Origin of the sequence: Methylococcus sp. EFPC2 (assembly GCF_016925495.1) — a bacterium.
Classification (GTDB): Bacteria; Pseudomonadota; Gammaproteobacteria; order Methylococcales; family Methylococcaceae; genus EFPC2.
In genome coordinates this window covers 2,819,736-3,278,678 of record NZ_CP070491.1, presented here as the reverse complement: position 1 = coordinate 3,278,678, position 458,943 = coordinate 2,819,736, and the positions used below count along the sequence as shown (strand labels likewise).

Below are 458,943 nucleotides of genomic sequence, written 5' to 3'. Positions count from 1 at the left end.
GGATATCGTGAGTGCGCTGGGGTCGGCGAATTTTTGCCGACTGCGCATAGGCATCGGTCATCCGGGCGATCGAGACAAGGTGGCGGATTATGTGCTCGACCGGCCTTCCCGAGGCGACGAGGATCTGCTGCTGCGCTCGATCGCAGTAGCGGCCGATTGTCTGTCAGACATCCTGGATGAATCCTTGCAGCAGGCGATGAACAAACTCCATGCAGCATGAATGTGCAATTTGTAGGGATAAACGCTTGACAGCCGCACTCGATTCGTGAAAAATTGCGGACTCTTTACGGAGGGGTTCCCGAGCGGTCAAAGGGATCAGACTGTAAATCTGACGGCTCTGCCTTCGAAGGTTCGAATCCTTCCCCCTCCACCAGATTTTTAGACGCGGGTGTAGTTCAATGGTAGAACTTCAGCCTTCCAAGCTGATTGTGTGGGTTCGATTCCCATCACCCGCTCCAGAGCGTTAAGCCCATATAGCTCAGTCGGTAGAGCACTTCCTTGGTAAGGAAGAGGTCTCCGGTTCAAGTCCGGATATGGGCTCCATTTTTGCAACTGTGGGTATTTTCCGGAATAAGTAGGGGTATAGGCGGATGTCCAAAGAGAAATTCACGCGCACCAAGCCGCACGTCAACGTGGGAACGATCGGTCACGTCGACCATGGCAAGACCACTCTGACGGCTGCTCTGACCAAGATCGGCGCCGAGCGTTTCGGTGGCGAATTTAAGGCCTACGATCAGATCGATGCGGCACCGGAAGAGCGCGAGCGCGGTATCACCATCGCCACCGCCCATGTCGAGTACGAATCGCCGACGCGCCACTACGCCCACGTGGATTGCCCCGGTCACGCCGACTACGTCAAGAACATGATCACCGGCGCCGCGCAGATGGACGGCGCGATCCTGGTCTGCTCCGCCGCTGACGGCCCCATGCCGCAGACCCGCGAGCACATCCTGCTGGCCCGCCAGGTCGGTGTGCCCTACATCGTCGTGTTCCTGAACAAGGCCGACATGGTCGACGATCCCGAGTTGCTCGAGCTGGTCGAAATGGAAATCCGCGAACTGCTCAGCACCTACAAGTTCCCGGGCGACGACACCCCCATCATCATCGGTTCCGCGCTCAAGGCGCTGGAAGGTGATCAGAGCGACATCGGCGTGCCGGCCATCCACAAGCTGGTGCAGGCGCTGGATGACTACATCCCGCTGCCCGAGCGTCCGGTGGACCTGCCCTTCCTGATGCCGATCGAAGACGTGTTCTCCATCTCCGGTCGTGGCACCGTGGTCACTGGCCGTATCGAGCGCGGCAAAGTCAAGGTTGGCGAAGAAGTCGAGATCGTCGGTATCAAGAACACGGTCAAGACCACCTGCACCGGCGTCGAAATGTTCCGCAAACTGCTGGACGAAGGTGTGGCGGGCGACAACGTCGGCGTGCTGCTGCGCGGCACCAAGCGTGAAGACGTCGAGCGCGGCCAGGTACTGGCCAAGCCGGGCACCATCACCCCGCACACCCACTTCGAAGCCGAGATCTACGTCTTGTCGAAGGAAGAAGGCGGTCGTCACACCCCGTTCTTCAACGGCTACCGTCCGCAGTTCTACTTCCGTACCACCGACGTCACCGGTGCGGCCGAACTGCCGGAAGGCGTGGAAATGGTCATGCCGGGCGACAACATCAAGATCACGGTCAAGCTGATCGCCCCGATCGCGATGGAAGAAGGTCTGCGTTTCGCCGTGCGCGAAGGCGGCCGCACCGTCGGTGCGGGTGTGGTTTCCAAGGTCATCGAGTAATTTAGATACATCGCCCGCGTTCGGCGCTCCGATCTGATCGGGGCGCCGAATGACGGAGCCAAGTTCTAGGTCAGTAGCTCAATTGGTAGAGCAGCGGTCTCCAAAACCGCAGGTTGGGGGTTCGAGCCCCTCCTGGCCTGCCATCTTCGGAAGGCATCGCCTTCCTTTATTACCCTGATCGGTGAAACGAGACAAATGGCAGTTCACGCAGAAACGAATGCCTCGGCTTTCGATACCGTAAAGTTAACCTTTGCGATCGTGATCCTGATTGCGGGTATAGTCGGTTTTTATTATTTTGCCGCGCAGGCCTTGCTCTATAGGGTGCTGGGTATTTTGGCAATCTCCGGGGTTTCGCTAGGTTTGATATTCACCACCGCTTTGGGCGGCAGGATTTTCGGCTTTATCACGGATGCCCGCCTGGAAGTCAGAAAGGTCATCTGGCCTAGCCGGCAAGAGACGCTTCAGTCCACCATGATCGTGGTCGCCCTAGTTGTATTGGTCGGCGTGGTCCTTTGGCTGCTGGACATGTTCCTGTTCTGGGGTGTGGGTGTTCTGACCGGGCAGAAGGTTTGATATGTCATTGCGTTGGTATGTCATACACGCGTACTCGAATTACGAAAATCAGGTCAAAAAAGCGCTCGAAGAACGCATTAAACGAGCAGGGCTAGAGGCCAGCTTCGGCAAAGTGCTGGTGCCCACGGAAGAAGTGGTCGAGATGCGGCAGGGACAGCAGCGCAAGAGCGAGCGCAAGTTCTTTCCCGGCTATGTCCTGGTTCAAATGGAGTTGAACGACGAAACGTGGCACCTGGTCAAAGAAGTCCCGCGCGTCCTCGGCTTTATCGGCGGAACGTCCGATAAGCCCGCGCCCATCACCGACGCGGAGGCGGATGCGATACTCAACCGGGTTGAGGCGGGCGCGAACAAGCCGCGGCCGAAAATATTGTTCGAAGTCGGCGAAGTGGTCCGCGTGGTGGAGGGGCCGTTCAAGGACTTCAATGGCGTGGTCGAAGAAGTGAATTACGACAAGAGCAAGCTCAGAGTGTCGGTCTTGATCTTCGGTCGCTCCACACCGGTAGAACTCGATTTCGGTCAGGTTGAAAAAGCCTGATCACGGCTGCGGCCGATTTAGCAGGGCCCGACGGATCATCTTCGGGCCGCTTTAAACGGGGAGCTTGTCTTTACAAGCGCTTAACCCATCTGGAGTCATCATGGCAAAAAAAATCACAGGTTATATCAAGCTGCAGGTCAAGGCCGGCGAGGCCAATCCGAGTCCTCCGGTAGGTCCGGCGCTCGGTCAGCGTGGCGTCAACATCATGGAGTTCTGCAAGGCGTTCAATGCGCAGACGCAGGGCGTCGAAAAAGGTCTGCCGCTGCCGGTAGTCATCACCGTTTACAGCGACCGCAGCTTCACGTTCATCACCAAGACGCCGCCCGCCTCCATCCTTTTGAAGAAGGCTGTCGGCATCAAGAGCGGCAGTGCCCGCCCCAATACGAACAAGGTCGGCAAGGTTACGCGCGAGCAATTGGCCGAGATTGCGACCACCAAGCAGCCCGATTTGACTGCGGCCGATCTGGATGCCGCCATCCGTACGATAGCCGGCAGCGCCCGTAGCATGGGCCTGGAAGTGGAGGGCTTGTAATGGCTAAGTTAAGCAAGAGACAGAAGGCTATCGCCGAAAAAATCGAAGTCGGTAAGCAGTATCCGGCCAACGAGGCATTCACCCTGTTGAAGTCGATCTCCAAGGTCAAGTTCGTTGAATCCATCGACGTCGCCGTCAATCTGGGCGTGGATCCGAGAAAGTCGGATCAGGCCGTCCGTGGCGCCACGGTCCTGCCGCGCGGTACCGGCAAATCGGTGCGTGTCGCCGTTTTCGCTCAGGGTCCCAACGCCGATGCGGCGAAGGAAGCGGGCGCCGACATCGTCGGTTTCGATGACCTCGCGGCACAGATCAAGGCCGGCGAAATCAATTTCGACGTCGTGATCGCGTCCCCGGATGCCATGCGCGTGGTCGGACAATTGGGTCAGATTCTCGGTCCCCGCGGCCTGATGCCCAACCCCAAGGTGGGCACCGTGACGCCCGATGTTGCGGGTGCCGTGAGAAATGCTAAGGCCGGCCAAGTCCGCTACCGCACCGACAAGAAAGGCATCATCCACGCCACCATCGGCAAGGCCAGCTTTGACGAGGCGGCGCTGCGCGAGAATCTGGAAGCCCTGCTGGTGGATTTGAAGAAAATCAAGCCCAGTACGTCCAAGGGCGTATACCTGAAGAAAGTGACCGTGTCCTCGACCATGGGGCCGGGACTGGCTATCGATCAGAGCAGTTTGGCAATCTGATTTTAAGACTTTGGGTTGCCGGTTCGCCCGGCAACCGTCAAAGACCGCAGGCGCGCTTCGGCGCTTAATTCAACGGCCTGCGTAGACGGTGTACCGAAGCCCGAAAAGGCCAAGGAGCCGTTGAGGGTCCCCGTCACAGGGGATTTTAAAGGCTCTGAATGGTTCCCCAACTGTTCAGAAATGTTATCGGAGATTAAGTGTGGCACTAAGACTAGATGACAAAAAAGCCGTCGTCGCCGAGGTTGCCGCCATCGCCGCTAAAGCCCATTCCGCGGTTGCCGCGGAATACCGTGGATTGACAGTCACACAACTCACCGCCCTCCGCAAGACGGCGCGCGAATCGGGTGTTTACCTCCGGGTAATCAAGAACACCCTGGCGCGTCGCGCAGTCGAAGGGACCGACTTTGCCTGCATGCAGGAAGGTCTGGTGGGCCCCCTCATCATCGCTTTCTCTCTGGAAGATCCGGGTGCGGCTGCGCGAGTCATCAGCGCTTTCGCCAAGGAAAAAGAGAACGACAAGCTGGTAACCAAGCTGGTAGCCATTGGCGGGAAAGTATACGGGGCCTCCGAGCTTGAAAGATTGTCGAAACTGCCTACCCGCGATCAGGCCATCAGTATCCTCATGGCTACTTTGAAAGCCCCGATCGAGAAGTTCGTCAGAACCGTGGCAGAACCCCATACCAGGCTTGCGCGCGTATTGGCCGCAGTACGAGACCAGAAACAGGCCGCTTGATCGGCCATCAAAACCTAATTGGAGTTATCAATGGCATTATCTAACGAAGAAATTCTGGACGCGATTGCCCAGAAGTCCGTATTGGAGATCGTCGATCTGATCTCTGCGTTCGAAGAGAAATTCGGCGTATCCGCCGCTGCTCCGGTAGCCATCGCCGCGGCACCGGCCGCTGCGGGTCCGGCGGTTGAGGAAAAGACCGAATTCGACGTGGTCCTGACCAGCTTCGGCGCCAACAAGGTCAACGTGATCAAGGTCATCCGCGAAATCACCGGCCTGGGCCTGAAGGAAGCGAAGGATTTGGTCGAGGGCGTACCCTCTACCGTCAAGGAGGCGATCGCCAAGCAGGAAGCCGACGATATCAAGAAGAAGCTGGAAGAGGCTGGCGCTGCGGTTGATATCAAGTAAGTTTGTCGAACTGACATTCAACCCTCCCAGCGGGCTGGCAGCGAAAAGCTGCCGGCCTTTTGGCGTTGACTGGAAACGGTTGCGCCGAGCAAAACATTCTCGATTGTAGAGTCCGGAAAGTGCGCCCGACATAGTAAACCTGATTCTGAATTTCCCGTCCGTTGCGAAGCGGCATTTTATAACCGCCTTCGCGAACGTAGACACCGCGGTTTTAGTTAAAGCAATCTAGGTAAGGAACCAACATGGCCTATTCTTTTACCGAAAAGAAACGCATCCGTAAGAGCTTTGGTAAGCGTCAGGACGTACTCGACGTACCCTATCTGCTGGCGACTCAAGTCGAGTCCTACAAGAAATTCCTGCAAGCCGACACACCCTTGGCGAGGCGGATAGACGACGGTTTGCACGCAGCGCTCAAATCCGTGTTTCCGATCGAAAGCCATACCGGTCACGCGGTACTCGAATACGTCAGCTACCGCTTGGGCGAGCCGGTATTCGATGTAAAGGAATGCCAGCAGCGTGGAACCACTTATGCGGCCCCCCTGCGGGTCTTGGTGCGCCTGGTGATCTACGACAAGGAGGCCCCGGCATCCGCGAAGGTGGTCAAGGATATCAAGGAGCAGGAAATCTACATGGGCGAGATCCCGCTCATGACCGACACCGGCACCTTCGTCATCAATGGGACCGAGCGCGTCATCGTCTCGCAGTTGCACCGTTCTCCGGGCGTATTCTTCGATCATGACCGGGGTAAAACCCACTCCTCGGGCAAGCTGTTGTTCAACGCCCGCATCATTCCCTATCGCGGCTCTTGGCTGGATATGGAGTTCGATCACAAGGACTGCGTTTACGTTCGCATAGACCGACGTCGCAAGCTGCCCGCGACGGTGTTGCTGCGCGCCTTGGGATACGACAACGAAGCCATCATTTCTCTCTTTTTCGACACCAATCCGTTCACTTTCGCGGACGGACAGATATTGCTGGATTTGATACCCGAGCGCCTGCGCGGTGAAATCGCCAGCTTCGATATCAAAGTTGACGACAAGGTTATCGTCGAAAAAGCTCAGCGCATTACCGCACGCCATATCCGCTTGCTGGAAAAGGGCGGCGTGACGCAGATGGAAGTGCCGCGTGATTACCTGCACGGCAAGATCCTGGCCCACAACGTGATCGACACGACCACCGGCGAACTGGTGGCCAAGGTCAACGACGAGATCACCGACGATCTGGTCGGCAAGATGATAGCGGCGGGCGTGAGCAAGATAGAGACGCTGTTCGTCAACGATCTCGACCGCGGCCCTTATGTTTCGAACGCCATGCGTATCGATACGACCGAGACCCAGCTCGATGCGCTGGTCGAAATCTACCGCATGATGCGTCCCGGCGAGCCGCCGACCAAGGAGTCGGCCCAAGCCCTGTTCGAGAACCTGTTTTTTACCTCCGACCGCTACGATCTGTCGGCTGTCGGCCGCATGAAGTTCAACCGGCGGCTGGGTAGAGTCGAGATCACCGGGGCGGGGGTGTTGTCCAAGGAAGACATCATCGACGTATTGAGGGAGCTGATCGCCATTCGCAACGGCAACGGCCAGGTGGACGACATCGACCATCTGGGTAACCGTCGCGTGCGTTCGGTCGGTGAAATGGTGGAAAACCAGTTCCGCCTGGGGCTGGTGCGCGTCGAGCGCGCGGTCAAGGAGCGTCTGTCCCTGGCCGATTCCGAAGGCTTGATGCCGCAGGAAATCATCAACGCCAAGCCGGTTGCCGCTTCGATCAAGGAATTTTTCGGTTCCAGCCAGCTCTCGCAGTTCATGGACCAAAGCAATCCGCTGTCGGAAATCACCCACAAGCGCCGCGTCTCGGCCTTGGGACCGGGCGGTTTGGCGCGCGAGCGGGCCGGTTTCGAGGTGCGCGACGTGCACACCACGCATTACGGTCGCGTCTGCCCGATCGAAACGCCGGAAGGCCCGAACATCGGCCTGATCAACTCGTTGGCCGTCTATGCCCGCACGAACGAATACGGCTTCCTGGAAACGCCCTATCGCAAAGTGGTGGACAACCGGGTGACTGACGAGATCGAATATCTGTCGGCGATCGAGGAAGGCAAGTATTACATCGCTCAGGCCAGCGCCGCGGTCGACGAGAACGGCTACCTGCGCGACGGCCTGGTTTCCGCCCGCTACAAGGACGAGTTCACCTTGTCGACGCCGGAAAAGATCAACTACATGGACGTCTCGTCCAAGCAGATCGTGTCGGTCGCGGCCTCGTTGATCCCCTTCCTGGAGCACGACGACGCCAACCGTGCGCTCATGGGTTCCAACATGCAGCGCCAGGCGGTCCCCACCCTGCGGTCCGAGAAGCCGCTGGTCGGCACGGGCATGGAGCGCATCGTGGCCAAGGACTCCGGCGTGGCCGTGGTCGCGCGGCGCGGCGGTTATATCGAATCGGTCGATGCGAGCCGCATCGTGGTCCGGGTCAACGACGACGAGACCGAGGCCGGCATACCGGGCGTGGACATCTACAACCTCACCAAGTACACCCGTTCCAACCAGAACACCTGCATCAACCAGCGTCCGCTGGTGAAGACCGGCGACGTGGTGGCCAGGGGCGACGTATTGGCCGACGGCCCGTCCACCGATATGGGTGAACTGGCGCTGGGGCAGAACCTGCTGGTCGCGTTCATGCCCTGGAATGGCTACAACTTCGAGGACTCGATCCTGATTTCCGAACGGGTGGTGCAGGACGACCGCTTCACCACGATACACATCGAGGAGAAGGCCTGCGTTGCCCGCGACACCAAGCTGGGACCGGAGGAAATCACGGCCGACATCCCGAACGTGGGCGAAGCGGCGCTGGCCAAACTGGACGAATCCGGCATCGTTTATATCGGTGCCGAGGTCAAGGCCGGCGACATCCTGGTCGGCAAAGTGACGCCCAAGGGCGAAACCCAGCTCACGCCGGAAGAAAAACTGCTGCGCGCCATCTTCGGCGAGAAGGCCTCCGACGTGAAGGATACTTCGTTGCGCGTGCCTTCCGGCATGGACGGCACGGTCATCGACGTGCAGGTGTTCACCCGCGACGGGGTCAAGAAGGACGAGCGCGCGAGGCAGATCGAGGAAGCCGAAATCGAACGGGTCAAGAAGGATTTGAATGACCAGTTGCGCATCATCGAGAAAGACATCTACGACCGCGTCGAACACCTGTTGGTGGGCAAGGTATCCGAGTCGGGTCCTGCAGGTCTGAAGTCGGGTAAGACCATAGACCTGGATTATCTGCAAAGCCTAAAACCGAGCCAGTGGCTGGATATACGCACCCAGGACGAAGACGTGAACGTCCAGCTGGAAACCGTGGCGGCGCAGATCCAGCAGCAGCGTGAAGAGTTCAATCTGCGGCTGGAGGAAAAGAAGCGCAAGATCACCATGGGCGACGACCTCGCGCCGGGCGTGCTCAAGATGGTCAAGGTCTATCTGGCCGTCAAGCGCCGCATCCAGCCGGGCGACAAGATGGCCGGACGCCACGGCAACAAGGGCGTGATTTCGCGCATCGTGCCGGTCGAGGACATGCCGCATACCGCAGACGGCACGCCCATGGACATCGTCTTGAACCCGCTGGGCGTGCCTTCGCGCATGAACGTCGGCCAGGTGCTGGAAACCCATCTGGGGTGGGCCGCCAAGGGCTTGGGGCTGAAGCTCGGCAAGATGCTGGACGCCCAGGCCAAGATCGTCGAGTTGCGCGAATTCCTGGAGCAGATCTACAACCGGACCGGACGCAAGGAATCTCTGGACCAGTTCAACGACGCGGAAATCATCGAGTTGGCTTCCAATCTGCGCAAGGGCGTGCCCATGGCGACCCCGGTGTTCGACGGCGCGATCGAGGAAGACATCCGCGAGATGCTCAGGCTGGCCGATCTCCCCGTGACAGGGCAAACCCGTTTGTACGACGGCCGCACCGGCGACGCGTTCGAACGCCCCACTACGGTCGGCTACATGTACATGCTCAAGCTGAACCACCTGGTCGACGACAAGATGCACGCCCGTTCCACCGGTCCGTACAGCCTGGTGACCCAGCAGCCGCTGGGCGGCAAGGCGCAGTTCGGCGGCCAGCGCTTCGGCGAAATGGAAGTCTGGGCGCTGGAGGCCTACGGCGCCGCCTATACCTTGCAGGAAATGTTGACGGTCAAGTCGGACGACGTGAACGGCCGTACCAAGATGTACAAGAACATCGTGGACGGCGACCACCGCATGGAAGCCGCGATGCCCGAATCGTTCAACGTATTGATCAAGGAAATACGTTCCCTCGGCATCAATATCGAATTGGAGCAGGACTGAAGACAACCCCGGCGCGTGCGCCGGGGCGCTTCCGAGATACCCGCAGCCAAGAATTAGGAGACTAGTCCCGTGAAAGATTTGATCAATTTTTTGAAGCGTCAGAGCCAAACCGAAGAATTCGACGGTATCCGCATCAGTCTGGCATCGCCCGACATGATCCGTTCCTGGTCCTACGGCGAGGTGAAGAAACCTGAAACCATCAACTACCGCACCTTCAAGCCGGAGCGCGACGGCCTGTTCTGCGCCAAGATCTTCGGGCCGGTCAGCGATTACGAGTGCTTGTGCGGCAAGTACAAGCGCCTCAAGCACCGCGGCGTGATCTGCGAAAAGTGCGGCGTGGAAGTCACCCTGTCCAAGGTGCGCCGCGAGCGCATGGGCCATATCGAACTGGCCAGCCCGGTCGCCCACATCTGGTTCCTCAAGTCGCTGCCCTCACGCATCGCTCTGCTGCTGGACATGACGCTGCGCGAGATCGAGCGCGTGCTCTATTTCGAATCGCACGTCGTCATCGATCCCGGCATGACCCCGCTGCAGCGCGGCCAGTTGCTGACCGAGGAAGAATACAACGAAGCCTTGCAACAGCACGGCGACGAAGTCAGCGCCAAGATGGGCGCCGAAGCCATCCGTGACCTGCTGAAAACGCTGGACCTGCACGGCGAAGTGCAGCGCCTGCGCGAGGAAATCGACAGCACCAACTCCGAAACCAAGATCAAGAAGCACTCTAAGCGCCTGAAGGCCATCGAATCCCTGATCGCTTCCAACAACAAGCCGGAATGGATGATCCTGACCGTGCTGCCGGTGTTGCCACCCGAACTGCGCCCGCTGGTGCCGCTGGACGGCGGCCGCTTCGCGACCTCGGATCTGAACGATTTGTACCGCCGCGTCATCAACCGCAACAACCGTCTGAAGCGGCTGCTGGACCTGAATGCGCCGGACATCATCGTGCGCAACGAAAAGCGCATGCTGCAGGAATCCGTCGACGCCCTGCTGGACAACGGCCGCCGCGGCCGCGCCATCACCGGCTCCAACAAGCGTCCGCTGAAGTCTTTGGCCGACATGATCAAGGGCAAGCAGGGTCGTTTCCGCCAGAACCTGCTGGGCAAGCGCGTCGACTATTCCGGCCGTTCGGTCATCGTGGTCGGCCCGACGCTCAAGCTGCATCAGTGCGGTCTGCCCAAGAAGATGGCGCTGGAATTGTTCAAGCCCTTCATCTTCAGCAAGCTGCAGTTCCGCGGCCTGGCGACCACCATCAAGGCGGCCAAGAAGATGGTCGAACGCGAGAGCGCGGAAGTTTGGGACATCCTCGACGAGGTGATCCGCGAACATCCGGTCATGCTGAACCGCGCGCCGACCCTGCATCGCCTGGGCATCCAGGCCTTCGAGCCCATCCTGGTCGAGGGCAAGGCGATCCAGTTGCATCCGCTGGTGTGTACCGCGTTCAACGCCGACTTCGACGGCGACCAGATGGCCGTGCACGTGCCGCTGTCGCTGGAGGCCCAGTTGGAGGCGCGCTCCCTGATGATGGCGACCAACAACATTCTTTCGCCGGCCAACGGTGAGCCCATCATCAATCCGACGCAAGACGTGGTGCTCGGTCTCTACTACATGAGCCGCGAGCGCGTGGGTGCCAAGGGCGAGGGCATGCTGTTCGCCGACACGGACGAGGTGCTGCGCGCCTACCAGAACGGCGTCGTCGACTTGCAGGCCAAGGTGACCGTGCGCATCCGCGAGGTCTTGCTGGACGAGAACGGCCAGAAGCAGCCGGCGATCACCCGTCGTGTCGAGACCACCGCAGGCCGCGCCATCATCTGGACCGTCGTGCCGGACGGCATCGCGTTCGATCTGATCAATCAGGACATGACCAAGAAGTCCATCTCCCGGCTGATCAACCATTGCTATCGCACCCTGGGCGTCAAGAGCTCCGTGGTCTTCGCCGACCAGCTGATGTACACGGGCTTCTCCTATGCCACCCGCTCCGGTGTGTCCATCGGATTCGAGGACATGGCGGTGCCGCCGCGCAAGGAGGAAATCATCCAGGCGGCCGAGCAGGAAGTGAAAGAAATCCAGAACCAGTATGCTTCCGGTCTGGTCACCGACGGCGAGCGCTACAACAAGGTCGTCGACATCTGGTCGCACGCCAACGACCAGGTCGCCAAGGTGATGATGGAAGGGCTGGGTACCGAGGCGGCCGTCGGCAAGGACGGCAAGACGGTGCAGCAGAAATCCTTCAATTCCATCTACATGATGGCCGATTCCGGCGCCCGTGGTTCCGCGGCGCAGATTCGTCAGCTCGCCGGCATGCGCGGCTTGATGGCCAAGCCGGACGGCTCCATCATCGAAACGCCCATCACCGCGAATTTCCGCGAGGGTCTGGACGTATTGCAGTACTTCATCTCGACCCACGGCGCTCGCAAGGGTCTGGCGGATACCGCGCTGAAGACCGCCAACTCGGGCTATCTCACCCGCCGTCTGGTCGACGTGGCGCAGGATTTGGTCATCACCGAGGACGATTGCGGTACCAACGACGGTCTGCTGATGTCACCGCTGATCGAAGGCGGCGACGTGGTCGAGCCGCTGGCCGAGCGGGTGCTGGGTCGCGTCCTGGCCGAGGATGTCCGCCATCCCGCCACGGAAGAGTTGATCGTCGATGCGGGTACCCTGCTGGACGAACATTGGGTGGGTGTGCTGGAAGCGAACAGCATCGACAACGTGCGCGTGCGTTCGGTCATCAGCTGCAAGACCCGCCACGGCGTGTGCTCGTCCTGCTACGGCCGCGACCTGGGGCGCGGTCACAAGGTCAACATCGGCGAAGCCATCGGCGTCATCGCGGCTCAGTCGATCGGCGAACCCGGCACCCAGCTGACCATGCGTACCTTCCACATCGGCGGTGCGGCATCCCGTTCGGCGGCGATCAGCAATATCGAGGTCAAGTCGGCCGGTTCGATCAAGCTGAGCAATCTCAAGACGGTCGCCAACAAGGACGGCCAGTTGGTCGCGGTATCGCGTTCGGGCGAAGTCAGCGTCATCGACGATCACGGTCGCGAGCGCGAGCGCTACAAGATCCCGTACGGTGCGGTGCTGTCCGTGCATGAAGGCGGTGCGGTGCGGGCCGGGCAAGTCGTGGCCAATTGGGATCCGCATACCCATCCGGTTATCACCGAGGTGCAGGGTATCGCCCGCCTGGTCGATTTCGTCGATGGCGTGACGGTGCGCGAGCAGTCGGACGAGGTCACCGGCTTGAGCTCCATGATGGTGATCGACCCCAAGCAGCGCGGCGGCGCGGGCAAGGAATTGCGCCCCATGGTCAAACTGGTGGACCAGCACGGCAACGACATTTTCATCCCCAATACCGAAATCGCGGCACAGTACGTGTTGCCCGCCGGCGCGATCGTGAGCATACGCGACGGCGGCGAAGTCGGGGTGGGTGACGTATTGGCCAGGATACCGCAGGAATCGTCCAAGACTCGCGACATCACCGGCGGTCTGCCGCGCGTCGCCGACCTGTTCGAGGCGCGCAAGACCAAGGATCCCGCGATATTGGCGGAGGCCACGGGCACCATCAGCTTCGGCAAGGAAACCAAGGGCAAGCGCCGCATCGTCATCACCGACGCCGCGGGCGAGCAGCACGAGACGATGATCCCGAAATGGCGCCACGTCACGGTGTTCGAAGGTGAACATGTGGAGATGGGCGAAACCATAGCCGAAGGCGAATTGACCCCGCACGACATCTTGCGTCTGCGCGGTGTGGCCGAGCTGTCGTCCTACCTGGTCAAGGAAATCCAGGACGTCTATCGCCTGCAGGGCGTGAAGATCAACGACAAGCACATCGAGGTGATCATCCGCCAGATGTTGCGCAAGGTGGAAATCACCGCCATGGGCGATTCGAGCTTCCTCAAGGGCGAACAGGTGGACCGTGCCCGCGTGCTGGAAGAAAACGAGGGCCTGGAAGCCGAGGGCAAGATACCGGCGTGCTACGAGTCGGTGCTCATGGGTATCACCAAGGCTTCGCTGTCCACCGAGTCGTTTATTTCGGCGGCGTCGTTCCAGGAAACCACGCGCGTACTCACCGAGGCCGCCATCCGCGGTTTGAGCGACAAGCTGATGGGCCTGAAGGAAAACGTCATCGTCGGCCGCTTGATACCCGCGGGCACCGGGCTCGCCTACCATCTGGAGCGCAAGGAGCGTCATCAGCTGGAAGAGCAGGCGGAAGCGGAGCCGACCGAGACGACACTGGATACCTCGGATGTGGAAGAGGCGCTCAAGCAGGCTCTCAACATGTAATGAAAAAACCTTTCCATCGTCCGGCAATTCGGTATGTCTGTGGAGCGTCATTCGGTAAACTAAGCGACCGAATTCCCACAGAACCCGACGCCGGACGATGGGCGTGGCCTATCCATGCCTGTCGGTAGCGGGTCACGTCGGTTTTTTTCAGAGCAGCATTTCGGAGTGCGTAGAAGATGAAAAGAAAAACCTTATGGAGTTGTGTCGCGATCGGCCTCGGTCTAACGATGGTGGCGTCGTTCGCGAATGCGGCAGGTGATGCCGAGAGCGGCAAGAAGAAGTTCTACACCTGTGCCGGTTGCCACAGCGTTGCGGGTTACGACAACAGTTATCCTTCGGTTTATCCGGTGCCCAAATTGGGCGGTCAGCATGATGCGTTCATCATCGCGGCGCTCAAGTCCTATTTGAGCGGGGAGCGCAAGCACGGCAGCATGGAGGGCAACGCCGCCGGCTTGAGCGACCGGGATCTCGAGGATATCGGGGCTTACCTTACGCGCTTCCGCTCTATCACCGAAAGCAACGTGGTTACGGGCAACGCGGCGGCCGGCAAGGGCAAGACGGCCATCTGTGCGAGCTGCCATGGCGAGGACGGCAACAGCGAAAACAACGCTTTCCCACGTCTGGCCGGCCAGTACGAGGGGTATCTGATCAAGGTTTTGCAGGATTACAAGCGCGGCAAGCGCACGAATCCCATGATGGCCGGATTCGCCGCCGGTTTGAGCGAGGAGGACATTAAGGACATCTCCGCCTACTACGCCAGCCAAAAGCGCGGTCTGACGCTGGTCAACGACTGAAGCAGGCGTCCCGACCTTAAAAGCCCGCGGTGGACCCCAGCGTCCGCCGCGGGCTTTTTTATGCGGCCGGTTTTGGCGGATGCGGTCTGGCCGCAGAATTCATGGAATCGTCATCCATTCGTCACGGTTCCATCATCTTGCGCTCCTATCGTGCGAGTCTTCCACGCACCCCAGGGAGCCGCCATGTCCGCATCCACCGTCGAGTCCATCTGGTCCCGCCCGCGCCGGTATGTCGCCGAAATCGCGCGCGACCGGGCCACCGTCCGCGCCACTCAAGCCTTGCGTTATCACGTATTCGCCGAGGAAATGGGGGCGCGTTTGCACACCCGGATCGACGGCCACGACGTCGATGAACTAGACGACTATTGCGATCACTTGCTGGTGCGCGAAGTTCAAACGGGCCGTATCGTCGCCTGCACCCGTTTGCTGAGCGATACCGAAGCCGCGCGCTTCGGGCGTTTTTATTCCGAAGGCGAATTCGATCTCAACGGCGTGCTGGCCTTGCCCGGCCGCTTCCTGGAAATCGGCCGTACCTGCGTCGATCCCCGCCACCGGGGCAGCGTGGTGCTGTCCACGTTATGGAACGGCTTGGCCGAATATGTGTATCAGGGCCGCTTCAACTACCTGATGGGGTGCGCGAGCATTTCCCCGGGCCCGCACGGATTTTCGGTGGATGCCGTCTACCGCAGGATAGAGCCCGAACAGCGGGGGCCTGTTGAACTCGCGGTGCGTTCCAAGAATCCGGTACCGGGCTGGATGCGGTGCCCGCAGGACGAAAGCGGCATCCCGCCCTTGCTACAAGCCTACCTTAGGCTGGGCTGCCAGGTCTGCGGCGAGCCTTATTGGGACGAGGATTTCAATTGCATGGATGTGTTCATCCTGCTGGATCTGAGCAAACTGCAAACCCGCTACGAACGACGCTTCATCGCCGGCAAGGCCGCGAGCAACTATGCGGAAACTCCCGGTTTGGTCTAAGGCGGCGCTGGTCGCCGGCATGTTCGCGTACGGCCTGTTCGCGGTCGCCGTGATCATGCCCTTGCTGCACCGGGTCGCGGGGCGGCATGCGGAGCGGGCATTCGAGCCCATACGGGCCGGCTGGTGCCGGACCTTGTGCCGCATACTGGGCGTGAGCCTGGAGATCGCCGGAGAACCGTCCCCGGACGCGCGCCTACTGGTCGCCAACCACGTCTCCTGGCTGGACATCCTGGTGCTGGGAGCCAGCGGGCCGATGGTCTTCGTCGCCAAGGAAGAAGTCTCCGACTGGCCCGTCATGGGCTATCTGGCCCGGCATGTCGGCACGCTGTTCGTGCGGCGCGGCGATGCCGAACAAACCGCCGTCACCGCCGAGCGCATGGCCTGGACGTTGCGCCAGGGCAAGCGGCTCATGCTATTTCCGGAGGGAACGACCACGGCCGGTGACAAGGTGCTGCGTTTTCATGCCCGTTTGCTGGCGCCGGCCCAGCTCGCGCATGTGCCGGTGCAAGCCGTCGCCATCGAATACCTGGGTGATGCCAGGAACGTGGCCCCCTTCATCGGCGAAGACGAATTCCTTCCCCATCTCCTGCGCGTCCTCATGCTGGAGTCCATAGCGATGCGCATGCATTACTGTCCTGTCCTGCCTGCCGGCATCCCCCGCGATACGCTGGCCCAGACCGCGCGCCGCCAGGTGGCGGGCGCGTTGTTCGGGGTGGCGGAGGCGAAGGTCGGAGCCGGGCGTTGAGCGCGGCGATTACGCGGTGAACCCCGGGTAAAGCGAGGTGTCCTGGTCGCCGTGCCGGGGCGCCGCATCCGCGAGCAGCCGGAAAATCGCCGGGTTCTCGCAGCCGGCGGCATTGAAGCGCAGCCAGGGAGAGGCCTCCTGATTGGGTCGGAACAAGGCGCCGGGTGCCAGCATGATGCCTTGCTGCGCGGCGTGAGCGGCCAGTTGCGAGGCGTTTTCGGACGCGTCGCGGCGCGCCCAGATGAACATGCCGTCCTCGTTTTCCCGATACACTTCCATGCCGCATTTTTCCAGGTTGCGCACGGCTTCGATGCGCGACTTCCGTAGCCTGGAGCGCAGCTTTTCCAGATGTTTGCGGTAATGACCCTCGGTGAGCAGTTCGTAAACCAGACGCTCGTCGATCTCCGAGGTCGTGAGGCTGGTCAATAGCTTGAGGTCGGTCAGGGTTTCGGCGATCTCGTATTTGCAGGCGAGAAAGCCCACCCTGAGGCTGGCGGAGACGGTCTTGGAAAAGCTGCTGACGAAAATTACCCGATCCAGTTGATCCAATGCGGCCAGGCGGCTCGGATGTCCGCCCTGCAGATCGCCATAAATATCGTCTTCCACCACCCTCAGGTCGTAGCGTTCCGCCAGTTGCAGCACGCGATGGGCGGCGGCCTGACTGATGCTGACCCCGGTGGGGTTGTGCAGCAGCGAGTTTGTGAAAAACACCTTGGGGCGGTGCTCGCGTATCAGTTCCTCCATGACCGCCGTGTCCGGTCCGCCGGGCGTCCAGGGCACGCCCACCAGGCGGGCGCCGGACAGCTTGAGATAACCGAACAGGGTGTAATAGCCGGGATCGTCCACCAGCACGGCGTCGCCCGGTTTGACGAACAGCCGGGTGATGAGATCCAGGGCGTGGGTGGCCCCGCGGGTGGTGATGATCTGACGGGCCGAGCAGACGATGCCCCGATCTTCCATGTGGCGGGCCAGCAGGCCGCGCAGGGGCTCGTAGCCGGCCGGCAGGCCGTAACCGGTCAGATAGTTGCCGCTCTTGCGCGCCAGGGCGCGCATGACGCGTTGTATTCCGGCCCCGTCCATCCATCCGGCGGGTAGCCAGCCGGCCCCGGGCATCGCCACGTGAGACTGTTCCGTGAGCGCGTTGCGCAGCAGCCAGAGGATATCCACCGCGCGCTCCAGGCGGCAGGCTTCGCTCGCCGGATGCTCGCTCTCGGTCCGGCCGGCCACGTAAAAGCCCGAACCTTGCCGCGATTTCAGATAACCCATGGCCACCAGGCGGTCGAAAGCCTGCACCACGGTGAACTTGCTGACGCCATGTGTCTCGGCGAAGCGCCGGATTGATGGCAGCCGAGTGCCGGAACGCAGCGCGCGTTCGTCGACGCGCCGCTTGACGCCAGTCACGATCTGCTCGATCAGGGGCCGGCTATCCCGGGGATTCAGGTTGAGTGGCTTCATCATTGTATTGGTTGTCCTGCCGGTACAGTCCCTGCCTATTGCGCGTCAAGTGTATCTGTATTGTCCGTTTGGTAGGCCCTATTGTACGGCCTACATTCCTATCACGCAGCGCGCAGGCGGACATATCATGCAGGAGAATTTTCGTCGGGGGTGGATCACGGCGTTCCTGGGCATAGGCGGATTCAGCCTGACCATGCCGGCGACCCGCCTGGCCGTGTTGTACCTGGACCCCTGGTTCGTGGCCCTGGGGCGTGGCGTGTTGGCCGGAGGCCTGGCGCTCGCCACCCTGCTGATCGCCCGCCCGCCTCTCCCGGGCCGCGAACACGTGGTGTCTTTGGCCGTCGTGGCGCTGGGTGCCGTGGTCGGATTCCCCCTGCTGTCCGCCTGGGGATTACAGGATGTGCCCGCTTCGCACGCCGGCATCACGATTTCCGTCACACCCTTGTTCACGGCCTTGCTCGGCGCGCGGCTGGCGGGCGAGCGCTTGCCCGGCCGCTTCTGGATGGCCGCCCTGGTGGGCACCGCGGCGGTATTCGGTTTCGTCCTGCACGCCGGCGGCGGGCGGCTGGGCCTGAGCGACGCCTGGCTGTTCGGCGCGTCGCTGGCGGCGGCCGTCAGTTATGCCGAAGGTGCGCGCCTTGCCAGGATCTTGGGCGGCTGGCAAGTCATCTGCTGGGCGCTGGTGCTCGCCGCTCCCTGGCTGGCGCTGCCGTTGGCCTGGATCGCCGCGCATGCCGAATTGTCGGCGCCGGTCGAAGCCTGGGCGGGATTCGTTTATGTGGCGGTCGTCAGCCAGTTTGTGGCCTTCATGCTGTGGCACCGCGGCTTGGCGTTGGGCGGCATCGCGCGCATCAGCCAGATCCAGCTGCTGCAGCCTTTCCTGACCCTGGGCGCTTGCGCCCTCTGGCTGGGCGAGTCGGTGACCGGAACCGTCGTGGCCGTGGCGGCCGTGGTCGCGTCCAGCCTGTGGGTCAGTCAGCGCAGCGCGCGCCGCCGTCCCGAATACGCTTGAGCAGGCTACAAAACCGGCGGATGCCGCCGTCGTTCAATTCGATTACTGACCGTGGAGAGCAGAAAGTGAAGCTTTACGACACGGAATTATCCGGCAACTGTTACAAGGTGAGACTGTTGTGCGCCCTGCTGGGCGTGCAACTTGAAACCGTCGCGGTCGATTTGCTCAAGCTGGAGCACAAGCAGCCCGATTTTCTCGCCCTGAACCCGCGCGGACAGGTGCCGGTGCTGGAAGACAGCGACATCGTTCTGTGGGATTCCATGGCGATCCTGGTGTACCTGGCTAGACGCTATGGCGGCGAGACCTGGCTGCCGACCGGCGCCGAAGCGATGGCTGGCGTCATGCAGTGGCTGGCATTGTCCGAAAACGAGATCCTCTATGGCCTCGCCCGGGCGCGGGCCGCGAAGCGCTTCGGCCGCCCCTGGGACCTGCTGCAGTGCCAGGAAACGGGCAAGGCCGGCCTGGCCGTCCTGGAAGGACAACTCAGTCGGGAGACCTGGCTGGCCGGAACGGAGCCCACCATCGCGGACATCGCCTGCTATCCCTATGTGGCCCTGGCACCCGAAGCCGGCGTTGATCTGATCGATTATCCCGCCATCCGGCTATGGATAGGCCGCATCCAGTCCCTGCCCGGTTACGCGGCCATGCCGGGGCTTTGACCGCGTCCTTCCGCCCGCATCACTTTGCCAGGAGCCATTATGCATCCCGCCATACAGCTTTCGCGCCGCAGCGAGCGGCTCAGCAGTTCACTCATCCGCGACATCCTGCACCTCACCCAGCGGCCCGGCATGGTTTCGTTCGCCGGCGGCCTGCCGGCGGACGAGCTGATGCCCGAGCTGGATTTCGCCGGTTTGGGCGGCCCTAGCCGGCAATACGGCCCGAGCGAAGGCGAACCCGTGCTGCGTGAACTCGTCGCGCAGCACCTCCTGGGCCTGGGACTGAAAACCGGCCCCGACCGGGTGCTGGTGACGTCCGGTTCACAGCAGGGCATCGATCTGGTCGGCAAGCTGTTCGTCGACGAAGGAACGCCCGTATTGCTGGAGGCACCGACTTATCTGGCCACCATACAGGCCTTGCGCCTGTATGGCGCCCGTTTCACCGCCCTGCCCCTCGCGGACGACGGCATCGATGCGGACGAGTTGCGCGCCGCCATCGCTCGCCAAAGGCCGGCTTTCGTCTATCTGATACCCACGTTCCAGAATCCCGCCGGCTGCTGCTACCGTGACGAACATCGTAGGGCCATCGCCGCCGTGCTGGACGAAACCGGCGTGCCCCTGGTGGAGGACGACCCCTACCGCGATCTGGTTTACGAGCCGGTCGACCGGACGCCGATCTGTGCCTACCTGGAGCGGGCGCCGTGGGTCTATCTGGGCAGTTTTTCCAAGATCACGGCACCCGGCCTGCGGGTGGGCTATCTGAGCGCATCCCCGACACTCTATCCCTGGCTGGTCAAACTGAAGCAGTCCAGCGATCTGCACACCCAGCGGATAGGGCAGGAATGGCTGGCGCGTTTCCTCGCGTCGGGCGATTTCGCCCCGCATCTCGAGCGGCTGCGCAGCCACTACGCGGAACGGCGCGACGCGATGCAGGCCGCCCTGCTCGCGCAGTTCCGCGGCTATGCCGAGTGGCGGGCGCCGGCCGGCGGGTTGTTCTTCTGGCTGCGTTTGCGGCAGGCATGCGATACCTTCGCCATGCTGCAGTCCGCCCTGGAGCGCAATCTGGCCTTCATGCCGGGCGATCCGTTTTTCCCCGCGCAGGAACAGCGTTATCCGGCCTTGCGCCTGAATTTCAGCCATGCCGACCCGCTGACCATCCGGCGCGGAATCGGGATCTTGGCCGAGATATTGAGCGAGTCCATGGACCAGGGGGTTCCGAACCGCGGAGCGGTCGCCGCCCTCGGTTGAGCCCGCTCCATCCGTGGGCATGGCTGGTGGGGCGGAGGCCGCGACGGTCCGCAGACGCTAAGCCGCGCAGGCCTGCTATATTGTCGGCAACTCAAGGACAGGTGCCTCCATGTTGCTGCGTATTTTTAGCCTACTGGGTTCGATGCTGGCGGCGGCCTCCGCCTATGGGCAGGCTCATCAAGCCCCGCCCGGGGAGCGCAACGACATCCGCATCGTGATCGACACCTCGGGCAGCATGAAGCAGACCGATCCGCACAATCTGCGCGTACCGGCCCTGAAGCTTCTGGTCAACCTGCTTCCCCAAGGCCAAACCGCCGGCGTCTGGCTGTTCGATACCCAGGCCGAACCGCTTGTTCCGTTGGGCATCGTCGCGGCCGACTGGAAGCAACAGGCGCTCGCGTCGGCGACCCGTATCCATTCGAAAGGCGACTACACCCATATCGAAGCCGCGCTGGAGGCGGCAGGACAAGGTTGGAACACGCCGCCGTCGGCGGGGGAACACCGCCATCTGATCCTGCTCACCGACGGCAGGGTGGACGTCTCGAAGAATCCCCAGGACAGCGAGTCCTCGCGCGAACGTATCCTGAAAAACCTGTTGCCCCGGCTGCAGATCGCGGGGGCGCAGGTTCACACCATCGCCCTTTCCAACAAGTCCGACCAGGAACTCATGCAGCGTATCGCTCTCGCCACCGGGGGCTGGAGCGAGGTCGCCGAAAATGCCGAGGCCTTGCAGCGCGCTTTCGTGCGCATGTTCAACAAGGCGGCTCCGCCCGATACCGTCCCGCTCAAAGACAACCGCTTCGAGATCGATGCCGGCATCCGGGAGTTCACCGTCTTGGTGACCCTGAGGCCGGGGGCGCCCGCCACCCGCCTGGTCGACCCCATGGGGACGGAAATGACCGGGAAGGCGGTCCCGGATACCGCGCGCTGGGTGCATGAGGCCGGTTTCGATCTGATCACGGTACAGGCGCCGGTGCCGGGACAATGGAAACTGGTCGCCGATGCCGATCCGGCCAACCAGGTCATGGTGGTCACCGACCTGCAAATGGTGGTTCCCTCCGTCCCGAACGTTTTGACGCAGGAGAGCGGCCTGGAGATCCATGCGAGTTTCAGCGAGCGGGGGCTGGCCATCAAACGCGAGGATTTTCTGGGGCTGATTTCCGTCGATGTCCAGCTCACCGGGCCGAGCGACAGCAAGGGATATTCCATGACACGCGATCCGGTGGCGGCGGAGCGTTTCGTCTGGCGGGCCTCGTCCCCGCTCCCCGGCGAATATGCCCTGAGCGTCGTCGCCAACGGACAGACGTTCACCCGGCAGGCCCGACAGAGCTTCCGCGTCATAGCCAGCCCGCTCAAGGTCGAAACGCGTCGCGACGGCGAGCTCGCGGTCATCACGGTGACGCCGGACGCACTGGCCATCAAGCCGGAGAGCGTGAATCTCAAGGCCACGTTCACCGACCAGGCGCAACAAAGCCGTCCGGTGGAAATCCATCCGGCCGAAAGCGGCTGGAAACTGGAACTGCCCGTGCCCAAGGCGGGCGAGCAGGGCGTGGTCAATTTCACGGCGGAGGCACGCGGAGCAGACGGCAAGCCCGTCCCCATCGCGCTCAAGCCGGTGATGCTGAACGGGGAGGCGCCCCGGCCGGCAGAACCCGAGGCGCCGCCTGCGACGGTGGAGCCGCCGGCCTGGCCGGTGGTGGCCGGGCTGGCCGGGGCCATCAATCTGGTTTCAGGGCTTGCGGGCTATCTCATCTATCGCTACCTGAGGCGACGCAACGAAGCGGCGATCAGCGCCCTGATCCAAAAGCTGCCCTTGTGACCATCCCCGGCTTCGATGTCTGACATGCTAGAAATATCCGCCCTGACCGCGGTACTCGTCGCGGAGGTCCTGGCGGCCCTGCTGTTGGTCCTGGGCGCCTTGCTGTGGCGAGCGTGGCGGCGTAAACGGGCCGAGCGCAGCCACGCCGATAAACTGGTGGAGCATATCAACCGCGCCGATGCCCAGCGCCTGGACGAACTGAATCTCGCGCTCGCCGATCCGTCCCTGGCGCTCGACGACGACCAGCGCAGCCACACTCTGGAGCAAGTCGGCGCTCGCGAGAGAGCCCTGTACCGGCTGGTGATCCGTGCCGTCCTCGACCATGACGTCGAACGACTGGCCCAACTGGACCGGCATGTGCGCGCTCTTTCCGAGCCGTATCGCGAATTGATTGCCCAGTTGGCCGAAAAACGGCCGCAACAGGAAAGTGGCGACGTGCAGGTTCGATTGGAAAATGCGGAGGAACAGACCCGGCAGGCCTCGGCCGAGGCGGAGCACTTGCGCGCCCAGTTGAAGGCGGCTTTGGAAACGCTGGACGAAGTTTCCAGCGAATACACCCGCATGTTCGGAGAATCGAAGTCCGGGGATGAACTCCAGCTCAGCCGCCACCGCATGCTGGAAGCCTTTCAACGTGCCGAAGCCTTGGCGCGCGGTGAACTCCCCGCGACGTTCGAGGCGCTGAAGGAACCATCATGACACCCTTGGCATGGATACTCCTGGGCGAACTGGTGCTGGTCGTGCTGCTGACCTTTTCGGTTGCCGCGCTCGCCGCCCGGCATCGGCGCCGCACGACCCTGGATGCCCTGCACGTCCTGCTCGACAGGCTCAGGCTGGGCGAAGCGGACAGGCTGGCTGAGCTGCGCCGGCGCATCGCGCAACATCCTGCCGTGTTCGGCGCCGATTCCGCGGCGACTGCCGAGCGCTGGCTGAATAGCGAGAAAGACTTTATCCGGACCTTGCTGTCGGTATCGCTGGCCGGTGACATCGACGCGATTTCCCGGCTGGACGAATCCTTGAAACTCATGCTGGACGGTCGTTTGCCCCCGGAGGGCCTGCCGGCTGCGGAGAATGTCGCGGCACCGGATACGGACGCCCCGCCCGTTGCGGAAGAGGCGGAAGCCCCTGCCGAGGCTTCGACCCTCGAAGACGATCCGGCCCTCGATCCGGAGGATGGCGAAAGCCCGGCGATACCGGATGTTCCCGTCGCTCGCACGGAGGCGGATTTGTGGAGCGAAATGGCCGCGCTCGCGCAGGCGGTCGCGGACACGCCGGTCGTCACCACCGAGCTCGATCCACTCGAGCCCGTGGACGGTGAGGCCGCTGATGTCCTCGAGCAGGCCTTTTGGGCCGATATGGGCTTGTCCGACGCGCCGCTGGCTGCCGAGATCGCGCCCGATCTGGAACCGGTTCCCGGTATCGCCGTCGGCTCGGAGCGGAAGGACGCCGAGGGCGGCGATGAAAAGCAAGCGCTACGCGAGCAAGCCGAACCGCCGGTAGTCGCGGACCCGCTCACCGACGGTCCGGACGATGCCGGTGCTATGCCCGGTTCTGCGCGGGCGGGCGCGACTGCCCCGTCCGCTTCCCCCGAGGACGCGGCGGTTTTGGACGTGGATGTCTGGGAGGAATTGCAGGCTTTGACCCAGGGTGTCCGGGTGCCGTCAGCGCCAGGCGCCGAACAACAGGACGAGTCCGGCACCGCCGAGGAAACCGCTCAGGAGTGAGGCGGTTTCCCCCGCTTTCAGCCCGAACAGCAGGGCGGCGCTGACCAGCAAGGCCGCGCCGGCGATGCCCGCCACGGTGTGGCGGCGATTGCGGCGCATCTCTTGGCGCAGCTTGTCGAACTCCCGGCCGTCCAGGCGCAATTCCAGCTTGCCGTTGACCGCGCGATGCAAGGTCTCGTGCACCAGTCCCGGCACCTCTGGCCACTGCTGGGCCCATTCCGGCAGATGGCCGCGCACCTTGCGATAGACCGACTTGGGGCCGACCTGTTCGCGGAACCAGTTTTCCAGGAAAGGCTTGGCGGTTTTCCACAGATCGAGGTCGGGATAGAGATCGCGGCCCAGGCCTTCGATGTTCAGCAGGGTCTTCTGCAGCAACACCAGTTGCGGCTGCACCTCCATCTCGAATCGGCTGGCGACCTGGAACAAACGCAGCAGCAAATGGCCGTAGGAGATCTCTTTCAGGGGTTTCTCGAAGATGGGTTCGCAGACGCTGCGGATGGCGGCTTCGAACTCCTCCACCCGCGTGCTGGCCGGCACCCAGCCGGATTCGACGTGCATTTCCGCGACCCGCCGGTAGTCGCGGTTGAAGAAGGCACGGAAGTTCTCCGCCAGATAATGCTGGTCGGCCTTGGAGATGCTGCCGACGATGCCGAAATCCACCGCGATATAAGTGGCGGGCGGGGTCACGAAGATGTTGCCGGGATGCATGTCGGCGTGAAAGAAATTGTCGCGGAACACCTGGGTGAAGAAGATTTCCACCCCGCGCTCGGACAGCAGCTTGAGGTCCACGCCCTCGCGCTTGAGGCGCGCCACGTCGCCCACCGGAATGCCGCTGATGCGCTCCATCACCATGATCTCGCGGCGGGTGTATTCCCAGTAAACTTTGGGGATGTAGAGCATCTCGGAGTTTTCGAAGCGGCGGCGGATCTCCGAGGCGCTGGCCGCCTCGCGCACCAGGTCGAGTTCGTCGAGGATGGTCTTCTCGAACTCGGCGACGACTTCGTCCGGCCGCAGCCGCTTGGCATCGGGCCAGAAACGCAGGGCCAGGCCGGCCAGTTCGTACAGCAGGGCGATGTCGGACTGGATGCGTCGCTCGACGCCGGGCCGCAGCACCTTGACCACCACGTCCTCGCCGCTCTTCAGCTTGGCGACGTGCACTTGAGCGACGGAGGCCGAGGCCAGCGGGGTTTCGTCGAATTCGGCGAAGGTTTCCAGCACCGGGGCTCCCAGGGCCTTCTCGATGATGGCCTTGGCCTGGCTGCCGGGAAACGGCGGTACCCTGTCCTGCAGCTTGACCAGTTCGTCGGCGATGTCCTCCGGCAGCAAATCGCGGCGGGTGGAGAGCGTCTGGCCGAATTTGACGAAGATCGGCCCCAGTTCTTCCAGTGCCTCGCGGATGCGCTGGCCGCGCGGTCCTTTCCGCTGGCCCTTGCGGTAGCCCGGGGCGAGCGCAGCGAGATAGCGGAGAGGACGGAGCAGATGGGTGGCGGACACCAGGTCGTCCAGGCCATGGCTCACCAGCACCCATTGTATGTGCAGCAAACGGCGCACGTTCCGGGGTTTGATCACGAGAGATTCCTGAAAGCGGGCCGTGTAGCGGCTTTATGCCCCCTCTCCCTTTGGGAGAGGGGTTGGGGTGAGGGGCTTTGCGGCGATGAGTTTTTCCAAGCGCTCGATCCTGGCCGTCAGGCGGTCGGCGTCCGCGCGCAGCACGTCCACCGCACGCAAGAAGCCTTCGCCTTCCGCGGCGGCCGGCAGCTCGCGGCTTTCTTCCTGGAGATATTCGAGCGTGTCCTGGCGCAGATTGTCGACCAGCTCGACCCGCCAGGCATGCGAGTCGCGCAAACCGCCGACGATGAGACTCGCCAGGCCGGCGCCGGTGTAGCGCGCGAGCAGGGCTTCCCAGGTTATGTCGAGGTGCCGGAACAAGGCCTGAAAGCGGCGTGCCACGCTGGTATCGCCTTCCAGCGTCACTTCGCCGGCGAACAGACCGCGCTGAGGACGCTCGCTCAAGCCCATGCGGGCGAAGGCCAGCGGGGTGCCGGACAGGGTGGCGTCCACCTCGCCGGCATGGTCGGGCAACAGGGTGAGGGCCGATTCGGTGGGAGCGAGCACGAGCCGGAGATCCAAGGGCAACAGGCGCAAAGCGATGAGCTTGCCTGCGAGCGGCGCGAGCAGTTCGTCGCGGTGCGGACTCAAGGCCAGGAAGCGCGAACTGGCGTCTTCCAGCAGGCCGGCGAATACCGCGTTCAGAGTATTCGACAAGGGAGCCGCCGTCAGAATTTGTAACCCCGGTGCACGGCCACCACGCCGAACGTGAGGTTGAAATATTCGCAGCGCTCGAACCCGGCGGATTCCATCATGTTTTTCAGCTTTTCCTGGTTGGGATGCATGCGGATGGATTCGGCCAGGTATTTGTAGCTTTCGGAGTCGTTGGCAATGAGCTTGCCCAGCGTGGGCAGGATCTTGAAGGAATAAAGATCGTAAGCCTTGCGCAGCAGCTCGCCCTGCACCTCGGAGAATTCCAGCACGATGAGCCGCCCGCCGGGCTTGAGGGCGCGGTAGATCGAGCGCAGTGCCTCGTCCTTGTGGGTGACGTTACGCAGGCCGAAGGCGATGCAGACGCAATCGAACTGGTTGTCCTGGAAGGGCAGCTTTTCGGCGTCGATCTGGGCATAGGTCACGTTGCCGGCCACGCCCTCGTCGATGAGGCGGTCGCGGCCGCGGTTGAGCATGGCCGCGTTGATGTCGGACAGCACCACCAGGCCGGTCGAACCGACCCGCTTCTGGAACAGGGCGCTCATGTCGCCGGTGCCGCCGGCCAGATCCAGCACCTTCTCGCCGTGGCGCACGTGGCTGAGCTGGATGGCGATGCGCTTCCAGATGCGGTGGATGCCCATCGACATCAGGTCGTTCATCAAATCGTATTTTCCGGCGACGGAGTCGAATACTTCCCGGACCAGCTTGGCTTTCTCGCCCGTGGGCACGTCGCGGAATCCGAAATGGGTTTTGTCTTCTGTCATGTGATTTTGATCTCGGTGGGGGACTGTTGCCGGGGCTACGCGAGCGCGATATGCCGAGTCGGGCCAAGGCTCAGCGCTCGTAACCGGCTTCTCTCAGCCTGCGCAGGTATTCGCCCCATAGCTCCTTCTGATGGATGCCGAGATTGTACAGCATCTCGAAAGGGTAGATTCCGCTGTCGTGGCCGTCGCTGAAGGTGGGTTTGATGGCGTAGTGGCCAACCGGCTCCAGGGCGGTGATGGTCACGTCCTGCTTGCCCACCTGCAACACCTCCTGATCCGGTCCATGGCCGCGCACTTCCGCGGACGGCGAATAGACCCGCAGGTATTCGCAGGGCAGCTCGAAGCGGGAGCCGTCGTCGAAGGCCACTTCCAGGATGCGCGTGGCCTGGTGCAGGGTGATGTCGGTCGGATTGGGCGTGCTCATGGGGCGCTCAGAGTATGTAGCGGCTCAGGTCTTCGTCCTGCGCCAGTTCGCCGAGTTGGCGGTCGACATAGTCGGCGTCGATTGCTACGGTCTGGCCGTCGAAGTCCGCGGCGGCGAAGGACACGGTTTCCAGCAAGCGCTCCAGCACCGTGTGCAGGCGGCGGGCGCCGATGTTCTCGGTCTTCTCGTTGACCTCGAAGCTGATCTGGGCGATGCGGGCGATGCCGTCCGGGCGGAATTCCAGGTTCACCCCCTCGGCGGCCAGCAGGGCCTGGTATTGCTGGGTCAGCGAGGCGTCGGGTTCGGTCAGGATGCGGACGAAATCCTCGGCGGTCAGCGCGTCCAGTTCCACGCGGATGGGGAAGCGGCCCTGCATTTCCGGGATCAGGTCGGATGGCTTGGCCAGATGGAAGGCGCCGGACGCGATGAACAGGATGTGATCGGTCCGCACCATGCCGTATTTGGTGCTCACCGTGGAGCCTTCCACCAGCGGCAGCAGGTCGCGCTGCACGCCTTCGCGCGACACGTCCGCCCCGCTGCTGCCGCCGTATTCGGAGCGCTTGCAGATCTTGTCGATCTCGTCGATGAACACGATGCCGTTCTGTTCCACGGACTCGACCGCGCGCAGCTTGATGTCCTCCTCGTTTACCAGCTTGGCGGCCTCTTCTTCCTTCAGCACGTTGAGCGCGTCTTTGACCCGCAGCTTGCGGGTGCGCTTGCGGTTGGAGCCGATGTTCTGGAACAGGCTCTGCAACTGGCTGCTCATCTCTTCCATGCCCGGCGGGGCCATGATTTCCACGCCGACCGCGCCGGCCGCGACCTCGATCTCGATTTCCTTTTCGTCCAGTTCGCCGTTGCGCAGCTTCTGGCGGAATTTCTGCCGGGTCGTGGATTCGGCTGCGGTTTCCGCGCCGGCCCAGCCTTCCGCGGACGGCAGCAGCACGTTCAGCACCGCTTCCTCGGCGGCCGTTTCCGCGCGCGCCTGCACCTTGGCCATGTCGGCCTGGCGCGTCAGCTTGACTGCGGCGTCGACCAGATCGCGGATGATGGATTCCACGTCACGGCCGACATAACCCACTTCGGTGAACTTGGTCGCTTCCACCTTGATGAAGGGCGCCTGGGCCAGGCGTGCCAAGCGGCGGGCGATCTCGGTCTTACCCACGCCGGTCGGTCCTATCATCAAGATGTTCTTGGGCGTGATCTCGTCGCGTAGCGCCGCGTCGACCTGGGCCCGTCGCCAGCGGTTGCGCAGTGCGATGGCGACCGCGCGCTTGGCGTTGGTCTGGCCGACGATGTGCTTGTCCAGCTCGTGGACGATTTCGCGGGGTGTCATCTGGGTCATGGCTCAGGCGGACTCTAGGGCTTGGGTATCCAACTCTTCGATGGTCAGATTGTGATTGGTGTAGATGCAGATGTCGCCGGCGATGTGCAAGGCCTTTTCCACGATGTCGCGGGCGCCCAGTTCGGTGTTTTCCAGCAGCGCCCGCGCCGCCGACTGGGCGAAGGGGCCGCCTGAGCCGATGGCGATGAGGCCGTTTTCCGGCTCGATCACGTCGCCGGTGCCGGAAATGATCAGCGAGGCTTTGGCGTCGGCCACAGCCAGCAGGGCCTCCAGGCGGCGCAGCATGCGGTCCGTGCGCCAATCCTTGACCAGCTCGACCGCCGCCTTGGTGAGATTGCCGCGCTGTTTTTCGAGCTGGCCTTCGAAGCGCTCGAACAGGGTAAAGGCATCGGCCGTGGCACCGGCGAATCCTGCCAGCACGCGGCCGTGATAAAGCCGGCGCACCTTGCGGGCATTGCCCTTCATCACCGTATTGCCCAGGGTCACCTGGCCGTCGCCGCCGATGACGACCGTATCGCCGCGGCGGACCGATACGATGGTAGTGCCGTGAAAATTTTCCACTTTGGATCCGGAATCAGACTGAAGAGACGGGATTTTACACAAATGCCCGGTGTTAGGCGGATTTCCCTGGCCTCGGCAGGGTCACTCGCTCCGTTGCCCGCCCTCGCCGGATTCGACCCGCGGTCGGCGAGTTCCGCGCACCCCGGTCGATCCATCAGGAAACCGGGTTCGCGGGGCACTTCCCCGGGCGGCGGGTTATCATGACCGGACCGGTGTATGGATCTGCTTCCTGCGTCTACAGCCATGGTGAAACTCTCCGTCATCCTTCCCACCCTCGATGAAGCCGAAGGCCTACAGGCCCGGCTCGCCGCTTTGCAGCCCTTGCGTACTCGGGGCTGCGAGGTGATCGTGGCCGACGGCGGCAGCGTGGACGGTACGCCCGAGCTGGCGCGCCCGTTCGCCGATGCCGTGATCGCGAGCGGGCGGGGCCGGGCCAAGCAGATGAACGCCGGCGCGGCGCTGGCCCGGGGCGAGATCTTGCTGTTCCTCCACGCAGACACCCGGCTGCCGGACGCGGCCGACGAGCTGATATGCCGGGGCCTGGCGGAAAGCGGTCGGAACTGGGGTCGCTTCGACGTCGCCATCGATGGAACCCATCGTGGGCTGCCGGTGATCGCCGGGCTCATGAACCGCCGCTCCCGCCTGAGCGGCATCGCCACCGGCGATCAGGGCCTATTCGTGCGCCGCGCCCTGTTTCAAACGGTCGGGGGATACTCCGACATCGCCCTGATGGAAGACATCGTGCTGTCGCGCCGGCTCAAAGCTTACGGCTCCCCGCTTTGCCTGCAGCAAAAGGTGACCACCTCGGGTCGGCGCTGGGAAAAAAATGGGGTCGTCCGCACCGTCCTGCTGATGTGGAGCTTGCGCCTGGCGTTCTTTTTCGGCGCCTCCCCGGCGCGGCTGGCGAAGATCTACGGCTATGAGCCCGATTGAAAGCCGGCAGGTCGCCGTCGCCGTGTTCGCCAAGGCGCCCATACCCGGCCTGGCCAAGACGCGCATGATCCCCCGCTTGGGTGCCGAGGGTGCGGCCGATCTGCAACGGCGCCTGCTGGGGTGGACTTTGGAAACCGCGGTCGCAGCCGAACTCGGCCCGGTCTCCCTGTGGTGCGCGCCATCCTGCGATCATCCGGTTTTCGCCGCGCACCGCGACGGGTTCGGTTTGCGATTGTTCGAGCAGCGAGGCGAAGATCTGGGCGCCCGCATGCTGCACGCCTTCTCGGCCCTCTGCGCGGAATCCCCGGTGCTGCTTGTGGGCACGGACTGTCCCGCGCTGACCGCTCACACTCTCCGTTCCGCGGCCCAGGCTTTGCTCTGCGGCAAGGACGCGGTTTTTCTGCCGGCCGAGGACGGCGGCTACGTCCTGATAGGTCTGAGCAAGCCCGAGCCCGCCCTGTTCGAAAACATGCCCTGGGGCACTGACCGGGTCATGGCGGAGACGCGCGCCCGCCTGTCCGGCCTGGGGCTGAACTGGACCGAGCCGGAGACGCTGTGGGACGTGGACCGGCCCGAGGATCTCGACCGGCTGGCGGACAGCGGTTTGTTCGATGATGGATACGACAGGAGAGTAACGTGAACAAGCTGGTGCGCCTGCTCGGCGGTGTTTTGTTGTACGGTCGGATCTGCGTCGCCGACGAAGGCGCGCAGCCGACCCCGTTCTCCACGGCGACGCCCGGTGAGCATTTGCCGGCAGGCTGGGCCGTGACCACCGTGGCGAAAATTCCTCGCGCGACCGTTTACGATCTGGTCCGGGACGGCGAGGACACGGTGTTGCGCGCGACCGCCGACGCCTCGGCCGCCAGCGCCACGCACAAGCTCGACGTGGACCCCAAGACGAGCCCCTGGCTGAGCTGGCGCTGGAAAGTCTCGCGCGTGCTGGACAAGGCCGACCTCGCCAGCAAGGCCGGGGACGATTATGCGGCCCGCGTCTATGTGTTTTTCGACTACGACATCGGCCGCCTGCCTTTCCTGGAACGCTCCAAGATCGCCCTGGCCAGGCTTGTCTACGGCACGGATCTGCCGGCAGCCACGCTCTGTTACGTGTGGGACAACCGTTATCCGGTCGGTACCCGCACCTGGAGCGCCTACACCGACCGGGTGCGGATGATCGTGTTGGAAAGCGGAGCCGCGAAGGTGGGACAGTGGGTCCGGGAAAGCCGCGATGTGGCCGCCGATTTCCGCGCCGCTTTCGGCGATGAGCCGCCGAGCATCAGCGGCGTGGCGCTGGCGACAGACACCGACAACACCGGGGAGCGGGCCGTCAGCTATTTCGGCGATGTCGAGTTCCAGCCATCGCCGAAGTCCCGGCCCTAGTCAATCCGGCGGAGCGATTCCGTAAGCCGTCATGCAATAGCCTTCGGCCGGCACGCCGAGGGCCGCATTGAATTTGGCGGAAAGGTTTTGATGGCCGACCAGGGCGGCCAGTTCGACGATGCCCTGGTCGCCGTAAGCCTGCCGCAAACGCTCTATCAGCTCGGGCTCGATCGCGATGGCCTCGCCGCTGACGGCTTCCGCGTAGACCAGGGCGGCTTTTTCCGCCGCAGCGAAACGCGGCGAGTCGCGGAATATCGCCAGATCCCGCAATTGTTCCTCCGTGACGCCCCGCTCCAGGGCATGTGAGGCGTTGAGGTCGACGCAGAAATGGCAGCTATTGAGCTGGGCGATGCGGGTGCGGACCAGGGCGCGCAGCTTTCCGTCCAGGGGCGAGGCCTTGCGTTCCAGCGCGCGCTGCATCAGCTGGAAGCCGAGAAAGGCCAGGGGCATGCGCGCCCAAAGCTTCACGGGTTCCGGCACGCCGCCCAGGCGCTTGCGCAACAGGGCCAGCACCGGGCGGACGTACCAGGCATAGGGGTAATCATCGGGGGTGTCGACGAAGCTCATAAGTGTTCCCTTGGATCGGGTTGGGGTCGGCGCTTCTAGGGTCAGCAGCATTTCTCCCCGCCGCACTCGACGATCTGCCGCCCGCCCTTGGTTTCTTTGGGCGAACGGCGGGTGCCGTGCGGCGCGCACCAAGCGATGGGGGCGGCGAGGGTCTTGGGTTCGATGCCGATGAAATGCTTGCGGCAGGGGCCTTCGGTCAGGGTGCGGAAGGTCCGCTCACACACGGCGATGCGTTCGCCGCGCGGGAAGACGTGGCCCTCCTCGTCGCGCACCTCGGTATAGGGGCCGCGGTAGATCACCGCATGGCCGCGGTCTATGCATTCCCGGCCCCAGCCCTTGAAGGCGACCAGGGTGACGGCGCGGAATTCGATGCCCTCGACCACCTGCCAGGGCTCGGCTTCCCAGCGATCCAGGCACACGGCGCCGAAGCCGGCCCGTTCGAAGGCGCGGATGAACTCCCTTTCCTCGAAGGCGCCGGAGATGCAGCCGCTCCACAGGGTGGGATCGTCCTTCAGGTGCTGCGGCACCGGTTCGTCGGCGACGATGTCGGAGATGGCGACCCGCCCGCCCGGCTTGAGCACGCGGAAGATCTCCTCGACCAGTTGGTTCTTGTCGCCGTCGCCCACCAGGTTCAACACGCAGTTGGAGATGACGAGGTCCACCGAGTGGTCCGCGATCAACGGCCGTTCCCTGCGCTGCCGGGTCTGCCAGGCCTTCAGCGCCGCGAGCGAAGCGGCGTCGGTCACGGGATGTTCGGCCAGATAGGCTTCCATCGCTTCCACGTCCAGGGCCAGATCCTGGATATAGCCCTTGACGAAACGCACCCGGTCGCCGCCCAGTTTTTCAGCCATCTCGGGCTGGTATTTGCGCGCCAGGCCCAGCATGTCGTCGTTCATGTCGACGCCGATCACCAAGCCTTCCGGCCCGACCAGTTGCGCCGCCATGTAGCAGATCTTGCCCCCGCCCGAGCCCAGGTCCAGCACGGTGTCGCCTTCCTGCACATAGAGGGAGGGATCGCCGCAGCCGTAGTCCTTGTCGATGATCTCCTGCGGCAGCCGCTTCAGCAGTTCGCGGTCGTAGTCCACGGGGCAACAGAGGGCTTCCTGACGCTCGCGGGCGCCTTCGGAATAACGTTCGCGTACGGTATTTTCTACAAACATGGTGGGTGTTCTCCGGGATCAGTCGGGTTGGTCGGGAGCATTGCGGGTACTTCCGCTCAAGGCGCCGCCGCAGGAACTCCCCGCGTCGGCGGTGCAGCCGTAGCAATGGTCGGCGGTGATGATGGCCTGGCCCGGCAGGGCGGCCGCGTCGATTTCCGTCACATGGCGCTTCGTCCCGCCCAGGGGCAATCCCAGCATCTGGTTGAAATCGCAGTCGTGGACGTAACCCTGCCAGTCGACGCTGATCAGGCTGCGGCACATGACGTTTTCCAGGTTCTCCTCGCGGTGGGCCTGCTTCAACAGGCGCAGATAAGGCTCGAATTGTCCCCTGGATACCAGCGTGCTGCCGAAACGCTGGATGGGCATGTTGGCCAGGGCGTAGAGGCGGTTGAAGCGGATGCCGTAGCGCGCGTCCAGTTCGCGGTGGTAATCCGCTTCCAATCCGGCTTGCGCGGGCGGCAGGGTCGGGCCTTGCGGGTTGTACACCAGGTTCAGGACCAGGCCGGAATCGGGGCTGCCGTAACCGAGGGCGTTGAGCCTGCCGAGTCCGCGGATGCTGGCCTGAAACACCCCGTCGCCGCGCTGCCGGTCGACGTTGTCCTCCAGATAACAGGGGAGCGAGGCGGTGATTTCCACCCGCCGTTCGGCGAGAAAATCGGCCAGGTCTTCGTAACCCGGCTCTTCCAGTATCGTCAGGTTGCAACGGTCGATGACGTGCAGCCCCAACTCGCGCCCGCCGTCGACCAGATAGCGGAAATGCGGGTTCATCTCCGGCGCACCGCCGGTCAAATCCAAGGTCGAGGCGGGCGTACGCCGCAGCCAGGCCAGCACCTGCTCGACGGTTTCCCGCGTCATCATCTCCTTGCGTTTGGGGCTGGCGTTGACGTGGCAGTGCAAACAGGCCTGGTTGCAGCGGTAGCCCAGGTTGACTTGCACCGTTTCCAGCCGGCCGCGGGTTAAATTGGGAAAGTCGCTGGTGCGTACCAGGGGCAATAAGGCGTGCATGGTCTGTACTGGGCTCCGGTAAGGGCGGAAGGTCGGCTATTGGTCGCGGGACTTAGCGTAAGCTTACAGCGGCGGCGAATAAACCTTTCCCTCTTCGGCTGTAAGTTTTGGTTTCGGGGGCCGACCAAGCGACAATGCCATCCGGCCATCGCATACGGGGGAATCCGCCATGTATCGCAATCGTCTCGTCCTGATCGTCGGCCTGCTGCTGCTCGCCGGCGCGTTCTTCGCCTTCGACCTGCAGCGCTGGTTCACCCTGGAAGCACTGAAAGCCGGGCAGGACGCCATCGCCGCTTACCGGGCCGTTCATCCCTTGCTCTCCGTCGCGCTTTACGGTCTGCTGTATGTGACGGTCACCGCGCTGTCCCTGCCTGGCGCGGCGGTGCTGACCCTGGCGGGCGGCGCCGTCTTCGGCCTGCTCTGGGGCACGGTGATCGTTTCGTTCGCCTCGACTCTGGGGGCGACCCTGGCCTTTCTCGCCGCCCGCTTCCTGTTCCGGGACGCGGTGAAAAACCGCTTCGGCCAGCGTGCCCAGGCCATAGACGCCGGCATCGCCCGCGACGGGGCTTTCTATCTCTTCACTCTGCGGCTGGTGCCGCTATTCCCGTTCTTCGTCATCAACCTGCTGATGGGGCTGACCGTCCTGCCGGTGCGCACTTATTACTGGGTCAGCCAGGTCGGCATGTTGCCGGGCACGATCGTCTACGTGAACGCCGGCACCCAGTTGGCCGGCATCGACTCGCTCTCCGGCATACTCTCGCCGGGCCTGCTGCTGTCTTTCGCCCTGCTGGGGCTGTTCCCGTGGATCGCCCGGAAACTCGTCGACACCGTGAAGGCGCGCAAGGCCTACGAAAAATGGGAAAAGCCCGCCCGTTACGATCGCAACCTGGTGGTGATAGGCGCGGGAGCCGCCGGTCTGGTTGCCGCCTACATCGCATCCGCGGCCAAGGCCAAGGTCACCCTGGTCGAGAAACACCGCTTGGGCGGGGATTGCCTGAACACCGGCTGCGTTCCTTCCAAGGCCTTGATACGCACGGCCAAACTGCTGAACCGCATACGCCGCGCGCCGGAATACGGCATCCGCCGGGCCGACGCCGAGTTCGATTTCGCCGAGGCCATGGAGCGGGTGCAGCGGGTGATCAGGGCGGTGGAACCCCACGACTCGGCGGAGCGCTATACCCAGCTGGGTGTCGAGGTGCTGGCCGGTGAGGCCAAAATCCTGACGCCCTGGTCCGTCGAAGTACAAACGGCCGACGGCAGGCGCACGCTGACCACCCGTTCCATCGTCATCGCCGCCGGGGCCAGACCCTGGGTTCCGCCCATTCCCGGCCTGGCAGAAGCCGGCTACCTGACTTCGGACACCGTCTGGGATCTGCGCATATTGCCGCAGCGTCTGGTCGTCCTGGGCGGCGGGCCCATAGGCTGCGAACTGGCGCAGACCTTCGCGCGTTTCGGCAGCCAAGTCGTGCTGGTGGAAATGGCCCCTCGGCTGCTGGTTCGGGAAGACCCGGACGTATCCGAATTCGTTGCCGAGCGCTTCCGTGCGGAAGGTGTGGAACTGCGCCTGGAGCATAGTGCCGTGCGCGTCGCCGTCGAGGGGAGCGAAAAAATCCTGGTCGCGCAACACCGGGGCGAGGAGGTGAGCATTCCTTGCGACCAGATCCTGGTGGCGGTCGGCCGCGTGGCCAACATCCAGGGATACGGCCTGGAAGAACTGGGCATACCCACCACGGCGGAGCGAACGATAGAGACCAACGACTATCTGGCGACCCTCTACCCCAACATCTACGCCTGCGGCGACGTGGCGGGGCCTTACCAGTTCACCCACACGGCGTCCCACCAGGCCTGGTACGCGGCGGTCAATGCCTTGTTCGGCGATTTCAAGGCATTCCGCGCCGACTATCGCGTGATCCCCTGGGCCACCTTCACCGATCCGGAAGTGGCGCGGGTTGGCCTCAACGAGCAGGAAGCGCAAGCGCAGGGCATCGCCTGCGAAGTCAGCCGCTACGGTATCGACGACCTGGATCGTGCCATCGCCGACGGCGAGGCGCAGGGCTACGTCAAGCTGCTCACCGCGCCCGGCTCGGACCGCATACTGGGTGCGACGATCGTGGGCCCGCACGCCGGCGATCTGATCGCCGAATTCGTGCTGGCCATGAAGCAGGGCATAGGGCTCAACAAGCTGCTCGGCACCCTACACATCTACCCGACCTTGGCCGAGGCGAACCGATACGCCGCCGGCGTGTGGAAACGAGCCCATGCGCCGACGCTGCTGCTCCGCTGGCTGGAGCGGTATCACGCCTGGCGGCGGGGCGGCTGAACGATGCCGTAGGATTCAGGGAGCGGCCGCGCGCGGGATCGGGTTGGGGACGGCCATGCGTTCTAGGGCTCGCGAGGTCTCGACCGCTTCCACGGCCATCTTGCGCTTCATCAGCCAGGGGCCGAACACCGGCGGCAGCCAGACATTCGGCGTCAGCTCGACGGTGTAGATCAGCCGGGTTCCGGTGCCGGCCGGGAGCAGGCGCCAATGCCCGTTGCCCTGGCGGAAATCCCCGCTATTGGGCTCTATGGCCACTGCAATGTCCCCGCCGGGCTGGAGCCGGACATCCTGGACCCAATTCAGGTCCAGGCACGCCAGCAGGCAGAATTCCGCGACTATGCCCAGGCGGGCTTCGCCGTCATGCTTGCGATCCAGCACCCTGACCCGCTTGAGGTCGGGGTTGATCCGCGGCAGGTTCTCGAAGTCCATGAGCAACGCGCGGACTTCCGGGGCGGGCGCCAGAATCAACACTTCCGAATGCAGCTCATAGCGTCCCTGCTGCTCTCTGACCACCACGTTCAGGACTTCCGCGCCGTCCGCTTCAAGGCCCAGGCCGCAGCCAACGAGCAGCAGGAGCCCTATTCTTCCCGCCCGGCAAATGTAGCGTGCGACCAGTTTCACCGCCGATCACCTGCCGATAGGCCGCAGGAGTTTGTCCAGCAGCCTGGGATCGTCGAAATGCCGCCGGCCGAGAAAGGCGATGGCGTGGTTGCCCGGCTGGCGCATCGCGCCGGCGCTGGGTATGCCCATGGGCCAGAACAAGAAGCGCTCGGGCCGTTCGCTTTCCCTCACCAGCCCGTCGGGGCCGAACAAGCCGTGCCGCCGCCCGTCCGGGCCCGCCAGCGAGCGCAGCTCGTCGTAATCCCGCCAGACATAAGCCGCCGCTGGCGGAGTGCCGGTTTCCAGCGTGACGCCCTGGATGAAATGCGTGCCCGAGGAAAGATGGATGACGATACGTTCGCCGGGCTGGAGCAGGGGAATGACGGCCGGCGACAGGACCGGCTCCGAGCCGTCCTTCGGCTGCGCGACGCGGACGCCCTCCCCCGGGAAAATCTGGTAATAGCAGCCGCAGGGGTGGATGCTGTCGTAGGCGAGCGGCCTGCCGTCCGGAGCCAGGGTCACGCGCCAGATGAGGCCGTCGAAACGGCCCGCATAGATGTCCAGCCGGCTGGCCGGCGGCCGCGCCGGGAACCAGGCGAGGTAATTGAGTTGCAGCAGGCTGCGTTCGCCCCAGCGGACATGGGATAGCCAGCGGTAGACGGCGGGCGCGCTGACCTCGACTTGGGGTACGCCCGCGGCGTCCAGGCGGACCGTCCCGATGCGGTCGGCATCGCTCGCCGTATCGACGGCCCAGACCGGCGCATACGCCGCATAGAGCCGATCGAGTTGGGCCTCATTGGGTTGCGGAATTCCCAGGGCATCCGCGGCTAATTCATCGAAGATCCCGGCGGCGGCTTCGGGGCCGCCCTCAGGCGCGGGCGCGTAGTGGACCAGGCGGCCGGCGGCGGGCAGGGCGGGGCGGGGAAAAATGAAGGGCGCACGCAGTTCCCGGTGCAAGCGTGCAACGCCGTTGACGGCGGCCCAGCGCGTGAGCGGATACAGGCCGAGCACCCGCTGCCAGGTGGAATAGGCATCGGGAACGACGGCGTGCGCCAGCAGCCGCTGTCGACGGGCCAGCGTAGCGAGATCGCGTTTGTCCAGCGCCTCGCCGCAAACCTTGATCGCGGCTTCGACCGTGAGTCCGGATGGCGCGTGCGCCCGAACTTGCTGGGCGGCGTCGGTAGGCAGATTGTTCAGCTCGATCAATCGGGCGCGTTCGTCCAGTTTGCGCAAGCGCTCCAGCCAAGCCACATAAGCCGCGCCTTCCAGGTGCTCACTGGCGAATGAGGCCAGGAAACGGTCGATGCGCAATTGGGGAAAGCCCGCGATCCGCGCCGCGCCGCTGTCTTCCACGCCATGCTCGGCCACCCGCTCGTCCATCTCGCCGAGAAAGCTCAGGCATTCGGCCTCCCGGCTGCCGGAGGGGGCGGGCGGCGGCAAGCTCGCGCACCCCAGAACGAAGAAAGCCGGCAGCGCGCCGATCGCCACCAAGCCAGCGAGACGGTTCATGAGCTATCCGGTTTAGCGTTCAAGCGGCGCACGAGGGTCTCCGCACGAAATTGCTCATGCCCATTGCGGCCGGCATTGGCCCGGCGCAAGGCGGATTTCGGGCGTTTGGGCGGACGCACGGCTAGGCCGTCAGATACGTGGATGCCGGCTCCTCCGCCGCTGCGAGGATTTGCGCCATGCTCACCTTGTCGTATCCCCCGGACAGCAGGACGATGAAACGCTCCCGCAGCATCGGCATCTGGCGGGCGCGGAGGATGATGTTGTTGGCGTCTTTCTGGTCCAGGATGCGGTACCAGTTGTAGATCATCTTGAAGATCCGCTCCATCGGCTCGCGGATGCGGTCCTCGTAGGCGCCGAGCCTCGCGGCGCTGAAATCGTTGCCGTGGGCAAAGCCGTCGAGTATCGCGTCGGCCGCATACACGCCGCCCCGGAGGGCCAGGGTCACGCCCGCGGAGAACACCGGGTCGATGAACATCGACGCGTCGCCCACCAGCACGAAACCGGCCCCGTGGAAGCAATCGTTCATATAGGCGATGGAGGAGACGGTTTTCAACTCCATCGCCTGTCGCGCATCCTTCATCCATTCCCGCACGCAGTCGCAGCTTTGCACCGCCCGGTCGAAGCGCTCCTGCGGCGCGGCGCCCAGGGTTTTGGCGAAACGGGCGTCCAGCACGGCCCCGACGCTGGTGATGCCGTTCTTCAGCGGTATGTACCAGAGCCAGCCGCCCTCGATGGTGTGGATATCGGTGGTGACCGAGTCTTCGATCACCTCGCCGACGGAGACGACGTCGTGCGGGTCGCGCCGGAAGGCGCCGGTAAAGTGGGAGTAGTGGGCGATCTTGTTGAGTTCGGGATGCGGGCGCAGCCAGCCCAGCTTGCGGGCGATGTGGCATGCGCGGCCGGAGGCGTCGACCACGACCTGCGCATGGATGGGGGCCGGAGTTTCCCCGTTGGGACCGGCCAGCACGCCGACGGCCCGCTCGCCTTCGAACAGCACGTCCTGCACCGACCATTCCTGGCGCACCTCCACCCCGCATTCGGCGGCGTGGTCGAGCAGGATTTCGTCGAAGCGGGCCCGCTCGACGTGATAGGTGTAAGGCCGCTCGAAGTAATCCGGATATTCCGCGGTCAGCAGCACGACGTCGGGCTTTTCGTTGAACATCCCGAAGGTGGTCCCTTGTTTGACCGTGAAGCCCTCGGCCTCGATCTTCTCGGTCACGCCGAGACGACGCCACAGGTCCCAGCCGGCGGGCAGCAGGGACTCGCCGATCTGGAAGCGCGGAAAGCGGCTGCGCTCGAACAGCACCACCCGTTTTCCGGCCCTGGCCAGGATCGTGGCGGCGCTGGCCCCGCCCGGCCCGCCGCCGATCACCGCCACGTCGAAGTGTTCTTCCCGCATGTCACGATCCTCCAAAGATGTCTAGAACCTCTGCGGCGCCTGGCCGCCAGGCCGAAGCCGGTTACCCGGGCGGGCACGGTGAGCGTCCGAACGCGCCGTCATGCGCCCGTGTTGCAAGTATCACGGGCGCCGATCCAGGACGTGATCGCCGAGGCCGCCTCACTCCACACATCCCCTTGGCTTATTCCGGCCAACTTGGGCACTTTGAAGGAATGGTCACCGCCATCGATGAGGTGCAGGGTGACGGGGGCCGGAATGCGCGGCAGTTCGGATTCGAGCACGTCCAGATCGCACAAGGCATCCCGCGTGCCTTCCACGAACAACACCGGGCAGGACAGCGACAGCCGGGCCCAATGTTCCACCCTAAGCTTGTCGACCTGTCTGGCGGGATGCAAGGGGTAGCCGAGAAAAATCAGCCCCTGGCTCGACTCCCCCTGCGCCGCCAGATGGGACGCCACCCGCCCGCCCATGCTCTTGCCGGCCAGGTACAGATTTTTCGGCGCCAGTTGCGCGTCTTCCCGCACCGCGCGTATCACCGCCCGCCAGGTGTCCTCCAGCAAGGGCATCCGGTCCGGCGCCTTGCGGCCCAGTTCCTTGTACGGAAAGTTGAACTTCACGCTGAGCAAACCGGCTTCGGCGAAGGCCTGATGGAAATGGCTCATGAACGGATGATCCATGTCGTTCCCGGCCCCATGGGCCAGGATGACGGCGCTCCCCTCCGCTCCCCGGTAATCGTCGGGTCTGGCCCAGACCGACGAAATCCGAATGTCGGGGGTGATCTGGATTTTGCGAAGTTCTTGTTGCATGGGGGCGTCGGCGTTTCGATCTCGATTTTGATCCGGGGAGCGGTTCGCGGTGCGGGGTGGCGGAAACAGGATACCTAATTCCTGACGGAGGTCGGTGTCGGCTTTCGATTCTAATCAGGGTTTAAAGGGGGTTGGTGCCGCCCCAGGACAGAACGCTATCGGAGCTTCCCCGGCTTCCATCGTTGCAGGGCTCAACTGCCCGGACTCATCCGCGTGAGGTAGGGAAACGAGCCTTTGCGGATATTGAAGAAAAACAGTTCCGGGATGCTGACGAACACGCCTTTCAGGCTCAGCCGCAGGTTTTCCCCGGAATCCCAGGGCAGGGCGAGCAGGCCGGTCAGGGTTTGCCCCAGCGCGACGGCCAGATTGATGCTGCCGAGCAGGGGCCGGTTCCACACGGTGTCCTGGGTGAAAAACAGAAAGGCCGCGTCGTCGCCGTGCCAGCGATAAATCGCCGAGCTCAGCACGTTGGATTCCTGCAGATTGACCAGCCAGGGTGCGGCCCGGCGATACTCCTGCGATAGGTAGACGTCACGGTAGGCCGGCAGATCGGCGCTGGAGCGCACGCGATAAGCGTCCCCCACGCTTGCGTAGGCGACGAAGGGGACTAGGTTCGCGCCGGTTTCATCGACATAGCCGCCCAACAGCCGTTCTGATTCGGCCCGCACGCGCGCCAGTTTTGCGTCCGGGGCGTCGGCTCCGCCGTTTTCGTCCAGCCGTCCGGCGATGGCTCCATTGATGACGCGGAAGATCTCCGTCACGCAGTTGCGGCTTATCAGCTTGTAAGCGTACAGGGACATCAGCTTGGCGGTGTAGGCGTCCCTCTCCGCCGCGAGGGATAGCCGATAAGCCGCGAGCTGGCCGGCCGCAAGCGGCAGCGCGATCACACCGGCGGGCGCGGCGCGGGCGGGTGTGGCGCCGGCCGGCAGGGGGCGGATCGGACGGGCTTGGGCCAGGCTCTGGCGTATTTCGAGAAACAGATTGGCGGATTCTTCGAGCCGGGCATAGCGGCGTTCGTCCGGCGCTTGCCCACCCGTCAGCTCCGATTGGGCCGACGCATAAACCGCTCGGGCCTGATCGAGCAGGCCGGCCTTGACTCCGCCGCCTGCCTCTTCGTTCGCGGCGGTCCCCCCGCCGGCCTGGAAGCGGTCGAGTATCGCCAGACGGCCGGTCGCGATGGAGCGATCCAGGGCATGCAGGCGCGCCAGTCCGACCAGGAAGGGATAGCCCCAGTCGGCGCGCTCGCTACGCAACAGGCCGAGCAAGTCCCCAGTCAGTGTTTGCCGGTAATTTTCGAGCGCTGCGAGCGCCGCGCGGCTGAGCCGAAATTCGGGGCTGTCCGGCTGGAGGATCGCGTCGGGGCATGGCGCTCTGCCCTGCTCCAGCACGTCCAGGGCGGCGAGGTCGGTCAAGGCATCGGCATAGCGTTGAGAAAAGGAATAGCCGGCGGGCGAGAAACGGTCCTCCGCCATTTCCGACGCGGCCGGGCCGGACGACACCGGCCCGAGGGCCAGCAAGCGGGCCCGGGTTTCCTGCCGTTTTCGGGCCAGGAAATTCTGGCCGTAAAGCGAGGCGGCGGCCGCATGCAGTCGGCGCGTCGAATCGGAGGCGCTCGGCGCTTCCGCTGGCATCGGTTGCGGGCCGGTCTGCTTGGGCCGGGTGTGGAAATAACCCAGGCCCTTCAGCTCGACCGTCCGGGGAGGGGCCGCCAGCAGGGCGTCCAGCAGGCGGATATCTTCGTCCATGGCGTCGAGCGCGGCGTAGTGTTCGTCCTGGATGAGCAGGCGCCGGTTGAAGGTTGCGTCGAGCCAGGCGACGGTTTCTTCCGGGGCCTCGATGCGATGGACACGGATCGTCCGGTTTTCCCGGTCACCGTATTCGAAGCGGAAGCGGCCGTAACTTTCCTTGGCGATGCGCAACAGTCCCGGCGGCACATGCTGAAAATGGAAGACCTCGTCGCCGAAGCGGATGGCCGCGTGGCCGCCGCTGGCCGAGCCCTCGTTGGCGTTGATGTAGAGGAATTCGAACGTGCCGGAGGCGCCGAGCGTAGGGCCGGGCAGGCACAGCGACAAAGTCAGGATGAATGCCGGACAGGCGCGCGCGAGCCGCCGGGAAAAGCGCATGTCCGGATGATCTCTGGAGGCGGGCCTTATTTGCTCAGGCCTTCTTCGATCGCCTTCCTTTTCATCGGGTCCTCGCCGCCCAGGCTTTCCGTGAATGCGGAGACTTGCGGCTTGCCGAGCTTGGCCTTGTGCAGGCCGCGGCCTATGCCGACATAGGTGGCGTGGTCGTTCTCCCAGTCGGTGATGCCGTTCCGCTCCGCGAGCTTACCCAGCTTGTCCCTGAAACTGTCGAGGTCGCCACTGGACGAAACCACGAACTCCGCCGTGTAGTCGGCGACGTCCTTCTCGTATTTTTCCCCTTTGGTTTCCGAGGAGTCGGAGCTCGATTCCAGCGAACTGGATGTCAGGGTGAACAGGCCCTTGGAGCTGTCCGAGGAGCTTTCCGAGCTTTTGGAAAAGGAACATCCGGCCAATAGGGATGCGGCAAACACGGCGGCGAGGGGAGTCGATACTATTTTGAGCTTGTTCATGGTCCTCGATCTCGGTCGGTTAAACGGCGTCGCCCTAATATACCGGGGCTACGGGTAAATGCCAGAAAGCCCGCTCGGCCCCGGGCTTGTTTGCTAGGGCTGCTTGGGCAAGGCGCGGGCCTCGAACCGGCCGAACCGCCACAAGACCGCCGGCAACACCAGCAGGTTGAGCAGGGTCGATGAAATCAGGCCGCCGATGATGATGGCAGCCATGGGGCCCATGATTTCGCGGCCTGGGTTGTCGCTGTCGACGGCGATGGGCAGCATGGCCAGCGCGGTGACCAGCGCGGTCATGAGGATGGAAGGCAGCCGCTCGCGCGCCCCGCGTATCGCCGTGGCCATTTCCCAGGGCAGGCCTTCCTTTTGCACCAGATGGCGGTAGTGGGAAATCAGCATGATGGCGTTGCGCACGGTGATGCCGAACAGGGTGACGAAGCCGACCATGGCGCCCAGCGACAGGCTGGCGCCGGTGGTCAGCGCGGCCAGCACGCCGCCCAGCAGTGAAAAAGGCAGGTTGATGACGGTGAGCCAGGTGTGGCGCAGGCTGCCGATGGCCAGGTAGATCAGGGCGAGTATGCCCGCTCCGGCCAGCAGGGCGTGGACGGTGAGCTTGCGCCTCGCCTCGCCCTGTTCGACCGCCGCGCCGGTCAGCTCCGGATAAAGGCCGGGGCCGAGGTCGATGTCCTGCTTCAGGCGTTCTTTCAATTCCTCGAGGAATCCGTCCAGATCGCGCCCCACCACGGCGCAGGTGACGGTCTGCAAGCGCCGGCCGCCGCGATGCAGGATGTTGTAGCGCCCGCCGGTCTGCTGGATGTCGGCCACCTGCCCCAAATCCAGCCATTGTCCCGCCGCGCTGCGCAGCGGCAGGGCGGCGACGCCGTCGGGCTGGCGGCGCTGTGCGGGCGGCAGGATCACGCTCAGTTCGTGGTAGCGCTGCTGCTCGTATATCTTGCCGACGACGCGGCCTTCGTAGCCCACCTGGATGACGTCGGCCAGCTCCAGCGGGCGGATGCCCAGCGCGGACAAGGCGTCCAGATTCGGCCGCACCTGCAGCAAGGGTGCGCCGGGCGGGGAGCGTACCTGCACGCCGGCCGCGCCTTCTATTCCGCGCATCAGGGCCGCGACCTGCAAGGCCTTGGCGTCCAGCTCGGCCAGGTCGCTGCCGTAGAGGTTCACCGCCACCGGGGCGGTGTAGCCGGACAGGGTTTCGTCCACCCGCTCGGTCAGGAAGGTATTGGCCTCGAACTGGATGCCGGGAAATTCCCCCAATATGTCCCGCAGGCCGTCGAGCACCGCCTGCTGGCCGGCGCCGTCGAGCTTGGGGCTCAGCCTCACCTCGTATTCGCTGTAATGGCTGCCATAGGTGTCGGCGCCGCGTTCGGCACGCCCGGCCCATTGCGAGGTCGATTCCACGCCGGGGATGGCGCGGAACTGTTCGGTCAGCCGCCCGCCGACGCGCAAGGATTCCGTCAGCGAGGTTCCGGGCAGGCTGCTGGTATGCACGATGAAATGTCCCTCGCGCAGTTGTGGCAGGAACTCGCCGCCCAGGCCGGGCGCGAAAGCCAGACCGACCACGCAGCTCAGGGCGCTGAACAGCATCACCCTGCCCGGTGCGCCGGTGACGCGGCGCAGCAGGCGGGCATAGAGCGGGCTCAGCAGGCGGATCAGCGGCGGCTCTTCGGGATTGCTCGTGCGCCGGGCCAGCAGCAGGTAGCACAGCGCCGGCGTCACGGTCAGCGCGGTCAGCAGCGACATCAATATGGCCAGGATGTAGGCCTGGCCCAGCGGGGCGAACAGCCGGCCGGCCACGCCTTCCAGGGTGAGCAGCGGGATGAAGCTGAGCGCGACGATGAAGCTGGCGTAGACCACCGAGCCGCGCACTTCCAGCGAGGCTTTCAATACCACCGTCAGGGCTTGCTTGGGCTTAGCCGAGGCACGGTTTTCCCGCAGCCGGCGGAAGATGTTTTCGGTGTCGATGATGGCGTCGTCCACCACTTCGCCCAGGGCGATGGCCAGCCCGCCGAGGATCATGATGTTGAGGTTGACGCCCAGTTCCAGCAGGACGATGACGGCGCCCAGCAGCGACAAGGGGATGGCCAGCGCCGAGATGAAGGCGGTGCGCACGTCGAACAAAAAGGCGTAGAGCACCAGCACCACCAGGAAGCCGCCGATCAGCAGATGGCCGCTCAGATTGGAGAGCGAGCGTTCGATGTAGTCGGCCGGGCGGAATAGATGCGGATGCAGGCGGATATCCTGCTTCGCCAGCGCGGGCTCCAGTTCCGCCAGGGCGGATTCCACCGCGCGGGAAACGCTCAGGGTATTCGCGCCGTACTGGCCTATCACCATCAGCACCACGCCCGGTTCGGCGCCGACCGAGGCCGCGCCGATCGGGGGCCTGGGTGCGGCGGCGAGGGTGGCGATATCGCCCAGCTTGACGGTGACGCCGTCGCGCTGGCGCACCGCGACCTGGCGCAGGCTCTCGACGTCGTCCGGCAGGCCGGCCACGCGCAGGCTGATGCGCTGGTTGCCGTTTTCCACGAAGCCCGCGCCGGGCATGCCGGCGGCCTTTTCCGCGGCGCGCAGCACCTCGTCCACGCTCAGATCCAGGCGGCGCAGTTTTTCCGGGTCGAGCTGGATCTGCCATTGCTTGATCTCGCCGCCGAACACGTTGACGTCGGCGACGCCCGGCACGGCCATGAGACGCGGCACCAGGGTCCAGTCGGCCTGGGCGCGCAGCTCCATCAGATCGACGCGCGAGGAGGTCAGGCCCAGGGTCATCACCGTGGCGGAAGACGAGGACAGCGGCGTGACCACCGGCGGGCCGGCGCCCGGCGGCAATAGGCCGGTCAGCAGCGCCAGGCGCTCGCTCACCATTTGCCGGTCGCGGTATTGGTCGCTGTCGTCGTCGAACAGCACGGTCACGACCGACAGGCCCTGTAGCGACTCCGAGCGTATCGATTCCAGGCCCAGCAGGCCGGCCAGGCTGCGCTCTATGGGCTGAGTCACCAGCAGTTCGACCTGCTCCGGCGTAAGGCCCGGCGCTTCGGTCTGCACGATCACCCGTTTGCCGGCGAATTCGGGGAAGATGTCCAGGCTGCTCGTGCGCAGCAGATAGCCGCCGTAGGCCAGCAGGACCAGCGCGAGCGCGACGATCAGCCCGGCGCGCTGCAGGGCGAAGCGAACCAGGGACGCCAGCATCAGTCGTCGTCCTCGTCCGGGATGAAGCGGCGCAGTTCCTCGGACAAGAGGGTTTGGGCGCCGGACACGACGACGCCCTCGCCCGCCGCAAAGCCCGTCTTGACCAGCCAACGGTCGCCGCGTTGCTGGCGGGCGTCCAGCGGGCGGCGGACGAACCGATCGTCGCCGGTTTTGACGTAGACCCAGGGACGTCCCTCGTGCCAGATGACCGCCGAGGGCGGCATCGCCACGCCCTCGCTGGCCTCGTCGGCATTCGCCAGCCAGGCCTCCAGACGCTGGCCGGCGCGCCACTGGAGATTCTCGGCCAGGTAGAACCAAGTGCCTCCCTGTGCGCCGACGTCGATGCGCGGCGCGGCCGAGATCAGGCGGGCGGTGCGGGCCGAATCCGCCAGCCCGGGCGCGGCGAGGCGCGCCTGCGCCGGCGGGGTTTCCACGCTCGCGGTCAGCAGTATCAAGCCCTGTTTGCGCGCCAGCAGGGCTTGATACAGGGCGCTTTCGTTCTCTATGGTCCGCCGGAACAGCGTTTCGCCCCACTGCTGCAGGGCCGTCTCGCGGATTTCCCGCAATCGGTTGCGCGCGGCTTCCAGGCGCGCCAGGTCGGCGGAATGCTGTGCCTCGGCCTGGTAGAGTTCGCGCGCGGGGATGATGGCCTCGCGGTGCAAATGGCTCAGGCGCTGCAGATTCTTTTCGGCGACCCGCTGCGCCGCCTCGGCGATGTTGACCTCGGACTGGGCCGCCCGGTACCGGGCGCGCTCGCCGAACAAGGCCTGCAGGTCGAGCACGGTGGCATAGGCCTTGGTTTCGCTATGCCATGAGGCGGCGTCGAGCGGCTCCGTCTTGATGCCGGCCGCTTGCTGGCGCGCCGGCGGCAGGTTCAGCGTAAACGCATCGCCGCCGGCGGGAGCCGGCGCCGATGCGGTTCGCGCCGGTGCGGGAGCGTCATCGTCGTCGTCCCTGGGCGCGCCGGAAATCCAGGGCGTAAGGCAAACGAGCGCCAGCAACAGCGTCGGTCGGAGGAAGGCGGGGGTCATCGGGCTGGGGAGTCGTGAAGTCGCTATCGGTCGGCCATCTTACGCAAACCTCCCCGGCCGCTCCAGCCGGCATATGGAAAGGGTAGGCGCATTACGCTATTCTCTTGCGCGCCTGGCGCGCGCCGTCATTGCTCTAGATCGAGGCTGTTTTATGTTCTGTCGTTACTGCGGAAAACAATTAAAAGACAACGCGGTCGTCTGTACGGGCTGCGGCCGTCCCGTCGATGGTCCCACGGGCAAGAAGTGGTCTATCGCCACCGTGCTCGGCCTGATCGCCATCACGGTATTCGTTCCCCCGGTTGGCTTGATATTCGGCGTCATCGGCATACGCAACGAGGCCCGCAAGGTGCAGGGCGCCGTGCTCCTCACCGTATCCATCTTCATGTCGCTCTTGTTGCTGGCGATCGTCCTCGGCCTGTAAGTTTTCGGAATTTCTCCGCCAGGGAGGGCGCGGCTATTCGCCTTTAAGGCAGTTCAGGGTCTTCTGGTCGATGACCTTGCTGTCTCCCATGCATTCCTTGACGGACTTGCGGAAGCTGACATCCGGCTCCGGTTGGTTTTCTTCCGCGGTATTCCCCGCTTTGGCCGGATCGTAACTGAGCACCAGCGTGCCGTTTTCCTGGCTGAACTGCAGCAAACTCAGCGCATTCATGCCCAGCAGCGCGAAATCGTCCTGCATGGCCGGGTTGATCATGGCCGCCACCTGGCGTATCTCGATGCGCCCCAAGGTTAGGGTGTCCAGGGCGGTTTCGTAGGCCTGCACGATGCCTCCGGCGGTTTTGACCGTGACGGGGCGCCCGCTCTTCAGCCCGATCCGCCGGGCGATCTTTTCCGGAATCACCACGGTGCTGGCGCCCGTGTCGGCCATCATGCGTACGCTTTTGCCGTTGATGAGGCCTTGGGTGAAGTAATTGCCGCTACGGTCGCGTGCCAGCACTTCCCGGACCACGGTGGGCGGTGGAGGCGGCGCCATTTCCGGTTCGACCGGAGCCGGGGGGACGAAGCGGGGCGTCGGGGCGGCTTCGGTCGGACGCAACGGGATGGCTTTCATTTCCGGTAATTCGGCCCGGGTGTCTGCAGGGTCTGACGGAGCCTCCGATGCGGTCGGTGCAGGGGGGGCCGGTTTAGGCGGGGCGCACAGCCGGCTGATGCCGATCACGGCGACCACCGCAACCAATACCCAGAGCAAAGCCTTGGACAGGGTGAGCGCCGGCTGGGGCGGCCGATGCCGACTGGCGATGCGCTGATAATCGAACGAGGTTTTGCCCTGGCCGGAAGAGGGCTGCGGTCGGTTGGGTGTTCCCATGAGCGGTGGTCTCCATAGTGTGGGCGCGGGCCAAGTATAGTGGCGTCGGCGTAGCGAGGTACCGCCCCGAACGCGGGCCCGGTCTCACGTCGGTGCGGCCTGGCCCATGGCCTGCTCGCGCCGGCGCCGGAGGCTGCCCGGCCCGCTGCCGTGAGTGCGTTTGAACGCCCTGCGGAACGCGGTTTCCGATGCATAACCCAAACGCTCCGCCACCATGGCGACGCTCAGCCGTTCTTCCGCCAGCCAGCGCTCGGCCAGCAGCATGCGCCAGGCGGAAAGATAGGCCAGTGGCGGTTGCCCAACCAGGGCGGCGAATCGCTGGGCGAACGCGGTGCGGGACATGCAGGCTTCCTTCGCCAGCGTGTCCACCCGCCAGGCCCGCTCGGGGGCCCGGTGCAGGGCGGCCAGGGCTCGGGCGATTTTCGGGTCGGCGAGGCCCGCCAGGATGCCTAAGGGTTCGGTCGCCGTTTCGAGGTAGCGGCGCAACATCATGACGAACAGGACTTCCGCCAGGCGGTCGAGGGCGAGCCGGCTCCCGCTCTGTATCCGATCCGCCTCGGACAGCATGAGCGCGGATAGCGCCGTTAACTGGGCAGCGCTTTGCGGATCGTCCGCCGCGGCCATGACGAGCAGGTCCGGCAAGGCATCCACTATGGGATTGGTGCTGCCCAGGCTGAATTCGAAATAGCCGCAGAGCAGCGTGGTGTATTCCTCGGCGCCTTCGCCACGGAGTCGGTGGGGCGTATTCCGCGGCAGCAAGACCAGATCGCCGGCACGGAGGGGCATGCTTTGACCGGTCTCCGGGAGTTCGAGCCGGCAGCGCCCGGACCCCAGGATGTGAAAGGAGGCTCGCCGTTCTTCCGAGGAGTCCAACTGCCATCCGCCGCAGAAGCTGGCGTGGTGGTAGACCCGTGCCCGCAAGCGGATCACGGTCAGCATCGTGGACAATAGGTCGTCTGAACGATCGATCATGAAATGTGGACGATCCGGGCTATTTCGTTCGCGTGGCCAAGCCTAGCATGTTCCCCGACAGTGCGGATACCGCCATCCGTGCACCGGTTCAGACAGTGCCCAGGAGAAAATCATGACCACGTTCACGTTCTACCAGCCTGACAACGCCCCCGCCGCCGCACGCGCCGTTTTGGCGGCGGTGCAGCAAGAGCTGGGCTTCATTCCCGGTCTTCTGGCGGGGCTTGCCGAGTCTCCCAGTGCGCTCAAGGCCTATCTGCAACTGACCGAACTGCTCGACCAGTCCAGCCTGAGCCCGGCCGAACGCCACATCGCCGCGCTGTCCGCCAGTGTCGAAAACCGTTGCGACTACTGCGTGCCCTTCCATACCCACCAGGCCCGTTCGGTCGCCGGTTTGGACGGCGCCGTCATCGACGCGGCCAGAGCCGGAAAAGAGCTTCCCGACCCGCGCCTCGATGCCCTGGCGGTTTTCACCCGGACGGTGGTGCAAAAGCGCGGCTGGGTCACCGAAGGCGCCGTCGCCGCCTTCCTCGAAGCCGGGTTCAGCCGGGCCAATGCGCTGGACGTGGTGCTGGCGGTCACGCTGAAAACCTTGTCGAACTATTCCAACCGGATCCTGCGGACGCCGCTGGACGATGCGTTTGCAGACGATGCGTGGGCGGCCTGAAGGAAACCGATACTGGAGAACCATCATGCGAGTCTTCATCGTCCATGCTCACCCCGAGCCGGGCAGTTTCAATGGCGCGATGACCAGCGAGGCAAAGGCCGTGCTTCGTGCCGCCGGGCACGAAGTGGTGCTGTCCGACCTTTATGCCATGGGGTTCGATCCGGTTTCCGACCGGCGCAATTTCCTGACCGTCCGCAATCCGGACCGTTTGAAGCAGCAGGACGAAGAGGAATACGCGAGCGAGCAAGACGGATATATCCCGGCACTCCAGCTTGAGATGGACAAGCTCGCCTGGTGCGATCTGCTGATCTTCCAGTTTCCCCTTTGGTGGCTGGGCATGCCGGCCATACTCAAGGGCTGGGTCGACCGGGTTTTCGCGGTCGGCCGCGCTTACGGCGGCGGTCGATATTTCGACCGCGGCATATTCGCCGGAAAACGGGCCCTATGCTCGGTGACCGTCGGCGGTCCGGCGCCCGCTTATTCGGACATCGGCATCTACGGACCGATATCGTCGATTCTGTTCCCCATCCATCACGGCATACTGGGATTCGCGGGCTTCACCGTGATCGAACCCTTTGTCGTCTACGGCCCCGCGCGCATGGGCGAGGAAGCGCGCGCCGCTTGCCTGGCGAGCTACGGCGAACGATTACTCGCCGCGGGAACGGCACCGGCGATACCCGGCCCCCGTGTCGCGGACTATGAAGGCTTGGTGTTGAAGGCGGCGCTCCGACCGAAGGGCGGAGCGGATGCGGATTGAACCAGGCCCATGCGGCCTTCATTCCGTCTGCCGCCTCACTGCTCCATTTCTACACGCCCGATCGGCAGACGTTTTACCGGCGACAGGGATGGCAAACGATCGAGGACTCGACCGTAAACGGTGAAGACCTGAGCATCCTGGCCAGCCGCCCGATGCATGACGCCGTGGGGCTTTGAAATCAGGGCGGAGTCGAGTGGTGCGGTTCGCCCCGACCGGGAATGCGTCGGTCGAAAAACCGGCGCGTTCCCGTGCGATGGCTGGCTTACCGCGGTATGCGGATCACGCGGAGGGTTCGGTAGCAGTCCAGGCCGGCAGTTGGCGGATTTTGCCGAACCAGGCATGGATGTGTTCGTATCCGTCGAGCGGGTAGCGGGCGGTTTCGGCGTACATCAGGACTGCCGCGACCGAAGTGTCCGCCACGGTCAAGGTATCGCCCACCAGCCAGGAGTGCTGCGCCAGATGGTCGTCCAGTACCTTGGCGGCGCGGACGAACTTCTCCGTCGCTTTCCTGATCTCCTCGCCATCCGCCTCGCCCTGACCCAGCAGCGGTTTGAGCACATTTTCGTAGATGAATACGCCGCTGGGCGGTGCCCAAGTGGTGGATTCCCAGAACTGCCAGCGCAGGATGTCGGCGCGGCTGCGGCTGTCGCGGGGAAACAGGGAGGTATCCGCCGCTTTTTCGCCGAGGTACTGGACGATGGCGTTGGACTCCCACAATGAAAAGTCGCCGTCCACCAGGGTAGGGACTTTGCCGTGGGGATTGAGCCTTAAATAATCCGGCGCTTGCCCGGCTCCGGCCAAGATGTCGACCACTTGGGTCTCCAGTTCGATGCCGAGCAGGGCGGCGGCGATACGCGGTTTGCGGGCGAAAGGCGAGGCGGGATGATAGTAAAGCTTCATGGCTTGCTCCTGAGGAATTGAAGGGCGGCTGTTCTCGTTCACCGGAGCATTTGTCGCGGCGAACGGTTATAGCAGAACATACGTTCTGGAATTTGTAAATAATGACAGAACGTATGTTCTGATTGGGCTGGTCGGGACGCGGTAGGGATCGTGTAGCCGCCGCGGTGTTGCGGCGGCCGCTTAGTCGAGCGTCGACAACGCGACTTGGATCACGTTCGCTATCGTCGCCGGATCGGCCCCCGCCCGCGCCATCATGGGCAGCGCATGGAGCACGCCGAACAAAAAATCCGCCTCGCGTTGAACGTCGAAGCCGGCGGGCAGTTCATTCCCGCTGACGGCATTGACGAGCATGCGATGTATGCCCTTGGCCATGTGCTCGCGGATTTCGAGGATTTTGCCGGCAGTGGCCTCGTCGTGCAGTCCGGCTTCGTTGACCGAATTGAACACCAGGCAGCCCAGTTTTCCGCCGGGTTGCCGCGAAAACTCGGCCAACACGGCGAACAAGGCGCGAAGGTCCGCGAGCGAGGCTTCGGGGCGCTCGACGATATCCAGGAGGGGGCGAACGACGTTAGCTTGATAGTGCTGGAGTGCCGCCAGAAACAGGCCTTTCTTGTCGCCGAACTCGCCGTACAAGCCGTAGCGGCTGACCCCCGTGGCTGCGACCAGATCTTCGATGGAAGTCCCGAAATAGCCCTTGGCCCAAAACACCCGCATGGCCTTGTCGAGGGTTTCGGGCAGACTGAATTCGCGGGGACGCGCCATGGGGACGAGCGGAAATCGGGCTGGGAGCAAGGTCCGGCGATCATGGCACGGCCCGAACGCAAGGGTCAATGTATGGAGCCGCCGGTTCCCGTCCCCCGTCGCGATTCCACAGCGCGTCCCGCAACCTGGCCGACGCCCTTGAGCACCGATATTTCGGGCCACCTCAATGAACTTTGTTGGAGTGGGATACATCGGCCGGGCTCCACTATGCCGCCGCGCATTGCTATCGCCAGGTCAATGCGCCCCGCGACGGGGCCGAGTTTTGGTTCGCGCTGCACAGGTCCTTGGTGCCAAGCTCGGCCCAACCAGTCAGTCAGGATGACGGTTTTCCTCTAAGTCGAACTGGAGGCAAGAGTCTTCTACGGCCGTTTGCCAGGTTGTGCAGTCATATGCCTTCATAATGCAGCCGGCAAGTGTTCGGTCTTAACAGCCGTTCGTCTTTGCCGATACCGGTTAGTCTTGAAAGACCGCTTTTTTCAAAATCGAGCGAGTCGTTCGTGCGCACAGCCGCCGCCTGTATATATTCAAATTGAACGGCAGCTGATCGAAGTACTGCTGCCATTCCCGCTAACGCGCTGGCCGGCTCTCCTTCGGCCACACGTGGCCGTTGGTATTTATCCATCGAGTCGTCGCATTTAGAGACTGTATGCATAGGGTCGCCTAGTCAGTTATTATGGTTTCGACATATAGCTTTTAACTTGATGGTTTTGATGTCAGAACGCGTTGACCTAATTACAGCCCACAATGCCTGTATTACCCATGCAAAGAACCTCATAGCTTCTGCTCAGGCGGTACAGGCAGCCGAACAACCTCACATCGCCTATCACTTGGCAGTTATAGCCCTGGAAGAGTTGGGTCGCATGGAGCTTCTCGGCATCCAATCGATGGCCAGCAATAGGTCAGAAGAAGATGCGAACCGGCACGATAAACATATCCAGTCCCATGTGCAGAAGCTGTTCTGGTGCTTCCTTGGCCCTAGTTTCTCTAGTAAAAAGATCACCAATGAAGAGCTTGATTCCATCACACACCTTGCCCAAGAGCTGCACTCGAAGAGGCTGCAGGCTCTTTATGTTGATAAAGCCAGTGATGCCTTAGCAGTGCCTTCGGAGGTAATATCCATCGAAGAGTGCGAAAAAATCATCAAACTTGCTGAAGCTCGTTTAGCCATAGCGGAAGCGGAGAAACCAAGGTCTGAAGCAGAAATCTCTGACGATGACAATGGTACCATGCGGTGGTTTCTTGCGGCTGCCGACCACCCAGATAAAACAAGAGTTATATTCTCCGGCGCATCAATGGCAAAGCTACATGAACTGGCAAATGCTCGGAAATGGATACGTTGGTTGAAGAGTGAATTCGATAAGACAGAGGCCAAGAACCTCGCTCTAGCTGAAGCAGAAATAGCCAGAAGCCAAAATCTCCCAAACAGTGGGATGAAAAACAAATGGCGCATTCGGCTAAGGATTTATTCCGCCTCCCATTCTATCCGCCCCAAGACGCTCACAGAGTGGAACGAAAAAGTTCGATGGATAAAGCTCATTCCCGTTTCCAAAAGTAAGAATCAATTGATCGTTGAGCTAATCCTGAAGGACAACATACCGGTACAAGGGCTATGGCACTCTGCTTGGGGAGTCGCCAGGCATTTTGTAGCAGCTCTCAACATAGGGACCATGGGGTTCTGGTGGTGGAAGATGCCTGAGCAGGTGGATAGCTATTACGAGAGAATTGATGATCTAGAGAACGGGTATCAGATAAAGCTTACGAGAAGCCCTAGCCTGAAAGTTGATTGGGGCGATAATCGTGTTCTTACATCCGAAGACTTAGCACAGGTAATCAACTGCCTGGTTGCACTTCCAGGTCCAGGCGATGCTCAAAAACTGGTTCCTTATAACTATTACATTGGCGGGACTACCTTCCTTTCCTTGAATGATGTTCATTGGCAATGTGAGGATAACATTTTCGGAAATTTTCTGGAGTGCTTACGTAAGCTCATGGAGGAAACGGGAGAATGGAACCCTGAGGCACCATTTCCAGAAGCCCTTAGCAAGTTCGTTGACAATCTCATCACCAATACTGATGAGGACAAAGAGCGCCTGATAAATATTGCCAAGGCCTTTGATGCCAATGAAATGAATGAAGTTACAGTTACCCTCAAAGATGCCTCATTTATGAAGTTTTTCTGTGACGCTTATATTTTGATGAAAATATGCCCTAGGGCGCTAGAGCGCATCACTAAGGAGGCCAGGTAAGAAGTATTGTGATCCCCATTTGTGCGAGGCAACTCGACTCTTACATTCCTTCTGATTTTTCCTTTATTTCATAAAAACTCCTAACTATCAGCCGCATCCGAGGTGTTACGGTAGCTCGATTGGTTTGAGCCAGCGTCGGCTTTCTAGTACGTTGCGGACTCTCAATCCAGAGTTTCAGTGATCTGGGAGGACAGGCATTGACCGACTGTGTCAGTTCAAGGACATTCCCGCTGACATACCAGTAAGCCCCTGTTCGAGAAAATCAAAGGCCGGGCGCGAATGACGGCCCTGGCCGACGATGCGACGAAGGCCGTCAACAGATGAGCGTCAGTTCTCTGGATGGAACCGCCGTTCGAATGGCGGGTGCGCAGGGCATAACGGCCAGGGCTGGCTGTTAAGGGATCATAGAGGGAAGACCGCTAACGGGTTCCGCAAATACTGCCGTTTTAGACGACTAATTCGCCTGAGAAAAGCACCGCAAACCAAGGGCGGTGGCGCTTTCAGCGAGAGCGATCTCCTGGGTGAGCGAGGGAGCAATAGGCGAAGGCAAATTGAAAGGTACGCAGGCAACGGCAACTGGCCTGGCCCAGCTAAAGCACGGGTTAGTTCTGCTTCCGGAAATTGCCGAACTCGGCTTGTGGAATGCGCATGGCGGGAATATGCTCGCGGCGCGGATCGCCGGATGCCCTCGCGACCGGTGGCCGATGTGTCGCTCATCCTATCGGAGGTCGCCATGAACACCACGAATTCCAGGATTTTGCGTTTTGCCGGCGGGATCGCCGCACTGGCCCTGGCGGGGTTTTCCTCGCCATCGCCCGCGGCCGGCGATTGCTGGCTGGATATCTACGATCAGACGGATTTCAAGGGCAACCATGTTCGCATCGAAGGGCCGGCGGAACTCGCCAGCCTGGCCAAGTTGAACGGCGAGAACTGGGACAACCGCATCGACAGCCTGGTTGTGGGTCCCAAGGCCCAGGTGCTCGCCTATCGGCAGGAAAGTTTCAAGGAAGATACCAGCGGCCCCATCTATCACGGCGACGCCCTGAAAAACTGGAAGGAAAGTCCCAAGACCTATTCTGACGTCGAGATCGCTTTCGGCCCCGACCACAAGGAGCATCATCTGGGCGAGCTGAACTTTCACCACAACATCAATTCGCTGAAGATCAAATGCCTGCCTTGAGCGGGTGGCTTGTCGATCAGCCCAAGCAGGAGAGCCCGCGTGTCAACCTTACATTTCAAGACTGGCGAAGCCACCGTTTTCGCGGCCGATGGCCAATATACCGACGCCATGCCGGAGATACTCATCGGTAACGTCGACGGCCCGGTTGGCCATGCGTTCGCCAATATGATGGGGCAAACGGCCGGTCATACCCGGATGTTCGCCATTCGCGCCTGTAACCAGATGGTCAAGCCGGCGACCCTGATGGTGCCCAAGGTGACCATCAAGAATAGCGCCACCATCAACCTGCTGGGCGGCGTGGTTCAGGCTGCCACTGCCGACGCGGTGCTGGACAGCGTGATCGAGGGCGTCATACCGCGCGATCTGGTGAATTCCTTGTGCATCATCAGCCTGGTCTGGCTGGATCCGCAATGCGTCACCGATCCCAACCGCGACGACAAGGACTTGTACCGCACCAACTACGAGGCCACCAAGCTGGCCATCAAGCGTGCGCTCAACGACGAACCCACCATCGAGGAACTGATCGCCAACCGTCATACGATCAAGCACGAGATGTACGATCCGGAAGCTTGATCCATGCCCCTCAGGGACGAGGGTCCGTTTTCCCGTCAATTCACACAGCCTGCAACGTCATGAAGTGGTTCCCTTTTTTCAGGAAAAATCCGCGCAGATCCGAACGTGCGGGGCGTTATCAGCAATTGCGCAAGGCCGGCCGTGAACTGAATGCGGTCTTGGCCAAGCAGGTTCCCAAGACCGCGATCGGTGAGTGCGGCAAGAAGCTGGGCATCTACAAAGCCGGGAATTTGATACTGAACAACGACGACGAAATCGCCATCCTGTTCGACTATGCCATCCACCATTACCGCCGTGGCGGCAAAACGGTGATCGAGCGGTATCTGGAGCAATCGCCGCCCGAGCCCGGTTCCGACGCGGCCACCCTGCTCCAGGCCATGCAGCAATCGCGGTATTCGGTATTTCGCGTCGTCGAGATCGAGCCGAACCAAGGTGCGCGGCTGCACGATTTGTTACGGGGGGATAGCCTGGATTTGATGGATCTCGGACTGGCGGCAACCGGTACGCCCGGCGTGGTGCTGGCGGGAATGGTGCTGCCGTTGGACGACTTCCACATATCGTCGGGCAGTCTGATTCCCCTGCCGGAAGGCGTGTTCGAAGAAAAAATCCTGCCGGTCGCCGACAAGTTCATGGCGGCCGATGCCGACGGGACGCGCCCGGTCTTGTCGCCGGCCCAGGCCGCTTCCTTCGCCGCCCAGGTCATCCGCATCGCGCTGTACGCGGGCGGCGAGGACAATACTTTCTATACGGATATCGAGCCCAGCTACGACTGAGGCGCCGGGCTCGACCTTGCGCGAGCGGTCCGGGCGCCCTGCCGGCGTCCGGACCGCTCTTCCAGGCTTTATTGCTCCTTGGCGCGGAACTTGTCGTGACAGCCCTTGCAGGCTTCCCCGGTCTTGGCGAACTGCGCCTTGATCGCGTCGATATTGCCGGTATCGGCGGCGGCGGCCAGCGCATTGGCTTCGGTGATGAAGGCGACGCCGACGTTCTTGGCGTCATCCGTTTGCTGGAAGAACTCGGATTTCAGGCGGGTCGGCTTCCAGCCGGTGCCCTTGTCGGTGCCGGGGCCGAACAGCCCACCCAGACCGGAGTTCGCGGCGGCGGCGACGGCGTGCGCGGCGGCGGAGACCTGGTCCTTGTTGAAGGTTTCCGGATGATCGATCGTCTGGCTCTTGATCTTGGCGCAGTTCCAGGCGATGAACGTGAAGGTCGATTGGCGGAAGCGGATCTGATCCTCGATGGGGCCGGCCACTGCCGCGACGCTCGCGGCGCTTGCGATGACGGCCAATAACAACTTGTTCCTCATGTGTTTATCTCGCTGTTTGTTAGAGTGATGCGTAAACGCAAATCTGTCGGCGTCCTACCGGTTTTCCCATCAGGATGATCGACCCGGCCATTATGCAGGATGCCCGCTGCGGGCCGCCATTCACGCCCGCTTACGCAGGCATCCCCAGCCCCAGATTCCGCCAGATGCCCAAGGTCGCCTCGGCTTGGTTCAGGGTATAGAAATGCAGGCCCGGCGCGCCGCCTTCCAGCAGCCGCCGGCATAAATCGCTCACCACTTCCAGGCCGAAGGCGCGGATGGCCTTGCGGTCGTCGCCGTATTGTTCCAGGCGCTTGCGCATCCAGCGGGGGATGTCGGCGCCGCACGCTTCCGAGAAACGCGCGAGCTGGGAGTAATTGGTGATGGGCATGATGCCCGGCACGATGGGCAGGGCCAGTCCCAGTTTTTCGCAGTCGTCGACGAAGCGGAAATAGGCTTCGGCGTTGTAGAAATATTGGGTGATGGCGGCATTGGCGCCGGCCTCCACCTTGCGCTTGAAATTGCGCAGGTCGGCCGCGTAGTTCGGCGCCTGCGGGTGCGTCTCGGGGTAGGCGGCGACCTCGATATGGAAATGGTCGCCGGTTTCGGCGCGGATGAATTCCACCAATTCGTTGGCGTAGCGGAACTCGCCGGCCGATAGCATGCCGGAAGGCATGTCGCCTCGCAGCGCCACGATGTGGCGGATGCCGCGCGATTGATAGGCTTGCAGCACTTCGCGGATGTTGGCCTTGGTCGAGGCGATGCAGGAAATGTGCGGTGCCCCTTCGATGCCGGTGGTCTCCTGGATCTCGACGACGGTTTCGAAGGTTCGCTCCCGCGTCGATCCGCCGGCGCCGAAGGTGACCGAGCAGAAGCGTGGCTTCAGTACGGCGAGTTGGCTCGTGGTCTCGCGCAGCTTGGCGGCCGCCTCGTCGCTCTTGGGCGGGAAGAACTCGAAGCTGAAAACCGGTGGATAGTGTTTTTGGGTATCCATAGATCTCTTCCATTTTCAGGGATGATCGATGCGAAAAAAGGCCGCGAGTGAACGGCGGCCTTTTGTTATTCGAACATCCTTGTCGGGCCCTCAGGGCGTGTCCGGCTTAGTAGCGGTAATGCTCGGACTTGTAGGGGCCTTCCTTGGGCACCCCGATGTAGGCGGCCTGCGCATCGGTCAGTTCGGTCAGCTGGGCGTTGAGCTTTCTGAGCTGCAAACGGGCGACCTTTTCGTCCAGGTGCTTGGGCAGGGTGTAGACACCGACCGGGTAGTCCGCCGTCCGGGTGTACAGCTCGATCTGGGCGATGGTCTGGTTGGCGAAAGAAGAGCTCATCACATAGGACGGATGGCCGGTGGCGCAGCCCAGGTTCACCAACCGGCCCTTGGCCAGCAGGATGATGCGCTTGCCGTCCGGGAAGATGACGTGGTCGACCTGCGGCTTGATCTCTTCCCACTGGTAGCCTTCGATGCTGGCGACGTCGATCTCGTTGTCGAAGTGGCCGATGTTGCAGACGATGGCCTGGTCCTTCATCTTGGCCAGGTGGTCGTGGGTGATGACGTGGTAGTTGCCGGTGGCGGTGACGAAGATGTCGGCCTTGTCGGCGGCGTAATCCAGGGTGACCACGCGGTAGCCTTCCATCGCGGCCTGGAGGGCGCAGATCGGGTCGATCTCGGTGACCCAGACCTGGGCGGAAAGCGCGCGCAGAGCCTGGGCCGAGCCCTTGCCTACGTCGCCGTAGCCGGCCACCAGGGCGATCTTGCCGGCGACCATCACGTCGGTGGCGCGCTTGATGCCGTCCACCAGGGATTCGCGGCAGCCGTACAGATTGTCGAACTTGGATTTGGTGACCGAGTCGTTGACGTTGATCGCCGGGAACTTCAGCTCGCCGCGCTCGTGCATCTGATACAAACGGTGCACGCCGGTGGTGGTTTCCTCGGTGACGCCCTTGACGGCCGCCAGACGCACGGAATACCAGGTCGGATCGACAGCGAGCTTGGCCTTGATGGCGGCGAACAGGATGGTCTCTTCTTCCGAGCCCGGCTTGGCCAGCACGGAGATGTCCTTTTCGGCGCGGGCGCCCAGATGCAGCAGCAGGGTGGCGTCGCCGCCGTCGTCCAGGATCATGTTCGAGTAGCCGCCGTCCGGCCAGTCGAAGATGCGGTGGGTGTAATCCCAGTACTCATCCAGCGATTCGCCCTTGACGGCGAATACCGGGATGCCGTCGGCGGCGATGGCGGCGGCGGCGTGGTCCTGGGTGGAGAAGATGTTGCAGGAGGCCCAGCGCACCTCGGCGCCCAGCGCGGTCAGCGTCTCGATCAACACCGCGGTCTGGATGGTCATGTGCAGCGAGCCGGTGATACGCGCGCCTTTCAGCGGTTGGCTGGCGGCATACTCCTCGCGGATGGCGATCAGGCCGGGCATCTCGGTCTCCGCGATGCGGATTTCCTTGCGGCCCCAGTCGGCGAGGGAAAGGTCGGCGACCTTGTAGTCGGTAGAATTAACAGCGGTCATGGTTTCATGCTCCTTTAGGTTGCAATCCACCTATGCAATGCGGGCACGAAGCTCGATACACCGCCACTGCCAGGTGGGTGAATCGAGCGCCGTTGAAATCGTAGCCCCTGGCCGAGCCTGGCGGGTGGTCCCGTCGCAGCGCTCCTCGGTCGGGTAAAAACTGTGGGGGCCGACGATATCACGCCGGCCCCTCTGCGTAAAAATTACAGTCCGGCGTCGGCCTTCAAGGCTGCGGCCTTGTCGGTCTTCTCCCAGGTGAACTCCGGCTCTTCGCGGCCGAAGTGGCCGTAGGCGGCGGTCTTCTGGTAGATCGGACGCAGCAGGTCCAGCGAGTTGACGATGCCTTTCGGACGCAGGTCGAAGTGCTTCAGGACCAGGTCGGTGATCTTCTCGTCGGAGATCTTGCCGGTGCCGTAGGTTTCCACCATGACGCTGGTCGGCTGCGCGACGCCGATGGCGTAGGACACCTGGATCAGGCAGCGCGAAGCCAGGCCGGCGGCGACGATGTTCTTGGCCACGTAACGGCCGGCGTAAGCGGCGGAACGGTCGACCTTGGACGGATCCTTGCCGGAGAACGCGCCGCCGCCGTGCGGGGCGGCGCCGCCGTAGGTGTCGACGATGATCTTGCGGCCGGTCAGGCCGCAGTCGCCCTGCGGGCCGCCGACCACGAAGCGTCCGGTCGGGTTGACCAGGTATTTGATCTCGCCCTTGATCAGTTCCTTGGGCAGCACCGGCTTGATGATTTCTTCGATCACTGCCTCGCGGATCTGCGGCAGTTCGATGTCCGGCGAGTGCTGGGTGGACAGCACCACGGTGTCGATGGAATCGGGCTTGCCGTCCACGTAGCGGATGGTGACCTGGGACTTGGCGTCCGGACGCAGCCAGGGCAGAGTGCTGCGGCGCAGTTGCGACTGGCGCTCGACCAGGCGGTGGGACAGATAGATCGGCAGCGGGAACAGCGTGTCGGTTTCGTCGCAGGCGTAGCCGAACATCAGGCCCTGGTCGCCGGCACCTTGGTCCAAATCGTCGTCGTAGGCCTTGTTGACGCCCTGTGCGATGTCGGGCGACTGCTTGTCGTAAGCCACCAGTACCGCGCAGCCCTTGTAGTCGATGCCGTATTCGGTGTTGTCGTAGCCGATGCGCTTGATGGTTTCGCGCGCGACGTTGATGTAATCGACGTTGGCATTGGTCGTGATTTCACCCGCCAGCACCACCAGTCCCGTGTTGCACAGCGTTTCGGCCGCGACGCGCGAATGTTTGTCCTGTTCGAGGATGGCGTCGAGGATGGCGTCGGAGATCTGGTCGGATACCTTGTCCGGATGACCTTCGGATACGGATTCTGAAGTAAAGAAGTAGTTCCTGCTCACTGGCTGACCTTGATGATTGCGGCAAATGGCCGAAATTGAAAACGGGGATTATAGGGCAGAGTACGTAGCGGGTAAAAAAGCTTCTCCCCGGCCCCGGACCTTGGCAGGGGTACACGGCAGAAAGTGGAGCGAGCGAAGGGAATCGAACCCTCACTACCAGGATGGGAACCTGGAGTTCTACCATTGAACTACGCTCGCGGCGGCTCGGGATGCCAAGCCTATGCGTGAAAGGAATCTTACGGGCTTTTGCGTCCGCTCACAACCGCACAACCGAGGCGCAGCACATCGAGACAAGGACAAAAACGCCCTACTCGGCAGGAGTAAGGCGTTTTATGCCTAGCCAGGGTTGGCAGACGCCGCGCAGCGGCAGTCTGCCGCTCGTGGTTGATTGCTTAGCTGGCTTTGCGGCGGCTGAAGGCAAGCAAGCCGGCCAGGCCCGAGCCGAACAGCCAAATCGCCATCGGTACCGGAACGCCGCTGATGCTTTCAGGCGCCGTGGGATCAAGGTAAGTGCGGAAGTTGCTGAGCCCCGCGGCTTGTCCGGAGGTGCTGATATTGAAAATCGAGCCTGTCGCGATTATTTGGCCGAAGTCGAGTACGAGCTCATGCTTGCCGAAATGCACGGCCAGGATGCTGTAGGGCGTCGTGCTGGTAAAAGAGGCTGAACTGCCGCCGCCCAGGCTGTCGACGTGTTCGCTTTGGGCTACGTCCTTGCCGAACAGGTCTTGGACGATCGTTTCCAGCGCACTGGGAGCTTGGCTGGTGTTGCCGTTGGCGTTTGTGCTGTACCAGATGCTGCTGGCGTTGGGAACTCCCCAGTATTTGATGCTGAGCGGGTCACCGTTGGCGCCCGTCAGGACGAAGAGGCTGTTGGCAACCGGCGTGGGCGCAAGCAGGCTAAAAGTCAGGGGGTCGGGTGTTGGAGCGGTCGCCTGTGCGACGGTCGCAGCCAACATGGATGCTAAAAACACTATCGTTCTAATGAAAAGGTCCATGAGTGATTCCTGGGTCGCTGGCGGGTAATACGAAATAAGCCTACTCACGTTTTTTGCCGATCGCAAGATTTTTCGTACGAACCTCAGTATTTCCAGATCAGGGTGGCCATGCGGCCGGTGCGTCCGTCGCGGCGGTAGGAATAGAAGCGGTCCGGGTCGCCGTAGGTGCAGTGTCCGCCGCCATGGATATCGTCGATACCGAGCCCGCCCAGAACCAACCGGGCCAGCGTGTACAAGTCGGCTTTCCACTTGTCCGCATGGGGCCTGAAGGCGTGCTCGCACTCCCCCAGCCGATCGATGAAAGTCCGGCGCACCTCGTCGCCGACTTCGAAGGCGTCGGAGCCTATGGCCGGGCCCAGCCAGGCGAGGAGATCGGTCGTGCCCAGCGCGTCCACCGTGGCTTCCACCACGCCGTCAGCCAGCCCACGCCAGCCGGCGTGGACCGCGGCGATGCGCTCGCCCCGGCGGTCGCAGAGCAGGATAGGCAGGCAATCGGCCGTCATCACGGCGCAGACCGTGGCGGGCCGGTCGGTCCAGGATGCGTCGGCGATTACCGTTGCAGGGGCGTCCGCTCGCACGGCGGTGGTTCCGTGCACCTGGTTGAGCCAGAGGGGCTCGGCCGGCAGATCGAGGGCCTGGGAAAGCAGCTTACGGTTGCTTGCTACGCGCTCGGGATCATCGCCGACGTGGGTGCCCAGGTTGAGGCCGGCGAATTCACCCCGGCTTGCGCCGCCCTTTCGCAGGCTGCTGGCCGCGCGGACATGGGCGGGAGCGGGCCAGTCGGGAACTATCCAGCCGGGGGAGCCGAGTGGCGGATGGTTTTCTGTAGTCACGCTTTCGTGCTCCTGGGTTACTTGCCGGGGCTAAGGCGTATTCGTCACTTCTTTGAGTCCGTGGTCGTCGATCTTGAACCGTGCCCGGCCTGTTCGGCTGGGACAGCATAGGGGATCGCCCTGTTCGTATTCGCTGGTTTGCACGATCAGACGGCCTCCTTCCAGGCCGAGCCGGTCGAAATCGATGTGCCGCCAGCCTTTTCCGCCGATTTTCAGCGTGCCGGCTTCGGCCAGCGAGCCCGGCCGGCCGCGCAGAACTGACAGATAGAAGTGGTAGTTGTTGCCGCCGTCGAAACCTTCGACCGTGAAGAACGCGACGACATCTTTCACGCCGTCGCCATCGACGTCGAGGACATGAATTTTCCGGGCTTCGGCATATTCCTCGGCGTCAGGGTCGTTGCCCTTGATGCGGGAAACGATAGCGTCGACGTATTTCGTCGCTTCGGCGACGGGCGCCGGGGGATCGTCGGATGGATCTTCGCAGGATGCGAGTGCCAGGGCCAAGGTCATCATCATGATCGCCAAGCGCTGGGGCCTGCCCGGTCGCATCCTTGCGGCTTTCCTCATGCCGCCGCCCGCAATGCGTCCAGCAGCTCGGCCATGTCGGCCGGCAGGTCGGATTGCCATTCCAGCCACTCGCCGCTGTCCGGGTGTTCGAGGCCCAGGGTTTCGGCGTGCAAGCCTTGGCGCTTGAATGCGCGCAATGCCGCGGCCAGCGCTTCGTTGCCGCCCGGCAGGGTTTTCAGCCGCCCGCCGTAGACCGGATCGCCCAGCAGCGGATGATGCAGATAGGCCATGTGTACGCGAATCTGGTGGGTGCGGCCGGTTTCCAGCTTGACGCGCAGCAGCGTATGGCCGGGCAGGCGCTCGGCGATGCGGTAGTGGGTGACGGCTTCCTTGCCGTCCTCGCGCACGGCGTAGCGTTTGCGGTCGCGAGGATGCCGGCCGATCGGAGCGTCCACCGTGCCGCCGGCGGTGAGATAGCCCTGCGCCAGCGCCAGGTATTCCCGGTGGATACTGCGTTCCTGTAACTGGTCGACCAGGGACTTGTGCGCGCGCAGGGTCTTCGCCACCATCAGCAGCCCGCTGGTGTCCTTGTCGATCCGGTGCACGATGCCGGCGCGGGGCACCGTCGCCAGTTGGGGGGCATGATGCAGCAAGGCGTTCTGCAAGGTGCCGTCGGGATGGCCGGCGGCCGGGTGCACCACCAGTCCGGCGGGCTTGTCGACGATGAGGATGGCTTCGTCCTCGTAGACCACGGTCAGCGGGATGTCCTGTGCTTCCGCGTCGCCCAGTTCTTCGAGTTCCGCGTGCAGTTCCACTTGTTCGCCGCCGAAGACCTTGTGCTTGGAGCTGGAGACGGCGCCGTCCACCCGCGCCAGCCCCGCCTTGATCCAGGCTTGCAGCTTGCTGCGGGAAAAGTCGGGAAAAATTTCTGCCAAGGCCTGATCGAGCCGCTGGCCGGCCAATTCGGGAGGGATTTCCGCCGTGAGTATTTCGGTTTCCACGTAATGATTACTTGCTGGGTTGGGGAGGGCGGGCGCGGCCGTCTATGGGCGGTGCGGGAATCGGGGTATACTCCGGGCACCAGCGATACTCGGCCATTACCCCTTATGTCTGCTATTCGATTTGCCGTGACTCTTCCTCGTTTGCTCCTGATCGCCGCCTTGCTGGGTGCTGCCGCGCTGGCCGGATGTTCCACGACCAAGGAGGCGGAGGAAGAGTATGCCGACTGGTCCGCGGAGCAGCTTTACAGCGAGGCCAAGCAGTCCCTGACCTCGAAAAACTATGAAAAAGCCATCAAGCTTTACGAGAAGCTGGAAGCGCGCTATCCCTTCGGCAATTACGCGACTCAGGCCCAGATCGACATCGCCTACGCCTATTACAAGAACAGCGACCCCGACTCCGCGCTGGCGGCGGTTGACCGTTTCATCAAGCTGAATCCCACCCATCCGCGGGTCGACTACGCGTATTATCTCAAGGGTTTGATCAATTACAACCGCGGCATCAGCTTCGTCGACCGCTTCATGCCGACCGACTCCTCTCAGCGCGATCCCGGTTCGGCGCGCGACGCCTTGCGCGATTTCAGCGACCTGCTGACGCGCTACCCGAACGGCCCCTACGCGGAAGACAGCCGGCAGCGCGTGACCGCCCTGCGCAACAACCTGGCGATGTACGAGGTGCACGTCGCGGATTTTTACATGCGTCGCGGCGGTTACGTGGCTGCCGCCAACCGTTGCAAGGAAGTGCTGCAGCGCTATCAGCGCACTCAGGCCGTGCCCCAGGCATTGAAAATTCTGGAGGAGGCCTATCGCAAGCTGGAACTCACCGAACTCGCCGACGATACGGCCAGGGTCTACGCGCTCAATTATGCTCAGGGAGCGCCTTCGGCCGGCTTGCTGCAGGAGCCGACGGCGGCCGAAAAGGTCTGGGACTTCCTAGGATTCGACCGCTGATCCGTCCCCATGCCCCCCCTGGACGTGTTGTGCGTAGGCCATGCGTCCTACGACCTGATCTTTTCCGTTCCCCATCATCCTTCCGCTGACGAGAAACTGTTCGCCGACGCCTTTCTGGCTTGCGGCGGCGGACCGGCGGCCAACGCCGCCGTTGCCGTCGCGCGTTTCGGCCTGCAAGCGGCTTTCGCGGGCCATCTCGGGCTCGATCTCTACGGCGAGCGTCATTTCCAGGAACTGCGGGAAGCCGGGGTGCTCACCGACTGGCTGGCTCGGGATGAAACCCCGACGCCCTTGTCCGTCGTCCTGGTCAAGCCCGACGGCTCCCGCGCCTTGGTCAACTACAAGGGTGCTACCCGACATCTGGCCGCCGGCGCCATCGATTTCTCCCGCTGCCGGCCCAAGGTCATCCTCTTCGATGGCCACGAACCGGCGATTTCCCTTCCGCTGGCCCGGCGCGCCCGGGCCGAAGGCATCGCCACGGTGCTGGACGCCGGCTCGCTGCACGAAGGAACACGCGCACTGATGACGGAAGTGGACTATCTGGTCGCGTCGGAAAAATTCGCCCGACAATGTCTCGGACGGGACGACGAACCGGCCGCGCTGGACCATTTGGCCGCTCATGCACCGGCGGCGGTCATCACCTTGGGCGAGCGCGGTCTGATTTGGCGGCGTGGGGAAAAGCGGGGTGCCTTGCCGGCGTTTCCGATCCACGCCGTGGATACCACCGGCGCCGGCGACGTATTCCACGGGATCTTTGCCGCGGCCTTGGCCGTGCGGATGGATTGGCCGGACGTTCTGCGTCACGCCAGCGCGGCGGGCGCTTTGTGCTGCGCGGCCACCGGAGCTCGCACCGGGATACCGAAACGCGAGGGCATCGACAACCTGCTGAGACAAATTCCCGCATAAAAAAGGTTGACAGGGAGATTATGGCCGGGTTAGTTATGCCTCCCAGACCTTAATTTGGGATAGGCCGCTCGTGCCTGACGCGATAGTCACGCTATGGACGAAAAACCCTAATTCGAATACAGCTTTGATCTTCCAGACGAAGCGGTATCGTCAGCTCTTGATCTCAGTGCCATTGATCGAGTGATTGATGTGTTCAGGCAAATGGCACGCCGAGTAGAGAGCAGGGTTTTTCGATGAATATCTATGTAGGGAATCTTTCTTATCAAGTCACCAGCGATGAGTTGCGCAAGGCCTTCGAACAGTTCGGCGAGGTGACCTCCGCCAACGTCCTCACCGACAAGTTCACGGGGCAGTCCAAGGGCTTCGGCTTCGTCGAGATGCCGAATCAGGCCAACGGCGAGGCGGCCATCAAGCAACTGGATGGCGTCGCGCTCAAGGGCCGCAACATACGCGTGAACGAAGCGCGTCCCCGCACGGAAGGCGGTGGCGGGAACGGTGGTCCCCGGCGTAGCGCGGGTCCACGACGTTTCTGAAAGCGCCAGGCGAGTTTCCGGCCGGGTGTCCTCGGCTGGAAACTCGGGGTTCCCGCCCCCACCGCCTGCGCTGAACCAGCGAGGCACTGGCCGGATAAACGCCCCTAGCGGGCCGGGCCGGATTTGAATCCGCTGGTGATGGGATAACGCCGGTCGCGGCCGAATGCGCGGCGGCTGATCTTGATGCCCGGCGGCGCTTGGCGCCGTTTGTATTCGTTCAGGTCGACCAGGCGCGCGACGCGCAGCACATCGGTTTCGGAAAACCCGGCCGCGATGATTTCCTCCACCGACTGATCCAACTCCACATAACGCTCCAGGATGGGATCGAGCACCGCATAAGGCGGCAGCGAGTCCTCGTCCTTCTGATCCGGTGCCAGTTCCGCCGACGGCGGGCGATCCAGCACCCGTTGCGGTATCACCGGTGACAGCCGGTTACGCCACTCGCACAGCTTGTAGACCAGCAGCTTGGGCACGTCCTTGAGCGGCGCGAAGCCGCCCGCCATGTCGCCGTACAGGGTCGCGTAGCCCACGCTCATCTCGCTCTTGTTGCCGGTGGTCAGCAGTATCTTGCGTTTCTTGTTGGACAAGGCCATCAGGATCACCCCGCGGCAGCGCGCCTGGAGGTTCTCTTCGGTCGTGTCTTTCGGCAAACCGGCGAATACCTCGTCCAGCAAGCCTGTGAAGGCCTGGAAGGCCGGCTCTATGGGGATGAGATGGTGCACCACGCCCAGCGCTTCGGCCTCCAGTCGGGCGTCCTCCACGCTCATGTCGGCGGTATAGCGCGAGGGCATCAGCACGCCTTCGACCTTGTCGGCCCCCAGGGCGTCGACGGCCAAAGCCAGGGTGAGGGCCGAATCGACCCCGCCGGACAGCCCTAACACCGCGCCCTGGAAGCCGTTCTTGCCGGCGTAGTCGCGTATGCCGAGAACCAATGCCCGATAGACGCTTGCGACCTCATCCGCCGGCTCGACCAGGGGGCCGGGAGCCGGCACCAGCGTGTCGCCCTCGCGCACAAATTCGACGACCGTAAGCGCTTCCTCGAACTCCGGCAGTCGGGAAGTGATTTCGCCACGCGCGTTCATCACGAAAGAGGCCCCGTCGAATACCAGTTCGTCCTGGCCGCCGACCAGGTTGACGTAGACCAGGGGTACGCCGGCCGCCTCGACGCGTGCCCGCACCGCGTGTTCGCGTTCCACGGTCTTGCGCGCGTGGAAGGGGGAGGCGTTGAGGTTGAGGACCAGGCGGGCGCCGGCCTGCGCGGATTGTTCCACCGCGCCGGGCAGCCAGACGTCCTCGCAGATCGTGATCCCGACCGGCACGCCTTCCAGTTCGAAGACGCAGGACTTATCTCCGGCCTGGAAATAGCGTTTCTCGTCGAACACCCCGTAGTTGGGCAAGGCCTGCTTGCGGTAGACGCGCTCGATCGCGCCGTCTCTCAACACCGCGGCACTGTTGTACAAAGCGCCCTTGTCGCGCTCCGGATAGCCGACGACCAGAGTGATGCCCACGGCAGCCTCGGCCAGTTCGGTCAGCGCCTGATCGACCCGCTCGATGAAGTGCGGCTTGAACAGCAGGTCTTCGGGCGGATAGCCGGTCAGGGTCAGCTCGGGAAAAACGACTGCGTGAGCCTTGAGTTCGTCGCGGGCGCGGCGAGCCGTGTCGGCCACCTTGCGGGCATTACCGGCGATATCACCGACCAGCAGGTCGATCTGGGCGATGGCGATGCGCAGCGTCACGCTCAACCGCCCAGCCTTTCCAGCATGGCCTGGCCCATCTTGGCCGGGCTGTCCACGATGCTGACCCCGGCCGCTTTCAAGGCCGCGAATTTGCCCGCCGCCGTGCCCTTGCCGCCGCTGACGATGGCGCCGGCATGGCCCATGCGTTTGCCGGGCGGGGCGGTGGATCCGGCGATGTAGCCGACCACGGGCTTGCTGACGTGGGCCTTGATGTACTCCGCGGCTTCTTCCTCGGCACTGCCGCCGATCTCACCGACCAGGATGATGCCTCGCGTCTGCGGATCCTGCTCGAACAATTCCAGTACCTCGATGAAGTCCAGGCCGTGTATGGGATCGCCGCCTATGCCGACGCAGGTGCTCTGGCCCAGTCCGGCGCGCGTGGTCTGGTGCACCGCCTCATAGGTGAGGGTGCCGGAGCGCGAGACCACGCCTATGCTGCCGGGCTGGTGGATGAAACCCGGCATGATGCCTATCTTGCACTCGCCGGGGGTGATGATGCCGGGGCAATTCGGACCGATCAGGCGGGCGCCGGTGGACTTCAGCGCCGCCTTCACCCTGAGCATGTGCAGGACCGGGATGCCTTCGGTGATGCAGACGATCAGTTCGATTCCGGCATCGGCCGCTTCCAGGATGGCGTCGGCGGCGAAGGCCGGGGGCACGTAGATCATGCTGGCCGTGGCGCCGGTCTGGGTGACCGCCTGCTTCACCGTATCGAATACCGGCAGATCGAGATGGGTCTGCCCGCCGCGGCCCGGCGTGACGCCGCCCACCAGTTGGGTGCCGTAATCCAGGCATTGGCGGGAATGGAAGGTGGCCTGCTTGCCGGTAAACCCCTGGCAGATCAGCTGGGTGCTCTTGTCGACGAGTATGCTCATGCTGCCGCCTCCACCGCCTTCTTCGCCGCCTCGTCCAGGTCTTCGGCCGGGATGATGGCCAGGCCGGAATCGGCCAGCCGCTTGCGGCCTTCCGGCGCGTTGGTGCCTTCCAGGCGGACGACCACCGGCACCTGCACGCCGACTTCCTTCACCGCGGCGATGATGCCCTCGGCGATCAGATCGCAGCGCACGATGCCGCCGAAGATGTTGACCAGCACGGCGCGTATACCGGCGTCGGACAGGATGAGCTTGAAGGCCTCGGCCACTTTCTCCTGCGTCGCGCCGCCGCCCACGTCGAGGAAGTTGGCCGGCTGGCCGCCGTGCAGCTGAACCAGGTCCATGGTCGCCATCGCCAGGCCGGCGCCGTTGACCATGCAGCCGATGTTGCCGCCCAGGGTGATGTAGTTCAGCCCGTGCTGATGGGCGGCATGCTCCTTGGGGTCTTCCTGGGCGGCATCGCGCAGCTCGGCCAGGTCGGGATGGGCGTAGAGGGCGTTGTCGTCCAGGTTGATCTTGGCGTCCAGGGCCAGCAGCCGGCCCTCTCCGGTGACGATGAGCGGATTGATCTCGATCTGGCTGGCGTCCTTGTCCAGAAACAATCGGTACACGCCCTGCATGATGGCCGTCAGCGCCTGGACTTGCGCGCCTTCCAGTCCCAGACCGAAGGCGAATTCGCGGCACTGGTAGCCCTGCAATCCGGCGGCCGGATCGACCTTGCAGCTGAGGATACGCTCGGGGGTCTGCGCCGCGACCTCTTCGATGTCGACGCCGCCCGCGGCGGACGCCATGAACACCACGCGCTCGCTGGCACGGTCGACCAGGCAGCTCAAATACAGTTCACGGGCGATGGGATGCACTTCTTCCACCAGCACGCAATCCACCGGCAGACCTGCTCCGCCGGTCTGGTAGGTCGCCAGTTTCGCGCCGAGCAGGCGGTCGGCCTCGGCCGCGGCGGCGTCGGCGCTGTCCACCAGGGCGACGCCGCCGGCCTTGCCGCGTCCGCCGGCGTGGATTTGCGCCTTGACGACCCAGCGCTCGCCGCCCAGGGCGTGGGTTGCTTCAAAGGCTTCCTGGCGGCTGAAAGCCGGCAAACCGCGGGGTACGGCGATGCCGTAGCGGGAAAACAAATTCTTGGCCTGATATTCGTGAAGATTCATGTCGTATCGCGATGGGATTGAAGCCGGATTAAATCATCTTAAAAGGCGACAAGGTGGCGCCAAAACGGTGTGTGAGTCTGCAAGCGGCGGGTGAAGCGGCTCGCGGCGGCAGGGCTAGGCGTCCGAGCAGGCGGCGCGCCGAAGGGGTGCATGGCAATGCCACCCGCGAGAATTACGGTCTGATGATCGTTCCCGCCCGTAGCGCGTCGACAGCCGGTACGGAGTCGAACGGGACCATCGGACGGAAAATATATTCGGTATTAAGCCCGGCAGGACGAAGCGGAGCGAGTCGACTCATGCGGCCGATGGGATTCGGCGTCCTCGCGTTCGCCCCTACCTCACCATCCGGGATGTATCCTAAGCCTGGTATTTTTCCAGCGCCTTGAAAGCGTCCAATGCGGCTTTGACCTTTTCGGACACGTTCACCGTCAATTCGGAATTCTTGTAGACCTTGGGAAGCAGACCTTCGGCGACCAGAGCCTCCTTGATCCATTTCTTGGCGAAGCGGTAGTTTCGCGGTGCCGGTGAGGTTTCGCCATCCGCGGGATTGCGCAATAACGGCCCTTTCTCGGCCGCCGGGGATGCCGTCGGCTCGGTGGGAGGGACTGCTTCGGGGGCGGGCGCGGCTACGACTGCAGCCACTTCGGCGGGGGGAGGGACCTCCGCGGCCGGAGCGGGTGTACCGCCCGTGGATACCGTCTTGAAAACTTCATAGATCACATAGCCGATGAACAGCACGGTCAGGCCGAAAAGCAGTTCGGTCATGGCATTTCCCCTTCCAAGTTTTATTGTTGTGGTCGTGATGCATGCTTCCGCCGCAAGCGGCCGCCACGGCAATACTCGGCGGCCCGGCGCGTAAACGCGCACAACATAGGCCTAAACCGCCGAAATCGCAACAATCAGGCCTAGTTGTGCGGCGGTTCGTCCCCGCGTGGCTGGGGTCTGGTCGGGGCCGACCAAGTCGACACGAGCCGCAAGAAATCGGGTGTCTTCATTCCAGCCGGAAAACCCGGCCAAAAAAAAGCCCGTCTTGCGACGGGCTTAGATAACTCTCGGAGCTTCCGAAAAAGGGAGGAACATTCAATCTGACATTCTCCGCTGGCGTAAGTTTCCGTCTTTTTACAGGAAAAGCGCGGTGACGGCGCCACCCAGAACGAAGGACAGCAGTAGCGCCAAGGGTATGCCCACGAGCACCAGAAAAACGATCACCGCGATGCGGTGCATCCAGTCCAGTGTGTCCCACCATGCCAGCGCTTTTTGCTTCAGTTTCGTCCACCAGTTCCGTGTCAGTTCGGTGTACAAGGCCTTGTAGTCGGTGATGGCCTGACTGGCCGCCCGATACCAGATCATGGCTTTACGGATCAGGAAATAGAGCAGCGCGAGTCCGATGACCAGACCGGTGTAGGCCGTGGCGATGGGCGCGACGGCGTGGCTCAAGCCTATCATCTCGTAGCCGACGTCCAGCGATTGCTCGGCCACTTCGAGCGTGATCTCGATACCGTGCAGGAGATAGTTCGTGATGAGCTCGGGGTAGGACGCGATGGCGGCGATCAGACCCAACCACAGCGAGATCCAGATCAAGCCGCGCAAGGCGGTCGGTTTGCGCCGCGGCCCGGTATCTGTCTTGATGGGGTGTTTGGTGCGTTCTGATTGCAGGCGGTCAGGCGATGTGCTCATGAGTACATACCCCAAATGAATTGGAAAAATTAAGAAATCGCCGATCCGGCGCGGAAACTCGGTCCGGCGATTTTAGCCGAGCTTGCGGCGAGGCGCGATAACCCGCCGGCGGGGCGCCGCTGGCGCGAGGGTTTATCAATGTCCGGCAAGCGATTATCATAGAACTTGAACCTCCTTATTCCCCCCATCGGAAATTCGGTTACATGTCCGCACGCACCGCTCACGTGGAGCGCAATACCCTGGAGACCCAGATTCAGGTCCGAATCAATCTGGATGGGCGCGGCACTGGCCGCTTCGACACCGGGGTTCCCTTCCTCGAACACATGCTCGACCAGATTGCCCGCCACGGCCTGATCGATCTCGATATCCAGGCGAAGGGCGATCTGCACATCGACGCTCATCACACCGTGGAGGACGTCGGCATCGCCTTGGGCCAGGCCTTCGATCAGGCCGTGGGCGACAAGAAAGGCATCCGCCGCTACGGCCACGCCTATGTTCCGCTGGACGAAGCCTTGACGCGGGTGGTGATCGATTTTTCCGGCCGGCCCGGGCTGGACTACGGTGTCACCTTCCCGCGCGCGCGCATCGGCGATTTCGACGTGGATCTGCTGCTGGAGTTTTTCCGCGGTTTCGTGAACCATGCCAAGGTCAGTCTGCATATCGACAACCTGAAAGGCGTCAACGCCCACCACGTCGCCGAAACGATATTCAAGGCGTTCGGCCGGGCCTTGCGCGCGGCGCTCGAACGGGACGAACGCATGGCCGACATCACCCCGTCCACCAAGGGCGTGCTTTAAGGTTTTCCACACCTCTTAACTCTGGTTCCGTCCCTATGTCCTCGGTGGCCGTCATCGATTACGGAATGGGTAATCTCCATTCCATCGCCAAAGCGCTGCAGCACGCCAGCCCCGGTACCTTCGTCAACGTGACGGCCGATCCGGCCGCGCTGTGCGCCGCCGACCGGGTGGTGTTCCCCGGTGTCGGTGCCATCCGTGACTGCATGGTGGCCCTGACCGAACGGGATCTGGTGCCCGTGCTGCACGAACTGGCGGCGAGCAAGCCTCTGCTGGGCATTTGTCTCGGCATGCAGGCGCTGCTCGAAAGCAGCGAAGAGAATAACGAGACGCCCTGCCTGGGATTGATGCCCGGCCGGGTGGTCCGCTTTGCGGACGACCTGGTGGATGCCGACGGCACACCCCTGAAGATTCCTCACATGGGATGGAACCGCGTCCATCAGGCCGGCGATCACCCGATCTGGTCCGGAATTCCCCAGGACAGCCGTTTTTATTTCGTGCACAGCTACTACGCGCGGCCTGCCGAGGAAAGCCTGGTCGCCGCCACCAGCGATTATCCCGCGCCCTTCGCCGCCGCCTTGGCGCGCGACAACGTGTTCGCGGTCCAGTTTCACCCGGAGAAGAGCCAAGCCGCCGGTCTGAGGCTGCTGGCGAACTTCCTGGCGTGGGAGCCGGGCGGTCAACGCCTTTCGTCCAATTAAACCGAGAGTTACGAGGATACGAGCATGCTTTTGATACCTGCTATCGACCTGAAAGATGGCAAGTGTGTCCGTTTGCGGCAGGGGCGCATGGAAGACGATACGGTGTTTTCCGACGATCCGGTGGCCGTCGCCGGCCGCTGGGTGGCCGAGGGCGCGAAGCGCTTGCACTTGGTCGATCTGGACGGCGCTTTTGCCGGTGTGCCCCGCAACGGCGAGGTGATTCACGCCATACGCGTAACTTATCCGGACATACAGATACAGGTCGGCGGCGGTATCCGCGACGAGGACACCATCCAGGCCTATCTCAACGCCGGGGTGGACTTCGTCATCATCGGCACAAAGGCGGTCAGCGCGCCGCATTTCGTCAGCGACGTGGCGGCCGAGTTCCCCAATCACATCATCGTCGGTTTGGACGCGAAGGACGGTAAGGTCGCCATCGACGGCTGGTCCAAGCTCTCGCACCACGACGTGATCGACCTGGCGCAGAAGTTCGAGGACGACGGCGTGGAAGCCATCATTTATACCGACATCAGCCGCGACGGCATGATGGGCGGCGTCAACATCGAAGCCACGGCTCGCTTGGCGCGGGCGATCCAGATCCCGGTGATCGCTTCGGGCGGCATCACCAATCTGGACGACATCCGCGCCCTGGGCGAGATCGTGAGCGACGGCGTCATGGGTGCCATCACCGGCCGCGCCATCTACGAAGGCACGCTGGATTTCGCCGAAGGCCGCAAGCTGGCGGAAAATTTCTAGGATGCTCGCGAAACGCATCATTCCCTGCCTGGACGTGGACAATGGCCGCGTCGTCAAGGGCGTCAAATTCGTCGAAATCCGCGATGCCGGCGATCCGGTCGAAATCGCCCGCCGCTACGACCGCGAAGGCGCGGACGAACTGACCTTTCTCGACATCACGGCCAGTTCGGACAACCGCGAGACCATGGTGCACGTGGTCGAACAGGTTGCCGGCGAGGTCTTCATTCCCTTGACGGTGGGCGGCGGCATCCGCACCCTGGAAGACATCCGCCGCATGCTCAACGCCGGGGCCGACAAAGTCAGCATCAACACGGCGGCGGTATTTAACCCGGAATTCGTGCGCGAGGCGGCGGAAAAATTCGGCTCGCAATGCATCGTCGTCGCCATCGACGCCAAGCAGGTCGGCGACCATTGGGAAATCTTCACCCATGGCGGGCGCAAGCCGACGGGACTGAACGCGGTCGACTGGGCGCGCAAGATGGTGGATTACGGCGCCGGCGAAATCCTGCTCACCAGCATGGACCGCGACGGCACCAAATCCGGTTTCGACCTGGCCCTGACGCGCGCCCTGAGCGAGGCGGTCAGCGTGCCGGTCATCGCCTCCGGTGGGGTCGGCAATCTGCAGCATCTGGCCGACGGCATCCTCGAAGGCAAGGCCGATGCGGTATTAGCGGCCAGCATCTTTCATTTCGCCGAATACAGCATACGCGAAGCCAAGGAATACCTGGCCGCCCGCGGCATCGAGGTGCGCTTGTGAGCTGGCTGGACGAGATCCGCTGGACGGCCGATGGGCTGGTGCCGGTGATCGCCCAGGAAGCGGACACCGGCACAATCCTGATGTTCGCCTGGATGAACAGGGAGTCTTTGGCGCTGACCGCCGAGGAAGGCTATGCGGTGTACTGGTCGCGCTCGCGCAACAAGCTCTGGCGCAAGGGCGAGGAGTCCGGGCATCGGCAAAAAGTGCGGGAGATCCGCCTGGATTGCGACGAGGACGTGATCCTGCTCAAGGTCGAACAGGCCGGCGGCATCGCCTGCCATACCGGCCGTCATCATTGCTTTTTCCGCATCCTGCGCGACGGGCAGTGGGAAACCGTCGATCCCGTCCTCAAATCCCCCGAGACCATCTACCGATGACGCAGACCGACGTGTTGAGCCGCCTGGCCGAGGTGCTTGAGCAGCGCAAATCCCAGGACCCCCAGTCGTCCTACGTGGCCAGCCTTTATGCCAAAGGACTGGATACCATACTCAAGAAGGTCGGCGAGGAGGCGACCGAAACGGTGATCGCCGCCAAGGGCGGAGACAAGCCGCAAATCGTCTACGAAATGGCCGACCTCTGGTTTCATTGCCTGGTCCTGCTGGCCCAACAGGGACTTACGCCCGACGACGTCCTGAACGAACTCGACCGGCGCTTCGGCCTCTCGGGGCATGAGGAAAAGGCGGCTCGGGGATAAGCCCGCAGAGCCCACCGAAGCCGGTCGGGCTTGATCCCGGCGCGACTCCGCAGGCGTGCTAGACTTCCCCGGGTTGTCTGGGCGCGGCGAGTCGCGTCCGTGATCGCATAGCGCCGAGAGTCCACCAAGAGATTCGTTGCCCTGCCATGGTATCCACACCCTCTCAAATATCCAATCGTCGCGCGCCACGCAGCGAGCCGAACATGCCGGCCGAACTCAGCGAAAAAGGGCTGTCGGCCTGGCTGGACGAGTTGCCTCTGGCCAACGTCGAGGTTTCCGGGCAGTCCCTGTTGACCCTGTTGCGCATGTTGAATCAAATCGAGAGTTTCGCCAGCGGCGAGCATCTCGGACTATTGGAACGGTTGCGGGCGACGGTGTATATGCTCGCCGACCGCGCCATAGAAATGCATTTGCGCGGCGACGTCACTTTCCCCCTGCCCCGCGTCACCCGCCGCTCGGCCGGGCTGGGTTATTTGCTGTGCCGCGAATTCGGCCGCGCGTATCTCAGGGTGGCAAGCGGCAAGAGTTTTTACAGCGAACGGGCGCTCGACAAGGCTGCACGGCAGCGATGCCTCTACCGGGCGCTGGAAGCCTACGGCGAGATGCAGCTGAAGTACCAGGCCATCTATCTGCCGGTGCCTCACGGATACTGGCGGGAGGTGTATGGTCTGTACGCGGCCGCGGAGCAGCGCGGATGGCACGCGGAGAAAATCGCCGGGGTGAAGGGGGAGCGCTCCGGAGATACCATCCTGGCGGTATTCAAGCACATCCTGCTGTTTTCGCTGGCCCATTGCCAGCGTTATCGTCCCCTGGAAATCCGCCAGATCCATGAAGTTACCGGGCGCTTCGCCCATCTCGCCGAGCTGAACGCCGAGCCGCGACGGGCCGACGAATCGGCGGCGTTCTCACTCGATCTCGGCGGCGACGAACCGCCCCGGCCTATCCAGGCGGGGCCCAAGGGCGACGACGCCAAATTCCGTTTTCTCCTCACCCGCACACTCGTCCGGCAAGCGCTGGCCTACTACGGCGAGGCCGAGAGCCGGCGTTGGAGCGGCATCCGCATGCGCCGTACGATGTTGAAGCGCCTGATCCAGTCGCTTGCGGCACCGGAGCGCCGGAAGTCGTCGCGTCTGCCTTCGCGGGAGGAGCGCACGCTCACCCTGGGCTTGGAAAACTTGGCCTTGGCCATGACGGGCGATGATCGGGGCCCGGTCAAGAGCGCTCCCAAACGCGCTACCAGCGTGGTTCAGGTCAGGGGCGTTACCTTGCTGGATGTCCCCGATTACACGTTGCAATTGACCGATCGTGACGAACGTGACCAAGACAGGCGGGATATGCGCAGCGAGACATCCATCGGTCAGCGATGGCGCGGCGAGCAATCCAAGGTGCGCCAGGATGACATCTGGACGGACCGGGGACTGGCCTTGTCGCCGGGGCGCAATCCCGCCATTCCGCTCGCCTGGACGGTGAACGCCAGCGCGCACGGATACTGCTTGTGCTGGGTGAGCAAAGAACTGTCCTGTGTCAGAGTGGACGAACTGATCGGCGTGCCTGATGAAGACGGCAATCTGAATGTCGGCGTGGTTCGCTGGCTCAGCCATGATAGCGAAGACAATCTGCTGTTGGGCGTCGAACTGCTGTCGCCAGCCTCCACGCCGGTGGCCATCAGCGTTTCCGGCAGCTTCGAAGACGAACGGCACGGTTTGTTGCTTCCGGTCAACAAGCGTTTGGGCGCGTCTTCCAGCCTCATCACCCCGCCCGCGAGCTTTCAGCTCGGCCAGATCGTGCGCCTGGAAACCGCCGGCCATAGCCGAAACTGCCGTTTGGAAAGGCTGATCGAAAGCAATTTCTCGTTCAGCCATTTCGGCGTCGTTGGCGTGGAAGGCTGATTCTTCAGTCCAATCGGACTCGTAGCGTCCAGACCAAGGTCGCGCCCAGCAATAGAAATCCGGCCAGGCAGGCGCCGGCCCGCCCGCGGGCGCGGGCGACCAGAGTTTCCTGCGACAAGCAGGAGAGCAGATAGGGCCGGCCGTAAGCCGGCTTTTTCATCAGATTGATTTCCGCTTGGGGCGGGCGCGCGGCGTGACGCGCCAACACCTCGCTTTCCGCGTCGCGTCGCGCATCCTCCCACTCGGCGAGATTGATTTCGCCATCGCCATCGGCGTCGAAGCGCCGCAGCAGTGCGGCGCGATCGCGTTTCCAGGTCGTCAGCAGATCGCGGACCTCGTCGTTGAGGCTCGCCGTTTCGTGACCACCCAAGCCGACGAACTGTCCCACCGCGTAGAGCCGGTCATAATCGTTGATGCGGGATTCGGTATAGCGGTAGGGGCCGGTGGACCAGAGCTGGCTCCAGAAGCCGGTCACGCGCGGCGCGCCGCCGGGTTTTTCGGCATGCCCGCGCCAACACAGGCGCACCGAGGGAATCACTTCCGCCCCGTCGGGATCGACGACGCAGCGGCCGGTGGGGTCTTCGAGATGGAAGATGGCCTCGCTGGTGCCGGACTCCAGGGTGCGCCAGAGGTCCTCGCGACCGTAGGCGTCACGCTCGCGCTTTTCGATCTTGTAGCGATACCAGGCGCAGGGCAGGCCGCTGAGCGGCGCATGGACCGGCTCGCCGGGCATCATGCGAGCCCAGCCTTCCAGTTCCACGTAACCCTGGGCGGCCGAGCGCAGTTTGGCGGTCGGCATGTCGGTCATCAATCGGGCCCGGTGCAGGGCGCGAAACCCGAGGCACAGCAGAACCACATCGAGCAGCACCGCCCCACTCCAGGCGAACCAGAACGCATGGGCGCCGGCCGAGTGGATCAGCTCTATCAGCAGGGCCAAGCCGGACGGCTGCATGGTCAGGAGAACAGAGCGCGCAGGTCGACGTCCTGTTTTTCCTCGTCGCTGAATTCCAACAACTGGAAGGGTTTGAAGGCAAACAAACGGGCGATGATCACGTCCGGGAATTGCTCCAGACGCACGTTGTTGTTGTTGACCGTATCGTTGTAGAACTCGCGGCGATCGGCGATGGCGTTTTCCAATCCGGTGATGCGGGCTTCGAGGTTGCGGAAGGCGGTGTCGGCCTTCAGGTCCGGATAGGCTTCGGCCACCGCGAACAATTGCAGCAGCCCCCGGCGTAACTGTCCTTCCGCCGCCCCCAGCGCCGGCAGGTTGCTCGCCTCGCGCGCCGCCGAGACGCCGGCACGCGCCTGCATGACCCGCTCCAGCGTCTCGCGCTCGTGCTTCATGTATTGCTTGCAGGTTTCCACCAGTTTGGGCAGTTCGTCGTGGCGCTGCTTCAGCAGCACGTCGATGTTGGCCCAGGCCTTTGCGGTATCATGCTTGAGGCTGACGAAGCGGTTGTAGATGACGATGACGTAGAGGCTCAGTACGACCAGCATACCGAGCAGGACGAATCCGCCCACACTTAACATGGCGTTCTCCTCATGGATGACCGGCCCGAACGGCCGTCGCTTAGTATAGACAGCCGCCGGTCGGCCGCGGCATTTGGCAAAACGAGGGGTAATGGTGGCGATTAAAGCGTATAGGGGGGTATGGCCCAGTCTGGGGCATGCGGTTTACGTCGACGACAGCGCGCTGGTCATCGGCGACGTGACGCTGGGCGATCACGTTTCGATCTGGCCCATGAGCGTCGTGCGCGGCGACGTGCAGCGCATCCGCATCGGCGAGGGCAGTAATATCCAGGACGGCTGCGTGCTGCACGTCACCCACGGCGGCAGCGAATTCTCGGCGGTGGGGCATCCGCTCACCGTCGGACGTCACGTCACCGTGGGGCACCGCGCGGTGCTGCACGGTTGCGCCATCGGCGACCACTGCCTGATCGGCATCGGCGCCATCGTCATGGACGGGGCCGTCGTCGAGGACGAGGTCATGCTGGGGGCCGGCAGTCTGGTGCCGCCGGGCAAGCGTCTGGAATCCGGATTTCTGTATGTCGGCTCGCCCGCCAAGCAGGCCCGGGCGCTCACGGACCAGGAGAAGGCCTACTTGCGCTTCTCGCCCCGCCACTACGTCGAGCTCAAGGACGCCTACCTATCACGCGGCGAGTGATCTTTCCCGGTCCAGCAGCGCGATGACCGGGCCCGTTTCCGGCCTGAGCTTGCGCCACAGATAAAAGGCCTCGGCCGCCTGCTCGACCAGCATCCCCAAGCCATCCACGCTACGCGCCGCCCCATGTTCCTGACCCCAGCGCACGAATGCGGTCGGCTGGTTGCCGTAGGCCAGGTCATAGCAAACCCCGCCCGGCGCCAGCACACCGGCGGGCAGGGGCGGCAGGTCGCCGCTGAGGCTGGCGGCGGTGGCGTTCAGTATCAGGTCGAATTGCCGGCCGGACAAGGCATCGAATCCGACACCGGTGACCGGTCCCAAGTCATCGAATTCACCCGCGAGCTGGATGGCCTTTTCGACGGTGCGGTTGGCGACGAACAGGCGTTCCGGTTGCTCGGCCAATAGCGGCTGGAGTATGCCGCGGCTCGCCCCTCCGGCACCTAGCAGCAGGATGCGGCGGTTTTGCAGGGCGAGCCCGAGGTTCACGGTGAGGTCGCGCAGCAGGCCGACGCCGTCGGTGTTGTCGCCGTAAAGCCGTCCGTCTTCATCCACGGCCAGGGTGTTGACCGCCTTGGCGCGCTCGGCGCGTTCGCTGAGGATGTCCGCCCGACCATGGGCCAGTTCCTTCAGTGGAACGGTGCAATTGATCCCCTTGCCTCCCGACGCGAAAAAGGCATCCAGCGCGTGATCGAAGTTTTCGGCCGGGACGTCGTGAGCGGTGTAACTCAGATTTTGCCCGGTCTGAGTGGCGAACAGCGCGTGGATGCGCGGCGACTTGCTGTGGCCGATCGGGTGGCCGAACACCGCGTAGCGATCGGTCATCGTTGCTCGTCCTTCAGCCAGCGGGCGACCTGCGGAGCGAAATAGCTGAGGATGGCGTCGGCCCCCGCGCGCTTGAAGGCCAGGAGAGATTCCAGCACCGTCGCTTTCTCGTCCAGCCATCCTGCCTGCGCGGCCGCCTTCAGCATGGCGTATTCGCCGCTGACCTGGTAAACGAAGGTGGGCACACCATAGGTTTCTTTCACGCGGCGCACGATGTCCAGGTAGGGCAAGCCGGGCTTGACCATGACCATGTCCGCGCCTTCCTGGAGATCGAGGGCGACTTCGCGCAAGGCCTCGTCGCTGTTGGCGGGATCCATCTGGTAGCTGTATTTGTTGCCGCCTCCCAGGTTGGCGGCCGAGCCCACCGCATCGCGGAACGGGCCGTAGAAGCTGGAAGCGTATTTGGCGGAGTAGGCCAGGATGCGAGTGTTGACATGTCCGCCTGCCTCCAGCGCCCGGCGGATGGCGCCTACGCGCCCGTCCATCATGTCGGATGGGGCGACGACGTCCGCACCCGCTTCCGCGTGGGACAAGGCCTGTTTCACCAGCACCTCGACGGTCGCATCGTTGACTACGTAACCGCTTTCGTCGACCAGTCCGTCCTGGCCGTGCGAGGTGAAGGGATCGAGCGCGACGTCGGTGATGATCCCCAGTTCCGGCAGGGCCCGCTTCAGCGCGCGGACCGCCCTCTGGGCGAGCCCTTCCGGATTGTAGGCTTCTTCCGCATCCAGGCTCTTGCGTTCGGTGGGCGTAACCGGAAACAGGGCCAGCGCCGGGATGCCCAGCTGGAAGGCGGACTCCGCCTCGCGCAGCAGCAGATCCAGACTGAGTCGCTCGACGCCCGGCATGGAGGAAACCGGTTCGCGGCGGCCTTCGCCTTCCAGGATGAACACCGGATAAATCAGGTCGTCGGCCGTGAGACGATGTTCGCGCACGAGCCGGCGGCTGAAGTCGTTTCGGCGCAGGCGGCGAGGTCGGGTAAACGGGTGGGAAGTGCTATTATTGCGGTCTTCGCGCATGGTATTTAGTCGGGCTGTATAGCAAGGGGCCCGGTAGTTTATTCGATGCGCACGCGTTATGATAAATGCATCTTAAAATGATTGGATTGCGGGAGTATTTCAATGAAATCGACTAAACCCTGGTTCGGTTTGGCTTGGCTGCTGGCGCTGGGTCTGGCCTTGGCGTCGGGCGCGCTGCATGCCGCGGATGCTTTGCTGCCGCCGCAACAGGTTATCCAGGAAACCTCGGACCAGATGCAGAAAACCCTGCAACGGCCCGAGTACAAGAAAGATTTCCTCAAGGCTACGCAATTCGTCGAAACCGTCCTCGAAGCGCATGTCGATTTCGACCGCGTCGCCGTGCTGATCCTGGGCAAATACTGGAAAACCGCCACCCCGGAACAGCAGGTCCGCTTCAAGAAAGAGTTCAAGCTGCTGTTGGTGCGTACTTACACCACCGCCTTTACCGAGTACGCCAACTGGACGATCCGCTATCTGCCGCTGAAGAGCGAAGAAGGCGATAAGCGCGTGGTGGTCCGCACCGAAATCATTCAGCCCGGCGCACAGCCCGTCGGCGTGAACTATCGCATGGTCAACCAGAAGGGTGACTGGAAGGTCTACGACGTGCTGATCGAAGGCGTCAGCCTGGTGCAGAACTACCGCACCAGTTTCACCAACGACATCGCCCGCACCGGTTCGCTGGATCAGTTGATTGCCCAGCTCTCGCAGCGCAACAGCAGCGCGCTCAAGGAGCCGGTCAAGCCCCAGAAGTCCTGATCATCTCCCGCTCCGGCAACAAGGCCCGCTCGTCACGCTACGGCGGGCCTTGTTGCGTTTTAGGCCTGCAGCCAGTCCCTGGGTTTGAGGAAATTCTGGTAGAGATTGTCTTCGGGCGTGCCCGCTTCCGGTTTCCAGTTGTAGCGCCAGTGCGCGACCGGGGGCAAGGACATCAGGATGGATTCGGTGCGTCCGCCCGACTGCAGGCCGAACAAGGTACCGCGGTCGAACACCAGGTTGAATTCCACGTAGCGGCCGCGGCGGTAGAGCTGGAATTCCCGCTCGCGCTCGCCGTAAGAGGTGTTCTTGCGCTTCTGCACGATGGGCAGATAGGCGGGGATGTAATGATCGCCGACGCTGCGCAGAAACTCGAAGCTGCGCTCATAACCCCATTCGTTCAGGTCGTCGAAAAACAGGCCGCCTACCCCGCGGGTTTCATTGCGGTGCTTGAGAAAGAAGTACTCGTCGCACCATTTCTTGAAGCGCGGGTAAACCTCGGCGCCGAAAGGCTCGCAGGCCGCACGCGCCGTCCGGTGCCAGGCGATGGCGTCTTCTTCGTAGGGGTAATAAGGCGTCAGGTCGAAGCCGCCGCCGAACCACCAGATCGGCTCTTCGCCTTCTTTTTCCGCCAGGAAGAAGCGCACATTGGCATGGGAGGTCGGGACATAGGGATTGCGCGGATGGATCACCAGCGACACCCCCACGGCCTGGAAGCTTCGGCCTGCCAGATCGGGCCGGTGGGCGGTCGCCGACGGCGGCATGTTGCTGCCGATCACGTGGGAGAAATTGACGCCGCCCTGTTCGAAGGTGTCGCCGCCGGCCAGCACGCGGGTGCGGCCTCCGCCGATGCCGCTGTCATAGCTCCACACGTCTTCCTGAAATCGAGCGCTCGGTTCCTCGCCTTCCAAAGACCGGCAAATGTTGTCCTGCAGGGTCATCAAATAGGCTTTCACGGATGCTATATCGGGAGCGCTCATGGCCTGATTTCCTCATGTTTTAGGATGGTTGAAAGTCTCCGGAGCGGGAGAGTGCGCGATCGGGGCGCAGGTGCCCGGCGCGCGGGATTCTAGCATACGGAAAACAGGGGCTTATCCGGATCCAGATCAACGAAAGTCGCCCCAAACGGCCTGGATCGCGGCCAAGGCTGCCAGGGCCGCAGTTTCCGTGCGCAGGATGCGCGGACCCAAGCGCAGGGGCGTGAATCCGGCTCCCAGCGCCATCTTGCCCTCGAATTCGCTGAATCCGCCTTCCGGGCCGCCGAGCAGGGTGACGGAGCTGTCAGGTCGTGGAAGTTCGTTCAGCGTCCGGCCGCCATGGGGGTGTAGAAAGAGTCGCGTGCCGGTTTGCCGGGGCAGCCAGTGTTCCAGCTTCTCGGGCTCATGGATGGGGGGGATACGGTTGCGTCCGCACTGCTCGCAGGCGCTTTGCACGACGCGTTGCCAGTGCTGCCGGCGCTGCTGTTTGCGCGCCTCGTCCAGTTGCACCACGCAGCGCTCGGTGAGCAGGGGAGTGATGGCTGTTACACCGAGTTCGACCGCTTTCTGTATACCTAAGTCCATGCGTTCCCCGCGCGAAATGCCCAGGCCCAGGAAGGTGGAGAGCGGTGATTCCGCTTCGCGCGAATTGAATTCGCCCAGTTCCAGCCGGACGGCTTCACGATGACATTCCACCAATACCGCGGGGTATTCGCCGCCTTCCCCGTTGAACACCGTCAGCTCGGCGCCCTTTTTCAGACGCAGCACGGTGCGCAGATAATGCGCGCGCTCGTCGTCGAGCGCGATCGTGGCGCCGGCTTGCAATGGCTGGGTCAGATGGAAACGGGAAATGCGCATTCAGTCCGCCGTGGCCAGGGCTATGCCCTCGCGGGCGACGTCGGCCATCAGGCGGATTTGCTCCGGCGCGATCACGTAGGGCGGCATGAAATAAACGACGTCCCCCAGGGGCCTGAGCAAGACGCCGCGGCTCAAGGCGTGGCGGTAGACCTGCCGCCCCCGCCTTTCCTGCCAGGGATAGGGTTGGCGGGTATTTTTGTCCTCGACTAACTCGACCGCCAGTATCATCCCGGTCTGGCGCACCTCCGCGACATGCGGGTGGTCGGCCAGGCCTGTCGTGGCATCCGCCATTTCCCGGGCGAGGATGCGGTTGCGGGCGATGACGTCATCGCGTTCGAACAAATCCAGGCTGGCCAAAGCGGCGGTACAGGCGAGCGGATTGCCGGTATAGCTGTGCGAGTGCAGAAAGGCCTTGAGCGTAGCGTAATCGCCGTAGAAGGCCTGATAAACGGTTTCCCGAGTGAGCACGGCGGAAAGCGGCAGATAGCCGCCGGTCAGCCCCTTGGATAGACAGAGGAAGTCCGGCGTGATGCCGGCCTGTTCGCAGGCGAACAGGCTGCCGGTGCGGCCGAAGCCGACGGCGATCTCGTCGGCGATCAAATGCACGCCGTAGCGGTCGCAGGCCTCGCGCAGCAACTTCAGATACACGGGGTCGTACATACGCATGGAGCCTGCACACTGCACTAAGGGTTCCACGATGACCGCGCAGACTTCCTCTGAATGTGCGGCCAGGGTTTTCTCCATGTCGGAGAAGCGCCGTGCCGAATAATCCGCCCAGCTCTCGCCCTTCTCGCGATGAAAGCAATCGGGCGATGGGACGGTGATCACGTCCATCAGTAGCGGCGCGTAGGTTTCCTTGTACAAGGCCACATCGCCCACCGCCAGCGCGCCCAGGGTTTCGCCGTGGTAGCTGTTTTCCAGCGTGACGAAGCGGGTTTTGCGCGTTTTCCCCAGGTTGCGCCAATAGTGGTAACTCATCTTCAGCGCCACCTCCACGGCCGAGGAGCCGTTGTCGGCGTAGAAGCAGCGGCTCAGGCTGGGCGGGGCCAGGTGCGTGAGCCGTTCGGCCAGACGCACGGCCGGCTCGTGGCTGAAGCCGGCGAGTATCACATGCTCCAGCTGCTCCAACTGGGCCTTGATGGCGTCGTTGATGTAAGGGTGCGCATGACCGAACAGATTGACCCACCAGGAGCTGATGGCGTCCAGATAGCGTTTGCCTTCGAAATCCTCCAGCCAGACCCCCTGCCCCCGGCGTATCGGCACCGGCGGAAGCGCCTCGTGATCCTTCATCTGGGTGCAGGGGTGCCACAGCACGGCCAAATCGCGCTGCGCGAAAGCCAGATTGCTCATGCGGCCGGAGCTCAGTCGTCGATGGCCACGATCCGGGGTATGTGTCGTCCGCCTTCGAACTCGGTGGCGAGGAAAGTCTCGACGACTTTCTTGGCGGTATCCAGGTCGATGATGCGCTGGCCGATCGCGATGCAGTTGGCATCGTTGTGGGAGCGGGTCAGGAAGGCGGTTTCTTCGTTGAAGCAATAGCCGCAACGGACGCCCCTGACCCGGTTGGCGACGATGGCTTCGCCGTTGCCGCTGCCGCCCAGCACGATGCCGCGTTCCACCTCGCCGCGTGCGACCGCTTCGGCGCAGGGGCGTATCCAGGTGGGGTAATCGGTACGTTCGTCGCTGAAACAGCCATAGTCGACGACTTCGTGGCCCAGGCCGGCCAACCAGAGGCGCAGGGCTTCCTTGTGCGAGAAACCGGCGTGATCGGATGCGATGCCTATTTTCATGGGTATTGACTCCTCGATGCTCGGGGATTACAGGGCGGCGAGTATGGCTTCGGCGTTCGAGACCTCGAACTTGCTGGGCGCCTCGACCGCGACATGCTTGACCACGCCGTCTTCGACGATCAGCGCATAACGCAGGCTGCGCACGCCCAATCCTTTCGCGGTCAGGTCCTGGCTCAAGCCGAGCTGGGTCGTGTAGAGGGCGCTGCCGTCGGCTAGCAGGCGTACCTTGCCGTTCACATGTTGATCGCGGCCCCAGGCGGCCATGACGAACGCGTCGTTGACCGACAGACACCAGATCTCGTCGACGCCCTTGGCCTTGAACGCCTCGTAGTGCTTGACGTAGCCGGGCAAGTGCTTGATCGAACAGGTGGGGGTGAACGCGCCGGGTACCGCGAAGATCACGATTTTCTTGCCCTTGATCAAGTCTTGTACGGCCAGGGACTGGGGATTCAGCGGGCAGTTCGTGGCCGGATCGAATTCGGTGCATTCGGTGAGCGTACCGTCTGGCAAACGGTCTCCAGCTTGTATGGTCATGGCAATTCCTCGACGGTGGGTTGAACGGGCGGGAAGCATGGCGCGGTGCCGGCGGGAAGTCAAAAACGGCTGGAAAGTCCCCGGAAGTTTCAGGGCTTAGCGCGCTTTTCCGGGACTGAAGAGGCCCGCCGCCGCACCTTGCCCCGGACAGAATCTTCGGCCGCCCGATGCGCTTACCAATTGCGAAAATTCTTCTATGCTTTGCCGCCATCGAATTTCCGCAGCAATTTCCGGGAGATTTATGGGACAGGCAATCTACGGGCAGCTTGGGGACGCCGCAGCCCTTACTCCGACACTGAATGAGGCGCCATGCAGCGAACTGGCTTTCCTCATCGGTGAATCACAGCGGTGGCTGCCCTATTTGCCGGACCTGCCTGCGCGCTTCGGCGATGCGCTCGCCCAGGCTGTCAGCGCAGCCCCCGGAGACCTCGCGCGACACACCCGGCGTATACACCATGCCTACCGATCGCTTGACAGTGAAGCGCTTTATGGAGCCCTGCTCGATTTGTTCGCCGTTCTGGGCCACCACGGCAGGGAGTTGCGCAGGCGCATGTTGTCCGCCAGCCGTGATCGGCTCGCCGCGGAACAGGAACAGGCGCTGCGCCTCTGGCTGGAATCCGGCCGGCGGCCGCCCATGTCGCCGCGGAGTCGCAGTGCGTGTCTGAGCGAGGGGGTGGAAGGTGAAACCGGCCTGTTGCACGTGCGGGAGGGAGAACAGGTCGAAATACGGGATCCCTTGCAGGAGGCGCGCGAGTTTATCGAATACAGCCAGCTCGAACAGGCTATGGACCTGCTTGAAAACGCCGTGCGCAGACAGCCTGAGCGTGATGACTTGCGGGTCGAACTGCTGTCGCTATACCGGGCGACCCGTGATCACGCTAGACGGGATGATTTCCGCCGCCGGCTTGGCACCGAATTAGGCGGCTTGCCGCCATGCTGGGCCAGCGACGGCACGGGGGAGCGCGGCAGTGAATAAGCCTGCCGAAGTCGAGCTCCTCAAGCTGGGCGCCATCGGCCTGGACGATAGGACCCTCCATCTGTTTCGCCTGTTCCTGCGCGGTCCCGGCTCCAACCGGGCGGTGATCGTCGCCGATCCGAGCCAGGCCGAGGCCTTGCTGGTCGACCTGGACAACCCGGAGGGCAAGCGGCTCTACGCCGCGCGGCAACAGATTCATCCCGGTCGGCCCAGCATCGTGCTGGCGTTGGCCGTGCAGGGGCTCGATCCGGACAGCGTGTTCGTCAAGAAACCGGCTCGCAGCGAGGATCTGCTTGCCGCGCTGGAAAAAATGCGCGCCCTGGTGACAAGGACGAATGCCTCCGAAAAGGATCAGGCAACGCCCGCCGCTAAACCCGCCATGAAGGTGGTGACCGCGACGCAGGGCACGGAACCCAGAACGCACAAGGTCGCCATGCTGTTGGACGAGCAAGCCTTCGGTGCCTATCTCGGGCGGCGCGACGACGTGGATGCCCACGACCCTTCCCAGTGGGGCGATCTGTACTACCAGCCGGACGAATACCTCCAGGGCATGGTCCATAAGGCCTGGGAGCGAGCCGAAAACACGGGAATCGCCTTGCGGGTGCAGACTCCCTGGAAGGCCATCGCCCTGCTGCCTCAGCAGAGAAAAATTTGGGTGGACGCCGACGAGGCTCAGATCAGGGCCGCCTGCAGCATACCATTCCACAAGGTGGCCAACATCGAGTTGGGTGGCGCTAACCCCTCCCGCACCTCGCTGATGGAGGTGGCCGCCGATGAGGCCCAGTTGCTGGCCGGACACGACAAGGCGGCGGCGTCGACGGCGTTGCTGTGGAAAATCGCCCTCTGGACGTCGAAAGGACGCATTCCCCAGGGGCTGGCGCCGGATCGTCCCGTTCGCCTGACCCGCTGGCCGAATTTCACGCGTGTGTTGATCACCCCGCATGCCCTCCGGATCGCCGCCCTGTTGCGCCATCGGCCCTGTAGTCTTTTCGACGTGGCGCAGGCTTTGGGCATCCGGCAGCAATTTGTGTTCGCCTTCTTCAGCGCGGCTTGGGCGGCGGGACTGATAGAGGTGATGCCGGACACCCCGACCGCTCCGATTCCGCATCCAGATCCGCCCGAGCAGCCGGAGAGAAAGAAATCCCTCCTGAAAAGCATACTGCAACGGCTACGGATGAGTTAACCCATGGATAAACGCAGCATGATTCAATACAACAAGATCATTTTCACCGGCCCGGTCGGGGCCGGCAAAACCACGGCCATCGCTTCGCTCAGCGATGTGCCGCCGCTGAGCACCGACGAGGCGGCCAGCGATATGACGAAATCGCGCAAGGCGTCCACGACGGTGGCCATGGATTACGGCATCCTGAACCTGGCCGGCGGCGAGAAAATCCATCTCTACGGCACGCCGGGTCAGGAGCGCTTCGACTTCATGTGGGACATTCTGACCACCGGCGGTATCGGCTTGGTGCTGTTGCTCGACAATACCCGTGCGGATCCGTTCCAGGACATGAAGTTCTTTCTCGGCAAGTTCCGCGAATTCATCGCCTCGACGTCCGTGGTCATAGGCGTGACACAGACCGACCTGAGCCCCGAGCCGAGGCTGGATTCCTATCATCAGTATGCCGGGACCATGGGCTTCACCCCCGCCATATTCGAAGTGGATGCCCGTCGGCGCGCCGATGTGTCCGTGCTCGTGCAGGCCTTGCTCTACAGCCTGGATCCCGGACTCGAGGTCGGTTGAAGTGGGTGCCTCCTATTTGTTGGCCGATCATCTTTATGTCTCGCCGACACCGGGTGGGGCGTTTTATGCGGTCGCCACGCCCGGCGAGGACCCTCCCAGGCGGTTGATACGCGCTCTGCTCGCTCAGTCCGTCACGCCGCGCCTGGGCCGGGAAGCGCTGTCTCTTTGGATGGGGCTGAACGAGCCCGAGCAGGCTCTGGCTCTCTTGAACCACATCCAGGATGCACACTGGCTGCAAGGTTTCGAGGCGCCACGCACCTGTCCGTCCGGTTCTTTGGAGGCCTTGCTGCCCGGTCTGCTGCAAGCGCTCAGCAGTCAGGGCAAGGCCTTGCTGGCCGATAACCAGGGGTTTTATCTCGCCACTTCCGGGTTTCCGCACGAAACCGCGGAAGAGCTTTCCGCCCTCAGCGCGGAACTAGCCAGCTTGCACGAGCGGCGGACCGGCCTGCTGCTCAACAACATGGGGCTGAATTCGAGCGCCTGGGCCGTCGTGGATGCTTCCGGCGGCAGCCGCTTGGGCTTCTGGCCGCTTTACATCGGCGCACAGCGCTTCGTGCTGGTCATTGCCGGGCTTCCCCGCTTCAACCAGCCGGATTTCCTTTCGCTGGTGTGGGCGTTGAGCCAGCGCTATGGCGACGAGCAGTCGCACGTATCGTGACCCGTCATGGGGGCCGCGTCGGTTCTAATCGTTGTCTTCTAGAGCACTCTCGTCATGCGTGAAGAAGTGTTTGATTCCATCCTCGCCGATCTTTATGGCGCCCCGCCCGATTACGGGTCGGCAGACGCTGTTTCCCATCCTCAACCCTCATCCACTCCCGGGAGAACGTTTACTATGCGCGCAGATATGCTTGCTTCCATTCTTGCCGATCTCAACGGCACATCAGCCGACATCGAAGCCTCGGGCATCATTTCCACCGACGGTTTGATCATGGCCGCGGTTCTGCCGCAAGGCATGGACGAGGACCGTGTAGGCGCCATGAGCGCTGCGATGTTGTCCCTGGGAGACCGCACCGCGCACGAACTGGCCCGTGGTGCCCTGGAGCAGGTGCTCATCAAGGGTGACAAGGGCTACGTGCTGATGACTTATGCCGGCAAGGAGTCGGTCTTGACCGTCCTGGCCAAGCCCAACGCCAAGCTGGGCTTGATCTTCCTGGACGTCAAACGCGCCGCGGAAAATATCGCCACCTTGATCTGACACCCTTCTCGCAGCCGGATGGAGTGAGTCATGCAAGATATGCAGCCCGATGACATCGTCGGTGATTTTCGTGAATACACCCTCAGCTATTGGGACGGCACCTCGCGCAAGGTGTTGGTCACCGACGTCGAATCGCCTTACCCGGAAGGGCGGTTGATCGTGTCGCGCACCGACCCGGCGGGAATCATCACCCAGGCCAACCAGTCGTTTGTCGAGATGTCGGGATACGCACTGGAAGAGTTGATCGGCGCCCCGCACTACATACTGCGGCATCCGGACATGCCGCCTGCGGCGTTCAAGGATCTGTGGGATACCGTGCAGCGCGGCGAAAAATGGCAGGGTTATGTCAAAAATCTGCGCAAGGACGGCGGCTATTACTGGGTCAAGGCAACCGTAATCCCCAATGTCCGGAATGGCCAGGTCGTGGGGTATACCTCGGTGCGGCGCAAGCCCTCGCGCAGCAAGGTCGAGGAATGCATCCGCCTCTATCCCACCCTGTTCTAGCAGGAGCACGCCGATGACCCTCCAGTTTACCGTCAGTCCGGATTTCACGCCTGACCATCTTTCCGGCTGGTTCATATTCAACACCTGGTTGCAGCGGACGCTGGATCTGCCGGTCCATTTGCAGATCTACGACGATTTCCACAGTCAGCGCGAGGCGATCCGGACCGACGCGGTCGACCTGATTTACGCGAACCCCTACGATGCCGCCATGTTGGTTCGGGACAAGGGATTTCGCCCTCTCGTCAAGCCGGAGAGCCGGGCCGACGAAGCGCTCATCGCCGTGAGTGCGGAAAGCGAGTATCACCATGTGGAGGACCTGAAGCCCGGAATTCGGCTGGCGATTACCGAGGATCCGGACGTCCACATGATGGGCATGATCATGCTGGAGCCGGCCGATCTCGATGCCGGCTCGGTGCAGACCCGAACCTGTGACGGTTACGTGTTGGTCGCCAAGGAACTGCTCAGGCGGAATTCGGACGCCGGCATTTTCCTGGTGGAGGCCTACGACGATTTGTCGTCGGTCATCCGCAACCAGTTGCGGGTGCTGGTGCGCAGCCATATCCACGTCGTTCACCATTCCCTGATGCTGGGACCCCGCCTGGCTGGCCAGCGCGAGTTATTGCTCGACGCCCTGGTGAATATGCATAGCTGCGAGAAGGGGCGCGGCGTTTTGGAAGCGCTCAAGTTTTCCCGCTGGGAAGCCGTTGACGACGAGGAAATGGAGTTCATGATCGATCTGGTCGATACACTCATGACCTGACGGGGGCGGCTCAAGTTTGCCCGGATGGTGCCGCTAAATTGAACGGCTCACGGAGTTAGTCTCCAGGAGGTGTGCCATGTTGACCGGACTCGTTTCATACCACCAGGGATCGACCGCCATCCAACGCAGCTTCAATCGACTCGATCAGGCTGCGGATCAAATCGCCAAGGCGTCCTTGCCCCAGGATACGGAAAGCAAACCCGCGGACCTGATCAAGCCCGTTACCGAGCTGAAAAGCGCGGAACTCGAATCCAGGGCGGCGATCAAGCTCTTGGACGCGGAAAGCGAGCAAAGACGAACGCTGCTGGATGTCATCGCCTGAGAGCGAGCCATCCGCCGCGAGTGGCTTCAGTCGTCTCATCGGCCGGGGGGATCCCCTCCGGCCGATTTTTTTTGTGGCTCGCGGCCCGTGTCGGGGATCACGCGGGTACCCAGGATCCAGTCGAACCAGGGCCAGCTGACGCACCAGTTCGCCTCGGGCGTGCCCATGTGGTGTTGGTAGTGCCAGGGCAGATGTTCTCGCGCCCAGGCGGGATTTAAATGGGCCTTGCGGTGGCGGCAAAAGTAGAGGATCAAACCCGCGTACATGCCCGTGACATAGCCGGGGGCGAGCGGTGTCAGCGGCACATGCAGCAGGAAAATACTTCCCAACATCAGCAGCTCCTTGGCCGAGGTGTTCCATGGCCTGGGTCCCCTCCGGTAAGCGGGATCCAGCATGCCGAGACGGCGCGTCACGCGGTGATGATCATGCCAGTGGTAAGCCCAGATGCTGGTTTTCCGCTTGCCCAATCCATGCAGGACGAAGCGGTGCACCGCCCATTCGCCGAAGTTTTCGGCCAGCAGTCCCAGCGGTATTCCGAGCAGCCAGTACAGCATCTCGCCCATCGTGACTCATTCCCCGCTCGTGTCAGGTGGCGCTCGTTATGGCTTCCTCTCTATCCGGTGTCCCGGTCTGTATAATCCTCGCTGCAGCATTCGAGGGGTACACTTCCGCTTCACCGTCGTCCAGATTCGAACCCGAGGGAATCGATCACCATGCAGCTCGAAGCCATTTTGAAATCTTACGCGCGTTATGCGCCGGTGTACGACCACACCTTCGGCTGGATGCTCAGCTTCCGCGGGCGCTCCATGGCGGCCGGCATTGCCAACCGGCAGCCGGGGCGCATCCTGGAGGTCGGGGTGGGCACCGGCATCAGCTTGGGCTATTACCGTCGGGAACATCAGGTACACGGTATCGACATCTCGCCCGACATGCTGGAGCGCGCCCACCGCCGCGTGCGCCAGAAGCGCCTGGGCCATGTCACCCAGTTGGAGATCATGGACGCCCGCAAAATGCACTTTCCGGACAATCATTTCGATACCGTGATCGCCGCCTATGTGATGTCCGTGGTGCCCGAGCCCGACAAGGTGATACGCGAAATCGAACGGGTCTGCAAGCCGGGCGGCGACGTCATCATCGTGAATCATTTCGTCGCCGAGCGCGGTTTCCGGCGCCACTTCGAGTCCATGCTGGCGCCGCTGTCCGCCAAGCTGGGCTGGCGGCCGGACATGGCACTGCAGGAAATACTCTCCCACACCTCCCTGCACGAAGTCGCCCGTCACACCCTGCCGCCCCTGGGCCTGTTCACGATGCTGCATCTGCGTAAGCCCGGGTGATACAATCCCGGGCAACTCCACCTCCCGGTCGACCCTCCTGTGACGTCCCCCTATCCCGAAACCAGACCGCAGATCGCGCAATCGCAGCTTTTCGAAATCAAGGGTGGCACCATTCATCTGCCCATATTGAAGCTGTTCAGTGACGACGCCGATGCGGTGGCCGACCAGCTTCGGCGCAAGGTGGAGCAGGCCCCGGAGTTTTTCCGCAACGCGCCGCTGGTCATAGACCTCCACGAACTCGACGATCCGGAGGTATTGGTCGACTTCCCGCACTTGATCGCCGTCCTGCGGGAAGTCGGCGTGGCGCCGGTGGGGGTGCGTGGGGGTTCCGAGCCATTGCAGTTGGCCGCCCGCAATGCCGATCTGGCCGTCCTGGCGGAAAGCAAGCACGAACCGGCGCATCAGCCATCGGTTGCGTCGGCGCGAGCTTCCGCGGCAAAAGCGCCGGAGCCGGCGCCAAGCTCGCGCCTGATCGAACAACCCGTCCGCTCGGGCCAGCGCATCTACGCGGCCGGCGGCGACCTGGTCGTGCTGGCTCAGGTCAGCGCGGGCGCCGAAATCATGGCCGACGGCAACATCCATGTATACGGCGCTTTGCGCGGCCGCGCCATGGCAGGTGTGCAGGGCAACCTCAATGCCCGCATCTTCTGCAGCGATCTGCAGGCGGAACTCATCGCCATCGGCGGCCATTACAAGGTGAGCGAGAACCTCGACGAATCGGTGCGAGGCCGGCCGGTGCAAATTTACTTTCGCGATAACTCGCTGATTATTGGCGATTTATAGTATGAACACGCTACTCTCGGATTCATTTGGAGGACATCAGTGGCACGCATCATCGTAGTGACTTCGGGCAAGGGCGGCGTCGGCAAGACGACCACCAGCGCCGCCATATCCATGGGACTGGCCCTGCAGGGCCACAAAACCGCCGTGATCGATTTCGACGTGGGGCTGCGCAACCTCGATCTGATCATGGGCTGCGAAAGGCGCGTGGTTTACGATTTCGTCAACGTCATCAACGGCGAGGCGACGCTCAACCAGGCCCTGATCAAGGACAAGCGCTGTGAGAACCTGTTCATCCTGCCGGCTTCGCAGACGCGCGACAAGGATTCGCTGACGACGGAAGGCGTCGGGCGGATATTGGCCGAGTTGTCCAAAGATTTCGATTACATCGTGTGCGATTCGCCGGCCGGTATCGAGCGCGGGGCCACGCTGGCGATGTATTTCGCCGACGACGCCGTGGTGGTGACCAATCCCGAAGTGTCCTCGGTGCGCGACTCCGACCGCATGCTGGGCATCCTCGCCAGCAAGTCGCGCCGCGCCGAGCAGGGCGAGGAGCCGATCAAGGAATATCTGCTGCTGACCCGCTATTCGCCGCAGCGCGTGAAGCTGGGGGAAATGTTGAGCGTCGAGGATGTGCAGGAGATCCTGTCGCTGCATCTGCTGGGCGTCATTCCCGAATCCAAGGCCGTGCTCAGCGCGTCCAATTCCGGGGCTCCGGTGATCCTCGATGACAAAAGCGATGCCGGCCAGGCGTATTCGGACGTGGTCCGCCGCTATCTGGGCGAGGACGTTCCGCACCGCTTCGTCGACGAAGAGAAGAAAGGCTTGTTCGGCCGTTTGTTTGGGAGTTAAGCCATGGGACTGCTGGATTATTTTCGAACTTCGCGCCCGTCGAGCGCGGCCCTCGCGAAAGAACGCCTGCAAATCCTGGTGGCGCACGAGCGTTCGGCGCGCAACGCGCCGGACTATCTGCCCAAGCTGCAGAAAGAATTGCTGGAAGTCATCCGTAAATACGTGCAGGTCGACCAGGACGCCATTTCGGTGACCATGGAGCAGGATGAAAGCCGCGAAGTCCTGGAGGTCAACATCGTGCTGCCCGACGATAGCGAGCGCAGGCGGCCCTCCGCGACCTGAATCGCGGCAGCCGGGGCTCGTTCATTCCCGGCTTGCGTCGAGCCGTTCGTCCGGTTTCGGCGGCCGTTCGAAAAATTCCAGGTGCCCGCCGCCCCGCGCGCAATCTCTCCAAGACGCGGCGTCGAAAGCGATCGATACCGCACCGCAGGTGGGTAGGTCGGCCAGGTCGGCTCGTGTCAGGCGATGGGCCAGTTCGCTGAGCTCGGGGTTGTGCCCGACCAGCAGGACCCGGCGCCAGCCAGGGTCCAGTGTGGCGATCAGTTCGGTCAATTCATCCACCCCGCGCAGATAAATGCCCTCGCGAACCTCGATGCGGTCCTGGGGATAGCCTAGTTCCTTGGCGAGTTTGCTCGCCGTCTTGAGGGCGCGCTTGGCGGGGCTGGTCAGTATCCGATCCGGGGCGTAGCCCCGTTTCTTGAGCAGTTGGCCCATCCACGGGGCGTCGCGCTTGCCGCGCTTGTTCAGGGGGCGCTCGCGGTCCGGCAAGCCCGGGTCGTCCCAACTGGATTTCGCATGGCGGACTAGCAATAGTCTTTTCATCGTCAGGACTCTCTGGAATCCGGCGGCTTGCGCGAGGTTCTCGCTCACGCCGGTGGGGCGTCGGGCTGGGCTCGGGCGCAAATCTTTATGGCTTGCCAAGATACTGCAATCGCCGGAGGCACGGTATACTATTTTCCATAACAAGGTTTTTTGGAAGGGCGCTGAGGCCCGGTGTGCGGACTGCTCCCCATAGGCACCCGACAGGTGATATTCGCATTCCCGAACGATATCAGGCACGCTTTCCGAGCGTGCGCATTAATCCATCACCCAATGTCACTTTTCCTTCAGGATAGATTCCCCGTGCGCATACCCAAACGGATTCTCGCTTTACTGATTCCGCTCCTGTTCTCACCGGCGGTCCTGGCGGCCGATAATGGCAAGCCGGTCCAGGCGGCCACCCCCGCCGCTCCCCCCGTGCAAAAGCCCTTCGAGTTCGGGGACGTCGAACAAAAAGCGCGTGAGTTGGCCGGCAAGCCCTATGTTCGCGATGATGCCGGCATGCCGGAATTCCTGAGCAAGCTCGATTACGACCAGTACCGCGACATCCGTTACAAGGCGGACAAGGCGCTGTGGAAGGATGAAGGCCTGCCGTTCAACATCCAGTTGTTCCATCGCGGCTTCATGTTCCGCGACCGCGTGAATATCAACGTGATCGACCAGGGCGTCGCCAACCGCCTGGCCTATAACTCCGAACTGTTCGACTTCGGCAAGAACCAGTTGCCTTCCGCTCCGCCGGCCGATCTCGGCTTTGCCGGCCTGCGTTTCCATCATCCCCTCCGTCATGACGACGTCTACGACGAAATCGCCGTGTTCCTGGGGGCCAGCTATTTCCGCGCGGTGGGTCTGGGACAGGCGTATGGCCTTTCGGCGCGCGGCCTGGCCATCGACACGGGGCTGCCCAAGGCCGAGGAATTCCCGATCTTTCGCGAGTTCTGGGTGGTCAAACCGGCCAAGGACGCGCGCGAGCTGACCGTCTACGCGCTGCTCGACAGCGCGAGCGTCACGGGCGCTTACAAGTTCGTGATACAGCCGGGCCTGGATTTGAAGGTCGACGTGACCAACCACGTTTTCTTCCGCAAGGCGGTCGAGCGTTTCGGCATCGCGCCCCTGACCAGCATGTATTTCCACGGTGAAAACACCGACCGTTACGTTGACGATTTCCGCCCCGAGGTACACGACTCCGATGGCCTGCTGCTCGGCCGCAGCAATGGCGAGTGGGTGTGGCGCCCGCTCAACAATCCCCGCATTCTGCGCATCAGCGTATTCCAGGACAACAAGCCGGTCGGTTTCGGTCTGGTGAAGCGGGACCGCAGTTTCGATCATTACCAGGATCTCGAAGCCCATTACCACCAACGTCCCAGCGCCTGGGTGGAAACCGTGGGCGACTGGGGCGCGGGGTCGACCTATCTCATCGAGATACCCAGCGACGCCGAAAAATATGACAACATCGTCAGCTTCTGGATCCCCAACAAACCGACGGGACCCGGCAAGGATTACAGCTTCCAGTATCGCCTGCACTTCACCCTGGACGAGCCCGCCAACCCGGCGCTGGGCAAGGTGGCCGCCACCCGCATAGGCGGCGGCGGAACCGACGCGCTAAAATCCGAGGTGCGCAAGTTCGTGGTCGACTTCAAGGGCAAGACCCTGAAGCACTACGGGGAAAAGGCCAAGGTGGACGCGGATATCAGCGCTTCGTCGGGCAAGATCGATAACGTCGTGGTGCAGAAAAATACGTCGACCGGCGGCTGGCGCCTCAGCTTCGAACTCACCCCGGAAAAAGACAAGGACCCGGTCGAACTGCGTGGCTTGCTCAAGTCCAACGGCGAGATCCTGACCGAGACCTGGGTTTACCAGTGGAGCGGAAAGTGAGCGAGGCAGCATCGGCCCCGTTGCTGCAAGAGTCGCTGCCGCACCGGGCGGAACTGGCGGGCGCCCGTGAGCGGCTGGGCACGTATTTCGCCCGACTGGGGCTGGACGATCCCGCACGCATCGACGTCCTGGTCGAAGAATGCCTGCGCCGGGCCAGCGGCAAGGTCGCGCCCGGCTCCATCGAGGAGCTGAAGCGCCGCGCGCTCGAAGAAGCGCAACGCTGTTTCGAATTGTCCGTCGCGAGGATATTGGGTGTGGCCGGCAACAAGGAACCGAGCCGGGTGGCCGCGGCGCGGGCGGCCTTGTTGCTCGGGGGCACGGGCGACCTGGATATGGACCAGCTCTTCCTGGGCGAAGAGACCGGCGAAACGGCCCTGCGCCTGCGTGCCGCCATGCCGCAGGCGGTGCCGCCGGAGGCGCATCTGTCCATGCACGAACAACCGATCTCATTCTTCTTTTCCGGTTCGAACTAGACACGACCATAGCCCATGCCACCGAGTGCACCCGCGTTACCTTCCGGTCGCCGCATTTTCCGCCGCACCCTGTTTTTCACCCTGGTCTTGCTGACGACTTTCGCCGCCATGGCGATGATCGCCAGCGCATTCTTCCAGAATGGCCTGACGCCCTCGGAAATCGTGTTGCTGGTGCTCTACACCCTGCTGATCCTGTGGGTGAGCACTTCCTTCTGGACCGCCGTCAGCGGATTCCTGGTGCTGCTGTTCGGCGGCGACAAATATTCGATCGGCCGTCTGCCCTCGCGTGCCGCGGATGCGGTGCCGGACAACTCTCCTCCGCGCACCGCCCTGGTCATGCCGATCTACAACGAGGATCCCACCCGGGTGTTCGCCGGCCTGCGCGCGATCTACCAGTCCTTGCTGGAAACCGCACGGGGCGGCGAGTTCGACCTGTTCATCCTGAGCGATACCCGCGACCCCGACACCTGGGTGCAGGAAGAGGTGAACTGGTATCGCATGTGTTGTGATTTCGACGCCCACGGCCGCATTTTCTACCGTAATCGTGAGAAGAACGTGAGCCGCAAGAGCGGCAATCTGGAAGACTTCTGTAAGCGCTGGGGTGGACGTTACCGTTACATGCTGGTGCTGGACGCCGACAGTCTGATGGGCGGTTCGGCCCTGACCAAGATGGTCGACCTGATGGAGGCCCATCCGCGCGTGGCCCTGATCCAGTCGCCGCCGCTGCCGGTCAACCACAAGTCCCTGTTCGCCCGCATCCTGCAGTTCGGCAGCAGCCTGTACAGCGACATCTTCACCGCCGGCAGTTCCTGGTGGCTGATGGGCGACAGCAACTACTGGGGTCACAACGCCATCATCCGCCTCAAGCCTTTCGTCCAGCATTGCGGCCTGCCCAAGCTGCCGGGACGGGAGCCCTTCGGCGGCGAGATACTCAGCCACGACTTCGTCGAGGCCGCGCTGCTGCGCAAGGCAGGCTGGGAAGTCTGGCTGGGTTATGAAATCCGCGAAAGTTATGAGGAGGTGCCGCCCACCCTGATCGATTACGCCAAGCGCGATCGGCGCTGGTGCCAGGGCAATCTGCAGCACATGAAGCTGATCGGCGCGCGCGGGTTTTCCGCCCTGAGCCGCTTGCACATGGTCATGGGCATCATGTCCTACGTGTCGTCGCCGCTGTGGCTGCTGTTCCTGGTGTTCACTGGCTTCGAGGCCTACGTGCAGAGCCGCACGGTGCCGGTGTACTTCTTCGGCGACAATTTTTATCCGGTGTGGCCGGAATCCTACGCCGTGGAAATGACCACCGTGCTGCTGACCACCCTGGCCATGTTGTTCGCTCCCAAGATCCTCAGCCTTTTCCTGTTATTTCTCAAACCCCGGCGCGTCAAGGCCTTCGGCGGCTATATCCGGGCGAGTCTGAGCGTCTTCCTGGAAACCGTGTTTTCCATGCTGACCGCACCGGTGCTGATGCTGTACCAGAGCAAGTTCGTGCTGGCCATCCTCTTGCGCAAGAGCGTGGGCTGGCCGCCGCAGAATCGCGGCGACCACCGCTTGAGCCTGCGCGAAGCCACGGCGGCCCACGGCGGGCAAACACTGGTCGGCCTGGTCGCGGGCTGGGTCAGCTACACCTATATTCCCAGCTTCTTCTGGTGGTTCACTCCCGTCCTGGCCGGTCTGGTTCTGGCCATACCGGTGTCCATCGTCTCCAGCAGCACCCACCTGGGCAAAGCCATGCGTCGCCTGGGTTTTTTCCTCACGCCGGAAGAGACGAACGCGCCCCGTGTCATCCAGTTGCTGCACGAGAATCTGGCCCGTGCGGAAGAGGAAAGCGAACGCAACCCCGCCGGGGAACAGGCCAGCATCATGAATCCCGGCGTGTGTGCCCTGCATCTGGCCTTGTTGCCGCAAAGACCGGTCAGGAAGCGGCAGCGCCACGAACTCAAGGCCTTGCTCTACCGGCTGATCGAAGACGGGCCGGAGCACCTGAGTCCGCATGAAAAGCGCACGCTGATTTCCGATCCCGAAACGCTGATGCGCTTGCATACTTTGGCTTGGGGCAAGCAGGAAGCCGGTGTCTCGCACTGAAGCACCCGTTCGATGACGGGGGGCGGTTTCCACAGGGAGGCTGCGCGGGTGAGCCGATACCGTCACTGTCACGACCGGCACCGATGAGCGCCCCGACCGCTGAACTGCTGTTGGAACACCAGCGCCGCCTAGCGGCCTGCACTCTTTGTCCCGACATGATAGGGCCTGTCGTTCTGGGCCAGCCGGCCGTCTCGCCCGTGCTGCTCATCGGCCAGGCGCCGGGCGACAAGGAGGGCGCCCTCGGACGTCCCTTCGCCTGGACCGCCGGCAAGACGCTGTTCAAGTGGTTCGCTCGCATCGGCCTGGACGAGGCGACTTTTCGCCGCACGGTATACATGGCCGCGGTCTGTCGCTGTTTCCCCGGCAAGCATCCCAAAGGCGGCGACCGGGTGCCGAATCCGGTCGAAATTCAACGCTGCGCTCCCTGGCTGGAGCGCGAGATGGAGTTGCTGCGCCCCCGTCTGCTCATTCCTGTGGGCAAACTGGCGATAGGGCGACTGCTGGAGGTCGACAAACTGATCGACGTCATCGGCCGCCAACACCGCGTGGACCTGGCCGGCCGGCCAGTCGACGTGATTCCTCTGCCACATCCTTCTGGCGCCTCGCCCTGGCATCGGGTGCCGCCCGGCGTGGATCTGCTGGCGGAAGCCTTGCGTCTGATCGAAAGCCATCCGGCCTGGGCCGAATTGTGCACAGTCGAAACGAAACCGGGGTGATGCGCGGAATGCAAGGCCTGGAAGGCGCTCGTCACAAAACAATAACTTATAAGTCATTGTTTTTTCGTTGATTCATCGAATTGACCAATTTTGCGACAATCCGAAACGGCCCCTGAAAGCATAGGGGCTCGCGGCTTTCGCCCAGCATTAATGCACAAAGTTATCCACAGGAACTGTGCATATCTCCCCGACTTCCCAACCCCGGGTCCACACGATAGATGCAAACCGTCAACCTACAGATACACCCCGAAGGCCGCCTGGAAATCCTGTCGAAAAAAGAGGTCTCCCAGTTGCTGGATACCAGCGCCAGCGGTCTCCACGAGCTATTTCGCCGCTGTTCCCTGGCCGTGTTGAATTGTGGCAGCCATGTCGACGACAGCCGGGTGGTGCTGGACAAATACCGCACCTTCGACGTGCGGGTGATCCAGCAGGCGCGCGGCATCAAGCTGGACCTGCTGAACGCGCCGTCGGGCGCTTTCGTCGACGGCGAGATGATACGCGGCATACGCGAGCACCTGTTCTCGGTGCTGCGCGACATCGTCTACACGAACTCGGAGATCGTCACCAACCCCGCATTCGATCTGGGCCGCACCGAGGACATCAGCAACGCGGTTTTTCACATCCTGCGCAACGCGGGGTCGCTGATTCCCCAGGTCAACCCCAATCTGGTGGTGTGCTGGGGCGGTCATTCCATCAGCCGCGACGAATACGAATACACCAAGGAGGTCGGCCACGAACTGGGCCTGCGGGGCATCGAGGTGTGCACCGGATGCGGGCCCGGCGCCATGAAGGGACCGATGAAAGGGGCGACCATAGGCCATGCCAAGCAGCGCATCGCCGGAGCGCGCTATGTGGGACTCACCGAGCCCGGCATCATCGCCGCGGAACCGCCCAATCCCATCGTCAACGAACTGGTCATCCTGCCGGACATCGAAAAACGCCTGGAAGCCTTCGTGCGCCTGGGGCATGGCATTGTCGTGTTTCCGGGCGGCGCCGGCACGGCCGAGGAAATTTTCTACCTGTTGGGTATCTTGCTGCACCCCGACAACACCTATCTGCCCTTCCCGCTGGTCTTGACCGGGCCGGCCGGCAGCGCCGCCTATTTCCGTCAGATCGACGCCTTTCTGGCGGCCACCGTCGGCCCCGAGGTTCGCCGCTATTACCGCATCATCGTGGGCGACCCGGCGGAGGTGGCCCGCGAGATGAAACAAGGCGTGGAGGCGGTTCGGCAGTTCCGCCGCCACCATCACGACGCTTATTACTTCAATTGGCTATTGAAGATCGAACACGCCTTCCAGACGCCTTTCGAACCCAGTCACGAAAACATGGGGGAACTGGAACTGCACCGCGACCAGCCGCCCCATCTGCTGGCGGCCCATCTGCGGCGGGCGTTTTCGGGCATCGTGGCGGGCAATGTGAAGGCCGAGGGCATACGCGCCATCGAGGAAAGGGGACCGTTCGAACTCAAGGGCGATCCGGCCATCCTGAAGCCGCTCGACGAACTGCTGTCGGCCTTCGTGGCTCAAGGCCGCATGAAGCTGCCCGGCAGCCATTACGAGCCGTGCTACCGGCTGAATACGGGAAACTAGGCGGGGCAAAAGCCGGAGGCGCGCCTATCAATGTCCGCAGGCCTGCGTGCGGATTTAAGCGTCAATAGCCGTCGGTATTGTGTTGCACCCAGCGCTGTTCCCCTTCCGGCAGGGTTTCTTTTTTCCAGAAGGGCGCGCTGTTTTTCAACTCTTCCATGATCCAGCGACAGGCGTCGAAGGCCGCGCCGCGATGGGCCGACCAGATCGCCACCAGCACGATGGCCTCGTGCGGCCTTATCTGGCCGATGCGGTGGATCACCAGGGCTTCCAGGAAGGGCCAATGCTCCCGTGCCTGGTCCACGATGTCGGCGAGCCGGCGTTCGGTCATGCCGGGGTAATGCTCCAGGAACATGCCGCTCACCGCTTCGCCTTCGTTGAAATCCCGCAGGCTGCCCACGAAGCTGGCGGTCGCGCCGTAGCGGCCGGCCAGTTCCGGCAAAGCGGCCTGAAAGGCCTCCAACTCGCGGTAGGGCAGGAACGGGGCGTCGCGCAGCTCGATGGAGGCCATCTCAGCCACCCGTGACAGGCGGGAAGAAGGCCACCTCGTCGCCGTCACGCACGGCGGTACCTGCCTCGCTGTATTCCATGTTCACCGCGCAGAGCAGATGATCCGGGAGCGGCTTGCCGCCGCTCACGCAGCGCCAGACGTCGCTCACCGTGGCGATACCCTCCGCGGACAAGCTTTCCTCGTTGCGGCCCAAGGTTTCCCGCAGGCTGGCGAAATACCTCACTCTGATCGACATCGTTACACCCGGACATAGGAATGGGGCGGAGTCTACCGCAATCGTTCCGAACTGGCATCGCTCTGCTCGCCGGGCGTTCCCTCTGGCCGTAAAATAGCGCATCCCTTCCCAGACGAGAGACGCAAGATGGCCCTCAGTTCCAAGGCGTTGCAAAAGAAACGCGCGAAAAAAGCCGCCAAGCGCAAAGAAGTCCGCAAGGTCGGCGCTGGCCAGGCCGGCTTAGGGCTGGCTACCGAATGGTTGACGGCGTCCAAGGCGCCGGTCGCCGACGTATTGGTGCCCACCCGCTTGTTCGAAACGGGGCTGGGCTCCATCTGGATCAGTCGCCGGCTGCCCAACGGCTCTTATGCCATCAGCCTGTTCCTGCTGGACACCTGGTGCCTGGGCGTGAAGAACGCCATGGCCGGCATCGACAGCGAGGAGGATTACCGGGCCCGGCTGGAGGAATTCAAAACCAGTTCCGACGAAGAATTCGTCGAACTGGACGCCGCCTATGTCCGCAAGCTGGTCGAGGCGGCCGAGGCTTACGGGCGCAAGCTCGGATTTCAGCCGCATCCCGATTACAAGCTGGCGCGCATGTTGTTCGGCGACGTCGATGCGTCCGACTGTCCCGTCGAATTCTTTTTCGGCCGCGACGGACAGCCGTTTTATGCGGCGGGACCGGGCGATTCTCCGACCGTGCAGCGGCGCATCCTCAAGCAGTTGGAAAAGTCCAATCAGGATCCCTTGGGTCTTTTGGCCGGCCGTCTGGACGTGGATTGAGAGCGCATGCGCCTTCGTCGCGTGGCGTGGCTCGTGCCGGCCGCCGCCCTGGCCGGTTGCGGCACTTTTCTTTCCCACGACGGACCGCATGCCGACGCGCCCCGCATCTACAGCGGGGTGCGACTGGACTGGGCGGCACTGCAAGGCGACGACTACTACCTCCGGCGCTATGAGCTGCAGACGCCGAGCTGCCCGGCGGGCGACCTGCCCTTCAGCTTCGCATTCGACAGCCTGCTGCTGCCGCTGGCGGTATTCCGCACGGCTTATCAGATGATCGCCGTACCCGCGGGCGGCTGGTGAGACAAACGCCGTGAAGATCGAACAGGGCTGGCTGGATAGCGCCCGCCGATGTCCCTCACCTCATTGCGACGACCGTTCCGACCCGGCCGGCCTCGCGCTCATCGTCGTCCACTGCATCAGCCTGCCGCCGGGCGAGTTCGGCGGCGACTGGATAGACAGGTTGTTTCTGGGCACTCTGCCGGCCGACGCACATCCTTATTTCGCCGCCATCCATCAGTTGCGGGTCTCGGCTCATCTGCTGATCCGGCGCGACGGCGAAATCGTGCAATACGTGCCGTTCGACCGGCGCGCCTGGCATGCTGGTGTTTCGGTGTACCGGGGCCGCGAGTGCTGCAACGATTTTTCCATAGGCATCGAACTGGAAGGCGACGAACAGACCGCCTACGCGGACGTCCAGTATCGCCGCCTGGCCGAGGTCATCGCCGGTCTGCTCGCGCATTATCCGACGCTGTCGCGCGCCGACATCGCCGGCCACAGCGACATCGCTCCGGGCCGCAAGACCGATCCGGGCGATTCGTTCGACTGGGCCTGTCTGAATGGACTGCTGGACGCTCAGCCGATGCCGCGGTGAATCAGGAATATGCCGCATTCGGGAGTTTTTCCTAATGACTGGAAGGGGGGCTGTCCGGGAGAATTTGCGTCCTCTTATATCGTCAGCCCGGAATGGTATTCATGACTGCCCAGCCTCAACGCCGCCCCACCTCTCATGTCGTCGCCCGACGGAAAAATTCGCCATCGTGCAGAGTTTTTCGGCTAAGCGCCCTCTGCCAGGCCATGCTGCTCATCAGTGCCGGCGCCCAGGCGGCGGATGAAAACAAGGCGGAGGTCCAGAGCCTTGAGACGGTGGAAATCGTCGGCGAGACGCCTATCGGCGGTTCCGGCCTGCCGGCCGACAAGATTCCTTCGCCGGTGCAGACCGCGACGTCCGAGCAGCTCGACCGGACGGAGAGCGTGTCCCTGGCGGACTACATGCGCCGTTTCCTCGGCAGCGTGAACATCAACGACGCGCAGAACAATCCCTTTCAGCCCGACGTGCAGTTCCGCGGCTTCACCGCCTCGCCCCTGTTGGGACTGCCGCAAGGACTGTCGGTCTATTACAACGGCATACGCTTCAACGAACCTTTCGGCGACACGGTCAACTGGGATCTGGTGCCCGAAGGCGCCATCGACACGATGTCGCTGCACAGCGGTTCCAACCCGGTCTACGGCCTGAACAGCCTGGGTGGCGCGATTTCCGTACGCACCAAGACCGGTTTCACCGCACCGGGCCATACCATCGAAGTCAGCGGCGGTTCCTGGGGGCGGCACAGCCAGGAGCTTATCAGCGGCTGGAACAACGGCACCTTCGGCTATTTTCTGGACCTCAAGAGTTTCGAGGAAGACGGCTGGCGCGACTACTCGCCGACCGACGTGAAACAGGGCTTCGGCACGCTCAGCTACAAGGACGACCGCAGCACCGCGAATCTCACCCTGACTTCCAACAACAACTATCTCATCGGCAACGGCGCCGTGCCGGAGCAGCTGTTCAAACAGGATCCGGAAGCCATCTTCACCCATCCCGACCGTACCAATACCCGGCTTTTCCTCGCCTCCCTGGACGGTAGCACCTGGCTGACCGATCAGACCGAACTCTCCGGCACCGCCTATTTCCGCCAGAACCGCGTCAAGACTTTCAACGGCGACGATAGCGACTTCGATGACTGCGAGGCGGCGGGGGACGAGGGTTTTCTGTGTGACGACGGCGGCGCAGGTGGCCGGGCGGTCGATGTCAACGGCAAGGACGTGGCTGCCAGCGACGCGGTCGAAGGCGCGACCAACAACACCAGCCAGACCCATCAGCGCGGCTATGGCGGCAGCCTGCAGGCGGCGTTCAACCAGCCCGTCTTCGGCTTCGACAACCGCGCGGTGGTGGGCGGCAGCTACGACGAGGCGCGCGTGCACTTCGAGTCCGACACCGAGCTCGCCAGCCTGACCGACGACCGCGGCACGGTGGGCAGCGGCATCAAGGTGAACGAATCGCGGGTGCGGCTGAACGCCAAGGTCCGCCATCACGGCCTGTACCTCACCGACACCTTCTCGGTGACCGACCAACTCGCCATCACCGCGGCCGGCCGCTACAACCTGTCCTTCATCAATATGCAGGACCAGTACCCGGAAGAAGGCGAGCCCAGGCTGGACGGATTCCACAAGTTCGAGCGTTTCAATCCGTCGGCCGGCCTGACCTATAAGTTCATGCCGGAAGTGGGCCTGTACGGCAACTACAGCGAGTCCAACCGCGCGCCCACGCCCATGGAGCTGAGCTGTGCGGATCCGGACGCGCCCTGCAAGCTGCCCAATGCCTTCCTGTCCGACCCGCCGCTCGACCAGGTGGTCGCTAAGACCTGGGAAGCCGGATTCCGCGGCGACCTGGGCCGCTATATCGGCGGCAAGCTCAATTGGAGCGCGGGCGTGTTCCAGACCGAAAACCACGACGACATCATCTTCATCAGCTCCGGGGCCACCACCAACTCCGGATATTTTAAGAATATCGACAAGACCCGGCGGCGCGGCATCGAACTGGGGCTCAACGGCGAGGTGGGCATGGTGCGGGCGGGTGTGAACTACACCTTGCTGGACGCGACTTTCCGCACGCCCTTCACGGCCAACAGCCCGAACAATCCCCAGGCGGTGGATGGCGAAGTCCCCGTTGAAAAAGGCGACCGCATCCCCGGCATCCCGCGCCATATGTTGAAAATCCATGCCGACGTGGAACCGATCAAAGGTCTGGTGCTGGGCGCCAACATGGTGTTCAACAGCAACCAGTATCTACGCGGCGACGAAGGCAACCTGGATCGCCCGCTTTCGGAGTACGCGGTTTTCAATCTGCACGGCGAATACCGCTACAACGAGCATTTCGCCCTGTTTACCCGCATCGATAACCTGTTCGACAAGCGCTACCAGACTTTCGGCACTTACGGTCAGGTCGATGGTGTGCTGGGTCCCGATTTCACCGACACCCGCTTCATCGGCGTCGGCGCGCCGCGCGCCGGCTGGGTGGGCGTCAAACTCTCGCTCTAGAGGAGTCCTGCCATCAAAACGCGGTGCAATTTGGCGAGTCGCAGGGGTGTGGTGCCGTAAGCCGCGGTTTTCGGAGCGCAGTCCGGAGTGTGGGATAATCGCGGCTCGTCTCAATACGCTCCTTTCGCAAGCCCATGACTTCGCAACGTAAAATCCTCGTCACCAGCGCCCTGCCTTACGCCAACGGCCCCATCCACCTGGGCCATCTGGTCGAATACATCCAGACCGACATCTGGGTCCGCTTCCAGAAGATGCGCGGCCACGAATGCCATTACGTCTGCGCCGACGACACCCACGGCACGCCCATCATGCTGCGGGCGGAGAAAGAAGGCATCACGCCGGAGGAGTTGATCGCCCGTGTGCACGGCGAGCATTTCCGGGATTTCTCGGGTTTCCACATCGAGTTCGACAATTACTACTCGACGCATTCCGATGAGACGCGGGAGAAGGCGGAGCTTATCTATCAGCGCTTAAAGGACAAGGGCCTGATCGAGTCCCGCGCCATCGAGCAGTATTACGACCCGGTCAAGGAAATGTTCCTGCCGGACCGTTTCATCAAGGGCGAATGTCCCAAGTGCCACGCCAAGGACCAGTACGGCGATTCCTGCGAAGTCTGCGGCGCGACCTACTCGCCCACCGATCTCGTCAACCCCTACTCGGCGGTGTCCGGCGCGGCGCCGGTGCGCAAGGAGTCGGTGCACTATTTCTTCAAGCTGGGCGCGTGCGCCGATTTCCTCAAGGAATGGACCCGCTCCGGCACCCTGCAGGCCGAGGCGGCCAACAAGATGGACGAATGGTTGTCCGGCGGTTTGTCCGACTGGGACATCTCGCGCGACGCGCCCTATTTCGGTTTCGAGATACCCGACGCGCCAGGCAAGTATTTCTACGTCTGGCTGGACGCGCCGGTCGGCTACATGGGCAGCTTCAAGAACCTGTGCGAAAAGTCACTCCCTCTCCCTTTGGGAGAGGGTAGGGGTGAGGGCGCTCCCGATTTCGACGCTTACTGGAACAAGGACTCCGAAGCCGAACTGGTCCATTTCATCGGCAAGGACATCCTCTATTTCCACGCCCTGTTCTGGCCGGCGATGCTGGAGCACTCGGACTTCCGCACGCCAAGCAAAATCTACGCCCACGGTTTCCTCACCGTGAACGGCGAGAAGATGTCCAAATCGCGCGGCACCTTCATCACCGCCGAAAGCTATATCCAGCAAGGCCTGAATCCGGAAGCCCTGCGTTATTACTACGCCTGCAAACTCAACGGCACGATGGAAGACATCGACCTGAGCCTGGACGACTTCGTTGCCCGGGTGAACAGCGATCTGGTGGGGAAATACGTCAATATCGCGAGCCGTTGTGCGGGCTTTATTGCCAAATATTTCGATGGACAACTCGGAGAGTTTGATGCAGCGGGTACTGGTGAGGTTCAGCATTCATCAGCATTCGATGCTGATGAAATTGCTGGATACTACGAGAATAGGGATTATGCGAGGGCTGTTCGTAAAATAATGGAGTTGGCGGATAGGGCTAACGTATACGTTAACGAAAATAAGCCATGGGAGCTTGCTAAATTAGAAGGTACCCAAGAAAACAGAGCGCGGCTTCATACAGTCTGTACTACCGCCCTATCTCTTTTTCGTGACCTATCAATTTACCTGAAACCCATATTGCCAAAACTCACGACGCAGGTGGAGGGATTTCTTAACACTCCGCTGACTTGGAAGGATGTATATAAAAACCTGCAGGAGGGACATAGAATAAACACATATTCGCACCTCCTAACCCGCGTCGACCCCAAACAGGTCGAAGCCTTGCTCGAAGTCAACAAACAATCGCTGCAAGCCGCCGCACCCGCGCCGGAGCCGCATTCCCAACAGCGCCATGCTGAGCATCAGCAGCATGAAATCGAGGCGATCGCCGAAACCATCTCCATCGACGATTTCGCCAAGATCGATCTGCGCGTGGCCAGGATCGTCAATGCCGAGCATGTCGAAGGCGCGGACAAGCTGCTGAAGCTGACCCTGGATCTGGGCAACGAAACCCGCACGGTATTCGCCGGCATCAAGTCGGCCTATCAGCCGGAGCAATTGGTCGGGCGGCACACCGTAATGGTCGCCAACCTCGCGCCGCGCAAGATGAAGTTCGGGCTGTCCGAAGGCATGGTGCTGGCCGCCGGGCCGGGGGGCAAGGACATTTTCGTGCTCAATCCGGACGAAGGCGCCCAGCCGGGCATGCGGGTGAAATAAGCCCGATCGGTTTGTGGGGGCGGGCTTTCCTGCTCCCGCAGAGATCCCTCGCCGGCGCGTTTTTCTGGCTGGTGTATCATTCGGGGCATTCTCCATCGGCGTGAGGACTCCAGCCATGTACGAATATCTCGAAACTGCGGAAAACCCCGAAAATCTCAAGCGGGTAGTCATCGACCCCGTCACTCGGGTGGAAGGTCATGGCAAGGTAACCCTGCTGCTGGACGAGGATAATCACGTCAAGCAGGCCCGGCTGCATATCGTCGAATTCCGGGGCTTCGAGCGCTTCATCCAGGGGCGGCCCTACTGGGAGTTGCCGGTGCTGGTGCAGCGTTTGTGCGGCATCTGTCCGGTCAGCCATCATCTGGCCGCGGCCAAGGCGGTGGACCAGTTGGTGGGAGTCGACCAGCTCACGCCGACGGCCGAAAAACTGCGTCGGCTGATGCATTTCGGCCAGACCCTGCAATCCCATGCCCTGCATTTCTTCCACCTGTCCACGCCGGACCTGCTGTTCGGTTTCGAGGACGCCGCCGCGCATCGCAACATCATCAGCGTGTTGCAGGAATTCCCGGAGACCGCGCTCAAGGGCGTGAAGCTGCGCAAATACGGCCAGGAGGTCATCCGCGTCATCAGCGGCAAGCGCGTGCACGGCACCGCCGCCCTGCCCGGCGGCATGAACAAGGCGCTGACCCGGGAAGACCGCGACTATCTGTTGAAGGACATCGGCGATATCCTCGCCTGGTCGCAGGAAGTGGTCGAGCTCATCAAGAAGGTTTATCTCTCCAACGAGGAATACCACCGTCATTTCGGCGCCATACGCTCCAACTTCCTGAGTCTGACACGGCCGGACGGCGCTCTGGAGATCTACCACGGCGGGTTGCGGCTGAAGGACGAAGCCGGCAAGACGGTCTTCGATCACGTCGATTACCGCAACTACACCCAGTATCTGCGCGAGGAAGTGCGTTCCTGGTCCTACATGAAGTTCCCCTATGTCGTCGAACTGGGCCGCGAAAAGGGCTGGTACCGGGTCGGGCCGCTGGCGCGGGTGAACAACTGCGACTTCATATCCACCCCGCTGGCGGAGGCCGCCCGGCGGGAGTTCGTGGCACAGGGTGCGGGCGGGCCGGTGCACGAATCGCTGGCCTATCACTGGGCGCGCATGATAGAGCTGCTGCATTGCGCGGAGGCCATCAACGACCTGCTGAACGACCCCGACATCTTGGGTACCGATCTGGTGACGAAGGGCGAAAAACGGCTGGAAGGCATAGGCGTGATCGAAGCACCACGCGGCACGCTGTTCCATCATTACCAGATCGACGAGAACGATCAGGTCGTTAAGGCCAATCTCATCGTATCCACCACCAACAACAACCAGGCGATGAACGAGGCGGTGCGGGCGGTCGCGGCGCGCTATCTGGACGGCAGGGAACTGACCGAAGGCCTGTTGAACCACCTGGAAGTCGCCATCCGCGCCTACGATCCCTGTCTGTCCTGCGCGACTCATGCCCTGGGCAAAATGCCGTTGGAACTGGAGTTGCTGGATGCCGAAGGGAGACGTGTCGACCGGCTGGTGAAAGGCGGCGACGGTCGTATCGCGCATTGATCCCGGGGAGGGCTGTCTGCGTATGAGCATCCCCAAACTGCTGATTTTCGGCTACGGTAATCCGAGCCGGGGCGACGATGCGCTAGGGCCGCTTCTGCTGGAGCGGCTGGCCGAACAGCGATTTCCCGGCATCGAATATCTCACCGATTTCCAACTCCAGGTCGAGCATGCGCTGGATCTGGAGGGCCGCGACCTGGTCTTGTTCGTCGACGCCCATCTGTCCTGCCGGCCGCCCTTCGAATTCGCCCGCCTGGAACCGAAATGCGACGCCAGCTATACCACCCATGCCATGAGCCCCGGCGCGGTCTTGCAGGCTTATCGGGAGATCAAGGCAGAAGAGCCGCCGGCCAGTTTCTTGCTGAGTCTACGGGGCGAGCGTTTCGAGCTGGGTGAAGAATTGAGCCGCGCGGCGCGGGAGAATCTGGAGGAGGCTGGCGAGTTCGCCGGCAGGCTTTGCGCCGAACCGGCGTTGGAACGTTGGCGGAGCTTGTTAAACCGCCGGGTTACGGCCGACGCCTAACCCGGCTTAGCCTTTAGAAGTTGGGCTTTTTCTTGGCGTGATTGAAACGCTCGATGCTGTCGATAATTTCCTGCTTGGCTTCTTCGGCATCGTACCAGCCGTCGATCTTCACCCACTTGCCGGGTTCCAGATCCTTGTAGTGCTCGAAGAAGTGAGCGATCTGTGCAAGATGGAGTTCGGGGATGTCGCGGAATGAACCGACCTTGGCGTACAGCGGGGTCAGCTTGTCGGCGGGTACCGCCAGTATCTTTGCGTCGCCGCCGGATTCGTCGGTCATCTTCAGCAAGCCGATGGGGCGGGCGCGTACCACCGAGCCGCTCAACAAGCGTGCGGGCGAGATCACCAGCACGTCTACCGGGTCGCCGTCTTCGCTCAGGGTGTGGGGCACATAGCCGTAGTTGCAGGGGTATTGCATGGCGGTGCCCATGAAGCGGTCGACGAACAGCGCGCCGGTTTCCTTGTCCACCTCGTATTTGACCGGATCGCTGTACGCCGGAATCTCGATGATCACGTTGATGTCGTTCGGCACGTTCTTGCCGGAGCTGACGTTCATCAGAGCCATGTGAGCCCACTCCTATGTATTCTGTGTGCGTTGATAATGGGGGGATTATAGCAAGAGCCTCGTCGCCGCGGCTGGCCTTAATTCCGGTCATCCCATAAAATCAGGCTCCCGATAGTTTCCCTTTCGCCGCATGACCGACATAGAACTCTCCGCGATCGAAATACCCACGACGCGCCGCCGCATCGGCGGGCTGGTCAATGGCGGGGTGTTCTTGCTGGTGCTGGCCCTGGGTATGGCGGTTTATTTCACCCCGCTCAAGAGCTGGTTGGAGCAGGGGCAGGCGATCAAGGACGAATTGGCCGTCTTCGGCCTGGCCGCGCCCGCGATATTCGTCCTGGCGGCAGCCTCGCTGACCGCGATCGGCGTGCCCCGCCTGCTGGTCTGCTCGCTGGCCGGGATGGTCTTCGGCCTCGCATGGGGGCTGGTCTGGAGCCAGGCCGCCACCGTGCTGGGGTCTTACGCCACTTTTCTGTTCGTGCGCTGGCGCGGGCGCGACTATACCCTGGCGCACTTCCCCCGGCTGAAACGCGTGTCCGATACCCTGGAAGGGCGCGGTGTGCTGTCCGTTCTGTTGTTGCGGCAATTGCCGATGAACGGCTTCTACAATAATGTTTTTCTGGGACTGACGCCGGTCGCTCACCGGGATTTCCTGCTCGGCAGCCTGCTGGGCTTCCTGCCTTTGGGCGTCACTGCCTGCTTGATCGGGGCGGGTCTGATACAAGGCGAGGTGACGAAAGGCGTCCAATACCTCAGCCTGGCGTTCGTCTGCTCTCTGGTGCTGGGGTATGGCCTGAAATACTGGGCGGACCTTAGGCGGAACCAGGATTCCGCGCGGTGAGATTCCTGCCGCTCGCCGGCCGCCGGTTACTGACAGTGCGGAGCCGGTGGACTGCCGGAGGATGCCCCCGACAGGCCGATGAGTGATACGATTCCTTCCCTGCACATCCTGGGCAGCCGACAGTTCGGCGGTGCCGACCAGTTCTACGTCCGCTTGCTGCGAGCCCTGCACGCCCGAGGGCAAGCTGTCGCCGCAGTGAACCGGGCGGGTAGCCCGGTGGCGTGCGCCTTGGCCGACACCGGCATCGAGCAGATCCATGTTCCAATGGCCAACAAGTGGGACGCCTGGAGTCTCTGGCGTATCCGCCGCCTGGTGGACGAACGCCAGCCCTGCATCGTGCAAACCTATATGGGGCGGGCCACCCGCTTGACCCGCCTGCCGGCGCGCGCGCGCGCCGTGCATATCGCCCGGCTGGGCGGTTATTACAAGATCGACGGCTATTACCGCCACGCGCACGCCTGGATAGGCAATACGCGGGGCATCTGCGATTACCTGGTGCGTTCGGGCATGCCGGCGAACCGGGTGTTCCACATAGGTAATTTCGTGCCCGAACCGGCCGGCGCGAGCGCGGCGGAGCTGGCCGAAGCGCGGCGCCGCTGGGACGTTCCGGACGAGGCGCGGGTGGTGTTCGCCCTGGGGAGGCTGATCGAAAAAAAAGGCTTCGACGAATTGCTGCGCGCCTGGGCCGGAATTCCCGCCACGGTCGGGGGACGCCCGACGCTGCTGTTGATTGCAGGCGACGGGCCCCGCGCGGAAAGCTTGCGCAAACTGGCGGACGAATTGGCGATCTCGAACCGGGTGCGCTGGCTGGGCTGGCAGGATCCACCCGATGTTTATTACGCGCTGGCCGATGTGTTCGTGTGCCCTTCGCGCCACGAACCCCTGGGCAACGTCATCCTGGAAGCCTGGAATCACCGCTTGCCGGTGCTCAGCACACGCAACGAGGGTGCCTTGGAACTGATCGAAGAGGAACGCACGGGCGTGTTGCGCGACATCGGCGATGTCTCGGGTTTGGCCGACGGCCTCGGGGAGTTGCTCGGTGCCTCCGAGGCCGAGCGTCGTACCCTGGGCGAGGCGGGAAACGCTTTTCTGCAATCACATTTCGGCCAATCCGCCATCGTCGACGCTTATCTCGATCTGTATGCCAAGCTGATGGCCGAACTCGGCGTTTAGCGAAATACCATGAATGCTCCGCGCAATATCCTCATCGTCCGCCTCAGTGCCATCGGCGACGTCATTCTGGCGTCCGGACTCATACCCGCGCTGCGTCGGGCTTACCCCCACGCGCGCTTGAGCTGGATGACCGAGGAGGCCAATGTCCCGCTGCTCGTCCACAATCCGCGCCTCGATCGCGTGATCGCCTGGCCGCGCCGCCACTGGCGGCAGTTGCGCGAGCGGGGCCAATACCGACAATGGTTGGGCGAGAGCCGCTCCCTGATCGGCTCGTTGCGGGCCGAACATTATGACCTGGTGCTGGATCTTCAGGGTTTGCTGAAAAGCGGCGTCTGGGCCTGGCTGAGCGGCGGCGCCGTGCGCGTCGGCCTGGGCTCGCGCGAGGGCAGCCAGTGGCTGATGACCCGCGTGGTCGACCGCCGCTGCGACAGCCCGAAGATCGGCAAGGAATACCGCAAGCTGGCGGAGGCCTTGGGGCTGGACGCCGGGGATTTCGCCATGGACATCGTGCCCGGGCCGGAAGACGAAAAACAGGCGGGCGACTTGCTGAAGGCCCACGCGGGCGCCGGCTCCTATGCCGTCATCGCCCCTTTCACCACGCGGCCGCAGAAACACTGGTTCGACGAGCGCTGGGTCGAACTGGCTGGCCGGCTGCGAGACGACCTGGGCCTTACCGTGCTCATGCTGGGCGGGCCGGGGGACAAGGAGCACGCCGCTGCGATCGCCTCCCAAGTGCCAGGCCTGGTCAACCTGGCCGGACACACCGGCTTGGGGCAGTGCGCCGCCATCGTGGAAAAAGCCGCTCTGGCGATAGGCGTCGATACAGGCCTGACCCACCTGGGCATCGCCATGAAGACTCCGACCCTGGCCCTGTTCGGCTCCACCCGGCCTTACCTGGATACCGGCGTCGCGAACGCCAAGGTGCTGTACGAAGCCATGGACTGCTCGCCCTGTCGGCGGCGGCCCACCTGCCACGGCGAGTTCCACTGCATGAAATCGCATACGGTCGAGCGCGTCCTGCACGAAGCCAAACTTCTGCTGGAGGCCGGCAGTTGAAGGTTCTGCACGTCGAGATGGGGCGCTATCTCTACGGCGGCGCGCGCCAGGTCGCCTATCTGCTGGACGGGTTGGCGCAATATCCGGGCGAGCATGTCTTGGCATGTGCCCAAGGTGCCGAAATCGCCGGCGCGATCCGCAACCCGGCCGTCAAGGTCTGTCCGTTGAAGTTCAAGGGCGACCTGGACCTCGGCTTCATCCCCCGTCTGCGCCAGCTCATACGCTTGGAAAAGCCCGATTTGCTGCATATCCACAGCCGCCGCGGCGACATGCTGGGCGCTTGGGCGGGCTGGCTGGAGAACCGGCCCATGATACACAGCCGGCGGGTTGACAATCCGCCGGGCCGCTTCGATCTGCGCCGCAAGTTTCCCTTGTTCCGGACCATCGTGACCATTTCGGAAGGTATACGGCAGGTGCTGCTGCAGGCCGGCGTCCCGGCCGAGAAGGTCCGCTGCATTCCCAGCGCCGTGGATACCGAGCTTTATCGTCCGGAATGCGATAAGGCTTCCTTCCTAGCCGAATTCGGGCTGCGCGGCGGCAGTCCCGTCCTTGCGACGGTCGCGCAACTGATACCGCGCAAGGGTCACACGGTGCTCTTCGATGCCTTGCCGGCCGTGTTGGCCCGACATCCCGATGTGCAGGTACTGATATTCGGCCAGGGGCCCCTGCAGGAGGAACTGCAGCGCAGCGTGCGCGAGCGGGGCCTGGATGCCACGGTCAGATTCGCGGGTTTTCGCTCCGACCTTCCCCGGATCATGCCTTGTTTCGATATCCTGGTGCATCCGGCCTGGATGGAAGGTTTGGGCGTATCCTTGCTGGAGGCCGCCGCCTGCGGGGTCCCCATCGTCGCCTGCAGAGCCGGAGGCATACCCGAGGCGGTACGCGACGGCGTCAACGGCTATCTGGTCGAACCGGGCGACAGCCGGGGTTTGGCCGAGGCGCTGTTGAAGCTGCTGGACAAGCCAGATCGCGGAAGGTCATATGGGGCCGAGGGAAGAAGCCTGGTGTTGCAACATTATTCCATCGCCCGCATGGTGCGGGACAACGACCGGACTTACCGGGAGATTCTTGATCTATCCGGCGGCGCGAAGCCGCCCCACCCACAGAACAGGGCATGAACGATACTTTGTCGCCGGCGGTGACCGCCGCGCATCACGCCGCCGAACCGGCCTGGGTTACTCGCTGTGAATGGGCCGCGCTGGGTGGTTTCTCGCTGGGCCTCGCTTTGTCCAAGGCCCTGGCCAACGTGTCGCTCGCTCTGTTGGCCGCGCCTTTCCTTTGGCACCTGATCCATCATCGGGCACGCCTGTGGGCGGACCCGATGGTCCGCATCGGCGCCGCCTGGGTCGTTTATGTCACTGTCCTGGGCGTGATCGAATTCTATCTGCTGGATCTGAAAAAGCTGCCGTCTTTCATCGAGGTCTACGGTTACGCCTTCATTCCCCTGTTCGCCGCAGCCTTACAGGGCCGGGCGGAGCGGGTGCGCATCAGCCTGCTGCTGGCACTTGCGGGCTTGTCGATCAAGATCCTCCTGGACGGTCACTGGTTCGAACCGGGGCCGATCTTCGATTATGCAAATTGGCAAAAGGCTCTGGGTGTCAACCGCAACAACACCGCACCGCTGATCGACGCCGGGCTCCTGGGGCTGATCCTGTGGCTCAACGAGCAGAGGAGCGCGCTGTTCCGCCGGCCCGGGGTGGCCACGGTCGCCCTGTTGCCGGTGCTGGGACTGCTGCTTTACGTCTGGGTGACCTTGTCTTCCCGGGCTTCGTGGATATCCACCGTGGCTGCCGTACTGCTTGCCCTGGCCTGTCTGTATGTCCGGCGGGCAGAGGGGCCGGCGGGTCAGTTGCGAACGCTGGTCGGGACGCTGGCGGTGGTCGCCGTTCTGGTCGGATACGGCTTCGGGCCGGCGATGTTCGCGCGACTCACCGATGAATCGGATACCTGGCAGGCACTCCTCTCCGGCGACTGGCAGCATGTGCCCTTGAGTTCTCTCGGGACCCGCTTTCGCTTGGCCCATATCGGCCTGGATTATTTTTTCCAGCGCCCCTTGACCGGCTGGGGGCCCAACGTCAAGGAATTGATTGCCATCAATACCCTTTATCCCGAATCGTCCGACAACGTGCAGTTGCACAACGGCATGGTGGAACTGCTGGTGCGCACCGGCCTCATAGGCGTGGCATTTTATGCCGCGGCAGCCCTCGTCGTTTATCGGGCGGCGCGGGAGCTGCCAACCATTTTGCCGCACGGAACGGCGCTATTCGCGGGCCTGATGGGCACGTTCGCCATCATCGTCCTGAATAATTTCTCCATCAGCCTCATCTATTTTCAGCACGGCTGGCAGTTGATCCTATTCGCGGGCGGCCTTGCCTACGGGCATCGATACCGCTTCGACGCACCGCAAAAAGTCTGAAAGATGTCTCGCGAACCCGATATCAAAGTCATGCCTCCAAGCGGCGAGTTTCATGCCCAAGTCAACGTGTACTGCGTGGCGTCGCCCTTGCACTACCTGGCGGTGAAACGGATCGCCAAGGATTTCGAGCGCGAGGGGCGGCAAGTCCTGCTTTATTACCAGCGCGGCGTGGAAGCCATCGTGCGCAAAGAGGATTGGGACGCCGTTTATTTCCTGCCCTGGCCGCGCAAGAGGCCGCTGCCCGGCCTCTTCGGGCAGCATCGCCGCCTGCTGGAAAATCTGCGTAATGTCGCAGCACTGGTGGGGCCTTGCGATGTCATCCACCTGCATGCCCCAGTGTTCGACGCCGAGGGCACCAACTATTTCCTGCGCGGTTTGCCACGGTTGACCGGTGCGACCAAGCTGTCGGCCCGCATATTGCCGGATGGTCTCATCAGCATCCGCCGTTATCCCCTGAGTCTTTGGAAGCACTTCACCCATTTCGTGCGCAAGGCGCGCCGCCTGGTATCGCCGGAGCTGGATTACTGGTGCTTCTCCGGGGACCGCATCGGTTCGGACGCCCCTTTCGTGGATCGCATCTACACGTTGCCGGGACTGCCGCACGAATACCCGGCCGATAAAGTCGTGGTGCTGCCGCCCCTGGTCGAGCCGTCCGGCGATGCGACCCGCTCGTCCGGCCCGCGCGCCCTGGTCATCGGCCAGCCCTTGACCGGCAATAGCCTGCTCGCCGAGGCGGACCTGCCGCGCCTGACCGAGCGCATCCACCGCTGGCTGGCGGATCGGGGCGTGGAGATGGTCGATTACAAGGGCCATCCCAGGGACCCGCGCCTGGAGCTAAAGCAGTCCGGCGACACATTGTTGACCCTCGACGAGCCCATCGAAAGTTACATGAGTCACACGCATTACGATTTCGTCGTCGGCGTGCGCTCGTCGGCCTTGTTGTTCGCGCGGCAGATCTACGGACCGGATACCCGCGTGGCAGCCTTTGGCTGGGATCTCGTCCAGTTCAAGTCTGACCGGGAGCGCGAGGATATGGCGCAGGTTTTCTCCCAGGTCGGCGTCGAAATGCTGCCGTCGGTGGACTGAGCCTTAACGTCGTAAGCGTCCCGTTCTTAAGCAATATCTTCAAACCTACTCGCATGCCCCGTTCCCAGTCTTCCCCCACCGAAATCGACGGCTTCGCCATCTACAGGCGCCTTTTGCAATACAGCCGCCCCTATTGGAAGGTGTTTTCGGTTTCGGTCGTCGCGATGATCGTCTATTCCATGCTGGGGCCGGCGTTCGCCAAGTTGCTCCAGCCGCTGATAGACGGCAGTTTCATCGACCAGGACCCGGAAATCCTGCGCGCGGCGCCTTACATCCTTATCGCGCTTTCGCTGGTGCGCGGAGTTACCGGATATGCCGGCGAATATTGCTCCGGCTGGGTCGGGCGCCGCATCGTGGCCGACATGCGGCGTAAGCTGTTCGACCAATTGCTCAATCTGCCCAGCGGCTTCTTCGACAAGGCCTCCTCGGGCGAACTGCTGTCCAAGCTGCTCTACAACACCGAACAGGTCGCCAATGCGATGACCGTAGGCCTGGTCAACATGCTCAAGGACGGCCTCAGCATGATAGGCCTGACCGCCTTGATGATGTACGAGAACATCCAGCTTTCCCTGATCTTCCTGGTCGTGGCGCCTCTGCTCGGCTTCAGCATCCGCAAGATCTCCAAGCGTTTCCGCCGCATCAGCATGCGCATCCAGGAATCCATGGGCAGCGTGGGGCACGTGACCCAGGAGGTGATCGACGCCCAGCGCATCGTCAAGGTATTCAACGGCAAGTCTTATGAAACGGAAAAATTCGGCAAGGAAAACGAGCGCAACCAGAAGCGCCAGATGAAGCTGATCGCGACCGACGCCATGAGCGGCGCGGTCATCCAGTTCATTTACATGTGCGGCTTCGCGGCGATCTTGTTCGTGATCTCCATCGATTCGGTGCGCGCCGGCATCACGCCCGGCAGCCTGATCTCATTCGTCGCCGCGATGGCCATGATGCAGAGTCCGGTCAAACGCTTCACCAATTCGCTGGGCAACATACAGCGCGGCATCGCGGCCGGCGACAGCATCTTCCGCATGCTGGATCTGGAGCGCGAGATCGACACCGGCTCGCTGGAACTGGACACCGTCCAAGGCCGCATCGAGTACCGCGACATCGTCCTCGCCTACGGCGAACGGGCGGAGAAGGCGCTGGACGGTGTCAGCCTGGAGGTGCCGGCCGGGCGGACCATCGCCCTGGTGGGGCAGTCCGGTAGCGGCAAGACCTCGCTGATCCGCCTGTTGCCCAGGCTGTACGAGCCCACCACGGGCCGCATATACATCGATGGTCGCGACATCCGCGAATTCAGTCTGGACAACCTGCGCAGCCATATCGCCTATGTCGGCCAGGAAGTCACCCTGTTCAACGATACGGTGGCCAGCAACATCGCCTACGGTTCCCGCGGGGCCGTCACTCCGGAGCAGATCCGCGAAGCCGCCAGGGCGGCCTATGCCTTGTCGTTCATCGAGGAACTGCCGCAGGGCTTCGATACCCAGGTCGGCCAGCACGGCGTGGTGCTGTCCGGCGGCCAGCGCCAGCGCATCGCCATCGCCCGCGCCCTGCTGAAGAACGCACCCATCCTGATCCTGGACGAGGCGACCTCGGCCTTGGACGCCGAGTCCGAGCGCTACGTGCAGCAGGCCCTGGAAGCGCTGATGCGAAACCGCACCACCCTGGTTATCGCACACCGCCTGTCGACCATACACAACGCCGACCGCATCTTCGTCATGCGCGAGGGCCGCATCGTCGAACAAGGCAGCCACGCGGAATTGCTGGCCGCCAACGGCTATTACACCGAGCTCAACCGCATGCAGTTCCACACGGCCGCGGCGGCCTGATGCCGGCCACCGAGCGGACCGGTGAGCGCGTCCCACATTTACATGACCTAGGCCGCGCCGCGCCGCAAGAACGTCGGCACGTCGTAATTGACGCCGTTGTCCCATACCGGGCGCACCGGGCCCAGGGGCTGAGGCGACAGGGAGGCACGGAAAGCGCGGAGGGCGGAAAGCATGGCTAGGGGAATACGCTGCAACATGGATCTACTCCGGTATGATGTGAGGGGCGGGGTGCCGGCCTCGGCGGAGGCTGCTCCCCGGTACGGTTTGATTGTTGTACAATAATCCAAAAACCGCAAGCCTGGAGAATTCCCGATGTCCGAACCCACCTCTTCCCCGCGCGGCGGCAAGCGAGCCGGCGCCGGGCGTAAACCAGGCACGGGCAGTTATAGCGAGCCTACCGAATTGATCCGCGTGCCGGTGTCCCTGTTGCCCGTGGTGCGCGCCTGGTTGGCGGGCCGTATGAAAACCCCGCCTCCCGACGCGCGTTTGCCTTCGCTGTCGCACCGGGAACAGCATCTCCCGCTGTTCGGTTCGCGGGTGCCGGCGGGCTTGCCTTCCCCGGCCGACGATCATCTGGAAGACAGTATCGATCTGCATGAGGAGCTGATCCATCATCCGGCCGCAACCTTTTTTGTGCGGGTGCAAGGCGAGTCCATGACAGGGGCCGGGATTTTCGACGGCGATCTGCTGGTGATCGATCGCGCACTGGAGCCCAAGCCGGGGGCGGTCGTGGTTGCCGTGGTGGACGGCGAACTGACCGTGAAACGACTCAAGGTCGAAAACGGGCGCATCTGGCTGATGCCGGAAAATCCCGCCTTTCGGCCGCTGGAAATCCGCGACGGGATGGATTTGGTCATCTGGGGTGTGGTCAAGCACACCGTCCGCTCGTTTTAACGAAATCGCGTCGATGGCGTCGCGGGCCGGCGCCGGGGCAGCATCAGTAAACACAGAGGGGTTGATATGAAATTCTGGCTCATGAAGTCGGAGCCCGGCGAGTTCGGCATCGACGACCTGGAAAAGCGGCCGGGGCAGACCGAGCATTGGGACGGGGTGCGCAACTACCAGGCGCGCAACATGATGAGGGACGAGATGCAGCCCGGGGACCAGGTGCTGTTCTACCATTCCAACTGCGAGACGCCGGGCGTGGTGGGTATCGCCCGGGTGGCGCGCTCCGCTTATCCGGATCATACGGCCTTCGACCCGAATGACAAACATTACGACCCGGCGAGCGACCCGGCCAAGCCGCGCTGGTTCATGGTGGACGTTCAGTTCGTGCGCAAGCTCGAGCGCACGATTTCATTGAGCGAATTGAAGGATCGTCCAGAATTGGAGGGCTTGGCCTTGGTCCGCCGCGGCAATCGGCTGTCCGTTATGCCGGTCAGCGAGGGTCAATGGCAATTCATCCTGAGCCTCGAATAGCGCTAGAGTCTCAATCCTTGACCGGCCGTTTTTCCAACTTGCGCTGCAGGGTGCGGCGGTGCATGCCTAAGGCGCGGGCTGCGGCGGAGATATTGCCTAAATGCTCCACCAGCACTTTCTGCAGGTGTTCCCATTCCAGGCGCTTGACCGACAAGGGTTTTTCCTTGATTTCGACGCGGTCGTCGCCGGTTTCCTTGTGGAAGGCGGCGACGATTTCGTCGGCATCGGCCGGTTTGGTCAGGTAATGGATGGCGCCGAGTTTGATGGCTTCCACGGCAGTGGCGATGCTGGCATAACCCGTCAGGATGACGATGCGGGTGTTGCCGTCCAACTCCACCAGACGCTTGACCAGGGCGAGCCCGGAATCGAAGCCGATACGTAGGTCGACCACCGCGTATTCCGGCTCTATCTTCTCGGCCAAGGCAATACCGCTCTCGACATCATGGGCGACGTGTACTTCATAGTGGCGGTTGGCCAAGGCTTGTTCCAGCACCATGCAATAGGTTTCGTCGTCGTCCACCAAGAGCAGGCGCGGATGTTCCGAAATGTCTGTGCTCATAGCTGTTCACCTGAACCCGCCAGCGGCAGGGTGATACGGGTTAAAGTACCGGTGTGATTGGGGCGGTCCAGCATTTCGATCTGCCCGCCCAGTCGTTCGATGGTGGAAAAAGCCAGAAATAGGCCCACGCCCAAACCGTGCTCCTTGCTGGAAACTGGAGCCTTGCCCAGGTTGGCGGAAACGGTGGGGGCGATGCCGGGCCCCTCATCCAAGATTTCGAGGATGACCTGGTCTCTTTGCCAGCGAGCCCGGAACTCGATGCCTTCCGGCGAAACCTCGGCGGCGTTGTTGAGTATGTTGACCAGGGCATGAGTGAGGGTCCGTTCGGCGAGTATGGACGGCGGCGGCTTGACGCCTTGGGCGTAGACCTCCAGTTTCACCTTGATGCGCTGCAGTTTCCAGCTCTCAACCACTTCATCGATATAACGCGGCAAAGGCATCACGTGGCCCGATTCCGCCCGCAATTCGCCGGCGGAGGCCGACATGACGGAAAGCGCCTCCTTGCAGCGGTTGACCTGCTCCCGGAGGATGCGCATTTTCTTGACCAGGACGTCCGAGTCGGACTCTTCGTATTCGCGTTCCAGTTCGCGGATCAATATGGCCATGGTGCCCAGGGGCGTTCCCATCTCGTGGGCGGCCCCGGCGGCCAGTGTGCCCAGTGCCACGACGCGCTCGTTGCGCAGGGCCTGCTCCCTCACTTCGGAAAGCTTGCGCTCGCGTTCGCGCAGGGTGTCGGCCATGCCAACGACGAAATAGGCTACCAGGACCGCGCTGAATACGAAGCCGAACCACATGCCGAACACGTGCAATTGGATGTCGTGATGCTCCATCATCAGGTGCAAGTGGGCGGGTGCATCGTCCGCCAAGGTCATGGGGACGATCTTGGGCAAGGGTTCGTAAAACCCCATCAGCGCCGTGTAGCATGAGGAGGCGAACACCACCATATACCAGGTGAAGGCTTGCGGCAGGACGGTGGCGGCGATGATCAGGGGGAGCAGAAAGAACCAGGCGATGGGGTTGGTGGCACCACCGGTGTAATAAAGGATGGCGGTAATCGTGAGTACATCACAGCCGAGTTGGGCAAACAGCTCGATATCGGTGACCGGGCGCTCGTCGCTCAGGCGCAGCCAGGTGTACCAGTTGAGCAGCCCCCCCACCGTAATGATGCCGGTCAAAGCGGCTTGGTGAAGCTGAATGTCCAGGCCGTAGACGCTGATCAATACGGTCAGTATCTCCGCGAGTAGCATCAGGTTACGCAGCACGAAGAGCCAGCGCAGATTCTTGCGCGCCGAGTTATCGGTGGCGTAGGAAAAGGGGATATTGGGCAGGGGCTCCATATTCATGGATCGATTCTAGCAATTAAGGTCGTCGTGGGTGCCGCGGCAATTTGTCACATTATGCGACCTTCCCGCGGTGTAAGGTCTTGCGCCCGGTTTTTCGCGGCGGCCCATCGCAGCCGGATTCCGACGGGAATTGTGCGCTGATTTTCCTATTTATTTTTAGAGGGGCGTTTTATCCCGCTTCCATATTTTTTCGCTTAGGAGTTGACACGCGCGACAATTTGCCACATTCCTGAGCCTATTTTCCCCTGCTAGTATTGATACCAACTTGCAGGGTTAACCCAGTCAAGTGACTGACGCACGAGCTGTGTGTTCAAATCCTCCTCTTTGATATGCAGGGTTTTTTAACCCTGCATCTCTTTTTCCGCCGCCCGGAAAAATCTCCAGTCCATCATTCACCGAGCCGAGTCGGCCTTACCGTGTGCGTAAATCGTCGCAGCGGGGGACCAGTCCGTTGGCCTGCGCTTGCCGGCTCAGCGCCGTGGCATTCGGGATGCGGCGCTGCAAATCCTGCATGCGGGTCGCGTGAGACGGGTGGGTCGAGAGAAATTCCACGGGCTGAGCGCCTGACACCTTATCCATGTTCTGCCACAGGGCCAGACTCTGTGACGGGTCGAATCCCGCCCGCGCCATCAGGTCCAGGCCCAGCAAATCCGCTTCGCTTTCCTGCAAACGGTTGTAAGGCATCAGGATGCCGTACTCGGCTCCGACGCCCAGCAGTCCCATCAGCGCCTGGCCGGTAGGCGAAACCGGGTCGGCGACAGCCTGAACCGCACTCAAGCCCTGTTTCAGCGCGAGTTCCTGAGACACTCGTTCATTGGTGTGGCGGGACAGTACATGGGCGATTTCGTGGGCGATGACCGTGGCCAATTCGTGTTGATTGGTGGCCACCGCCAATATGCCGCTGTGTACGCCCAGTTTGCCCCCGGGTAGTGCGAAAGCGTTGGGTGACGGATCCTGGAATACGGCGATTTCCCACTGCCCGCCGACCTGCCGTACCACGGCTTCCGCCACGCAAGTCACGTAGGCGTTGGTGCGGCTATCCCGCTCCAAGGCCTGGTTGCGTTTGAGGTTCACGAAGGCCTGATCGCCCATGACCGCCATTTGCTCGTCCGGCAGCACGGCGAACTGCGTGCGACCCAATGGACTGGTGGCGCAGCCAGCAAGGGCAAGCAGTCCTAAGAGGGGAAAAATCGATAGACGCATGGAATTCGGTAGATTCTGAAGGAAAGACCGATCATAGCGATGCCCTTGCCCGGCTTCAAATCGACCGGCTCAGAATCCCGGGCAGGGGATGTCCAGTCCACCCAGGCCGCAGTAGCCGTTCGGGTTTTTCGCCAGGTATTGCTGATGATAGGGCTCGGCGTAGTAAAAGCGGGGTGCCGGACCGATTTCCGTGGTGATGGCGCCCAGGTCGGCCTGATGCAGCGAGACCTGAAACGCTTGCCGGGAGGCTTTCGCCGCCGCGAGTTGCGCTTCGCCGTAGGCATAGATGGCTGAGCGGTATTGGGTACCGATGTCGTTACCCTGCCGCATGCCCTGGGTCGGATCGTGGCTCTCCCAGAACAGGCGCAGCAAGGACTCGTAGGAAATGATCGCCGGATCGAACAGCAGCCATACGACTTCGGCATGGCCGGTTAGACCGCTGCACACTTCCTGATAGGTCGGGTTCGGCGTCAAGCCGCCAGCATAGCCCACGGCCGTCAGATAGACGCCCTGCTGGCGCCAGAACAGGCGCTCCGCACCCCAGAAACAGCCGAGGCCGAACATCGCTTGTTCCAGATTATCGGGCCATGGGGGCAGCATCCGATGTCCGGAAACCGCATGAAGCTCCGGTACCGGCATGGGCTCTGCTCGCCCCGGCAGGGCCAGCGAGGGGTCGGGCATACTCAAATGCTTCACGGGCATATCCTCCAAGTCGGCGGGGTAAAGCAATCGGGGCGGCGAAAACGTCTTATAATCCGCCGCCTCGTTCGAACTTTCCATGCCTGATTAAATGAGCGAACAAGACAGTTTTCGGCGTTTCACCTTCGAGAATATCGGCGTACGCGGCGAATGGGTGCATCTGGATGCGAACTGGCAGTCCGTGCTGGAGCGCCACCCCTATCCCCCGGTCGTCGCCAAACAGCTAGGACAAGCGCTGGCCGCCGTGGTTCTGCTATCGGCCACCATCAAGTTCGAAGGGTCGCTCATATTGCAGGTGCAAGGCCAGGGTCCACTGCATACTCTGGTGGCCCAATGTACCCATGAACGCACCATCCGGGGATTGGCGCAATGGGGAGCGGAGGTGCCGGATGCCTCGCTGGCCGAGGTGTTTGGCCCCGGACGACTGGTCCTCACCGTCAAACAGGAAGGTGCGGAGCCCTATCAAGGCATCGTCGGCCTGGAAGGGGACAGTCTGGCGCACGCCTTACAAAGCTATTTCAGCCAGTCGGAACAATTGGCCACCCGGCTGTGGCTGGCGGCCGACGGCAAGCGGGTCGCCGGCCTGTTTATCCAGGAGCTCCCCTCGCAGCACGGCAGCCGCGACGACTGGAACCGCATCGCCCTGCTGGCCGACACCGTGTCTGAATGCGAGTTGCTCCAACTGCCGGGCGAAGCCCTTTTGTATCGCTTGTTCCACGAAGAAGAGGTCAGACTCTACCCGCCGGAGCCCGTGGCATTCCGTTGCGGCTGTTCGCGCGACAAGATTTCGTCGGTGCTGCGTGGCTTAGGTCGCGAGGAACTGGAAGCGATATTGAGCGAGCAAGGAAAAATTGAGGTGAACTGCGAGTTTTGCAACCTCCACTATCTGTTCGATGCCGTCGATGTCCACGCCTTGCTTGCGGATTCGGTCGTACTTGCCCCGAACGCCCGCCATTGAGGGGTTGAGACGCCCGCTTGGGGATAATCCACAATCGTGAGCGCGCAACCGAACGTATTGTTGGTCGACGATCACGCGGTCGTGCGCGCCGGCTTCCGCCTGCTGCTCTCGCAGTCCGGGCGTGTAGCCGAAATCCGCGAAGTCGAGCGCGGGGAAGAGGCCTGCCAGCACTACGCCAGCTTCGGTGCCGACGTCATCGTGATGGATCTCAGCCTTCCCGGTATAGGTGGCCTGGCTACCATACGCCGTATCTGCGCCCGCGACCCGCGCGCCCGCATCCTGGCCTGCAGCATGCATAATGAAGCGGTCTATGTGACGCGCGCCATCGAGGCCGGCGCGCGCGGCTATGTCAGCAAAAGCTCGGCACCGGACATATTGCTCGAAGCCGTGCTGCAAATCGCCGCGGGCGAAATCTATTTCAGCGCCGACGTCGCCCGCGCCGCGGGTGCAGAGCTGCTCGCCCGGAGCGATCGGACCGACGAGCTAAATACCTTGTCGGCTCGGGAGTTCGATATATTCATGCGGCTCGCTCAAGGTCTTACCACCCGCGAAGTCGCCGATGAACTGTGTCTGAGCTACAAAACCGTCGCTAACTACACCACGCTACTCAAGACCAAGCTCGGCGCCCAGACATCGGCCGAGCTGGCCCGGTTGGCTTACCGTTGCGGCGTCTTAAAAGGCTGACAACGAGTCAGCGCTTGCTGCTGGCGTCACCGACTGATGTCCTGGTCCATCGGGGCTTGAACATGCATAAATCGTCGTGCCGAAGGCGCATCAAAAAGCCTGCCCGCTATGGGCGAGCGCTGGACGGTTCGGGTGCGAGTTGCTATATTCCAAGCGAGCGAAATCCGCTGCAACGCCCGATTTTGGCGGGCTCCCGCCACCGACCGATCTCTTCGTCGACGAAACACCAACCTGAAACGGGTGCACATACCTAGCAGCGCGGGCCTGATCTGGACCACACATCACCAATAACAATATTTAAACACTACGGAGCAAGGCTATGACGATCAAAATCGCAATCAATGGCTATGGCCGCATCGGCCGCAACGTTCTGCGCGCCGTGTACGAATCCGGCCGCAAGGATGTTCAGATCGTGGCCATCAACGATCTGGGTGATGCCAACATCAATGCCCACCTGACCCGCCACGACACGGTGCACGGCCCGTTCCACGGGACCGTCGAGATCGATGGCGGCGATTTGATCGTCAACGGCGACCGCATCAAGGTTTTTTCCGAGCGCGATCCCGCCAAGCTGCCTTGGGCCGCGCTGGGCGTCGACGTGGTACTTGAATCCACCGGTGTTTTCCGCACCAAGGCCAAGTGCCAGCCGCACATAGACGCCGGAGCCAAGAAAGTCATCATATCGGCCCCGGCCGACAAGAACGAGGCCGACGCGACCATCGTCTATGGCGTCAACCACCATGTGCTGAAATCCACCGACACGGTGATTTCCAACGCGTCATGCACTACCAACTGCCTGGCGCCGCTGGTCAAGCCTTTGGCCGATAAACTGGGCCTGGTTTCCGGCCTGATGACCACCATACATTCCTACACCAACGATCAGGTGTTGACCGACGTTTATCACAAGGATCTTTATCGCGCCCGCGCCGCCGCGTTGAACATGATCCCGACCAAGACCGGGGCAGCCCAGGCGGTGGGTCTGGTGCTGCCGGAGTTGAACGGCAAGCTGTCCGGCTTCGCCATCCGCGTTCCAACACCCAACGTGTCGGTGGTGGACCTGACTTTCATCGCCGGACGGGAAACCAGCAAGGACGAGGTCAACGCCATTATGAAGGAAGCCTCCGAAGGCGAACTCAAGGGCATCCTGGGCTACAACACCCAGCCTTTGGTTTCCAGCGATTTCAATCACACCACCACTTCGTCCAATTTCGATGCGACGCAGACGAACGTCATCGGCAACTTGGTTAAGGTGCTGGCCTGGTACGACAACGAATGGGGTTTTTCGAACCGCATGTTGGATACCACGGTTGCGCTGGTGAACGCGAAATAGCGCGTGGCGCATGAGCAAACAGACGTATAGACGCACCAAGATCATCGCTACTCTGGGGCCCGCTTCCGAGGCCCCGGAGATACTCGAAGCCATACTCAGAGCCGGCACCGACGTGGTCCGGCTCAATTTTTCCCACGGCAGTGCCGCCGAACACCGGGCGAGAGCCGAGCGCATCCGCGCGATCTCCAGCAAACTCCGGCGTCATGTAGCCATCCTGGCGGACCTGCAAGGTCCCAAGATCCGCATCACCCGGTTTAAGGACAACCGCAAGGTTCATCTACAGCAAGGTCAGCCGTTTACCCTGGATACCGCCTTACCGGCCGATGCCGGCAATGAATCCCAGGTGGGCTGCAGCTACGAGTCCCTGCCCCGCGACGTCCAGGCGGGCGATACCTTGCTGCTCAACGACGGACTGATCGAGCTCAAGGTTAAATCGGTCGAGGATACCCGTGTCCGCTGCATCGTGACGATCCCCGGCGTATTGTCCAACAATAAGGGCATCAACAAGCTGGGAGGCGGGCTGTCTGCCCCCGCACTGACCGACAAGGACAAACAGGATCTGCATACGGCGGTCGATATCGGCGCCGACTATCTGGCGATTTCCTTTCCCCGCAGCAAGGATGACATCTTGGAAGCGCGTGAGCTCTTGCGCCAGGCCGGCAGCGACATGGCCATCGTTGCCAAAATCGAACGCGCGGAAGCGATACGGGAAGGCGTGATCGAAGGGATCATCGACGTATCGGACGCCATTATGGTGGCGCGCGGCGATCTGGGTGTGGAAATCGGTGATGCCTTGTTGCCGCACGAACAAAAGCGCCTGATCCGGCTTGCGCGCCAGCATAACAAGGTTGTCATCACCGCCACGCAGATGATGGAGTCCATGATCGAAAATCCGCAGCCCACGCGGGCCGAGGTATCCGACGTGGCCAATGCGGTGATCGATGGGACCGACGCGGTCATGCTATCCGCCGAAACCGCCGCCGGCCATTTCCCGGAACGCGCCGTGGCGGCGATGGCGCGGATCTGCCTGGAAGCCGAGAAATACCCGAGGCTCCGCCATTCGCAACATCGTAACGACCAGTCGTTCCATCGCATCGACGAGGCCATCGCCATGGGCGCGATGTATATCGCCAATCATCTGCCGGTCAGCGCGATCGGCGCTCTGACGGAAACCGGCTCGACACCCTTGTGGATGTCGCGCATCAGCTCCGGAATCCCCATATTCGCGCTCACCTCGCACGAAAAAACCTGCCGGAAGGTGACCTTGTTTCGCGGCGTATATCCCATCAGCTTCGACGAATCGGGCATCTCCGATCACGCCGTGCTGAACCGGGCCATCGTCGAAGAATTTCTGAAACGCAAGCTGGTGAAAAATGACGACCTGGTCATCTTGACCAAAGGCGATCTCACCGGGGTCGTGGGCGGCACCAATGCGCTCAAGATCTCCCGTGTCGCGGATGTGCTGGCGGCATCCCCCGTCATCGTTGGATCCACTCCACCCGCCGAGGAATGAATCGTGGCAGGCTTATCGCTGGTTCAACACATCATCCTGGAACAGCGCCGAGCGCCCGAAGCGAGCGGCGAATTCACCTTGCTCCTGAACGACATCGTCAGCGCTTGCAAGGCCATCGCGCACGAAGTCAATCGCGGTGGCCTGGCGGGCAACCTGGGCATCGCCGGTTCGGAGAACGTGCAGGGGGAAGTGCAGAAAAAACTGGACATAATCACCAACGACATTTTCATCCGATCGCTGGAATGGACTGGCCACTTGGCGGCGATGGCCTCGGAGGAGAACGATGAAATCATCCCCATCCCTGCCCATTACCCACGCGGCAAATACCTGATCTGTTTCGACCCGTTGGATGGCTCGTCCAATATCGACATCAACCTGTCGGTCGGCACCATATTCTCGGTCCTGCGCGCGCCGGACGGCATTGCTGAACCGAGCGAGGCCGATTTTCTCCAGCCGGGGACCCGGCAGGTTTGCGCCGGCTTCTGTGTCTACGGACCGACCACTCTGATGGTGTTGACCACCGGCAACGGAGTGAATGGGTTCACCCTGGATCGCGACGTCGGCGAATTCATCCTCACCCATCCCGACATGCGCATCCCGGAGGACACGGCGGAATTCGCCGTCAATATGTCCAACCGGCGCTTCTGGGAAGAGCCGGTGCGTCGTTATGTGGACGAGTGCATGCTGGGACTGGACGGTGGGCGGGAGAAAAACTTCAACATGCGATGGGTCGCCTCCATGGTGGCCGAGGTTTACCGCATCCTGGTTCGTGGCGGCATATTCATGTATCCCTACGATACCAAGTCACCGGGCAAGGGCGGCAAGCTGCGCCTCATGTACGAGGCCAATCCGATGAGCTTCATCGTCGAACAGGCCGGCGGTGCGAGTTCGACTGGACGCGAGCGCATCCTGGATATCCGGCCCGAGCATGTCCATCAGCGCGTCCCGGTGATTCTGGGCTCGAAGAACGAAGTCGATCGGGTCGTTTCCTATCATGGCCAACATCGTGCTTGACTCTTTGAATTTCCCGCACTAGATTTGCGGGATTTTAACGGCCAAATTGCGAATGGCAGCCTCACTTCAACAAGTGCAACAAACGCGCAGTCAAGTCGCCTGCAATGATTGTCATCTCGGCGAGCTTTGCATTCCTCAGGGCTTGACCCATTGCGACGTCGAGCGCTTGAGCAACACCGTTCGACGTAACCGTACCTTGCGGAAGGGCGAACATATCTATCAGGCTGGCGAGCATTACAACAGCATTTATGCCCTCAAGTCCGGAACGGCGAAACTGGTTCATATGGATCGGATGGGGAGCGAATCCATCGTCAGCCTATTGCTTCCCGGCGAGTTGGCCGGGTTCGACGGGGTAGCCTCCGGCCGTTATCTGTGTTCCGTGGTCGCTCTGGAAACCGTCAGCTTCTGCGAGCTTCCCTCGCATCAAATCGACCGATTGAGCAGGGAAATGCCAGCCCTTTATCAAGTCATCTTGCAGCGTACAGGCGGCAAATTCGACGAGTGTCTGGAGCGCATGAGGCTGCTACGCCGGCCGGCGGACCAGCGGCTCGCGGCTTTCCTGCTCAGTTTATCCGAGCGCTACCGCTTGCGGGGGTTCTCGCATGTGGAGTTCCGCCTGACGCTGACGCGCCAGGAAATCGGCGATCACCTCGGGCTCGCGCTGGAAACGGTGAGCAGAATGTTGGGCCAGTTTGAGTCGGCGCAATTGATTGCCATCGAAGGAAAGCTGATCCGCATCCTTGACGAGGAAGGATTGCAGCGTTACTCACCCCGGTGAATGCCGGCTCCGCAAGACCGGGTTGATCGAGATCAAGTTTTTCGGTTCCGCGGCTTGATACACATCAGCCCGCCGCCAGACCCACGAAACTAAACTGTTGCCACGCGGTAGGCGGGACCAGTCGCTTACCGATACCTCATCAACACCACTTGCGGAGCACATCGTATCGACGTGCTCCGTTTTTTTTTCGCGTTTCGTTCCGCTCCCAGTATCGGCGTCCCGCTTTGGGGCAACGCTCACCCGTCCCCTCAGCCCGTACTTCCACTCGGCCGGTCTGCCCTGCGCTTAGAGCACGACAGTGTCGATCCCCTCGCTTTCAATATGAGTTTTCATTGACCCATATCAAAACCAGAACAAGCGGTTTTGGATATCGTCTCTCCGCGCGTAATTCCACGCGTAAAAATACTTACAGACTCTGGAGGAAATCATGGAACAACAGAAAGATTATTTTTGGGCCTACATCGGCGGAGTCATTGTCATTGCAGCCCTGACGCTGTGGACGGTCAAGAGCAGCGAACACGGCAAGTATGAGACTGCGCAAAAAGCTATCGCGGAAGATTCAGCCAACTCGGCTTACCTACACAAGCCCTGATCCCTCTCATTCGGAATCCAAAGCGCCCGTCGCCAGACGGGGGCATGACTCCGCGGCGCCCCACGTACACTCCCTCATCCCCTCCCACATCGGGGCCGCCGCGCCCTACTTAGGGCTTAGTTAAACCGCCATCGGTGCCGTCAAGGACGGATGATGGCGGTAATCCTGCAACTGGAAGTCCGCCGGCTCCACCCTGTCCAACCATTCCGGCTCATAACGGCCGGTGAGCGCGTAATCGGGAATGCGGTCAGACAGCACCAGCCGCGGAAGCGGGTGCGGGGTGCGACGGAGCTGTTCATTCAGCATATCCAGGTGATTTTCGTAGATATGGGCGTCGCCGATGAAATAGCTCAGCCAGCGCGGGACCAAACCGGACAAACGGCCTACCAGGCTCAATAGGGCGGCTCCCTCGGCGATGTTGAACGGCGCTCCCAATCCTATATCGTTGGATCGCACATAGAGGCAGAGCGAAATTTCGCTTTTCGACGCATTGGGCAGAAAGTGGTACAAGAGATGGCAGGGCGGCAGGGCCATCTCGTCGAGCTGGGCGCAGTTCCAGCCGTGGAAGAGAATGCGGCGGTCCAGAGGATTGGTGACGATGGCGTCCAGGCAGCTGCGAAGCTGGTCTATGGCTCGATACAACAGCACCCGCTCGGTGCCTCCTTCAACAAAACGAGCCACTTGCCGGTAACCGCGAGCGCCGGCATCCGTTATCTGTTTTTCGCTATCCGCCGCAAGCAATTTATACGCGGGCCACGAACGCCATTGCACGCCGTAAACCGGTCCTAGATCGTCCGTTCCACTCCGATAGGGATTTCCCAGCCATTGGGCATTTTCGTTGGCATTCTGATCCCACACCCTGCAACCCAAAGCGCGGAAATCGGCGGCGCTGGAGGATGCACGCAAAAACCCGACGAGCTCGCCTATCGCCGATTTAAAGGCCAGCTTGCGCGTCGTGATGGCCGGAAAGCCCGCCTGAAGATCAAAGCGCATCATCGCGCCGGGTGTGCTCAGTGTACGCACGCCGGTGCGATTGCTTTGCCATGAACCTTGTTCGAGGATGGTTTGGACGAGGTCGAGATACTGTTTCATGCTTGAGCTACGCGGCGGAAGGAAGGGTCATAGAGTGGGGGAGCTTCTGTCGAAAAATTTGACACTGAAGCCGGGGCGTGGCTGGAGTCAAATTGTAAGTCTCTGACTGACAGGCTGTTTGTGCGGGCGGCACGAAAGCTGCCGCAAGATCAGTAAAGCCCGAGTCAGGAGTGGCCGCTATGTCCCGCGTAACGATCGAAGAGAACCAAATCGACGACAGCTTCCCGACAGCCGATTTCGTCAATCTAGCCTCCGAAGCGCTCAAGGGTGACGATATGGTCGTGGAACATCTGTACGATCCCGGCATACTCGAGCAGTGGAGCGAGCTGGCGGTGATCGAAGAGATAGAGATCAAAGAGATCTCTCCAGAAGCTTCACGTCGGTAAATGGTCGACAAAAGGCGTGGCGTGCCCGCGCGCAACGCATTTCGAATTAAGCGTTTTGCCGGCATCGAGGCCGACATCCTCGCGTGCTGAGCAGATCCTGCTCGTCCCAGACGGCGACTTTGCCAAGCGTCCCGGGCATGCTCGCGTGTACACGCAAGACAGGGCCGCGGGTCTCACATGTACACACCCTCACATTCTTAATGGTATAACGGAGCTTCGGACTCTCCGCATCGGTTTTTCGCGTGGCGGAATGCCGATGTCTCCCCACTTGTCACCGTTTCATACAAGCGTTGTTTCATATGCGATGCAATACATATTGCGAGATCGTGTTCCATAATTGGCCCTCCCGGCGTTTTACCCGACCATTGTACCGGCGACTTCAGCTTAGCCAAACCGACGTCGAGGGATCACACCAACCGAAGTGAGCGCATCGTGCCGCACAATACCCTCTCAGGCCTCAAGAGCATTCCGTATTTTTCGGATATTCCGGACGAGATTCTATCCAAGCTTGCGGCCTGCGCTGTCCGGAAGACGTTCCCCAAAGGTGCGATCATCATCAACGAGGGCGACGAGGCAGGACCCCTGTTCGTCGTTTTGTCCGGTCGGGTTCGTACCTTTCTGAACGACGAGAACGGCAAAGAGGTGACGCTCTCGATGCAAGGGCAGCCGTCCTATTTCGGCGAGCTTTCGTTGCTGGATGGCCAACCGCGCTCGGCTTCGGTCATGACGATGGAAGCTACCGTGTGCGCCTTGGTTCCCCGACAGGCTTTCCTGGGCTGGCTGCACGCGCACCCGGACGAAGCCGGCATGGGATTGATGCGCGGGTTGACCAAGCGCATACGCCTGCTTACCGAAAACGTCCGCGGATTGATGTTGTTCGACGTCTACGGCCGCCTGGTAAGAACCCTGATGGAACTGGCCGTCGAGGAAAACGGCGAATGGGTGGTCAAAGAGCGGTTCAAACATCAGGAGTTGGGAAGCATCGTGGGCGCGTCGCGCGAGATGATCAGCAAGATCATGAAGGAGTTGAGTGATGACGGCTACGTAACCGTTGAGCCCAAATCCATCCGCATACACCGGAAGCCTCCCACGCCTTGGTGAGTCGCCCCTCAAAACAGAGGGAGTCGGCCAGAAAGCGCGCTTCATCACCGCCCCTCGGCAATGCCGTAGTGCGATGCTTGTGGGCGGAGGCAAGCCGCACGATTACAGAACAAGCCGTGGTTGCTGTCTGCCGGCCGTTTTTCAGCCCGGATCGGCTTATCATGAGCGCTGCGCAACCGACCCTTTCCAGACCCTTGCCATGCATGAGTATGCTTCCCGCTTTCGACGCCGTGTTGTTTGATCTCGATGGATTGGTGCTGGATACCGAATCGACCTATCTGCACGCCTGGCGCCGAGCAGCCGCGGAGTTCGAGACCGTGCTGAGCGACGATGTCGGCCACGCGCTTTTCGGCCGGCACGCGGATGGCGTCATGCAGGCGCTCCAAGTGCTGATCGGCCCTCGCTTCGAACGCTCCCGCTTCGAAGCCGCGGCGTCGAAATACTGGCATGAATACCTGGACAGTCACGGCATCGCTCTCATGCCCGGCGTCACACGGCTGCTGGAGCAGTTGACGCAGCGACGCATACCCTACGCCTTAGCGACCAACAGCGACGCCCGCTATGCCGAACTTTGCCTGATGAGAGCGGGCATAGATGCCTGGTTTCGAGTCCGCGTCAGCCGCGACCAAGTCCGAGCCGGTAAACCCGAGCCCGATCTGTTTCTGGAAGCGGCGCGGCGCCTGGCAGTTCCTTCGGGGCGCTGCCTGGCGCTCGAAGACTCGCTTACCGGCCTCACGGCCGCCTGCCGAGCCGGGACTTTACCTGTCCTCGTGCAGGCGCGTCCCGTTGCCGTCGAAGCGCTGGAGATGGCGATCGCCCACTTTCGCACGCTGGATCAGGTGGCCGATGCCATCGAGTCCACTCAACTGTCGACCGACCCGCAATGTCCGTATCATAGTCAGGTCACCTGAGCACGACACGTACCGTCTCAACAAACGCAATTTCAGAGGAGACTATTCATGATAGGCGTCATCGCGACCTTGCTGGTCGTATTCTGGTTCTACCAGACCGCACAGCAGCGCCAGCTTCCCAGCCTGCAATGGATGATCGGCGGCGCGCTGGTGTATTACCTCGGCTTTGCCGCGGCCATGTACCTGGCCATACGCCCACTGATGGGGCCGGCCTTCAAGAATCATGGCTTCTGGTTGGGCTTGAGCTTCGATATCGGCTCGGCCCTGGTCGGGTTGCTGTTGGCCAGCCTATTCCGTTCTAAGATCATGTTGAAGCAAGGACAAATTCCGCCGGAAAGCGGGACCTGACTCGCCGGTTATCATGTCGGCCTTGCGTCGGATGTACTCATGATCAGCGGCACGGAAGCTGCTTGATAATTTATGACCCGCCCCCATACTGAGAGCGCTGTCTTCGATCAACCTAGGACTCGTGTCATGAACGCCGTCATCGTCGCCTTGATCCATGCATTCAACGGCACCATTTATGAAACTGCCGGGATCATCAGTGGCTTTTTCAACGACCCGGAACAGGCACACGCCTGCGCCCATCGTATCCGCGTACAGACGAAATCCGTGGTCGAGGTCTGTGGCAGCCAATTGTCGGTCTTTCTGTGATCCCCAGACATTAAGCTGACAGAATGGTCCGCCAAAAATGTCACCTCGCCAAGGTTTCGACACCGCTCAGAGATTGCTTTGGCGCGCAATGCGCTGACTCAGCCAACGATCCAACTGACCGGCAAAAGCTTGCCGCTCGGCCTGGGACAGCGAGGCCGGCCCGCCGATCGCGACTCCGCTACCGCGTAATTCCTCCATAAAATTCCGCATCGCCAGGCGCTGCCTGACGTTGACGTCCGTGTATAACTCTCCGCGCGGATTCAAGGCGATTCCGCCCGTTTCGACCACGGTCGCTGCCAAAGGAATGTCCGCGGTGATGACCAAATCGCCCGCAGCCATGCGGGCGGCTATCGTGTCATCGGCCACGTCGAATCCATGGGCGACACGAACGGCACGCAGATAGGGGGAAGGCGGCACTCGCACGTCCTGATTGGCCACAAACGTCACCATCACTTTCGTCCGCTCGGCGGCGCGGAACAGGATTTCCTTGATGACGTTTGGACAAGCGTCGGCGTCAACCCAGATCTGCGGATTCAAAATATCCTCACTCATCCCCCAGTTGCGCCAACTGATCCGCCTGGTGTTCATGGATCAATGGCTCGATCACCGGCGCGAGGTCGCCTTCCATGATGGCATCCAGCTTGTACAAGGTGAGGTTGATACGGTGGTCGGTCAACCGGCCTTGCGGGAAGTTGTAGGTGCGGATGCGCTCGGAACGGTCGCCCGAGCCGACCTGAAGCTTGCGGTCGGCGGCGATTTCGGAGGATCGCTTTTCCTGCTGCGCCGACAGGATGCGGGCCTGCAGCAGGGACATGGCGCGTGCGCGGTTCTTGTGCTGGGAGCGCTCATCCTGGCATTCCACCACCGTGCCGGTGGGGATGTGGGTGATGCGGATGGCGGATTCGGTACGGTTGACGTGCTGGCCGCCGGCTCCCGAGGCGCGATAGGTATCGACGCGCAAATCCGCGGGATTGATGTCGACTTCGTCGATCTCCTCCACCTCGGGCAGGATCGCCACGGTGCAGGCGGAGGTGTGTATGCGTCCCTGGGTTTCGGTGGCCGGCACCCGCTGCACCCGGTGCGTCCCGGACTCGAACTTGAGCTGGGAATAAACGTCCTGCCCGCTGATGCGCATGACCACCTCCTTGTAACCTCCCAATTCCCCTTCGCTCTCGTTGACGATCTCGGGCTTCCAACCCTTGCTTTCGGCGTAACGGATGTACATGCGGCAAAGATCGCCGGCGAACAGCGCGGCTTCCGCGCCGCCGGTGCCGGCGCGCACTTCCAGGAAGATGTTGCGCTCGTCATTGGGATCTTTGGGGAGCAACAGGATTTGCAGTTCCTCGGTCTGCGCTTCCGTCTTGGCCTTGGCGGCCGCGTATTCTTCCTTGGCCAGTGCGCGTACTTCCGGATCGCCGTCCTGCGCGAGTTCTTCGGCGTACGCGATGTCCGCCAGCGCCGCCTGGTAGTTGCGGAAGCAGGCGATCACCGGGTTCAGTTGGGCGTACTCCCGGCTGAGGGCGCGAAAGCGGTTCTGGTCGTTTTGAACTTCCGGTTCCGCCAGCAGCGCGGTGATTTCTTCGAAACGGTCGGCGAGGTTATCGAGCTTGTGCTGGATGGACGGTTTCACGTGGCTTTGGTGTCCTTCAATTGGAAGAGTTCGCGTGCGGCGGCGATGAGGTCGTGGCGCTCATCCACCCCGGCCTGACGGATTTGGGTGCTCGGCAGATGGATCAGCTTGTTGGTGAGAGTGTGAGCCAGCAGGGCCAGCGCGTCTTCGGCCGGCTTGCCGCTCCTGATCGCGCGGAGCGCTTCGTTGAGGGCCTCGTCACGCAGGCGTTCGGCGTGATTGCGAAAATCGCGGATGGTGGCGGTGGCGCCTTGTGCACGCAGCCAGGCGAGGAAATGCTCCACTTCGGTATCGATGATTTCCTCGGCCTGCCGGGCGGCCTCCTGGCGCGACTTGAGGCCTTCCTCGATGCTGTTGCGCAAGTCGTCCACTGTGTAGAGGTAAACGTCGGCCAACTGCGCTACCTCGGGCTCGATATCGCGCGGGACGGCCAGGTCGACCATGAACATGGGCTTGCGCTTGCGCGCCTTGAGGGCGCTTTCCACGCTGCCCTTGCCGAGTATGGGTAGCTGGCTGGCGGTGGAGGACACCACGATATCGGCCTTGGCCAGATGGTGGGGCAATTCCGCGAGGGAAATGGCGAAGCCGTCGAACTGCGCGGCCAGCGTATGGGCGCGGTCGTAGGTGCGGTTGGCGATGATGATCTCGCCTATGCCCTGCTCGTGCAGGTGCCGGGCGGTGAGCTCTATGGTTTCCCCCGCGCCGATCAGCACGGCGGTCTGCTCGCTCAAGCTGTCGAATATGCGCTGGGCCAGCCGTACGGCGGCGAAAGCCACCGACACCGGGCTGGAGCCGATGGCGGTATCGGTCCTCACCTTTTTGGCGGCGGAAAACGTGTGCTGGAACAGCTTGCCCAGCGTCTTGCCCACGGTCCCGGCTTCGGTCGCCACCTGGTAGGCGGTCTTCATCTGCCCCAGGATTTGCGGCTCGCCGAGTATCATCGAATCCAGGCCGCAAGCCACGCGAAACATGTGGCGTATGGTGGCGGCGTCGGTGTGGGTGTAGAGGTAGGGGCTGAATTCATCCGGCTGCAAGTGCTGCTCGCGCGCGATCCAGTCGATCAAGACTTCCTGGCCGGCCGGTTCGACGCGGCAATAAACCTCGGTGCGATTGCAGGTGGACAGTATTGCGGCTTCCTCGATGCGCGGCGAACGGACCAGGTCGCGCAGGGCTGCGCACAACCGTTCGCTGGGTATCACCAGGCGTTCACGCACGTCGACCGGCGCACTGTTGTGGTTAAGCCCTAGGGTGAGTATCGTCATCGAGGGTCGTGTCGCCCGCACTGTAACAAGAAGAACGCGCCATTCTAAGAAAAATGGGCTGTTCAGGCCAATCGTACGCCGTCTTTACCGGCACCGCGTTTTCACTTAAGTTGGAGCTCTATCCTGAACCCTGTACGCGGAGGACACGCGGAATGAGCGACATACCAAGCGATCTGAAATATGCCCCGACCCATGAGTGGGCCAAACCCGAAGCCGACGGCAACGTGCGGGTGGGCATCACCGACTATGCCCAGCAGCAATTGGGCGACGTGGTTTTCATAGAACTGCCGGCCGTGGGCCGCCCGGTCGAGGCCGGAAAAGCCTGTGCGGTCATCGAGTCGGTCAAGGCCGCTTCCGACATCAACAGTCCTGTGTCGGGCGAGATCGTGGCGGTCAATGCGGAACTGAACGACACCCCCGAAAAGATCAACCAGGACGCCTACGCCCATTGGCTGTTCATCATCAAGCCGTCCAACCCGGCCGAATTGCACGGCCTGCTCGATGCCGAAGGCTACCGGGCGTCCGCCGGTGCCGATTGAGCGTCCGTTACCCCTCTTCTTGCCCAACCCAATTTAGGAATCCGACCGAATGAGCGCTTTGATTTGCGGCTCCATGGCTTACGACACCATCATGGTGTTCCACGACCGCTTCAAGAACCATATCCTGCCAGAACAAGTTCATATCCTGAACGTGTCCTTCCTGGTGCCCGAACTGCGCCGCGAATTCGGCGGCTGCGCCGGCAATATCGCGTACAACCTCAAGCTGCTCGGCGGCGACCCACGGCCCATGGCGACGGTCGGTAAGGATTTCCAGCCCTACGCCCAATGGCTGTCTTATTGCGGCATCGATCAGACCTACATCCGTACCGTAGATGAAAGCTACACGGCCCAAGCCTATATCACTACAGACATGGACGACAACCAGATCACCGCGTTTCACCCCGGTGCGATGTCGTTTGCGCATCTGAACACCGTGCCGACCAAGCGGGGCATCAAGTTGGGCATCGTCGCGCCGGATGGCAAGGACGGCATGGTGCAGCACGCCGAGCAATTTGTGCAGGCCGGCATCCCCTTCATCTTCGACCCCGGCCAGGGCATGCCGATGTTCAACGGAGAGGAATTACTGCATTTCGTCGAACTGGCGGACTGGATCACGCTCAACGATTACGAAGCCCATTTGATGCAGGAACGGACCGGCTTGACGCCGGAACAACTCGCCGAAAAGGTCAGTGCGCTGATCGTCACCAAGGGAGCCAACGGTTCACTGATTTACACCGAGGGCAAGACCTTGGAAATCCCGCCGGCCAAACCGAAAGCCGTGCTCGATCCCACCGGTTGCGGCGACGCCTTCCGCGCCGGCCTGCTGTATGGACTGAAGGAGGAGTTCGATTGGCCCACCATCGGCCGCATTGCCTCGCTGTTAGGCGCGATCAAGGTCGAGACCGCCGGCACGCAGAACCATACCTTCACCCCCAGCGATTTCCACGACCGCTACCGGGAAAATTTCGGCCACGGATTCTGATTCGACGGTCGCCCGCATGGATAACGTCCGCCGCCTGCTCGACATCATGGCCCAATTGCGCGACCCGGAGACGGGTTGCCCCTGGGACTTGAAACAGGATTTCGCCAGCCTCGTTCCCTATACCCTGGAAGAAGCCTACGAAGTGGCCGACGCCATCGAGCGGGAAGATTTTCACGATTTGCGCGGCGAACTGGGCGACCTGCTGTTGCAAGTCGTGTTTCACGCGCAGATCGGCAAGGAACGGGGCCTGTTCGACTTCGAAGCGGTGGCCGGCGCCATCGCCGACAAGCTGATCCGGCGCCATCCGCATGTGTTCGACGCGGTCGAATTCGAGTCCGACGCCGAGCGCCTGCACTTCTGGGAAAACAGCAAGCGCGAGGAGCACCAGGACAAGACCGGCGAGCCCCCGGAAAGCCTCTTGTCCGGCGTTGCGCCGACCCTGCCCGCCCTAATGCGCGCGCAAAAGCTGCAAAAACGCGCGGCCCGCGTGGGTTTTGACTGGCCGGAGATCGAAGGCGTGTTCGCCAAGGTCGAGGAAGAACTGGCGGAAACCCGCGCGGCCCACGAATCCGGCGATGTGAAGCACATCGAGGAAGAAGTCGGCGACCTGCTGTTCGTCGCCGTCAACCTCGCCCGTCATCTCGGCGTCGACGCCGAGGCGGCCTTGAGTGCGAGTAGTCGAAAATTCACCCGACGGTTTCGCTATATCGAAGACCATTTGGCGCAAAAAGGCCGGCGGCTCGACGAATCTGACCTCGCAGAGCTCGACACGCTTTGGGACGAGGCGAAGCGCCAAGAGCGAGCCTGACGAGTCCTGCCGCACCGGTCCGGAGCCCGCGCTGCGGGGCGTGCAGGCTCCAGAAACCGTGAGGTAGCCGGGTCCTACGCCGGCGCGGCGGGACCGCGGTTGAAAATCCGCAGGTACCGGTGTAATTAGTCTCGCGGCTCCGGTTCAATCCCAGCCGCCCAACAGTCCAAGGTAATCCGTTGACGCAAATCTACCTTTACGACACCACCCTGCGTGACGGCTCGCAACGCGAGGACATCTCGCTCTCCTGCGACGATAAGCTGGCGATCGCGCAGCGCCTGGACCAGATGGGTATCCATTACATCGAAGCCGGATGGCCCGGATCGAACCCCAAGGACGCCGAGTTTTTCCAGCGCGCCGGACAGCTGGGGCTCAAGCAGGCGCGGGTCGTAGCGTTCGGCAGCACGCGGCGCAAGCAGGGCCGTTGCGAAACGGACAAGAATTTACAGGCCCTGCTGGCCGCCTCCACGCCCGCGGTAACCCTGGTCGGCAAGAGTTGGGATTTCCAGGTCGAAAAGGTGCTGGAAACCAGCCTGGAGGAAAACCTGGCCATGATAGGCGAGAGCATTGCCTACATGAAAAGCCATGGCCGCGAGACGATCTTCGACGCCGAGCATTTTTTCGACGGTTACAAGGCCAACCCCGAGTATGCTTTGGCGGCCTTGCTACAGGCCGCCGATGCCGGTGCCGAGTATGTGGTGCTGTGCGATACCAATGGAGGCTGTCTGCCCTGGGAGATCGAAAGCATCGTGCGCGAGGTGCAGGCCAGAACTCCCTGCAAACTGGGCATCCATGTCCATAACGACAGTGGTTGCGCGGTCGCCAACAGCCTGGCGGCGGTGCGTGGCGGCTGCGTGCAGGTACAGGGCACCATCAATGGCTATGGTGAACGGGTCGGCAATGCCGATCTCACCGCCATCATCCCCGGTTTGCAGCTCAAACTGGGTTACTCGGTCGTCACTCCCGCGCAGTTGCGAGAACTTACCGGTCTGTCCCGCTACGTGGCGGAAATCACCAACCTCCAGCACGATCGCTTTCAGCCTTACGTGGGCGAAAGCGCCTTCGCCCACAAGGGCGGCATCCACGCCGCCGCCATGTTGAAAGCCGCCAACAGTTATCAGCATATCGAGCCGGGTGTGGTCGGCAACGTTTCCCGCATGGTCATATCCGAGTTGTCGGGCCGCGGCAACGTGCTGGCGCTGGCCGGCAGTCGCGGCTTGAACATCGGCGAGGACGAAGCGAAGCGCATCCTGGATCATCTGAAAAAGCTGGAACACCAGGGCTACGCCTTCGAGGCCGCCGAGGCTTCGGTCGATCTCCTCATCCTGCGCGCCGGCAGCGATTACAAGCCGCCGTTCGAACTGATCGACTTCATGGTATTGGCCGAACATCGGCGGGGACGGGGGGTATTGTCCGAAGCCACGGTCAAGTTGCGGGTGGGCGAGGAAGTCTGCTTTACCGCCGCGGAAGGCAATGGACCGGTCAATGCACTGTCGCGCGCCCTGCATCAGGTGCTCTGCCAGCATTACCCGGTGTTGCAGCCCATCAGGCTCACCGATTACAAGGTGCGCATCCTCAACTCTGGCCAGGGCACGGCTTCCGTCACCCGCGTCCTTACCAGCTTTCATGACGGCGAACGTGCCTGGACCACCGTCGGAGCCAGCGCCAACATCATCGAGGCGAGTTGGCAGGCCCTTTCGGATAGCATGGAGTATGCGTTGATGGGGGCCCAGCAGGCGGATGGTCGGCCCGAGTAAAGTGGCTGAGCACTTTAAGTGCCGGGCTCAGCCTTGCAGCGACTTCCGGATAAAACGAACTTCCGCTGGTGGGGGTTGTCTGCTGAGCTTGCTGCCTTCCAGGGAGCCGATGGTAATGTTCGGCGAACTCGGCCCCAGGCGCGATGGAACGGAAAAGCCGCCTTGGGCATCTTCTGGGCTGCCCAGGGCAATGGGAAAATGGCATAATTCAAGTTATTGATTTTTTTAGGCCTTGCCCATGTTCACCGCCCCCGACCTCTTCTCCTACCGCAAATACTGGGCTAAGCGCTTCGGCGTCGCGCCGCAACTGCCCACCACCCGCGAGGAAATGGAAGCCTTGGGTTGGGACAGTTGCGACGTCGTGCTGGTGACCGGGGATGCTTATGTGGACCACCCCAGCTTCGGCATGGCCTTGATCGGCCGCCTGCTGGAGGCGCAAGGCTTTCGCGTGGCCATTCTGGCCCAGCCCGATTGGAATAGCGCGGAAGACTTCCGCCGTTTCGGCAAACCCAATCTGTTTTTCGGCGTGACCGGCGGCAACATGGACTCCATGGTCAACCGCTACACCTCGGACCGCAAGATACGCTCCAACGATGCCTACACCCCTGGCGGCGAGGCGCACAAGCGGCCCGACCGCTGTGTCCTGGTTTACGCCCAACGCTGCCGCGAAGCCTACCGTGAAGTGCCTATCGTGCTGGGCGGCATCGAAGCCAGTCTGCGCCGCATCGCCCATTTCGATTACTGGTCGGACACCGTGCGCCGTTCGGTGCTGGTGGATGCCAAGGCCGACCTGCTGGTTTACGGCAACGGCGAGCGCCAAGCGGTGGAGATTGCCCACCGCCTGGCGGCCGGCGAGCCCATAAGCGAACTCACCGACATCCGCGGAACGGCCTTTCTGCGCAGGCAGGTGCCGGACGGCTGGACGATATTGGACTCGACCCACATCGACGAGCCGGGCGAACTGGCGCCGCCGGCCGATCCCTACGCAATGTCGCCTGCGCCGACGGCTTGCGCAACCGCGCCGGAAACCAACGGCGGCGGAACCGTCATCCGCTTCAACCGCATCACCGCCCGCACCGATCCAGCGCATACGGTGATCCGTCTGCCCGCCTACGAAGCCGTCAAGGGCGACGCGGTGCTGTACGCCCACGCCTCGCGCGTATTGCATCAGGAAACCAATCCCGGCAACGCCCGCGCCCTGGTGCAGCGCCACGGCGATCGGGATGTGTGGCTGAATCCTCCACCGATCCCGCTGACGACCAAGGAAATGGATGCCGTCTACGGCCTGCCCTATAGCCGCCTGCCGTATCGCGGCTACGCCAACGCGCGCATCCCCGCGTTCGAGATGATCCAGCATTCGGTCACCATCATGCGCGGTTGTTTCGGCGGCTGTACCTTCTGCTCCATCACCGAGCATGAAGGGCGCATCATCCAGAGCCGCTCGGAAGACTCCATCATCCACGAGATCGAGGCCATCCGCGATACCTCGCCGGCGTTCACCGGGGTGATTTCCGATCTGGGCGGGCCGACCGCCAACATGTACCGGCTGGCCTGCAAGAGCCCGGACATCGAAGCTTCCTGCCGGCGGCCTTCCTGCGTTTACCCCGGCGTGTGCAAGAACCTGAACACCGACCACGGCCCGCTCATCAAGCTTTATCGCCGCGCCCGTGCCTTGCCGGGCATCAAGAAGATCCTGGTGGCCTCGGGCTTGCGCTACGACCTGGCCGTGCTGTCGCCGGAATATGTGAAGGAACTGGTGACCCATCATGTCGGCGGTTATCTGAAGATCGCCCCCGAGCATACCGAGACGGGGCCTTTGTCGAAGATGATGAAGCCCGGCATAGGCACCTATGATCGCTTCAAGACGATGTTCGACAAGTATTCGAAGGAGGCCGGCAAGGAGCAGTATCTGATCCCCTATTTCATCGCCGCGCATCCGGGAACGACCGACGAGGACATGATGAACCTGGCGCTATGGCTGAAACGCAACGGTTTCAGAGCCGACCAGGTGCAGGCCTTCCTACCATCGCCCATGGCGGCCGCCACGGCCATGTATCATTCCGGCAAGAATCCCTTGCACAAGGTCAGCCGGACCAGCGAGTCGGTATTCGTGCCCAAGGCGATGAAGCAGCGCCGCTTGCACAAGGCCTTTCTGCGTTATCACGACCCGGAGAATTGGCCGATGTTACGCGAGGCCCTCAAGCGTATGGGCCGCGCGGATTTGATCGGCAACGGCAAGCACCATCTGGTGCCCAGCTACCAGCCGGCGGGAACGGGGACGGTGGCGGAAGGCCAGCGCGTCGGCCGCAAGGCCTTGCCGTTCAAGACGCAGCACACCGGCTTGCCGAAAACGCCGGGACACGGAAAACCGCGCAAATTCCCGGCCGGTCGATGAGGGGTCAGGCGTCGACGATTTGCCGGTTCGCCTCGGACGCCCAACGGATGGCATCCAGATAGGCGCGAACCGGGAAGTCCACATCGGGAAACTCGCGCAGCGGGGCGTTGAGCACGTCGGCCCGCTCGAAAGCCACGACGCAGCGCAGTGCTTCGCCTATCGGTCCGGCTCCGATCAACAGGGCGTCATTCAGTTCCGGCGACAGGTTCAGCCGTTCCAATATCGGCGCCATGGGCGCGTCCATGATGGCGTCCAGCAGCGAGAACAGACCCGCAACGTAGTAGGGCTCGGTGGGCGAGCGGCCCAGTTCCATGGCCAGCAGTTCGCAGAAGCGCGCCCGCACCATCGCGGTGGTCAGCAATTCGCGCGGACGGAAGTCGACGGCGTTGACCAGGATCACCGTAGCCCAGTTCTTCACGCGTTGCAGGCCGAAGAACATCACCGCCTTGCGTATGGATTCGACGCGCTTGGGCATGCCGAAATAGGCGGCATTGATCAGCCTGAGCAGCTTGTAGCTCAGCGTGATGTCACGGCTGACCAGATTCTCGACTTCTGCCATTTCGACGTTGGGGTCCTGCAGACGGGCGAGCAACTGCAGCACGGCGATGCGGTTGGCCGGGATCTCCAGGCCGTGTATCAGATGGGGGTGGGTAAAATACTCGCCTTCGTAATAATCGAAGCCCAGGCGGTGAAAATAATCGTATTGCTCTATCGTCTTGAGTTCCCTCACCAGCAACTGGGGACGCTTGGTGGTGTCGGCGATGGGTGAGGGTATGCCGGCGCCGGCGTCGAGCGCGCACATGGTGACCCGCTTGATCGCGCCATTCAGTTCGGTGAGGGAGCGCGAGGGATTGTGCAGGGCGATGGTATAACCACGCGCGGCCAGTTCATGCACCGACTTTTCCATCTCGACGTCGCGTATGGCCTCTTCCTGCAGCGCCAAAACGATGCGGTTGCGGGGCCAGGACAGCTTTTCGCAAATGGGCAACACATCCGTAGGCGGACGGATCAAGGCACGATGATGGCCGATCAAATCATCCAGCGGAATATCGCGCGAAATGCGCGCCAGGGAATCGCCGAAGCGGCTGTCATCGTCGTTGATACCCCATTGCAGGGCCAGACCGCTGCAAAACTTCAGCTCGTATCCGTAAAGATCCAGTGACCGGGTGTAAATAGGCGTGCGGGCGATTAATCCGTTGAACATGCGTAACAGCCTGTCGGGGTATTTTCAGCGCTGGAGAGTAAGCAATCGCCCCGACAAACACAACCAGCGTCGTACCCTTCGCTTGGAGATTGCCGCAAAAGCACATATTCTTCCCCGCTCACCGCGCGACACGGGGTGGCGCGCCATTCGAATCGCTAGGGCATGAACAAACGGCTGCAATCGTCTCAGGAGGCTTCCGCATTTTCCGAGGGAAATGTGAGTTTCCTGGAAGCGTTATACGAAAGATTCCTCGCCGACCCCCAGTCGGTCGATCCCTCCTGGCGGGAGAAGTTTTCATCCCTGCAGCAGACCGTTGCCGGGCCGGAGACTCCACGCATCGCGACCAGCGCCGAAGCGATCCGCAAACAGGCCGCCGTGGCTCGCCTGAGCAATCAATACCGCGCCCGCGGTCATCGCGCGGCGGACACCAATCCGCTCAAGTTGGCTCCGGCGCGCCTGGTGCGCGACCTGGAACCAAGCAGTTACGGCCTGACTCAGGACGACCTGGACCAGACTTTTTTCGTCGATGTGCTGCAAGGCTCCGAGCAACGCACCCTGCGGCAAATCATCGCCGATCTGCGCGAGGCCTACTGCGGCAGCATAGGCACGGAATACTTGCACATCGTCGATAGCGACGTCCGCGAATGGCTGCAGCTGCGCCTGGAAAGCAGGCCCGAGCCGCTGGACGCCGAGCGCCGGCATTGGCTGCTGAAGCTGCTCACGGCCGCCGAAGGCATAGAAAAATACCTGCACCGCAAATACACCGGGCAGAAGCGCTTTTCGCTCGAAGGCGGCGAGAGCCTGATTCCCCTGCTGGACGAGCTGGTCCAGCAAGCCGGGTCGGCCGGCGTCAAGGAGATCGTGTTGGGCATGGCCCACCGCGGCCGCCTGAACGTGCTGGTCAACATCCTCGGGAAAAAGCCCGCCCTGCTGTTCCAGGAGTTCGAAGAGACCTCGCTGGCCGAACCGATACCCGGTGGGGCGGGCGACGTGAAATACCATCTCGGTTTTTCGTCCGACGTGGATACGCCCGGCGGCCCGGTGCATCTGGCCATGGCCTTCAATCCCTCGCACCTGGAAAGCGTGGACCCGGTGGTGATCGGGTCGGCGCGGGCGCGCCAGGACCGGCGCGCCGAGGACGGCGAGAACGCCGTGCTGGCGGTGCTGATCCACGGCGACGCCGCCTTCGCCGGCCAGGGCGTGGTGATGGAAACGCTCAACATGGCGGAAACCCGTGCGTTCACCACCGGCGGCACCGTGCACGTGGTGGTGAACAACCAGATCGGCTTCACCACCAGCAATCCTTTCGACGCCCGCTCCACGCTTTATTGCACCGACGTGGCCAACATGATCCAGGCTCCGGTGTTTCACGTGAACGGCGACGACCCCGAAGCGGTCTTGCGCGTCACCCGATGGGCGCTCGACTTTCGCATGAAATTCAAGCGCGACGTGGTGATCGACCTCATCTGCTTCCGCCGCCATGGTCACAACGAGGTCGACGAGCCGGCCGTGACCCAGCCGGTCATGTATCGACATATCCGCCGGCATCCAGGCGTGCGGATGCTTTATGCCGACAAGCTGATCGCCGCCGGAGCGCTCGACAATGAGACGGTCAGGCGCCTGGAGGAAGACTATCAGGCTCACCTGGACCGCGGCGAAATCGCCACCCGCCCCCCTCTGCGGGACGTCTATCCGCGCACCCGCTGGGACCACTACCTGGGAACCGCCTGGGATCTCCCCTGCGAGACCGCTGTCGCCGTGGACGAATTGCGCCGGCTGACCGGCGCCTTGCTGAGCCTGCCCGAAGGCTTCGAGACCCATCCGCGCGCGGCGGCCATCCTGGAGTCCCGTGGGCTGATGGCGGCCGGCGAGCTGCCCCTGGACTGGGGTTACGCCGAAACGCTGGCTTACGCCACCCTGCTGGACGAAGGCCGCCATATCCGCATGAGCGGTCAGGACGTCGGCCGCGGGACTTTCTTCCACCGCCACGCCATCCTGTTCGACCAGAACAGCGGGGATGCGCTGATACCCCTGCAGCATCTGGCGCCCGGACAGGGGCGTTTCGAAATCTACGACTCCCTCCTGTCCGAAGAGGGCGTGCTCGGCTTCGAATACGGCTACACGACCACGGAGCCGGAAACCCTGGTCATCTGGGAGGCGCAGTTCGGCGATTTCGCCAACAACGCCCAGGTCATGATCGACCAGTTCATCACGTCCGGCGAAACCAAGTGGGGCAGGCTGAGCGGGCTGGTCATGCTGCTGCCGCACGGCCAGGAGGGCCAGGGGCCTGAACACTCCTCCGCCCGCATGGAGCGCTATCTGCAGTTGTGCGCGGAGCACAATATCCAGGTTTGCGTGCCGTCCACCCCGGCGCAAATGTTCCACCTGCTGCGCCGGCAAGTCCTCAGGCCCTACCGCAAACCACTGATCGCCCTGACGCCCAAAAGCCTGCTGCGCCACCGCCTCGCGGTATCCAGCCTGGAGGACCTCGGCAGCGGACGCTTCCTGCCCGTCATCGGAGAGATCGACCCGCTGGCGCCCGAGGGTATCAGTCGATTGGTTCTTTGCACCGGCAAGGTCTATTACGACCTATTGGACCGCCGGCGACGGCAGGACGATCTGCGGCGGGTGGCTATCGCCCGCATCGAGCAGCTCTATCCCTTCCCGCAGGATGATTTCGCCCGACTGCTGGCCGGCTATCCGAATCTGAAGGAGTTGGTCTGGTGCCAGGAAGAGCCCGAGAACCAGGGCGCGTGGCATCAGATCAAGCACCGTTTCGCTCCCGCGCAGGAGCGAGGCATCGCCTTGGCTTATGCCGGCCGGCCGGCGGCCGCCGCACCCGCGGTGGGGCAGTTCAACCGCCACTTGATCGGACAGAAAAAGCTGGTCGACGAAGCCCTGGTCGAACCCATCTCAGCCCATCGTTAGGAACTCCCCATGCATATCGAAGTCGCCGTTCCGCAACTGCCCGAATCTCTGCAAGACGCCACCCTGCTCGACTGGCGCAAGCAGGTGGGGGAACGCGTCAGCCGGGGAGAAACCCTGGTCGAGCTGGAAACCGACAAGGTGGTGCTGGACGTGCCGGCGGTCGCCGACGGCGTTTTGAGCGAAATCAAGCACGTGAAGGGCGATGTCGTCACCGGGGGAACGATCCTGGCCGTGCTGGATACGGAAGCGGCCGCCGCCGCGCCGGCAACGGTCGAAAAGCGCCCGGTCTTGACACAACCCTTGAGTCCCGCGGTGCGTCGACTGCTGACCGAACACGGCCTGGAGCCGTCGCAGATCCCCGGCGCCGACAAGGGAGGGCGCCTGACCAAGGAGGACGTGCTGGACTATCTGGCGACACGCGCCTCCGCCGCGCCGGCCGCGGAGGCAACAAGCTCCACGCCAGCTCCGCCGGCCGAGCCGGCCTCTTCTCTCGTGGCCGGCCGGATCGAACGCCGCGTGCCCATGACCCGGCTGCGCGCCCGCATCGCCGAGCGACTGGTCGAGTCGCAACGCCAGACCGCGACCCTGACCACCTTCAACGAGGTCAACCTGCAAAAGGTGTTCGATCTGCGCAACCTCTACAAGGCCCGCTTCGAACAGGAACATCACATCAAGCTGGGCTTCATGTCCTTCTTCGTCAAGGCCTCGGTCGAGGCGCTCAAGCGCTTTCCGGTCGTCAACGCCAGCATAGACGGAGACGACATCGTCCACCACGACTACTACGACATCGGCATCGCGGTCTCCACCGACCGGGGCCTGGTCGTACCGGTGCTGCGCGACGCCGACAAGCTGGACTTCGGCTCCATCGAGAAAGCCGTCGCCGAGTTTTCCCGCAAGGCACGCGACGGCCGGCTGAGCTTCGAGGAACTGACCGGCGGTACCTTCAGCATCACCAACGGCGGCATTTTCGGCTCCATGCTGTCCACGCCCATCCTCAACCCGCCGCAAAGCGGCATCTTGGGGATGCACGCGATCAAGGAGCGGCCGGTGGTGGAAAACGGCCAGATCGTCATCCGGCCGATGATCTACCTCGCCTTTTCCTACGATCACCGCCTGATAGACGGACGCGAGGCCGTGCAGTTTCTCTACACCATCAAGGAACTGCTGGAAGACCCGGCGCGCATGGTGTTGAACGTATAGGCCGGCCGCCGTAGCCAGGCTCCCGGCCCACGCTTCGGGTCTTCCTCGGCCCGCAGCGTGGGCGAACTCAATGCGGCCAACGCCATTCCGCAACCGCGGGAACATCGGTGCCGTGCTCGTAGGCGTACTGACGGCAGGCGATCTGCTGGTTCTTGAACTTCTCCTTGGCGTGCGCACCGGCGACTTTCAGCCGCGGCACGCGGTCGATGACGTCGATCGCCAGGCTGAAACGGTCGATCTGGTTCTGGATGGCCAACTCGAGCGGCGTGTTGATATTGCCCTTTTCCTTGTAACCCCGCACATGCAGGTTGGCGTGGTTGGTTCGCCGGTAGGCCAGGCGGTGGATCAGCCAGGGATAGCCGTGGAAGTTGAATATGATGGGCTTGTCGACGGTGAACAGGCTGTCGAATTCGAGTCGGCTCAAACCGTGCGGATGTTCGTTGTCGGGCTGGAGTTTGAACAGGTCCACCACGTTGATGAAGCGTATTTTCAGGTCCGGGAACTCCTCCCGCAGCATGGCGACTGCCGCCAGAGCCTCTTTCGTCGGAATGTCGCCGGCCGAGGCGACCACGACATCGGGTTCCACGCCCTGGTCGTTGCTGGCCCAGTCCCAGATGCCTATGCCTTTGGTGCAATGCGCCAGGGCGGCGTCGATGTCCAGATACTGCAGATGGAGCTGTTTGTCGGCGACGATGACGTTGACGTAGTTTTCGCTCTTCAGGCAGTGGTCCGCCACCGACAGCAGGCAGTTCACGTCCGGCGGCAGATAGATGCGTGTGACTTCCGAGCGCTTGTTCACCACCAGATCCAGAAAGCCCGGATCCTGGTGAGTGAAGCCGTTATGGTCCTGGCGCCATACGGTCGAGGTGATCAGCAGGTTGAGCGAGGCGATCTCCTCGCGCCAGGACAAGTGGTTGCATATGGACAGCCATTTCGCATGCTGGTTGAACATCGAGTCGATGACATGGACGAAGGCCTCGTAGGTGGAAAAGAAACCGTGGCGTCCGGTGAGCAGATAACCCTCCAGCATGCCCTCCAAGGTATGCTCGCTGAGCATCTCGATGACCCGGCCGTCGGTGTCTAATTCGCCGCCATCGGCATCTTCCGGAAAATATTCCGCGATCCAGAATTTCTTGCTGACTTCGTAGATGGCGCCGAGCTTGTTCGAGGTGTTTTCGTCGGGCCCGAACACGCGGAAGGTTTTCTGGTTGGCCTTCATCACGTCGCGCAGGAACTCGCCCAAGGGTTTGGTGTTTTCCGCTTCGATCTGCCCCGGCTTGTCCAGTGCGGCGCCATATTCGCGGAAATCGGGTATGCGCAAGGCCTTTTTCAGGGCGCCGCCGTTGGCATGGGGATTGGCGCCCATGCGGCGGTTGCCGCGGGGTGCGAACTCGAGTATCTCGGGCCTCGGGGAGCCATTTTCGTCGAACAACTCCTCCGGCTTGTAGCCGCGCAGCCAGGTTTCCAGCTGCCGCAAATGTTCGGGATTCTTTTTGACGTCGGCGATCGGGACCTGGTGAGCGCGCCAGAAGCCTTCCACCTTGCGCCCGTCGAGCTCGCCGGGACCGGACCAGCCTTTGGGGCTGCGCAAGACGATCATGGGCCAGCGCGGGCGCAGCGCCTTTCCGGTGCTGCGGGCTTCGGCCTGCGCCGCGCGGATTTGCTCGATGCAGCGGTTCAGGGTCGCCGCCATGGCCTGGTGCATGCTTGCCGGATCCGAGCCTTCGACGAAGTAGGGGGTCCAGCCGTAACCCTCGAACAGTTTTTCCAGTTCCCCGTGAGTGATGCGGGCCAGCAGCGTCGGGTTGTTGATCTTGTAGCCGTTGAGGTTGAGGATGGGCAGCACGGCGCCATCCCTGATGGGATTTAGGAACTTGCTGATATGCCAGGAGGTCGCCAGCGGGCCGGTTTCCGCTTCGCCGTCGCCAACCACCGCCGCCACCACCAGATCAGGGTTGTCGAATGCCGCGCCGGCCGCATGAGACAGCACATAACCCAGTTCGCCGCCTTCGTGTATGGAGCCCGGCGTCTCCGGCGTGCAATGGCTGCCGATACCGCCGGGAAAGGAAAACTGCTTGAAAAACGCCTGCAAGCCTTCTTCATCCAGACTCTTGTCCGGGTAGATTTCGGAATAGGCGCCTTCCAGATAGAGCGGGCCCAATACGCCGGGGGCGCCGTGGCCGGGACCGGCCATGAAAATCGCGTTGACATCGTATTGCTTGATCACGCGGTTCAGGTGGGTGTACACGAAGGAGAGCCCCGGACTCGATCCCCAGTGGCCGAGGAGCCGCTCCTTGATGTGCTCGGGTTTGAGCGGTTCGCGCAGCAACGGGTTGTCGCGCAGATAAATCATCCCCGCCGCCAGGTAGTTGCAGGCTCGCCAATAGGCATGGAGCTGATGCAGTGCGTCGGGGCTTAAAGGGGCGCCGGATACGGTCGAGCGAGCGATTCCAAAGCTCGTCAGGTCGTTGGGGGCTGTGCTGGGAGGGGTGGCTGCCATGCTGAAGTTTCCGTGGAAGTGAGTCGAAAGCGGCAGAGTGTAGATCGGAGAGCCGATTTGCGCCTAGTCGGGCTGCGAGCGCCCGAGATCGGTGGCGGCGATGAGGCCGCGGTCAGGATTTTGGACGCGTTGTTGTCCCTTCCTCGATTGGGGAATAATGCATCCCGCCCCCAGGGTTTAAGATCGAGCCGTCAGCATCGCCTAGCAGGAGCCTGCCCGTGACCCAGCGCATCAGCCGTAAAACATCCAGCCACAGCGCCGTCGAGCCCGTCGCGGCAGCCATTGCCGGTGATGTACCGGAAAGGGAAGTCGCGCCTAACCCCCAGGCGGCGGAGGAAATCGAGGCGGTGAGTCACGAACCGACCGCCCTGCTGGTGGCCAAGGCCCCTCATGGCACGGACGAGGACAGCGACGAGGCGCCGCTGCCGTCGGGCTATCCCTACCCTGCGCGCGTACGCCGCCGCGAGTACGAGCGGATGAAGCAGGATCTGCAGATCGAATTGCTCAAGGTGCAGAGTTGGGTCAAGGATACGGGGCAGCGCATCATCGTGGTGTTCGAAGGACGCGATGCCGCCGGCAAAGGCGGCACCATCAAGCGTTTTCTGGAACATCTCAATCCGCGCGCCGCGCGCGTCGTGGCGCTGGAAAAGCCCACCGAGGTCGAGCGCGGGCAATGGTATTTCCAGCGCTACATCGCCCATTTCCCCACCGCCGGCGAGATGGTGTTCTTCGACCGTTCCTGGTACAACCGGGCCGGCGTCGAGCGGGTGATGGGCTTTTGCAAGCCGCTGGAATATCTGGAGTTTCTACGCCAGACGCCGGAATTCGAACGCATGCTGGTGAACAGCGGCATCCTGTTGTTCAAATACTGGTTTTCGGTCAGCCGCGAGGAGCAATTGCGGCGCTTCATTTCGCGCCGGGACGATCCGCTCAAGCATTGGAAGCTCAGTCCCATCGACATCAAGTCGCTGGATCGCTGGGACGAATACACCGAGGCCAAGAAAGCGATGTTTTTCCACACCGACACGGCCGATGCGCCCTGGACGGTCATCAAGTCGGACGACAAGAAGCGGGCGCGTATCAACTGCATGCGCCATTTCCTGAGCGCCCTGCCTTATCCGGACAAGAATCCCCGCGTCGCCCATGCGCCCGATCCCTTGCTGGTCGGCTCCGCCAGCGGGGTCTACGAGGAAGGCGAAGGGGCCATCACGAAATTCTAGCGAGGCGGGCGGCCCGTGGGACCGCACCTATCGTTCCAGCCAGCCGTTCGACGGCCTGCCATGAGTTCACTCAGTACCACCGATCATCGCCGGGACAGCGCCGGCCTCATCTACGTTTATCCGGTGCTGTCCCGGCGCAGCGGCGGGCTGTCCATCGGCGTCAACCTGAATCCCAACAACGCCTGCAACTGGCGCTGCCTCTACTGCCAGGTACCCGATCTGAAACGCGGCAGCGCGCCCGCCATCGATCTGGGACTGTTAAGGAAAGAGTTGGACTCCTTGCTCGCCGACGTGCTGCGGGGAGATTTTTACGACCGTTTCGGAGTGCCGCCGGAGCAGCGGGTGATACGCGACATCGCGATTTCCGGCAACGGAGAACCGACCAGCGCGGCCGAGTTCGAACAAGTCGTCGAACTGATAGGCGAGGTCGCATCGGACGCCGGCCTGTCCGGGGAGGTCAAGCGGGTTCTCATCAGCAACGGCAGCCTGACGCGGCGCGCCTACGTTCAACGGGGGCTCGAACGGTGGAATGCGCTCGGTGGCGAGGTCTGGTTCAAGCTCGACAGCGCCACGGCGGCGGGCATCGCCCGCATCAACCAGGTCAGTCTGACGCCGGAGGCGGCGATGCTCAATCTGGAAAGCGCCGCGACCCGCTGCCCCACCTGGCTGCAAACCTGCTGGTTCGCGCTGGACAGCCTGCCACCCTCGGACGAAGAAGTTGCCGCCTATCTCGGCTGGCTGGAGGAAGTTCGACGCCGGGGGATTCCGCTGCGAGGCATCCTGCTTTACGGCCTGGCGCGGCCCTCGCAACAGCCGGAAGCGCCGCGCCTTTCCGCCCTGCCCGCCGCGTGGATGGAGGCGACCGCCGAGCGCTTGCGGCAAACCGGCTTCGCGGCCCGCCTCAGCGTCTGAGCCGGGCGCTCAACTGACCTCCGGGCCGGCTACCAGCACCCGCCCCATGCCCGGCAGCAATTCATAGTCGAAGGGCGTGGGCAGATGCTCCATGGGCCATTGCGGCGACACGTCGCGCAAGGGCGGCGCGACCTGCACGTAGTGATACAAATCGTCCACGTAACAGTGCTGGCGATTCCAGATGTCCTTGTTGAGGATCAGCAGGGCTTGCGAGCCGTTGCTGGGGGCGGCTTTCCACATGATCATCACGGCCGGGTTGGAACAGCCCCATAACTGGGTGATGCTTTCCTCCTGAAACACCCGGTAATGCCGCTTGATGTGATTGATCTCCCGCACGAAGCCGGTCAGGTCGATGTCCGTCTGCTCCCAGTCGCTCGGTCGGGTGTCGACCACGTTCAAGGCCTTGCTGAAGCCGAATTCGTAACCCATGGGCATCATGACGCCGGATGAGAAGAGCGCCGCGAACAGATAGCGCTGTTTCAACGCGTCCACGTTGCCGTAGGACTCGGCATACAGCCTTGCGGTGTCGTGGCTTTCGGGAAAACTGATGGACGGCGCCGTGGCGCGCGTGAGCTGGTATTGCTCCAGCAGCCACGGGCTGCCGAAATCCCACCACTTGGAGCTGTTGAAGATGGCGTCGAAGCCGGCCTCCGCGGTCTGCCGGGTCTGGTCGGCGGAGCAGCCCAGGGTTTCCGCAACGAAAACGGCGTCGGGCCGGTTCTTCTTCACGTCCTCGATCAGCCGTTTCCAGAATCCGGCGGGTATCTGATAGGCCGCGTCGCAACGGAAACCGCTGAATCCCAGGCCCAGCAGGTGCATGACGACGTCACGGCAATAACGGTAGTAGCCCTCGGCATCGCCGCCGCGTCTATGGTCGAAGCGGGCCAGATCGCGCCAGACCACTTTCTCGCCGTCGTGTATGCAGTAGGGGTTGGCGATGCGGCCGTTTTCCTTGGCGAACCACTCGGGGTGCTGCTTGAGCAGGTCCGAATCGTAGGCGCAATGATTGATGACCAAATCCACCATCACGCGCAGCCCGAGTTTTTCCGCTTGAACGGTCACGGCGCGCACTTGTTCGTCCGGCGATTGGGCGCTGCGCGCGCACAACGCGGGATTGATGGCGAAATAGTCCTTGATCGAATAAAGGCTGCCGGAGCGGCCGAGCTGCTGGATGGGGTTGACGAAAATCCAGTCGAACCCCATCTCGGCGGCGCGGACCAGATGCGCTTGCCATTGATCGAAGGTCCCGGCGAGGAGGGGAAAGAGGTTATAGATGCGCATGGGAAATCCTGGCTATGTTGGCAGGGCAGGCTCCGGTCCCGGCCGAATTTTCCGGCGCCGGAGCCGTCCCCGCCGGACTACTTGTCGCGTATGTGGTGGTAGATGTTGAGGTAGTCCTGCCCCGGATTCTTCCACGAATAATCGCTGCGCATGGCATTGACGATGAGGTGGCGGAAGTGGTCCGGGAACTGGTAGTAACAGTCGATGGCCCGGCCCAGGGCCGATTCCAGCCCTGTTTCGTTGTAGTCGCGGAAGATGTAGCCGTTGCGTTCGTGCAGAGGCCGGTTCGAGAAGTCCTTGTCGAATACGGTGTCGACCAGGCCGCCCACTTCCCGCACGACGGGTATGCTGCCGTAGCGCATGGCAATGAGCTGGGTCAGGCCGCAGGGCTCGAAGCGGCTGGGCACCAGCATCAGGTCGGCGCCGGCGTAGATCAGGTGCGACAGTTCCTCGTTGAAGCCGATCTCGATGTGGCAATCCGGATTGTCGTTGAGCTGGTGCTTGAGGCTCCAGAAATAATTGTTGATCTGCCCGTCCGGGCTGGAGCCCAGCAGCACGAACTGGCCGCCGCGCGCCAGGGTGTTGAAAATGGCGTGGCGGATCAGCTCCAGGCCTTTTTGCGGGTCCAGGCGACCGACGAAGGCGACGATGGGTTTCTCGTTGTCGGCCAACAGCAAGCGCTCGCGCAAGGCGCGCTTGTTGGCGTACTTGCCGTCGACGTTGTCGGCCGAATAATGCACCGGTATCAAGGGATCGATCTCCGGGTTCCAGAACCCGTAGTCGATGCCGTTGATGACGCCGCCGTATTTGTTGTGGTGGATGTGCAGCGTCGGCTCCAGCCCGAAGCCCTGCCCCTGGTCCTTGGCTTCCACGGCATGGCGCGGCGACACGGTGGTGACGAAGTTGGAATAGACCACGCCTGCCTTCATCAGGTTGATCGCATGGGGATTGTGGTTGTCGCGCATCCTTTCGTAGTTGAAATAGTAATCCGGCCGGTTCAATCCCGTCGCATGCAGCAGCTGCGCGCCGGTCACCCCCTGATGCTTGAAGTTGTGGATGGTGAAGCAGGCCCGGGGATGCGTCATGCCCAGATGCTGGTAGACCTCGTACAGGAACACCGGCGCCAGGGCGGTCTGCCAGTCGTGGCAATGGATGATGTCCGGATGCTTGCCCGACTTCCACAAGAATTCCATGGCCGCGCGGGTGAAGAAAGCGAAGCGCATGACATCGTCGTTGAAGCCATAGATGCAGCCGCGGTTGAAGAAGTTGTCGGCGGAATGCGGTTCGATGAAGAAACACTTGCGGCCGTGCACGAAGCCGAAATAAACCGTGCAGTGGATGGCCCCGCCGAACCACGGCACCCAGAGGTCCCGGAATGTCTCGCAGAAGCCCCAGATGTGGTCGTAGCGCAGGCAGTCGTATTTGGGCAGGATGATTTCGACGTGATTGCCGCGGATCTCCATCTCGCTGGCGAGGCCGAACACCACGTCGGCCAGTCCGCCCACCTTGGCGACCGGCGCCAGCTCCGGGGTGATCTGCACGACGAACAGCGAAGGCTGGGCGGGGTGGGCCGGTTCGATATGGGGCGGCGTCGATTCGACCTCCGCTTCCGTCATGTGCTGGCCGTCCCATTGGGAGTCCGCTTCTTCCGGAACCTGTGCCGGCTCCAGGACGGGATATTGCGTTTCCACGGCGCGCAGCAGTTCCAGCTTGTAGGCTTCGTCCTCCGATTCCGGCGTAGGCAGTGGGGCGTGAGAGGCCACGAATTCGGCTTCGGCCGCTTCCAGGTCGGAGCTCGCGAATTGAGCCGGCAGCGCGCTTTCCCGGTGGGATGCCTTTTTCGCCCCGCTTTCAGCCGGCGGGCGATCCTTGGCGGTCCGCGAATCCGGGGCCTTGGCCGCCGCTGAGCCCGTTTTACCGGCCGGAAGTTTGCCCGGTGCAGGCGCGTCTGCGGGTTTTGCCGTTTCGGCGGGACTTGCCGCGTTTTCCTGTACCGTCGCTGGACCGCTCGCGGAAGGCGGGGCAAGTGTAGGTTTGGTTCCTGCCTCGATAAGGGGTTTCGCCGCGGGTGCTTCCGCTTTGGCGGGTTCCGGGGTTTTCGTCGATGGCTGTGTTATGACGGGTTTGGTGGGGCTTTTCGGTTTTGCTTTGCCGGTGTCCGTTGGAGCGGCCGATACGCTCTTCGGGGACGCCGCGGCGGATTTCGCGCTCTCGGATTTCTCGGCGGCGGCGTGCCCCGGCGGAGTGGGTGCGGCTGATTTCCCTGGGCTCTTTTTGTTCACTATCTCGGGCGTGTCGGCCGTATGGGGCCGGGCTGGTTTTGAGCCGGTTTTGGACGTTTTCTTGACCATGGCGCCTTGATCCTGAGTTGGGAAGGTGGTGCTTAGAGTTTAAGTACAGGGGTGCGTGCCGGAAAACCGCCAGGTTCAGGCCAGGCTCTTGCTCGCGACTTCGTAGACGTCCTTGGAAATGCCCGCGGTGTCGGCGATGCGACGCAGCTGTTCGCGTATCAGCTTTTGACGGCCGTCATCATAGCGCCTCCACTGCGTGAGGGGGCTGACCATGCGCGAGGCGATCTGCGGGTTGATCGCATTCAGCTCGATCACATGATCGCCCAGGAAGCGGTAACCGGCGCCGTCCGCGGCATGGAAGTTTACAGGGTTCGATTGACAGAAGGCACCGACCAGCGAGCGTACCCGGTTGGGGGTCTTCAGGTCGAAGGCCGGATGGTTCAGCAGGGCCTGGACCGAGGTCAGCGTGCCGGTGAGATGGCAGGTCGCCTGGAGGGCGAACCATTTGTCGATGACCAGGGCCTCGCCCTGCCACTGCTCGTAAAAGGCATCGAGAGAAGCGGCGCGTTCCGGATGCGTGCTGTTGACGATGCCGCCGAGTGCGGCGATCTGGTCGGTCATGTTGCGCGCCTCCCTGAACTGCTTGAGGCACAGGGCGTGAGACTCGGGCGTGTCCAGTTCCGCCAGGTAGGCGAGGCAGACGTTCTTGAGCTTGCGGCGCCCCACCGCGTCGGCGTCGAACCGGCCGGATTCGTCGCGATGGTGAGCGTGGTAAAGCGCGGTCAATTCCGCCCTCAACGCCTGCGCCAGTTCGCGTTTTACCAGTTGGCGGGCATTGTGCACCGCGTCCGGGTCTATCACCTTCATCAGCGCGCTAATGTAATCCTCGGACGGCAAGGTCAGCAGCAGGGCGAGGTAGGACAGGTCGTCCCAGTCCTGGGTCAGCGCCTTGCGATAGGCCTGCAATAAATGCGGGTCGGCCTTGTGCGGCTGCTCGCCCTCGATGAGTTGTTCGACCAGATTGAGCACGATGCGGCTGGCCAGGGTCTGGCCCGCATCCCAGCGGTTGAAGGGATCACTGTCGTGCGCCAACAGGAAGGCGAGTTCCTCGTAGCTGTGGTGCAGGTGCAGCCTGACGGGGGCGGAAAATCCGCGCAGCGCGGAAATCACCGGCTTTTCCGGCAGGCCGACGAAGCGGAAACGTTGCTGCGTGGCGGTGACATCGAGCACGCGGGTGGATTTCGTCGCCGGCTCGTCTTCGCCTTCCAGGCGCAGGGGATAATCGTTGCCGTCCGGGCCGACCAGGCCGAGAGCCAGGGGGATGTGCAAGGGTTCCTTGACCGACTGTCCGGGCGTGGGCGGGCAATGCTGCTTCACCGTCAGCGTAAGGGCGCGCTCGGCGGCGTCGTAATCCCCTACCACGAACAGCTCCGGCGTGCCGGCCTGCGCATACCAGCGGCGAAACTGTTGCAGTTCGACGCCGTTGGCGTCCTCCATCGCGCGGACGAAGTCGTCGCAGGTCACCGCCTGGCCGTCGTGCCGTTCGAAATAGAGATCGGTGCCCTTGCGGAAGCGTTCGGCACCCAGCAGGGTGTGCAGCATGCGCACCACCTCGGCGCCTTTTTCGTATACGGTGAGGGTGTAGAAGTTGTTGATCTCGATGTAGGAGTCGGGCCGGACGGCATGGGCCAGGGGCCCGGCATCCTCGGCGAACTGCCGGGTGCGCAACAGGTTGACGTCTTCGATGCGTTTGACCGCCCGCGAGACGTGGTCGGCGGTGAACTCCTGGTCGCGGAACACCGTCAGGCCTTCCTTCAGGCTCAACTGGAACCAGTCGCGGCAGGTGATGCGGTTGCCGGTCCAGTTGTGGAAATACTCGTGGCCGATGACGCCCTGGATGTGCTCGTAGTCGGCGTCGGACGCGGTATCGGGTCTGGCCAGCACGAACTTGGTGTTGAAGATGTTGAGCCCCTTGTTTTCCATGGCGCCCATGTTGAAGTGGCCGACCGCGACGATCATGTACAGGTCGAGGTCGTATTCGCGGCCGTACGCCTGCTCGTCCCAGCGCATGGCCTGTTGCAACGAACGCATGGCGTGCCCGCATTTGTCGAGGTCGTGTGCCTCGACATAGATCTGCAGCGTGACTTCGCGCCCCGATCCGGTCGTGTATTTCTCCTCCAGGCATTCCAGCCGGCCGCCCACCAGGGCAAATAGATAGCAGGGCTTGGGGAAGGGGTCTTCCCATTTCACCCAGTGGCGATTGTTCTTCAATTCGCCGCTGGCGACCTTGTTGCCGTTGGACAGCAACACCGGGTAACGGGTCTTGTCGCCGATCAGGAGGGTGCTGAACGGCGCCATGACGTCCGGGCGGTCGGGAAAATAAGTGATCTTGCGGAAGCCCTGCGCCTCGCATTGGGTGCAAAGCATGCCGGAGGACAGGTAGAGTCCTTCCAGGGCCGTGTTGGCGCGCGGATTGATGCGGGTCTCGACCTCGAGGTTGAACACCTCGACCTTGGGCGCGCCGGGGATGATCAGGCTCTCCGGCGTCACCTCGTACTGATCGGGCGGCAAAGCCTGGCCGTTGATGCGCACCGAAATCAGCTCCAGGTCTTCGCCATCCAGGACCAGCGGTGCGTTGGGGGCCGCCGTTTCGGGGTTTTTCTGCACGCGCAGGCGGGAGATCACCCGGGTATCTTCTTCGTCGAGATTAAAAGTCAGCTCGACTTGGCCCAGCCGATATTCCGGCGGGGTGTAGTCCTTCAGGTAAATGGTTTGGGGAGTCGCGTCGCGCATGGGAGCTACCGGGTTGAGTTCGTTGTGTGCCCTAGTGTATCAAGGAGCCTAGGGCTTGGATGAGGGAGAACAACGCCAGGCGTGCACGGCAAGCAGCAGCCAGGCGCCGAGGAAGGCGGTACCGCCGAAGGGCGTGATCATGCCCAGCCAGCGCAAACCGCTGAGGGCGAGGACATAAAGACTGCCGGAAAACAGCGCGATACCGGCGAGCATCAGCCAGCCGGCCCAACGCAACAAGGCCGCGTCCGGTTTGGACTGGGCGGCGAATGCGATCAGACCCAGGCCCAAGGCGTGCCAGAACTGGTACTGCACGCCGGTTTGATAAATCGCCAGCGCGTAGTCGTCCAGCCGGCCGCGCAAGGCATGCGCGCCGAACGCGCCCAAGGCCACGGCCAAAAACGCCGCGAGTGAAGACAAAAGCAAAAATTGACGGTGCATAAACAGTTAGGCTATTCGGTAGAGCAGCGTATCGGACCCGCACATCGCGCCGGTGCTGCAGGTAAAATTCATTCCGGACTCTCGATCCCATCTCAAGCAGAACCGCATGTGGCCTTTCCGCACGTCGCGCGCTCCTAAACAAGCTCCGGCCTCCTTGACCGACGACGTTTGGCAACAAACCCTGGCGGACCACCCCATCTTGACCCGTCTCGATGCAAGCGAGCGAACCCGTTTGCGCGAGCTGACCGCCGAATTCATGCGGCAGAAGCTGTTCGAATCGGTGCGTGGGCTGGTGCTGAACGAACCCATGCGCGCCAGCATCGCCGTGCAGGCCTGCCTGCCCGTGCTCAATCTCGGGCTGGCCTGGTACGACGACTGGCGCACCCTGGTGATCTACCCGGCCGAATTCGTCCGCCCGCGCGAAGAGTTTGACGCCGTCGGCGTCATGCATCAATGGGAAGACGTGTTGGGCGGCGAATCCTGGCAGCGCGGCCCGGTGATCCTGTCCTGGGCAGACGTCGAAGCGTCCGGCTGGGGCGAGGGCTATAACGTGGTGATCCACGAGATGGCCCACAAGCTCGACATGCATGGGGGAACCGACGCGGACGGATTTCCTCCTCTGCATAAAGACATGAAGCCTAAGGACTGGACGGCCGTTTTCACCGCAGCCTACGAAGACCTGACCCGGCGCGTGGAAACCGGCGAGGACGCGGCCCTGGACGCTTACGCGACGGAAAGCCCCGGCGAATTCTTCGCCGTGCTCAGCGAGTATTTCTTCGAACGGCCGGTGCTTTTGTCGGGTCTCTATCCCGAAGTCTACCGACAACTCGCGTCATTCTACCGGCAAGACCCCGGGGCGGCGTTGAGCGTCTCAGAATAGCGATTCCAGGAGTTTGCTGCCCTGCCTGGCCGTCTCGCGGGGGGGCGGGAGACTCGGCGTGGCCTCCTCGTCCACCTCGGACGGCGCTTCCTCCGTCTCGGCTGTCTCTCGCGGCGCCGCATAATTCCGCGGCACCTTGTCGGTCGGAAATACCTCGTACACCCCGCCCGAACTGGCCAACTGCCCCGACGCCGGATCGATGCGCGCGGTCGTGATACCGGTCGGCACGCCGAAACTGCGTTCGGGTACGTCCTTGAGCGCTTCCTGCATATAACTCATCCACATGGGCAAGGCGGCGTGCCCGCCCGTCTCTCCGTCGCCCAGGGGCTTGTAGGAGTCGAAACCCATCCACGCGACCGCAACCATGGCCGGCGTATAGCCGTTGAACCAGGCGTCGCGCTGTTCGTTGGTCGTTCCGGTCTTGCCTGCCAGATCGCTGCGGCCGAGTTGCATGGCCTTGATCGCCGTGCCCTTGCGCACCACGTCCTGCAGCATCGAATGCATCATGTAATGCGTCTGCGCGGACAGGACGCGCGGAGCGACATTGCCCACACGGGTCGCGCCATCCTCGCAGTCCGGACAGGCCGTCGGCGGCGTAGCCTCGAACAGGGTGCTGCCATCCTGCGTGAGTATGCGCTGTACCAGATAGGGTTCCACCCGGAAACCCCCGTTGGCGAAAACCGCGTAAGCCTGTGCCATTTTCAGCGGAGTCGCGGTCCCGCTGCCCAAGGCCAGGGTCAGCGAGTGGGGCAGGTCGCTGGGGTTGAAGCCGAAACGGGTGGCGGTTTCGATGGCTTTCTTGACGCCGATCTCGCGCAGCAACCGGATCGACACCAGGTTGAGGGATTTCATCAAGGCCACCCGCAAGCGGGTTGGGCCGGAGTATTTGTTGGTGTAGTTCTGCGGTCGCCAGGCGCCGCCTTCGATGGACGGGTCGTAATAAACGAAGGGCGCGTCGTTGATCACGCTGGCGGGCGTGTATCCGGCCTCCAGTGCCGCGGAGTAGAGTACGGGCTTGAAACCCGACCCCGGCTGCCGCTGGGCCTGGGTCGCGCGGTTGAACTTGCTGTCGTTGAAGTCGTAGCCGCCGGCGATCGCCAGGATGGCGCCGTTCGAAGGATCGAGCGAAACCAAGGCGCCGGCGACCTCGGGGGTTTGCGTCAACGTCCAGGTGCCCGGCGCCTGTTCGCGCACACGGACGACATCGCCGGGCTTGAGCACGTCCTTGACGCTGCGCGGAACCGGGCCGAGGGTATTCTCGTTGACGTAGGTACGCGCCCATTTGATCTGGTCCCAGGTCAGGTTGGCACGGCGTGTGGCGCCGAGATAAACCTCCGCATTCCTGTCTTTCACCGCCAGCACGATACCCGGGAGCGTGTCGCCCAAGGGGGGGATGTCGGCCAGCAGGTCGTCCCAGCCCTTTTCCCCGCCCACTTTCTTCAGGTCGTAATGACGCTTGACGCCCCGAAAACCGTGGCGCTCGTCATAATCGTGCAGAGTACGGCGCAAGGCAGTTTGTGCGGTCTCCTGCAAACGGCTGTCTACGGTGGTGTAAATCTTGTAGCCGTTCACATAGGCGTCTTCGCCATATTGCTGAACCATCTCCGCGCGTACCATTTCCGCGACCTGCGGGGCATTGAACGCCACTTCCGCGCTGTGCAGGGCGGCGCGGACCGGTTCGGCCAGGGCGCGCTGATGTTGCGCTTCGTCGATCAGATTCAGCTTGCGCATGCGGTTGAGCACGTAGTCGCGCCGGATCAGGGCGCGTTCCGGATTGGCGATAGGGTTGTACGCCGACGGAGCCTTGGGTAAACCGGCGATCATGGCGATCTCGCCCAGGCTCAGTTCGTTGACGGTTTTTCCGAAATAGACTTGGGCCGCCGCCGCGAAGCCGTAAGCGTGATGGCCGAAATAGATCTTGTTGAGGTAGAGCTCCAGGATTTGCTTCTTGGGCAGGCGAGATTCGATCTTGATGGCGAGCAGGATTTCCCTCAGCTTGCGGAAGAAGGTTTTTTCGCTGCTGAGGAAAAAGTTGCGCGCCACCTGCATGGTGATGGTGCTGCCGCCCTGGCGTTTTTCGCCGGTCTGCAAGAACTTGAACGTTGCGCGCAGCAAGCCCTGATAGTCCACGCCGGGATGGTCGAAAAAGCGATCGTCCTCCGCCGCCAGAAAGGCGTTGATAGCCGCGCGGGGGATTTCATCTATGCTGAGTGGCGTGTGTTTTTTTTCCCCGAACTGGGCGATGAGCAGGCCGTCCCGGGTATAAACGCTCATGGGCATTTGGTAGCGCACGTCCTTCAACTGCTCGACGTCCGGAAGTTGCGGAACCAGGTGGCGATAGACACCATAGGCGGTCAGCAGGCCGACGGCGAATGCGATAACGCCGAAGGCGAGCACGTACCTGGCCATGCGGCCGATGAAACTGCTCGGCCGGCGTGGGGACGCTGGGCGCTTGGGGGGCGGGTTCGGTTGAGATTTCGGCAAGGACTTTAGCTTTTCCCGTTTGGGTCGAATCGGGCGGGTATCGCGGCCGCTAGGGCCCGATAGGCAAAGTGCGAAATGACACTATACTACACCGGCCTGCATAATTCCCGCGCCGGGGCGGCGCCAGAGCGTTGCCGCCCCGGGATTCTAAGATCAAGGCGATTACACGGTACAGGATACAGGTCATGTTTTTTCTCCAGCGCAAGAAACCGATGTTGCTGGGTATCGACATCAGCACGGCAGCGGTTAAGTTGCTGGAGCTCGGCAAGGCGGGACCCCGCTATCGGGTGGAAAGCTACGCTGTCATACCCTTGCCGCAGGACGCCGTGGTCGACAAGACCATCGCCAAGGTGGAAGTCATAGGCAACGCGGTCAAGTCCGTGGTGGCGCAATCCGGAACCAAGCTCAAGCATGCCGCGGTGGCCGTCGCCAGCTCGTCGGTCATCAGCAAGGTCATCACGATGCCCGCGGCATTGAGCGACGGCGAACTGGAATCGCAAATCGAGCTCGAAGCCGACCAATATATTCCCTACCCTCTCGACGAAATCAGCATGGATTTCGAGGTGCAGGGCTCGAACGAGAAAAATCCGGAAATGATCGATGTGCTCCTGGTCGCATCCCGGAAGGAGAACGTCGAAGACCGGGTCGAGGCGCTGGAGTTTGCCGGTTTGAAGGCGGAAATTCTGGATGTCGAATCCTATGCCTTAGAAAACGCGTTTGCCCTGATCCTCGATCAGCTCAGCGATGCTAATCCGGGAAAAACAATCGCCATCGCCGACATCGGAGCCACGATGACGACGCTGAATGTCCTGCACAACGGGCGCATCATTTATACCCGTGAGCAAGGATTCGGCGGGAAACAGCTGACCGAGGAAATCCAGCGCCGTTACGGGCTGTCCTACGAAGAGGCCGGCCTGGCCAAGAAGCATGGCGGATTGCCGGACAACTATCTGCCCGAGGTGCTGGAACCGTTCAAGCATGCCATGGCCCAGCAGATTCAGCGCTCCTTGCAGTTCTTCGCCTCGTCGAGCACGCATCGGGGCGTCGAAGGCCTGGTGCTGGCAGGCGGATGTGCGTCGATCGCCGGCGTCGAGCGCTTCGTGGAGCAAACGACCGGGATACCCGCCGTAGTCGCCAACCCCTTTATCAATATGACCCTCTCCAGCCGGGTAAAGCCGCAGGCGCTCAGTAACGACGCCCCGGCGATGATGACGGCTTGCGGGTTGGCGCTGAGGAGTTTCGACTGATGGCTAGAATCAACCTACTACCGTGGCGCGCGGAACTGCGCAAACAGCGGCAAAAAGACTTCGCGGCGGCGATACTCCTGGGCGTGGCGGTTACCTTCATTCTATTCCTCGGCGTGCGCGCCCATATCGCCGGGGAAATCGAATACCAATACGGCCGTAATCAATATTTGGAATCGGAAATTGCCGCGCTGGACAAGAAGATCAAGGAGATCGAGGACTTGGAAAGCAAGAAGAAGCGTTTGCTTGCGCGCATGGACGTCATCCAGCAATTGCAGGTCAGCCGGCCGGAAGTGGTCCATCTGATCGACGAGCTCGCACGGACGGTGCCCGACGGTGTTTACGTCACCGATTTCGCGCAGACGGACAAGAACCTCACCTTGAACGGTTATGCGCAGTCCAATGCCCGCGTATCGGCCTATATGCGCAATCTCGACGCCTCACCTTGGCTCAAGGAGCCCGTGCTCACCATCATCGAGTCCAGAAGCGAAGGCAAGGACAACCGCAAGGAGCGAACCAACAAGTTCACCCTTCAGGTCAAGCAGGGCGCCGACAAGCCTGAAGAAAAGGCCAAGGGGGCATCATGAACCTGTCCAATATCGATTGGGATCTCGACAATGCCGGCAATTGGCCGGTGCCGGTCAAGGCGGCCGTGGTCGTCATCATCTGTGCGGCGCTAGCCGGCCTGGGCTATTACCTGGACACCCAGAACCAGCTTGCGGAATTGGAAACGGCCCAAGCGAAAGAAGCCGAACTCAAGACCACCTTCGAAAACAAACAGAAAAAGGCCGCCAATCTCGACGAGTATCGGGCTCAATTGGAAGAAATCGAAAAGTCTTTCGGCGATTTGTTGCGGCAACTGCCGGATAAGACCCAGGTGCCGGAACTTCTGGTCGATGTATCACAGACGGGGCTGGCGAGCGGACTCGAGTTCGAGCTGTTCAGGCCAGGAGGGGAAATCCCCAAGGAGTTTTACGCCGAGTTGCCCATCGATATCCGTGTGGTGGGCGATTACATGGAGTTCGGGGCGTTCATCAGCGGTCTGGCTTCCCTCCCGCGTATCGTGACCGTGCACAACATCAAGATTACGGGCCGGAAGGATGCGGCCACCGGCAAGGGCAAGGCCTTGACCATGGAGGCATTGGTGAAGACTTACCGATACCTGGAAGAGGGGGGCGTCTCGCCCGCCCAGGACAAAAAGACCAGGAGGCAGCCGTGATGGAGCGCATGCCGAACTCAGCGGGCCGAGCGAGCCGTGATTCCTTGCGTCTGACTTGGGTGCTGCTGATGGTTTCCTGCATCGCCGGGTGCGCCAGCGATGACATGTCGGATTTGAAGGACTACGTCGCCGACGTCAAGGCGCGACAAAAAAGTGCGGTGGAGCCCCTCCCGGAAGTCAAAACCGTGGAGCCCTTCGTATTCAGGCCGGATGAGTTGCACGACCCTTTCGTCCTGGATGAAAAAGCCGTGCCGGCGGAGGAAGTCAAAGCCGAAAGTGGCATCCGCCCCGATACCGCCCGCCCCAAGGAAGAGCTGGAATCCTACGAACTCGACAGCTTGCGCATGACCGGCACCCTGCTCCGCGAAGGGGTGCTGTGGGCGTTGGTTCGTGCCAACGACGGCACCATACATAGGGTGAAGTCGGGCAATTACATGGGGCGTAATTTCGGCAAAATCCTGCGTATCAAGGACGATCAAATTGAATTACTCGAGATCATTTCCGACACGCCGGGAACTTGGCGCGAACGCAAAGCGTCGCTGGACTTGGCCGAAGCAAGCGGTGGTAAAAAATGAAAATCATGGATCCGTATCGCAACCTCAGCCGTAAAGCTTCACCCTTCATCCGTATAGGATGCCTGCTTTTCGCACTTGCCCTGCTGTTGCCTTTGACCGAGTCCATCGCGGCCGGGACCACACTGCAATCGGTGGACTTTTCCACCTTGCCCGGCGACGGTTTGCAAGTGCAGTTCACCTTAAGCGGGCCGGCCAAAACCCCGCGCGTTTTTCACACCGATAACCCGGCCAGGGTCGCCCTCGACCTGCCGGGCGTCAGCAACGCCCTCGACAAAAAGCAGATCCCGGTTAACGCCGGAGGGGCACAAAGCATCCAGGCGGTGGAGGCTTCCGGGCGTACTCGAGTGATCGTCAACCTGACGGAAATGATGCCTTATACGACACGTACCGAAGGTAACGATATTTTCCTGATCCTGAAAAAAAGCCAACCCGGCGTTTATCAGGAGCCCGCTCCAGCCCGAACCGCGTCATCCGCCTATCCCGCGCCGGGCAGACAAGCCGCCATCGCCGACGCCGTGGATTACGGCAAGCGTGTCGAGAACGTGGATTTTCGCCGTGGCGAACATGGCGAGGGCCGGCTGCTGGTGACGCTGAGCGATCCAAGGGCTGTCGCCAATATCCGCCAGGAAGGACGCCAAATCATCGTCGATCTGCCGGGGCTCGGCTTGCCGGGTACGCTTGCGCGTCGTCTGGACGTGTTGGATTTCGCCACGCCCGTACAGAGTGTCGAATCCACGGAAGCGGGCGGGCAGGCGCGTTTGACCATTTTCCCGGTGGACGAAAACTATGAGTACTCTTCCTATCAGACGGACAAGTTGCTCACCGTCGAATTGCGGCCGCTGACTCCCGCCGAAAAGGAAGAAATCAAGAAAAAAGCGTTCGCCTATACCGGCGACAAGCTGTCGCTCAATTTCCAGGACATCCCGATCCGCTCCGTTCTGCAGATACTCGCAGACTTCACCAACCTCAACATCGTGGCCAGCGATACCGTGGCCGGCAATGTCACCCTGAGGCTCAACGAAGTGCCCTGGGACCAGGCTCTCGAACTGGTCTTGAAGTCCAAAGGCTTGGGCAAACGACAGGAAGGCAACATCATCCGCGTCGCGCCGCAGGACGAAATCAACAAGCAGGAAAAAGAGGAACTGGAAGCGCAAAAGGTGGTCGAGGATTTGGAGCCGCTGCGGACGGAAATTGTCCAGATCAATTACACCAAGGCCGAAGACATCAAGAAGGTTTTGGTGGGCACGACCACACGCACCAGCGAGTCGCAGGATCAGAGCTCCGCGATAGGCGGCAGCAGCAGCCAGAGTTCGTCGACCACCCTGGACGTGTCCCAGTCGATCTTGTCCAATCGGGGCAACGTCACCGTGGACGAGCGCACCAATCAGCTCATCGTGAAGGATACTTCGCGCAACATCGAACGGGTTCGCGAACTGGTGCGTAAGCTGGATATTCCGGTCAGGCAGGTATTGATCGAGTCGCGCATCGTCATCGCTAACAACGATTTCACCCGGGAATTGGGTAGCCGCCTCGCCGCCACCAGCATTCCGGGTCGGTTGAATCCGGCGGGCGTCGCCAGCACCTTGCAGTTCACCGGCTCCCGGGTCGGTACGGACGTGGCGACCTCATCCGGTGCGGCCAATCTGTTGACCAGCCTGGGCGCCTCGAATCCTTATGGCGCGGCGGGACTGACCCTGTTGAAGGCAGGCGATTATCTGTTGGACCTTGAATTGTCCGCGGCACAATCCGAAGGACGGGGCGAGGTGATTTCCAATCCGCGCCTGATCACGTCGGATCAAACCAAGGCCGTGATTAAACAGGGTGTGGAAATTCCCTATACCACCGTCAGCGGCAGTACCACCGGTTCGACTGTGACGGTGCAGTTCAAGCAGGCGGTCTTGGAGCTGAATGTCACCCCGCACATCACGCCCGACGACAATATCTTGATGGACTTGCTGATCAAGAAAGACTCCAAGGGCGAAAGCGTCGCGGGTTCGTTCGGGTCTGTGCAATTCGCCATCGACAAACGGGAAATCGAGACCACCGCTCAGGTGGCCAACGGCGAAACCGTGGTCTTGGGCGGCGTCTATGAGGGGACCAAGACCAACGTAACGAACAAGGTCCCATTCTTGGGAGATTTGCCCGGCGTCGGCTTCATGTTCCGGAAAAACTCGATCACCGATAACAAAAAGGAATTGCTGATCTTTATCACCCCAAAAATACTGAAGCAGCAAATGGCGTCTCGGTAATTCCCGCCTACACTCGTGAAAAGGCGTCGCCCAGCGGCGCCTTTTTTGTGTCCCGGTGCGGAAAAATGAGCGGTGCGGCCCATGTTATGATGTCGGCGCTGACTTCAGACCGTTTTGTGCATGACACAGTCGAGAAACATCTTTCTGATCGGACCCATGGGGGCGGGCAAAACCACCATAGGCCGGCTATTGGCCAAGGCCTTGGGAGTGAGCTTCGTCGACAGCGACAAGGAGATCGAACAGCGCACCGGCGTCAGTATCCCCATGATATTTGAGTACGAGGGCGAGGCCGGATTTCGCAAGCGTGAAACGGAAGTGCTGGGCGATTTGACCCTGAAGGAGTCCATCGTCCTGGCAACCGGAGGCGGCGCGGTATTGGCGGAGGAAAATAGGGCGTATTTGCGCCAGCGCGGGTTCGTGGTTTATCTGCAGTGCGCGGTCGACAAGCAACTCGAACGGACCCACAAGGACAGCAACCGGCCCTTGCTGAAAACCGAAAATCCCCGCGCACGCCTGGAGGAGTTGCTGAGAATACGCGCCCCGATTTATCGTGCGCTCTCTAATTTCACCATCGACACCGGCATTTATTCCAGTCGCTCGGCCGTACGCCAGATTTTGCGGGCCTACAACCGTGTCCAGAAAAGCACTAGCGGTCACGACGAGATCCACGCGACCAGCCGATAAGTGATCGATCCACGTCCAGCAACAGGATGAAAACCTTAAACGTAGCCCTCGGGGAGCGCAGCTACCCCATTTATATCGGACCCGGCCTGCTCGAACGGACCGACTTGTTGGCCAGGCATATCCGATCCAAACAGGTGATGATCGTCAGCAACGAGGTCGTTGCGCCGCTTTACCTGGAGCGGCTGAAAGCGAGCCTGGAAGCCCACGATCCGGTCGAACTTATCCTGCCGGATGGGGAGGCCTACAAGTCGATAGATTCCGCGATGCGCATCTACGACGAGTTGCTGGCCCGCAAATTCAGCCGCAACGCCACGTTGATCGCCTTGGGCGGCGGCGTCATCGGCGATTTGGTGGGTTTCGTCGCCGCCACCTATCAGCGCGGCGTACCCTTCGTTCAGATACCCACCACCCTGCTGTCGCAGGTCGATTCCTCCGTGGGTGGCAAGACGGCGGTCAACCACCCGCGCGGCAAAAATATGATAGGCGCGTTCTACCAGCCGCTCTGCGTGCTGGCCGACACGGCGACGCTGGACACCCTGGCCGACCGCGAGCTGAGCGCCGGCCTGGCCGAAGTCATCAAATACGGGCTGATCCGCGATCCGGGTTTTTTCGACTGGCTGGAGAACAATCTCGAGTCGCTGCTGGCGCGAGACCCCGAAGCCCTGGCCTATGCGATCGAACGGTCGTGCCAGAACAAGGCCGAGGTGGTGGCGGTGGACGAACGCGAAACGGGCGAGCGCGCGACCCTTAACCTGGGCCATACCTTTGGCCACGCCATCGAGACCGGCCTGGGCTACGGCGCCTGCCTGCACGGAGAGGCCGTCGCGATCGGCATGTGCCAGGCGGCGGACCTGTCGCGGCGTTTGGGCTGGTTGAGCGCGATCGATGTCGAGCGCATTGTCGCCCTGCTCGAGCGGGCCCGGCTCCCCGTCGTTCCGCCTCCGGATCTGGGGGCCGAGCGGTTCATTGAGCTGATGGCCGTGGACAAGAAAAATGTCGACGGAAAGCTGCGCTTGATTCTGCTCGAAGCCGTCGGCCGGGCGACCCTGCCCGTCGGCGTGGAAATCGAGCCGTTGCGACGGACCCTGAATGAGTACGGTCGGCACTGAGGCGTATGCCTCTGAGCGAGGGGCCGGCCGAAGCAAGCTCGAACTGGTCCTGCATCTGCTCGCCAACCTGCCGCAGTCCTTGCTCTTGCTGGCACCCAAAGGCGCAGGCAAAACCGCGTTGATGCGGCAAATCCAGGCGACGGCACCACCCGGCTGGCATGTCTGTTATCTGCTCGCCACCCCCAATCACAGTTTCGAGCGCATCCTCGACGAGATGTCGCTCACGCTGCGCCGGCCGGGACAGCCGGCGATGGACGACGATCCCGAAACCGCTTTGACCGGCTACCTCGTACAACTGGAAAAGCAAGGACGGGTGTTGCTGCTGCTGCTTGACGACGCGGGCGTACTGATGCCGGGGCTGTTGAGTGCGCTATGCCGTTTCGCCCGGCTGCATGCCCCGCTCAAATTGGCCTTTGGCCTCCGTCCCGAGGAACTGCAAGGCAAGGCGATCGGCGACGCGCTGGCGCTGTCCGATGCCCACCGGGTCACGCTTCCGGAGGCCCGGCCGGATCCAGCATCGAACCCATCGCCATCGCCCGTGCGGGAATTCAACGCATTTCCGGCAATGTCATCGGCCATCCCGCCGCTTGCCTTCGGCGAACCGCTGAAGGCGGCGTGGGCGAAATTTCGCTTCAGCCCGATCCACTGGCTGTTGGCCGCTAGCCTCGCGCTGGCGGCCGCGGCAGCGGTCGTGGTGCGTTCCTTCTGGCAGGATGGGGCCAAGCCCCCGGCCGAAGCCGCGGCGCCCATCAGTCCGCCGGCATCCACCCCGACGCCTGCGGTGGCGGAGCTTCCGGCTGCGGCTCCCCAGCTTCCCGCCCAGCCCGCTCCCGAAGTGAGGCCGGTAGAGCCTCCGCCACCCGCCGCGAGCCCTGCTCCGGTGCCCAATGCCGCGCCCCCTCCGCCGAATGCCGGCGAAGCCGCATCCGCGGAACAAACTGCAGTTCCTGAACCCGAGGCCAAGAGCAGCAAACGCAAGAAACGCCGACACTAGGCCTCCCTACGAACACGTCAATACGCGAAACTCCCCATGACCGAACTGAAAAACGACACCTTCATCCGCGCCCTGTTACGCCAGCCCATCGAACGCACACCCGTCTGGATGATGCGACAAGCCGGCCGCTACCTGCCCGAATACCGCCGCGTGCGCCAGCAGGCCGGCAGCTTCATGAATCTCTGCACGACCCCGGAATTGGCCTGTGAAGTCACCCTGCAGCCGCTGGAGCGCTATCCGCTGGATGCTGCCATCCTGTTCTCGGACATCCTCACCGTGCCTGACGCCATGGGGCTGGGGCTGCATTTCGTGGAAGGCGAAGGCCCGAAGTTCGAACGCCCACTACGCGACGCCGACGACATCCGCAAACTCGCCGTACCCGACCCCTATGGCAAGCTGCGTTACGTGCCGGACACCGTGCGGCTGATCCAGTCACATCTGCGCGGCAAGGTGCCGTTGATAGGCTTTTCCGGCAGTCCCTGGACTCTGGCCACCTACATGGTCGAAGGCCAGAGCAGCCGGGAATTCCGCAAGGTCAAGGCGCTGGCGTACGATCAGCCGGCACTGCTGCACCAGTTGTTGGGTGTTTTGGCCGATGCCGTCGCGGCCTATTTGAACGCGCAAATCGAGGCCGGCGTCGATGCCATCATGTTGTTCGATACCTGGGGCGGCTCGCTGACCACCGGGCAATACGCGGAATTTTCGCTGGCCTACGCCCGCCGCGTACTGGAACAGCTAGACCGCGGCGGGCGGACCGTCCCGGCCGTCCTGTTCACCAAGGGCGGCGGCTTGTGGCTGGAGGCTATGGCTGAAACCGGCTACGACGCTCTCGGGTTGGACTGGCAGACGCCCATCGGCGAAGCGCGCCGGCGGGTTGGGGATAAGGTGGCACTGCAGGGCAATCTCGATCCCGTGGCACTATATGCTTCGCCGGAGAGCATACGCGCCGAGGTCGGCAAGATACTGGCGGAATTCGGTCGTGGCAGTGGCCATGTTTTCAATCTGGGCCACGGCGTGCATCCCGATATCGACCCGGAACACGTCGGTGCGATGATCAAGGCCGTGCACGAACTCAGCCCGGTCTACCATTCCGCCGGTTGAGCGGCCATGAAGCCGGAAAATCCCTGGAAATTGCTGAGCCGGCGGGAGGTTTACGATAACCCCTGGATACACATAGACGAAGACCGGGTTCGCAATCCCTCCGGCGGTCTGAGCCTCTACGGCCGCATACACTTCAAGAATCAGGCGATAGGCATCATTCCCCTGGACGAGGCCGGCAACACCTGGCTGGTCGGCCAATACCGCTACGTGCCGGATGCCTATTTCTGGGAGATCCCCATGGGCGGTTCCCCGCCGGGAGAAGACATCCTGGTCACCGCCCAGTGCGAGCTGAAAGAAGAAACCGGCCTGAGCGCGGAGCGCTGGAGCGTGTTCATGCGCCTGCATACGTCCAATTCGGTCACCGACGAGGAAGGCTATGTCTTCCTGGCGGAGGGGCTGGTTGAGGGTGAAACCGAGTTCGAGGATACGGAAGACATCACGGTAAAAAAACTGCCGCTGGCCGACGCCGTGCGCATGGTGCTGGACGGCAAAATCACCGACGCCATCAGCGCGGCCGGCTTGCTCAGGCTGGCCTTGGTCCGCCCCGATCTGTTTCCGAAGACTGAATAACGCCGGGAGCAGGGGATGAGCGAATTCTACAAACGTGCCCACATCGGGCTGGCTCTGGTGATCGGATTCTTCAGCGGGAAATACCTCGCCCAGACCATGGGCCATCATGGCTCGGAATTTTTCAGCGGCGGTTTCATGCTCGGCTTCATCGTCAGCCGCTACCTGTTGAACAAGCTGTTCGGCTCGAGCTCCGATTGAGCTGACGTCAAAATTCCGGCAGGCTTTTGCCGGCAATCAGCGGGATTGTGCCGCATGTATGGCTGAGAGTGGTTGAAAGATCAATAATTTAAGGCGTGGAACGGAATATGCTGTAGATCGGTATCAGTCTTCGTCAACCGGTGCCGATCATGAAACGACATACTCGCCTAGCTGTCACGGTGCTTGCCCTTGCCGCGTTTTTCACGCTGGTATGGCGCTTCGATCCCAGTGGCCATGTCTTTAACCTTCCCGGCCTGCTGGTCGTGCTCGTGGGCGTTTATCTCGCCACGGCACTGGGGCAGTCGTTCGGATCGGTATGGACATTGGTGTGCAAGCTTCCCGAAAAACTGGCGCCCGGCCGCGTCGATGCCGATGACGAAGTCGACATCGAGCTTTTCCTCAAGGCCTGCGAATTCCACCGCCAGTCCAACGTCAAATACGCCGAACTGGCTTTGCGCCGCATCGGCAACCCCTTCCTGAAGTCCGGCGCGCAACTGGTGCTGGACCGCACACCCATAGCCGATATCCAGCGCGTGATGGATTGGAGCATCGGCGCCCAGCGCGAGCGCGATCACACCGAAATCCAGGTATTTCAGACCATGATGGGTTACGCCCCCGCTTTCGGCATGGTGGGAACGCTGTTTGGGCTGATAGCCATGCTGTATGGGCTGGAAATGAACAACCTGCGGCGGCTGGGTGCCGACATGGGGTTTGCGATGCTGACCACCGTTTATGGCCTGCTGCTGGCAAATCTGATCTTGAAGCCCGTCGTCACACGCCTCGAACTGCGCTCCAGAGAACGGCTGGCCTGGCTGCATGCCCAGCAGGAGATGGTCATGATGATGCACGAGCAATGCCACCCCAAGCTGATACGGGAGCATCTCGCCGCCTTCCGCAACCAAGCCGATGCGCCGGAGCGGGAACCAGAACCCCGCTTGCTAGAAGCGGGTAGCCATTCCTGATTTGCCAGGTGGAGCGGGCCCATGTCCCCCAGATACAAAACCACACCCGTCCGTATCCCGCCGGCGCCCGCCGATCCCTGGAGGTCGTCCGCCACGCCGGGAAACCAGGAAAGCAACGGCGGCTGGGTGCTGAGTTATCTCGACGTGATGACCATACTGTTCACCTTCTTCGTGCTGCTGTTCGCCTACCAAAAAGCCATGAGTCCGTCATCGGCCAAACCGCACAAACCGGCCGTCGCGGTTCAGGCCAAAGCCGCCGCGGCTCAAACTAAAGGCCAAGGGGAAAATACAGCCGGCGCGACGGCGGCTCCGCCGGCAACCCAGCAGGCCGTCGCGGCCATGAAATCCCAGGCGCTGGCCATGTCGGGCGTGCGCGGCAGCTCGGATGGACCGCAGACTAGCGGCTACGCGGTCGAGCAGAAAGAACCCGCTAGTCTGACCGACAAGGCGGTGGCGGGCGCGGCGCAACTGGGCTCCGAGCAAACGGCCCGGCTCATGGCGAAGGCGCTGGAGCGGGAACGCGAAAACCGGCAGGTGGAAGTCGTCCATGAAGGTCGGCAGATTCGTGTGGAAATCAGCGACGCCATCCTTTTCGACCCGGGCAGCGCCGAACTTCGGCAGGAAGGTTATGCCCTGCTCGACCGGATCAACGGCATACTCGCAGGCCGCGAGGACATCCTGTTCATCGAGGGCCACACAGACCCCACCCCCATTGCCAATAACCGCTTTCCCAGCAACTGGGAGCTCTCCAGTGCACGCGCCTCCGCGGTCACGCGTTATCTGGTCGCCCACGGTCTGCCCGCCGAACGCTTGCGGGCTATCGGTTTGGCCGACACCCGCCCGCTCGGCGACAACGCCACCGCGGAGGGCCGGGCACGCAATCGGCGCGTGACTCTGCTCATGGGAAGCGCTTATCCGTCCTGAAGATTGCGGAAATAGTGTTGACCGCAAGGTCGTACGATGGTCTAATAATGCGATCACCAGCACTACTTGCCCAGGTAGCTCAGTTGGTAGAGCAGAGGACTGAAAATCCTCGTGTCGGTGGTTCGATTCCGCCCCTGGGCACCATACAAAACAAAGCCTTACGGTAGAGACCGTAAGGCTTTTTTGTTGTCCGTGTAATCCTGGCTGTGATTGAGGCCGATTAGCCTCGCGTCCGCGCGGGGTGAACCCGCAGCCGTCCGGCCTCAACGACAGGACTGCGGGGCGCGGTTCTCGCGTGTCCCCCTTATGCAAAACCGATCAAGGAAGTTGCCGGAATTCCTTTGTCCCCCAGCCTTTCCCGATGCTCTGCTTCGAGCAAGGCTGTTTGGACGGCTAGGTTTCAAATGTGCTTCATCTTGATGTTGAGGATGCGGACCCGGTAGGCGATCTGGCGCGGCGTCATGTTGAGGAGCCGGGCGGCCTTGGCTTGCACCCAGCCGGCTTGTTCGAGGGCGGCGATGACCTGCTCCCGTTCGTCCATCCCCTCGGTGTCGAACTCGGGTTTGGGCGTGGTGGGCGAAGCCAGGATCGCTTCGTCCTCCAGGCCGGTCAGGGCGATGGTTTGACGGTCGATGATGCCGTCGGCACTCATGATGGCGGCGCGCTCCAGGGTGTTTTCCAATTCCCGCACGTTGCCCGGCCAGTCGTGGCGCATCAGCAGGCGGATGCCGCTCTCCTTGATTTCCAGAGGGCGTCCGCCCTGCTGCTTGGAGATGCGGTCGAGCAGGAACTGTGCGAGTTCCGGGATATCCTCCAGGCGTTCGCGCAGGGGCGGCATGTTGATGGGCATGACGTTCAGCCGGTAATACAAGTCCTCGCGGAAACGGCCCTCCTCGACTTCTTCTTCCAGGTCGCGGTTGGTGGCGGCGACGATGCGCACCTGCACCTTGAGCGTATGGGTCCCGCCCACCCGCTCGAATTCTCCTTCCTGTATCACCCGCAACAGTTTGGCCTGGAAGGACGGGGAAATCTCGCCGATTTCGTCGAGGAAGATGGTGCCGTGATGGGCCAGCTCGAAACGCCCCTTGCGCTGGCTGATGGCGCCGGAGAAGGCGCCCTTTTCGTGGCCGAACAGTTCCGATTCCAGCAAATTGTCCGGCAGGGCGGCGCAGTTGAGCTTGACGAAAGGGCCGCCGGCGCAGGCGGAGTGATAGTGGATGGCGTTGGCGATGACTTCCTTGCCGGTGCCGGATTCGCCGCGTATCAGCACGGTGCTGTTCCATTTGGCCACCTGGCGCACCACTTCGAAGACCCGCAACATGGCCGACGTATGGCCGATGATGTTGTCGAAGCCGTAGTTCTTGCGCAGGCTTTGCTTGAGCTGGTCGCGCTCGGCAGTCAGATCGCGCTGTTTCTGCTCCATGCCGCGCAGCAGGCCGACGCTTTGCGCGATGAGGTTGGCGACCATTTCCATGAAGCGGCCGCGCTCGTCCAGGAGTTCCGCGTCCACCGGCTGGGCGGCCAGCACACCGAGCAATTCGTCCGCGCCCACGCGTATGGGCGAACCGATGAATGGCAGGGCCGGATCGTAGAGCGCGAGCCGGCCGAGAAAGCGCGGCTCGTCGGCGATGCGCTCCACCACCACGGTGCGGCCGGCATCCAGGATGATGCCCATGAGGCCCTCGCCGGGTTCGTAGCGCACCGGTTCCGTGACCACTCCGCCGTCCTCGCGGCGCACCGCGCACACCACCAGGGCGTCGGTTTCCTGCTCGCGCAGGGCCAGCATGCCGGAGCGCATGCCGGCCTGGTCGTGGAGGATTTCCAGCACGGCTTGCAGCTTGTCCTTGAGCGGCAGGGTGCTGCTCAGTATGCGGCTGACCTGATAGAGGGCATTCAGCTCTCGCTCGATCAGTGTGACGCGATCAACCATGGGCGTAGGGTCTCTTTGCGTGGGCGGAGCGGAGGTTGAATTGCACGTCGATTCGACAACCGTCACGATAGCCGGGATCGATGCGGATCAGCCCTTGATGCTGGTTGATCACTTCCTGGGCCAATGCCAGGCCCATGCCGGTATGCGGCCGGGCGCCGCCTGTCTTGGTGGAGAAAAAGGGCTCGAAGACCTTGGTGCGCAAGTCGTCGGGTATGCCGGGGCCGGTGTCTTCGAAGCGGACGTGCACCAACTGGTCGTCGGACCAGGTGGCGATGCGCAGCTCGCGGATTACACATCCACCCTGGTTCATCGCGTCGATGGCGTTTTCGATGATCTGCTTGAACAGAGTGCGCAGCCGGTGTTCCATGCCCGTCAAGCTGGGCAGGACGGGGCTGGGTTTCCAGTCGACCACGATGCCGCTGGCCAGAAGGCGATCGGTCAGCAGGATTATGGTTTCGTGCAGCAACTGGTTCAGGTTGACCGGCGTCATCCGCGCGGCGTCGACGTCGGGCAGGCAGTTTTTCAAGCGCCGGACGGAGTTTTCCCCGCTGCTGAGGATTTGTTCGAGGATGTCGTTCAGGGCTTGGTTGCTCTGGTCCTGGCCGCGCCGCGCCAGCAGGGTCTTGGCCGCAGTGAGCAGATTGAGGGGGGCCTGGATGTGATGGATCGCGGCGGAGAGGGTTTCCCGGAGACTTTGTATTCGTTCTTCTTCCGACATCAGCGCGCGCATCGCGTTGATGCGCATCTCTTCCTCGTGTTTCTTTTGCTGGGTGACGTCGTTGAGGATCAGCAGCAGATAGGTCTGCCGCTTTTCTTCGAAAAATCCGTCGACGCTGTCGTCGCCCCGGCTGAACCAGGCTCCCGAGCAGGCATACCATTTGGGCATGCGGCTGCCGCCCAGGTCGATGCGCAACTCCCGGTTGCGGAAGGTCAGGCCCGAATGCTTGAGCTTGTTCCATTCCTCGCCCATGTCTTTACGCAAGGCGTCGATGATCAGCCGGGTGGGCTGCTCCAGACGCAGGTCCGAAACCAGCGCCTTGTACATGCGGTTGTCCAGCAAGACGTTCTTCGCCTCGTCCAGCAGCAACGTGGCGACCGGCATCGAGTCCACCACGGTTTCGATCAGCACCTTCTGGTTCAAGACCTGCTGTTCCAGGCGGAACACTTCGGTGATGTCGCGGTGCATGCCGATGTAATGAGTGGTGCGTTGATTCTTGTCCAGAATCGGGGCGATGGTGAGGTCGGCCAAATACCGGCCGCCATCGCGATGCCGGTTCACCAGGCAGCCATGCCAAGGCTGCTGGGCCTGCAGGCGTCCCCACAGTTCCTCGTAAACCTGCTTGGGCGTGCGCTTGTCCGACAACATGGATTCGTTGCGCCCGATGCTCTGTTCCGGTGCATAGCCGGTCGTTTCCGTGAAGCTGGGATTCACATAAATGATGTTGGCGTGGGCATCGGTGATGGAGATGGCGACCGGGGCCTGACGCACGGCTTCGGCAAGCAACTCGGCCGATAGCGCGGGTTCGGATGGGCTGGGACCTTCTTCGGTCGCAAGGGTATCCTGGGGTTGCTCGGGGATCTGCGGCATAGGCATCGCTCGGCGGTGGGGAGGGTCTCGTTGTCTGCAAGCAAGGATGGTGCCTGCAGATTGGCATTATCACGAGACGGTGGTGGCGGGACAGGCCTGAACAGGAGTCGGCTTAACCGTGAGGACGTGCCAAGTTGCGGAAAAGCCGTGTTCGGCGGCCGTTGCGGCTAGGCCCATCCCGTTAACGGTGCGCAGCCCGCGGGCGGCTCGCCTCATTTGAACCATTTTGGGGCAATGCGCCCACGTTCGGGCTGGGCGCATGGCCGTGCGACCGTTCGCCTTCGATCCTGGGGAATGGCCGCGGCGAGGGGCCAGGGGATATCCTGCCGTTCCGGCACCCGAATTGCTTGTGTTTCCATCATTCAGCCGACGCTCGTTCGATGCATCCCGTAAGCGCGGGAAACTGCCGACCGGCTGGGAGCCATCCGGGCTCGATCTCGCACATCGCCCCGGCCACTGACAGTTCATCTCGGATCCAGGAGGGTCGCCGGCATGCCGGATTCCATGGCTTTTGATCGACATGGGGACAAGAAGAATTCGGAGTTTTTCGAGGCCTATCTGCCCCGCTTGATGGAAGAGAGGGACCGCCTGGGCCTGACCGAGATGATTCGCGAGATCGAGGCCATGATCATCGCGGTCGATCCGGGGCACGGCATCGACTATGTCGCCGAGCTGTGCCTGATGACGCCCTACCACTACCTGGTCACGCTGGAGGCCGAGTCGCACTCCACGCATGTCCTGCGGGCGAGCATGGACCATCCGGACATCCTGATACGCGATGTCAAATACCCCGACCGACGCGACATCTTTCGCAGCCTCAACGAGGCCTTCCCCATCGGCGCGACCAAACCCAACAGCCGCTACATCGGCGAAGTGCTGAGGGTCACCGATCTGCACGGCGTGGTGGAGCTGCAGAAGACCCGCGAATTCCGTTTCTTTTCCCAGGACGATCTGCGCAAGCTGGAGATGCCGGGCAATTTCGCGGTCAGCAAGCCTTCGCCCTATACCCACAACATCGTCGCCTACATGGAACGCTTGCCGGAGGACCTGCGCGTCTATGCCTTGGGCCTGAGCAGCATCCGCGCGGACGTGCAGGACGCCTACCTCGCCGCCAAGGCCTTGCAGAGCCGTTTGGGACTGGACGATCTGATTCTGCCCATCGACCACCTGGCCACGCGCGTCTACAGCCAGAACCGCGAGGTCGCCCTGCTCGAATGGCTGTCCTGGTCCAGCTATTACTACTGGGGATCCTTCGACATCAAGGACCAGAACTCCTCCACCAACGTCACCAAGAGTGTCCACGCCGGCAACGAATTGCTCAGCCCGGCCAAGGTGTTCACCGCCAACAACACGCCTTATTTCGTCAATCACCTCGACGGCCTGCCTTCGCCCACCGAGAATTTCGTGCGCAACTACGGCCCGCGCCTGCACCACCTAGCCCTGGCCGTGCGCGACGGCGAGCGCGACGGCGCGGAAAACATCGAATACGTGGTGCGGCAGATCGCGGGCCAGGGCAAGAAATTTCTGCTGGATGTCATCGGCTCCAAGGAGGAAGGGCTCAAGCAGATATTCTCCAGCGCGTCGGAGCATTCCTCCCTCATCATCGAATACGTGCAGCGTTACGGCAATTTCGAGGGCTTTTTCACCCGGCGCAACGTGGCCGAGCTGACCCACGCCGCCGGCGTCGAGGAAGAGCTCAATGCCCTGCAAGCGAAGGCGAGCGACCTCGGGCAGGGGACGGTCGCGTCGTAATGGTGGCTACCCCCACCGGGGGGAACTCATCGATGAGGCGAAAAAAAACCTCATCCCCGAACCTTCCCCCAACGGGGGAAGGTCGACTCTTCTCCCGAGGGAGATGAGCGGGAATGAGGAAACCTTCGCGGACGAAAATCGTTAGTTAACAGGGATATTCAATGGTCATGGGGAGGGGCGCTCTAAATTCGCCCCGCAGGATTCCGCCAGCGCCCGTATGACCGAGGCTCCCGAGCGGTCTTCCGGGTCCAATCGCTGGAGGTGAAGCAATATCTCGCCGGCTTCCGCCGTCGCACCGCGCCGCAGCCTGACGAAAGCCAGGGCTTTCAGCGAGTGGAGGTAATAGCGTCCGGCCTCGCTCGCATAAGGGTCGAAGCGAGACGCGGATGCTCCGAGCGCTGTCCAGTCGGCGGGAAAGCCGCCTTGCCAGGCCGCCATGGCCAGGGCCAGGCGGGCGGCGCGCTCCGCATCCGCCAGGCGTTTGACGTTCGCATAAAACTTGTAAAGGGCGAAGTAGACCGGCAGGCAACCGGGGTCTTCAGCCCTCGCCTCCCATAACATTTGTTCGGCCAGAAAGCGGTTGTGGTGACGCGTGCTCACCGCCAACTGCAGGCGTCGATTGGTCTCCGGCTCGATGGATGTGCCGAAAAGCACGGATTCGTCGGGCACGGTGATCGCGTTCATACGCGGCTCCTGTCGGCGAGGCCACGCTTGCGCCAATTCCGGCCATAGCCGTCCCGGACCGCGGACATTTCGCCAGCCGGGCGGTTTGGCGTCGCGCTTGTGGCCGGATTGCTGTCAATGAGCTTGGGCATGGGCACAAATTTTCAAAGGTTATTAATAGCTCAGCAATTAATGAGCCATTCGTAAGTTATTGAAAATGCGTGGCTATGGGCGTTGGAGCTTTGTGAGGAAACCGACAGAATGAAGGTTTTGCAGGATGTGCGACAAGCGGGCCGTTTCCGCGCAGGGCTCGTGTCTTGTCGATAAGCGGCGAAGAGGGCCAAGCGGAGCCGGCCGGTAAGGGATCGGGCCAGGCGAAAGTTGGAAGAGAGCGGCTATCGCTTTAACATCCGGCCCGGGCCCCCGTCTCGCGGAATCGGTCCGATCGACCAGCCTGCGCGTCCGGCTCGGTCATGCCGCGCATCCTGAGCTATCGGAGTAGGTAATGTCGTCTCAAACCAAACTGATGATCATGCTTGGAACCATGTCGGCGCCGCCCGCCAGCGGCCGGAACTGAGTCCGTGGATCGCTGCCGTGGACGCCGAGCCCGATGAACGGCACGCAGCTCAAGTGTTTCCTGGTCATACTGATACTGTTCTTCATCGGTTTCGGCCCCCTGTCGTTGACCTGCCTGATCGGCATCGGCATCGTGATATGGCGACCGGCTTGGTTTTACCGGGTGGTGCGGGAGCTTTACCGTGGGCACGGCGAGTCATCGCTCGAGCGCGAGCCGACCAACTTCGAGACGGCAGCCGCCCGGATCAAGTGCCTGCTCTCCTTGCTGCTTCTGCTGCTGCTTGATATCGCACCGGTGCCCGTGACGGGTACCTTAGCCTTGTGTGTCGTCATCGCGCGCCCGTTCTGGTTTAAGCGCCTGGTCGAAACGATTTATCACGGCGGCAGCGATTAAGCGGGGAATAAGAAATGTGCCGAGCGAAGGCGCAACGGCAGTCTGGTTTGCTTACGAGGGTGTAAAGCTTATGGCAACTCAATCGGTTACGGTGGCGCGAATCTATCTGCGCGAGGGCGAACATCTGCTCGCCAGGCTCATCACGTTTTTGCATGACGAAGAGAAGGTTTCCGGCGTCACCGTGCTGCAAGGGATAGCCGGTTTTGGTCCGGACGGAAAATTACGCACGGCGGCCCTGCTGGATTTGTCGCTGGACTTGCCCTTGGTGGTCGAATTCTATGATCACCCGGGAAGAGTCCGGGACGTCATCGCCAAACTCGAAACGGAGCTGGGGCTTACCCATGTCGTCACCTGGCCGGCGACCGGCTATTTCGGAGGTCCTTGAACAAATTCATCCCCCCGTTTCCTCTAGGCCCAAGCAAAAGGTGCACAACATGGCGGAGATCATGGAAAAAATCGCGCAAGTCCTCATCGAACAGGCGATGCCTGCGGCCCGGCGGCTGGGCGTTCTTGCTACCGAGGTCATGGTCCTCCTCCGGGAAAGGATCGAGGAGATAATCCGGGAAACTGGCGAACCGAGGCCGCTGGGACGACGGGCGAACAAGACCGCGGATCGGGCGGAAAACTACATGCAGGGCCCGGTACCCACCGCCGCTGGAGACCAGACAGTCGAGGACGTCCGTCAGCGCCTGTGCAGCCAGCCCGGCGCCTTCGACGCCGTCGAATTACTGTTCGTCACCGATGGCTCCCACAAACTGCGAGGCGTGGTGCCCTTGTCCAAACTGCTGGCGGCCAGTCCCCGAACCCTTATCAACGAACTCGTGAATGGCGACATCGCCAGCGTTGCCCTGACCGACCCGCCGGAACGCGTCGCCGAGGTGGCGCTGGCTCACCGCGTTCCCGCCGTGCCGGTGGCGGACGGTGAGGGCATCCTGCTCGGCGCCGTTCCGGCGCATACCGTATTCAAAATCCTGCGGGAGGAACACATCGAAGACATGGATCGCATGGTGGGCATCTGGAGCAGTTCGGAGCAGGCCTTGTCGGCCATCGAGGGGGAGCCGCTGCGCCGGGTGATCGCCCGTTTGCCCTGGCTCATGGTCGGAACGGTGGGCTGCATGCTGGCGACCGGGCTCATGGCCGCGTTCGAAGCCACGCTGAGGGCCGATGTGGCGGTGGCGTTTTTCATACCCGCTATCGTCTACCTGGCCGACGCCATAGGTACCCAGTCCGAGGCCATCGCGGTGCGGGGGCTCTCGTTCAGCGGCACGCCGATTACGGAGTTGTTGAAAGGCGAGCTCAAAACCGGCTTCTACCTAGGGCTCGCCTTGGCCGCCTCGGTTTTTCCGGTCATTTGGATCGCCTACAACGCCACGCTGGCGTTCGCGGTATCGGTTGCCCTCGTCTTCGCCAGCAGCGTCGCCACCGGTATCGGCCTGTTGCTGCCCTCGATTCTGTCCCGTTTGGGCAAGGATCCCGCGTATGGCAGCGGCCCCGTCGCCACGATCATTCAGGACGTACTCAGCCTTCTGATCTATCTCAGTCTCGTGAGTGTGCTGATTCTTTGAGCAATGGCCTGGAGCGTAAGGATGGTATCTCGCTCGGTCCATGAGTGGACTAGGTGAAAGACGCCGTTCTAGGTCGCGCTTCGGTTCGTTCGCCACCACTTTCTTGGGCTATCTCGGCATCGCGCGACCGCAAGGGAATCGGCGGAAAGCTATGCCGCGGCAAACTGCATATAAGGTTGTGAGTTTTCCGTCTTGTTGATGCCGAGATGCGCCGGAACAATGGTCCGTCTTTTATCCCTCAAGAAGGAGCTAAGTATGCGCGGTGCATTTCATCTGCTTTTCGCCACCTTGTTCGCCAATCTGGTTTTCGTCCACGGGGCGAGTGCGGAAGAACCCTCCAAGTTCAATGTTGTTTATTACGAAGCCTTGCCGCAAGCCAAGGCTAACGTGGCCAGCGCCTTAAAGGCGGAAGCCCTGGCCAGCGCCAAAGGTCATGGCGTTGCCGAGGCGAAAGTTCTGAAAGAAATCGGGCGTGAAGAGCGGCTGCTGGTCTATAAGGCTTTGGGCGCCGAAGGCGAACCGGCCGAAACATCCTCCGCCGCGCAGCCCGCGGCCGCTCCGTCAGATACACGGCGGAACGGCGTGATCTGGGAGAGTCCCAAGAAGCCGGTTCCGGCGAAAGCGGTATGGGTGGTGACGCATGTCGACGTCACGCCGGAATACAAGGACTCCACGGCGGAAGCGCTCAAGGCGCTCGGCGCGGCGAATGCCACCCTAAACGGCCACGTACAGACTATCGTCGGACAGCAGTTGAACCGCGGCAACCACTTTACCCTGATCGAGATATGGGCCAATCGGGCCGCTTTCGATGCCTATCAAGGCGCGAAATCGACGCTGGATTACCGCACGAAAATCGCCCCCGCGCTCGGCTCGCCCTATGACGCTCGTCTCCACCAGAGCGTGAACTGAGCGTTATAGGATGCGCTGAGCGACAGCGAAGCGCATCATGTCGAGGGATATTGCATGACCGACTATCGCCGCTTCTATATACCCGGATCAACCTGGTTTTATACGGTTAATTTGGCGGAGCGGCGGGATAACAATCTCTTGGTCGAGCGGATAGACCTGCTGCGCGAGGCATTTCGTTATGTCAAGCGCCGCAGGCCTTTCACGATGGAAGCGATAATCGTCATGCCGGACCATTTGCATTGCATCTGGACGCTACCGCCGGGCGATGCGGACTATTCGACACGCTGGAGTTTGATCAAGAGCCGGTTTTCCCGTGCATTACCCGCAGGCGAACGGGTTTCCGCAAGTCGGGCAAAGCGGAGGGAGCGTGGCGTGTGGCAACGCCGGTTTTGGGCTCATCTTTTAATCAGCCAAGATGACTTTAATGCCCATTTTGACTACATACACTGGAATCCGGTCAAGCACGGGTATGTGCAAAAGGTGGCCGAATGGCCGTACTCAAGCTTTCATCGCTTTGTGGCGCTGGGTATTTATCCCATAAATTGGGGACACTCCGGACGTTTCGGAATTCGACCGACTGAGTATCCAGAATGATGCTGTAGGATGTGCTGAGCGATAGCGAAGCGCATCGTTCGCGATAGATGCGCTTCCTTACGTCAGCGCATCCTATAATCCTAATGCATCTTATCGCGTTGGACTCCGGTCAAGCATGGGTATGTGCAAGTGGTAGCCGAATGGCCGCACTCGAGTTTTCATCGCTTTGTGGAGCAGGAGATTTATCCCATAAGTTGGGGACACTCCGGGCGTTTCGATATTCGACCGACTGAGTATCCAGAATGATGCTGTAGGATGTGCTGAGCGATAGCGAGGCGCATCGTTCGCGATGGATGCTGTAAGCAGTTAGCTCCACGCCCTTGTTAGGCTCCTCGATTAAGAGGCATAGAATTCATTCAGTCTCTTGGCAACGTCTATGACCTCTTGGAATACCTTGTCGTGGTTGCACTCTTCATAGAAACCGAAGCACCTAATGGTCTTCGCTTCTGTCCAGAGCTTCTTGTACTTTGTTTCATCGATGTGCTCCCGCAGGTCGATTGCCTTTTCGTCAGCAACATCGTAAACGTAGAATTGAATCGTCAGGGAACCATCCTTTTTCAGCAACAACGTGATGTTGGTCTTTGCCCCCCAAGCCCTCGAAAGGAGCCGCAGAGCGATTCCCTCTTCTCCCCAGTTATGTTGCTTGCTGGACGCAATATCTTCCTTTTGACCTGAAGCCGTCCTGATCGCCTCGAGTCCGCGATTTGTCATATGAGAGATGTACTCTTTGAGCATTTCTTCCATTTCTTGAATCGCTTCGTAATTGCTCCTGACGAACTCAATTCTAGCGTCGCTCATACTCTCGTCTCCGCACTCACTTTCAATGTTAAGGAGAAACTCCCGCATAATGACATGCCATTTAACATTACCTGCTGTTGTGAGGTATTCCCCAGCATTCTTCTTGACTTGATCGACGTATGTTCGCCAAGTGACGGTATGCCACCCAGTCGGTGGTTTCTCTTCCCGGACTGAAAGCAAGATGAAGTATCTGGTTTTCTTTCTGTAGGATGCTCGTGCGTATTGAGCATACTCATCAAAAGGATTGATAGCCTGGTGCCATACCTTGTTCTCGACTACCAACAGCCAATCGTCACCTTCTAGGATCAGATCAAGCCTGTTTCCTTGATCAGTGTACTGCTCTCTGCCTGGTGGCGAAGACAGTTGTAGAAGTGGTGGGGTTACGTGTGCCGATTCGAATAGCGACTTCATAAACAAAACCCCGAAACCATGCTCTTCATTTGGATTGATGAAGAATGCTAATAGATCTGTTATTGGGTTCTCATAGTGACCTCTCCCACCAATAGAGAAGATGTTCCTCTCGACTCGCTGCCTTGTCAGTTCTTTGATTTCCTGAATGAGCTTCTCATATTTGTCAAGTGATATCATCCGTCTTCCTTCTGGAACCTAACGTCTAAGCATTTATCCGTCGTGCGCAGGTGAGATACCTTGGGTGAATCGCTCGGGTACAGGCACGCATGACGGATAAATGTCTGTTGGACTAAGCCGCGACTACGCCGAGATCGCCGGGTGGCAGCGGCTCACTTTATACAGTTCATCACACGGAATCTGCGTTCATCGAACTATACAGATTCTGTCTAGTGCTGGTGTGGGGGATAGTCTGTGTCGGCCGGGGGGCGTAGCGAGTATGCAACGCCCATTTGATCCTCCTTATCGATCCTTGGCGTGGTTTGTGGGTGGGATTTTGTGCGCGGTTTTGTCGGTTTGGCAAGGGCAATAACGAGCGACTGATTTTGATCGCCCTCACCCAACCCTATCCCGGTGGGATAATGCCGTTTAGTTAAAAGGCGCATCGTCACCCCGGCAGGGAATGCCGGGGTCCAGAGGCCACGGATGGCTGAGGCGTTTTACATCCTTGTAACCTGGATTCCGGCAGTCCCTGCCGGAATGACGGCTTAACTTAACGGCATTGTCCGGTGGGAGAGGGTCCGCACAACAATGCTTATTTAAGACGTCAGCCGCAAATCCAGGGTATAGGGATATTCGGGGCTGTTGCCCGGGTCGGCTTGCAGGGCTTGCGCGTCGAATTCGCCGCCGGTGTGGCCGAAGGGCCAGAAGCGGGCGATGCGGCGGGCTTCGGCTTCGTTGGCGTTGACCGGGAAGGTCTCGTAATGGCGACCGCCGGGATGGGCCACGTGGTAGGTGCATCCGCCGATGGAGCGCTTGTTCCACAAGTCCACGAGGTCGAACACCAGCGGCGCGTGCACGCCTATGGTGGGATGCAGGGCCGAGGGCGGTTGCCAGGCGCGGTAGCGCACGCCGCCCACGTATTCGCCGCGGGTGCCGGTGTTGCGCAGGGGCACGGGGCGCCCGTTGCAGGTGACGCGGTAGCGCGAGTCGGTCAGGCCGGTGACTTTCAATTGCAGACGCTCGACCGAAGAGTCGACGAAGCGCGCCGTTCCGCCGCTGGATACTTCCTCGCCCAGCACGTGCCAGGGTTCGATGGCGAAGCGCAGTTCCAGCTCGACGTTTTGATATTGCACCCGGCCGTAGTGCGGGAAGCGGAATTCCAGGAAGGGGGCCAGCCAGGCGTAGTCGAAGGCGTAGCCGGCCTGATTGAGTTCCTCGACCACTTCGCGCAAGTCGGCGGCGACGTAATGCGGCAGCATGAAGCGGTCGTGCAGTTCGGTATTCCAGCGCACCAGATCGTGCTCGTAGGGCTGATCCCAGAAGCGGGCGACCAGCGTGCGCAGCAGCAGCGCCTGCACCAGGCTCATGTGGGCGTGCGGCGGCATCTCGAAGGCGCGCAGTTCGAGCAGGCCCAGCCGGCCGGTGGCGCTGTCCGGCGAATAGAGCTTGTCGATGCAGAACTCGGCGCGATGGGTGTTGCCGGTCACGTCGATCAACAGATTTCGCAATAAACGATCGATCAGCCAGGGCGCCGGGGGGGCGCCCTTCGGTATCTGGCGGAAGGCCAGTTCCAACTCGTACAAGGCCTGGTCGCGGCCTTCGTCCACGCGCGGCGCCTGGCTGGTGGGGCCTATGAACATGCCGGAGAACAGATAGGACAGGCCGGGATGGTGCTGCCAGTAGGTGATGAGGCTGCGCAGCAGGTCGGGGCGGCGCAGCAGCGGGCTATCCGCCGGCGTGGGGCCGCCGAGGGTGATGTGGTTGCCGCCGCCGGTACCGGTATGGCGGCCGTCGAGCATGAATTTTTCCGTGCTCAAACGGGCCAGGCGGGCTTCGTCGTAGAGCGCCTGGGTCTTGTCGACCAGTTCGCGCCAGCCGGCGGACGGGTGGATGTTGACCTCGATCACGCCGGGATCGGGCGTGACCAGCAAGCGGGTCAGGCGCGGATCGCGCGGCGGCTCGTAGCCTTCCAGCACCACGGGGACGCCGGTTTCGGCGGCCGTTGCCTCGACCACGGCGACCAGGGCCAGATAGTGTTCCAGATCCGTCAGCGGCGGCAGGAAGACGTGCAAACGCCCTTCGCGCGGCTCCAGGCAGAGCGCGGTATGGGCGAAGCCGGGCGGTGTGCCGCGCACGTCGCCCGGTTCCTGCGCCTGGATCTCCGGATGCGGCTCGGCGTGATCGGCGCGGAAACTGTAGCGCCGCATCACTTCGCCGACGTCGTTGCCGAGTGCGGGGCGCTCCTCGAACAGGCTGCGCTCCTGATGATGTTCGCGCTCGACGTGAGGGATGGAGTCCAGCGGCAGTCGGTAGCCCATGGGGGAGTCGCCGGGCAGCAGATACATCACCTCGCGGCGGAAATGCCAGGCGCTGCTTTGCCAACGCTCGCCGCCGTAGTTCCAGGTCAGCGGCAGGGCGTAACCGGCGGGACGGTTGAGGCCGCGGTCCAGCAGACGGGCCAGGCGGCGCCGCTCCTGTGCGTCTTTAAGGTTGGCCTCGAGCGGATCGACGTTGAGCGGCAGCGCGCCTTCCTTCCACAAATAGTAAAAGCTGTCCTCATAGCCCGGCAGTATGAAGGCCGGGCTCAATCCCAGGCGCAGGGCGAGCTTGTGCGCGAAATTGCGCGCGTGGTTTTCGTCGACGCCGTAGTCTTGCGTTTCGTCCGCCAGCAGGCGGTCGTCGCGCCAGATGGCCACGCCGTCGCCGCGCCAGAAGCAGCCCAGGCTCCAGCGAGGCAAGGGCTCGCCCGGATACCATTTACCCTGTCCGTAATGCAGCACCCCGCCGGGGCCGAAGCGGTTGCGCAGGCGGCGGATCAGCTCGCCGGCGCGTTCGCGCTTGTGCGGGCCGTCGGCGGCGGTGTTCCACTGCGGGCTGTCCATGTCGTCGATGGAGACGAAGGTGGGTTCGCCGCCCAGCGTGAGGCGCACGTCGCCTTCGCTCAGCACGTGGTCCACCCGTTCGCCGAGTACGTTTATGGCCGCCCATTGTTCTTCGCTGTAGGGCTTGGTGACGCGCGGGTCTTCGTGGATGCGGCGCACGAGGTTGGCATGGCCGAATTCGCATTCCGCCTTGCCGACGAAGCCGCCGGTGACCGGCGCCGCACTGACCGGATCGGGGGTACAGGCCAGCGGGATATGGCCCTCGCCGGCGAACAGGCCGGAGGTGGGGTCCAGGCCTATCCAGCCGGCGCCGGGCACGTAGATCTCGGTCCAGGCATGCAGGTCGGTGAAGTCCTGTTCCGGTCCGCTCGGGCCGTCGAGCGATTTCAGGTCGGCGGTGAGTTGCACCAGGTAGCCCGAGACGAAGCGCGCGGCGAGGCCCAGATGACGCGCGATCTGCACCAGCAGCCAGGCGGAGTCGCGGCAGGAACCGAGCTTGCGTTCCAGGGTTTCTTCGCAGGTCTGCACGCCGGGCTCCATGCGGATCGAATAATCGATGTCCTCGCGCAGCCTGCGGTTCAGTGCGACGAGAAAGTCGACCGTGTGCTGTTCCGACGTATCGACGCGGGCCAGCCAGTCCGTCAGGCGGGGGCCGCTCTCTCGCACTTCCAGGTAGGGCGCCAATTCGCGCCCGAGCCGCTCGTCGTAGTCGAACGGAACGTGCTCGGCGCTTTCGTCCAGGAAGAAATCGAAGGGATTGATGACCGTCATGTCGGCCACCAGATTCACTTCGACGCTGAGTTCCCGAGTCGGTTTGGGAAAGACCACCCGGGCCAGGTAGTTGCCGAACGGGTCCTGCTGCCAGTTGATGAAGTGCTCGGCCGGCTCGATTTTCAGCGCGTAGGCCTCGACCGGCGTGCGGCTGTGCGCGGCCGGCCTGAGCCGGAACACATGCGGCGACAGCATGACGGGGCTGTCGTAGCGGTAGACGGTTTGATGGTGGATCGCGACGCGGATGGTCATGGCTTCCTCTCGCACTCGGGCGCTATGGGTTACACGGACTCATCCGGCACGGTGGCGCCGTGCCCTGCGGGTTATGGCGGTCGTCCTTCGGCTTGCTCAGGATCGACCCAGGCCGATCACCGATCCTAGGGTTCCGACTCCCAGTCGAAACGGGGCAACAGGTTGAAGGCGTTGCGCAGGCCTTCGTTCCATTGCGTCCGTATCTCGCCGTAGAACGGGCAATCGGTGTTCAGGCTCAGGTAATGCCCCATCGCATAGCTGTCCCGCCGGTACAAGGCCAGTTCCACGGGCGGGCCGACCGAGAGGTTGCTGCGCATGGTCGAGTCCAATGAAACCACCGCGCAGCGCGACGCATCCTCCAGCGATGTCGTGGGCAACGCCATGCGATCCAGGATCGGCTTGCCGTATTTGGTTTCGCCGATCTGCAGGTAGGGCGTGTCGGGCGAGGCCGTGATGTAGTTGCCCTGCGGATAGATCAGGTAGATCTCGTGCTGCTGCCCCTGTATCTGTCCGCCGAGGATGAAGCTCGCCTCCGCGCTGAATCCGCTGCGCTGCATCGCCGGTATGTGCTGATCCTGTACCCTCACACTGATCTCGCCGACGTAGGCCGCGGCGTCGAACAGATACGACATGGTGTTCAGCGAGGCATAGGCCCCCGGGTTTTCCAAATCGCGCCGGATGAAATTCACCACCGCCTGCGTCGTCGCCAGGCTGCCCGCACCCAACAGCACGATGAAGCGGTCGCTGTGCAGTTCGAACCGATGCATCTTGCTGTAGATGCTGGCGTAATCGACGCCGGCGTGGGTACGGGAATCCGAAGCAAATACCAGGCCGTCGTTTACCTTGATCGCTAAGCAATACGTCATGTCGTGCCTTGTGGGGTGATGTCAGGGCTGTGAGCCGGGAATCTTGAGCGAAGCCCGTGGATTTCTCAACCGCGCGCGACGCATCCTGAGGAGGGCGCCTGTGCCTGTGCAATCGATGGCGCCGTGCACCATCATGATCTCGTATATGCACCAGGATCATGCAGGCTACGGCCATGATCCTGCGGGAAACGGCATCGATTCCTCTGGCCTGCATCTTGCTCGATGGCAGTAGAAGATCGAGGAGCCTTTATGACCATCACCTGGCAGGATTATCCCGTCAATGGATATTACGACGAACTCATCACGCAGGAGGGCGCGCCGCGTCCCGGTGCCGCGCCGCTCATGCGGCATCTGGATCAGCTCAGCGAAAACGAGCTGGGGGAACGCAAGGCCGCGGCGGACGCCGCTATCCTCGGCATGGGCATTACCTTCACGGTTTATTCGGACGACGAAGGCTCCATCGACCGGGCCTGGCCCTTCGACATCATTCCCCGCATCATCACCCTGAAAGAGTGGCGGCGTATCGAGGCGGGCCTCAAGCAGCGCGTGACGGCGCTGAACCGCTTCATCGACGACCTCTACCACGAACAGAAGATCGTCAAGGACGGGGTCTTCCCCGCCCACCTTCTGACCGACTCCAAGAACTTTCGCCCCGAGTGCGTGGGCATAGACCCGCCCCAGGGCGTCTGGGCGCATATCTGCGGCTCCGATCTGGTGCGCGATGCGGACGGCACCGTCTATGTCCTGGAAGACAATCTGCGCGTGCCCTCGGGTGTTTCCTACATGCTGGAAAACCGCCTGGTGATGAAACGCGTGCTGCCGGAACTGTTCGAGGATTATTCCATCGTGCCGGTGGACGATTATCCCGCTCAGCTCTTCCAGTGCCTGGCCTCCCTGGCGCCCGACAAAATCCGGCCCAACATCGTGGTGCTGACGCCGGGCATCTATAACTCGGCCTATTTCGAGCACTCCTACCTGGCCCAGCAGATGGGCGTGGAACTGGTGGAGGGCAAGGATCTGATCGTGGACGACGACGATGCCGTCTACATGCGCACCATCGAAGGGCTGACTCCGGTCGACGTGATCTACCGCCGCGTCGACGACTTGTTCCTGGATCCGGAGGCCTTCCTGCCCGATTCGGTGCTGGGCGTGCCCGGCCTGCTGCGCGCCTGGCGCAAGGGCAAGGTGGCCCTCGCCAACGCGCCGGGTGCCGGCGTGGCCGACGACAAGGTGGTCTACACCTACGTGCCGGACATCATCCGCTATTACCTGAACGAAGAAGCCATCTTGCCCAACGTGCCGTCCTACCGCTGCGTCAATCCGGAGGAACGCGAGTACGTGCTGGCCAATCTGGACAAGCTGGTGGTGAAGCCGGCCAACGAATCCGGCGGTTATGGCATGCTGATCGGCCCCAAGGCGGAGCAGAAGGAACTGGACGAATTCGCCGAACTCATCCGCAAGGATCCCCGCAACTACATGGCTCAGCCCTTGCTGACCCTGTCCACCGCGCCGACCCTGATAGACGGCGCCGTCGAGCCGCGCCACCTGGATTTGAGGCCCTTCATCCTCTCGGGGCGGGAAACCTATGTGACTCAGGGTGGGCTGACGCGGGTCGCCTTGCGCAAGGGCTCGACCGTGGTGAATTCCTCGCAAGGGGGTGGGAGCAAGGATACCTGGATCGTGGATTGGGAGGGCGTTTGACATGGCCATGTTGTCGAGAGTCGCCGAGAATCTTTACTGGCTGGCCCGCTACCTGGAGCGCGCGGAAAACACCGCGCGCCTGGTCAACGTCAGCGTCAGCCTGGTGCTGGATCTGCCCAAGCACGCCAGGCCCTGCTGGTCCTCGCTCATCGCCATTACCGGCAACGAGGAGATCTTCAACCGTCTGTATGACGATACCACCGAGGCCCGCGTGGTGAAGTTCATGCTGGCGGACGAGAACAATCCGGGCTCCATCCTGTCGTCCATCCGTTATGCGCGCGAGAACGCCCGCACCATCCGCGACATCATTCCGCGCGAAGCCTGGGAACAGATCAACGACCTGTATCTCAAGGCCAAGGTGCAATTGACCAACGGGCACACCCCCAAGACGCGCCACAGCCTGTTGAAGGATATCGTCCTGGGTGTGCAGCAGATCGCCGGCATCTTCGACGGCTGCATGAGCCACGATGCCGGCTATCTGTTCATGCAACTGGGCTGCAAGCTGGAGCGGGCCGATATGGTCACCCGCATCCTGGACGTGCGCGCGGCGGGCAGTTCGCAAGATCCGGATGCGCTGAAGCCCTTCGAGAACATCCTCTGGATGAGCGTGCTGAGGTCGCTCAGCGCCTATCAGATGTACCGGCGCCACAAGCAGGTGGCGGTGCGGCGCGAGGAGGTGTTGCAGTATTTGTTGCAGGACGGCGAGTTTCCGCGCGCCTTTTACGCCGCCTTGTGCCGGCTCGGCGACTGCCTGAGGCGGTTGCCCAACCATCAGGCCCCGCTCGCCGTCGTCCGCTCGCTGAAGCAGATCATTGAGCAGACGCACCCGGAAACATTCGAACAGGCCGAGTTCATGCAATTCGTCGACGAACTGCAGATCGATCTGGGCAAGCTCAACGAATCGATAGGAGCCACGTATTTCGGCTTGGCCTGAACGTGGCAGCCCGACCGGAGGCGTTCAGGCCGGGCGCTTGCGCAGGGCTACCAGTTCCGTGCCTTGCCAGGACAGTCGACGATAAAAGGATAGGGCGGGCGCATTGTTGCGGTCGGCCAGCAATTGCAGCCGGCTCAGGCCGTTCTCCAGGGCCCAGCGCTCGGCGGTGTGCAAGAGGCCTTTTCCCACGCCCCGCCCGCGCCAGTCTTCCGCCACCACGACGTCCTCGATCAGACCCACCGGGCCGCCTTCGGCGGTGGAAATCAGCACTTGCAGGGTGCACATGCCGATCACCCGCCGGTCGGCTTCGGCCACCCAGATTTTGCCGCCGGGCGTTTGCAGGAGCAGTTCCAGGCCGCGCCGCTGCTTGACGGCATCGGCCTGGAAGTCCGCCTCGATGGCGAATAGCGTTTTCAGCAGCGCCATCAAGGCGGGGATGTCGCTTTCGACGGCGAGTCTGAATGCGGGGGTATGGGTATGCTCGGGTCGTTCTGGGGGCATGTCGTTGGGGCCTCGCGCCGGTTAAAGGGTGGGCTCGCCCACCGTGTGGTCAGGATGCGCCGGACGGAGCTGGCCGCGGCCGTAGTTCGGCCAGCCAGGTCTTGGTGATTTCTTCCCCCGGCACCGGTTTACCGAACAGATAGCCTTGTCCGAAATGGCAGCCTCCGCTCAAGAGCCAGCGATGCTGTTCCTCGGTTTCCACGCCTTCGGCGAGCACTTCGAGACCCAGGCTGTGCCCCATGCTGATGATGGCGCGGACGATGGCTTCGTCGTTGGGATCCTGGCCCAGGTCGCGGACGAAGGATTGGTCGATTTTCAAGCGGTGCAGGGGCAGCTTCTTGAGGTAGCTCAGGGAGGAATAACCGGTGCCGAAGTCGTCCACCGCCAGCTTGACGCCCAGCCGCCTGAGGCCGTCCAGGACGGAGAGCGCTCTGTCCGGCTGGCGCATGATCATGGATTCGGTGACTTCCAGTTCCAGGCGTTCCGCCTCCAGCCCCGCCTCGTCCAGCACCTCGCGCACGACGAGCGGCAGAGACTCCCGCTCCAGTTGCTGGACCGAGAGGTTGACGGCGACGCGGGGAACATCGAGTCCCGCATGAAGCCAGAGCATCATCTGGCGGCAGGCTTCGCGCAGGACCCAGGCGCCGATCCGGCCGATCACGCCCATTTCTTCGGCGACGGGAATGAAGCGCGAGGGCGGTATCCATCCGAACTCCGCATGCCGCCAGCGCAGCAAGGCTTCCACTCCCAGGAGGGCGCCGTTGTTTAAATCCACCTGCGGTTGATAGGCCAGGCTGAGTTCATCTTGATCCAGCGCGCGGCGCAAGGCATTTTCCAGTTTTAGCCGTTCGTTGGCATTCGTGGTCAGTGCCGGGGAATAGAACTGGAAGGTGTTGCGGCCCTGGGCCTTGGCCTGGTACATGGCCAGATCGGCGTTGCGCAGCAAAGTATCCGCATCGCCGCCGTCGTTCGGATAAAGGGCAATGCCGATGCTGGCGGTGATGTACAGCTCGTGTTCGCCTACCTGCATGGGGTTGACGAACAAGTCCATCAGCTTGCGGGCAACCACCGCGATACCGTGGGTGGACACTTCGTGCTCCAGCAAAACGACGAATTCGTCGCCACCCATGCGTGCCAGGGTGTCCTCCGTGCGTAGGCGTCTGCTCATGCGCTGGGACACGGTGCAGAGGAGGTCGTCGCCGATGGGATGCCCCAGCGAGTCGTTGACGCTTTTAAACCGGTCCAGATCGACGAACAACACCGCCACCGCCGCTTCTTCCCGCTTGGCGCGGAGCAGGGCGTGTTCGAGGCGGCTTCTGCAGAGCAGGCGGTTGGGCAGCTTGGTAAGGGAGTCGTGGTGGGCGAGGAAGTCCAGCGCCTCCTGCGACCGTTTCACCGAGGTGGTGTCGCTGAATACCGCTACGTAATGGGTTACGCGGCCCTCGTCGTCCGATACCGCGCCGATGGTGAGCCATTCCGGGTATATCTCGCCATTCTTGCGGCGATTCCATACTTCGCCATACCACATGCCGGTCTGCAGCAGCGAGGCCCACATGTTCTGGTAAAACTGCGCGTCTTGCTGTCCGGATGCCAGCAGGCGGGGATTTCGGCCCATAACGTCTTCTTCGCGGTAGCCGGTGATGGAGGTAAAGGCCCGGTTCACCGCCACGATATTGGCGTCGGCGTCGGTGATCATCACGCCCTCGGTCGTATGATCGAACGCACGTTGGGCTTGACGCAGCTTTTCGTCGGCCTGCTTGCGCTCGGTGATGTCGCGCACGATGCCCAATACACTGACGACAGAGCCGTTTTCGTCGAGTTCGGGGATGTGGCGCAGGTCGAAATAACGAGGGCCTTGCGGAGTCGTCAAAGTGGTTTCGCAGGCACTGGGCGTGCCCTGCTCGAAAGCCTGGGCGACTCGGCTCGCCTGGCTTGGAGTCGGGCCGTCGCCGGTGGCGAATGGGTGAACTTCGTCGATCGTCTTGCCGACGATGGACTTCCTCGACAAGCCGAAGGTCTTCAACAGGTTGGAGCTCACATAGGTGTAGCGGCATTCCCGGTCGAAGCGGACGATCATGTCAGGCAGGTTTTCCACCACGGTGCGAAGCTGCCGTTCGGTTTCTTTCAGGGCCGAGATGTCCCGTCCTATCGCCAGTACGCTGGCGACCTTCCCCTTGCCGTCGAATTCCGGGACGAAGCGGATGGCACTGAAAGCCGGTTTTCCCGTCCCCCGGCCACCCCAGCTTAGTTCCAACTCCGCGCCGGTGCCCCGCTCCAGCACTTCGATGATCTTGCTCTGGTAAGTTGCCATTTCCGCCGAATCGGGCGCGGTTTCCCGTGGCGTCCTGCCCAAAAGGGCCCGCGCGGGCAGCCCCGAGGTTTTTTCCAGAGCGGGGTTGACGTAGACATGGCGACACTGGCGGTCGTAGCGCGCGATATCGTCGGGCGAGTTCTCCGCCAGCGCGCGGAACTCCTGTTCGCGCGCATGCAGCTCCCGCTCCGCCTGCTTGCGCGCGGTGATATCCCGGACGATGCCGATCGCGTTCCAATGGTCTTCCAGCCGGATGGCCGACAGGGAGAGCTCGACCGAAAACTCGCTGCCGTCTTTTTTCAAGGCGAACAACTCCACGGTCTTGCCGGCCAGCGCTTCGATATCGGCGCCCTTGGAGTGTGAAAAACTTTCCTGAACGGCCGGGCGGTAACGCCGGGGCGACAGCAGCCTGTGCAAGTCCTGCCCCAGTATTTCCTGCTGCGAGTAACCGAAGATTTTTTCCGCCGCCGCGTTCCAAAACGAGACCTTGCCTTCGTGGTCCATCAAGACGATCGCATCCTGGGCCGAGGCGCTCATCGCGCGGAATTTCTCCTCGCTGTCCCTGAGGGCTCTTTCCGCCGCTTTCCGGTTTCGGCTTTCCCGCTCTTCGTCCAGGGCTCTCAGCACCGCCGCCGGCAGGCGCGCGAGGCGATCCTTGAGCACATAGTCCCTGGCGCCTGCCCTGAGCAATTCCACCGCCATCTCGTCGCCCATCGCGCCGGTCACCATGACCACCGGTATTTCGGCATGCCGCTCCCGCAGGATGTCCAGGGCCGCCCGTCCGTCGAAAGCGGGCAGCCGATAATCGGAGAGCACGATGTCGGGACGGAATTCCTCCAGTGCGAGGACGAAGGATGCTCGGGTCTGCACGCGCTGCGCAACGAACGCGATGCCTTCCTCGCGTAGGGCCATCTCTATGAGTTCCGCGTCCTCCGGAGTGTCCTCCAGCATCAGGATGCGGATTTCGGCGTGCATGGGGTCAACGCACGCGGAGCGGTTGCAGTCGATGGTCACGTAGGGGATGTTTAGGTGAGCCCTTATTTCAGCGAGCGATTGACCAGGAGCCAATAAAGCCCGAGGTGTGCCACGACCTTGGCGAACTCGTCGAATTCCACCGGCTTGCTCACGAAACTGTTGACACCCAATTGGTAGCTTTTGGCCACGTCGCGGTCCTCTTTGGAAGATGTCAGCACCACCACCGGGATGGTTCGGGTGTTCGGGTCGGTTTTGAGCACTTTCAAAACCTCCAGGCCATCGACCTTGGGCAGGCGCAGGTCGAGCATGATCACTTTGGGCGCCGCGTCCAGGCTGCGGCCGGCATAGGCTCCCCGCCCGAACACGAAGTCCAGGGCCTCGGCCCCGTCCTTCACCCAGATAAGGTAGTTGGCCAGGCCGCCTTCCCGCAGGGCTTCTATCGTCAATTCGGCGTCGGTGGGATTGTCTTCCACCAGCAGGATTTCCACTTCGTCATGTACGGACATGATCAGACTCCTTCCGGCAGCGAGGTGTATGGGAGCTTCGCGCTTGGGACCGGCCGGCCCTGACCGGGTCAGGATTAGGTGCAGGACGCAAGTATAGTCCGCATCGGCGATGAGCCGCCGCGACGGACGCTGGTTTTTTCCGGCGGGGACTCTCCGGTAATGATGAGGCCGGATATAGAGCAGCGCTTCGGCCTACGGCGTCTCGAAGTCGGCGTTTGCGGGCGGCCGCGCCGGCAAGGCGAACTTGAACGTGGCGCCCTGGCCCGGATTTCCCTCGGCCCAGACCCGGCCGCCGTGGCGGGTGACGACGCGCTTGACGATGGCCAGGCCGATGCCGGTGCCTTCGAACTCTTCGACGCCGTGCAGACGCTGGAACACGCCGAACAGCTTGTGTACGTAGGCGGGCTCGAAGCCGACCCCGTCGTCTTGCACATGATACAAATGGGTCGCGCCGTCGGTCGTGCCGCCAACGGTAATGTGGGCCGTCGCGCGGGACAGGGTGAACTTGACGGCGTTGGCCAGCAGATTGGTCCACACCTGGCGCAATAAGGTGGGATCGCCCAGGGCCGGTGGCAAAGGCCGGATCTCCAGGCAAATATCGCGATCCGCCCGCAAGGGCTCCAGGTCCAGCCAGACCGTGCGGACCAACTGCGCCATGTCGACCGGCGCAAGGCGTAGCTCCAGTCTTCCAGCGCGGGAAAAGGCCAGGATATCGTCGATCAATTGCGACATCCGCGCCGCGCTTCCCCTCACCACCTTGATCAGGCGCTGAGCTTCCGGGTCCAGCTGGGCCTCGTATTTCTTCGCCAGCATGCGGGAGAACCCGTCGATGGCTCGCAACGGCGTGCGCAAATCGTGGGACACCGAATAAGAAAAGGCCTCGAGCTCACGGTTGGCGGCCTCCAGCGCTGCGGTGCGCCGGGCCACCAGTTCTTCCAGGTGTTCCCGGTGCTTGCGCAACTCTTCCTCGGACTTCTTGCGCTCGGTGATGTCGCGGACGATCTTGGCGGCGCCGACGACTTTGCCCTGCCCATCCCGCAAAGGGGAGACGGTGACGGAAACATCGATCAGGTGGCCGTCTTTGGTACTGCGCACGGTTTCGTAATGGTTTACGGAACGTCCACGGCTGATTTCGCCCAGTATGGCTTTTTCCTCGTCCCAATAGGGGGCGGGTATCAAGAAGGTGATGTGACGCCCCTGGGCTTCCGCCGCGCGGTAACCGAACATGCGCTCAGCCCCGGCGTTCCAGCTGGTTACGATGCCATCCAGGGTTTTACCGATGATGGCGTCGTCCGACGAGGCGATGATCGCCGCATAGTGCATCAGCGCTTTCTCCTCGGCCTTGCGTTCGGTGATGTCGCGTGCCAGCGCCAGATTGTAAGTCAGGCCTTCGTGTTCCAAGTAACTGGCGGCGACCTCGACGGGAAATATATGTCCGTCCTTGGCCCGATGGCGGGTCTCGAAAACCAGGGCGCCGCGGGTTTGCAGCTCGCTCCAATGCGAGGCCCAGCGCTCCGCGGGATAGTCGGGGGCGATGTCGCGAATGCCACGGGCGAGCAACTCTTCCCGCGTGTAGCCCAGCAGCCGGCAGGCCTCGTCGTTGACATACTGAAATTGTCCTTGCGGGCCTATCAGATAGGCTGCCTCACGCGCAAGATTCAAGGAAAAGCCCAGCAGGACGGGCTGTTTCTGGAGTCGTCGTTGGACCAGGTCCAGTAGCCCGCCAATGGCCTCGAGCAGCTTGCTCGCTTCGGCGCCGCGATGACTCGCCGGCGGCGGCGGGCATGGCCAGTCGTCGACGGCCATGGACCGCAGGGTGTTCGAAATCGATTGCAGGGATGAACGGACGATGCGGAGCACGAGCCAGGCCGTCGTGACGATGAATACGGTCGCGGAGATGGCGCCGAGCAATGCGCCGGGCAGTGCTTCACGAATCACCCAGGCCAGCGAGGGCCGCACCGTCAGACGGCCGATGCCTGCTGGGCTCCGGTCTTTCGAGTTCAGCAAGCGGACGATGGTATCGGTGCTCGACAGGCGGTCTGCGCTGCGGTGTAGGTGGAGCTTGCCGTTGTCATCCAAGCCGGCATGGACGACGAGGCCGCTGTTTAGCAGACGCTCTAAAACCTGGATACCCAGCTCCCGGTCGCCGGATTCGGCCGCCAGGGACGCGCTGAGTTCCACGGTATCGAGCAAGTGCTCGATGTTCAGCGTGGCCGCGTTGCGTGCATGCCGAAGCTCCGACGCGAAGGACAGGGCCGCAGCGATGAGGATTAGGGCGAGTATCGACCGCGGGACGGAGGAGCTGAGTCTGCGATTGGGCAGGTGTTGGGAGTGCGGCATCGAAACGTTCGAGTGCTAAGGGGGACGTGGACGCTGCGTTGGGAAAAGTCATACCCAATATAGACGATAGCGCCGCGCCGTTCGGCGCCCTGCGGATGGATCGCAAGGGTCGCCGCGGTTTTCCGACGCCATGCACCGGATTGCAGGCTGCCGCGATCCATGCCAGCATGCGTCACTTCACAGTCGAATTTTTGTCGCCCGCCCGGAGGTGCTTCGCCATGCAAGTCAACCGGCGCCAGTTTTTCAAACTGAGTGCCGCATCGCTCGGGGGTTCCACGCTGACGGCCTTGGGTTTTTCGCCCACGGAAGCGCTGGCGGAAGTGCGCACGTTCAAGCTCGCGCGCACCACGGAAACCCGCAATACCTGTCCGTATTGTTCGGTAGCCTGCGGCATCATCCTTTACAGCCTCGGCGACAAGGCGAAGAACGCCAAGTCCGAAATCATCCACATCGAGGGCGACCCCGATCATCCGGTCAGCCGCGGCAGCCTGTGCCCCAAGGGCGCGGGCCTTTTGGGCTTCGTGCACAGCGAGACGCGCATCAAGTTTCCGGAGTACCGGGCGCCGGGCTCTACGAACTGGACGCGTGTCACCTGGGACTGGGCCTTGGATCGCATCGCCAAGCTCGTCAAGGAAGACCGCGACAGCCACTTCGTCGCCAAGAACGACAAGGGGCAGACGGTCAACCGCTGGCCCACGGTCGGCTTCCTGGCGGCATCGGCGGCCTCCAACGAAGCCGGTTATCTCACCCACAAGGTTCTCCGCAGCTTAGGCCTAGTAGCACTCGACAACCAGGCACGCGTCTGACACGCACCGACGGTGGCAAGTCTTGCTCCGACATTCGGTCGCGGCGCCATGACGAATACCTGGATGGACATCAAGAATGCGGACGTCATTCTGGTGATGGGCGGCAATCCCGCCGAAGCGCATCCGGTAGGCTTCAAATGGGTGGTCGAGGCGAAGGCCCATAACAAGGCCAAGCTCATCGTGGTCGATCCGCGGTTCAACCGCACGGCCTCGGTGGCGGACTTTTACGCGCCGATACGCGCGGGCACCGACATCGCTTTCCTGAGCGGTGTGCTGCGCTATCTGTTCGAAAAGGACGTGATCCAGCACGAGTATGTGAAGGCGTATACCAACGCCGGCTTCATCGTGCGCGAGGATTTCGGCTTCGACGAGGGCTTGTTCACCGGCTACGACGAGAAAGCACGCCGCTACGACAAGAGCACCTGGGCCTACGAACTGGACGAGCAGGGCTATGCCAAGGTCGACGAGACCCTCCAGCATCCCCGTTGCGTGCTGAATCTGTTGAAGAAACACGTCTCGCGCTACACGGTAGAGACGGTTAGCGACATCACCGGCACGCCGCAGGATCTTTACCTAAAGGTTTGCGAGATGATCGCCTCGGCCGCGGCGCCGGATCGCACCCTGACCAGCCTTTACGCGCTCGGCTGGACCCAGCATTCCATCGGCTCCCAGAACATCCGCACCCTGGCGATCCTGCAATTACTGCTCGGCAATATCGGCCTGGCGGGCGGGGGCGTGAATGCCTTGCGCGGCCATTCCAACATCCAGGGGCTGACCGATCTGGGGCTGTTGTCCGACCAGTTGCCGGGCTACATGAGCATCGCCCGAGACGAGGACGCCACGCGCGCCGCCTACCTGGACAAGCGCACGCTCAAGCCTCTGCGGCCGGGGCAGGTCAACTACTGGTCGAACTATCCCAAGTTCCACACCAGCCTGTTGAAAGCCTGGTACGGCAAGGTGGCGACCAAGGAGAACGACTACTGCTACGACTGGATGCCCAAGGTCGATCAGGTTTACGACGGCCTGCGCGCCTTCGACCTGATGGCGCAGGGCAAGCTGACGGGCTATTTCTGCCAGGGCTTCAACCCGCTGGCCTCCTTCCCCAACAAGGCGAAGATCTCATCGGCCCTGTCGCGCCTGAAGTTCCTGGTGGTCATGGACCCGCTGTCCACGGAAACCTCGGAGTTCTGGCAGAACCACGGCGAGTACAACGACGTGCAGCCGGCCGACATCCAGACCGAAGTGTTCCGCCTGCCGACGACCTGTTTCGCCGAAGAGGAAGGTGCGCTGGTCAACAGCTCGCGCTGGCTGCAATGGCACTGGAAAGGCGCCGAGCCGCCGGGCGAATGCCGCACCGACATCGCCATCATGGCCGAGCTGTTCCTCAAACTGCGCGAGCTTTACCGGCACGAGGGCGGCGCTTTCCCCGATCCCATCCTCAATCTGCACTGGCCCTACCGCCAGGCCGAAGAGCCGGGGCCGGACGAGCTGGCGAAGGAGATGAACGGCTATGCCGTCAAGGACATCGTCGATCCGAAAGACCCGGCCAAGGTGCTGATCAAGGCCGGTCAGCAATTATCCAGTTTCGCCCAGTTGACGGACGATGGCAGCACCGCCAGCGGCACCTGGATCTTCTGCGGCTCCTGGACCGAAGCCGGCAACCAGATGGCGCGCCGCGACACCACCGACCCGACCGGGTTAGGGCTAGCTCCCAACTGGGCCTGGGCCTGGCCGGCGAACCGCCGCATCCTCTACAACCGGGCCTCCTGCGATCCCGCCGGCAAGCCCTGGGACGAGAAGCGCAAGCTGATCGAATGGGACGGCAGCCGTTGGACCGGGCTGGACGTGCCGGACTTCAAGGCCGATGCCGCGCCGGATAGCGGCGTGTCGCCCTTCATCATGACCAACGAGGGCGTCGGCCGTTTGTTCGCGCGCGAACTGATGGCCGAAGGACCGTTCCCCGAGCATTATGAGCCGTTCGAGACGCCGCTGGGCACCAACCCGCTGCATGCCAAGGTGATCAGCAACCCGGCGGCCCGCGTGTTCGCCAACGACAAGGCCATGCTCGGCGACAAGGAAGAGTTCCCTTACGTGGCGACCACTTACCGCCTCACCGAGCATTTCCACTTCTGGACCAAGCACTCGAAGATCAATGCTTCGCTGCAGCCGGAACAGTTCGTCGAGATCGGCGAGGCGCTGGCGGCGCAGCTGGGTATCTTCAACGGCGAAAAAGTCGTGGTGCGCTCCAAGCGCGGACAGATCAAGGCGGTGGCGGTGGTGACCAAGCGCATCAAGGCACTGAGGGTGGCCGGGCAGATCGTGCACCAGGTCGGCATCCCCATCCACTGGGGCTTCACCGGCGCGACCCGCAAGGGCTACATCGCCAACACCCTGACCCCCTTCCTTGGCGACGCCAACACGCAGACGCCGGAGTTCAAGGCTTTCCTGGTCAGCGTGGAAAAGGACTTGAGCGAACTCTCGCCCCACACCCACAAACCGGGCGAGGAGCATGAGGAACGCAAGCGGCCGGAGGCGAAGCTCGACGATGACCAGGGCGGCAAGCGCTCATCTTGGCTGGCGCGCATCCTCAAAGGCAGCACGGAGGTTTAGACATGGCATTGCAATCCCTGGACATCCTCCGGCGCTCCGCCACCACCACACCCAGCCCGCAGCAGCGGCAGATGACGGAGGTGGCCAAGCTGATCGACGTCACCAAGTGCATAGGCTGCAAGGCCTGCCAGTCGGCCTGCCAGGAATGGAACGATTTGCGCGAGGAGGTCGGCATCAACGAGGGCTCGTACCAGAACCCTCACGATCTCACGGCCAATTCCTGGACGCTGATGCGCTTCGCCGAAACCGAGGAGAACGGCAACCTGGAATGGCTGATCCGCAAGGACGGCTGCATGCACTGCGCCGATCCCGGCTGCCTCAAGGCCTGTCCTTCGCCCGGCGCGATCATCCAGTACAACAACGGCATCGTCGATTTCCACGAAGAGGCTTGCATAGGCTGCGGCTACTGCATCGCCGGCTGCCCGTTCAACATCCCGCGTCTGTCGGGCAAGGACAGCAAGGTGTACAAGTGCACCCTGTGCTCGGACCGCGTCGCCGTGGGACTGGAGCCGGCCTGCATCAAGGCCTGCCCGACCCAAGCCCTGGTGTTCGGCAGCAAGGAGGACATGATAGAGCACGCCAACGAACGCATCGTCGACCTGAAGGAACGCGGATTCGAGAACGCCGGGCTCTACGATCCGGCCGGCGTGGGCGGGACTCATGTCATGTACGTGCTGCACCACGCGGACAAGCCGGAGCTGTACAACGACCTGCCGAAAGACCCGACGATAAGTCCGACGGTCGGACTGTGGAAGGGCATCTTCAAGCCACTGGCCACCGCTGCGATGTTCTTCACCGCCCTGGCCGGCTTCTTCCACTATGTCACCATCGGCCCCAACGAAGCCGAAGAGGAAGAAGAGGAGGAAAAGGTATGAACGGCCAGCATTCTTCCAGGCTGATCCAGCGCTATGGGCCCATGGATAGGCTCAACCACTGGATCACGGCCATCACTTTCATCCTGCTGACATTCTCCGGGTTGGCCTTGTTTCATCCGTCCATGTTCTGGTTCAGCCAGTTCTTCGGCGGCGGCACCTGGACGCGCATATTGCACCCCTACATCGGCGTGCTGATGTTCGTCTCATTCGCCGGTCTGGCACTGCGTTTTTTGCACCACAACCTGTTGAGCCGGAACGACATCATCTGGCTGAGCCGCATCGTAGACGTGGTGAAAAACCGCGAAGACCGCCTGCCGGAAGTGGACCGCTACAACGCCGGTCAGAAGATGCTGTTCTGGACCATGATCGCCACCATCCCAACCCTGTTGGTCACCGGCATCGTCATCTGGCGGCCCTGGTTCGCCCAGAACTTCGCCATCGACACCGTCCGCATCGCCGCTCTGCTGCACGCCGTCTGCGCCTTCGTGATGATTTCGGGCATCATCGTCCACGTCTACGCCGCCTTCTGGGTGCGCGGGACATTAGGCGCGATGATACGCGGCACGGTCACCAGAGCTTGGGCGGCCAAGCATCATCCGGGGTGGTATAAGCGGGTGATGAGGGGAGAAGAGCACTGACCGGTGACGAAGGTCAAGGATCTGATCGCGCTGATCGAAGCGGACGGCAGGATACAGGTTGGACAATGCGGCAGCCATAGGTGGTTTCATCACGCTACTAAACCGGGTACCGTTACGATATCCGGAAAGCCGAGCATTGACGTGCCGCCGGCCACGGTGAACAGCGTACTCAAGCAAGCAGGTTTGAAATAAGCCATGACCATGCAGTATCTGGTTGTAATCGAAGAAGGCCCCACCAGTTACGGTGCCTATGTTCCCGACCTGCCCGGTTGCGTTGCAGTGGCGCCATCGCGGGAAGAAGTCATCGAGCTGATACGGGAGGCCATCGAGTTTCATATCGAAGGCCTGAAGGAAGATGGGTTGGATACGCCGGTTCCGCATTCTTCGAGCGAAGTTGTCGAGATTGCCGCGTAGAGCCTTGAACCCCTGTTAATAACAACTCGATACTTTGCTCAACTTGATGTTAAGCAGTGCCCGTAAGCTCATAGAAACCGATAGAGGCAAACGATGGAAATGCTCGTCAACCTGCATATAGAACGATTGCCCGAAGGTTTGTACCTGGCAACGAGCGACGAAGTTCAGGGGTTGGTCGCACAAGGACGAACGTTACAGGAAACCTTGGAAATCGCCCGTGATGTAGCGAAGAAGCTGCTGGAATCCCAGGAAAAACGACAGCAAGAACTCAAACTGCAAGAGGTCGGAGAGTCTTTCGATTATCCACTGGTCATCGGTGGATGAATGGGGCGGTTGGCTGGCTTCCGCTACCGAGATATCGTGCGCCGGCTAACACAAATGGGCTTCGAGTTCGACCGACAAGCCGCCGGGAGCCACGAAATCTGGTTCAATCGCTCGACTGGGCGCTACACCACCATCCCCAATCATCCGGGTGATATGCCCGAAGGCACGCTCCGCGCGATATTGAAGCAAGCCGGAATCGAACCCGAAGCGTTTCTGGAAAAATGAAATGTCCGCGCTGGGGATACTCCAGCGAGGATGTGCGCCGATAACTTGACCCGCACCGACGATTTTCAATGGAACTCCCCCCGCTGACCGCCGCCCAAACCGAAGCCCCATACATCCGCGTCCCCAACCCGCAAACCCTGTTCCACCATCGCGCCGCCCGTTTCCGTCAACTGGCCTTAAGTCAGGCCTCGCTGGTCGGTTATCTGAATCTGATGGCCGATCTGGCCGATAGCCTGCACCATCTGTCGGCTCGCTTTTCTCCTGCGCTGCTGCCGGATTCCTGTGCAGGCCGGCCGCCGCTGGATATTTCGAGTTGGCGACGCGATCCGGCCTGGCGTGATGCGCTGCGTTCCATCGTCGAGGATCTGAGCTCCGGGGGTGGGCCGCTGGGTTCGGTACGCGACCGCCTAAAGCAGGCGACGGATGAGCAATTGGAGTCCTGGGCCGATGATCTGTTGGCCGCCGATTTCGACCGGCTCGATGTCGGGCTCGCGCCCTTCGTGGCCGCCGCCCTGCAGGTGAATTGGACGGTGCTGGCCTCGCGTCTGGACGCGGGAAAGATAGGCGCGACAGAAGCCGGGCATCTCTGCCCGGTCTGCGGTTCCTTACCGGTGGCGAGCGTGCTGCAAACCGGTGGTGCGGTCCAGGGCTTGCGCTATCTGGTCTGCGACCTGTGTGCGACGGAGTGGAACCGGCCCCGCATCCATTGCATAAACTGTGGCTCCAGCAAGGAGGTGGCCTACTTCGGGCTCGAAGGCACAGGCGAAGCGGTGCAGGCCGAAGCCTGCGGCCAGTGCAAGACCTATGTGAAGCTCGTGAACCGGGAAAAGGAGCCCCAGGTCGACCCATTCGCCGACGACCTGGCCACCCTGGCGCTGGACGTCCTGATGGCCGAGGAAGGTTATCAGCGCCTGGGTTTCAATCCTCTGCTGATACCCGGCGGTTGAGTTTGAGTAGGCTGGGATGACGCAGGAATTCCAGCCATTATCTGAATTCGCTGGGTTTCGTTCCTCAACCCAGCCTACATCAGGAGTTCACATTCGTTCCCACTGAGCGCTGCTACCCCCTAAAATTCCGGCGCTCAATCGCCAGCCCTCCGACACGACGCCATGAATCATCCCGCCCGCCCGCCTTCCGTAGACAGCCTCCTGAACCGTCCCGAAGTCGCGGATTTGAAGGAACGTTACGGCCACAGTGCCGTCGTGGCCGCCTTGCGGGCCGAGTTGGGGGAACTGCGCGAGACACTGAAAACGCAGCCCACGCCGGACGTGGACCCGGCGCGGATCGTAACCGACTGCCGCAAGCGCCTGGAAACCGAATTCAGCCCCAATCTACGCCCGGTATTCAACCTCACCGGCACCGTGCTGCACACCAATCTGGGGCGGGCTTTGCTGGCGGACGAGGCCGTCGAGGCGGTGCTGGCGGTGCTGGCCCGGCCTTCCAATCTGGAATACGACCTCGATAACGCCAAACGCGGCGACCGCGACGACCACATCGACGGCTTGATCCGCGAACTGACCGGGGCCGAGGCGGCGACGGTGGTCAACAACAATGCCGCGGCGGTTTTCCTGCTGTTGAATACCCTGGCGATACGGAAGGAGGTGATCGTCTCCCGCGGCGAATTGATCGAGATCGGCGGCGCCTTCCGCATTCCAGACATCATGTCCCGGGCCGGGGCGAAGCTGCGGGAGGTCGGCACCACCAACCGCACCCACCGTAAGGACTACGTGGAAGCCGTGAATCCACGTACCGCCCTGATCATGAAGGTACATCGCAGCAATTACGCCATCGAGGGTTTCACTGCCACGGTGCCGGAAGACCAGTTGGCAGAACTGGCCCGCGAGCATGGCCTGCCCTTCGTCGAGGACTTGGGCAGCGGCACCCTGATCGACCTGAGCTCCTATGGCCTACCGAAAGAGCCGACTCCGCAACAGGCTCTGGCCAAAGGCACCGACCTGGTTTCATTCAGCGGCGACAAACTGCTGGGCGGACCGCAGGCCGGCATCCTGGTCGGCCGCAAGGAGCTGATCGCCAAGCTCAAGCGCAATCCGCTCAAGCGCGCCCTGCGGGTGGACAAAATGACCCTCGCCGCGCTGGAAGCTACGCTCAAACTCTATCGCAGCCCCGAGCTCTTGAGCCGACGACTGCCCACCCTGCGCCTGCTGACACGGAGCGAAGATGACATACTCGCGCTGGCCCGGCGCATCCTGCCGGCTATGCAAACCGCCCTGAGCGACCATGCGGTCGTCAGCATCGAGTCGTGCCGCAGCCAGATCGGCAGCGGTTCCCTGCCCGTGGATCGCCTGCCCAGCGCCTGCCTGGTACTCGTGCCCAAAGGGAAAGGCGGCGGACGGGCGCTGAGTCGTCTGGCGAACGCCTTCCGCGACCTGCCCGTTCCCGTCATCGGCCGGCTGGAAGACGGCGCCTTACGCTTCGATCTGCGCTGCCTGGAGGACGAGTCGGGATTCGTCGCGCAACTGGCCCAACTGGAACTCTGACATGATCGTCGGCACCGCCGGCCACATAGACCACGGCAAGACCGCCCTGGTCAAGGCGCTCACCGGGGTGGACGCGGATCGCCTTGCGGAAGAAAAAGCGCGCGGCATCACCATCGATCTGGGTTATGCCTATACGCCGCTGGCCAACGGCGACATCCTCGGCTTCGTGGACGTACCCGGCCACGAGCGCTTCATCCACAACATGCTGGCTGGAGTGACCGGCATCGACTTCGCTCTGCTGGTCGTGGCCGCGGACGACGGCCCCATGCCGCAGACCCTGGAGCATCTGCAAATTCTTGATCTGCTTGGCATCCGGCGCGGCGCGGTGGCGTTGACCAAGACCGATCTCGTCGAAGCGGACCGGATCGCCGAAGTCGCCGAGGAAATTTGCGTGCTGCTGGAAGGTACCGAGCTCGCCGGTAGCCCGGTTTTTCCGGTCTCCGCCGTCACGGGCTCAGGGATGGCCGAACTGCGCGCGCACCTCGAAACCGCTGCCCAGAATTTAGGGGAGCGGACCGGTCGGAGTGCTATTGAAATAAGGAACCCTCTCCCCTTGGGAGAGGGCAGGGTGAGGGTTAAAGCGCTTGATATTTCAACGATTTCATCACGTACATCAAGCGCAGATGCCCTCACCCCAACCCCTCTCTCAGAAGGAGAGGGGCTTAATTCACCGGCATCGACCACCCGGGGAGGCTGCTTCCGGTTCGCCATAGACCGGTGCTTCACCGTAGCCGGTGCGGGCACGGTGGTGACCGGCACGGTCTTTTCGGGACGAGTGGCTGTGGGCGACAAGCTCCTGCTGTCGCCCTCGGGCCGACCGGTGCGGGTGCGCGGCATTCACGCCCAGAACCGTCCGGCCGAAATGGGGCTGGTCGGCCAGCGTTGCGCGCTCAATCTGGCCGACGTGGACAAACAGCAGGTGCAACGGGGTGATTGGGTGCTGGCGCCGGAACTCCATCTACCTACAACACGCCTGGACGTGCGGCTCAAGCTCCTGGCCGGCGAAGCCCACTCCTTGAAACACTGGACGCCCGTACACGTACATCTGGGTGCTTTCCATGCCACCGGGCGGGTAGCCTTGTTGCGGGACGAGCCATTGCAACCCGGCGACAGCGCCCTCGCGCAACTGGTGCTCGACAAACCCACCTGCGCCGTCCACGGCGACCGTTTCGTCCTGCGCGACGCGTCGGCGCTGCATACGCTCGCCGGCGGTTGGGTGCTGGATGCCCAACCGCCCCAGCGCGGCCGACGCTCGGTCCAGCGCCTGGATATCCTCTCGACCTGGGAACTGCCGGCGCCCAAATTGCAACTGCAGGCTTTGCTCGCCGCATCGCCCAACGGAGTGGATCTGCGGGCCTTTGCCGCCAACGCCAATCTGACAGCCGCAGAAATGGCCGGCCTCCGCCAGAATCTGGAGCTGAGCTTGGTTGAGGGCACGAAGCCGCTCGCCTTCGCGCCGGACCACTGGGCTGCATTGCGTCAGGCCGTCATCGAGACGCTGCGGAAAGAACACGAGGACGTTCCCGACTCCCTGGGCCTCAATGCCGAGCAACTTCGCCTGCGTGCAGCGCCACGCCTGGATCGGGCGGCTTTCGCCCAGGTGTTGGCCGAATTGCTGGAAGATGGGGAGTGCGCGCGGGACGGTTCCTGGTGGCATCTGCCAGGGCACCGGATCACGCTGTCGGAAAGCGATGAGGCGCTGTGGCAACGCATCGCTCCCTTGCTGCTGGAGCAGCCTTTCCAGCCACCGCGGGTGCGCGACATCGCCCGTGCGGAAGCCCTGGAAGAAGCGGCGGTGCGCAAGCTGCTGATCCAGGTCGCGTGCATGGGCCAAGTGTATAAGGTCGCCCACGATCACTATTTCGACCGTACGGCCGTCGCCCAACTCGCGGACATCGTTCGTGACCTCGCCCGGCAAGCGCCCGACGGCGCGGTGGCGGCCGCCGAATTTCGCGACCGCATAGCCACCGGCCGCAAGCTGGCCATCCATATTCTGGAGTATTTCGACCGCATCGGCCTGACCCGCCGGCTGGGCGATGCCCATCGCTTGCGAAATCACGGTCTACAATTGTGATCCGGCGGCGGTAGCCTCCGTGCCGTGGCCGGATTTGGATACAATGCCGCCGCTTTTCGGAAGAGCATCGTCCCCGGTGGGGCGGCCGGTCTTCAAAACCGGTTGAGGCCGTGAGACGGCCTCGGGCAGGTTCGACTCCTGTTCTCTTCCGCCATATTCTGCCGGTGCGGCGACGGCCAGCTCCACTATCGTCGAAGACTTAGGGCGACCACATACCATGCTTTCCTAACGATGAGCCGCGAAAACGAACCACCGAACCTGCGGCTACCCGTCGCACCAATGGCGACAGCCTATTCGTCGCCGTGTCGAATCAGGTTCCTGCGCGCATGATCCTAGGTTCCCGCGTATACGAGCCCATGCCGTCGATTTTTGAGCGCTTTATTAATTTCTAATGTTGCGTTTGCTATTGCTCTTATACTGGACCGTTGCGCCAGGGCATGCCTGGGCGGGTGAATCCCGTGTGCAGGTCTACGACGCGGCGGGCAGGGCCGCAGGTCTTTCCAACGAGGCGCTGAGGGAAGTTTTCTTCATGCGTCTGACGACCTGGCCCAACGGCTCGCCGATCCATGTCATGGTCCTCCCGGAGAATCATCCTTTGCATATCCGATTCGCGAAGGAAGTGCTGGGCGTGTATCCGTTTCAACTCCGCTCGGCGTGGGATCGCTTGATTTACTCGGGTACGGGTTTGGCGCCGACCGTTGTCGAAAACATGGACGAAATGCGCCGCAAGCTTGAAGCCATGCCGGGTAGCATCGGCTACATAGAAAAAAATGAGAAGAATTAGGGGAGAGAGAGTGGGCAGACGGAATAAAGGGTGTCGCTTTACTGCCTGGGTTCGTGTCATCGGAACCGTGCTGTTCGCCGGCTCGACCGACCTCCCGGCGCTGGATTTGGGATCCACCGATCGCCAGTTGCACGGTTTCGTCAGCCAGGGCTTTGTATACACCACGAAAAATCAGCTATTCGGCGAAAGCCGCAAGGGCAGTGTCGATTTTACCGAGGTGGGGGTAAACGCATCGGCCCGCTTGTTGCCGAACCTCAGAATGTCGGCCCAAGGGCTTTATCGCCGGGCGGGTAACTCCGATACGCAGGGCTTGCGTCTGGATTTTGCCCAGCTTGACTATAGCCTCCCGTTCCTGGATTCGTCCGCGACGGCCGGTGTCCGCGCCGGCCGAGTCAAGGTGCCTTTCGGGCTTTATAACGACACGCGGGATGTCATCTGGACCCGGCCGACCGTGTTGCTGCCGCAGTCGGTCTATTTCGATACCTTGGGTTTGCGCCAGGCGATGATCGCCGCGGATGGCGGCGAACTCTACGGCCGTTACAGTTTTGGGGAACACAGCTTCGGCGCGGAGCTCATGGTCGCAGAGCCCCAATACGATACCGGCGGCGCTACGACATTTCTGACCGGATTGCCCAACGCCACCGGTTCATTGACAGGGCGTCCGGCCTTGATCGGCCGGGCCGTCTACGAGTGGATGGGCGGACGGGGACGGCTGATGTTTACCGCGGTCGATCTCGATATCGAGTTCAAGTCCGGGTCGGCGGCGGTTCCATCGGGAAAAATCGCCGTGATATATCCCCTGTTCTCCATGCAGTACAACGGCGAACTGTTTTCCCTGACCTCGGAGTACGGCTGGATCGATAGCCGGCGCAGCGGTTTCGTGCCGACTCCGCTGAGCAACACGACCGAAAGTTTTTACGTCCAGGGCGAATACCGCGTGGCGTCCAACTGGACGGCGGTGCTCCGCTACGATGAATTCCATGTCAACCGAGACGATCCGAACGGCAAGACCGGCTCCGCGCTGACAGGCCTGCCACGGCACCGCTTTTACGCGAAGGACGTGACGGTCGGCGCGCGCTGGGAGTTCGTGCGCGACTGGCTGATCGCCGCCGAATACCACCACATCGACGGCACGGCCTGGTTGTCGACCGAAGACAATCCGTCGCTCGCCCGCGGCGGCGGATCGGCGGATTGGGACATGCTGACCCTCATGATGTCCTACCGTTTCTGACGCTGGCGGACGCGGCGATGCGCGGCGGGGGAAGCACACGGTTTTTCAGCCTGCACTGGAAGGGATTGTTGGCCCTCAGCCTCTTATTGATCGGGCTAAGCGCCACGTTCGCCGTGCTCAATTATGTGCATCTGAAGAGCCAGTTCAGAACGCAGCAAGACATCAGGTTGAGCACCTTGCGCTCGCAATTCAAGGGCATGATCGAACGATCGACGGATCGACTGGAGCGCCTCGGCCTCGTGCTGGCCGCCTTGGGCGATTTCGAGCAGCTATCGACCAAGGGGGGCAAGGCGGAATTCGGCAAGCAGCAGTCCCGCTATGCCAGCATGCGCTACGAATTGGATGTCGAGCGCATGGGGTTTTTTACTCCGGAAGGCGAATCCCTCTGGCAATGGAGCCCGACGGTCATCCCCGATCTGTCGCACGAACGCCAGCAAGCGGCGCTCAAGGACGTGCGCGAAAACGAACGGCCGGTCTCGGTGTTTGGCTGCGAGCCGGTCTGCACCCTGCATGTGTTCGTTCCCGTCCTGCAAAACCGCCGCAATCACGGCATCATCCAGTTGAGCCAGCGCATCGCCGATCTGGTCATCGATTTTCGCGCCCTCACGAATACCGATCTCGCCATCCTCGTGCCGGCCGAGCCCACCGCGCCCGCCGAACTCAAGCACTGGCAACTGCGCACGGCGGCCTTGTCCAGCGCCCAGACGCTCACCGAGCTGATGCAGCACCTCGATGAACGATTCCGCGGCCCACGCGCCCTGAGCAAGCAGAGCTGGCTGTCCTGGCAGGGCAAGGACTATAGCTTGCATGCCATCCCGCTGGCGGAGTTGACGGGCGGCGGTGAGGGCGTTTTGCTCTTCATCGCCGACGTCAGCGTCGAGGCGGCGGAAGTCCGGCGCGGTATACAGGAAGGCCTATGGGTTACGGGCGCCGCCCTGGTTGTCGCCGAGTTGCTGCTGCTGCTCTTGGTGCGCCTGCCTTTGCTCCATCTAAAACGGCTCGCTGAAGCCTTGCCTCTGTTGGCCCAGGGAGGCTACGGCGATACTCGCCGGCGCTTGAATCAACATGCGCCTTCGGCGCGGCTGCGGGATGAAATCGACATCCTGACGGAGGCCTCCGTCCGCCTATCGTACCAACTGGAACAAACCCACCACGCGCTGACCGCGGAAAGGGATTTCGTACAGGGATTGTTCGACACCGCCCAGGTTCTCATCCTGACCCAGACGGGGGCAGGCCATGTCGATACGGTCAATGAATTCACCGCCCAACTCATGGGCCTGAGCACCGGCGAACTGAGCGGCAAGCGCTTCGTCGACCTGATCGAAGTCGACCACCAGGATGCCGAGCTTCGCCAACAGCTCGAAACCCTGGTCGACCATCTGCAACGCCGGCTCGAACACGAATCGGTACTCCTGTGCGCCGACGGGCGTATGCGCCATGTGGTCTGGGTGCATACCCGGTTGCGCCAGGAGCACGCGGATGGCGTGGCCGTGCTATCGGTCGGGCTGGACGTGACCGATCGCATCGAAGCCGAGTCCCGCATGAGGTGGCTGGCCAGCCACGATTCCCTGACCGGTCTGGTTAATCGGGCGCGATTCCGCGAGGAAGTCGAGCAGAGTTTCCTGCTCGCGCAGCGCGGTTCGCATTCGGCGCTATTGCTGTTCGACCTCGACCATTTCAAGGACATCAATGACAGCAGCGGGCACCCGGCGGGCGATGCCTTGCTGACGCTTTTTGCCGATCAGTTGCGGACATGCTCGCGGAAAACCGATGTGCTTGCGCGCTTGGGGGGGGACGAGTTTGCCGTTCTGCTCAGAGAGAGTGATCGGGTCGGCGCCGAACGATACGCCGAACACATCACCCGGCAGCTCGACGGAATGCCTTTCCATTTCGAAGGACGGAGCTACCGCGTCTCGGCCAGCATCGGCATCGCGCTGATTCCCCAGCACGGGAATTCGGTCGAGGAAATCATGGCGAACGTCGATATCGCCATGTACCAGGCGAAGCGGACAGGGCGCTGCCGCTGGCACATCTTTTCCTATTCGGAGGGCGAGCGGAGCGAAACCGAACAGCGCGTTTATTGGCGCAGCGTCATCACCAAGTGTCTGGCCGAAGTCGGCGGCGCAATACTGCATTTTCAACCCGTCGTGCGTGCCGTGAGCGGGGACGTCGTATATCACGAAGCCTTGATACGACTGAGACTGGACGATGGCCGCATAGCCTTCCCCGGCGAGTTCCTGGACGCCGCCATGCGCTCCCAGCTCATGTACGCGATCGACAGTTTCGTGACGGCGGAAGCGCTCCGGATCCTGAAAAACGATCAAAGCGCCCGCCTTTCCGTCAACTTGTCCGCCGCCGCTCTGGACGACCCGCGCTGGGCCCAGGGATTCAAGGACGCGGTGCGAGACGGCGAGTTGGATCCGTCCCGTGTCCATTTCGAAATTACCGAAACGGCGGCCATCGCCGATCTGAAGGCGGCGCAAAAGATCATGGACGACCTCAACCACATCGGTTTTGCCTTTGCCCTGGACGACTTTGGCGCGGGCTTCGCCTCATTCTTCTACCTGAAGCATCTGCCGATCAAATACGTGAAAATCGACCGCTCATTCATCAGCAAGCTGGCGACCGACAAGGGCGACCGGGCGTTCGTCACCGCCCTGACCGCGCTCGCGCATGGCTACGATCAAAAGGTCATCGCCGAAGGCGTGGAGGACGGCGAAACCCTGGCTTTATTGCGCGACCTCGGCGTTGATTTCCTGCAAGGCTATTTCATCGGGCGGCCGGGTCCCGCGCGACTCGAAACTGCCGCTGGGGAGCATGCGCTGGCGTTCGAGTTCTGAAGGGGGCAGTGTGACCGCCGTTCCGTAAACCGTGATCTACGCCGCGGCGTCCATTATCTGGCTGGCCAGGAGTCGGATATTGACGATGGCGTCTGAGCCCTTGTTGCGAGCTTCGGTCACCCTCCGCTCGATTGCGACACCTGCTTACGCGGGGGTGAAAATCTCGGACCCCTATTGATTGGGCCCGTCGGAAGTGCCGAGCAATGCATGCAGGCTGGAATGAGCGCCCGCGAATTCCAGCTTTGTCCGGATTCGCCGGGACTCCCTTGGTTCACCCCAGCCTGCAGGATATGAATGAGCTTAGCGCCGGACCCTCACAACGTCGGATAATCGGTATATCCCTTTTCGTCCCCGCCATAGAAAGTGTTGGGATCGGGTTCGTTGAGAGCGGCGTTTCGGGCGTAGCGTTCGACCAGATCGGGGTTGGCGATGTAGGGCACGCCGAAGGCGATGGCATCGGCCTTGCCGTCCGCGATCGCCGCGTTGGCGCGCACCTTGTCGTAGCCGGCGTTGGCCACGTAGTTACCGTTAAATTTGCGGCGTAGCGCGGCGAAGTCGAATGTGGGCCCCGATTCCCCGGCACCGATGCCACCTTCCATGACATGCAGGTAGGCGAGGCCTAATGGGCTGAGTTCTTCCGCGACGTGTTCGAACAAGGCCTGCGGGTTCGAGTCGGCGATGTCGTTGAAGGGGTTGATGGGCGAAATCCGCACGCCGACTCGGTCGGGGCCGATCTCTTCGCTGACCGCCGCGGTCACTTCCCGCAACAACCGGCTACGGTTCTCGATAGTCCCCCCATAGGCATCGGTGCGGTGGTTGGAGCGGTCGCGCAGAAACTGATCGAGCAAATAGCCGTTGGCCCCATGAATTTCCACACCGTCAAAGCCGGCTGAAAAAGCGTTTTTCGCGGCATTTCGGTAGTCTTCGAGCAGGGCGGGAATTTCGCTCGTTTCCAGGGCTCTGGGGGTCACGAAGTCCTGGAGTCCCTCATAGGTGAATGCTTGGCCCTCGGGCCTGATGGCCGAAGGGGCCACCGGCAATGCGCCATCGGGTTGCAGCGAGGGATGAGAAATGCGGCCGACGTGCCATAACTGGATGTAGATGCGGCCGCCTTTCTCGTGCACCGCGTCGGTGACCAGGCGCCAGCCGGCGACCTGTTCCGCGCCGTGGATGCCGGGCGTGGCAGGGTAGCCGTGAGCGGTCGGCGAGATGGGCGAGGCTTCGGTGATGATGAGGCCGGCGGTCGCGCGTTGGGCGTAATAAAGGGCGTTGAGCGCATGCGGCACATTGCCGGGCCGGGCGGCGCGATTGCGCGTCAGCGGAGCCATGAGGATACGGTTGGGAAGTTGCAGGCGGCCGAGTTGCAGCGGGGTGAACAAATCCTTCGTCATGATGACCTCTAGTCGGAGCTGAAGAGTTGAAGTGTGGTTGGACAAGAGGCGTATCATGCCCGGTTGTCCTTCTACGCTCCACATCACGATTTTTCGTATGCTTCAGTCTGTCTGCCGGACGGCCTGTCGACTGGCGCCTGCTGCGCTTGTCCCGGCATGAAGGGGCAGCCTGCAGATGCCACCGCGCCATAGGCCCGGGTCGAAAAAGGGCGGCTGCGGCCGCACCGGCTTCGTGTCACAATGCGGCCGCTCGACGACCCATCGAGTGCCTGCCGCGATGCCCGCGCCGCTCCGGCGCTAGCGCCGGTATCCGACGTGTTGTTCGACTTCATCGGCAGAGTGCTGCGGCCTGCCGTTTTTCGGAGGGGCAAGTCATGGCTGAAAAATTGATCGTGGGTGCGGTTGCCCATACGCCCGAAGTGGTGACCATTTGGGAAGGCTACAGAGCGTATTTCGTCGATCACGGGCTGCCTTTCGACTACGTCCTTTTTTCCAACTACGAGCATCAGGTGGAGGCGCAATTCGATGGCACTCTTCATCTTGCCTGGAACTCGCCCCTGGCCTGGCTTAGGGCCGATCGCATCGCCAAGGCGCGAGGACTAGCCGTTTCCGTGGTGGCCATGCGCGATTGCGATCGCGATTTGCGCTCGGTGATCGTGGTCCGCGCCGACGATGAGGTCGACTCGCCCGCCGATTTACGGGGGAAAACCATAGGATTCGGCGCCGTCGATTCTCCCCAGGCCTCGCTGATTCCTCTCGCCCATCTCAGACTGCTCGGCCTGCGAGCCGGCCGCGACTTCAACGTTCGGCGTTTCGATGTGAACAGCGGCAAGCACGGCAACCACGTCGACGGGGAGCGCGAGGCCGCCGCCGCCTTGATGGCGGGTGAAATCGATGCCGCCTGCATGATAGAGGGCAACCATTCGAGCTTCGCCAACGACGCCGTTCTGACGCCGGGCAGCACCCGCGTGCTGGCGCGGACCGACCCCTACGATCATTGCAACTTCACCGCGAGCCCCGGCGCACCGGTATTCCAGATCATGCGCTTCGTCGATCTGTTGCTCGCCCTGCCCGGCGAAAAACCCGCAGCTCATCCCCGGCTGAAGCAGGAAGGACTGGGGCACTGGGTGCCGGGTCGCACCACAGGCTATTCCCTGCTTCAGCGAGCGGTGGACGAACACGGTTTTTACGGCCGCGATGGCAGCATACTCGCCAGCGATTATCGATATTGAAGCGTTCGGGGTAGGCTTGCGCGCCATGCCTCGACTATAGCTCTGCGCATACCGGTCGGATCGAACGCGAAACCGCCGCGCGGCTAGTCCGCCCCGTATGCGAGAGTTCCCCTGACCAGGAGTAATGAATGAGCGAAATCCGATTGACGACGCTGTCCCACGGCGGAGGCTGCGGTTGTAAGATCGCCCCGGCCGTGCTGACGCAAATGCTGGCAAAATTGCCCCTCGCCGCGCCGTTTCCCGACTTGCTGGTCGGGACTGAGACGAGCGATGACGCCGCGGTTTACCGGCTTAACGCGCATCAGGCCATAGTCGCCACCACCGATTTTTTCATGCCCATCGTCGACGACGCTTACGAGTTCGGCCGTATCGCGGCCACCAACGCGCTGTCCGATGTCTACGCCATGGGTGGCAAACCCATCCTGGCCCTGGCCGTGGTCGGTATGCCGGTCGACAAGCTCCCGGTGGAAACCGTGCAAGCCATCCTGGCCGGTGGCGCCTCGGTATGTGCCGCGGCGGGCATACCCATCGCGGGAGGGCATAGCATCGACTCGCCCGAGCCCATCTATGGTCTGGTCGCCCTCGGGCTGGTGCATCCGGACAAGGTGAAACGCAACGACCGGGCACAAGACGGCGACGTGCTGATCCTGGGCAAGCCGCTGGGAGTGGGTGTGCTGAGCGCCGCCCTGAAAAAAGGCCAGTTGGACGCCGCCGGCTACCGGCTGATGATGGAACACACCACCCGCTTGAACAGCGTGGGCGCGGCCTTGGGCGAGTTGGACGACGTGCATGCCATGACCGACGTGACCGGCTTCGGTCTTCTGGGGCATCTGCTGGAAATCTGCCGCGGATCGGGTCTGGGTGCGGATGTCGCGTTCAGTGACCTTCCCCTCATCGGGATCGCGGCGGAACTGTCCAGGCAGGGTTACGCCACCGGAGCTGCCACCCGCAACTGGGACAGCTACGGGGCGGAGGTGGTGTTCGAAGACGGCTTGTCCGACTGGCAGCGCAAGCTGCTTTGCGATCCCCAGACGAGCGGTGGGTTACTGGTCGCCTGCGATCCAGCCGGCGCGGACGAGGTGCTGCGTTTGTTCCACAGCCACGATTTCGACTCCGCCCGCGCCATCGGCCGGCTGCGAGCGGGGGAAGCGCTGGCCAGGGTCCGGGCTTGAGCGGCGCGTTGCGGGCCCCTGCCGATGCCGGTTGGCGTGGTCGACGAATCGCGGAGAACCCCTCATCCGGCCTCGATCTGTGGGCTGGCCACCGTGATCGCGACATGGTCTACACCCTAAGGCGTTACCGACCGATGCGGCCCGGCGGGGCCATCCGTGTATCGTCGGGCCGGTCGGCGGCATCGACGTTCAGTAACCGGCATCCCTCAGGCGCTGCAGCAAACGCTCGGCTTCCAGGCTACGCGTGTTCGCGTCGCCTTCGAACCAGTTCCGGCGCAGGGACATCGGCCGCTCCCGTTGCCTTACATAGGCCGGAGCCAGGGCGGGATGAAATGGGAAAACTACCTTCGGGTAGGCTTGAGCGCTTGTTGCTCCCCATAGTTTTCTCAATAGCTTGTTCATGATGCGTTTCATGGCACTGCCTCCTCATCGACTAGCTCGGCCTCGCTGGAAAACAAAGGTCAGCCGCGCAGCGGGTAGACCGGGATGTTTTCCATGCCCCCCAGAAGGCCCAGGGCCGGGCGGGGCACCGCAGGGCGCAGGCTTTATTGCGTCCGTAGGTGACCTGCAAGGCATCCCGAACAGGCCGTAGAGTCATCTCGGAGCGATGCGGAGGCGACGGCTCTAAGGTCGCTGGAGCGAGTCGACGGGGGACGGCTGGGGCGCCGAAGGCAATAACCGTCCCGCAAGTGCGGCCGTGCGGCGTAGGGAACGCCGTTAGGCACAGCACGTCGTGGGACACGCTGCGAAGGCCGTGCAAAAGCTTATAAGCACGAAACGCGCCGTGCTAACAAATAGGTTGTTTATCAAAAACGTAAAAAAATGTGCCGTGTATAGTGTAAAAAACGCGCTAATTCCGCGCTCCTGGAGAAGGCTTATGCACCACTTTAGGGAGTCGTGTTTGCATTTCGCCCATAAACCGACTCGATACGGTATCTGGATGGAAAAAACCATGCGCGTGTTCGCCGCGATCTTTTTGTTGCTAGGCACAAGCCCAATGGTGATGGGAGAAGCCGGCTTGCGCGCGCAGTTGTCGGCTTATGCGCAGCGGCAAGGGTTTGCCGTCGAAGGACTGGATCACGTGCGGGATGAGGCCATGCCGGCCGCGGAAGGCGACGTGCGGGAGACACTGCAAAAGTGGTTGGAGGCTTACAATTATCTGATCGTCGGTGGCGCCGGCGGCAAGATCGAACGGGTGCGCATCACGGGCATCAAGCAGCCTCGCAGCAAGAACTCGATTTCTCCCACCATACACACGACCCGCGAAGGGGTGCATCATCGGGTAACCGCTTATCTGACCGGTCCTAACGGCATCGCCGTGGAGACATCGCTGATCGTGGATACCGGCGCCAGCAGCATCGTGTTGCCCGAATCCCTGGCGCCGGCTTTGGGCTTTGCTGTCGAGCACCTTCAATCTGGCAGCAGCCGGACGGCCAATGGCGTCGTGAAGGTGAAAACCGGCACACTGAACGCCGTTCGCCTGGATCAGGTATCATCCGCCGACGTTCCCGTCGTGTTCGTACCCGACCGGCGACTCGGCGACGTTAGATTGTTGGGCATGAGCTTTCTGAACCGATACCGCTTCACCTTGGACGACGATCGTGACGAATTGATCTTGCTGTCCAAGTAGCCCCCGTACCGATCTCCTGCAGCAACCCCGTCAAAAATTGCCCGCGTGAGCCAGCTCGATAAGATACAGCCTTTCTACGTCATGGAATTGTTGCGCCGCGCCAAGGCTTTGGAAGCCGAAGGTGCCGACGTGGTCCACATGGAAATCGGAGAGCCGGACTTCCCTACGCCAGCCGAGGTGGTGAGCGCTGGAATCGAGTCCATCCGCGGCGGCGAGGTGAAATATACGCCCGCCGCCGGATTGCCCGATTTGCGTGCCGCCATCGCCCGGTTTTATGCCGATCGCTACGGCGTACATCTGCCTGCCCGGCGCATCTTCGTGACGCCGGGCGCTTCCGGTGCCTTTACCCTGATCCTGGCGGGGCTGCTGGAGCGGGGTGATGAAGTGCTCTTGTCCGATCCGGGCTATCCCTGTTACCCCAACTTCGTGCGACTGTTCGGTGGTGAACCGCGGCTGGTACCGGTAGGGGCGGCGTCGAATTTCCAGTTCGATGCCCGCTTGCTGAGCCGGCACTGGGCGCCGACAACCCGCGGTGTCGTCATGGCCTCCCCCTCGAATCCGACGGGCACGCTGGCGAGCGGAGCAAGTCTGCGCGAAATCGCCGGATTGCTCGACGAACGGGATGCGTTCTGGCTATCCGACGAGATTTATCACGGCTTGGTCTACGGCGAACGGGCGCATAGCGCCCTGGAGTTTTCCGATCGGGCTTTCGTGGTCAACAGTTTTTCGAAATATTTCGGCATGACGGGCTGGCGCTTGGGATGGGCGATCGTGCCTGACGACTTCGTGGACGCGGCAGAGCGGCTGGCGCAAAACCTGTTCATTTCGGCTCCGACGCATTCGCAGATGGCGGCGCTGGCCGCCTTCAGCCCCGCCAATCTGGACGAGTTGGAAGGCCGGCGACGCGAGTTTGCGGTGCGGCGTGATTTTCTCCTGCACGAGCTCAGCGGTCTGGGGTTCGACATCCCGGTTCGTCCCGAGGGGGCGTTCTATGTCTACGCCGACTGCAGCCGCTGGAGCGACGACAGTTTCGAACTGGCCTGGCGTCTGCTCGAAGACGCCCATGTGGCCGTCACACCGGGCCGAGATTTCGGCAGCCATGAGGCGCGGCGCCACCTGCGCTTCGCCTACACCGCATCGGTTGATCGTCTGGCCGAAGGCATCGCGCGCATGCGGCACTGGCTCTACTCCCAGAAATAAATACGCATACCCCTCAACCGGCGGCCCGCTTTCCGGATAAGCCGCGCGCCGTCGCTCCCGATCCACTCGAACCTATTTTGGAATCACGAGCCCACCATGACTCTGAACGATACCCCCAGCGAATTGCATACAAGAATCAAGAGCTTCGTATTGCGCCAGGGCCGGCTCACGCAGGCCCAAGAGCAGGCATTGCGCGAGCTTTGGCCACACTACGGGCTCGATGCCCAGCAAGCGCTCGATCCATTGAAAACGTTTGGGAGAGCCGCCCCATTGACCCTGGAAATCGGCTTCGGTAATGGCGAAAGCCTGGCCCGCATGGCCGCCGAGGCGCCCGAGCGGGATTTCATCGGCGTGGAGGTCCACCGGCCGGGGGTGGGCCATCTATTGCTGCAATTGCATGAACGGCAGTTGAACAATGTGCGAATTTTTTGCGCCGACGCCGTCGAAGTCATGAACCGGGTCATCGCGGATGCCAGCCTGGCGGGTCTGCAGGTGTTTTTTCCCGATCCTTGGCCCAAGAAGAGGCATCACAAGCGGCGGTTGATCAATACCGAATTCGTGGCGCTCGCCAGCCAAAAACTCGAAGCGGGGGGCCTATTCCACTGTGCGACCGACTGGGAGGATTATGCGGTGCAGATGCTGGACGTGCTGGGGGAAAATCCGGCTCTGCGCAATCTCGCGGGGCAAGGCCAGTACAGCCCGCGCCCGGATTATCGCCCGCTGACCAAGTTCGAATCGCGCGGACACGGGCTAGGGCATGGGGTCTGGGATCTACTTTTCGTCCGATTGTAAGCGGCGGACCCGTGTCCAGTCCGTCGCCCGAGTGACAAAGGCCGTCAAGCTGCCTTAGGTTCGTTCCTCCGCGTCTGGCCGAAGGGCGTGGCATGCCCTTCCATATCCAGCATCCGCCGGATTTCGGTGAGCTCACGATACTGGGCTTCCAAGGGCTCCAGCTTACGCTCCAATTCCGCGATTTCGCTGTCTAGCGATTCGGCCGACTCGTTCACCTTGCGCAGCACTTCCAAGCGGCTCTCGATCACCCGCTTGTGGTCCTTGATCTTATGGATGAGCGGGGCCAAGGCGGCCGCGCTCCAGCCCTTGGCGTCCCTGTGGGCCTGGGCGAACAACTCGCGTGCGTTGGCGATGATGGTGCCGTAAAGCTTTTGTACGACCAGGCTTTGTTCCATTAACGTGGAAGCGGTGCTGTTTCTGAAGTCCTCGCCTTCCTGAAAAATACGGTCCAGCTCCCGCTCGTATTTTTTGAAGCTGAACAGGACGGGAGCGATGTCCGTAAAGCCGTGTTCGTCCTGGAAGCGGCCGTAGATGGCCTTCACCAAGCGCCGGTTTTCCTCTGCGATGGCGGCCGCTTTCTCCAGTATCAGGCGCAGTTCATCCAGGATGTTGCGCATGGCCGCTTTCATGCCCATCGTGGTGAGGCTGCCGGCCATTTCCTTGCGCTTGGCGCGCACGAGGGGATCGATGGCGTCGGACGACAAGGCTTCGACCAGCAATTTGACCTGCACGATGAAGACCCGCCGGCTTGCCTGAAAACTGTCGACGCTGGACAGATAATGCGCCTGCTGATCCCGTGTTTCCTCCATCAGCTTGCGGGTCATCGTCTGGTTCTTGACATCGATCTTGCGCATGTCCAGCAACTGGCGCTTGGCGTCTATCATTTCGTCTTCGATCACCGTGGCGCTTTGATCGACCAGTTGGCCGACGTGCCGCGCCACCGCGTCGTGCAAGATCTGTTTGCGCGATTTCACCACCTGGTTGGCCAGATAATCCTCGACCGTCTTGAGCCGGCTGCGCTCCAGCAATGCCTCGTCGCCCTTCACCTTGGCCAGCAGGGCTTGTTTGGCCGATATCGGAAATATCGAATGTTCGTCGACTTCGAGTATCTTGGCCGTGCTGGCGATCTGGGTGGCCAAGGATTTTTCGATGGCTTCCTCGCCCTGCAAATCGCCCCACATGGAGTCGATCTTGTTCATCACGACGGCGAGTCCGCCGGGATGGTTATGACGCGAGCCGCGCACGTGGTTCTGCCACATGTCCAGATCGCTCTTGGTCACGCCGGTGTCCGCCGCCAGCACGAATACCACGGCCTGCGCGCCCGGCAACATGTTGAGGGTGAGTTCGGGCTCGGTACCCAGGGCGTTGAGGCCCGGCGTATCGAGGATGCACAGCCCCTGCTTGAGCAGATGATGGGGGAAGCTGATCAGGGCGTGGCGCCAGCAGGGAATTTCCACCATTTCGGGCGGAAGACTCTGGCCGGGGTGCAGGTCCTCGCTGTAGAGCCCGAGCCGCCGGGCCTCCTCCAAAGGCACCTTCTTGGTCGCCGCGAGCTCCTGAAAGGCTTCCTGCATTTGCACGGGCGAGTTGTGATCGAGCTCGATCTCCAGCCAACTGGCGGGACGATGCTTGTATTCGGCCAGGGTGGCATCGCTCAGACGCGTCTCTATGGACAGCACGCGGATATAGCTGCCCCCTTCGGCATCCCAAAAAATTTCGGTCGGGCACATCGTCGTGCGCCCGGGCGAAGACGGTAGTAGGCGTACACCCGTATCCGAGAAAAACAGGGAGTTGATCAGTTCGGTCTTGCCCCGGGAAAACTCGGCCGCGAATGCCACGACCAAGCGTTCGGTGCGCAGGCTCTCGGCCATGCCTTGCAGGGTTTCCCTAACTTGATCGGTCAATAGCTGATTGGACTCCAGCCAGGACTGGTAGCGATCCATGCCTTGAATCAACTGCTCCCGCCACTGGCCGTAATCTTTCAGTTTTTCCTCGAGCTCTACGGTGCTGCTCATGTATGGTTCTCGACTGCTTTGCCATCGACCGAGCGCCGACTTCGAGGCGGCGCGACTTACGAGGAAACAGTGTAGACCAATTCCCGGTCGGGTCTATCCGCCCTCCAGTCGGGGCATGCGCGCTTAGTTCAAGGCCGCGGCGAGTTGCTGCAGGGGCGGGAAGGCCAGCATTTTGATCAATTGTATGGCGACCAATGCGACCAGCGGTGTAAGGTCGACGCCACCGAAGGGCGGCAAAAGACGCCGGCAACTGCGCAACAAGGGCTCGGTGAGATCGAACAGAAGGTTGGCCGCGGGATTGTAGGAAAGGTTGCCGAACCAGCTCAGCAAGGCGCGAATGATGATGGCGAAAAAGAAGATATCGATCAGCATTTCCAGCAGTTGCTCGACTGACCATACGACCAGCGCCGGGGCACTCGTCGAAATTCCCTGCAGCAGGAATAACAGGTAGCCGGCCAGTATTTGCAGGCCCAGCATCAACACGATGGCCGCCGTATCGATGCGCCCGATCGAAGGAATGAAACGGCGCAACAGTCGCAAGGGCGGATGCGTCAGCTTGACCAGAAACTGGGAGATCGGGTTGTAAAAATCCGCTTCGACCCACTGCAAGAGGAAGCGCAGCATCAAGGCGAACAGGTAGAGGCCGAATAAGGTATCGACCAGGAATATGGCCGGGCTGGCCAGGTACGCGGCATTCATGCGTCACCTCCCAGTTCGCGGCTGAGCTCACCGGCCCGGTTGCGGGCCGCCTCCATGGCCGCCAAGACCAAGCCGCGAAAATTGCCGCTTTCGAAGCTGGCGATGGCCTTTTCCGTGGTGCCGTGAGGCGAGGTCACCCGTTTCCGGAGTTCGGCAGGCGACTCGTCGGACTCGATCGCCAGACGCGCCGCGCCCAAGGCGGTTTGTTGCGTCAACAAGCGTGCCGTCTCGGCTTCCAGGCCCAGGCGGATTGCCGCTTCTTCCATGGCTTCCATCAACAGGAAGTAATAGGCGGGACCGCTGCCGGACAGAGCGGTCACGGCGTCGAGCAGTTCTTCCCGCTCTACCCACACGGCCAGTCCCACGGCCCGCAACACCGCTTCGGCGCGGCTGCGTTGTTCGGCGCTGATGCGCTCGCTGCCATGCAGGGCCGTCGCCCCGGTTTTGACCAGCGCGGGAGTGTTGGGCATGCACCGCACCAAATCCACCTCGCCGCCCAGCCAGCGCTCGATATCGCGTTCGGCGATACCGGCCGCCAGGGAAATTACCAGCGGCTTCTTCTTCTGTACGGCATCCGCGATTTCCCTGGCCACCACCTGCAAGACCTGAGGTTTGACCGCCAAAACCAAAATCTGCGATCGCTCGACCAGTTCGCGATTGTCGGCCGTGGTCGCGATGCCGTAGCGCCGCGCCAGTTCGGCCAGCTTGGCGGGGTCGGAATCGGATGCCGTGATGTTGCTGGCTGCGTAGCCATCGGCCACCAAGCCGGCAATCAGGCTGCTCGCCATATTGCCGGCGCCGAGAAAGCCTATCGTCTGTTGTTTCATAAGCATCAGCGTGAAAAAGGGGATAGTTTAACCCAGCGGTCTGGCCCGGGCGCCGAAGATGGCGGTACCTATGCGCACAAGGGTCGCACCTTCGGCGACGGCGACTTCGAGATCGTCCGACATGCCCATGGACAGCGTATCCAGATCGTCGAGCGCCAGATCTTCCATCGCCTGCCGTAGGGCCCGGAATGCAGCGTGCTGTGCTGCGGGATCTACAGTGGGGGCGGGAATGGTCATCAGGCCGCGCAGACGCAAGTGGGGCAGGCCACTAATGGATTGGGCCAGGGCCGGCAACTCGGCGAAATCGACCCCGGATTTGCTGGCTTCACCGCTGACATTGACTTGTAGGCAGATATTGAGGGGCGGCTTGTCGGCCGGCCGTTGCGCGTCGAGGCGTTCCGCCACCTTGAGCCGGTCGACGCTATGCACCCAATCGAAGTGCTCGGCGATGGGGCGGGTCTTGTTGGACTGGATGGGCCCTATGAAATGCCAGACGATGCCCGGTTCGTCGAGCGCGGCTTGTTTGTCCAGGGCTTCCTGCAGATAGTTTTCGCCGAAATCGCGCTGTCCCAGGCGATAAGCCTCGGCGATCGCCTCCGCCGGATGAGTCTTGCTGACGGCGATCAGGCGGACCGAGCCGGCCGGACGTCCGGCTCGGGTTTCGGCGTCGGTGATGCGTTGGCGCACGGCGGCCAGCCGGCTCTCGAGTGTGGTCGTCGTTGTCATGCCTTTGTCTATACTTCCCGCGGTTAACGCGCAGAGTACCCGCCGCCGGCCCAACCCTTCAAGCTACGACCCGAGAACATCCATGGATATCGCCGAACTGCTCGCCTTTTCCGTCAAGAACGGGGCCTCCGACTTGCATCTCTCTTCCGGCCTGCCGCCCATGATACGTGTGGACGGCGATATTCGGCGCATCAACGTGCCGCCGCTGGAGCACAAGGAAGTACATGCCTTGATCTACGACATCATGAACGACAAGCAACGCCGCGATTACGAGGAGTTCTTCGAAACCGACTTTTCCTTCGACCTGCCCGGCGTGGCGCGCTTTCGCGTCAATGCCTTCAACCAGGATCGCGGCGCGGCGGGGGTATTCCGTACCATTCCGTCCAAGGTGCTGACCTTGGAAGAGTTGAACTGCCCGCAGTTCTTCCAGGATGTCACCCGTCATCCGCGCGGCCTGATCCTGGTGACCGGCCCCACCGGTTCGGGCAAGTCGACCACGCTGGCGGCGATGATCGACTACATCAACAGCAACGACTATTCGCATATCCTCACCATCGAGGACCCCATCGAGTTCGTGCATCAGAGCAAGAAATCGCTGATCAACCAGCGCGAGGTTCATCGCGACACCCTGGGGTTCAACGAAGCGCTCCGGTCGGCCCTGCGCGAAGACCCCGATATCATCCTGGTAGGCGAAATGCGCGACCTGGAAACCATACGCCTGGCGCTAACCGCGGCGGAAACCGGCCATCTCGTATTCGGCACCCTGCACACGACCTCGGCGGCCAAGACCATAGACCGCATCATCGACGTGTTCCCCGCCGCCGAAAAAAGCATGATACGTTCCATGCTGTCGGAGTCCCTGCAGGCCGTCATCGCCCAGACCCTGCTGAAAAAGGTGGCCGGCGGCCGCACCGCGGCCTGGGAGATCATGGTCGGCACGCCTGCCATCCGCAATCTGATACGCGAAGACAAGGTCGCGCAGATGTATTCCGCCATACAGACCGGCCGCAAGGACGGCATGCAAACCCTGGATCAGCACCTCACCGAGCTCGTCGAAAAAGGCGTCGTCGCGCGTCAGACCGCCCGCACCCGGGCCGTCAACAAGGCCGCCTTCTGATACAACCGGAGAATGTCGATGGAATTCCAATCCCTGCTCATGCTCATGGCGCACAAGAAGGCGTCGGACCTGTTCATCATTCCCGGCAAGGAGCCCTGCCTCAAGGTCGACGGGGCCATACAGCCGATTGCGAGCACCAAGCTCAGTGCCGATCAGGCCAAGCAGCTGATCTACAGCATCATGAGTCAACGCCAGATCGACGAGTTCGAAAACACCAAGGAATGCAATTTTGCCATCGCGGCCGAAGGTTTGGGGCGTTTCCGCGTCAGCGCCTACATCCAGCGCGACACGCCCGGCGTCGTCCTGCGCCGCATCGAGACCCACATTCCCACCGTCGAGGACTTGAACCTGCCGCCCATCCTCAACGAGTTGTCGATGACCAAGCGTGGTCTGATCCTCTTCGTCGGCGCCACCGGCACCGGTAAATCGACCTCGCTGGCCGCCATGGTCAAATACCGCAACGAGCATTCCTCCGGCCATATCATCACCATCGAGGATCCACTGGAATACGTGCATCCGCACGCCGGCTGTATCGTCAGCCAGCGCGAGGTGGGCATAGACACGGAATCCTACGAGGTGGCGCTGAAAAACACGCTGCGACAAGCTCCCAATGTCATCCTGATCGGCGAAATCCGCACCCGCGAAACCATGCAGCAGGCCATCACCTTCGCCGAGACGGGCCATCTGTGCCTCAGCACGCTGCACGCCAACAACGCCAACCAGGCGCTGGACCGCATCCTGCACTTTTTCCCGGAGGACATGCATCCCCAGTTGTTCATGGACCTGTCCCTGAATATGCGGGCCATCGTCGCTCAGCAGCTCATCAAGCGGGCCGACGGCAAGGGGCGTTATCCGGCGATCGAGATCCTCATCAATACGCCGCTGGCCTCCGACCTGATCCGCAAGGGCGAGGTTCACAAGCTCAAGGAGTTGATGAAACAATCGCGCGAACAAGGTATGTTGACCTTCGATCAGGCGCTATACGACCTGTACAAGGCAGGCAAGATCACCTACGAAGACGCGCTCCACTCGGCCGATTCCAAGAACGAAGTACGCCTGATGATCAAGCTGGGCGAGGAAGGCGGCATCGAAAAATACTCCGGCCAGCACGACAAAATGTTCGTGGTCGACGACTGAGGCCGAACGCTCGGCTTTCCGGGACTCGATACCGACTTATCGGGCGCACGCCATAGCCAACGCTCGGCCCTTCTGGCAGAATCTTTGCTTATCGGATCCCTCACTTACACCGTGCCGCCCGTTCCTCGGGCTGGCTGGAGCGTCGACCTAAATGACCTGGTTTATCTTCGCGGCCGTTGCCGCAATGATCCTGCTGCCCTTGTTGCTGAAAACGTGGTCGCGTCATGGCGCGCGCATCGTGCGTAACCCTTACCACAAGCGCGCCCATTTGTTCTCGGCGGATGACCGGGCATTCCACCCGGTGCTCAAGGAGGCCATGGGCAACGATTACGAAATTTTCGGCAAGATACCGGTGGCGGATATTGTGCTGGCGAAGAAAATCGCCGGTCGGGGCCATGGCCGTTCGAGCTTTAACCCGCTGGCGGGACGCTACTTCGATTTCGTGCTGTGCGACAAGAAAAGCTTGGCAGTGCTGTGTGCCATCGTGTTGTACGATAAAACCAACCCGGCCCGGCAGGCCGAGCAGGGCGATCCGCTCAAGCGGATCTGCGAGGCCGTGTCCCTGCCGCTCGTGGTTATCCACGTCAAGGCCGAGTATGCCGCCGACGAAGTTCGCGAAAAACTGCGCCAGGCTATGACCCAGGAGCCCTTCTATCTGATCGAATCCAGCGGACGCAAGGAGCCCCGCATCTCCAGTCTAGATAACATGGATATATGAACCGGCCACGATCAACTATCGCGTGACTCCGTTTCGGGTTATTTTTAGCCACTTAAATCGGGCGCAAGCTGTCTTTTCATAAATCACTTAACATTGCTAGCGGAGCATCATCATGGGCATAGGCGTTTGGGAATTGCTACTCATCTTTTTGATCGTACTGGTCGTTTTCGGCACCAAACGTCTGCGCGGCATAGGCGGTGATCTGGGCAGCGCCATCAAGAGCTTTCGCAGCGCCATGAGCGACGGCGAGAGCAAGCGTGAGGACGAAACCACCACCGAAGGCCAAGCCAAACCCGAGAACAAAAGTGAGGCCTGAGCGAGCCGCCCTCCATGTTTGATATCGGCTTCTGGGAATTGGTGCTGGTGGGCTTGATCGCGCTTTTGGTGTTCGGTCCCGAACGACTGCCGCGCGTGGCCCGCGAAGCCGCGTTATGGATCAGAAAAGCCCGTTCGGTGGTATCGTCCGTCAAGGAGGAAATCAACCATGAGCTGGATCTGCAAGACATCCAGCAAACCATGGCCAGGCAAAAGCGCAATCTGGAAAACGAATTGAGCGAACGCATAGAGCTCAAGCAGATCGCCCGCGCCGCGCCGAAAGACACGGAGGGTGGTGATGGCCAAGCCTGATATCGATGTCGCGGAGCAGCCCTTCATCGCGCATCTGATCGAACTGCGCGACCGGCTGCTGAGGGCGATCGTCGCGGTACTCATCCTGTTCATCGGGCTGGCGTATTACGCAAACGACATTTACAGCTATTTGGCCGGCCCCCTGCTAAAGCACATGCCGGCCGGCTCGCAGATGATCGCCATCGAGGTGGCCTCGCCTTTCCTCACGCCGTTCAAATTAACGGCGATGGTGTCGGTGTTCCTGGCCATCCCCTATATCCTCTATCAAGGCTGGGCCTTCGTCGCGCCGGGTTTGTACCGGCATGAGCGGCGCCTGATCCTGCCGCTGCTGGTCGCCAGCACCTTCCTGTTCTACGGGGGCATGGCCTTCGCCTATTACGTGGTATTTCCCTTGATCTTCGGCTTCATGACCGCAGCGGCGCCCGTGGGGGTCACGGTCATGACGGATATCAGCCAATACCTGGATTTCGTGCTGACGATATTCTTCGCCTTCGGCATCTCTTTCGAGGTTCCCATCGCGACCATCCTGCTCGTCTGGTCGGGCATCGTGTCGCGTGAGGATATGGCCGAAAAAAGGCCTTATGTCATCGTGGGAGCCTTTATCATCGGTATGCTCCTGACGCCGCCCGACGTCGTTTCGCAAACCTTGCTGTCGATACCCATTTGGCTGCTGTTCGAGCTCGGTTTGCTGTTTTCGCGTTTCTTTACCCGGCGCGCCGCCGAGGCGGAGCAACAAGTTCTGGATCAAGACAGGGAACATATCGAACGTTTGGCCCCGCCCGCCGACGATCTCTGACGGTCGAATCGGCTCGGCATGATCTTGTTGTACACCGATTTCGGTGCGGAAGGGCCTTACCTGGGTCAGGTCGAAGCCGTGCTACGGCGCCTGGCCTCCGGTGTGGATATCGTGAACCTGCTCAGCAACGCACCCGCCGACCCACTCCCCGCCGGTTATCTCCTGGACGCCTTGGCGCATACGCAGCCCCGCGGCGCGACCTTCCTCTGCGTGGTCGATCCAGGAGTCGGGGGCGACCGCCACGCGGTGGTGCTCGAGGCCGATGGGCGTCGTTTCGTGGGACCTGACAACGGCTTGCTCAACGGCGTGGCCGCGCGGGCGACCGATGTCCGGTGGCACATCATAGAATGGCGACCCGACAAACTTTCAGCCAGTTTTCACGGGCGCGATCTGTTTGCTCCCATCGCCGCCCGCATCGCCCAGGACGACTGGGCCTGGGCTTTCAGGGTCTGGAACGGTCCCGACCTGCGGGCCTGGCCGGCCGATTTTTACGGCATCGTTTACCTCGATCATTACGGCAACGCGCTCACCGGCCTGCGTTACTCGGCCGCTTTGGAGGGCCAAATCGTATGCGTGAACAATTACCGACTCACACAAGCCCCTACCTTCTGCGGCGTCCCGGAAGGCAAGGCTTTCTGGTACTGCAATTCGATGGGCCTGGTCGAAATCGCCGTTAATCGGGGCAGGGCCGATGTTCTTCTGGGGCTGAAACCAGGGACGATGTTCACCCTGGACGATACCGCACGCGGAGTGTCCGGTTGACTTTGAGGGTGCGTACGCTCGTCGTTGCCGTACTGACATGGCTGGCCTGCCCGCCGGCCATGGCTCAGGAGCACGTGACGCTGCAACTGAAGTGGCGGCACGCGTTTCAGTTCGCCGGATATTACATGGCCCAGGAACTGGGGTATTACCGGCAGGCCGGGCTGGACGTAGAGATCAGGGAAGGTGGCCCGGACGTCGACTTCGTCGACGAAGTGCTCAGCGGGCGCGCCGACTTCGCCACCGGATCGAGCGGCCTGGTTCTGGACCGGAATCAGGGCAAGCCGGTGGTGGTGCTGGCGGTCATCTTCCAGCACTCGCCCGACGTGCTGATCGTGCCCCAGCATTCGAATATCAACACTCCCAAGCGCTTGGAAGGCAAGCGGGTGATGACCAGTAGCAGCACTCCTTCGATAACCCCCATGTTATTGAACGCCAGCGGCTCGCTGGACAAATTCAAGCTGCTGGAACAAACCGATGATCTGGACGGCTTGATGGCGGGACGGTTGGAGGCCCTGGCCGGCTACCGCACCGATCAACCCTTCTACTTCCGCCAGAACGGTTTCCCCGTCACCCTGCTGTATCCGGAACACTACGGCGTGGACTTCTACGGCGATAACCTGTTTACCAGCGAACGGGAGTTGCGCGAACATCCCAGCCGGGCACGCGCTTTCCGGGCGGCGAGCCTGCGCGGCTGGGAATACGCGATGGCCCACCCCGCCGAGGCGATCGCGGTCATCCAAAAATTCGACTCCACCCGCAGTGAGCCGCATTTGCGGTTCGAATATCAAGTCATGCGCGAACTCCTGTTGCCGGAGTTCATCGAGCTCGGTCACATGCATGAGGCCCGCTGGCGCCACATCGCGGACACCTATGTCCGCCAGGGCCAGCTCGAGCGCGACTACACGCTGAAAAACTTTCTTTACGAAGCCAATCCCAGCATCGAGCTGAGCACCTTCAGGAAATACACGGCCGCAGGCGTGGGTCTGGCGGCGGTCGGCGCCATCACCATCGTCCTGCTCATGACCTTCAACCGCCGGCTCAAGCGGGAGATCCACGAGCGCCATCAGGCCGAACAGCGCCTGCGGACGAGCGAACACCGATTGCAGGAAGCGCAGGGCATCGCGCATATCGGGAGCTGGGAGGTCGACCTGTTCAGCGGACAGGCGATCTGGTCGGTGGAAACTTATAAGCTGTTGGGTTATCCGCCGAATTCGGTAGCGCCCACCCGGGAGAATCTGTTGCGGGCGATCCATCCGGAAGATCGCGACAAAGTGGTTCGGCAAATCGAGGAAGCGATCGTGCACCCGGAAGGATCCTGCCGGATCGAGTTTCGCGTCCTCCTGCCCGACGGCGAAACTCGCGTGATGGATACGCGCGGGCGTATCGCTTTCGACGGGCAGGGAGAGCCCGTTTCGCTCATCGCCACCTCCTTGGATATCACCGAACGCAAGCGCTTCGAGCAAACCCTGCGTGAGCAGGAGAACTACCTGCGGACCATCATCAACCACAATCCTCATTGCATCAAACTGCTGGATCACACCGGCAGGTTGCTGGACATGAACCCGGCCGGCCTGGCCATGATCGAGGCCGGCAGCTTGAGTGAAGCTCAGGGCCGCGTACTCTTCGGCATGGTCGCAGAAAAAGACCGCCCTCACGTCCAGGCGATGGTAGAGGCCGTATTCGCGGGTGAGTCGAGGCAGCTGCGCTTCGAGATCATCGGCATGAAAGGGACCCGACGCCAGCTCGAAACCCACTCGGTGCCTTTGTGGAACTCACCCGACCGCACTCAGGTACGGGCCCTGCTCGCAGTCACGCGCGACATCACGGAGCAGCGGCGAGCGGAGGACAGGCTGCGCTTGTCCGCTACCGTCATCGAGAGTACGCGGGAAGGCGTCTTGGTTACCGATGCCGAGCTCAAGATCATCACCGTCAATCGCGCATTTTGCGAAATTACCGGTTACAGCGAAGGCGAAATCCTCGGACGCAATCCGCGGGCCCTTTATTCGGGACGGCAGAACGCGCCTTTTTATCGCCAGTTGTGGGAGTCCGTACGGGATTCCGGATCCTGGCAGGGCGAACTGTGGAACCGGCACAAGAGCGGGGAAGACTATCCCGCTTGGCTGAGTGTCAACGTGGTTAGGGACTGCGACGGCAACATCGCCAATTACGTCGGCGTATTTTCTGACATCAGCCAGCTCAAGCAGTCGCAGGCCCAGTTGGAGCACCTGGCGCATCACGATCCGCTGACCCAGTTGCCCAACCGCCTCCTGCTCACGGCCCGTATGGAGCACGCGCTGGAGCGCGCGGAGCGGTCGCGCGACAGCATCGCGGTGCTGTTTCTCGACCTGGATCGGTTCAAACACATCAACGACAGCCTGGGTCACAACGCCGGCGACTTCCTGTTGGCCCAGGTTTCGGAACGCCTGCAAGCGGCGGTGAGGCGCGAGGATACCGTGGCCCGGCTGGGCGGCGACGAATTCACCGTCATCATGGAAGAGCTCAAACACGAGGAGGATGCCGCCCTGCTCGCCGATAAGCTTATTCAGACACTGAGCCATCCCTTCTGGTTCGAGGGTCGCGAATTGTTCATCGGCGTCAGCATAGGGATCAGTATCTTTCCGCGCGACGGCGTTCAGGTGGCGCAGTTGCTCCGCAATGCGGACGCCGCGATGTATCATGCCAAGGAGGAGGGCCGCAACACCTACCGTTTTTATGCCGAGGAACTGACCGCGCGGGCATTCGAGCATGTGGTGCTGGAAAGCCAGTTGCGGCGTGCCATCGAGCAGGACGAGCTGACCTTGCATTACCAGCCCCAGATCGATTTGCGCAGCGGGCGTCTCGAGGGGCTGGAAGCCTTGGTGCGATGGAACCATCCCGAGCAAGGCCTGGTGGGTCCTGGACGATTCATCCGCATCGCCGAGGAAACCGGCCTGATCGTACCCTTGGGAGAATGGGTGTTGCACGCCGCATGCAGCCAAGGCCGGGCCTGGCTGGACGAGGGGCTGGATTTCGGCTACATCTCGGTCAACGTCGCCGGCCGCCAGATACAGCGCGGTGATCTGGTCGCCGTGGTGCAAAAGGCGCTGGCCGACTCGGGATTGCCGTCCCCCTGCCTGGAACTGGAGATCACCGAGAGTTTCGTGATGAAAGAGGCCGAACAGGCCATCCATTTGCTGCACGGCATACGGGCATTGGGTGTCCGGCTGGCCATCGACGATTTCGGCACCGGCTATTCGTCGCTGGCCTACCTGAGGCGCTTGCCCTTCGACAAGCTGAAGATCGACCAGAGCTTCGTCAGAGACCTCGCCCATGACGAAAACGATGCGGCGATTGCCCGCGCCATCGTCGCGCTGGGCCACAGCCTGCAGTTCTCGGTCATCGCCGAAGGCGTCGAAACCGAGGCGCAGCGGACGCGGCTGCTTCAGGACGGGTGCGATCAGGCCCAGGGTTACCTGTTCGGCCGTCCCGTCTCGGCCCTGGAGATCGGCCACCTCTTGAACGTCCGGGCCGACGTCGGCCCGGTTTTGGAGCACATGGCATGAACATCACCCTGCGCCAACTGAAAGTCTTCGAACGGGTCGCCCGGCGTTTGAGCTTCACCCGTGCCGCCGAGGAGCTCTACCTCACGCAGCCGGCGGTGTCCATGCAGATCAAGCAGTTCGAGGAAATGGTCGGCCTGCCACTGTTCGAGCGGCTGGGTAAGAAGATCTATCTGACGCAGGCGGGCGAAGAGATCTATCGCATCAGCCGCAATATTTCCGTCCAGCTGGACGAAGCCGAACAACTCATCGAGGCCCTGAAAGGCACCGAAGGTGGCAAACTGGTGGTGGCCGTGGCCAGCACGGTGCACTATTTCGCCATCCGCCTGCTGGCCGATTTCTGCCGCAGCTACCCCAAGGTCCAGGTCAGCTTCAAGGTGACCAACCGCAAGGGCCTGCTGCGGTTGCTGGAAGACAACGAGGCCGACATCGTGCTCATGGGCCAGCCGCCGGAAGACCAGGATCTGCTCGCCGAGCCATTCATGGAAAATCCCCTGGTGGTCATCGCCCCGCCCGACCATCCGCTGGCCGGGCGCCGAGACATCGCACTCGAGGAACTGAAGCACGAGACCTTTTTGATGCGGGAGCAGGGCTCAGGTACGCGGACTTCATTGGAGCGCTTCCTGGCGGAACAAGGTTTCAACATCGCCAACAGCATGGAAATGAACACCAACGGCGCCATCAAGCAGGGCGTCGAGGTCGGCCTGGGGCTGGGCATCGTGTCGGTGCATACCGTGGACAGGGAACTGGAAGACGGCCGGGTCATCATCCTGGACGTGCAATCGTTTCCCATCCTCCGGCAGTGGTACATCGTGCAGAGGGCCGGTAAGCGGCCATCCATCGTCAGCAAGGAGTTCGCCGACTTCGTGCGCAAGGAAGGCAGCCGCTTCGTCCGCGTTCACCTCGACGGCAATAAGCCGATGCTGAACGGTGAGCTCCCAGCCAGCTAGGCCCGTTCGCGGAAATGGCGCGTCAGTCCACCGAGAGTTTGCCGAATCCGGCGACGGGTCGGTTACTCGGTGTGGGTGAGCTTCAAGCCGACGATGCCCAGCACTATCATCAAAATCGATAGCATCCTCACCCAGTCCGTGGACTCCTTGAACAGGATGATTCCCAGGACGGCGACTCCCACGGCGCCCATTCCGGTCCAGACCGCATAGGCCGTTCCCAGTGGCAGCGTCTTGATCGAAAGCATCAGCAAATAAAAGCTGCCCAGGCCGGAAATGGCCGTGATGACGCTCGGCCATAAGCGGGTGAAGCCCTCGTTATATTTAAGGCTCAAAGCGAACACGATCTCCGAACAACCCGCCGCGAACAACAGTAACCAACCCATTGCTTGACCTAGCCTAAAAATTGTATGACCCCGCGTGGCTGCGCGGATTATAAAGAAGCGCCTTACACCGCGGGTGGTGGTCGTTAACTTCGTCTGCTAGCCGACAGCGTCGCGGGCGGGTCATGCTCAGGCTCGCTAAGCCGCCCGCCCGGCTTTCCTAAGCTTGCAGCTTGGCCTTCAACAAGTCGTTGAGCTGGCCCGGATTGGCCTTGCCGCCGGTGGCTTTCATGGCCTGGCCGACGAAGAAGCCGAACAGCTTGTCCTTGCCGGCGCGGTATTGCGTCACCTGATCCGGATTGGCGGCGATGATCTGGTCGATGATGGCCTCGATGGCGCTCGTGTCGGTGATCTGCTTGAGGCCTTGCTCCTCGATGACGGCATCGGCGGTCTTGTCCGATTCCCACAGCGCTTCGAACACTTGCTTGGCGATCTTGCCGGAAATGGTGTCGTCGGCGATGCGTTGCACCAGTCCGGCCAGACGGACGGAGTCTACCGGGCTCTGGTCGATTTCCAGCCCGGCCTTGTTGAGTGCGGCGGACAGATCGCCCATCACCCAGTTGGCGCAGAGCTTGGCGTCGCTGTTCGACGCTTCGACCACGGCTTCGTAGTAGTCGGCCAGTTCGCGCGTGGCGGTCAGCACGGTGGCGTCGTAGTCGTTCAAGCCATATTGCGACTCGAAGCGATCGCGCTTCTCGTCCGGCAATTCCGGCAAGCCTTGCTTCACCGCTGCGATGAAATCGCCGTGGATCTCCAGCGGCAACAAATCGGGGTCGGGGAAATAGCGGTAGTCGTTGGCCTCTTCCTTGGTCCGCATGGAACGGGTTTCGTCCTTGTTGGCGTCGTACAGCCGGGTTTCCTGCACCACCTGGCCGCCCGATTCGATCAGCTCGATCTGCCGTTCGATCTCGTAGTTGATGGCCTTCTCGACGAAGCGGAAGGAATTGACGTTCTTGATTTCCGCGCGGGTGCCGAATTCCTTCTGTCCCTTGGGGCGTACGGATACGTTGGCGTCGCAGCGGAACGAACCTTCCTGCATGTTGCCGTCGCAGATTTCCAGATAACGCACCAGGGCGTGCAGTTTCTTCAGATAGGCCACCGCCTCCTTGGCCGAACGCAGATCGGGCTCGGAGACGATTTCCAGCAGCGGCGTGCCGGCGCGGTTCAGGTCGATGCCGGTCAGCCCATGGAAATCCTCGTGCAGCGACTTGCCGGCGTCTTCCTCCAGGTGGGCGCGGGTGATGCCCACGGTCTTGGCCTCGCCGTCGACCAGGATGTCGAGATGGCCATTGCCGACCACCGGCAGGTCGTACTGGCTGATCTGGTAGCCCTTGGGCAGGTCGGGATAAAAGTAGTTCTTGCGCGCGAACACCGAACGCGGCGCGATGTGCGCACCGATGGCGAGGCCGAACTTCACGGCCATGCGCACGGCTTCGGCGTTCAGCACCGGCAACACGCCGGGCAGGCCTAAGTCGACCGCGCAGGCCTGAGTATTGGGCTCGGCGCCGAAGGCGGTGGCCGCGGCGGAGAATATCTTGGACTTGGTGGCGAGTTGGGCGTGAACTTCCAACCCGATGACGGTTTCCCACTCCATTTTGGCTAGACCTCTTTAGGCGAATTCTTGGGGAGCACGGGCATGCCAGTCGGTCACCTGCTGGTAGCGGTGGGCGACGTTGAGCAAACGGGCTTCGGAGAAATAATTGCCGATGATCTGCAGACCCACCGGCAGGTTCTTGGAGAACCCGATGGGCACGGACATGCCCGGCAGGCCGGCCAGGTTTACCGCGATGGTGTAGATGTCCGACAGATACATGGCGATGGGATCGGCGCTCTTTTCGCCGAAGCGGAACGCCACCGACGGCGAGGTCGGTCCCAGGATCACGTCGACTTCCTGGAAGGCCTTCTGGAAGTCGTCGCTGATCAGGCGGCGGATCTTCTGGGCCTTGAGGTAATAAGCGTCGTAATAGCCGGCCGAGAGGGCATAGGTGCCGATCAGGATGCGGCGCTTGACCTCGGCGCCGAAGCCTTCACCGCGCGAGCGGGTGTACAAGTCTTTGAGGTCGGCCGGGTTTTCGCAGCGGTAGCCGTAGCGCACGCCGTCGAAACGGGCGAGGTTGGACGAGCATTCCGCCGGGGCCACGACGTAATAGGCAGGCGCGGACAGGTACATGTGGGGCAGGGCGACTTCCTTCACCTCGGCGCCCAGCTTGCGGTATTCAGCCACCGCTTCGTCGATCAGACGGGCGATGTCGGCGTCCAGACCTTCGCCGAAGAATTCCTTGGGCAGGCCGATACGCAGGCCGTCCAGGCTGCCGTTCAAGCCGGCGGAAAAATCCTCGACCGGCCGGTCGACGCTGGTAGAGTCGCGCGGGTCGAATCCGGCCATGGTCTGCAGCATCAGGGCGCAATCCTCGGCGGTGCGCGCCATCGGTCCGCCCTGGTCCAGGCTGGAAGCGAAGGCGATCATGCCGTAGCGCGATACCAGGCCGTAGGTGGGCTTGAGTCCGGTGATGCCGCAGAATGAAGCCGGCTGGCGGATGGAGCCGCCGGTGTCGGTGCCGGTGGCGCCGGGAGCCAGTCTCGCGGACACGGCGGCGGCCGAGCCGCCGGAGGAACCGCCGGGCACCGTGCCGGTGTCCCAGGGATTCCTGACCGGCCCGTAGTAGCTGGTCTCGTTGGACGAGCCCATGGCGAACTCGTCCATGTTGAGCTTGCCCAGCATCACCGCGCCGGCGGCGTTGAAGCGCTCGACCACGGTCGCGTCGTAGGGCGAGATGAAATTGTCCAGCATCTTGGAGCCGCAGGAACTGCGTACGCCCTGGGTGCAGAAGATGTCTTTCTGGGCGATCGGTATGCCGGTCAAGGCCGTGGCCTGGCCGGCGGCCAGCGCCGCATCGGCCGCCCTGGCCTGCTCCAGCGCCCGGTCTTCGGTGACGGTAATGTAGGCGTTGAGCGTGGGGTTGTGTTCGCGTATGCGGGTCAGGAAGGCCTGGGTCAGTTCCAGGCTGCTGTAATCCTTGTTGCGGAGTCCTAGGGACAGCTCCGCGATGGTTTTGTCATGCATGAATTCGATCTCGGCAGGAACATCGTGGGTTTCGTGGGTCGGGTTGCGCTAACCCGGCCGACTTTATTCGATGACCTTGGGCACCAGATAAAGCCCGGCTTCCACCAGGGGGGCGTGGGATTGGAACAATTCGCGCTGGTTGGGCTCGGTCGCCTCGTCAACCCGCAGGCGCTGGGCCTGGTCCATGGGATGGGCCATGGGCGGAACGCCGGCGGTGTCGACGGTGCTCATCTGTTCGACGAAGTCGAGGATGCCGGACAAGTCGTGGGCGTAAGCCTCCACCTTGTCGGGATCGATGGCGATGCGGGCCAGCCAGGCGATTTTGTTGACCTCTTCGGCACTTAAAGACATGGGGCTCTCTCATTATTGACTGGGTGGAAATATCATACTCGATCTTGCCCGCGCACCTAACCGCTTGTTACATTGGCAACATTTTTCACGGGATAATCGTCACATGTTTAAACGCCTGCGCGGATTCTTCTCCAACGACCTGTCCATCGATCTCGGAACCGCCAACACCCTGATTTATATAAGAGGTCAGGGCATCGTGGTCAACGAGCCCTCGGTGGTGGCGATCCGTGAAGACCGGGCGCGCGGTTCCAAGACCATCGCGGCGGTGGGCGCCGCGGCCAAGTCCATGCTGGGAAGAACTCCCGGCAACATCACCGCCATCCGGCCGCTGAAGGACGGCGTGATCGCCGACTTCACGGTTACCGAAAAAATGCTGCAGTATTTCATCCACAAGGTGCACAAGAGCAAGCTGCTGCGCCCCAGTCCGCGAGTGCTGATCTGTGTGCCCTGCGGTTCGACCCAGGTGGAGCGCCGCGCGATCAAGGACTCGGCCTACGGCGCCGGCGCGCGCGAAGTCTACCTGATCGAGGAGCCCATGGCCGCGGCGGTCGGTGCCGGCCTGCCGGTCAACGAAGCGCGCGGCTCCATGGTCATCGACATCGGCGGCGGCACCTCGGAAGTGGCCGTCATTTCGCTCAACGGCATCGTCTACTCCGCGTCGGTCCGCATCGGCGGCGACCGTCTGGACGACGCGATCATGAATTACGTGCGCCGCAACTACGGCACGCTGATCGGTGAAGCTACCGCCGAACGCATCAAGCACGAGATCGGCACCGCCTATCCCGGCAGCGAGGTCAAGGAAATCGAGGTGAAGGGCCGCAACCTGTCGGAAGGCATACCGCGCAGCTTCGTGCTCAACAGCAACGAAATCCTCGAAGCCCTGCAGGAGCCTTTGGCCGGCATCGTGCAGGCGGTCAAGCTGGCGCTGGAACAAACCCCGCCGGAACTGGGCGCCGACGTGGCCGAGCGCGGCATCTTCATCACCGGCGGCGGCGCGCTGCTCAAGGACATCGACCGCCTGATCGCCGAAGAGACCGGCCTGCCGGTGTTTATCGCCGAAGACCCCTTGACCTGCGTGGCTCGGGGCGGCGGCAAGGTCCTGGAGTTGCTCGACGAGAAGGGTTCGGCGCCCTTCTCGCTGGAATAATCCGGCCATCCCGAGTCGCGGCGGGGCAGCGCCATCAAACCGATCTTTCTCAAAGGGCCTTCCCTCAACTTCAGGCTGTTCGTCTGCGTGTTTGCCTCGCTGGCCTTGCTGGTCGTGGAGAAGCAGTCGCTGTGGCCGGATCTGCGCACACCGTTCGCGGTCAGCGTGTATCCGCTTCAGCAGCTGGTCAGTTCGCCCGTGCGCCTGTTCCAGGACTTGAAGAGCATCTTCGCGGACAACGCGCGCCTGCGCGACGAAAACGAGGCCATGGCGGAAGAGCTCGCCGTGCTCAACACCCGGCTGCTGCGCTTCGAGGCGCTGGAGCAGGAGAACATCCGCCTGCGCGGCCTGCTGGAAACGTCGTTCAAGTTGGGCGAGCAGGTACAGATCGCCGAACTGCTGGCGGTCAACCTGGCGCCCTACGAGCACGTGGTGGTGGTGAACAAGGGCAGCCGCTTCGGCGCCTATCCCGGTCAGCCGGTGATGGACGCGCACGGCGTGGTCGGCCAGGTGCTGCGCGTCACGCCCTACAGCGCCGAGGTCATGCTCATCACCGACCCGAACCATGCGATACCCGTGCAGGTCAACCGCAACGGCCTGCGCACCATCGCGCTGGGCACCGGCCAGATCGACAAGCTGTCGCTGCCTTATCTCACCGGCAACGCAGACATCCAGCCGGGCGACCTGCTGGTTACGTCCGGCATGGGCGGGCTGTTCCCCCAGGGCTATCCGGTCGCCACCGTCAATGCGGTGTCGTCGCAGGCCAGTCCCTTCGCCAAGGTCACGGCGACGCCGGTCGCGCAGCTCGATCGCAACCGCGAGCTGCTGCTGGTGTGGAGCAAATCGGAGCCCATACCGCGCATACCGGACGGACCCGAGACGCACAAGCCGGAAAACGCCGGACCGCCGGAAAAGCCTCATGCCGCAAAGTAGCAGCGCCTATCCCGTGGTCTTCGTCAGCCTGATGCTGGCGATGGTCATGCGCATTCTGCCCTTTCCGCACGAGCTGTCCGTGTACAATCCGGATTGGGTGTTGTTGTGCCTGATTTACTGGAACATGGCGATCCCGGAACGGGTCGGCGTGGGCACCGCCTGGTTCGCCGGCCTGTTGGCCGACGTCCTGACCGGCCGCCTGATGGGCCAGCACGCGCTGATCTATTCGCTGACGGCTTATTTCTGCATACGCCTTCACCGGCGGCTGCGGCTTTATCCCTTGTCGCAGCAAGCCATGACGGTGTTGGGTTTATTGCTCACGGGGCAGGTGCTGATGTTCTGGACCCAAAGCGTCAAGGCGGCCGCCAACGTCGACGCGCGCTACTGGCTGCCGTCCTTGTTCGGCGCGATCCTATGGCCGTTCCTGTTCGTCCTCCTGCGGCGCGTCCGGCGCTACTTCAACATATTCTGAATCCAGTCCGCGCACGGGGTGCCGGCTTTACGCATGAACCTCGACTTCAACCCCAAGGACCGTTTCTACGAAAACCGCCTGTTCCTCAACCGCATCGTCGCCAGCGTCATCTTCATCGTCCTGGCCACGGCGGGGCTGGTGCTCCGGCTGGTCTACCTGCAGGTCGTGGGGCACGAACACTATGCGACGCTGTCGCGCGACAACTGGGTGAAGATCGCCCCGCTGCCGCCCACGCGCGGCATGATTTATGACCGCAACGGCGAAGTGCTGGCCGACAATATCCCGACCTACAGCCTGGAAATCATTCCCGACCGCACGTCCGACCTGAACGCCACCCTGGCGGAGCTGAAGACTCTGCTCAACGTCAGCGACGAGGAGATCGCCCGCTTCCACGCCCTGCGCCATCGCCGCAAGACTTTCGAGAGCGTGCCCCTGCGCCTGCAGCTCAGCGAGGAGGAGATCGCCCGCTTTTCGGTGCGCATGCCCCATTTCCCGGGCGTCGAGGTCAAGGCCCGGCTGCTGCGCACTTACCCTTACGGCGAGCTCACCGCCCATGTGGTCGGCTATGTCGGCCGCATCAGCGAGGCCGAACTGCAGCAGCTCGACCCCTCCGTCTACAGCGGCACCTACCACATCGGCAAGAACGGCGTGGAAAAGGCCTACGAATCGGTGCTGCACGGCAAGACCGGCTACGAGGAACTGGAAACCAACGTGGAAGGCCGGTCGATCAACGTGATCGGCCAGAACGAACCCCAGTCCGGCGCGGATCTGCATCTGAGCCTGGACATCAAGATGCAGAAGATCGCCTACGACGCCCTGGGCGATTACAACGGCGCGGTGGTCGCGCTGGATCCGGCGACCGGCCAGGTGCTGGCCCTGGTCAGCAAACCCAGCTTCGATCCCAATCCCTTCATCCAGGGCATACGCCGGGCCGATTATGAAGCCCTGCAGGCCTCGCCCGACCGTCCGCTGTACAACCGCGTGCTGCGCGGCATCTATCCGCCGGGCTCCACGGTCAAGCCCTTCATGGCTCTGGCGGGATTGGAGACGGGACAAATCGGTGCGGGGGGCAGGATCTTCTGCCCCGGCTACTTTCGCCTGCCCGGTTCCTCGCACAAATACCGCGACTGGACCAAATTCGGCCACGGTTCCGTGGACATGCAGTCGGCCATCACCCAGTCCTGCGACGTCTATTTCTACCAACTGGCCCTGCAACTGGGCATAGACCGCATGCACGATTTCATGCAGCGTTTCGGCTTCGGCCGGGAAACCGGCGTCGACCTGGACGGCGAAAAACCCGGCCTCTACCCCTCTCCGGAATGGAAGCGCAAATACCGCAAGCAGCCCTGGTTTGCAGGCGAGACGGTGATCGCCGGCATCGGCCAGGGCTATGTGTCCGTTACGCCGATGCAGCTCGCCCGGGCGGTGGCGAGCCTGGCCAACCAGGGCCGGCTGGTCACGCCGCGCCTGGTTGCCAAAATGGACGCTCCGCCCGGGGTGGAAAACCCGCATCCCCCCGTCAAAGGCGAGAACTTGCACATCTCGCCCAACAACTGGCATACCGTGGTCGATGCCATGACGGACGTGGTGCACAGCCAGCGCGGCACGGCCAAGCTGATCGCTCCCGGCCTCGCTTATCGCGTCGCCGGCAAGACCGGCACGGCCCAGGTGTTCAGCGTGCGTCAAGACCAGGATTACAAGCGCATGCGCGTGAAGGACAAGCTCAAGGACCACGCCTGGTTCATCGCCTTCGCGCCGGCCGAGGCCCCGCGGATCGCCGTCGTGGCGCTCGCCGAAAACGGCAGTCACGGCGGCTCCGTTGCCGCTCCGATCGCGCGCAAGCTCATGGATTATTACCTCAACGGCCATGACGGCTCGTCATCCCCTTGATATGAAAGCCGTCCACGCCATGAAGGATTTTTCGCCCCGTCAGTCAGGATGCGGGTTATGAAGTACTCGCTACACCACATCCCGAAGGGGCGAAGCTGATGCCATTCGAAACCGATGTACTCAATCGCCGCATCGGCTCTCCGCCTCACCAGCATTGGCTGCAGCGCCTACACATCGACTGGCCCCTGCTGGCAGGTCTGCTGGCCTTGTCCGGTGCGGCCATGGTTATCCTCTACAGCGCCGGAGGCCAGAAGCTGGACGTGGTGCTGCGCCAGGCGGGCCGCCTGGGATTGGCGCTGGGCGTGATGACGGTCATCGCGCAGATACACCCGCGCCATTTGCGCGCCTACAGCCCAGTGCTCTACGGCCTCGGCGCGCTGCTGCTCGCGGCGGTGATGGTCATGGGAGAAACCTCGCTGGGTGCCCAGCGCTGGCTCAATCTGGGCGTGGTGCGCTTCCAGCCCTCGGAGATGACCAAGCTGTCGACGCCCATGATGCTTGCCTGGTTCATGGCCACCCAGCCTGTGCCGCCGCGCTTCCGCCAGGTTCTGGTGGCGGGCGTGCTGATCCTGCTGCCGACCCTGATGATCGCCAAACAGCCCGACCTCGGCACGGCTTTCCTGGTTGGCGTCGCGGGGGCGGCGGTGCTGTTCCTGGCCGGCCTCCGCTGGGCCTACATCGCCGCGCTGGCCGCATTGGGCGGGGCCTTGCTGCCGGTCATGTGGCACCTGATGCACGATTACCAGCGCGACCGCGTGCTGATGTTCCTCAATCCGGAGGCCGATCCGCTCGGCCGCGGCTACCACATTATCCAATCCAAGATCGCCATTGGTTCGGGCGGACTGTACGGCAAGGGCTGGCTGCAGGGGACCCAGTCTCACCTGGAATTTTTGCCGGAACGCTCGACCGACTTCATCTTCGCGGTGTTCGCCGAGGAGTTCGGCCTGCTGGGCTGCCTGGGCCTGTTGGGTATTTATCTGTTCATCCTGGGCCGCTGCTTCTACATCGTGGTCCAGGCCCAGGACAAATACGCCCGACTGCTGAGCGGCGCGCTGACCGTCACCTTCTTCGTCTATATCTTCGTCAACACCGGCATGGTCATCGGCATTTTGCCGGTGGTCGGCGTGCCCCTGCCTCTGGTCAGCTACGGCGGCACCTCCATGGTGACCCTGCTGGCCGGCTTCGGTATCCTGATGTCCATCCAGACCCACAACCGGTACCCGTCGAACTGAAGCCATGAAACCCGTCACCGCACTGATTTCGTTCGCGCTGGCTCAGGCCGTCTGCGCTCCGGTTGTCGCCGACATCGCCGACCGCCCGGACGTCCGGGCCTTCATGCAGGAGGTGAGCGCCCGCCATCGTTTCGCGCCGGCCGAACTGGAAAATCTGTTCCGCCAGGTGGACCTCCAGGACAAGGTATTGGAATCCATCAGCAAGCCGGCCGAAGCCAAGCCCTGGCGGGAGTACCGCAAGATATTCCTCACCGAAAAGCGAATACAGGCCGGGGCGAACTTCTGGAGCGCCAACCGCGCCGCGCTGGAGCAGGCCCAGGACCGTTACGGCGTGGCTCCCGAGATGGTCGTCGCCATCCTCGGCGTGGAAACCACCTACGGCAAGCGCACCGGCAACTATCGCGTAATCGACGCCTTGTCCACCCTGGCCTTCGACTACCCGCGCCGGGCCGATTTCTTCCGCAAGGAACTGGAAGCCTTTCTCCTCCTGTGCCGGGAAGAAGGCGTGGACCCGCTGCTGCTCAAGGGGTCTTATGCCGGCGCGATGGGATTGCCGCAATTCATGCCGAGCAGCTACCGAAACTATGCCGCCGACCTGGAACGCGACGGCAAGCGTGACATCTGGGGCAATCCGGCCGACGCCATCGCCAGCGTGGCCCGCTATTTCGCGGAGAACGGCTGGCAAAGCGGCGGGTCGGTCGCGCTGCCCGCCAAGGTGGCCGGCAACGCCTTTTCCCGCCTGTTGGGGCAAGATGTGGCATCCAGCCATACACTGCCCGAGTTGCTACGCTTCGGCGTACGACCCGCCGGCGCAGTGCCTCCAGGGGCGGCGCGCTACAAGCTGCTGTCGCTCGAGGGTGAGTCCGGTCTCGAATACTGGCTCACCCTGCACAACTTCGAAGTCATTACCCGTTACAACCACAGTCCGCTCTACGCCATGGCGGCCTTCCAACTGGGCCGGGAAGTGGCTGCCCGGCGGGAGCCCAGGGCCGCCCCCTAGGATCGCAGGGCAAAGCCCCCGATCTCGATGGGTTGGCCGCCAGCTACCGGGGCGGCCGGATTGCGCATGGCCCGACGACGGCGCCATGATTACGGAATCTCCGGATGGCGCCCTGAACGCGAATGATGTAGCGTTTCTGAGACACTCATTTGGAACGGCCGTCGCCTACTCCGTCGTTCGCATGGAATCTTCCGAAACGGGCTGTATGCGTGGCGGAAACGGTGCATGCCGGTGTAGCCGAACCGGACGGGCTGCCGCCCGGCGGCCCTATCCTGAGGGGGCACGGCCGAGCACGGGCAATGGAATTGAGGGCATAACCATGGCATGCATCTCGATACGGGTGAAACGCGGGTTCGTCCGACGAATGCTGGCGAAACTCCTGAACGGCATCGAAATTCCGGAGGTTGCGCGGGAGCTCGAGGTGGTCGTGATGGACGGGCTGTCCAACAGGAAATGCCTGACGGAGCTTAACCGCAGGCGGCGCCCGCCCGTGCTGCTCATGATCCTATCGCCTAACGAGGGCCTGGCTGGCCGCACGCCGCGGGAAGAGATCGAGGACGGCAGGAGGCCGGCCTCGATAAAACCGCGCGGGATGCCTGCCGGGAAATGCCCTCTGTTGCCGTTGCGGAGCCTGGCCGGGGCAGGCTCGGACTGGTCGGACGCCCCGGTCGTGAACGCAAAGCTTACGGAAGATGATATGAGCAAGAATACGGCCCCGTTGCGCGACGCCTTTATCGAAACCGTTCGACTGTTGGTCAAGGCTACGGAATACCGCGACGAGCAGACCGGCGGCCACATCGAACGCACCAGTTACTACTGCAAACACCTGGCGGCGGCGCTGGGCGCCGACCGGGAATTTCAGGATCGCATCTTCTTTGCCGCGCCCATGCACGATGTCGGCAAAATTGGAATTCCCGACGCCATCCTGCTCAAACCCGGCACGCTGCACGGCGAGGAACTCGCCATCATGAGGTCCCATGCGGAACTGGGTGAGCACATGCTTTCCGCGGGGAGTTCCCCTTACCTGCAAATGGGCATGACGGTGGCGGGGGGCCACCATGAGCGTTGGGACGGCAGCGGATATCCTCGCGGCCTGAAGGGCGAGGAAATTCCCCTGCCGGCCCGTATCATGGCCGTGGCGGATATTTACGACGCGTTGCGCAGCAGGAGGCCCTATAAGGCGGCGATCGATCACGAAACGACCGTCGACATCATCCGCAAAGGCGACGGACGAACCCTGCCCGGTCATTTCGACCCGGAGATCATGAGCGTATTTTCCAAGGAAGCTTCTGCGTTCAAGGATATCTACGACTCGTATTCCTAGTGTCTGCCTACCGGTTTTCGCTCGTCCGTCGGTGCTGGTTTATCAACATCAATTCAGCATCGGTGTTCGAATTCCAGCAGCGCTGCCGCACCCAGGGGCCGTCCCAAGGCTACGGCGCTTCGATGGTGGCCGACGGGAATGGCGATTTCCCGGGCTGCCGGCATGAATTGAGGCCCGTCGCCGTTTTTGGCGCGAGCCTTGCTTAATAGTCCGAGCGCTTCCGTTTGCGCCGCCCCGGCTCATCCTGACTTTCCAGGCCGATCTTTACCCAGATTTACAATTCTTTTACACCCGTTTACACAGCCCTGTAGCAAGCTATTCGCCAAGGACGGGCGAGCCGCTCCTACCACACCCCGCGCGGAGTCCCGTCATGAAAACCACCCATCGCAGTGAACCTCTCGGCTTACGCAGAAGTCGTATCGGATAGCGGATCCGGACGGGGACGGCGCGACAGAGAGTCTGCGCCGAGAACGCGCGGATAACAGGCACACACGCCGGTCCGGGTCAGGGACGGTCATCGGCCCGGAATTATCCTTCGGACAACCACACTGCGGGCAATTTCAGGGACACGATTACCCGCAGCCTAGCGATATGAACTGCTGTCTAGCAGCTATATGCCCAACGAAACCCCCCTCAAGATTACGCGACCAGTCTCTCCCTCCCGCCGCAGCAAGGCCGTGCCTTTGACCCTCCTGGTTCTCGCACTGGCGACCGCGGGATATTTTTTCTACCCCTCGTCGGGGCCCGAACAGGCCGGTCCGCGACCGGGCGGTCCCGGTCGGCCCGGCGCCGGCGGCGATGCACGGCGCGGCGGTCCGCCGCCGGCGGTGCCGGTCGCCACCGCCCTGGCCGTACGGGGCGACATCCCCGTCCACCTCGACGGCCTGGGCACCGTCACCTCCCTGAATACCGTGACGGTACGTTCGCGGGTGGAGGGCGAGTTGCTGAGCGTGCATTTCACGGAAGGTCAACCGGTCAAGAAAGGCGATCTGCTGGCGGAAATCGACCCGCGCCCCTTCGAAGCCCAGCTGACCCAGGCCGAAGGGCAACTGGCGCGCGACGAAGCGCTGCTGGAAAACGCCAAGGCCGATCTGCAGCGCTACCAGGTCCTGCTGCAGCAGGATTCCATCGCCACCCAGCAGGTCGCAGGCCAGACGGCCCTGGTCCGGCAATACGAAGCGGCCGTGAAAGTGGACAAGGGCCAGATCGCGGCGATCAAACTGCAGTTGACCTATTGCCGCATCACCTCTCCGATCTCGGGACGCGCCGGACTGCGCCTGGTCGATCCCGGCAACGTGGTGCGCGCCAACGACCAGAACGCCCTGGTGGTGATCTCCCAGACCCAGCCGATCTCCGCGGTGTTCACCCTGCCCGAGGACAAGCTGCCCCGGGTGATGGCCCAATTACGCAGCAGCAAGACCGTCACCACCGAAGCCTACGACCGCAGCGGCAGCGCCCGGCTGGCCCAGGGCACGCTGCTGGCGGTCGACAACCAGATCGATACCGCGACCGGCACGGTCAAGCTCAAGGCCATCTTTCCCAACGACGAAGGCGTGTTGTTCGCCAACCAGTTCGTCAACGTGCGCATGAACCTGGATCCGCTGCGCGATGCCACCGTCATTCCGGCCGCCGCCGTGCAGCGCGGCAGCCAGGGCGATTTCGCCTATCTGGTCGGCGCCGACGGTAAGGTCAAGCTGCAGACCCTGACCCTGGGCCCGCGCGACGGCGAGCGCATTGCCGTGCTCGACGGCCTGAAGCCCGGGGCGCAGGTGGTGGTCGAAGGCACGGACCGCTTGCGCGACGGCCTGGCCGTGCAGGTGATCACGCCGGAGTCCGCCAAGCCCACGGCCGCCAAGGCGCTGGTCTCCGCCGACGAGGCGCCGGCCGGCGAGGCCGGTCCGCCCGGCGAAAAACGCCGTAGGCGCGCGCAGTGAATCTGTCCAAACCTTTTATCCTGCGCCCGGTCGCCACCTCGCTGCTGATGGCGGCCCTGCTGCTGCTCGGGGTGCTGGCCTACCGCATCCTGCCGGTTTCCGCCCTGCCCCAGGTCGACTACCCCACCATCCAGGTCGTTACCTTTTATCCCGGCGCCGGCCCGGAAGTGATGGCCTCCACGGTGACGGCCCCGCTGGAGCGGCAATTCGGCCAGATTCCGGGCCTGACCCAGTTGTCGTCCACCAGCTCCGGGGGCGCCTCGGTCATCGTGCTGCGCTTCGCCCTGGGGCTGGACATCGACGTGGCCGAGCAGGACGTGCAGGCCGCCATCAACGCGGCCGGCAGTTTCCTGCCCAACGATCTGCCGGCACCGCCCATCTACAACAAGGTCAACCCGGCCGACGCGCCCATCCTGAGCTTCGCCGTCACCACCCGCGAGCTGCCCCTGTCGCGGGTGCAGGAACTGGTGGACACCCGCCTGGCCCAGAAGATCTCGCAAATCTCGGGCGTTGGCCTGGTCAAGATCAGCGGCGGCCAGCGTCCGGCGGTGCGCGTGCAGGCCAATCCCAAGGCGCTGGCGGCCTATGGCCTGAGCCTGGAAGACCTGCGCGGCGGCATCGCCAGCGCCAACGTCAATACGCCCAAGGGTACGGTGGAAACCGCCAGCCGTACGGAGACCATCAACGCCAACGACCAGCTGCAGTCCGCAGCCGAATACGCGCGCATCATCGTGGCCTACCGCAACGGCGCGCCGGTGCGCCTGAGCGACGTGGCCCAGATCGTGGACGACGTGGAAAACCTCCACCTGGCCGCCTGGGCCAACCGCACGCCGGCCATTCTCATCAACATCCAGCGCCAGCCGGGCACCAACGTCATCGAGGTGGCCGACCGCATCAAGCGCCTGCTGCCCGAATTGCGCGCCGACCTGCCGAATTCGGTGCAGCTCGTCCAGCTCACCGACCGCACCGACACCATCCGCGCCTCGGTGCGCGACGTCCAGCACGAGCTGCTGCTGTCCATCGCCCTGGTGATCCTGGTCATCTTCCTGTTCCTGCGCAGCGTCCGCGCCACCACCATCCCGGCCATCGTCGTGCCGCTGTCCCTGGTCGGCACCTTCACGGTCATGTATCTGGCCGGCTTCAGCATCAACAACCTGACCTTGATGGCCCTGACCATCGCCACCGGTTTCGTGGTGGACGACGCCATCGTGGTGATCGAGAACATCGCCCGCTACATCGAAGAGGGCGAGTCGCCGCTCAAGGCCGCGCTCAAGGGCTCGGAGCAGATCGGCTTCACCATCCTGTCGCTGACCCTGTCCCTGGTGGCGGTGCTGATCCCTCTGCTGTTTATGGGCGACGTGGTCGGACGGCTGTTCCGCGAATTCGCCATCACCCTGGCGGTGGCCATCCTGATTTCGGCGGCCATCTCGCTGAGCCTCACGCCCATGATGTGCGCCAAGCTGCTGACCCATGACCGCGAGAATCAGGAAGGTGCGTTTCTGCGGGCCGTCGGCCGCGGCTTCGACCGCCTGGTGAACGCCTACGGCGCGGCCCTGGACTGGGTGCTGGAGCGGCAGGGCGCGACCCTGCTGGTGGCGCTGCTCACCCTGGCGGTCACCGTGCTGCTGTACGTGGCGATACCCAAGGGCTTCTTCCCCGTACAGGACACCGGCGTGATCCAGGTCGTCTCGGAAGCGGCGCCCAGCATCTCCTTCCCGGCCATGGCCGAGCGCCAGCAGGCGCTGAGCGAGGCCATCCTGCAGGATCCGGCGGTGGACAGCGTGTCTTCCTTCGTCGGCGTGGACGGCGTCAATACCACGCTCAACAGCGGTCGCCTGCTCGTGACCCTCAAACCGCTGGATGCGCGCCAGACCTCCATCGTCGCGGTGAGCGCGCGCCTGCGCGAGCGGCTGGCCGAGGTCCCGGAGATCAAGGCCTATCTGCAGCCGGTGCAGGATCTGACCATAGAAAGCCGGGTCAGCCGCACCCAGTACCAGTTCACCCTGGGCTCGACCAACGGCGCGGAGCTGAGCCGCTGGACCCGGACGCTGCTGGATAGTCTGGCGGACGCGCCGGAGCTTGAAGACATCACCAGCGACCTGCAGGATTCCGGCTTGCAGGCGTACGTCGAAATCGACCGCGCCACCGCCTCGCGCCTGGGCGTGTCGCTGCAGGCCATAGACAACACCTTGTATAGCGCCTTCGGCCAGCGCCTGGTGTCGACCATCTACACCCAGTCGAACCAGTACCGGGTGGTGCTGGAAGTCGACCGGCCTTCCGGCAACGGGCTGGCGGCGCTCAACGACCTGCGCGTGCCGTCCTCCAGCGGGGCGCAGGTGCCTTTGACCGCCCTGGCCCGCGTCGAGGAACGCACCGCGCCCCTGGTGATCAACCGTCTGGCCCAGTTCCCGGCCACCACCCTGTCGTTCAACCTGGCGTCCGGCTATTCCCTGGAACAGGCCGTGCGCGCGATCGAGCGGGCCGAGGCCGAGATCGGCATGCCCCTGTCCATACGCACCGAATTCCACGGCTCCACCTCGGCCTTCCGCGACTCCCTCGCCGGCACGCTGTGGCTGATCCTGGCGGCCATCGTGACGGTCTATATCGTGCTGGGCGTGCTGTACGAGAGCTACATCCATCCGCTGACCATACTCTCGACCCTGCCCTCGGCCGGGGTCGGTGCCCTGCTGGCCTTGATGCTGGCGGGATCGGATCTGGGCATCGTGGCCATCATCGGCATCATCCTGCTGATCGGCATCGTCAAGAAGAACGCCATCATGATGATCGATTTCGCCCTCGACGCCGAGCGGAACGAGGGCAAGCCGCCGCGCGAGGCCATCGTGCAGGCCTGCCTGCTGCGTTTCCGTCCCATCCTGATGACCACCCTGGCCGCGCTGCTGGGCGCCCTGCCGCTGATGATAGGCAGCGGCGTGGGCTCCGAGTTGCGCCATCCCCTGGGGCTCACCATGGTGGGCGGCCTGATCCTCAGCCAGCTGCTGACCCTGTTCACCACGCCGGTGATCTACCTCGCCTTCGACCGGCTCAAGCGCCGCCTGTTCGGCGTGGGCGCGGCGGCAGTCGATGCGGGCACCTGAGTTGGAGGAGCGATGATGCGCTTCACGGCGTTCAGCACATCCTATTGATGTAGGCACACGCATGGGCATAGAAATCTTCATCCGCCGGCCGGTCACGACCAGTCTGCTGGCCATCGCCATCCTGCTGGCGGGCATCGTCGCCTATCTGCAACTGCCGGTGGCGCCCATGCCCATGGTGGACTTTCCGACCATCTCGGTGGACGCCCGGCTGCCCGGCGCCAATCCGGAGACCATGGCGGCCACCATGGCCACGCCGCTGGAGCGTACCTTGGGGCGCATCGCCGGCCTGAGCGAAATGACTTCCTCCAGCGGACAGGGCGGCACCCGCATATCCCTGCAATTCGAACTGTCGCGCGACATCAACGGCGCCATGCGCGACGTGCAGGCCGCGATCAACGCGGCCCGCGCCCAGTTGCCGGCCAATCTCCCGACCCAGCCCAGCTTTCGCAAATACAATCCGGCGGATCAGCCGGTCATCGAGATGGCGGTGATGTCCGACGTGATGGACCGCGGCAATCTTTACGATTTGGCCTCGACCATCCTGGCCCAGCGCATCTCCCAGATCCCCGGCGTGGGCCTGGTCGAGGTCGGCGGCTCCTCGCTGCCGGCCGTGCGGGTGGAACTCAATCCGGGCGCGCTCGCCAAATACGGCGTGGGGCTCGAGGACGTGCGGGCGGCGATCAACGCGGCCAACGTCAACCGTCCCAAGGGCCAGATCGAAGAGGGAGACAAGCGCTGGGAGCTCCAGGTCAACGACCAGGCCCGAACGGCCGCCGACTATCTCCCCTTGATCGTCGCCTACCGCGAGGGCGCGCCGGTGCGCCTGAGCGATCTCGGCAACGTCGTCGATTCGGTGGAGAACCTGCGCAACGCCGGCTATGCCAATGGCCATCCGGCCGTGGTGGTGCGCGTCTACAAGCAGCCCGACGCCAACATCGTGGCCACCGTGGAGCGCGTGCTGGGCCTGCTGCCCGAGCTGGAGGCCGGATTGCCGGCGGCGGCCGACATCGAGGTACTGATGGAGCGCACCCGCACCATCAAGGCTTCGCTGCGCGAGGTGGAGCACTGCCTGGCGCTGTCCGTCGGGCTGGTGATGATCGTGGTGTTCCTGTTCCTGCGCAATCTGCGCTCCACCCTGATTCCGTCGGTCGCCATACCGGTTTCCCTGATCGGCAGCTTCGCCGTGATGTATCTGTGCGGCTTCAGCCTGGACAACCTGTCCCTCATGGCCTTGGCCGTGGGCACCGGCTTCGTGGTGGACGACGCCATCGTGGTGCTGGAGAACATCTCCCGCAAGATCGAGGAGGGTATCCCTCCCATGCGGGCGGCCATCGAGGGCGCCCGCGAAGTGGCTCCCACGGTGATTTCCATGAGCCTGGCCCTGCTCGCCGTGTTCCTCCCCATACTGCTGATGGGCGGCATCGTCGGGCGCATGTTCCGCGAGTTCGCCGTGACCCTGGGCGCCGCCGTGATCGTGTCCCTGGTGGTATCGGTCACGCTCACGCCCATGCTGTGTTCCCGTTTCCTGAAGCACGAAACAAAGTCTCCGGCGGAACAGGGGCGATTCTTCCGCGGGCTGGATGCCGGATTTCAATGCCTGTTGAACGGCTACAGCCGCTCGCTGAGCTGGGCGCTTTCCCATGGGCGGCTGGTGCTGCTCCTGCTGGTATCGGCCGTGGGCCTCAACGTCTATCTCTACACCGTCGTGCCCAAGGGCTTCTTTCCGGAACAGGATACCGGCCGGCTGATCGGCGGCCTGCAGACCGATCCTAACCTGGCCTTCGGGCTGATACGGCAAAAGCTCGCCGACGCCCTGGAACGGGCGTCGCGCGATCCGGACGTGAAGACGGTGGCCGGCTTTACCGGCGGCGGCGGCCCCGGCTTCAACGTCCTGCTCAAGCCCTTGGGCGAGCGCAGCAGCCGCAGTTCCAACGAGGTGCTGGCGCGTCTGCGCGCTCAGTTCGGCAAGATACCGGGCGTCAGGCTGTTCCTGTTCCAGGCCCAGGACGTGCGCACCGGCGGACGCTTCTCGCCGGGCAGCTTCCAGTACACGCTGGAGTCCGGCGACCTGGCCGAACTGCGCTACTGGACCCCGCGCCTCGTCGAAGCGCTGTCGAAACGACCGGAACTGGACGACGTCGGCTCCGACCTGCAGGAGAAAGGCCAGGAGCTCAGGCTGGTCGTCAACCGCGACGCCGCCTACCGCCTGGGGGTGAAGCAGGAGCTGATCGACCAGACGCTCAACGATGCCTTCGGCCAACGCCCGGTCTCGGTGATCTACAATGCGCTCAACCAGTACCGCGTCATCATGGAGCTGGATCCGGCCCACTGGCAGAGCCCCGAGGCTTTGCAGCAACTCTACGTCAGCGTGCCGCCCAGCGCCCAGTATCCCGAAGCCCGGCAGATTCCGCTGGCTAACTTCGTGACCCTGGAGCGCGGCACCGCGCCGCAGGAAATCAATCACCACGGGACCGCGGCCGCCGCCACGATTTCGTTCAACCTCAAACCCGGCATTTCCCTCTCGGACGCCGCGCTCATCATCGAGGACACGGTGGCCTCGCTCGGCGCCCCCGCCTCGCTGCACGGCGGTTTCCAGGGCACGGCCAAAGCCTTCAAGGAGTCGCTGGACAGCCAGCCCTGGCTGATCCTCACCGCCCTGCTGGCGATCTACGTAGTGCTGGGCATCCTTTACGAAAGCTATGTGCATCCCTTGACCATCATCTCCACGCTGCCGTCGGCCGGCGTTGGCGCGCTGCTGGCCCTGCTGGTGTGCAAGACCGAATTCAGCCTGATCGCCTTCATCGGCGTGATCATGCTCATCGGCATCGTGAAGAAGAACGCCATCATGATGATCGACTACGCCTTGCAAGCCGAACGCGAACAAGGCCTGGCGCCGCGCGAAGCCATCTTCGCCGCCTGCCGGATGCGTTTCCGTCCCATCCTGATGACCACCCTGGCGGCCCTGGTCGGCGCCCTGCCGCTCGCCCTGGGCAGCGGCGACGGCGCGGAGATGCGTCAGCCTTTGGGCATCTCCATCGTCGGCGGACTGCTGGTCAGCCAAGTGCTGACCCTGTACACGACCCCGGTCGTTTATCTCTACCTGGACCGCTTCCGCTGGTGGTGCATCCGCACTTTCAAGCCTTCTACTCCTGAAAATCTAGAAAAACCGCATGAGGCCATCTAAACGTACCCTCACGGGCGGCGCGCTGTTCGCCGCCACCCTGTTGCTGCAGGCCTGCGCCGTCGGGCCCGACTATCAACGTCCCGCTTTGAACGTGCCGGAGAAGTTCAGGGAGTTGCCGCCGGACTGGAAGGTCGCTAGGGCCGACGAACAGCCCATCGCGGGCAACTGGTGGGAAATCTACGGGGATCCGCTGCTGAACGAGCTGGAACGGCAGATCCCGGCCAACCTGTCGCTGGCGCAGGCCGAGGCGCAGTTCCGCCAGTCGTCGGCGCTGGTGGAGAACACGCGGGCGGGCCTGTTTCCACGGATCAACGGCTCGGCCAGCTTCAACCGCTCCATCCAGGCCCAGGGGCAAAACCAGGTCGTTCCCGGCGTCCGGGAGATATTCAATACCGCCGCCGCCGCCGCCTGGGAACTGGATCTCTGGGGACGCATCCGCCGCCAGGTCGAAGCCGGCGAGGCGACCGCCGCCGCCAGCGCCGCGACCATGCAGGCGCTCAGGCTGTCTCTGCAGTCGCAACTGGCGCAGAACTATTTCCAGCTGCGCAGCCTGGATGCGCAGAAGACCGTCCTGAACACCAGCGTCGAGGCCTACCGCAAGACGCTGACACTCACCCGCAACCGCTATGCGGCGGGCGTGGTGAGCAAGGCGGACGTGGTGCAGGCGGAGACCCAGCTCACGTTTACGGAGGCGCAGGCCACGGATCTCGATGTGCAGCGTTCCCAACTGGAACACGCCATCGCCGTGCTGATCGGCAAGGCCCCGTCCGAACTCACGATCGAAGCTTCGCCGTCCCTGGCCGGCTTGCCGAGCCTGCCGGCCGCCTTGCCGTCCACCCTGCTCGAACGGCGGCCGGACATCGCCGCAGCGGAACAGCAGGTGATCGCGGCCAATGCCCAGATCGGCGCGGCGCGTGCGGCGTTTTTCCCCAACGTCACCATCAATTCCACCATCGGCTTCCAGAACACCCAGATCGAACGCCTGTTCACCACGGCCAGCCAGTACTGGGCCCTGGGGCCGGCCGCCGCCGCCTTACCCTTGTTCGAAGGCGGCTCCAAGAATTCCCAGTTGAAGCAGGCCATCGCCGGCCACGAAGCGACCACGGCCGCCTACCGGCAAGCGGTATTGACCGGCTTGCAGGAGGTCGAGGACAACCTGGCCGCCCTGCACGCGCTCGAGTCCGAGGCCAAGTCGCTGGAATTGTCGGTCAAGACCGGTCAGGAAGCCGTCCAGTTGACCACCAATCAGTACAAGGCCGGCACCGTCAGCTTCCAGAACGTGCTCACGGCGCAGACCCAGGCGCTGGTGAATGAACGAGCCGCCATCGGCGTCCAGGGGCGGCGGCTGACCGCCTCGGTGCTGCTGGTCAAGGCCTTGGGCGGCGGCTGGGATCCGGCGACGCTCAAGCAGGAACAGGAGCGCAACGAGGTCGGTTGGCGGCATTATCTGCCCTATCCGGAGAGCTGAGCATACCGCCGGCCGGGGCCCCTGCCGGGCTCGGCCGGTTTGCGGGCCGGCCGCTAGCGCTCCGGCAGCGACTCGACGATTTCCCTGATCAGATCCGGGCCGCGGTAGATGAAGCCGCTGTAGACCTGCACCAGCGCGGCGCCGGCGGCGAACTTGGCCTGCGCGTCCGCGGCGCCGAAGATGCCGCCGCAGGCGACGATGGGCAGTTCGCCGCGCAGGATCTCCGCCAGGCGGGCGACCACCGCCGTCGACCGTTCCAGCAGGGGCCGGCCACTCAGTCCACCGGCCTCCTGCGCGTAAGGCGAGCCCTGAACCTTGCTGCGATCCAGCGTGGTGTTGGTGGCGATCACCGCGTCCACGCCGTTTTTCAGCAGGGTTTCCGCCAACTCCGGCAAATCCTCGTCCGCCAGATCCGGCGCGATCTTCACCGCCAGCGGCACGCGCCGGCCGTGCTCATCCGCCAACTCCTCGCGCGTTTCCGCCAGCCCCGCCAGCAGTCCATTCAGCGACTCGCCCAGTTGCAGCGTGCGCAGGCCCGGCGTGTTGGGCGAGGAGATGTTGACGGTCACGTAGTCGGCATGGGCATAGACCTGCCGCAGGCACAGGCGGTAGTCGTCCAGCGCGTTTTCCACCGGCGTGAACACGTTCTTGCCGATGTTGATGCCCAGCACCACCTGCGAGCGCCGCGCCTTGACCCGCTCGACCAGATGCTCCACGCCCAGGTTGTTGAAGCCCAGGCGGTTGATCAGCGCTTCCTGCTCCACCAAACGGAACAGCCGCGGCCGGGGATTGCCCGGCTGCGGTTTGGGCGTGACGGTGCCGATCTCCAGGAAGCCGAAACCCAACGCGGCCATCCCGTCGATGCAGTCGCCGTTCTTGTCCAGGCCGGCGGCCAAACCGACGGGATTGGGGAACTCCAGCCCCATCACCCTGAGGGACTTGGGCGGCAAGGCCTGGCGCACCGGATTCAAGGCACCCAGCCGGGCGAGTTGCCGCAAGGCCGTCAGGCTCAAGTGATGGGCGGTTTCGGGATCGAAACGGAAAAGCAGGGAACGGAGAAGGTCGTAGTGCATGACAGCCGGTCAGGATTTGGGAATCGAGGAAAACGATGGAACACCCGCGGTTCGCCATGTTGAAACATTTTTCGCCGCCGCGATAGTCTCCGTCGGAACAAATCCTGGCCGTCGTTGTTTCGCCCCGCTCGATGGAAGATACTGCCCATCCGACGGCGCAGGTAGGGCCGCGCCGCGCCGTTCGGCCGCCTGGGCCGGCGATCGCAAAATTCACTAAGGAGACAAGGAAAATGGTGAACGTAGAACGGATGGTCGGCGCGACCAGCCAAGCGCGGGGTGCTTCCCTGTCCAAGCACGGTTGTCGCACCGCCTTAGGCGTGCTGGTTTTCTGCGGAATGGCGGCGGTCGGTTCCGCCGAGGCCTGCTCGCTCAGCTTCACCTCGCCGGCCCGGGGCAGTACCGTAAGCAGCGCCACGGTGGGTGTTTCCGGCACGGGCTCGGGGAATGCCAACCCGGGCGACATCGGCCAGGTCACCGCCACTCTCAATGGCGTACCGTTCTTCAGTCAGACCGGCACCTTCACCACGCTGATCAATTTCTTGGGCTCCGGCAGTGCCTCCGTGACCCTGCAGCCGGGGACCAACGTGTTCAACGTGACGGGCAGCGTCAACGGCTGCAGCGCCTCGGACAGCATGGTGGTTTATTACACCCCGCCACCGCCGCAGGCGCAAAAGAATGCCGGTCCGCCCGCTTGCCCGAACGGCAGCAATCCCATCAATGGTGCGACCGGCAACAAGTTCCAGGAGGAAACCGATTATCTCGGCGACGGCCGGTTACCCCTGCGCTTCACCCGCTACTACAACAGCTTTTACGGCACGGCCCGCACGCTGGGCTGGAACTGGAAGTCCAGCTATGACCACATCCTGTCGGTCAGCGGCAATAATGCCTACATCACACGGCCCGACGGCCGGGCTTACCGGTTCACGCTGTCCGGCTCCGCCTGGCTGCCCGACGGCGATGTCAACGCCCGGTTGCTGCCGCAGACCGGCGGCGGTTGGCGGTTCATCGAGAGCGACGAAGGAGTATCGGAGTTATATGACGGCTCAGGCCGGCTGACCGCCATCGTCACCGCCGAAGGCTGGGCACAAGACCTGGCGTACGATGCACAGGGACGTCTGCTCCGCGTCACCGAGCGTTCGACCGGCCGCCAGTTGTCATTGACCTATGATGCGCAGAACCGCCTCGTCGGCCTGACCGACCCCGCCGGCGGCGTGCATGCCTACGGCTACGACGCCGGCGGCAATCTCGCTACCGTGAGCCACCCGGACGGCGACGCCAATCCCGTCAATAATCCGGTCCGCACTTATGTCTACAACGAACCGGCCCAGACATCCGGCGCCAGCCTGCCCCATGCCCTGACCGGCATCGTCGACGAAAACGGCCAGCGCTACGCCACCTATCGCTACGATGCCCAAGGCCGTGGCATCGGTACCGAACATGCCGGCGTGGAGAATTACCAGTTGGCCTACAACGCCAACGGCAGCACATCCGTCACCGACCCGCTCGGCAGCGTGCGCACTTACCATTTCCAGACCGTGCTCGGCGTGGTCAAAAGCACCGGGATCGACCAGCCCGCCGGCGCCGGTTGCCCGGCCAGCGGCAGTGCTCTGAGCTACGACGGCAACGGCAATATCGCCCGTCGCACCGACTTCAACGGCAACACCCACTGCCGGGCCTACGACCTGAGCCGCAACCTGGAAACCGCGCGGGTCGAAGGCCTTGCGCCGGGCAAGAGCTGCCCGGCCGATGTCGCCGCCTACAGTCCGGCGGCCAACACGGTCGAGCGCAAGATCACCACCGCCTGGCATCCAAACTGGCGTTTGGAAGCCCGCCGGGCCGAACCGCGCAAGCTCAGCACCTGGGTCTACAACGGCCAGCCCGACCCGACCAACGGCAATGCCCTGGCCAGTTGCGCGCCGAGCGGCGCCCTGCTGCCCGACGGCACTCCCATCGCCGTGCTGTGCAAACGCATCGAACAGGCCACCACTGATAACACGGGGGCTTTGGGCTTCTCCGCCACCGTGACCGGCAACCCGCGCATCGGGTCCTACACCTACAATGCCCAGGGCCAGGTATTGACCGAGGACGGCCCGCGTACCGACGTGGCCGACATCACCACCTATGCCTACTACAGCGACAGCAGCGGCGGCCACAAACCGGGCGATCTGTGGAAGATCGCCAACGCCAAGGGGCATGTCACTACGTTCCTGACCTATAACGCCAACGGACGTCCTTTGACCGTTCAGGACTCCAACGGCGCGGTGTACACGTACGCCTACGATGCCCAAGGGCGCCTGGCCAGCAAGGCGCGCACCGCGAATTGAGCCCGCGTCCCCTCTAAAACAACGGATAGTTTTCCATGAGCAAAATTACGCACGAGATGCATCGCCCGCATGCCCTGCGGCGGCTATTGGTGGCCAGCTTGCTGGCTCTATTGGGATTGATGGCACCGGCCTGGGCGGTCACCACGACCACCACCCACTACACCTATGACGCGACGGGCAGCCTGATCAAGCTCACCAAGCCCAGCGGCGCGTATTTCGACTTCACCTACGACGCCGCCCACCGCCTCACCGACATCACCGATGCCCTGGGCAACCGCATCCATTACACCCTGGACGCCGCCGGCCACCGCACCGAAGAAGAAATCTTCGATGCCAACAACCAAAGGACTTACCACCACAGCCGGGTCTACGATGCCCTTTCCCGCATCGCCCAGGAGATCGGCGCCCACGCGGGCGAGGTGACGTCCTATACCTACGACGCCAACGGCAACCTCCTCACGGTCACGGATGCCAACACTCACACCACCACGCACAGCTATGACGCGCTGAACCGGCGCACCGCTACCACCGACGCCAATGCGGCCACGACCCACTACGCCTACGATGCCCGCGACCGGCTGGTGTCGGTCACCGATGCCCAGCAGCACCAGACCACCTACGCCTACGACGGCCTGGACAACCTGCTGCAGGAAACCAGCCCCAACACCGGCACCACGACCTATGCCTATGACAGCGCCGGCAACCGCGTCAGTAAAACCGATGCGGAAAACGTGGTGTCGACGTATACCTACGATGCCCTGAACCGGGTCACCCAGGGGGACGGCAGGCTGTCCTACTACGATGAAAACGGTTATCTGGGCAAGCTAACCCATGTGGCGGCCAGCGGCGGTTATATCACTTACCGGTACTTGACCTACGACCAAGCCGGCCGGCTGACGTCCGTCACCGCCAAAGGTTTGCCGCATACGTACGATAATTTCATCCGCTATCGCTATAACGCGGACGACAGCATCAGCCAAATCGCCCATTCGAAATATCGCGAAATCAACTACGGCTACGATGCGGCTGGGCAGGTTAGTTCGGTGTCACTGCATGATTGGGACGATGGCGGTCCGACGGATTTTGTTTTCGACATTACCACTCCGCTGGCAAGCAATATCTCCCATTTGCCGTTCGGCCCCATCCAAACGTTCACCTACGGCAACGGCAAGACGCAGACCCGCCAGTACGACCAGAACTACCGGGAAACTGGCCGCAGCGTACCGGACGTCATGACCGCCGATTACGGTTACGACCCGGTCGGCAACCTGACCGGGATTACCGACCCCCTGAGTCCCTCGGGCAGCCCGCGCACGTTCACGTACGACCCGCTGAACCGGCTGACTGGCGCCAGCGCTGGCAACACCCATGCGTTCACCTACGACGATGTGGGCAACCGTCTGAGCAGCAGCATCAATGCCGCGCAGACTACCTACACCTATGACCTGGGCAGTCAAAAGCTACTGACGCTGACAGGCAGTCAGCAGGCAAGCTATCAATACGATGCCAACGGCGATGTCGCGCACGTGGGGAACCGCTCCTTCACGCATACGGCCGACTATTTGCTGACGGCGATTACGGACACCGTGAACGGAAGCCCGGTGATCACGCTATCGAATCGCTACGACGGGTTCGGTTATCGTGTCATGAAGTATCCCAATGTCGGCGGCTATGTCACCTACGACCATGACGTGTTGAGCGGCACCTTGCTGAACGAAACCCGATGGGCGGGTGTCGGCTACGGCTTCTTCGCGCATACCTACGCCTATCTGGAAGGCGAACCGCTGGCGCGGATCAACTACGATGTGGATACCGACCCCACGCAAACCCCCTGGCCGGTCCATTACTACCACAACGACCGGTTGGGAACGCCGCAGAAGACCACCGACCAAACGGGCAACCTCAGTTGGGCAGCGCAGATCGACCCCTTCGGCAAAGCCACGGTCACGAGCGGCTACATCACCCAGAACCTGCGCTTCCCCGGCCAATACTACGACGAAGAATCAGGCCTGCACTATAACATCGCCCGCTTCTACGACCCCAACCTCGGCCGCTACCTGGAATCCGATCCCATTGGACTGGCGGGCGGCATTAATAGCTATGCCTATGTGGGGAATAATCCACTGAACTACATCGATCCTTATGGACTAAACCCTGCAACTGCTGCTGAAGGTGCAGTGATAGGTTTAGGTATTGGTGGGCCACCTGGTGCAGTTGTTGGTGGTGTTATCGGTTTCGGTTTGGGTGCTTGGGGCACTTACGAATTCTGGAATTGGTATAATAATGAAAATGCCAATGATGATGGTCAGAGTGGCGAACAGTGTCCTACGAAGGGGAAAGAATCCAAGCCGCCCTTTAATGGCCCACCTAATGGATATGAAGAAGGTCCCCGGAGAGGAAGAGAGTATGGACCAGATGGTAAGCCCATCAGAGATTATGATAATCCCCATCAAGGCGCAGACTACCCGCACGTACATGAGTGGCCCAATGGTGTGAGGGAGCATCCGGGTAGGCCATATTCACCGATACCGAAAAAGTGAGTTAAGAGTGATGAATACTGGCCTCACTAACAGGATTGCTGGGAAGGAATCCGTGATTTCCAAATTGGGATATTGGCCCGAGTTCTGTGATGCCAAATTTCTTGAGTTGGGATTCAGTCGCTACAGTGATTTGGGGACGAGTCTTTCAATGCTGTTGCACTACATCGATACAGACAAAGGGTTCGACCTGAACGTGAGAATCGTCTTGGTCGGAATTATTCAAATGGAATTTCACGGTCTTGCAATAGAGAATGTAATTGATCGCATAGGTCTCATAGATTCAGGCAAAGGTGGCGTAGAGTTCGAACTCGAAGCAGCTGCTGGACTTTATGGTGGATGCTCTTGTGAAATTGCGAATGTCGAGTTGGTATCCATAAAAACCTTTTCGGCGGGTCTGTGAAATAAAACTGGGGGCTGGGTCGAAGTAACAATACGGGGGAAACGGGGTCAGACAATATTCGTGCGATTCCTTGGCTAAATTATGAAAATATCGAGTCTGCCCCCCCTTTTCTTCTTTTCTTTTGGACGTACTGACCGGCATCTTGCTGGACGAAACCCGATGAGCGGGTGTCGGCTACGGCTTCTTCGCGCATACCTACGCCTATCTGGAAGGCGAACCGCTGGCACGGATCAACTACGATGTGGATTCCGATCCCACGCAAACTCCCTGGGCTATCCACTACTACCACAACGACCGGTTGGGCACGCCGCAAAAGACCACCGACCAAGCGGGCAACCTAAGTTGGGCAGCGCAGATCGACCCCTTCGGCAAAGCCACAGTCACGAGCGGCTACATTACCCAGAGCCTGCGCTTCCCCGGCCAATACTACGACGAAGAATCAGGCCTGCACTACAACATCGCCCGCTTCTACGACCCCAACCTCGGCCGTTACCTGAAGTCCGATCCTATTGGGCTGGCGGGGGGAATTAATACCTACGCCTATGTCGGGAATAATCCGCTCACATACATATGATCCATATGGCTTATCGAAATTCGATAAAACGTTCGGATTTCTAAAGGGTTTCTGGAACTGGTATCACCGAAAGTTCAAACGTCCTGATGATCCGGATTTAGACAAGGAAGAGGCAAAGGCGCTTTGTGATGATTGGAAAAAACAAGGCGAGCCTGGCCCCGACAGCAAAAGGCGGCGGGACGAAAGTGGAGAGGTGGACCCAGAACTGCTTGAATGGTTAATTCCCTGGTGGCTGACTCCAAGTGATGCTTATTGAGATCGGACGAACTAAGAGATCAAGGTGGCTGAAATGACTGGGCCAAGTTTCGATGTTGAATTGTCGCTAAGGGAGCCAACATCCTTGTCGATTGATGAAATTGACCACCTTAAGTCCAATTTCTTGATCGAGGATAGGTCAGAGAACGGCTGGGGTATTGTTCTTCGGCTAGATAAAAGCAACGGATTGATGCTCAATGAATTATTGAGGGCACTCATCAAGGCGTGTGAACCTTTCGAGAGCATTATCGCGTTATGCAAGCCAGTTGTTCGAATAGCAGTCTTCAATCCGAATGTTAACTGCACAGTTTGGATTGATGAGACCGCTTGCTTCGCAAAGATTCGCGCTTCCTTGGAAGTTTCGGTATATCCAGCCGATTAGCCCGCGTAGGGCGGAATAGGCGAAGCCGTATTACGCCGTATGAAACCTCATTCGGTGCAATACGCAATGACGCCGCTATTGCAACCTACGCGGGCTATTTCCCCTTGTCGGTCCACTTACTTAAGGGTACAACCCTCACCTGACCGTCCTTGTATTGATATACGATCTTCACTATTTCCTTGATTTCATCACTCTGTGGTTTTAGGAGGGCCTTGGTTCCGGTTACCCTATCGTTGCCCCCTTTCAGCTGCACAATCTTTTGCGCACGCATTTTAATCTGTTCCAATTCCTCCCCTCTAATGTACGTCCCTTGGTTGGGTCTTTTCGCGGCCAGGTTGGTATTGACTTGTGCCGGCGTATTTTCGCCTTGATATAAGATGCTGACGTATCCGTCATACCCCGCGATCATGGGGGTTAACTGGGGTTGGAGCGCGCTACACAAGCCATGGATGACGCTTGCAGTTCCTCCGGACGCGCCGTAGCAGGTTACCACGCAGAGTTTATGTATTTTGGTAAATCCCATCGCCTTGATGAGCGCGGCCCATTGTTCTCCGGTGAGGCCCGCGACCCTGCCGGTACCACCATGGGACACGATATAGACGCCGATAGTCTGGTCCTTGTCGAGATCGGCGGTCGTATTGCCGATACAATAGTTAAATTGACGCAGTTTCTCATGCTTGTTGATGTAATCCTCCCATTGTGAAGAACTGGGAAGCGCCGGTTGCTCGACAACGACGACGAATGCTCCGTATCGTTCCTTGAGCTGGGCCGCGCCACGATCAACCTCTTCATTATCGCCCTGTGAACTATGCACCGCGATGACGATCACATAGGTCGTTTTCATATTGATTCCCTTAGCGGATAGGACACTCGATCGAACTGTAAAAACAAGTAATACAGCGGACAAAATGTCGGCTTATTGGAAGGTTCATGATGATGGCGAGAGAAAAGTCCGTCAAGCAATGCAAAAGTAGAAATGAGTGTTGTGCGCTTTCGGGAGCGGTCACGAACAAACCCGCTGGCAAAAAACCGGAATTTATTGGGACTTAATGAGAGCGGCGACCGTCCTGCATATGTCTTGCGTGGCCATACCGGTCTAGGGAGATTGCATTAGTCAAATAGGCCAAATTCTGACTGCAGCAGCCTCATAGTGGCGCAGCCGAACGAGAAATATCACGACCCTTTCAATCCTTGACGATCAGGCTGTGGCGGCTTGTATCGCGCATGCGCAGATAGACGATGAGCGATAGTCCCACCATGGGGCCATAGGATGCGCTAACCGAAGGGAAGCGCATCGTTCGCGTCTGGCGTACGGCAACGGCTTGAAGTCGCTACCGGGAGCGTCGCCATCATTTGCGAAACCCGAAATGGGTCCCATCCGATTTCGGGAGCAAAAAATTGCGGGAAACGGGGCAGACACGATTCGCGCGAAGATATCGCGTTTTATGCCGTTTTATGAGGATGGCTTGAGACAATATAGGCCGCCCAGCTACAAACCGAATCTAGATAAAACCCAAGCTAATTTTGCGCAGCGGTTTCCAGGTCAGCAGTCCACACGATGGCAGGGCCATAGGGTGCGGTGAGCTTGCGAACCGCACCGCTCATATCTACGGCGAGCGAGTTTTGGGCCGTAGACGAAAACGCGGAGAATATGGAGTTCTCGGAGTCATACATGATGAGTCGTGCACGGATGCTTATCTCGAAGGCGGACCGCTGGTGCTGAAACCCGCGTGATGCGCAACGGCTGCTGGTTCAGCAACAGATGGCTCCGGCCAGTGCCTCGTGAGCGACAGCGGTGTTTATCGCGCGTCGCCGAAACAAAGACTTGAACGATGGCACGAACATGGCTTCTAAGGCCGGGTGTCGTCTGGCACGGGTACTCGGAAATCGATGAGCAAGCGCATGAATCATACATTTGACCTTGGGGACGGTATCAGGGGCCGGAGCCGTTTGCCGGCCATTTATGTGGCGGCGCTGTTAGGCCTATTGCTTGCGCCGGTCTGCCGGGCGCAGGCGGCGGACGGGCTCCCCGCCAGACCCGCCGAGGTGCGCATCGGCTACCAGAAATACGGCACACTGATACTCGTGAAAGCCCGAGGCCAGTTGGAGCAGCGGCTCAAGGCGCTGAACGTCGCGGTGCGCTGGGCGGAATTCAGCTTCGGCCCGCCCATGCTGGAAGCCTTGAATGCCGGTCATCTGGACATCGCCGCCACGGGTGAAACCCCGCCGGTGTTCGCGCTGGCGGCGCGAGGTTCCAAACTGGCCTACGTGGGCTACGAAGAACCGTCGCCGGAAGGCGAGGCCGTGCTGGTGCGCAAGGATTCCGACATCAGCAGGCTGGAGGATCTCAAGGGCCGCAAAGTGGCCGTGTCGCGCGGATCGAATGCCCATTACCTGCTGATCAAGGCGCTGGAATCGGCACATCTGGGCTGGAAAGACATCCAGCCGGTCTACCTGTTGCCGGCGGAAGCGCGCGCCGCCTTCGCCACCGGTGCCGTGGACGCCTGGGCGGTGTGGGACTTCCATCTGGCCGCCGCGCAGGAAAGCCTGCCGGCGCGGGTGCTGGCCGACGGCAAGGGATTGGTGGCGAACCACGAGATCTACACCTCGTCGCGCGATTTCGCCGACCGTTATCCCGAGCTGACGCGCATCCTTCTGGATGAAATCGGCGACGTCGACACCTGGGTGCATGGCCATCCGGACGAAGCCGCCGAACTCCTCGACCGCCAGCTCAACGTGGGCAAGCCGGCTTTGAAGCGGGCCTTGTCGCGCCGCGGTTACGGCTTGCACCCGGCCGACGCCGCGCTGGCATCTGCGCAGCAGGCCGTCGCCGACACCCTGCACGGCCAGGGGCTGTTGCCCCGGCCGATACGGGTGGCCGATGCCGCACCGCATGGGGATGGCGCGAAGTGAATTTGTTCTGGTTCTTGCCCACCCACGGCGACGGCCGCTATCTCGGCACGCCGCAAGGCGCCCGCGCTGTCGATTACACCTATCTGCGCCAGGTGGCGCAGGCCGCCGACAGCCTGGGTTACGGCGGCGTGCTGATCCCGACCGGGGTGACCTGCGAAGACCCCTGGGTCGTGGCCTCCGCCCTCATCCCGGTCACCGAAAACCTGCGCTTTCTGGTCGCGGTGCGGCCGGGACTGACGACGCCCACCGTCGCGGCGCGCATGGCCGCCACCCTGGACCGCCTGTCCGGCGGACGCTTGCTCATCAACGTGGTGGCCGGCGGCAATCCGGCGGAACTGGCTGGCGATGGACTATTCCTGGAGCACGATCAGCGCTACGAACTGACGGCCGAATTCCTGACCATCTGGAAGGACTTGATGGCGGGCGCCGACGTGAGTTTTGCCGGCCGATACCTCCGCGTCGAGAGCGCCAAGCTCGCCTTCCCGCCGGCCCAGACGCCTCATCCGCCGCTGTATTTCGGCGGCTCGTCGCCGGCGGCCCACGCGGTCGCCGCGGAGCATGTCGATCACTATCTCAGTTGGGGCGAGCCGGTTGCAGACGTGGCGCGAAAAATTGCCGACCTGCGTATACGGGCCGAGCGGTTCGGACGCGTCTTGCGCTATGGCCTGCGCATCCATGTGATCGTCCGGGAAACCGAACGGGAGGCCTGGGACGCGGCCGAAGCACTCATCCGTCATGTCGGCGATGAAGCCATCGCCGCGGCGCTGCGCGCCTACGCTCAGTCGGACTCCGAGGGGCAGCGCCGCATGACCCAGTTGCACGGCGGTTCCCGCGACAGGCTGGAAGTCGCGCCCAATCTGTGGGCCGGGGTGGGTTTGGTGCGCGGTGGGGCGGGCACCGCCCTGGTGGGCGACCCGCAGACCGTCGCCGCCCGTTTGCAGGAATATGCCGATCTAGGCATCGACACCTTCGTGTTGTCTGGCTATCCGCATCTGGAAGAGGCCTACCGGGTGGCGGAATTGCTGTTTCCGCTTTTGCCGGTCAGTCGAACCGCCGGACAGACCGCGGCCGAACCGGTATTCCATCTGAGTCCCGTGGGCGACACCGGCAAGGTGGAACTCAAGGCCAAGACGGGATGAGCGGCCGCGTCGCTTTCCTGACGCCCTGGTTGCTGCCGCTCGCGCTGCTGATCGTTTGGGAAACCAGCGCGCGCCTCGGCTGGCTGGACGGCCAGATACTCCCGTCGCCGGAGGAGGTAATCACCGCCTTGTTCGGCCTGCTGCGTTCCGGCGAACTGGCCCAGCATGTCGCCGTCAGTGCGGCCCGCGCCTTGAGCGGTTTCGTCGTCGGCGGCAGCCTGGGCTTCGCGCTGGGTTTGTGCAACGGCTGGATGTCATGGGCCGAGCGCTTGCTGGATACTTCCCTGCAAATGCTGCGCAACATTCCCCATCTCGCCCTGCTGCCGCTGCTCATCCTGTGGTTCGGCATCGGCGAGGAGACCAAGATACTGCTGGTGGTGCTGGGCGTGTTCTTCCCGGTTTACGTCAACACCCTGATGGGTCTGAAAACCGTGGATCCGCAATTGGTGGAGATGGCGCGCAGCTACGGCCTGAGCGGGTACGGGCTGTTCCGCGATGTATTGTTCCCCGGCGCGCTGCCTTCCATCCTGGTCGGCGTTCGCTATGCGCTGGGGATCATGTGGATCACCCTGATCGTCGCCGAAACCGTCGCCAGCAGTTCCGGCATCGGCTATCTCGCCATGAACGCACGGGAATTCATGCAGACCGATGTGGTGGTCTTGTCCATCCTCATCTACGCCCTGTTGGGCAAGCTGGCGGACTGGGCCGCGCATGGCCTGGAACGGCGCTTGCTGGCCTGGCATCCGGCTTATCGCCGCTGATACCGATGCCCGATCCCAGCTTGGCGGAAAGCGTCGGCAGTTCGGTACGCCTGGAGGGCGTGGTCAAGCGCTACGCCGGCTGTCCCGTGTTGAAGGGTCTGGATGTCGCGATACCCGCCGGGCAGTTCGTCGCGGTGGTGGGTCGCAGCGGCTGCGGCAAGAGCACGCTGTTGCGTCTGGTCGCCGGACTGGAGTCGGCCGATTCCGGCCGCATCCACATCGGCGATAGCGCTACGGACCCACGCGGGACGTGCGTCCTGTTTCAGGAGGCGCGTTTGCTGCCGTGGAAGCGGGTCTTGGACAACGTCGGCTTGGGGCTGGAAGGAAACTGGCGGGAAGCCGCCGGCCTGGCCTTGCAGCAGGTCGGCCTGGAGTCGCGCGCGCGGGATTGGCCGGCGACGCTGTCGGGTGGCCAACGCCAGCGGGTCGCATTGGCGCGCGCCGTGGTGCGCCGGCCCGGCTTGCTGCTGCTGGACGAACCCTTGGGTGCGCTGGATGCCTTGACCCGTATCGAGATGCAGCGGCTGCTCGAAAACCTGTGGCTGCGGCGCCGCTGCACCGTCCTGCTCGTCACCCACGACGTGGCCGAAGCCGTGGCCTTGGCCGATCGCATCCTGATGCTGAAAGACGGCGCCATCGCGCACGATCTCCCGATAGCCTTATCCCGCCCGAGGCGGCGAGGTTCGGCGGAGTTCGCCGCGTTGGAAGAAAAAGTCCTGGACTGGGTATTGGATGGCGGCTAGTCGCGAGGGAGAATGCCGGCATCATGATCCCCTCCACGGTCGCCCCTTAGCCGAGACCTCGATGATAAAAATCAGCATTCTGTACCCGAACAATGAAGGCGCACGGTTCGATTTTCGCTATTACGTCGAAAGACACATGCCGATGTCCATCGACCTGTTGAGCGTGCACCCCGGCTACCGGGGCGTCAGCGTGGAGCAGGGAGTAGGCGGCGCCGTTCCGGGAGCGGAACCGGCCTATGTCGCGATGTGCCATTTCCTGTTCGACGCGCTCGAAAGTTTCCTGGCGGCTTACACGCCCCACGCGGCTGTGCTCCAGGGCGACATGCCCAACTACACGGACATCGTCCCGCTCATACAAGTCAACGAAGTGCTCATCGCCCGGTAGCGATCTGAGAGGCCGACAAGCGGTAGCCAACATGACCAAGATAGAAGCTCGGAATACCTGCGGTGCCGGTGCCGATACCATTCTCGAACGACTCGGCCTGACCCCGGCGGATCTGACCGCTCGTGGTCTGCGGATTTATCCGGAGGCGGAGAGCCTGGAGGTGGTCGAAACTGGCGACGACGGCAGGGAGCACCTTCTGATACCGGAGGCAGCCGGCGCGTGGCGCGGCCTCAAGCAGGCGGCGCTCGACGACGGCATCCCGCTGTTCATCGTCTCCGCCTTCCGCAGCGTCGGGCGGCAGGAAGAAATCGTCCGGCGCAAGCTCGATGCCGGATTGGCGGTCGCGGACATCCTGAGCGTGTCCGCACCGCCCGGTTACAGCGAGCATCACACCGGTTGCGCGGTCGACGTTTCCACACCCGGCAGCCCCCTGCTCGAAGAGTCGTTCGAGGAAACCCCGGCATTCCGCTGGCTGGCGAGCCAGGCCGGACGTTTCGGGTTCCACCTGTCCTATCCCAGAGGCAATGCCTGCGGCTACGACTACGAGCCGTGGCATTGGTGTTTCAGGGCACCGGAATAGATTTCGAGGCCGCTCGACGCGAGCCTCGCGCGCGAGTGATCGGAAACGGCTTGTGAACGGTGCAAGGGGTTCCGGCAAAGCGTCCGGCGCGATAGTCTTCGCCGGTGGCCTGGCGCCGCGGGAGCGGCGATGAGCGAGAATCCGACGCGATGGCCAGGCCGGAACCAAAACACATGCCGGGGGCGAAAACGTGTCGATCCGGAACCTATTGTCCCCGCCAGACCCGATGGCCGCAGACTCGCGCAGCCCCGCCATGTGGGCGTGCGTGACCGTGGCGGTCTTACTGGTCTATTTCATCGCCGCCAAGCTAGGTTTGATGTACTCCGTCGTGGCGGGCACCGTCAGTCTCGCCTGGCTGCCCAGCGGCATCGCGCTGGCGGCCCTGCTGAAATTCGGCACGGCGGTATGGCCGGGCGTTACCGTGGGTGCATTCCTGGCCAATTGGGACACCGGACTGTCTCTCCCCGTCGTATCGGGCATCAGCCTGGGAAATACCCTGGAGGCGGTGACGGCGGCGGTCTTGCTGGAGCGGGTAGTGCGCTTGCGGTACGGCTTGGACAGCCTCAAGGACGTTTTCAGCTTCCTCCTGGTTGCGGCCGTCGCAGCGGGTATCAGCGCGCTCATCGGCGTAGGCTGCCTGGTCATGGGTGGAGTCATAGCGCCGGGCGATGCCCCCTGGACCTTGCTGGTCTGGTGGATGGGCGACACGACGGGCGCCTATATCGCCGGTCCCTTGCTGCTGACATGGGCGACATCGCCCCCTTCCCGGTTATCGCTGCCGCGCGTCCTTGAAGCGTCCACTTTGGTACTGACCTTGCTGATGGCCATGTGGATCGTTTTCGGCGGCCGGGCGTTCGCCGGTCACGGTCTTTATCCGGCCGCGCTGGCCGTTTTTCCGCTGTCGATCTGGGCGGCCTTGCGTTTCGGGCAGCGCGGCGCCACCGCCGTTACCCTGGTGTCTTCCTTGCTGATGCTGCTGGCGACGACCCATCGCAGCGGGCCTTTCGTGGTGGCTTCGGCCACCGACAGCCTGTTCCGCTGGTGGGTGTTCTCGACGCCCATCACCGTCACGGGGCTCTTGCTGGGGGCGTCCCACGAGGAGCGCCTGCACGCTCGGAATCAACTGGAGGTCTAGGTGGTGCAGCGAACCCAGAACCTGCTGGAGGCCAACCGCAAGCTCCGCAACGAAATGGTCTTGCGCCAGCGCCTCGAACACGAAGTCATCCAGATCAGCGAATACGAGCGCAAAACCATAGGTCAGGAATTGCACGACAGTCTGGGCCAGCATCTGACCGGCATCGCCTTTCTCGGCCAGGCGCTGGCGGAACGGCTCAGCGGCCAGTCGCCCGGAGAAAGCCGCGCCGCCCAGGAGCTTGCGCGCCTGGTTAACGAGGCCATCGTGATGACCCGCTCGCTGGCCCGGGGATTATGGCAAACGCCCTTCGAGGCCGGTGATCTGCACAGTGCACTGGATCAATTGGCCAAGGACACCGCCCGCCGCTACGGAGTGCAATGCAGGTTTTTCGGGGAGCACGGCGCCGATGTCAGCGACGATCTGGTCGCCATCAATCTGTTTCGGATCGTTCAGGAAGCGATAGGCAACGCCATTCGCCATGGCAAGGCCACGCAGATAGCCATCGAGCTTTCGCCCTGGGGCGAGGGGAGCTACCGCTTATCCGTCCGGGACAACGGCTGCGGGATTGCGATCGAGCAGATGGACAACTCGTCGGGCCTCGGTTTACATATCATGGAGTACCGTGCGAACGTCATCGGCGCGGCCGTCGATGTGCAGCGAAATTGCGAGGGCGGCACCCACGTCGTGGTGACGGAAAAATACTGGAGCTAGCCGTGTCAGCACATTACCGGAGCACGGAATCCAAAGCCAGAATTCTGATCGTCGACGATCATCCCATCGTCCGCCAGGGCGTTGCCCAGCTCATCAACTCGCAGCCCGACCTGCATTTGTGCTGCGAAGCCGAAAACGCCGAACAGGCTTTTGCTGCTATGGAGGCCTGCCGCCACGACCTGGCCATCGTGGACATTTCCCTGCCGGGCCTGTCCGGCATCGAACTGATCAAGGCGCTCAAACAGCGTTATGGCGATTTCCCCGTGCTGGTGATTTCCATGCATGAAGAGTCGGTATACGGTGAACGCGCCCTGCGTGCCGGTGCGAAAGGCTACATCATGAAACAGGAAGCCATCCAGAGCATTCTTCAAGCGCTGCGCCAGATACTCGATGGCGGGATCTACCTGAGCCCCTCCATGCAGACCTTGATCCTGTCCGGGCTCACGGGCAACCGCGGAGCCAACGGGGAGCATCCCGTCGCCAGTCTCAGTGACCGCGAGTTCGAAATCCTGCATCTGATGGGCATGGGCTTGACCACCAACCAGATCGCCCGGCAATTGAACCGCAGCATCAAGACGATCGAGACGCACCGGGCGGCCATCAAAATCAAATTGGGGATACCCTCGTCGAGTCAGCTGTTCAAGTTCGCCGTCCAGTGGGTGGAAAAGCAAGTCTGACGTGTAGGTATGTCCAGTCTACGAAATTTGCCTAAGGGATTTGCCTGGGTAAAACCAGAGGTTTCCCGATTTCTAAAATCGTTCGACTGCCCTACGGTGTAAGCCCCTCGGGGAGTTCCGACCGGACGGAGGGTCGGAGCCCGGAGTCAACGGCATATCGGGAGATGAACATGAAGAAAGCGAGTCGTATTGCACTACCCATCCTGCTGGTCGTCCTGTCGGCCTGGTCGGGGGCCGGCATGGCCGGCCGCGGCACTTCCGGAGGCATCAGGGCGCCGGCGCCGATCGTGCTGAGCACCTCGGTCGACCATCAAAAGAATGTAATGACCATCGTAGGCACGAACTTCGGAAATGAAGCACCCAGTGTCAAGCTGGGCGGTAAAAACCTGGAGGTCGTCCGCCATTCCGCGACCGAAATCGTGGTCAACATTCCGCCCATCACCCAGACCTCGACCTTCCTGCTGACCGTCACAAACAGCGGAATCAATCAAACGCCGTCCGCCGATTTCAATGCGGTGATATTTGCCACTGCCGATTAGGTGGATCAGGCGGCTGCCGGGCCATCCGGTAGTTCCCCTCGCGGTGTGCCGCTGCCTGTCGTGAAGTTCAGCCGGCGAAGCTGACCAGGGAGCCTCTGAACAAGCCGATTCCGTTCACGGTTAACCATCTCGCCGCGATGGAGTCGTCGTTCGGGGGCTCCTTAGAAATACCGGCCATTGATGAGAAAGTGCGCGGCGATGCTGCCGAAGTAGCCGAGCAGGATCACCGGCATCCATTTCAGGTGGCTGCTGAAGGTATAGACGCCCTTGGCCTGGCCCATCAGCCCCACCCCGGCGGCCGAGCCGATCGCCAGCAGGCTGCCGCCGACGCCGGCAGTCAGGGTGACCAGCAGCCACTGCCCCTGGGAAATGTCCGGGTGCATGGTGAGGACGGCAAACATGATGGTTCCGTTGTCGATGAAGGCCGAGAAGATGCCGATGAGGATGTTGGCCACGGTCGGGCTGATGTCGCCGTAAAGCACATTGGATGCCAAGGTCAGATACCCCATGAAACTCAGGCCGGCGACGCTCATCATCACCCCGTAGAAAAACAGCAGGGTATCCCACTCCAACTGGGCCACGTTCTTGAATACATCGAAGCTCTGCTGATCGCCGCCGGGAGGCAATACGCCGAATTCGTCACTCGCCTCGGCCTTCTCCTGCCGATCGGACCGCTTTTGCAGGTAAAAACTGAAAAACTTCAGATAGGTCAGGCCGGCGAGCATGCCCGCGACGGGCGGCAGCCTGAGGAAGTTTTCGAAACACACCGCGGTGACGATGGTGAGCACGAACAGGAAGATGATGAACTTGGCGCCCCGCTTCATCTGCGGCTGGTCGCTGGAGGCGGCGGGCTTGGCCTTGGGGATGAAGGCGTGCATGACCGCCGCGGGCAGCACGAAATTGACGATGGAGGGGACCAGCAGCGAGAAGAAATCGGCGAACGGCACCACGCCTTTCTGCCAGACCAGCAGCGTGGTGATGTCGCCGAAGGGGCTGAACGAACCGCCGGCGTTAGTGGCGACCACCACGTTGACGCAGGCGACGGTGACGAAACGCCGATTTTCCTTGCCGACCGCCATCAGCACCGTGCCCATCAGCAGCGCCGTGGTCAGGTTGTTGAGCACCGAAGACATGGCGAAGGAGAGAATGCCGGTGATCCAGAACAGCGAGCGGTACTGGAAACCCTTGCTGAGCAGCCAGACCCTCAGTGTGTCGAACACCCCGCGCTCCTCCATGGCGTTGAGGTAGGCCATGGACACCATCAGAAACAGGAACAGCTCGGCATAGCCTTCCAGGCCGGAGCGGAACGCGTGTCCGACCTCCTCGCCAAAATCGTTGACGGCATAGACGACGGCGATCAGCATCCAGATCGCACTGGCGGCAAACACCATGGGCTTGGATTTCCTCAGGTCCGTGACTTCTTCCACCATGGCCAGCATGTAGGCCACGCCGAAGATGCCGATGGCGCCGAAGCCGACGGGATGCCGCGTAAGATCCAGAATTTTGGAAGCGGCTTCGGAAGCGGTCTCGGCCATGGCGCTGCCGGCCAGCACTAGGAATAGCGTCGCCAGACCGGCTAGGCATGCGGAGGAAGAAAACCTGGTCATGAAGAAAATCGCGTCAGTTGAGGAGGCGAGTGCCCGAGGTCGAGGAACGGGCGCTTGGGAATGTAGTTTCCTACTAAAGCGGAGGTCGTGCCAGCACCGCATCCGCAACGGGTTGCGCCAGCGCCTGCGGGATGGCCCGTCGATCAAGCCAAACGCATCGCTGCATCAGAGCGGAACCTCCGCATGAGCGATGAGAACCCGCAATTCCTCCAGGGCCGCAGGGTCCAGTGCGTCGGTGCGATCATGCCGGCGGCACAGTGCGCCTCGGAATCCCAGGTAGTCGGGCTGCAGGGGCAGGAGCACCTCGATGTCTGCGCGTCGCAGCGAACCGGCCAGGCCGCACAGCAGACCCAGTTCGCGGGCGGTGGCGGCGAATTCTTCCAGATAATCCGGCGGGCAGCGGCGGGTGAGCGAGCCGCCCGTCTTGTCGCGGGTATCGAGCATCGTGCCGGTGAAGCCGGCCTTGGCCAATTCGCCGACCCAGCGGAGCTCGGGCCGGTCGTCGCCGAACAGCACGGCGATCAGACGCTTCCCCTGCCGGGCCTGCGGTGTGAGGGCCTGGATAACGCCGGACCAGTCTCCGCCGGGGAAGAAACCGATCTTGACGTAGTCCACGCCGGTCGCCGCCATGTCGCGCACGGCTTGCTCGACGGTTTCGGGCTGCATAGGCAGATCGCCGACGGTGGCGCTGAGGGGACGCTGTCCGCCCAGTTCGCGCACGATGGCGCGCACCTCGTCGAGCGGAAGGGCTCCAAGGGCACCTTGCGCCGGGTTCTTCAGGTCGACGATGTCGGCGCCGGCTTCCAGCACGAGGCGTGCTTCGGCGAGATTTTTCACGCTCGCGAGCAGGCCGCTCATGCGGGCCGCTCCGCTTCGATCTTTTCCATCAGCCAGCCCCAGGCTTGCAACTCCCGTTCGCCGGCGCATTTCTCCAGGCCTATTTTCAAATAATCCAGCTCCGCGTCTATCTTGCTCCACGGTAGCCGGCCCAGACGGCTGGCGAGGATGGCGGCCTCCAGCACGGCGAACTGGGCCCGGTTGTAGCCCTGGAAAGGCCCGTGTTGAACCTGATGGATGGCGCGGCAATAAAGGCGCGGCCGCAGCTCGTCGTCTTCGACTCGGGCCAGTTCCAGCTCGACGTGGGTGAGCGTTACGCTCAGCCGCGGGCAGGCTACGCGCTCGGCCGGGCTCAGGGGCCAGTCCCGCCGGCCGGTCAGGCAGCCGGCGAACACCCGCACGTCATCGGTGTGGTTGAACACGGCGCAGCCGGTGGCCAGCAGATTGTCCAGGGTGGCGGACGGCTTGAAAGGCATGACGATGAATTCGTCGCCGGCCACGTGCACGCCCATGGGCGCGATGTGGGCGAGCCCTTCGGCCGATTGAGTGGTGACGATGGTTTCCAGGATCATTCGAGTTTAAAGGTCCGCGCGGCGAACGTTTACGCTCCCTCTCCCTTTGGGAGAGGGCCGGGGTGAGGGACGTCAGCCGGTTTCTGCAAGGTCGAGCCGGCCTGTTTGTAAACATGAGGATCGACGGTCGGCTCCGTGGTTTCGAGCAGACAGCCCCAGTTCAGGGCTTCGTCCTGGGCGTAGCGCTTACCAAGCTGCCAGGCGATCTGCGCCCGTCCCAGCTCCACGCCCAGATAGAAGGCGTGGCCGCCGTCGTGTTCCACGCCCAGCTTGGGATAGAGGTCGAAGGGGTCGGTGGCGGAGTGGAAGCCGTCGCGGTTGAAGATGTGCAGGCCTTCGCGGCTGATCTGGATGCGGTAGCTGGGATCCTTGATCTGCTTTCCCAGGTCCTGCAATTCGTCGAAGGTGTAGGGAAAGGGCGCGCGGTCGTGCACGGCCATCAGTCCGTCGTCGATGTGCTTGGGCAGGGTATTCAGAGCCTTGGCCGCGTGCATGATGCGGCGTGCCCGGTCGGCCTCGCGCACCGCCGTCCGGGCATGCTTGCTGACCTGGGTGGCGAGGATGGCGCGCACGTCCAGCTCGGAGCAGACGCCCAGCAGCATGGCGTTGATGCCGACCGTGTCGGCGTGAGTCAGTTCGGTGAGATTGCCCACGCCCATCATGATTTCCACCTCCGGGTGGCGCCGGCGGGTTTCGTGGTAGCGCACGAGGGAATCGGCGAAACCGAAATGGATGGGATCGAGGATGGGATCGACGATGAAATCGCGGTTCTTCGCCTGCATCCCGGCGATGGCGCGGTCCAGCGAGTCCAGATCGCCGTGCCTGGCCGGGATCAATATGGGGGTGGACGCCACCTCGTCGGCGATCCACAGGCTGTCTTCGTGCAGGCTGAGCAGATAGTCGGCCCCGGCCCGGCCGCCGCGCAGCAGGTCGTCCGTCTCCAGCGAGTCCACGCTGACCCGGAAACCCTCCGCCTTGAGCAGGCCCACGGCCTGTTCCAGGTGATCGAACGGCGTGGCCGGCAGACAGCCCAGGTCGATGACGTCGGCGCCGTCGCGGCGGTAGTCCTGCGCCTGGCGCAGGATGGCGTCGAGTTCCATGCGCGGAGCGTCGGTGATCTCGGCGAAGATGCGCAGCTCGTAATGGGCCAGATCCGGTTTCTTCGCCCGCTTGCCGAAATATTCCGGCAGGTCGCGCAATTCCTCGGGGCCGCGCTCGAAGGGCAGGCCGATAGCTTGCGACAACTGGTCCAGGTCGCCCCGGCAACGGCCCGGCACGATAGCCCGGTCGGCGCCGAAGGTGTCCTTGAGCCGGCGCTGTATCATGTCGGCGGTCATCAGCGCGGCGACCGACAGGCCGAGCTGGTGCACGGTGTATTCGAAATCCGGCTGCATGTCGGCCAGGATCTGGCGCAACTGTTTTTCCGCCAGCTTGCCCGTCAGGAAGAGGATGTGCTCGGCCATGTCTCTACTCCCCCATCAAGCGGTGTGCGATAGGCGAGCCGGGGTGGAGAACCTGTCCCCATTCAAGCCCGCAGCCACTCGAACTGCACGTACCAAATGCCCAGGGCGCCGAAAAAGTTGACCAGCACCGCGGGCAGGAAACGCAGGTGTACGCCGAAGGTGTAAGTCTTCTCGATGGACATGGCCATCACGCCGGCTGCCGAGCCCACCACGGTCAAGCTGCCGCCTATGCCTACCATCATGGCGTTCAGCACCCATTGATCCGTATTCATGGGAGGATTGGACATGATGGCCGCCGCTTCCAGCAGGTTGTTGTCGATGATACTCGATACCAGACCGAGCAGGATGTTGACCAGATAGGGCGACTCATGTTCGTAGAGCCAGGCGATGTAGCTCAGCCAGCCGACGTGGTTGAGCGCCGCCATGCCGGTGATGATGCCGATGTAATACATCAGCGTGCTCCATTCGACCTTCTGCAACTGCACGTCCAGCGACACATCGATGCCTTTGCGCTTGAGCCACCAGATATAGAGCGCCACGAATCCCAGCCCGGAACCCAGGGCGAACTCGATGTCCACCTGTAGCTTCAGATTGAGGATGACGGCACCGCCGATGGCCAGGGCACACACGAACGCCAGTTCGGCGCCGCCCGGCTTCATGCCTTCCCGCGGCGCATGGGTATCGATGACCGGGCCGTCGCGCAGCACGCGGCCCATATAAAACGTCTGCAAGACCCAGGCGCTCAGCAGCCAGCCGCCGATCGACGCCGGCAGCAGGGCCAACAGGCTGGGAATGTCGATCTTGCCCGCCAGGATCACCATGAGGCTGGTGGAGGTGCCGATGAACCAGACTCCGCTGTTCGACGCCACGATGATGTTGCACAGCGCCAGATGGGTGTAACGCGTGTCGCGCGAAAAGCCGCACACCGCGCGTCCGAACACCATGGCGGTGGTGATGCTGCTGATGAAGGGGCTCAGCAGCGCGGCCAATGCCCCGGTCGCCCAGAACAGTCCGCGCGGTCCCAGTCCCCGATCCATCAAAAACTCGCTGAGTGCGCCGAACACGTTCCGCTCGTTGAGGATCTCCACGATCATCCACATGAACGCCATGAAGGCGATCAGGGCGAAAAGGCTTTCCTTGGTTTCCGCCTGCATCAGGTGAAAACCTTTCATCCGGTCGGGGTCTTCGCCGGTCAAGAAGTAATAGATCCCGATGACCGCCACCGTCGACATCATCAGCAGGGCCGGCTTGAATTTGTCCATGCCGATCTGGACTTCCAGGATGATCAGCAGGATGCCGACGGCGAAGATGGCCAGGACCAGCAGGCCGACCGAGGAAAAAGGTTCTATAGGCATGTGAGGGGAACGCGTTGCGACAAAACGGAAGGTGAGCGCGAGCTTGCGACGTGCCAGCGATTCTATGGGAAAATCGCCGCCCACGAAACGTTAAGACTATCCACCACAACGAGGCCTGCATGTCTTCGGACACAGAAAGGAAAGAACATAAATCGGGATTTCCCGCCCTCACCCTGGGTGCCATCGGCGTGGTCTACGGCGATGTCGGTACCAGCCCGCTTTACACCATGAAGGAGGTTTTCAATCCGGCCCATGGTCTGGCGCTCGATGCCGCCACGGTCTATGGCGCGGTGTCCCTGATTTTCTGGGCTCTGGTCGTCGTCATTTGCCTGAAATACGTGATCTTCGTGATGCGCGCCGACAACCGCGGCGAGGGCGGCATCATGGCCTTGATGGCGCTGGCCTTGCGCAAGCGGCATAGGCCCGGTCAGCGGGCTTTCATCACCACCCTGGGCTTGTTCGGCGCCGCGCTGTTTTACGGGGATGGCATGATCACCCCCGCCATTTCGGTGCTCAGCGCCGCGGAAGGCCTGGAAGTGGCCGCGCCCAGTCTGCAGCCTTATGTCATTCCGATAACCATCACCGTCCTGATCGGCTTGTTTTTGTTCCAGAGCCTGGGGACCGAGCGCGTCGGCAAACTGTTCGGCCCCATCATGTGCCTTTGGTTCGTGGTCATCGGCTGGCTGGGTGCGCGCAGCCTGGCGCAGAACCTGGACATCGTCGATGCCCTGCACCCGCGTTACGCCTTCGACTTCATGTTCCATCATCAGTGGTACGGGTTTCTTGCCCTGGGCGCGGTGGTACTGGCGCTGACGGGGGCGGAAGCGCTGTACGCCGACATGGGCCATTTCGGGCGGGGGCCCATACGCCTGGGCTGGATAGGTTTCGTCATGCCCGCGCTGCTGTTGAATTATCTGGGACAGGCCGCGCTGATCCTGCGCGAGCCCAGCGCCGTCGCCAACCCCTTCTACCTGCTATGCCCTCCGGACATGCTCTACCTATTGATCGGCCTGGCCACCCTGGCGACCATCATCGCCTCGCAGGCGGTTATATCCGGCGCTTTTTCGATCACCCGCCAGGCCGTGCAGCTGGATTATTTGCCGCGCCAGCATTTCGTCCACACTTCGGAATCGGAGATCGGCCAGATTTACGCGCCGGACGTGAACCGTTTCCTGCTGGTCGCCGTCGTCGTGCTGGTGCTGGTCTTTCAGTCGTCCAGTCATCTGGCGTCGGCGTATGGTTTCGCCGTCACCGGCACGATGGCCATAGACACCACCCTGGCTTTCATCGTCGCCCTGGACGTATGGAAATGGTCCTTGCCGGCCGCCTTGATTTTCCTGCTGTCCTTTCTCACCGTGGATTTGTCCTTTCTCTCCGCCAATGCGGTCAAGCTGGCCGAAGGCGGATGGTTCCCCTTGCTGATCGGCGCTCTGCTGTTCCTCATCATGAAAACCTGGCGCAAGGGCCGACAGGTGCTCAACTGGCGTTTGCAGAAGGGCGCCGTTTCGTTGAAAGACTTCCTGGCACAGGTCGAGGCCGACCAGCCGCCGCGGGTGCCGGGTACCGCGATGTTTCTGTATTCGCGGCACGTGAGCCTGCCTTTTGCCTTGCTGAAGAATCTGGAATTCAACAAGATGATCCACGAGCGGGTCATCCTGCTTACCGTGGAGACGCACGACGTGCCCTATGTCGCGGCGGACGACAGGCTGCAAATCGAAGAGCTCGGACAGAATTTCTACCGCATCACCATCCACATCGGCTTCACCCAGGCGCCCAACGTGATATACAGCATGGCGCTCAGCTACCAGCATGGCTTCGACTGGAATCCGGACGACACTTACTTCTATTTCGCCAGGGAAACGCTCATCCCTTCGCCCAGGCCGGAAATGAATGCCCTGGAGGAGCGCTTGTTCATCTTCATGACCCGCAATGCCTCCAATTCCATCACCTTTTTCCGTGTACCGACTCAGCGCGCGATCGAAATCAGCACCCTGGTGGAAATCTGAACCCCGCCCGTACGGGAGGGCCGGGCGCGTTCAACGCTGGTCTTGCAGGGGCAGGCGGATGCTGACTTCCAGGCCGCCCTTTCCGTGATTGCGGGCGGCGATGCTGCCGTCGTGGGATTCGACCGCCAGGCGGGCGATCGCCAGCCCCAAGCCCACGCCGTCGCCCGTTTGATGCGATTCGCCGCGGAAAAAAGGGACGAATATTTTCGCCAACTCCGCTGGGGGTACGCCGGGGCCCTCGTCGCACACGAGCAGGTTCAGCCAGCCGCCTTTCGAGGTGAGCTGTACCTCGACGGTGCCTCCGGCGCGCGTATGCTGGACGGCATTGCGGACGACGTTTTCCAGCGCCCGGTGGATCAGTTCCACCTGTCCGCGAAAGAGGATTTCTCCCGAGGGTTCGAAGCTCACCCACACGCCTTTCGCCTTGGCCTCGAAACGCGCGTCGTCGACGATTTCGGCGAGTAGCTCGCCGAGATCGAATTCTTCGTCCTTGGCCACCGGCACTCCCGCTTCCAGGCGGGACAAGGCCAGCAGTTCGCCGACCAGATCGTTCAGACGTTCGGACTCGCGTTCCACCCGAGCCAGGGTCGTTTCCATTTTGTCCGGCTGTTGGCGCGCCAGTCCGATGGCCGCCTGCAGGCGGCTCAACGGGGAACGCAGTTCATGGGACACATCGTGCAGCAAGCGTCGCTGGGCGTCGACCAGGGAGCCGACCTGCACGGCCATGTGATCGAAATCCGTACCCAGATCGCTCAATTCATCCCGCCGCCTGCCCATCAGATGGCTTACCCGGGTGTCCAGCTTGCCCTTGGCCAGCCCTTCGAAAGCCGCGCGCAAGGTTCGGATCGGCTTGGCCAGATACCAAGCCAGCCAGGCGCTGAAGAGCAAACTCGCGATGATGCCCGAGGTGATGGGAAGCACGGGCGAACGTGCCACCAGGCGGGGAGGGCGATGGAAGGCCTCACCCCTGAACGGCGTCAGGGGGGCTTCCCCGGCCGGCACGAAGAGCAGGTAGGTGCGCCCATCGTCGGCGGCAATCTGGCGCACTTCGAGCGGATGGCTACCGTCCCGAGCGATTTGCCTGGCTTGCGCCACGAGTTCCGCTGGCAGGTCGCGGCCCAGTATGTCCTCGTCATCCGGGTTCACTGCATAGACCGAAGGCGCCGGCTCTGCGCGCTGTTCGAGCAATAATGCGCGCAGCGCCGAAACTCCCCCATGCCTGAGCGTGGTCGCGGCCGCGCCGACGAATGGCGCCGTGTAGCGGTGCAGGTTGACGACGGGTTCGTCGCGGTCCCGGAGCGCTTCGTTGTGCAGCCACACCGCCGTGCCTACGCCTACGCCGGCGGTCAACAGGGAGAGCCAAAAGGCGAAAAAAAACTTCCAGAACAGTTTTCCCATCGATTACGTCCCGACCAGTTGATAGCCGCGGCCGCGGACGGTCAGGATGCACGAGCGCCCGTCCGGCAACTGGCCCAGCTTCTGCCTGAGGCTGCTCATGTGGACGTCGATGCTGCGATCGAAACGGGCCAGAGGACGGCCCAATCCCTGCTCGGACAGCTCGTGTTTCTCGACCACGCGACCGGCATTGCGGGCCAGCACCTCCAGCAAATTGAATTCGGTGCTGGTCAGTTCCAGCGCCAGCCCTTCCCATTCCGCGACGCGCTTCAGCGGATAAATCACCAGAGCGCCCGCCGTTAGGCGCTCGGAAACGTTATCGGTCGTGTCGCGCGCCTGGGTGCGCCGTTGTATGGCCCGTATACGCGCCACCAGTTCCCGCGGCGTGCAGGGTTTGGGCACATAATCGTCGGCGCCCAGCTCGAGCCCGGTGATGCGATCCAGGTCGTCGCCCTTGGCGGTGAGCATCAGCACCGGAACGCGGCTGTGCAGGCGGATGCGGCTCAATGCCTCGATGCCGTTCATGCGCGGCATCATCACGTCCAGCACCACCAGGCCGTAGCGGCCGGACAAGGCTTCCGTCACGCCGGTTTCTCCGTCGTGCGCCGCCGCTGCCTCGTAGCCCTCCTGCCCGAGATAGTCCCGGAGCATCTCGGTGAGTTCGATATCGTCGTCCACCAATAGGATTTTCATCGCCGTTCCGTTTCGCATCATCGCGGTGCGCGATGATAGCCGAGGCCAAGCTTATCGAAAGTTGCGGCCGTCGGGCTTTACCCAGTTTTACATTTTCTTAACCGTCGTTTACCGAACGCGGCCCCAGACTAAGCATCGCGGAATGCGAGCCGCATCCGCCCCCTTAGTCACCATGTACACGGAGACGTTAGATGAACCGAAATACCTACAAGGCCTATTTGCTCGCCGCCGGCATCGTCCTCGCCCTCCCTTTTTCACTGAATGCCGAGCCTCACCATCCGCCGGTCGGACACGGCGCAGGGCATTGGATAGAAGGGCCCACCGCCTTCGGCCGCCATTTTCTGAAAGATCTGAATTTGACCGATGAACAGCGCGCACGGATAGGCGAGATACGGAAGGCGCAGAAGGAGGCCGTACGGGCCAAGTTCGACGCGGTGCGCAAGCGCCAGGAAGATCTGCGCAATCTGGCTTTGTCGGCCGATTACACCGAGGAAAAGGCCCAGGCGCTCGGCAACGAACACGCGAAAGCCGTGGCCGACCTGGCGCTGGAGCGCGCGCGGGTGGAGCATGAGATTTATCAGCTCCTTTTGCCGGAGCAGCAGGAAAAACTGAAGGAGAAGATAGAAAAATTCCGGGCCCATCACGGCAAGCGGTTTTTCGAGGGCGCTCCATCTAAAGCGGAGTAGTGGCCTTGCCGGTGTTCGGTCCGTATGCCGGCGCCTAGCGTTGGAAGCCCGCAAGTGTGAATTTCTCACACTTGCGGCACCAAACAGTTCACTGCCATGCCGATTTTCCTTAGATAAGCTGTGCCCATCATCGACTCATGGTCCAGCTTGCGGGGACATCCCTATGAAAACTCAACTGGTCGTACTCGTCGCCGGCTCCATCCTGGCCAGCCTGCTTTACGCCGGTTTGCCCGAGGAAGCATCATTGCGCGATCTCAAGGCGTCGCCGGGCGACGCCGAAAGTAGCGGCCACGGTGTGCCCGCTTCCCGGCCCGTCGGGGCGGACACCTTGGGCCATGAGGAGTCCGCGTTCGCGGACGTGGCATCGGAGACCGCCATAGAGGGGCGGGTGGCCGGTATGGCCGCCATCGAGACGGACCAGCCCTTCCGGGACTATGAAGACTATGCTCCAGGTCTCACGGTCTATGTGGAAACCGCCGAAATTTTCCAGACGGCTGCGGATCCGGGCAGGTGGACTGCGATACGCTTCCACGACGCGGGTGTCGCGCCCGACGGTTCCCGGCAGGCGGTCATGACCATACATCCGAATCTCTCTGCACCTTCGTCCGTTCCCGCCAATCCCGTCCCGGTCGGTATTTCTCACTGGCAATGATGCGAGTCCGCTCGATGAGCGAGCTCGGGCTAGCCTCGCGGATGTAAGCTGGAAACAAGCCATTAGCGCCCATCGCGCCCGCCTTGTTTTAAACTGTACGTCCTCCTCGTTCTCGCTGAACCTCGCCATGAAAATCGCCACCTGGAACGTCAACTCCCTGCGCGTACGCCTGCCGCAAGCTCTCGATTGGTTGGCGAGCGCACAACCCGACATCCTGGCCTTGCAGGAGACCAAGACGGTCGACGACGACTTCCCGGCCGAGGCCTTGTCGCAAGCCGGCTATCACGTCGTTTTCAGCGGGCAGAAGACCTATAACGGCGTCGCCATACTGAGCCGCGCCCCGGCTGCCGACGTGCTGACCGACGTGCCGGGACTGGACGATCCCCAACGCCGCATTCTGGTCGCCACGTACGGGAACTTGCGGGTGATCGACCTGTACGTGCCCAACGGCAGCGAAGTCGGCTCCGACAAATATGCCTACAAGCTGGATTGGCTGGCCAAGATGCGCAATTTCATCGCCGCAGAGCTGAGCCGGCACGAGCACGTGGTGGTGCTGGGTGATTTCAACATCGCCCCGGACGACCGCGATGTCTACGATCCTGACGCTTGGCGCGAGAAGATCCTGTGCAGCACGCCGGAACGCGATGCGCTGAAGGAACTGCTCGGCTTGGGGCTGAGCGATGCCTTCCGCCTGTTCGAACAATCTGAAGCCAGCTATAGCTGGTGGGATTACCGCGCCGCGGGTTTCCGTCGCAACCTGGGCTTACGCATCGACTTGATCCTGGCCAGTCCGGCCCTGCGCCAAGCGTGTCGACGCTGTTGGATAGACAAGGAACCGCGCAAGCTGGAACGACCCTCCGATCACGCGCCGGTGGTCGCGGAATTCGAGCTTGAGTCCTAAGGATGGGGCCGGAATAAGTGCCGACCGCAGATACCGTCTGCGCCTTGTTAGCGCTCCTGGCTAAGCACGGCCGAACAGCCCGAAAGTTCCGGGACCGGTATGGTGTTCAGGACGCTCACGGTCCCACTGTTAGTCGTCGGGCGATGTCGGGGCCGTTCAAACAAACACCTCTTCCTTGCCCCACCATGACGGTCATGCTCGGCTTCAGTTTCTCCGGCGTTGCGCCGGCCGCGCCGGTATTCGATGTAGCCTCGCCGGACGGCTTCCTTGACGACTACTCGATTTGACCGGGCAAGTCCCCCGAGAAGCCGGGGGCTTGCCTCTGTCATTAGTCGGCGGCGAAGCAGTAGAAGTAGCCGGCGCCGCCGGTGCTGACCAGATTTTCCTGGCTGCAACCGCGGCTGTCGTGGGTGGAGTTCCAGGACACGTTGCCACCGGTGGCGCCGCGATTGGTGCGGTCGGAATGGCCGACGCGGACTACGCCTTCGCCGCTGCTCGTGTAGTTCTTGCAGGTGTGGTCGGCGGCGTCGGTATAGGCGCGGCCGTCGGGCTTGGAGCCGGTGATGATATCGTGCTGGTTGGGCGTTTCGCCCACGCCTTTGATGGGCGTGCCTTTTTCGGTCAGCGTGGTCAGCCGATGGACGTTGTTGCCCTGCTGGCCGAGTTCCACGGTATCGCCGTGCAGATGGGCCAGATCGTTGGCGACGATGGCGCCGTTGGCATTGGCCCACGGTCCCTTGCCGATGCGGTCGCGAGCATTGATGGCGGGCTGGTTGCGGTCAGCTTGCGTGCTCAGATAGGCGCGCCAGGTCCTGTTGCCGGCGCCGACTTCGCTGGCCAGTTTCTGGCAATGGGCATCGGCACCGGCCAAGCCACCCAGGTCGGCGCCCTTGCCAGGGCCGATGCTGGTGACGAAAAAGCCCAGCGGGGGTTTGGGGGCTTCTTCGGCGAAGGCAGCGTTGACGCTCAGAATCAACAGACCGGCTACAAAACTAGTTTTTTTCATTCATCTTCTCTCATCTGGGGTTAGCAAAACGCACCCGTCGAGGCGGGTTCGAACCCGAAGTGGCGGCATTTATCGTGCCCAATGAAAGGGTGAGAAGATTCCGATATTGACGAGCGCTGCCGATCGCGAGGTGGTGATGAAGAGACATAATCTGCTGATGGCCTGTTTGAAACTAAACATAAGACGTAACGACGGTCAATAAAGCGCCAAAAAATCCATAGGGGCGAAGACGGCGATGCGTTCCAGGGCTGTCGCCCTACCCGATGGCGTCGAGGTTCGCCATTAGCTCGAGCAAGCCGGTTAAACGGCGGGGTCATTTTTCATGATTCCCCATGATATCGGGGATGGGATGTGGCCAAGCCGACCGGGAAAAATGCAGGTAATCAAGGCCAAACGAAAAGGCGAAAAGCTTATTGACGGCACGCCATATCCAAGTGGTTTATGGCTGGGCTATTCGCATGCGAGGCCGCGATCTTCGCGAGCTAAAACCCGCTCCCCAAGACAGCTGACCAGGGATCTCGGATCAGCTGAATAATCCGTCGATGCGGAAAGCGCATTTGGCGCCGCTGCCGTATCGTCGGAGCGGCTAGCCGGGGCAACGGATATTTTTCCGTCGCCCCGCCATTAGCCCTCGATTATTGTCAGTAGGTCAGACTGTCTGAGGTTTCGAGGTTTTGCTTGGCGTCATAGGTCCACCCCGACAAGGTTACACCCGATACGCTGAAGGTACAGGTGCCGCGGGACGTGGTCTTGGCGCTGGTGAAGGTCGCCACCCCGTTTGTGCCGGTGGTGGCGGTGACGATCTTGGATGTCGTGACGCCACTCCAATTCCCGCTGACCGCCGCGCCGTTGGTGAGCCCGCCGGCATAGTTTTTCACGCTGACGCTGGCCACGCACTGGTAGTTGGTTTTGCCGCCCGCCCTGGAAGTTTTGGAGGTCAGGGCGATGTTATCGACATGCAGCGTGCTCACCAACGGGTCTGGGGCGACGCTGATCGCCAGGCTGGTGCTATGGGTCAAGCCTTGCGAGTCGGTCACCGTCAATACCGGATTGTAGGTGCCGGGCGTGGCATAGGTATGGAGCGGATTGACCTCGGCGGAACTTGTGCTGTCACCGAAATTCCAGAAGTAGCTCACGATGGAGCCATCCGCGTCGCTGGAACCATTGCTCGAAAAACCGACATTCAACGGCGCATAACCGCTGATCGGTGTGGCGCTGGCGACCGCCACGGGCGCGACAGCATTTGACGAGGCGTAGGTGCCGCTGATCGAGTAATGCCCCACGCTCGCATAGTCGGAATAGCCGGAAGTCAGATCGCCTTTGCCGACACCGTTGATCTTCAGGTAATAACCCCCGGCCGGAATGTCGGCTGTAATCGTCGCGTTCAATGCGTCCGCCGGGTTGGCCGAGGCGATAACGGTGCCGGCCGCATCCAGCAGTTCAATCGACGCATCGAGATTCGGGCTGCGGGCGTCGGGGGTGACCGTGATCTGCAGGGGACCGGTACCGCTGGACAAGCTGAAATAGTCGAGATCCGTGCTGCGCTCGATCAGGCCGCCCTGACTTACCGTAACGAGACCGCCGCCTGCGGTACCCGCGAGCGGTGCGGCACTGGCCAGAGTACTACCTACGTCATCGGCTTTAAGCGCGGCGCCGTTGGTCTGGATGACGGCGAAATCGTCCTCGAAGTTATTGGCATTCGGGTATTCGCCCTTGCTCCATTGCACCAGTTCCTTGTAATAGCCGACACCCATGATCGGCGCCCAGCCGGTCGCACCTGTGCCATGCCCCTGGTAATAGCCCACGGTGGAGGTGCCATCATGACTCAGGCCCAAGTTATGTCCAGCCTCGTGGGAAATCGCCTCGGCCACGTACTTTTCGTTGCCAGCGCCCAAGGCGTCAAAAAACACCCAAGCGGGCTGGTAATAGGCCGGGTTGCTCGATGAGAAATAATCGAACACGCCCACATAGGCGATGCCGCCACAACTCGTGCAGGCGCCGAAATTGTTGCGGGTGACGACCACGCGGCTGCCGTAAGTCTGATCCGTGCTGCTGGTGCGATTGAGCGCATCCGCCGCGGGTTCCTCGGTGGTCACATCGATATCGAAGGGTGCATAGTCCTCGGTCACACGCTGCCAGATGAACTGGATGCGCTCCAGTTCGGCATCGCTGAACGCGGAAGGTATGCCGTCCAGATCGAAGGGGTCGGCCGCGATGGTGCCGGAATTCCATGCGCTTCCTGTGGTGGTATGGCCGTTGAAGTCCAGATAGAGGACGCGCTGAGATCCCGGTTTGCTATGCAGCAAGAAAGTATCGGTCAGGGCATACGGCGCTGCGCCGACAGTGCCGCCGGTCGTGGCAACGGTGCCGGCCGGCGGCGGCGGGGCGGTGAATTCATCGATAAACAGCAAATGCCCAGTTTCATCCAGCCAGGCATTGCGGTCTTTGTCCAGAATTTCGGCCAGCCGCTCGGGCGTCATACGGTACCAGGCCGCCACGTCGGGCAATTTGTTGCCTAAGCGCTGGAGTGCTTCAGAGCCCCTGGCTTTGCCATGGAATTTCAGGAGTGGAAAAACGGGCCGGCCTTCCGCGAAGACCGGGGCGGCCAGGGTCGATCCCAGTGCCAGGCCCAAAGCCAGGATGATGCCGCTGGCTATAGGACGGCGGTGCGCGGGCTTTTCCCGGCAGCCGTGTTGATAAGACTCGGAGCCCCTATATCGGTTGTTGGTGTACATATGCTCATGCCCATAGGTTACGAAGGACTTTCAAAGTTTGCCTGGCAAACAATACGTGGCCGTTACGGCTCAAGGCGTGCTGAAACACTATGGGCATGGGCGTCAAAAAACTGTGAAGCCTTTCGCAATGCGTGAACGGCTTGGTCCGCGCTTTATATGCGGCTATTCCGGAAAATTAGAAATCCAGATTCTGACCTGAGCCACGCGACGGTTCGTTGGGCGGGTCGGATTTCAGTGTAATGCCGGGGTCAAATTTCGGCGCAAATCAATGTGCAGGATTTCCAGTGAGTTCGCCTAGACCTGGGGATGAGCTACTGCGCGGGTGCGCTAGTTTGGGTACGGCCGATCCTGGAAGAAGATTGCCCCTGATAGGGAGCAGAACTGGTTTCGCCTCAAACCCGATTTACTCATCCCGGGCGAAGGCCGCAGTCTTCTCGTCCTCGATACCAAATGGAAGCAGCTCGACGGCCTGAAGTTGAATTGCGCCGATAAATACGGCTTGTCTCAGAAGGATTTCCGGCCGTTGCCCGCTTATGCCAGAGTTACCTGGACGGACAAGGTGATAGTGTCCTGATTCAGCCGAAGACCGGTTCCTTTGATCGGCCACTGTCGGCTTTGAATTTCGCAAGATCAGCATGCTGCGGCTGTGGGGCTTGCCCTTGTGTTTGAATTCACGACACTGCATGTGCCGGAGGAGGCCCCATTTGCCAGCGCCTTTGGAATGGATGCACGGCAGCAAAGAGAAGCGGGCGGCGTGTAGCAATCCTGAGCAAAAGCCCCTCATCTAGCCATGATCAAGGTTCAAATACTGTTGGGACAAATGCGGGGGCGAAAAAGAAAAAGCCGGAAATGGGGTTCCGGCTTTCGTGACTGACTTACTGATTTGGTCGGGGCGAGAGGATTTGAACCTCCGACCACCTGCACCCCATACAGGTGCGCTACCAGGCTGCGCTACGCCCCGAGATAGCTTTAGAGCGCGGAATGCTACTGGCTACGGCCGCTCCCGTCAAGACCGCCCCGTAACACGGATCAGGAGGGCGCCCGGCGATCGGGTTCAGGTCCGTCCTTTTGTCGTGGTTGCAGTCTCGGCCGTGGGCTCTGCTGGTATCATGGACAGCTCGCCGCGAGTCGTAAGAGGCGGCGCAGATTATTGCTTGGAGCTTTCAGGACATCATGGTTTTTGCGCCCCATACACCCTCGGATATCGCGGTTGAGGACCGCACCCGCGTGAGTTTGCCCGCCCTCATAGGGCTGAGCCGGCAGGTCGGCGGGCTCAGCCTGCATCGATCCGGCATACGGGCGGCGCTGGGCGGCGAATACCGTTCCGCGTTCAAGGGACGAGGCATGGAGTTCGACGAGACCCGGCCCTATATGGCCGGCGACGATGTGCGTAATCTGGACTGGCGGGTGACGGCGCGCACGGGCAAGGCGCATACCAAATTGTTCCGCGAAGAGCGCGAACGCCCGGTTTTCCTTTCGGTGGATACGCGGGCGCCGATGTTTTTCGCCACCCGCGGCGTGTTCAAGTTCGTCCAGGCCGCTCGCCTGGCGGCGCTCCTGGCCTGGACGGCCCTGCGCCAGAGCGACCGGGTCGGTGGGCAGTTGTTCGGTGCCGGGGGCAGCCAGGAGTTCAAGCCGGAACACGGGCGCAAGGCCGTGCTGCATTTCTTGCAGCAATTGGTCGATGCGTCGGCAGCGGCTCCTGCCGAAAATTCCGGAACCGGCATGGACGAGGCCTTGGCGCGTCTGGCCCGCCACGCGCGTCCGGGCAGTCTGGTGGTGGTGCTGAGCGACTTTCGGGGACTGACGTCGACCGGGGAGGCTGGCCTGATACGCTTGCATCGGCACTGCGAGGTCGCCTTGATTTCGATCAGCGATCCGCTGGAGCGCCGGCTTCCCGCCGCCGGCCGCTTGCGATTCGGCGATGGCCGGCGCGAGTTGACCCTGATTTCCTCCCGGTCCGTGGTCGAGGCTCATGCAGCGAATTATGCCGCGCGCCTGGCTCGAGTCGAACGCCTGAGCCGGGCGTGTGGCATGCGCCACGCGAATGTTTCGACCACCGACGAAGCGTGGACCGCGCTGCGCAGTGTCTTGCACGGACATCCCGGGAGGGCTGGCGCATGAATCCGGATTTGCCTTTGCGCGACATTCATCTGCCGCCTCCCATCTCTTGGTGGCCGCCGGCACCGGGGTGGTGGTGGCTGGCTGCGTCCGTCACGGGATTGTGTCTGCTGGGCCTATGGTTGCTGTGGCGCCGGCGCATGCCCGCCTTGCGCGCCGCGGCCCTGCGCGAGTTGGCGGCAATATCGGAGAGCGAGGCCCCCGCCGCCGAGAAGTTGAGGCTGCTGGCCGTCTTGCTGCGCCGCGTGTGCCTGGTCGTTTATCCGCCGGAGCGGGTCGCCGGCCTCAGCGGGGCAGCCTGGCTGGCCTGGCTGGCCGAGGCCTCCGGTGACCCGCGGTTCAGTGAGGGCGCGGGGCGTTTGTTGCTGGAGTCTCCTTACCGCCGCGAATGCGATACGGACCCGGCAGAATTGATCGCGCTTTGTCGATCCTGGTTCCGCCGTTTGCCGCGCCGGATTAAACGCGGAGCGAAGCCCCGATGACGGAATTCGCCTGGCCCTGGGTATTCCTGGTCCTGCCGCTGCCGTGGCTGGTGCGTCGCTATTTGCGGCCGGAGGAAGGACTGTCGCGCGCCCCCTTGCGGGTGCCGTTTCTCGATGAGCTGGAAAGCCTGCCGCAGACCGGAACGGCCGCGCAGGCTCGGCCGGGCTGGGTGTTTGCGCTCGCCGTGAGCGCCTGGCTGTTGCTGGTGATCGCGGCCGCACGGCCGCAATGGCTGGGCGAGCCTATCGAGCAATCGGTCAGTGGGCGCGATCTGATGCTGGCGGTGGATTTGTCCGGCAGTATGGAGATACGCGACTTCATGCTGGACGGGCGTCAGGTCGACCGGCTTACCGCCACCCAGGCGGTGGCGGGGCAGTTCATCGAGCGGCGGGTGGGTGATCGCCTCGGCCTCATCCTGTTCGGCGACCGGGCCTATCTCCAGGCCCCGTTCACCTTCGACCGCAAGACCGTGCGTACACTGCTGGACGAGGCCGCCATCGGCCTGGCCGGCGAAAAGACCGCCATAGGCGACGCCATCGGGCTGGCGGTGAAGCGCCTGCGCGACAATCCGGATGGCCAGCGGGTGCTGATACTGCTGAGCGACGGCGCCAACACGGCGGGCGAGGTTCAGCCTTTGCAGGCCGCCGACCTGGCTGCGCGCGAAGGCCTGAAGATCTACACCATAGGGGTGGGCGCGGACGAAATGGTGGTGCGGGATTTCTTCGGCACGCGCCGCGTCAATCCGTCGGAAGATCTGGATGAAAAGACCATGACCGCCTTGGCGGAGAAGACCGGAGGGCGCTATTTCCGCGCGCGCAACGCCGAGGAACTGGCGGAGATTTACGCCATGCTGGATGAGTTGGAGCCGGTGGAAAAAGACAAGCGTTATTACCGGCCGCGCGACGAACTGTATTTCTGGCCCTTGAGCCTCGCGCTGGGCTTGGGCGGGTGGTTGAGCCTGAGACGGCTGAGGGAATGAGCTCGAGCGGAAGTGGGGTCCCCGTCCGCACTGCCAGCGGCAAGCGGACGGAGCAGGGGCATTAGGCGTTATCGGACGTCATGGTCGACGCCCCGCCTGAACGCCTTATTTCTTGATGCCGGACTGGATCTTTTCCAGAGAGGAAACGACGCCGGTCAGGATCTCAGCGCCTTTCTTCGTATCGCCGGCTTCCAAAGCGACCTGGCCTTCCCGCAGAACCTTGATGGCGTCCTGCAGCGGCTTGCCGGCTGCGTCACCGGTGATTTCCTTGTAGTGCTGTCTGCCCTGCTTGATATTGGCAAGGCTTTCAGCCGCATTGCCGGCCTTGGCCGCTTCCAGCGCTGCCTTGATGCTCTTGACGGTCAGATCGGTGTGTTCGACGACGCCAGCGGCATTCTCGGCCGCGAAAGCGGAACCGGCTAAACCGATGAAACCAGCCAAAACAACACCAATCAGCTTTTTAGCAATTTTGCTCATTTTTATGAAATCTCCTCAATCGTTGTAGGGGACGCCACGATAAACATGGCGCTTGCTTGACACTACCCTGCGGGGGGCAGGGGCTGGAGGGACGCTCCCATCCGGTGTGCCGGGCAAGGGCGGAATAAACCGGCGTTTGCGGTCAAGCTTTCACATACTAATCAAAACTTCGCCGATTGGCCATGGAATTGTCATCCCCGGTAGCAGGATTTTTACGGACGGGGATGGCGTTCCCGGAAGGGGTCATGGGTGGGCAACGGGTTCCCGAGTCACCGGCGGCTGGAAGTCGTGCGCATAGTGGTGCACCGTCGCGATCAGCAGGACGCCCGCCAGAATCAGCGTCATCTGTTGAACGACCGCTTCCGGGTGGGTTTTCTTGTGCAGGGTGGGGATGAGGTCGGCCACCGAGACGTAGATGAAACTGGAAGCGGCCAGGGCCAGGATGTACGGAAGCGCGCCGTGCAGGCTTTCCAGGCTGAAATAGGCCAGCAGGCCGCCGATCAGGGTGCCGAGGCTGGACAGCATGTTGAACAGCAGGGCTTTGCTCCGCGTGCAGCCGGATTGCAGCAGGATGGCGAAATCGCCGACTTCCTGTGGGATTTCATGGGCGGCCACGGCGAGGGCCGTGACCACGCCGAGGTGTATGTCCGTGAGGAAAGCCGCGGCGATCAGGACGCCGTCCACGAAGTTGTGGATCCCGTCGCCCACCACGATCAAGGTGCCGGCCGGTTGATGGAAGTGCTCGTCCATGTCGAAGTGGGCTTCACAGTCGCTGGTATGGCAATGCCGCCACAGCAGCAGTTTTTCCAGCAGGAAGAAGCTCAGTATGCCGGTCAGTACGGTGGCGAAAAGGCTTTCGCTGCCGGCCGGTCCCGCGCTTTCCAGGGCGTGCGGCAACAGGTCGATAAACGCCACGCTCAGCAGGGCGCCGAGCGCGAAGCTCACGCCGTGGGGCAACAGCCGGGAACGATGCCGGTCGGGCGTGAGCAGGAACAGCGCGGCGGCCAATACGCTCAACACGCCGCCCAGCAGGGTGAACAGGACGATCCAGGCTAACAAAGGCATTTAAGGTTTCCGGGGCAGGCGCGGTAAAGGCCGGCGGTCATTGCGACCATTCGACCAGTCCGAAATAAGCGGTCACCAGTACGGCCACGCCGAACGCGATGCGATACCAGGCGAAGGCGGTGAAGTCGTGCCGCACGATGTAGCGCAGCAGGCCGCGTACCGCCAGGAATGCGCTGACGAATGCGCTGGCGAAGCCGACCGCGAACAGGTCCAGGTCGTCGAAAGACAAGATGTCGCGGTGCTTGTACAGATCGTAAGCGGTCGCGGCGAACAGGGTCGGGATCGCCAGGAAAAACGAAAACTCGGTCGCCGCCTTGCGCGACAGGCCGAAGAACAGTCCGCCGACGATGGTCGCGCCCGAGCGGGAGGTGCCGGGTATCAGTGCGAAAGTCTGGGCGATACCGAGCTTCAACGCGTCCTTCCAATCGAGATCGTCGACCGAGTGGATGCGTACCACATGTTCGCGGCGCTCGGCCCAGAGGATCACGAACGCGCCGACGATGAAGGCGGTGGCGACCGGGACGGGGCTGAACAAATGCGCCTTCACCGCCTTGCCGAACAGCAGGCCCAGCACCGCGGCCGGAATGAAGGCGATGATGAGGTTGACGACGAAGCGCTGGGACGTGCGATCGCTGAACAGGCCGCGGAGTACGCTGTAGATCTTGGCTCGGTATTCCCAGCACACCGCCAGGATGGCACCGGACTGGATGAAGATCTCGAAGACCTTGCCCTTGTCGGAATTGAAGCCGAGCAGGTCGCCGGCCAGGATCAAGTGCCCGGTGCTGGAGATGGGGAGGAATTCGGTCAATCCTTCGACGATGCCGAGTATGAGCGCGTGGAGCAGGGCGGTGATGTCCATAGAGTAACTCTGGTTGGGGAGGATGGTGGAGTCCGGGTTCTAGTCGTCCAGCAGGTCGAACACCAGGACCACCGATTTGCCGGTGCGGGTGTTGGTGGCCTGGAAGCGGGATACCTTGTCCTCGGTGCCCAGGCTTTCGATCTCAACTGGCGGGTCGTCGTAATCGGCGGGGGCGATGTCCAGTTGATCCATCAGGTCCTGATTCTCCTCGGCCGTCAGTTCCATGTTGCCGTCTCGGTCGATATGCATGGGGATATCCGAATAAAGGGCGCGATTATACGGGGCCGGGCCGGGGCATCAAACCACGGATAGACACCGGGCATTTTTTTACGGGGTGCTCCCGGCCATTCTGCATACGCTTCGGTGTATGTATTATGTCGGGCCGAGCGGTCCGGCCTTGCGCCCGGGCCGCCCTCCCATACAAATGATTCCATGACCGATATCGTTTATCTCTACACCGACGGCGCTTGCCGCGGCAATCCGGGGCCCGGCGGCTGGGGCGTGCTGATGCAATACAAGGGCAAGGAAAAGGAACTCTGCGGCGGCGAGCCCGACACCACCAACAACCGCATGGAACTCATGGCGGCCATCCGCGGGCTGGAAGCCTTGACCCGTCCCTCCGCGGTCTGTGTGGTGACCGACTCGGTCTATGTCTCCAAGGGCATCACCGAATGGCTGCCCAACTGGATACGCCGGGGCTGGAAGACCGCATCCAAAGAGCCGGTGAAAAACGCGGATCTGTGGCAACGGCTGGTGGCCGCGCAAAAGCCGCATCGGGTGAGCTGGCAATGGGTCAAGGGCCACGCCGGACACGACGGCAACGAGCGCGCCGACCGGTTGGCGAACAAAGGCATAGACAGCCTCCACAGCGGGGCGAAAAGAGGCTGAACATGGCCAGACAAATCGTACTCGACACGGAAACCACCGGCCTGGAGCCGGAGGAAGGCCATCGCATCATCGAAATCGGCTGCGTGGAAGTGCTCAACCGCCGCCTCACCGGCAGTCGCTTCCATGTCTATTTGAACCCCGATCGCGAAATCGATCAGGGTGCCGTCGAGGTTCACGGCCTGGACAACGCCTTTCTCGCCGACAAGCCGCACTTCGAGGATGTCGTCGGCGACTTCCTGAACTTCGTCGACGGCGCCGAACTCATCATCCACAATGCGCCTTTCGATACCGGTTTCATCAACGCCGAGCTGAAGCGTCAGGGCCATCCGAAGTCGCTGGCGGACCACTGCGCCGTCCTGGATACCCTGGCGATGGCGCGCAAGAAACATCCCGGCCAGCGCAACAGCCTGGATGCCTTGTGCAAGCGCTATAACGTCAACAACGCCCACCGGGAGCTGCACGGAGCCTTGTTGGATGCCGAGATCCTGGCCGAAGTCTACCTGGCGATGACCGGCGGCCAGTCCGCCCTGATGCTGGAGGAAGACGCGGTGGGCTCGTCGGTCGATGCGGCCGCTACCCCTGCGCTGTTCGCATCGGGGCCCAGACCCGCCCTGCGGGTGATACGCTGCGGCGATGAAGATTTGCAGGCTCACGAAAAGCGTCTGGACGCCGTGGCCAAGAGCAGCGGCGGGCGCTGCGTGTGGCGGCAGGCGGAGGGCGGGCAGGGATAGGGTCAAGGACGCGGTCGGAGGCCGTCAGCCTTGCAAATGGCCCCCCGATGCTTTAGTTTACCCGGCCTATTTGCAAGGCTGGGGGTGCCCGGTTTCAGAACCGCCGGGCTGAGAGACACCCTTCGAACCTGATCCGGTTGATACCGGCGTAGGGAAGCCCACACCGGGTTTTTCACAGGGCTCAAGATCTGTTTCGGCCGCGCCCCCTTTTTCCGTTTTTGATCCAGGAGAAAGCGATGAGCGCCGTTCCCAAAGAGTTCCTGCACGAGGCCGTCACCGCCAAGCGTGCGTCCATACAGCCGTTCGCTGCATCCGAAAAGGTTTATGTCGAAGGCAGCCGGCCGGACATCCGGGTGCCCATGCGCAAGGTGTCGCAATCCGACACGCCCAGCGCCCGCGGACCCGAGCAAAATCCTCCCGTTTACGTTTATGACACCTCCGGGCCCTACACCGACCCCAAGGTGATCGTCGATCTGCGCCTGGGCCTGCCGGCCTTGCGCGAGGGCTGGATCAGGGAGCGCGGCGATACCGAGCAACTCGCCGGGCCCAGCTCCCAGTACGGCCATGCACGCCAGAACGACCCGGCTTTGGAAGCCCTGCGTTTCGAGCATATCCGCAGCCCCCGCCGGGCCAAGGCGGGCGCCAACGTGACCCAGATGCACTACGCGCGCAAGGGTATCATCACGCCGGAGATGGAATTCATCGCAATCCGCGAGAACCAGAAGCTGGACGCCCTGGCCGAGATCTACCAGTTCCAGCATCCGGGCGAGTCTTTCGGCGCCGCCATCCCCAAGCTCATCACGCCCGAGTTCGTGCGCGACGAGGTGGCGCGGGGCCGGGCCATCATTCCCAACAACATCAACCATCCGGAATCCGAGCCGATGATCATCGGCCGCAATTTCCTGGTGAAGATCAACTGCAACCTGGGTAATTCGGCGGTGACCTCTTCCATCGAGGAGGAAGTGGAAAAGATGCTCTGGTCCATCCGCTGGGGCGGCGACACGGTGATGGATTTGTCGACCGGCAAGAACATCCATGAGACCCGCGAGTGGATCATCCGCAATTCGCCGGTACCGATAGGGACGGTTCCGCTCTACCAGGCCCTGGAAAAGGTGGAGGGCAAGGCCGAGGAGCTGACCTGGGAAATCTTCCGCGACACGCTGATCGAGCAGGCCGAGCAGGGGGTGGACTACTTCACCATCCACGCCGGTATCCGCCTGCCCTTCATCCCGTTGACCGCCAAGCGCACCACCGGCATCGTCTCGCGCGGCGGCTCCATCATGGCGAAATGGTGTCTGGCGCACCACAAGGAAAGTTTCCTCTACACCCATTTTGAGGATATCTGCGAGATCATGAAGGCTTATGACGTGGCCTTCTCCCTGGGCGACGGGCTGCGCCCCGGCTCCATCGCCGATGCCAACGACGAGGCCCAGTTCGCCGAACTGCGCACCCTGGGCGAGCTGACCGAGGTCGCCTGGAAGCACGACGTGCAGGTGATGATAGAAGGCCCCGGCCATGTGCCGATGCACATGATCAAGGCCAACATGGACGAGCAGCTCAAGCACTGCCACGAAGCGCCTTTCTATACCCTGGGACCGCTGACCACCGACATCGCGCCCGGTTACGATCACATCACCTCGGCCATCGGCGCGGCGATGATAGGCTGGTACGGCACCGCGATGCTGTGCTACGTCACGCCCAAGGAGCACTTGGGTCTGCCCAACAAGCAGGACGTGCGCGACGGCATCATCGCCTACAAGATCGCCGCTCACGCGGCCGATCTGGGCAAGGGCCATCCCGGTGCGCAGGCGCGCGACAACGCTTTGTCCAAGGCGCGCTTCGAATTCCGCTGGCAGGATCAGTTCAATCTGTCGCTCGATCCGGAAAAGGCGCTGGAATTCCACGACGAGACGCTGCCGCAGGAAGGCGCCAAGCAGGCCCATTTCTGCTCCATGTGCGGTCCGCATTTCTGTTCCATGAAGATCACTCAGGACGTGCGCGACTATGCCCAGGGGCACGGCTTGGCGGAGGCGGAAGCTCTGAAGGCCGGTATGCAGGAAAAGTCGGCGGAGTTCGTCAACGCCGGCGCCGAGATTTACCGCAAGGCTTAAACCTATTGCGAACCCGCGGGAGGCCGCCGCGTTTGCGACTTGGATTTTGCGAGCGCGGTCTGCCGGAGTCGACCGTGTCGACGGGGTGGCAAAAAAGCGAGGAGCGAAGCGCCCGGTTACCCGTGATTGACGCCCGTCACTCCCCGTCATATTGAGGAGGTGAAGCGGAAGGATATTATAGTATCGCGGCGATACGAGGTTAGCTTATAGGGGCTGTCGCCCGATTGTCAAATTTATATCGTTTCGATACCATCATTTTCATGCTAAGCGAACCGATTTACGAATATCTGGAGCGTATCGCCAATCTGTTGCGGACCGATACCCGCAAGCTGAGCGTGGGTCGGGGGCTGCAGCCCGTGCAACTGGAAGCCTTGCGCTACCTAAGCCATTGCAACCGCTACAGCAATACACCGGCGGCGGTGACCGACTATTTGGGCTTGACCAAAGGCACGGTGTCGCAAACCTTGGGCGTGCTGGAAATGGCCGGTTTGGTGGAAAAGCGGCCGGATCTCAAAGACCGGCGGGTCATCCATCTGGTGTTGACGGAGGCGGGCAGGCAGGCCGTGAGGGACTTTTTCCCCCCAGGCAACCTGGAAAGCGCGGTCGAGATCATGTCCGCCGAAGAGCGGGCGTCGGCGGTTGCCGCGCTGGATTCCCTGCTGCAGGCTTTGCAGAAATCGAATCAGCTCAAGACTTTCGGCGTTTGCAAGACTTGCCGGTACCACAAGATCGAGGAGGACGACGCCCGGCGCTGTACCTTGACGGGCGAGCAGCTGCAGGGCGAGGACATCGATTCGATTTGCCGCGAACATCAACCCCCTTCCAGCGCCGCCGCTTCCTGACGCTGCCGCCTGACCCGCCGACGGGTTTGGTGTAATATGCGTGCCCACTACATTACGGCTGGTCCCCGTTTCCCTGCGGGCTGTCGACCGTAGTCCCTTCCGTGCCCTTCGTTCTAAACGCCTTGGTTTCATGCAATATCCCAACGAATTTGACGTGATCGTGGTCGGCGGCGGGCACGCCGGGACGGAGGCCGCCTTGGCTTCCGCGCGCACGGGCGCGGTGACTCTGCTGCTGACGCAAAATGTCGAAACCCTGGGGCAGATGAGCTGCAATCCCGCCATCGGCGGCATAGGCAAGGGGCATCTGGTCAAGGAAATCGATGCGCTGGGCGGTCTGATGGCGAGGGCCATCGATCAGGCCGGCATCCAGTTCCGCATCCTGAATGCCAGCAAGGGACCGGCGGTGCGGGCGACGCGGGCGCAGGCCGACCGGCAGATCTACAAGGCGGTGGTGCGCCGGGCGCTGGAGACTCAGCCCAATCTGTGGCTGTTCCAGCAGACCGTGTCCGACCTGATCGTGGAAAACGGCCGGGCCGTCGGCGTGGTGACCCAGATGGGGCTGAGCTTCCGTGCGCGTTCCGTCGTGCTGACCGTAGGCACCTTCCTGGCCGGGCGCATCCATATCGGCCTGGAGAATTACGAAGGTGGCCGCGCCGGCGATGCGCCTTCCAATGCGTTGGCCCGACGTTTGCGCGAACTGCCATTCACGGTTTCCCGGTTGAAGACGGGCACGCCGCCGCGCATAGACCGCCGCAGCATCGATTTCTCGGTGATGCAGGAACAGGCGGGCGATACGCCGACGCCGGTGTTTTCCTTCCTGGGCCGGCGCGAGGATCATCCGCCGCAGATCTCCTGCTATATCACGCGGACCAGCACGCGGACGCATGAAATCATCCGTGGCGGACTGGATCGTTCGCCCATGTATGCGGGCGTGATCGAAGGCGTTGGGCCGCGTTATTGTCCCTCGATCGAAGACAAGGTCGTGCGTTTCGCGGACAAGGACTCGCACCAGATTTTCGTCGAGCCCGAAGGGCTGGATTGCCGGGAAGTCTATCCGAACGGCATTTCCACCAGCCTGCCGTTCGACGTGCAGTTGGCGCTGGTCCGGTCTATCAGGGGCTTCGAGAACGCGCACATCACCCGTCCCGGCTATGCCATCGAATACGACTTCTTCGACCCGCGCGGGCTCAAGTCCACGCTGGAAACCAAGCATGTCGAGCACCTGTTTTTCGCCGGCCAGATCAACGGCACCACGGGTTACGAAGAGGCGGCGGCTCAGGGCTTGATCGCCGGCTTGAACGCCGCCCGCAAGGCGCGGGAGCTTGAGGTATGGTCGCCGGGCCGGGACGAAGCCTATATCGGCGTGATGATCGACGATCTCATCACCCGCGGAACGGCCGAGCCTTACCGCATGTTCACCAGCCGGGCCGAATACCGTTTGTTGCTGCGCGAGGACAATGCCGACCTCAGGCTCACCGCACAGGGCCGCGACCTGGGACTGGTGGATGATGTGCGCTGGCAGGCCTTCGAGGCCAAACGCGAGGCGATCGCCCAGCTCAGGGAAGAGCTTGCGACGCGTTGGATCAAGCCGGGTTCGGCCGAGGTCGAGCGATACGGCGAGGTTTTGAGTTCCCCGCTGGTGCGCGAAGCCAGTGCGCTGGATTTGCTGCGCCGCCCCGAGGTGATCCTGGCGGATCTGGCTCCCCTGGTCCTCGATGAAGGTTCGTCCATCGATGCCGCGGTGGCCGAGCAGGTCGAAATCCAGGCCAAATATGCCGGCTACATCGACCGTCAGCAGGCGGACATCGAGCGTGCGCGCCGCCACGATCACTGGCGTCTGCCGGAGTCTTTCGATTATGCCAACGTCGTCGGGTTGTCCAACGAGGTGCGGGAAAAACTGCGCCGCCAGCAACCGGAGACCATAGGGCAGGCCTCCCGTCTACCCGGCATCACGCCGGCAGCCATTTCATTGCTGTTGGTTCACTTGAAAAAATTAAGCGTTTGAGCCGGTGAGTACCGTCGAAGAACTGCTGAGCGAGGGCCTCGCCGCCTTGGGTCTGCCCGCCGATTCGATCCGGCAAGCGCGCTTGCTGGAATTCCTGAACCTGATGGGCAAGTGGAACCGCATCTACAACCTGACCGCCATCGCCTCACCGCAAGACCGGGTGCGTCTGCACCTGTTGGACAGCTTGGCCATCTTGCCGCATCTGCAGGGCGAGCGGGTGCTGGACGTGGGAACGGGCGCCGGGTTGCCCGGCATTCCGCTGGCGATCTACTCGCCGACACATCGTTTTACGCTGCTGGACAGCAACTCCAAGAAGACCCGCTTCGTCCAGCAGGCCGCCATCGAACTGGGCTTGCGCAACGTGCAAGTGGTGCATAGCCGTATCGAGCAGTTCCGCGACGCGGAGGGCTACGATGTGGTCTTGGCGCGTGCTTATGCCAGTCTGGCTGACATCGTCAGACAGACCGGCTCCTTGCTGAAGCCCGGTGGGACCATCCTCGCGCAGAAGGGCAAACTGCCCGCAAGCGAGATCGCCGAGTTGACGGGCTGGGACGTGGAAGGACAGGCGCTCGCGGTGCCCGGCGTGGAGGCCGAACGCCATCTCATCAAAATCAGAAATCGGGGATAGCCATGGCTAAAATCATTGCGGTGGCCAATCAGAAGGGGGGCGTGGGCAAGACCACCACCAGCGTCAACCTGGCGGCATCGCTCGCCTCGACGCAACGGCGCGTGCTGCTGGTGGACATCGATCCGCAGGGCAATGCCACCATGGGCTGCGGCGTGGACAAAAAAAACGTGCGGCACACCGTCTACGACGTCCTGCTCGGATTGTCCGCCATCCGCGAGGCGGTCGTCGAGCTCACCACCCTCGGCCTGCATTTGTTGCCCGGCAACGCCGACCTGACCGCCGCCCAGGTGGAACTGCTGCAGAAGGCCGATCGTGAGCGCATACTCGCGACGGCCTTGCGGGACTGCCGCGACCGTTACGATTACATCCTCATCGACTGCCCGCCGTCTTTAAACATGCTGACCGTCAACGCACTGGTGGCGGCGGACAGCGTGTTGATCCCCATGCAGTGCGAGTATTACGCGCTGGAAGGCCTGTCCGACCTGATGGACACCTTGCGCAACATCCGCGATACGGTGAACCCCAGGCTGGGCATCGAAGGCCTGCTGCGCACCATGTATGACGCGCGCAGCCGGCTTGCGGGGGAAGTGTCCGGCCAGTTGCAGGAACATTTCGGCGACAAGGTGCTGCGCACCATCGTGCCCCGCAACATCCGCCTGGCCGAGGCGCCCAGTCACGGCCTGCCGGTCATCCATTACGACAAATCCTCCCGCGGCGCGGTGGCCTATCTGGCGCTGGCGGGAGAGATCGTCCGGCGCAACGAGAACGGCGCTCGACCCGATTGAAACTCTGGGAATGCATCATGAGCGTTAAGAAAAGAGGGCTGGGGCGCGGACTCGACGCCTTGCTCGGTACCACACGCACCGACGTCATCGGAGGCAGCGACAAGTTGCGCACGCTGCCCGTCGAGTTCCTGAAGAGCGGGCGATTCCAGCCGCGCAAGGACTTCGATCCCGCCGGCCTGCAGGAGCTGGCCGACTCCATCAGCGCGCAGGGCGTGGTGCAACCCATCGTCGTGCGCGCAAGCGTCGATCCCGATCGGTATGAAATCATCGCCGGCGAACGCCGCTGGCGGGCCGCGCAACTGGCGGGATTGCACGAGATACCGGCCGTGGTTCGCGAAGTTACCGATCAGGCGGCATTGGCGATCGCGTTGATCGAAAACATCCAGCGCGAAGACCTCAATCCTTTGGAGGAAGCAGAGGCGTTGCGCCGCTTGCTGGAGGAGTTCTCCATGACGCATCAGCAGGTGGCCGATGCGGTGGGCAAGTCGCGCGCCACGGTGACCAATCTGCTGCGTCTGAACGAACTGAATCCCGATGCGAAGGCCTACCTGCAAAGCGGCGCCATCGAGATGGGGCACGCGCGTGCCATCCTGGGCGTCGCTTACGACAAGCAGGGCGAAATCGCCGGCAAGGTCGCGGAAAAACAACTGACCGTGCGGGAAACCGAAAGTCTGATACGCAAGCTCAACGAGGCGCCCGGTGAGGCCCAGCTTGTTCCGCGGCAGGACCCGGACATCGAGCGCCTGGTCGAGCGCATGACCCAGACCCTGGGCGTCAGGGTGGAAATCAAGCACGGCAAAAAAGGGGTCGGCAAACTGATCATCAACTATGACAATCTCGACCAGTTGGATGGCGTATTGAAGCGCCTGGAATGAGGAGAGACGGGTTTCGGCCGAGCAGGAAAGAGTTCATTTTCGATTGCCGTCTTTTGCGTCCGATTAGAAACGGAGCTCTTTATAATCAGGGGTTTGGATTGAGGATTTTGGGGGCCGGGCCGGCTCGCGCACTCCGTCGCGTCGTTGATGTTTGCCGACCCGGTTGGTATGATGCCGCGCGTTTTGTGGGGGGGAACGGCGATTGAGTGGGGTCCGCCTGTATGGCGTGGTCAGGCGTTTGCTGGGGTTGCAGCTCTTGCTGGCTTTGGCTGTAGCCGTCGTCGCCTGGATGCTCGGCGGCGGGACGAGCGCACTGTCCGCCCTGCTGGGATCGCTGGTTGCGTTTCTGCCCAATTTATATTTCGCCATCGCATTCGGGCGTAAAGATCCAACCAAGACGGCGCGGCAAGTCGTAAGGGCTTTTTATCTGGGTGAGGCGGCCAAGCTGGCCGGCACCGCGCTGCTGTTTGTATTGATTTTTCAGTTGCCGGGCTTGGCTTACCCGGCATTGTTCGCTGGCTTCGTTTCAGTGATCGCGGTTTTCTGGCTCGCGCTTTTGTTAAAGAATTAAACGAACTACGGATTGAGACTATGGCAACCGAAGCAGTACACGGCTCAGAAGGCGGTGCAACCGGATACATCATCCACCACCTGACTACCTTGTCGGCCGGTGAGGGATTCTGGACGTTTCATCTGGATACTCTTTTCTTTTCCGCGTTTCTCGGTTTCGTCTTCATCTTCCTTTTCAAAAAGGCCGCCGAAAGTGCGACCAGCGGCGTGCCCGGGAATCTGCAGAACTTCGCGGAGATGATCGTCGAGTTTGTCGATACCCAGGTCAAAGACAGCTTTCATGGGCGCAATGCGCTGATCGCGCCCTTGGCGCTGAGCATTTTCTGTTGGGTGTTTTTGATGAACACCATGGATTTGCTGCCGGTCGATTTGCTGCCGATGATCGCGGGCTTGTTCGGTATCGAGTATTTGCGCGTGGTGCCGAGTACCGATCTCAACGCCACTTTCGCCATGTCCATCTCGGTCTTCTTCCTGATCATCTTCTACAGCATCAAGGTCAAGGGACCTGTCGGCTTCGCCAAAGAAATGCTGCTGACGCCGTTCGGTGTGTGGATGATCCCGTTCAATCTGCTGTTGAAACTGGTTGAGGAAGTGGCCAAGCCCATTTCTCTCGGTCTTCGACTCTTCGGCAACATGTATGCAGGTGAGTTGATATTCATATTGATCGCCCTGTTGCCCTGGTGGATACAGCCGGCGCTGAGTTTGCCCTGGGCGATCTTCCATATCCTGATCATCACGCTGCAAGCTTTCATATTCATGGTGTTGACCATCGTTTATCTGAGCCTGGCTCACGAAGATCACTAAAGCTTTTTTCAACGCAACATCCCACTTTAAATTCGGAGGAACTATGGAAACTGTATACGGTTTGACTGCTATCGCTGTTGGTCTGATTCTCGGCTTGGGCGCTTTGGGTACCGCAATCGGGTTCGGTTTGCTGGGTGGCAAATTCCTGGAAGGCGCTGCGCGTCAGCCGGAACTGGTTCCCCTGCTACAGGTAAAAATGTTCATCGTGGCAGGTCTGCTGGACGCCGTAACCATGATCGGCGTCGGTCTCGCTCTGTTCTTCACCTTCGCCAACCCGTTCGTTAAGTAAGCGGTTCGGACGATACCGTTCCCTATCTTTAAAGAATGAGGTAAGCGCCGTGAGTATTAATGCCAGCATTATCGGGCAGATCATCACCTTCGCGCTTCTGGTGTGGTTCACCATGAAGTACGTTTGGCCGCCCTTGTTACAGGCGCTCGAAGAGCGCAAGAAAAAGATCGCCGAAGGGTTGGCCGCAGCCGATAAAGGCAAGCATGAGCTCGAGCTTGCGGATAAGAAGGCTAAATCCGTACTGAAAGATGCCAAGGACCAGGCATCCGAGATCGTGAACCTGGCTCAAAAACGCGCCAATGAATTGGCCGAGGAGTCCAAGCTGGCGGCCAAGCAGGAGGGCGAGCGCATCGTTCATGCGGCCAAGTCGGAGATCGATCGCGAGGTTCAACAGGCCCAGGAGAAATTGCGTCAGCAAGTCGCTTCCCTGGCGCTGTCCGCTGCGGAGCAGATACTCAAGAAGGAAGTCGATCAGGGTAAGCACAAGGAAATCATCGATAACCTAGGCAAGCAGTTGGGTCAGGCGCAATGAGCGAAGTAGCGACCCTGGCAAGGCCTTACGCGGTCGCCGCGTACAAGAGGGCACGTGAGACCGGGACGGCCGAGCAATGGTCGACCGCTCTTGGGCTCCTGGCGCAGGTTATCGCAGAGCCCCGCATCGCGGCGGCAGCGAGCAACCCGAAAGCCAAAAAGGAACAGTTCGTCGAGGCCGTGCTGGACTTGTGCGGCGGGCATCTGGACGACGAAGCCCGCAGCTTCGTTCGTATCCTGGTCGCCAACCGCCGTATCGGTCTGGCCGGCGCGATTCGGGATCAGTTCGAACAGTACAAGGCGCAGGATGAGGGTTACGTCGACGTTCGCGTCGCGACAGCCTATCCGCTGGAAGAAGAAGAACACAAACAGTTGGCCGAAGTACTTAAAAAGAACTTGGGTAGAGAGCCGCGGCTCGATGTGCACGTCGATGAGTCCTTGATCGGCGGCGTGCTGATCAAGGCCGGCGACCGGGTCATCGACGCCAGTGTGCGTGGGCAGCTTCAGCGATTGGCAAAGAGACTCTACAACTAGAGCGAGAAAAGAATCATGCAATTGAACCCCTCTGAAATTAGCGACCTCATCAAAAGCAAGATCGAAAAATTCGATCTGGGTGTTGAGTCGCGCACCGAAGGAACGGTCGTCAGTCTGACCGATGGTATCGTCCGTGTGCACGGCCTGAGCGACGTCATGCAAGGTGAAATGCTGGAATTTCCCGGCAATACCTACGGCATGGCGCTCAACCTGGAACGGGATTCCGTCGGCGCCGTAGTGCTGGGCTCCTACGATCACCTGGCCGAAGGCGACAGCGTCAAGTGTACCGGCCGCATTCTGGAAGTACCGGTAGGCGAGGCCTTGTTGGGCCGCGTCGTGGACGCCTTGGGCAATCCGATCGACGGCAAGGGGCCTCTGAATACGAGCGAGCGCTCGCCGATCGAAAAGATCGCACCGGGCGTCATCAGTCGTCAATCCGTCAGCCAACCGCTGCAGACCGGCTTGAAGGCGATCGATTCCATGATCCCCGTCGGCCGCGGCCAGCGCGAACTGATCATCGGCGACCGCCAGACCGGCAAGACCGCGATCGCCATCGACACGATCATCAATCAGAAAGGCACCGGGGTTAAGTGCATCTACGTCGCCATCGGCCAGAAGCAGTCCTCCATCGCCAACGTCGTCCGTAAACTGGAAGAACACGGCGCTCTGGCCCACACGATCATCGTGGTGGCCTCCGCATCCGAGTCGGCCGCGCTGCAATTCATCGCGCCGTATTCCGGCTGCTCCATGGGCGAATATTTCCGCGACCGCGGCGAAGACGCCCTGATCATCTATGACGACTTGACCAAGCAGGCTTGGGCCTACCGCCAGGTTTCCCTGCTGCTGCGCCGTCCGCCGGGCCGCGAAGCGTATCCGGGTGACGTGTTCTACCTGCATTCCCGCTTGCTGGAACGTGCCTCCCGCATCAATGCCGAAGAAGTCGAGAAACTGACCGGCGGCAAGGTGAAAGGCAAGACCGGCTCCCTGACCGCGTTGCCCATCATCGAAACTCAGGCCGGCGACGTTTCCGCGTTCGTTCCGACCAACGTGATCTCCATCACCGACGGCCAGATCTTCCTGGAAACCAATCTGTTCAACTCCGGCATCCGTCCGGCGGTGAACGCCGGCTTGTCGGTTTCCCGCGTAGGCGGCGCCGCGCAGACCAAGATCATCAAGAAGCTCGGCGGCGGTATTCGTCTCGACTTGGCTCAGTATCGCGAATTGGCGGCATTCGCCCAGTTCGCCTCCGATCTGGACGAAAGCACCCGCAAGCAGATCGAGCGTGGCCAGCGCGTGACCGAGCTGATGAAGCAGAACCAGTACGCGCCGATGAGCGTCGCGCAGATGGGCGTTTCCATCTATGCGGCGAATGAAGGCCATCTGGACGATGTTGAAGTCAGCAAGGTGCGCGATTTCGAAGATGCTCTGCAGAGCTATTTAAAGTCCGAGCACGCCGATTTGCTGGACAAGATCAATGCGAGCGGTGATTACAACGACGAAATCCAGTCGGCTATCGACGCGGCGATCAAGAAATTCAAAGCAACGCACGCCTGGTAAGGGGTACGTAAATGGCCGTAGGTAAAGAAATCCGCGTAAAGATCGCGAGTATCAAGAATACTCAGAAGATCACGCGCGCCATGGAAAAAGTCGCTACCAGCAAGATGCGGAAGACTCAGCTCCGCATGCAGGCCACCCGACCCTATTCCAAGAAGATCGCTCAGATCATCAAGCATCTGGCTCATGCCAAGCCTGAATACACGCATCCGTTCACCGTGGAAAGGGAAGTCAAGCGCGTGGGCGTGGTGTTGATTTCGTCCGATCGCGGTTTGTGCGGAGGTCTGAATTCGAACTTGTTCCGTCAGGCCCTGAAAAAGTTTCGCGCCTGGCAGGACGAGAAGATCGACCTGCGGATGGTTACCATCGGCCAGAAGGGCAGCGTATTTTTCAACGGGATCGGCGTCGACGTACTCGCCCAGGCCACGAAGCTCGGCGATACCCCGCACTTGCAGGACATCATCGGCGTGATCAAGGTCATGCTGGACGAGTACAGCAAAGGCGAGATCGATGCGCTTTACGTGTTCTACAACGAGTTTGTGAACACCATGACGCAGAAGCCCAAGCTGGAACAACTCCTTCCGATACGGGTGGAAGAGTTTGCCGAAGAGTTGAAGGGCCATTGGGATTATTTGTACGAGCCCGACGCGAAAGAAGTGCTGGACGATTTGCTGGTGCGCTACATCGAGTCCATCGTCTTCCAGGGTCTGGTCGAGAACAACGCATGCGAACAGGCGGCCCGCATGGTCGCGATGAAAAGCGCTTCGGACAATGCCGGCAAGCTCATCAACGAGCTGCAGCTGATCTACAACAAGGCGCGCCAGGCGGCGATCACGCAGGAAATTTCCGAAATCGTTGGCGGCGCGGCGGCGGTTTAAGCGGTTCGAATAGAGCTTTAAATAATTAAGAGGTCGAAACATGAGTTCTGGCAAAATCGTTCAGATTATCGGCGCGGTGGTCGACGTGGAGTTTCCCCGTGAGACGCTGCCCAAAATTTACGATGCCTTGAGGGTCGAGAGCGTCAATCTGACCCTGGAAGTACAGCAGCAGTTGGGTGATGGCGTGGTCAGAACCATCGCCATGGGCAGCACCGACGGCCTGCAGCGCGGTCTGGACGTGATCAACACGGGAGCCGCGATTTCCGTGCCCGTGGGCAAGGAAACGCTGGGCCGCATCATGAACGTGCTGGGTGATCCCATCGACGAGAAAGGTCCGATCGGCGAACAACAGCGTTGGGGCATCCATCGTAAGGCGCCGAGCTTCGACGACCAGGCGGCTACCAACGAACTGCTGGAAACCGGTATCAAGGTCATCGACCTGGTATGCCCGTTCGCGAAGGGCGGCAAGGTCGGCTTGTTCGGCGGCGCCGGTGTGGGCAAGACCGTCAACATGATGGAGTTGATCCGCAACATCGCGATCGAGCACAGCGGTTATTCGGTATTCGCCGGCGTCGGCGAGCGTACCCGCGAAGGCAACGACTTCTACCATGAAATGAAGGACTCCAACGTTCTGGACAAGGTGTCCCTGGTTTACGGCCAGATGAACGAGCCGCCGGGCAACCGTCTGCGTGTCGCGTTGACCGGCCTGACCATGGCCGAGTTCTTCCGTGAAGAAGGCCGTGACGTGCTGTTGTTCATCGACAACATCTACCGCTACACCCTGGCCGGCACCGAGGTGTCCGCGCTGCTGGGCCGCATGCCGTCGGCGGTGGGCTATCAGCCGAACCTGGCCGAGGAAATGGGCGTTCTGCAGGAGCGCATCACCTCCACGAAGACTGGCTCCATCACGTCGATCCAGGCCGTTTACGTTCCGGCCGACGACTTGACCGACCCCTCTCCGGCGACGACCTTCGCGCACTTGGACGCGACCGTCGTATTGTCACGTCAGATCGCCGAGCTGGGCATCTATCCGGCCGTCGATCCGCTGGATTCCACCAGCCGTCAGCTGGACCCGCTGGTCATCGGTCAGGATCATTACAACGTGACCCGCAAGGTGCAGGGTACTTTGCAGCGCTACAAGGAATTGCGCGACATCATCGCGATTCTGGGCATGGACGAGCTGTCCGAGGAAGACAAGCAGGTCGTATCCCGCGCACGCAAGATCCAGCGCTTCCTGTCCCAGCCGTTCTTCGTGGCGGAAGTGTTTACGGGTTCTCCCGGCAAGTACGTGTCGCTCAAGGACACCATTGCAGGCTTCAAGGGCATCGTCGAAGGCGAATACGACGATATTCCCGAACAGGCGTTCTACATGGTGGGAACCATCGACGAGGCTTTGGAAAAAGCCAAACGCTTGGCGGCCTGAACCAACTAAGAGGGCCGAACCATGGCTATGACCATCCATGTAGACATCGTGAGCGCGGAGGAAGCGATTTACTCCGGCTTGGCGGAGTTGGTGATCGTTCCTGCCGCGGAGGGCGACGTCGGCATCGCGGCGCGTCACGCGCCGCTGCTCACCCGCCTCAAGCCGGGGGAAGTCCGCGTCAAGGTGGATAACAAGGAAACCCTGCCGTTCTATGTGTCCGGCGGCATTCTGGAGGTGCAGCCTCATGTGGTGTCGGTGTTGGCGGACAAGGCGATACGTGCCAAGGACATCGACGAAGCGGCCGCTCAGGAGGCCAAGCGGCGTGCCGAGGAAGCCTTGACCGACAAATCGGGCAAGCGCGATCTGGCCAAGGTGCAGTTGGAGCTGACCGAGGCGCTTGAGCAACTCAAAACCCTGGAGCGCTGGCGTAAAAACCGCTAGGAAGTTTCCTGCAGTACAAAACCCGGTAGTTGTGGAACTATAATTTCCGCGACTACCGGGTTTTTTTGTTTGCGCGCTTTTCTCCAGGCGCCGCTGTATGCTCCCGGCTTAATTCGTCATTCGCCTCGGTCCCACCATATCGGGTTTCCGGCATGATCGCCGTCCCGAGGCGGACATCGTATTCATTAATAGCATCCACTTATCATCATGCAATTACAGACGATCATACTGGCCGCCGGCCAGGGAACACGTATGCGTTCGGCGACACCGAAGGTCCTGCATAAAATCGGCGGCACACCGCTCTTGGAGCATGTGTACCGTCTGGCCCGTCAGCTTGGCGGGCAGGAGATCAACGTAGTGTACGGCCATGGCGGCGAGCAGGTTCTCAGCGCCTTATCGGATTTGCAGGTCCGCTGGACGGAGCAAACAGAACGGTTGGGTACCGGTCATGCCGTCATGCAGGTGGCCGATCGGATCAGTGATGCGAATAAGGTGCTCATACTGTACGGCGACGTGCCTCTGCTGAGGCTGAAAACGGTGCAGAAGCTGATACAGCATGTCGGTCCGCAAAGTTTGGGGCTATTGACCATCAGGCTGGACAATCCCAGCGGTTACGGGCGTATCGTGCGCGACTCACAAGGCAAAGTCGTGCGCATCGTGGAGGAAAAGGACGCCAGTAATGAACAGCGCGCTATCGGTGAGGTCAACACCGGTATATTGGCGGTGCCCGGCGCTAAGCTCAAGGAATGGCTGGGGCGTTTAAACAACGATAATGCGCAGGGCGAGTACTACCTCACCGACATCATCGCCTTGGCGGTCGAAGACGGATTCTATGTCGATACCACCCAGCCGGACGAGGAAAGTGAAGTATTGGGCATCAACAACCGGGCGCAACTTGCCCAACTCGAACGCCTCTATCAGTTGCGGCATGCCGAAGATTTAATGGATAAGGGGGTCACGCTGCGTGATCCGGCGCGTTTCGATTTGCGCGGAGACATCGAAGCGCTGGGCCAGGATGTCGAAATCGACGTCAATGTGGTGCTGCAGGGGCGCATCCGCCTGGGAAACCGGGTCAAAATCGGTCCTAACGTCTTGATTTCGGATAGCGAAATCGGGGACGGGGTGGAAATTCTGGCCAACAGCGTGATTGAAAATGCGCAAATCGGTGCCGGTGGCCGTATCGGTCCATTCGCGCGCATACGTCCGGAAAGCGTACTCGCCGAGGACGTGCATATCGGCAACTTCGTGGAGATCAAGAAAACCACGGTGGGCCAGGGTTCCAAGATCAACCATTTGAGTTATGTCGGTGATGCCCGGGTGGGCGCCGGCGTAAACATCGGCGCCGGCACCATTACCTGCAATTACGATGGCGCCAACAAGCACCTCACGGTCATTGAAGATGGCGCGTTCATCGGCTCGGATACTCAGTTGGTTGCACCGGTTACGGTGGGGCGCAACGCTACTTTGGGCGCCGGCACTACGCTGACCAAGGATGCCCCGGCGGATACATTAACGCTGAGCCGCGCCAAGCAAGCAAGCATTTCGGGATGGCAGCGTCCCGTCAAGAAGAGGACTTAAACATGTGTGGAATCGTCGGAGGGGTGGCTCATCGGGTGGTCACGCCCATATTGGTGGAAGGCCTGCGCAGATTGGAATACCGTGGCTACGATTCGGCCGGGGTTGCGGTGTTGGACGACGAAGGTCAGCTGCAACGCGCCCGTCGGGTTGGGAAAATCAGGGAGTTGCAGAGTTTTCTCGATAGCTGCCCAGTCGCCGGCAAGCTGGGGATCGCTCATACGCGCTGGGCTACCCATGGGGTTCCCTCGGAACGCAACGCCCATCCCCATCTCTCGCGGGAAACCGTCGCGGTGGTCCATAACGGCATCATCGAGAACCACGAAGCGCTGCGCGTCGAACTGCAGGCTAAAGGGTATGAGTTCCACTCGGAAACCGATACCGAAGTCGTCGTTCACAAGATCCATGACCTGCTCGATCAAGGCTTGGATCTATTGAATGCGGTGCGGCAAACCACGGAGATATTGGAGGGAGCGTACGCGATCGGGGTCATCAGCGCGCAGGAACCGCATCGGCTCATCGGTGCCCGCCATGGCAGTCCCCTGGTGGTGGGTTTGGGCGAAAGCGAAAACTTCATCGCTTCCGATGTGTTCGCGTTGGTCGGTGAGACTCAACGTTTCCTGTTTCTGGAAGACGGCGATATCGCCGATCTGAGCACGGACGCGGTGACGGTTTACGATCGCAAGGGTAACCAGGTGGAGCGGCCCGTCCATGAAACCAAGTTGGCCGCCGATGCCGTAGAGCGCGGCGAGTATCGCCACTACATGCAGAAGGAGATACACGAGCAGCCCGTCGCAATCGAAAAGACCCTGGATGGCCGCATCCATGGCGGCAAGGTCCTCGAAGCGGCATTCGGTCCGCATGCGGAAGCGGCGCTGAAAAATATACGCGCCGTACAAATCGTTGCCTGCGGGACCAGTTACCACGCGGGTCTGGTGGGGCGGTATTGGCTGGAATCGATTGCCGGCCTGCCCTGTGACGTGGAGGTGGCCAGCGAATTCCGTTACCGACCACATGTCGTTCAGCCTGGAACGCTGTTCGTCACGATCTCCCAATCGGGTGAAACGGCAGACACCCTGGCCGCGCTCAAGGAGGCCAAGCGCTTGGGGTATGCGCATACTCTGGCGATATGCAACGTACCGGAAAGCTCCATCGTGCGCGAGTCCGAATCCACGTTGATGACGCGAGCGGGCCCGGAGATCGGCGTGGCCTCGACCAAGGCTTTCACCACGCAGCTTACTGCATTGTTGTTATTGGTCGTCGTCCTGGGGCGTCACAACGGCCTGTCGACAACCGAAGAAGCGCGTATCGTGCGCGAGTTGGAGGATTTGCCTGGTCAGATCAAGCGCGCGCTCCTGCTGGAAGAGGAGATCGAGAAGTGGGCTGAGCGATTCGGGGACAAGGAGCATGCGCTTTACCTCGGTCGTGGGGCCCAATATCCGGTTGCAATGGAAGGCGCGCTCAAACTCAAGGAGATTTCCTATATCCATGCCGAAGCTTATCCGGCCGGCGAACTCAAGCATGGGCCGCTGGCACTGATCGATGAAGAAATGCCGGTGATCGCCGTGGCGCCCAACAACGAATTGCTGGAAAAGCTGAAGTCCAATCTTCAGGAGGTTCAGGCCCGTGGCGGGCAGCTTTATGTATTCGCTGATGCCCGCGCGGCGATGACGAGTGTGCCCAATGTAAATGTGTTGCGGGTGTCCGAGGCCGACGAAGTCGTAGCACCCATCGTGTACACCATCCCGCTGCAAATCCTCGCTTATCATGTCGCCCTGATCAGGGGAACGGATGTGGATCAGCCCCGAAACTTGGCGAAATCCGTCACGGTCGAATGATGCTTCGAGTCGACGGCCGCCCGCCGCGGCCTAGGGTGTTGGTCCGGAATGCGGGTGGCATGCTCGGAGTCCCTATTGCATTTTGTGCGATTCTTATTTATAAAAACGCTGTGCTCTAGGGCACTCTCAAAATAATTAAGTATTTTCCAATGTGAAATTGAGGAGGAATTATGAAAAAGCTCGTACTGTGCGTTATCAGTGTTGCCCTGCTGTCTGTAGCCATGGTTGGTTGCGGTAACTCCCCCGACGGCGACAAGCAGAAGGTAAGTGCCCCCGTTCAGCTGGGCTAATCAGTCTCAGCGTTGGGCCAAGGCGATAACAACACTGGCCGGATGACTTTCGGCACTGCATAGGAAGGCTCATAAAGAAGCCGCCGAGCCTTGGACTCCATTTTCACGCATGCCCGGTAGCGGTGTCCGCTACCGGGCATTTTTTGTTGAGGCATGGATATCGGCCTCTCCTTTTTCGTCAGCCGATCGGTCGGCATCGGTTCGTTGCCACGTTGCTCTTCCTCTGCGTCCATGACTGCCGGCGGCGGTCGCCCCGCCCGTCTAGACAAGCGATATCGGCCCTGGTTGCGCCGAGTCGGTACTCGACGGAGTACATCTGGACGTGCTCCATACGGTCGGCCGAATTGGCCAGCCCACAAATGCGCCTGCTCGAGCGGATGAGGGCGCTTGTTGGTCCGAGGGCTTGAGAAGCACGGTGCGCACCTTGAATTCAGTGAAAGGTGGCAGGAGACCGGCTCGTCGGTCCGGGCCAAGGTGCCATCCGAGCCGATTGCGCCGTCAATAGACCTTGGACGATCTTTTTCCGGGGTGGGCCGTTTTTCGAGCCACCCTTGACAGCGCAAGCCCACGCGGTAAGATAGGCTTGGTATAGTAGAGGGGGATTTGGACCTTCGCTACGTTACTAAAACCTTTCAATAAATAACGTTAAGGTAGGTTACGAAATGGGAGCAATTCTCGATTTGGTTGAAAAAATGAGATCCCCGACGGGTATCGTTGTTACCATCGCAATCATCGCCGTTGGTGTATTCTTCATTCGTTGGGTATTCAAGGACGAAGAGCCGAAGTAAGCTCCACGATGTGGCAAGCATAAGCGGAATAATCGCCAAGTGCCCTTGTCTCTTATACTTGCCACACACCTTGGTTTATTGGAAGGCGCGCGCGACACCTCCAGCCTTGTTATAAGCCGCTCGTAAACCTCCCCCTTCGCGCAGACCATTCTTGCTTCGCCTCTTGGACTTCAGGTCTATTAGGCCGTCTATCGTTTCCGTTGTCCTGGATTTGGCCGTAGCGGGTCGATTCTCCATAGTGCGTTCTGAAAAGCGCGACAGCCCGAGTCTCTGAACTCAGGCTGCTGTTTCACCGCCTACGGGCGGACGCTCATTGCGCCCAACTTCCCGCTCATGCGGCGATGCCGCTGTGGCGGAGTAGCGCGTCTATCTGCGGCTCCCTGCCGCGAAAATCGGTGAACGACTCTAGCGCCTCCCGGCTTCCGCCTCGTTCCAGTATTTTCTCCAGGAATGCGCGTCCCGTTTCCGGGTCGAATATGCCTTGTTCCTCGAATAGGGCGAAAGCATCGCTGGAGAGTACTTCTGCCCATTTGTAGCTGTAGTAGCCCGCCGCGTATCCACCGGCGAAGATGTGGGAAAAGCTGTGCGGGAAACGGTTGAAGGCCGGAGGAATGAACACCGCGGTCTGCGCACGAACATCCTCGAGAATTTGATAAACGCGTCCCCCCAATGACGGGGCATACTCCTTGTGGATGCGAAAGTCGAAGAGGCTGAATTCCAGTTGTCGGACCATCTGCATGCCGGACTGGAAGTTGCGGGCGGCGATCATCTTGTCGAATAAGGCTTGCGGCAAGGGGTCTCCGGTCTGGTAGTGACCGGCGATGAGATCCAGGGCCTCGCGTTCCCAGCAAAAGTTTTCCATGAATTGGCTGGGCAGCTCGACCGCGTCCCATTCCACGCCATGGATGCCGGATACGCCGAGATGATCCACCTTGGTCAGCATGTGGTGCAGGCCATGTCCGAATTCGTGGAATAAGGTCAACACCTCATCGTGGCGAAGCAGAACGGGGTCCGTGCCGGCCGGCGGGGTAAAGTTGCAGATCAGATAGGCGACCGGCGACTGCACGGAGGTGCTCAGACGCCGGCGCGGGATGCATTCGTCCATCCAGGCTCCGCCGCGCTTGTTGGGGCGGGCGTAGAGGTCCAGATAGAAAGAACCGCGTAACTCGCCGTCGCGGTCGCGAATTTCGTAATAGCGCACATCGGGATGCCAGACATCGACGTCTTTCAGTTCGCGAATCTTGAGCCCGTACAAGCGGTCGACCACGGCGAACATGCCGGCGACCACCCGATTAGCCGGAAAGTAGGGCTTGAGTTCTTCTTCCGACAAGGCGTAAGCGTGTTCGCGCAGCTTTTCCGAGTAATAGCCCAAATCCCAGGACTCCAGCTGGTCCAGGCCATGCTGCTCGCGAGCAAAAGCGCGCAGTTCTTCCAGATCGCGGCGGGCGACTGGCAGCGAGCGCCGTGCGAGATCTTCCAGGAACGCCGTGACTTCGACGGTATTCCGGGCCATCTTGGTGGCCAGCGACAGCTCGGCATAATTGGCGTATCCCAGTAACCGGGCTTCTTCGTGGCGCAGGGCGAGTATGCGCTCCATCAGCGGACCGTTGTCCCATTGGCCGGCCTTGGGCCCCAGTTCCGAGGCACGGGTCGCATAGGCGGAATAAAACTCACGCCGCAGCTCGCGGTCGTCGGCGTAGTTGATGATCGCGTAGTAGGACGGAAATTCCAGTGTGAATATCCATCCGCTCTTGCCCTGCCGCTCGGCGGTCTGGCGGGCGACCGCCCGCGCCGACTCGGGGATGCCCGCCAACTGGGCCTCGTCCTCGATGTGTTTGGTCCAGGCTTGGGTGGCATCGAGCAGATTATCCTGAAACTGGCTGGTGAGCCGGGACAATTCCTGGGCGATTTCTTTGTAGCGGGCTTTCTGTTCCGCCGGCAGGTCGACGCCGGACAGACGGAAATCCCGCAGCGCGTTTTCCACGATCTTGCGTTGCGCTTCCTCCAGTGTCGTGAACTCCGGACTCTCGGCAAGTTGGCGGTAGCCCTGGCAGAGGGCTGCATTCTGGCCGACTTCCGTCGAGTAGTCGCTGATCAAAGGCAAGCAAGCGTTATAGGCTTCGCGCAGGGCATCGCTGTTGACAACGGCGTTCAGATGTCCCACCGAGCCCCAGGTCCGGCTCAGCCGATCGTCCAAGTCTTCCATAGGGGCGGCGAGATTATCCCATCGGTACTCGTTGCCTTCTTGTAGGAGTGCGGCGATGGCTTGTCGATTCTCGTCGAGTATCCGGCGGATGGCGGGCTCGACGTGTTCGGGGCGGATGACGGAAAAGGGTGGGAGATCGTGTGGTTCGAGCAGGGGATTGGTCATGGTCGTTTTTGCGATGAGAGTATCAGTTAACCGGATTGGGCATGGGATACATGGGGCCGGCTGAGGAATAAAAAAGGCCGGAACCGGTCCGGCCTTTGAATGAGTCCGGCGGGACGGCTTGCGCTGTTGCCCGTCGGGCCGCGGTCGTTTCGAGCTTAGGGAGTTGCGTTGCTTCTCAATCGACCTTGATGGTCTGGCGCTGGGATGTAGTCGTCTTCGGTGCCACCAGCTCCAGTACGCCGTCTTTGAATGTGGCGGTCGTCTTGTCGCCTTCCACGGCGGCCGGCAATCTCACGGACCGCTGGATTTCGCCGCGGCTGATCTCCCGCCGGTGGTAATGGCCTTTTTCCTCCTCCCGCTCGGAATGCGTGCGGGCGCGCAGGGTCAGCACGTTATCGCTCAGCGAGACTTCCAGATCATCCTTTTTCACTCCTGGCAGTTCGGCCCGGACGACCACTTCGTTGGCCCGGTCTATGACGTCGATTTTGGGCGGTTTGGTGCCGAACGCAGGCTCCAGATCCGGCCAGCCGCGGCGGAAGAAGGGCTGTATCCAGCGGGGTGGCAGGAAGTCCTCGAACCACTGATCGAATTCGTCGAAGGGGCCGGGAACACGAGGCGGCGCGGAGGAGGGCGCCAGCAGATCTTGTTTCGGGGCGTTCTCTTTGCTTTCTTTCTTGGCCATGACTACCTCCTGTCTGCGTCTACAGCAGCGATGTGGAATGCTTATCGGGGGGCCGGGTCCCCGGCCCTACGCCATTATGTGGGCGCGATCGGTGAAAGCAAGAGCGGGAAGGCGTTCGAACGCAGCGTGCGCCAGATCAGGCGCAGGGAGGATGTGAGTGGCGCGTGTTCGTCGTCTACCCAATCATCCAGTTCGGCGGATGTAAGCCAAACGCCGGCTGCGATTTCGTCCGCGTTCGGAACGAGCGTGCTGTCGCAGCGCAGACGGTAAACCTGCACGAATTCGAAGCCGGTGTGCGCGTCGGCTTCGAGCTTGAACAGGTATTGCAGCCTATCTCCGGCGGCGAGGCCCAGTTCTTCCAGCAATTCCCGGCGGGCGCAGGCGTCGTAGGTTTCACCGTAATCCACATGACCGGCCGCGGAGCTGTCCCAGAGGCCGGGGTTGACGTCCTTGTTGGGCGAGCGTTTTTGCAGGAAGACCTGGTCGACCGCGTCGTAGACCAGGATATGCGCGGCGCGATGGCGCAGTCCCAGGCGATGGGCGTCGCCGCGTCGGCAATGGCCCAGCGGAGCATCGTTTTCGTCCACCAGCCAGAGCCGTTCTTGAGCGGTGGCGTCCTGGGTCATTTCAATTCGCTGCGAACGACGCCGCAGCGTTCGCAGCGGTAGATCGTGACCAGCCGGCCCTGCTTGACGTCGAAGCTTCGCTCCTTATCCACGCGCCATTTGTGGAAGCCGCTCTTGCACAGCGTCTTGCCGCGATGTTTCTCGGACGCCTTCGGTTTCTTGAAGGGAATGACTTCACCCATGCGGTTGCTCCTGATGGCGAGCGGCGAAAATGCGGCGGAAGGTGAGATTGATGCGCGGGCCGGTCGGATGGCGAGTCTTGGGCAGGCAATGTCGCCAGTGGTGCTGCAGGCTTCCTCCCATCAGCAGCAGGCTGCCGTTTTTCAGCCGGATTTCCAGGCGTTCGCCGTGGCGGTGGCGCAGTTGGAACACGCGCTCCGCGCCCAGGCTCAGGGATGCGATACGAGGACAGTCTCCCAGTTCCTTTTCGTTGTCGGCATGCCATCCCATGGAGTCGTTGCCGTCGCGATACAGGTTGCCGAGCACGCTGTTGAATGACCAACCGGAATAGCGCTCGATGGCCTGCTTCAATTCAAGCAGGGTGTCCGGCCAGGGCAGAGGGCTGTGATCGACGCCGGAATAGCGGTAGCTCGCTTCGGGATCGCCGTACCAGCACACCCGTCGGGGTACCGGGACGTGGCGGCCGGCGATGACGATTTCCTCCTCCCGCCAGACCAGCTCCCGGCTCAGCTGTTCGAACAGAGCCCCAGCCGCATCGGGTGGGACAAATCCAGGTTGGTAATACAGCTCGCCATCCCGTTCGGTCAGATTGGCGGGGTGCGGGGTGTTCAACGGCTGCTGCGGGCGATCGCCTTGTGGCCGATGTCGCGCCGGAAATAGATGCCCTGCCAACGGATGCTGTCGGCCAGGGCATAAGCTTTGTGCTGGGCTTCGGCGATGTCGTCGCCCAGGGCGCAGGCGCACAGCACCCGGCCTCCGGCGGTGACGACGTGTCCCCCCCGTTCGCTGGTGCCGGCATGAAACACCTTGGTATCGGCGCTTTCGGTCTCCGGCAAGCCTTCGATCACGTCGCCCCGGTGAAAGTCGAAAGGATAACCTCCGGCGGCCAGCACCACGCCCAGTGCGGGGCGCGGGTCCCACAGCGCTTGGGCTAGATCGAGCTTGCCGTCCAGGGCGAGTTCGCACAGTTCGACCAGATCGCTTTGCAGCCGCAGCATGATGGGCTGAGTCTCCGGGTCGCCGAAACGGCAATTGAACTCCAGCACCTTGGGGCTGCCATCCGGGGCGATCATGAGGCCGGCGTAGAGAAAGCCGGTGTACGGCTGGCCGTCGGCGGTCATGCCGCGCAAAGTGGGCTCGATGATCTCGCGCAGCACACGTTCATGTATCTCCGGGGTGACCACCGGTGCGGGTGAGTAGGCGCCCATGCCGCCGGTGTTGGGGCCCGCGTCGCCGTCGTCGCGGGCCTTATGGTCCTGCGAGGTGGCCATGGGCAGCGCATGCACGCCATCGGCCATGACGATGAAGCTTGCTTCTTCCCCCACCAGGAATTCTTCGATCACGACTCGGTGGCCGGCCGCTCCGTAGACATTGCCGGACAGCATGTCCTCCACGGCGGCGATGGCTTCGTCTTCGGTCTGGGCGATGATCACGCCTTTGCCCGACGCCAGGCCGTCGGCCTTGACTACCAGCGGCGCGCCGCGTTCGCGTATATAGGCCCATGCCTCGGTTTTTTGGGTAACCGTGCGGTAGGCCGCCGTGGGTATGCCGTGACGGGCGAGAAAATCCTTGCAGTAGGCCTTTGAGCCCTCCAGCTGCGCGGCCGCCTTGGTCGGGCCGAAGCAGCGCAGTCCGGCCGCGCGGAATTCGTCGACGATGCCGAGCACCAGGGCGGCTTCCGGTCCGACGATGGTCAGGCCGATGCCGTGTTCCTGGGCGAAGTAACGCAGGGCGATAATGTCGTCCGCGGCGATGGGCACGTTTTCGATACCCGGCTCCAGGGCGGTGCCGGCATTGCCGGGGGCCACGAATACTGTGCCTACGCGCTTGGATTGGGCGGCTTTCCAGGCGAGGGCGTGTTCGCGGCCGCCGCCGCCCACGATGAGTACGTTCATCCGAAAATTTCCTGATTCTGTCTTGAAAACGCCGGGATTATAAAGCCAGCGTCGGTCGTGAGACAGCGGCGAGCGGCAGCGTGGCCGTTTTCCGGCAATTGTCCTCATTTCCCGTATGGCATAAAGTATGCCGATAGTTTACGGGAGTAGGAAATGATCACTCAGAGTGTTAGCGAGCGCCGCCAGCAAACCAACAAACTGATACAAGAATTGCTGGAGGAGCGGCAGGCCGTCTGGGCCGAATACGGTGCCATCGCCGCGATGCGTCCGTTCGGTCCTGACCAGCCGCTGGAAATAGAGTTGCGCAAGTTTTGCCAGGTGATGATCGATTACGTTTGCCTGGGGCATTTCGGCATCTACCAGCGTATCGCCGAGGGCAACGAGCGCAGGCGCAAGGTTGTCGAGGTGGCGGAGCGCATCTACCCGCGTGTCACCGAGGTCACCGACGCCGCCGTGGCTTTCAACGACAAATACGAGGCCTTGGACGGCGTATCCCTGCGCCGCAGCCTGGCCGACGATTTGTCGCGTCTGGGCGAAGAGCTGGCTGCCCGCTTCGAACTGGAAGACAGCCTCATCCAGGCGATGCTGGACTGATGGCGTGAAATACTGCAGCGATTGCGGCGCCCCGGTGCGACGGGGAATGCCGCAAGGCGACGATCGCTTGCGGCATATCTGCGATGAATGCGGCCGCATACACTACCTGAATCCCAAGGTCATCGCCGGCTGCATACCGGTTTGGGAGGGCAGGATATTGCTCTGCCGGCGCGCCATCGAGCCGCGCAAGGGTTATTGGACCTTGCCGGCCGGCTTCATGGAGCAGGGCGAGACGCTGGCCGAGGCCGCGCGGCGCGAGGCTTGGGAAGAGGCCAATGTGCGGGTGGATACCGGCGATTTGTACACCTTGTTCAGCCTGCCGCATTTGTCTCAGGTTTATGTATTTTTTCAGGCGCGCATGGTGGACGGCCGCTTTTCGCCGGGGGATGAAAGCCTGGAAACGCGCTTGTTCGCCGAGGACGAGATCCCCTGGCGCGAAATCTCGTTCGAAACCGTCTACCGCTCCCTGCATTATTTCTTCGCCGATCGCAAACAAGGCGAATTCGTCTTGCGCACCGAGGATATCGGGCCGAACGATCCGCGCATGCTGGACGACGCGCCCGGCGCGTCTTAAAGTGGCGGCAGGCCCGGTGATCGCGCACATCTCGGTATAATCGCGCAACTTCTTGCGACGAGTGCTGTCGAATCGGGCTGCACTCGTCCCCACCCTCTGTCGCAGTCAACGTCTTTTCCGGAGAGTTCTCCCATCCATGTCGCTCGAACAGTTTTTCCACATGGGCGGTTACGCCTTTTATGTCTGGACTTCCTATGGACTCGCGCTCACGGTCTTGATCCTGAACCTGGTGCTGCCTTTGGTTCGGCAAGGCGCGGTGCGCAGGCAACTGGCCCGCAAGCCGAAGCAGTCGGCGAGGAATCCGCGATGACGCCGCGCAGACGCCGCATGGTGCTGGTCGGGTTAATGGTGGCAGGCGTCGCGGTGGCCGCTTTCCTGGGCCTGACCGCCTTCCAGAAGAATCTGCTGTATTTCTACACGCCGAGCCAGGTTGCCGCCGGGGATGCGCCTTCGGGTTATTCCTTCCGGGTCGGAGGGCTGGTGGTGCAGGGCAGCGTCAAACGCGGTTCGGGGGTGGACGTGGAATTCAGCGTCACCGACGGGGCCGCCAGCGTGCCGGTGGTTTACAGCGGCATCCTGCCCGACCTCTTCCGCGAAGGCCAGGGCATCATTTCCATCGGCCAGATGAACGCGCAGGGCGTGTTCGTGGCGACCGAAGTGCTGGCCAAGCACGATGAGAACTACATGCCGCCGGAAGTCGGCGAAGCCCTCAAGAAAAGCGGCCAGTTGCCGGCCAATTACAAGGATTACCGCAAGTGATAGCCGAACTCGGGCACATCGCCCTCATTATGGCGCTGGTGACCGCACTGCTGCAGGCCGTTTTCCCGCTGATGGGCGCCCAGCAAGGCGTGCCGATCTGGATGGCACTGGCCAAGCCGGCCGGACGCGCCCAGTTTTTCTTTCTGCTGGTCGCCATCGTCTGTCTGGCCGTAGGCTTCGTCGAAAACGATTTTTCCATCGTTTACGTGGCGCGCAATTCCAACAGCAGTCTGCCGCTTTATTATCGCATCGCCGCGGTGTGGGGCGCCCACGAAGGATCCATGCTGCTTTGGGCTTTCATCCTGGGGCTGTGGACCTTCGCAGTGACGCTGTTCAGCCGCAGCTTGAGCGATGAAATGCTGGCCCGGGTACTGGGCGTGATGGGGCTGATCAGCATAGGCATCGAACTGTTCATCCTGTTCACCTCCAATCCCTTCGAACGTATCGTGCCGGCGCCGCTGGACGGCAACGACATGAATCCGCTGCTGCAGGATTTCGGCATGACCATACACCCGCCCATGCTATACATGGGCTATGTGGGGCTGAGCGTGGCGTTCTCCTTCGCCATCGCCGCGCTGCTCGGCGGCTCGCTGGATTCCGCCTGGGCGCGCTGGTCGCGCCCCTGGACGCTGGTCGCCTGGATATTCCTCACCTTCGGCATCACGCTGGGCTCCTGGTGGGCTTATTACGAGCTGGGTTGGGGCGGCTGGTGGTTCTGGGACCCGGTGGAAAACGCGTCATTCATGCCCTGGCTGGTGGCAACGGCCTTGCTGCATTCGCTCGCCGCGACCGAAAAGCGCGGCGCCTTCAAGGCCTGGACCGTGCTGCTCGCGCTGTTCGCCTTCTCGCTCAGCCTGCTCGGCACCTTCCTGGTCCGTTCGGGCGTGTTGACCTCGGTGCACGCCTTCGCCTCCGATCCCGCCCGCGGCCTATTCATCCTGATTTTCCTGGCTGTGGTAGTCGGCGGCTCCCTGTTGCTGTATGCGCTGCGCGCGCCCTCGGTGAGGGATAACGCCCGTTATCAGCCGGTTTCCAAGGAAAACCTGCTGCTGCTGAACAACATACTCCTGGTGACGGCCTCGGCCAGCATCCTGCTGGGCACGCTTTATCCGCTGGTGCTGGATGCACTCAAACTGGGCAAGATCTCGGTCGGTTCGCCCTATTTCGCCAGCGTATTCGCGCCCTTGATGGCCCCCATATTCCTGCTGGCCGGCATTGCGCCCATGGTGTCCTGGCGGAGTGGCGATTTGAAGGCCTTGTTCAAACGGGTGCGCTACTTCTTCGACGCCAGCCTGATGCTGGGCTGGGGGCTGGTCTGGCTGTGGCTGGACGAAGACGACTATGCCACCATGGCGGGATTGTCGATGGCCTTCTGGCTGGTGTCGACACAGCTGCTGTCGCTGTACACACGGCTGAAGACGAGGGAGAGCCTGTTCGCCGGCCTGCGCGCTCAATCGCCCAGCATCTACGGCATGACGGCGGCGCATATCGGGCTTGCGGTCTTTCTGGTCGGCGTGGTGATGTCCAATCACTACAGCGAGGAAAAAACCGTGCGGCTGGCGCCCGGCGAAACCTTTTCCCTGGGCGGCTACGATTTCCGCTTCGACGGTGTAGCGGAGGTCCAGGGGCCCAATTACAAGGCCCGCGAAGGCAGTTTCCGGGTATCCAAGGGCGGTGACGAAGTGGCCCGGTTGCAGCCGCAGAAACGGATTTACACGGTGCAACGCAACACCATGACCGAAGCCGCCATCGATCCCGGCTTGACGCGCGATCTATACGTGGCCCTGGGCGAGCCGCTGGATCAGGGGGCGTGGAGCGTCCGGATCTATGTCAAACCCTATATCCGCTGGATCTGGTTCGGCGGCCTGCTGATGATGACCGGCGGCCTGTTGTCGGTATCGGACAGACGCTACCGGGCATTGGCGAAACGGGCCGAAATCCCTGCGGCCGCGGTCGCGGCCGCAAGTTAACGGAGACGGGCTGTTTGCCGGAAGCCCGCCAGGCTTGGTATTAACCCCGATGGGTTACAACGTGCGGCCCTAGCGGAATGCGGCTGGTTAGTCCCGTCGTGCTTTTGAGCCAGAGATAGTTTGTCGTTTAAATCGAATCACCAGGCCAATAAGGAGGCCCTCATGCTGATCAAAAGCGCTCTGTTCGGCGAGTTGAATGTCGATCCGAGCACCACCATCGAGTTTCCGGTTGGTCTTCCCGGTTTTGAGGATACGCACCGCTACAAGCTCTTTCATCAGGAAGGCGACAAACCCCTGGTCTATTGGCTGCAAGCTCTGGATAACCCCGATGTTGCCTTTTCGGTCGCCGATCCCACGGAATTCGGCATCCATTACGATTTCACGCTGAGCGACAGCGAAACGGAATTGCTGGGCGAAGGCGCGGCCGCCGACATACTGGTGCTCATACTGCTATACAAGGACGAGGGTGGGAGCGGCCCCATCAGGGGTTCCATCAAATCCCCCCTGGTCATCAACACCAAGAGCCGCCAAGGCCTGCAAAAACAGTTGGTCGACATCGAGCCCAGCGTGATCGTGCGGGAAAAGGTCGGCACGATCGAATTCAAGGCCCATTGATTTGCCATGCGCTTCCTGATCCCGTTGTTCGTATTTCTGGGGCTGGTGATCCTCCTGGGCGTCGGCCTCACCCTCGATCCCAGCGAAGTCCCTTCGCCCTTCATCGGCAAGCCGGCGCCCGATTTTTCCCTGCCTCAGGTCGGCGATCCCGCCAAGTCGCTGGGCAACGCCGATTTCAAGGGGCAGGTGAGCCTGCTCAACGTCTGGGCATCCTGGTGTGTTTCCTGCCGGCAGGAGCATCCCGTCTTGAACGCACTGTCCAAGAGAGGCATCGTGCCCATTTACGGCCTCAATTATAAAGACGAGCGCGACGCCGCCTTGGGCTGGCTGACGAAATTAGGCAACCCCTACACAGCCAGCGCCTTCGATGCCGACGGCAAGGTCGGCATCGATTGGGGGGTCTACGGCGTGCCGGAGACTTTCGTCATCGATAAACAAGGCGTCATTCGTTACAAACAAACGGGCCCCGTGACCGAGGAGGTCTTGGAGAACACCCTGTTGCCCTTGATACGGCAACTGCAACAGGAAGGCCCGGTGTCATGAAGGCCTTGATCCTGCTTTTCGGCTTGCTGTTGAGTCTGGGTGCGCAGGCGACCGAGATTCGCCAGTTCGACGATCCTCAAAAGCAGCAGCGTTATGAAAGCCTGATCAAGGAGTTGCGCTGTCTGGTCTGCCAGAATCAATCCCTGGCCGATTCCGATGCCGATCTGGCCAAGGATCTGCGCGACGAGGTCTATTCCATCATCCAGAGCGGCAAGGACGAGCAGGAAGCCGTCAAGTTCCTGGTCGATCGCTACGGGGATTTCGTCCTCTACCGCCCGCCGTTCAAATTCATCACCGTCCTGCTGTGGGGCGGCCCGCTCCTGCTTTTCGGTACCGGCGCCTACATGCTCTGGCGTCAGGCCCGCCGCCGTGCGGATAGCAGCGAGGGCGAACCCGTGTTGAGCGCCGAAGAGCGTCTCCGCCTGCAACAACTCAAGGACAAGCTCGAAGGTTAATCATGCTCGGATTCTGGATACTGGCGGCTTTGCTGCTGTTGGTGGGTTATGCCTTTTTTCTGCCGGCCCTGCTCGGAAATCGCCGGCAAAAATCGGTGGACCGGCAACGACTGAATTTGCTGCTGCATCAGCAGCGGCGCGAGGAGTTGGCGGGGGATGGCAAGGACGCGCCTGCGGACGATTTGTTGGCCGAGTTGGATCGGGACTTGCTGGCCGATCTCGCGGCGACGGAGGCGCGTGCCGGTTTGAATGGCAAGGCCGGTCGCTGGTCCGTGCTGGTGGCGCTGTTGCTGGCACCGCTGTTGGCGGTGCTGGTTTATGGACAGCTCGGTCGTCCGGAGTTGGCGGATTTTCAAGCGGCTGCGCCGCGAGGAACAACTGCCCAGGCGCCTGGAGCAGCCGATTTTCAGGCCACGGTGGACGCCCTGGCCAAACGCTTGCAGGAAAATCCCAACGACCTGGACGGCTGGATGCTGCTGGCCCGCTCGCTGCTGGCCACCGATCAGATCGATAAGGCGATCTCGGCTTATGAGTTCGCGCTCAGGATCGCGCCCGACAATCTGGACGTCCAGGCCTTGTATGCCCAGGCCCTGGCCGAGCGCAAGGACGGCGATTTCACCGGCAAGCCGGGCGAAATCCTCGCCGCCATATTGAAGAAGGAGCCGGGCCATCCCAGTGCCCTTTGGTTCACCGGCCTGGCCGCGGCCAAGCGAGGGGATGCCAAGGAAGCGGTCGAACGCTGGGAGGCGCTCAGATCGCAGTTCCCGCCCGACAGCGAGGACGCCAAACAGCTCGCGCAATATATTGCCCGCGTCAAGGGCGAAGCGCCGCCGGCTGCAGCGGAAGCCCCGGTTCAGCGTCAGGCCGAGGCGAAAAAATCGATCCGGGTGAAGGTCGAATTGAGCGATGCGATCAGGTCCAAGGCTGCGCCGGAAGACAGCGTATTCGTCTTCGCCCGCGCGGCCTCGGGTCCCCCCATGCCGCTGGCCGTCGTGCGCAAGCAAGTTCGGGATCTGCCGCTGGAAGTGACCTTGGACGATACCATGTCTATGATGCAAGGCACGAACCTATCTTCTGTCGACAAACTGGTGGTAGGCGCGCGGGTTTCCAAGAGCGGCCAGGCGACCCCGCAACCCGGCGACCTGCAAGGACTGAGCGAGCCGATCTCGGTACAGGACGGCCAGGTTCTGGGTATCCGCATCGAGCGAGAGGTGCGCTGAATCCTGGTCATTCCGATGGACAGGAGGTCCGAGTCGCCTGTACGCGAACGAGGGTTCAAGGCCGTGCCGTCGCCCCGGATCGGCTACCGGAGAAGGAGCTTATGACTACGGGATTCAATTTTTATGAGCTTAAGATCAGCGATCGCCTGCCGACGCCATCGGGAACGGCACTGGCCATCATGCAACTGGCGCAGCGCGAGGATGCTTCGGCACAGGAGTTGACACACGTGGTACAGGCCGATCCGGCCTTGACCGGACGCCTGTTGCGTCTGGTCAACTCCCCGCTCGTTGGGGTACGGCGGTCGGTCGTCTACGTGGGCGAGGCCGTCGCTTTGCTGGGCATGACGACCGTGAAGCAAGTGGCGCTGAGCCTGTCCCTGGTCGGAAAATATAGGCAAGGCCATTGCGACGCTTTCGATTATGCGGCGTATTGGACCAATTCGCTGGCCAGTGCCGTGGCCCTGCAAGCCCTCGCCGGCCGCGAGCGTGTCGTGCCGCCGGAAGAGGCCTTCACACTCGGGCTGTTGGCGGACATCGGTCGCCTGGCGTTGGCCACGTGCTGGCCGGCGGAGTTTGCGGCGTGCCTGCGACGGGCAAGCGGATGGGCCTTGTGCGAACTGGAACGGGCCCGTTTCGCTATCGACCACGACGAATTGAGCCTGATGCTGCTGGACGACTGGGGATTTCCCTCTGTGTTTCTGGAGGCGTTGAAGCGGAGCCTGGAGGCCGAAACCGCCGAGGAATCCCGCACCGCCCGATTGGCACGTCAATTGGCCTTTGCGCGCCCTATCGCCGCCTATGTCGGGGCCGACCAGAATTCGAGGCAGGTGCTGCTGCCCGAATTGCAGGCATTGATGACGCGTCATGCCTTGGGGGCGGAAGCTCTGGAGGCCTTGCTCGCCCAGGTGGAAAGCGAATGGCGCGAATGGGGCGAGTTGATCGGCATAGAGACCGGCCGGAAACCCAGCGCCGACGTGGCGAGGGAGGCTCCGCCGGTTGCCAAGCTTGATGCGGGCGGTCTCGACGTGCTGCTGGTGGACGACGATCCCGTGATGTTGGAGTGGCTGGCCGGCCAGATCGAAGCGGAGGGACACCGCGTCGCGGTTTGTCGCGACGGCGAGTCGGCGCTCAAATATGCGCTCACGCACTCCCCGCAGATGGTGATCACCGATTGGCGCATGACCCCCATGGATGGTCTGCAACTTTGCCGGGCACTGCGCGCGTCGGCGTTCGGCAAGAGTCTGTATGTCATCATGTTCACCGTGACCGAGGACGAAGACGCGCTGGTCAAGGCCTTCGCAGCGGGGATCGACGATTACATCATCAAGCCCACCAGCGTCAAGATCTTGAGCGCCCGCATCCGGGCCGGTCAGCGCATCATCAATCTGCAGCAGGACTTGATCAGCGAGCGCAAGCGGATCGAGCGGTATTCGGCGGAGCTGGCGGTCGTCAACCGGCGGCTGGAAACCATGGCCCATACCGACCTGCTCACCGGCTTGCCGAACCGGCGTTACGGCCTCGGGCGCCTGGAACAGGAGTGGATGGGCGCACAGCGCTTCCATCGTCCCTTGAGCGTCATGATGCTCGACCTGGATCACTTCAAGTCCGTCAACGACGCGTTCGGCCACGACGTGGGCGACAAGGTGCTCGCCCACGCCGCCAAGCTCATGCGCGCCACCTTGCGCGTGAACGACATCGTGTGCCGTTTCGGCGGGGAAGAGTTTCTGGTCATCGCGCCCGATACGGAAGGCTCCGCCGCGCTGCAACTGGCGGAGCGCGTCCGGCGCGGGATCGAGGGTCATCAGCCCGAGGAACTGGCGTTGGCGCATCCATTGACGGTGAGCATAGGGGTTTCCGTTTCGATGGGCGATCAACCTGGCTGGCGGGATCTCATCAAGCTGGCGGATCAGGCCCTCTACCAGGTCAAACAAACCGGACGCAACGGCGTGAAGCTGGCTCCGTGACGTATAGAGCCCCCGGTCTCGGGGGCTCGCCCGAATTTAACTCCGTATCGAATATGAAGCCCACGAATTTGCTCGCCGGTGTCGTGCTGTATTGCCGCGCCGGTTTCGAAAAAGAAGCCGCCGCGGAAATCCAGCAGCATGCGCTCGACCTGGGTGTGCAAGGTTACGTCAAGGCTCAACCGGCCAGCGCCTATCTGCTGTTTACGCCGTACGACCCGGCGACCTTGGACCTGCTGCGGGCGAAGCTGCGGTTTGCGGATCTTTGTTTCGCGCGCCAGTTGATCTATGTGGCTCCGCTGATCCAAAACCTGCCTGCAGACGACCGTATTACGCCCCTGCTGGCGGCCGCTGCGACGCTGGCGCCGCGCTATTCCGCGGTATGGCTGGAGACCGCCGACACCAATGAGGCCAAAGCCTTGTCGGTATTCGTGCGCAAGTTCGAAACGCCATTCCGGCGTGCCGTCGAGCGGGCCGGGGCGGTCGACGAAAAATCGTCGCAGCTCCCGCGCCTGCATCTGTTCTTCATCGATTCGGCCACTGTCTACCTGGGGCTTTCGTGGCTGGGCAATGCCTCGCCCTGGGTCATGGGCATCCCCCGCTTGCGTTTTCCGCGCAACGCGCCGAGCCGGTCCACGCTCAAACTGGAGGAAGCCTTCCACACGTTCCTGGAAGAACCCGAGCGAGCCCTGCAGCCCGGCATGAAGGCGGTCGATCTGGGAGCGGCTCCGGGCGGCTGGACCTGGCAATTGGTGCGGCGCAGCCTGCGCGTGACGGCGGTGGACAACGGCCCGATGGCGCCGGAGCTGCTCGACTCCGGCATCGTCGAACACTTGCGCGCGGACGGGTTTCGCTACCGGCCTCCGTCGCCGGTCGACTGGCTGGTCTGCGACATGGTGGAGCAGCCCGCGCGCATCGCCGCGCTGGTGGCGCGCTGGCTGGCCGAAGGATACGCCCGCCAGGCGATATTCAACCTCAAGCTGCCGATGAAAAAACGCTACGAAGAAGTCGAGCGCTGCCGGGACATCATCGCGCGCAGCCTGGAGCAGGCGGGAGTGGGGTATGCCTTGGCATTCAAGCAGCTTTATCACGATCGCGAGGAGGTGACGGGGTTTCTCCGTCTCGCCGGCCGGACGGGGGAACGGCGTGGGGCCTGACCCGTATCAGTGCTTTTTGCACCGAAAGAACGCCATTCCGTCGAGCGTCCGGGGTTTCCTGGAGCGGGGGAGCCCGCGTTTATGGTGTTTCGTCGCTGGCACAGCTCCTGCTAGATAGTAATCGAAGAGATGTCTCCTCCTCTTCTTACCTCCTTCCTTCAGCGTTTCGCCCGCCGCCCCGGCGGGCTTTTTTTTGCCGGGACGCGTGCCGATATAATGGCCGCATGCTGAATTACACCGATTTGCTGGATGCCACCGATGTCCCTGCCCTGGAGCCCTGGCTGCGGGAGTTGCCCGATCTGCTCGCAAGCCGGCTTGATCCCTCCGGGCACGGCGACCTCGGACGTTGGCTCGACGTGCTGGCGCGATTGCCGGACATTGCCCCCGGCAAGGTCGACCTGGCGAGTGATACGGTCAGCATCAGCGCCGACGGAGAGATAGGCCCGCAGGTGCTGGCCTCGATAGATGCCTTGCTGCGCGAACTGCATCCCTGGCGCAAGGGACCATATTCGGTACACGGCATCCATATCGATACCGAATGGCGTTCCGATCTGAAGTGGAGGCGCCTCGCCGACCGGATCAGGCCGTTGAACGGGAAAACCGTGCTGGATGTCGGCTGCGGCAGCGGTTATCACGGCTGGCGCATGGCCGGCGCCGGGGCCCGGCGGGTGATCGGCATCGATCCGACCCTGCTCAGCGTCGTGCAATTCCACGCGATCAAGCACTTCGCCGGAGCTTGGCCCGTGCATGTGCTGCCCCTGGGTATCGAGGACATGCCGGCCGATCTCAAGGCTTTCGACACGGTGTTTTCGATGGGGGTGTTGTACCATCGCCGCTCGCCCATCGATCATTTGTATGAATTGCGCGGCTTATTGAAGACTGGGGGCGAATTGGTGCTGGAAACCCTGGTCATCGAAGGCGGCCCCGGTACTGTGCTGGTTCCGGAAGACCGCTATGCCTGCATGCGTAACGTATGGTTCATTCCTTCCTGCCCGACCTTGGAGGCCTGGCTCAAACGCTGCGGTTTTCGCAACGTACGTTTGGTTGATGTGAGCCGCACGACGCCGGAGGAGCAGCGCAGCACCGATTGGATGCGCTTTCAGTCGCTGGCCGACTTTCTCGATGCCGGCGACCCGGACTTGACCCGAGAAGGCTTGCCCGCGCCGCGCAGGGCCGTGTTTCTGGCGGAAAGCCCTTGCTGAGCCCGGGGTGCGGCTTGGCCAAGGCTGCTGCTCTATGCCTTGCGGCGATCGGGGAATGAGCGGAGGCGTACGCCGATAGAGGTAGGGACGATCAGGCTCGGACGCGGAGTTCAGCGCCTCCCGCAGCCCGACCGTCCCGATAGCGAGGGAATGAGCTAAGTCAAAGGCGGATTATTATTCCGGCCGAAGCCGTTCAGGCGACGCCTTTGCTGTTCAGGAAAGGACCGTAGTGCTTGTCCACGTTGGGGATGTGATGGTATAGCCAATCCTTGACGAACACCGCCGTGTCCGCCGTGACCTCGGCTTGGCCGGCGTGGAATTTTTTCTGCAAGTCGGCGCAGGTCGCCACCAACTCGTCGTGTTTGGCCTTGTGGGCGGCGAAATCGGGATAGCCGTTGGCCTGCATCAGATCTTCTTCCATCTTGAAATGCTTGACCACGAAGTCGATGAGGGCGTCGAGCTGTTTGCCCACGGCTTGCCGGTTGCCGCTGGTGACGTGGTCGACCAGTTGGTTGACCAGTGCGAATATGGTTTGATGCTCTTCGTCGGATTTTGCGATGTTGGTGCCGAACTGCTCTTTGGTCCAGGTTAGTAGCGTCATGTTTGCCCCTCTCGGTGAGGATGGTTGACACGAAATCGGGCGGGCCACAGCCTGCCCCGTTTCGACATGGCCTCTGGGCCACGCCGGGGCCAGACTCTAAACCCGGCGAGTTCGGGAAGTATTGATTTGCATCAAGTCGACACGCTTTTGGCATTTTCCGGCGATACAGGGCTTGACCGCGCCGGGTGCCGGGGGTTCTTCTAGGGGCACAGGCAGTCATCCGCGCGAGGCGCTCTTCATGACCGTATTACTATCCGCACGTCTGCGCGTCTGGCCGATTTTTCTCGTCTATCTGGCCTTCGTCGTTTATGGCAGCCTGGTGCCGTTCGAATATCGGCCGCTGAGCCTGGAGTTGGCACTGCAGCGCTTCGCCGGCATCGCCTATCTGCATCTCGGGATCGGGTCGCGCGCCGACTGGGTCGCCAATATCGTGCTCTACGTTCCGCTTTCCTTCCTCGGCTGCGCCGCCCTCATCGGATTGCGTGCGCCGGGCGTTTTGCGTCTGTTGGCGGCCTTGCCGGTGCTGGCGTTTTGCCTGGCGGTCGCGGTCGCGGTCGAGTTCACGCAGATATTTTTCGCGCCGCGTACCGTTTCCCTCAACGATTTGCTGGCCGAGACACTGGGTTCGTTGGCGGGGATCGCCCTGTTCTTTCAGGGACGTTGGCGCCTGGCGGATCTGCTGGACGCGTATGTAGCTGGTGGGCGGCCGTCGGTGGTGGCGGTGTTTACCCTCTATGGGCTGGGCTATCTGCTGCTTTCGCTGTTTCCTTACGATTTGCTGGTCGATCCCGACGAACTGGCCTGGAAGCTGGATTCGGACAACCTCGGCTGGCTGTTGGCGGGCGATTGCGGCGGGTGGCTGCGCTGCGGCGCCCGCCAGCTCGGCGAAGTCCTGGCGGTTGTACCGCTGGGCATATTGATGGCTCTGGCCGCGCGCAGCCTGAGTCTGCGTCGGGTGTTTCTGATCGGCGTTTCCCTCGGATTCGTCCTGGAAAGCATGCAGATCATGCTGGCTTCCGGCGTCAGCCAGGGCTGGTCCCTGGTTTTGCGCGGTGCGGGGCTGGCTGCCGGATATGCGGCCGGGCAGTATCTGCGTCGGTCGGGTGCGGCGCCGGTCGCCCGGCTGCTGAGACGCATCTTGCCCTGGATCTTGCCGCCCTATCTGTTGGCCGTAGCCGTCCTCAACGGGGCTTATCCCGGGCCCTGGCTGTCCACCCAGGAAGCCTTGGCACGCTTGGACAGCCAGCGCTGGTTGCCTTTTTATTATCACTACTACACCACCGAAACCGCGGCCATGGTGAGCCTGCTGGCCCAGGCGGGCATGTATGCGCCGGTGGGCGTGGCCGTGTGGGCGGCGCGCCTGGGCCGGCGGAGCGGCATGCCGATCGCGGCGGGGGTGGCGGGCTTGCTGGCACTGCCGATGGAGTTCGGCAAGCTGTGGCTGGCGGCCGGTCATCCCGATTTCACCAATGTGGTGATAGCGTCGGTGTCGGCGGCGATCACCCTGGCTTTGTGCCTGTGGCTGGAGCGCGTGCTGCGGGAGGAGGGTGCTGGTGTTCCGGCCTATGAATTCGCGACTGTCGGCGTAACCCAGGTCCGACGTCTGGATCCGGATGCGGTCGCGGTGCGGTCGTTGCCGGATCTCGCCTTTTCGGTTCATCCCATGGCCTGGCTGGTGACGCTCACCGCCGCGTTGCTCATGCTGATCGGCTTCTGGGGCTATCCCGTCGGCAGACCCTGGTTGGTTCTGGGGCTGCTCGCCTACGGCACGTTGTTGTGGCGGAACCCGGTTTGGCTGTTTGTCGTGTTGCCGGTCCTGTTGGCGATACTGGACCTGAGCCCCGTCACCGGCCGCTTGTGGCTGGACGAATTCGATCTGGCGGTCTTGCTGACGCTCGCCCTGGTTTATCCCCGTTACTATCGGGGATCGCCTGCCCCCTGGCCGAACCGCTGGCTGAGGCTGGCTTATTACGCCTTGTGGGCGAGTTGGGCCTGGTCCACCGCGAGGGGACTTTGGCCTTTGCTGGAAGCGGATTGGCCCGTTCCACCCAGTTCCCATTCTCCGCTCGAGGCTTGGCGGGTCGGCAAGGGTTTGTTGTGGGTCCTGCTGCTGGTTCCCGTCGCCAGGCGCGTGCCACCTGCGCTTGCCCCGCTGGCGGTCCGCTGGTTCCGGCGAGGATGGCTGATTGCCCTGGTATCGGCGTCCGCGGTAATTCTATGGGAAAGGCAAGCTTACGTGGGGCTGGCGGATTTCGATAACGTGTTTCGGGTGACCGGCCCGTTTTCGGGGATGAACACCGGTGGGGCCTATATCGAAGCCTTCATCGCATTCACCTTCCCCCTGCTGATCGCTTGGGTGTTGCAGGCGCGGAACTGGCTCTATGGTGGGCTCGGGGTTTTGGCCGTCGTGCTTTCCAGTTACGCCATGATGGTCACTTTCGCACGCGTGGGTTATGCGGCCTTGCTGGTGGGATTAGTCCCCTTGGCGCTGAGTTTGTGGCGGGGGCGCACGGTTTCCTCGTCCGGCTCAAAGTGGTGGCTATTCGCCGGCATGGTGGCGGCATCGATCGCAGTCGCGGTACCGGTGGTTTCGGGTAGCTTCGCGCAGAAGCGCCTGACGCTCGCGGCGGACGATATGGCCATCCGTTTCGGACACTGGCACCGAGCGCTCGGCCTGATGGACAGGAATGCGCTCAGCGGGGCGGCCGGCATGGGCTTCGGTCAATATCCCCTGCTATATCTCTTGCGCGCGCAGAGTGAAAAGTTGCCGGGTACCTACGCGGTGCTGAGCGAGGGCGGCAATCCTTATCTGAGCCTGGGTGCGGGCGAATCGGTGTTCCTCGATCAAATCGTCGATATCGAACCGGGAAAACCTTACACCTTGTCGGTAAGGATGCGTCAGGCACAAGCCGAATCGGCCCTGAGCGTGGCGCTTTGCCACAAAGCGTTGCTGTATTCGTTCGACTGCACCTGGCAGCGACTGCAGTCGGAGACGCCGGCCGGGCAGTGGCAAACGCTGTCCGTGCCGCTGGACACCGAGAAGCTGCAAAGTTCCGGCGGGCTTTATCGCCCACTCAAGCTTTCGTTGCAGAATCCGGGCGGAGGGGGGGCCATCGAAGTCGACGACGTGAGCCTTAAGGCGGATGATGCGGTGGAACGGGTGGCTAACGGGGGATTCGAGCAAGGGGATGCGCGCTGGCTGTTCGTCGCCGATCAGGATTTGGCTTGGCACATACACCAGCAAGCCGTCGAGGTTTTTTTCGCCCAGGGAGTGTTGGGTTTGCTGGCACTCGGATTGGTGTATGTCGGATTGCTTCGGGCCTTGTGGCCTGCCGCCGGGGATCTGGTTTCCGCCGGATATGCCGGTGCCGTGTCGGCCTTTTTCGTGGTGGGATTGTTGGGCAGTACTTTGGATAATCCGAGGCTGTCGATGTTGTTTTATTCAGGCTTTTTGATTGCCGTGACACTGACGCTTAGTCGGTGTTCCGAACGGGGGTAGTCGTGGATGCCGCGTGTATCTCGGTGCTATCCTAGAACCGGATTTTATGCTTATGGTGGGGATGGACGTCGTGGAGGAAGCAATCGCTTGCCTGACGCAGACGTCTCGAATCGTCGACTGGCTTCGGAAAATACGGGCCTGCCCGTCCGCCCTATCCTGATTCATTTGAACCGAGGGGAGATGAAACAATGAAGAAAAAATTAGCGGTGATGGGCCTGGTACTGCTCGCCGGGATATCCGGAGAAGCGATGGCGATCTGTGGTACGGCCGGGGATGTGCGCATCGGCACGGCTCCCGCCATTCGCACTGCGTTAAGCGGCAAGAGCATCCACGCTGTGGCGCCGGCCCCGAGCAACGAGGATTGGAAGGAAGACCATTGTTCGGTGGGTGCGGGCACCGGTCCGGCGAACCTTTACAAAGTCGGTGCCGGAACCCCAGTGGATCCGCGCGTGAAGCGGGGTACGTGGGAAATCACCGGCATCGGTAATAGCCGGTCGGTAAAGTATATTTATACCGGTGATGGTACCTACACCTGGGAGTTATGGCAGACAGGCGCTAACGTCTATTTCTGCAACGGCACTACGCAGATCGCGCACATCGTCTCGTCTACGCCGGCGGGCGCTCCTTGTCCGTAACGGCTGCTGGCTCGCATCGAGTCTCCATGCTGGGCGCGCGGTTTGATACTTTAGTCAGCGCTCCGATCAGTTTTTCCAGCTGATCTTCCCGCAGCAGGACGTGCACGTCGCGCTGCGGGACGGTCATCTGTATGCCCTCGCGGCGAAACACCGCATCGATTTCGAATCCCAAATCGCTGGTCACGCTCTTCACTCGGTCGACATCGGGGATGAAAGCGACTATTTCCAGGTGGATGGTGTTTTCGCTGAAGCTTCGGAACTGAACTTGCGGCGCGGGGTTTTTCAACACGTCGGGGTGAGCTCCGACGATATCCAGCAACAAATCCCTGACCATCGAGGCTTCGCTGCCGTAGGCGACTCCCACCGGTAGCACGACGCGGCCGACTTTGTCGGCATAAGTCCGGTTCATCACCGGCGAGGCGATCAGGTTGGAGTTGGGGATGAACACCGAAGCCCGGTCGAAGGTGGTGATCTCGGTGGCCCGCACGCTGATTTTGCGCACGTGGCCCTGGTGTTCGCCGACCACGACCCAGTCGCCACATTTGATGGGGCGTTCGACCAGCAGGATCAGGCCGGAGACGAAGTTGTTGACGATGTTTTGCAGGCCAAAGCCGATGCCGACCGAAAGCGCACCGGCGATGATGGCCAGGTTGTTCAGGTCGATGCCCACGATGGAAACGGCAACGGCGCCCGCCAGCAGGAACCCGAGATAGCCCACCGCCGCGCGGATGGAGTTGCGCACGCCCAAATCCAGCCGGGTGCGCGGGAACAGGCGGTGTTCCAGCATGCGTTGGAACAGACGGGTCGCCGTCAGCAATACGGCGAACAGCAGGATCGCCAGCAGGATGTCGGCCAAGGACAGCGTAACGTTGCCGATCTTGAAGCCGATGAAGGCGTCGTAGGCCCAACCGGCGATATCGTCTCGACCGGCGCCCCACAAGACCAGCAGCGCGGCGAATGCCGTCAGCAGTATCACGAGGCCGACCGCCTCGTTCAGCCAGAATCCCAACATCTCGCAGCCTTCGTCCGTGAGACTGAGGGCCAGCCGCAGGTGCTGTCCCCAGGCCGAGTGCCGGCTGAACAGATGGCCTATCGATTCCGCGCAGATGCGACGCGCCAGCGTGGCGCCGAGTAGGATGGCGGGGGTCAGCACCAACTGGGTCGCGAGTACCCGGGACAGGGCCACATAGCCGAGCAGAGCGGAAACGGGAATGCTCAAGACCAGGAGACGCAGCAGCCAGCGCAGTCTGTGCCAGACGCGTTGGGCCAGTTCCGCTCCGAAGCGCTCGGCCGGCGCGTGCCAGATACTTTCGCTCAACAAGGCCAGCAACAGGCCGGCGACGACCAGCCCGGAGAGCAGCTTATGGACGATGACTTGTTCGAGCGACGCGCCATACTGCTCGCCGAGCGTGTCGATCACCCAGTCCAGGGCGAACACCAGGGCCAGAGCCGTGACCATGCGGCTGACCGAGCGCGCGGCCTGGTCGCCGAAGCCGACGATGCGCCAGTCCGGGTCGAACGGGGCCAATGCCGCCCGGCTGAACGCCGCCACAAAATAGAAGGACATCAGCGCCAGGAGGGCGGCCCGCAGCGCCAGAACGCCGGCATCGTCGAGCAGATCCGATGCGCGCAGGACAAAATAGGCCGACAGCGTGGCGCCAGCCGGCATGAGGCTGCGGACCAGGCCGGCCACGAGCGCGGTGCGCAAGCGTTGGCGGTGGCTGGGTTCCGTCGCCACGGACACATAGCCGTAGCGGTGCGTCAGCCAGCGGCGTAACAGCCCGCTCAGCGTCAGGGCGGCTACCAAGGCAAGTGCGAGGTTGGCCGCCAGGCGCCAGCCCTGCTGGGCCAATGCGGGGCTCTGGAACCACGCCGCCATTCCGGTCCAGCAGGCCTGGATCGCCCCTAAATCGTCGGAACCGGCTTTTTTCCATATGGCTGCGGAAACCGGCGAGGGACCGCGCGCGAGCACACGCTCGGTGAAACGCTGCCGGCGCAGGGTTGCGGACTGGCCGAGTATCCGGTCGGCACGGGCGATGACCAGTTCGGTCTCCTTGATCGTGCCTTCCGCCGCGGCCAGTTTTTCGACGATGGCTTTGCGTTTGGAAACCACCGACGGGGAATCCGGCGGCTGGCCCTCGGCGGGCGGCGGGCCCAGGGCTTGGAGCTCGTCCCGTATCAGTTGCACATCGGGTGCCGCGCCGTCGGCCGCGGCGATGGCGTCGAGGCGAAGTTTGGCCACTTCGGCGCGGAGTTCTTCCAGCCGTTCGTCCGCGACTTCCGGTTTGAGCAGGCTCTGATCGGCTTCTTCGAGTACGCTGTTCCAGGCTTTGACCAGTGTGCTCAGCGGGCGCGGGCTGTCCGGCGCCTGCGCAGCGGCGGAAAAATTGAAAACGCACAGGCAGATTAAGAGCGGAATAAGGAAGCGAGCGGGGTAGGGCATGGATGCGTAGGTATGGATACGGTAGCGGTAGCCGGGCGGTGAACGCGGGGCGCGGCCGGTCCTCGGAGAGGCGCCGGGACGCAGGCGCGCATCGTCGAGGATGCGCGCCCGGGAGAGGTTCTAACGATAATCGTCGATCAAGCGGCTCAAGAGCACGCTGTTTTCCGGTGAAATGTCGATGATGTGCATGCCCACCCAATAATGTCCGGAATCGCCGCTGGGCTCCTGCCACAGGCTTTCCGCGCCGAACACCACGGAGCGAGCGGGCGCCATTTCAGTCGGAAGTTCCAGTTGCAATTGAAATACGCGGTTGACCGGCAAGGTTTCCCGCGTGATGAGCATCAAGCCATCCAAGCTCACATCGACCAGATGGCCCAGTATCCGCTCGCGATCCAGGTCGGTCGCCGCCAGCGCTTGAGTGACTTTGTAACGGGTATGTTTTCTGCGTTCTTGCATAGGGCTACTCGCATCCATGGGGTATGGGGTTGGATGGGCCGGAAAGGGGCTGGCCCTGTCGGGTGGCTACTGCAACAAGGGTATACGGCGCGCCCCGGCGCTTCAAGCCCGCGCCGTTGCAGATATTCCCCGGTTCTCGCAGACGGCGGGCGGCCTTGAACGGCGTGGGCATTGTTGTTCTAATGCGGAATCTGAGCCTAATTCCGAGCCTGCTTATGAGTATAAGGAACGCTTTTTACGCCCAGTCCGGCGGTGTCACGGCAGTCATCAATGCGTCGGCCGCCGGATTGATCGAAACCGCCCGCCGCCATCCGGATCGCATCGGCAAGGTCTATGCAGGACGCAACGGCATCATCGGTGCGCTCACCGAAGATCTCATCGACACCGGCCTCGAGTCCGACGAGGCCATCGCCGCGCTGCGCTACACCCCGTCTGGCGCATTCGGTTCCTGCCGCTACAAACTCAAGGGTCTGGAAGAAAACAAGGCCCAGTACGAACGCCTGATCGAAGTGTTCAAGGCCCACGATATCGGCTACTTCTTCTATAACGGCGGCGGTGATTCGCAGGATACCGCGCACAAGGTCACCCAGCTGGGCGAAAAGCTCGGCTATCCTCTGACCTGCATCGGCATCCCCAAGACGGTGGACAACGATTTGCCGATCACCGACAACTGCCCCGGCTTCGGCTCGGTGGCCAAATACATCGCGGTGTCCACCCGCGAGGCCAGCTTCGATGTGGCCTCCATGTGCGCCACCTCCACCAAGATCTTCGTGATCGAAGTGATGGGCCGCCATGCCGGCTGGATCGCCGCGGCCGGCGGCCTGGCTGCCGACGAGAATCACGACATTCCCCTGGTCATCCTGTTTCCGGAGGTGGCTTTCGATGCGGGGCGCTTTTTGGCCAAGGTGGACGAAAAGGTACGGCGCTACGGCTATTGTTCGGTCGTGGTTTCCGAAGGCGTCAAGGCTGCGGACGGCAAATTCCTGTCCGACTCCGGCGTCCGCGACGCCTTCGGCCACGCCCAGCTGGGTGGCGTTGCGCCGGTGGTGGCGAATTTGATCAAGAGCAAACTGGGACACCGCTTCCATTGGGCGGTGGCCGATTATCTCCAGCGCGCCGCCCGGCATATCGCCTCCAGGACCGACGTGGAACAGGCCTACGCCCTCGGCAAGGCCGCGGTCGAACTGGCCTTGAGCGGTCGCAACGCGGTCATGCCGACGGTGGTGCGTACCTCCGATAGCCCTTATCGTTGGGAAATCGGCAGCGCGGATCTGGCCGACGTCGCCAACGTGGAAAAGAAGATGCCGCGCGAGTTCATCAGCGAGGACGGCTTCGGTATCACGCCCGTGTGCCGGGCCTATCTGCAGCCCTTGATCGAAGGCGAGGATTATCCACCTTACCGTGGCGGTCTTCCCGACTACGTTGTCCTGAAAAATTCGGCGGTCGAAAAGAGGCTTTCCACTACTTTTACGCCCTGAGTCCCGCCCCGGAAACTGCCCCATAACCAGACCAACAAAGGAGCATAGTGATGTCGAACTCTACGGTTGCTTGTGTCAAAGCCGGCTTGAGCCAGGTCCTGCAAGACAAGCGATGCAAGCGTATCGCCCTGTTCGGTCTGGTCGAGTTCTTTTTTATCGGCTTTGCCATCGACTTCGGAACGGCTTTTGCCTTCACCGCAGCCCTCGCCGCCCTGATCTACGGCATACTCTCGATCGCCTGGATCAATGCCCAGCCGCCGGGCAATGTCCGCATGGTGGAGATCGCAGCGGCCATCCAGCAAGGCGCGCAGGCTTATCTGAATCGGCAATACAAGACCATCGGTCTGGTCGGTGGATTGCTGTTTTTCGTCATCGGCTTCCTGCTCGGATGGCCGGTGGCTTTCGGTTTCGCCATCGGTGCCTTGCTCTCGGGGGCGGCCGGCTACATCGGCATGAACATTTCGGTGCGCGCCAATAGTCGCACGGCGCAGGCGGCGAGCGGCGGCTTGGCGGCGGCGTTCGAAGTGGCCTTCCGCGGCGGCGCCATCACCGGCTTGCTGGTGGTGGGCTTGGGACTTTTGGGCGTCGCCGGCTATTACACGCTGCTGTTGGCGGCGCATGTCGAGGACCCGCTGCATGCGCTGGTCGGCCTGGCCTTCGGCGGTTCGCTGATCTCCATCTTCGCCCGGCTCGGCGGCGGCATCTTCACCAAGGGCGCGGACGTCGGAGCCGATCTGGTGGGCAAGGTCGAAGCCGGCATACCCGAGGACGATCCGCGCAACCCGGCCGTGATTGCCGATAACGTGGGCGACAACGTGGGCGACTGCGCCGGCATGGCGGCCGATCTGTTCGAAACCTATGCGGTGACCCTGGTCGCCACCATGCTGCTGGGCGGCATACTCACCGAAGGCTCAGGACGCGCCATCGTTTATCCGCTGATCCTCGGCGGTATATCCATCCTCACCTCCATCGTCGGCTCCTACTACGTCAAGGTCGAGCCCGGCAAGAAGATCATGACCGCACTCTACAAGGGCGTCATCGTGTCCGGCGGCTTGGCGGCCCTGGCCTTTTATCCCATTACCCTGGTCCTGTTCGGCGGCGGGGTCAGTTTCGGCGGCGAGAGCATAGGCGCGCACAGCCTGTATTTCTCCGCCCTGATCGGCCTGATCCTGACCGCCCTGATGGTCGTGATCACCGAATATTACACAGCCACCGAATTCGGCCCGGTGCGCCAGATCGCCCAGGCGTCCACCACCGGTCACGGCACCAACATCATCGCCGGCCTGGCCGTGTCGATGAAATCCACGGCCCTGCCCGTGCTGGCGGTCTGTGCCAGCATCTGGGGCGCGCATGCCCTGGCCGGTCTGTACGGCATTGCCATCGCCGCCACCGCCATGCTGTCGATGACCGGCATGATCGTCGCCCTCGACGCTTACGGCCCCATCACCGACAACGCCGGCGGCATCGCCGAGATGGCCGATCTGCCCGATGCGATCCGCGATATCACCGATCCGCTCGACGCCGTCGGCAACACCACCAAGGCCGTCACCAAGGGCTATGCCATCGGTTCCGCCGGATTGGCCGCGCTGGTGCTGTTCGCCGACTACACCCACAACCTGGGCGGCGGCATCGCCTTCGATCTGTCCAACCACAAGATCATCATCGGCCTGTTCATCGGCGGACTGGTGCCTTATCTGTTCGGCGCCCTGGCCATGGAAGCCGTAGGCCGGGCGGCCGGCGGCATCGTCAACGAGGTGCGCCGTCAGTTCCGGGAGATACCCGGCATCATGAATTACACCGCCAAGCCGGATTATTCCAAGGCCGTGGACATGCTGACCAAGGCCGCTATCCACGAGATGATCCTGCCGTCCCTGCTGCCCATCGCGATTCCCTTGATCGTCGGCTTGGTGCTGGGCAAGGAGGCCTTGGGCGGCGTGTTGATCGGCTCCATCATCACCGGCCTGTTCGTGGCGATTTCCATGACCACCGGTGGCGGCGCCTGGGACAACGCCAAGAAATACATAGAAGATGGCCATTTCGGCGGCAAAGGCTCCGAGGCGCACAAGGCCGCGGTGACGGGCGATACCGTGGGCGATCCCTATAAGGATACCGCCGGCCCCGCCATCAACCCGATGATCAAGATCATCAATATCGTGGCCCTGCTCATCGTGCCCCTGTTGTCATGATGTGTGCCCGGTCATCACGGAATTGAGGCAGGCGGCTTAGTCCTATGAGTTTGTTTTCGCGTATTTTCGGCTCCAAAAAGAGCGAGGACCTGGAAGCGCCTTCGGGCGATGCGGCCGCGATCGAACCCGTCGCACAGGCGGTGCCTTCCACGCTGAAGCCCGTGCCGGTGACGCTGGAAATGCTCGGCCAGCTGTTCCCCATCCGGAATCTGGGAGAGGAGGAAGTGGCCGCTTTTGCCACGGATCGCTTTTCAGAAGTCTTCGGGCCGGGGAGCGTGCTGTTCCGTCGCGATGTCGCCTCGGAAAGCCTGTTTTATCTGTTGGAAGGTACGGTGCTGATGGAACTCGGCGACGGCAAGCGCTACGAGGTCCAAGCCCGCACGGCGAAGGCGAGGTTCCCGCTGTGCAGCGCCCGGCGCTACAGCGCCACCGCGACCGCCTTGACCGACGTGCAGGTGTTGCGGGTATCGCCAAAGCTCATGAGCCGACATGGCGGGATCTCGTCGTCTCAGCCGGCCGTCGTCGAGCTGCTGGACGAATCCATCCCGGATGAAGTCAGGTCCATTCGGTTGTTCCAGGCCTTTTACGAGCATTACCACGGCGACGAACTGCAGTTGCCGACCTTGCCCGACGTTGCGCTCAAGTTGCGCAAGGCGGTCGAGAGCCATATGGATATCGCAGAGCTGGTGCGCATCATACAGATCGATCCGGCTATCTCGGCGAAACTGGTGCGTGTGGCCAACAGTCCGCTCTATCTGCCGACGAGACCCATCACCACCTGTCAGGACGCCGTGGTGCGCCTGGGTGTGAGGGCGACCCGAAGCCTGGTCATCGGCTACACGCTGAAACAGATTTTTCGCTGCAAGGACCCCTTCATCAACCAGTTGCTGCGGGATGAATGGAAGCAGAGCATCTACCTGTCCGGCCTGTGTTACGTGCTCGCGGCGGAAAACGGACGTTTCGACCAGGAAGAGGCCTTGCTTGCCGGTCTGTTATGCGACATCGGCACCGTTCCCTTGCTTTACTTCGCCGAAAACTTCCCGCGCGACTACTGGACGCCGGAAGACATCACCACCATTCTGCCCTGGCTGAGAGGGCCCCTCGGGTCGTATGTGCTGGAGCGCTGGGACTTTCCCACGGAGCTGGTCGAGATTCCGCTATTGGCGGAGGAGTGGTTTCACGACAGCGGTCCCGAATTGACCCTGAGCGACATCGTCATCCTGTCCAAACTGCACGCCTGCATAGGAACGGCGCGGATGAATGCGGTGCCGGCCATCAATTCCATTCCCGCCTGCGGCAAGCTCAAGGACGGCGCCCTCTCCCCCGAACACTCCCTCAACGTCCTGCATCAGGCCCGCGACAAGATCAACCAGGTGTTGAAACTCTTCGACATCTGAGCCTTACGCACGCGACCGGCCGGTTGTTTCACACGCCGAGCCGGCGAGCCGTTTAGGAGCCGAAAACGGGTATCTCATACCCGGTATCCCCTTCCTGTTGCATGCATGCTGGACGCTCGCGTACCATCTTGGTGCGGTACATGCCGCGCGCCACACCGGCTGCGAAGCCGGGCCGGAAAGCTCAGGGTCTTAGGATGACAAGACAGCCGGGTTGCCTCTGCCGAACGTAGGGAACGTCCGCCACTCATGGCGGGCAAGGTTCGAAACTTCCTCCAACCCATCTGTCAGGCCTTACCGGTCAGGAGTATGCCTGTGAGTATCTTTACCCCGCCCAAGGCGTTCGGATTACCACTGATCGCCGCGGTCAGCCTGTTGTCCCTTTCTTCCGCCCAGGCCGCGCTGATCGACGTCAGCAACGGCCAGATCTACGACGACGACCTCAATGTTTATTGGGTCAAGGACGCCAACTTTTTCAAGACGCTGGCCGACCGGCATCCGGGCGGTGCCGAGGCTCTCGTCCGTGGGGTCATCAGTGGCGTACGTGGGGTCGTCCACGATACCCCCAATGCCTACGATAACGCCGGGCCGGGCAATTACCGGCTCTCGGCTACCGATTTCGATACCACGACCGGCGCCATGAACTGGTGGGGGGCGCAAGCCTTCGTGACCTACGTCAACAGCCATGTCCGTTTTGGCGATGGCGCGACCGGCTGGCGCTTGCCGACTACCTACGAACTCTCAACCGGCGCTCCGGGCAGCGAGTTGCGGCATTTGTTTTTCAATGAACTCGGGGGACGTTCGGACCGACCCATCACCAGCACGCATGCGAGGGCGGCCAATTACGATTTGTTCCAGAACGTACGGAGCGACTTCTACTGGCTGGGAGACACCGAGTATCCGGCCAATGCGAAATATGTGGAGGTCTTTTCTACCGCGACCGGACGCCGCGGGCTCGGCTTTGACAAGACCAGCAAGGCTTACGTTTGGTCGGTGCGTACCGCGCCGGTCGCCGTGGTGCCGCTTCCGGGGGCATGGGTGTTGTTCGCCAGTGCATCGGCGGGGCTGGGATGGTTAGCCGGGAGCAGAAAAAAGCCTAGCGGAACGCGGCGCGTGTTGGGCATGGGCGCAGCCTCAGGGCGATAGCGGTCGCCCTGAGGCCGAGGGAAGTCGGGCGCCTATACGCGGGAGCCCGCATGGATGATGGCCTTGATCTCTTCGCCGCTCATGACTTCCTTGTCCTGCAGCGCCGCGGCCAGCTTGTCCAGCACGGCGCGCTGCTCGCTCAAAATCTGCGATGCCCGATCCTGGGCTTCTTCCACCAGCGCGCGGACTTCGGCGTCGATCAGGCGTGCGGTTTCGTCGCTGAAATTGCGCTCCTCGGCGCCCTCGACATCCAAATAGACCAAGCGATTGCGCTTGCCGTAGGCCAAGGGGCCCAGCTTCTTGCTCATACCCAGTTGGCAGACCATGGCACGGGCGATCTCCGAGGCGCGCTCCAGGTCGTTCTGCGCGCCGCTGGACACGTGGCCGAACACCAGTTCCTCCGCGGTACGGCCGCCCAGCAGGATGGCGAGCTGGTCTTTCAGCTCCGGTTCGGTGGAGAGGAACTTCTCCTCGACCGGCAGTTGCAGCGTATAGCCCAAAGCCATGCCGCCGCGCGGGATGATGGAGACCTTGTGTACCGGTTCGCCGGTGGGCACGGTTTCCGCCACCAGGGCGTGGCCGGCTTCGTGGTAGGCTACCCGGCGCTTTTCCGGCTCGTTCAGCGTGCGGTTTTTCTTTTCCGGGCCGGTGAGCACGCGGTCGATCGCCGCCTCGAAGTCTTCCAGGGCCACGCTGTTGCGGTCGCGCCGGACCGCGATGATGGCCGCTTCGTTGGCGATGTTGGCCAGGTCCGCACCGACGAAGCCGGGTGTGCGCTGGGCCACCACCCGCAGATCCACGTCCTTGCTCAGCGTCATGGCCTTGGTGTGCAGTTTCAAGATTTCGATACGGTCTTCCAGGCCGGGTTTGTCCACCACGATCTGGCGGTCGAAGCGGCCCGAGCGGAGCAAGGCCTTGTCGAGGATCTCCGGACGATTGGTCGCTGCCAGCACCACCACGCCGACGGAGGGATCGAAGCCGTCCATATCGGTGAGCAACTGGTTCAGGGTTTGCTCGCGCTCGTCGTGGCCGCCCATGACGACAGGTCCGCCGCGCGAGCGGCCTATGGCGTCCAGTTCGTCGATGAAGATGATGCAGGGCGCTTTCTGCCGGGCCTGCTCGAACAGGTCGCGCACGCGCGAGGCGCCGACGCCGACGAACATCTCGATGAACTCCGACCCGCTGATGTTGAAGAAGGGCACGCCCGCCTCGCCCGCGACCGCCCGCGCCAGCAGGGTCTTGCCGGTGCCGGGTGGGCCGACCAGCAGCACGCCTTTGGGCATGCGGCCTCCCAGCCTTTGGATGCGGCTGGGATCGCGCAGGAATTCTATGGTTTCGCCCAGTTCCTGTTTGGCATCGTCGGCGCCGGCGACGTCCTTGAAGCTGACCTTGGACAGTGAGTCGGCCTGGATGCGCACCCGGTTTTTGCCGATGTTGAGAAAGCCGCCGGGACCGCCTCCGCCCATGAAGCGCCGCGCCAACCAGCCCCAGATGAGGAATAGCAGCGCCAGGGGGAGCAGCCAGTTGAGCACGAAATTGCCCAGCCAACTGCTGCCGTAACGGACGGTATATTTCACACCCTGTTTCTCCAGGGCCTGGGCCAGGTCCTGGTTCCACAAGGGCACGGTGAAGAAACGCTTCGCTTCCTCGCCGGGCTTTTCCGGCTTGAGTTCGCCCGAGATGCCTTGTTCGGTCACCACGGCCTTGTCGACTTTTTGTTCGGCGACGCGCTTGAGAAATTCGCTGTAAGGAATTTCGTCCTGCCGGAACTGACTGATAGTCTGCCAAAACCAGATCAGGGCGAATGCCAGGAGGATATAGCCGAGGAGCGGGTGTTTCCCACCGCCGTCGCCGGTACGGCCGGGCTCCCGAGCTTTCTGGAAACCCGTCAGCTTGCGCCACAGGTCGCCGGCGCTTTTGCGGATGCTGTCGAACAGTGCTTGGGAACTCATCGTGACCTCCTGAGAAACAGGGTCGGGGTTGGCTTCAGCACGGACTGCCGAGTGATACGAAAAGTTTCCACAAGGATGTGGAGTGCGTTCGAATGGGAAAATCGAACGAGGAAAAAGGAGTCGGCCGATAAGCCGGGTTCTGTCGTGGACAGTCATTCATCTGGGGCGCGTGTCGCCACGCGTCTCAAGCGACCTACCCGGGAGCCGTGCGGGCCGCACGTTTCGGTTGCCCGAATGCCCCCCTATTTGGTCTTGCTCCGGGCGGGGTTTTCCCTGCCACTTCCGTTGCCGGAAGCGCGGTGCGCTCTTACCGCACCATTTCACCCTTACCGCGTCCCGCGAGGAGACGAGGCGGTATATTTTCTGTGGCACTTTCCGTAGGCTCGCGCCTCCCAGGCGTTACCTGGCGCCCTGCCCTGAGGAGCCCGGACTTTCCTCCATCCGCGGGTGAACCGCGAACAGCGACTGTCTGGCCGACTCCGCGCATAGTCTACCGGCTTATGCCCGCGCTCACCATCGTCGGTTCCGTGTTCGAACGGGACTAAACTTGGATATACCTCATCGTGTGTGTAGCCGTCATGAAACCTTCTTTCGATCACTACCGCTGTCCACCTATCGAGGCTTGGGCCTATCAGCGCCTCGCCGAGCGCGTGGGCCGTTGCCATCTCGACCAGCGCCTGGGGATAGAACACGATTTCGAGGCCCGGGCTTTCGGTTTCGGCCGCACCTTTTTCCATATCGAGAACTGGTTTTCCATCCACACCTGCATCCGGCTCGCCCTGATCGGCACCGGCTTGCATGGGCGCGGCCGGCGCAATGCGCGGGACGTGCAGATACGGCGTCACGAATTCATCCTACCGCACCTGCCCGAGGCCTTCGATGGCTACACCTTGCTGCAGCTTAGCGACCTGCATTTGGACAGCGCGCCGGACATGACCGATGCGCTCATTGCGACGGTGGAGCGGGTCGACGGCTGGGATGCCTGCGTCATCACCGGCGATTATCGCGCCAAGACGCTCGGTCCTTATCAGGCGGCTTTGGAGGGCATGAGCCGGCTCATGCCCCTGCTGCTGGCCACAGGCCCCGTCTACGGCATACTGGGGAACCACGACACCATCCGCATGGTGCCCAGTTTGGAAGACATGGGCATTCGGATGCTGCTGAACGAGTCGATTGCGCTGGAGCGTTCCGGCCTATCCATTTATTTGGCCGGCATCGATGATCCCCATTATTACCGGGCTGAAAACCTGGAAAAGGCCTCGGATTCGCTCCCCGATGAAGCCGTGTCCGTGCTGCTTTCGCATTCGCCGGAAATGTACCGGCACGCGGCCTATGCCCATTTCGACATCATGCTGAGCGGCCACACTCACGGTGGGCAAATCTGCCTGCCCGGCGGGATACCACTGATGCTCAACGCCAATGCCCCGCGCGCCTATTGCGCGGGAGGCTGGCGTTACCGCGATCTGCTCGGCTATACCTCGGTGGGTTCGGGATCCTGCATCGTCGACGTGCGCCTGAACTGTCCTCCGGAAATCACCCTGCACACCCTGCGGCGCGGATGAATCAATACGGCTGCTTGCGGATGTGCAGCCAGTAGAGCAGGCGCGAGAGCACCAGTTCCCATATCAGAAAGGCGCCGACCAGTTCGACGATATCCCCAGCCGCCAAGCCCCATTCCCCGCGGAATAACAATAATGGGAAAAGCGCCTCGGGGATCTGGTCCAGCCCCAGGGCCATGCCGCTGGAGGCGATGCCGAGCCGGCGCTTGCAGAAACTGGAAAACAAATCGCCGGCCATGGTCGCGCCCGCGACCAGCAGCCCCGTCCAGGGCGAGAATCCCAGCCAGGGCGCGAGCAGCGGGGTAAAAAGCAGCGAGCCCAGCACCCCGCGCCAGGTCTTGGACGGCCCGAATATCGGCCGTCCGTCACGCCAGGTTTTACCGCCGTCCAGTGCATGGTCGCCACGCGTGCCCAATAGGCGGGCGATCAGTATGGGGATGCCGTTGGCAATGAAAAGCAGCAGGAGTATCCGTGCGTAAAGCATGGGGCGGTCCCTGTCGGTAAGGGCTGGCGGCGTGAGGCGTGGTAGGTCGTGGGTGGATTCGGCGCATCAGCATAGGAGGCGGGGCACTATGCGTCAAACCCGGTCCGTCGACCGGGTGGGCACCGTCCCGTGCAATTGAAACGCTACGGGAACTCGGTCATCCTCAACGCCGCGTGGGAAAATGAAGGATGAGCCAGGGCCCCGCCTCGTCTTTACCCTGAATATCCGACTACTGTTTTTAACCCGGGAATTTTCGTGTCCTCCGTCATCGTCCACGCCGACCATCTCGGCAAAAAATTCCGCCGTTCCTGGCACAGTGGTTTGTTCTACGGTCTTGCCGACTTTCTGCGCAAGCGGTTGCACCTGAAACCTGGCAATGATCTGAGGCCCGACGAATTCTGGGCCCTGCAGGACATCAGCTTCGAACTGAGGCAAGGCGAGTGCCTGGGCCTGATCGGCCCCAACGGCGCGGGCAAGAGCACCCTGTTGAGACTTATCAACCGCGAATACCGGCCGGACCGCGGGCAGGTGAGGGCGGAGGGCGCGGCGCTCTCGCTCATCCGCCTCGGCAGCGGACTGCAACCGCAATTCAGCGGGCGGGAGAACATCTATCTCCGGTGCTCGCAGCTGGGCCTGGACAAGCTCGACATCGACCGGCGGGTCGACGAGATCGTCGCGTTCGCCGAACTGGAACGCGCCATCGATGCCCCGGTGAAAACCTATTCCGACGGCATGTACGCTCGGCTGGAATTCGCCATCGCCACTTGCGCGACTATGGACTTGCTACTGATCGACGAGGTGCTGGCGGTGGGCGACATCGCTTTTCAGCTGCGTTGCCTCGATCGCCTCGCCTGGCTCAAGCAACAAGGCACCGCCATCGTGTTCGTTTCGCATTCGGAAATGAACATGCGCCAGATCGCCGATCGCTGCCTGCTCCTGTTTGACGGCCGCCAGGTCGCATTGGGCGATCCGGACGCCTTGTTCTACCAATATCATGCGGTCATCGGCTACCTCGATCGCAGCCTCAAGCCGCTGGGTGTCAGTCCGCCGCCACCGCCCGTCCGGAGCGATCTGGTCGCCATCCGTTCCCTCCAACCAGTGCGCCGCAAGGACGAGGCGGTTGCCCGCACCGGAGGAGAACTCGTGCTGGAACTGGCTTACGACGCCTATGCCCCGATAAGCGAAGCCGCGCTCATCGTGCACGTACGCAACCTCGGCCGGGTACTCATCGGCAGCATCGACTCCCGGCTCGCAAACCTCAGCTTCGCGCTCGAGCGTGGTTCGGGCAAGCTGCGCCTGACCCTGCCGTTCCTATCCCTTACCGCCGGCGTCTATCACCTGTCGGCCGGTTTCCTGGGCCCGAACGGGGAATGGCTAGCCTACGGCCGGGACTTGCTCGATCTGCCGGTCGCTCAGGTCCAAACCGGCGAATATTCCGGCCTGGTGGCTTTGGAAGCGCGGTTCGAAACCCCGGAGTAGGATGGGCAAAGCCGTAGGCGTGCCCATCGGCTAAGACCCCGCGATCGAAAACCCGGCATGAACGCCGGCAACGGAAATCAGGCGCAGGACTAAGGACCCGCCATGGAAAAATTCACCCGCATCTGCCGCTTGCACCGCCTTCTGCTCGGCCATCAGCATCCGGTATCCCACCGCACCATTGTCGACAGCCTGCAGTGCTCGCGGGCGACCATCAACCGCGTGATCGAGGAATTGCGCAACCTCACCTGCGACCCGATTCCCTATGACCGGCGGCGCAAGGGCTACCACTATTTACACCCCGAGCGGCACAAAACCGACCTGCCTTTCCTGTTCTTCACCGCGGAAGAACTCAACGCGCTACTGGTGATCGACCGCTATCTGGAAACCCTGGAAACCGGCGTGCTCAACGAAGCCCTGGCGCCCCTGCGCAGTCGGGTACAAGCCCTGCTCGGTGGCCACGGCGAAAGCGATGGTGAAGAACTGCGCCGATGCATCCGCATCCTCCCATTGGGCCAGCGCGGCAAACCGGGACGCTGGTTTTCCCTCTGCGCCGAAGCCGTACTGCAACAGCGGCGGCTGAGCATCGACTATCACAGCCGCGGCAGCGACCGGCGCGAGACGCGGGAAGTTTCGCCGCAGCGTCTCAGCCATTACCGCGACAACTGGTATCTGGACGCTTGGTGCCACAGCCGCGAAGAACTGCGTTGCTTCGCCGTCGAACGCATCCTTCAGGCCGAGTTGTTGGAGCAGCCCGCGCAGGCTATTTCAGACCCCGAACTCGACGCCCACTACGCCGCCAGCTACGGCATCTTCGCCGGCCCCGCGCAGACCGTCGCGCAACTCCGCTTCAGCGCCGAATGCGCCCGCTGGGTCGCCGACGAACACTGGCACCCGCAACAGCGCGGAACCTGGCTCCCCGACGGCCGCTACCAGCTCGAAATCCCCTACGGCAACCCCACCGAACTCATCATGGACATCCTCAAACACGGCCCCGACGTGGAAGTCATAGCCCCACCGGAACTGCGCACCGCCGTCATAACCCGCCTGAAATCCGCGCTGGAAAAATATTCGTGAAACCGGGATTTACAGGCTCAGGTTTTGAGGCAGTGGGTGGGGTAGCATTCGCCTCAAGCTCGTAGGCCGCTTTATTGACAGCATCCGACAAGGAATATCGAATGGAAGAAATCTATTACGCCCATAGCCAGAACGGAGTAGGCGACCGACATGCTCTGGCGGAGCATCTCCGTTGCGTCAGCCGCTTGGCCGGCGAATTCGCCGGAGATTCATCACTGCGCAGCGAAGCCGAATTGGCCGGACTGCTGCATGATCTGGGCAAGTACGGTGAACGGTTTCAGGCGAGGTTGCGTGGTGAAGACCAAGGGTTGGACCATTGGTCGGCGGGTGCCTGGATGGCGTTGTCGGAATATGGCTCCATGGCCGCCGCTTTGGCCATACAAGGGCATCACATAGGTCTGCAGGAGCTCTGCCAGAGCAAAGATGCTTGGCTAAGCGCGCTGCAGCCGGAAAGGCTGCTAGCCAAGCATCCTCTACAACTGGCTTTGAGCCATGCCAGCCTGCCGGAGCTGAAGTCGCGCTTGAGCGCGGACGGCTTGAACCTGGCGAAGCCTGACCGAACCCTATGTGGAATGGAACTTTGCAGCGATCTGCCAAGGATGCTTGATATACGCATGCTGTTTTCGGCTCTGGTTGACGCCGACTTTCTCGATACCGAAGCCCATTTCAATGGCAATAGAGAGGGTAAGGCTTATCGGACCGCCGGACCGGCGTTACACGCCGAGCAAGCATTGAACATTCTGCTGGAACATATCGAGAAGCTTGCGAAACAGTCCGAATCGGATGAGAAAGTGGCCTTAACCCGCGCAGCATTGCGCACCGCTTGCCTGGATGCCGCCGAACAGGACCCCGGCCTGTTCACGCTGACGGCGCCGACCGGCAGCGGCAAAACCCTGGCTATGCTCGCCTTCGCTCTCGCCCATGCCCGGCGACATGGATTGCGCCGAGTGGTCATGGTCATTCCCTATCTCAGTATCATCGAGCAAACCGCGAGGATTTACCGGGAAATCTTTGCTCCCCATTTCGGCCCGGATTATGTCCTGGAACACCACTCCTTGGCCGGCCGAGGGAGTGAAGGGCACAAGAGCGACAATGAGGATGACAGTACCGAACGCCGGCGTCGTCTGTTGTCGGAAAACTGGGATGCGCCGCTGATTATCACGACCAGCGTACAAGCGCTGGAGTCGCTATTTTCCAACCGGCCTTCAGCCTGCCGCAAACTGCATCGGTTAAGGCAATCCGTCATCCTGTTCGATGAGGTGCAAACCCTGCCCCCCTCGCTGGCGGTTCCGTCACTCGCCGCCTTGTCCCATTTGGCGCATGACCACGACTCCAGCGTGGTGTTTTCCACCGCCACCCAACCGGCATTCGAGCATCTGCACGAGGCGGTCCGAATGCACTCGTCGCAAGGCTGGAAGCCCAGGCCGATCGTGTCGAATCCCAGCACGTTGTTCGCGCCCATGAGGAGGGTCGAAGTTTATTGGCCCGAGGCCGGCGAAATGCTGTCCTGGAATGAGTTGGCCGAGCGACTGCTTGAGCAACCTCAGGCGTTATGCGTCGTCAATTTGAAAAGGCACGCCCAGGCTTTATGGGAGGCGATGGCCGATGAAGGCACTTTCCAGTTGTCTACCAACCTTTGTGCCGCGCACCGGCAAGCCGTATTGACGGAAGTCCGTAAGCGTCTCAAGGCACGTCTTCCCGTTCGTATGATCGCGACCCAGTGCATAGAGGCCGGAGTCGACGTTGATTTTCCTGTCGTTTGGCGTGCGCACGGACCCTTGGACGCCATCATCCAGGCAGCCGGCCGTTGCAATCGCGAAGGCAGGCTGGATATGGGGCAAGTGCATGTGTTCATGCCGGAGGATGCCGCTTATCCGCCGGGAGCCTATGCCCAGGCAGCACAAGTCACTGCCATGTGGCTGGAACGACACCGGAAGGTCGGACTGGATTTGGATAATCCCGATTTCATCACTGCCTACTACCGCGAGCTTTACGACATTGGCAGGCCGGAACACTCGAAAAAGACCCGGCAAATCGAGGAATACATCAAGGCCGGAGCATTCCCTGAAACCGCGCACGAATACCGCTTGATTGACCAAGACACGATTAACGTCGTCGTGCCGTATCAGGATGACATGGAGATTTTCCGGCAGTTATCGGACATGGCCGATGAGGAAGGATTAACCGCTTGCTGGATCAAGCAAGCTAGGCCTCTTGTAGTCAGTCTGTTCCGTCCGAAGCAGGATGATGTGGTTTGGGACGGCTTGATCCCGGTAGTAAGCAAGCGGCAGCGTGGTAGGAGCAGAAACGAAGACTGGTTCATCGCGACCGTATCCGAGCATTATCACCCGGTGTTGGGCTATCGGCCGCCGAAGAGCTTGAATCTTTGGATCGGGTGAGAATGCTTTGCTAATGAGTGAGCTGACACCGAAATTACGATCATCCTTCCAAAAGGCTCGACTTGATTTGTGGCCATGGTTTGCCACTTTCGGGATCAACGCGGAATTCCTCTAGGCAGGCATTCAGTTCCCGCCGTTGCCAATCGGTCAACGGGATCGCGCTTGCGTCTTTGGCGATGCTATCTCATAAGACTTCGACCAGGCGAATGCGATCCGGAACACTGAGATTCAAGATTTCGGTCAATAGGGTGGAGTTCATTTCAAAAAGGCACTGGGTTGGCTTCGTAGGTATCGAAGGGGCAGAAGCGACAAGCTCCTGCCCATATTGCCACTAAGTACAGCGTCAGAGTTTCAATCCACTCCCTAATGGGTTAATCAAGGTACAGAGCCTGGTGACAATGCCTTGATCAGGGAGTGCTACAAATCGTATCTTACTTCATGGTGCAATGGAATTTAAGAACAACTTCAGAGACAAAAAAATTGACGACTGAATTTTGTGGCGCTACAGTCTTGACGTCTTCAGTCACGTTGAAAGGTCTCCAGATGCATTGGAAGAGCTTGCGAGAGCTTCGGCTGTTGTTGTTGCGTTTGCCGCCCGGTCGGTTTTACACATTGCTCTTGGCCTCCTGCGCTTTAGTCTATTTGTTGCGCCATTGAAACTGAATTTTGCCGCAGGAGCCGGCCATGAGTTAGTTCCTGCGAAATCCGCACATCAACGCAAAATGGAGAATGTGATGCGAGGAAAAACCCACTGTCTGGACGTCTGGGGCGATTTCGCTTGTTTCACCCGGCCGGAGATGAAGGTCGAGCGCTACAGCTATCCCATCATCACCCCTTCGGCCGCCCGAGGCATTTTCGACGCAATCTACTGGAAGAAGTCCTACGGCTTCTACTGGCAGGTGGAAAAGGTCGAACTGCTCAGTCCACCCAACTACATCGCCTTGCGCCGTAACGAGGTGAAAGATAAGGCGCCGGGCGATAGCACCATCCTGCGCTGGAGAGAAAGGCGGGCCGAGCCGGAACCCTTGTGGGCGGACGGCGACCGCGACCAGTTGGGGACCGACCAAAAAGGCCGCACTCAGCGCCAAACCATGGCATTGAAGAATGTTCGCTACCGGCTCCATGCCCATTTGCACTTCCGGGCGACAGGTCAGGATGTGCGCGGCTTCGATGCTCAGTTCGAGCGCCGTGCCCGCAACGGCCAGTGTTTTCAGCAACCGTATTTCGGTTGCCGGGAGTTTCCTGCGTACTTTGCATTGGTGGAAGCCGAGCAGCCGAATCCCGAGCCTTTCGATATCTGCCTCGATCTGGGTTACGTGCTCTATGACGTATTCGACCTCGGTGCTGACAACGACAATCAGGCAGAGCCCAGTATCAGCGTATTTCACGCTCAACTACGCAAAGGTGTCATGGACGTACCGGCTTATGACGAGCCTGCGGTTTTGAAAGCGGTGGAGGAAGAAGCCCATGCTTGACGCCATCCTGAAGCAAGCCGGTGTGTCGGAACCCGGTTTCACCCGCAAGACGGTCAAATGGGCCATTACCTGTACCCCGGAAGGACGCTACACCGGCGTCGTGCCGCTGGGCGACGAAAAAGGTCTGACCTTTGATAGCAGCCCCAACCTCAGCCAGCCGGAATTGGTCGGTGGCGATACGCCACGAGCGCACTTCCTGGTTGACGGTCTACCGACTGTCGCCCTTTATTGGAAAGACGATCTGGAGCAGAAGGACCAGGATAAATTTCGCGCCAAACATGGCTATTTCGTCGGATTGTTGCAACAGGCCAAGGATGTCGCGCCGTATCTGGAGAGTGTTGTCAGGTTGTTGGCCGACAGCGGCACGATGGATCAAGTCCGATCCGATCTGGCCCGGCTGAAAGCCAAACCCACGGACTCGGCTTGCTTCCGAATAGACTCCCTCAACCCGCTGGAGCAAACCGACTGGCACGATTGGTGGCGTGACTTCCGCGCCACACTCAAAGCGCCGAAATCCAAACCCGCCGTCAAGATGCGCTGCCTGGTCACCGGCGCAGCCGTCGAGCCCGTGGCAACTCATCCGAAAATTAAGGGCCTAGCCGGAGTGGGCGGCCTAGGAACTGGCGATGTGATCGCCGGCTTCGACAAACAGGCGTTTCAGTCTTACGGATTGGAGCAGGCTGCCAATGCCGCCATGTCCGAAGAAACCGCTACCGCTTACGCGGAAACCCTCAATCGGTTGATAGCCGAAAAAGGCGTCAAGCTTGGGAACGTTATTTCGGTTTACTGGTACGAGCGGAGCGTGCCGCCGGAAGACGATCCGTTGCCGATGTTCATCGAGCCCGACGATGGTGGCGGTGCCAAAGCCAGCGCCGAACTGAAAGCCCGCAAGTTGTTGGAAGGCATACGTAGCGGGCAATACCCGGATTTGAGCAGCAACAGCTATTACGCCTTGCTGCTTTCCGGTGCCGCGGGACGGGTGATGGTGCGGGAAGTGATGCAGGGCTCGTTCGAGTCCCTCGTCGCCAACACCGAACGCTGGTTCGGCCATCTGGCCGTCGTCGCCCGAGACGGGAAAGGTTTGGCGTCCAGCCCCAAGTTCCTGGCCGTCGCCGGCAGCTTGGTGCGCGACTTGAAAGACTTACCTTCCCCCATGGTTCAGCAGCTCTGGCGCGCCGCAATCGGTGGCGGCTCCCTGCCTTTTTCCTCACTCGCACAGGCCACGCTGCGTGCCCGCATCGACGTAATCAACGACAACCCCGCATCCCATGCCCGCATGGGGCTCATCAAAGCCTATCACTTGAGAAATGGAGACTCGCATATGCAGCCACACGTAAACCCTGAACACCCTTCTCCCGCCTATCACTGCGGACGGCTGCTCGCCGTGTTGGCCAGGCTGCAGCGTGCCGCCCTAGGCGACGTAGGTGCCGGCGTGGTGCAGCGTTACTACACCGCCGCCAGCCAGACACCGGGACTCGTCATCGGTCGGCTGGTGGCCAATGCCAAAAACCATCTGAACAAGCTGGAAGGAGGTTTGGCGTATTGGTACGAAAACCAAATTGCCAACGTTATGGCGGCACTGACCGATATCCCCGGCACGCTGACTTTGGAGCAGCAAAGCTTGTTTGCGCTCGGTTATTACCAGCAACTCGCAGCGCTTAACGCCGGTAATAAAGACAAGAGCCCTGAGTCGTCAACCGAATCTGTCGCCGCCACCTTAAACTCTTAACCGCAAGGAGCCCCCAACATGGCCATAGAAAACCGCTACGAATTCCTATTCCTGTTCGACTGCGAAAACGGCAACCCCAACGGTGATCCGGACGCAGGCAACGCGCCGCGTATTGATCCCGAAGACATGCACGGCTTGGTATCGGACGTAGCGCTAAAGCGACGGGTGAGAAATTACGTACAGATTGCTCGTGGTAATCAGATGCCGAATGCGATCTTCGTCGAGCACGCCAGCAATTTGAATCGACCAATTGTTCGTGCTCACGAAGAAACGGGGGGATTGCCGGAAAAAGGTGCCTCCAAATCCAAGGTCCGCGCAGCGCGGGAATGGATGTGCCAAAACTTCTTTGACGTTCGGACTTTTGGCGCTGTCATGAGTACCGGCCCCAACGCGGGCCAAGTGCGGGGACCTGTGCAATTCGCCTTTGCCCGCTCACTAGACCCGGTATTACCCCTGGATATTTCTATTACCAGAATGGCGGTAGCGGAAGACGTGAAAGGCGCCAAAAGCTCCGCGGATTTCCAGAAATGGGAAGACGACCAACCTGAAGACAAACTCCGCACCATGGGTCGCAAGAACCTGATTCCTTATGGCCTCTATGCCGCCAAAGGTTTCATCAGCGCCAATCTGGCTCAGGAAACGGGATTCGGTGACGACGACTTGTCTCTATTCTGGGAAGCCTTGGCCAATATGTATGACCACGACCGCTCCGCCAGTAAAGGCTTCATGTCCTGCCGGGGGCTGTATGTCTTCAAGCATGTCGGGACCGACAATGCCAACCCGGAGCAACTCCAGCGCCAGGCCAAACTCGGTTGCGCCCCCGCACATCGCTTGCTCGATTACACCGTAGGCGCAGACGACAAGGCACAAGCGATCGTTGAAATTCACAAACTGGAATCGCCACCCCGTAGTTTCGGTCATTATGAGGTTAAGACCTTTCCCGAGCGGCTACCGACTGGCGTCGAACTTTGGGCATGGAACGATAACAAGCTGATGGAAATTCCATCCTGACTGAGTCCGGAGTATCCCCATGGGCCTAACCCACATCACGACCACCGTAACCAACCTGTCGAAAACTCAACCACCCTACGAAGCCGAGTTTCTCGTCGACACGGGCGCCATCGATTGCCTGGCGCCGGCATCGGCCTTGAAGGCCGCAGGCGTCGAGATAGAGGGACGCGATGTCTACGAGCTCGCCAATGGCGAAGTCGTGGAATATCCCTATGGCTTTGCGAGGATCAACTTCATGGGGGCGGAAACGGTTACGCAGGTCATATTCGGGCCGGAGGACTGCGAACCGATACTTGGCGTCGTCGCGCTGGAAAATACCGGCATCGGTGTTGACCCAGTATCACGTAGTTTAAGGCGAATGGCGGCGAAACCGCTGAAATGAGCGAGCAACGGCACTTGTTCGGCGGAGGAGAGGATCATGAAAATGCAGATTTGGCGGTCTTGCGGCGGACGTCGTCAAAGGCTTCTAACCCTCCCCGGCGCAACCCAATGCCGTTTAGTTAAGAATTGTTCCTGCTGGCTGAGCGGAGCCGAAGCCAGCCGACCGCGCGCGCCGCTCGCTTCGACTCAGCTCGGCGAACGGGTTAACTTAACGGCATTACGGCGTAATCCCCCCGATTGTCAGTCCAGGTTCAAAACTATGAGCGAAATCCACTTTATCGTAGAAGAGTCGGTCGAGGGTGGTTTTCTCGCCCGTGCCGTAGAACAATCCATCTTCACTGAGGCGGCGTTGGTAAAGGCGTTACAGCAGCAGGTGCGTGATGCAGTGCATTGCCATTTTGACGAGGGCGAAGCGCCACGGCTTATTCAGCTGCATTTCACCCGCGAAGAGGTTATCGCGGCATGACAAGGCTGCCGCGCAATCTCACCGGGAGAGAACTCATCGCGGCACTGGAGCGGGTCGGCGATCGGGTAACTCGGCAGACAGGAAGTCATATCCGCTTCAGTTGCGGAACTCCGGTGCCGCACCACGCCACCGTGCCCCACCACGAGTTATTACGCATCGGCACATTGGCTGACATCCTCGTGGACGTCTTGCGCCACCAGAAAATTAGCCGTGACGAACTGATCGACAAGCTACTTGGATGACAACTCGCCGGCCCATGGATGACGTACTGCAAATCCCACTTTCTGCCCTAAACCAATACGCCTACTGCCCGCGCCGTTGCTATCTGATACATGCCGAAGGCGAGTTTCGCGACAACGTTCATACCGTCAAGGGGACGTTGGAGCATGAGCGGGTGGACGAGAGCGAAAGCCGGGGGCAGGGCGCAGTTCGTGTGGAATATGCCTTGCCGGTTTGGTCCGATGCCTTGGGTTTGAGCGGCCGTTGCGACGTCGTCGAGTTTCATGCCGACGGCACGATTTACCCGGTGGAGTACAAGCACGGCAAGCGCAAGCAGTGGGACAACGACGACTTGCAGCTTGCCGCACAAGCCTTGTGTCTGGAAGAAATGACCGGCAAACCGGTGACGCGCGGAGCCATTTTCCACCAGCAGTCGAAGCGGCGCCGTGAAGTGGCGATTACCGAAGACTTGAAACAGGCAGTGCATGATGCCGCCAATAGCGTACGCGCGCTTCTGAGCGGGGGCAGACTGCCTCCAGCTCTGGTGGGGCAGGAGGCGCGCCGATGCGGCGAATGCTCGCTGCATACCGTCTGCGAGCCCGAGTTGACCGGAGCGGGGCAAACCTTGAATCGGCTGGCCGAAACACTATTCGAACCGGAAGAAGATCTTCCATGACCATTCTGCGAAACACTCTCTACGTCACCACGCCCGACGCCTATTTGCGTCTGGAGGGCGAAACGGTGTGCGTGATGATCGAAGACGAAAAACGCCTGCAGGTGCCGCTGCATCATCTGTCCGCCTTCGTGCTGTTCGATCACGTTATGCTCAGTCCGGCGCTACTGGGGCGTTGCGCGCAGGATGGCCGCTCGGTGGTGTGGCTCAACCGTTCGGGCAAGTTCAGTGCGCGGCTGGAAGGGCCGGTCAGCGGCAATATCCTGCTGCGCCAAGCTCAGTTCCGTGCCGCCGAAGACGGTGCGCAAACCTTGTCCATCGCCCGTGCGGTGCTGGCCGGCAAGCTGCGCAACAGCCGGCAGGTGTTGATGCGTGGGGCGCGCGAAACCGACGATGCGGGGGATAAGGAAGTCTTGGTCCGCACCGCCAAGCTGATCGGCAATCAGGTGCGCAAGCTGCCTTTGGCGGGTGATTTGGACACTTTGCGCGGGCTGGAGGGCGATTCCGCCCGGCTGTATTTCGAGAGTCTGCCGCGGGTCATGAAGCCGCAGGCGCGCGCCGATTTCCCGTTCGATAACCGCAACCGGCGCCCGCCGCGCGACCGCTTCAACGCGCTGATTTCATTCCTCTATGCGCTGGTGCTGAGCGATTGCCGGGCGGCTTTGGAAACCGTCGGGCTCGACCCGCAACTGGGTTTTCTGCATGCCGTTAGGCCCGGCCGTCCGGCGCTCGCGCTCGATTTGCTGGAAGAGTTTCGCGCACCCGTGGCGGATCGTCTGGCTCTCACGCTCATCAACCGCGGCCAGTTGTCGGCCGGTGATTTCGACGAGCGCGAGGGCGGCGCGGTGCTGCTCAACGACAAGGGGCGCAAGACGGTCATCGCCGCTTATCAAACGCGCAAGCAGGAAGAAATCACCCATCCCGTCTTGAAGCAGAGCGTGCCGGTCGGCTTGCTTCCGCATGGACAGGCGCGCTTGTTGGCCCGCTATCTGCGGCAGGACGTGGCGCACTACGTGCCCTATTTGCACCGCTGAAGGAAGCCCTGATTGATCCCTCTCTTTGGGAGAGGGCGAATCAATTTGTTGTTCGTCAGGACAATGTTGCGCCGAAGTCGGCTTATTTAGAGTTACCTTTTAAAGAGGGCGAGATGTTGATACTGGTCTCTTACGATGTCTCCACGGAAACCAGCGAAGGTCGCCGGCGCCTGCGCCGGGTCGCCAAAGTGTGTCTGAATTACGGCCAGCGGGTGCAGAAATCGGTATTCGAATGCAAGGTCAACCTCGCACAGATGGAAACGTTGAAGGCCGAGTTGCTGGACATCATCGACGAAGCGGAAGACAGTCTGCGCTTCTACCGCATCACCGAACCCTTGAGCAAAAATCTCATGGAGTTCGGCAAATTCAAGGCCGTCGATTTCGAAGACACCCTCATCGTTTGAATCGCGCGAACCCCTAGCGATGCCAATTTCCCCGCCCTTTCGCGCGAGCGGCAACCTGTTGAAAACCATAGGCGATAGACGAGTGCCGACTTGCTCTCCTTCTAACTTTGGCCAGACTCGGCCGAACACTCGCGCTTTTCTCGTGAAAAAACCTTTCGTATCATCGTATTGCGGCGATGCCGTATCTCCCGGCCAATAAGCCGGGAGTGGATTGAAACTTATAGGAGCGAAACAACATGGCAACATCTCCCCTTGTATCTCCCGGCCAATAAGCCGGGAGTGGATTGAAACAACCAGTCCCGCAGCCACTGCGGGAGCTTGGTGTTGTATCTCCCGGCCAATAAGCCGGGAGTGGATTGAAACGCTGGCGGCAGGCGCATATTCAGCATCGGTTCCGCGTATCTCCCGGCCAATAAGCCGGGAGTGGATTGAAACTTTAGAGACATGGCTTTCTCATGCCCCGCAGGCAGTATCTCCCGGCCAATAAGCCGGGAGTGGATTGAAACCTGGGCGCCGAGCTAGTCGACATGCGGGCCAGTTAGTATCTCCCGGCCAATAAGCCGGGAGTGGATTGAAACATGGATACTGTTTTCCAATTCTTTCAGCAGGTTTCGTATCTCCCGGCCAATAAGCCGGGAGTGGATTGAAACATCGTTACGGGAAATGAAAAACCATTTCCTTGGGTATCTCCCGGCCAATAAGCCGGGAGTGGATTGAAACTTTCCCTGCCGTTTATCTCGCCGATCCTAAAGCTTGTATCTCCCGGCCAATAAGCCGGGAGTGGATTGAAACTCCGGAAATAAGATGTCAGGGAAAGCATCTTCAATAGTATCTCCCGGCCAATAAGCCGGGAGTGGATTGAAACTGCGAAATCAGGCCGAAGTTCTTTCGCGAGTATGTATCTCCCGGCCAATAAGCCGGGAGTGGATTGAAACCAGGACATTCTCGAAAGCGGCGATGTGTCCATCAAGGTATCTCCCGGCCAATAAGCCGGGAGTGGATTGAAACAGACTGTCCGGCGCGCCGGTGAGGATGCAGGTGTGTATCTCCCGGCCAATAAGCCGGGAGTGGATTGAAACCTGCATTCTATTGGGCTTGGTGACGCCGATATATGTATCTCCCGGCCAATAAGCCGGGAGTGGATTGAAACAACGAAAAACGAGCCGACTATTCGGACCTGGGCGGTATCTCCCGGCCAATAAGCCGGGAGTGGATTGAAACTCTTCGCGGTCCCTCAGTTTCTCTTTCAGTATCTGTGTATCTCCCGGCCAATAAGCCGGGAGTGGATTGAAACCGTAGGGCAGCTCCGAGCTAAACGTGAGCTCGACGTATCTCCCGGCCAATAAGCCGGGAGTGGATTGAAACCTTATGGCGGTACGCTTTCTGGGTCATCTTGTTTGTATCTCCCGGCCAATAAGCCGGGAGTGGATTGAAACACCGCCACGGCCTCGGGCGACGACTACAATCTCGTATCTCCCGGCCAATAAGCCGGGAGTGGATTGAAACCTCATTACTGCCATGCTCATGCTTGGCCTTTCCGGGTATCTCCCGGCCAATAAGCCGGGAGTGGATTGAAACGTCTCGGTCCTCAAGAGTGCCCCTCTGGCCAGTCGTATCTCCCGGCCAATAAGCCGGGAGTGGATTGAAACAAATGTGACATACCGTTTCAACGGCACAGCCTGGAGCAGTATCTCCCGGCCAATAAGCCGGGAGTGGATTGAAACATGATCGCCCTGCACGATCTGGGCGAGTTCGACCGTATCTCCCGGCCAATAAGCCGGGAGTGGATTGAAACCCATGCAAATCCAATTATGAAAATTTTAAATTTGGTATCTCCCGGCCAATAAGCCGGGAGTGGATTGAAACTTTACCCTATATGATCAATAGCCTTTTTAAAGGCGTATCTCCCGGCCAATAAGCCGGGAGTGGATTGAAACATCAGCCTGACCGCCATCGTTGTGGGTCTCGGTCTGTATCTCCCGGCCAATAAGCCGGGAGTGGATTGAAACTTTGATTTTGGCACGATCAAGGGCTTTCATGTCGTGTATCTCCCGGCCAATAAGCCGGGAGTGGATTGAAACTTCTGGTCGTCCTCCTCGGTCTGTGCGGTAGCAATAGTATCTCCCGGCCAATAAGCCGGGAGTGGATTGAAACATTAACGTTAGCCGACAAACCTACCCCGATTCGCGGGTATCTCCCGGCCAATAAGCCGGGAGTGGATTGAAACTTGCCATATACTGTATACGGCCGACATAAAGGAGGTATCTCCCGGCCAATAAGCCGGGAGTGGATTGAAACGGATTCCAGATCGGTATGCGCGAAAGCGATATAGCGTATCTCCCGGCCAATAAGCCGGGAGTGGATTGAAACAGGTGTTACACCTGACGAACTGGCCTAAGTACATGTATCTCCCGGCCAATAAGCCGGGAGTGGATTGAAACCCCTCCGCACGAGCAGCGCACCTGTTTTGCATTGTATCTCCCGGCCAATAAGCCGGGAGTGGATTGAAACTTGAAAATGCGGCCCAGTGTTTGCCGAGTGCATTGGTATCTCCCGGCCAATAAGCCGGGAGTGGATTGAAACCTTCTGCGCCTGGGGCTCCTCCTGTTCGTCCTGATGTATCTCCCGGCCAATAAGCCGGGAGTGGATTGAAACAGCGGCCGAGCGACAGAAAAAATGGCGAGAGGCGCAGTATCTCCCGGCCAATAAGCCGGGAGTGGATTGAAACATTCTGGACGGTACCTGTACCGCGTCCATTGTCGATGTATCTCCCGGCCAATAAGCCGGGAGTGGATTGAAACGTTGCAATGTCCCGTTTTGCTTTCCTCAGCTTCTGTATCTCCCGGCCAATAAGCCGGGAGTGGATTGAAACATCTAGCCGACCAGATACGCCGCGTACTGGCCACCGTATCTCCCGGCCAATAAGCCGGGAGTGGATTGAAACATGGATCACGCGCCAGGCCCCATGCTGGTGGTCCTGGTATCTCCCGGCCAATAAGCCGGGAGTGGATTGAAACGCGAAGACCGGCAATGACACAACGGGCAACGGGACGTATCTCCCGGCCAATAAGCCGGGAGTGGATTGAAACCATGAGTTAGTCCAGAACCATTTTCCGTTTATTGAGAAGTATCTCCCGGCCAATAAGCCGGGAGTGGATTGAAACTTTTTGCCCGAATCGGCGGAGCAAACGCGCGGCTGTATCTCCCGGCCAATAAGCCGGGAGTGGATTGAAACATTTACGCAAGTCGAGGCGTACGCCGGTAATTTCGGTATCTCCCGGCCAATAAGCCGGGAGTGGATTGAAACAAGGCGGCGCGACCGCCGTTGATATGTATGTTGAAGTATCTCCCGGCCAATAAGCCGGGAGTGGATTGAAACTCCGGTCGGTTTGGCCTTTATGAAGGCAATCCGTTGTATCTCCCGGCCAATAAGCCGGGAGTGGATTGAAACTCTAAAAGCCGAAATAGCGGACACAATTTCATGTGCGTATCTCCCGGCCAATAAGCCGGGAGTGGATTGAAACCGCGTCGAGGTACGCGTGCCGGCCGGGGCTGAGGTATCTCCCGGCCAATAAGCCGGGAGTGGATTGAAACGCTTTCGTGGGTATGTTCGCCGCTGGCTGGACTGTATCTCCCGGCCAATAAGCCGGGAGTGGATTGAAACTGCCGCGCCGTTTGGTGAGGCGCATGAGATAGAGGTATCTCCCGGCCAATAAGCCGGGAGTGGATTGAAACAGCGTGCCGCTGATGATGGTGCCGCCGCCCAGGGCGGTATCTCCCGGCCAATAAGCCGGGAGTGGATTGAAACTCCCTACGAGGCCGGCCAGGAAGGCGACCCCATGGGGTATCTCCCGGCCAATAAGCCGGGAGTGGATTGAAACACTCCAGCGGACTCCCGTTGGTCGCCGCTGCCTTGTATCTCCCGGCCAATAAGCCGGGAGTGGATTGAAACAGCCGGCGGTCTCCGTTGCGGATGATGGTGCTATCGGTATCTCCCGGCCAATAAGCCGGGAGTGGATTGAAACTTGTCCTGCAGATAGTCGCGCTCTTTGGTCAGCGGTATCTCCCGGCCAATAAGCCGGGAGTGGATTGAAACATCGATATCCGTAATAGCGCGATAACCCTGGCAAGTATCTCCCGGCCAATAAGCCGGGAGTGGATTGAAACCGTATATCGTTCGATCAACTGCCCAACCGTCACGGTATCTCCCGGCCAATAAGCCGGGAGTGGATTGAAACTTCGGATCCCACGCGCTCGCGGTTGTGGTTGGTGGTATCTCCCGGCCAATAAGCCGGGAGTGGATTGAAACTCTCGTCGCCGTGCCGGCCGACCCCACCGTCGGGGGTATCTCCCGGCCAATAAGCCGGGAGTGGATTGAAACCTGGTTGGGGGAATTCCAGATGATGATGGCGGCGGTATCTCCCGGCCAATAAGCCGGGAGTGGATTGAAACCCGGTGCCGCTGCTGTCGCCGCCCGCTTTCAGAGGTATCTCCCGGCCAATAAGCCGGGAGTGGATTGAAACACTTTGACTCCCTTATAGGCATTGTTAACCGTGGTATCTCCCGGCCAATAAGCCGGGAGTGGATTGAAACGTATTTGCCCACGTAGTCCTCCCATAGCCGTTGAGTATCTCCCGGCCAATAAGCCGGGAGTGGATTGAAACTCGCCGGCCGGGGGCGGGGATTGAAGCGGGTCGCGCGTATCTCCCGGCCAATAAGCCGGGAGTGGATTGAAACCGTCGCTTCGACTTCGTTACGGATAACGGCAAGCGTATCTCCCGGCCAATAAGCCGGGAGTGGATTGAAACAATATGAAAGTCATTATTGAAAGTACTGCTCTTCGTATCTCCCGGCCAATAAGCCGGGAGTGGATTGAAACTTTTCATTGGGCTCCGCCTGGGGCCTGCATCCTGAGTATCTCCCGGCCAATAAGCCGGGAGTGGATTGAAACATGTCAAACGTAATATTCCCATATCAGTTTCACGTATCTCCCGGCCAATAAGCCGGGAGTGGATTGAAACTTGTGGAACCGGCAACGGGCTCGCGAATTGCGCGTATCTCCCGGCCAATAAGCCGGGAGTGGATTGAAACACATCGTCAGCTAAGGCGCGGGCCAGTTCGAATAGTATCTCCCGGCCAATAAGCCGGGAGTGGATTGAAACTCGTTGGTGTCCATGGGGTTCAGATCGGCTTTGATCGTATCTCCCGGCCAATAAGCCGGGAGTGGATTGAAACGACTGAGGGCACCTATTATGCCGAGCAGTTATCAGTATCTCCCGGCCAATAAGCCGGGAGTGGATTGAAACAATCGAACCGCAGCGCGAAAGATATGCTGCAAGAACGTATCTCCCGGCCAATAAGCCGGGAGTGGATTGAAACGTCGAACCATGCACCGATGAGCGCGGGTCGGTGGTATCTCCCGGCCAATAAGCCGGGAGTGGATTGAAACACTCGCATGCGCCCTCTCTTCGCTCTCGCCTAGGTATCTCCCGGCCAATAAGCCGGGAGTGGATTGAAACATTAACGCGATGGCGTGGATATGACGCCCAACACGTATCTCCCGGCCAATAAGCCGGGAGTGGATTGAAACATGCGTTGTTGCCAGGAGGTCAGGGCGTCGCCACGCGTATCTCCCGGCCAATAAGCCGGGAGTGGATTGAAACGGCCAAAAGTTGGGGCGTGCGGCGAAAGGCATTTTGCTGTATCTCCCGGCCAATAAGCCGGGAGTGGATTGAAACGTGCAAATGCTCTCCAGCCTGGGCGCCCTGCGCGACGTATCTCCCGGCCAATAAGCCGGGAGTGGATTGAAACACATGACGCAACAGATCCCGCGCCAACGCTCAGAGGTATCTCCCGGCCAATAAGCCGGGAGTGGATTGAAACATTGTAACGGTTTTTACTTGTCTCTTTTCCGTTAGTATCTCCCGGCCAATAAGCCGGGAGTGGATTGAAACACACTGGCGGCGGACTAGCGCCGTGTCAGACTCGGTATCTCCCGGCCAATAAGCCGGGAGTGGATTGAAACACGCCGATATATCCGCCGGCAATGTAATTCCGTTGGTATCTCCCGGCCAATAAGCCGGGAGTGGATTGAAACAGCGCCGCCTCGGCACCTTTGCGGCGTCTGGCCCGTATCTCCCGGCCAATAAGCCGGGAGTGGATTGAAACTGCTCGGCAGCCTGCCTGGCGGCGGCATCGGGGGGTATCTCCCGGCCAATAAGCCGGGAGTGGATTGAAACTTTCATTTCCCGTAACGATAACCAAAGGCGGGGCGTATCTCCCGGCCAATAAGCCGGGAGTGGATTGAAACGGATTATCTTCGCAGTAAGGGGCGTCGTCGGATGTATCTCCCGGCCAATAAGCCGGGAGTGGATTGAAACTATTGGTCGCATCGATCCAGGCGCTTTGCCGGTAGTATCTCCCGGCCAATAAGCCGGGAGTGGATTGAAACATCTCAGTGAACAACGCGGGATCAAACGCGAACGTATCTCCCGGCCAATAAGCCGGGAGTGGATTGAAACACTACAATTCTGCGCGGTATTACTATGAGCCAAGTATCTCCCGGCCAATAAGCCGGGAGTGGATTGAAACATCGCGGTAGCGAACCTGGAACGCGAGAAGAACGAGTATCTCCCGGCCAATAAGCCGGGAGTGGATTGAAACAGGATAATCAGCCTGATATGTAGTCCCGCCCTCCGTATCTCCCGGCCAATAAGCCGGGAGTGGATTGAAACCTGGATCGGGGGCAGTCGTGCCGAGAGTGCGACTGTATCTCCCGGCCAATAAGCCGGGAGTGGATTGAAACAGTGCGCTGATAAGACTTGATAATTTTAAGTTTCGTATCTCCCGGCCAATAAGCCGGGAGTGGATTGAAACGCACCTAACGGCGGCTTTTTCACGTCCGTAGCGCCGTATCTCCCGGCCAATAAGCCGGGAGTGGATTGAAACACCCGCATCGATGTCACGGGGAACCTGCTTCTTGGTATCTCCCGGCCAATAAGCCGGGAGTGGATTGAAACCACGGCTTCGCCGCTCGCCATAGGCGTCAGCACCGTATCTCCCGGCCAATAAGCCGGGAGTGGATTGAAACTCTCCGAAGGGTGCCCGCTTTCATGGCGTCCAACCGTATCTCCCGGCCAATAAGCCGGGAGTGGATTGAAACTCCATTTTTGCCAGCCGGGCATGATAGCCTGATTGAGTATCTCCCGGCCAATAAGCCGGGAGTGGATTGAAACTTTAATTGCCATTGAGATTAGTTGGGCGTAGGGCGTATCTCCCGGCCAATAAGCCGGGAGTGGATTGAAACGACGGAAGAACTCTCGCCCGAGAGCCAGCAGGCCGTATCTCCCGGCCAATAAGCCGGGAGTGGATTGAAACTCAAGAGAGTCGGCTGCCAGAACCTGTGCTGAATCGTATCTCCCGGCCAATAAGCCGGGAGTGGATTGAAACTACCGTAACGGCGTGCCGGTCTACTCTGGCACCAGGTATCTCCCGGCCAATAAGCCGGGAGTGGATTGAAACGTTTTATGGCCGCTCAGGGTGATCGATGCCGAGTGTATCTCCCGGCCAATAAGCCGGGAGTGGATTGAAACGCCTACTGGCTGCGCGACCGACTGGACGGCACCGGGGTATCTCCCGGCCAATAAGCCGGGAGTGGATTGAAACAAAGCTCCGCCTGGTGCCAATGTTCGTCAATGGCGTATCTCCCGGCCAATAAGCCGGGAGTGGATTGAAACAGGCTCTCGATGGTCAGCAGGGTGCGGCGGTAGGGTATCTCCCGGCCAATAAGCCGGGAGTGGATTGAAACATGCTTACTGACAATAACCCGTTCTCCGCATTTGCGTATCTCCCGGCCAATAAGCCGGGAGTGGATTGAAACGGCTGTAATCGCATAGGGCACCTCATCGCCGATGGTATCTCCCGGCCAATAAGCCGGGAGTGGATTGAAACTCCCGTCGTCCAGCTCGAGCCGTTGAACCGGTACGGTATCTCCCGGCCAATAAGCCGGGAGTGGATTGAAACCTTTTGGGTCCGCCCGGTACCTCCGTGGGTTTCCGTATCTCCCGGCCAATAAGCCGGGGGTGGATTGACACTAGGTGCTGGGATTCCCTTCGGCCATCCCAGCCTACGTTTCTGGCCCCAAGAGTACTCAATGAGGGGCACATCGGGGGACAGAACCAAAGGGAATAGCCACTGAATGGTGAGGAAGCTGGGGGTGAGCCAATGCCGTTAAGTTAAGAGGCACATCGTCACTCCGGCAGGGAATGCCGGGGTCCAGAGGCCAAGGATGGCTGAGGCGTTTGACATCCCTGTAACCTGGATTCCGGCAATCCATGCCGGAATGACGGCTTAATTTAACGGCATTGGGGGACGAGCCGCGGCCCGTTCAGGTAACTTCAGCCCGATTTTCATGAAAACCGGGGGTTTTTCGAGGTGCTCTAAGGTCGCGACCTAAATTGGTGCATGGACAAAACCATAGCAAACTGGTGACAATTCACCGGCACGGATGCCTCTCTTTCATCGTCCGGCAGGCTGTTCGAACCCTTCGTAGGAAATAAGGAACTCATTATGAGATTGTCCCCGCTGTCGCTGTCCATCTTGGCCTTGCTCGGTGGCGCGTTGACCCCGTCGGCCCACGCCGCGTCCACGTATACCTACACCACTTTTGACGTGCCCGGCTCCTCCTCCACGCACGTCTACGACATCAATGATCGCGGGCAGATTGCCGGCTTTTATAGCGAAGATCCGGCGTTTGTTGGGGCTGGTGCTGTCCCCAAGTCGCGATATTTCGTGAGCGGCGATGGCGTTTACAGTGCTTACGATGTACCGGGCACTCATGGCTTCTCCTCTCAGCACATCAACGCCAGCGGGCAAGTCGCCGGAACGTATGACGATGCCTCATTGATTTCGCAAGGGTTTCTGTACAGCGGCGGGGTCGTGACCCCGCTGAGCGTCCCCGGCGGCTCCACGGATGTCGCGGATATCAATGCCGGCGGCCAGGTTGTCGGACGGTCTCAGAGTGCCTCATCGATCCAGGGGTTCATCTATGCCGGCGGAATCCTCAGCCCCCTCAACTTCCCCGGTACGGTTAACACGGCAGCCAACGGCATCAATGACGGTGGCCAGATCGTCGGGGTTTATGGCACTTTATCGTCGGCCCATGGCTTCCTCTATTCCGGCGGTGTTTTCGCCACGCTGGATGTTCCGGGCGCGACGCGGACCGTAGCCTACGACATCAACAACGGCGGGGAGATCGTCGGTGCTTACGGTGATGGCTCTGTGACGCGAGGATACGTTTACTCCAGCGGAGTATTTAATTCGTTCAGTTTGCCCGATATCGGCGCCGGTTTTCTTAGTCTAGAAATCAACGATAGAGGACAAGTGGCCGGCAGCTACCTGGATGCGGCGCACAACGCCCATAGCTTCTCCTACGACGGCGCAACTTTGGCTCTCCTCAACGTTCCCGGCGCCACGCAGACCTTTGCAAACGGCATCAACGGCAACGGGCAGATCGCGGGCTACTATACCGACGCCGATGGGGCCGACCACGGGTTCATCGCGTCGCCGGTTCCCATTCCAGGCGCCATTTGGCTGTTCGGCAGCGCGCTGGCCGGCTTCGGGTTCGTCCGTCGCAAAGCCCTGTAGGTCGGGTTAGCGGCTCCAAACGGTCGCTGTAGCCGTGACCCTTGTATCGCGCAACCCGGCGATACCGGGATCGTCGGGTTAAGGCTGCCGCCTAAGCCGACCCGCGAACTGCCGCCGTTGCCCAAGCCATTTCCCGAACAGCCTGGAACGGCGGGACAAGTGGTAACATTGCCCGTATTTCGCACGCCTTTGCCCTGGTTAACGAGAACGGGAAGATGACAACCAAAGAATCGGATTACACCACTTACGTCAAGGCCTTCAAGCGTCTGTTCGAGGCCTATGACGCCGCCGAGCCCTATCTCGATCTCGGCGAGGACTTCAAGTATTTCGTCAGCCGCAAGCGGCACTGGCTGGAGCGGCTGGCGTCCCCCGAATTCCCCGTGGCTTTCCTGGGCGCGTTTTCCGCCGGCAAGAGCACCATCATCAACGCCGTGCTGGGCGACGACATCCTGCCGCAGGCGACCAAGTCGTTCACCGCGATTCCCACCCTGATCCGCAAGGGCGCCGGCAACCGGGCGGTGATTCATTACCTGGGCGAACGCGAGCGCGAGGAGCTGAAAGGCCTTTACGTCGAGGAGCTTTCCAAGGAGCTGCGCAAACCCGCCGAGACCTATCTGAAGTTGGGCAAGGGCGAGCTGTTGGGCAAGCTGGCCAAAGACATCGAGCAGCACCGCGGCCAGTTCGGCAGCTTCAACAAGCAGAAGTTTTACGACGAGCTGAAAGTATTGATCGACGGCTGGAACAAGCTGAGCGGCGCGGTGAAGGAAATCGCCCTGGCGGAGCTGCCCGCTTATGTCACTGAGGATTACGAGGACGTGCTGTTCGTCGACAAGGCCGAGATTTATCTGGCCAACGTGAGCATCCCGGAAAACGTGGTGCTGGTTGACCTGCCGGGGCTGGGTGTGGTCAATCCGCGCCATCGCAAGGTGACCAAGTCCTACGTGGAAAACGACGCCAAGGCCTTCGTCATCGCCATGAAGGTCTTCCACCTGCTGGAAGGCGAGGAAATCGAGTTGCTGGCGGAGATTCACAGTCAGCGCAAGCGCGTGCTGCAGCGGGCTTTCTGGGTCATCAACCAGTGGGATGTGCTGAGCACCCAGCACAAGCGGGAAGAACTGGCGAATTTCGAGGAAAAAATCGCCCACTACGGTTTCCAGATTTCCAAGGACCGCGTATTCCGGGTGTCGGCCCTGAATTACCTGCTGCTCAAGCTGATCCGCGACAACAAGCTGGAAGGCGCCGGCAAGATCCGCGAGCACGTGGACGCGCTCAAAAAAGCCGTGGGCAAAATCCCCAACCGCCAGGAGGCGGAAAACTATTTGAAAGCCCTGGAAGAAGCCAAGAACTTCGTGCAATTCCGCGCCGGGCTGTTCGATTATTTGGCGGGCACCGCCAAGGCCGAGTTCCTGGATGAAGCGCGCGGCGAATATCTGGATTTGGCCGCCCGCTTGAAAGAAAAGCTGGATCCTTTGTTCCAGAGCTATAAGCACAGCAACGACGACGGCATGAAGAACGCCTTCATCGCCGGCGAATTATCCCGGCGGCAGGACGAAACCATCCGCCAGTTGCGCGATACGGTGGAAGAACACATCAAGCAATTGCGTACGGAAATCCTGCCGGACTTCGAATTCTGGCGCGATCAGGACCAGGAGCAGCTGGCCGAACAGATCCGCGCCGCCATCGACGGGCTGGACCGCAAGTCGCTGAAAAACGAGCTGCTCAAGGGCCTGGACCTGCACAGCGTGGTCAGCCGATTGCCGCACAAGATCGAGGAAAACCTGCGCATCCAGAATACTTTCCGCATTCAGTTACAGGAATTGCTGGAAGAGCACATCGTCAACCAGTATCTGCGCCAGTTGCTGGATGCCATCGTCCAGGTCGATGCCCTGCCCGAAGAAGTCGTTTCTTCCCTGCGCGACCGGTTGAACGGCCGCGACATCCTCCATCGCCTTAAGGGCATGTGCGACGTGTTCCTGTTCGACTACGGCAACATCATCGACGATCTGGGCCGCACCATCATGACCAGTCTGGCCGGCGGGCAGACCGAGGAAGAGGTGGTGGACCTGGTGCAGAAAAACGCCGATGCCGCGCTGGAAGTAGCCAAGTCCTTGAAACTCATCGGTCCCAACGACAGCGTCAAGCAGGTGTTGTCTTTAGGGCTGGACAAGCTGCTCAAAGTCTACGGCGCGATCGCCAACGTCAAGCAAACCGTCGCCGAGGCGGGCAAGTCGAACGACATCGACTATGCCCTGGACTATTACAAGAGCGGGCTGATGGACTACACCCGCAAGCAGCAGCAGCAAATCAACAAATACGCGCGGCGCGGCATCAAGAACTACTTCGAGGAACTGGAAGAAGAGCTATTGGCCTACTTCGAGGTGAAGAAGAGCGATATCGCCCGCGTCATCATGGAACAGCTCACCGCCGACATCGACAGCGAACTGGGCGCCGAGCTGCAAAAGCAGAAAATCATCAAGGACGCCTACCAGGTCGCAACCGAACGTTTGGCGTAGGGTATATGCCCGTCAGGGCGATCCGCTCGCCTTACTATCGCTTGGCTGCCGCCTATGTCGCGGCGCTCGGGCTGTTGCTGACGATGGGAGCTTGCTCGAACGTTTTGCCCCATGCATGGACGGCACCTCTCGCGCTTTACGATGCGGAAGGGGTATGGACCGACGATCAAGGACGCCGCATACGGCTCGGCGATCTGCGCGGTCGCAACGTGGTGCTCTCGATGTTCTACCGGACCTGCGACATCAGTTGCCCGCTTACCCTGGCCCGCATGAAAGATCTGCAACAGGCCTTGGCGGAACGCCACCAGGACGCCCGTTTCGTATTGGTCAGTCTCGATCCCCGCCATGATACGCCGGAAAACCTGGCCGCCTATCGCCAGGAGCATGGGCTCGATGCCGAGCACTGGACTTTGCTCACCGGCGCCATCGAGCCCACCCTGGCTCTCTCGCAGGCCCTCGATATCCATCGCCTCGACGATTTTTCCCACCTGGTCCATTTCGTGAAAATCGCGGTGATTCGCTCCGACGGCGAGCGGATGAAGCTCGTGGAAGGACGCGATCTCGGCAAGGCTACAGACTTCCTCGCCGGCTCGCAGACTAGCCCGTAGTCGCTTGCGGAAAGGCGAGTCGAAAAACAAGCCGCCGCTGCCCCGCATCCATCCCGCCCGCTCGCTTTCCCTCATGCCCGCGGCAGCCCTACTGAGCAGCCCGAGCAGACGCTCGTCCCCGCCACCATTGGTCAAGACCCAATACCGTCAGCAGACAGTCCGGCGGGACCCGATGGGCTGCCGATACGCCCCACCGCTTTTTCCAAAGTAAAAGAGGAGCTCTGCTGCGTGCCCGGTTTTCTCGGAAGTTCGTATGGCGGGGAGGTCTTACAACAGGCTAAGTCAAGTTGGCCCCTTGTTTTTTTGTGGACTGGTTCACGGATTGAGCAAATTCTGGGGCGGCGCAATTTCCGACAAAAATGTTTGGGATATACTTCCGGCCAGGGTTAACGATACACCCGGCCCGAAACTCGCGGGTCGGGCCTTAACTCCTAAATAACTCGGCGAATAATCGATTATTTGGATCGCCTAAACCCTTATGTCAGTCGTTGCTTCTACGCGACCTGAACAGCCATAAAACATAAAAACCATGCTTAGGAGAAGTACATGGCTCGTGATTTTGAAAAATTGACTCAGTACGCAAAATCATTCAGCGGGTTGACGCCCGAGCGGGAAGCTTTGTTGGTCGAGGTTGGAGAAAAAATCAAACCGAAACTTGCCGGGGTTACCGAAGACTTTTACCGCTATCTGCTCTCCATACCGGAAGCCTCCTCGTTTCTCGAAGGGCGAGTCGAATCCTTGAAGAAAACCCATGTCCGCTGGATGGAGGGTTTGTTCAGCGGGCCTTTTGATAGCAGTTATACGGAGCACATGTACAAAGTGGGCGATGTGCATGTAAAGGTCAATTTGCCTGTCGAATTCATGGCGGGAGCGATGACCTTGATCAACAATCGCTTGATCGAGTTAATTATCGAGACCTACGGGGATAATCAAAAATATTGCGCGGATATATTGGTTGCAGTGAGTGCCGTGACGGGGCTGTCGCTCATCGTGATGCAGCAGTCGTATCAGGAATCCAGCCTGGCCGACGAGTTGGAAAAGTTTCTCAAGATTTCCGGAATGAGCCGCGCATTGTTTGCCAATCTGGCGGCCGCTTACAGAGACAAATAGGAGATTGCGATGCGTTCAGAAATGTTGGTTTCGGTACTTTCGGAGTTGAGTGGCTCGTCTGCAGACATTGAGGCCACCGGCATTATTTCGACCGACGGCTTGATGATGGCTTCGGTCCTTCCTGCATCGATGGATGAAGACCGGGTGGGTGCCATGAGTGCCGCGATGTTGTCTTTGGGTGATCGAACGGCACAGGAGCTGGTCCGTGGGGCCCTGGAGCAGGTTTTGATCAAGGGGGAATCCGGCTATGTATTGATGACTCACGCCGGCAAGGAGGCCGTATTGACCGTACTGGCCAAATCCAATGCTAAATTGGGTTTGATATTTCTGGACGTTAAACGAGCCGCAAGCAGTATCGCCGAGTTACTCTAGCTTGCGTACGATGGGCCGAATTTGCGGAATGGATTCCGTCTCGGCCCGATCGAAAGCAAATGCTAACTGGCCAGCCATAAGGCCAATTCCTTTGCCATCGTCGGGTTGATTTGCCGCACGCGTGCACTGAAAGCCACCGATTCTTCATGGCACTCTACACCCAGCAGCGGGCTGGCGAGATTGCACGCCACTGGTCAGAATCTGGCCAAATCGAATGCCTCCTGGCAACACGCTAGCCGGGAGCAAACTCCACAAGGTTTTCCACAGGCTTTTCCACCTTTTCTGTGGAAGACCGATCGTCGTGGCTGGAATTTTCCGCCCATTCGCCGGTCTACCGGGGCGGGCCGGCGGGTTCGGCTCTAGCCTACTCAATAACTAATCAAGGAAAACACATGAAGACACCACGTATCTTGCTTGCTATCGCCCTGTTGGTTCTCGCCCCCTGGGCTCAGGCGCTGGAAGTTGCGCCTTACACGCCCGCCGCATTGGCCGAGGCGCAAGCAGCGGGCAAGCCGGTGGCGCTGCATTTCCATGCCGACTGGTGTCCGACCTGCCGGGCGCAGCAAAAAGTACTGGACGGCCTGAAGCAGGACAAGTCACTCGATCTGACGGTGCTGACCGTCGACTATGACAAGGAGAAGGAATTGAAGCAGACGCTGGGCGTGCGCTCGCAATCCACGCTCATCGTTTACCGCGGCAAGGAGGAAAAAGCCCGCTCGGCTGGAGAAACTACGTCCGGGCAGATCAAGACCACATTGCAGTCCGCGTTATGATGCCCGGCGTCGCGGAGCTGGGACTGGCGCTCGCGGCCGGCAGCCTGACGACGCTCTCGCCCTGCGTATTTCCCATTTTACCCCTGGTGGTCGGCGGCGCGGTGCAGGCCCAACGTCTTGCGCCGGTCGCCATGGGCGCAGGCCTGGTATCGTCCTTCGCGGTTTTGGGCGTCGCGGTGGGTGTGCTGGGCGATGCCATCGGAATCGGCTCCGATGCGGTGCGATCCGCCGGCGCCTGGCTGTTGATCGTTTTCGGCATTGTCATGCTGGTTCCGGCCTTCTACCGGCGTTTCACCCTGCTGCTGAGCCCCATTGCCGATTCCGCCCAGAGGGCGGGAAACCGCTTGGACGGCGGTTCACTGAGCGGGGCTTTTGCCTTGGGCCTGGTCCTCGGTATGGTATGGACTCCCTGTTCCGGGCCTTTGCTGGGGTCGGCGCTGACTTTGGTCGCCAGTGAAGGCGGGGCTGCGCGCGGCGGGCTGGTGCTGGCCTTGTTCGGTCTGGGAGCCGCCATTCCACTGGTCGCCATCGCCTATGCCTCGCAAGCGGGTTTCCGACGCTCGCGGGACTGGCTATTGCCGCGTGTCGAGTTCGTCAAGAAGGTCTTCGGCGTGGCAATCGTCCTGCTTGGGCTCGCCATCCTGACGGGCTGGGACAAGCAGTTGGAGGCGGCCGTGCTGAATCTGCTGCCGGAGGCCTGGGTGAATCTGACGGTGCGTTTTTGAAGGGGCCGTGCGTGGCCCGTCAAGGCCAGCCTGCGCGACATATCGTCGCGCCCCTACGAAAATATCAAACACTTATCCACTGCCGGCCGGTTGCGTAGACGGATTGCTTATGGCCGGCGGGCGCAACGGTTGCCTTGTCGGTTGCGCATGCATAGAGTCATGATAAATCAATGGCTTGCGATAATGTCATGGGGCTCTTCGCGATTTGGCCAGATTTTGGCCAGGAGAAAAGCGGTCCAACACGCAAGCCGTCTGGGGACGAAATCCACAAACTTATCCACAAGTTTTTCCACCGTTTCTGTGGACGAATCATCGGGGATTATTCAGGTGGCCCGAGATCCCTGGTCAGTTATTTGTGGGAGCGGGCTTTAGCCCGCGAAGATCGCGGCCTGAAGCCCGCTCCCGCCATGACCTATCAATAATAGGGGCCGACTGTCGTCACACCGTCCATGCCGCTCGGGACCGGCCTCCCAAGGCTTCGGGCACGATGCCGCGGGTCTTCAGTTCTGCGCGCAGCCGCTGGGCGAAGAGGACCGCCTCGGCGGTGTCGCCGTGCAGGCAAATCGTATCGACGGTGATGGGAATGGGGGCTCCATCCCGCGTAATGACTGTGTTTTTTACGACCATGTTCACCACCTGCGCCACGGCCTCGGCCGGATCGTGCATGACGGCATCGGATCGGCTGCGCGGGGTGAGCGATCCGTCCACCTCGTAGCGGCGGTCGGCGAAACCCTCCCGGGCGACCCGCAGCCCCGCGGCTAATCCGGCATCGATCAGACACGAGCCGGCCAAGCCGACCAGGATCAGGCCGGGGTCGAAGGCGCGCACCGCCGCGGCGACGGCGTCGGCCAGGGACCGATCGCCCGCCGCCTGGTTATACAGCGCGCCGTGGGGTTTCACATGGGCCAGGCGGGCGCCGTTCGCGCGGACGAAGCCTTCCAGGGCCCCAAGTTGGTAGAGCACGAGGTTATGGGCTTCGCTGGGACTGATGGCCATGTTCCGCCGCCCGAAACCCTGGCGGTCGGGTAGGGCAGGGTGGGCGCCTATCGCCACGCCGCGCGCCGAGGCCAGGCGCACCGTCTCGGCCATGACGTCCGGATCGCCGGCATGAAAGCCGCAGGCGATATTGGCCGAAGTCACCAGTTCCAGCAGTTCATCGTCGCGGCCCATGCGCCAGGGGCCATAGCTTTCGCCGAGATCGGCGTTGAGGTCCACGGTACGAATCATGCGACCGCTCGTCAAATGAGACCGACCCGCGGCCAACGCAGGCTCAGGCTGGCCTGCAGGCGTCGCAGACCGTGGCTGCGCGCACGGTAGAGTGCCTGCGCCCGTTCCACGCTGATGGCCTCGAAACTCACCGGATCGCCCGGCTTTAGCTGGGCCAAACGCGCCTGGTCGACGCTCGCCACCGTGCCCAGCACCGGGTAGCCGCCGGTGGTCTGTCTATCCACCCCCAATATGATGGGCTGGCCGCCCGGCGGCAGTTGCAGGGTCCCGTAAGTCACACCCGCCGAAAGCCGTTCACCGGAGGTGGGCAGAGGCAAAGGCGGACCTTCCAGACGCAGCCCCATCCGGTCGGACAAGGACCCGATGCGATACGCTTCGGAGTTCAGCGAGCGCTGTCCGGCACGCGGCAGGTTCGTCCAGTCGGGAGCGGGGATCAGGCGGAGGCGGGCGGGTGCTTCGAGCGGCAGGGCCGCGTTGGCATTCACATACCAGTTCGGGACGAGTGGGCGGTGGGGATCGCGCGGGATCGGCAAGGCGCTTGCGCCGAATGCCAGACGATCGCCTTCTTGCAACGGGCGTCCCTCCAGTCCGCCGAATCCAGCCCGCGTATGCGTGCTTCGGCTGCCGAGTACCCGGGGCAGGCTGATCCCGCCGGCCACGGCGAGATAGGCGCGGCAGCCCAGGCGCGGGCGGCCGAAACTCAGGCGCGAGCCTGCCGGAGCCCAAATCGGCCGCCAGCCGGGGAGAGGCTTGCCGTCAAGCTCCGGTGACAAGTCGCCACCGGTGATCGCCAACCACGTGCCGGACTCGAAATGCAGGCGCGGGCCCTGCAGGGTGATTTCCAGCATGGCCGCATCACGGGTATTGCCTACCAGGAGGTTGGCCACGGCGGCGGAATAACTGTCCATGACCCCGCCGACGGTGATGCCCCAATACTGCCAGCCTGGGCGGCCGCTATCCTGCACCGTGCTGAAGAGTCCCGCTTTTTCCACGCGGATCACTGGCGGGTCTCCGCGCATTCCCGTGCGAATTCCTCGGGTCCTGTGGGGACGAAGCGGATTCGGTCGCCTGGGGACAATAGACAAGGCGGGTCGCGCCCGGGGTCGAACAGGCGCAGCGGCGTGCGCCCTATGATCCGCCAACCGCCCGGGCTGGCCAGGGGATAGATGCCGGTCTGGTCGCCGGCTATGCCCACCGAGCCGGCCGGGACGAGCGTTCGGGGCTCGGCGCGACGGGGCGTGGACAGCGCCGGGTCCAGTCCGCCCAGGTAGGGGAAGCCCGGCATGAAGCCGATGAAATGAACCCGGTAAAGCCCGCCGCTGTGGCGGGTGACCACTTCGTCCGGACTGAGGCCGGTATGCTGGGCGACTTCGTCGAGATCGGGCCCGTATTCGCCGCCGTAGCAGATCGGCACCGTGAGGGTCTCGCCGTCATCGGTTTCGCAGTCGACGTCGCCCAGCAGGGCTTTGAGGCTTTCCACCAACTCCGCATGGGTCCAGATTTGCGGATCGTAGTGCAGGGTCAGGCTGGCATAGGCCGGAACCCGGTCGGTCAGGCCCGACAGGTTCTTTACCCGCTGGGAAAGCGCGAGCGCGTATCGGCTCACGGCCGGGTCGAGCCGGTCGCCGAAGACGATTTGGAGAGCCGAATCGCCCAGGGGGAGGAATTTGGGAGCTGTGGGTCCCATCAAGGAAAACCTCAAAGAAAGTACGAGCATACGCGCGCGGCCCGCTTTCGGACAAGCTGGTGTCCGGCCGGGCGTATCGGACGCAATTCCCGCGACCAGGCTCAGGGAGGCGTTTCATAAAAACGCGAGGACCGCGTATGCCTGGGGTGACGCTTCGGGGTTATATTAAGTCCGGTTCCTTGGCCGGTTACGCCGTAGGAACTCCGACCCCTCACATCCGCCTGCGGCTGGAAGCCGTCCAAAACACCGATGACACTATCTCGTACGCACCGTCGTCCCGCATCCGGTCCCAGGGCCGGAAATCTCCGCTCCCTGTTGGTGCTGATGGCGGTCTGCTTTTCGGCAGGCGCGCACGCCGAGACACCCGCATGCGAGCAGGGTGGCGACGTGCGCATCTGGATCTCGCCGCGCGCACCGCAGCCCGGACAGACGGTACGGGTCCTGGCCGTCGTGGAGGACGGGCAAGCGGTGGAGCTGAGCGGACTCGATCCGGAAGGCCGGCCCTTGGCTCTGGTCAGCGATGAGGCTGGAATGATGAACCCTCTCCCTTTGGGAGAGGGCAGGGTGAGGGTTAAGCCTGACGATAGGTCGACGGTTGCGTCACCCGCATCGCGCCCCGACGCCCTCACCCCAACCCCTCTCCCAGGGGGAGAGGGGCTTAAAGCAGCCGTGTCGTGGTCTCCGGTCAGCGTCGCGGCGACGATCGCGAACATCCATTCCGGCCACTACCGCATCGAGGCGCGCCGGCGGGGCGCGGTCGCCGCTTGCCGGGAATTCGAAGCCGGTTCCGGGCACGCCGATGCCTCGCCATTCCCCGGAGGATGGAATGCGTCCGCGGAGGCGCTTTATTCCGCCTGGATCGAGCGCCTGTTCGATGCGCCGGCCGAGGACAATCTGAGTTTTCCGTCCCTGGAACCGGTATTGCGCGATGCCGGCCGCAACTTTTTATACGACTATCTGGGCCAGAACGAAGACGCTCGCCTGCCGGCCACGCCGGACTGTGCCGACCTGCCCTATTTCCTGCGCAGCTATTTCGCCTGGAAGCTGAGCCTGCCCATGGGCTTTCGCGCCTGCAGCCGGGGCAGTGCCAAGTCGCCGCCGCGTTGCGGTTCGCCGGTAGTGGATACCCGCTTCACCGCGGGAGCGGCCGGCGGCGCGGGTTTTCAGGGCCTGATGCGGAAAGTGGCGGATACCGTGCATTCCGGCAGCGCGCGCACCGGGCTGGACGACGAGGCGAGCGATTTCTATCCGGTCGAACTCAGCCGCCGGGCCCTGCGGCCGGGGACGGTTTATGCCGACCCGTACGGCCATGTGCTGGTGGTCGCCAAATGGATACCGCAGACCGCGGACCGCCCCGGCCTGCTGCTGGCCGTCGATGCCCAGCCCGACAATTCGGTCACCCGCAAGCGATTCTGGGAGGGCACCTTTCTATATGCCGAGAACGTGCCCAGCGCCGGGCCGGGATTCAAGGCCTTCCGGCCCTGGATCAGTTCCGGTTCGGGTGCCTACGTCACGCCGCCCGAGCCCGCGCTGGCCGACGGCCCCGGTTTCATCCCGTATTCCCTGGAACAGGACGGCCTGCCGGCGGACGATTTCTATGCGCGTGTGGGCAAGCTCATCAACCCGGCCGGACTGGCGCCGGAGCAGGCTTACCGCGAGACCCTGGATGCCCTGGTGGAGCAACTCGTCACGCGGGTGACCTCCATAGACAATGCCGAGGCTTATTTCCGCAAGGACCCTGCAGCCGTCATCGCCATGCCGCAAGGCGCCGCCATCTTCGAAACCATCGGTCCCTGGGAAGACTATTCCACGCCGTCCCGCGACCTGCGCCTCATCATCGCCATGCGCGTGTTGACCGGCCTGCCGGACAAGATCGTCCGCCACCCCGAACTGTTCCGCCTGAACGGCCAGACGCCGGAGAGCGCCAGGGCGGCCATCCAGGCCCTGCATGCGCGCAGCATCGAAGAGCGGCGCATACGCTACACCCGCACCGACGGCAGTGCCTGGGAACTGAGCGTGGCCGACATCCTGGCGCGCCAGCCCGCCCTGGAGGCCGGCTACGATCCCAACGATTGCGTCGAATACCGCTGGGGCGCCGAGCCGGGCAGCGCGGAAAGCGCGACCTGCCGCCGCCACGCTCCGGCCGAGCAGCGCGCCCGTATGGAGCAATACCGTACCTGGTTTCACGAAGCGCGCAGGCCGACGCGATGAGCAAGCTTTACGCGCTCTGGATCGTCTGTTTCTGGCTCGTTGCCTGCGGCACCGCGCCCAAGAAGCCCGCGCCTCCACCCAAGCCACCGTCCGAAGTTCAGGCCGCCGTTCCGTCTAGCCCGACACCGGCTCCCGGCTCCACGGTCGAGCGCATCGTGTCTCTGGCCCTGGGGGAATGGGATTATTTCGGTCGCCAGGTGGTGACGATAGCCGGTGACGAGGAGGCCATTCCGCACGTGGGAGACTGGGAGGACGAGGACGGCGACCATAGCGAACGGGTCGCCCGCTACTGGCAGGCGGTGGGCCGCTCGCGGCTGTCCGGCAGCGACTGCCAGCAACCCTGGTCGGCCGCCTTCGTCAGCTGGGTCATGACGGAGGCCGGCTTGCCGGAAAGCGCCTTTCCACCGGCCGACGCGCACTGGGTCTATCTGGATCATTTGATGAAGGCGGACGGTCCGGATGCGCCTTTCCGGCCGCACCCGATCGAGGGCTATCCGCCCCGGCCGGGCGATCTGATCTGCGCCACCCGCGGCCCCGGCGCGCCCTGGTTCGACGGCCTGCCCCGGACAGCGGAGTTGCGCTACACCAAGCTGCATTGCGACATCGTCGTGGAGAGCGACGGCAAGACCCTGGATGCCATAGGCGGCAACGTGCGCAACTCGGTCTCGAAGACGCGGCTGCAACTGAACCCGGAAGGTCATCTCCAGCCGTCGATCAAGCGCCCCTGGTTCCTGGTGCTGGAAAATCGGCTGGTTCGATGAGGTCGTCGTCCCGTTTCGAACTCGTCCGCGCCTTCGGCTTCCTGGAGGCCGGCGCCATCGTCACCGGTTCGGTGGTCGGTACCGGCATCTTCCTGGTGCCTTCGACCATCGCCCGCGAAACAGGCTCGGTGGCGGGCGCCTTCCTGGTCTGGCTGGTCGGCGGGCTGCTCTCCCTGGCCGGAGCGCTCAGCTACGCGGAATTGGGCGCGGCCATGCCCGAGGCGGGCGGTGAATATGCCTATCTGCGCCGGGCTTACGGACCGTTCTGGGGCTTTCTGTTCGGCTGGCAGCAATTGCTGATCGCCAAGACCGGATCGATTGCCAGCATCGCCACCGGATTCGCCTTATTCCTCGGTTTTTTCCTTCCCGGCATCCAGGAACCGGCCCTGTCTGTCCCGATGGGGACGCACACCTGGGCGTTGAGCGGGGTGCAGTTCATCGCCATCGCCACGATCGTCGCGCTGACCGCCCTGAACTACCTGCGCATCGGCTTCAGCGGCGCGGTGCAAAGCCTGCTGACCCTGATCAAGATCGCCGCCATCGTGCTGCTCGCGGTCCTCGCCCTGAGCACCGGCCCCGGCCGCTGGGAAAATCTGCAAGGCGGCTTGGGGTTGTCCCCGGTACACGGCGGGCTGGGTTATGTGGCCGCCTTGTCGGCCGCGCTATGGGCTTACGACGGTTGGAACAACCTCGTGCACGTGGGGGCCGAGGTGCGCGATCCGAACCGGACCATCCCGGCGGTGCTGATCTGGGGCATGGCGGGCGTGGTGGCGATCTACATGCTGGCCAATCTCGCCTATTTCTACATCCTGCCGCTGGATCAGGCGATGCGCTCGGAACGGCTCGCCCAGGATGTGGCCGTGGCCACGCTGGGCACCTGGGGCGGTACGGCGATCACCCTCATCGCGGCGATTTCCAGCTTGGCCACCCTCAATGGCAGCGTGCTCAGCGGCCCCCGCGTGAGTTATGCCATGGCGCGGGATGGCCTGTTATTCGACCGCATGGCCGATGTTCATCCGGTACACCGCACGCCGGTCAAGGCCTTGCTGCTGCAATGCCTTGCCGCCGTGGGTTTGATCCTGATACTCGGCCGCGACCGGGAGGCCTATGAGCGGTTGTTCAATTTCACCATGTTCGGCACCTGGCTGTTTTACGGCATCACGGCTTTGTCGGTCGTCGTGCTCCGCCGCCGCTGCCCGGAGCTGCTCAGGCCTTACCGCACGCTGGGCTATCCCTGGGTGCCGCTCGCCTTTGTTTTCGTCGCCGCGGCGTTCTGCCTGGGACTGCTGCTGGAGCGTCCCGCGGATTGCGGCCTGGGCGTCGCCTTTCTGGCCGCCGGCTTGCCGTTTTATGTCTACTGTCGCGGCCGTGGCCGATGATCCAGCCGGCCAAGACGGGTCGGCTCCGCCGCTCATGGCGCTCACGCCGCCCGCTTCCCGGACAACCGATGCGCCGCGCTGGCCCGTTTGCCGTCCGGCCCCGCCGTTGCGATGACGGCCGCTGACGCCAGACCTACGTCTACGCCTTTTTCACGAATTCCGATTTCAATTGCATGGCGCCGATGCCGTCGATCTTGCAATCGATGTCATGATCGCCTTCGACGAGACGGATGTTCTTCACCTTGGTTCCGACCTTCACGACCAGCGACGAGCCTTTCACCTTCAAGTCCTTGATGACCGTGACCGAATCGCCATCGTTGAGCGTGTTGCCGTAGGCGTCGCGTACCACGCGCGCCTGGTCGGCACTCTCCGCGGCCGCTCCTTTCGCCCATTCGTGCGAGCACTCGGGGCAGATGTAGAGGTCGCCGTCTTCGTAGGTGAATTCGGAATTGCATTGCGGGCATTTGGGCAGTTGGCTCATGCTGGACCTTGTGGGTGATAGGTGGTGGAGAAACGTAATTCAAGCCGGACGGGACGGATCCCGGCCGCGATATTGCGAAACGAGGACGGGGTGGGGCGTCGATAGTCCGTCAACGGACTTCGGCCAGCAGCCGGCTCATCATCGATTCGGCCTGGCCGGCATAGCCGCCGCCGAACAGATTCAAGTGATTGAGGATGTGATACAGGTTGTAAAGCGTTTTGCGGATCGGATAGCCGGCATCGAGCGGGTAGGCTTCGCGGTAGGCCGCATAAAAGTCCGCGCCGTATCCGCCGAACAGCTCCGTCATGGCCAGGTCGGCTTCGCGGTCGCCGTAGTAACAGGCGGGGTCGAAAATCACCGGCTGGCCGGACTCGTCGGCGGCATAATTGCCGCCCCAAAGGTCGCCGTGCAGCAGGGAAGGGTGGGGGTGATGATCGGCGAGCAGGGTGCCCAGCCGGTTCAGCAGTTGTTCCCCCAGCGTTTGCAGACGGCCTCCGTAGCCTTGATCGGCCGCCAGCCGTAGCTGAAAGCCGAGACGGTGCTGTGACCAGAAGTCCGTCCAGTCGTGGGTTTGCGGGTTGGGCTGCGGGGTCGAGCCTATGGTGTTGTCCCGGCTCCAGCCGAAATAAGGCTGCTCGATGCGGTGCAGCGCGGCGAGTTGCCGGCCCAGGGCCCGGTCCGTGTCGCCTCGCCCCGTGTGCAGAGGCAGGTATTCCATCAGCAGGTAGGCGCGGCCACCGGCGATGCCGCAGCTCACCGGCTCGGGTGCCCGTACCGTGCCGCTGGCGGCGATCTCCCGCAAGCCCTGTTCTTCGGCTTCGAACATGGGCAGCAGGGAGCGCTGGTTGAACTTGACGAAATAATCGCGTCCTTCGCCGTGCAGCCGATAGGCCTGGTTGATGCAGCCGCCCCCGGCCCCGGAGGCCCGGCTTAAGGTGACGGTCACATCGCCGGACTGGCGTATCGCCTGTTCGAGCGTCTTCAGCGTGGCGTTGTCGAGCATGGAAGCACCTCGGCGGACGGGTCGTCGTATTTCAGCATCGTGGCATGCGGCCGGGAAGGCCCAGCCGGGCCACCCTCAGTTACGAACCGTCACCGCCTCCGGCTTGGGTTCGCGCAGGAGGAGGTTGCGCACCGCTTCCTCGGGAGCCAAGCCCTCGTGCAGGATGCGGTAAGTCTGTTCGGTGATGGGCATTTCGACGCCATGCCGCTGGGCCAGTTGGTAGACCATCTCGGCGGTGCCTATGCCTTCGATTTCCTGGCCGATTTGCGCCGTGACTTCGGCACGCGACAGGCCCTTGCCCAAGCCCAGCCCGAAACGCCGGTTGCGCGACTGGTTGTCGGTGCAGGTGAGGATGAGGTCGCCGGCCCCGCCCAGTCCCATGAAGGTTTCCTGCTTGCCGCCCAAGACCAGGCCGAGGCGCATCATTTCGGCCAGGCCCCGGGTGATCAGCGCAGCGCGGGCATTGGCGCCGAAGCCCAGCCCGTCCGCCACGCCGGCGGCGATCGCGAGGACGTTCTTGGTCGCTCCGCCCAGTTGCACGCCGATGATGTCTTCGGTGGTGTAGGTGCGGAAATTGGTGTTGTGCAGCAGGCCCGACATTTCCGCGGCGAATTCCGGCTGGCGCGAGGCCACGGCGATGGCGCTGGGCAAACCGGCGGCGACTTCGCCCGCAAAGGTGGGTCCGGATACCACGGCGCTGGGCACCCCGGATCCCAGGACTTCTTCCGCGACCTCGTGGAGCAGGCGGCAGGTCTGTCTTTCCAGCCCCTTGGTAGCCCAGGCCAGGCCGGTTTCGCGCGACCTCAACGGCGCGATAGCCGTGAGGGTGGCGCGAAAGGCATGGCTGGGCACCGACACCAGGATCACCGCGCGTCCCGGAACCGCGTCTGCGAGACTCGCGCTGACGTGCAGATTATCGGGAAACGGCGCGTTGGGCAGGTAGCGCCGGTTGCAGCGGTCGCCCTCCAGGCGCGCCGCGTGTTCGGGGTGGTGTCCCCACAGCGTCACTTCGTGGCCGTTGCGCGCCAGCACCAGCGCCAGCGCGGTGCCCCAGGAGCCCGCGCCGAGTACAGTGATTGATTTCTTCATGCGTGAGCGCGGCCGATCCTCAATTGACGCTGCTGGAGCCCGGTGCCGACGGCTGCGGTTGCCCTTGCTGGATGTGCTGGGAATACAGCGCGTCGAAGTTCACCGGCGCGAGCAGCAGGGGAGGGAAGCCGCCCTTGATGACCAGGTCGGATACCGCCTCGCGGGCATAAGGGAACAGGATGTTCGGGCAGAAGCTGCCGAGCAGCGGGCCGAGTTCCTGCTCGTTGAATCCGCCCAGCGTGAAGATGCCGGCCTGGGAAACTTCGACCAGATAGGCGGTCTTGTCTTCCAGCTTTACGGTGACGGTGACGGTCAGGCTGACTTCGAACAGGTTCTCCTGCAATCCCTTGGCGTTGCTGGAAAGGTTGAATTCCACCTGCGGCTCCCATTTCTGGGTGAAGATCGCGGGGGAGTTCGGGGTTTCGAACGATACGTCCTTGACATAAAGCTTTTGCAGGGCGAACTGCTTTTCCTCTTCGGCCATTTTTCTGTCCTCGATTTGATGTTAGGGGTGCTGGAGCGTGGTGCCGAGTCCATCGTCCCGGATTTTTTCGGCGAGCGTCATCGGTAAACCTGGGTTTCCCGGTGTGATACGAAATCGGCCGCCGCTGCGGCCGATTTCGGCGAGGCGTCCCTGCGCCGGCTTAAGATTTGCGGGTGAGCGGAAGTTTGGCGTCTTCCCACGCGAGCAGCCCGCCGCGCAGGTCGTGCACCTGGGTGAATCCGGCCTTGGCCAGTTTTTTACAGGTGGGGCCAGATTTGGTTCCCTGCTGGCAGCAAACGATGATCGTTTTGTTCTTGTAGGGTTCCAGTTCGCCCAGTTTGTCGCCCACTTTGGCGTACAGGATGTTGCGGGCCTTGACGATATGGCCGGTGGCGAATTCCGCGGGATCGCGCACGTCGATGACCAGGGTTTCGTCGTCGTTCAGCAGGGCCACGGCGTCGGCCGGCGTGGTCGATTTGTACTTGCGGGTCAGAACGTCGAAGGAATCCTGGATCAGGAGCAGGCTGACAACGAACCAGCCGCTGCTCAGTATCCAGTGATTGCCAACGAATTCGCCGATGCGATCCACATCCATTCAAAATACCTTCTAGATCGTAAAAGTGGTGAAGTCCGACGGGGTTTCAATCCTGCCGGTTGCAAAAGCTTTCCCGCAACAGCTCGATGACTTGCAAGGTGTAGGGGTGCTCGATGTAGTAGAAAACCCGGTTGGCGTCCTTCTGGCACGCCAGTATGCCCTTGTCGCGCAAGATGCCCAAATGCTGGGAAATATTGCTTTGCGTCGTGCCTACCTGGTCGACGATATCCTGCACGCTCACCCGTTCGTTGCCCAAGGTGCACAAGATCTTCAACCTCAACGGATGCGACATGGCCTTGAGATAGAGCGCGGCCCGCGCGATATCCGCGTCATGCGCAATCAGAGGCGTCGGTAGCGAGCTCATAAGGCGGTGACCCGGGTTCGTTAGCCGCCGAGGCGGACGGTTCCGGACGGCACGACTAACGTTCGAAAAAACGGTAAAATGGCGACCACATTCGCAGCGCATGCGAAGGTCCGTCGAGTATCGTCGTTCGTTCGAGCGGTCCGGGGGAAATTTGGCAGAGGATTATACGTTGAAGTCGCACCGTCCTAAACCCATCGTGTTGTTAATTTTTGACGGCTTCGGTTACAGCGAGCTGGAAACCGCCAATGCGATCCGCCTGGCGCACACGCCGAATTGGGACGGCCTGTGGGCGAATTCACCCCACACCCTCCTGGAATGTTCCGGCGGTGCGGTCGGACTGCCCGACGACCAGATGGGCAATTCCGAGGTCGGCCATCTGCATCTGGGATGCGGCCGCCTGCTCGCCCAGGACCTGACCCGCATCAACCAGGCCATAGCCAACCGCACGTTCTTCGACAACCCGGTCTTGCGGGCTGCGGTGGATCAGGCCAAAACCAGCGGCAAGGCCTTGCACATCCTGGGGCTGCTGTCGCCAGGCGGCGTACACAGCCATGAAACCCATATCCACGCGCTGGTCGAGCTGGCTTTGAGCCGAGGGCTGAGCGACATCTATCTGCATGCCTTCCTGGATGGCCGCGATACCCCGCCCAAAAGCGCGGAAGCCTCGATACGCGCCACCGAAGCCCGATTGGCGGAGCTGGGCGGCGGGCGCATCGCCTCGCTGACCGGCCGTTTCTATGCCATGGACCGCGACAACCGCTGGGAGCGGGTCAGCCAGGCTTACGAACTGCTGGCTCACGGCAAGCCGGAGTTCAGCGCCGCAAGTGCGGTCGAGGGGCTGGCAGCGGCTTATGCGCGGGGGGAAACCGACGAATTCGTCAAACCCACGGCCATCACGCCCGAGGGCACGCTGCCGGTGGCGATGCAAGCCGGCGACGTGGTCGTGTTCATGAATTTCCGCGCCGACCGCGCGCGCGAACTGAGCCTCTGTTTGACGCAAGACGATTTCCAAGGATTCGAACGCGGTGAGTATCCGCGCCTGGGTGCTTATGTGACCCTGACCGAATACCACGAGGATTTCAGCTTTCCGGTGGCTTTCCCTCCGACGTCGGTGAAGAACGGCCTGGGCGAAGTCCTCGCCAATTCGGGGCTCAAGCAGTTGCGTCTGGCCGAGACGGAAAAATACGCCCACGTCACCTTTTTCTTCAACGGCGGGACGGACACGCCTTTTCCCGGTGAGGAGCGCATCCTGGTGCCTTCGCCCAAGGTCAAGACCTATGACCTCAAGCCGGAGATGAGCGCGCCGGAAGTCACCGACCGGCTGGTGGAAGCGATCGAAGGCGGGGAGTACGACGTCATCATCTGCAATTACGCCAACGGCGACATGGTCGGCCATACCGGCGTGCTGAGCGCGGCGATTGCCGCCGTGGAGACCCTGGACGCGTCGCTGGGGCGCGTGCTGGCCGCGCTGGACCGGGTCGGGGGAGAGCTGGTGCTGACCGCCGACCACGGCAATGCCGAGCAGATGATCGATCCTGAAACCGGCGAGGCGCAGACGGCCCACACGGTCAATCCCGTGCCGCTGGTTTACCGGGGGTCCGCCGGCCGGCTGGCGGATGGCGGCAATCTGGCCGACGTGTCGCCCACCCTGCTGGCCATCCTGGGGCTGGATCGGCCGGCCGAAATGACGGGGCGCTCCCTGCTGATCTGATGCGGGGTCTTGCTCGCATCTTAGGGCTGGTCGTGCTGGCCTTGCCGACGGCGGGAGCGGATGCGGGCGAGCGGGAGGAAAAGGACAGGGAGCTGCACACCCTGCGGGGCAAGATACGCATCGAGGAGGTCGCGGTGGGCGGGCTGGAGTCGCAGAAAAGCGACCTTTCCAGTCAGCTCGGCGCGCTGGAGCGGCGCTACGGTGAATTGAGCAAGTCCCTCAGGGATCTCGAAAACCAGGCCCGCAGCCAGGAGCGCCAGTTGGACGACTTGAAGCGGCAGCGGGCCGAACTGCGGGTAGGCATACTGCAGCACAACCGCACGCTCATCGCCCAGACCCGGGCCGCCTATGCCGACGGGCGCCGCGAATGGCTGAAGCTGGCGCTCAATCAGGACGATCCGGCGCGCGCCAGCCGCATGCTGGCCTACTACGGCTATCTCAACCGCGCCCGCTCCGCCCAGTTGCAGATACTGGACCGCAGCCTCGCCGGAACGCGGGAACTCGAGGCGAAATTGCTTGCCGAAGCGGAACGGCTCAATTCGACCCGCGCGCGTATCGCGCGGGAGCAGGCCGACCTCGAGGCATCGCGCAAGCAGCGCCGCGAACTCATGGCCGGGCTGGAGCATGAACTCAAGGACCGGGGGGGCAGGCTCAAGCGGCTGCGGGACGACGTCCAGCGCCTCCAGGATCTCATCGCGGCTTTACCGGAGACGGCACCGCCGGAAAGCCGTGGCGCTCCCGACGAGCAAACGCCTTCCGAACGGGCCGCTTGGCCGGTCCAAGGCCCGTTGCTGGCCCGGTTCGGATCGCCCAGGCTTTCCGGCCAATGGGACGGAGTGTTGATCGGCGCCCAGGAGGGCAGTCCGGTGCGTGCCGTCGCCCGCGGCCGGGTGGTGTACGCCGACTGGCTGCGAGGATACGGCCTGTTGATCATCGTGGATCATGGCACCGGACATCTGAGCTTGTACGCTTTCAATCAAAGCTTGCACAAGGCCCTGGGGGACTGGGTCGAGGCCGGCGACATCATCGCCAGCGTGGGCTCCAGCGGCGGCCGCAGCGAGCCGGGACTGTACTTCGGGGTGCGGGAAAACGGGCGTCCCATCAATCCCTTGCAATGGAGCGGGCGGGGGAACTAGAGTGTTCCTCCAAGGTAAGCGTTAAATGGCATTCCGTTGACGAATGGCCGATCCGGCTGGGCGCTCCGCCGGTTCGGGCCGTGTCGGATGTGCAGGGTGCGGGTCCGTCGGTTAAATCATTTCTTATTTTGGGAAACAACATGCTGAGTCACAAGAATCTGCTCCTGATCGGCTTCGGTGCCACGCTGGGCGTACTCATCGCCGGCGGCGGCAGCGCGCTGGCCGAGCGCGACAGCGGGGAGTTGAACACGATTCCTTTCGAAGGATTGAAAACATTTTCCGAGGTGTACGGCCGCATACGCCAGGACTACGTCGAGCCGGTCCCGGACAACAAACTCCTGGAGGACGCGATACGCGGCATGCTGTCGGGCCTGGATCCCCATTCGGCCTATCTGGACCAGGAGCAGTACAACGAGCTCAAGGTCGGCACCACCGGCCAGTTCGGCGGTTTGGGCATCGAGGTCGGTCTGGAGAACGGCTTCGTCAAGGTCATTTCGCCGATCGACGACACCCCTGCGCAGAAGGCCGGCATCAAGGCGGGCGACCTGATCATACGGATCGACGAGAAGCCGGTGAAAGGCATGAATCTCAACGACGCGGTCAAGCTGATGCGCGGCGAAGCCGGCAGCGAAATCGTGCTGACCATCGTGCGCGAGGGCGTCGAACAGCCACTCAAGTTCAAGCTGCAGCGCGATATCATCAAGGTCAAGAGCGTCAAGAGCCGCCTGCTGGAAGAAGGCTACGGCTACGTGCGCATCACCAGCTTCCAGTCCAAGACGGGCGATAACGTGGTCGATGCCATCAACGAACTGCGCAAGGGCAGCGACCTCAAGGGTCTGGTCATCGATCTGCGCAACAATCCGGGCGGTGTGCTGAACTCGGCCGTGGCGGTGAGCGACGCCTTCCTCGAAAGCGGTCTCGTGGTTTACACGGACGGACGCATCGAAGACTCGAAGATGAAGTTTAATGCCACGCCGGGCGACATCCTCAAGGGCGCGCCCATCGTCGTGTTGATCAACGCGGGTTCCGCTTCGGCTTCGGAAATCGTGGCCGGTGCGCTGCAGGATCACAAGCGTGCCATCATCATGGGCGAAAAGACCTTCGGCAAAGGCTCGGTGCAGACCATACTGCCGACCAGCAACGGCGGCGCGGTCAAGCTGACCACGGCGCGCTACTACACGCCTTCGGGCCGATCGATCCAGGCGGAAGGCATTTCGCCGGATGTGCCGATCTCCAAGGTCAAGCTGGAAGTGGCCCAGGCCTCCGAGTTTCAGCCCATCAAGGAAGCCGATCTGACCGGTCACCTGAGCAACGACAAGTCGACCAAGAAGGGCGATCAGAAATCCGAGGAAAAGCCCGAGGACGCGCTGGCCCTGCAGGACTACCCGCTCAACGAGGCACTCAACCTGCTCAAAGGCATCAACATCGTCAGACCGAAATAGCTCCACCCGGCGCGCAGGGAAGCGCCCAATAAAAAGCCGGCCGCCCTCGTCGTGAAGGCGGCCGGCTTTTTTGTGCCCGCGCGCTAAATCAGACCGGCCGGCGGTTGGCGGGTCGCGATGCGGATGTCTGAGTGCCGGGTTCCGGCGGAACGGGATGGGTGGTCTTCTGATAATGGCCGAGGATGCGCTTGACGTAGGTCTGTGTTTCCTCGATGGGCGGTATACCCTGGTGCTTTTCCACGGCGCCTTCCCCGGCGTTGTAGGCCGCCAGCACCCATACCACGTTGCCGCCGAAATGGCGCATCAGCCAGTTCAGGTAGGCGGTGCCGCCGCGGATGTTCTCGGTGGGATTCCAGGTGTCCTTGACGCCGAAGCGTTCGGCGGTGGCGGGGATGAGCTGCATCAGGCCCTGGGCATTCTTGGGGGAAACGGCTGCCGGGTTGAAGCCGGATTCGGCCTGGATGACGGCCATCACCAGTTTGGGATCGATGGCATAACGGGGTGCGATCTGGTTGACCAGACCCTCGACCGCCTTGCGGCTGGGGCTGGAAATTTCCGCTACGGCCACGGGTGGCGGCGGTGGCGGCTTGCAGCCCTGATCGTCTTCCGAGGCGATGTCCTTGTACAGCAGGGTCATGCGCCGCGCCAGCAGATCGCCTTTTTCCGCCGCCCGGCGAAACCAAAACATGGCTTGGCCCAGATTGCGTGCACGGCCTCGCGCGTTGAAATTCATGAAGCCGATGTTATAGGCCGACTGCGCGTCGCCCTGCCAATAAGCCTGGCAGTAGAGGCGATAGGCTTCGTTATAGTCCTGCTTGACCCCGCCGCGCGCATGTTCGTATTTCAGGGCCAGATAACGGAGTTCTTCAGGGTCTTGCGAGGCGTCTTCCGCCGCTGCGAACGGCGCCAGGGCACAAAGCGCTAGGGCGAGCAGGCTCTTTTTCCAAGTCATGGGCATACCGTCGGTTGTCGATTTTCTTAAATACCTAAGCAAATCCCACACCATAATCCGGAAGATCAGGCGATGCCCGGCTTTGCTTATCGGTACCGCGTTGCGCGGCGCGAACTTGTAAAAAATCCTGACATCTCGTTCGAGCCGCCTGCCTAAGGGCTAGAACTCCTGGCTGCCAGCCGTAAGGGCAAGCCAGCGAGGCGGCCTCGCCGCGGGTCAACGGCTGCGATGAAGCCGGCTCTTCGGCGAAGGGCGGGTAGTTTGGCGTCGCTGTGTGATACCCCGCAATTTCTTGTTTGAGTATTGGCCTTCGCGCCGAAGACGCCTGCCTATCTTTATGATTTAAAATACTTATTCTCTAACGGCCCGGTACTTGCTTCAGGTGGGGCGTCCGTATTTCTCCCTTTTGCTATGCCATCACACGGCTACGCCGGAAAGGCGGGATGCAGCCTTATTTATCACAGTCACGGCCCATGTTGGAAAAGAAACAACCCCCGCTGGTGCACGAGTTCTTCCTGAGGTATGCCGGCGACATCAAGCGGTTTCTGACCTGGAAGGTGGGCGAAGACGACGCCGCCGATCTCACCCAGCAGGTTTATCTGCGCGCGCTGGAACACTCGAATCTGGGAACGGTCCGCCAGCCGCGGGCTTTTCTGTTGCGCATCGCCGCCAACCTGGTCGTGGATACTTACCGCTGGCGTAAGACGCGCGCGCCTCAGGACGACGCGCCCTTGCCCAATCCCGAGGAAATCCAGGAGCCAGCTCCAGGGCCCGAGGCCCGGGTATCCGGGCACATGGAATTGCAGCGCTTTCGTTCCCTGCTGGCCGAACTGCCGGCGCCGAGCCGCCATGCTTTCCTGCTCAATCGCGTGGACGGCCTCACCCACGCGGAAATCGCCGAGCGCCTGGGCATCTCCCGGAAATCGGTGGAACGCCACATCCTCAAGGCATTGCGCTACCTGCAGGATCGCATGGCCGATTGATGCCTTGCGGAGACCGAGGGTGACGGTTGCGCCCCGCCTCGTTCGTCTTATCATGCAGCGCCCCCCGTTTCCTTAGCTTCCGGCCTCATGACCCCATCCTCATCCCATCGCCTCGCGCGTCGACAGGCCCTTGCCTGGCTGACCCGGCTGCATTCCGGGCATGTCGGGCCGCAGGAGCGCGCCGCCTTCCAGCGCTGGCTCGCCGAGGACGAAGCGCATTGGCGCGAATACGGCCGGGCACGCAAACTTTGGAATGGCCTGGGAGAACTGGCCACCGGAGCCGGTAATGAACTGGCCGAAGCGCGGGCTTTTCACGCCTGCAGCCGGCCATGGGCACGCGCCCTGGCGGCCGGCATCAGCTTTCTGTCCCTGACCCTGATGGCCGGTGGGGCGATCTGGGGAAACGCGCACACCGAGCGTCTGCAAACCGCCTGGGGCGAGCGGCGGCACCTGGAGCTTGCCGATGGTTCGTCCGTGGAGCTCAACGGTGATACGGATCTGCGGGTGGTTTGGCTGGCCGACCGGCGGCTGTTTCACCTCATCCGGGGCGAGGCCGTGTTTCGGGTCCGGCATGGCGATCCGCGTTCCTTCGACGTATATGCCGGCGCCGGGCGGGTGCGCGACATCGGCACCGCTTTCGCCGTGCAGCGACGAAACGACAGGATAGACGTGCTGGTGCAGGAAGGCGCGGTGGAGGTCGGCAGCGGCCGGGAAACGCCCCGTCGGCTGCTTGCGGACCAACGCCTGACGCTGGCCGACTCGGGCGCGCTGTCTCCGGTCGCTGCCATCGATGCCGCCGATGCGCTGGCTTGGATGCAGGGCAAACTGGTGTTCAGGAATCTGTCGCTGGGCGACGTGCTGGCGCAAATCTGCCGTTATCACCGGGTTGAATTCACCTTCGCCGATCCCCGTCTGGCCGACCGCAAGGTCAGCGGCGTGTTCCGCATCGAATCGCTGCCCTCCTTGTTGAGCAGCCTGGAAACCGCTTTGTCCCTGAAAGTCGAAGCCGACGGCGCGCGATATTTGCTGAAAAGCCGATAACGCGTCCGCCTGGGGGAGTACCGGCGATCGCCATGATCGCCGAATACCTGACGATTTCCGGCTGCCTCGCGCGTCTTTAATCGGGGGGATTCACATCACCGCCCGACGAAGCACTAGAACAACGGAGGAAACATGCCATCAACGTGTTCAATCCGGTCTATGGCTTTACCCGGTATCTCGGCGATCCGCTCGTTCCGGGCGATGACACCAAGAATGAATGGCATGGTTTTTATGTTCAGGACCAGATCGCATTATGGGAGCAATGGCAGTTGCTGCTCGGCAGCCGTTTCGATCATGCCGAATTCGAAACCGGCGGCGGCTATAAGGGCGTCGACGAATTCAGCCCGAGGGTGGGTCTTTTATATCATCCCGTGTCCTGGCTGGGTATTTATGCCGACTATGTGGAAACCTTCAACGCGGTCAATCGGGGCACGACAGTTTCGGGCGCTATTCCCGACCCCGAAAAGTCCAACGAATACGAAGTCGGCCTGAAGGGCGAGTGGCTGGGTGGCAAACTCACGGCCAGTCTTGCCTATTTCGAGTTAACCAAAACCAATGTGCAAACGCCCTTGCCGGCGCCCTTCATAAACAAAGTGGCGATCACGGGAGAGCAGCGCAGCCGCGGCATCGAAATCGATTTGCGTGGGCAACTGACGGATTACTGGAACCTTATCGCGAGTTATGCCTATACCGATACCGAAGTGACCAAGGATTCGGCGCCGCTGGATACGGTTATCGGCTCCAGCGGCTCGGGTAATACTGGCCATCGTTTTTCCAATGTGCCCAGGAATGCGGGCAGTATCTGGACGACTTACGATTTTTCAGCACTGGGGGCGCAAGGTCTCAGCGCCGGTGCCGGGGTTTATCTCGCCGGCGACCGTGCCGGCAATATCGACAACAGCTTCGAGATGCCGGGTTATGCGCGTCTGGATGCGATGCTGAAATATCAGCACAAGATCGGGCCGTCCAAGCTGACCTTGCAGTTCAATGTAGAGAATCTGCTCGATAAGGAATATCTGGCCGCCAGCAATGGCTTTGCTTCGTTCATACACCAAACCATGCCCGGCACACCGCGCACTTATCTGGGGTCGGTAAAGTTGGAGTTTTGATGGGCGGGTGCGGTCATGCGGGGAAACGTGTCACAGGCATTTTTCCCTGCGCATGGACGGCGCCGTGTTGACCCCAAGGTCCAGGCCCTCCCGGAGATCGACCCGCGTGCGGGCTTCGTCCAGTGGCGATGCGGCAGGCCGGTCAGGCGTCGCCCGTCCCGACCTGCATCAACCGGAAGGGGCCGATCAATCCGCGAGTTGATCGACCACGGTCTTGCCGCCGGAAATCACCAGGCTCGGGTATTCCAGGGGCTTGAACGCCATGAAGGCATTGCCGGACACGGCGATGATGTCGGCGGGAGCGCCGGGAACCAGGGTGCCGAGCTTATCCAGGCCGCCTTCGGGCCCGAGCGCCAGGACCTTGCCGGCCTCCGACGTCGCCGAGCGAAACAGGTTCAGCACATGGCCGAAGATATGGCTGGGATCGGGGTCCACCGCCATGTTCGCGTGCAGCAGGGCATGCAGTTCTCCCGCGTCGATGCCCCAGGGGATTTCCGTATGCGCGATCTCGGCCGCGTAGTGTATCTTGGCTCCCAGATGCACCAGCCCGTGCAGATTCTCGTGCGTGCCGCGGCAATGCGAGAAGGTGTCAACGGTGGACAGGAAGCGGATGCCTTGATGCACCGCCTGATGGAGCAAATCATGGGATACGGGATCGCAAGGGATGTGGGCGATCTCGTCGACCCCGGCGTCCACCGCCAGTTGCAAGCCCTGTTCCTCGCCGACATGGGCGGTCACTTCCCTGCCCAAACGATGCGCCTCCACCACCACGGCCCTGACGACCGCCGGCGAAGGCATGGGCCAGGGCGGCTCGATGGACGGCGTATGTCCTGTGGTCCAGGGAGCGCCTTCCTCCCCGCCGGGTTCCAGGCCAATCTTGATGATGTTCGCGCCGCCGGCGACCAGGTCATCGACCAGGGCTTGCGCCGTTTCCGGGCTGTCGACGGGAGCCGATACATCGCCGGTGAATACCGGGCCGGGATAACCGCCGGGACCGGTGATGATGGGGCCCGCCGTAACCAGGCGCAGTCGGCCGTGCCCGCCGGACAGGGGCAACAAGGGCCCGCCCACGTCCCTGACGGTGGTGACGCCATGGCGCAGTATGATGTCGCGCGGTACGTTCTGATAGGCCACATGGCCATGCAATTCGATGAAACCGGGCAACAGGGTGGCATCGCCCAGATCGCGCACACGGGCACCGCGGCTGCGCAGCGTCGAAGCGGGGCCGATCGCCGCGACCTTGTCGCCGACGATCTTGACCGCGTAATCCTCGTGCAGATCGACGCCGTCGAATACCCGGTCGGCGCGCAAAATCAGCGGCCGCGGCGGTTCCGCCCTGTGCTCCTTCCCGTCCGCGTTCGCCGCTCCCGGCGGCAGCACCGCCGTGACTATCGCCACCGCCGCGATGGGCCATTTTTTCGTCAACGCCATCCATACGCATGGTCTGGTCTTCATCTTTAAACCCTGTCGTTTTGTTATTGGTAGTCGCTTCGGGAATCGGGTTCCGCGCAGCCGGGCAAAACGAGCAGAATGCGTACCAGCGAAGGAATGGCGGAAGTTGGCGGGGTTTGAGAGTTTCGCCGATGTCGCGGTGAGGCATATGACGCGGTCAATTCGTCGTAAGCCGCAGATTTCGTCCGGTCACGCGGGGCCGCAAAACCGGCCCCTTCAGGCCGAACGCACGCGTCGGGCACGCCGCTTCTGCAGCCAGCGTATGACGCCGGTCACGAACAGCAACGGACAGGCCAGTCCGGCGAGAAACACCAGGATGCGCCCGGTCCAGCCGAAAGCCTTGCCGCTGTGCAGGGGCCACTGCCAGTCGACGAAGGTTTCGCCCGCCGTTCGGCGCGAAGCCGGATCGCGTACCTCCAGGATGACGCCGCTATATGGGTCGACCGACACGATGCGTTCCGACCAGAACCGGCTGAGTCCCGGCACATCGCGCAAGCTGATCCGATAAGCCTCGGACGGATCGTCCGGATTGCTCAGCCAGTTGATGCGCCCTTCCGGGTAGCGCGTGCGAACGATGTCCAGCGCCCGATCCAGGCCGATGGGGTCACGCCCTTCAGCCGGAGCCGCGTGCGGACTATCCATGAAACCTCGGGTACCGGGCGACAGCAGCTTGACCGGAGCGAGGAAATAGTCCGGCAGGTTCATGTAGATGCCCGACAGTAATACCGCCAGCACCACCGGAAAGGTGTAGAAACCCGAGGTCTGGTGCAGATCGTGGTTTAGCCGTTCGGCGCTGGCCCGGCTCTTGATGACGAAGACCCGTTTCCACTTGCCGGTCAGTGGCCACCAGAGGATCAGCCCGGTCAACACCGAAAACAACAGCAACACCGCCATGACGCCGACGATGGTCACGCCGGTCGCACCGGCCAGCAGGGCATAGTGCAGGCGGAACACGAAGGGGATGAAGCGGACGGGGAAAAGATCGTTCCCCGCCTTGATCAACTGCTTGCCGCTCACCCGGGCGCTGTAGGGGTCGACAAACACTCGCCATTCGTCCGCGTCGTTGTCGCCCCGTTTCACCTGATAGCCCAGGGTGTAGGCCGTACGCTCGTCGCCGGGGTAATCCAAGAAGCCCAGCCGCCCTTCCGCGGGGGCCACGGCATTGGCGGCGGCCAGTATTTCGCCCAAGGGCCGGAAAGCCCGCTCGCCTTCGGGCGGCGGGCTGACCTGCAGGGATTCGGCCTGCAGCCAGCCGTCGATTTCCTGGTAGAACACCAGGATGCTGCCGGTCAGGCCGAACACGGCCATGAAGAACCCCAGGATCAGCCCCAGCCAAAGATGAACGTCCAGCCAGCGTTTGCGCCTAGCCTTGAGCGCAAGCAACCGGGATGCCGCCTCTGCGTCCGGGTTGCGGGTTGTCGTGGCGCCAAGATTCCAATCGTCCGAGAGCCGTCTCATGCGCTTCGCCTCCGTATAAAATTTCCAAGCCTCATCCCGTAAGACGTTCGAGCGGCCCAAACTCCCCCCTGCGCATTGTCGACGCCGCTGCGAAAACGGAGACTAGAACTCCAGCCAGACCGAGCACCCCGCCGGCCGCTACGGCATATCCCACAGCGCCCGGCGTGTTGGCTTTATCCGGCCGATATCCCGGATCGGGTTGCCGGCCTCCGCTTCTGCAGCCAGCGGAGTAGGCCCGTCACATAGAGTACCGCCGGTGCCACACCGGTCGCGCACCACACTATCCGTCCGGCGAGGCCGAACGCCTGGCCGTCGTGCAAGGGCCACAGCAGATTCATGAAAGTCTCGCCCGGCGTAAAGAGATAGGGGTCCTGCACGGCCAGAACCCGGCCGCTGTATTGATCGATCCAGACCTTGCTGCGGGGCCGTATGCGGTTGGCTTCGCCCGCCTGCCGTTTCGCGACCGTATAGACGCCTTCCCGGCCGTCGGGCGTGCCGATCTCGCGCAACTCCGCGCCGGGAAAGACCTCATCGGCGATTTGCACCGCCCGCGCGATCGGGATCGGCTGAGCCGAGTCGAACGGGACGGATTTGAGTTTGGGATCTTTCAGATGATCGGCTTGGACAGCGGAAAACCAGCCGACCGCCGTCTTGACATAATCGTTGTAGGCGAAGGAAAAGCCCGTGAACGCAATGGGCAGCAGTATCGCCGCGGCATAAAAGCCCGCGGCCCGGTGCAAATCGAAATAGAAGCGTTGCCGCCCCGCGCCCAGTTTGACCGTCAGCGACGTGGTCAGCGTCGCCCATCGCGGCCACCACAGATAAAGTCCGGACAGGCAAGAGATGAACAGAAAGATTCCGAAAGCGCAGACGATGTCGAAGCCCCGTTTGCCGATCTCCACACCGACCTTACCCATCATCAGATCGGCGTGCAGTTCGTAGATCAGGCTCAGCCAGGTGTGCCCCCAGAAATGTTGCTCGACGATTTCGCCGCTGTAGGGATCGACCAGTATTTCCAGCGGCGCGAACAACTCGTCCCTGGTTTCTTCCGGCTTGGGATATTCCACCCAGATGTAATCGCCTTGCTGGCCCGGCAGTAGCATGAACCAACCGCCGGTCCGTTGCGGGTGGGCGGCGTTCACGGTCTGCAGGATCTCGTCCAGCGCACGCGGCTGCCGTTGCGGATCGGCCGGCACGGCGGGTAGGCCCAATTCGCCCAGTTCGTAATAGAAAACGTTCACCGCGCCGGTGACGCCCAGAACGGCGAAAAACAGTCCCACCGTCAGGGCGATGTACAAATGGGTTTTGAGCCAGAGTTTGCGCAGGGATTTCCGGTGCTTCCTGCGAGGAAATGCTATGGACATGGTCGCTCGCTATTCGGTCAGTGGGTCGTGTGAGTCAGGCGGGCATCGTTGCAAGGCTTAAAGCTTTCATCGGGCCGTGCGTGCGACGTAACCCACCGAAAGTTACGGTGTTTACTCCCGTGCCGTTCGGCGGGTTGCGGCGCACAAGAAACCGACCCTATTAATCAGGCCCGTAAATATTCTTATGGTATTTCGGGCCAAAGCCTGTCGCCGCGCCGGGGCATCCCTGCCCCGGGTTAATAAGTCGGCGATCAGAATTCGACGCGGACCGAACCCATGAATGTCCTGGGAGATCCGGGCAGAACACCGGTTCGTGAGCCGCTAGATCCCGAACTGGCGTAATACTGCTTATCGAGCAGGTTATTCACGTTGAACTGCAGGCTCACTTTCGATGGGCCGACGTTCAAGGAATACCCCAGCGCGGCGTCGACCCGGACAAAGCCCGGCAACTGGAAACTGTTGGCGTTATCGCCCTCGCGCTGCCCGGCGACAAATACGCCCGCACCCGACCAAAGGCCCGGCAAGCCAAGACCGCCGAATTCATGGCGCGACCAGAGCGTTCCGGCATGAACGGGCACGCCGGCGAATTGGTGGCCCTGAATATTCTGATTGGCGCGTATGAACTGGGTGTCGGTGTAGGTATAGGTACCGATCACGCTCCAGCTTTCGGTGAGTTTACCGGTAACGTCGAACTCCACGCCCTTGCTTTTGGCTTCGCCGGCCAGCAGGTTGTAGCGCTGACTGGCCATCGACGGGTCAGGATGGGTGATGGGTATGTTCGTTTTAGTCAGTTCGTAATAAGCCAGGTTGGCCGTGAGCCCGCCATCCCACCATTCCCCCTTTATTCCGGCTTCGTAGGATTCGGAATGCTCGGGCGTATTCTTTTCGCCGGGCGCTAGTTTGGCGGTGTTGGCGCCGTTAAAGGCTTTGACATAGTTGGCATACAGGGAAAGCCAGCGAACCGGCTGGTACAGCAAGCCGACCCTGGGACTGAATTCGGCGTCGTTGGTCTTTATGGGGTTTACCCAGTTCGGCGAGGTTGACGTCACGGAATTGGCCTGGTCGAAACGGGTTCCGAAAAGCAGGTGCCAGTCGTCCAGAAACTTCATATCGTCTTGAACGTAGAAGCCGTACCAGGTTTCGCTGGCAAACCAGGGCGAATTGGGTGTTTCCAAGGCCATATTGACCCCGGGCAATCCGTAGACCGGACGGTAAATATTCAGATCGGCCGGAAACGTCATGGTACCCATGCTTTTGGCCAGATAGTACGCATTCTCCGAGCCGGATCGCTTGTAGTAATCCCATCCCGTAACCAGGGTGTGGTGAGTTTCCCACCACGAGAATTTACCGGTCAGTTTCAGCAGTCCCTGGTAACTGTATTCCCGATAATCCGAGCTGTAATAACCCATCTCGGCATTACCCGTGTTTTCATCGAAAGTGTCGATACCCGTATCCCTGAAAAGCTGCTCGGAATGGTTGTAGCCAAATTTGGCTTCCAGTTTCCAGTCGTCCGAAAACTTGTGCAGCAAACCGATCCCGCCGAAATAAAGCGTGGAGTCATCGTTGTCGGTAGGCTCTCCGATATACCGGCTGATGGGCACACTGGCCGGTCGCTTAGCCACCGCAGGGATGCCAAAATTCGGCGCTCCCTGAGTTTCGTTATATCGAAAATCCAGGTCGAGCTGCGTGCGGTCCGATATTCTCCAGGTCAATGAGGGGGCGACGGTTGCGCGTTGGTTGTGCAGGTAGTCAACAAAGGAGTTGGTATCCAGATACTCCATATTGATTCGATACGCCAACGCTCCGTCGTTCGTTAACGGACCGGTCGCATCGACCTGAGTGCGGTATAAGTCGTAAGAACCGAATTGCTGCTGAATCGAATAATAGGGTGTGGTCAACGGGCGCTTGGTGACATGGTTGATCAGCCCGCCGGGCGCCAGGCGACCATAAAGAGCGGCCGCCGGACCCTTGATCACCTCGATACGGTCGAGATTCGCCAGCGAGCGGGATTGAGCCTGGTCACGGAAGCCGTCGATATACATCCGGCTGCCCACCTGAAATCCGCGCAAGAACGCGTGGTCGTAGTGGATGCCGCTGCTGGTATTGAAATAGCCGCTCACATTGCGCAACGCGTCGCTGATGCGTACCCCCTGTTGATCGTTCACAACGGCTTTGTCGATCACCTGGACCGAGAACGGGGTTTCTATCAGTGGCGTTTCGGTTTTGGTCACGCTGCTCGCTTTGGCGGCCGCGTAGTCTCGATTGAACGGATCGGTCGGGTCATAAGCCACTTTGCCGGTGACCTTTACTGTCGGCAGGGCAGGCGGCTCCGCCTTGTTGGGTTGCAGCCGCGGAACGGTGGCGCGCTCCAGCGTCACCGTTTCATCTCCCGTGTAGCGATAGCCGAGTCCGGTACCTTCCAGCAACTGGTTCAGTGCGGCATCGCGGGATAGTTTGCCGCTGACACCTCTGGTTCTGAGTCCCCGAGTCAGTGCCGATTCGAACATCAGCTTGATGTTGGCCTGGTCGGCGAAGGCCGTCAGCGCGCCGGCCAGGGGCTGGGCGGGAATATCGTAGGCGGCGAGCGCCTGTTCGGCGGAGACGGAGGCGGCTGGCAGTGCGACCGAGACGGCGAGAAGCAACGGAGCGAAGATCGGGGTGGGTTTCATCAGTTTCCTCGGTGTTGTTTTGTCCAATCACTGAGTACTGACGAGCCGGAAGCGAATTCTTGCACCGTCGAGGCGAATTTTTTTACCTCGGCTTGCGCAAACCGTGCCCGATCAACGATGCAACAAGGCTAACGGGCCGATTCGGGTCAACTGCAAGCTCAAGGTCGAAGTGACGGTTTGCAGCGCATCGTCCCCGTCATCGAGCGGGAACACGCCGGTCACGCGTATTTGATTGAGAGCCGGGCCGACCAGGAGAACCTTGTCTTTGCGATAGCGGTTCAATTCACCCACCACTTCGGCCAGCGGGCGTTCGCGGAATATCAGTTTGTGCCGTTGCCAGGCAGTCGCTACGCTCAGGTCGACAGGAACGGCGCGCTCGATTTCTCCGCTGTCGGAATAGCTCAATTGTTGTCCGGCCTCCACTCTGGCCGGCAGGTCGGGCCGCGCTTTCGCCCTGACGGCGACGGCGTGTTCCTGCACCGTGACCCGGACGCGACCGTTCTCCTGCCGGACGTCGAACACGGTACCCAAGGCTCGCGTCACGCCGGCTCCGGCCGTCACCTCGAATGGCCGCGCGGGATCGGCGGCTACCTGGAAGCGTGCGCGGCCGTGCAGCAGGCGGATACGCCGCCCGCTCTGGTCGAAGCCGACGTCGATGGCGGTCTCGGTGTCCAGCACGATACGGCTGCCGTCGGCAAGGTTCAGCTCGCGCCGCTCGCCCGTGCGGGTGTAGTAATCGCTGAGCAGCGGATCGGTGTAATGCAGCCCATGCAGCAGTCCACCGATCACGGCGAGCAAAATGGCCGCGGCGGCCGCCAGCGCGGCGGGTCTGCGCCGGCGCATGGCGGCGTGTCTATCCATGTCCACGGGTCGTCTTGGGGGGATCGCGGGCGCCGAGTCGTCCAGCGCTTCCCCCATGTCGGCCCATAGCCGCAAGGCTTCGTCGTACGCTTGCCGGTGCTCCGGACTCTGCATTTTCCAGGCAGCCAGGCGTCGGCGGTCATCCTCGTTCGCCTGGCCGGAATGCGCCACAACCACCCAGTCGATCGCTTGATCGCTCAGGGGGGCTGCCGTCGCATCCCTCTCCGCACCGGGGCCGGTGTATGCACCAGCCGATGGATAGGAGGAGGCGGGCGGAAACAGCCGGGCGTCGTCGTTCATGGCGGTCCGCCGGGGGGCGTGGCCAGTAGGCTGGGCGTGGGGGCGGGCACGGTTATCGCCACAATATAATGGGGAGCATATCAAGTAAGACGTCCGGAGCGGGCAAACTTACACCGGTGGCAGAGGCCTGGCCAGGCGTTTAGTCCAGTCGTTGTTTGCAGTGCCGCATGGCGCGCGCCAGATGCCGCGCCACCATGGATTCGGAAATCGCCAGGTGCCGGGCGATGTCGGCATGGGAACGGCCCTGGACCCGGTTCAAATAGAAAGCCGTGCGGCAATCCACGGGGAGCTCCGCCAGGGCCTCCTGCAGCAAGTCCAGTCGCTCCCGATGAGACAGGATTTGTTCGGGGGTCGCAGCACCCGCCGGCACGCATTCCATCTCTTCGACAGGGAGCTCATCCGTTTCGAAACGCGCGCGTACCGCCTGCTTGCGCTGATGGTCCACCACCAGGTTGGCAGCCACCCGGAAGGCGAAGGCGCCCGGATTGGCGATGGTCGCCTCGCCGTATTGATACAGCCTCAGATAGGTCTCCTGCGCCAGGTCCCCGGCGGTGTCCCGGCAGCGCAGGCGTAGCGCCAGAAAAGACACCAGTTCCTGGCGATGAGCGCGAAACCAGTCGGCGAGCGTAGTCCCTTCATCCTGCGATTCCACGCGTTAAGGTCCCCCACCCGGCTTGCCTGCTCCTGTACTCATGAAAAACCTGCTCCCGAAACGGTTCCGAGGCAAGTTTTAGCAAGGCAGGTGCCAGATGGTAAAAGTCCTTGAAATACGGCTGCTTACGACAAGGCTGGAAAGCGGTTATCCGATTTTTTGGGGAGGCCATGGGGCATATGCCACACCCCGTGGCATGGCGTGCCGTGCGGAATTTGCCCGCCGTAAACCGCCGATCGGCCGGAGCGGTGTCCTGATACGCCGCCCGCGCCAAAGCCCGGAAAGATTTGCCCAGCACGCCGACGAGCGAATCGGGCGGCTTGCCGATAGCCCGTGAGGCTAGTTGTACGACATACCGACGGCGACGAGTCCTCGGCCGGCCAGCCGGAAGCGCGACATCATGACCGCGAGATTGGCGGCTTGTTCTTCCAAGGACTCCGCCGCCGCTGCCGCTTGCTCCACCAAGGCCGCATTCTGCTGGGTCACTTCGTCCATCTGGATGATGGCTTTATTCACCTGCTCGATGCCGCTGCTCTGCTCGATGGACGCGGCGGTAATGTCCGCCATGATGCCGGTGACGCGTTCCACCGACGTGACGATCTCATCCATGGTGCGGCCGGCTTCTTCCACCAGCGAGGTGCCGTTCTCCACTTTTTCGACCGAATCCACGATCAGCGACTTGATTTCCCTGGCCGCCGATGCGGAGCGTTGCGCCAGGTTACGAACTTCGCCCGCCACTACGGCGAAACCCCGGCCTTGTTCGCCGGCCCGGGCCGCTTCCACGGCCGCGTTGAGCGCAAGAATATTGGTTTGGAAGGCGATGCCGTCGATCACGCTGATGATATCGACGATCTTCCGGGCGCTGGTGTTGATCTCGTTCATGGTGCCAACCACGCGCTGCACCGCCGCCCCGCCCCTGGTGGCCACCTCGGAGGCGGCCTCCGCCATCTGATTGGCCCGCTTGGCGTTTTCGGCGTTTTGCTTCACCGCCGACGACAGTTCTTCCATACTGGAAGCCGTTTCCTCCAGGCTGGAGGCCTGCAGTTCCGTGCGGTGCGACAAGTCCGAGTTGCCCGATGCGATTTCCTTGGAGGCCGTGTTGATGGCATCGGTCGCTTCCTTGATCATGAGCACGCTCTGCGCCAAGTTGTCGACCGTGAGGTTGGCGTCCTCGCATAAGGTGGCAAAGGTGCCCGTGAAGCGGGCGTCTATCCGTTCGCTGAGGTCCCCTTTGGCCAAGGCTGCCAATACCCGCTCCACCAGTTCGAGCGGCCCGACGATATCGTCCAGCGTTTCGTTGATCCCCCGTACGATTTCCCGGTAGGCCCCCCGATGCCTGGATGCATCGGCCCGCGTATCCAACTTGCCAGCGGCGGCGGACGACACCAGCAGGTCGGTGTCTTCCGCCAGGGCGCTGATATTGTCTATCGCCAGGTTGAGGTTGTCCTTGATCGCGTTGAAGTCGCCCCGGTACTGTTCCTTGATCTTGGGCGGCAAATCACCGTGCGCGATACGGTTGACGTACTCCGCGGCCACCCCCAGAGGGCCGATCACGGCATCCAGGGTGTCGTTGATCCCTTGGACGATCTTGCGGAAGCCGCCATGATGCCTGGACCCGTCGGCGCGGATATTGAGCTTCCCCTCTACCGCGGCTTTTACCAACCCGTCGGTATCGCTTATTAAGGCGTCGATGTTATGGATGGCCAGATTCAGGTTGTCTTTGATTGCATTGAACTCGCCGGGGTAGTCCTCGGTTATCTTTGCCGGCAGATCGCCGCGGGCGATCCGGTGGACATATTCGGCTGCCCGATGCAGGGGGCCCGTCACCGCGTCCAGGGTATCGTTCACCCCGGCCACGATTTGCCGGAACTCCCCCGGATGCCGGGCGACTTCCGCGCGGGTGGCCAACTCCCCGCGCAGCGCCGCCCGCGAAAGGGCGTTAAAGTCGCCGATGAGGTTGCGCAGCGTGGTTTGCACCCCCGCGATTGCCACCAGCAATTCGCTGATTTCGTCTTCGCCGTGGACCTGTATGGTGAAGTTGAAGTCTCCGCCGGCCATTTTTCTCGATACTTCGTGGGCGTGAGCCAACGGCGCGGTAATGCTGCGGACGTGTTTGTAAGCTTGATGCAGCGCGAATGCCATGCCGGCCAGCAGCAAGAGAATGGTCTGCACGTTGACCGTGAAAATCAAACTCTGTACGCCGGCCTTGGATAACTGCATTTGCGCGCCAGCGAACTCGCTGAGCGCTGCGACGTATTGGTCGACCCTGCGCACGGCCTCTTTATAGGGGACCATGGCCGTATTGGCGTCCTGGGTGGTGGTGATTTTATTCTCGCCGATCAGCGCGGATATACTCTGAATACCGCCATCATAAATGGCCAGGTCGGCGGATATATGATCGAGATTGGCTTTCTGATCCGCATTCTCCAGCAAGGGTTTCAGAGATTCGATATGCCCTTGCACTTCCTTGCGCGCCGTGTGCCATTGAAGCACATACTTTTCATAATCCTTCTGCGAGCCTAGGTTGATGAACATATCTTTTTCGAAGCGGCGCAGATTGAGTACGCTGATCTGGATCCGCAAGGCCTTGTCCAGGATTCCGCTGTCGACATCAACGACCCGTTGTGCGGATGCGGCTATTTTGTGGCTCGACCACATTCCCGTTAGGCCTATTGCCAGCATGAGTAGCAAAACGGTACCGAAACCAATGGACAGGCGTAGGCCTATTTTCATGCGGGAGAATTTCATGGAAATATCCTTATAGTATTCGAAACGATCGCAGTACCCGGCGAAGCCTAGTACAAGAACGTTATCGCGCTACCCGCGCTACCCCGAATGGAAAACCGGCGGCAAGTAGCGCGGTCGGGTGGGATAAAGCCACGCGCTGGCGGCGAATGATTATGCGCGAGCCGCCGCGCGGGGCCGAAGGGCGCGCGCCCTTCGTTTCTGCAGCCAGCGTATCAGGCCGGTGACAAAGAGCAGCGGACAGGCCAGTCCGGTGACGAACACCAGGATGCGTCCGCTCATGCCGAAAGCCTGCCCGGAATGCAGCGGCCATTGCCAGTGGGTGAACACCTCGCCCGCCGTGCCGAGGGACGGATCGTCGATGTCGAGGATTTTTCCGCTGTAGCGGTCCATCACCACACAGCGGCGATGGAGCAAGCTGCCCGGCTCGTTCACGTCGTGCTTGCAGACGGTGTAGGTGCGGGTCGCTTCCGGTGCGCCGTAGATCCAGTCGGGACGGCCGGATGGGTAGCGTTGGTCCGCTATGTTCACGGCCTGCCCCAGGGTGATGGGCTCCGCGTTCGGAAGCGGGGTGGACTGGAACCAGTAGCGGTAGGTCACCGGCGAGAACAGCTCGATCACGGGCACCACGTATTGGGGCAGATTCATGTAGATGCCGGAGAACAGCACCGGCAACATGACGAGGGTGGTGTAGAAACCGGACGTCTTGTGCAGATCGAAGTTGAGGCGCTCCGCGCTGGCCCTGCGCTTGAGGGTGAGCGCCTGCCGCCATTTCCCGGTCAGGGGCCACCAGACGATCAGGCCGCTCAATACCGAGATGATGAGTGAGGCGCCGAGGATGCCGGTGCAGGCATACCCCACCGTTTCGCCCAGGAAAAACGCATAATGCAGCTCGAAGATGAAACCGATGAAGGTCTTCGGGAACGGACTGTCGGAACGTCCCATCAGGCGCTGGCCGATGACTCGCGCGGTGTAGGGATCGACGGCGACCTCCCGGTTCTCCGTCGCCGGGGCGTCCGGGATTTTCCGGTTGAAGCGCAGCCTCAGGGCGGCCGTTTCATTGCGCGGATAAGCGGCGAAGGTCAGGCTGGCTCCCGGCAGGGCCGCGATTCCGGCGTCGATTAGCTCATCCAGCGGCCGATAGCCTTCCGGTCTGGCTTCTACGGTGAGCAGGTGCGGATTCAGCCATTCGTCGATCTCCTGCTGAAATACCAGGATGCTGCCGGTGATGCCGAAGATCAGCAGGGGAACCCCGGCGATAAGTCCCAGCCACAGGTGGACATCCAGCCAAAGCTTGCGGCGGGACTTCAGGCGGACAAGGCGTTGGGATTTTGCAGTAGGCATGGTCAATCAGTAGCGGTATTCGAAACCGCCGAACACCATGCGGGTCGCCCCGGGATTGAACTGCGCCTGATCCTGGTGGCGGGCATCGCCCATCACCCAGACCGAGGCGGCGTAACGCTCGTTGGTCAGGTTGCGGCCGTCCACGAATACCTTCCAATGCCGGCCGTCGTCCCAACCGACGCGCGCGCCGAACAGGGCATAGGGCTTGGCGGCGAGGGTGTTGGTGAAATCCACCCAGTTGGAGCCGACCGCCTGTACATTGGGGCCTGCATAGAAGCCGCTCGGATGCTGATAAAGCGCCTCGAAGCGGGCGTTGTGCTCGGGTATGCCCGGCAGCCGGTTGTCTTTCAGCACGGGATCGCTGTCGAACTGGAAGCGGCTCCAGGTGTAGCTGCCGCGCAGGCGGATCTGGTCGTCCTCGGCGATCAGCCCCAAGGGCAGGGTACTTTCCAGGCCCAGTTCGATGCCGGTGTGCTGGGTGTTGCCGGCGTTGGTGGTACTGAACACGGTCGGATTGAACGGGCTGGAGATGATGAGCAACTCGTTGTTCAGCCAGGCGTGGTAGAAGGCCAAGTCCCACTTCAACCACTCCGATTGCCCGCGCGTGCCGATTTCCACGGTCGTTCCGGTCTGGCTGGTGAGACGCGGCTGCTGGAAGACGCTGGATAAATCGCTGAGCGGTGGGGTTTCCGCGCTGCGGCTCAGGTTGCCATAGATCTGCGCGGCCTTGGTCGCCTGCCAGGTAAAGCCCAGCTTGGGATTGAAGTTGAAGAAATCCTGGCCGGCCTGGGTGCGTTCACCCGGGGCCAGTTCGGGAAAGCGGTGCTGATAGGCCACCTTGCGGTAGGTTACCTGGCCGCCCAGCACCAGGTTGAAGTCGTCGGTAAGGCTTAGCTGGTCTTCCAGATAAGCCTCGACATTGTTCCAGTCGTCGCGTTCGTTGAAACGCAAAGGCCCCCGGCTGCCGTTCACGGGATCGTTCTCGTGGTCGTTGATCCACATCCATTGCGTCAGGCCGCCCCATACCACGCGATTTTGCAGGCCGAATAACCGGGTGTTGATCTGATGGCGCCAGGAGAATCCGGCATCCTGCCACAGGTCGCGGTAAAAGCCCCAGGCCGCATCGGTGAAGGAAAAATCCTTGTTGAAGTAATAAGCGCCGAAGTCGAACTGGTCGCCGTCGTCGAGACGGACGGTATGGCGCAGGTCGAACTTGTAAAGCGGCCAGCCATTTCGCGGTCTGGATGTCGTTTCGTTTTGGTGGGGGTCCTGCTTGAGCTGTTGCTTGGTCAAGCCGCCGGCCCAGGCCTGGTAATCGATGTCCTGGATGTCGATGTGCAAGCGGGTTTCGTTCTGCTCGTTCCAGCGGTAGCCGATGTTGCCGTAGCCGTAAAAAAGCTCTTGTTCGTTGCTCTGACGATTGCCGTTGAAAGTGACGTACGACAGGGAACCGTAGGCGTCCCAGCCTCCGCCCAGCACGGCGCCGCTGCTGAAGGTGGAATTGACGTAGCCGTTGGTGCCCAGCGTGGTGCCTATCCGCAGCTTGTCGGCCGTGTAGCCGGTGGGGCTGACGAAGTTGACGGCTCCGCCCAGATTGCTGGCCCCGTACTCCAACGCGCTGGCGCCGCGGTATACCTCGATTTGCTTGACGGAATAAAGATTGAGGGTTTCGACGTCGGTAAAACCGTTGGCATTGGTGAAAGGGAGCCCGTCGCGCAGGAATTTGATGCCGCGTATCGGCGAGATGAAGGAATTGATGTCCGACCCGCGGATGGAGATGCGCGAGCCGCCCGCCACGCTGCCCGAGCTGTCGCCCACGTATACGCCGGGCGCGTAAGCGAAGGCGTCGTTGACGGTAAAGCTCGCGCCTTCCTTGATGCGCTCGCCATCGATCAAGGTCGTGCCGCCGGGCACCTTGTCGAGTTTGGCCTGGGATTCCGCCAAAGAAGGCGTGGTCAGGCTGCCGGTGCCCTCGTCCTCGGAGCGTGCCGCGGTGACGGTGACCTTGTTCAGCGTGGTCTGGCCCGATTCGGCCTTGACCGGTGCGGCGGGTTTGCCGGGCGGAGCGGGCGCAGGCGGGGCCTTTTGCAAGGTGACCGTATTCGGGCCGGCCGCTCGATAGGTCAATCCGCTACCTGCCAGCAGTTTTTCCAATGCCTGTGCGGGAGGGTAGCGGCCCGTAACGCCCGGCGAGCGTATTCCCCGGGTCAGCGACGAGGGGAATCCGACCTGCCAGTCGGTGACGGCGATGAAATCGTTGATGGCCTCGTCCAGTGGCTTGGCCGGGATGGCGAACGATAGCGTACGCTCGGCCTGAGCGGGCGGAGCCGGAGGGGCATCGGCGGCCCGGGCCGCATAAGCCGGCATGCTCAGGGCGGCGCCAATCGCGACGACGGTCCATCTTTTCGTGGGATAGGCGGCGGCATGCCGGGCGATGCGTACTGGGCTCATGGAATCTCCTGCTTGTGCTTTTCGGGATAGCGGACGCCTAATCCGGCGTCCGTTTACCCGAGACGTTCGAAGCGAGGAAATACACCCTGGCCGGGAGAAAAGTTTCGCAAAGGCGGACAAGCGCATCCGCCGCGAGCCTTACCTCACGATCGTCAGGTAGTTCGAGATATGCGTGATGTGCCCACCCGTGACTTCGGCCAGGGCGCGGATGACGGCGGCGGTATCGTCGAGCTTGTAGTTGCCGGTGACGGGAATCTGCGCAAGCCGGTTGTCCGTCACGAAGATAGTGCCCGGATGGTAACGGTCGAGTTCCTCCAGTACCTGGACCAGCGGCTGGTCCTTGAATATCAGCCGGCCCTTGAGCCAGGCGAAGGCGCGACCGGCGTCGACAGGCTCGGGAGAGGTGATCCGCCGTTTCGACACGCTGACCTGTTGGCCGTGCGTGAGCTGAACACTGTCTCCCTGCTCGTTGGCGCAGGCGACGATGCCGCTTTCGACGGCGACCGCCGTCTCCGCTCCGGTGGACACCGAAAACCGCGTTCCGATTACGCGTACGCGGGCCGTACCGGTCGTCACCACGAAAGGCCGGGCGCTGTCCGGCTGCACCTCGAAGTAGGCTTCTCCGCTCAACAAGCGGACGCCGCGCCGGTTTTCACTGAAATCCAGTTTCAGCGCCGAGTCGGTATTCAGCGTGACGGCGGAGCCGTCGGACAGGAGGATGCGACGTTGCTCGCCGGCCACGGTGGCGTAATCGGCGTGCCAGCGGTCCAGCCATCCGAAAGTCGTCAGGCCCCAGGCGAGCGCGCAGAACAGCGCGGCCGCCGCGGCCCAGCTGGGCGCTCGCCAGCGCGAGCGTCTTTGCTTCATGGCCGCGGCCAGCGCCTCGTCGGCGTATCGCCCCAGCGCGGTCTCGAAGGCCGGCGCCCGCCATAAGACGAGCACCTTGGCATAAGCCTCCGCGTGGTGAGGGTCGGCCGCTAGCCAGTCGTCGAAAGCGGCTTGCTGCTTGGGGTCGAGGCCGGTGTCCTGCAGGCTCGCGAACCAGGCGAGCGCTTCCTCTTGTATGGCGCCCGAGGGGCCACCGTCGTTGTCGCCGGAAATGGGATTCATCGCAGGAAGGGTCAAAGCGGAAAGGGATAGTATCAGTCCCAGACGTTCGAAACGCCCGAACACACCCCGGCTTTAGCCACCTTGCTCGGCCATGTGGGCCAGCACCTGCGCCAGCGCGGCATGGATATTTTTTTCCACCGCCCGCCGCGACAGGCCCAGATGCTGGGCGATGCGCTCGTAGCTCCAGTGATGGAACCGGTGGAGAACCAGTATTTGCCGCCGCCGCTCGGACAATGCCTCCAGGGCGCTGCCGAACAGCCGGACTTGCTCGGAGACCAGGGCTTGGTGTTCCGGCGTCGGTGTCTTTGCCGGCGCCTGCTCCAGCAGTTCGGGCTCGGCATCGGGGCAGTCGGTCCGCGCGCGCACCTTCTCCTTGCGCAGATGGTCGAGCGCGAGGTTCTTGGCGGTCTGGTAGAGGAAGGGGCGGGGATAAGCGACCTGATCGCTTTCCCTGGCATGGATCAATCTCAGATAGGCTTCTTGCGCCAGGTCTTCCGCCGTCTGCCGGCAACCGACCATGCGGTAGATTATCCGGATCAATGGCTCGAGATGATCCAGAAAGAGGGCTTCGACGCCGGAATCTGCGTATTCCATACCTTGATCCGATAGGGGGAATCACCGGTGGGCTGCACATGATGCATGGACATCCATCGCGGGAACCGCACGCCTTTGCGTCGGCCAGCCAGATTCAGCAGAAACTGCGCCATCTCCGGTCATGCGCCACATGCCCCATCGGCGATCGAGCCGGCGCGCACGCGCGAGTCGCCAGGAGGCGGACGCGGAGCGGAGTTTGCGTCATCCCGCCGAGTGGACCCGTGAAGTTTCACGACTAGCGACGGGTCTCCGTCGTTTCGATGCCGGATACGGTTGCGGCATATCCCCGAGCGAACTGCGTCATATCGCTCACAGATTGGGTGAAGAAGGGGAATAGGTCGCGTAAGACCGATCGCGACCCGCAGGGCCGTCGCTTACGGGCCTGATTGCGGATGGCCGCGTGCCGTTCAGTCTCTCCTCACGCGACGCTTGCCTGGCGCATGGATACCCGGTATCCCCCCGGCTCCATGCCTTTGCTTACTCGATCGCAAGACCAGCCTTTTTCCAGGCCTCGGCCCCGCCTTCGAGATTGGTCAAATTGCGATACCCCAACTCGTGCAGAGATCTTGCCGCCGCATTTCCCATGGGGCCGGCTTTGCAATAAATATAAATGGCCAAGTTTTTGTCTTGCGGGAGCTTGTTTTGATACTTCTCGATTTCGTTGTACGGAATGAAAAGATCGGTGCCCTTGATATGCCGTTGTTCCGGGATATGGACATCGACCAGGAAGATGTCCTGGTTCTGCATCAGCCGGCTCAGTTCCAACGGGCCTATCGTCTTCACATAGTCCGGCTTCTGAAACCCGCAAGCGCTCAGGGCGAGCGCGAATATCGCCGCTGCCCACAGCGGGCGTCCGGTTCGAACGCCGGGGCTCGGCCGAGCACAACTCCGATCGGCCAGCCAATCTGGTTTACTCATGACACAGTCCTCCGCTTGATGACTAAGTAGCGTCCGGCTTCGCATTCGGCGCCCCGCCGCCATCCTACCCGGACTCGCCGTATGCCGCAGGAAAATCGGCGCCGCCAACGAAACGCCCCGGCCGACAAGCAAGGGCGAAGCTTAGGGACGGTCCGGCACCCATGCGACGATACGTAAGGGCGCGCCGCTGCCGCCTTCGATTTTCATCGGCAACGCGACGACGACGGCCGCCGTGGCCGGTAGTTGATCCGGCAGATCGACGTTCTCGAATATCGGGACGCCCGCTCGCGACAGGAACTGGTGGCTCTCGAATAGAGTCGATTGCCCGTAATCGATGCTCGCCGTATCCAGCCCCACGGCCTTGATGTGGCGCTGCTCGACCAGCCAGCGCGCCGCTTCCGGGTCCAGTCCGGGAAAATGCAGTTTCGCCACGGCGGCCTCCCCTTTTTCGGCGGTACCCAGATAGCGCTCCGCTTGCGGCCAGTAGCGGGCATAACCGGTACGCAAGAGCACGATGGCCTGCTCCGGCAGAACGCCATGAGTCCGCTCCCATGCCTCAAGATCGGCCACCGCAATGCGGTAATCCTTATCCTTGAGAGCACGAGCAGATACATCGATGACCGCGGCAGGGCCCACGAGTCGAGTCAATGGGATCTGTTCCACGGTACCGCCCTGCGCCGCGAAGTGGATGGGCGCATCCAAATGCGTACCGCCGTGTTCGGACGCATCGTAGCGATTGGCCGCGTAGTGGTAGCCTTTTTCCGTCGTCCCGGAAAAAACCGGCGTCAAATGAAAGGGCTCCGACGTCGGCCAATAAAGCGTCGCGGCGGAAAACGCATGGCTTAGATCGACCCAGTGTCCGCCGGCCCAAGGAACGGGCTGCGATGCGCAGCCGGCCATAACCAACAGGATCCCGGCAGACAAGGCTTTGAATTCCACGCTCATGGTGACCTCCGTTCGCGAACTGGGGTTCGCTTTTCCCGCGGCCACTGTAATGCAAACGTGCGATGCGGAGAACAGGCCGGACCTGATTGCGGCTTTTAGCGTCGTGGGCGGAGTGCCGTACAATGTCGCCCGCCTATCCGACTCATACGCTCTGCGAGTCTCGGACACAGAATCAAGAGAAATCCCTAGTGCAAGCACTGAACACGAAAATGACTAAAAAACTGTTATTTATAGTTGTCGGCGTATTACTGCTCCCGCTCAACGCCGCGTGGGCGGAAACCGATATGCAAATCCAGGAAAAGGCGCTCAAATCTCGCGAATTGAATAAACTCGGTGCCATGGATCACTCGGGCCACGCCGGTTCCGGGGAGGCGGCAGGCAAATATCGCGGCGTTTTTTACGGCTATTTGCCGTGTAAAGAAGAAAATTGCAACGGTATTAAAATGACCCTATCGTTGAATCCCAAGAATAATTATCTCTTGGTCATCCAACCCGCCAAGCCGCAAAACCGGGAATCCTTCGAAAAAGGAAAATACGAATGGAGTGAAGCCACAGGCACCGTACTGTTGACCTCCAACAAAGAGGCCCCTCAACGCCGGCTCGCAATCAAAGACGAGGGTACTTTGCTCTATCTGAACAACGGCGGAAAACCCGTGCCCGGAGACCAGGACAGGTATCTATTGCAAAGAAGCGACAAGGCTAATAATCGGGAAATGCACATCCATTGAAGAACCCGGCGGGAGGCACAACAGCCGCCTTAATCGATCGCAAGGTCATTTTGGGTAGAGTAGAGAGCAGGCTTCCAAGGGCCGTAGATACTGTTCGATCTTTCGATGAGGGTGAGCGACTGCTGCATCGATCTACGCTGCGGGCTTGGTGTCCCAAGGGCGCAAACGGCATCCAGTCGCTCGCGCCTGGAGTGCCCTCCAGGTGTGAGTCTTAAGGCGGGGTATCCCCAAAGCCAGCAAGAGCACTACGAAACCGATAATACAAGGGCGAAATAGCGAGTAAATAGGGTCAGGTCTTGCCTTTTGCAGTCTCTGGAGCAGCTTATTAACCCGACCCGAAATATCCCTGGTTAGTTTTATGTGGGCGCGGGCTTTAGCCCGTGAAGATCGCGGCCTGAAGGCCGCTCCCACCATGACCTCTGGGCCGGGTTAATAGGGAACTAATTTTCGGCCATGTCCTAAGCTGACTACAGTCCCGTAGATGCGGCAACCAGTGATCTTTAAACTCTTAGCCATGGTGTTGATTTGAAAAAAGAGGAGGCACTATGAAATTCCTGGTGTATATGTTGGTTGGCCTGGCTGCCGGTTGGTTGGCCGGAAAACTGGTGAAGGGCGGTGGTTCCGGTATTGTCGGATACATCATCGTCGGCGTGTTTGGCGCGGTGCTCGGCGGTGTCCTGTTCGATGTACTGGGCATGTCCGGTGGGGGTGGCTGGGTCGGTGATTTGATCGTAGCAACCGTGGGCGCCATCGTCTTCTTGGTTCTATTGCGCGTGGTCAGAAGGGTTTAGCCGCGCACACACTGGCATGATCGATCAGCCACAGAAGGTGGACGCAGGGGACCGGCGCAAACAGTGGCATAGAGGGCGGCCATCTGTTTCACCACGTCGCGTTAACCGGGGACTGGCACGCGCCTACTGGATGCCTTATCGGAGGATAAGGACCATGAAGCTAGCGTATCGTCACTGGAATCGCCTGTATGCCTTTTACACCGTAGCATTCAAGGCTAGGCAGATCATTTTGTTACGATGTTTATCGGCCATAAATGCCCCCAGAAAAATGGAGGTGGTAACAATCTGTTCCTACTCGTGGGAACATTTTCAGATGGATTTGAGCGGAACAAGCAAGACGACAGTGGAACAAAAAGCCCACCTTTTCGCGTCGTTTTAGTGGGTTAGCAGGACGTCACAGAACGCGCCGGAAGTAACACTATTTTCCTATGCAGAACGAGCTGAAAATTTTCCCCAGCAGATCCTCGGTGGTATAGGCGCCAGTGATTTCGCCGAGGGCTTGTTGCGCTTGGCGCAAGTCTTCCGCCAGCAATTCGGGGGCTTGGTTTAGGCGTAGCTGGGTCAGTCCGGAGAGGATGGCGTCGCGGGCGCGGTCCAGGGCGTCGAGGTGTCGGCGGCGGGCGATGAAGACCTGGCCGGCTTCAGCATCGTAGCCGGCGCATTCCTTGAGGTGGCGGCGCAGCAGTTCCAGCCCCTCGCCGGTTTTGACCGACAGGTCGATCTCGACGCCGTGGCCGGATTCGCGGATACCCGGCGCACGGCCGCTCAGGTCGATCTTGTTGCGGATACGGGTGACGGGCATCCTCTCCGGCAGTTCGGCCAAACATTCGTCGCCTTCATCCGTCTCACGGTCGTCGCTGAGCAGGAGGATGCGGTCGGCCTGCGCGATGGCGGCGCGGGCTCGGCGTATGCCTTCCCGTTCGACCGGATTGTCGCTGTCACGCAAGCCGGCTGTGTCGATGACGTGCAAGGGCATGCCGTCGATTTGGATGTATTCGCGCAGCACGTCGCGGGTGGTGCCGGCGATGTCGGTGACGATGGCGCTGTCGCGCCCGGTGAGGGCGTTCAGCAGGCTGGACTTGCCGGCGTTGGGCCGGCCGGCGATGACCACGCTGAACCCGTCGCGCAGGATCTGGCCCTGCCGCGCCGTGCGCAGGATGCCGTCCAGTTTTCCGACGAGACCGTCCAGCTTCTCGGCGATCTGGCCCTGGGCGAGGAAGTCGATGTCCTCGTCGACGAAATCGATGGCCACCTCGGTGTAGGCGCGCAATTCGATCAGGCTTTCCAGCAGGGCATCGATGCGCCGTGAGAATTCGCCCTGCAAGGATCGCTGGGCGCTGCGCGCCGCCTGCTCACTAGCGCTGTCGATGAGGTCGGCGATGGCTTCCGCCTGGGCCAGATCGATCTTGTCGTTGAGAAAGGCGCGTTCGGAAAATTCGCCCGGCCGGGCCAGCCGCACTCCTAACTCCAACAAGCGCCGCAACAGCAGGTCCAGGATCACCGGGCTGCCGTGCCCGTGCAATTCGAGAACGTCTTCGCCGGTGAACGAGTGGGGGGCCGGGAAGAACAGGGCCAAGCCGGAATCGATAGACTCGCCGGCACCGTCCTTGAACGGCAGAAAATGCGCATGCCGGGGCTGCAAAACCCGCCCGAACAGGCTTTCTATCAGGCCGCTCGTGGCGGGACCGGACACGCGGATGACGCCCACCCCGCCGCGTCCGGCGGGGGTGGCGACCGCGGCGATGGTGTCATTGGACGTATCGTTCATCTTGACGAACCTCTGGTAGGTCGCTTACAGCGCATGAGTCGAATGCAAGGTCCTGATTTTAATTACCCTCACCCAATCCTCTCCCACAGGGCATAGGTATCTACACATTTTCTCAACGCATTGATTTTCACCCCTCTCCTTTTGGGAGAGGGGCAGGGGTGAGGGACTGAGCGCTCAACGCTTAAGAAAAAGTCGTTGAAAATCAGGTGCTTTACCCTCACCCTAAATCCCTCTCCCAAAGGGAGAGACCGCTCGGCCCCATGGCCCGCGGATTGTAGCCCTGGAACCGAGCGGTCCCTTCCCTCATCCGGCCCTTCGGGCCACCTTCTCCCAGAGGGAGAAGGGGATAAGGAGCGACCTCCGGTCGCCGGTTCCTGCGTAGGGACTTGTGTAGATATCTATGCCCACAGGGAGATGGCTTAATCAGAGCCCCGTTGTATGCCCGCAAAAAGAAAAGGCCGGGAGGCTCTCGCCCCCCGGCCCCGTCGGGCTCCCCTTACGCGGCTTTTTCGATCAGCCGCGTGATGCGCCATTGCTGCAGGATGGACAAGACGTTGTTGACCACCCAGTAGAGCACCAATCCCGAAGGAAAGAAGGCGAAGAAGAAAGTGAACATCAGCGGGAAGAACTGCATCACCTTGGCCTGGATCGGATCGTTCGGCGGCGGGTTCAGCTTCTGCTGGATGAACATGGAGATGCCCATGACGATGGGCAGGACGAAATAAGGGTCCATGGACGACAAGTCGTTCAGCCACAGGGCGAACGGTGCCTGGCGCAATTCCACGCTCTCCACCAGCACCCAGTACAGCGAGATGAACACCGGTATTTGCACCAGGATGGGCAGACAGCCGCCCAGCGGATTGACCTTTTCCTTGCGGTACAGGTCCATCATCGCCATGTTGAACTTCTGCTTGTCGGCGCCATGCTGTTCTTTCAGCAACTGCAGCTTGGGCTGCAGCTTGCGCATGTTGGCCATGGAGCGGTAGCTCGCGGCGGACAGGCGGTAGAACAGGGCCTTGATGGTGATGGTCACGAAGATGACCGCCCAGCCCCAGTTGCCGAAGAAGGCGTGGAATTTTTCCAGCAGCCAGAAGATGGGCTTGGCGATCACGGTGAGCGCCCCGTAGTCGACGGTCAGCTCCAGGCCGGGAGCGATGCCTTCCAGCACGCGCTGCAGCTTGGGCCCGGCGAACAGGCGCGAAGTGAAGGTTCGCTCGCTGCCCGGGGCGATCTCGGCCTGCTGGGAAAACGCGCCGATGATGAAGTGTTCCTGCGGCAGGGCTTTGGTGTAGAAGGTGAGTTCTTCACCGGCCTGCGGCAACCACGCCGCCATGAAGTAGTGCTGGATCATGGCGACCCAGCCTTCCTGGCTCTTGCGGTTCAGGTTCTGCTCGGCCATGTCGTCGAAATCGATTTTCTCATACTTCTCCTCGTGGGTATGCAGCACACCGCCTATGTAGGCACGGTCGGCGGACGACGTGGAGAATGCGGAACCGGCTTTCTTGATGGGGCGTACGCGTTGCAACTGGGTGTACTGGCGGCCCTTCCAAACCCCGGAAGACTGGTTGGAAACCTGCTGCTCCATCTCGATCAGGTAGCTGCCCTTGTGCAGCACGTAGGTCTTGACCACCTTGACGCCCTGGTCGTTGGTCCAGGTGAGGGGTACCCGCAGGGTATCCTGGCCGTCCGCCAGGCGGTATTCGGCCGCTTCGGCGCGCCACTGGCTGAGGTGGGTGGGGCCGGCTTCGCCTTCGGCGAGGAGGCCGGATTGCGAGATGAAGAGATCCTGGGGCTGGTCGCTGAGCAGGCGCACCGGCTTGTCGGGCGCGTTCTTGTCGACCGGGTAGCCCTGCAGGTCGACGACGCGGATATCGCCGCCGGCGGTATCGACTTCCACCCGCAGCACGTCGGTGTACACCGTGATGCGCTGCGCCTGCTTGAGGCCTTCATCGGCGGCGGGCGAGGCCTGGGACACGGACGGCGCTGCGGACGGGCTGGACGTGCCGCCTGGCTGCCCCGCTTGTCCGCCGGCATCCTGGGCCTGCTGGATGGCCGGCTTGGGGCCGTAATCCAGTTGCCAGGCCTGCCACAGGGAATAGGTTAAAAATACAAAAAAGACGAACAGCACAAACCTTAGGTTATCCATGTTTGGCACCAAGTTTTTCCGGGACGGGATCGAGGCCGCCTTTATGCCAGGGGTGGCATTTGGACAGTCTTCTTAGCGTGAGGTAGACACCCCGCAAGGCGCCGAACCGCTCGATGGCGGTGATGGCATAGCTTGAGCAGGTGGGATGAAAGCGGCAATGATAGCCCAGCCAGGGGCTGATCAAATAGCGGTAGATTCGGATGAGTCGGAGCAGCGCGAATTGCATCGTTTAACCAGCTTATTCCAATGCCGTTCGAGCGAGCCTCGCAATTGCGCTCCCTCGGACTGCCGCGCCGCCGGCCTGGCCATCACCACGATGTCGAGGTTACCGAGCTCGGCGGCTTGCAGGCGAAAGCTTTCCCTAACGCACCGCTTGATGCGATTGCGGTCGACGGCATTGCGGATATTCCTTTTGGAAATGGCCAACCCCAAGCGGGGATGGCCGAGGGCGTTGGTGCGGGCCAGCACGGTGAGATAGCCGTCCGCCGACTTTTGCGCGTTCTCGAACACGCGGGCAAAGTCCGCCGGCTTGGTCAATCTCAGCGTGCGGGGGAAGCCGCAGCCGTCCGGCACCACGCTACTTGTCGGAGACGCTCAGACGCTTGCGGCCCTTGGCGCGGCGGGCGTTGATGACGGCGCGTCCGCCGCGGGTTTTCATGCGGGCACGGAAGCCGTGCGTACGAACACGCTTGATCTTGCTTGGTTGGTAAGTTCTTTTCATCGGTCACATACCTGAAAGGGCTGGCGGGGGAAAAATGACCGCGAATCCTAAGCCACAAGCTAATCGACTGTCAATGCTGTGGATAAACCAGGCTTGCTGTATAGTTGTTCGCCCTGGTCTTCCATCCCCCCGTCCATCTTGTTACACGTCCTTTCGTTCCGTCGCCGCGAGACTCCCTACCATGACTAAGCTGTGGAGCGCATGCTTAAGCAAATTGGAAGGCGAGTTGCCGCCCCAGCAGTTCAATACCTGGATCCGCCCCTTGCAAGCCGTGGAGGACGACAGCGAGCTCAAGCTGCTCGCGCCCAACCGCTTCGTGCTGGACTGGGTCAAGCAACATTTCTTCGAGAAGATCGAGGAGGTGGTCGCGCAGCAAAAGGCGCAGCCGCCGCTGCGGGTTCTGCTCGAAATCGGCACCCGCCCGGCGGAGGTTCCGCGGTCCGAAAGCAAACTGCCGACGGCGCGCAAAACGGCCGCCACGCGCAAGCAGCAGCCCAACAATCTCAACGCGGCGTTCACTTTCGACAATTTCGTCGAGGGCAAGTCCAACCAGCTGGCCAAAGCGGCTTCGCTGCAGGTCGCGCAAAACGTCGGCCGCGCCTATAACCCGCTGTTTATCTACGGCGGTTCGGGCCTGGGCAAGACCCATTTGATGCATGCCATCGGCAACGAGATCCTCAGGGGCAACCCCGGCAGCAACATCGTCTACTTGCACTCCGAGCGTTTCGTCTCGGACATGGTCAAGGCGCTGCAACACAATGCCATCAACGCGTTCAAGGAGTATTACCGGACTGTCGACGCGCTGCTGATCGACGACATCCAGTTCTTCGCCGGCAAGGAGCGCTCGCAGGAAGAGTTTTTCCACACCTTCAACACCTTGCTGGAGAACAAGCATCAGGTGGTGCTGACTTGCGACCGCTATCCCAAGGAAATCAAGGGACTGGAAGAGCGGTTGAAATCCCGTTTCGGTTGGGGCCTGCCCGTGGCGGTCGAACCGCCCGATCTGGAAACGCGCGTCGCCATTCTCATGAGCAAGGCGCAGCACGTCGGCGCGGAGCTGTCGCCGGAAGTCGCGTTCTTCATCGGCAAGCGCATACGTTCCAACATCCGCGAGTTGGAAGGCGCGCTGCGACGGGTCATCGCCAACGCCCATTTCACCGGCAAACCCATCACCCTGGAGTTCGCCAAGGAGTCGTTGCGCGACCTGATCGCCCTGCAGGACCGCATGATCAATGTCGACAACATCCAGAAGACGGTGTCGGAATATTTCAAGATCCGGGTCTCCGATCTGCTTTCCAACAAGCGCACCCGTACCGTGACCCGACCGCGCCAGATCGCCATGGCCTTGGCCAAGGAGTTGACCAGTCACAGCCTGCCGGAGATCGGCCAGATGTTCGGCGGGCGCGACCATACCACGGTGCTCCATGCGACCCGCAAGGTGCAGGAGCTCAAGGATAGCGACGCCAAGTTCCTGGAAGACTATTCCAACCTGATGCGCATCCTCGCCAACTGAACCGGACGCACGAACCCACACCCACGCAAGGCCGCTGCCGATGAAATTCGCGATCTCCCGAGAAAACCTCCTGACCCCGTTACAGCAAGTGATCGGCGTGATCGAAAAACGCCAGACCATGGCCATCCTGGCCAATGTCCTGGCGCGCCTCAACGGAGATCGCCTGGAGCTCGTCGGCACCGACCTGGAAGTCCAGCTCGTCACCCATACGCTCACGGAGTCCGGCGAGGAAGGCGAGTTCACCGCCCCGGCGCGCAAGCTGCTGGACATCTGCCGCACCCTGCCGGAAGGCGGCGTGCTCAAGATCGAAGTGGGAGACGACAAGCTGAGCTTGCAGTCCGGGCGCAGCCGGTTCAGCCTCGCCACCTTGCCGGCGGAAAACTACCCGGTATTCGATGCCGGGCAGGCCGAAGTGGAATTTACCCTGGCGGGCGGACTGTTGAAGCAGGCGATGGAGAAGACCCTGTTCGCCATGGCCCAGCAGGACGTGCGCTATTACCTCAATGGCCTGCTGCTGGACCTCGACGGCGACACCCTGCGCACCGTGGCTTCGGACGGCCATCGCCTGGCGCTGTTTGAGGAAAATGTGGCCGGCCTGGGCTTGCCGTCCCGCCAGGTCATCATTCCGCGCAAGGGCGTGCTGGAGCTTTACCGGCTGATTCGGGACGATGAGAGTCCGATTACCGTACAGATCTCCGCCAACAATATCCGGCTCACGCTGGCCGATCTCAGCTTCGCCGCCAAGTTGATCGAGGGACGCTTTCCCGACTACCGCCGCGTCATGCCCGCACAAATCGCGCGCGTGGTCACGGTCGAAAAAGATGCCCTCAAGGCTGCGCTCACCCGCGTATCCATTCTGGCTGCCGACAAGTTCCGCGGCGTCGCCCTGGATTTGAGCGCGGAAACCCTCAAGCTTTCGGCTCAGAACCCGGAGCACGATCAGGCCGAGGAGGAAATCGAAATCCGGCTTGAAGGCGAGCCCTTCGAGGTCGGTTTCAACGCGGCTTACCTGCTCGATGCGGCGAACAACATCGACTCCGACACCGTCAGGCTGTCTTTCACCGAAACCGCCAGCAGCTGCCTGATAGAAGACCCGCTCAATCCGCGCTACAAGTCCATCGTCATGCCCATGCGGCTCTAAGCCGCGCGGAAGCCGGCCGCCGCAACAGGCGAGCCCGGGCATAAAGGCCTTATGCCCGCGTTGAACTTTTACGCATCGCCCCTCTCTTAGCTTTCAAAATCTCGCGTATGTGATCTCCCGATACCGGGTGGGACGCGGATCCGGAACCGGAGTGTAAGCACAACCGGGAGGCTCAGGAGCATAGGCCATGAAACACTACGATCCCCGCTCACGGTTTTTCTTCGCCACTCGCCTCGCCGCCCTGGCGATTTTGCTGCTGGCAGGGCTGGCGGGATGCGCGGTCGTTCCCCGTGTGTACACCGAACACGACGCCGGCGTCGATCTGGTCCGCTACAAGACCTTCACGGTGCTGCCCCTGTCCACGGCCGGCGCGGGGATGGATCCCGGCGTCGTGATCCGGCTGGGCAAGCCCGCCGAACAGGCGGTGCGCGACGCGCTGATTGCCAGGGGTTACAAGGAGGGCACACGCGACAACGCGGATTTCGCCGTTCATGTGAAGGGCGAATCCTTGCCGCGCGTGGAGCCTTACAATTGGGGCTATTGGCCTTATCCTGCCTATGTTTCCCGCCACGGCTGGGTCTATTACGGAAATTATTATTACGGCTCCCCTTGGATGGGCGGCGCCCAGGTCTACGAAGAGCGCCGCCTGGTGGTGGAGATCTACGACGGCACCACGCACAAACCCGCCTGGGTCGGCTGGGTGGAACCGGGCGGCTACGGCCCTATGGACGTGCAGACGCTGCAGCGCAGCATCTTCGATATCCTGCGGAACTTCCCCTACGATCAGCCGCGGAAATAAGCTCTGGCCTCAGCCTGCGGCCCGCAACGGCTGTCCGACGGCCGAGTCGGGAACGGTCTTGATGTCCGTCCGCCCCTCGATGACGTCCTCGTCCACGATGCAGCGCTCGATCCCGGTCCGCGATGGGATCTCGAACATGGGCTTGCGCAATACCTGCTCCAGGATACTGCGCAGTCCGCGGGCACCGGTTTCCCGCGCGATGGCCTTGCGGGCGATGTGCTTGAGGGCGTCCTCGGTGAACTCCAGGTCCACGTTCTCGTAGGCGAACAGCTTCTGGTACTGGCGCACCAGCGCGTTCTTGGGCTCGGTGAGGATGCTGATCAGTGCCGCTTCGTCCAGGGGCTGTAGCGGCGCCAGCACGGGGAAGCGTCCGATGAACTCCGGTATCAGACCGAAATGGCGCAGGTCGTTGGGCTGGATTTCGTTGAGCAAGGCTTCCGGGGCCGGTTCCTGCTCGGCATCCACCGGGCTGACGTGGAATCCGATCCCGCTCCGGGCCGGTCCGATGCGTTTGGCGACGTGTTTTTCCAGCCCGGGAAAAGCGCCGCCGGCGAGGAACAGGATGTTGCGCGTGTCGAGCAGCACTTCCTCGGGGTTGCCGTCGCGGCGCTTGCCTTTCACGGAAACTTTCACCTGGGCGCCTTCCACCAGGCGTAACAAGGCCTGTTGCACGCCCTCGCCCGAAATGTCGCGTGACGAGTTGGCCATTTCCGGGCTGCGCGCCAGCTTGTCCACTTCATCCAGATAGACGATGCCCCACTCGGCGCGTTCGACCTGGCCGTCCGCCACGTCCAGCAAACGCGACAGTATGCTTTCCACGTCCTCCCCCACATAACCCGCCTGGGTCAAGGTGGTGGCGTCGGCGACGACGAAAGGCACGCCGACGATACGGGCCAGGGTGGAGGCCAGCAAGGTCTTGCCGGTGCCGGTGGGCCCCAGCAGCAGGATGTTGGACTTGCCCAGTTCCACGACGCCATCCTCGCCGTCCAGGCCCGCGGCGCCGCTTTCGTGCTTGAGCCGCTTGTAGTGGTTATATACGGCGACCGCCAGGATCTCCTTGGCCAGATTTTGCCCCACCACATAGCCGTCCAATATCTCCTTGATCCTGGCCGGCTTGGGCACCGTGCCCAGCATCTCGGTGAGCGCGCGCTTGCGTCCCCAGTTGGCGACGACCTGATCGGCCAGTTTCACGCATTCTTCGCAAATGGCGCCGCCGGCGCCGGCGATCAGAGGGGTGTCCGGGCTTTTCTCCGTGCCGCAGAACGAGCAATGGCTGGGGTCTTGTGTGCGGGTCATGGCTTAGAGCTTTGCTAGATTGACGACGTCAGGCCGGTAGTTTCCTACCCGGATCCCAAACGGCGCGGTACCCCGCGGGGCCGCTGTCCCTCGCGGACCCAGTATGTGGGGCCGGCCTGGCCGGGGGAGGTTTGCCCTCACCAGGGAACCACGCTCCAGGCGGTTTTTCCGGGCACCGGAGGACGCGGAACGATGTAATAGGGATAGGCTTCGGAGGCGGATTCCGGCTTGGCCAATTCCACGATTTCCGCTCCGCTGGAAGGCAAGTCGGCTTGCTCGGACGACAGGTCGCTGATGATTTCCGGATTCATGGGGGTACTCGCTGTGTGAAGGTTGTACGGATCGAACGATGGCCGCGCGGGCGACCGTGTCAGACCGGGCACGGGCAGGAACTCGTGGTTTCCGACCGGGATTCGGTACTGTCTTGACGTCTATCGGGGCAACCACCGTGCCATTTCAAGGGATAGGTCATAAGGCATTGAATCGAATGGATAAACTGTAGGCTTTGCACGGAGGTGCGGGCGCGGAATGCCGACAAAACGCGTTACGTTTGTAAGTTTTGCGACAAACCCGCCGAGAGTGCTGCGACGATGAAGGGAGTAAACCCGACACGCGGCCACGCGCTCCGGTTTTCACTGTATGGAATGGGAAAAACACCATTGCCTCCCCGCAGGACGGCGCGGCGATATGATGACGACAGTCCATATGCGCTTCGAGGCAGCCCATGAACAAGATCGGCATCTTTTTTGGCACGGAAACGGGTACCACCCGGCTGGTCGCCAAGAAAATCCACGGCAAGCTTGGCGACGAAATCGCCGCCAAGCCGGTGAACGTCAACCGCATCGCCCCTGACGACTTGCTGCAATACGACGCGCTGATACTGGGGACGCCGAGCTATGGTATCGGGGATATACCCGGACGCAGCGCGGGCTGCCTGGAATCCAATTGGGAAGAGTTTCTGGCGCAGTTGCAGGGCACCGATCTAGCCGGGAAGCGCATCGCCCTGTTCGGACTCGGCGCCCAGGAGCGTTACGCGGACCGCTTCGCCGCGTCCCTGGTGCGGGTGTATCAATCGTTCAAAGATTTGGGCGCGGAAATCGTCGGCGACTGGAGCACGGAGGGTTATGTTTTCGAGCATTCCCCGTCGGTCGTCGACGGACGCTTCGTCGGACTGGTGATCGACCAGCGTACTCAGGGCATGCTCACCGATGAGCGCATAGAGGCCTGGTTGACGCAGATTAAGCCCCTGCTGCTGGAAAAAATCGCGGCTCCCGCTTGAAGCCGGTTTGGATCGAAAATTCTAGAGGTTCGTTATCGACCTGAATTCGCCGGCGTGCCGGCGGAACCGGCTGACCGGCGCGCCGTTGTCAGCATCAGTCCCAGCCCGCGCGTAGCCTGTGTGCGATCCCGCTTTTAGCCCCGTAGGGCTAGAGGCGGGATCGCTATTAACCCGGCCATAAAATACCGTACGTTCTAAGCGGCGTACTTGATGGGGGCGGCTTTGAAGTAGGCGCGGATGCGGGCGGGCTGTTTCTGGATCGAACGCAGGTGCGAAGTCACCTTGCGCTTCAGGTGAGAGCCGTCGCGCACGGGTTCGGCGGCACTCATCCGTGCCTTGAGGTCGGCATTGAGGTATTCGTCCGGATTGAGTTCAGGGGAATAGCTGGGTAGGAAAAACAGCTCGATCTGGTCGGTTTTGTCTGCCAGCCATGCTTTGACCGTTTGGCTGTGATGAACCCGCAGGTTGTCGAGGACCAGAAACACCTTGCGCCCCGCCTCACGGACCAGGCGCTGGAGAAACTGGATGAAGACATCGGCGGTGAGCGTTTCTCGATACATCATGAAGCGCATCTTCCCTTGGTTGGTGATGGCGGAGATGAGGTTGATGCGCTCCCGCTTGGACTGGGACAACACCAGCACCGGCGTTTTGCCGCGCGGCGCGTAACCGCGCGGATAATGCTCGACCGAACTGACAGCGGTTTCATCGCCCCAGCAAATTTCCGCCCCTTCGGCCTTGGCCCGTTGGGCGATGGCTGGGTAGTCCTCTGTGAGCCACTTTTGCACCGCCGCCGGTCGTTGCTCGAAGGCGCGTTTGAGCGGGCGCTGCGGCGTGAATCCCCAGCGCTTCAGATAGTTTCTGACCGAGCGCACTGGCAGGTTCAGCCCAAAACACGCCTGGATATGCGCTCGCACCGCCTGCGCACTCCATAAGGCGAAGCGCAGTTTCACTTGATCCGGCGTTTTGTCCACCAGGTCTTTCTGGAGAACGCTTTCCTGAGCGGGCGTGAGACGGCGACCGTTGCCTGCGGGCCGACCACGCTGGGCCTCTTTCACGCCATGCCCGGCTTCGGCTTTAAGCAGCCAGAGCGTCACCGTGGGACGGCGCAAACCCAACTCCCGCGCAATCGCCGCCTGGCTATGCCCTCGCCGGTGCAAGCGGATGACCGTACGGCGCAATTGCTCTCGTGCCGCCGGCTCCAGTTTTCGAGTATCGATTCGTTCTGCTTCCATGCTCGAATTTTACCAGACTCAGTACGGTATTATTTGGCCGGGTTAATAAGACGGGATTGGATTTCAGCGTTGCCACTGAAAGATGGTGAGATAGCCGCCCCAGGGGGATTGGTAGACCGTTTCGAGTCCGGGAACGGGATTGGCCAGCGAACCGGTGAAGGGCAGCAGCTTGGCGAGCAGCGTGTTTTCCGTGGCGGCATCGGTGATGCGCCAGGCGCGGATGCCCTGGCCGGGTATCTGTTGCACCAGATAATTGCCGCTGCCTTTTTCGCCCGCCCAACGCTTAACGGCCGCGATCTGGCCGTGCATGTCGCCGGAGGCGGGGAATAGGGCGGCTTCGAAGCCCAGCTTTTTGCCGGAAAGTCTTTCGACCTCGCTCACGCGGGCCAGATCGTCCAGGCAGGCCAGAAAATAGACCGGCGTGTCGGCCGGCAGTGCCTTGGCCATCTCGGCCAGCGCTGCACCCGCATCCATGGCCAGCCAGTTGGCCAGTTGGCGCAGACGCGTTTCGTCCGCGGCGTATGGTCCCGTCACCGCTTCCCATAGACGCTTTTCCGGGTCGCCGCCGAAAGCCGCGGCGGTGGGAACCCGCGTCCAGGTGTTGCGGCCGGTGGAGAAGTCGATGCGCTGGGCGTCGTCCCACCAGCTTAGAAACAAGGCTTTTTCATCCGTGTGCTTGTTGACGGCTTCCATGGCGGAAGTCCACAGCTCTTGGCGTATCTTTTTGGAGTTCGGGGCAGACGAGGATGGCTCGTCGCCGAGATGAATAATCGCGCTGCGGGTGTCGCCATCCTTGCGGTAGCGCACCACGTCCAGGGTCAGCGAGGCCGTTTCACCCTGGGTTACGCGATAACGGCGGAGGCTCTCCGCCGGGTAGGATGCGTTCAAGGTCGGGAAGCCCGGATCGCCGGGCTTCAATTCCTCGACTTGTTTGAAGCTCAAATCGTGCTGGTAAGGCCAGGGCGGCACGCCGAACAGCGCGATGCCCAGGCCGGCCAGGATGAGGGCGGCGCCCAGGACGGTCTTGAGACCGAAGCCTGGGCGCCCGACTTTCGATGACTCCATGCGATCCTTTAGCGTCTGCGGCGGCGGATCACGATGATGCCTGCGCCGGCCAGGGCGGTTCCCAGCACGTAGCGGTTGCTCAAGTCGTCGATGAAGGCCTGGCGTATCGACTTGGCTTCCGGTTCGGCCTGGCTGGTGTGGCTCTTGCCTTCGCGCAGCTTGGTGTTCTCGTCCATGATCAGAGTGTAGTCCTTCATCAACTCGGACCAGCCTTCGGTGTAGGTGAACCCGCCCGGATTGGCGTGGAACAGGCCCTTGTACAGCTTGATCAGGTCGTGCTCCCACATGTCGGCATGCACGCGCTCGACCGCGCTCGGGTTATTGCCCTTGGCCCAGAACAACTGGAAGAAACCGCCGGCGGCGTCTTTTTCCGGTGCGGGCGGGGCAGGGCGGTTGGTTTTCTGGCCGGGCAACAGGCCGTCCTTATGTAGCGCTTCGACCACCTTCTTGGCTTCCTGCTCGACCTTGAGGCCGGAGATCGTGCCCTTGTCGGCCGTGGTCAGATAGGCCTCCGCGAAGCTGGCGGAATGGCAGTTCTCGCAGGTCTTCTGCCAGGCTTCCTTGCGGTCCTGGAACCAGGGGTGGTTCAGGTTGTCGGCGATGGCAGTCGTCGGGTTGAAGCCCCAGCGCACCTTGCGCACCAGGTTGTGGGAGAACTCGCCCTCGAATTCGAAGTGGCAGTACTGGCAGGTCGGCGCGGTATAGCCGCCCTTGGTCACGGCATCCTTCAACTGCGCTTCGAAATTCCACTTGGCCTTGCCCAGGGTCTGATAAATCGTGCCGTGCTTGGATAGCTGGAAGTTTTCGTATTCGTTGTGGTCGACGCCGTTGTGGCAGGTGGCGCAGGCTTCCGGCTGGCGGGCCTCGGCGACCGAGAAGCTGTGCCGGGTGTGGCAGCCGTCGCACTTGTTCTGCTGGTAATGGCACATGTCGCAGCCCTGGGCGATTTCGCGCTCCGGCATGCCGGCCCAGATGGCCGTTTCGACGTTGGCTTTCCAGTCCTGGGCATGCGAAGGGTGTCCCTTGGGCCATTGGCCTTGCGGCCATTCCTGCTTCTTCTCCGCTTCGGATTCCGCGAACTGGTCGACGTGGCAGGTGCCGCAGGCGGCGCGGTCCGGCATCACCAGCTTCTTGCCGTGGTCGACCGATTTGGCGCCGACGCCGCCGTGACAGTCGATACAGCCGACTTCCTTGAGCGGTTCGCCTTCGGCCAGCAGCCCCTGCTTGCGCAGGTTCTGCTCGACTTCTTCCAGCTTTTGTTTCTTGTAGTAGCGGGCGTCCGCGCCGTTGCTCAGGTTGCGGATGTTGTCCAGGTTGGCGTGCACGCTGGTCTTCCAGGCGTGGTAAGCGCCGGGAGTCAGTGCCTGATGACAGGTCGTACATTCCGCGCTGGTCTTTTCGCCCTGCACTGTAGCTGGCGGCTTATAGAAATCCTTGGGATTCCAGTATTTCTGGATCGGGATCGGTTCCCAGTACTGACCGTGTTTCCCCTTGCCGGGATGGTCCTTGTAGTAACTGCTCTTCAGGTCCTGAATGTCGGGCGTGGCCGCCCGGGCGATTGAGGCGAACGCCAGCGTGAGCGCCAGCGCCCAAAAAAATAGTCTGCTTATGGTTTTGTAATTCATGTTCTCCCCCTGGGATCGGCGTCCGATCGGCGGCCGCCATTATTCCCATGTTAACGTTTTGGGTCAATACAACCATCTCGAGAAAGAGGTTTCGCTCCCCAGCAGCCGATCCGAAATTCGCTAGGCCTGTAAATAATCTCTGTTATTTCAATCTGTTAGATCTTTCTCGTTGTTCTGCCTCGAAATCTTGGCCGACATGCGGCGCCCTAATTTTGATCACAGTATTGACGCGATACAAGATGGCGTGTAGGTTGTTTCGTCGCGATACCTTGGTCGGGCGCAAGGGCCGGCCGAGGCTTAGTTCAACCTCTAGCGGAGAAAAAAATGACGCAAGCCGTAGAGAACAACGCCTGGAAAAAGGCTTGGCCGGGTGAGGGGACGTATCGAGGAGATCGCTGTACCAAAAGCATGGACGGCGAGTCGGATTTACAGCGGGCGTACCGGCCCGGAACAGGGAGGGGCCTGCACGGGCGACCGGGCCTGCGCAATGTCGAGTCCGGAGAGTAACTCCGTCGGGCAAGGAGGCTGGGTGACGCGAGTTCGGGCGGGACCTCAGGTCCTGCAATTTCACGATAGAGCATTCCAAATAAAAACTACATCGAGGTGCCGATATGAGCGCAGAACACGTGCCGCAGGAGAGAGATTATTTTTGGTTATATGTTGCCGTCGTCACGATCGCCTTGGTGGGCGTGATCCTGATGGTCAAGCAAAGCGAAACCGAAAAATACGAGCCGATACAGCAGCAGCAAAATGAAGAATCGGCCAAGATGAATATTCGCATCTTGAAAGATTACTAGGCCGTATTAGCGGCTATCCATGTTTTATCGCCGAGGTATAAAAATGATTAAAACAAGAATTGCAACGATCGCGTTGTTCCTCGCCTGTCTCGGGTTTGCCGGGATTTCGTCCGCCGCAGACTATGTGTACAGGGATCTCGCCGCGAATACATTGCCGCCGCAGAAATGCGCCACTCAGGCCGAGTCCGCCGCTCAAGCCGAGGATGCGTACAACATCAAGAAACACACCAAGGTTTTTTGCGAGGTCCAGGGATACGGCTGGCATGTTTCCGAAACCAAGAGCACCGGAAAAGTGGTTTGCAATGAGTGCGGCGGCAATGACACCGGCAAATTCCAATGCCATCTGGAAGATGTCGTGGTGACGTGCAAACGGATCAAGCCGGGTTCGGTGGGCTTGTTCCCGGGTAAGGGCTAAATCACCCATTAGGAATGGGTTTCGCGTTAAGCTATGGCCTCAAGTCGGGAGGTTTCGGGGCCCATGGTGATACGTTGGCTTAAATCGTTTTGGCAGGGCTTGCGCCGAGTGAGCGGGGACGACGCTTACGAGCGCTACCTGGCTCATTGGCAGGTCCATCACCCTTCTGAAGGAGCGCCGCTTTCGCGAGCGGCATTCCAGCAGGCCGAGGTGGATCGCAAGTGGAGTGGCGTGAAACGTTGCTGCTGACGTGTAAGTCCGACGGGCCGGGGATGCCGGCCCGCTCGGAAGATGGATTCAAAGCTGTTTTTTGATGCGCTCGTAGGCGTTTTTGATTTCTTCGCCCAATGATTTCGCGCTTTCCCAGATATCTTCCGAGGCATCCTTGGCTTCGGCGCCAACACCTTCGACCTTATCGGCCAGTTGCTCCAGTTTCGCCTCCGCTTTCTCCCACTCTTCCCTCGCCTCCATCCGTGCCAGATTCAGTTGCACTTTGAGTTCGTCGCGCTGCTGCAGCAAGCCGTCTCTCAGTTTTGTTATCTCACTCGGGATGTTCATGGTCGTCTCCTCTGAATTGAATCGACAGGCGGGAGAATAATCCTAGCGCGTGTGAGGAAAAGCAAGGGCGGGCGTAGCCGTTTCCATCCGGCAACTGTCTCGTGCCGTCTCAGGGGGCGACGGGACGTGGGCGCACGCTGGCGAGCGAGATGCTTATGCCAGTCCGATCACGCCGCGCGCGTGCAAGTCACGCAACAAACCCTGGCCATGCTCGAGCAGCGCGTGGGGGTCGGACAGACCCGCTTCGTCCGCGAGGCGTGCGAAACAGTCCGCCGACGGGAGCGGGCCCTGTTCCTGCAGGAGTTGAAGCAAGCGGTAGGTGAGCGGAGCCAACTCAAGGAAGTGTACCCGGTCGCTGCGGTCGCGGTAGACCGCAAGGCAAGTGGATACGGCGGGCGGCTGTTGCGGTCGGTAGTCGCGGCCGATGCGCTGGACCGGAAAGCGGTAGGCGAGCGGCCAGGCGACGGGGGACAGCGCGATGACGGCGTTTAGCGGGTTCTCGGCCAATTCCGGTCGTTCCTCCGGCGCGTCGTCCGTGGCGATGGCCAGTGCTAGTTCCACCCATTCGTAATGCGCCAGTTCGAGCAGGTAGGGCGGATCGTCGACCTGGCCTTCCCGCTCGTCGTGCAGGTAGCGCAGGAATTCTTCCGGTATGCCGTAGAAATAAGGTGTGCGGCTGCGGTGGCGGGCGAAGAAGTCTTCCGCCAAAGCCTGCCATGACTCGGACTCCAACGTCTGATTCAGCACCGGGAAACCGCTTTCCAGGGCGCTTAATACATTATTGAGGAATAGCTCCCGGTAGAGTCCGATGCGCTCGGGAGCCACGTCCTCCGGCGGTGCTTGCCGCGCCGGGTTGCGTAGATAGGCGGTGAATGCCTGTTGGGTGTGCCGGAAACCGGTGTCAGCCATGGCGGCGAAGCGGTGTCATCGCGTTTTGCTGTATGGCGTGGATGGTGTCCACTTCGGCCAGCAGGTCGGCCAGCGGCGGAATGTTGAAGTCACGCTCCAGCAGGGTGGGGAATACACCGTGGAGGGCGTAGGCTTGCTCCAGCAAGGCCCAAACCGGGTCGATCACCGGCGCGCCGTGGGTGTCGACCAGTAAGTCGGGCGCCTGCACGTAGTGGCCGGCGATGTGGGCGTAGACGATGCGGTCGGCCGGTATGCGGGCGAGGAATCGTGCGGCGTCGTAAGCGTGGTTGACCGCGTTGACGTGGATGTTGTTGATGTCCAGCAACAGGTCGCAATCGGCCTCTTGCAGCACGGCGTTGAGGAAGTCGATCTCGGCCATTTCCTGGCCCGGTGCCGCGTAGTACGAGATATTTTCGATGGCGATGCGCCGCTCGAGTATTTCCTGAGTGTGGCGGATGCGGCGGGCCGTATGGATCACGGCTTCTTCGGTGAAAGGGATGGGCATGAGGTCGTAGAGCAGGCCGTCATCGCCGCAGTAGCTCAGGTGTTCGCTGTAGATCCCGATTCCATGGAGGATGAGGAAATCGCGCAGATCGCCTAGAAACTCTTCGTCCAGGGCCGCCGTGCCGCCCAGCGATAGCGACAAGCCATGGCAGACGATGGTGTGGGCCTCGGTCAGGGCGCGGAACTGCTTCCCCAACCGGCCGCCGACATGCATCCAGTTTTCCGGCGCGACTTCGTAGAAGTCGACCCGCGCGGGCGGGTGAGCGACGATTTCTGCCGCGAAAACACGGCGCAATCCCAAGCCCGCGCCGCGTATCGATGTCAGTCCCGGTTTCATGGCGGTAAAAGCAGGCCGGATAACCGGCCCGATCATCGCCTAACTCAGGGCGCTTTGGGAGGTTGAGCCGGCGCCTTGTCCGTAGTCATTCCGGCGCACTTGCTTTCGGTCGCTTTCTTGAGCGCGGCCTTATCGTCTTTCGCTCCCGTCATGCCGGCGCCGCATTTCATGTCGTGTTGCTTCATCATCTCGGCGCCGCACTTGCCTTCGCCGCAGGCGGTTTCCTTCTTTTCCTTGGCGGTTTCGGCGGCGGCGACCTGGTTGTAACCGGAGTTCAGTTCCTTCAGGGCGAAGGGATTTTCTGCCGCGGTGACCACGCCGGCCGACAAGGTGCCGACGAAGGTAGCGCCGACGAGGGCGGCCAGCGGTTTTTTGTCGAGTTTCTTCATGGGAGATTAACCTCTCGTGTGGTGAACTAAGGGGGTAGCGTCACGCTCCGGTTAGACACGGTCGCGGGGAAAAGTTGCGCGTTGCGGGCAGGCCGGGCAGAACGCGCGGTATTTTTACACAGCGCCGGCAAGTTGGCTAAGTTATAGTGGGGCGAGGCGGCTGGCCTACCGCAGTTGCATGGGGTAGTCGAGTCGACGCCGTTCGTTCGTCCGGTTCTAAACGCCGGCAAGGGAACATTGTTACCGGGATGTCTCATGAACAAACGTCGATATGAGCGCCATGCCACCGTGGCGCAAGCAACGCTATTCCTGCCCGGCGTCGCCAAACTGGCAGGCGAAATCCGAAATTTCTGCGAGGGCGGTGTGCTCCTGTGGCTGGCGGGCGGCGGACCGGCGCTCGAGACGGTGAGCGCCCTGTCCGTCCGCGAAGTAGAAATTCGCCTGACTGCCGATGCTCATAGCTTCCAACTGGCAGGCCTCATCTCCCATGTCAGCCCCCAAGGGGTCGGCTTGGCCTTCCGGGAACCCGTTTCGGCTGCGGCGGCCGTACGGGCCTTGCACCGGGATACTGCCGCTCGGAGTCGCGCCCAACACGCGTCCGGTCATGGTGAGGCGGAAGCCATCCGTCGACGCTGCGAACAAGACTTGCAGATGATCGTCCGGCCGGTGTTGGACGCGTTTTTCGCCGACATCCGGCAGCCCCTCATCAAGGCGGCGGATAAAGCGCCCTCCAATGCGGCTCAGGCCGAGTTTTTCGACGCCTTGACCTTGCTGGAGCAGAGCCGGGGCGATATCGAACGCCGTTTTCTCGGGCAGATCGACCATCCCGAGGCAGGCGCTCCCCAATACCTCGATGCGTCCGGGCGGGTTGCCGCGGAGCGGGGCGGATTGTCGCTGGTCGATAAGGTGTCTTTCGACGATTGGCTCAGCCTGGCCGAAGAGCAAACCCGGCTGGAACATCGCTACGAAAGCAGTCTGGTTACCTTGTCTGACCGGCTCGGCCTGGCATGGGACGCTTCGGTCCCCGGCCAGCGGCACCCGCTGGGGCCGGCCGTATTGCTGGAGGCGTTCCGCGTCGGCCTGAACGGCCTGGATTTTTCTGTCCCGGCCAGACGCGTCATCTATGCGGCTTTCGCCCGCGCCTTGGTCCCGCAGTTGGCCAACCTGTATGTCGGCCTGCTGGAGCGGACATCCGCGCTCGCCAGCACCATCCAGCCCAGAGCGGTCCATCGGGCATCCGCTCACGCGCCCGAGCAGCCGGCGGCGCCGGTCGTTCCGGAGCGCGTGGCCGAATCGCAGCACGAGAAGTCCACGCCCCAGCCTTACACCCCGGCGCCGGCCGTTCCCGCAAAGCACAATCCGGGGCCGCTGGATGCTGCCAGCCTGCTGATGACCCTGACCGCCCCGGCGCAGGGCGGCGTCGCTCCGCAGGCCGTTCAGCAGGCGCCGGCCGGCGCCGTCAGCCCGGCGGCTCTGCAGGCCGCCTTGCGCGAAATCCAGCACCGCAAACTCGCCCAGCAAGTCGACTATCTCGCTCCACATGTTCTGGAGACGGAGTTGTCGCAGGCTCTCGCGGCGTCCGGGCAGGCGGGTCTGCAGCCGAACGACGAAAACAAGCAGGCGATGGACGTACTCGGCGCTTTGCTGGACAACACGCTCAAGGAAGAGTCCCTGGCAGCGGACATCAAACGCTACCTACAGGTACTGCAAATCCCCTTGCTGGAAGGCGCACTGGCCACGCCCGGACTGATGCATATGGAAACGCATCCGGCCCGTGACGTGCTCAACGTACTGGATCATTTCTCCCTGGCGGCCGATGACCGCGGCGAGATCAAGTGGCCTCAGTTGAAACATGCATTGGATGAAATCACCCAGCGTATCGCCCGAGAATCCGCCGGTCGGCCGGATGTGTTGATTTCGGCTCGCGCCGAGTTGGAAAAGCTGGCGGAGCCCTTGATCAAGGCGCGCGATCTGCGTCTGGAACGGCTGCGGGAGACTTGCGCGGCGCGGCAACGCACGGAGGACTCGCATCGGGCGGTCGAGCGCGCGATCGACGCCCGCCTGGGCGGAAAATACGTGGCCCGGGTGTTGCCGGAGTTGCTCGAAGCCGGCTGGCGCCGGTGGCTGATACTGGCTGCCCTGCGTCACGGCGTGGAGAGCGGGGAATGGCGGCGAGCTATCCAGGTGGTGGATCAGCTGCAGATCTGGCTGGACCGTGATCACCCCCGGGAGCGGCTGCCTGCCAGCGACGTGCACCGGCTGCTCGACTATATCGACGAGCAACTCGTCTATGTCTGCCCCGATCAGGTGAAGCAAAACCATATCATCGAGGTGCTGGCCGACTTGTTGCTTGGAGTGGGAGAGGCCGGCGAGCGGGCGGAGCCCGAGTGGGTGTTCATTCCTGTGCCCCCGAAATCCGCTGAGCCCGAGCCGGAAGAGGATGCCATCGTGCGGCGGTTCCGCGTCGGCGACTGGTTCAAGTTCGCCCTTACTCCGGATTCCTGGACGCCGGCACAGTTGACCTGGATGGACGGTAACCCCAGGCGTTGCGTTTTCGTCAACCGCAGGGGCGCCAAGGTGCTCGAACTCACGGCGGGGGAGCTTTCCCGCTACTTGCAAGAAAACAAGGCCGTCGAATCCGATAGCCTGGATGCCCCCTTAATGGAACGTACGACTGGAGCTTTGATCCAGTCCATGCAGGACAAGCTGCGGTATCAGGCGACTCACGATCCCATCACCGGCCTGGCCAACCGCAAGGAGTTCATTCGCCGGCTGGAGCGAACCCAGATGGACGGGGCAGGAATGAATGCGCAGGCCACGTTGGGGCTGGTAGACATCGCCCAGTTTCGCGTCATCAACAATCTTTGCGGCATGGAGGCCGGCGACCGCCTGCTAAGAGAGACCGGCGAACTGATCGGTGCTCATCTGGGGGCGCATGTACCACTCGCGCGCATGGGCGATCACGCGTTCGGCTTTTGGTTGAGCGGGGTCGACCGGAGGGAAGGACAGGCGCAGGCGGAATCCTTGCTGGGCGTCTTGTCCGATTTCCATTTCCGCTGGGGCGAGCACAATTTCGCGCCGGGGGCTCATATCGGCCTGGCGGCGTTCGTGCCGCCCGGAAGTATCCATACCGTGCTGAAACAAGCCGACGCCGCTTTCGTAACCGCCAAGGAACAGGGGCATAACAACATCCATAGTTACGCCGAGGACGATGCGGCCTTGAAAGTACAGGCGCAGCAGTTGGATTGGGCCGGCCGTATCGACCGCCTGCTCGCCGAAGACTCCCTGTTCGTTCGCTGTCAACTCATCGCTCCCGTCTTTCCCGAGCGGGACAGCCACAGTCATTACGAAATATTGCTGGGCTTGCGTGACGAAGAGGGGAGGGTGGTTCCGCCCTACGATTTTGTCGTGGCCGCCGAACGGTGGAAACGCATGCCCGAAATCGACCGCTGGCAGGTGCACTCGGCTTTCGAGTGGATACGGCGGAACCGGGCGCAGTTCGACGCGGTCGGAGGATTCTCCATCAACCTTTCCGGGCAGTCCCTCACCAGCCTGTCGTTCCTGGAGTTTTTGCAGGGCGAGTTGCTCGCGGCCGACTGGCCACTGGGCAAAATCACCTTCGAAGTGACTGAAACCGCGGCGATCGGCGAGTTCGGCGAAGCGGTGAAGTTCATCCGCCAGATCCGCCGTTACGGCTGCAAATTCTCGCTCGACGACTTCGGCAGCGGGTCGTCGTCCTACGGCTACCTGAAAAACCTGCACGTGGACTATCTCAAGATCGACGGCTCCTTCGTGAAGGATTTGGCCGATAGCCCCATCGATTACGCCATGGTCAAATCCATGAACGAAATCGGCCATTCCCTGGGGATGAAGACCATCGCCGAATATGTGGAAAGCGAGGCGATACTGGAGAAACTGCGGGAAATCGGTGTCGACTACTCGCAGGGCTACCATACCGGCCAACCCAGGCCGCTCGCCGAGTTGACCGTGTCTTGACCGTTGCGGCGGTTGCGGGTTATACCGCCGCTCATCCGCTTGCCGAATACCTCACCCACAAGGAATCGATCGTGGCCGTCAACCCTAACGAACCCCTCACCGACGCCCCGGCCAACGGGAGCGATGCCTACGCCGCCTTCGCCGACTGCCTGATCCGCAAGGGCAAGGCGCGCGACAATGAAATCCACCGCGCCCGCAGGCTCTCTGCGCAGACCGACGACCAGCCCCTGCCGGCCCTGCTGGTCAAGCTTGGCGTGGTATCCGAACGCGACGCCGCGGATGCCCTGGCCGAGGTCAGCCAGCTGCCCCTGGTGGCGGCGACCGATTACCCGGAGGCCTCGCCCCTGCCCGAAACCGTCGCGACGCGCTTCCTGAAGGAAAACCGCGTGGTGGGGCTGGCGAGCAACGACGAGGCTTACGAGGTGGCGGTCGCCGACCCTTACGATGCGTTTACGCTCGAAGCGCTCGCCCTGGCCTGCGACAAGCCGGTGCGCGCCCGTTTGGGGCTGCCTTCCGAAATCGAAAAGGCCATCGAGCAGCAACACGGCTCCGGCAAATCGCTGATGGGGCAATTGGTCGACAACTTCGGCGGCGACGAGGACATCGACGAGGCCGATGTCGAGCATTTGAAGGATCTGGCCAGCGAGGCGCCGGTCATCCGCATGGTCAACCTCATCATGCAACGGGCGGTCGAAGCGCGTGCCTCGGACATCCACGTCGAACCGTTCGAGGAGCGCCTGAAAGTGCGCTTCCGCGTCGACGGTGTGCTGAAGGAAGTGGAAGCGCCGCCGGTGCGCTCCACCGCCGCCGTGATCTCGCGCATCAAGATCATGGCCAAGCTCAACATCGCCGAGCGCCGATTGCCGCAGGACGGACGCATCAAGCTGCAGGTGCAGGGCAAGGAACTGGATCTGCGCGTCTCCACCGTGCCGACCATGTACGGCGAGAGCGTGGTCATCCGTTTGCTGCACAAGGAGAGCATCTCCTTCGACTTCGGTTCGCTGGGATTCGAAGGCGAAGTCTTGCAACGCTTTCTCGACGTGCTGAATTTGCCGCACGGCATCATCCTCATCACCGGCCCCACCGGCTCGGGCAAGTCGACCACGCTTTACACGGCGCTGCACAAGATCAACACCCCCGAGCGTAAGATCATCACCGTGGAAGACCCGGTGGAATACCAGCTCGAAGGTGTCAACCAGATCCAGACCAAGAGCCAGATCGGTCTCACCTTCGCTACCGCCTTGCGCTCCATCGTGCGCCAGGACCCGGACGTCATCATGATCGGCGAAATGCGCGATCTGGAAACTGCCCGCATCGCCGTGCAATCCGCGCTGACCGGCCACTTGGTGTTGTCGACCTTGCACACCAACGACGCGGCGGGCGGCGTTACCCGTTTGATGGACATGGGTCTGGAAGACTATCTCATCACCTCCACCGTCAACGGCATCATCGGCCAGCGCCTGGTGCGCCGCCTCTGTCCGCATTGCAAGGAAAGTTACCCGGCCCTGCCGGAAATGGTGGATGAGCTGAAACTGCGCCGCTTTCAGCCGCAGGGCGAAGTCCGGCTGCATAAGCCGGGTGGCTGCGAACTGTGCGACGGCACCGGTTACAAAGGCCGGCTGGCTATCCTGGAGTTCCTGGTCATGAGCGACGACCTGCGTCGCTTAGTGATGACCCATGCCCAGGCCCGGCAGATCGAGGAGCAAGCGCTGAAGGAGGGCATGCACACCATGTACGAAGACGGATTGCGCAAGGCCGTGGCCGGGTTGACCACCATAGAGGAAGTGCTGAGAGTTACCTCAGATACATAATCAACGGCGGGTAACGAAGGAGCAACCATGTCCCAAGCGGACGCAAAAATAGCTTTGTTGATAGACGCCGATAATTCTCCTGCTACAAAAATTGACATTATCCTTGCCGAACTGGCGAAATATGGAGTGGCAAACATTCGACAGGCTTATGGTAATTGGAAAAATCCTAATCTAAAGCCTTGGGAGAATGTACTCCATGAATATGCCATCCGTCCTATACAACAGTTCGCTTATACCAAAGGTAAGAACGCTACAGACATCGCGTTAGTAATAGACGCAATGGATTTGTTATACAGTCAACGGCTCGATGCTTTCTGCATAGTATCCAGTGATAGCGACTTCACACCACTGATTATGAGGATACTCACCAACGGTCTGAAGGTTTATGGATTTGGTGAAAAAAAGACCCCCCTACCTTTTGTCAAAGCGTGTTCCCGATTCGTTTATCTTGAGGCTTTGACAGATATTGATGGGGAGCAAGACGTCAAACCGTCAATTATGCTCGGCACTGAGTCAGCGCGATTGTCGTGTCCTCCTCCAGAAACTCATTTCCTCGAAAAAAGTCCGTCTGTTGTACCGCCATCTGGCAAGCCATCTAGCAGAATAAACCTGCCTTCGGACAAAGGCCTGAAAAATGGCAAAATAGAGGGCGCTTTACCAGTTGTCTCGTCACTTAACAAGGTGGCGACCAACCTGAGTGTAGACAAACAATTGATCCATCTGCTGAAAACCGCAGTTGCGGCAACTGTGACCGACGATGGCTGGTCTCCATTGAGTGCAGTTGGTACCCACATCTCCAATCGGACATCTTTTGATTCGCGGAATTACGGCTTCAAAAAGCTGAGTGACTTGTTCCTAGCTTATGGGTCGTTTGATGTTAGAAAAACCTCGAAGGGAATAGCAGTAAGACCGGTCGCGAGTAGAAATAATAAGGGTCGAATGGCGGGCTTTGACGCCGTAAACTCTATTGCATCAAGCATGGATATGATAACTAGCGGAAATACTAAGGAAATTAAATCCCTAGTAGATAAATATATCGAGCTATTAAGAGAGAGCCAATGGACTATGGTATCCAAGTTTGCGTTGCTTAACTTTTATCGCGTTATGAAAGGCAAGGCTTTTTATGGCAAAGATGAATTAATAAATCATTCATTGCATGCCCGCCCGAGTTCCACGGGAGATGTTGCGAACAACGTATTCGACATTTTTTGGAAAGCCAAGCTCTTCGAAGTTAGCAAAGATTTGGATGGTCGCAAGAAAATCATGTTATTAGACTTCCCTGATGTTTTTGATCGAATCGACCGGGCTCTGCTTTCCAAGCTTGTCGTTGCTTGTAAAGAGAGAAGCGTCGTACTGGAACCAGTTTCTTTGCTTAGGATTCTGTATGGGGAGTATAATCAATCATGCCTTGTTAGTATGATTGAATCCCTTCGGGAGCCTGATTCCTCAGGGGTTTGAGGCCTTTCATAGGCCGAACCATGCGTTGCGGCACAGTTTAATGGTATTGGCTGGCGGATTGGTTGCACGAAATCACTTTGAGATTGCGCAAGTAGAAATCTATAACGGAAACCATAATCCCGTTCGTCGTGGTGGCATAATTCGCATATTCCGTACAGAAAAGTGCGGCTCCTAGCCGTAAGCTGTCGCGGCATCATTTTCGCCCGATTGCATCGATAAGAAGCCGTCCGGCGCCTCGCTGTCGATGATGCCGGACTAACTGTTCAGGTTTGCGCCAGCCCTGCAGGAGGATCTCATGCGACTCGGAAACTTTGCCTTATCCTTGGTTGCCGTACTCTGTATCGTGTCCAGCGGCCAATCGAGGGCGGTCAGCATCACCCAGCGTGCCGGAGACAACTTCCGCACCGCCGCGAATAACCACGAATTCTTGCTCGACAAGCAAAACGTCACCGCCAAGAAATTCGGCCTGCTGCGCACCTACGATTTCGACGCAAAAGTGGAAACCCAGCCCTTGGTGGTGGAAAACGGCGCCGGCTCGGATGACCTGGTCATCGTGACCACCATGCAGAACGAGGTCATCGGCATCAATGGCCGCACCAATGCCACCGTCTACAAGGTGAAGCTCGGTCCCGCCGCGGACACATCGGGCCGCGACGATATGGACATGTGGGGGCACACGCCGACGTGGGGCATCTCGGCGACGCCCATCATCGACCCGGCGAGCAACACGCTGTTCGTGGCTGCCTGGGTGCTCAAGACGCCGGGCGACAACCGTTTCCGGGATTATTATGTACACGTCCTGAATCCCTTGAACGGCACGCCCAAGGCCGCGCCGGTGCGCATCTTCGGCCAATCGCAGGAAGGCAATGGCTGCTGGTTCAACGACGCAAACGCGACATTCACCGACGGCAGTGGCCAGCAGAAACAATATGCCTATCCGAAACTGCGCGCCGGGCTGGCCCTGACGGGCAACGACGGCCTGGTGCTGGCCTTTGCCGCCAACGGCGAATCATTCAAGGGCGGGCGGGCCAATCCGCACGGTTTCGTCGTGGCCTACGACACCCGCGGCCTGCTTCAGCAGGCCGGCGTTTCGCGCGATCCGGCCATATTTTGCGCGACCGCCTTCAATTCCTGGGGCGGCGGCATCTGGCACGCGGGCGGCGCGCCGGTCACCGACGGCGACATGATCTACGTGGCCAGTTCCAACGGCACGTCCAACAACGGCGACACGGATCTGAGCGAGAGCATGGTCAAGCTCCAATTCGTTCCGGGCAGCGGCGGCTCGCGGCCGTCGCTCAACAGGATAGATTTCTACAAGGCTTTCATGGACGAACGGACTTCGGGCGCGGGTTGCTTGTGGAGCGGCAACGACACGGAAGTCTCCTGCGGCCGCGCGCCGGTGGGCAGCGCCGGCGCCGACTGGGATTTCGGCGCGGCGGGTCCTCTGATGATTCCGGGATCGAGCGTGCTGCTACAGGGCACCAAGGACGGCATTCTCTACGGTCTGGACAAGAACGATCTCGGCCGGCACGACAAGTTCGACCGCCTCTTGTTCAAGCCGCCGCTGGTGGCTTCCTACCACGGCGGCGGCGAGGCGGAGAACTGGGACCGGGCGAACCGCCTCAACCGCAGCCTGCCTTGTCCGTCGAATTCCGATCACGGCTGGTTCCAGCCTTGCGGCGATCCGGAAAACAACCGCATGCACCATATCCATTCCCTGGCGCTGGTGCTGCGCGACAACTCCGGCGGCATCGTGCATGTCTGGGGCGAAAACGCCAATCTCAAGTCCTACAACGTTTCCACCTCGGCCGGCGTGCGTCCGACCTTCCGGGCCGAGGGATCGGAGATCGCGTCTGGTAACGAGGACTCTCCGGGCGGCATGCCCGGCGGATTGCTGATGGTGTCGGGCAAGCCCTCGGCCATTTCCGGGCTGCCGGGCGCGGTCGATTTCGGTTCGGCCATATTGTGGGTGGTCTACGCCAAATACGGCGATGCCAACAAGCATTTCGCCGAAGGCCAGTTGGTCGCCTATGACGCCACCACCATCCTGCCCGGCGGCAAGCTGAAACGGCTGTTCCGCACGGGCGATGGATCGCGCGGCGGTCTCGGCAAGATGTCCCGCATGATACCGCCCGTGGTCGCCAATGGGCGCGTCTATGTGATGATCTACCGCGTCGCGGCGGACAACGAGACGGTCGTGGGCAGTCAGTTGAAGGTATACGGGCTCAAGCGGGCATCGAGTTAGCTCGATCAGATGACGCCGGTCTATCGTTCGGCGTCGTTCTCGAAGTGGCCGGCGGCCCGTCGCGGCTTTTACAGTATTGCGGCAAGGCTTATTCAATAGGCCGAGGCAGGTGGCACCGAAGCCTGAGACATCGATGGCCTCAGGAAGTTTGCTGCTGAATTTTGTAGGGTAAACGCTCCGCCATTTCCGCCTCGTAGTCCTGCACGGCCGTGTCTTCGCGGGCCAGGAAGTCGGCCACGGCGCGGCGCATGCGTGGATCCGCGATCCAGAATGCCGACCAGGTCGGTGCAGGTTCGAAGCCGCGGGCCAGTTTGTGCTCGCCTTGGGCTCCGGGCTCGAAGCGTCGCAGGCCGTGGGCGATGGCGTATTCGATGCCGCTGTAATAACACAGTTCGAAATGCAGGCCGGGGCTATCGATGTCCGTCCCCCAGTGACGGCCGAACAGGACGGCGCCGTTCCGGTAGCAAATGGCCGAAGCGACCGGTTGCTCGTCTCGCCAGGCGACGAACACCACCATCCGACGCGCCAGGGCTGCCCCAACGCGCTGGAAGAACTCCAGGGAGAATGCGGGGTGATTGCCGTAGCGGCTGAAGGTATCTCGGTAATGCCTGTGGATCGCCTTCCACAACGAGGCATCGATCTCGTCGCCATGCCGGACCTCGATGCGCAGCCCGGCATCGCTCACCTGGCGGCGCTCGCGCTTGACCTTCTTGCGTTTTTCGGCGTTGAAGGTTTCGAGGAAGTCTGTGAAATCGCGGTAACCCCGGTTGAACCAGTGGAACTGGACTCCGCGCCGGAGCAGCAGGCCGGCGGATTCCAGCAGACCGTGGTCCGCCTCGCGGGCAAACAGGCATTGCCAGGACGAAACCCCCAATTCCTGCACCAGGTCGAGCGCCGCGGCTATGAGGGTGGGCGCGGCGCTTACCTCCGGTTCTGCCCGCGTCAGCAGGCGCGGACCGGGCGAGGGCGTAAACGGAACGCCGGTCACCAGCTTGGGGTAATAGTCCAGCCCGGCCTGGCGCCAGGCCGAGGGCCAATGCCAATCCTGGGAGAAGTCCCCGAAGGAATGACTGCGCAGATAGAGCGGGAGCAGTGCGGTCAAGCGATCGTGGTCGTCGCGCAGAGTCAAATGCAGGGGGCGCCACCCGAGACCTTCATCGGCCGCGCCCGTCTGCTCGGCTATGCCCAGGAATGCGCGGTTGATGAAGGGGTCGTCGTCCGTGTCGAGTGCATTCCAATCGGCTTCGGGTAAATCGTGCGCATGTTCGAGTAGGATTGCACGCATAATTCAAGGCCTCACGAATTGCCAGATCAAGGCGCGGTTATTGGCAGGCATCGCTCGGTCTTCGAGCAATTCCAGGCCGATGCCGGTTGCCAAATCGGCCACCGCTTCGAAGTCGCGTATGCCTTGGCGCATATCCCTGGCCTTAAGCCAGGCGTCGAAGTCGGCGTTGCTCGGGCTGCTGTACCGGCCTTCGTAGTTGAAAGGGCCGTAGATCGCCAATTTGGCCCCGGAGGCCATGACGGATTTGAGCCCGGCAAAGAATCGCTCGACCTCGGTCCAGTGCATGATGTGCAGGGTGTTCGCACTGAAGATCGCATCGTAGGGTCCGCCGGGCCAGGCACCGCTTACGTCCAGTTCAATAGGGGGCGGCGTGTTGGGCAGGGCCGCTTCATCCAGCCATGTTCGAATGCCCGACAGATTTTCCGCGCGATCGGAGCATTGCCAAGCCAGATGGCTCAGGGCTTCGGCGAAGTAAACCGCGTGCTGCCCAGTGCCGCTTCCTATCTCCAGAACATGACCGCAGCGCGCGAAATATGTGCGTAGGATGTCCAATATCGGCTCCCTGTTACGTATGCAGGAAGGAGCATGAGGTTTGATGGAAGGTTCCACGCCGCATTGTCCGCTGAGAGGGAGGATATCTTTATACCGTGCCTGAACGTAAATTGGATGAATCAGACTGTTGCGATCCGCTCGCAGGCCGCCCCGCGCGACGGTGTGGAGCCGAGGAGACCGAGGTGAGCTCTGAGCCGATGCAAAATAGGTGTTGACAGGAAAGGGTGGGATGTCCATAATGCGCATTCTGTAGCGCGCCCGTAGCTCAGTTGGATAGAGTACCTGGCTACGAACTAGGTGGTCGGGAGTTCGAATCTCTCCGGGCGCGCCATTTTTTTTGCGCAGTAATCACAGGGCGGTTCCATCCTCCTGTGGTTGGTAAATTCTACGTTACTCCCCTGTAGCTCAGTCGGTAGAGCAAGTGACTGTTAATCACTGGGTCGGCGGTTCGAGCCCGTCCGGGGGAGCCAAATCGTAAAGAGCTTACATGCGTGTAAGCTCTTTTTTTTACACAACGTTCGCGGTTGACGTGGTGTGGCATTTGCTATAGATTTGCCCTCTTCACTGCGCGCGGCCGCGCTGCTTAGCGGGGCGCGGGTTGTGGCGTTTGTTTTTATTAATGTAGCTGCAGGGTTAGGCAATATACCGGAGTATCGGGAATGACCACTATCAATCAATTGGTTCGGAAGCCGCGAGTTAGTAAGAAAGAAAAAAGTAATGTGCCGGCGCTTGATAGTTGCCCGCAGCGCCGCGGCGTATGTACGAGGGTTTATACCACGACCCCGAAAAAGCCGAATTCCGCGCTTCGTAAGGTCGCTCGTGTGCGCTTGACGAATGGTGCCGAGGTCACGAGTTATATCGGCGGTGAGGGGCATAACCTCCAGGAACACTCTGTCGTACTGATTCGTGGCGGTCGTGTAAAGGACTTGCCGGGTGTGCGTTATCACATCGTGCGCGGCAGTCTCGATACTGCGGGTGTGGCGAAGCGCCGTCAGGGGCGTTCCAAGTACGGCGCTAAGCGTCCTAAGGCTTAATTAATTGCGGGTCTTATAGCAATGTCCAGAAGAAGAAATTCAGTTAAAAGAGAAGTCAATCCGGATCCGCGTTTTGGCAGCGAGACGCTGGCGCGCTTCGTCAATATGCTGATGGTCGATGGAAAGAAGTCTGTCGCCGAGAAGATCGTTTACGGCGCGCTGGATTATATCGAAGGCAAGACCGGTCAGAACTCCGTCGATGTTCTGACGAAGGCCTTGGAAAATGTGCAGCCGGTGGTCGAGGTGAAGTCGCGTCGCGTGGGCGGTGCCACTTATCAGGTACCGGTGGAGGTACGTCCCGCCAGACGATCCGCGCTCGCGATGCGTTGGCTGATCGATGCGGCCCGCAAGCGGGGCGAGAAAGGCATGGGCTTGAAATTGGCCGGTGAGGTCATTGACGCCCATGAGAATCGCGGTTCGGCCGTTAAGAAGCGCGAAGATACCCATAAGATGGCTGAGGCGAATAAGGCGTTCTCGCATTATCGCTGGTAAGTCCGCTGTAATTACTATAACGCCGGTAGGTTGAGGTCGTGGCCCGCACAACGCCCATTGAGCACTATAGAAATATAGGCATCATGGCTCATATCGATGCGGGCAAGACGACCACGACCGAGCGTGTGCTTTTTTATACCGGGGTTTCGCACAAGATTGGCGAAGTCCACGACGGTGCGGCCACCATGGATTGGATGGAGCAGGAGCAGGAGCGCGGAATCACGATCACGTCCGCGGCGACCACCTGTTTCTGGCGGGGTATGGATGGCGGGTTTCCGCAGCATCGGATCAACATTATCGATACGCCGGGACACGTCGATTTCACGATCGAGGTAGAGCGGTCCTTGCGTGTGCTGGACGGCGCCTGCGCTGTGTTTTGTGCGGTCGGCGGAGTTGAGCCGCAATCGGAGACCGTCTGGCGTCAAGCCGACAAGTACCGCGTTCCCCGTCTCGCGTTCATAAATAAGATGGATCGCACCGGGGCAGACTTTCTGCGGGTTGTCGGTCAGATCAAGAGCCGGCTGGGTGGCAATCCGGTGCCGCTGCAATTGCCAATAGGTGCCGAAGAGCATTTCAAGGGCGTGGTCGATCTCGTGAAGATGAGGGCCATCTACTGGGATGACGCGACTCAGGGCACTCGCTTCGAGGAAAGGGATATTCCGGCCGAAATGGCGGCGGATTGCGCGGGTTGGCGCGAGAAGTTGGTCGAGGCTGCGGCCGAGGCCAGCGAAGATCTGATGGTCCGCTATCTGGAGGGGGTCGCGCTCAGTCCTTCTGAGATCAAGAGCGCCATTCGCCAAAGGACCATCGCGGGCGAGATCGTGCCGGTGCTCTGCGGTTCGGCCTTCAAGAACAAGGGCGTGCAGGCGATGCTGGATGCCGTGATCGAGTATATGCCATCGCCGATAGACATTCCGCCGGTGTCGGGGCATCTCTCCGGCGAGAGCGAGGGGCATCGCAAGGCGGACGACCAAGAGCCTTTTTCCGCGCTGGCGTTCAAGATCGCGACCGACCCCTTCGTCGGGGCTTTGACATTCATCCGTGTTTATTCCGGGGTTCTTGCTTCGGGTGATACCGTTTACAACCCGGTGAAGAGTCGGCGTGAGCGTATCGGGCGCCTGGTCCAGATGCACGCGAACAATCGCGAAGAAATCAAAGAGGTCCGTGCGGGCGACATCGCCGCAGCGATCGGTCTGAAGGACGTCACGACGGGTGACACCCTTTGCGATCAGAAAGAGATGATCACCCTCGAACGTATGGAATTCCCGGAGCCGGTGATATCGGTCGCCGTGGAACCCAAGACGAAGTCGGATCAGGAAAAGATGGGCTTGGCGCTGAGTAAGCTTGCGCAGGAGGACCCTTCTTTCCGCGTGCATACCGACGAAGAGACGGGGCAGGTCATCATTTCAGGGATGGGTGAATTGCATCTAGAGATCATCGTCGATCGCATGAAGCGTGAGTTCGGGGTGGATGCCAATGTGGGCGCTCCGCAGGTGGCTTACCGCGAGACCATACGATCCGGCGTGGAGCAGGAAGGCAAGTACGTCCGCCAAACCGGTGGGCGGGGGCAGTACGGTCATGTCTGGCTGCGTATCGAGCCTCTGCCGCCGGGAACCGGGTACGAGTTCGTCAACGGGGTCGTCGGTGGGGTGGTTCCGAAGGAATACATCCCAGCGGTGGATAAGGGTATCCAGGAGCAGTTGCAGAATGGTATACTCGCTGGCTTCCCAGTCGTGGACGTAAAAGTGACGCTGTTTGACGGGTCCTACCACGACGTTGATTCGAACGAAATGGCCTTCAAGATC

414 protein-coding genes, 10 tRNA genes, 1 other RNA gene, 1 pseudogene, 1 CRISPR repeat array and 3 riboswitches (2 of these 430 running past the window's edge) are annotated in these 458,943 nt (G+C 61.8%); of the genes and pseudogenes, 272 read left to right on the top strand and 154 right to left on the bottom strand.

The annotated features are described in order from the left end of the window. The 17 genes from pth to JWZ97_RS14080 form a co-directional block, all read left to right on the top strand. A protein-coding gene (gene pth / locus JWZ97_RS14160) for an aminoacyl-tRNA hydrolase (RefSeq protein ID WP_205430426.1) crosses the window boundary here: on the top strand, window positions 1-220 show its 3' end. Its footprint begins 359 nt before the window's first position; the window shows 220 of its 579 coding nt (coding positions 360-579); its start codon lies beyond the left edge, outside the window; it ends in the stop codon at window positions 218-220. Between the two features lie 68 nt (window positions 221-288). Beyond that, window positions 289-373, top strand: a tRNA-Tyr gene (locus tag JWZ97_RS14155). Window positions 374-384: 11 nt separating this feature from the next. Then, window positions 385-458, top strand: a tRNA-Gly gene (locus tag JWZ97_RS14150). Between the two features lie 9 nt (window positions 459-467). Further along, window positions 468-543, top strand: a tRNA-Thr gene (locus JWZ97_RS14145). Window positions 544-590: 47 nt separating this feature from the next. After that, window positions 591-1,781, top strand: a complete 1,191-nt coding sequence (gene tuf, locus JWZ97_RS14140; protein WP_205429473.1) for an elongation factor Tu — start codon at window positions 591-593, stop codon at window positions 1,779-1,781. Between the two features lie 67 nt (window positions 1,782-1,848). Continuing rightward, a tRNA-Trp gene (locus tag JWZ97_RS14135) sits at window positions 1,849-1,924 on the top strand. Between the two features lie 52 nt (window positions 1,925-1,976). After that, the gene (secE, locus tag JWZ97_RS14130) at window positions 1,977-2,354 is read left to right on the top strand and encodes a preprotein translocase subunit SecE (protein ID WP_205430418.1); all 378 of its coding nucleotides are present in this window, start codon (window positions 1,977-1,979) and stop codon (window positions 2,352-2,354) included. A gap of 1 nt (window position 2,355) precedes the next feature. Next, window positions 2,356-2,889, top strand: a complete 534-nt coding sequence (nusG, locus tag JWZ97_RS14125; protein ID WP_205430416.1) for a transcription termination/antitermination protein NusG — start codon at window positions 2,356-2,358, stop codon at window positions 2,887-2,889. Between the two features lie 100 nt (window positions 2,890-2,989). Further along, window positions 2,990-3,421: a 50S ribosomal protein L11 gene (gene rplK, locus JWZ97_RS14120; protein ID WP_205430414.1), complete on the top strand. Its 432-nt coding sequence runs from the start codon at window positions 2,990-2,992 to the stop codon at window positions 3,419-3,421. After that, entirely contained in the window at window positions 3,421-4,116 is a 696-nt protein-coding gene (rplA, locus tag JWZ97_RS14115) for a 50S ribosomal protein L1 (protein ID WP_205430412.1), read from the top strand. The genes rplK and rplA overlap by 1 nt, the downstream gene beginning before the upstream one ends. A gap of 199 nt (window positions 4,117-4,315) precedes the next feature. Beyond that, a complete protein-coding gene (gene rplJ, locus JWZ97_RS14110; RefSeq protein WP_205430410.1) occupies window positions 4,316-4,849 on the top strand; it encodes a 50S ribosomal protein L10 in 534 nt (177 codons plus the stop codon). 30 nt (window positions 4,850-4,879) lie between these two features. Continuing rightward, window positions 4,880-5,254, top strand: coding sequence for a 50S ribosomal protein L7/L12 (rplL, locus tag JWZ97_RS14105; protein WP_205430408.1), 375 nt, complete (start codon window positions 4,880-4,882; stop codon window positions 5,252-5,254). Between the two features lie 242 nt (window positions 5,255-5,496). Further along, entirely contained in the window at window positions 5,497-9,573 is a 4,077-nt protein-coding gene (gene rpoB / locus JWZ97_RS14100; protein WP_205430407.1) for a DNA-directed RNA polymerase subunit beta, read from the top strand. Between the two features lie 69 nt (window positions 9,574-9,642). Further along, a complete protein-coding gene (rpoC, locus tag JWZ97_RS14095; RefSeq protein WP_205430405.1) occupies window positions 9,643-13,854 on the top strand; it encodes a DNA-directed RNA polymerase subunit beta' in 4,212 nt (1,403 codons plus the stop codon). 176 nt (window positions 13,855-14,030) lie between these two features. Further along, window positions 14,031-14,648: a cytochrome c gene (locus JWZ97_RS14090; RefSeq protein WP_205430403.1), complete on the top strand. Its 618-nt coding sequence runs from the start codon at window positions 14,031-14,033 to the stop codon at window positions 14,646-14,648. 183 nt (window positions 14,649-14,831) lie between these two features. After that, complete coding sequence (locus tag JWZ97_RS14085; RefSeq protein ID WP_205430401.1) at window positions 14,832-15,623, top strand: GNAT family N-acetyltransferase; 792 nt, start codon at window positions 14,832-14,834, stop codon at window positions 15,621-15,623. Beyond that, complete coding sequence (locus JWZ97_RS14080; RefSeq protein WP_205430399.1) at window positions 15,598-16,368, top strand: 1-acyl-sn-glycerol-3-phosphate acyltransferase; 771 nt, start codon at window positions 15,598-15,600, stop codon at window positions 16,366-16,368. The genes JWZ97_RS14085 and JWZ97_RS14080 overlap by 26 nt, the downstream gene beginning before the upstream one ends. Before the next feature lie 9 nt (window positions 16,369-16,377). Here the strand turns inward: JWZ97_RS14080 and JWZ97_RS14075 are convergent, their stop codons facing one another. Beyond that, window positions 16,378-17,826 (bottom strand): PLP-dependent aminotransferase family protein, encoded by a 1,449-nt coding sequence (locus tag JWZ97_RS14075; protein WP_205430397.1) that lies wholly within the window; start codon window positions 17,824-17,826, stop codon window positions 16,378-16,380. Window positions 17,827-17,950: 124 nt separating this feature from the next. Between JWZ97_RS14075 and JWZ97_RS14070 the strand changes: the two genes are divergently transcribed. From JWZ97_RS14070 to JWZ97_RS14045, 6 genes are all read left to right on the top strand, one after another. After that, complete coding sequence (locus JWZ97_RS14070) at window positions 17,951-18,835, top strand: DMT family transporter (protein WP_205430395.1); 885 nt, start codon at window positions 17,951-17,953, stop codon at window positions 18,833-18,835. A gap of 65 nt (window positions 18,836-18,900) precedes the next feature. Further along, entirely contained in the window at window positions 18,901-19,494 is a 594-nt protein-coding gene (locus JWZ97_RS14065; RefSeq protein WP_205430393.1) for a glutathione S-transferase family protein, read from the top strand. Window positions 19,495-19,533: 39 nt separating this feature from the next. Continuing rightward, complete coding sequence (locus JWZ97_RS14060; RefSeq protein ID WP_205430391.1) at window positions 19,534-20,739, top strand: PLP-dependent aminotransferase family protein; 1,206 nt, start codon at window positions 19,534-19,536, stop codon at window positions 20,737-20,739. 109 nt (window positions 20,740-20,848) lie between these two features. After that, complete coding sequence (locus tag JWZ97_RS14055) at window positions 20,849-22,558, top strand: VWA domain-containing protein (RefSeq protein WP_205430389.1); 1,710 nt, start codon at window positions 20,849-20,851, stop codon at window positions 22,556-22,558. 24 nt (window positions 22,559-22,582) lie between these two features. Then, complete coding sequence (locus tag JWZ97_RS14050; RefSeq protein WP_205430381.1) at window positions 22,583-23,254, top strand: hypothetical protein; 672 nt, start codon at window positions 22,583-22,585, stop codon at window positions 23,252-23,254. After that, window positions 23,251-24,279, top strand: coding sequence for a hypothetical protein (locus JWZ97_RS14045; RefSeq protein ID WP_205430379.1), 1,029 nt, complete (start codon window positions 23,251-23,253; stop codon window positions 24,277-24,279). The genes JWZ97_RS14050 and JWZ97_RS14045 overlap by 4 nt, the downstream gene beginning before the upstream one ends. On the opposite strand, the gene ubiB is transcribed toward JWZ97_RS14045, so the two are convergent. The 6 genes from ubiB to hslV form a co-directional block, all read right to left on the bottom strand. After that, window positions 24,217-25,848, bottom strand: a complete 1,632-nt coding sequence (gene ubiB, locus JWZ97_RS14040) for a ubiquinone biosynthesis regulatory protein kinase UbiB (protein ID WP_205430377.1) — start codon at window positions 25,846-25,848, stop codon at window positions 24,217-24,219. The two genes, JWZ97_RS14045 and ubiB, sit on opposite strands and share 63 nt — an antisense overlap. Window positions 25,849-25,881: 33 nt before the next feature. Next, window positions 25,882-26,544, bottom strand: coding sequence for an SCP2 domain-containing protein (locus tag JWZ97_RS14035; protein WP_205430368.1), 663 nt, complete (start codon window positions 26,542-26,544; stop codon window positions 25,882-25,884). Window positions 26,545-26,555: 11 nt separating this feature from the next. Further along, window positions 26,556-27,302 carry a bifunctional demethylmenaquinone methyltransferase/2-methoxy-6-polyprenyl-1,4-benzoquinol methylase UbiE gene (gene ubiE, locus JWZ97_RS14030; RefSeq protein WP_205430358.1) on the bottom strand — a complete coding sequence of 249 codons (747 nt, stop codon included), beginning with the start codon at window positions 27,300-27,302 and terminating at the stop codon, window positions 26,556-26,558. 70 nt (window positions 27,303-27,372) lie between these two features. Continuing rightward, the gene (locus JWZ97_RS14025) at window positions 27,373-27,726 is read right to left on the bottom strand and encodes a gamma-butyrobetaine hydroxylase-like domain-containing protein (RefSeq protein WP_205430354.1); all 354 of its coding nucleotides are present in this window, start codon (window positions 27,724-27,726) and stop codon (window positions 27,373-27,375) included. A gap of 7 nt (window positions 27,727-27,733) precedes the next feature. Continuing rightward, window positions 27,734-29,068, bottom strand: coding sequence for an ATP-dependent protease ATPase subunit HslU (gene hslU / locus JWZ97_RS14020; RefSeq protein ID WP_205430352.1), 1,335 nt, complete (start codon window positions 29,066-29,068; stop codon window positions 27,734-27,736). Window positions 29,069-29,071: 3 nt separating this feature from the next. After that, entirely contained in the window at window positions 29,072-29,629 is a 558-nt protein-coding gene (gene hslV, locus JWZ97_RS14015; protein WP_205430350.1) for an ATP-dependent protease subunit HslV, read from the bottom strand. 216 nt (window positions 29,630-29,845) lie between these two features. On the opposite strand from hslV, the gene JWZ97_RS14010 reads away from it, so the two are divergent. The 3 genes from JWZ97_RS14010 to JWZ97_RS14000 are packed head-to-tail and all read left to right on the top strand — an operon-like array spanning window position 29,846 to window position 31,939. Next, on the top strand, window positions 29,846-30,562 hold the full coding sequence (locus JWZ97_RS14010; protein ID WP_240342354.1) for a TIGR04283 family arsenosugar biosynthesis glycosyltransferase: 717 nt from the start codon (window positions 29,846-29,848) through the stop codon (window positions 30,560-30,562). Continuing rightward, entirely contained in the window at window positions 30,549-31,202 is a 654-nt protein-coding gene (locus JWZ97_RS14005) for a TIGR04282 family arsenosugar biosynthesis glycosyltransferase (protein WP_205430348.1), read from the top strand. The genes JWZ97_RS14010 and JWZ97_RS14005 overlap by 14 nt, the downstream gene beginning before the upstream one ends. Then, on the top strand, window positions 31,199-31,939 hold the full coding sequence (locus JWZ97_RS14000) for a DUF3047 domain-containing protein (RefSeq protein WP_205430346.1): 741 nt from the start codon (window positions 31,199-31,201) through the stop codon (window positions 31,937-31,939). Before JWZ97_RS14005 ends, JWZ97_RS14000 begins: the two co-directional genes overlap by 4 nt. Here the strand turns inward: JWZ97_RS14000 and JWZ97_RS13995 are convergent, their stop codons facing one another. Genes JWZ97_RS13995 through arsS form a run of 3 tightly spaced genes read right to left on the bottom strand, consistent with a single transcriptional unit; the run spans window position 31,940 to window position 34,671 of the window. Then, entirely contained in the window at window positions 31,940-32,506 is a 567-nt protein-coding gene (locus JWZ97_RS13995) for a carboxymuconolactone decarboxylase family protein (protein WP_205430344.1), read from the bottom strand. 41 nt (window positions 32,507-32,547) lie between these two features. Continuing rightward, window positions 32,548-33,666 carry a methyltransferase domain-containing protein gene (locus tag JWZ97_RS13990; protein ID WP_205430343.1) on the bottom strand — a complete coding sequence of 373 codons (1,119 nt, stop codon included), beginning with the start codon at window positions 33,664-33,666 and terminating at the stop codon, window positions 32,548-32,550. 18 nt (window positions 33,667-33,684) lie between these two features. After that, entirely contained in the window at window positions 33,685-34,671 is a 987-nt protein-coding gene (gene arsS, locus JWZ97_RS13985; protein WP_205430341.1) for an arsenosugar biosynthesis radical SAM (seleno)protein ArsS, read from the bottom strand. 169 nt (window positions 34,672-34,840) lie between these two features. Between arsS and JWZ97_RS13980 the strand changes: the two genes are divergently transcribed. Beyond that, window positions 34,841-36,991 carry an FAD-dependent oxidoreductase gene (locus JWZ97_RS13980; protein ID WP_205430339.1) on the top strand — a complete coding sequence of 717 codons (2,151 nt, stop codon included), beginning with the start codon at window positions 34,841-34,843 and terminating at the stop codon, window positions 36,989-36,991. Window positions 36,992-37,006: 15 nt separating this feature from the next. Here JWZ97_RS13980 and JWZ97_RS13975 read toward each other — a convergent pair whose 3' ends face one another. The 8 genes from JWZ97_RS13975 to JWZ97_RS13940 form a co-directional block, all read right to left on the bottom strand. Beyond that, window positions 37,007-37,612, bottom strand: a complete 606-nt coding sequence (locus JWZ97_RS13975; RefSeq protein ID WP_205430337.1) for a type II toxin-antitoxin system RatA family toxin — start codon at window positions 37,610-37,612, stop codon at window positions 37,007-37,009. Between the two features lie 6 nt (window positions 37,613-37,618). Beyond that, window positions 37,619-39,100, bottom strand: a complete 1,482-nt coding sequence (locus tag JWZ97_RS13970) for a hypothetical protein (RefSeq protein ID WP_205430335.1) — start codon at window positions 39,098-39,100, stop codon at window positions 37,619-37,621. Window positions 39,101-39,221: 121 nt separating this feature from the next. Continuing rightward, entirely contained in the window at window positions 39,222-40,499 is a 1,278-nt protein-coding gene (locus JWZ97_RS13965) for an NAD(P)/FAD-dependent oxidoreductase (RefSeq protein WP_205430333.1), read from the bottom strand. Window positions 40,500-40,597: 98 nt separating this feature from the next. Further along, window positions 40,598-41,305, bottom strand: a complete 708-nt coding sequence (locus JWZ97_RS13960) for an alpha/beta family hydrolase (RefSeq protein ID WP_205430331.1) — start codon at window positions 41,303-41,305, stop codon at window positions 40,598-40,600. A 191-nt stretch (window positions 41,306-41,496) separates the two neighbouring features. Further along, a complete protein-coding gene (locus tag JWZ97_RS13955; protein ID WP_205430329.1) occupies window positions 41,497-43,428 on the bottom strand; it encodes a hypothetical protein in 1,932 nt (643 codons plus the stop codon). Between the two features lie 26 nt (window positions 43,429-43,454). Further along, on the bottom strand, window positions 43,455-43,898 hold the full coding sequence (locus JWZ97_RS13950; RefSeq protein ID WP_205430327.1) for a putative lipoprotein: 444 nt from the start codon (window positions 43,896-43,898) through the stop codon (window positions 43,455-43,457). 93 nt (window positions 43,899-43,991) lie between these two features. After that, a complete protein-coding gene (locus tag JWZ97_RS13945) occupies window positions 43,992-47,096 on the bottom strand; it encodes an efflux RND transporter permease subunit (RefSeq protein ID WP_205430325.1) in 3,105 nt (1,034 codons plus the stop codon). Further along, window positions 47,096-48,127 carry an efflux RND transporter periplasmic adaptor subunit gene (locus JWZ97_RS13940; RefSeq protein ID WP_205430323.1) on the bottom strand — a complete coding sequence of 344 codons (1,032 nt, stop codon included), beginning with the start codon at window positions 48,125-48,127 and terminating at the stop codon, window positions 47,096-47,098. Before JWZ97_RS13940 ends, JWZ97_RS13945 begins: the two co-directional genes overlap by 1 nt. A gap of 151 nt (window positions 48,128-48,278) precedes the next feature. On the opposite strand from JWZ97_RS13940, the gene JWZ97_RS13935 reads away from it, so the two are divergent. Next, window positions 48,279-48,548 (top strand): zinc-ribbon domain-containing protein, encoded by a 270-nt coding sequence (locus JWZ97_RS13935; protein WP_205430321.1) that lies wholly within the window; start codon window positions 48,279-48,281, stop codon window positions 48,546-48,548. A 33-nt stretch (window positions 48,549-48,581) separates the two neighbouring features. Here JWZ97_RS13935 and JWZ97_RS13930 read toward each other — a convergent pair whose 3' ends face one another. After that, window positions 48,582-49,433, bottom strand: coding sequence for a TIGR02281 family clan AA aspartic protease (locus tag JWZ97_RS13930; protein ID WP_205430319.1), 852 nt, complete (start codon window positions 49,431-49,433; stop codon window positions 48,582-48,584). A gap of 84 nt (window positions 49,434-49,517) precedes the next feature. Continuing rightward, window positions 49,518-50,405, bottom strand: coding sequence for an AraC family transcriptional regulator (locus tag JWZ97_RS13925; RefSeq protein ID WP_205430317.1), 888 nt, complete (start codon window positions 50,403-50,405; stop codon window positions 49,518-49,520). A 112-nt stretch (window positions 50,406-50,517) separates the two neighbouring features. Between JWZ97_RS13925 and JWZ97_RS13920 the strand changes: the two genes are divergently transcribed. The 3 genes from JWZ97_RS13920 to JWZ97_RS13910 are packed head-to-tail and all read left to right on the top strand — an operon-like array spanning window position 50,518 to window position 52,002. After that, window positions 50,518-51,069 (top strand): carboxymuconolactone decarboxylase family protein, encoded by a 552-nt coding sequence (locus JWZ97_RS13920; RefSeq protein WP_205430316.1) that lies wholly within the window; start codon window positions 50,518-50,520, stop codon window positions 51,067-51,069. A gap of 25 nt (window positions 51,070-51,094) precedes the next feature. Beyond that, window positions 51,095-51,826, top strand: a complete 732-nt coding sequence (locus JWZ97_RS13915; RefSeq protein WP_205430314.1) for an NAD(P)H-dependent oxidoreductase — start codon at window positions 51,095-51,097, stop codon at window positions 51,824-51,826. Further along, complete coding sequence (locus JWZ97_RS13910; protein ID WP_205430312.1) at window positions 51,823-52,002, top strand: hypothetical protein; 180 nt, start codon at window positions 51,823-51,825, stop codon at window positions 52,000-52,002. Before JWZ97_RS13915 ends, JWZ97_RS13910 begins: the two co-directional genes overlap by 4 nt. A 103-nt stretch (window positions 52,003-52,105) precedes the next feature. Here JWZ97_RS13910 and JWZ97_RS13905 read toward each other — a convergent pair whose 3' ends face one another. The 3 genes from JWZ97_RS13905 to JWZ97_RS13895 form a co-directional block, all read right to left on the bottom strand. After that, entirely contained in the window at window positions 52,106-52,726 is a 621-nt protein-coding gene (locus JWZ97_RS13905) for a glutathione S-transferase family protein (protein ID WP_205430310.1), read from the bottom strand. A gap of 180 nt (window positions 52,727-52,906) precedes the next feature. Beyond that, window positions 52,907-53,488, bottom strand: a complete 582-nt coding sequence (locus JWZ97_RS13900; protein ID WP_205430308.1) for a TetR/AcrR family transcriptional regulator — start codon at window positions 53,486-53,488, stop codon at window positions 52,907-52,909. A 385-nt stretch (window positions 53,489-53,873) separates the two neighbouring features. Beyond that, window positions 53,874-54,110: a hypothetical protein gene (locus JWZ97_RS13895; RefSeq protein WP_205430306.1), complete on the bottom strand. Its 237-nt coding sequence runs from the start codon at window positions 54,108-54,110 to the stop codon at window positions 53,874-53,876. Between the two features lie 88 nt (window positions 54,111-54,198). Here JWZ97_RS13895 and JWZ97_RS13890 point away from each other — a divergent pair, with 88 nt between their 5' ends. From JWZ97_RS13890 to JWZ97_RS13875, 4 genes are all read left to right on the top strand, one after another. After that, a complete protein-coding gene (locus JWZ97_RS13890) occupies window positions 54,199-55,734 on the top strand; it encodes an AbiV family abortive infection protein (RefSeq protein ID WP_205430305.1) in 1,536 nt (511 codons plus the stop codon). A gap of 733 nt (window positions 55,735-56,467) precedes the next feature. Beyond that, entirely contained in the window at window positions 56,468-56,914 is a 447-nt protein-coding gene (locus JWZ97_RS13885; RefSeq protein ID WP_205430303.1) for a hypothetical protein, read from the top strand. Between the two features lie 39 nt (window positions 56,915-56,953). Next, entirely contained in the window at window positions 56,954-57,487 is a 534-nt protein-coding gene (fae, locus tag JWZ97_RS13880; RefSeq protein ID WP_205430301.1) for a formaldehyde-activating enzyme, read from the top strand. Window positions 57,488-57,546: 59 nt separating this feature from the next. After that, window positions 57,547-58,260, top strand: coding sequence for a hypothetical protein (locus JWZ97_RS13875; RefSeq protein ID WP_205430299.1), 714 nt, complete (start codon window positions 57,547-57,549; stop codon window positions 58,258-58,260). A 68-nt stretch (window positions 58,261-58,328) separates the two neighbouring features. Here the strand turns inward: JWZ97_RS13875 and JWZ97_RS13870 are convergent, their stop codons facing one another. The 9 genes from JWZ97_RS13870 to rluD form a co-directional block, all read right to left on the bottom strand. Then, a complete protein-coding gene (locus JWZ97_RS13870) occupies window positions 58,329-58,793 on the bottom strand; it encodes a cytochrome c (protein WP_205430297.1) in 465 nt (154 codons plus the stop codon). Window positions 58,794-58,923: 130 nt separating this feature from the next. Continuing rightward, window positions 58,924-59,784 (bottom strand): methylenetetrahydrofolate reductase [NAD(P)H], encoded by an 861-nt coding sequence (metF, locus tag JWZ97_RS13865; protein ID WP_205430295.1) that lies wholly within the window; start codon window positions 59,782-59,784, stop codon window positions 58,924-58,926. Window positions 59,785-59,890: 106 nt separating this feature from the next. Then, a complete protein-coding gene (gene ahcY / locus JWZ97_RS13860) occupies window positions 59,891-61,297 on the bottom strand; it encodes an adenosylhomocysteinase (protein ID WP_205430293.1) in 1,407 nt (468 codons plus the stop codon). 77 nt (window positions 61,298-61,374) lie between these two features. Next, a riboswitch (S-adenosyl-L-homocysteine riboswitch) is annotated at window positions 61,375-61,450 on the bottom strand. 50 nt (window positions 61,451-61,500) lie between these two features. Continuing rightward, complete coding sequence (gene metK / locus JWZ97_RS13855) at window positions 61,501-62,664, bottom strand: methionine adenosyltransferase (RefSeq protein WP_205430291.1); 1,164 nt, start codon at window positions 62,662-62,664, stop codon at window positions 61,501-61,503. 124 nt (window positions 62,665-62,788) lie between these two features. After that, window positions 62,789-62,862 (bottom strand) — tRNA-Gly (locus JWZ97_RS13850). A 194-nt stretch (window positions 62,863-63,056) separates the two neighbouring features. Continuing rightward, window positions 63,057-63,659, bottom strand: coding sequence for a hypothetical protein (locus JWZ97_RS13845; RefSeq protein ID WP_205430289.1), 603 nt, complete (start codon window positions 63,657-63,659; stop codon window positions 63,057-63,059). A gap of 83 nt (window positions 63,660-63,742) precedes the next feature. Continuing rightward, window positions 63,743-64,492, bottom strand: coding sequence for a peptidoglycan editing factor PgeF (gene pgeF, locus JWZ97_RS13840; RefSeq protein WP_205430287.1), 750 nt, complete (start codon window positions 64,490-64,492; stop codon window positions 63,743-63,745). A 30-nt stretch (window positions 64,493-64,522) separates the two neighbouring features. Continuing rightward, the gene (locus JWZ97_RS13835; RefSeq protein ID WP_205430277.1) at window positions 64,523-65,041 is read right to left on the bottom strand and encodes a hypothetical protein; all 519 of its coding nucleotides are present in this window, start codon (window positions 65,039-65,041) and stop codon (window positions 64,523-64,525) included. Window positions 65,042-65,055: 14 nt separating this feature from the next. After that, window positions 65,056-66,000: a 23S rRNA pseudouridine(1911/1915/1917) synthase RluD gene (gene rluD, locus JWZ97_RS13830; protein ID WP_205430275.1), complete on the bottom strand. Its 945-nt coding sequence runs from the start codon at window positions 65,998-66,000 to the stop codon at window positions 65,056-65,058. Between the two features lie 105 nt (window positions 66,001-66,105). On the opposite strand from rluD, the gene JWZ97_RS13825 reads away from it, so the two are divergent. From JWZ97_RS13825 to JWZ97_RS13815, 3 genes are all read left to right on the top strand, one after another. Next, a complete protein-coding gene (locus JWZ97_RS13825; protein ID WP_205430273.1) occupies window positions 66,106-66,948 on the top strand; it encodes an outer membrane protein assembly factor BamD in 843 nt (280 codons plus the stop codon). A gap of 9 nt (window positions 66,949-66,957) precedes the next feature. Continuing rightward, window positions 66,958-67,854 (top strand): carbohydrate kinase family protein, encoded by an 897-nt coding sequence (locus JWZ97_RS13820; RefSeq protein ID WP_205430271.1) that lies wholly within the window; start codon window positions 66,958-66,960, stop codon window positions 67,852-67,854. A gap of 233 nt (window positions 67,855-68,087) precedes the next feature. Continuing rightward, entirely contained in the window at window positions 68,088-68,387 is a 300-nt protein-coding gene (locus JWZ97_RS13815) for an RNA-binding protein (protein WP_205430269.1), read from the top strand. Window positions 68,388-68,491: 104 nt separating this feature from the next. Here JWZ97_RS13815 and JWZ97_RS13810 read toward each other — a convergent pair whose 3' ends face one another. The 5 genes from JWZ97_RS13810 to JWZ97_RS13790 all read right to left on the bottom strand — a co-directional run bounded on the left by JWZ97_RS13810 (window position 68,492) and on the right by JWZ97_RS13790 (window position 73,832). After that, window positions 68,492-70,123: an NAD+ synthase gene (locus tag JWZ97_RS13810; RefSeq protein WP_205434674.1), complete on the bottom strand. Its 1,632-nt coding sequence runs from the start codon at window positions 70,121-70,123 to the stop codon at window positions 68,492-68,494. Window positions 70,124-70,125: 2 nt separating this feature from the next. Further along, a complete protein-coding gene (gene sucD / locus JWZ97_RS13805) occupies window positions 70,126-70,998 on the bottom strand; it encodes a succinate--CoA ligase subunit alpha (RefSeq protein ID WP_205430267.1) in 873 nt (290 codons plus the stop codon). Beyond that, entirely contained in the window at window positions 70,995-72,155 is a 1,161-nt protein-coding gene (gene sucC, locus JWZ97_RS13800) for an ADP-forming succinate--CoA ligase subunit beta (protein ID WP_205430259.1), read from the bottom strand. Before sucC ends, sucD begins: the two co-directional genes overlap by 4 nt. A 357-nt stretch (window positions 72,156-72,512) precedes the next feature. After that, window positions 72,513-72,920, bottom strand: coding sequence for a hypothetical protein (locus JWZ97_RS13795; protein WP_205430251.1), 408 nt, complete (start codon window positions 72,918-72,920; stop codon window positions 72,513-72,515). Between the two features lie 354 nt (window positions 72,921-73,274). Beyond that, a complete protein-coding gene (locus JWZ97_RS13790; RefSeq protein ID WP_205430249.1) occupies window positions 73,275-73,832 on the bottom strand; it encodes a hypothetical protein in 558 nt (185 codons plus the stop codon). Between the two features lie 203 nt (window positions 73,833-74,035). On the opposite strand from JWZ97_RS13790, the gene hisB reads away from it, so the two are divergent. The 7 genes from hisB (at window position 74,036) to JWZ97_RS13755 (ending at window position 79,423) form a co-directional block, all read left to right on the top strand. Next, window positions 74,036-74,629, top strand: a complete 594-nt coding sequence (hisB, locus tag JWZ97_RS13785; RefSeq protein ID WP_205430247.1) for an imidazoleglycerol-phosphate dehydratase HisB — start codon at window positions 74,036-74,038, stop codon at window positions 74,627-74,629. Window positions 74,630-74,664: 35 nt separating this feature from the next. Next, entirely contained in the window at window positions 74,665-75,327 is a 663-nt protein-coding gene (gene hisH / locus JWZ97_RS13780; protein WP_205430245.1) for an imidazole glycerol phosphate synthase subunit HisH, read from the top strand. Window positions 75,328-75,351: 24 nt separating this feature from the next. Further along, on the top strand, window positions 75,352-76,083 hold the full coding sequence (hisA, locus tag JWZ97_RS13775; protein WP_205430243.1) for a 1-(5-phosphoribosyl)-5-[(5-phosphoribosylamino)methylideneamino]imidazole-4-carboxamide isomerase: 732 nt from the start codon (window positions 75,352-75,354) through the stop codon (window positions 76,081-76,083). Between the two features lies 1 nt (window position 76,084). Then, entirely contained in the window at window positions 76,085-76,840 is a 756-nt protein-coding gene (hisF, locus tag JWZ97_RS13770; RefSeq protein ID WP_205430241.1) for an imidazole glycerol phosphate synthase subunit HisF, read from the top strand. After that, window positions 76,837-77,217: a phosphoribosyl-AMP cyclohydrolase gene (hisI, locus tag JWZ97_RS13765; RefSeq protein ID WP_371822512.1), complete on the top strand. Its 381-nt coding sequence runs from the start codon at window positions 76,837-76,839 to the stop codon at window positions 77,215-77,217. Before hisF ends, hisI begins: the two co-directional genes overlap by 4 nt. Beyond that, the gene (locus tag JWZ97_RS13760; RefSeq protein WP_205430239.1) at window positions 77,214-77,534 is read left to right on the top strand and encodes a phosphoribosyl-ATP diphosphatase; all 321 of its coding nucleotides are present in this window, start codon (window positions 77,214-77,216) and stop codon (window positions 77,532-77,534) included. The genes hisI and JWZ97_RS13760 overlap by 4 nt, the downstream gene beginning before the upstream one ends. A 203-nt stretch (window positions 77,535-77,737) precedes the next feature. Further along, on the top strand, window positions 77,738-79,423 hold the full coding sequence (locus JWZ97_RS13755) for a hypothetical protein (RefSeq protein WP_205430237.1): 1,686 nt from the start codon (window positions 77,738-77,740) through the stop codon (window positions 79,421-79,423). 4 nt (window positions 79,424-79,427) lie between these two features. Here JWZ97_RS13755 and JWZ97_RS13750 read toward each other — a convergent pair whose 3' ends face one another. Both JWZ97_RS13750 and JWZ97_RS13745 read right to left on the bottom strand, forming a co-directional pair. Continuing rightward, the gene (locus JWZ97_RS13750; protein WP_205430235.1) at window positions 79,428-80,375 is read right to left on the bottom strand and encodes a GIDE domain-containing protein; all 948 of its coding nucleotides are present in this window, start codon (window positions 80,373-80,375) and stop codon (window positions 79,428-79,430) included. Window positions 80,376-80,377: 2 nt separating this feature from the next. Beyond that, window positions 80,378-80,953 carry a LemA family protein gene (locus tag JWZ97_RS13745; protein ID WP_205430233.1) on the bottom strand — a complete coding sequence of 192 codons (576 nt, stop codon included), beginning with the start codon at window positions 80,951-80,953 and terminating at the stop codon, window positions 80,378-80,380. A gap of 94 nt (window positions 80,954-81,047) precedes the next feature. Here JWZ97_RS13745 and JWZ97_RS13740 point away from each other — a divergent pair, with 94 nt between their 5' ends. Then, complete coding sequence (locus JWZ97_RS13740; protein ID WP_205434672.1) at window positions 81,048-81,587, top strand: gamma carbonic anhydrase family protein; 540 nt, start codon at window positions 81,048-81,050, stop codon at window positions 81,585-81,587. On the opposite strand, the gene aroE is transcribed toward JWZ97_RS13740, so the two are convergent. Both aroE and hemB read right to left on the bottom strand, forming a co-directional pair. Then, window positions 81,573-82,406: a shikimate dehydrogenase gene (gene aroE, locus JWZ97_RS13735; protein WP_205430231.1), complete on the bottom strand. Its 834-nt coding sequence runs from the start codon at window positions 82,404-82,406 to the stop codon at window positions 81,573-81,575. The two genes, JWZ97_RS13740 and aroE, sit on opposite strands and share 15 nt — an antisense overlap. Then, window positions 82,403-83,425, bottom strand: coding sequence for a porphobilinogen synthase (gene hemB / locus JWZ97_RS13730; protein WP_205430230.1), 1,023 nt, complete (start codon window positions 83,423-83,425; stop codon window positions 82,403-82,405). The genes aroE and hemB overlap by 4 nt, the downstream gene beginning before the upstream one ends. 102 nt (window positions 83,426-83,527) lie before the next feature. On the opposite strand from hemB, the gene JWZ97_RS13725 reads away from it, so the two are divergent. Further along, on the top strand, window positions 83,528-84,181 hold the full coding sequence (locus JWZ97_RS13725; protein ID WP_205430229.1) for a phospholipid-binding protein MlaC: 654 nt from the start codon (window positions 83,528-83,530) through the stop codon (window positions 84,179-84,181). Between the two features lie 59 nt (window positions 84,182-84,240). Here the strand turns inward: JWZ97_RS13725 and hemF are convergent, their stop codons facing one another. The 5 genes from hemF to JWZ97_RS13700 all read right to left on the bottom strand — a co-directional run bounded on the left by hemF (window position 84,241) and on the right by JWZ97_RS13700 (window position 88,337). After that, window positions 84,241-85,158 (bottom strand): oxygen-dependent coproporphyrinogen oxidase, encoded by a 918-nt coding sequence (gene hemF, locus JWZ97_RS13720; protein ID WP_205430228.1) that lies wholly within the window; start codon window positions 85,156-85,158, stop codon window positions 84,241-84,243. A 126-nt stretch (window positions 85,159-85,284) separates the two neighbouring features. Beyond that, window positions 85,285-86,013 (bottom strand): 16S rRNA (uracil(1498)-N(3))-methyltransferase, encoded by a 729-nt coding sequence (locus JWZ97_RS13715; protein WP_205430227.1) that lies wholly within the window; start codon window positions 86,011-86,013, stop codon window positions 85,285-85,287. Then, complete coding sequence (locus JWZ97_RS13710) at window positions 86,014-87,363, bottom strand: adenosylmethionine--8-amino-7-oxononanoate transaminase (RefSeq protein WP_205430226.1); 1,350 nt, start codon at window positions 87,361-87,363, stop codon at window positions 86,014-86,016. Between the two features lie 11 nt (window positions 87,364-87,374). Next, window positions 87,375-87,803, bottom strand: a complete 429-nt coding sequence (rpiB, locus tag JWZ97_RS13705) for a ribose 5-phosphate isomerase B (RefSeq protein WP_205430225.1) — start codon at window positions 87,801-87,803, stop codon at window positions 87,375-87,377. Between the two features lie 27 nt (window positions 87,804-87,830). Further along, window positions 87,831-88,337 carry a peroxiredoxin gene (locus JWZ97_RS13700; RefSeq protein ID WP_205430224.1) on the bottom strand — a complete coding sequence of 169 codons (507 nt, stop codon included), beginning with the start codon at window positions 88,335-88,337 and terminating at the stop codon, window positions 87,831-87,833. Between the two features lie 241 nt (window positions 88,338-88,578). On the opposite strand from JWZ97_RS13700, the gene JWZ97_RS13695 reads away from it, so the two are divergent. The 8 genes from JWZ97_RS13695 to JWZ97_RS13660 all read left to right on the top strand — a co-directional run bounded on the left by JWZ97_RS13695 (window position 88,579) and on the right by JWZ97_RS13660 (window position 93,838). Further along, entirely contained in the window at window positions 88,579-89,313 is a 735-nt protein-coding gene (locus JWZ97_RS13695) for a FimV family protein (RefSeq protein WP_205430223.1), read from the top strand. Next, a complete protein-coding gene (locus JWZ97_RS13690; protein ID WP_205430222.1) occupies window positions 89,306-90,496 on the top strand; it encodes a hypothetical protein in 1,191 nt (396 codons plus the stop codon). The genes JWZ97_RS13695 and JWZ97_RS13690 overlap by 8 nt, the downstream gene beginning before the upstream one ends. Before the next feature lie 3 nt (window positions 90,497-90,499). Beyond that, window positions 90,500-91,057: an ATP/GTP-binding protein gene (locus JWZ97_RS13685; protein WP_371822509.1), complete on the top strand. Its 558-nt coding sequence runs from the start codon at window positions 90,500-90,502 to the stop codon at window positions 91,055-91,057. Window position 91,058: 1 nt separating this feature from the next. After that, window positions 91,059-91,715: a hypothetical protein gene (locus tag JWZ97_RS13680; RefSeq protein WP_205430221.1), complete on the top strand. Its 657-nt coding sequence runs from the start codon at window positions 91,059-91,061 to the stop codon at window positions 91,713-91,715. 174 nt (window positions 91,716-91,889) lie between these two features. Beyond that, window positions 91,890-92,252, top strand: coding sequence for a roadblock/LC7 domain-containing protein (locus JWZ97_RS13675; protein WP_205430220.1), 363 nt, complete (start codon window positions 91,890-91,892; stop codon window positions 92,250-92,252). 30 nt (window positions 92,253-92,282) lie between these two features. Then, window positions 92,283-92,756: a PAS domain-containing protein gene (locus JWZ97_RS13670; protein WP_205430215.1), complete on the top strand. Its 474-nt coding sequence runs from the start codon at window positions 92,283-92,285 to the stop codon at window positions 92,754-92,756. A gap of 13 nt (window positions 92,757-92,769) precedes the next feature. Further along, a complete protein-coding gene (locus JWZ97_RS13665; protein ID WP_205430213.1) occupies window positions 92,770-93,516 on the top strand; it encodes a phosphate/phosphite/phosphonate ABC transporter substrate-binding protein in 747 nt (248 codons plus the stop codon). A 76-nt stretch (window positions 93,517-93,592) separates the two neighbouring features. Then, window positions 93,593-93,838 (top strand): hypothetical protein, encoded by a 246-nt coding sequence (locus JWZ97_RS13660; protein ID WP_205430211.1) that lies wholly within the window; start codon window positions 93,593-93,595, stop codon window positions 93,836-93,838. Window positions 93,839-93,873: 35 nt separating this feature from the next. Here JWZ97_RS13660 and JWZ97_RS13655 read toward each other — a convergent pair whose 3' ends face one another. Further along, the gene (locus JWZ97_RS13655) at window positions 93,874-94,401 is read right to left on the bottom strand and encodes a sterol desaturase family protein (protein ID WP_240342352.1); all 528 of its coding nucleotides are present in this window, start codon (window positions 94,399-94,401) and stop codon (window positions 93,874-93,876) included. 150 nt (window positions 94,402-94,551) lie between these two features. Here JWZ97_RS13655 and JWZ97_RS13650 point away from each other — a divergent pair, with 150 nt between their 5' ends. From JWZ97_RS13650 to minE, 4 genes are read left to right on the top strand one after another with little or no spacing between them, the layout of a single operon-like run. Next, complete coding sequence (locus JWZ97_RS13650; protein ID WP_205430209.1) at window positions 94,552-95,172, top strand: class I SAM-dependent methyltransferase; 621 nt, start codon at window positions 94,552-94,554, stop codon at window positions 95,170-95,172. A 39-nt stretch (window positions 95,173-95,211) separates the two neighbouring features. Then, window positions 95,212-95,955 carry a septum site-determining protein MinC gene (gene minC, locus JWZ97_RS13645; protein WP_240342351.1) on the top strand — a complete coding sequence of 248 codons (744 nt, stop codon included), beginning with the start codon at window positions 95,212-95,214 and terminating at the stop codon, window positions 95,953-95,955. 39 nt (window positions 95,956-95,994) lie between these two features. Beyond that, entirely contained in the window at window positions 95,995-96,804 is an 810-nt protein-coding gene (gene minD / locus JWZ97_RS13640) for a septum site-determining protein MinD (RefSeq protein WP_205430207.1), read from the top strand. Window positions 96,805-96,807: 3 nt separating this feature from the next. Next, on the top strand, window positions 96,808-97,086 hold the full coding sequence (gene minE, locus JWZ97_RS13635) for a cell division topological specificity factor MinE (RefSeq protein ID WP_205430205.1): 279 nt from the start codon (window positions 96,808-96,810) through the stop codon (window positions 97,084-97,086). 21 nt (window positions 97,087-97,107) lie between these two features. On the opposite strand, the gene JWZ97_RS13630 is transcribed toward minE, so the two are convergent. After that, window positions 97,108-97,626 carry a histidine phosphatase family protein gene (locus JWZ97_RS13630; RefSeq protein ID WP_205430203.1) on the bottom strand — a complete coding sequence of 173 codons (519 nt, stop codon included), beginning with the start codon at window positions 97,624-97,626 and terminating at the stop codon, window positions 97,108-97,110. Window positions 97,627-97,926: 300 nt separating this feature from the next. On the opposite strand from JWZ97_RS13630, the gene JWZ97_RS13625 reads away from it, so the two are divergent. The 5 genes from JWZ97_RS13625 to ppnN all read left to right on the top strand — a co-directional run bounded on the left by JWZ97_RS13625 (window position 97,927) and on the right by ppnN (window position 104,352). After that, window positions 97,927-99,495, top strand: coding sequence for a glucan biosynthesis protein (locus JWZ97_RS13625; protein ID WP_240342350.1), 1,569 nt, complete (start codon window positions 97,927-97,929; stop codon window positions 99,493-99,495). Further along, complete coding sequence (locus tag JWZ97_RS13620; RefSeq protein ID WP_205430194.1) at window positions 99,492-99,968, top strand: hypothetical protein; 477 nt, start codon at window positions 99,492-99,494, stop codon at window positions 99,966-99,968. The genes JWZ97_RS13625 and JWZ97_RS13620 overlap by 4 nt, the downstream gene beginning before the upstream one ends. Before the next feature lie 15 nt (window positions 99,969-99,983). Continuing rightward, window positions 99,984-102,047 carry a glucans biosynthesis glucosyltransferase MdoH gene (gene mdoH / locus JWZ97_RS13615; RefSeq protein ID WP_205430191.1) on the top strand — a complete coding sequence of 688 codons (2,064 nt, stop codon included), beginning with the start codon at window positions 99,984-99,986 and terminating at the stop codon, window positions 102,045-102,047. Between the two features lie 155 nt (window positions 102,048-102,202). Beyond that, entirely contained in the window at window positions 102,203-102,763 is a 561-nt protein-coding gene (locus JWZ97_RS13610) for a uracil-DNA glycosylase family protein (RefSeq protein ID WP_205434668.1), read from the top strand. Window positions 102,764-102,981: 218 nt separating this feature from the next. Further along, window positions 102,982-104,352, top strand: a complete 1,371-nt coding sequence (gene ppnN, locus JWZ97_RS13605) for a nucleotide 5'-monophosphate nucleosidase PpnN (protein WP_205430189.1) — start codon at window positions 102,982-102,984, stop codon at window positions 104,350-104,352. Between the two features lie 61 nt (window positions 104,353-104,413). On the opposite strand, the gene JWZ97_RS13600 is transcribed toward ppnN, so the two are convergent. Together JWZ97_RS13600 and JWZ97_RS13595 are read right to left on the bottom strand one after the other, a co-directional pair. Beyond that, entirely contained in the window at window positions 104,414-104,860 is a 447-nt protein-coding gene (locus JWZ97_RS13600) for a molybdenum cofactor biosynthesis protein MoaE (RefSeq protein WP_205430187.1), read from the bottom strand. A gap of 1 nt (window position 104,861) precedes the next feature. Beyond that, entirely contained in the window at window positions 104,862-105,095 is a 234-nt protein-coding gene (locus JWZ97_RS13595) for a MoaD/ThiS family protein (RefSeq protein WP_205430185.1), read from the bottom strand. A 126-nt stretch (window positions 105,096-105,221) separates the two neighbouring features. On the opposite strand from JWZ97_RS13595, the gene JWZ97_RS13590 reads away from it, so the two are divergent. From JWZ97_RS13590 to JWZ97_RS13560, 7 genes are all read left to right on the top strand, one after another. Further along, entirely contained in the window at window positions 105,222-105,857 is a 636-nt protein-coding gene (locus tag JWZ97_RS13590) for a hypothetical protein (protein ID WP_205430184.1), read from the top strand. A 6-nt stretch (window positions 105,858-105,863) separates the two neighbouring features. Next, complete coding sequence (locus JWZ97_RS13585) at window positions 105,864-106,157, top strand: YceK/YidQ family lipoprotein (RefSeq protein ID WP_205430182.1); 294 nt, start codon at window positions 105,864-105,866, stop codon at window positions 106,155-106,157. A 10-nt stretch (window positions 106,158-106,167) separates the two neighbouring features. Next, window positions 106,168-106,728 carry a 1,6-anhydro-N-acetylmuramyl-L-alanine amidase AmpD gene (gene ampD, locus JWZ97_RS13580; RefSeq protein WP_205430180.1) on the top strand — a complete coding sequence of 187 codons (561 nt, stop codon included), beginning with the start codon at window positions 106,168-106,170 and terminating at the stop codon, window positions 106,726-106,728. Between the two features lie 203 nt (window positions 106,729-106,931). Then, window positions 106,932-109,214, top strand: a complete 2,283-nt coding sequence (locus JWZ97_RS13575; protein WP_205430178.1) for a TonB-dependent receptor — start codon at window positions 106,932-106,934, stop codon at window positions 109,212-109,214. A gap of 134 nt (window positions 109,215-109,348) precedes the next feature. Next, entirely contained in the window at window positions 109,349-111,457 is a 2,109-nt protein-coding gene (gene metG, locus JWZ97_RS13570; RefSeq protein ID WP_205430176.1) for a methionine--tRNA ligase, read from the top strand. A 115-nt stretch (window positions 111,458-111,572) separates the two neighbouring features. After that, window positions 111,573-113,057, top strand: coding sequence for a Ni/Fe hydrogenase subunit alpha (locus JWZ97_RS13565; RefSeq protein ID WP_205430168.1), 1,485 nt, complete (start codon window positions 111,573-111,575; stop codon window positions 113,055-113,057). A 22-nt stretch (window positions 113,058-113,079) separates the two neighbouring features. Next, entirely contained in the window at window positions 113,080-113,577 is a 498-nt protein-coding gene (locus JWZ97_RS13560) for a hydrogenase maturation protease (protein WP_371822507.1), read from the top strand. A 13-nt stretch (window positions 113,578-113,590) separates the two neighbouring features. Here the strand turns inward: JWZ97_RS13560 and ppa are convergent, their stop codons facing one another. Continuing rightward, on the bottom strand, window positions 113,591-114,139 hold the full coding sequence (ppa, locus tag JWZ97_RS13555; protein WP_205430166.1) for an inorganic diphosphatase: 549 nt from the start codon (window positions 114,137-114,139) through the stop codon (window positions 113,591-113,593). Between the two features lie 130 nt (window positions 114,140-114,269). Between ppa and JWZ97_RS13550 the strand changes: the two genes are divergently transcribed. The 7 genes from JWZ97_RS13550 (at window position 114,270) to msbA (ending at window position 122,534) form a co-directional block, all read left to right on the top strand. Next, a complete protein-coding gene (locus JWZ97_RS13550; protein ID WP_205430159.1) occupies window positions 114,270-114,977 on the top strand; it encodes a TVP38/TMEM64 family protein in 708 nt (235 codons plus the stop codon). Between the two features lie 78 nt (window positions 114,978-115,055). After that, a complete protein-coding gene (locus tag JWZ97_RS13545) occupies window positions 115,056-116,150 on the top strand; it encodes a glycosyltransferase (protein ID WP_205430157.1) in 1,095 nt (364 codons plus the stop codon). 9 nt (window positions 116,151-116,159) lie between these two features. Beyond that, complete coding sequence (locus JWZ97_RS13540; RefSeq protein ID WP_205430155.1) at window positions 116,160-117,206, top strand: glycosyltransferase family 9 protein; 1,047 nt, start codon at window positions 116,160-116,162, stop codon at window positions 117,204-117,206. After that, complete coding sequence (locus tag JWZ97_RS13535) at window positions 117,203-118,324, top strand: glycosyltransferase (RefSeq protein WP_205430153.1); 1,122 nt, start codon at window positions 117,203-117,205, stop codon at window positions 118,322-118,324. The genes JWZ97_RS13540 and JWZ97_RS13535 overlap by 4 nt, the downstream gene beginning before the upstream one ends. Beyond that, window positions 118,321-119,622, top strand: coding sequence for an O-antigen ligase (locus JWZ97_RS13530; RefSeq protein ID WP_205430151.1), 1,302 nt, complete (start codon window positions 118,321-118,323; stop codon window positions 119,620-119,622). The genes JWZ97_RS13535 and JWZ97_RS13530 overlap by 4 nt, the downstream gene beginning before the upstream one ends. A 30-nt stretch (window positions 119,623-119,652) precedes the next feature. Beyond that, window positions 119,653-120,708 (top strand): polysialyltransferase family glycosyltransferase, encoded by a 1,056-nt coding sequence (locus JWZ97_RS13525; RefSeq protein WP_205430148.1) that lies wholly within the window; start codon window positions 119,653-119,655, stop codon window positions 120,706-120,708. 53 nt (window positions 120,709-120,761) lie between these two features. Next, the gene (gene msbA / locus JWZ97_RS13520) at window positions 120,762-122,534 is read left to right on the top strand and encodes a lipid A export permease/ATP-binding protein MsbA (RefSeq protein WP_205430146.1); all 1,773 of its coding nucleotides are present in this window, start codon (window positions 120,762-120,764) and stop codon (window positions 122,532-122,534) included. Between the two features lie 47 nt (window positions 122,535-122,581). Here msbA and JWZ97_RS13515 read toward each other — a convergent pair whose 3' ends face one another. Beyond that, on the bottom strand, window positions 122,582-122,731 hold the full coding sequence (locus JWZ97_RS13515; RefSeq protein WP_205430143.1) for a hypothetical protein: 150 nt from the start codon (window positions 122,729-122,731) through the stop codon (window positions 122,582-122,584). 115 nt (window positions 122,732-122,846) lie between these two features. Between JWZ97_RS13515 and JWZ97_RS13510 the strand changes: the two genes are divergently transcribed. Together JWZ97_RS13510 and JWZ97_RS13505 are read left to right on the top strand one after the other, a co-directional pair. Then, complete coding sequence (locus JWZ97_RS13510) at window positions 122,847-123,428, top strand: LexA family transcriptional regulator (protein ID WP_205430141.1); 582 nt, start codon at window positions 122,847-122,849, stop codon at window positions 123,426-123,428. A 66-nt stretch (window positions 123,429-123,494) separates the two neighbouring features. Beyond that, complete coding sequence (locus JWZ97_RS13505) at window positions 123,495-123,953, top strand: EVE domain-containing protein (protein WP_205430136.1); 459 nt, start codon at window positions 123,495-123,497, stop codon at window positions 123,951-123,953. 10 nt (window positions 123,954-123,963) lie between these two features. Here JWZ97_RS13505 and JWZ97_RS13500 read toward each other — a convergent pair whose 3' ends face one another. The 4 genes from JWZ97_RS13500 to msrA form a co-directional block, all read right to left on the bottom strand. Further along, complete coding sequence (locus JWZ97_RS13500; RefSeq protein WP_205430133.1) at window positions 123,964-124,512, bottom strand: response regulator transcription factor; 549 nt, start codon at window positions 124,510-124,512, stop codon at window positions 123,964-123,966. Next, on the bottom strand, window positions 124,509-125,855 hold the full coding sequence (locus JWZ97_RS13495; RefSeq protein ID WP_240342349.1) for an ATP-binding protein: 1,347 nt from the start codon (window positions 125,853-125,855) through the stop codon (window positions 124,509-124,511). Before JWZ97_RS13495 ends, JWZ97_RS13500 begins: the two co-directional genes overlap by 4 nt. Window positions 125,856-126,266: 411 nt before the next feature. After that, window positions 126,267-127,058, bottom strand: coding sequence for a M48 family metallopeptidase (locus JWZ97_RS13490; protein ID WP_205430131.1), 792 nt, complete (start codon window positions 127,056-127,058; stop codon window positions 126,267-126,269). Window positions 127,059-127,127: 69 nt separating this feature from the next. Further along, the gene (gene msrA / locus JWZ97_RS13485) at window positions 127,128-127,697 is read right to left on the bottom strand and encodes a peptide-methionine (S)-S-oxide reductase MsrA (protein WP_371822626.1); all 570 of its coding nucleotides are present in this window, start codon (window positions 127,695-127,697) and stop codon (window positions 127,128-127,130) included. A gap of 151 nt (window positions 127,698-127,848) precedes the next feature. Between msrA and hslO the strand changes: the two genes are divergently transcribed. From hslO to JWZ97_RS13450, 7 genes are all read left to right on the top strand, one after another. Continuing rightward, window positions 127,849-128,715 (top strand): Hsp33 family molecular chaperone HslO, encoded by an 867-nt coding sequence (gene hslO, locus JWZ97_RS13480; RefSeq protein WP_205430127.1) that lies wholly within the window; start codon window positions 127,849-127,851, stop codon window positions 128,713-128,715. Between the two features lie 36 nt (window positions 128,716-128,751). Continuing rightward, on the top strand, window positions 128,752-129,399 hold the full coding sequence (locus JWZ97_RS13475) for a response regulator transcription factor (RefSeq protein WP_205430120.1): 648 nt from the start codon (window positions 128,752-128,754) through the stop codon (window positions 129,397-129,399). Between the two features lie 319 nt (window positions 129,400-129,718). Next, complete coding sequence (gap, locus tag JWZ97_RS13470) at window positions 129,719-130,729, top strand: type I glyceraldehyde-3-phosphate dehydrogenase (protein ID WP_205430119.1); 1,011 nt, start codon at window positions 129,719-129,721, stop codon at window positions 130,727-130,729. Window positions 130,730-130,739: 10 nt separating this feature from the next. Continuing rightward, the gene (gene pyk / locus JWZ97_RS13465) at window positions 130,740-132,242 is read left to right on the top strand and encodes a pyruvate kinase (protein WP_205430115.1); all 1,503 of its coding nucleotides are present in this window, start codon (window positions 130,740-130,742) and stop codon (window positions 132,240-132,242) included. Window positions 132,243-132,245: 3 nt separating this feature from the next. Then, a complete protein-coding gene (locus tag JWZ97_RS13460; RefSeq protein WP_205430106.1) occupies window positions 132,246-133,256 on the top strand; it encodes a class 1 fructose-bisphosphatase in 1,011 nt (336 codons plus the stop codon). Window positions 133,257-133,308: 52 nt separating this feature from the next. Further along, complete coding sequence (locus tag JWZ97_RS13455; protein WP_205430098.1) at window positions 133,309-134,034, top strand: helix-turn-helix domain-containing protein; 726 nt, start codon at window positions 133,309-133,311, stop codon at window positions 134,032-134,034. Window positions 134,035-134,461: 427 nt separating this feature from the next. Continuing rightward, window positions 134,462-134,626: a hypothetical protein gene (locus tag JWZ97_RS13450; RefSeq protein ID WP_205430097.1), complete on the top strand. Its 165-nt coding sequence runs from the start codon at window positions 134,462-134,464 to the stop codon at window positions 134,624-134,626. Between the two features lie 120 nt (window positions 134,627-134,746). On the opposite strand, the gene JWZ97_RS13445 is transcribed toward JWZ97_RS13450, so the two are convergent. After that, window positions 134,747-135,718, bottom strand: a complete 972-nt coding sequence (locus JWZ97_RS13445) for a thymidylate synthase (protein WP_205430095.1) — start codon at window positions 135,716-135,718, stop codon at window positions 134,747-134,749. 179 nt (window positions 135,719-135,897) lie between these two features. Here JWZ97_RS13445 and JWZ97_RS13440 point away from each other — a divergent pair, with 179 nt between their 5' ends. The 5 genes from JWZ97_RS13440 (at window position 135,898) to JWZ97_RS13420 (ending at window position 138,770) form a co-directional block, all read left to right on the top strand. Beyond that, window positions 135,898-136,104 carry a hypothetical protein gene (locus tag JWZ97_RS13440; RefSeq protein ID WP_205430093.1) on the top strand — a complete coding sequence of 69 codons (207 nt, stop codon included), beginning with the start codon at window positions 135,898-135,900 and terminating at the stop codon, window positions 136,102-136,104. Between the two features lie 432 nt (window positions 136,105-136,536). After that, window positions 136,537-137,205, top strand: coding sequence for a Crp/Fnr family transcriptional regulator (locus tag JWZ97_RS13435; protein WP_205430091.1), 669 nt, complete (start codon window positions 136,537-136,539; stop codon window positions 137,203-137,205). Between the two features lie 203 nt (window positions 137,206-137,408). Beyond that, entirely contained in the window at window positions 137,409-138,116 is a 708-nt protein-coding gene (locus JWZ97_RS13430) for an HAD family phosphatase (protein WP_205430089.1), read from the top strand. 48 nt (window positions 138,117-138,164) lie between these two features. Further along, the gene (locus JWZ97_RS13425) at window positions 138,165-138,464 is read left to right on the top strand and encodes a hypothetical protein (RefSeq protein ID WP_205430088.1); all 300 of its coding nucleotides are present in this window, start codon (window positions 138,165-138,167) and stop codon (window positions 138,462-138,464) included. A gap of 126 nt (window positions 138,465-138,590) precedes the next feature. Then, window positions 138,591-138,770: a hypothetical protein gene (locus tag JWZ97_RS13420; RefSeq protein ID WP_205430086.1), complete on the top strand. Its 180-nt coding sequence runs from the start codon at window positions 138,591-138,593 to the stop codon at window positions 138,768-138,770. A 66-nt stretch (window positions 138,771-138,836) separates the two neighbouring features. Here JWZ97_RS13420 and JWZ97_RS13415 read toward each other — a convergent pair whose 3' ends face one another. The 3 genes from JWZ97_RS13415 to hemA are packed head-to-tail and all read right to left on the bottom strand — an operon-like array spanning window position 138,837 to window position 141,662. Then, window positions 138,837-139,322 carry a YaiI/YqxD family protein gene (locus JWZ97_RS13415; RefSeq protein ID WP_205430084.1) on the bottom strand — a complete coding sequence of 162 codons (486 nt, stop codon included), beginning with the start codon at window positions 139,320-139,322 and terminating at the stop codon, window positions 138,837-138,839. Then, window positions 139,315-140,400 (bottom strand): peptide chain release factor 1, encoded by a 1,086-nt coding sequence (gene prfA / locus JWZ97_RS13410; RefSeq protein ID WP_205430082.1) that lies wholly within the window; start codon window positions 140,398-140,400, stop codon window positions 139,315-139,317. The genes JWZ97_RS13415 and prfA overlap by 8 nt, the downstream gene beginning before the upstream one ends. Then, window positions 140,397-141,662, bottom strand: coding sequence for a glutamyl-tRNA reductase (hemA, locus tag JWZ97_RS13405; RefSeq protein WP_205430080.1), 1,266 nt, complete (start codon window positions 141,660-141,662; stop codon window positions 140,397-140,399). The genes prfA and hemA overlap by 4 nt, the downstream gene beginning before the upstream one ends. A 152-nt stretch (window positions 141,663-141,814) precedes the next feature. Here hemA and gcvH point away from each other — a divergent pair, with 152 nt between their 5' ends. The 5 genes from gcvH to JWZ97_RS13380 all read left to right on the top strand — a co-directional run bounded on the left by gcvH (window position 141,815) and on the right by JWZ97_RS13380 (window position 148,143). Beyond that, complete coding sequence (gene gcvH, locus JWZ97_RS13400) at window positions 141,815-142,201, top strand: glycine cleavage system protein GcvH (RefSeq protein ID WP_205430079.1); 387 nt, start codon at window positions 141,815-141,817, stop codon at window positions 142,199-142,201. Between the two features lie 49 nt (window positions 142,202-142,250). Then, entirely contained in the window at window positions 142,251-143,183 is a 933-nt protein-coding gene (locus JWZ97_RS13395) for a carbohydrate kinase family protein (protein ID WP_205430077.1), read from the top strand. A gap of 16 nt (window positions 143,184-143,199) precedes the next feature. Beyond that, window positions 143,200-143,991 carry a nucleoside triphosphate pyrophosphohydrolase gene (gene mazG, locus JWZ97_RS13390; RefSeq protein WP_205430075.1) on the top strand — a complete coding sequence of 264 codons (792 nt, stop codon included), beginning with the start codon at window positions 143,200-143,202 and terminating at the stop codon, window positions 143,989-143,991. A gap of 179 nt (window positions 143,992-144,170) precedes the next feature. After that, a complete protein-coding gene (gene cimA, locus JWZ97_RS13385; protein WP_205430066.1) occupies window positions 144,171-145,748 on the top strand; it encodes a citramalate synthase in 1,578 nt (525 codons plus the stop codon). Between the two features lie 238 nt (window positions 145,749-145,986). Next, window positions 145,987-148,143 (top strand): YgiQ family radical SAM protein, encoded by a 2,157-nt coding sequence (locus tag JWZ97_RS13380; RefSeq protein WP_205430065.1) that lies wholly within the window; start codon window positions 145,987-145,989, stop codon window positions 148,141-148,143. 4 nt (window positions 148,144-148,147) lie between these two features. On the opposite strand, the gene JWZ97_RS13375 is transcribed toward JWZ97_RS13380, so the two are convergent. Beyond that, window positions 148,148-149,347 carry an EAL and HDOD domain-containing protein gene (locus JWZ97_RS13375; protein WP_205430063.1) on the bottom strand — a complete coding sequence of 400 codons (1,200 nt, stop codon included), beginning with the start codon at window positions 149,345-149,347 and terminating at the stop codon, window positions 148,148-148,150. A 162-nt stretch (window positions 149,348-149,509) separates the two neighbouring features. Here JWZ97_RS13375 and JWZ97_RS13370 point away from each other — a divergent pair, with 162 nt between their 5' ends. Beyond that, window positions 149,510-152,275, top strand: a complete 2,766-nt coding sequence (locus JWZ97_RS13370; RefSeq protein WP_205430061.1) for a 2-oxoglutarate dehydrogenase E1 component — start codon at window positions 149,510-149,512, stop codon at window positions 152,273-152,275. 9 nt (window positions 152,276-152,284) lie between these two features. Then, the gene (gene odhB, locus JWZ97_RS13365) at window positions 152,285-153,475 is read left to right on the top strand and encodes a 2-oxoglutarate dehydrogenase complex dihydrolipoyllysine-residue succinyltransferase (protein WP_205430059.1); all 1,191 of its coding nucleotides are present in this window, start codon (window positions 152,285-152,287) and stop codon (window positions 153,473-153,475) included. Between the two features lie 67 nt (window positions 153,476-153,542). On the opposite strand, the gene JWZ97_RS13360 is transcribed toward odhB, so the two are convergent. Next, window positions 153,543-155,975: a phosphoketolase gene (locus JWZ97_RS13360; RefSeq protein WP_205430057.1), complete on the bottom strand. Its 2,433-nt coding sequence runs from the start codon at window positions 155,973-155,975 to the stop codon at window positions 153,543-153,545. Window positions 155,976-156,193: 218 nt separating this feature from the next. On the opposite strand from JWZ97_RS13360, the gene ppk2 reads away from it, so the two are divergent. Both ppk2 and JWZ97_RS13350 read left to right on the top strand, forming a co-directional pair. Next, window positions 156,194-157,195 carry a polyphosphate kinase 2 gene (gene ppk2, locus JWZ97_RS13355; protein WP_240342348.1) on the top strand — a complete coding sequence of 334 codons (1,002 nt, stop codon included), beginning with the start codon at window positions 156,194-156,196 and terminating at the stop codon, window positions 157,193-157,195. A 60-nt stretch (window positions 157,196-157,255) separates the two neighbouring features. Continuing rightward, window positions 157,256-158,107, top strand: a complete 852-nt coding sequence (locus tag JWZ97_RS13350) for a radical SAM protein (RefSeq protein ID WP_205430055.1) — start codon at window positions 157,256-157,258, stop codon at window positions 158,105-158,107. Window positions 158,108-158,116: 9 nt separating this feature from the next. Here JWZ97_RS13350 and JWZ97_RS13345 read toward each other — a convergent pair whose 3' ends face one another. Both JWZ97_RS13345 and JWZ97_RS13340 read right to left on the bottom strand, forming a co-directional pair. Next, a complete protein-coding gene (locus JWZ97_RS13345; RefSeq protein WP_205430053.1) occupies window positions 158,117-159,388 on the bottom strand; it encodes an alpha-amylase family glycosyl hydrolase in 1,272 nt (423 codons plus the stop codon). 77 nt (window positions 159,389-159,465) lie between these two features. Further along, window positions 159,466-161,151, bottom strand: coding sequence for a glycogen synthase (locus JWZ97_RS13340; RefSeq protein WP_240342347.1), 1,686 nt, complete (start codon window positions 161,149-161,151; stop codon window positions 159,466-159,468). Between the two features lie 352 nt (window positions 161,152-161,503). On the opposite strand from JWZ97_RS13340, the gene JWZ97_RS13335 reads away from it, so the two are divergent. After that, on the top strand, window positions 161,504-161,749 hold the full coding sequence (locus JWZ97_RS13335) for a hypothetical protein (protein WP_205430052.1): 246 nt from the start codon (window positions 161,504-161,506) through the stop codon (window positions 161,747-161,749). Window positions 161,750-161,814: 65 nt separating this feature from the next. Here the strand turns inward: JWZ97_RS13335 and pepN are convergent, their stop codons facing one another. Then, complete coding sequence (gene pepN / locus JWZ97_RS13330) at window positions 161,815-164,472, bottom strand: aminopeptidase N (RefSeq protein WP_205430050.1); 2,658 nt, start codon at window positions 164,470-164,472, stop codon at window positions 161,815-161,817. A gap of 48 nt (window positions 164,473-164,520) precedes the next feature. Beyond that, a complete protein-coding gene (locus tag JWZ97_RS13325; protein ID WP_205430048.1) occupies window positions 164,521-164,910 on the bottom strand; it encodes a DUF423 domain-containing protein in 390 nt (129 codons plus the stop codon). 106 nt (window positions 164,911-165,016) lie between these two features. Between JWZ97_RS13325 and JWZ97_RS13320 the strand changes: the two genes are divergently transcribed. Further along, the gene (locus JWZ97_RS13320) at window positions 165,017-165,790 is read left to right on the top strand and encodes a zinc-dependent peptidase (protein ID WP_205430047.1); all 774 of its coding nucleotides are present in this window, start codon (window positions 165,017-165,019) and stop codon (window positions 165,788-165,790) included. Here JWZ97_RS13320 and JWZ97_RS13315 read toward each other — a convergent pair. Beyond that, window positions 165,782-168,199 (bottom strand): penicillin-binding protein 1A, encoded by a 2,418-nt coding sequence (locus JWZ97_RS13315; RefSeq protein WP_205430045.1) that lies wholly within the window; start codon window positions 168,197-168,199, stop codon window positions 165,782-165,784. The genes JWZ97_RS13320 and JWZ97_RS13315 overlap by 9 nt on opposite strands. 260 nt (window positions 168,200-168,459) lie before the next feature. Here JWZ97_RS13315 and JWZ97_RS13310 point away from each other — a divergent pair, with 260 nt between their 5' ends. From JWZ97_RS13310 to JWZ97_RS13245, 14 genes are all read left to right on the top strand, one after another. Further along, window positions 168,460-169,521: a pilus assembly protein PilM gene (locus JWZ97_RS13310; protein WP_205430043.1), complete on the top strand. Its 1,062-nt coding sequence runs from the start codon at window positions 168,460-168,462 to the stop codon at window positions 169,519-169,521. Then, complete coding sequence (locus JWZ97_RS13305; RefSeq protein ID WP_205430041.1) at window positions 169,521-170,105, top strand: PilN domain-containing protein; 585 nt, start codon at window positions 169,521-169,523, stop codon at window positions 170,103-170,105. The genes JWZ97_RS13310 and JWZ97_RS13305 overlap by 1 nt, the downstream gene beginning before the upstream one ends. Beyond that, window positions 170,102-170,737: a type 4a pilus biogenesis protein PilO gene (locus tag JWZ97_RS13300; RefSeq protein ID WP_205430039.1), complete on the top strand. Its 636-nt coding sequence runs from the start codon at window positions 170,102-170,104 to the stop codon at window positions 170,735-170,737. Before JWZ97_RS13305 ends, JWZ97_RS13300 begins: the two co-directional genes overlap by 4 nt. An 8-nt stretch (window positions 170,738-170,745) precedes the next feature. Next, window positions 170,746-171,312: a pilus assembly protein PilP gene (locus JWZ97_RS13295; RefSeq protein WP_205430038.1), complete on the top strand. Its 567-nt coding sequence runs from the start codon at window positions 170,746-170,748 to the stop codon at window positions 171,310-171,312. Next, complete coding sequence (gene pilQ / locus JWZ97_RS13290) at window positions 171,309-173,561, top strand: type IV pilus secretin PilQ (protein ID WP_240342346.1); 2,253 nt, start codon at window positions 171,309-171,311, stop codon at window positions 173,559-173,561. The genes JWZ97_RS13295 and pilQ overlap by 4 nt, the downstream gene beginning before the upstream one ends. 120 nt (window positions 173,562-173,681) lie before the next feature. Beyond that, the gene (gene aroK, locus JWZ97_RS13285) at window positions 173,682-174,245 is read left to right on the top strand and encodes a shikimate kinase AroK (RefSeq protein ID WP_205430036.1); all 564 of its coding nucleotides are present in this window, start codon (window positions 173,682-173,684) and stop codon (window positions 174,243-174,245) included. 26 nt (window positions 174,246-174,271) lie between these two features. Further along, on the top strand, window positions 174,272-175,354 hold the full coding sequence (gene aroB, locus JWZ97_RS13280; RefSeq protein ID WP_205430027.1) for a 3-dehydroquinate synthase: 1,083 nt from the start codon (window positions 174,272-174,274) through the stop codon (window positions 175,352-175,354). After that, window positions 175,335-176,348: an ATP-binding protein gene (locus JWZ97_RS13275; RefSeq protein ID WP_205430025.1), complete on the top strand. Its 1,014-nt coding sequence runs from the start codon at window positions 175,335-175,337 to the stop codon at window positions 176,346-176,348. Before aroB ends, JWZ97_RS13275 begins: the two co-directional genes overlap by 20 nt. A gap of 36 nt (window positions 176,349-176,384) precedes the next feature. Further along, on the top strand, window positions 176,385-177,449 hold the full coding sequence (hemE, locus tag JWZ97_RS13270) for a uroporphyrinogen decarboxylase (RefSeq protein WP_205430023.1): 1,065 nt from the start codon (window positions 176,385-176,387) through the stop codon (window positions 177,447-177,449). A 6-nt stretch (window positions 177,450-177,455) separates the two neighbouring features. Then, entirely contained in the window at window positions 177,456-178,019 is a 564-nt protein-coding gene (locus JWZ97_RS13265) for an NUDIX hydrolase (RefSeq protein ID WP_205430021.1), read from the top strand. Window positions 178,020-178,034: 15 nt separating this feature from the next. Then, window positions 178,035-178,217, top strand: coding sequence for a hypothetical protein (locus JWZ97_RS13260; RefSeq protein ID WP_205430019.1), 183 nt, complete (start codon window positions 178,035-178,037; stop codon window positions 178,215-178,217). Window positions 178,218-178,366: 149 nt separating this feature from the next. After that, on the top strand, window positions 178,367-179,179 hold the full coding sequence (locus JWZ97_RS13255; protein WP_205430017.1) for a motility protein A: 813 nt from the start codon (window positions 178,367-178,369) through the stop codon (window positions 179,177-179,179). A gap of 21 nt (window positions 179,180-179,200) precedes the next feature. Next, entirely contained in the window at window positions 179,201-180,103 is a 903-nt protein-coding gene (locus tag JWZ97_RS13250; RefSeq protein ID WP_205430009.1) for an OmpA family protein, read from the top strand. 68 nt (window positions 180,104-180,171) lie between these two features. Beyond that, window positions 180,172-180,247: transfer RNA gene (locus JWZ97_RS13245), tRNA-Phe, on the top strand. 256 nt (window positions 180,248-180,503) lie between these two features. Here JWZ97_RS13245 and nifA read toward each other — a convergent pair. Together nifA and nifL are read right to left on the bottom strand one after the other, a co-directional pair. Further along, window positions 180,504-182,033, bottom strand: coding sequence for a nif-specific transcriptional activator NifA (gene nifA / locus JWZ97_RS13240; protein WP_205430007.1), 1,530 nt, complete (start codon window positions 182,031-182,033; stop codon window positions 180,504-180,506). After that, on the bottom strand, window positions 182,026-183,621 hold the full coding sequence (gene nifL / locus JWZ97_RS13235; protein ID WP_205430005.1) for a nitrogen fixation negative regulator NifL: 1,596 nt from the start codon (window positions 183,619-183,621) through the stop codon (window positions 182,026-182,028). Before nifL ends, nifA begins: the two co-directional genes overlap by 8 nt. A 492-nt stretch (window positions 183,622-184,113) precedes the next feature. On the opposite strand from nifL, the gene JWZ97_RS13230 reads away from it, so the two are divergent. Next, a complete protein-coding gene (locus JWZ97_RS13230) occupies window positions 184,114-185,373 on the top strand; it encodes a hypothetical protein (RefSeq protein WP_205430003.1) in 1,260 nt (419 codons plus the stop codon). 165 nt (window positions 185,374-185,538) lie between these two features. Here the strand turns inward: JWZ97_RS13230 and JWZ97_RS13225 are convergent, their stop codons facing one another. After that, window positions 185,539-186,057 (bottom strand): hypothetical protein, encoded by a 519-nt coding sequence (locus JWZ97_RS13225; protein WP_205430001.1) that lies wholly within the window; start codon window positions 186,055-186,057, stop codon window positions 185,539-185,541. A gap of 589 nt (window positions 186,058-186,646) precedes the next feature. Between JWZ97_RS13225 and JWZ97_RS13220 the strand changes: the two genes are divergently transcribed. The 5 genes from JWZ97_RS13220 to JWZ97_RS13200 all read left to right on the top strand — a co-directional run bounded on the left by JWZ97_RS13220 (window position 186,647) and on the right by JWZ97_RS13200 (window position 190,074). Beyond that, on the top strand, window positions 186,647-187,006 hold the full coding sequence (locus JWZ97_RS13220) for a hypothetical protein (RefSeq protein ID WP_205434731.1): 360 nt from the start codon (window positions 186,647-186,649) through the stop codon (window positions 187,004-187,006). Between the two features lie 70 nt (window positions 187,007-187,076). Continuing rightward, window positions 187,077-187,391 carry a DUF190 domain-containing protein gene (locus tag JWZ97_RS13215; RefSeq protein WP_205429999.1) on the top strand — a complete coding sequence of 105 codons (315 nt, stop codon included), beginning with the start codon at window positions 187,077-187,079 and terminating at the stop codon, window positions 187,389-187,391. A 49-nt stretch (window positions 187,392-187,440) separates the two neighbouring features. Further along, complete coding sequence (locus JWZ97_RS13210; protein ID WP_205429997.1) at window positions 187,441-188,571, top strand: magnesium transporter; 1,131 nt, start codon at window positions 187,441-187,443, stop codon at window positions 188,569-188,571. Window positions 188,572-188,826: 255 nt separating this feature from the next. Next, window positions 188,827-189,480: a putative quinol monooxygenase gene (locus JWZ97_RS13205; protein WP_205429995.1), complete on the top strand. Its 654-nt coding sequence runs from the start codon at window positions 188,827-188,829 to the stop codon at window positions 189,478-189,480. A 54-nt stretch (window positions 189,481-189,534) separates the two neighbouring features. After that, window positions 189,535-190,074, top strand: coding sequence for a transposase (locus tag JWZ97_RS13200; RefSeq protein WP_205429993.1), 540 nt, complete (start codon window positions 189,535-189,537; stop codon window positions 190,072-190,074). Window positions 190,075-190,410: 336 nt separating this feature from the next. Here the strand turns inward: JWZ97_RS13200 and JWZ97_RS13195 are convergent, their stop codons facing one another. The 3 genes from JWZ97_RS13195 to JWZ97_RS13185 form a co-directional block, all read right to left on the bottom strand. Further along, window positions 190,411-191,460, bottom strand: coding sequence for a PD-(D/E)XK nuclease family protein (locus JWZ97_RS13195; RefSeq protein ID WP_205429991.1), 1,050 nt, complete (start codon window positions 191,458-191,460; stop codon window positions 190,411-190,413). A gap of 578 nt (window positions 191,461-192,038) precedes the next feature. Continuing rightward, entirely contained in the window at window positions 192,039-195,347 is a 3,309-nt protein-coding gene (locus tag JWZ97_RS13190; protein WP_205429989.1) for a DUF2126 domain-containing protein, read from the bottom strand. A gap of 125 nt (window positions 195,348-195,472) precedes the next feature. Continuing rightward, entirely contained in the window at window positions 195,473-196,213 is a 741-nt protein-coding gene (locus JWZ97_RS13185) for a proteasome-type protease (protein ID WP_205429987.1), read from the bottom strand. Between the two features lie 249 nt (window positions 196,214-196,462). On the opposite strand from JWZ97_RS13185, the gene JWZ97_RS13180 reads away from it, so the two are divergent. Both JWZ97_RS13180 and JWZ97_RS13175 read left to right on the top strand, forming a co-directional pair. Beyond that, on the top strand, window positions 196,463-197,914 hold the full coding sequence (locus JWZ97_RS13180) for a circularly permuted type 2 ATP-grasp protein (RefSeq protein WP_205429986.1): 1,452 nt from the start codon (window positions 196,463-196,465) through the stop codon (window positions 197,912-197,914). Between the two features lies 1 nt (window position 197,915). After that, on the top strand, window positions 197,916-198,848 hold the full coding sequence (locus JWZ97_RS13175; protein WP_205429978.1) for an alpha-E domain-containing protein: 933 nt from the start codon (window positions 197,916-197,918) through the stop codon (window positions 198,846-198,848). A 24-nt stretch (window positions 198,849-198,872) separates the two neighbouring features. Here JWZ97_RS13175 and JWZ97_RS13170 read toward each other — a convergent pair whose 3' ends face one another. The 4 genes from JWZ97_RS13170 to JWZ97_RS13155 all read right to left on the bottom strand — a co-directional run bounded on the left by JWZ97_RS13170 (window position 198,873) and on the right by JWZ97_RS13155 (window position 205,481). Next, window positions 198,873-199,349 (bottom strand): GNAT family N-acetyltransferase, encoded by a 477-nt coding sequence (locus JWZ97_RS13170; RefSeq protein ID WP_205429976.1) that lies wholly within the window; start codon window positions 199,347-199,349, stop codon window positions 198,873-198,875. 49 nt (window positions 199,350-199,398) lie between these two features. Next, window positions 199,399-202,635 carry a PAS domain S-box protein gene (locus tag JWZ97_RS13165; protein WP_205429974.1) on the bottom strand — a complete coding sequence of 1,079 codons (3,237 nt, stop codon included), beginning with the start codon at window positions 202,633-202,635 and terminating at the stop codon, window positions 199,399-199,401. Between the two features lie 62 nt (window positions 202,636-202,697). Further along, window positions 202,698-203,141 (bottom strand): response regulator, encoded by a 444-nt coding sequence (locus JWZ97_RS13160; RefSeq protein WP_205429972.1) that lies wholly within the window; start codon window positions 203,139-203,141, stop codon window positions 202,698-202,700. 192 nt (window positions 203,142-203,333) lie between these two features. Beyond that, window positions 203,334-205,481, bottom strand: coding sequence for a PAS domain S-box protein (locus JWZ97_RS13155; protein WP_205429971.1), 2,148 nt, complete (start codon window positions 205,479-205,481; stop codon window positions 203,334-203,336). A 218-nt stretch (window positions 205,482-205,699) separates the two neighbouring features. On the opposite strand from JWZ97_RS13155, the pseudogene fdnG reads away from it, so the two are divergent. From fdnG to JWZ97_RS13080, 14 genes and pseudogenes are all read left to right on the top strand, one after another. Further along, a pseudogene (fdnG, locus tag JWZ97_RS13145) lies at window positions 205,700-208,750 on the top strand (formate dehydrogenase-N subunit alpha); the annotation flags it as partial. 149 nt (window positions 208,751-208,899) lie between these two features. Next, entirely contained in the window at window positions 208,900-209,772 is an 873-nt protein-coding gene (gene fdxH, locus JWZ97_RS13140) for a formate dehydrogenase subunit beta (protein WP_205429960.1), read from the top strand. Then, window positions 209,769-210,410, top strand: a complete 642-nt coding sequence (locus tag JWZ97_RS13135) for a formate dehydrogenase subunit gamma (protein WP_205429959.1) — start codon at window positions 209,769-209,771, stop codon at window positions 210,408-210,410. The genes fdxH and JWZ97_RS13135 overlap by 4 nt, the downstream gene beginning before the upstream one ends. 3 nt (window positions 210,411-210,413) lie before the next feature. Further along, the gene (locus JWZ97_RS13130; RefSeq protein WP_205429958.1) at window positions 210,414-210,602 is read left to right on the top strand and encodes a type II toxin-antitoxin system HicA family toxin; all 189 of its coding nucleotides are present in this window, start codon (window positions 210,414-210,416) and stop codon (window positions 210,600-210,602) included. Window positions 210,603-210,605: 3 nt separating this feature from the next. Next, on the top strand, window positions 210,606-210,824 hold the full coding sequence (locus JWZ97_RS13125) for a type II toxin-antitoxin system HicB family antitoxin (protein ID WP_240342344.1): 219 nt from the start codon (window positions 210,606-210,608) through the stop codon (window positions 210,822-210,824). 93 nt (window positions 210,825-210,917) lie between these two features. Beyond that, window positions 210,918-211,148, top strand: a complete 231-nt coding sequence (locus JWZ97_RS13120; RefSeq protein ID WP_205429957.1) for a type II toxin-antitoxin system HicB family antitoxin — start codon at window positions 210,918-210,920, stop codon at window positions 211,146-211,148. Window positions 211,149-211,184: 36 nt separating this feature from the next. Then, complete coding sequence (locus tag JWZ97_RS13115) at window positions 211,185-211,373, top strand: type II toxin-antitoxin system HicA family toxin (protein ID WP_205429956.1); 189 nt, start codon at window positions 211,185-211,187, stop codon at window positions 211,371-211,373. Between the two features lie 68 nt (window positions 211,374-211,441). After that, entirely contained in the window at window positions 211,442-212,320 is an 879-nt protein-coding gene (fdhE, locus tag JWZ97_RS13110) for a formate dehydrogenase accessory protein FdhE (RefSeq protein ID WP_205429955.1), read from the top strand. Window positions 212,321-212,482: 162 nt separating this feature from the next. Continuing rightward, window positions 212,483-213,871, top strand: coding sequence for an L-seryl-tRNA(Sec) selenium transferase (selA, locus tag JWZ97_RS13105; RefSeq protein ID WP_205429947.1), 1,389 nt, complete (start codon window positions 212,483-212,485; stop codon window positions 213,869-213,871). 1 nt (window position 213,872) lies between these two features. After that, entirely contained in the window at window positions 213,873-215,945 is a 2,073-nt protein-coding gene (selB, locus tag JWZ97_RS13100; protein ID WP_205429945.1) for a selenocysteine-specific translation elongation factor, read from the top strand. 58 nt (window positions 215,946-216,003) lie between these two features. Then, window positions 216,004-216,099, top strand: a tRNA-Sec gene (locus tag JWZ97_RS13095). 306 nt (window positions 216,100-216,405) lie between these two features. After that, window positions 216,406-216,729: a hypothetical protein gene (locus tag JWZ97_RS13090; RefSeq protein WP_240342343.1), complete on the top strand. Its 324-nt coding sequence runs from the start codon at window positions 216,406-216,408 to the stop codon at window positions 216,727-216,729. 10 nt (window positions 216,730-216,739) lie between these two features. Beyond that, the gene (locus tag JWZ97_RS13085) at window positions 216,740-217,960 is read left to right on the top strand and encodes a hypothetical protein (RefSeq protein ID WP_205429943.1); all 1,221 of its coding nucleotides are present in this window, start codon (window positions 216,740-216,742) and stop codon (window positions 217,958-217,960) included. Next, on the top strand, window positions 217,921-220,800 hold the full coding sequence (locus tag JWZ97_RS13080; RefSeq protein WP_205429941.1) for an EAL domain-containing protein: 2,880 nt from the start codon (window positions 217,921-217,923) through the stop codon (window positions 220,798-220,800). The genes JWZ97_RS13085 and JWZ97_RS13080 overlap by 40 nt, the downstream gene beginning before the upstream one ends. Window positions 220,801-221,114: 314 nt before the next feature. Here JWZ97_RS13080 and JWZ97_RS13075 read toward each other — a convergent pair whose 3' ends face one another. Beyond that, entirely contained in the window at window positions 221,115-222,191 is a 1,077-nt protein-coding gene (locus JWZ97_RS13075) for an alkene reductase (RefSeq protein WP_305799049.1), read from the bottom strand. Between the two features lie 374 nt (window positions 222,192-222,565). Here JWZ97_RS13075 and JWZ97_RS13070 point away from each other — a divergent pair, with 374 nt between their 5' ends. After that, a complete protein-coding gene (locus tag JWZ97_RS13070; RefSeq protein WP_205429939.1) occupies window positions 222,566-223,423 on the top strand; it encodes a phosphate/phosphite/phosphonate ABC transporter substrate-binding protein in 858 nt (285 codons plus the stop codon). A gap of 128 nt (window positions 223,424-223,551) precedes the next feature. After that, on the top strand, window positions 223,552-224,595 hold the full coding sequence (gene selD, locus JWZ97_RS13065) for a selenide, water dikinase SelD (protein WP_205429937.1): 1,044 nt from the start codon (window positions 223,552-223,554) through the stop codon (window positions 224,593-224,595). 189 nt (window positions 224,596-224,784) lie between these two features. Here the strand turns inward: selD and JWZ97_RS13060 are convergent, their stop codons facing one another. Beyond that, complete coding sequence (locus JWZ97_RS13060; protein WP_205429935.1) at window positions 224,785-225,009, bottom strand: hypothetical protein; 225 nt, start codon at window positions 225,007-225,009, stop codon at window positions 224,785-224,787. A 463-nt stretch (window positions 225,010-225,472) separates the two neighbouring features. On the opposite strand from JWZ97_RS13060, the gene JWZ97_RS13055 reads away from it, so the two are divergent. The 3 genes from JWZ97_RS13055 (at window position 225,473) to trmB (ending at window position 228,217) form a co-directional block, all read left to right on the top strand. Further along, window positions 225,473-226,225: a TIGR02281 family clan AA aspartic protease gene (locus JWZ97_RS13055; protein ID WP_205429933.1), complete on the top strand. Its 753-nt coding sequence runs from the start codon at window positions 225,473-225,475 to the stop codon at window positions 226,223-226,225. A 45-nt stretch (window positions 226,226-226,270) separates the two neighbouring features. Further along, window positions 226,271-227,425, top strand: coding sequence for an aminotransferase class I/II-fold pyridoxal phosphate-dependent enzyme (locus tag JWZ97_RS13050; protein ID WP_240342342.1), 1,155 nt, complete (start codon window positions 226,271-226,273; stop codon window positions 227,423-227,425). A gap of 96 nt (window positions 227,426-227,521) precedes the next feature. Further along, window positions 227,522-228,217 (top strand): tRNA (guanosine(46)-N7)-methyltransferase TrmB, encoded by a 696-nt coding sequence (gene trmB / locus JWZ97_RS13045; RefSeq protein WP_205429931.1) that lies wholly within the window; start codon window positions 227,522-227,524, stop codon window positions 228,215-228,217. 44 nt (window positions 228,218-228,261) lie between these two features. Here the strand turns inward: trmB and JWZ97_RS13040 are convergent, their stop codons facing one another. From JWZ97_RS13040 to JWZ97_RS13025, 4 genes are all read right to left on the bottom strand, one after another. Next, entirely contained in the window at window positions 228,262-230,232 is a 1,971-nt protein-coding gene (locus tag JWZ97_RS13040) for a dynamin family protein (RefSeq protein WP_205429929.1), read from the bottom strand. A 123-nt stretch (window positions 230,233-230,355) separates the two neighbouring features. Next, a complete protein-coding gene (locus JWZ97_RS13035) occupies window positions 230,356-230,931 on the bottom strand; it encodes a YggT family protein (RefSeq protein WP_205429927.1) in 576 nt (191 codons plus the stop codon). Then, window positions 230,928-231,758 (bottom strand): pyrroline-5-carboxylate reductase, encoded by an 831-nt coding sequence (gene proC, locus JWZ97_RS13030; RefSeq protein WP_205429925.1) that lies wholly within the window; start codon window positions 231,756-231,758, stop codon window positions 230,928-230,930. The genes JWZ97_RS13035 and proC overlap by 4 nt, the downstream gene beginning before the upstream one ends. A 27-nt stretch (window positions 231,759-231,785) precedes the next feature. Then, window positions 231,786-232,484 carry a YggS family pyridoxal phosphate-dependent enzyme gene (locus JWZ97_RS13025; protein ID WP_205429923.1) on the bottom strand — a complete coding sequence of 233 codons (699 nt, stop codon included), beginning with the start codon at window positions 232,482-232,484 and terminating at the stop codon, window positions 231,786-231,788. Window positions 232,485-232,566: 82 nt separating this feature from the next. On the opposite strand from JWZ97_RS13025, the gene JWZ97_RS13020 reads away from it, so the two are divergent. The 9 genes from JWZ97_RS13020 (at window position 232,567) to JWZ97_RS12980 (ending at window position 242,130) form a co-directional block, all read left to right on the top strand. Next, a complete protein-coding gene (locus JWZ97_RS13020) occupies window positions 232,567-233,601 on the top strand; it encodes a type IV pilus twitching motility protein PilT (RefSeq protein WP_205429921.1) in 1,035 nt (344 codons plus the stop codon). Between the two features lie 18 nt (window positions 233,602-233,619). Next, window positions 233,620-234,738 carry a PilT/PilU family type 4a pilus ATPase gene (locus tag JWZ97_RS13015; RefSeq protein WP_205429920.1) on the top strand — a complete coding sequence of 373 codons (1,119 nt, stop codon included), beginning with the start codon at window positions 233,620-233,622 and terminating at the stop codon, window positions 234,736-234,738. Between the two features lie 151 nt (window positions 234,739-234,889). Next, complete coding sequence (locus JWZ97_RS13010) at window positions 234,890-235,456, top strand: DUF2726 domain-containing protein (RefSeq protein WP_205429918.1); 567 nt, start codon at window positions 234,890-234,892, stop codon at window positions 235,454-235,456. Window positions 235,457-235,568: 112 nt separating this feature from the next. Further along, window positions 235,569-235,772, top strand: coding sequence for a twin-arginine translocase TatA/TatE family subunit (gene tatA, locus JWZ97_RS13005; protein ID WP_205429916.1), 204 nt, complete (start codon window positions 235,569-235,571; stop codon window positions 235,770-235,772). 14 nt (window positions 235,773-235,786) lie between these two features. Next, window positions 235,787-236,083: a Sec-independent protein translocase protein TatB gene (gene tatB / locus JWZ97_RS13000; RefSeq protein ID WP_205429914.1), complete on the top strand. Its 297-nt coding sequence runs from the start codon at window positions 235,787-235,789 to the stop codon at window positions 236,081-236,083. Next, window positions 236,070-236,879: a twin-arginine translocase subunit TatC gene (gene tatC / locus JWZ97_RS12995; RefSeq protein ID WP_205429912.1), complete on the top strand. Its 810-nt coding sequence runs from the start codon at window positions 236,070-236,072 to the stop codon at window positions 236,877-236,879. The genes tatB and tatC overlap by 14 nt, the downstream gene beginning before the upstream one ends. An 18-nt stretch (window positions 236,880-236,897) precedes the next feature. Beyond that, complete coding sequence (locus tag JWZ97_RS12990) at window positions 236,898-237,641, top strand: S-adenosyl-l-methionine hydroxide adenosyltransferase family protein (protein ID WP_205429902.1); 744 nt, start codon at window positions 236,898-236,900, stop codon at window positions 237,639-237,641. Beyond that, window positions 237,638-241,183: an EAL domain-containing protein gene (locus JWZ97_RS12985; RefSeq protein ID WP_205429900.1), complete on the top strand. Its 3,546-nt coding sequence runs from the start codon at window positions 237,638-237,640 to the stop codon at window positions 241,181-241,183. Before JWZ97_RS12990 ends, JWZ97_RS12985 begins: the two co-directional genes overlap by 4 nt. Then, window positions 241,180-242,130 carry a LysR family transcriptional regulator gene (locus JWZ97_RS12980; protein ID WP_205429898.1) on the top strand — a complete coding sequence of 317 codons (951 nt, stop codon included), beginning with the start codon at window positions 241,180-241,182 and terminating at the stop codon, window positions 242,128-242,130. Before JWZ97_RS12985 ends, JWZ97_RS12980 begins: the two co-directional genes overlap by 4 nt. Before the next feature lie 62 nt (window positions 242,131-242,192). On the opposite strand, the gene JWZ97_RS12975 is transcribed toward JWZ97_RS12980, so the two are convergent. From JWZ97_RS12975 to gatC, 4 genes are all read right to left on the bottom strand, one after another. Then, a complete protein-coding gene (locus JWZ97_RS12975; RefSeq protein WP_205429897.1) occupies window positions 242,193-242,513 on the bottom strand; it encodes a multidrug efflux SMR transporter in 321 nt (106 codons plus the stop codon). A gap of 157 nt (window positions 242,514-242,670) precedes the next feature. Further along, a complete protein-coding gene (gene gatB / locus JWZ97_RS12970; protein WP_205429895.1) occupies window positions 242,671-244,104 on the bottom strand; it encodes an Asp-tRNA(Asn)/Glu-tRNA(Gln) amidotransferase subunit GatB in 1,434 nt (477 codons plus the stop codon). Between the two features lie 15 nt (window positions 244,105-244,119). After that, window positions 244,120-245,574, bottom strand: a complete 1,455-nt coding sequence (gene gatA / locus JWZ97_RS12965) for an Asp-tRNA(Asn)/Glu-tRNA(Gln) amidotransferase subunit GatA (protein ID WP_205429893.1) — start codon at window positions 245,572-245,574, stop codon at window positions 244,120-244,122. A 63-nt stretch (window positions 245,575-245,637) separates the two neighbouring features. After that, a complete protein-coding gene (gene gatC, locus JWZ97_RS12960; protein WP_205429891.1) occupies window positions 245,638-245,925 on the bottom strand; it encodes an Asp-tRNA(Asn)/Glu-tRNA(Gln) amidotransferase subunit GatC in 288 nt (95 codons plus the stop codon). Between the two features lie 103 nt (window positions 245,926-246,028). On the opposite strand from gatC, the gene JWZ97_RS12955 reads away from it, so the two are divergent. The 11 genes from JWZ97_RS12955 (at window position 246,029) to JWZ97_RS12905 (ending at window position 263,604) form a co-directional block, all read left to right on the top strand. Beyond that, window positions 246,029-247,072, top strand: coding sequence for a rod shape-determining protein (locus tag JWZ97_RS12955; RefSeq protein WP_205429889.1), 1,044 nt, complete (start codon window positions 246,029-246,031; stop codon window positions 247,070-247,072). 87 nt (window positions 247,073-247,159) lie between these two features. Further along, window positions 247,160-248,005 (top strand): rod shape-determining protein MreC, encoded by an 846-nt coding sequence (gene mreC / locus JWZ97_RS12950; RefSeq protein WP_240342341.1) that lies wholly within the window; start codon window positions 247,160-247,162, stop codon window positions 248,003-248,005. Then, entirely contained in the window at window positions 247,992-248,477 is a 486-nt protein-coding gene (gene mreD / locus JWZ97_RS12945) for a rod shape-determining protein MreD (protein WP_205429888.1), read from the top strand. Before mreC ends, mreD begins: the two co-directional genes overlap by 14 nt. 33 nt (window positions 248,478-248,510) lie before the next feature. Continuing rightward, a complete protein-coding gene (gene mrdA, locus JWZ97_RS12940; protein WP_205429886.1) occupies window positions 248,511-250,367 on the top strand; it encodes a penicillin-binding protein 2 in 1,857 nt (618 codons plus the stop codon). 98 nt (window positions 250,368-250,465) lie between these two features. Beyond that, window positions 250,466-251,599 carry a rod shape-determining protein RodA gene (gene rodA, locus JWZ97_RS12935; RefSeq protein ID WP_205429884.1) on the top strand — a complete coding sequence of 378 codons (1,134 nt, stop codon included), beginning with the start codon at window positions 250,466-250,468 and terminating at the stop codon, window positions 251,597-251,599. A gap of 4 nt (window positions 251,600-251,603) precedes the next feature. Beyond that, entirely contained in the window at window positions 251,604-252,599 is a 996-nt protein-coding gene (mltB, locus tag JWZ97_RS12930) for a lytic murein transglycosylase B (RefSeq protein ID WP_205429882.1), read from the top strand. Window positions 252,600-253,296: 697 nt separating this feature from the next. After that, complete coding sequence (locus JWZ97_RS12925) at window positions 253,297-253,923, top strand: HD-GYP domain-containing protein (RefSeq protein ID WP_205429880.1); 627 nt, start codon at window positions 253,297-253,299, stop codon at window positions 253,921-253,923. A gap of 677 nt (window positions 253,924-254,600) precedes the next feature. Next, entirely contained in the window at window positions 254,601-255,857 is a 1,257-nt protein-coding gene (locus tag JWZ97_RS12920; RefSeq protein WP_240342340.1) for an MdtA/MuxA family multidrug efflux RND transporter periplasmic adaptor subunit, read from the top strand. Next, window positions 255,854-258,952 (top strand): MdtB/MuxB family multidrug efflux RND transporter permease subunit, encoded by a 3,099-nt coding sequence (locus JWZ97_RS12915; protein WP_205429876.1) that lies wholly within the window; start codon window positions 255,854-255,856, stop codon window positions 258,950-258,952. Before JWZ97_RS12920 ends, JWZ97_RS12915 begins: the two co-directional genes overlap by 4 nt. Window positions 258,953-259,013: 61 nt before the next feature. Continuing rightward, entirely contained in the window at window positions 259,014-262,136 is a 3,123-nt protein-coding gene (locus JWZ97_RS12910; protein ID WP_205429874.1) for an efflux RND transporter permease subunit, read from the top strand. Further along, complete coding sequence (locus JWZ97_RS12905) at window positions 262,123-263,604, top strand: efflux transporter outer membrane subunit (RefSeq protein WP_205429864.1); 1,482 nt, start codon at window positions 262,123-262,125, stop codon at window positions 263,602-263,604. Before JWZ97_RS12910 ends, JWZ97_RS12905 begins: the two co-directional genes overlap by 14 nt. A gap of 53 nt (window positions 263,605-263,657) precedes the next feature. On the opposite strand, the gene JWZ97_RS12900 is transcribed toward JWZ97_RS12905, so the two are convergent. Then, window positions 263,658-264,677, bottom strand: a complete 1,020-nt coding sequence (locus JWZ97_RS12900) for a quinone-dependent dihydroorotate dehydrogenase (RefSeq protein WP_205429862.1) — start codon at window positions 264,675-264,677, stop codon at window positions 263,658-263,660. A 230-nt stretch (window positions 264,678-264,907) separates the two neighbouring features. On the opposite strand from JWZ97_RS12900, the gene JWZ97_RS12895 reads away from it, so the two are divergent. The 6 genes from JWZ97_RS12895 to JWZ97_RS12870 all read left to right on the top strand — a co-directional run bounded on the left by JWZ97_RS12895 (window position 264,908) and on the right by JWZ97_RS12870 (window position 271,152). After that, complete coding sequence (locus tag JWZ97_RS12895) at window positions 264,908-267,001, top strand: DUF6531 domain-containing protein (RefSeq protein ID WP_205429860.1); 2,094 nt, start codon at window positions 264,908-264,910, stop codon at window positions 266,999-267,001. A 35-nt stretch (window positions 267,002-267,036) separates the two neighbouring features. Beyond that, the gene (locus tag JWZ97_RS12890) at window positions 267,037-269,541 is read left to right on the top strand and encodes an RHS repeat-associated core domain-containing protein (protein ID WP_205429858.1); all 2,505 of its coding nucleotides are present in this window, start codon (window positions 267,037-267,039) and stop codon (window positions 269,539-269,541) included. Window positions 269,542-269,593: 52 nt separating this feature from the next. Beyond that, the gene (locus tag JWZ97_RS12885) at window positions 269,594-269,941 is read left to right on the top strand and encodes an Imm50 family immunity protein (RefSeq protein ID WP_205429857.1); all 348 of its coding nucleotides are present in this window, start codon (window positions 269,594-269,596) and stop codon (window positions 269,939-269,941) included. A gap of 241 nt (window positions 269,942-270,182) precedes the next feature. Further along, window positions 270,183-270,515 (top strand): RHS repeat-associated core domain-containing protein, encoded by a 333-nt coding sequence (locus JWZ97_RS12880; RefSeq protein ID WP_240342339.1) that lies wholly within the window; start codon window positions 270,183-270,185, stop codon window positions 270,513-270,515. Next, on the top strand, window positions 270,484-270,771 hold the full coding sequence (locus JWZ97_RS12875) for a hypothetical protein (RefSeq protein ID WP_205429856.1): 288 nt from the start codon (window positions 270,484-270,486) through the stop codon (window positions 270,769-270,771). The genes JWZ97_RS12880 and JWZ97_RS12875 overlap by 32 nt, the downstream gene beginning before the upstream one ends. 24 nt (window positions 270,772-270,795) lie before the next feature. After that, window positions 270,796-271,152, top strand: coding sequence for a hypothetical protein (locus JWZ97_RS12870; RefSeq protein ID WP_205429855.1), 357 nt, complete (start codon window positions 270,796-270,798; stop codon window positions 271,150-271,152). A gap of 94 nt (window positions 271,153-271,246) precedes the next feature. Here JWZ97_RS12870 and JWZ97_RS12865 read toward each other — a convergent pair whose 3' ends face one another. Continuing rightward, window positions 271,247-271,996 carry a hypothetical protein gene (locus tag JWZ97_RS12865; protein WP_205429854.1) on the bottom strand — a complete coding sequence of 250 codons (750 nt, stop codon included), beginning with the start codon at window positions 271,994-271,996 and terminating at the stop codon, window positions 271,247-271,249. A 1,058-nt stretch (window positions 271,997-273,054) separates the two neighbouring features. Here JWZ97_RS12865 and JWZ97_RS12860 point away from each other — a divergent pair. From JWZ97_RS12860 to JWZ97_RS12815, 10 genes are all read left to right on the top strand, one after another. Beyond that, window positions 273,055-274,065 (top strand): sulfonate ABC transporter substrate-binding protein, encoded by a 1,011-nt coding sequence (locus JWZ97_RS12860; RefSeq protein ID WP_205429853.1) that lies wholly within the window; start codon window positions 273,055-273,057, stop codon window positions 274,063-274,065. Then, entirely contained in the window at window positions 274,062-275,204 is a 1,143-nt protein-coding gene (gene ssuD, locus JWZ97_RS12855) for an FMNH2-dependent alkanesulfonate monooxygenase (RefSeq protein ID WP_205429852.1), read from the top strand. The genes JWZ97_RS12860 and ssuD overlap by 4 nt, the downstream gene beginning before the upstream one ends. Beyond that, entirely contained in the window at window positions 275,201-275,965 is a 765-nt protein-coding gene (gene ssuC / locus JWZ97_RS12850; protein WP_205429851.1) for an aliphatic sulfonate ABC transporter permease SsuC, read from the top strand. The genes ssuD and ssuC overlap by 4 nt, the downstream gene beginning before the upstream one ends. Before the next feature lie 5 nt (window positions 275,966-275,970). Further along, window positions 275,971-276,708 carry an ATP-binding cassette domain-containing protein gene (locus tag JWZ97_RS12845; RefSeq protein WP_205429850.1) on the top strand — a complete coding sequence of 246 codons (738 nt, stop codon included), beginning with the start codon at window positions 275,971-275,973 and terminating at the stop codon, window positions 276,706-276,708. A gap of 61 nt (window positions 276,709-276,769) precedes the next feature. Beyond that, a complete protein-coding gene (locus JWZ97_RS12840; RefSeq protein ID WP_205429842.1) occupies window positions 276,770-277,093 on the top strand; it encodes an EthD family reductase in 324 nt (107 codons plus the stop codon). A gap of 31 nt (window positions 277,094-277,124) precedes the next feature. Next, entirely contained in the window at window positions 277,125-277,673 is a 549-nt protein-coding gene (locus JWZ97_RS12835; protein ID WP_205429840.1) for a D-alanyl-D-alanine carboxypeptidase family protein, read from the top strand. Window positions 277,674-277,899: 226 nt separating this feature from the next. Continuing rightward, complete coding sequence (locus JWZ97_RS12830; protein ID WP_205429838.1) at window positions 277,900-278,808, top strand: MASE1 domain-containing protein; 909 nt, start codon at window positions 277,900-277,902, stop codon at window positions 278,806-278,808. Next, window positions 278,809-279,519, top strand: a complete 711-nt coding sequence (locus JWZ97_RS12825; protein WP_205429828.1) for a sensor histidine kinase — start codon at window positions 278,809-278,811, stop codon at window positions 279,517-279,519. Between the two features lie 2 nt (window positions 279,520-279,521). Then, the gene (locus tag JWZ97_RS12820; RefSeq protein WP_205429826.1) at window positions 279,522-280,196 is read left to right on the top strand and encodes a response regulator transcription factor; all 675 of its coding nucleotides are present in this window, start codon (window positions 279,522-279,524) and stop codon (window positions 280,194-280,196) included. Window positions 280,197-280,366: 170 nt separating this feature from the next. Next, window positions 280,367-280,735, top strand: coding sequence for an IPT/TIG domain-containing protein (locus JWZ97_RS12815; protein ID WP_205429824.1), 369 nt, complete (start codon window positions 280,367-280,369; stop codon window positions 280,733-280,735). Between the two features lie 161 nt (window positions 280,736-280,896). Here the strand turns inward: JWZ97_RS12815 and nhaD (JWZ97_RS12810) are convergent, their stop codons facing one another. From nhaD (JWZ97_RS12810) to nhaD (JWZ97_RS12790), 5 genes are all read right to left on the bottom strand, one after another. Then, the gene (gene nhaD / locus JWZ97_RS12810) at window positions 280,897-282,270 is read right to left on the bottom strand and encodes a sodium:proton antiporter NhaD (RefSeq protein WP_240342585.1); all 1,374 of its coding nucleotides are present in this window, start codon (window positions 282,268-282,270) and stop codon (window positions 280,897-280,899) included. Between the two features lie 237 nt (window positions 282,271-282,507). Next, the gene (locus JWZ97_RS12805; RefSeq protein WP_205429804.1) at window positions 282,508-283,200 is read right to left on the bottom strand and encodes a (5-formylfuran-3-yl)methyl phosphate synthase; all 693 of its coding nucleotides are present in this window, start codon (window positions 283,198-283,200) and stop codon (window positions 282,508-282,510) included. After that, a complete protein-coding gene (locus tag JWZ97_RS12800) occupies window positions 283,197-283,751 on the bottom strand; it encodes a DUF447 domain-containing protein (RefSeq protein ID WP_205429801.1) in 555 nt (184 codons plus the stop codon). The genes JWZ97_RS12805 and JWZ97_RS12800 overlap by 4 nt, the downstream gene beginning before the upstream one ends. Window positions 283,752-283,780: 29 nt before the next feature. Further along, window positions 283,781-285,214, bottom strand: a complete 1,434-nt coding sequence (locus JWZ97_RS12795; protein WP_205429799.1) for a DUF6513 domain-containing protein — start codon at window positions 285,212-285,214, stop codon at window positions 283,781-283,783. Window positions 285,215-285,276: 62 nt separating this feature from the next. Then, window positions 285,277-286,569, bottom strand: a complete 1,293-nt coding sequence (gene nhaD, locus JWZ97_RS12790; RefSeq protein ID WP_205429797.1) for a sodium:proton antiporter NhaD — start codon at window positions 286,567-286,569, stop codon at window positions 285,277-285,279. A gap of 119 nt (window positions 286,570-286,688) precedes the next feature. Here nhaD (JWZ97_RS12790) and JWZ97_RS12785 point away from each other — a divergent pair, with 119 nt between their 5' ends. Then, window positions 286,689-288,575: a potassium transporter Kup gene (locus tag JWZ97_RS12785; protein ID WP_205429794.1), complete on the top strand. Its 1,887-nt coding sequence runs from the start codon at window positions 286,689-286,691 to the stop codon at window positions 288,573-288,575. Window positions 288,576-288,605: 30 nt separating this feature from the next. On the opposite strand, the gene JWZ97_RS12780 is transcribed toward JWZ97_RS12785, so the two are convergent. Next, entirely contained in the window at window positions 288,606-289,973 is a 1,368-nt protein-coding gene (locus tag JWZ97_RS12780) for a HAMP domain-containing sensor histidine kinase (protein WP_205429793.1), read from the bottom strand. Between the two features lie 3 nt (window positions 289,974-289,976). After that, complete coding sequence (locus JWZ97_RS12775; protein ID WP_205429792.1) at window positions 289,977-290,663, bottom strand: response regulator transcription factor; 687 nt, start codon at window positions 290,661-290,663, stop codon at window positions 289,977-289,979. A gap of 191 nt (window positions 290,664-290,854) precedes the next feature. Here JWZ97_RS12775 and JWZ97_RS12770 point away from each other — a divergent pair, with 191 nt between their 5' ends. The 3 genes from JWZ97_RS12770 to xth all read left to right on the top strand — a co-directional run bounded on the left by JWZ97_RS12770 (window position 290,855) and on the right by xth (window position 292,902). Further along, a complete protein-coding gene (locus JWZ97_RS12770; RefSeq protein ID WP_205429791.1) occupies window positions 290,855-291,349 on the top strand; it encodes a Spy/CpxP family protein refolding chaperone in 495 nt (164 codons plus the stop codon). Between the two features lie 163 nt (window positions 291,350-291,512). After that, window positions 291,513-292,001: a hypothetical protein gene (locus JWZ97_RS12765; RefSeq protein WP_205429790.1), complete on the top strand. Its 489-nt coding sequence runs from the start codon at window positions 291,513-291,515 to the stop codon at window positions 291,999-292,001. 127 nt (window positions 292,002-292,128) lie between these two features. Further along, window positions 292,129-292,902 (top strand): exodeoxyribonuclease III, encoded by a 774-nt coding sequence (gene xth, locus JWZ97_RS12760; protein WP_205429789.1) that lies wholly within the window; start codon window positions 292,129-292,131, stop codon window positions 292,900-292,902. 328 nt (window positions 292,903-293,230) lie between these two features. Here the strand turns inward: xth and JWZ97_RS12755 are convergent, their stop codons facing one another. Then, complete coding sequence (locus JWZ97_RS12755) at window positions 293,231-293,908, bottom strand: lectin (RefSeq protein ID WP_205429788.1); 678 nt, start codon at window positions 293,906-293,908, stop codon at window positions 293,231-293,233. Between the two features lie 641 nt (window positions 293,909-294,549). After that, on the bottom strand, window positions 294,550-296,643 hold the full coding sequence (locus JWZ97_RS12750) for a PKD domain-containing protein (RefSeq protein ID WP_205429787.1): 2,094 nt from the start codon (window positions 296,641-296,643) through the stop codon (window positions 294,550-294,552). A gap of 358 nt (window positions 296,644-297,001) precedes the next feature. Here JWZ97_RS12750 and JWZ97_RS20365 point away from each other — a divergent pair, with 358 nt between their 5' ends. Continuing rightward, complete coding sequence (locus tag JWZ97_RS20365) at window positions 297,002-297,217, top strand: hypothetical protein (protein WP_205434656.1); 216 nt, start codon at window positions 297,002-297,004, stop codon at window positions 297,215-297,217. A gap of 310 nt (window positions 297,218-297,527) precedes the next feature. On the opposite strand, the gene JWZ97_RS12740 is transcribed toward JWZ97_RS20365, so the two are convergent. Continuing rightward, window positions 297,528-297,604 (bottom strand) — tRNA-Pro (locus tag JWZ97_RS12740). A gap of 266 nt (window positions 297,605-297,870) precedes the next feature. On the opposite strand from JWZ97_RS12740, the gene JWZ97_RS12735 reads away from it, so the two are divergent. From JWZ97_RS12735 to JWZ97_RS12725, 3 genes are read left to right on the top strand one after another with little or no spacing between them, the layout of a single operon-like run. After that, on the top strand, window positions 297,871-298,767 hold the full coding sequence (locus JWZ97_RS12735) for a DUF58 domain-containing protein (protein WP_205429786.1): 897 nt from the start codon (window positions 297,871-297,873) through the stop codon (window positions 298,765-298,767). Next, window positions 298,764-299,246, top strand: a complete 483-nt coding sequence (locus JWZ97_RS12730) for a DUF4381 family protein (protein WP_205429785.1) — start codon at window positions 298,764-298,766, stop codon at window positions 299,244-299,246. Before JWZ97_RS12735 ends, JWZ97_RS12730 begins: the two co-directional genes overlap by 4 nt. Continuing rightward, window positions 299,243-300,226 (top strand): VWA domain-containing protein, encoded by a 984-nt coding sequence (locus tag JWZ97_RS12725; RefSeq protein ID WP_205429783.1) that lies wholly within the window; start codon window positions 299,243-299,245, stop codon window positions 300,224-300,226. The genes JWZ97_RS12730 and JWZ97_RS12725 overlap by 4 nt, the downstream gene beginning before the upstream one ends. 105 nt (window positions 300,227-300,331) lie before the next feature. On the opposite strand, the gene JWZ97_RS12720 is transcribed toward JWZ97_RS12725, so the two are convergent. From JWZ97_RS12720 to JWZ97_RS12705, 4 genes are all read right to left on the bottom strand, one after another. Further along, window positions 300,332-300,703, bottom strand: a complete 372-nt coding sequence (locus JWZ97_RS12720) for a hypothetical protein (protein WP_205429782.1) — start codon at window positions 300,701-300,703, stop codon at window positions 300,332-300,334. Between the two features lie 243 nt (window positions 300,704-300,946). Next, window positions 300,947-301,768: a ZIP family metal transporter gene (locus JWZ97_RS12715; RefSeq protein ID WP_205429780.1), complete on the bottom strand. Its 822-nt coding sequence runs from the start codon at window positions 301,766-301,768 to the stop codon at window positions 300,947-300,949. Window positions 301,769-301,805: 37 nt separating this feature from the next. Then, complete coding sequence (locus JWZ97_RS12710) at window positions 301,806-302,627, bottom strand: undecaprenyl-diphosphate phosphatase (protein ID WP_205429778.1); 822 nt, start codon at window positions 302,625-302,627, stop codon at window positions 301,806-301,808. A 39-nt stretch (window positions 302,628-302,666) separates the two neighbouring features. Further along, window positions 302,667-302,876: a hypothetical protein gene (locus JWZ97_RS12705; protein WP_205429776.1), complete on the bottom strand. Its 210-nt coding sequence runs from the start codon at window positions 302,874-302,876 to the stop codon at window positions 302,667-302,669. A 183-nt stretch (window positions 302,877-303,059) separates the two neighbouring features. On the opposite strand from JWZ97_RS12705, the gene rnhA reads away from it, so the two are divergent. From rnhA to glmS, 19 genes are all read left to right on the top strand, one after another. Beyond that, the gene (rnhA, locus tag JWZ97_RS12700) at window positions 303,060-303,515 is read left to right on the top strand and encodes a ribonuclease HI (protein WP_205429768.1); all 456 of its coding nucleotides are present in this window, start codon (window positions 303,060-303,062) and stop codon (window positions 303,513-303,515) included. A gap of 2 nt (window positions 303,516-303,517) precedes the next feature. Beyond that, the gene (gene dnaQ / locus JWZ97_RS12695) at window positions 303,518-304,246 is read left to right on the top strand and encodes a DNA polymerase III subunit epsilon (protein ID WP_205429759.1); all 729 of its coding nucleotides are present in this window, start codon (window positions 303,518-303,520) and stop codon (window positions 304,244-304,246) included. Between the two features lie 70 nt (window positions 304,247-304,316). After that, window positions 304,317-304,418, top strand: a riboswitch (TPP riboswitch). Between the two features lie 64 nt (window positions 304,419-304,482). Then, a complete protein-coding gene (gene thiC / locus JWZ97_RS12690; RefSeq protein WP_305799043.1) occupies window positions 304,483-306,357 on the top strand; it encodes a phosphomethylpyrimidine synthase ThiC in 1,875 nt (624 codons plus the stop codon). A gap of 260 nt (window positions 306,358-306,617) precedes the next feature. Continuing rightward, window positions 306,618-307,199: a MarR family winged helix-turn-helix transcriptional regulator gene (locus tag JWZ97_RS12685; protein WP_205429757.1), complete on the top strand. Its 582-nt coding sequence runs from the start codon at window positions 306,618-306,620 to the stop codon at window positions 307,197-307,199. A gap of 130 nt (window positions 307,200-307,329) precedes the next feature. Next, window positions 307,330-309,204 (top strand): tRNA uridine-5-carboxymethylaminomethyl(34) synthesis enzyme MnmG, encoded by a 1,875-nt coding sequence (mnmG, locus tag JWZ97_RS12680; RefSeq protein WP_205429756.1) that lies wholly within the window; start codon window positions 307,330-307,332, stop codon window positions 309,202-309,204. A 4-nt stretch (window positions 309,205-309,208) separates the two neighbouring features. Further along, on the top strand, window positions 309,209-309,832 hold the full coding sequence (gene rsmG / locus JWZ97_RS12675; RefSeq protein WP_240342338.1) for a 16S rRNA (guanine(527)-N(7))-methyltransferase RsmG: 624 nt from the start codon (window positions 309,209-309,211) through the stop codon (window positions 309,830-309,832). A gap of 2 nt (window positions 309,833-309,834) precedes the next feature. Then, complete coding sequence (locus JWZ97_RS12670) at window positions 309,835-310,617, top strand: ParA family protein (RefSeq protein WP_205429754.1); 783 nt, start codon at window positions 309,835-309,837, stop codon at window positions 310,615-310,617. Between the two features lie 17 nt (window positions 310,618-310,634). Further along, window positions 310,635-311,492 carry a ParB/RepB/Spo0J family partition protein gene (locus JWZ97_RS12665; protein ID WP_205429752.1) on the top strand — a complete coding sequence of 286 codons (858 nt, stop codon included), beginning with the start codon at window positions 310,635-310,637 and terminating at the stop codon, window positions 311,490-311,492. 247 nt (window positions 311,493-311,739) lie between these two features. Beyond that, entirely contained in the window at window positions 311,740-312,063 is a 324-nt protein-coding gene (locus tag JWZ97_RS12660; RefSeq protein ID WP_205429750.1) for an ATP synthase subunit I, read from the top strand. 20 nt (window positions 312,064-312,083) lie between these two features. After that, window positions 312,084-312,866, top strand: coding sequence for a F0F1 ATP synthase subunit A (gene atpB / locus JWZ97_RS12655; RefSeq protein WP_205429742.1), 783 nt, complete (start codon window positions 312,084-312,086; stop codon window positions 312,864-312,866). Between the two features lie 43 nt (window positions 312,867-312,909). Next, window positions 312,910-313,155 carry a F0F1 ATP synthase subunit C gene (atpE, locus tag JWZ97_RS12650; protein ID WP_205429740.1) on the top strand — a complete coding sequence of 82 codons (246 nt, stop codon included), beginning with the start codon at window positions 312,910-312,912 and terminating at the stop codon, window positions 313,153-313,155. 49 nt (window positions 313,156-313,204) lie between these two features. Beyond that, entirely contained in the window at window positions 313,205-313,687 is a 483-nt protein-coding gene (locus JWZ97_RS12645) for a F0F1 ATP synthase subunit B (RefSeq protein ID WP_205429734.1), read from the top strand. Next, on the top strand, window positions 313,684-314,220 hold the full coding sequence (locus tag JWZ97_RS12640; protein WP_205429733.1) for a F0F1 ATP synthase subunit delta: 537 nt from the start codon (window positions 313,684-313,686) through the stop codon (window positions 314,218-314,220). The genes JWZ97_RS12645 and JWZ97_RS12640 overlap by 4 nt, the downstream gene beginning before the upstream one ends. A 12-nt stretch (window positions 314,221-314,232) precedes the next feature. Continuing rightward, window positions 314,233-315,777 carry a F0F1 ATP synthase subunit alpha gene (gene atpA, locus JWZ97_RS12635; RefSeq protein ID WP_256438485.1) on the top strand — a complete coding sequence of 515 codons (1,545 nt, stop codon included), beginning with the start codon at window positions 314,233-314,235 and terminating at the stop codon, window positions 315,775-315,777. A gap of 11 nt (window positions 315,778-315,788) precedes the next feature. After that, a complete protein-coding gene (atpG, locus tag JWZ97_RS12630; RefSeq protein ID WP_205429731.1) occupies window positions 315,789-316,652 on the top strand; it encodes a F0F1 ATP synthase subunit gamma in 864 nt (287 codons plus the stop codon). A 40-nt stretch (window positions 316,653-316,692) separates the two neighbouring features. Continuing rightward, complete coding sequence (atpD, locus tag JWZ97_RS12625; protein WP_205429730.1) at window positions 316,693-318,075, top strand: F0F1 ATP synthase subunit beta; 1,383 nt, start codon at window positions 316,693-316,695, stop codon at window positions 318,073-318,075. Between the two features lie 21 nt (window positions 318,076-318,096). Next, entirely contained in the window at window positions 318,097-318,516 is a 420-nt protein-coding gene (locus JWZ97_RS12620) for a F0F1 ATP synthase subunit epsilon (RefSeq protein WP_205429729.1), read from the top strand. Between the two features lie 207 nt (window positions 318,517-318,723). Further along, window positions 318,724-320,094, top strand: coding sequence for a bifunctional UDP-N-acetylglucosamine diphosphorylase/glucosamine-1-phosphate N-acetyltransferase GlmU (gene glmU, locus JWZ97_RS12615; RefSeq protein WP_205429727.1), 1,371 nt, complete (start codon window positions 318,724-318,726; stop codon window positions 320,092-320,094). 2 nt (window positions 320,095-320,096) lie between these two features. After that, window positions 320,097-321,929 carry a glutamine--fructose-6-phosphate transaminase (isomerizing) gene (gene glmS / locus JWZ97_RS12610; protein WP_205429726.1) on the top strand — a complete coding sequence of 611 codons (1,833 nt, stop codon included), beginning with the start codon at window positions 320,097-320,099 and terminating at the stop codon, window positions 321,927-321,929. Window positions 321,930-323,338: 1,409 nt separating this feature from the next. On the opposite strand, the gene prlC is transcribed toward glmS, so the two are convergent. The 6 genes from prlC to purD form a co-directional block, all read right to left on the bottom strand. Next, window positions 323,339-325,378, bottom strand: a complete 2,040-nt coding sequence (gene prlC / locus JWZ97_RS12605) for an oligopeptidase A (protein ID WP_205429724.1) — start codon at window positions 325,376-325,378, stop codon at window positions 323,339-323,341. Window positions 325,379-325,553: 175 nt separating this feature from the next. After that, window positions 325,554-326,060, bottom strand: coding sequence for an Hsp20/alpha crystallin family protein (locus JWZ97_RS12600; RefSeq protein WP_205429722.1), 507 nt, complete (start codon window positions 326,058-326,060; stop codon window positions 325,554-325,556). A 74-nt stretch (window positions 326,061-326,134) separates the two neighbouring features. Continuing rightward, window positions 326,135-326,686, bottom strand: coding sequence for an NUDIX domain-containing protein (locus tag JWZ97_RS12595; protein ID WP_205429721.1), 552 nt, complete (start codon window positions 326,684-326,686; stop codon window positions 326,135-326,137). After that, the gene (locus JWZ97_RS12590) at window positions 326,683-326,868 is read right to left on the bottom strand and encodes a hypothetical protein (protein WP_205429719.1); all 186 of its coding nucleotides are present in this window, start codon (window positions 326,866-326,868) and stop codon (window positions 326,683-326,685) included. The genes JWZ97_RS12595 and JWZ97_RS12590 overlap by 4 nt, the downstream gene beginning before the upstream one ends. Next, window positions 326,861-327,478 (bottom strand): alpha-ketoglutarate-dependent dioxygenase AlkB, encoded by a 618-nt coding sequence (locus JWZ97_RS12585; protein ID WP_240342337.1) that lies wholly within the window; start codon window positions 327,476-327,478, stop codon window positions 326,861-326,863. The genes JWZ97_RS12590 and JWZ97_RS12585 overlap by 8 nt, the downstream gene beginning before the upstream one ends. Continuing rightward, window positions 327,475-328,761: a phosphoribosylamine--glycine ligase gene (gene purD / locus JWZ97_RS12580; RefSeq protein ID WP_205429718.1), complete on the bottom strand. Its 1,287-nt coding sequence runs from the start codon at window positions 328,759-328,761 to the stop codon at window positions 327,475-327,477. Before purD ends, JWZ97_RS12585 begins: the two co-directional genes overlap by 4 nt. A gap of 153 nt (window positions 328,762-328,914) precedes the next feature. On the opposite strand from purD, the gene JWZ97_RS12575 reads away from it, so the two are divergent. From JWZ97_RS12575 to cmoB, 12 genes are all read left to right on the top strand, one after another. Beyond that, window positions 328,915-329,355 (top strand): Rsd/AlgQ family anti-sigma factor, encoded by a 441-nt coding sequence (locus JWZ97_RS12575; RefSeq protein ID WP_205429716.1) that lies wholly within the window; start codon window positions 328,915-328,917, stop codon window positions 329,353-329,355. Between the two features lie 46 nt (window positions 329,356-329,401). Continuing rightward, a complete protein-coding gene (locus JWZ97_RS12570) occupies window positions 329,402-329,929 on the top strand; it encodes an NUDIX hydrolase (protein WP_240342336.1) in 528 nt (175 codons plus the stop codon). Between the two features lie 136 nt (window positions 329,930-330,065). Continuing rightward, window positions 330,066-330,239 (top strand): heme exporter protein CcmD, encoded by a 174-nt coding sequence (ccmD, locus tag JWZ97_RS12565; protein ID WP_205429713.1) that lies wholly within the window; start codon window positions 330,066-330,068, stop codon window positions 330,237-330,239. After that, complete coding sequence (ccmE, locus tag JWZ97_RS12560) at window positions 330,236-330,688, top strand: cytochrome c maturation protein CcmE (protein WP_205429711.1); 453 nt, start codon at window positions 330,236-330,238, stop codon at window positions 330,686-330,688. Before ccmD ends, ccmE begins: the two co-directional genes overlap by 4 nt. Then, window positions 330,685-332,658 (top strand): heme lyase CcmF/NrfE family subunit, encoded by a 1,974-nt coding sequence (locus tag JWZ97_RS12555; protein WP_205429709.1) that lies wholly within the window; start codon window positions 330,685-330,687, stop codon window positions 332,656-332,658. Before ccmE ends, JWZ97_RS12555 begins: the two co-directional genes overlap by 4 nt. A gap of 162 nt (window positions 332,659-332,820) precedes the next feature. Further along, on the top strand, window positions 332,821-333,273 hold the full coding sequence (gene fliW, locus JWZ97_RS12550) for a flagellar assembly protein FliW (RefSeq protein ID WP_205429707.1): 453 nt from the start codon (window positions 332,821-332,823) through the stop codon (window positions 333,271-333,273). A 6-nt stretch (window positions 333,274-333,279) separates the two neighbouring features. Further along, window positions 333,280-333,816, top strand: a complete 537-nt coding sequence (locus tag JWZ97_RS12545) for a DsbE family thiol:disulfide interchange protein (RefSeq protein WP_205429705.1) — start codon at window positions 333,280-333,282, stop codon at window positions 333,814-333,816. Beyond that, entirely contained in the window at window positions 333,813-334,271 is a 459-nt protein-coding gene (locus tag JWZ97_RS12540; protein ID WP_205429703.1) for a cytochrome c-type biogenesis protein, read from the top strand. Before JWZ97_RS12545 ends, JWZ97_RS12540 begins: the two co-directional genes overlap by 4 nt. A 2-nt stretch (window positions 334,272-334,273) precedes the next feature. Then, window positions 334,274-335,491, top strand: coding sequence for a c-type cytochrome biogenesis protein CcmI (ccmI, locus tag JWZ97_RS12535; RefSeq protein WP_205429701.1), 1,218 nt, complete (start codon window positions 334,274-334,276; stop codon window positions 335,489-335,491). Between the two features lie 101 nt (window positions 335,492-335,592). Then, a complete protein-coding gene (locus JWZ97_RS12530; RefSeq protein ID WP_205429699.1) occupies window positions 335,593-337,455 on the top strand; it encodes a diguanylate cyclase in 1,863 nt (620 codons plus the stop codon). A gap of 53 nt (window positions 337,456-337,508) precedes the next feature. Continuing rightward, window positions 337,509-338,609 (top strand): 23S rRNA (cytidine(2498)-2'-O)-methyltransferase RlmM, encoded by a 1,101-nt coding sequence (gene rlmM, locus JWZ97_RS12525; RefSeq protein WP_205429698.1) that lies wholly within the window; start codon window positions 337,509-337,511, stop codon window positions 338,607-338,609. A gap of 224 nt (window positions 338,610-338,833) precedes the next feature. After that, window positions 338,834-339,811 carry a tRNA 5-methoxyuridine(34)/uridine 5-oxyacetic acid(34) synthase CmoB gene (cmoB, locus tag JWZ97_RS12520; RefSeq protein ID WP_205429696.1) on the top strand — a complete coding sequence of 326 codons (978 nt, stop codon included), beginning with the start codon at window positions 338,834-338,836 and terminating at the stop codon, window positions 339,809-339,811. Window positions 339,812-340,004: 193 nt separating this feature from the next. Here cmoB and JWZ97_RS12515 read toward each other — a convergent pair whose 3' ends face one another. Further along, on the bottom strand, window positions 340,005-340,412 hold the full coding sequence (locus tag JWZ97_RS12515) for a bacteriohemerythrin (protein WP_205429694.1): 408 nt from the start codon (window positions 340,410-340,412) through the stop codon (window positions 340,005-340,007). A 238-nt stretch (window positions 340,413-340,650) separates the two neighbouring features. Here JWZ97_RS12515 and JWZ97_RS12510 point away from each other — a divergent pair, with 238 nt between their 5' ends. Both JWZ97_RS12510 and JWZ97_RS12505 read left to right on the top strand, forming a co-directional pair. Further along, window positions 340,651-343,911 carry a VanZ family protein gene (locus JWZ97_RS12510; protein WP_205429692.1) on the top strand — a complete coding sequence of 1,087 codons (3,261 nt, stop codon included), beginning with the start codon at window positions 340,651-340,653 and terminating at the stop codon, window positions 343,909-343,911. 188 nt (window positions 343,912-344,099) lie between these two features. Then, entirely contained in the window at window positions 344,100-344,546 is a 447-nt protein-coding gene (locus tag JWZ97_RS12505; protein ID WP_205429690.1) for a hypothetical protein, read from the top strand. On the opposite strand, the gene JWZ97_RS12500 is transcribed toward JWZ97_RS12505, so the two are convergent. Together JWZ97_RS12500 and JWZ97_RS12495 are read right to left on the bottom strand one after the other, a co-directional pair. Next, the gene (locus JWZ97_RS12500) at window positions 344,518-346,989 is read right to left on the bottom strand and encodes a DUF3772 domain-containing protein (RefSeq protein WP_205429688.1); all 2,472 of its coding nucleotides are present in this window, start codon (window positions 346,987-346,989) and stop codon (window positions 344,518-344,520) included. The two genes, JWZ97_RS12505 and JWZ97_RS12500, sit on opposite strands and share 29 nt — an antisense overlap. 120 nt (window positions 346,990-347,109) lie before the next feature. After that, window positions 347,110-347,445: a PilZ domain-containing protein gene (locus tag JWZ97_RS12495; RefSeq protein ID WP_205429686.1), complete on the bottom strand. Its 336-nt coding sequence runs from the start codon at window positions 347,443-347,445 to the stop codon at window positions 347,110-347,112. A gap of 215 nt (window positions 347,446-347,660) precedes the next feature. Here JWZ97_RS12495 and JWZ97_RS12490 point away from each other — a divergent pair, with 215 nt between their 5' ends. From JWZ97_RS12490 to JWZ97_RS12475, 4 genes are all read left to right on the top strand, one after another. After that, window positions 347,661-348,923 carry a 6-phosphofructokinase gene (locus JWZ97_RS12490; RefSeq protein ID WP_205429684.1) on the top strand — a complete coding sequence of 421 codons (1,263 nt, stop codon included), beginning with the start codon at window positions 347,661-347,663 and terminating at the stop codon, window positions 348,921-348,923. A 50-nt stretch (window positions 348,924-348,973) separates the two neighbouring features. Continuing rightward, on the top strand, window positions 348,974-351,109 hold the full coding sequence (locus tag JWZ97_RS12485; RefSeq protein ID WP_205429682.1) for a sodium-translocating pyrophosphatase: 2,136 nt from the start codon (window positions 348,974-348,976) through the stop codon (window positions 351,107-351,109). Window positions 351,110-351,153: 44 nt separating this feature from the next. Beyond that, the gene (locus JWZ97_RS12480) at window positions 351,154-352,506 is read left to right on the top strand and encodes an HDOD domain-containing protein (RefSeq protein ID WP_205429680.1); all 1,353 of its coding nucleotides are present in this window, start codon (window positions 351,154-351,156) and stop codon (window positions 352,504-352,506) included. 139 nt (window positions 352,507-352,645) lie between these two features. Beyond that, a riboswitch (cyclic di-GMP riboswitch) is annotated at window positions 352,646-352,725 on the top strand. Between the two features lie 93 nt (window positions 352,726-352,818). Next, window positions 352,819-353,649 carry a DUF1566 domain-containing protein gene (locus tag JWZ97_RS12475; protein WP_205429678.1) on the top strand — a complete coding sequence of 277 codons (831 nt, stop codon included), beginning with the start codon at window positions 352,819-352,821 and terminating at the stop codon, window positions 353,647-353,649. A gap of 32 nt (window positions 353,650-353,681) precedes the next feature. Here the strand turns inward: JWZ97_RS12475 and ftsH are convergent, their stop codons facing one another. Together ftsH and rnpB are read right to left on the bottom strand one after the other, a co-directional pair. Beyond that, window positions 353,682-355,601 carry an ATP-dependent zinc metalloprotease FtsH gene (ftsH, locus tag JWZ97_RS12470; protein ID WP_205429676.1) on the bottom strand — a complete coding sequence of 640 codons (1,920 nt, stop codon included), beginning with the start codon at window positions 355,599-355,601 and terminating at the stop codon, window positions 353,682-353,684. A 112-nt stretch (window positions 355,602-355,713) separates the two neighbouring features. Then, window positions 355,714-356,082: RNase P RNA component class A (gene rnpB / locus JWZ97_RS12465), an RNA gene on the bottom strand. A 97-nt stretch (window positions 356,083-356,179) separates the two neighbouring features. Here rnpB and JWZ97_RS12460 point away from each other — a divergent pair. After that, a complete protein-coding gene (locus tag JWZ97_RS12460) occupies window positions 356,180-357,163 on the top strand; it encodes a metallophosphoesterase (RefSeq protein WP_205429674.1) in 984 nt (327 codons plus the stop codon). Window position 357,164: 1 nt separating this feature from the next. Here JWZ97_RS12460 and JWZ97_RS12455 read toward each other — a convergent pair whose 3' ends face one another. Beyond that, the gene (locus JWZ97_RS12455) at window positions 357,165-357,644 is read right to left on the bottom strand and encodes a CDP-archaeol synthase (RefSeq protein WP_205429672.1); all 480 of its coding nucleotides are present in this window, start codon (window positions 357,642-357,644) and stop codon (window positions 357,165-357,167) included. Between the two features lie 255 nt (window positions 357,645-357,899). On the opposite strand from JWZ97_RS12455, the gene JWZ97_RS12450 reads away from it, so the two are divergent. The 19 genes from JWZ97_RS12450 to JWZ97_RS12360 all read left to right on the top strand — a co-directional run bounded on the left by JWZ97_RS12450 (window position 357,900) and on the right by JWZ97_RS12360 (window position 385,734). Further along, complete coding sequence (locus JWZ97_RS12450) at window positions 357,900-359,123, top strand: ABC transporter ATP-binding protein (RefSeq protein WP_205429670.1); 1,224 nt, start codon at window positions 357,900-357,902, stop codon at window positions 359,121-359,123. 102 nt (window positions 359,124-359,225) lie between these two features. After that, window positions 359,226-360,197, top strand: coding sequence for a YafY family protein (locus JWZ97_RS12445; RefSeq protein ID WP_205429668.1), 972 nt, complete (start codon window positions 359,226-359,228; stop codon window positions 360,195-360,197). Window positions 360,198-360,298: 101 nt separating this feature from the next. Then, a complete protein-coding gene (gene cas3, locus JWZ97_RS12440; protein WP_205429666.1) occupies window positions 360,299-362,596 on the top strand; it encodes a CRISPR-associated helicase Cas3' in 2,298 nt (765 codons plus the stop codon). 494 nt (window positions 362,597-363,090) lie between these two features. Then, window positions 363,091-364,071 carry a type I-C CRISPR-associated protein Cas5c gene (gene cas5c / locus JWZ97_RS12435; protein WP_205429664.1) on the top strand — a complete coding sequence of 327 codons (981 nt, stop codon included), beginning with the start codon at window positions 363,091-363,093 and terminating at the stop codon, window positions 364,069-364,071. Beyond that, window positions 364,064-365,800, top strand: coding sequence for a type I-C CRISPR-associated protein Cas8c/Csd1 (gene cas8c / locus JWZ97_RS12430; RefSeq protein WP_205429662.1), 1,737 nt, complete (start codon window positions 364,064-364,066; stop codon window positions 365,798-365,800). The genes cas5c and cas8c overlap by 8 nt, the downstream gene beginning before the upstream one ends. 18 nt (window positions 365,801-365,818) lie before the next feature. Then, window positions 365,819-366,811, top strand: coding sequence for a type I-C CRISPR-associated protein Cas7/Csd2 (gene cas7c / locus JWZ97_RS12425; RefSeq protein WP_205429661.1), 993 nt, complete (start codon window positions 365,819-365,821; stop codon window positions 366,809-366,811). 19 nt (window positions 366,812-366,830) lie between these two features. Beyond that, window positions 366,831-367,193 carry a hypothetical protein gene (locus JWZ97_RS12420; protein WP_205429659.1) on the top strand — a complete coding sequence of 121 codons (363 nt, stop codon included), beginning with the start codon at window positions 366,831-366,833 and terminating at the stop codon, window positions 367,191-367,193. Window positions 367,194-367,451: 258 nt separating this feature from the next. Further along, window positions 367,452-367,658 (top strand): 2-oxoisovalerate dehydrogenase, encoded by a 207-nt coding sequence (locus JWZ97_RS12415; protein WP_205429657.1) that lies wholly within the window; start codon window positions 367,452-367,454, stop codon window positions 367,656-367,658. After that, window positions 367,655-367,900 (top strand): type II toxin-antitoxin system HicA family toxin, encoded by a 246-nt coding sequence (locus tag JWZ97_RS12410; RefSeq protein ID WP_205429655.1) that lies wholly within the window; start codon window positions 367,655-367,657, stop codon window positions 367,898-367,900. The genes JWZ97_RS12415 and JWZ97_RS12410 overlap by 4 nt, the downstream gene beginning before the upstream one ends. 14 nt (window positions 367,901-367,914) lie before the next feature. After that, a complete protein-coding gene (gene cas4 / locus JWZ97_RS12405; protein ID WP_205429653.1) occupies window positions 367,915-368,553 on the top strand; it encodes a CRISPR-associated protein Cas4 in 639 nt (212 codons plus the stop codon). After that, window positions 368,550-369,584 (top strand): type I-C CRISPR-associated endonuclease Cas1c, encoded by a 1,035-nt coding sequence (gene cas1c, locus JWZ97_RS12400; RefSeq protein WP_205429651.1) that lies wholly within the window; start codon window positions 368,550-368,552, stop codon window positions 369,582-369,584. Before cas4 ends, cas1c begins: the two co-directional genes overlap by 4 nt. A gap of 113 nt (window positions 369,585-369,697) precedes the next feature. Continuing rightward, window positions 369,698-369,988 carry a CRISPR-associated endonuclease Cas2 gene (cas2, locus tag JWZ97_RS12395; RefSeq protein ID WP_205429649.1) on the top strand — a complete coding sequence of 97 codons (291 nt, stop codon included), beginning with the start codon at window positions 369,698-369,700 and terminating at the stop codon, window positions 369,986-369,988. A gap of 181 nt (window positions 369,989-370,169) precedes the next feature. Beyond that, window positions 370,170-378,081: a CRISPR direct-repeat array (repeat unit 37 nt; unit sequence GTATCTCCCGGCCAATAAGCCGGGAGTGGATTGAAAC). A 475-nt stretch (window positions 378,082-378,556) separates the two neighbouring features. Next, window positions 378,557-379,633 carry a hypothetical protein gene (locus JWZ97_RS12390; RefSeq protein WP_205429647.1) on the top strand — a complete coding sequence of 359 codons (1,077 nt, stop codon included), beginning with the start codon at window positions 378,557-378,559 and terminating at the stop codon, window positions 379,631-379,633. A 215-nt stretch (window positions 379,634-379,848) separates the two neighbouring features. Then, the gene (locus tag JWZ97_RS12385; RefSeq protein WP_205429645.1) at window positions 379,849-382,146 is read left to right on the top strand and encodes a dynamin family protein; all 2,298 of its coding nucleotides are present in this window, start codon (window positions 379,849-379,851) and stop codon (window positions 382,144-382,146) included. 5 nt (window positions 382,147-382,151) lie between these two features. After that, window positions 382,152-382,754 (top strand): SCO family protein, encoded by a 603-nt coding sequence (locus tag JWZ97_RS12380; protein WP_205429643.1) that lies wholly within the window; start codon window positions 382,152-382,154, stop codon window positions 382,752-382,754. A gap of 546 nt (window positions 382,755-383,300) precedes the next feature. Further along, the gene (locus JWZ97_RS12375; RefSeq protein WP_205429641.1) at window positions 383,301-383,864 is read left to right on the top strand and encodes a protoglobin domain-containing protein; all 564 of its coding nucleotides are present in this window, start codon (window positions 383,301-383,303) and stop codon (window positions 383,862-383,864) included. 9 nt (window positions 383,865-383,873) lie between these two features. Beyond that, the gene (locus JWZ97_RS12370; protein WP_205429639.1) at window positions 383,874-384,236 is read left to right on the top strand and encodes a roadblock/LC7 domain-containing protein; all 363 of its coding nucleotides are present in this window, start codon (window positions 383,874-383,876) and stop codon (window positions 384,234-384,236) included. Window positions 384,237-384,628: 392 nt separating this feature from the next. Beyond that, entirely contained in the window at window positions 384,629-385,009 is a 381-nt protein-coding gene (locus JWZ97_RS12365; RefSeq protein WP_205429637.1) for a thioredoxin family protein, read from the top strand. After that, the gene (locus tag JWZ97_RS12360) at window positions 385,006-385,734 is read left to right on the top strand and encodes a cytochrome c biogenesis CcdA family protein (protein WP_205429635.1); all 729 of its coding nucleotides are present in this window, start codon (window positions 385,006-385,008) and stop codon (window positions 385,732-385,734) included. Before JWZ97_RS12365 ends, JWZ97_RS12360 begins: the two co-directional genes overlap by 4 nt. Window positions 385,735-386,172: 438 nt before the next feature. On the opposite strand, the gene JWZ97_RS12355 is transcribed toward JWZ97_RS12360, so the two are convergent. From JWZ97_RS12355 to pxpB, 3 genes are read right to left on the bottom strand one after another with little or no spacing between them, the layout of a single operon-like run. Then, window positions 386,173-386,961, bottom strand: a complete 789-nt coding sequence (locus tag JWZ97_RS12355; RefSeq protein WP_305799040.1) for a LamB/YcsF family protein — start codon at window positions 386,959-386,961, stop codon at window positions 386,173-386,175. Between the two features lie 11 nt (window positions 386,962-386,972). Further along, window positions 386,973-387,980, bottom strand: coding sequence for a biotin-dependent carboxyltransferase family protein (locus JWZ97_RS12350; protein WP_240342335.1), 1,008 nt, complete (start codon window positions 387,978-387,980; stop codon window positions 386,973-386,975). Next, on the bottom strand, window positions 387,959-388,648 hold the full coding sequence (pxpB, locus tag JWZ97_RS12345; RefSeq protein ID WP_205429633.1) for a 5-oxoprolinase subunit PxpB: 690 nt from the start codon (window positions 388,646-388,648) through the stop codon (window positions 387,959-387,961). Before pxpB ends, JWZ97_RS12350 begins: the two co-directional genes overlap by 22 nt. A 249-nt stretch (window positions 388,649-388,897) precedes the next feature. Here pxpB and JWZ97_RS12340 point away from each other — a divergent pair, with 249 nt between their 5' ends. From JWZ97_RS12340 to JWZ97_RS12330, 3 genes are read left to right on the top strand one after another with little or no spacing between them, the layout of a single operon-like run. Beyond that, the gene (locus JWZ97_RS12340) at window positions 388,898-390,859 is read left to right on the top strand and encodes a hypothetical protein (protein WP_205429625.1); all 1,962 of its coding nucleotides are present in this window, start codon (window positions 388,898-388,900) and stop codon (window positions 390,857-390,859) included. Next, entirely contained in the window at window positions 390,856-391,620 is a 765-nt protein-coding gene (locus tag JWZ97_RS12335; RefSeq protein WP_205429624.1) for a DUF2272 domain-containing protein, read from the top strand. Before JWZ97_RS12340 ends, JWZ97_RS12335 begins: the two co-directional genes overlap by 4 nt. After that, window positions 391,617-392,999, top strand: coding sequence for an APC family permease (locus JWZ97_RS12330; RefSeq protein WP_205429623.1), 1,383 nt, complete (start codon window positions 391,617-391,619; stop codon window positions 392,997-392,999). The genes JWZ97_RS12335 and JWZ97_RS12330 overlap by 4 nt, the downstream gene beginning before the upstream one ends. Window positions 393,000-393,138: 139 nt before the next feature. Here the strand turns inward: JWZ97_RS12330 and JWZ97_RS12325 are convergent, their stop codons facing one another. The 6 genes from JWZ97_RS12325 to JWZ97_RS12300 all read right to left on the bottom strand — a co-directional run bounded on the left by JWZ97_RS12325 (window position 393,139) and on the right by JWZ97_RS12300 (window position 397,015). Further along, entirely contained in the window at window positions 393,139-393,480 is a 342-nt protein-coding gene (locus JWZ97_RS12325; RefSeq protein ID WP_205429622.1) for a zinc ribbon domain-containing protein YjdM, read from the bottom strand. A 109-nt stretch (window positions 393,481-393,589) separates the two neighbouring features. After that, window positions 393,590-394,483 carry a fructosamine kinase family protein gene (locus JWZ97_RS12320; RefSeq protein WP_205429621.1) on the bottom strand — a complete coding sequence of 298 codons (894 nt, stop codon included), beginning with the start codon at window positions 394,481-394,483 and terminating at the stop codon, window positions 393,590-393,592. Between the two features lie 75 nt (window positions 394,484-394,558). Then, window positions 394,559-395,572 (bottom strand): NAD(P)H-dependent glycerol-3-phosphate dehydrogenase, encoded by a 1,014-nt coding sequence (locus JWZ97_RS12315; RefSeq protein ID WP_205429620.1) that lies wholly within the window; start codon window positions 395,570-395,572, stop codon window positions 394,559-394,561. Window positions 395,573-395,591: 19 nt separating this feature from the next. Next, window positions 395,592-396,056 carry a protein-export chaperone SecB gene (secB, locus tag JWZ97_RS12310; protein ID WP_205429619.1) on the bottom strand — a complete coding sequence of 155 codons (465 nt, stop codon included), beginning with the start codon at window positions 396,054-396,056 and terminating at the stop codon, window positions 395,592-395,594. 160 nt (window positions 396,057-396,216) lie between these two features. After that, complete coding sequence (locus tag JWZ97_RS12305) at window positions 396,217-396,651, bottom strand: rhodanese-like domain-containing protein (RefSeq protein WP_240342334.1); 435 nt, start codon at window positions 396,649-396,651, stop codon at window positions 396,217-396,219. A gap of 46 nt (window positions 396,652-396,697) precedes the next feature. After that, window positions 396,698-397,015, bottom strand: coding sequence for a helix-turn-helix transcriptional regulator (locus JWZ97_RS12300; RefSeq protein WP_205429617.1), 318 nt, complete (start codon window positions 397,013-397,015; stop codon window positions 396,698-396,700). Between the two features lie 169 nt (window positions 397,016-397,184). On the opposite strand from JWZ97_RS12300, the gene gpmI reads away from it, so the two are divergent. From gpmI to JWZ97_RS12285, 3 genes are all read left to right on the top strand, one after another. Continuing rightward, the gene (gene gpmI / locus JWZ97_RS12295) at window positions 397,185-398,726 is read left to right on the top strand and encodes a 2,3-bisphosphoglycerate-independent phosphoglycerate mutase (protein WP_240342333.1); all 1,542 of its coding nucleotides are present in this window, start codon (window positions 397,185-397,187) and stop codon (window positions 398,724-398,726) included. Then, window positions 398,726-399,862, top strand: a complete 1,137-nt coding sequence (locus JWZ97_RS12290) for a murein hydrolase activator EnvC (RefSeq protein WP_205429613.1) — start codon at window positions 398,726-398,728, stop codon at window positions 399,860-399,862. Before gpmI ends, JWZ97_RS12290 begins: the two co-directional genes overlap by 1 nt. 140 nt (window positions 399,863-400,002) lie before the next feature. After that, window positions 400,003-401,304: a S41 family peptidase gene (locus JWZ97_RS12285; RefSeq protein ID WP_205429611.1), complete on the top strand. Its 1,302-nt coding sequence runs from the start codon at window positions 400,003-400,005 to the stop codon at window positions 401,302-401,304. An 88-nt stretch (window positions 401,305-401,392) separates the two neighbouring features. Here the strand turns inward: JWZ97_RS12285 and JWZ97_RS12280 are convergent, their stop codons facing one another. Continuing rightward, a complete protein-coding gene (locus JWZ97_RS12280) occupies window positions 401,393-402,256 on the bottom strand; it encodes a transglycosylase SLT domain-containing protein (RefSeq protein ID WP_205429609.1) in 864 nt (287 codons plus the stop codon). 473 nt (window positions 402,257-402,729) lie between these two features. Between JWZ97_RS12280 and JWZ97_RS12275 the strand changes: the two genes are divergently transcribed. From JWZ97_RS12275 to JWZ97_RS12265, 3 genes are all read left to right on the top strand, one after another. Then, window positions 402,730-403,239, top strand: coding sequence for an RNA polymerase sigma factor (locus JWZ97_RS12275; protein WP_205429607.1), 510 nt, complete (start codon window positions 402,730-402,732; stop codon window positions 403,237-403,239). Between the two features lie 87 nt (window positions 403,240-403,326). After that, the gene (locus JWZ97_RS12270; protein ID WP_205429605.1) at window positions 403,327-404,280 is read left to right on the top strand and encodes a FecR domain-containing protein; all 954 of its coding nucleotides are present in this window, start codon (window positions 403,327-403,329) and stop codon (window positions 404,278-404,280) included. A gap of 143 nt (window positions 404,281-404,423) precedes the next feature. Next, window positions 404,424-405,389 carry a TonB-dependent siderophore receptor gene (locus JWZ97_RS12265; RefSeq protein ID WP_205429603.1) on the top strand — a complete coding sequence of 322 codons (966 nt, stop codon included), beginning with the start codon at window positions 404,424-404,426 and terminating at the stop codon, window positions 405,387-405,389. 186 nt (window positions 405,390-405,575) lie between these two features. On the opposite strand, the gene JWZ97_RS12260 is transcribed toward JWZ97_RS12265, so the two are convergent. From JWZ97_RS12260 to JWZ97_RS12200, 13 genes are all read right to left on the bottom strand, one after another. Continuing rightward, the gene (locus tag JWZ97_RS12260) at window positions 405,576-406,844 is read right to left on the bottom strand and encodes an amidohydrolase (protein ID WP_205429602.1); all 1,269 of its coding nucleotides are present in this window, start codon (window positions 406,842-406,844) and stop codon (window positions 405,576-405,578) included. 213 nt (window positions 406,845-407,057) lie between these two features. After that, window positions 407,058-408,299 (bottom strand): PepSY domain-containing protein, encoded by a 1,242-nt coding sequence (locus JWZ97_RS12255; protein WP_205429600.1) that lies wholly within the window; start codon window positions 408,297-408,299, stop codon window positions 407,058-407,060. A 173-nt stretch (window positions 408,300-408,472) separates the two neighbouring features. Next, complete coding sequence (locus JWZ97_RS12250) at window positions 408,473-409,663, bottom strand: PepSY domain-containing protein (RefSeq protein WP_205429598.1); 1,191 nt, start codon at window positions 409,661-409,663, stop codon at window positions 408,473-408,475. A 251-nt stretch (window positions 409,664-409,914) separates the two neighbouring features. Further along, window positions 409,915-412,332, bottom strand: a complete 2,418-nt coding sequence (locus tag JWZ97_RS12245; RefSeq protein ID WP_205429596.1) for a TonB-dependent receptor — start codon at window positions 412,330-412,332, stop codon at window positions 409,915-409,917. A gap of 111 nt (window positions 412,333-412,443) precedes the next feature. Continuing rightward, complete coding sequence (locus tag JWZ97_RS12240; protein WP_205429594.1) at window positions 412,444-413,493, bottom strand: FecR family protein; 1,050 nt, start codon at window positions 413,491-413,493, stop codon at window positions 412,444-412,446. A gap of 139 nt (window positions 413,494-413,632) precedes the next feature. Beyond that, entirely contained in the window at window positions 413,633-414,145 is a 513-nt protein-coding gene (locus JWZ97_RS12235; protein WP_205429592.1) for a sigma-70 family RNA polymerase sigma factor, read from the bottom strand. Window positions 414,146-414,484: 339 nt separating this feature from the next. Next, complete coding sequence (locus JWZ97_RS20250) at window positions 414,485-416,893, bottom strand: methyl-accepting chemotaxis protein (RefSeq protein ID WP_205429590.1); 2,409 nt, start codon at window positions 416,891-416,893, stop codon at window positions 414,485-414,487. 150 nt (window positions 416,894-417,043) lie between these two features. Then, window positions 417,044-418,234, bottom strand: a complete 1,191-nt coding sequence (locus tag JWZ97_RS12225; protein WP_205429588.1) for a PepSY domain-containing protein — start codon at window positions 418,232-418,234, stop codon at window positions 417,044-417,046. Window positions 418,235-418,240: 6 nt separating this feature from the next. Beyond that, window positions 418,241-420,685, bottom strand: coding sequence for a TonB-dependent receptor (locus JWZ97_RS12220; RefSeq protein ID WP_205429586.1), 2,445 nt, complete (start codon window positions 420,683-420,685; stop codon window positions 418,241-418,243). A 138-nt stretch (window positions 420,686-420,823) separates the two neighbouring features. Then, on the bottom strand, window positions 420,824-421,795 hold the full coding sequence (locus tag JWZ97_RS12215; RefSeq protein ID WP_205429584.1) for a FecR family protein: 972 nt from the start codon (window positions 421,793-421,795) through the stop codon (window positions 420,824-420,826). 72 nt (window positions 421,796-421,867) lie between these two features. Beyond that, on the bottom strand, window positions 421,868-422,389 hold the full coding sequence (locus JWZ97_RS12210) for an RNA polymerase sigma factor (RefSeq protein ID WP_205429583.1): 522 nt from the start codon (window positions 422,387-422,389) through the stop codon (window positions 421,868-421,870). Window positions 422,390-422,866: 477 nt separating this feature from the next. After that, entirely contained in the window at window positions 422,867-423,307 is a 441-nt protein-coding gene (locus JWZ97_RS12205; RefSeq protein ID WP_205429581.1) for a rhodanese-like domain-containing protein, read from the bottom strand. Between the two features lie 141 nt (window positions 423,308-423,448). After that, the gene (locus JWZ97_RS12200) at window positions 423,449-424,252 is read right to left on the bottom strand and encodes a cyclase family protein (protein ID WP_205429579.1); all 804 of its coding nucleotides are present in this window, start codon (window positions 424,250-424,252) and stop codon (window positions 423,449-423,451) included. Between the two features lie 209 nt (window positions 424,253-424,461). Here JWZ97_RS12200 and JWZ97_RS12195 point away from each other — a divergent pair, with 209 nt between their 5' ends. Together JWZ97_RS12195 and JWZ97_RS12190 are read left to right on the top strand one after the other, a co-directional pair. Next, window positions 424,462-424,980, top strand: coding sequence for a copper resistance protein NlpE (locus tag JWZ97_RS12195; protein ID WP_240342332.1), 519 nt, complete (start codon window positions 424,462-424,464; stop codon window positions 424,978-424,980). Window positions 424,981-425,525: 545 nt separating this feature from the next. Further along, window positions 425,526-425,771: a GlsB/YeaQ/YmgE family stress response membrane protein gene (locus JWZ97_RS12190; RefSeq protein WP_205429576.1), complete on the top strand. Its 246-nt coding sequence runs from the start codon at window positions 425,526-425,528 to the stop codon at window positions 425,769-425,771. A gap of 418 nt (window positions 425,772-426,189) precedes the next feature. Here the strand turns inward: JWZ97_RS12190 and mnmE are convergent, their stop codons facing one another. From mnmE to rpmH, 5 genes are all read right to left on the bottom strand, one after another. Beyond that, the gene (gene mnmE, locus JWZ97_RS12185) at window positions 426,190-427,539 is read right to left on the bottom strand and encodes a tRNA uridine-5-carboxymethylaminomethyl(34) synthesis GTPase MnmE (protein WP_205429573.1); all 1,350 of its coding nucleotides are present in this window, start codon (window positions 427,537-427,539) and stop codon (window positions 426,190-426,192) included. A gap of 496 nt (window positions 427,540-428,035) precedes the next feature. Then, window positions 428,036-429,685 carry a membrane protein insertase YidC gene (yidC, locus tag JWZ97_RS12180; RefSeq protein WP_205429569.1) on the bottom strand — a complete coding sequence of 550 codons (1,650 nt, stop codon included), beginning with the start codon at window positions 429,683-429,685 and terminating at the stop codon, window positions 428,036-428,038. Further along, window positions 429,678-429,911 carry a membrane protein insertion efficiency factor YidD gene (gene yidD / locus JWZ97_RS12175; protein ID WP_205429566.1) on the bottom strand — a complete coding sequence of 78 codons (234 nt, stop codon included), beginning with the start codon at window positions 429,909-429,911 and terminating at the stop codon, window positions 429,678-429,680. The genes yidC and yidD overlap by 8 nt, the downstream gene beginning before the upstream one ends. Further along, a complete protein-coding gene (gene rnpA, locus JWZ97_RS12170) occupies window positions 429,866-430,261 on the bottom strand; it encodes a ribonuclease P protein component (RefSeq protein WP_205429563.1) in 396 nt (131 codons plus the stop codon). Before rnpA ends, yidD begins: the two co-directional genes overlap by 46 nt. A 1-nt stretch (window position 430,262) precedes the next feature. Continuing rightward, window positions 430,263-430,406 (bottom strand): 50S ribosomal protein L34, encoded by a 144-nt coding sequence (gene rpmH, locus JWZ97_RS12165; RefSeq protein ID WP_205429562.1) that lies wholly within the window; start codon window positions 430,404-430,406, stop codon window positions 430,263-430,265. A gap of 181 nt (window positions 430,407-430,587) precedes the next feature. Between rpmH and dnaA the strand changes: the two genes are divergently transcribed. The 3 genes from dnaA (at window position 430,588) to JWZ97_RS12150 (ending at window position 433,859) form a co-directional block, all read left to right on the top strand. After that, the gene (gene dnaA / locus JWZ97_RS12160; RefSeq protein ID WP_205429559.1) at window positions 430,588-431,919 is read left to right on the top strand and encodes a chromosomal replication initiator protein DnaA; all 1,332 of its coding nucleotides are present in this window, start codon (window positions 430,588-430,590) and stop codon (window positions 431,917-431,919) included. A 40-nt stretch (window positions 431,920-431,959) separates the two neighbouring features. Next, entirely contained in the window at window positions 431,960-433,060 is a 1,101-nt protein-coding gene (gene dnaN / locus JWZ97_RS12155) for a DNA polymerase III subunit beta (protein ID WP_205429556.1), read from the top strand. A 187-nt stretch (window positions 433,061-433,247) separates the two neighbouring features. Continuing rightward, window positions 433,248-433,859 carry a DUF4136 domain-containing protein gene (locus tag JWZ97_RS12150; protein ID WP_205429554.1) on the top strand — a complete coding sequence of 204 codons (612 nt, stop codon included), beginning with the start codon at window positions 433,248-433,250 and terminating at the stop codon, window positions 433,857-433,859. A gap of 9 nt (window positions 433,860-433,868) precedes the next feature. On the opposite strand, the gene clpX is transcribed toward JWZ97_RS12150, so the two are convergent. After that, window positions 433,869-435,155, bottom strand: a complete 1,287-nt coding sequence (gene clpX, locus JWZ97_RS12145) for an ATP-dependent Clp protease ATP-binding subunit ClpX (RefSeq protein WP_205429551.1) — start codon at window positions 435,153-435,155, stop codon at window positions 433,869-433,871. A 137-nt stretch (window positions 435,156-435,292) separates the two neighbouring features. Next, a complete protein-coding gene (locus JWZ97_RS12140; RefSeq protein ID WP_205429549.1) occupies window positions 435,293-435,466 on the bottom strand; it encodes a hypothetical protein in 174 nt (57 codons plus the stop codon). Window positions 435,467-435,879: 413 nt separating this feature from the next. Here JWZ97_RS12140 and JWZ97_RS12135 point away from each other — a divergent pair, with 413 nt between their 5' ends. Next, window positions 435,880-436,434 (top strand): flavodoxin, encoded by a 555-nt coding sequence (locus tag JWZ97_RS12135; protein WP_205429547.1) that lies wholly within the window; start codon window positions 435,880-435,882, stop codon window positions 436,432-436,434. Window positions 436,435-436,628: 194 nt separating this feature from the next. Here the strand turns inward: JWZ97_RS12135 and JWZ97_RS12130 are convergent, their stop codons facing one another. The 3 genes from JWZ97_RS12130 to JWZ97_RS12120 form a co-directional block, all read right to left on the bottom strand. Continuing rightward, window positions 436,629-437,666: an IS630 family transposase gene (locus tag JWZ97_RS12130; protein WP_205429545.1), complete on the bottom strand. Its 1,038-nt coding sequence runs from the start codon at window positions 437,664-437,666 to the stop codon at window positions 436,629-436,631. 63 nt (window positions 437,667-437,729) lie between these two features. Then, window positions 437,730-438,731, bottom strand: coding sequence for a hydroxylamine oxidation protein HaoB (gene haoB, locus JWZ97_RS12125; protein ID WP_205429542.1), 1,002 nt, complete (start codon window positions 438,729-438,731; stop codon window positions 437,730-437,732). A gap of 8 nt (window positions 438,732-438,739) precedes the next feature. Then, on the bottom strand, window positions 438,740-440,356 hold the full coding sequence (locus JWZ97_RS12120) for a multiheme c-type cytochrome (RefSeq protein WP_205429539.1): 1,617 nt from the start codon (window positions 440,354-440,356) through the stop codon (window positions 438,740-438,742). A gap of 611 nt (window positions 440,357-440,967) precedes the next feature. On the opposite strand from JWZ97_RS12120, the gene JWZ97_RS12115 reads away from it, so the two are divergent. From JWZ97_RS12115 to JWZ97_RS12105, 3 genes are read left to right on the top strand one after another with little or no spacing between them, the layout of a single operon-like run. Then, window positions 440,968-441,153 carry a hypothetical protein gene (locus JWZ97_RS12115; protein WP_205429538.1) on the top strand — a complete coding sequence of 62 codons (186 nt, stop codon included), beginning with the start codon at window positions 440,968-440,970 and terminating at the stop codon, window positions 441,151-441,153. 43 nt (window positions 441,154-441,196) lie between these two features. Further along, complete coding sequence (locus JWZ97_RS12110; RefSeq protein ID WP_205429535.1) at window positions 441,197-441,568, top strand: hypothetical protein; 372 nt, start codon at window positions 441,197-441,199, stop codon at window positions 441,566-441,568. Window positions 441,569-441,601: 33 nt separating this feature from the next. Continuing rightward, the gene (locus tag JWZ97_RS12105; protein WP_371822497.1) at window positions 441,602-441,817 is read left to right on the top strand and encodes a YbdD/YjiX family protein; all 216 of its coding nucleotides are present in this window, start codon (window positions 441,602-441,604) and stop codon (window positions 441,815-441,817) included. A gap of 48 nt (window positions 441,818-441,865) precedes the next feature. On the opposite strand, the gene JWZ97_RS12100 is transcribed toward JWZ97_RS12105, so the two are convergent. From JWZ97_RS12100 to JWZ97_RS12085, 4 genes are all read right to left on the bottom strand, one after another. Beyond that, window positions 441,866-442,126, bottom strand: coding sequence for a hypothetical protein (locus JWZ97_RS12100; protein ID WP_205429520.1), 261 nt, complete (start codon window positions 442,124-442,126; stop codon window positions 441,866-441,868). Window positions 442,127-442,279: 153 nt separating this feature from the next. Then, window positions 442,280-443,035 carry a DUF2063 domain-containing protein gene (locus JWZ97_RS12095; RefSeq protein WP_205429517.1) on the bottom strand — a complete coding sequence of 252 codons (756 nt, stop codon included), beginning with the start codon at window positions 443,033-443,035 and terminating at the stop codon, window positions 442,280-442,282. Further along, complete coding sequence (locus tag JWZ97_RS12090; protein WP_205429508.1) at window positions 443,028-443,876, bottom strand: DUF692 domain-containing protein; 849 nt, start codon at window positions 443,874-443,876, stop codon at window positions 443,028-443,030. The genes JWZ97_RS12095 and JWZ97_RS12090 overlap by 8 nt, the downstream gene beginning before the upstream one ends. A 44-nt stretch (window positions 443,877-443,920) precedes the next feature. Further along, entirely contained in the window at window positions 443,921-444,265 is a 345-nt protein-coding gene (locus JWZ97_RS12085; RefSeq protein WP_205429506.1) for a hypothetical protein, read from the bottom strand. Window positions 444,266-444,520: 255 nt separating this feature from the next. Here JWZ97_RS12085 and JWZ97_RS12080 point away from each other — a divergent pair, with 255 nt between their 5' ends. From JWZ97_RS12080 to JWZ97_RS12065, 4 genes are all read left to right on the top strand, one after another. After that, window positions 444,521-448,261 carry a DUF1631 family protein gene (locus JWZ97_RS12080; RefSeq protein WP_205429503.1) on the top strand — a complete coding sequence of 1,247 codons (3,741 nt, stop codon included), beginning with the start codon at window positions 444,521-444,523 and terminating at the stop codon, window positions 448,259-448,261. Window positions 448,262-448,332: 71 nt separating this feature from the next. Beyond that, window positions 448,333-450,072 carry a type II secretion system ATPase GspE gene (gspE, locus tag JWZ97_RS12075; protein ID WP_205434649.1) on the top strand — a complete coding sequence of 580 codons (1,740 nt, stop codon included), beginning with the start codon at window positions 448,333-448,335 and terminating at the stop codon, window positions 450,070-450,072. Window positions 450,073-450,099: 27 nt separating this feature from the next. Beyond that, complete coding sequence (locus JWZ97_RS12070) at window positions 450,100-451,530, top strand: NYN domain-containing protein (RefSeq protein ID WP_205429494.1); 1,431 nt, start codon at window positions 450,100-450,102, stop codon at window positions 451,528-451,530. A gap of 295 nt (window positions 451,531-451,825) precedes the next feature. Continuing rightward, window positions 451,826-453,775 carry a hypothetical protein gene (locus tag JWZ97_RS12065; RefSeq protein ID WP_205429492.1) on the top strand — a complete coding sequence of 650 codons (1,950 nt, stop codon included), beginning with the start codon at window positions 451,826-451,828 and terminating at the stop codon, window positions 453,773-453,775. A gap of 139 nt (window positions 453,776-453,914) precedes the next feature. Here the strand turns inward: JWZ97_RS12065 and JWZ97_RS12060 are convergent, their stop codons facing one another. Further along, complete coding sequence (locus JWZ97_RS12060) at window positions 453,915-455,060, bottom strand: GNAT family N-acetyltransferase (protein WP_205429490.1); 1,146 nt, start codon at window positions 455,058-455,060, stop codon at window positions 453,915-453,917. Window positions 455,061-455,063: 3 nt separating this feature from the next. Further along, complete coding sequence (locus JWZ97_RS12055; protein ID WP_240342331.1) at window positions 455,064-455,612, bottom strand: DUF938 domain-containing protein; 549 nt, start codon at window positions 455,610-455,612, stop codon at window positions 455,064-455,066. A gap of 254 nt (window positions 455,613-455,866) precedes the next feature. On the opposite strand from JWZ97_RS12055, the gene JWZ97_RS12050 reads away from it, so the two are divergent. The 5 genes from JWZ97_RS12050 to fusA all read left to right on the top strand — a co-directional run. Next, a tRNA-Arg gene (locus JWZ97_RS12050) sits at window positions 455,867-455,943 on the top strand. A gap of 63 nt (window positions 455,944-456,006) precedes the next feature. Further along, window positions 456,007-456,082, top strand: a tRNA-Asn gene (locus JWZ97_RS12045). A gap of 189 nt (window positions 456,083-456,271) precedes the next feature. Then, on the top strand, window positions 456,272-456,646 hold the full coding sequence (gene rpsL, locus JWZ97_RS12040; RefSeq protein WP_205429486.1) for a 30S ribosomal protein S12: 375 nt from the start codon (window positions 456,272-456,274) through the stop codon (window positions 456,644-456,646). Window positions 456,647-456,667: 21 nt separating this feature from the next. After that, window positions 456,668-457,138, top strand: a complete 471-nt coding sequence (gene rpsG / locus JWZ97_RS12035) for a 30S ribosomal protein S7 (RefSeq protein ID WP_205429484.1) — start codon at window positions 456,668-456,670, stop codon at window positions 457,136-457,138. 38 nt (window positions 457,139-457,176) lie between these two features. Beyond that, window positions 457,177-458,943: the 5' portion of an elongation factor G gene (gene fusA / locus JWZ97_RS12030; RefSeq protein ID WP_205429475.1), read on the top strand. 330 nt of this gene lie beyond the right edge of the window; the window shows 1,767 of its 2,097 coding nt (coding positions 1-1,767); it begins with the start codon at window positions 457,177-457,179; its stop codon lies off the right edge, out of view.

Excerpts from the sequence above, each read along its gene's own strand:
- JWZ97_RS12485 (WP_205429682.1), top strand. The coding sequence starts at position 348,974 with ATGTCGAACTCTACGGTTGCTTGTGTCAAAGCCGGCTTGAGCCAGGTC.
- purD (WP_205429718.1), bottom strand. The coding sequence starts at position 328,761 with ATGAACGTACTCATCGTGGGCGGCGGCGGCCGCGAACACGCCCTCGCC.
- rpmH (WP_205429562.1), bottom strand. The coding sequence starts at position 430,406 with ATGAAAAGAACTTACCAACCAAGCAAGATCAAGCGTGTTCGTACGCAC.
- JWZ97_RS14045 (WP_205430379.1), top strand. The coding sequence starts at position 23,251 with ATGACACCCTTGGCATGGATACTCCTGGGCGAACTGGTGCTGGTCGTG.
- JWZ97_RS13930 (WP_205430319.1), bottom strand. The coding sequence starts at position 49,433 with ATGGGAACACCCAACCGACCGCAGCCCTCTTCCGGCCAGGGCAAAACC.
- JWZ97_RS13195 (WP_205429991.1), bottom strand. The coding sequence starts at position 191,460 with ATGATATCACTTGACAAATATGAGAAGCTCATTCAGGAAATCAAAGAA.
- JWZ97_RS13135 (WP_205429959.1), top strand. The coding sequence starts at position 209,769 with ATGAACGGCCAGCATTCTTCCAGGCTGATCCAGCGCTATGGGCCCATG.
- JWZ97_RS13450 (WP_205430097.1), top strand. The coding sequence starts at position 134,462 with ATGGAACAACAGAAAGATTATTTTTGGGCCTACATCGGCGGAGTCATT.
- ccmE (WP_205429711.1), top strand. The coding sequence starts at position 330,236 with ATGACGCCGCGCAGACGCCGCATGGTGCTGGTCGGGTTAATGGTGGCA.
- JWZ97_RS13590 (WP_205430184.1), top strand. The coding sequence starts at position 105,222 with ATGGCCCTCAGTTCCAAGGCGTTGCAAAAGAAACGCGCGAAAAAAGCC.
- JWZ97_RS13205 (WP_205429995.1), top strand. The coding sequence starts at position 188,827 with ATGCGCGGTGCATTTCATCTGCTTTTCGCCACCTTGTTCGCCAATCTG.
- yidD (WP_205429566.1), bottom strand. The coding sequence starts at position 429,911 with ATGCAATTCGCGCTGCTCCGACTCATCCGAATCTACCGCTATTTGATC.
- rpoB (WP_205430407.1), top strand. The coding sequence starts at position 5,497 with ATGGCCTATTCTTTTACCGAAAAGAAACGCATCCGTAAGAGCTTTGGT.
- JWZ97_RS13320 (WP_205430047.1), top strand. The coding sequence starts at position 165,017 with ATGTGGCCTTTCCGCACGTCGCGCGCTCCTAAACAAGCTCCGGCCTCC.
- JWZ97_RS12840 (WP_205429842.1), top strand. The coding sequence starts at position 276,770 with ATGATAAAAATCAGCATTCTGTACCCGAACAATGAAGGCGCACGGTTC.
- rplL (WP_205430408.1), top strand. The coding sequence starts at position 4,880 with ATGGCATTATCTAACGAAGAAATTCTGGACGCGATTGCCCAGAAGTCC.
- nifL (WP_205430005.1), bottom strand. The coding sequence starts at position 183,621 with ATGCCGCAGATCCCCGAGCAACCCCAGGATACCCTTGCGACCGAAGAA.
- JWZ97_RS12315 (WP_205429620.1), bottom strand. The coding sequence starts at position 395,572 with ATGAAGAAATCAATCACTGTACTCGGCGCGGGCTCCTGGGGCACCGCG.
- JWZ97_RS13455 (WP_205430098.1), top strand. The coding sequence starts at position 133,309 with ATGGCAGCCTCACTTCAACAAGTGCAACAAACGCGCAGTCAAGTCGCC.
- yidC (WP_205429569.1), bottom strand. The coding sequence starts at position 429,685 with ATGGATAACCTAAGGTTTGTGCTGTTCGTCTTTTTTGTATTTTTAACC.
- JWZ97_RS12085 (WP_205429506.1), bottom strand. The coding sequence starts at position 444,265 with ATGAAGAAACTCGACAAAAAACCGCTGGCCGCCCTCGTCGGCGCTACC.
- dnaA (WP_205429559.1), top strand. The coding sequence starts at position 430,588 with ATGACTAAGCTGTGGAGCGCATGCTTAAGCAAATTGGAAGGCGAGTTG.
- JWZ97_RS14005 (WP_205430348.1), top strand. The coding sequence starts at position 30,549 with ATGAGCCCGATTGAAAGCCGGCAGGTCGCCGTCGCCGTGTTCGCCAAG.
- nhaD (WP_240342585.1), bottom strand. The coding sequence starts at position 282,270 with ATGGCCGAGACCGCTTCCGAAGCCGCTTCCAAAATTCTGGATCTTACG.
- JWZ97_RS13700 (WP_205430224.1), bottom strand. The coding sequence starts at position 88,337 with ATGACCATACAAGCTGGAGACCGTTTGCCAGACGGTACGCTCACCGAA.
- sucD (WP_205430267.1), bottom strand. The coding sequence starts at position 70,998 with ATGAGCATACTCGTCGACAAGAGCACCCAGCTGATCTGCCAGGGGTTT.
- hisF (WP_205430241.1), top strand. The coding sequence starts at position 76,085 with ATGCTCGCGAAACGCATCATTCCCTGCCTGGACGTGGACAATGGCCGC.
- JWZ97_RS12800 (WP_205429801.1), bottom strand. The coding sequence starts at position 283,751 with ATGATCCTGGAAACCATCGTCACCACTCAATCGGCCGAAGGGCTCGCC.
- JWZ97_RS12320 (WP_205429621.1), bottom strand. The coding sequence starts at position 394,483 with ATGCTCGACAACGCCACGCTGAAGACGCTCGAACAGGCGATACGCCAG.
- JWZ97_RS12210 (WP_205429583.1), bottom strand. The coding sequence starts at position 422,389 with ATGGAATACGCAGATTCCGGCGTCGAAGCCCTCTTTCTGGATCATCTC.
- JWZ97_RS13820 (WP_205430271.1), top strand. The coding sequence starts at position 66,958 with ATGCCCCCCCTGGACGTGTTGTGCGTAGGCCATGCGTCCTACGACCTG.
- JWZ97_RS12720 (WP_205429782.1), bottom strand. The coding sequence starts at position 300,703 with ATGAGCAAAATTGCTAAAAAGCTGATTGGTGTTGTTTTGGCTGGTTTC.
- JWZ97_RS13015 (WP_205429920.1), top strand. The coding sequence starts at position 233,620 with ATGGAATTCCAATCCCTGCTCATGCTCATGGCGCACAAGAAGGCGTCG.
- JWZ97_RS12510 (WP_205429692.1), top strand. The coding sequence starts at position 340,651 with ATGACCGTATTACTATCCGCACGTCTGCGCGTCTGGCCGATTTTTCTC.
- tuf (WP_205429473.1), top strand. The coding sequence starts at position 591 with ATGTCCAAAGAGAAATTCACGCGCACCAAGCCGCACGTCAACGTGGGA.
- JWZ97_RS13370 (WP_205430061.1), top strand. The coding sequence starts at position 149,510 with ATGAACAAACGGCTGCAATCGTCTCAGGAGGCTTCCGCATTTTCCGAG.
- JWZ97_RS13685 (WP_371822509.1), top strand. The coding sequence starts at position 90,500 with ATGGATAAACGCAGCATGATTCAATACAACAAGATCATTTTCACCGGC.
- ssuC (WP_205429851.1), top strand. The coding sequence starts at position 275,201 with ATGAGCGGCCGCGTCGCTTTCCTGACGCCCTGGTTGCTGCCGCTCGCG.
- JWZ97_RS14070 (WP_205430395.1), top strand. The coding sequence starts at position 17,951 with ATGCAGGAGAATTTTCGTCGGGGGTGGATCACGGCGTTCCTGGGCATA.
- JWZ97_RS12530 (WP_205429699.1), top strand. The coding sequence starts at position 335,593 with ATGACTACGGGATTCAATTTTTATGAGCTTAAGATCAGCGATCGCCTG.
- rplA (WP_205430412.1), top strand. The coding sequence starts at position 3,421 with ATGGCTAAGTTAAGCAAGAGACAGAAGGCTATCGCCGAAAAAATCGAA.
- JWZ97_RS12120 (WP_205429539.1), bottom strand. The coding sequence starts at position 440,356 with ATGAATTACAAAACCATAAGCAGACTATTTTTTTGGGCGCTGGCGCTC.
- JWZ97_RS13350 (WP_205430055.1), top strand. The coding sequence starts at position 157,256 with ATGAGTTCACTCAGTACCACCGATCATCGCCGGGACAGCGCCGGCCTC.
- JWZ97_RS12330 (WP_205429623.1), top strand. The coding sequence starts at position 391,617 with ATGAGGTCGTCGTCCCGTTTCGAACTCGTCCGCGCCTTCGGCTTCCTG.
- JWZ97_RS12280 (WP_205429609.1), bottom strand. The coding sequence starts at position 402,256 with ATGACTTGGAAAAAGAGCCTGCTCGCCCTAGCGCTTTGTGCCCTGGCG.
- JWZ97_RS12910 (WP_205429874.1), top strand. The coding sequence starts at position 259,014 with ATGGGCATAGAAATCTTCATCCGCCGGCCGGTCACGACCAGTCTGCTG.
- cas7c (WP_205429661.1), top strand. The coding sequence starts at position 365,819 with ATGGCCATAGAAAACCGCTACGAATTCCTATTCCTGTTCGACTGCGAA.
- JWZ97_RS12640 (WP_205429733.1), top strand. The coding sequence starts at position 313,684 with ATGAGCGAAGTAGCGACCCTGGCAAGGCCTTACGCGGTCGCCGCGTAC.
- JWZ97_RS13040 (WP_205429929.1), bottom strand. The coding sequence starts at position 230,232 with ATGAGCAGCACCGTAGAGCTCGAGGAAAAACTGAAAGATTACGGCCAG.
- gap (WP_205430119.1), top strand. The coding sequence starts at position 129,719 with ATGACGATCAAAATCGCAATCAATGGCTATGGCCGCATCGGCCGCAAC.
- JWZ97_RS12255 (WP_205429600.1), bottom strand. The coding sequence starts at position 408,299 with ATGAGACGGCTCTCGGACGATTGGAATCTTGGCGCCACGACAACCCGC.
- ppa (WP_205430166.1), bottom strand. The coding sequence starts at position 114,139 with ATGGCTCTGATGAACGTCAGCTCCGGCAAGAACGTGCCGAACGACATC.
- JWZ97_RS12515 (WP_205429694.1), bottom strand. The coding sequence starts at position 340,412 with ATGACGCTACTAACCTGGACCAAAGAGCAGTTCGGCACCAACATCGCA.
- JWZ97_RS12665 (WP_205429752.1), top strand. The coding sequence starts at position 310,635 with ATGAGCGTTAAGAAAAGAGGGCTGGGGCGCGGACTCGACGCCTTGCTC.
- JWZ97_RS13965 (WP_205430333.1), bottom strand. The coding sequence starts at position 40,499 with ATGCGGGAAGAACACTTCGACGTGGCGGTGATCGGCGGCGGGCCGGGC.
- JWZ97_RS13575 (WP_205430178.1), top strand. The coding sequence starts at position 106,932 with ATGCTGCTCATCAGTGCCGGCGCCCAGGCGGCGGATGAAAACAAGGCG.
- JWZ97_RS12835 (WP_205429840.1), top strand. The coding sequence starts at position 277,125 with ATGACCAAGATAGAAGCTCGGAATACCTGCGGTGCCGGTGCCGATACC.
- JWZ97_RS12685 (WP_205429757.1), top strand. The coding sequence starts at position 306,618 with ATGCTAAGCGAACCGATTTACGAATATCTGGAGCGTATCGCCAATCTG.
- JWZ97_RS13230 (WP_205430003.1), top strand. The coding sequence starts at position 184,114 with ATGCCGGATTCCATGGCTTTTGATCGACATGGGGACAAGAAGAATTCG.
- metF (WP_205430295.1), bottom strand. The coding sequence starts at position 59,784 with ATGGATACCCAAAAACACTATCCACCGGTTTTCAGCTTCGAGTTCTTC.
- JWZ97_RS13595 (WP_205430185.1), bottom strand. The coding sequence starts at position 105,095 with ATGTCGATCAGAGTGAGGTATTTCGCCAGCCTGCGGGAAACCTTGGGC.
- JWZ97_RS13170 (WP_205429976.1), bottom strand. The coding sequence starts at position 199,349 with ATGCCCCCAGAACGACCCGAGCATACCCATACCCCCGCATTCAGACTC.
- JWZ97_RS12300 (WP_205429617.1), bottom strand. The coding sequence starts at position 397,015 with ATGAGCTCGCTACCGACGCCTCTGATTGCGCATGACGCGGATATCGCG.
- JWZ97_RS13180 (WP_205429986.1), top strand. The coding sequence starts at position 196,463 with ATGACCATCACCTGGCAGGATTATCCCGTCAATGGATATTACGACGAA.
- JWZ97_RS13530 (WP_205430151.1), top strand. The coding sequence starts at position 118,321 with ATGAACGATACTTTGTCGCCGGCGGTGACCGCCGCGCATCACGCCGCC.
- JWZ97_RS12705 (WP_205429776.1), bottom strand. The coding sequence starts at position 302,876 with ATGCATATCGACCGAGACGGCAACATGGAACTGACGGCCGAGGAGAAT.
- JWZ97_RS13295 (WP_205430038.1), top strand. The coding sequence starts at position 170,746 with ATGCCGAACTCAGCGGGCCGAGCGAGCCGTGATTCCTTGCGTCTGACT.
- JWZ97_RS13315 (WP_205430045.1), bottom strand. The coding sequence starts at position 168,199 with ATGGCCAGGTACGTGCTCGCCTTCGGCGTTATCGCATTCGCCGTCGGC.
- JWZ97_RS12490 (WP_205429684.1), top strand. The coding sequence starts at position 347,661 with ATGAGTATAAGGAACGCTTTTTACGCCCAGTCCGGCGGTGTCACGGCA.
- JWZ97_RS13630 (WP_205430203.1), bottom strand. The coding sequence starts at position 97,626 with ATGAAAAGACTATTGCTAGTCCGCCATGCGAAATCCAGTTGGGACGAC.
- JWZ97_RS13255 (WP_205430017.1), top strand. The coding sequence starts at position 178,367 with ATGAAACGACATACTCGCCTAGCTGTCACGGTGCTTGCCCTTGCCGCG.
- JWZ97_RS13725 (WP_205430229.1), top strand. The coding sequence starts at position 83,528 with ATGAAATCGACTAAACCCTGGTTCGGTTTGGCTTGGCTGCTGGCGCTG.
- JWZ97_RS12360 (WP_205429635.1), top strand. The coding sequence starts at position 385,006 with ATGATGCCCGGCGTCGCGGAGCTGGGACTGGCGCTCGCGGCCGGCAGC.
- JWZ97_RS12875 (WP_205429856.1), top strand. The coding sequence starts at position 270,484 with ATGTCGGGAATAATCCGCTCACATACATATGATCCATATGGCTTATCG.
- hemA (WP_205430080.1), bottom strand. The coding sequence starts at position 141,662 with ATGACGATACTCACCCTAGGGCTTAACCACAACAGTGCGCCGGTCGAC.
- JWZ97_RS12195 (WP_240342332.1), top strand. The coding sequence starts at position 424,462 with ATGACTAAAAAACTGTTATTTATAGTTGTCGGCGTATTACTGCTCCCG.
- metG (WP_205430176.1), top strand. The coding sequence starts at position 109,349 with ATGACTTCGCAACGTAAAATCCTCGTCACCAGCGCCCTGCCTTACGCC.
- JWZ97_RS13670 (WP_205430215.1), top strand. The coding sequence starts at position 92,283 with ATGCAAGATATGCAGCCCGATGACATCGTCGGTGATTTTCGTGAATAC.
- minE (WP_205430205.1), top strand. The coding sequence starts at position 96,808 with ATGGGACTGCTGGATTATTTTCGAACTTCGCGCCCGTCGAGCGCGGCC.
- JWZ97_RS13035 (WP_205429927.1), bottom strand. The coding sequence starts at position 230,931 with ATGAATGCCGCGTACCTGGCCAGCCCGGCCATATTCCTGGTCGATACC.
- JWZ97_RS12260 (WP_205429602.1), bottom strand. The coding sequence starts at position 406,844 with ATGAAGACCAGACCATGCGTATGGATGGCGTTGACGAAAAAATGGCCC.
- cas8c (WP_205429662.1), top strand. The coding sequence starts at position 364,064 with ATGCTTGACGCCATCCTGAAGCAAGCCGGTGTGTCGGAACCCGGTTTC.
- secB (WP_205429619.1), bottom strand. The coding sequence starts at position 396,056 with ATGGCCGAAGAGGAAAAGCAGTTCGCCCTGCAAAAGCTTTATGTCAAG.
- JWZ97_RS13760 (WP_205430239.1), top strand. The coding sequence starts at position 77,214 with ATGACGCAGACCGACGTGTTGAGCCGCCTGGCCGAGGTGCTTGAGCAG.
- mazG (WP_205430075.1), top strand. The coding sequence starts at position 143,200 with ATGGATAACGTCCGCCGCCTGCTCGACATCATGGCCCAATTGCGCGAC.
- hemE (WP_205430023.1), top strand. The coding sequence starts at position 176,385 with ATGACCGAACTGAAAAACGACACCTTCATCCGCGCCCTGTTACGCCAG.
- JWZ97_RS12270 (WP_205429605.1), top strand. The coding sequence starts at position 403,327 with ATGACCCCATCCTCATCCCATCGCCTCGCGCGTCGACAGGCCCTTGCC.
- JWZ97_RS13020 (WP_205429921.1), top strand. The coding sequence starts at position 232,567 with ATGGATATCGCCGAACTGCTCGCCTTTTCCGTCAAGAACGGGGCCTCC.
- JWZ97_RS12135 (WP_205429547.1), top strand. The coding sequence starts at position 435,880 with ATGAACAAGATCGGCATCTTTTTTGGCACGGAAACGGGTACCACCCGG.
- JWZ97_RS13875 (WP_205430299.1), top strand. The coding sequence starts at position 57,547 with ATGAAGTGGTTCCCTTTTTTCAGGAAAAATCCGCGCAGATCCGAACGT.
- JWZ97_RS12325 (WP_205429622.1), bottom strand. The coding sequence starts at position 393,480 with ATGAGCCAACTGCCCAAATGCCCGCAATGCAATTCCGAATTCACCTAC.
- JWZ97_RS13755 (WP_205430237.1), top strand. The coding sequence starts at position 77,738 with ATGCCGGCCGAACTCAGCGAAAAAGGGCTGTCGGCCTGGCTGGACGAG.
- JWZ97_RS13550 (WP_205430159.1), top strand. The coding sequence starts at position 114,270 with ATGACCGACATAGAACTCTCCGCGATCGAAATACCCACGACGCGCCGC.
- pilQ (WP_240342346.1), top strand. The coding sequence starts at position 171,309 with ATGAAAATCATGGATCCGTATCGCAACCTCAGCCGTAAAGCTTCACCC.
- JWZ97_RS13200 (WP_205429993.1), top strand. The coding sequence starts at position 189,535 with ATGACCGACTATCGCCGCTTCTATATACCCGGATCAACCTGGTTTTAT.
- JWZ97_RS13750 (WP_205430235.1), bottom strand. The coding sequence starts at position 80,375 with ATGCAGCCGTCCGGCTTGGCCCTGCTGATAGAGCTGATCCACTCGGCC.
- JWZ97_RS13075 (WP_305799049.1), bottom strand. The coding sequence starts at position 222,191 with ATGACGAAGGATTTGTTCACCCCGCTGCAACTCGGCCGCCTGCAACTT.
- selD (WP_205429937.1), top strand. The coding sequence starts at position 223,552 with ATGAGCGAAATCCGATTGACGACGCTGTCCCACGGCGGAGGCTGCGGT.
- atpG (WP_205429731.1), top strand. The coding sequence starts at position 315,789 with ATGGCCGTAGGTAAAGAAATCCGCGTAAAGATCGCGAGTATCAAGAAT.
- JWZ97_RS14055 (WP_205430389.1), top strand. The coding sequence starts at position 20,849 with ATGTTGCTGCGTATTTTTAGCCTACTGGGTTCGATGCTGGCGGCGGCC.
- JWZ97_RS13920 (WP_205430316.1), top strand. The coding sequence starts at position 50,518 with ATGACCACGTTCACGTTCTACCAGCCTGACAACGCCCCCGCCGCCGCA.
- JWZ97_RS14060 (WP_205430391.1), top strand. The coding sequence starts at position 19,534 with ATGCATCCCGCCATACAGCTTTCGCGCCGCAGCGAGCGGCTCAGCAGT.
- JWZ97_RS12105 (WP_371822497.1), top strand. The coding sequence starts at position 441,602 with ATGGCCTCAAGTCGGGAGGTTTCGGGGCCCATGGTGATACGTTGGCTT.
- fliW (WP_205429707.1), top strand. The coding sequence starts at position 332,821 with ATGCTGATCAAAAGCGCTCTGTTCGGCGAGTTGAATGTCGATCCGAGC.
- JWZ97_RS12990 (WP_205429902.1), top strand. The coding sequence starts at position 236,898 with ATGATCTTGTTGTACACCGATTTCGGTGCGGAAGGGCCTTACCTGGGT.
- JWZ97_RS12445 (WP_205429668.1), top strand. The coding sequence starts at position 359,226 with ATGGAAAAATTCACCCGCATCTGCCGCTTGCACCGCCTTCTGCTCGGC.
- JWZ97_RS13305 (WP_205430041.1), top strand. The coding sequence starts at position 169,521 with ATGGCTAGAATCAACCTACTACCGTGGCGCGCGGAACTGCGCAAACAG.
- JWZ97_RS13425 (WP_205430088.1), top strand. The coding sequence starts at position 138,165 with ATGATAGGCGTCATCGCGACCTTGCTGGTCGTATTCTGGTTCTACCAG.
- JWZ97_RS12150 (WP_205429554.1), top strand. The coding sequence starts at position 433,248 with ATGAAACACTACGATCCCCGCTCACGGTTTTTCTTCGCCACTCGCCTC.
- JWZ97_RS12755 (WP_205429788.1), bottom strand. The coding sequence starts at position 293,908 with ATGAAAAAAACTAGTTTTGTAGCCGGTCTGTTGATTCTGAGCGTCAAC.
- JWZ97_RS13895 (WP_205430306.1), bottom strand. The coding sequence starts at position 54,110 with ATGGATAAATACCAACGGCCACGTGTGGCCGAAGGAGAGCCGGCCAGC.
- JWZ97_RS13795 (WP_205430251.1), bottom strand. The coding sequence starts at position 72,920 with ATGACCGAACTGCTTTTCGGCCTGACCGTGCTGTTCATCGGCTATGTG.
- JWZ97_RS13610 (WP_205434668.1), top strand. The coding sequence starts at position 102,203 with ATGATAGGGCCTGTCGTTCTGGGCCAGCCGGCCGTCTCGCCCGTGCTG.
- JWZ97_RS12860 (WP_205429853.1), top strand. The coding sequence starts at position 273,055 with ATGAATCATACATTTGACCTTGGGGACGGTATCAGGGGCCGGAGCCGT.
- JWZ97_RS12390 (WP_205429647.1), top strand. The coding sequence starts at position 378,557 with ATGAGATTGTCCCCGCTGTCGCTGTCCATCTTGGCCTTGCTCGGTGGC.
- JWZ97_RS13665 (WP_205430213.1), top strand. The coding sequence starts at position 92,770 with ATGACCCTCCAGTTTACCGTCAGTCCGGATTTCACGCCTGACCATCTT.
- mnmE (WP_205429573.1), bottom strand. The coding sequence starts at position 427,539 with ATGAACGATACGTCCAATGACACCATCGCCGCGGTCGCCACCCCCGCC.
- glmU (WP_205429727.1), top strand. The coding sequence starts at position 318,724 with ATGCAATTACAGACGATCATACTGGCCGCCGGCCAGGGAACACGTATG.
- JWZ97_RS12140 (WP_205429549.1), bottom strand. The coding sequence starts at position 435,466 with ATGAATCCGGAAATCATCAGCGACCTGTCGTCCGAGCAAGCCGACTTG.
- JWZ97_RS13525 (WP_205430148.1), top strand. The coding sequence starts at position 119,653 with ATGCCTCCAAGCGGCGAGTTTCATGCCCAAGTCAACGTGTACTGCGTG.
- rlmM (WP_205429698.1), top strand. The coding sequence starts at position 337,509 with ATGAAGCCCACGAATTTGCTCGCCGGTGTCGTGCTGTATTGCCGCGCC.
- rplK (WP_205430414.1), top strand. The coding sequence starts at position 2,990 with ATGGCAAAAAAAATCACAGGTTATATCAAGCTGCAGGTCAAGGCCGGC.
- JWZ97_RS12715 (WP_205429780.1), bottom strand. The coding sequence starts at position 301,768 with ATGCCTTTGTTAGCCTGGATCGTCCTGTTCACCCTGCTGGGCGGCGTG.
- atpB (WP_205429742.1), top strand. The coding sequence starts at position 312,084 with ATGGCAACCGAAGCAGTACACGGCTCAGAAGGCGGTGCAACCGGATAC.
- JWZ97_RS13885 (WP_205430303.1), top strand. The coding sequence starts at position 56,468 with ATGAACACCACGAATTCCAGGATTTTGCGTTTTGCCGGCGGGATCGCC.
- JWZ97_RS12240 (WP_205429594.1), bottom strand. The coding sequence starts at position 413,493 with ATGAACGACGACGCCCGGCTGTTTCCGCCCGCCTCCTCCTATCCATCG.
- JWZ97_RS12305 (WP_240342334.1), bottom strand. The coding sequence starts at position 396,651 with ATGGATGTGGATCGCATCGGCGAATTCGTTGGCAATCACTGGATACTG.
- JWZ97_RS12575 (WP_205429716.1), top strand. The coding sequence starts at position 328,915 with ATGATCACTCAGAGTGTTAGCGAGCGCCGCCAGCAAACCAACAAACTG.
- glmS (WP_205429726.1), top strand. The coding sequence starts at position 320,097 with ATGTGTGGAATCGTCGGAGGGGTGGCTCATCGGGTGGTCACGCCCATA.
- JWZ97_RS12670 (WP_205429754.1), top strand. The coding sequence starts at position 309,835 with ATGGCTAAAATCATTGCGGTGGCCAATCAGAAGGGGGGCGTGGGCAAG.
- JWZ97_RS13225 (WP_205430001.1), bottom strand. The coding sequence starts at position 186,057 with ATGAACGCGATCACCGTGCCCGACGAATCCGTGCTTTTCGGCACATCC.
- odhB (WP_205430059.1), top strand. The coding sequence starts at position 152,285 with ATGCATATCGAAGTCGCCGTTCCGCAACTGCCCGAATCTCTGCAAGAC.
- JWZ97_RS12900 (WP_205429862.1), bottom strand. The coding sequence starts at position 264,677 with ATGCACTACGACCTTCTCCGTTCCCTGCTTTTCCGTTTCGATCCCGAA.
- JWZ97_RS13250 (WP_205430009.1), top strand. The coding sequence starts at position 179,201 with ATGTCCCCCAGATACAAAACCACACCCGTCCGTATCCCGCCGGCGCCC.
- JWZ97_RS13970 (WP_205430335.1), bottom strand. The coding sequence starts at position 39,100 with ATGAACCGTCTCGCTGGCTTGGTGGCGATCGGCGCGCTGCCGGCTTTC.
- JWZ97_RS13560 (WP_371822507.1), top strand. The coding sequence starts at position 113,080 with ATGAGCATCCCCAAACTGCTGATTTTCGGCTACGGTAATCCGAGCCGG.
- JWZ97_RS13165 (WP_205429974.1), bottom strand. The coding sequence starts at position 202,635 with ATGCACGCCGAAATCCGCATCCTGATGCTGGAGGACACTCCGGAGGAC.
- JWZ97_RS13935 (WP_205430321.1), top strand. The coding sequence starts at position 48,279 with ATGTTCTGTCGTTACTGCGGAAAACAATTAAAAGACAACGCGGTCGTC.
- JWZ97_RS12100 (WP_205429520.1), bottom strand. The coding sequence starts at position 442,126 with ATGAACATCCCGAGTGAGATAACAAAACTGAGAGACGGCTTGCTGCAG.
- hisH (WP_205430245.1), top strand. The coding sequence starts at position 74,665 with ATGTCCTCGGTGGCCGTCATCGATTACGGAATGGGTAATCTCCATTCC.
- JWZ97_RS13900 (WP_205430308.1), bottom strand. The coding sequence starts at position 53,488 with ATGGCGCGTCCCCGCGAATTCAGTCTGCCCGAAACCCTCGACAAGGCC.
- ahcY (WP_205430293.1), bottom strand. The coding sequence starts at position 61,297 with ATGACCGCTGTTAATTCTACCGACTACAAGGTCGCCGACCTTTCCCTC.
- JWZ97_RS13540 (WP_205430155.1), top strand. The coding sequence starts at position 116,160 with ATGAATGCTCCGCGCAATATCCTCATCGTCCGCCTCAGTGCCATCGGC.
- JWZ97_RS13870 (WP_205430297.1), bottom strand. The coding sequence starts at position 58,793 with ATGAGGAACAAGTTGTTATTGGCCGTCATCGCAAGCGCCGCGAGCGTC.
- JWZ97_RS13070 (WP_205429939.1), top strand. The coding sequence starts at position 222,566 with ATGGCTGAAAAATTGATCGTGGGTGCGGTTGCCCATACGCCCGAAGTG.
- JWZ97_RS12975 (WP_205429897.1), bottom strand. The coding sequence starts at position 242,513 with ATGGGTTGGTTACTGTTGTTCGCGGCGGGTTGTTCGGAGATCGTGTTC.
- proC (WP_205429925.1), bottom strand. The coding sequence starts at position 231,758 with ATGAAACAACAGACGATAGGCTTTCTCGGCGCCGGCAATATGGCGAGC.
- JWZ97_RS12890 (WP_205429858.1), top strand. The coding sequence starts at position 267,037 with ATGAGCAAAATTACGCACGAGATGCATCGCCCGCATGCCCTGCGGCGG.
- mltB (WP_205429882.1), top strand. The coding sequence starts at position 251,604 with ATGAAACCCGTCACCGCACTGATTTCGTTCGCGCTGGCTCAGGCCGTC.
- JWZ97_RS12505 (WP_205429690.1), top strand. The coding sequence starts at position 344,100 with ATGAAGAAAAAATTAGCGGTGATGGGCCTGGTACTGCTCGCCGGGATA.
- arsS (WP_205430341.1), bottom strand. The coding sequence starts at position 34,671 with ATGCACGCCTTATTGCCCCTGGTACGCACCAGCGACTTTCCCAATTTA.
- JWZ97_RS12095 (WP_205429517.1), bottom strand. The coding sequence starts at position 443,035 with ATGGCTGACACCGGTTTCCGGCACACCCAACAGGCATTCACCGCCTAT.
- JWZ97_RS12110 (WP_205429535.1), top strand. The coding sequence starts at position 441,197 with ATGATTAAAACAAGAATTGCAACGATCGCGTTGTTCCTCGCCTGTCTC.
- pyk (WP_205430115.1), top strand. The coding sequence starts at position 130,740 with ATGAGCAAACAGACGTATAGACGCACCAAGATCATCGCTACTCTGGGG.
- JWZ97_RS13300 (WP_205430039.1), top strand. The coding sequence starts at position 170,102 with ATGAACCTGTCCAATATCGATTGGGATCTCGACAATGCCGGCAATTGG.
- hslO (WP_205430127.1), top strand. The coding sequence starts at position 127,849 with ATGAGCGAACAAGACAGTTTTCGGCGTTTCACCTTCGAGAATATCGGC.
- JWZ97_RS12805 (WP_205429804.1), bottom strand. The coding sequence starts at position 283,200 with ATGAGCGGCCTGCTCGCGAGCGTGAAAAATCTCGCCGAAGCACGCCTC.
- JWZ97_RS12730 (WP_205429785.1), top strand. The coding sequence starts at position 298,764 with ATGAATCCGGATTTGCCTTTGCGCGACATTCATCTGCCGCCTCCCATC.
- JWZ97_RS13845 (WP_205430289.1), bottom strand. The coding sequence starts at position 63,659 with ATGGACCTTTTCATTAGAACGATAGTGTTTTTAGCATCCATGTTGGCT.
- pxpB (WP_205429633.1), bottom strand. The coding sequence starts at position 388,648 with ATGGGACCCACAGCTCCCAAATTCCTCCCCCTGGGCGATTCGGCTCTC.
- JWZ97_RS20250 (WP_205429590.1), bottom strand. The coding sequence starts at position 416,893 with ATGAAATTCTCCCGCATGAAAATAGGCCTACGCCTGTCCATTGGTTTC.
- JWZ97_RS13185 (WP_205429987.1), bottom strand. The coding sequence starts at position 196,213 with ATGACGTATTGCTTAGCGATCAAGGTAAACGACGGCCTGGTATTTGCT.
- JWZ97_RS12340 (WP_205429625.1), top strand. The coding sequence starts at position 388,898 with ATGACACTATCTCGTACGCACCGTCGTCCCGCATCCGGTCCCAGGGCC.
- JWZ97_RS12815 (WP_205429824.1), top strand. The coding sequence starts at position 280,367 with ATGAAGAAAGCGAGTCGTATTGCACTACCCATCCTGCTGGTCGTCCTG.
- JWZ97_RS14025 (WP_205430354.1), bottom strand. The coding sequence starts at position 27,726 with ATGAGCACGCCCAATCCGACCGACATCACCCTGCACCAGGCCACGCGC.
- JWZ97_RS12245 (WP_205429596.1), bottom strand. The coding sequence starts at position 412,332 with ATGAAACCCACCCCGATCTTCGCTCCGTTGCTTCTCGCCGTCTCGGTC.
- dnaQ (WP_205429759.1), top strand. The coding sequence starts at position 303,518 with ATGGCCAGACAAATCGTACTCGACACGGAAACCACCGGCCTGGAGCCG.
- JWZ97_RS12355 (WP_305799040.1), bottom strand. The coding sequence starts at position 386,961 with ATGATTCGTACCGTGGACCTCAACGCCGATCTCGGCGAAAGCTATGGC.
- JWZ97_RS13905 (WP_205430310.1), bottom strand. The coding sequence starts at position 52,726 with ATGAAGCTTTACTATCATCCCGCCTCGCCTTTCGCCCGCAAACCGCGT.
- dnaN (WP_205429556.1), top strand. The coding sequence starts at position 431,960 with ATGAAATTCGCGATCTCCCGAGAAAACCTCCTGACCCCGTTACAGCAA.
- JWZ97_RS13495 (WP_240342349.1), bottom strand. The coding sequence starts at position 125,855 with ATGAATATGGAGCCCCTGCCCAATATCCCCTTTTCCTACGCCACCGAT.
- JWZ97_RS13925 (WP_205430317.1), bottom strand. The coding sequence starts at position 50,405 with ATGATCGATCGTTCAGACGACCTATTGTCCACGATGCTGACCGTGATC.
- cas2 (WP_205429649.1), top strand. The coding sequence starts at position 369,698 with ATGTTGATACTGGTCTCTTACGATGTCTCCACGGAAACCAGCGAAGGT.
- JWZ97_RS12070 (WP_205429494.1), top strand. The coding sequence starts at position 450,100 with ATGTCCCAAGCGGACGCAAAAATAGCTTTGTTGATAGACGCCGATAAT.
- JWZ97_RS12385 (WP_205429645.1), top strand. The coding sequence starts at position 379,849 with ATGACAACCAAAGAATCGGATTACACCACTTACGTCAAGGCCTTCAAG.
- JWZ97_RS13650 (WP_205430209.1), top strand. The coding sequence starts at position 94,552 with ATGCAGCTCGAAGCCATTTTGAAATCTTACGCGCGTTATGCGCCGGTG.
- JWZ97_RS13125 (WP_240342344.1), top strand. The coding sequence starts at position 210,606 with ATGACCATGCAGTATCTGGTTGTAATCGAAGAAGGCCCCACCAGTTAC.
- JWZ97_RS13675 (WP_205430220.1), top strand. The coding sequence starts at position 91,890 with ATGCGCGCAGATATGCTTGCTTCCATTCTTGCCGATCTCAACGGCACA.
- JWZ97_RS13325 (WP_205430048.1), bottom strand. The coding sequence starts at position 164,910 with ATGCACCGTCAATTTTTGCTTTTGTCTTCACTCGCGGCGTTTTTGGCC.
- JWZ97_RS13890 (WP_205430305.1), top strand. The coding sequence starts at position 54,199 with ATGTCAGAACGCGTTGACCTAATTACAGCCCACAATGCCTGTATTACC.
- JWZ97_RS13190 (WP_205429989.1), bottom strand. The coding sequence starts at position 195,347 with ATGACCATCCGCGTCGCGATCCACCATCAAACCGTCTACCGCTACGAC.
- JWZ97_RS13980 (WP_205430339.1), top strand. The coding sequence starts at position 34,841 with ATGTATCGCAATCGTCTCGTCCTGATCGTCGGCCTGCTGCTGCTCGCC.
- JWZ97_RS12480 (WP_205429680.1), top strand. The coding sequence starts at position 351,154 with ATGAGTTTGTTTTCGCGTATTTTCGGCTCCAAAAAGAGCGAGGACCTG.
- JWZ97_RS12460 (WP_205429674.1), top strand. The coding sequence starts at position 356,180 with ATGAAACCTTCTTTCGATCACTACCGCTGTCCACCTATCGAGGCTTGG.
- atpE (WP_205429740.1), top strand. The coding sequence starts at position 312,910 with ATGGAAACTGTATACGGTTTGACTGCTATCGCTGTTGGTCTGATTCTC.
- ccmI (WP_205429701.1), top strand. The coding sequence starts at position 334,274 with ATGCTCGGATTCTGGATACTGGCGGCTTTGCTGCTGTTGGTGGGTTAT.
- JWZ97_RS12290 (WP_205429613.1), top strand. The coding sequence starts at position 398,726 with ATGCGGGGTCTTGCTCGCATCTTAGGGCTGGTCGTGCTGGCCTTGCCG.
- JWZ97_RS13055 (WP_205429933.1), top strand. The coding sequence starts at position 225,473 with ATGCACCACTTTAGGGAGTCGTGTTTGCATTTCGCCCATAAACCGACT.
- JWZ97_RS13025 (WP_205429923.1), bottom strand. The coding sequence starts at position 232,484 with ATGACAACGACGACCACACTCGAGAGCCGGCTGGCCGCCGTGCGCCAA.
- JWZ97_RS13715 (WP_205430227.1), bottom strand. The coding sequence starts at position 86,013 with ATGCGCATTTCCCGTTTCCATCTGACCCAGCCATTGCAAGCCGGCGCC.
- ubiE (WP_205430358.1), bottom strand. The coding sequence starts at position 27,302 with ATGACAGAAGACAAAACCCATTTCGGATTCCGCGACGTGCCCACGGGC.
- JWZ97_RS12065 (WP_205429492.1), top strand. The coding sequence starts at position 451,826 with ATGCGACTCGGAAACTTTGCCTTATCCTTGGTTGCCGTACTCTGTATC.
- JWZ97_RS13500 (WP_205430133.1), bottom strand. The coding sequence starts at position 124,512 with ATGAGCACAGACATTTCGGAACATCCGCGCCTGCTCTTGGTGGACGAC.
- hemF (WP_205430228.1), bottom strand. The coding sequence starts at position 85,158 with ATGAGCGCTCCCGATATAGCATCCGTGAAAGCCTATTTGATGACCCTG.
- JWZ97_RS12545 (WP_205429705.1), top strand. The coding sequence starts at position 333,280 with ATGCGCTTCCTGATCCCGTTGTTCGTATTTCTGGGGCTGGTGATCCTC.
- JWZ97_RS13950 (WP_205430327.1), bottom strand. The coding sequence starts at position 43,898 with ATGAACAAGCTCAAAATAGTATCGACTCCCCTCGCCGCCGTGTTTGCC.
- JWZ97_RS14050 (WP_205430381.1), top strand. The coding sequence starts at position 22,583 with ATGCTAGAAATATCCGCCCTGACCGCGGTACTCGTCGCGGAGGTCCTG.
- JWZ97_RS12780 (WP_205429793.1), bottom strand. The coding sequence starts at position 289,973 with ATGGGAAAACTGTTCTGGAAGTTTTTTTTCGCCTTTTGGCTCTCCCTG.
- JWZ97_RS13490 (WP_205430131.1), bottom strand. The coding sequence starts at position 127,058 with ATGCGTCTATCGATTTTTCCCCTCTTAGGACTGCTTGCCCTTGCTGGC.
- JWZ97_RS12955 (WP_205429889.1), top strand. The coding sequence starts at position 246,029 with ATGTTTAAACGCCTGCGCGGATTCTTCTCCAACGACCTGTCCATCGAT.
- JWZ97_RS12285 (WP_205429611.1), top strand. The coding sequence starts at position 400,003 with ATGCTGAGTCACAAGAATCTGCTCCTGATCGGCTTCGGTGCCACGCTG.
- JWZ97_RS13275 (WP_205430025.1), top strand. The coding sequence starts at position 175,335 with ATGAGTACGGTCGGCACTGAGGCGTATGCCTCTGAGCGAGGGGCCGGC.
- JWZ97_RS12600 (WP_205429722.1), bottom strand. The coding sequence starts at position 326,060 with ATGGCCAAGAAAGAAAGCAAAGAGAACGCCCCGAAACAAGATCTGCTG.
- selA (WP_205429947.1), top strand. The coding sequence starts at position 212,483 with ATGAATCATCCCGCCCGCCCGCCTTCCGTAGACAGCCTCCTGAACCGT.
- JWZ97_RS13260 (WP_205430019.1), top strand. The coding sequence starts at position 178,035 with ATGAGCGAATTCTACAAACGTGCCCACATCGGGCTGGCTCTGGTGATC.
- xth (WP_205429789.1), top strand. The coding sequence starts at position 292,129 with ATGAAAATCGCCACCTGGAACGTCAACTCCCTGCGCGTACGCCTGCCG.
- JWZ97_RS13955 (WP_205430329.1), bottom strand. The coding sequence starts at position 43,428 with ATGCGCTTTTCCCGGCGGCTCGCGCGCGCCTGTCCGGCATTCATCCTG.
- JWZ97_RS13505 (WP_205430136.1), top strand. The coding sequence starts at position 123,495 with ATGAAATTCTGGCTCATGAAGTCGGAGCCCGGCGAGTTCGGCATCGAC.
- JWZ97_RS12590 (WP_205429719.1), bottom strand. The coding sequence starts at position 326,868 with ATGGGTGAAGTCATTCCCTTCAAGAAACCGAAGGCGTCCGAGAAACAT.
- JWZ97_RS13695 (WP_205430223.1), top strand. The coding sequence starts at position 88,579 with ATGGGACAGGCAATCTACGGGCAGCTTGGGGACGCCGCAGCCCTTACT.
- JWZ97_RS12130 (WP_205429545.1), bottom strand. The coding sequence starts at position 437,666 with ATGGAAGCAGAACGAATCGATACTCGAAAACTGGAGCCGGCGGCACGA.
- hemB (WP_205430230.1), bottom strand. The coding sequence starts at position 83,425 with ATGCGCGAAGACCGCAATAATAGCACTTCCCACCCGTTTACCCGACCT.
- JWZ97_RS12420 (WP_205429659.1), top strand. The coding sequence starts at position 366,831 with ATGGGCCTAACCCACATCACGACCACCGTAACCAACCTGTCGAAAACT.
- JWZ97_RS13220 (WP_205434731.1), top strand. The coding sequence starts at position 186,647 with ATGAACGGCACGCAGCTCAAGTGTTTCCTGGTCATACTGATACTGTTC.
- JWZ97_RS12725 (WP_205429783.1), top strand. The coding sequence starts at position 299,243 with ATGACGGAATTCGCCTGGCCCTGGGTATTCCTGGTCCTGCCGCTGCCG.
- JWZ97_RS13415 (WP_205430084.1), bottom strand. The coding sequence starts at position 139,322 with ATGAGTGAGGATATTTTGAATCCGCAGATCTGGGTTGACGCCGACGCT.
- JWZ97_RS13120 (WP_205429957.1), top strand. The coding sequence starts at position 210,918 with ATGGAAATGCTCGTCAACCTGCATATAGAACGATTGCCCGAAGGTTTG.
- JWZ97_RS13430 (WP_205430089.1), top strand. The coding sequence starts at position 137,409 with ATGAGTATGCTTCCCGCTTTCGACGCCGTGTTGTTTGATCTCGATGGA.
- JWZ97_RS12350 (WP_240342335.1), bottom strand. The coding sequence starts at position 387,980 with ATGCGCGGAGACCCGCCAGTGATCCGCGTGGAAAAAGCGGGACTCTTC.
- pepN (WP_205430050.1), bottom strand. The coding sequence starts at position 164,472 with ATGCGCGACGCGACTCCCCAAACCATTTACCTGAAGGACTACACCCCG.
- rpiB (WP_205430225.1), bottom strand. The coding sequence starts at position 87,803 with ATGAAAATAGGCATCGCATCCGATCACGCCGGTTTCTCGCACAAGGAA.
- JWZ97_RS13745 (WP_205430233.1), bottom strand. The coding sequence starts at position 80,953 with ATGTTAAGTGTGGGCGGATTCGTCCTGCTCGGTATGCTGGTCGTACTG.
- JWZ97_RS13155 (WP_205429971.1), bottom strand. The coding sequence starts at position 205,481 with ATGCCGCACTCCCAACACCTGCCCAATCGCAGACTCAGCTCCTCCGTC.
- JWZ97_RS13210 (WP_205429997.1), top strand. The coding sequence starts at position 187,441 with ATGGCGGAGATCATGGAAAAAATCGCGCAAGTCCTCATCGAACAGGCG.
- trmB (WP_205429931.1), top strand. The coding sequence starts at position 227,522 with ATGACTCTGAACGATACCCCCAGCGAATTGCATACAAGAATCAAGAGC.
- JWZ97_RS12455 (WP_205429672.1), bottom strand. The coding sequence starts at position 357,644 with ATGCTTTACGCACGGATACTCCTGCTGCTTTTCATTGCCAACGGCATC.
- JWZ97_RS12595 (WP_205429721.1), bottom strand. The coding sequence starts at position 326,686 with ATGACCCAGGACGCCACCGCTCAAGAACGGCTCTGGCTGGTGGACGAA.
- JWZ97_RS12380 (WP_205429643.1), top strand. The coding sequence starts at position 382,152 with ATGCCCGTCAGGGCGATCCGCTCGCCTTACTATCGCTTGGCTGCCGCC.
- aroB (WP_205430027.1), top strand. The coding sequence starts at position 174,272 with ATGAAAACCTTAAACGTAGCCCTCGGGGAGCGCAGCTACCCCATTTAT.
- JWZ97_RS13010 (WP_205429918.1), top strand. The coding sequence starts at position 234,890 with ATGACCTGGTTTATCTTCGCGGCCGTTGCCGCAATGATCCTGCTGCCC.
- JWZ97_RS12200 (WP_205429579.1), bottom strand. The coding sequence starts at position 424,252 with ATGAGCGTGGAATTCAAAGCCTTGTCTGCCGGGATCCTGTTGGTTATG.
- prlC (WP_205429724.1), bottom strand. The coding sequence starts at position 325,378 with ATGACCAATCCCCTGCTCGAACCACACGATCTCCCACCCTTTTCCGTC.
- JWZ97_RS13835 (WP_205430277.1), bottom strand. The coding sequence starts at position 65,041 with ATGCGACCGGGCAGGCCCCAGCGCTTGGCGATCATGATGATGACCTTG.
- msrA (WP_371822626.1), bottom strand. The coding sequence starts at position 127,697 with ATGCCGGTACCGGAGCTTCATGCGGTTTCCGGACATCGGATGCTGCCC.
- rnhA (WP_205429768.1), top strand. The coding sequence starts at position 303,060 with ATGACCGATATCGTTTATCTCTACACCGACGGCGCTTGCCGCGGCAAT.
- nifA (WP_205430007.1), bottom strand. The coding sequence starts at position 182,033 with ATGGTTGATCGCGTCACACTGATCGAGCGAGAGCTGAATGCCCTCTAT.
- JWZ97_RS12335 (WP_205429624.1), top strand. The coding sequence starts at position 390,856 with ATGAGCAAGCTTTACGCGCTCTGGATCGTCTGTTTCTGGCTCGTTGCC.
- rpsL (WP_205429486.1), top strand. The coding sequence starts at position 456,272 with ATGACCACTATCAATCAATTGGTTCGGAAGCCGCGAGTTAGTAAGAAA.
- JWZ97_RS13945 (WP_205430325.1), bottom strand. The coding sequence starts at position 47,096 with ATGCTGGCGTCCCTGGTTCGCTTCGCCCTGCAGCGCGCCGGGCTGATC.
- cas4 (WP_205429653.1), top strand. The coding sequence starts at position 367,915 with ATGGATGACGTACTGCAAATCCCACTTTCTGCCCTAAACCAATACGCC.
- JWZ97_RS13375 (WP_205430063.1), bottom strand. The coding sequence starts at position 149,347 with ATGTTCAACGGATTAATCGCCCGCACGCCTATTTACACCCGGTCACTG.
- JWZ97_RS12785 (WP_205429794.1), top strand. The coding sequence starts at position 286,689 with ATGTCTTCGGACACAGAAAGGAAAGAACATAAATCGGGATTTCCCGCC.
- JWZ97_RS12765 (WP_205429790.1), top strand. The coding sequence starts at position 291,513 with ATGAAAACTCAACTGGTCGTACTCGTCGCCGGCTCCATCCTGGCCAGC.
- JWZ97_RS13420 (WP_205430086.1), top strand. The coding sequence starts at position 138,591 with ATGAACGCCGTCATCGTCGCCTTGATCCATGCATTCAACGGCACCATT.
- gatA (WP_205429893.1), bottom strand. The coding sequence starts at position 245,574 with ATGCATGACAAAACCATCGCGGAGCTGTCCCTAGGACTCCGCAACAAG.
- JWZ97_RS13995 (WP_205430344.1), bottom strand. The coding sequence starts at position 32,506 with ATGAGCTTCGTCGACACCCCCGATGATTACCCCTATGCCTGGTACGTC.
- JWZ97_RS12845 (WP_205429850.1), top strand. The coding sequence starts at position 275,971 with ATGCCCGATCCCAGCTTGGCGGAAAGCGTCGGCAGTTCGGTACGCCTG.
- JWZ97_RS12540 (WP_205429703.1), top strand. The coding sequence starts at position 333,813 with ATGAAGGCCTTGATCCTGCTTTTCGGCTTGCTGTTGAGTCTGGGTGCG.
- JWZ97_RS12570 (WP_240342336.1), top strand. The coding sequence starts at position 329,402 with ATGCCGCAAGGCGACGATCGCTTGCGGCATATCTGCGATGAATGCGGC.
- JWZ97_RS13565 (WP_205430168.1), top strand. The coding sequence starts at position 111,573 with ATGTACGAATATCTCGAAACTGCGGAAAACCCCGAAAATCTCAAGCGG.
- JWZ97_RS13825 (WP_205430273.1), top strand. The coding sequence starts at position 66,106 with ATGTCTGCTATTCGATTTGCCGTGACTCTTCCTCGTTTGCTCCTGATC.
- cas1c (WP_205429651.1), top strand. The coding sequence starts at position 368,550 with ATGACCATTCTGCGAAACACTCTCTACGTCACCACGCCCGACGCCTAT.
- JWZ97_RS13345 (WP_205430053.1), bottom strand. The coding sequence starts at position 159,388 with ATGCGCATCTATAACCTCTTTCCCCTCCTCGCCGGGACCTTCGATCAA.
- JWZ97_RS13360 (WP_205430057.1), bottom strand. The coding sequence starts at position 155,975 with ATGGCAGCCACCCCTCCCAGCACAGCCCCCAACGACCTGACGAGCTTT.
- JWZ97_RS12925 (WP_205429880.1), top strand. The coding sequence starts at position 253,297 with ATGAGCAAGAATACGGCCCCGTTGCGCGACGCCTTTATCGAAACCGTT.
- JWZ97_RS13445 (WP_205430095.1), bottom strand. The coding sequence starts at position 135,718 with ATGAAACAGTATCTCGACCTCGTCCAAACCATCCTCGAACAAGGTTCA.
- thiC (WP_305799043.1), top strand. The coding sequence starts at position 304,483 with ATGAGCGCCGTTCCCAAAGAGTTCCTGCACGAGGCCGTCACCGCCAAG.
- JWZ97_RS13915 (WP_205430314.1), top strand. The coding sequence starts at position 51,095 with ATGCGAGTCTTCATCGTCCATGCTCACCCCGAGCCGGGCAGTTTCAAT.
- JWZ97_RS13940 (WP_205430323.1), bottom strand. The coding sequence starts at position 48,127 with ATGACCCCCGCCTTCCTCCGACCGACGCTGTTGCTGGCGCTCGTTTGC.
- secE (WP_205430418.1), top strand. The coding sequence starts at position 1,977 with ATGGCAGTTCACGCAGAAACGAATGCCTCGGCTTTCGATACCGTAAAG.
- JWZ97_RS12375 (WP_205429641.1), top strand. The coding sequence starts at position 383,301 with ATGGCTCGTGATTTTGAAAAATTGACTCAGTACGCAAAATCATTCAGC.
- JWZ97_RS12250 (WP_205429598.1), bottom strand. The coding sequence starts at position 409,663 with ATGTCCATAGCATTTCCTCGCAGGAAGCACCGGAAATCCCTGCGCAAA.
- JWZ97_RS13160 (WP_205429972.1), bottom strand. The coding sequence starts at position 203,141 with ATGTCCGTACATGACGAAGTGGAAATCCTGCTGGTGGAAGACAATCCC.
- JWZ97_RS12080 (WP_205429503.1), top strand. The coding sequence starts at position 444,521 with ATGAACAAACGTCGATATGAGCGCCATGCCACCGTGGCGCAAGCAACG.
- JWZ97_RS13510 (WP_205430141.1), top strand. The coding sequence starts at position 122,847 with ATGTCCGAACCCACCTCTTCCCCGCGCGGCGGCAAGCGAGCCGGCGCC.
- JWZ97_RS12980 (WP_205429898.1), top strand. The coding sequence starts at position 241,180 with ATGAACATCACCCTGCGCCAACTGAAAGTCTTCGAACGGGTCGCCCGG.
- JWZ97_RS12495 (WP_205429686.1), bottom strand. The coding sequence starts at position 347,445 with ATGCAAGAACGCAGAAAACATACCCGTTACAAAGTCACTCAAGCGCTG.
- JWZ97_RS12415 (WP_205429657.1), top strand. The coding sequence starts at position 367,452 with ATGAGCGAAATCCACTTTATCGTAGAAGAGTCGGTCGAGGGTGGTTTT.
- JWZ97_RS12090 (WP_205429508.1), bottom strand. The coding sequence starts at position 443,876 with ATGAAACCGGGACTGACATCGATACGCGGCGCGGGCTTGGGATTGCGC.
- cas3 (WP_205429666.1), top strand. The coding sequence starts at position 360,299 with ATGGAAGAAATCTATTACGCCCATAGCCAGAACGGAGTAGGCGACCGA.
- sucC (WP_205430259.1), bottom strand. The coding sequence starts at position 72,155 with ATGAATCTTCACGAATATCAGGCCAAGAATTTGTTTTCCCGCTACGGC.
- hslU (WP_205430352.1), bottom strand. The coding sequence starts at position 29,068 with ATGACCCAGATGACACCCCGCGAAATCGTCCACGAGCTGGACAAGCAC.
- mnmG (WP_205429756.1), top strand. The coding sequence starts at position 307,330 with ATGCAATATCCCAACGAATTTGACGTGATCGTGGTCGGCGGCGGGCAC.
- rpsG (WP_205429484.1), top strand. The coding sequence starts at position 456,668 with ATGTCCAGAAGAAGAAATTCAGTTAAAAGAGAAGTCAATCCGGATCCG.
- JWZ97_RS13790 (WP_205430249.1), bottom strand. The coding sequence starts at position 73,832 with ATGAGCACATCGCCTGACCGCCTGCAATCAGAACGCACCAAACACCCC.
- JWZ97_RS12905 (WP_205429864.1), top strand. The coding sequence starts at position 262,123 with ATGAGGCCATCTAAACGTACCCTCACGGGCGGCGCGCTGTTCGCCGCC.
- JWZ97_RS13960 (WP_205430331.1), bottom strand. The coding sequence starts at position 41,305 with ATGCAACAAGAACTTCGCAAAATCCAGATCACCCCCGACATTCGGATT.
- JWZ97_RS12220 (WP_205429586.1), bottom strand. The coding sequence starts at position 420,685 with ATGAGCCCAGTACGCATCGCCCGGCATGCCGCCGCCTATCCCACGAAA.
- nhaD (WP_205429797.1), bottom strand. The coding sequence starts at position 286,569 with ATGCCTATAGAACCTTTTTCCTCGGTCGGCCTGCTGGTCCTGGCCATC.
- JWZ97_RS13600 (WP_205430187.1), bottom strand. The coding sequence starts at position 104,860 with ATGGCCTCCATCGAGCTGCGCGACGCCCCGTTCCTGCCCTACCGCGAG.
- JWZ97_RS12775 (WP_205429792.1), bottom strand. The coding sequence starts at position 290,663 with ATGAAAATCCTATTGGTGGACGACGATATCGAACTCACCGAGATGCTC.
- gcvH (WP_205430079.1), top strand. The coding sequence starts at position 141,815 with ATGAGCGACATACCAAGCGATCTGAAATATGCCCCGACCCATGAGTGG.
- nusG (WP_205430416.1), top strand. The coding sequence starts at position 2,356 with ATGTCATTGCGTTGGTATGTCATACACGCGTACTCGAATTACGAAAAT.
- gatC (WP_205429891.1), bottom strand. The coding sequence starts at position 245,925 with ATGTCTTTAAGTGCCGAAGAGGTCAACAAAATCGCCTGGCTGGCCCGC.
- JWZ97_RS12370 (WP_205429639.1), top strand. The coding sequence starts at position 383,874 with ATGCGTTCAGAAATGTTGGTTTCGGTACTTTCGGAGTTGAGTGGCTCG.
- JWZ97_RS12365 (WP_205429637.1), top strand. The coding sequence starts at position 384,629 with ATGAAGACACCACGTATCTTGCTTGCTATCGCCCTGTTGGTTCTCGCC.
- JWZ97_RS14010 (WP_240342354.1), top strand. The coding sequence starts at position 29,846 with ATGGATCTGCTTCCTGCGTCTACAGCCATGGTGAAACTCTCCGTCATC.
- JWZ97_RS13395 (WP_205430077.1), top strand. The coding sequence starts at position 142,251 with ATGAGCGCTTTGATTTGCGGCTCCATGGCTTACGACACCATCATGGTG.
- hisA (WP_205430243.1), top strand. The coding sequence starts at position 75,352 with ATGCTTTTGATACCTGCTATCGACCTGAAAGATGGCAAGTGTGTCCGT.
- fdhE (WP_205429955.1), top strand. The coding sequence starts at position 211,442 with ATGGAACTCCCCCCGCTGACCGCCGCCCAAACCGAAGCCCCATACATC.
- hisB (WP_205430247.1), top strand. The coding sequence starts at position 74,036 with ATGTCCGCACGCACCGCTCACGTGGAGCGCAATACCCTGGAGACCCAG.
- JWZ97_RS12710 (WP_205429778.1), bottom strand. The coding sequence starts at position 302,627 with ATGGACATCACCGCCCTGCTCCACGCGCTCATACTCGGCATCGTCGAA.
- mdoH (WP_205430191.1), top strand. The coding sequence starts at position 99,984 with ATGCCACCGAGTGCACCCGCGTTACCTTCCGGTCGCCGCATTTTCCGC.
- JWZ97_RS13215 (WP_205429999.1), top strand. The coding sequence starts at position 187,077 with ATGGCAACTCAATCGGTTACGGTGGCGCGAATCTATCTGCGCGAGGGC.
- JWZ97_RS14090 (WP_205430403.1), top strand. The coding sequence starts at position 14,031 with ATGAAAAGAAAAACCTTATGGAGTTGTGTCGCGATCGGCCTCGGTCTA.
- haoB (WP_205429542.1), bottom strand. The coding sequence starts at position 438,731 with ATGGAGTCATCGAAAGTCGGGCGCCCAGGCTTCGGTCTCAAGACCGTC.
- cmoB (WP_205429696.1), top strand. The coding sequence starts at position 338,834 with ATGCTGAATTACACCGATTTGCTGGATGCCACCGATGTCCCTGCCCTG.
- clpX (WP_205429551.1), bottom strand. The coding sequence starts at position 435,155 with ATGACCCGCACACAAGACCCCAGCCATTGCTCGTTCTGCGGCACGGAG.
- JWZ97_RS12750 (WP_205429787.1), bottom strand. The coding sequence starts at position 296,643 with ATGTACACCAACAACCGATATAGGGGCTCCGAGTCTTATCAACACGGC.
- JWZ97_RS12115 (WP_205429538.1), top strand. The coding sequence starts at position 440,968 with ATGAGCGCAGAACACGTGCCGCAGGAGAGAGATTATTTTTGGTTATAT.
- JWZ97_RS13060 (WP_205429935.1), bottom strand. The coding sequence starts at position 225,009 with ATGAAACGCATCATGAACAAGCTATTGAGAAAACTATGGGGAGCAACA.
- aroE (WP_205430231.1), bottom strand. The coding sequence starts at position 82,406 with ATGACCGATCGCTACGCGGTGTTCGGCCACCCGATCGGCCACAGCAAG.
- JWZ97_RS12275 (WP_205429607.1), top strand. The coding sequence starts at position 402,730 with ATGTTGGAAAAGAAACAACCCCCGCTGGTGCACGAGTTCTTCCTGAGG.
- aroK (WP_205430036.1), top strand. The coding sequence starts at position 173,682 with ATGACACAGTCGAGAAACATCTTTCTGATCGGACCCATGGGGGCGGGC.
- JWZ97_RS13265 (WP_205430021.1), top strand. The coding sequence starts at position 177,456 with ATGAAGCCGGAAAATCCCTGGAAATTGCTGAGCCGGCGGGAGGTTTAC.
- JWZ97_RS13380 (WP_205430065.1), top strand. The coding sequence starts at position 145,987 with ATGTTCACCGCCCCCGACCTCTTCTCCTACCGCAAATACTGGGCTAAG.
- JWZ97_RS14080 (WP_205430399.1), top strand. The coding sequence starts at position 15,598 with ATGCGGAAACTCCCGGTTTGGTCTAAGGCGGCGCTGGTCGCCGGCATG.
- JWZ97_RS14075 (WP_205430397.1), bottom strand. The coding sequence starts at position 17,826 with ATGATGAAGCCACTCAACCTGAATCCCCGGGATAGCCGGCCCCTGATC.
- mreD (WP_205429888.1), top strand. The coding sequence starts at position 247,992 with ATGCCGCAAAGTAGCAGCGCCTATCCCGTGGTCTTCGTCAGCCTGATG.
- ccmD (WP_205429713.1), top strand. The coding sequence starts at position 330,066 with ATGTCGCTCGAACAGTTTTTCCACATGGGCGGTTACGCCTTTTATGTC.
- JWZ97_RS13990 (WP_205430343.1), bottom strand. The coding sequence starts at position 33,666 with ATGTTTGTAGAAAATACCGTACGCGAACGTTATTCCGAAGGCGCCCGC.
- mrdA (WP_205429886.1), top strand. The coding sequence starts at position 248,511 with ATGAACCTCGACTTCAACCCCAAGGACCGTTTCTACGAAAACCGCCTG.
- ppnN (WP_205430189.1), top strand. The coding sequence starts at position 102,982 with ATGCAAACCGTCAACCTACAGATACACCCCGAAGGCCGCCTGGAAATC.
- JWZ97_RS13660 (WP_205430211.1), top strand. The coding sequence starts at position 93,593 with ATGTTGACCGGACTCGTTTCATACCACCAGGGATCGACCGCCATCCAA.
- JWZ97_RS12830 (WP_205429838.1), top strand. The coding sequence starts at position 277,900 with ATGGCCGCAGACTCGCGCAGCCCCGCCATGTGGGCGTGCGTGACCGTG.
- JWZ97_RS12865 (WP_205429854.1), bottom strand. The coding sequence starts at position 271,996 with ATGAAAACGACCTATGTGATCGTCATCGCGGTGCATAGTTCACAGGGC.
- JWZ97_RS13175 (WP_205429978.1), top strand. The coding sequence starts at position 197,916 with ATGGCCATGTTGTCGAGAGTCGCCGAGAATCTTTACTGGCTGGCCCGC.
- JWZ97_RS12500 (WP_205429688.1), bottom strand. The coding sequence starts at position 346,989 with ATGCCCTACCCCGCTCGCTTCCTTATTCCGCTCTTAATCTGCCTGTGC.
- msbA (WP_205430146.1), top strand. The coding sequence starts at position 120,762 with ATGCCCCGTTCCCAGTCTTCCCCCACCGAAATCGACGGCTTCGCCATC.
- JWZ97_RS13515 (WP_205430143.1), bottom strand. The coding sequence starts at position 122,731 with ATGTTGCAGCGTATTCCCCTAGCCATGCTTTCCGCCCTCCGCGCTTTC.
- JWZ97_RS13440 (WP_205430093.1), top strand. The coding sequence starts at position 135,898 with ATGTCCCGCGTAACGATCGAAGAGAACCAAATCGACGACAGCTTCCCG.
- JWZ97_RS14085 (WP_205430401.1), top strand. The coding sequence starts at position 14,832 with ATGTCCGCATCCACCGTCGAGTCCATCTGGTCCCGCCCGCGCCGGTAT.
- JWZ97_RS13710 (WP_205430226.1), bottom strand. The coding sequence starts at position 87,363 with ATGAGCAATCTGGCTTTCGCGCAGCGCGATTTGGCCGTGCTGTGGCAC.
- JWZ97_RS13335 (WP_205430052.1), top strand. The coding sequence starts at position 161,504 with ATGACGGGTTTGGTGGGGCTTTTCGGTTTTGCTTTGCCGGTGTCCGTT.
- gatB (WP_205429895.1), bottom strand. The coding sequence starts at position 244,104 with ATGGAGTGGGAAACCGTCATCGGGTTGGAAGTTCACGCCCAACTCGCC.
- selB (WP_205429945.1), top strand. The coding sequence starts at position 213,873 with ATGATCGTCGGCACCGCCGGCCACATAGACCACGGCAAGACCGCCCTG.
- JWZ97_RS13310 (WP_205430043.1), top strand. The coding sequence starts at position 168,460 with ATGTTTTTTCTCCAGCGCAAGAAACCGATGTTGCTGGGTATCGACATC.
- tatA (WP_205429916.1), top strand. The coding sequence starts at position 235,569 with ATGGGCATAGGCGTTTGGGAATTGCTACTCATCTTTTTGATCGTACTG.
- ftsH (WP_205429676.1), bottom strand. The coding sequence starts at position 355,601 with ATGAGTTCCCAAGCACTGTTCGACAGCATCCGCAAAAGCGCCGGCGAC.
- JWZ97_RS12895 (WP_205429860.1), top strand. The coding sequence starts at position 264,908 with ATGGTGAACGTAGAACGGATGGTCGGCGCGACCAGCCAAGCGCGGGGT.
- JWZ97_RS12770 (WP_205429791.1), top strand. The coding sequence starts at position 290,855 with ATGAACCGAAATACCTACAAGGCCTATTTGCTCGCCGCCGGCATCGTC.
- tatC (WP_205429912.1), top strand. The coding sequence starts at position 236,070 with ATGGCCAAGCCTGATATCGATGTCGCGGAGCAGCCCTTCATCGCGCAT.
- JWZ97_RS13545 (WP_205430157.1), top strand. The coding sequence starts at position 115,056 with ATGAGTGATACGATTCCTTCCCTGCACATCCTGGGCAGCCGACAGTTC.
- atpD (WP_205429730.1), top strand. The coding sequence starts at position 316,693 with ATGAGTTCTGGCAAAATCGTTCAGATTATCGGCGCGGTGGTCGACGTG.
- JWZ97_RS12620 (WP_205429729.1), top strand. The coding sequence starts at position 318,097 with ATGGCTATGACCATCCATGTAGACATCGTGAGCGCGGAGGAAGCGATT.
- JWZ97_RS12190 (WP_205429576.1), top strand. The coding sequence starts at position 425,526 with ATGAAATTCCTGGTGTATATGTTGGTTGGCCTGGCTGCCGGTTGGTTG.
- JWZ97_RS13655 (WP_240342352.1), bottom strand. The coding sequence starts at position 94,401 with ATGGGCGAGATGCTGTACTGGCTGCTCGGAATACCGCTGGGACTGCTG.
- JWZ97_RS12215 (WP_205429584.1), bottom strand. The coding sequence starts at position 421,795 with ATGAATCCCATTTCCGGCGACAACGACGGTGGCCCCTCGGGCGCCATA.
- rodA (WP_205429884.1), top strand. The coding sequence starts at position 250,466 with ATGCCATTCGAAACCGATGTACTCAATCGCCGCATCGGCTCTCCGCCT.
- JWZ97_RS12410 (WP_205429655.1), top strand. The coding sequence starts at position 367,655 with ATGACAAGGCTGCCGCGCAATCTCACCGGGAGAGAACTCATCGCGGCA.
- JWZ97_RS12205 (WP_205429581.1), bottom strand. The coding sequence starts at position 423,307 with ATGAGTAAACCAGATTGGCTGGCCGATCGGAGTTGTGCTCGGCCGAGC.
- JWZ97_RS12225 (WP_205429588.1), bottom strand. The coding sequence starts at position 418,234 with ATGCCTACTGCAAAATCCCAACGCCTTGTCCGCCTGAAGTCCCGCCGC.
- JWZ97_RS13585 (WP_205430182.1), top strand. The coding sequence starts at position 105,864 with ATGCGCCTTCGTCGCGTGGCGTGGCTCGTGCCGGCCGCCGCCCTGGCC.
- JWZ97_RS12060 (WP_205429490.1), bottom strand. The coding sequence starts at position 455,060 with ATGCGTGCAATCCTACTCGAACATGCGCACGATTTACCCGAAGCCGAT.
- JWZ97_RS12795 (WP_205429799.1), bottom strand. The coding sequence starts at position 285,214 with ATGGCCGAGCACATCCTCTTCCTGACGGGCAAGCTGGCGGAAAAACAG.
- fdxH (WP_205429960.1), top strand. The coding sequence starts at position 208,900 with ATGGCATTGCAATCCCTGGACATCCTCCGGCGCTCCGCCACCACCACA.
- JWZ97_RS13815 (WP_205430269.1), top strand. The coding sequence starts at position 68,088 with ATGAATATCTATGTAGGGAATCTTTCTTATCAAGTCACCAGCGATGAG.
- tatB (WP_205429914.1), top strand. The coding sequence starts at position 235,787 with ATGTTTGATATCGGCTTCTGGGAATTGGTGCTGGTGGGCTTGATCGCG.